Annotated in this window: 286 protein-coding genes, 16 tRNA genes, 3 rRNA genes, 1 other RNA gene and 16 pseudogenes (2 of these 322 running past the window's edge); 200 read left to right on the top strand and 122 right to left on the bottom strand. The window is 46.2% G+C overall.

Annotated elements, in window-relative coordinates; translation table 11 throughout:
- From GJV44_RS02715 to dapA, 3 genes are all read left to right on the top strand, one after another.
- Nucleotides 1-394 carry the 3' portion of a site-2 protease family protein gene (locus GJV44_RS02715; RefSeq protein WP_226806240.1) on the top strand. 278 nt of this gene lie to the left of the window's left edge, so 394 of the gene's 672 nt are visible here — the last part of the coding sequence; its start codon lies beyond the left edge, outside the window; it ends in the stop codon at nt 392-394.
- A 52-nt stretch (nt 395-446) separates the two neighbouring features.
- Entirely contained in the window at nt 447-1,649 is a 1,203-nt protein-coding gene (locus tag GJV44_RS02710) for a tryptophan--tRNA ligase (protein ID WP_226806238.1), read from the top strand.
- Between the two features lie 299 nt (nt 1,650-1,948).
- Nucleotides 1,949-2,851: a 4-hydroxy-tetrahydrodipicolinate synthase gene (dapA, locus tag GJV44_RS02705; protein ID WP_226806236.1), complete on the top strand. Its 903-nt coding sequence runs from the start codon at nt 1,949-1,951 to the stop codon at nt 2,849-2,851.
- 541 nt (nt 2,852-3,392) lie between these two features.
- Here the strand turns inward: dapA and GJV44_RS02700 are convergent.
- Nucleotides 3,393-3,572, bottom strand: coding sequence for a hypothetical protein (locus GJV44_RS02700; protein ID WP_226806234.1), 180 nt, complete (start codon nt 3,570-3,572; stop codon nt 3,393-3,395).
- A 1,485-nt stretch (nt 3,573-5,057) separates the two neighbouring features.
- Here GJV44_RS02700 and GJV44_RS02695 point away from each other — a divergent pair.
- Nucleotides 5,058-5,576 carry an FKBP-type peptidyl-prolyl cis-trans isomerase gene (locus tag GJV44_RS02695; RefSeq protein WP_226806232.1) on the top strand — a complete coding sequence of 173 codons (519 nt, stop codon included), beginning with the start codon at nt 5,058-5,060 and terminating at the stop codon, nt 5,574-5,576.
- 794 nt (nt 5,577-6,370) lie between these two features.
- Here GJV44_RS02695 and GJV44_RS02690 read toward each other — a convergent pair.
- Nucleotides 6,371-7,171 (bottom strand): inositol monophosphatase family protein, encoded by an 801-nt coding sequence (locus GJV44_RS02690; protein ID WP_226806230.1) that lies wholly within the window; start codon nt 7,169-7,171, stop codon nt 6,371-6,373.
- 272 nt (nt 7,172-7,443) lie between these two features.
- Between GJV44_RS02690 and GJV44_RS02685 the strand changes: the two genes are divergently transcribed.
- A complete protein-coding gene (locus GJV44_RS02685) occupies nt 7,444-8,277 on the top strand; it encodes an RNA methyltransferase (protein WP_226806228.1) in 834 nt (277 codons plus the stop codon).
- Nucleotides 8,278-8,903: 626 nt separating this feature from the next.
- Here the strand turns inward: GJV44_RS02685 and GJV44_RS02680 are convergent.
- A complete protein-coding gene (locus tag GJV44_RS02680) occupies nt 8,904-9,674 on the bottom strand; it encodes a UDP-2,3-diacylglucosamine diphosphatase (protein ID WP_226806226.1) in 771 nt (256 codons plus the stop codon).
- A 712-nt stretch (nt 9,675-10,386) separates the two neighbouring features.
- Nucleotides 10,387-10,926, bottom strand: coding sequence for a tetratricopeptide repeat protein (locus tag GJV44_RS02675; RefSeq protein WP_420885740.1), 540 nt, complete (start codon nt 10,924-10,926; stop codon nt 10,387-10,389).
- Between the two features lie 221 nt (nt 10,927-11,147).
- Here GJV44_RS02675 and cysS point away from each other — a divergent pair, with 221 nt between their 5' ends.
- The 6 genes from cysS (at nt 11,148) to GJV44_RS02645 (ending at nt 17,740) form a co-directional block, all read left to right on the top strand.
- Nucleotides 11,148-12,548, top strand: coding sequence for a cysteine--tRNA ligase (gene cysS / locus GJV44_RS02670; RefSeq protein ID WP_226806224.1), 1,401 nt, complete (start codon nt 11,148-11,150; stop codon nt 12,546-12,548).
- A 20-nt stretch (nt 12,549-12,568) separates the two neighbouring features.
- Entirely contained in the window at nt 12,569-13,483 is a 915-nt protein-coding gene (locus GJV44_RS02665) for a DNA-3-methyladenine glycosylase family protein (protein WP_226806222.1), read from the top strand.
- 163 nt (nt 13,484-13,646) lie between these two features.
- Nucleotides 13,647-14,621 carry an acetyl-CoA carboxylase carboxyltransferase subunit alpha gene (locus tag GJV44_RS02660; RefSeq protein ID WP_226806220.1) on the top strand — a complete coding sequence of 325 codons (975 nt, stop codon included), beginning with the start codon at nt 13,647-13,649 and terminating at the stop codon, nt 14,619-14,621.
- An 11-nt stretch (nt 14,622-14,632) separates the two neighbouring features.
- A complete protein-coding gene (gene tilS / locus GJV44_RS02655; protein ID WP_226806218.1) occupies nt 14,633-16,078 on the top strand; it encodes a tRNA lysidine(34) synthetase TilS in 1,446 nt (481 codons plus the stop codon).
- 223 nt (nt 16,079-16,301) lie between these two features.
- On the top strand, nt 16,302-17,555 hold the full coding sequence (locus tag GJV44_RS02650) for an aspartate kinase (RefSeq protein ID WP_226806216.1): 1,254 nt from the start codon (nt 16,302-16,304) through the stop codon (nt 17,553-17,555).
- Nucleotides 17,556-17,647: 92 nt separating this feature from the next.
- Nucleotides 17,648-17,740 (top strand) — tRNA-Ser (locus tag GJV44_RS02645).
- A 982-nt stretch (nt 17,741-18,722) separates the two neighbouring features.
- Here GJV44_RS02645 and GJV44_RS02640 read toward each other — a convergent pair.
- The 6 genes from GJV44_RS02640 to GJV44_RS02615 all read right to left on the bottom strand — a co-directional run bounded on the left by GJV44_RS02640 (nt 18,723) and on the right by GJV44_RS02615 (nt 24,943).
- Nucleotides 18,723-18,986 carry a (2Fe-2S)-binding protein gene (locus GJV44_RS02640; RefSeq protein ID WP_226806214.1) on the bottom strand — a complete coding sequence of 88 codons (264 nt, stop codon included), beginning with the start codon at nt 18,984-18,986 and terminating at the stop codon, nt 18,723-18,725.
- Between the two features lie 110 nt (nt 18,987-19,096).
- Nucleotides 19,097-19,939, bottom strand: coding sequence for a glutamate racemase (gene murI, locus GJV44_RS02635; protein ID WP_226806212.1), 843 nt, complete (start codon nt 19,937-19,939; stop codon nt 19,097-19,099).
- A 46-nt stretch (nt 19,940-19,985) separates the two neighbouring features.
- Nucleotides 19,986-20,459, bottom strand: coding sequence for a bacterioferritin (gene bfr, locus GJV44_RS02630; RefSeq protein WP_226806211.1), 474 nt, complete (start codon nt 20,457-20,459; stop codon nt 19,986-19,988).
- 115 nt (nt 20,460-20,574) lie between these two features.
- Nucleotides 20,575-22,098, bottom strand: coding sequence for a fumarate hydratase (locus tag GJV44_RS02625; RefSeq protein WP_226806209.1), 1,524 nt, complete (start codon nt 22,096-22,098; stop codon nt 20,575-20,577).
- Nucleotides 22,099-22,148: 50 nt separating this feature from the next.
- The gene (locus GJV44_RS02620; RefSeq protein ID WP_226806887.1) at nt 22,149-22,721 is read right to left on the bottom strand and encodes a TIGR00645 family protein; all 573 of its coding nucleotides are present in this window, start codon (nt 22,719-22,721) and stop codon (nt 22,149-22,151) included.
- A 719-nt stretch (nt 22,722-23,440) separates the two neighbouring features.
- A complete protein-coding gene (locus GJV44_RS02615; protein WP_239025376.1) occupies nt 23,441-24,943 on the bottom strand; it encodes a cryptochrome/photolyase family protein in 1,503 nt (500 codons plus the stop codon).
- Between the two features lie 2,030 nt (nt 24,944-26,973).
- On the opposite strand from GJV44_RS02615, the gene GJV44_RS02610 reads away from it, so the two are divergent.
- Together GJV44_RS02610 and tadA are read left to right on the top strand one after the other, a co-directional pair.
- Nucleotides 26,974-28,077 carry a phytoene/squalene synthase family protein gene (locus GJV44_RS02610; RefSeq protein ID WP_226806205.1) on the top strand — a complete coding sequence of 368 codons (1,104 nt, stop codon included), beginning with the start codon at nt 26,974-26,976 and terminating at the stop codon, nt 28,075-28,077.
- 256 nt (nt 28,078-28,333) lie between these two features.
- Entirely contained in the window at nt 28,334-28,855 is a 522-nt protein-coding gene (gene tadA, locus GJV44_RS02605) for a tRNA adenosine(34) deaminase TadA (RefSeq protein WP_226806203.1), read from the top strand.
- 1,347 nt (nt 28,856-30,202) lie between these two features.
- Here tadA and GJV44_RS02600 read toward each other — a convergent pair.
- Both GJV44_RS02600 and GJV44_RS02595 read right to left on the bottom strand, forming a co-directional pair.
- Nucleotides 30,203-31,246 (bottom strand): quinone-dependent dihydroorotate dehydrogenase, encoded by a 1,044-nt coding sequence (locus tag GJV44_RS02600; protein ID WP_226806201.1) that lies wholly within the window; start codon nt 31,244-31,246, stop codon nt 30,203-30,205.
- Between the two features lie 816 nt (nt 31,247-32,062).
- Nucleotides 32,063-32,599, bottom strand: a complete 537-nt coding sequence (locus GJV44_RS02595) for an NUDIX hydrolase (RefSeq protein WP_226806199.1) — start codon at nt 32,597-32,599, stop codon at nt 32,063-32,065.
- Nucleotides 32,600-33,638: 1,039 nt separating this feature from the next.
- Here GJV44_RS02595 and dusA point away from each other — a divergent pair.
- Entirely contained in the window at nt 33,639-34,616 is a 978-nt protein-coding gene (dusA, locus tag GJV44_RS02590) for a tRNA dihydrouridine(20/20a) synthase DusA (protein WP_226806886.1), read from the top strand.
- A 177-nt stretch (nt 34,617-34,793) separates the two neighbouring features.
- Nucleotides 34,794-34,869: transfer RNA gene (locus tag GJV44_RS02585), tRNA-His, on the top strand.
- Between the two features lie 1,375 nt (nt 34,870-36,244).
- Here the strand turns inward: GJV44_RS02585 and GJV44_RS02580 are convergent.
- From GJV44_RS02580 to mfd, 4 genes are all read right to left on the bottom strand, one after another.
- On the bottom strand, nt 36,245-37,324 hold the full coding sequence (locus GJV44_RS02580) for a tetratricopeptide repeat protein (RefSeq protein ID WP_226806197.1): 1,080 nt from the start codon (nt 37,322-37,324) through the stop codon (nt 36,245-36,247).
- 69 nt (nt 37,325-37,393) lie between these two features.
- A complete protein-coding gene (locus GJV44_RS02575; RefSeq protein WP_226806195.1) occupies nt 37,394-38,089 on the bottom strand; it encodes a PspA/IM30 family protein in 696 nt (231 codons plus the stop codon).
- A 1,746-nt stretch (nt 38,090-39,835) separates the two neighbouring features.
- Nucleotides 39,836-40,219, bottom strand: a complete 384-nt coding sequence (locus GJV44_RS02570) for a zinc-binding metallopeptidase family protein (protein ID WP_226806193.1) — start codon at nt 40,217-40,219, stop codon at nt 39,836-39,838.
- A gap of 324 nt (nt 40,220-40,543) precedes the next feature.
- Nucleotides 40,544-44,032: a transcription-repair coupling factor gene (gene mfd, locus GJV44_RS02565; RefSeq protein WP_226806191.1), complete on the bottom strand. Its 3,489-nt coding sequence runs from the start codon at nt 44,030-44,032 to the stop codon at nt 40,544-40,546.
- 92 nt (nt 44,033-44,124) lie between these two features.
- Between mfd and ispD the strand changes: the two are divergent.
- Both ispD and ispF read left to right on the top strand, forming a co-directional pair.
- A pseudogene (gene ispD / locus GJV44_RS02560) lies at nt 44,125-44,853 on the top strand (2-C-methyl-D-erythritol 4-phosphate cytidylyltransferase); the annotation flags it as partial.
- Nucleotides 44,854-44,919: 66 nt separating this feature from the next.
- Complete coding sequence (gene ispF / locus GJV44_RS02555) at nt 44,920-45,399, top strand: 2-C-methyl-D-erythritol 2,4-cyclodiphosphate synthase (RefSeq protein WP_226806885.1); 480 nt, start codon at nt 44,920-44,922, stop codon at nt 45,397-45,399.
- Between the two features lie 451 nt (nt 45,400-45,850).
- Here ispF and GJV44_RS02550 read toward each other — a convergent pair whose 3' ends face one another.
- On the bottom strand, nt 45,851-46,672 hold the full coding sequence (locus tag GJV44_RS02550; RefSeq protein WP_226806884.1) for a squalene/phytoene synthase family protein: 822 nt from the start codon (nt 46,670-46,672) through the stop codon (nt 45,851-45,853).
- A 194-nt stretch (nt 46,673-46,866) separates the two neighbouring features.
- Between GJV44_RS02550 and GJV44_RS02545 the strand changes: the two genes are divergently transcribed.
- From GJV44_RS02545 to GJV44_RS02515, 7 genes are all read left to right on the top strand, one after another.
- A tRNA-Leu gene (locus tag GJV44_RS02545) sits at nt 46,867-46,953 on the top strand.
- Between the two features lie 887 nt (nt 46,954-47,840).
- Nucleotides 47,841-49,181: a trigger factor gene (gene tig / locus GJV44_RS02540; protein WP_226806189.1), complete on the top strand. Its 1,341-nt coding sequence runs from the start codon at nt 47,841-47,843 to the stop codon at nt 49,179-49,181.
- Nucleotides 49,182-49,332: 151 nt separating this feature from the next.
- A complete protein-coding gene (gene clpP, locus GJV44_RS02535) occupies nt 49,333-49,983 on the top strand; it encodes an ATP-dependent Clp endopeptidase proteolytic subunit ClpP (protein ID WP_226806187.1) in 651 nt (216 codons plus the stop codon).
- A gap of 154 nt (nt 49,984-50,137) precedes the next feature.
- On the top strand, nt 50,138-51,415 hold the full coding sequence (gene clpX / locus GJV44_RS02530; RefSeq protein ID WP_226806883.1) for an ATP-dependent Clp protease ATP-binding subunit ClpX: 1,278 nt from the start codon (nt 50,138-50,140) through the stop codon (nt 51,413-51,415).
- A gap of 196 nt (nt 51,416-51,611) precedes the next feature.
- A complete protein-coding gene (gene lon, locus GJV44_RS02525) occupies nt 51,612-54,029 on the top strand; it encodes an endopeptidase La (protein WP_226806185.1) in 2,418 nt (805 codons plus the stop codon).
- 297 nt (nt 54,030-54,326) lie between these two features.
- Nucleotides 54,327-54,402: transfer RNA gene (locus tag GJV44_RS02520), tRNA-Val, on the top strand.
- A gap of 263 nt (nt 54,403-54,665) precedes the next feature.
- Nucleotides 54,666-55,973 (top strand): MFS transporter, encoded by a 1,308-nt coding sequence (locus GJV44_RS02515; protein ID WP_226806882.1) that lies wholly within the window; start codon nt 54,666-54,668, stop codon nt 55,971-55,973.
- A 431-nt stretch (nt 55,974-56,404) separates the two neighbouring features.
- On the opposite strand, the gene pgi is transcribed toward GJV44_RS02515, so the two are convergent.
- Nucleotides 56,405-58,039: a glucose-6-phosphate isomerase gene (gene pgi / locus GJV44_RS02510; RefSeq protein WP_226806183.1), complete on the bottom strand. Its 1,635-nt coding sequence runs from the start codon at nt 58,037-58,039 to the stop codon at nt 56,405-56,407.
- A gap of 1,007 nt (nt 58,040-59,046) precedes the next feature.
- Between pgi and purL the strand changes: the two genes are divergently transcribed.
- Nucleotides 59,047-63,108 (top strand): phosphoribosylformylglycinamidine synthase, encoded by a 4,062-nt coding sequence (gene purL / locus GJV44_RS02505; protein ID WP_420885739.1) that lies wholly within the window; start codon nt 59,047-59,049, stop codon nt 63,106-63,108.
- Nucleotides 63,109-63,411: 303 nt separating this feature from the next.
- On the opposite strand, the gene GJV44_RS02500 is transcribed toward purL, so the two are convergent.
- The 5 genes from GJV44_RS02500 to lptM all read right to left on the bottom strand — a co-directional run bounded on the left by GJV44_RS02500 (nt 63,412) and on the right by lptM (nt 67,166).
- Entirely contained in the window at nt 63,412-63,492 is an 81-nt protein-coding gene (locus GJV44_RS02500) for a peptidylprolyl isomerase (RefSeq protein ID WP_226806880.1), read from the bottom strand.
- A gap of 438 nt (nt 63,493-63,930) precedes the next feature.
- A complete protein-coding gene (locus GJV44_RS02495) occupies nt 63,931-64,239 on the bottom strand; it encodes a BolA family protein (RefSeq protein ID WP_226806181.1) in 309 nt (102 codons plus the stop codon).
- A gap of 4 nt (nt 64,240-64,243) precedes the next feature.
- Complete coding sequence (locus GJV44_RS02490) at nt 64,244-64,774, bottom strand: septation protein A (RefSeq protein WP_226806179.1); 531 nt, start codon at nt 64,772-64,774, stop codon at nt 64,244-64,246.
- Between the two features lie 817 nt (nt 64,775-65,591).
- On the bottom strand, nt 65,592-66,854 hold the full coding sequence (gene lysA / locus GJV44_RS02485; RefSeq protein WP_226806177.1) for a diaminopimelate decarboxylase: 1,263 nt from the start codon (nt 66,852-66,854) through the stop codon (nt 65,592-65,594).
- A gap of 3 nt (nt 66,855-66,857) precedes the next feature.
- Nucleotides 66,858-67,166: an LPS translocon maturation chaperone LptM gene (gene lptM / locus GJV44_RS02480; RefSeq protein ID WP_226806175.1), complete on the bottom strand. Its 309-nt coding sequence runs from the start codon at nt 67,164-67,166 to the stop codon at nt 66,858-66,860.
- 35 nt (nt 67,167-67,201) lie between these two features.
- Between lptM and cyaY the strand changes: the two genes are divergently transcribed.
- Complete coding sequence (gene cyaY, locus GJV44_RS02475) at nt 67,202-67,537, top strand: iron donor protein CyaY (protein ID WP_226806173.1); 336 nt, start codon at nt 67,202-67,204, stop codon at nt 67,535-67,537.
- A gap of 53 nt (nt 67,538-67,590) precedes the next feature.
- Here the strand turns inward: cyaY and GJV44_RS02470 are convergent, their stop codons facing one another.
- On the bottom strand, nt 67,591-69,972 hold the full coding sequence (locus GJV44_RS02470) for a penicillin-binding protein 1A (RefSeq protein ID WP_226806171.1): 2,382 nt from the start codon (nt 69,970-69,972) through the stop codon (nt 67,591-67,593).
- A 2,044-nt stretch (nt 69,973-72,016) separates the two neighbouring features.
- Between GJV44_RS02470 and GJV44_RS02465 the strand changes: the two genes are divergently transcribed.
- Entirely contained in the window at nt 72,017-72,589 is a 573-nt protein-coding gene (locus GJV44_RS02465; RefSeq protein ID WP_226806169.1) for a shikimate kinase, read from the top strand.
- Between the two features lie 23 nt (nt 72,590-72,612).
- On the top strand, nt 72,613-73,689 hold the full coding sequence (gene aroB, locus GJV44_RS02460; protein WP_226806167.1) for a 3-dehydroquinate synthase: 1,077 nt from the start codon (nt 72,613-72,615) through the stop codon (nt 73,687-73,689).
- A gap of 1,331 nt (nt 73,690-75,020) precedes the next feature.
- Here the strand turns inward: aroB and GJV44_RS02455 are convergent.
- A complete protein-coding gene (locus GJV44_RS02455) occupies nt 75,021-75,755 on the bottom strand; it encodes an OmpW/AlkL family protein (protein WP_226806165.1) in 735 nt (244 codons plus the stop codon).
- A gap of 2,825 nt (nt 75,756-78,580) precedes the next feature.
- On the opposite strand from GJV44_RS02455, the gene GJV44_RS02450 reads away from it, so the two are divergent.
- The 14 genes and pseudogenes from GJV44_RS02450 to GJV44_RS02385 all read left to right on the top strand — a co-directional run bounded on the left by GJV44_RS02450 (nt 78,581) and on the right by GJV44_RS02385 (nt 93,347).
- On the top strand, nt 78,581-79,723 hold the full coding sequence (locus GJV44_RS02450) for an FAD-dependent oxidoreductase (protein WP_226806164.1): 1,143 nt from the start codon (nt 78,581-78,583) through the stop codon (nt 79,721-79,723).
- A 2-nt stretch (nt 79,724-79,725) separates the two neighbouring features.
- The gene (gene thiS / locus GJV44_RS02445; protein ID WP_226806162.1) at nt 79,726-79,926 is read left to right on the top strand and encodes a sulfur carrier protein ThiS; all 201 of its coding nucleotides are present in this window, start codon (nt 79,726-79,728) and stop codon (nt 79,924-79,926) included.
- 67 nt (nt 79,927-79,993) lie between these two features.
- Entirely contained in the window at nt 79,994-80,836 is an 843-nt protein-coding gene (locus tag GJV44_RS02440; protein ID WP_226806160.1) for a thiazole synthase, read from the top strand.
- On the top strand, nt 80,833-81,960 hold the full coding sequence (locus tag GJV44_RS02435; RefSeq protein WP_226806158.1) for a thiamine phosphate synthase: 1,128 nt from the start codon (nt 80,833-80,835) through the stop codon (nt 81,958-81,960). The genes GJV44_RS02440 and GJV44_RS02435 overlap by 4 nt, the downstream gene beginning before the upstream one ends.
- Nucleotides 81,961-84,636: 2,676 nt before the next feature.
- Nucleotides 84,637-85,881 (top strand): annotated as a pseudogene (gene murA / locus GJV44_RS02430) (UDP-N-acetylglucosamine 1-carboxyvinyltransferase); the annotation flags it as partial.
- A 134-nt stretch (nt 85,882-86,015) separates the two neighbouring features.
- Entirely contained in the window at nt 86,016-86,804 is a 789-nt protein-coding gene (hisG, locus tag GJV44_RS02425) for an ATP phosphoribosyltransferase (protein WP_226806156.1), read from the top strand.
- Nucleotides 86,801-88,123, top strand: coding sequence for a histidinol dehydrogenase (gene hisD, locus GJV44_RS02420; protein ID WP_226806879.1), 1,323 nt, complete (start codon nt 86,801-86,803; stop codon nt 88,121-88,123). The genes hisG and hisD overlap by 4 nt, the downstream gene beginning before the upstream one ends.
- A gap of 40 nt (nt 88,124-88,163) precedes the next feature.
- A complete protein-coding gene (hisC, locus tag GJV44_RS02415; protein WP_226806154.1) occupies nt 88,164-89,240 on the top strand; it encodes a histidinol-phosphate transaminase in 1,077 nt (358 codons plus the stop codon).
- A gap of 71 nt (nt 89,241-89,311) precedes the next feature.
- Nucleotides 89,312-89,899: an imidazoleglycerol-phosphate dehydratase HisB gene (gene hisB / locus GJV44_RS02410; RefSeq protein ID WP_226806152.1), complete on the top strand. Its 588-nt coding sequence runs from the start codon at nt 89,312-89,314 to the stop codon at nt 89,897-89,899.
- A gap of 301 nt (nt 89,900-90,200) precedes the next feature.
- A complete protein-coding gene (gene hisH, locus GJV44_RS02405) occupies nt 90,201-90,842 on the top strand; it encodes an imidazole glycerol phosphate synthase subunit HisH (protein ID WP_226806150.1) in 642 nt (213 codons plus the stop codon).
- Between the two features lie 85 nt (nt 90,843-90,927).
- Nucleotides 90,928-91,677 carry a 1-(5-phosphoribosyl)-5-[(5-phosphoribosylamino)methylideneamino]imidazole-4-carboxamide isomerase gene (hisA, locus tag GJV44_RS02400; protein WP_226806148.1) on the top strand — a complete coding sequence of 250 codons (750 nt, stop codon included), beginning with the start codon at nt 90,928-90,930 and terminating at the stop codon, nt 91,675-91,677.
- Nucleotides 91,678-91,762: 85 nt separating this feature from the next.
- Nucleotides 91,763-92,536: an imidazole glycerol phosphate synthase subunit HisF gene (gene hisF / locus GJV44_RS02395; RefSeq protein ID WP_226806146.1), complete on the top strand. Its 774-nt coding sequence runs from the start codon at nt 91,763-91,765 to the stop codon at nt 92,534-92,536.
- Nucleotides 92,536-92,937: a phosphoribosyl-AMP cyclohydrolase gene (gene hisI, locus GJV44_RS02390; RefSeq protein WP_226806144.1), complete on the top strand. Its 402-nt coding sequence runs from the start codon at nt 92,536-92,538 to the stop codon at nt 92,935-92,937. Before hisF ends, hisI begins: the two co-directional genes overlap by 1 nt.
- 62 nt (nt 92,938-92,999) lie before the next feature.
- Nucleotides 93,000-93,347, top strand: a complete 348-nt coding sequence (locus tag GJV44_RS02385; RefSeq protein ID WP_226806142.1) for a phosphoribosyl-ATP diphosphatase — start codon at nt 93,000-93,002, stop codon at nt 93,345-93,347.
- 69 nt (nt 93,348-93,416) lie between these two features.
- Here GJV44_RS02385 and GJV44_RS02380 read toward each other — a convergent pair whose 3' ends face one another.
- A complete protein-coding gene (locus GJV44_RS02380; RefSeq protein WP_226806140.1) occupies nt 93,417-94,604 on the bottom strand; it encodes a trypsin-like peptidase domain-containing protein in 1,188 nt (395 codons plus the stop codon).
- A gap of 2,153 nt (nt 94,605-96,757) precedes the next feature.
- Between GJV44_RS02380 and GJV44_RS02375 the strand changes: the two are divergent.
- The 4 genes and pseudogenes from GJV44_RS02375 to GJV44_RS02360 all read left to right on the top strand — a co-directional run.
- Nucleotides 96,758-97,090 (top strand): annotated as a pseudogene (locus GJV44_RS02375) (glutathione S-transferase N-terminal domain-containing protein); the annotation flags it as partial.
- A 195-nt stretch (nt 97,091-97,285) separates the two neighbouring features.
- Nucleotides 97,286-97,531 (top strand): annotated as a pseudogene (locus GJV44_RS02370) (glutathione S-transferase C-terminal domain-containing protein); the annotation flags it as partial.
- Between the two features lie 73 nt (nt 97,532-97,604).
- The gene (locus tag GJV44_RS02365; protein ID WP_226806133.1) at nt 97,605-98,186 is read left to right on the top strand and encodes a ClpXP protease specificity-enhancing factor; all 582 of its coding nucleotides are present in this window, start codon (nt 97,605-97,607) and stop codon (nt 98,184-98,186) included.
- Between the two features lie 42 nt (nt 98,187-98,228).
- Nucleotides 98,229-98,304, top strand: a tRNA-Thr gene (locus tag GJV44_RS02360).
- A gap of 2,460 nt (nt 98,305-100,764) precedes the next feature.
- Here the strand turns inward: GJV44_RS02360 and GJV44_RS02355 are convergent.
- Nucleotides 100,765-100,965 (bottom strand): cold-shock protein, encoded by a 201-nt coding sequence (locus tag GJV44_RS02355; RefSeq protein WP_226806131.1) that lies wholly within the window; start codon nt 100,963-100,965, stop codon nt 100,765-100,767.
- Between the two features lie 549 nt (nt 100,966-101,514).
- Here GJV44_RS02355 and GJV44_RS02350 point away from each other — a divergent pair.
- Nucleotides 101,515-103,113 (top strand): APC family permease, encoded by a 1,599-nt coding sequence (locus GJV44_RS02350; protein WP_226806130.1) that lies wholly within the window; start codon nt 101,515-101,517, stop codon nt 103,111-103,113.
- 1,488 nt (nt 103,114-104,601) lie between these two features.
- On the opposite strand, the gene grxD is transcribed toward GJV44_RS02350, so the two are convergent.
- The 4 genes from grxD to GJV44_RS02330 form a co-directional block, all read right to left on the bottom strand.
- Nucleotides 104,602-104,913, bottom strand: coding sequence for a Grx4 family monothiol glutaredoxin (grxD, locus tag GJV44_RS02345; RefSeq protein ID WP_226806128.1), 312 nt, complete (start codon nt 104,911-104,913; stop codon nt 104,602-104,604).
- A 72-nt stretch (nt 104,914-104,985) separates the two neighbouring features.
- Complete coding sequence (gene prmC, locus GJV44_RS02340; protein WP_226806126.1) at nt 104,986-105,876, bottom strand: peptide chain release factor N(5)-glutamine methyltransferase; 891 nt, start codon at nt 105,874-105,876, stop codon at nt 104,986-104,988.
- A gap of 7 nt (nt 105,877-105,883) precedes the next feature.
- The gene (gene prfA / locus GJV44_RS02335; RefSeq protein WP_226806124.1) at nt 105,884-106,966 is read right to left on the bottom strand and encodes a peptide chain release factor 1; all 1,083 of its coding nucleotides are present in this window, start codon (nt 106,964-106,966) and stop codon (nt 105,884-105,886) included.
- 354 nt (nt 106,967-107,320) lie between these two features.
- Nucleotides 107,321-107,842 carry a hypothetical protein gene (locus GJV44_RS02330; RefSeq protein WP_226806122.1) on the bottom strand — a complete coding sequence of 174 codons (522 nt, stop codon included), beginning with the start codon at nt 107,840-107,842 and terminating at the stop codon, nt 107,321-107,323.
- Between the two features lie 948 nt (nt 107,843-108,790).
- Between GJV44_RS02330 and GJV44_RS02325 the strand changes: the two genes are divergently transcribed.
- Entirely contained in the window at nt 108,791-110,611 is a 1,821-nt protein-coding gene (locus tag GJV44_RS02325; RefSeq protein ID WP_226806120.1) for an aminopeptidase P family protein, read from the top strand.
- Nucleotides 110,612-111,132: 521 nt separating this feature from the next.
- Here GJV44_RS02325 and ychF read toward each other — a convergent pair.
- The 6 genes from ychF to rpe all read right to left on the bottom strand — a co-directional run bounded on the left by ychF (nt 111,133) and on the right by rpe (nt 120,279).
- Entirely contained in the window at nt 111,133-112,227 is a 1,095-nt protein-coding gene (ychF, locus tag GJV44_RS02320; RefSeq protein ID WP_226806118.1) for a redox-regulated ATPase YchF, read from the bottom strand.
- 1,607 nt (nt 112,228-113,834) lie between these two features.
- Nucleotides 113,835-113,975, bottom strand: a complete 141-nt coding sequence (locus GJV44_RS02315; RefSeq protein ID WP_226806116.1) for a hypothetical protein — start codon at nt 113,973-113,975, stop codon at nt 113,835-113,837.
- Nucleotides 113,976-114,415: 440 nt separating this feature from the next.
- Nucleotides 114,416-115,171, bottom strand: a complete 756-nt coding sequence (locus GJV44_RS02310) for a uracil-DNA glycosylase (protein ID WP_420885752.1) — start codon at nt 115,169-115,171, stop codon at nt 114,416-114,418.
- A gap of 404 nt (nt 115,172-115,575) precedes the next feature.
- Nucleotides 115,576-116,385, bottom strand: a complete 810-nt coding sequence (gene trpC / locus GJV44_RS02305; protein ID WP_226806877.1) for an indole-3-glycerol phosphate synthase TrpC — start codon at nt 116,383-116,385, stop codon at nt 115,576-115,578.
- A gap of 2 nt (nt 116,386-116,387) precedes the next feature.
- Nucleotides 116,388-117,437, bottom strand: a complete 1,050-nt coding sequence (gene trpD / locus GJV44_RS02300) for an anthranilate phosphoribosyltransferase (RefSeq protein ID WP_226806114.1) — start codon at nt 117,435-117,437, stop codon at nt 116,388-116,390.
- Nucleotides 117,438-119,595: 2,158 nt separating this feature from the next.
- Nucleotides 119,596-120,279 carry a ribulose-phosphate 3-epimerase gene (rpe, locus tag GJV44_RS02290; RefSeq protein ID WP_226806105.1) on the bottom strand — a complete coding sequence of 228 codons (684 nt, stop codon included), beginning with the start codon at nt 120,277-120,279 and terminating at the stop codon, nt 119,596-119,598.
- Between the two features lie 2,211 nt (nt 120,280-122,490).
- Between rpe and GJV44_RS02285 the strand changes: the two genes are divergently transcribed.
- From GJV44_RS02285 to lpxC, 21 genes and pseudogenes are all read left to right on the top strand, one after another.
- Nucleotides 122,491-124,020 (top strand): 16S ribosomal RNA (locus tag GJV44_RS02285).
- A 68-nt stretch (nt 124,021-124,088) separates the two neighbouring features.
- A tRNA-Ile gene (locus tag GJV44_RS02280) sits at nt 124,089-124,165 on the top strand.
- 52 nt (nt 124,166-124,217) lie between these two features.
- Nucleotides 124,218-124,293: transfer RNA gene (locus tag GJV44_RS02275), tRNA-Ala, on the top strand.
- A 251-nt stretch (nt 124,294-124,544) separates the two neighbouring features.
- Nucleotides 124,545-127,431: ribosomal RNA gene (locus GJV44_RS02270) — 23S ribosomal RNA — on the top strand.
- A gap of 152 nt (nt 127,432-127,583) precedes the next feature.
- A 5S ribosomal RNA gene (gene rrf, locus GJV44_RS02265) occupies nt 127,584-127,697 on the top strand.
- Together the 16S, 23S and 5S rRNA genes with 2 tRNA genes alongside form the textbook arrangement of a ribosomal RNA operon.
- A gap of 832 nt (nt 127,698-128,529) precedes the next feature.
- Nucleotides 128,530-128,694: a ferritin family protein gene (locus tag GJV44_RS02260; protein WP_226806103.1), complete on the top strand. Its 165-nt coding sequence runs from the start codon at nt 128,530-128,532 to the stop codon at nt 128,692-128,694.
- A gap of 766 nt (nt 128,695-129,460) precedes the next feature.
- Entirely contained in the window at nt 129,461-130,414 is a 954-nt protein-coding gene (gene rsmH / locus GJV44_RS02255) for a 16S rRNA (cytosine(1402)-N(4))-methyltransferase RsmH (protein ID WP_226806101.1), read from the top strand.
- Nucleotides 130,411-130,728, top strand: a complete 318-nt coding sequence (gene ftsL / locus GJV44_RS02250) for a cell division protein FtsL (RefSeq protein ID WP_226806099.1) — start codon at nt 130,411-130,413, stop codon at nt 130,726-130,728. The genes rsmH and ftsL overlap by 4 nt, the downstream gene beginning before the upstream one ends.
- Entirely contained in the window at nt 130,725-132,482 is a 1,758-nt protein-coding gene (locus tag GJV44_RS02245) for a peptidoglycan D,D-transpeptidase FtsI family protein (protein WP_226806097.1), read from the top strand. The genes ftsL and GJV44_RS02245 overlap by 4 nt, the downstream gene beginning before the upstream one ends.
- A gap of 4 nt (nt 132,483-132,486) precedes the next feature.
- Nucleotides 132,487-134,004 (top strand): UDP-N-acetylmuramoyl-L-alanyl-D-glutamate--2,6-diaminopimelate ligase, encoded by a 1,518-nt coding sequence (locus tag GJV44_RS02240; protein ID WP_226806095.1) that lies wholly within the window; start codon nt 132,487-132,489, stop codon nt 134,002-134,004.
- 17 nt (nt 134,005-134,021) lie between these two features.
- The gene (locus GJV44_RS02235) at nt 134,022-135,428 is read left to right on the top strand and encodes a UDP-N-acetylmuramoyl-tripeptide--D-alanyl-D-alanine ligase (RefSeq protein ID WP_226806093.1); all 1,407 of its coding nucleotides are present in this window, start codon (nt 134,022-134,024) and stop codon (nt 135,426-135,428) included.
- Between the two features lie 27 nt (nt 135,429-135,455).
- Entirely contained in the window at nt 135,456-136,625 is a 1,170-nt protein-coding gene (gene mraY / locus GJV44_RS02230) for a phospho-N-acetylmuramoyl-pentapeptide-transferase (protein WP_226806876.1), read from the top strand.
- Nucleotides 136,626-136,650: 25 nt separating this feature from the next.
- Nucleotides 136,651-138,168 (top strand): UDP-N-acetylmuramoyl-L-alanine--D-glutamate ligase, encoded by a 1,518-nt coding sequence (murD, locus tag GJV44_RS02225; protein ID WP_226806092.1) that lies wholly within the window; start codon nt 136,651-136,653, stop codon nt 138,166-138,168.
- Nucleotides 138,169-138,293: 125 nt separating this feature from the next.
- A pseudogene (ftsW, locus tag GJV44_RS02220) lies at nt 138,294-139,454 on the top strand (putative lipid II flippase FtsW); the annotation flags it as partial.
- Nucleotides 139,451-140,581 (top strand): undecaprenyldiphospho-muramoylpentapeptide beta-N-acetylglucosaminyltransferase, encoded by a 1,131-nt coding sequence (gene murG / locus GJV44_RS02215; RefSeq protein WP_226806087.1) that lies wholly within the window; start codon nt 139,451-139,453, stop codon nt 140,579-140,581. The pseudogene ftsW and the gene murG, both read left to right, overlap by 4 nt.
- Nucleotides 140,578-141,969: a UDP-N-acetylmuramate--L-alanine ligase gene (gene murC, locus GJV44_RS02210; RefSeq protein WP_226806085.1), complete on the top strand. Its 1,392-nt coding sequence runs from the start codon at nt 140,578-140,580 to the stop codon at nt 141,967-141,969. Before murG ends, murC begins: the two co-directional genes overlap by 4 nt.
- A 2-nt stretch (nt 141,970-141,971) precedes the next feature.
- On the top strand, nt 141,972-142,928 hold the full coding sequence (locus GJV44_RS02205; RefSeq protein ID WP_226806083.1) for a D-alanine--D-alanine ligase: 957 nt from the start codon (nt 141,972-141,974) through the stop codon (nt 142,926-142,928).
- Between the two features lies 1 nt (nt 142,929).
- Nucleotides 142,930-143,694, top strand: coding sequence for a cell division protein FtsQ/DivIB (locus tag GJV44_RS02200; protein ID WP_226806081.1), 765 nt, complete (start codon nt 142,930-142,932; stop codon nt 143,692-143,694).
- Nucleotides 143,695-143,730: 36 nt separating this feature from the next.
- Entirely contained in the window at nt 143,731-144,963 is a 1,233-nt protein-coding gene (gene ftsA, locus GJV44_RS02195) for a cell division protein FtsA (RefSeq protein WP_226806079.1), read from the top strand.
- Nucleotides 144,964-145,071: 108 nt separating this feature from the next.
- A complete protein-coding gene (gene ftsZ, locus GJV44_RS02190; RefSeq protein WP_226806077.1) occupies nt 145,072-146,262 on the top strand; it encodes a cell division protein FtsZ in 1,191 nt (396 codons plus the stop codon).
- Nucleotides 146,263-146,601: 339 nt separating this feature from the next.
- Nucleotides 146,602-147,519: a UDP-3-O-acyl-N-acetylglucosamine deacetylase gene (gene lpxC / locus GJV44_RS02185; RefSeq protein ID WP_226806075.1), complete on the top strand. Its 918-nt coding sequence runs from the start codon at nt 146,602-146,604 to the stop codon at nt 147,517-147,519.
- 49 nt (nt 147,520-147,568) lie between these two features.
- Here lpxC and GJV44_RS02180 read toward each other — a convergent pair whose 3' ends face one another.
- A complete protein-coding gene (locus GJV44_RS02180) occupies nt 147,569-148,048 on the bottom strand; it encodes a DciA family protein (RefSeq protein ID WP_226806073.1) in 480 nt (159 codons plus the stop codon).
- Between the two features lie 267 nt (nt 148,049-148,315).
- On the opposite strand from GJV44_RS02180, the gene secA reads away from it, so the two are divergent.
- Together secA and GJV44_RS02170 are read left to right on the top strand one after the other, a co-directional pair.
- The gene (secA, locus tag GJV44_RS02175; RefSeq protein WP_226806875.1) at nt 148,316-151,138 is read left to right on the top strand and encodes a preprotein translocase subunit SecA; all 2,823 of its coding nucleotides are present in this window, start codon (nt 148,316-148,318) and stop codon (nt 151,136-151,138) included.
- A gap of 569 nt (nt 151,139-151,707) precedes the next feature.
- A complete protein-coding gene (locus GJV44_RS02170) occupies nt 151,708-152,577 on the top strand; it encodes an ATP-binding protein (RefSeq protein ID WP_226806071.1) in 870 nt (289 codons plus the stop codon).
- Between the two features lie 775 nt (nt 152,578-153,352).
- On the opposite strand, the gene coaE is transcribed toward GJV44_RS02170, so the two are convergent.
- From coaE to GJV44_RS02150, 3 genes are all read right to left on the bottom strand, one after another.
- Nucleotides 153,353-153,961 carry a dephospho-CoA kinase gene (gene coaE, locus GJV44_RS02160; protein ID WP_226806069.1) on the bottom strand — a complete coding sequence of 203 codons (609 nt, stop codon included), beginning with the start codon at nt 153,959-153,961 and terminating at the stop codon, nt 153,353-153,355.
- A gap of 2 nt (nt 153,962-153,963) precedes the next feature.
- On the bottom strand, nt 153,964-154,953 hold the full coding sequence (locus tag GJV44_RS02155; protein ID WP_226806067.1) for a prepilin peptidase: 990 nt from the start codon (nt 154,951-154,953) through the stop codon (nt 153,964-153,966).
- A gap of 1,683 nt (nt 154,954-156,636) precedes the next feature.
- Nucleotides 156,637-157,950: an HlyC/CorC family transporter gene (locus tag GJV44_RS02150; protein WP_226806065.1), complete on the bottom strand. Its 1,314-nt coding sequence runs from the start codon at nt 157,948-157,950 to the stop codon at nt 156,637-156,639.
- Here GJV44_RS02150 and GJV44_RS02145 point away from each other — a divergent pair.
- A complete protein-coding gene (locus tag GJV44_RS02145) occupies nt 157,926-158,120 on the top strand; it encodes a hypothetical protein (protein ID WP_226806058.1) in 195 nt (64 codons plus the stop codon). The genes GJV44_RS02150 and GJV44_RS02145 overlap by 25 nt on opposite strands.
- A gap of 482 nt (nt 158,121-158,602) precedes the next feature.
- Here the strand turns inward: GJV44_RS02145 and GJV44_RS02140 are convergent.
- Both GJV44_RS02140 and GJV44_RS02135 read right to left on the bottom strand, forming a co-directional pair.
- A tRNA-Pro gene (locus GJV44_RS02140) sits at nt 158,603-158,679 on the bottom strand.
- Between the two features lie 33 nt (nt 158,680-158,712).
- A pseudogene (locus GJV44_RS02135) lies at nt 158,713-159,642 on the bottom strand (polyprenyl synthetase family protein).
- A gap of 327 nt (nt 159,643-159,969) precedes the next feature.
- Between GJV44_RS02135 and rplU the strand changes: the two are divergent.
- From rplU to proB, 4 genes and pseudogenes are all read left to right on the top strand, one after another.
- Nucleotides 159,970-160,281, top strand: coding sequence for a 50S ribosomal protein L21 (gene rplU / locus GJV44_RS02130; RefSeq protein WP_226806056.1), 312 nt, complete (start codon nt 159,970-159,972; stop codon nt 160,279-160,281).
- A gap of 16 nt (nt 160,282-160,297) precedes the next feature.
- Entirely contained in the window at nt 160,298-160,558 is a 261-nt protein-coding gene (rpmA, locus tag GJV44_RS02125; protein WP_226806054.1) for a 50S ribosomal protein L27, read from the top strand.
- Between the two features lie 251 nt (nt 160,559-160,809).
- Nucleotides 160,810-161,838, top strand: a pseudogene (gene cgtA / locus GJV44_RS02120) (Obg family GTPase CgtA); the annotation flags it as partial.
- 158 nt (nt 161,839-161,996) lie between these two features.
- Nucleotides 161,997-162,967, top strand: a pseudogene (gene proB, locus GJV44_RS02115) (glutamate 5-kinase); the annotation flags it as partial.
- A gap of 637 nt (nt 162,968-163,604) precedes the next feature.
- Here the strand turns inward: proB and GJV44_RS02110 are convergent.
- Nucleotides 163,605-164,207, bottom strand: a complete 603-nt coding sequence (locus GJV44_RS02110; protein ID WP_226806835.1) for an RNA pyrophosphohydrolase — start codon at nt 164,205-164,207, stop codon at nt 163,605-163,607.
- 113 nt (nt 164,208-164,320) lie between these two features.
- Here GJV44_RS02110 and GJV44_RS02105 point away from each other — a divergent pair, with 113 nt between their 5' ends.
- Together GJV44_RS02105 and GJV44_RS02100 are read left to right on the top strand one after the other, a co-directional pair.
- Nucleotides 164,321-166,057: a proline--tRNA ligase gene (locus GJV44_RS02105; RefSeq protein ID WP_226806834.1), complete on the top strand. Its 1,737-nt coding sequence runs from the start codon at nt 164,321-164,323 to the stop codon at nt 166,055-166,057.
- A 12-nt stretch (nt 166,058-166,069) separates the two neighbouring features.
- Nucleotides 166,070-166,666: a MarC family protein gene (locus GJV44_RS02100; RefSeq protein WP_226806833.1), complete on the top strand. Its 597-nt coding sequence runs from the start codon at nt 166,070-166,072 to the stop codon at nt 166,664-166,666.
- A 657-nt stretch (nt 166,667-167,323) separates the two neighbouring features.
- On the opposite strand, the gene ffh is transcribed toward GJV44_RS02100, so the two are convergent.
- The gene (gene ffh / locus GJV44_RS02095) at nt 167,324-168,691 is read right to left on the bottom strand and encodes a signal recognition particle protein (protein ID WP_226806832.1); all 1,368 of its coding nucleotides are present in this window, start codon (nt 168,689-168,691) and stop codon (nt 167,324-167,326) included.
- Between the two features lie 1,881 nt (nt 168,692-170,572).
- Here ffh and GJV44_RS02090 point away from each other — a divergent pair.
- Together GJV44_RS02090 and GJV44_RS02085 are read left to right on the top strand one after the other, a co-directional pair.
- Entirely contained in the window at nt 170,573-173,551 is a 2,979-nt protein-coding gene (locus GJV44_RS02090; protein WP_226806831.1) for a ribonucleoside-diphosphate reductase subunit alpha, read from the top strand.
- Nucleotides 173,552-173,739: 188 nt separating this feature from the next.
- Nucleotides 173,740-174,975 carry a ribonucleotide-diphosphate reductase subunit beta gene (locus GJV44_RS02085; RefSeq protein WP_226806830.1) on the top strand — a complete coding sequence of 412 codons (1,236 nt, stop codon included), beginning with the start codon at nt 173,740-173,742 and terminating at the stop codon, nt 174,973-174,975.
- 981 nt (nt 174,976-175,956) lie between these two features.
- On the opposite strand, the gene GJV44_RS02080 is transcribed toward GJV44_RS02085, so the two are convergent.
- The 5 genes from GJV44_RS02080 to aroQ form a co-directional block, all read right to left on the bottom strand.
- Complete coding sequence (locus GJV44_RS02080; RefSeq protein ID WP_226806829.1) at nt 175,957-176,895, bottom strand: carbohydrate kinase family protein; 939 nt, start codon at nt 176,893-176,895, stop codon at nt 175,957-175,959.
- A 1,154-nt stretch (nt 176,896-178,049) separates the two neighbouring features.
- On the bottom strand, nt 178,050-178,940 hold the full coding sequence (gene prmA / locus GJV44_RS02075) for a 50S ribosomal protein L11 methyltransferase (RefSeq protein WP_226806874.1): 891 nt from the start codon (nt 178,938-178,940) through the stop codon (nt 178,050-178,052).
- Nucleotide 178,941: 1 nt separating this feature from the next.
- On the bottom strand, nt 178,942-180,312 hold the full coding sequence (accC, locus tag GJV44_RS02070; protein ID WP_226806828.1) for an acetyl-CoA carboxylase biotin carboxylase subunit: 1,371 nt from the start codon (nt 180,310-180,312) through the stop codon (nt 178,942-178,944).
- A 15-nt stretch (nt 180,313-180,327) separates the two neighbouring features.
- Nucleotides 180,328-180,786 (bottom strand): acetyl-CoA carboxylase biotin carboxyl carrier protein, encoded by a 459-nt coding sequence (gene accB / locus GJV44_RS02065; protein WP_226806827.1) that lies wholly within the window; start codon nt 180,784-180,786, stop codon nt 180,328-180,330.
- A gap of 77 nt (nt 180,787-180,863) precedes the next feature.
- On the bottom strand, nt 180,864-181,313 hold the full coding sequence (gene aroQ, locus GJV44_RS02060) for a type II 3-dehydroquinate dehydratase (protein ID WP_226806826.1): 450 nt from the start codon (nt 181,311-181,313) through the stop codon (nt 180,864-180,866).
- Nucleotides 181,314-183,924: 2,611 nt separating this feature from the next.
- Between aroQ and GJV44_RS02055 the strand changes: the two are divergent.
- The 3 genes and pseudogenes from GJV44_RS02055 to pyrF form a co-directional block, all read left to right on the top strand.
- A pseudogene (locus tag GJV44_RS02055) lies at nt 183,925-185,835 on the top strand (ribonuclease catalytic domain-containing protein); the annotation flags it as partial.
- Between the two features lie 41 nt (nt 185,836-185,876).
- Nucleotides 185,877-186,755 (top strand): shikimate dehydrogenase, encoded by an 879-nt coding sequence (gene aroE, locus GJV44_RS02050; RefSeq protein WP_226806873.1) that lies wholly within the window; start codon nt 185,877-185,879, stop codon nt 186,753-186,755.
- An 818-nt stretch (nt 186,756-187,573) separates the two neighbouring features.
- A complete protein-coding gene (pyrF, locus tag GJV44_RS02045; RefSeq protein WP_226806824.1) occupies nt 187,574-188,389 on the top strand; it encodes an orotidine-5'-phosphate decarboxylase in 816 nt (271 codons plus the stop codon).
- Between the two features lie 298 nt (nt 188,390-188,687).
- Here pyrF and GJV44_RS02040 read toward each other — a convergent pair whose 3' ends face one another.
- Nucleotides 188,688-189,206 carry a phosphatidylglycerophosphatase A family protein gene (locus tag GJV44_RS02040; protein WP_226806872.1) on the bottom strand — a complete coding sequence of 173 codons (519 nt, stop codon included), beginning with the start codon at nt 189,204-189,206 and terminating at the stop codon, nt 188,688-188,690.
- Nucleotides 189,207-189,246: 40 nt separating this feature from the next.
- Nucleotides 189,247-190,281 (bottom strand): thiamine-phosphate kinase, encoded by a 1,035-nt coding sequence (gene thiL / locus GJV44_RS02035; RefSeq protein ID WP_226806823.1) that lies wholly within the window; start codon nt 190,279-190,281, stop codon nt 189,247-189,249.
- A gap of 167 nt (nt 190,282-190,448) precedes the next feature.
- Here thiL and GJV44_RS02030 point away from each other — a divergent pair, with 167 nt between their 5' ends.
- From GJV44_RS02030 to gap, 4 genes and pseudogenes are all read left to right on the top strand, one after another.
- Complete coding sequence (locus tag GJV44_RS02030) at nt 190,449-192,776, top strand: NADP-dependent malic enzyme (RefSeq protein WP_226806871.1); 2,328 nt, start codon at nt 190,449-190,451, stop codon at nt 192,774-192,776.
- Between the two features lie 807 nt (nt 192,777-193,583).
- Nucleotides 193,584-194,050, top strand: a pseudogene (locus GJV44_RS02025) (barstar family protein).
- A gap of 577 nt (nt 194,051-194,627) precedes the next feature.
- Nucleotides 194,628-196,661, top strand: coding sequence for a transketolase (tkt, locus tag GJV44_RS02020; protein WP_226806822.1), 2,034 nt, complete (start codon nt 194,628-194,630; stop codon nt 196,659-196,661).
- Between the two features lie 83 nt (nt 196,662-196,744).
- Nucleotides 196,745-197,755 (top strand): type I glyceraldehyde-3-phosphate dehydrogenase, encoded by a 1,011-nt coding sequence (gap, locus tag GJV44_RS02015; protein ID WP_226806821.1) that lies wholly within the window; start codon nt 196,745-196,747, stop codon nt 197,753-197,755.
- A 1,110-nt stretch (nt 197,756-198,865) separates the two neighbouring features.
- Here gap and fur read toward each other — a convergent pair.
- A complete protein-coding gene (gene fur / locus GJV44_RS02010; protein WP_226806870.1) occupies nt 198,866-199,294 on the bottom strand; it encodes a ferric iron uptake transcriptional regulator in 429 nt (142 codons plus the stop codon).
- A 153-nt stretch (nt 199,295-199,447) separates the two neighbouring features.
- Between fur and GJV44_RS02005 the strand changes: the two genes are divergently transcribed.
- The 8 genes from GJV44_RS02005 to eda all read left to right on the top strand — a co-directional run bounded on the left by GJV44_RS02005 (nt 199,448) and on the right by eda (nt 211,054).
- The gene (locus GJV44_RS02005; protein ID WP_226806820.1) at nt 199,448-200,005 is read left to right on the top strand and encodes an outer membrane protein assembly factor BamE; all 558 of its coding nucleotides are present in this window, start codon (nt 199,448-199,450) and stop codon (nt 200,003-200,005) included.
- A gap of 268 nt (nt 200,006-200,273) precedes the next feature.
- Nucleotides 200,274-201,071 carry a 4-hydroxy-tetrahydrodipicolinate reductase gene (gene dapB, locus GJV44_RS02000; RefSeq protein ID WP_226806869.1) on the top strand — a complete coding sequence of 266 codons (798 nt, stop codon included), beginning with the start codon at nt 200,274-200,276 and terminating at the stop codon, nt 201,069-201,071.
- A 615-nt stretch (nt 201,072-201,686) separates the two neighbouring features.
- Nucleotides 201,687-204,281, top strand: a complete 2,595-nt coding sequence (leuS, locus tag GJV44_RS01995) for a leucine--tRNA ligase (protein WP_226806868.1) — start codon at nt 201,687-201,689, stop codon at nt 204,279-204,281.
- Nucleotides 204,282-204,307: 26 nt separating this feature from the next.
- Nucleotides 204,308-204,874 (top strand): LPS-assembly lipoprotein LptE, encoded by a 567-nt coding sequence (locus GJV44_RS01990; protein ID WP_226806819.1) that lies wholly within the window; start codon nt 204,308-204,310, stop codon nt 204,872-204,874.
- The gene (holA, locus tag GJV44_RS01985; RefSeq protein ID WP_226806818.1) at nt 204,859-205,935 is read left to right on the top strand and encodes a DNA polymerase III subunit delta; all 1,077 of its coding nucleotides are present in this window, start codon (nt 204,859-204,861) and stop codon (nt 205,933-205,935) included. The genes GJV44_RS01990 and holA overlap by 16 nt, the downstream gene beginning before the upstream one ends.
- A gap of 112 nt (nt 205,936-206,047) precedes the next feature.
- Nucleotides 206,048-207,325: a glutamate-5-semialdehyde dehydrogenase gene (locus GJV44_RS01980; protein WP_226806817.1), complete on the top strand. Its 1,278-nt coding sequence runs from the start codon at nt 206,048-206,050 to the stop codon at nt 207,323-207,325.
- Nucleotides 207,326-208,544: 1,219 nt separating this feature from the next.
- Nucleotides 208,545-210,392, top strand: a complete 1,848-nt coding sequence (gene edd, locus GJV44_RS01975) for a phosphogluconate dehydratase (protein WP_226806816.1) — start codon at nt 208,545-208,547, stop codon at nt 210,390-210,392.
- A 17-nt stretch (nt 210,393-210,409) separates the two neighbouring features.
- Nucleotides 210,410-211,054 (top strand): bifunctional 4-hydroxy-2-oxoglutarate aldolase/2-dehydro-3-deoxy-phosphogluconate aldolase, encoded by a 645-nt coding sequence (gene eda / locus GJV44_RS01970; RefSeq protein WP_226806815.1) that lies wholly within the window; start codon nt 210,410-210,412, stop codon nt 211,052-211,054.
- A 182-nt stretch (nt 211,055-211,236) separates the two neighbouring features.
- Here the strand turns inward: eda and purB are convergent, their stop codons facing one another.
- From purB to GJV44_RS01955, 3 genes are all read right to left on the bottom strand, one after another.
- Nucleotides 211,237-212,625, bottom strand: a complete 1,389-nt coding sequence (purB, locus tag GJV44_RS01965) for an adenylosuccinate lyase (protein ID WP_226806867.1) — start codon at nt 212,623-212,625, stop codon at nt 211,237-211,239.
- Between the two features lie 339 nt (nt 212,626-212,964).
- On the bottom strand, nt 212,965-214,080 hold the full coding sequence (gene mnmA / locus GJV44_RS01960) for a tRNA 2-thiouridine(34) synthase MnmA (RefSeq protein WP_226806814.1): 1,116 nt from the start codon (nt 214,078-214,080) through the stop codon (nt 212,965-212,967).
- A gap of 393 nt (nt 214,081-214,473) precedes the next feature.
- Nucleotides 214,474-215,766 carry a THUMP domain-containing class I SAM-dependent RNA methyltransferase gene (locus GJV44_RS01955; protein ID WP_226806813.1) on the bottom strand — a complete coding sequence of 431 codons (1,293 nt, stop codon included), beginning with the start codon at nt 215,764-215,766 and terminating at the stop codon, nt 214,474-214,476.
- Nucleotides 215,767-215,980: 214 nt separating this feature from the next.
- Here GJV44_RS01955 and yajC point away from each other — a divergent pair, with 214 nt between their 5' ends.
- The 3 genes from yajC to secF all read left to right on the top strand — a co-directional run bounded on the left by yajC (nt 215,981) and on the right by secF (nt 219,422).
- Nucleotides 215,981-216,310 carry a preprotein translocase subunit YajC gene (yajC, locus tag GJV44_RS01950; protein WP_226806812.1) on the top strand — a complete coding sequence of 110 codons (330 nt, stop codon included), beginning with the start codon at nt 215,981-215,983 and terminating at the stop codon, nt 216,308-216,310.
- A gap of 112 nt (nt 216,311-216,422) precedes the next feature.
- Nucleotides 216,423-218,453 (top strand): protein translocase subunit SecD, encoded by a 2,031-nt coding sequence (gene secD, locus GJV44_RS01945; protein WP_226806811.1) that lies wholly within the window; start codon nt 216,423-216,425, stop codon nt 218,451-218,453.
- Nucleotides 218,454-218,471: 18 nt separating this feature from the next.
- A complete protein-coding gene (gene secF / locus GJV44_RS01940) occupies nt 218,472-219,422 on the top strand; it encodes a protein translocase subunit SecF (RefSeq protein WP_226806810.1) in 951 nt (316 codons plus the stop codon).
- A gap of 396 nt (nt 219,423-219,818) precedes the next feature.
- Here the strand turns inward: secF and tgt are convergent, their stop codons facing one another.
- Both tgt and queA read right to left on the bottom strand, forming a co-directional pair.
- A complete protein-coding gene (tgt, locus tag GJV44_RS01935; protein WP_226806809.1) occupies nt 219,819-220,949 on the bottom strand; it encodes a tRNA guanosine(34) transglycosylase Tgt in 1,131 nt (376 codons plus the stop codon).
- Nucleotides 220,950-220,983: 34 nt separating this feature from the next.
- The gene (queA, locus tag GJV44_RS01930; protein WP_226806808.1) at nt 220,984-222,066 is read right to left on the bottom strand and encodes a tRNA preQ1(34) S-adenosylmethionine ribosyltransferase-isomerase QueA; all 1,083 of its coding nucleotides are present in this window, start codon (nt 222,064-222,066) and stop codon (nt 220,984-220,986) included.
- A 1,210-nt stretch (nt 222,067-223,276) separates the two neighbouring features.
- On the opposite strand from queA, the gene GJV44_RS01925 reads away from it, so the two are divergent.
- Together GJV44_RS01925 and GJV44_RS04535 are read left to right on the top strand one after the other, a co-directional pair.
- The gene (locus GJV44_RS01925) at nt 223,277-223,441 is read left to right on the top strand and encodes a hypothetical protein (protein ID WP_226806807.1); all 165 of its coding nucleotides are present in this window, start codon (nt 223,277-223,279) and stop codon (nt 223,439-223,441) included.
- 308 nt (nt 223,442-223,749) lie between these two features.
- Nucleotides 223,750-224,159, top strand: a pseudogene (locus GJV44_RS04535) (UbiA family prenyltransferase); the annotation flags it as partial.
- 71 nt (nt 224,160-224,230) lie between these two features.
- On the opposite strand, the gene proC reads toward GJV44_RS04535, so the two are convergent.
- The 6 genes from proC to GJV44_RS01895 all read right to left on the bottom strand — a co-directional run bounded on the left by proC (nt 224,231) and on the right by GJV44_RS01895 (nt 237,695).
- A complete protein-coding gene (proC, locus tag GJV44_RS01920) occupies nt 224,231-225,043 on the bottom strand; it encodes a pyrroline-5-carboxylate reductase (RefSeq protein ID WP_226806806.1) in 813 nt (270 codons plus the stop codon).
- 11 nt (nt 225,044-225,054) lie between these two features.
- Complete coding sequence (locus GJV44_RS01915; protein WP_226806805.1) at nt 225,055-225,759, bottom strand: YggS family pyridoxal phosphate-dependent enzyme; 705 nt, start codon at nt 225,757-225,759, stop codon at nt 225,055-225,057.
- 1,717 nt (nt 225,760-227,476) lie between these two features.
- Nucleotides 227,477-228,553, bottom strand: a complete 1,077-nt coding sequence (gene aroG / locus GJV44_RS01910; protein WP_226806804.1) for a 3-deoxy-7-phosphoheptulonate synthase AroG — start codon at nt 228,551-228,553, stop codon at nt 227,477-227,479.
- 346 nt (nt 228,554-228,899) lie between these two features.
- On the bottom strand, nt 228,900-230,366 hold the full coding sequence (gene tldD, locus GJV44_RS01905) for a metalloprotease TldD (protein ID WP_226806803.1): 1,467 nt from the start codon (nt 230,364-230,366) through the stop codon (nt 228,900-228,902).
- Nucleotides 230,367-231,069: 703 nt separating this feature from the next.
- A complete protein-coding gene (locus GJV44_RS01900) occupies nt 231,070-235,299 on the bottom strand; it encodes a YhdP family protein (protein ID WP_226806802.1) in 4,230 nt (1,409 codons plus the stop codon).
- 1,430 nt (nt 235,300-236,729) lie between these two features.
- A complete protein-coding gene (locus GJV44_RS01895) occupies nt 236,730-237,695 on the bottom strand; it encodes an NAD kinase (protein WP_226806801.1) in 966 nt (321 codons plus the stop codon).
- A 1,042-nt stretch (nt 237,696-238,737) separates the two neighbouring features.
- On the opposite strand from GJV44_RS01895, the gene grpE reads away from it, so the two are divergent.
- From grpE to dnaJ, 3 genes are all read left to right on the top strand, one after another.
- On the top strand, nt 238,738-239,364 hold the full coding sequence (gene grpE, locus GJV44_RS01890; RefSeq protein WP_420885748.1) for a nucleotide exchange factor GrpE: 627 nt from the start codon (nt 238,738-238,740) through the stop codon (nt 239,362-239,364).
- A gap of 95 nt (nt 239,365-239,459) precedes the next feature.
- On the top strand, nt 239,460-241,421 hold the full coding sequence (gene dnaK / locus GJV44_RS01885) for a molecular chaperone DnaK (protein ID WP_226806800.1): 1,962 nt from the start codon (nt 239,460-239,462) through the stop codon (nt 241,419-241,421).
- A 163-nt stretch (nt 241,422-241,584) separates the two neighbouring features.
- A complete protein-coding gene (gene dnaJ, locus GJV44_RS01880) occupies nt 241,585-242,712 on the top strand; it encodes a molecular chaperone DnaJ (protein WP_226806799.1) in 1,128 nt (375 codons plus the stop codon).
- Nucleotides 242,713-243,040: 328 nt separating this feature from the next.
- On the opposite strand, the gene panB is transcribed toward dnaJ, so the two are convergent.
- The 4 genes from panB to hda form a co-directional block, all read right to left on the bottom strand.
- Complete coding sequence (gene panB / locus GJV44_RS01875; RefSeq protein ID WP_226806865.1) at nt 243,041-243,859, bottom strand: 3-methyl-2-oxobutanoate hydroxymethyltransferase; 819 nt, start codon at nt 243,857-243,859, stop codon at nt 243,041-243,043.
- Between the two features lie 771 nt (nt 243,860-244,630).
- The gene (gene pcnB, locus GJV44_RS01870) at nt 244,631-246,319 is read right to left on the bottom strand and encodes a polynucleotide adenylyltransferase PcnB (protein WP_226806798.1); all 1,689 of its coding nucleotides are present in this window, start codon (nt 246,317-246,319) and stop codon (nt 244,631-244,633) included.
- Entirely contained in the window at nt 246,316-247,011 is a 696-nt protein-coding gene (locus GJV44_RS01865) for a histidinol-phosphatase (RefSeq protein ID WP_226806797.1), read from the bottom strand. Before GJV44_RS01865 ends, pcnB begins: the two co-directional genes overlap by 4 nt.
- Nucleotides 247,012-247,022: 11 nt before the next feature.
- Nucleotides 247,023-247,733, bottom strand: a complete 711-nt coding sequence (gene hda, locus GJV44_RS01860; RefSeq protein WP_226806796.1) for a DnaA regulatory inactivator Hda — start codon at nt 247,731-247,733, stop codon at nt 247,023-247,025.
- 100 nt (nt 247,734-247,833) lie between these two features.
- On the opposite strand from hda, the gene purM reads away from it, so the two are divergent.
- Entirely contained in the window at nt 247,834-248,895 is a 1,062-nt protein-coding gene (gene purM, locus GJV44_RS01855; protein WP_226806795.1) for a phosphoribosylformylglycinamidine cyclo-ligase, read from the top strand.
- Nucleotides 248,896-248,997: 102 nt separating this feature from the next.
- On the opposite strand, the gene miaA is transcribed toward purM, so the two are convergent.
- The 3 genes from miaA to tsaE form a co-directional block, all read right to left on the bottom strand.
- A complete protein-coding gene (gene miaA, locus GJV44_RS01850; RefSeq protein WP_226806794.1) occupies nt 248,998-249,963 on the bottom strand; it encodes a tRNA (adenosine(37)-N6)-dimethylallyltransferase MiaA in 966 nt (321 codons plus the stop codon).
- 296 nt (nt 249,964-250,259) lie between these two features.
- Nucleotides 250,260-250,388 carry a hypothetical protein gene (locus GJV44_RS04475; protein ID WP_276310871.1) on the bottom strand — a complete coding sequence of 43 codons (129 nt, stop codon included), beginning with the start codon at nt 250,386-250,388 and terminating at the stop codon, nt 250,260-250,262.
- Nucleotides 250,389-252,053: 1,665 nt separating this feature from the next.
- A complete protein-coding gene (tsaE, locus tag GJV44_RS01845; RefSeq protein ID WP_226806793.1) occupies nt 252,054-252,599 on the bottom strand; it encodes a tRNA (adenosine(37)-N6)-threonylcarbamoyltransferase complex ATPase subunit type 1 TsaE in 546 nt (181 codons plus the stop codon).
- A gap of 1,387 nt (nt 252,600-253,986) precedes the next feature.
- Between tsaE and plsY the strand changes: the two genes are divergently transcribed.
- Both plsY and murB read left to right on the top strand, forming a co-directional pair.
- Nucleotides 253,987-254,601 carry a glycerol-3-phosphate 1-O-acyltransferase PlsY gene (plsY, locus tag GJV44_RS01840; protein WP_226806864.1) on the top strand — a complete coding sequence of 205 codons (615 nt, stop codon included), beginning with the start codon at nt 253,987-253,989 and terminating at the stop codon, nt 254,599-254,601.
- A 584-nt stretch (nt 254,602-255,185) separates the two neighbouring features.
- A complete protein-coding gene (murB, locus tag GJV44_RS01835; protein ID WP_226806792.1) occupies nt 255,186-256,235 on the top strand; it encodes a UDP-N-acetylmuramate dehydrogenase in 1,050 nt (349 codons plus the stop codon).
- A 33-nt stretch (nt 256,236-256,268) separates the two neighbouring features.
- Here the strand turns inward: murB and argF are convergent, their stop codons facing one another.
- Nucleotides 256,269-257,198, bottom strand: coding sequence for an ornithine carbamoyltransferase (gene argF, locus GJV44_RS01830; protein WP_226806791.1), 930 nt, complete (start codon nt 257,196-257,198; stop codon nt 256,269-256,271).
- Between the two features lie 260 nt (nt 257,199-257,458).
- The gene (locus GJV44_RS01825; protein ID WP_226806790.1) at nt 257,459-257,683 is read right to left on the bottom strand and encodes a hypothetical protein; all 225 of its coding nucleotides are present in this window, start codon (nt 257,681-257,683) and stop codon (nt 257,459-257,461) included.
- Here GJV44_RS01825 and GJV44_RS01820 point away from each other — a divergent pair, their 5' ends adjacent.
- Nucleotides 257,684-257,974, top strand: a complete 291-nt coding sequence (locus tag GJV44_RS01820; RefSeq protein ID WP_226806789.1) for a DUF3579 domain-containing protein — start codon at nt 257,684-257,686, stop codon at nt 257,972-257,974. It begins immediately after the preceding gene.
- Nucleotides 257,975-258,136: 162 nt separating this feature from the next.
- On the opposite strand, the gene rpsT is transcribed toward GJV44_RS01820, so the two are convergent.
- Nucleotides 258,137-258,412, bottom strand: a complete 276-nt coding sequence (gene rpsT / locus GJV44_RS01815) for a 30S ribosomal protein S20 (protein ID WP_226806788.1) — start codon at nt 258,410-258,412, stop codon at nt 258,137-258,139.
- Between the two features lie 330 nt (nt 258,413-258,742).
- On the opposite strand from rpsT, the gene murJ reads away from it, so the two are divergent.
- On the top strand, nt 258,743-260,293 hold the full coding sequence (murJ, locus tag GJV44_RS01810) for a murein biosynthesis integral membrane protein MurJ (protein ID WP_226806787.1): 1,551 nt from the start codon (nt 258,743-258,745) through the stop codon (nt 260,291-260,293).
- A 701-nt stretch (nt 260,294-260,994) separates the two neighbouring features.
- Here the strand turns inward: murJ and adk are convergent.
- The 4 genes from adk to lpxK all read right to left on the bottom strand — a co-directional run bounded on the left by adk (nt 260,995) and on the right by lpxK (nt 263,787).
- A complete protein-coding gene (gene adk, locus GJV44_RS01805; RefSeq protein WP_226806786.1) occupies nt 260,995-261,657 on the bottom strand; it encodes an adenylate kinase in 663 nt (220 codons plus the stop codon).
- 108 nt (nt 261,658-261,765) lie between these two features.
- A complete protein-coding gene (gene kdsB, locus GJV44_RS01800; protein WP_226806863.1) occupies nt 261,766-262,590 on the bottom strand; it encodes a 3-deoxy-manno-octulosonate cytidylyltransferase in 825 nt (274 codons plus the stop codon).
- A gap of 11 nt (nt 262,591-262,601) precedes the next feature.
- Nucleotides 262,602-262,781, bottom strand: coding sequence for a Trm112 family protein (locus GJV44_RS01795; protein ID WP_226806785.1), 180 nt, complete (start codon nt 262,779-262,781; stop codon nt 262,602-262,604).
- Nucleotides 262,762-263,787 carry a tetraacyldisaccharide 4'-kinase gene (lpxK, locus tag GJV44_RS01790; RefSeq protein WP_226806784.1) on the bottom strand — a complete coding sequence of 342 codons (1,026 nt, stop codon included), beginning with the start codon at nt 263,785-263,787 and terminating at the stop codon, nt 262,762-262,764. Before lpxK ends, GJV44_RS01795 begins: the two co-directional genes overlap by 20 nt.
- Nucleotides 263,788-264,217: 430 nt before the next feature.
- Between lpxK and xseA the strand changes: the two genes are divergently transcribed.
- The 3 genes from xseA (at nt 264,218) to icd (ending at nt 268,305) form a co-directional block, all read left to right on the top strand.
- Nucleotides 264,218-265,594 (top strand): exodeoxyribonuclease VII large subunit, encoded by a 1,377-nt coding sequence (gene xseA / locus GJV44_RS01785; protein WP_226806783.1) that lies wholly within the window; start codon nt 264,218-264,220, stop codon nt 265,592-265,594.
- 260 nt (nt 265,595-265,854) lie between these two features.
- Entirely contained in the window at nt 265,855-266,439 is a 585-nt protein-coding gene (locus GJV44_RS01780) for a superoxide dismutase (protein ID WP_226806782.1), read from the top strand.
- 612 nt (nt 266,440-267,051) lie between these two features.
- On the top strand, nt 267,052-268,305 hold the full coding sequence (gene icd / locus GJV44_RS01775; RefSeq protein ID WP_226806781.1) for an NADP-dependent isocitrate dehydrogenase: 1,254 nt from the start codon (nt 267,052-267,054) through the stop codon (nt 268,303-268,305).
- 746 nt (nt 268,306-269,051) lie between these two features.
- On the opposite strand, the gene coaBC is transcribed toward icd, so the two are convergent.
- The 4 genes from coaBC to GJV44_RS01755 all read right to left on the bottom strand — a co-directional run bounded on the left by coaBC (nt 269,052) and on the right by GJV44_RS01755 (nt 274,854).
- Nucleotides 269,052-270,260, bottom strand: a complete 1,209-nt coding sequence (gene coaBC / locus GJV44_RS01770) for a bifunctional phosphopantothenoylcysteine decarboxylase/phosphopantothenate--cysteine ligase CoaBC (protein ID WP_226806780.1) — start codon at nt 270,258-270,260, stop codon at nt 269,052-269,054.
- Between the two features lie 61 nt (nt 270,261-270,321).
- The gene (gene lspA, locus GJV44_RS01765; protein ID WP_226806779.1) at nt 270,322-270,828 is read right to left on the bottom strand and encodes a signal peptidase II; all 507 of its coding nucleotides are present in this window, start codon (nt 270,826-270,828) and stop codon (nt 270,322-270,324) included.
- A complete protein-coding gene (ileS, locus tag GJV44_RS01760; RefSeq protein ID WP_226806778.1) occupies nt 270,829-273,666 on the bottom strand; it encodes an isoleucine--tRNA ligase in 2,838 nt (945 codons plus the stop codon).
- Nucleotides 273,667-273,882: 216 nt separating this feature from the next.
- A complete protein-coding gene (locus GJV44_RS01755) occupies nt 273,883-274,854 on the bottom strand; it encodes a bifunctional riboflavin kinase/FAD synthetase (protein WP_226806777.1) in 972 nt (323 codons plus the stop codon).
- A 161-nt stretch (nt 274,855-275,015) separates the two neighbouring features.
- On the opposite strand from GJV44_RS01755, the gene purN reads away from it, so the two are divergent.
- From purN to nadC, 6 genes are all read left to right on the top strand, one after another.
- Entirely contained in the window at nt 275,016-275,657 is a 642-nt protein-coding gene (purN, locus tag GJV44_RS01750; protein WP_226806776.1) for a phosphoribosylglycinamide formyltransferase, read from the top strand.
- Nucleotides 275,654-276,940, top strand: coding sequence for an RsmB/NOP family class I SAM-dependent RNA methyltransferase (locus GJV44_RS01745; RefSeq protein WP_226806775.1), 1,287 nt, complete (start codon nt 275,654-275,656; stop codon nt 276,938-276,940). The genes purN and GJV44_RS01745 overlap by 4 nt, the downstream gene beginning before the upstream one ends.
- Before the next feature lies 1 nt (nt 276,941).
- Entirely contained in the window at nt 276,942-278,279 is a 1,338-nt protein-coding gene (locus GJV44_RS01740) for a mechanosensitive ion channel family protein (RefSeq protein ID WP_226806774.1), read from the top strand.
- Nucleotides 278,280-278,478: 199 nt separating this feature from the next.
- Complete coding sequence (locus GJV44_RS01735) at nt 278,479-279,675, top strand: DesA family fatty acid desaturase (protein ID WP_226806773.1); 1,197 nt, start codon at nt 278,479-278,481, stop codon at nt 279,673-279,675.
- Between the two features lie 173 nt (nt 279,676-279,848).
- The gene (gene nadA, locus GJV44_RS01730; RefSeq protein ID WP_226806772.1) at nt 279,849-280,988 is read left to right on the top strand and encodes a quinolinate synthase NadA; all 1,140 of its coding nucleotides are present in this window, start codon (nt 279,849-279,851) and stop codon (nt 280,986-280,988) included.
- A gap of 98 nt (nt 280,989-281,086) precedes the next feature.
- The gene (gene nadC / locus GJV44_RS01725; protein WP_226806862.1) at nt 281,087-281,914 is read left to right on the top strand and encodes a carboxylating nicotinate-nucleotide diphosphorylase; all 828 of its coding nucleotides are present in this window, start codon (nt 281,087-281,089) and stop codon (nt 281,912-281,914) included.
- Between the two features lie 40 nt (nt 281,915-281,954).
- Here nadC and nadB read toward each other — a convergent pair whose 3' ends face one another.
- From nadB to rpmB, 3 genes are all read right to left on the bottom strand, one after another.
- Nucleotides 281,955-283,532 carry an L-aspartate oxidase gene (gene nadB / locus GJV44_RS01720; protein WP_226806771.1) on the bottom strand — a complete coding sequence of 526 codons (1,578 nt, stop codon included), beginning with the start codon at nt 283,530-283,532 and terminating at the stop codon, nt 281,955-281,957.
- A 185-nt stretch (nt 283,533-283,717) separates the two neighbouring features.
- Nucleotides 283,718-283,885 carry a 50S ribosomal protein L33 gene (gene rpmG, locus GJV44_RS01715; RefSeq protein ID WP_226806770.1) on the bottom strand — a complete coding sequence of 56 codons (168 nt, stop codon included), beginning with the start codon at nt 283,883-283,885 and terminating at the stop codon, nt 283,718-283,720.
- On the bottom strand, nt 283,878-284,126 hold the full coding sequence (gene rpmB, locus GJV44_RS01710) for a 50S ribosomal protein L28 (RefSeq protein WP_226806769.1): 249 nt from the start codon (nt 284,124-284,126) through the stop codon (nt 283,878-283,880). The genes rpmG and rpmB overlap by 8 nt, the downstream gene beginning before the upstream one ends.
- A gap of 1,064 nt (nt 284,127-285,190) precedes the next feature.
- Here rpmB and ispH point away from each other — a divergent pair.
- Complete coding sequence (ispH, locus tag GJV44_RS01705) at nt 285,191-286,183, top strand: 4-hydroxy-3-methylbut-2-enyl diphosphate reductase (RefSeq protein ID WP_226806768.1); 993 nt, start codon at nt 285,191-285,193, stop codon at nt 286,181-286,183.
- Nucleotides 286,184-287,324: 1,141 nt separating this feature from the next.
- Here the strand turns inward: ispH and GJV44_RS01700 are convergent.
- Both GJV44_RS01700 and GJV44_RS01695 read right to left on the bottom strand, forming a co-directional pair.
- Entirely contained in the window at nt 287,325-287,588 is a 264-nt protein-coding gene (locus GJV44_RS01700; protein WP_226806767.1) for a hypothetical protein, read from the bottom strand.
- A 904-nt stretch (nt 287,589-288,492) separates the two neighbouring features.
- On the bottom strand, nt 288,493-289,497 hold the full coding sequence (locus GJV44_RS01695; protein WP_226806766.1) for a CDP-6-deoxy-delta-3,4-glucoseen reductase: 1,005 nt from the start codon (nt 289,495-289,497) through the stop codon (nt 288,493-288,495).
- 1,683 nt (nt 289,498-291,180) lie between these two features.
- Between GJV44_RS01695 and GJV44_RS01690 the strand changes: the two genes are divergently transcribed.
- Nucleotides 291,181-292,491 (top strand): hemolysin family protein, encoded by a 1,311-nt coding sequence (locus tag GJV44_RS01690; RefSeq protein ID WP_226806765.1) that lies wholly within the window; start codon nt 291,181-291,183, stop codon nt 292,489-292,491.
- 1,910 nt (nt 292,492-294,401) lie between these two features.
- Here GJV44_RS01690 and lptG read toward each other — a convergent pair.
- Both lptG and lptF read right to left on the bottom strand, forming a co-directional pair.
- Complete coding sequence (lptG, locus tag GJV44_RS01685; protein ID WP_226806764.1) at nt 294,402-295,550, bottom strand: LPS export ABC transporter permease LptG; 1,149 nt, start codon at nt 295,548-295,550, stop codon at nt 294,402-294,404.
- A 3-nt stretch (nt 295,551-295,553) separates the two neighbouring features.
- Nucleotides 295,554-296,654 carry an LPS export ABC transporter permease LptF gene (lptF, locus tag GJV44_RS01680; RefSeq protein ID WP_226806861.1) on the bottom strand — a complete coding sequence of 367 codons (1,101 nt, stop codon included), beginning with the start codon at nt 296,652-296,654 and terminating at the stop codon, nt 295,554-295,556.
- Between the two features lie 183 nt (nt 296,655-296,837).
- Between lptF and GJV44_RS01675 the strand changes: the two genes are divergently transcribed.
- Together GJV44_RS01675 and GJV44_RS01670 are read left to right on the top strand one after the other, a co-directional pair.
- Nucleotides 296,838-298,355: a leucyl aminopeptidase gene (locus tag GJV44_RS01675; protein WP_226806763.1), complete on the top strand. Its 1,518-nt coding sequence runs from the start codon at nt 296,838-296,840 to the stop codon at nt 298,353-298,355.
- A gap of 54 nt (nt 298,356-298,409) precedes the next feature.
- A complete protein-coding gene (locus tag GJV44_RS01670) occupies nt 298,410-298,823 on the top strand; it encodes a DNA polymerase III subunit chi (protein ID WP_226806762.1) in 414 nt (137 codons plus the stop codon).
- A gap of 646 nt (nt 298,824-299,469) precedes the next feature.
- On the opposite strand, the gene ilvD is transcribed toward GJV44_RS01670, so the two are convergent.
- Nucleotides 299,470-301,164: a dihydroxy-acid dehydratase gene (gene ilvD / locus GJV44_RS01665; RefSeq protein WP_226806761.1), complete on the bottom strand. Its 1,695-nt coding sequence runs from the start codon at nt 301,162-301,164 to the stop codon at nt 299,470-299,472.
- Nucleotides 301,165-301,818: 654 nt separating this feature from the next.
- On the opposite strand from ilvD, the gene lgt reads away from it, so the two are divergent.
- Nucleotides 301,819-302,721, top strand: a complete 903-nt coding sequence (gene lgt / locus GJV44_RS01660) for a prolipoprotein diacylglyceryl transferase (protein ID WP_226806760.1) — start codon at nt 301,819-301,821, stop codon at nt 302,719-302,721.
- Between the two features lie 536 nt (nt 302,722-303,257).
- Here lgt and GJV44_RS01655 read toward each other — a convergent pair.
- The 4 genes and pseudogenes from GJV44_RS01655 to metG form a co-directional block, all read right to left on the bottom strand.
- A complete protein-coding gene (locus GJV44_RS01655) occupies nt 303,258-303,572 on the bottom strand; it encodes a cell division protein ZapA (RefSeq protein ID WP_226806759.1) in 315 nt (104 codons plus the stop codon).
- Nucleotides 303,569-303,898 carry an ATPase gene (locus GJV44_RS01650; RefSeq protein ID WP_226806758.1) on the bottom strand — a complete coding sequence of 110 codons (330 nt, stop codon included), beginning with the start codon at nt 303,896-303,898 and terminating at the stop codon, nt 303,569-303,571. Before GJV44_RS01650 ends, GJV44_RS01655 begins: the two co-directional genes overlap by 4 nt.
- Before the next feature lie 1,886 nt (nt 303,899-305,784).
- Nucleotides 305,785-306,618 (bottom strand): pantoate--beta-alanine ligase, encoded by an 834-nt coding sequence (panC, locus tag GJV44_RS01645; protein ID WP_226806757.1) that lies wholly within the window; start codon nt 306,616-306,618, stop codon nt 305,785-305,787.
- A gap of 1,721 nt (nt 306,619-308,339) precedes the next feature.
- Nucleotides 308,340-310,016: pseudogene (metG, locus tag GJV44_RS01640) on the bottom strand (methionine--tRNA ligase); the annotation flags it as partial.
- A gap of 1,018 nt (nt 310,017-311,034) precedes the next feature.
- Here metG and apbC point away from each other — a divergent pair.
- The 3 genes from apbC (at nt 311,035) to GJV44_RS01625 (ending at nt 315,723) form a co-directional block, all read left to right on the top strand.
- Nucleotides 311,035-312,123 carry an iron-sulfur cluster carrier protein ApbC gene (apbC, locus tag GJV44_RS01635; RefSeq protein WP_226806755.1) on the top strand — a complete coding sequence of 363 codons (1,089 nt, stop codon included), beginning with the start codon at nt 311,035-311,037 and terminating at the stop codon, nt 312,121-312,123.
- Nucleotides 312,124-312,760: 637 nt separating this feature from the next.
- Nucleotides 312,761-313,330, top strand: a complete 570-nt coding sequence (dcd, locus tag GJV44_RS01630; protein WP_226806754.1) for a dCTP deaminase — start codon at nt 312,761-312,763, stop codon at nt 313,328-313,330.
- A gap of 107 nt (nt 313,331-313,437) precedes the next feature.
- A complete protein-coding gene (locus GJV44_RS01625) occupies nt 313,438-315,723 on the top strand; it encodes an arginine/lysine/ornithine decarboxylase (protein WP_226806753.1) in 2,286 nt (761 codons plus the stop codon).
- A gap of 14 nt (nt 315,724-315,737) precedes the next feature.
- Here the strand turns inward: GJV44_RS01625 and argH are convergent, their stop codons facing one another.
- A complete protein-coding gene (gene argH / locus GJV44_RS01620) occupies nt 315,738-317,150 on the bottom strand; it encodes an argininosuccinate lyase (RefSeq protein ID WP_226806752.1) in 1,413 nt (470 codons plus the stop codon).
- Between the two features lie 1,213 nt (nt 317,151-318,363).
- Here argH and ppa point away from each other — a divergent pair.
- From ppa to GJV44_RS01605, 3 genes and pseudogenes are all read left to right on the top strand, one after another.
- Nucleotides 318,364-318,894 carry an inorganic diphosphatase gene (gene ppa, locus GJV44_RS01615; protein ID WP_226806751.1) on the top strand — a complete coding sequence of 177 codons (531 nt, stop codon included), beginning with the start codon at nt 318,364-318,366 and terminating at the stop codon, nt 318,892-318,894.
- 1,558 nt (nt 318,895-320,452) lie between these two features.
- Complete coding sequence (locus tag GJV44_RS01610) at nt 320,453-322,135, top strand: NAD+ synthase (protein ID WP_226806750.1); 1,683 nt, start codon at nt 320,453-320,455, stop codon at nt 322,133-322,135.
- 184 nt (nt 322,136-322,319) lie between these two features.
- Nucleotides 322,320-322,763 (top strand): annotated as a pseudogene (locus tag GJV44_RS01605) (DNA translocase FtsK); the annotation flags it as partial.
- Between the two features lie 153 nt (nt 322,764-322,916).
- Here the strand turns inward: GJV44_RS01605 and trxB are convergent.
- Nucleotides 322,917-323,870 carry a thioredoxin-disulfide reductase gene (gene trxB / locus GJV44_RS01600; protein WP_226806749.1) on the bottom strand — a complete coding sequence of 318 codons (954 nt, stop codon included), beginning with the start codon at nt 323,868-323,870 and terminating at the stop codon, nt 322,917-322,919.
- Between the two features lie 307 nt (nt 323,871-324,177).
- Between trxB and GJV44_RS01595 the strand changes: the two are divergent.
- From GJV44_RS01595 to minE, 8 genes and pseudogenes are all read left to right on the top strand, one after another.
- Nucleotides 324,178-326,380, top strand: a pseudogene (locus GJV44_RS01595) (DNA translocase FtsK); the annotation flags it as partial.
- A 178-nt stretch (nt 326,381-326,558) separates the two neighbouring features.
- Nucleotides 326,559-327,236 carry an outer membrane lipoprotein chaperone LolA gene (gene lolA / locus GJV44_RS01590; protein WP_226806748.1) on the top strand — a complete coding sequence of 226 codons (678 nt, stop codon included), beginning with the start codon at nt 326,559-326,561 and terminating at the stop codon, nt 327,234-327,236.
- A 212-nt stretch (nt 327,237-327,448) separates the two neighbouring features.
- Nucleotides 327,449-328,758 (top strand): annotated as a pseudogene (locus tag GJV44_RS01585) (replication-associated recombination protein A).
- 148 nt (nt 328,759-328,906) lie between these two features.
- Nucleotides 328,907-330,265, top strand: coding sequence for a serine--tRNA ligase (gene serS, locus GJV44_RS01580; protein ID WP_226806747.1), 1,359 nt, complete (start codon nt 328,907-328,909; stop codon nt 330,263-330,265).
- Between the two features lie 49 nt (nt 330,266-330,314).
- Nucleotides 330,315-330,405: transfer RNA gene (locus tag GJV44_RS01575), tRNA-Ser, on the top strand.
- Nucleotides 330,406-331,565: 1,160 nt separating this feature from the next.
- Nucleotides 331,566-332,333, top strand: coding sequence for a septum site-determining protein MinC (gene minC / locus GJV44_RS01570; RefSeq protein ID WP_226806746.1), 768 nt, complete (start codon nt 331,566-331,568; stop codon nt 332,331-332,333).
- Nucleotides 332,334-332,368: 35 nt separating this feature from the next.
- Nucleotides 332,369-333,184: a septum site-determining protein MinD gene (minD, locus tag GJV44_RS01565; RefSeq protein ID WP_226806745.1), complete on the top strand. Its 816-nt coding sequence runs from the start codon at nt 332,369-332,371 to the stop codon at nt 333,182-333,184.
- 10 nt (nt 333,185-333,194) lie between these two features.
- Complete coding sequence (gene minE, locus GJV44_RS01560) at nt 333,195-333,449, top strand: cell division topological specificity factor MinE (protein WP_226806744.1); 255 nt, start codon at nt 333,195-333,197, stop codon at nt 333,447-333,449.
- Nucleotides 333,450-335,034: 1,585 nt separating this feature from the next.
- On the opposite strand, the gene GJV44_RS01555 is transcribed toward minE, so the two are convergent.
- The 4 genes from GJV44_RS01555 to rph all read right to left on the bottom strand — a co-directional run bounded on the left by GJV44_RS01555 (nt 335,035) and on the right by rph (nt 337,896).
- A tRNA-Ser gene (locus GJV44_RS01555) sits at nt 335,035-335,123 on the bottom strand.
- Nucleotides 335,124-335,264: 141 nt separating this feature from the next.
- Entirely contained in the window at nt 335,265-336,527 is a 1,263-nt protein-coding gene (gene hemW, locus GJV44_RS01550; RefSeq protein WP_420885751.1) for a radical SAM family heme chaperone HemW, read from the bottom strand.
- A 20-nt stretch (nt 336,528-336,547) separates the two neighbouring features.
- The gene (gene rdgB / locus GJV44_RS01545) at nt 336,548-337,168 is read right to left on the bottom strand and encodes an RdgB/HAM1 family non-canonical purine NTP pyrophosphatase (protein WP_226806742.1); all 621 of its coding nucleotides are present in this window, start codon (nt 337,166-337,168) and stop codon (nt 336,548-336,550) included.
- Nucleotides 337,165-337,896: a ribonuclease PH gene (rph, locus tag GJV44_RS01540; protein WP_226806741.1), complete on the bottom strand. Its 732-nt coding sequence runs from the start codon at nt 337,894-337,896 to the stop codon at nt 337,165-337,167. Before rph ends, rdgB begins: the two co-directional genes overlap by 4 nt.
- 188 nt (nt 337,897-338,084) lie before the next feature.
- Here rph and GJV44_RS01535 point away from each other — a divergent pair, with 188 nt between their 5' ends.
- The 4 genes from GJV44_RS01535 to GJV44_RS01520 all read left to right on the top strand — a co-directional run bounded on the left by GJV44_RS01535 (nt 338,085) and on the right by GJV44_RS01520 (nt 342,403).
- Entirely contained in the window at nt 338,085-339,029 is a 945-nt protein-coding gene (locus GJV44_RS01535) for a YicC/YloC family endoribonuclease (RefSeq protein WP_226806860.1), read from the top strand.
- Between the two features lie 9 nt (nt 339,030-339,038).
- Nucleotides 339,039-339,689: a guanylate kinase gene (gene gmk, locus GJV44_RS01530; RefSeq protein WP_226806740.1), complete on the top strand. Its 651-nt coding sequence runs from the start codon at nt 339,039-339,041 to the stop codon at nt 339,687-339,689.
- Between the two features lie 58 nt (nt 339,690-339,747).
- The gene (gene rpoZ / locus GJV44_RS01525) at nt 339,748-339,951 is read left to right on the top strand and encodes a DNA-directed RNA polymerase subunit omega (RefSeq protein WP_226806739.1); all 204 of its coding nucleotides are present in this window, start codon (nt 339,748-339,750) and stop codon (nt 339,949-339,951) included.
- Between the two features lie 136 nt (nt 339,952-340,087).
- The gene (locus tag GJV44_RS01520) at nt 340,088-342,403 is read left to right on the top strand and encodes a RelA/SpoT family protein (RefSeq protein ID WP_226806859.1); all 2,316 of its coding nucleotides are present in this window, start codon (nt 340,088-340,090) and stop codon (nt 342,401-342,403) included.
- A gap of 161 nt (nt 342,404-342,564) precedes the next feature.
- Here GJV44_RS01520 and GJV44_RS01515 read toward each other — a convergent pair.
- Nucleotides 342,565-342,641: transfer RNA gene (locus GJV44_RS01515), tRNA-Arg, on the bottom strand.
- Between the two features lie 1,941 nt (nt 342,642-344,582).
- Between GJV44_RS01515 and pepN the strand changes: the two genes are divergently transcribed.
- From pepN to GJV44_RS01500, 3 genes are all read left to right on the top strand, one after another.
- The gene (gene pepN, locus GJV44_RS01510; RefSeq protein ID WP_226806738.1) at nt 344,583-347,291 is read left to right on the top strand and encodes an aminopeptidase N; all 2,709 of its coding nucleotides are present in this window, start codon (nt 344,583-344,585) and stop codon (nt 347,289-347,291) included.
- A 1,171-nt stretch (nt 347,292-348,462) separates the two neighbouring features.
- Nucleotides 348,463-349,488 (top strand): class 1 fructose-bisphosphatase, encoded by a 1,026-nt coding sequence (locus tag GJV44_RS01505; protein ID WP_226806737.1) that lies wholly within the window; start codon nt 348,463-348,465, stop codon nt 349,486-349,488.
- Between the two features lie 158 nt (nt 349,489-349,646).
- Nucleotides 349,647-349,722, top strand: a tRNA-Thr gene (locus tag GJV44_RS01500).
- A gap of 1,864 nt (nt 349,723-351,586) precedes the next feature.
- On the opposite strand, the gene ssrA is transcribed toward GJV44_RS01500, so the two are convergent.
- Nucleotides 351,587-351,945: a transfer-messenger RNA gene (gene ssrA, locus GJV44_RS01495) on the bottom strand.
- Nucleotides 351,946-353,996: 2,051 nt separating this feature from the next.
- Between ssrA and gyrA the strand changes: the two genes are divergently transcribed.
- From gyrA to rfaD, 11 genes are all read left to right on the top strand, one after another.
- Nucleotides 353,997-356,582 carry a DNA gyrase subunit A gene (gene gyrA / locus GJV44_RS01490; protein WP_226806736.1) on the top strand — a complete coding sequence of 862 codons (2,586 nt, stop codon included), beginning with the start codon at nt 353,997-353,999 and terminating at the stop codon, nt 356,580-356,582.
- Between the two features lie 53 nt (nt 356,583-356,635).
- The gene (locus GJV44_RS01485; RefSeq protein WP_226806735.1) at nt 356,636-357,238 is read left to right on the top strand and encodes a DUF2059 domain-containing protein; all 603 of its coding nucleotides are present in this window, start codon (nt 356,636-356,638) and stop codon (nt 357,236-357,238) included.
- A 1,055-nt stretch (nt 357,239-358,293) separates the two neighbouring features.
- Nucleotides 358,294-359,391, top strand: coding sequence for a prephenate dehydratase (pheA, locus tag GJV44_RS01480; protein ID WP_226806734.1), 1,098 nt, complete (start codon nt 358,294-358,296; stop codon nt 359,389-359,391).
- A gap of 792 nt (nt 359,392-360,183) precedes the next feature.
- Nucleotides 360,184-361,500 carry a 3-phosphoshikimate 1-carboxyvinyltransferase gene (gene aroA, locus GJV44_RS01475; RefSeq protein ID WP_226806733.1) on the top strand — a complete coding sequence of 439 codons (1,317 nt, stop codon included), beginning with the start codon at nt 360,184-360,186 and terminating at the stop codon, nt 361,498-361,500.
- Nucleotides 361,501-361,578: 78 nt separating this feature from the next.
- Complete coding sequence (gene cmk, locus GJV44_RS01470) at nt 361,579-362,292, top strand: (d)CMP kinase (RefSeq protein WP_226806858.1); 714 nt, start codon at nt 361,579-361,581, stop codon at nt 362,290-362,292.
- Nucleotides 362,293-362,426: 134 nt separating this feature from the next.
- Nucleotides 362,427-364,196, top strand: a complete 1,770-nt coding sequence (rpsA, locus tag GJV44_RS01465; RefSeq protein ID WP_320412827.1) for a 30S ribosomal protein S1 — start codon at nt 362,427-362,429, stop codon at nt 364,194-364,196.
- Nucleotides 364,197-364,202: 6 nt separating this feature from the next.
- The gene (locus GJV44_RS01460; RefSeq protein ID WP_226806731.1) at nt 364,203-364,499 is read left to right on the top strand and encodes an integration host factor subunit beta; all 297 of its coding nucleotides are present in this window, start codon (nt 364,203-364,205) and stop codon (nt 364,497-364,499) included.
- A 532-nt stretch (nt 364,500-365,031) separates the two neighbouring features.
- The gene (gene lapB / locus GJV44_RS01455; RefSeq protein ID WP_226806730.1) at nt 365,032-366,207 is read left to right on the top strand and encodes a lipopolysaccharide assembly protein LapB; all 1,176 of its coding nucleotides are present in this window, start codon (nt 365,032-365,034) and stop codon (nt 366,205-366,207) included.
- A 75-nt stretch (nt 366,208-366,282) separates the two neighbouring features.
- Nucleotides 366,283-367,671 carry a UDP-glucose dehydrogenase family protein gene (locus GJV44_RS01450; protein WP_226806729.1) on the top strand — a complete coding sequence of 463 codons (1,389 nt, stop codon included), beginning with the start codon at nt 366,283-366,285 and terminating at the stop codon, nt 367,669-367,671.
- Between the two features lie 71 nt (nt 367,672-367,742).
- Complete coding sequence (gene rfaE1 / locus GJV44_RS01445) at nt 367,743-368,708, top strand: D-glycero-beta-D-manno-heptose-7-phosphate kinase (RefSeq protein ID WP_226806857.1); 966 nt, start codon at nt 367,743-367,745, stop codon at nt 368,706-368,708.
- A 50-nt stretch (nt 368,709-368,758) separates the two neighbouring features.
- On the top strand, nt 368,759-369,745 hold the full coding sequence (rfaD, locus tag GJV44_RS01440; RefSeq protein ID WP_226806728.1) for an ADP-glyceromanno-heptose 6-epimerase: 987 nt from the start codon (nt 368,759-368,761) through the stop codon (nt 369,743-369,745).
- A gap of 520 nt (nt 369,746-370,265) precedes the next feature.
- Here the strand turns inward: rfaD and mltB are convergent.
- Nucleotides 370,266-371,426 (bottom strand): lytic murein transglycosylase B, encoded by a 1,161-nt coding sequence (mltB, locus tag GJV44_RS01435; RefSeq protein ID WP_226806727.1) that lies wholly within the window; start codon nt 371,424-371,426, stop codon nt 370,266-370,268.
- Nucleotides 371,427-372,445: 1,019 nt separating this feature from the next.
- Here mltB and GJV44_RS01430 point away from each other — a divergent pair.
- From GJV44_RS01430 to rplS, 6 genes are all read left to right on the top strand, one after another.
- A complete protein-coding gene (locus tag GJV44_RS01430) occupies nt 372,446-373,195 on the top strand; it encodes an electron transfer flavoprotein subunit beta/FixA family protein (protein WP_226806726.1) in 750 nt (249 codons plus the stop codon).
- A 22-nt stretch (nt 373,196-373,217) separates the two neighbouring features.
- Nucleotides 373,218-374,150, top strand: coding sequence for an electron transfer flavoprotein subunit alpha/FixB family protein (locus tag GJV44_RS01425; RefSeq protein ID WP_226806725.1), 933 nt, complete (start codon nt 373,218-373,220; stop codon nt 374,148-374,150).
- Nucleotides 374,151-375,910: 1,760 nt separating this feature from the next.
- Complete coding sequence (gene rpsP, locus GJV44_RS01420) at nt 375,911-376,165, top strand: 30S ribosomal protein S16 (protein ID WP_226806724.1); 255 nt, start codon at nt 375,911-375,913, stop codon at nt 376,163-376,165.
- A gap of 108 nt (nt 376,166-376,273) precedes the next feature.
- Nucleotides 376,274-376,933 carry a ribosome maturation factor RimM gene (gene rimM, locus GJV44_RS01415; RefSeq protein WP_226806723.1) on the top strand — a complete coding sequence of 220 codons (660 nt, stop codon included), beginning with the start codon at nt 376,274-376,276 and terminating at the stop codon, nt 376,931-376,933.
- An 11-nt stretch (nt 376,934-376,944) separates the two neighbouring features.
- Complete coding sequence (trmD, locus tag GJV44_RS01410) at nt 376,945-377,718, top strand: tRNA (guanosine(37)-N1)-methyltransferase TrmD (RefSeq protein WP_226806722.1); 774 nt, start codon at nt 376,945-376,947, stop codon at nt 377,716-377,718.
- Between the two features lie 118 nt (nt 377,719-377,836).
- Entirely contained in the window at nt 377,837-378,220 is a 384-nt protein-coding gene (gene rplS / locus GJV44_RS01405) for a 50S ribosomal protein L19 (RefSeq protein WP_226806721.1), read from the top strand.
- 1,931 nt (nt 378,221-380,151) lie between these two features.
- Here the strand turns inward: rplS and rsgA are convergent.
- Nucleotides 380,152-381,123, bottom strand: coding sequence for a ribosome small subunit-dependent GTPase A (gene rsgA, locus GJV44_RS01400; RefSeq protein ID WP_420885750.1), 972 nt, complete (start codon nt 381,121-381,123; stop codon nt 380,152-380,154).
- An 804-nt stretch (nt 381,124-381,927) separates the two neighbouring features.
- Here rsgA and orn point away from each other — a divergent pair.
- On the top strand, nt 381,928-382,542 hold the full coding sequence (gene orn / locus GJV44_RS01395; RefSeq protein WP_226806719.1) for an oligoribonuclease: 615 nt from the start codon (nt 381,928-381,930) through the stop codon (nt 382,540-382,542).
- Nucleotides 382,543-383,414: 872 nt separating this feature from the next.
- A complete protein-coding gene (pmbA, locus tag GJV44_RS01390; protein ID WP_420885747.1) occupies nt 383,415-384,800 on the top strand; it encodes a metalloprotease PmbA in 1,386 nt (461 codons plus the stop codon).
- A 16-nt stretch (nt 384,801-384,816) separates the two neighbouring features.
- Here pmbA and GJV44_RS01385 read toward each other — a convergent pair whose 3' ends face one another.
- From GJV44_RS01385 to fdxA, 4 genes are all read right to left on the bottom strand, one after another.
- Nucleotides 384,817-385,317 carry a dihydrofolate reductase gene (locus GJV44_RS01385; protein WP_226806718.1) on the bottom strand — a complete coding sequence of 167 codons (501 nt, stop codon included), beginning with the start codon at nt 385,315-385,317 and terminating at the stop codon, nt 384,817-384,819.
- Nucleotides 385,318-385,481: 164 nt separating this feature from the next.
- Nucleotides 385,482-386,318 (bottom strand): thymidylate synthase, encoded by an 837-nt coding sequence (locus tag GJV44_RS01380; RefSeq protein WP_226806717.1) that lies wholly within the window; start codon nt 386,316-386,318, stop codon nt 385,482-385,484.
- A 205-nt stretch (nt 386,319-386,523) separates the two neighbouring features.
- Nucleotides 386,524-386,596: transfer RNA gene (locus GJV44_RS01375), tRNA-Asn, on the bottom strand.
- A gap of 111 nt (nt 386,597-386,707) precedes the next feature.
- A complete protein-coding gene (fdxA, locus tag GJV44_RS01370) occupies nt 386,708-387,031 on the bottom strand; it encodes a ferredoxin FdxA (protein WP_226806716.1) in 324 nt (107 codons plus the stop codon).
- 1,011 nt (nt 387,032-388,042) lie between these two features.
- Between fdxA and GJV44_RS01365 the strand changes: the two genes are divergently transcribed.
- Nucleotides 388,043-389,545: a DNA recombination protein RmuC gene (locus GJV44_RS01365; RefSeq protein WP_226806715.1), complete on the top strand. Its 1,503-nt coding sequence runs from the start codon at nt 388,043-388,045 to the stop codon at nt 389,543-389,545.
- Between the two features lie 228 nt (nt 389,546-389,773).
- Here the strand turns inward: GJV44_RS01365 and GJV44_RS01360 are convergent, their stop codons facing one another.
- Together GJV44_RS01360 and GJV44_RS01355 are read right to left on the bottom strand one after the other, a co-directional pair.
- Nucleotides 389,774-390,070 carry a hypothetical protein gene (locus GJV44_RS01360; RefSeq protein WP_226806714.1) on the bottom strand — a complete coding sequence of 99 codons (297 nt, stop codon included), beginning with the start codon at nt 390,068-390,070 and terminating at the stop codon, nt 389,774-389,776.
- A 970-nt stretch (nt 390,071-391,040) separates the two neighbouring features.
- Nucleotides 391,041-394,031 (bottom strand): Rne/Rng family ribonuclease, encoded by a 2,991-nt coding sequence (locus GJV44_RS01355; RefSeq protein ID WP_226806713.1) that lies wholly within the window; start codon nt 394,029-394,031, stop codon nt 391,041-391,043.
- Nucleotides 394,032-394,276: 245 nt separating this feature from the next.
- On the opposite strand from GJV44_RS01355, the gene GJV44_RS01350 reads away from it, so the two are divergent.
- The 3 genes from GJV44_RS01350 (at nt 394,277) to GJV44_RS01340 (ending at nt 396,435) form a co-directional block, all read left to right on the top strand.
- Nucleotides 394,277-394,522 carry a hypothetical protein gene (locus tag GJV44_RS01350; RefSeq protein WP_226806712.1) on the top strand — a complete coding sequence of 82 codons (246 nt, stop codon included), beginning with the start codon at nt 394,277-394,279 and terminating at the stop codon, nt 394,520-394,522.
- Between the two features lie 259 nt (nt 394,523-394,781).
- Entirely contained in the window at nt 394,782-395,786 is a 1,005-nt protein-coding gene (locus tag GJV44_RS01345; RefSeq protein WP_226806711.1) for an RluA family pseudouridine synthase, read from the top strand.
- Nucleotides 395,776-396,435 (top strand): HAD-IA family hydrolase, encoded by a 660-nt coding sequence (locus tag GJV44_RS01340; protein ID WP_226806710.1) that lies wholly within the window; start codon nt 395,776-395,778, stop codon nt 396,433-396,435. Before GJV44_RS01345 ends, GJV44_RS01340 begins: the two co-directional genes overlap by 11 nt.
- A 98-nt stretch (nt 396,436-396,533) precedes the next feature.
- On the opposite strand, the gene GJV44_RS01335 is transcribed toward GJV44_RS01340, so the two are convergent.
- Nucleotides 396,534-397,178: a Maf family nucleotide pyrophosphatase gene (locus GJV44_RS01335; protein WP_226806709.1), complete on the bottom strand. Its 645-nt coding sequence runs from the start codon at nt 397,176-397,178 to the stop codon at nt 396,534-396,536.
- 913 nt (nt 397,179-398,091) lie between these two features.
- Here GJV44_RS01335 and rpmF point away from each other — a divergent pair.
- From rpmF to rnc, 12 genes and pseudogenes are all read left to right on the top strand, one after another.
- Nucleotides 398,092-398,271, top strand: a complete 180-nt coding sequence (rpmF, locus tag GJV44_RS01330; RefSeq protein WP_226806708.1) for a 50S ribosomal protein L32 — start codon at nt 398,092-398,094, stop codon at nt 398,269-398,271.
- Between the two features lie 113 nt (nt 398,272-398,384).
- A complete protein-coding gene (gene plsX, locus GJV44_RS01325) occupies nt 398,385-399,530 on the top strand; it encodes a phosphate acyltransferase PlsX (RefSeq protein ID WP_420885746.1) in 1,146 nt (381 codons plus the stop codon).
- Nucleotides 399,523-400,506 (top strand): beta-ketoacyl-ACP synthase III, encoded by a 984-nt coding sequence (locus GJV44_RS01320; protein WP_226806707.1) that lies wholly within the window; start codon nt 399,523-399,525, stop codon nt 400,504-400,506. Before plsX ends, GJV44_RS01320 begins: the two co-directional genes overlap by 8 nt.
- A gap of 79 nt (nt 400,507-400,585) precedes the next feature.
- Nucleotides 400,586-401,518: an ACP S-malonyltransferase gene (gene fabD / locus GJV44_RS01315; RefSeq protein WP_226806706.1), complete on the top strand. Its 933-nt coding sequence runs from the start codon at nt 400,586-400,588 to the stop codon at nt 401,516-401,518.
- 51 nt (nt 401,519-401,569) lie between these two features.
- Nucleotides 401,570-402,319, top strand: coding sequence for a 3-oxoacyl-ACP reductase FabG (fabG, locus tag GJV44_RS01310; RefSeq protein ID WP_226806705.1), 750 nt, complete (start codon nt 401,570-401,572; stop codon nt 402,317-402,319).
- Nucleotides 402,320-402,451: 132 nt separating this feature from the next.
- Nucleotides 402,452-402,691, top strand: coding sequence for an acyl carrier protein (gene acpP, locus GJV44_RS01305; protein WP_226806704.1), 240 nt, complete (start codon nt 402,452-402,454; stop codon nt 402,689-402,691).
- A gap of 102 nt (nt 402,692-402,793) precedes the next feature.
- Nucleotides 402,794-404,032 carry a beta-ketoacyl-ACP synthase II gene (gene fabF, locus GJV44_RS01300; RefSeq protein ID WP_226806703.1) on the top strand — a complete coding sequence of 413 codons (1,239 nt, stop codon included), beginning with the start codon at nt 402,794-402,796 and terminating at the stop codon, nt 404,030-404,032.
- Between the two features lie 509 nt (nt 404,033-404,541).
- Entirely contained in the window at nt 404,542-405,141 is a 600-nt protein-coding gene (gene rpoE, locus GJV44_RS01295; RefSeq protein ID WP_226806702.1) for an RNA polymerase sigma factor RpoE, read from the top strand.
- A gap of 1,244 nt (nt 405,142-406,385) precedes the next feature.
- On the top strand, nt 406,386-407,897 hold the full coding sequence (locus GJV44_RS01290; RefSeq protein WP_226806701.1) for a DegQ family serine endoprotease: 1,512 nt from the start codon (nt 406,386-406,388) through the stop codon (nt 407,895-407,897).
- A gap of 423 nt (nt 407,898-408,320) precedes the next feature.
- The gene (gene lepA / locus GJV44_RS01285; protein WP_226806700.1) at nt 408,321-410,111 is read left to right on the top strand and encodes a translation elongation factor 4; all 1,791 of its coding nucleotides are present in this window, start codon (nt 408,321-408,323) and stop codon (nt 410,109-410,111) included.
- Between the two features lie 20 nt (nt 410,112-410,131).
- On the top strand, nt 410,132-411,043 hold the full coding sequence (gene lepB, locus GJV44_RS01280) for a signal peptidase I (protein ID WP_226806699.1): 912 nt from the start codon (nt 410,132-410,134) through the stop codon (nt 411,041-411,043).
- A 50-nt stretch (nt 411,044-411,093) separates the two neighbouring features.
- Nucleotides 411,094-411,879, top strand: a pseudogene (gene rnc / locus GJV44_RS01275) (ribonuclease III); the annotation flags it as partial.
- A gap of 97 nt (nt 411,880-411,976) precedes the next feature.
- On the opposite strand, the gene GJV44_RS01270 reads toward rnc, so the two are convergent.
- Nucleotides 411,977-412,207 (bottom strand): hypothetical protein, encoded by a 231-nt coding sequence (locus GJV44_RS01270; protein ID WP_226806698.1) that lies wholly within the window; start codon nt 412,205-412,207, stop codon nt 411,977-411,979.
- 105 nt (nt 412,208-412,312) lie between these two features.
- Here GJV44_RS01270 and era point away from each other — a divergent pair, with 105 nt between their 5' ends.
- Nucleotides 412,313-413,203 (top strand): GTPase Era, encoded by an 891-nt coding sequence (era, locus tag GJV44_RS01265; RefSeq protein ID WP_226806697.1) that lies wholly within the window; start codon nt 412,313-412,315, stop codon nt 413,201-413,203.
- Nucleotides 413,190-414,047: a DNA repair protein RecO gene (recO, locus tag GJV44_RS01260; RefSeq protein WP_320412823.1), complete on the top strand. Its 858-nt coding sequence runs from the start codon at nt 413,190-413,192 to the stop codon at nt 414,045-414,047. Before era ends, recO begins: the two co-directional genes overlap by 14 nt.
- Before the next feature lie 1,418 nt (nt 414,048-415,465).
- Here recO and efp read toward each other — a convergent pair.
- Nucleotides 415,466-416,023 carry an elongation factor P gene (gene efp, locus GJV44_RS01255; RefSeq protein WP_226806696.1) on the bottom strand — a complete coding sequence of 186 codons (558 nt, stop codon included), beginning with the start codon at nt 416,021-416,023 and terminating at the stop codon, nt 415,466-415,468.
- A 97-nt stretch (nt 416,024-416,120) separates the two neighbouring features.
- Nucleotides 416,121-417,317, bottom strand: a complete 1,197-nt coding sequence (gene earP / locus GJV44_RS01250; protein ID WP_420885749.1) for an elongation factor P maturation arginine rhamnosyltransferase EarP — start codon at nt 417,315-417,317, stop codon at nt 416,121-416,123.
- Between the two features lie 1,557 nt (nt 417,318-418,874).
- On the opposite strand from earP, the gene pgsA reads away from it, so the two are divergent.
- From pgsA to GJV44_RS01205, 9 genes are all read left to right on the top strand, one after another.
- Entirely contained in the window at nt 418,875-419,480 is a 606-nt protein-coding gene (gene pgsA / locus GJV44_RS01245) for a CDP-diacylglycerol--glycerol-3-phosphate 3-phosphatidyltransferase (RefSeq protein WP_226806855.1), read from the top strand.
- A gap of 73 nt (nt 419,481-419,553) precedes the next feature.
- Nucleotides 419,554-419,629 (top strand) — tRNA-Gly (locus GJV44_RS01240).
- Between the two features lie 8 nt (nt 419,630-419,637).
- A tRNA-Cys gene (locus GJV44_RS01235) sits at nt 419,638-419,711 on the top strand.
- Nucleotides 419,712-421,857: 2,146 nt separating this feature from the next.
- Nucleotides 421,858-422,922, top strand: a complete 1,065-nt coding sequence (locus tag GJV44_RS01230) for a glycosyltransferase family 4 protein (protein ID WP_226806694.1) — start codon at nt 421,858-421,860, stop codon at nt 422,920-422,922.
- A 4,296-nt stretch (nt 422,923-427,218) separates the two neighbouring features.
- Nucleotides 427,219-428,010 carry an ABC transporter permease gene (locus tag GJV44_RS01225; RefSeq protein ID WP_226806693.1) on the top strand — a complete coding sequence of 264 codons (792 nt, stop codon included), beginning with the start codon at nt 427,219-427,221 and terminating at the stop codon, nt 428,008-428,010.
- A 12-nt stretch (nt 428,011-428,022) separates the two neighbouring features.
- Nucleotides 428,023-428,751, top strand: coding sequence for an ABC transporter ATP-binding protein (locus GJV44_RS01220; protein WP_226806692.1), 729 nt, complete (start codon nt 428,023-428,025; stop codon nt 428,749-428,751).
- Nucleotides 428,752-428,816: 65 nt separating this feature from the next.
- Nucleotides 428,817-430,673, top strand: a complete 1,857-nt coding sequence (locus GJV44_RS01215) for a DUF4422 domain-containing protein (RefSeq protein WP_226806691.1) — start codon at nt 428,817-428,819, stop codon at nt 430,671-430,673.
- 161 nt (nt 430,674-430,834) lie between these two features.
- Complete coding sequence (gene glf, locus GJV44_RS01210) at nt 430,835-431,986, top strand: UDP-galactopyranose mutase (RefSeq protein WP_226806690.1); 1,152 nt, start codon at nt 430,835-430,837, stop codon at nt 431,984-431,986.
- Entirely contained in the window at nt 431,983-432,840 is an 858-nt protein-coding gene (locus GJV44_RS01205) for a glycosyltransferase (RefSeq protein ID WP_226806689.1), read from the top strand. The genes glf and GJV44_RS01205 overlap by 4 nt, the downstream gene beginning before the upstream one ends.
- 292 nt (nt 432,841-433,132) lie before the next feature.
- Here the strand turns inward: GJV44_RS01205 and GJV44_RS01200 are convergent.
- From GJV44_RS01200 to GJV44_RS01185, 4 genes are all read right to left on the bottom strand, one after another.
- Nucleotides 433,133-433,207, bottom strand: a tRNA-Val gene (locus GJV44_RS01200).
- 122 nt (nt 433,208-433,329) lie between these two features.
- Nucleotides 433,330-434,073, bottom strand: coding sequence for a DNA polymerase III subunit epsilon (gene dnaQ / locus GJV44_RS01195; protein WP_226806688.1), 744 nt, complete (start codon nt 434,071-434,073; stop codon nt 433,330-433,332).
- 54 nt (nt 434,074-434,127) lie between these two features.
- A complete protein-coding gene (gene rnhA / locus GJV44_RS01190) occupies nt 434,128-434,571 on the bottom strand; it encodes a ribonuclease HI (protein WP_226806687.1) in 444 nt (147 codons plus the stop codon).
- 55 nt (nt 434,572-434,626) lie between these two features.
- A complete protein-coding gene (locus GJV44_RS01185) occupies nt 434,627-435,439 on the bottom strand; it encodes a class I SAM-dependent methyltransferase (RefSeq protein WP_226806854.1) in 813 nt (270 codons plus the stop codon).
- Nucleotides 435,440-436,174: 735 nt separating this feature from the next.
- Here GJV44_RS01185 and GJV44_RS01180 point away from each other — a divergent pair.
- The 8 genes from GJV44_RS01180 to glmM all read left to right on the top strand — a co-directional run bounded on the left by GJV44_RS01180 (nt 436,175) and on the right by glmM (nt 449,678).
- Nucleotides 436,175-438,085, top strand: coding sequence for a transglycosylase SLT domain-containing protein (locus tag GJV44_RS01180; protein ID WP_226806686.1), 1,911 nt, complete (start codon nt 436,175-436,177; stop codon nt 438,083-438,085).
- A 517-nt stretch (nt 438,086-438,602) separates the two neighbouring features.
- Nucleotides 438,603-439,763 carry a glutamine-hydrolyzing carbamoyl-phosphate synthase small subunit gene (gene carA / locus GJV44_RS01175; RefSeq protein ID WP_226806685.1) on the top strand — a complete coding sequence of 387 codons (1,161 nt, stop codon included), beginning with the start codon at nt 438,603-438,605 and terminating at the stop codon, nt 439,761-439,763.
- Nucleotides 439,764-439,910: 147 nt separating this feature from the next.
- Nucleotides 439,911-443,165, top strand: coding sequence for a carbamoyl-phosphate synthase large subunit (gene carB, locus GJV44_RS01170; protein ID WP_226806684.1), 3,255 nt, complete (start codon nt 439,911-439,913; stop codon nt 443,163-443,165).
- Between the two features lie 142 nt (nt 443,166-443,307).
- Nucleotides 443,308-443,784 (top strand): transcription elongation factor GreA, encoded by a 477-nt coding sequence (greA, locus tag GJV44_RS01165; RefSeq protein ID WP_226806683.1) that lies wholly within the window; start codon nt 443,308-443,310, stop codon nt 443,782-443,784.
- 976 nt (nt 443,785-444,760) lie between these two features.
- Nucleotides 444,761-445,417, top strand: a complete 657-nt coding sequence (locus GJV44_RS01160; RefSeq protein WP_226806682.1) for an RlmE family RNA methyltransferase — start codon at nt 444,761-444,763, stop codon at nt 445,415-445,417.
- 195 nt (nt 445,418-445,612) lie between these two features.
- Complete coding sequence (ftsH, locus tag GJV44_RS01155) at nt 445,613-447,523, top strand: ATP-dependent zinc metalloprotease FtsH (RefSeq protein ID WP_226806681.1); 1,911 nt, start codon at nt 445,613-445,615, stop codon at nt 447,521-447,523.
- 288 nt (nt 447,524-447,811) lie between these two features.
- Nucleotides 447,812-448,198: a dihydropteroate synthase gene (locus GJV44_RS01150; RefSeq protein WP_226806680.1), complete on the top strand. Its 387-nt coding sequence runs from the start codon at nt 447,812-447,814 to the stop codon at nt 448,196-448,198.
- 124 nt (nt 448,199-448,322) lie between these two features.
- Complete coding sequence (gene glmM, locus GJV44_RS01145) at nt 448,323-449,678, top strand: phosphoglucosamine mutase (protein ID WP_226806679.1); 1,356 nt, start codon at nt 448,323-448,325, stop codon at nt 449,676-449,678.
- A 336-nt stretch (nt 449,679-450,014) separates the two neighbouring features.
- Here the strand turns inward: glmM and pdxH are convergent, their stop codons facing one another.
- The gene (pdxH, locus tag GJV44_RS01140) at nt 450,015-450,653 is read right to left on the bottom strand and encodes a pyridoxamine 5'-phosphate oxidase (protein ID WP_226806678.1); all 639 of its coding nucleotides are present in this window, start codon (nt 450,651-450,653) and stop codon (nt 450,015-450,017) included.
- A 169-nt stretch (nt 450,654-450,822) separates the two neighbouring features.
- Here pdxH and tcdA point away from each other — a divergent pair, with 169 nt between their 5' ends.
- A complete protein-coding gene (gene tcdA / locus GJV44_RS01135) occupies nt 450,823-451,650 on the top strand; it encodes a tRNA cyclic N6-threonylcarbamoyladenosine(37) synthase TcdA (RefSeq protein WP_226806677.1) in 828 nt (275 codons plus the stop codon).
- 612 nt (nt 451,651-452,262) lie between these two features.
- Here the strand turns inward: tcdA and GJV44_RS01130 are convergent.
- Nucleotides 452,263-454,047: a glutamine--tRNA ligase/YqeY domain fusion protein gene (locus GJV44_RS01130; RefSeq protein WP_420885745.1), complete on the bottom strand. Its 1,785-nt coding sequence runs from the start codon at nt 454,045-454,047 to the stop codon at nt 452,263-452,265.
- Between the two features lie 1,426 nt (nt 454,048-455,473).
- Between GJV44_RS01130 and alaS the strand changes: the two genes are divergently transcribed.
- Together alaS and GJV44_RS01120 are read left to right on the top strand one after the other, a co-directional pair.
- A complete protein-coding gene (gene alaS / locus GJV44_RS01125) occupies nt 455,474-458,134 on the top strand; it encodes an alanine--tRNA ligase (protein ID WP_226806676.1) in 2,661 nt (886 codons plus the stop codon).
- Between the two features lie 1,160 nt (nt 458,135-459,294).
- Nucleotides 459,295-459,525, top strand: a complete 231-nt coding sequence (locus tag GJV44_RS01120; RefSeq protein ID WP_226806675.1) for a sulfurtransferase TusA family protein — start codon at nt 459,295-459,297, stop codon at nt 459,523-459,525.
- 24 nt (nt 459,526-459,549) lie between these two features.
- Here the strand turns inward: GJV44_RS01120 and galU are convergent, their stop codons facing one another.
- Both galU and GJV44_RS01110 read right to left on the bottom strand, forming a co-directional pair.
- Nucleotides 459,550-460,431, bottom strand: a complete 882-nt coding sequence (gene galU / locus GJV44_RS01115; protein ID WP_226806674.1) for a UTP--glucose-1-phosphate uridylyltransferase GalU — start codon at nt 460,429-460,431, stop codon at nt 459,550-459,552.
- A gap of 105 nt (nt 460,432-460,536) precedes the next feature.
- Nucleotides 460,537-461,373: the end of a valine--tRNA ligase gene (locus GJV44_RS01110; RefSeq protein ID WP_226806673.1), read on the bottom strand. Its footprint extends 2,025 nt past the window's final position; 837 of the gene's 2,862 nt are visible here — the last part of the coding sequence; its start codon lies beyond the right edge, outside the window; it ends in the stop codon at nt 460,537-460,539.

The raw sequence follows: 461,373 nt of genomic DNA, 5'->3' as shown, positions 1-461,373 counted from the left end.
GGACAGTCTTTGGATCTCGCTCGCGGGTCCTGTGTGCAACTTACTGCAAGCGCTAGTATGGTCTTGTATGGCGATCGGGCTGCGTGTCTTCAGCATTGAAGAAACGTTTGTTGTGCGCATGTCTTCATCCGGTGTAGCGGTAAACCTAGTGCTATGTGCACTAAACTTATTTCCAATACTGCCTCTTGATGGAGGGCGCGTAATCGCCTCTCTATTGCCAGTCCGTATCGCCTACTACTTCGCAAAGATTGAGCCTTATAGTTTTTTTATTGTAATAGCATTAATGATGACACGCGCGCTCGATACATGGTGGCTTAGTCCGTTAGTGAACATTGGCTACAAGGTCGTGTTTGGCATATTACGTCCAGTTGCTTCTTGGGTTGGCTATGCTTGATCGAACATTGGCCCGACTCTAATCATTTTTTTATATTTGACCTCTCGATATTATGTTTCCCGACCTTATTTTCTCTGGCATGCGCCCGACTGGCTTACTACATCTTGGGCATTACCATGGTGTTCTAAAAAACTGGATCAAGCTGCAATCCGAGTATCCATGCTTTTTCTGCGTAGTCGACCTGCATGCTCTGACTACACACTATGCAACGCCAGATGTTATTGAGAATAATGTATGGGAAGTTCTAATCGACTGGCTTGCGTCTGGCATTGACCCAGCGCAAGCAAACCTATTCATTCAGAGCCGCGTGCACGAGCACGTGGAGTTGTCATTACTGCTCGGTATGAGTACGCCGCTGGGTTGGCTGGAGCGGGTGCCTACATATAAAGAGCAGATCGAGAAACTTCGTGACAAAGATCTAAGCACGTACGGTTTTCTAGGTTATCCGGTACTAATGTCTGCAGATATCCTGCTGTACCGAGCGTCGATAGTGCCAGTTGGTGAGGATCAAGTCCCGCACGTAGAAATGACACGTGAAATCGCACGCCGATTTAACTATTTGTATGGGCGTGAGCCGGGCTTTCAGGATAAAGCTAACGAGGCAGCGCGAAAACTCGGTGGAAAACGCTCCAAAATGTACTACGAGTTGCGTAGTGCTTATCAGCAAGAAGGTAATGGAGAGGCGTTACAGCAAGCGCGCGCTCTTTTACAGGAGTCGCAAAGCCTCTCAATGAGCGACCGTGAGCGGCTTTTTGGGTATCTCGAGGGATCCAGTAAGATAATTTTGGTTGAGCCACAAGTATTGATGACTAAAGCATCTCAGATACCGGGGTTTAATGGAAAAAAAATGTCTAAATCGTACGGCAATACGATTGGGTTGCGAGAAGATAAGGTGTCGATCGAGAAAAAAATTCGAACTATGCCGACCGATCCAGCTCGCGTGTATCGAAGCGATCCGGGCAATCCCGATAAATGTCTAGTATGGCAGTTTCACAAGATTTATACGGATCAATCGACGCACGAATGGGTACAACGAGGTTGCAGAAATGCTGGAATTGGCTGCTTGGAGTGCAAGCAGCCGGTGATCGATAGAATTTTGCTCGAGCAGCAGATAATGCTCGAGCGGGCGCAGAAGTATATGGACGATCCGTCGATGCTGCGCGCGATTGTCGCGGACGGCTGCGACAAAGCGAGAAAACTAGCTTATGAGACAATGCGCGACGTGCGCGAGGCAATGGGCTTATCTTACAGCTGATAGCAATTCTAGTTACGTATGCAGTCGGTTGTTAGTTAATTGTTGATAGTTTTCTCTAGTTAGTATGTACTTTGTTTCTTCTAGGTCGGCTATAGCGTTAGTACTATCCGTTATTAGATGTCTAATGCTTTGTCGACAAGCTATGAAACTCGGTTTTGTATAGTAGTTGTCATCGTTCGATAAAACAGCAGTGATGTGTTCCACCATGAAACGAGTTCATATAGCAATGTAACGAGATACGATTTTCTTAGCCAATCCGCTACAATCCTAGTTTAACGATTGATTTTTCAGATAGTTTCATGAGTCAAGCAATGCAAGCCACACTAATTAGCGGAAGCACCCCGGCGATTGTTACGCCGATGCTAGAGGATGGGGCGCTGGATCTTCCGGCGCTGCGCGCGCTAATCGACTGGCATATTGAAGAGGGAAGTAATGCACTAGTCGTGGTTGGCACGAGTGGTGAGTCGGCAACGGTATCGATTGAGGAGCATGTGTTACTGGTTAAAACGGCGGTCGAGCATGCGGCACACCGTATTCCGATTATAGCCGGGGCAGGCGGAAATTCGACCGGCGAAGCAATCGAGTTGACCCGGGAAGCCAAAGCAGTCGGCGCCGATGCGTCTTTACAGGTAGTTCCGTATTATAATAAGCCAACTCAGGAAGGAATGTACCAGCACTTTCGATCTATCGCTGAGTCGGTCGACATGCCGGTATTTCTATATAATGTACCAGGTCGCACTGTCGCCGATATGAGCAACGAAACCATTCTGCGGCTTGCTCAAGTGCCAGGTATAGCAGGCGTCAAGGATGCCACTGGAAATATTGATCGCGCTGCTCATCTGATCAAGGAAGCGCCGGCGAATTTCTCGATTTTCAGTGGCGACGATTCAACCGCGATCGCATTGATGTTACTAGGCGGACATGGAAATATCTCCGTCACAGCCAATGTAGCACCGCGCGCGATGAGCGAGCTATGCCGTGCCGCTATTTCTGGTAATGTCAAGAAAGCGCGGGCAATCCATCTAAAGCTATTATCATTACATAAGAACCTATTTGTCGAGTCGAACCCGATCCCAGTCAAGTGGGCATTACAGCAGATGGGAAAAATTCGAGGTGGCATCCGTTTACCGCTTACACCGCTTTCTGCCCAATATCATGACAAGGTACGTACTGCTCTATATGATATAGAGCAGAAAAAATAGTTAACTGTGTGTCCCTAACTAAGACGGTTATATAGCTAAAAAAGCGGTGATTCCGGATATCTAGTTAATGTAAACTAAAACAATATGCACTCTTGGTTAGTATAACAGGGGTGCATACTAGATAAATTACAGCTGCAGCTCGAGGTGTTTTAGAAAAACATGTCTTGATTTTTAGGACGAAACCGTCTTAATAGGAATGATTAAGAATACATTTTTTAGATGCTACATGCCTTACAAGCTCGACCAAAAGCCAAGTTAGCACCATAGCGCTAACGACGACAAGCATGCTGAGCTATGTCCGGTTGCTTCAATGCTACTTTTATATGCAGCATGACTGCGCGTTCACCGCCATATTTATATATGGCATAAAACAGAAACGAATTAGTATAGCTAATTACTGAATAATTCAGTCAGTTTAGGTACTGGAATGTATTTACACTAACTCTAATAAAAGCGTAGCAGGAGTGATTTATCAAGTGCGATTTATTGGGGAATTAATAAAGAACCGCCTTGCAGGCCGGTTCTTTATTCTCTGAATATCCTAGTGACTCGTGCCTACAGCCGTGGCAGCAGCTGAAGCTGGGTCACTCCCAGCAGCAACCGGAGTCGATGTAGCAGCAGCATCGCTTGCAGTAGCTGGATCTGTGCTTTCATCTTTCTTGCTGCAAGCTGCAAGCGTTATTGCTGCCAACAAAGATACTACGAGGAGGGATTTCTTCATGATCACGTCCTTTTGTGGTTACGGGTAAGAAGCAGCGGGAATAATACCGGTTTATATTCTTTCAAACCTATCTATTACCGCCAGTGTACTACCGACATTCTTATCAGCCATTTTTTATCTACGGCTTAGGCAAGAATTATATGCATTTTTATACAGACCGTCGATAAATCTTAGGTGGATTCATTACTTGTTCTAGACAGAATCTTATTTTACGGAAAACAGAAGGTCTGTCTTTTCCTACAGATTAGTAATCTGTATCTAAACTGGACCATGCTATTTATACAATAGATATGTCATAAACGAATTCTGGATGTGTTACCTTCCCTTAGGAAGGACTCGTTGAATAGCTAGCGCAGTAATAGCTTTATGCTAGTCCTGTACTAGCTTTGCTCAGTCTCTATTTAACTAATGACGCATGTTGTCGTATAGAAAAAGCGTTTTCAAATTCATTAACACTGCTTTCGACAATGCGCCGAACAACAAACGCATGCCACGACAGCGATGCACACGAGTAGCTCAAAATACTCACGTTTCGTACTACTCCAGTAATTTCCGAAAAGTTCCGTAATATCTGCACACGACTCAGGAATCTACTCAGCCTAATCTACAACCACAACCTCCTACACTGTTTCTGGATGTAGAACAGCTGAATTTTTGCTTACATGCATTTAATTTGAATGCATGTAGTTCGGAGACTCGCATCTAAACCAGCGCTGCATGCTCGGCAGAATAGTACAGGAATTTTTGGGAGAGGTCTGATATTTAAAGACGCGCGAACAACTACTTCAACAGTTTACGTGTCTGCTTAGCACAATCTTATTGTGTCCGATTTTCGGAGTTAGGTAAAGCATGTCGCCCGACGTGATCGCTCGTTTCTTGATTGGCTAAAATCCTGAATTACTTTTGGTGGTCATCCTGAGCACAGTAAAAGTTTTGTTGCTGCTACACCGTCTGAATCACATTAAAATCTATCATAACGCCTAACTAATATTATAAGCAACAGTTGGAATAACTGCATAGCCCACAAGCCCTACTCGCTCATGTAGACAGTAGATTCACTTCTCTAAACGGGTAATATCAATTGATGCTAACGCGCAGATAGCTAGCAAGTGTTTAGATATTCAATGTTCGCACTGTCCCAACTAACATCGCCACGCAACATACACTGCTAGATCATGCGTGATTCAACATCGTCACGCTATATCAGATCAACTAACACTATCTAGATAACCTGAGATAAATATTAAGAAGAGCCTATTAAACTAACAATAATGTTTCTCATTAGCGCCGCCGCATCAACTATCTTCCTTCGCTATCAAGATGGAAAGTAGTTATATCAAGATATTGGAGTAGAGTGCAGCCGATAAACGCGGACGCGAGTAGCCGATATGTGTGTTAAAAACAACTCGCGATAACACACACGGCTCCAGTGGGTAGGTCCACACAAGCGTGCGTATAATACGGGTTTATATTCTAGAGAGTCGAATGAAAATTACGAAGAATACCATCGTTTCTGTTGTCTATAAGCTATCGGATGCCCAGGGTAACTGGATCGAGGAAGAAGAAAAGCAGATCATCTATCTGCATGGCGGGTATCATCAAACATTTCCGAAAATCGAGGAAGTGTTAGAGGGCCATGAGACAGGGTTCTCAACGCAGATCCAGCTTGAGCCAGCTGATGCATTCGGAGACTATGATTCTAAATTGCTTAACATCGAACGTCGAGAGCGATTTTCTGAGCCGCTCGAAGTTGGGATGCAGTTCGAGGGAACGCCTGCAGGCGTGCATGACGCAGTCGATACGATAATTTATACAGTAACTGATCTCGTCGAAGACAAGGTTGTTCTAGATGGCAATCCTCCTTTAGCTGGAATGGCTTTACGATTTTCGTTGACAGTTAGGGACGTTCGCAAGGCGACTCTCGATGAGGTCCACGCGCATGGCGGCGATAGACTCGAAGTTATCAGCTCGGACGATAATTGCCCATTGACGATGCCGCATTGACTATCGCTTGCCTTAGGTGGTGCAAGATAGCCATCAACCGACTAGTTGATAGGGTCTAAATGCTAGCGCTGGATTTTGGTTAGATAGTAGCGCGCCGATTGATCCGCATCCATACGGCTAGTAACAGAGCTAGCCGCATTTCGGGGAAAATTGCCTAGTATGTCTTCGATTGCACGTAGTAGAAGCGTGCTATAAATCAAGAGTGATGCGAGTACATCTAACTTGGCTAGAGCACACGCCACACGATGCTAATTATTAATGCGCAATACTAAAGCTATAAGAGCCTATTTCTAACGTGCCTTCTCGCGCGAGCGCTCGTTTCTACGCCGAAAGTGCTTTGTTTTCAAACATCTGGAGCCCTGGTGTGATATAGCATTCTGCGCTCTTTAATGTTTGATGCTACTAGTAGTTATCTGGCACTATATTGATGGGTGTTAGATTAATCCCTCACGAGGCGATTCAGGTGATACATATACGTTGACAAATAAACCTATTTCCTAATAGGCATGTTTCCTATTAGCCAAATAATGAGCCTAATAGATTCGAATAATATATTATTCGATAGTTCTCTGGCTGTGTCGACGTAACTTTGGGGGTGCTGGATTATCTGGTATTACGGTAGTAATGAATGAAAAACCTCTAATCTATGCGAGTGAGGTGCGCTTTTATCAGGCGTGTGCAAGGATCACCGGATGCTCTCTCGTTGACATACTCAGCATCGATACACGCTAGCGATTATGATCTTAATAGATCATATCTTGATCCAGTGCATTCAAATTTGGTCTTTTTACCATTTAGACTCTTCTTTCTGCCTCGCTATACGGCTTTAAGATTTGCACCATCTGTGCATACTGCTTCGGGTTGCCTGCAACGATTTCGTGCTGATGCAAGAAGGCGGAGTCACCTGTATAATTGCCGACCAGCCCTCCCGCTTCAGTGACGAGCAGGCTACCAGCAGCGACGTCCCATGGGTGAATGCCTTGCTCAAAGAATCCGTCATAACGGCCGGCAGCGACATATGCAAGGTCTAGCGCAGCCGCACCGGGCCGGCGTAAGCCGGCGCAGGCGCGTGTCATTTCATTAAATAGCTTTAGGTACTCGCTTAATTTTCTCTCATCGCGGAACGGAAAGCCAGTACCAATGAGCCCATCAGCCAGACGGTCACGTCGCGATACGCGGATACGTCGGTCGTTAAGAAACGCACCACGGCCACGTGATGCAGTGAATAAGTCATTGCGTGTGGGATCATATACCACAGCTTGTGTGATGCAGCTACAATAGGAAAGCGCAATCGATACGCAGTATTGTGGGAATCCGTGGATAAAGTTTGTTGTACCATCTAGTGGGTCAATAATCCACAAATATTCTGATTCTCTATCATTAGCGCCAGACTCTTCAGCGAGAAATCCATGGTCTGGATATGCGATGTGTAGTATTTCGATGATTGCCGCTTCAGCTGCTTTATCGACATCGGTGACAAAATCATTATGCTGTTTTTTAGTCACCTGCAGTATATCAATATCTAGTGATGCGCGGTTGATGATCTGTCCGGCGCGGCGTGCAGCCTTAACAGCAGTATTGAGCATTGGATGCATAGGCGTTTCCTTAGGTGTAATGTCATTGACCGCAGTACGATCTTGCGTGGCAAGGTATATCAAATTTATGCAAAGCGCTGTATGTCAGCACCTTAGTGTCGTATCCTAGCTGAATCAGCTATCATTTTATCAGTAAGCGGCGCTTCGGGTTGGTAGACCCTCAATGCTACCCGCAACTTCAATGCCACTGAGGGTTTTATAAAACCCTTGTATATTAATCCCTAAACCGTGAATTATATCCTCACTCTATTAGACTCAATCTCGATAAGCCTATGCTTGGCTGGTGGTCTAGCGTACCTGCTCATTGGCACAGCAATCTTTCGGTTTTTTCGTTTTTGAAGGGCAGTTTTACGTCGGTGCGCTTCGTTCTTGTTGAGCCCAGCCATCCCGGCAATGTCGGCGCAGTGGCCCGTGCTTTGAAGACAATGGGTTTCTCCCAGCTTGTAATAGTCGCTCCACGGATTGAAACGGTATGCACTGATTCCGACGCGCAGGCTATGGCCTGCAGTGCGGACGATGTATTGACGGCCGCACATATCGTTCCAACGCTCGCCGATGCATTGGCTGATGTTCACTGGTCTATGGCGCTAACTGCGCGTGAGCGTGAGTGGGAACCAACAACGCGGTCGCTGCGCGTACTTGCGTTGCAGGCTTGTAAACTAGCGGCAGTCGGCAATATCGCGCTAGTTTTTGGTAATGAGCGTACGGGGCTATCCAATGTCGATGTCGAGCGTTGCAACGCACTAGTGCATATTCCTACCAATCCTGCCTACAGCTCGCTAAACCTCGCACAGGCGGTTCAAGTGCTCGCTTACGAGTTTCGGATGGCTATACTAGATACTACTAAACAGCATCCACATGCTAGCCCTGCTAGCATGGCTATGTCGCTAGCGACCCACGACGAAATCGATCGCATGTTTGTACATCTAGAGAATGCGCTTATTGCACTAGACTTTCTTCATCCCTCTAGCCCGAAGAAACTTATGCTACGGCTACACCGGTTTTTTGCTCGAGCTAGCCTTAAACGTGAAGAGGTCAATATCGTGCGAGGTATCGCGAAGCATATTCTATTGAAGTCGGAAGATTTTCGTAGCCACGATCGATAGTTTCCTATATTACACTTGGCATTCTGTCAATGCGAGCTCTTAATACAATGGCCTGCTTATAATCTGTAGGCCACTATCTTTAGTGGCACTCGTGAAGATGTAGCTATCATTTAATAAGAGCACTCTGCCGCATATATCTCTTGGAAGACGTCTACTAACATGATTTTCATGTCCCGCTGGTCCTACTTAGAAATGTACAACTATTGCTCGAAATATAGAGCTGAGCTGGTGCTTCGTATTTTGCTTACAACAGCATGTAGCCGGTATTAAAAGGTATCTGTCAGCATATATTTGTCGGATGGAGGTTGGGAAATTCGACAAATATAATACGTCTAGATTTAGATCGACAGGCGCTATTCCCGTCAATTGAGTGGATAGTAAAACAAAGAAATGCTATTAAAAAATTATCTTCTGTATATGGTATAACGTTGCATACTGTATATTCGATATTATTTGTCGCTGGTAATTCAAGGACTGATCAAGTATGTAGTGCAGCAGTTATGGCAGATTAATGAGTCGGTAGAAGCGCTTGAACGCCTCTATAATGTGTTTATACAATTTCACGAGTGCTGGACAAAAATTTAGACTTAATATAAGCTTGGAAAGCTTATTTAGAAGAAAGTCACTTAAGTCATTCCAACGCAAGTATCGAGTGGTAGCATGTGGATTCCATCTATATCTATCCTTAGATAGCCGCCACGCTGCAAACCATGGTCCAGCTCCCAGTCTGGGAGTACCCAGCGTGCAGTGCCATGCTGATGATGGCAAGCAGGCAAATGCGTGTGGCCATGCACCATTATACGAGTATTAGTCGAAGAGAATAGACGCATCAGTGCGTCGGGTATCGCGTCGTACTGTGTCGATGATTGCACTGGTCTGGCGAGACTCTTGCGTCGCATGCTCTCACTAATCCGTTTACGCCAGCGCAGAGGGAGCGTAAGAAACAGGTTTTGCGCTAACGTATTGCGCGAGATGCGACGAAATCGTTGATAGTTCACATCAGCTGTGCATAATATATCGCCGTGCGTAAGTACAATGCGTTCACCAAAGACGGTAATGACGAATGGGTCGGGCAATAGTATTGCACCCGTAGACGCTATGAAGCGTCGGCCGAGCAAGAAATCTCTATTGCCATGCATAATATATAGGGAAATTCGATGTTCCGATAGCGTATCCATTAGTTTCATGATATGTCGCGCAAACGGTAACGCGAGCATATCATCTCCGATCCAATACTCAAACAGGTCGCCGAGAATGAATATTGAATCGGCGTTGCGCGCGGTGACACGGATGAAATACTCGAACGCATTTACAGTGCGTGGCAGCGCTTCACTGAGATGTAGATCGGATATTAGCAGTAGTACGCGCGATGCGGCACTACTATCAGCCGAAGTCAACTCGTGTATCCCGGTCTCAGACGAATCGATTTAATTTTGTCAGGAACATTCATATCTTTGGCCGCCTTACTGCATACCATCTAGCCTCCTCAGCCCAAGGTATTAGTGTGGTGTAATCCGGGAAGTTGGTTATCGTTGATAAATCACTAGTTTTTCTCTTCGCCTAATATAGATTCCTGATTCTTGTTATTGCGCAGCAGAGGATCGGCGCCCGCATATTCTTTGTCTCTACCCATTATTTGATACTACTGACGTGAGCTATAAATCGCCGAATAATGCGACGATCATTATCTCATTGATTCGCTATCACATTGGAGGCGAAGTGATCGATCGTGCGTAGAGGATGCTCTGTATTTGTATTACAGTACAGCATGAGCCTCACTCATTAACGTCGTAAGCGGTACGCTCGAAACTAAATACACATGTACACCGGCACTAATGCCATTAGTATTGCACTAAGCCAAGACAAATAAAGGCGGTTTTTATGTTTCGTTTTTAGCCTTAGAATCTTTGTTTGAAGAAACACATATCATATGCTTCCTACGGCACAACACGACATCGCCAGCATAAGCTAGCTCTAACTATAGAGCAAGAGTGTTTCGTCTGCTTTACTATATAGGGTGCGAAAACGTTGTATTAGCGCGTATGATGATGATCGGAGAAGGTATTCTTTGGTGCTACATTTTGTAGAGGCGTAGCTAGGCTAGCACAGCTATTGTGTGCCCACCGTATCGACGCCTGCCGATGCGCTCCTAAACAGTTGCATGATTTGCCGACTTCGTTTTGCCGAATACGCATCATGTGGTTCAAGTGCTCTAGCTTGCTCAAACGACTCTGCCGCCAGTCGTAGGTAGAGATCACCTAAGTTAGCCTGCGCGAGCGCATAGCCTGGACTGGCGTGTACTGCTGTTTCAAGCATGACTCGAGCTTCATCTAGCTTACCACGCTTTGCATATATTGACGCTAGGTTATTATACGGCTCGGGAAGTTCTGGATAAGTTTGCGTGAGCGCTTTATACGCAGTCATCGCATCGTCATCTCGATCTAACTGCATGAGCAAATTAGCACGCTTGAAGCGTGCCTGTGCATCGCGCGGGTTCCAGCGAATGTACTCGTCAAGCTGAGAGAGTGCATAATCGATTTTTGATGCGCTATCACTTTTTGTAGACAAAGCTTGCGTGTGTGCTTTAGTCGTAGCGACCGAGAAGAGGCTCAGTGCTGTAAGTACGATGCAATTGCGGATCGTATTCATAGGCTGTTGGACGGTGTTATACTCTGATGTATTCTAACAAAATCTCCGACTGTTTCCGAGCATAAAAGCGGTTAACAGTTTCTACGTCGCTAGCATCTGACCCGGTCGATTCCCAAAATAAATAATTTAGGCGGTTGACCAGTTCCCGCCGAGATACAGGTAGCGTGCCGCGTGAACATTGTAACTGGCTACGTTTAGCAGCGCTTGGCACACGAATTTTTATGGATCATCTCCACCTATATAACACGCTTAGTCGCCGCAAAGAAAGCTTTGTTCCCTTGTACGACGGCGAAGTACGTATGTACGTATGTGGCATAACTGTCTATGACTATTGCCATGTTGGTCATGGTCGACTCATGGTCGTGTTTGATATGATTCGGCGATGGCTTAAAACATTCGGTTATAGAGTTACGTACGTACGAAATATTACTGATATCGACGACAAGATCATTCGTCGTGCGATAGAAAATGGGGAGCCGATCCTCGCTCTGACCGATCGTTTCATTGAGGCAATGCACGAGGATGAGGCGGCTCTGCATATCCAACGTCCTGACCATGAGCCGCGTGCTACACAATTTGTTCCGCAGATGCTAGGTATGATCGATGCACTCGAGCGAAACGGATATGCATACCAAAACCATGATGGTGATGTCAATTATTCTGTGCGCAAGTTTTCTGCATACGGCCAGTTATCAGGAAAATCGCTGGAAGATTTACGCACTGGAGTGCGTATTTCACAAAATAATGCAAAAAAAGATCCGCTTGATTTCGTGCTGTGGAAGCGCTCTAAAGAAAATGAATCCCATGAAACTAGATGGGATTCCAAATGGGGCTGGGGGAGGCCGGGTTGGCATATTGAGTGCTCAGCAATGAGTTGCGCGTTACTTGGCCCACGCTTTGATATTCATGGCGGCGGGCAGGACCTGCAGTTTCCTCATCATGAAAATGAGATCGCACAGAGCGAGGGCGCGACCGGTCATCATTTCGTCAATTACTGGCTGCATAACGGGTTTGTCAACGTCGATAATGAGAAGATGTCAAAATCACTTGATAACTTTTTTACATTGCGTAGTGTTTTGCGTCGGTATGATGGCGAAGTCATTAGGATGTTGATCTTGCTTGTTCATTATCGCTCACCACTGAATTATAGTAACTGCCATCTAGACGATGCACGAGCGGCGCTCACACGACTTTATACAGCGCTCAAGAGAGTCTCGCCAGACGATCACGCGCTGGACTGGAATGAGCGCCATGCGTTAGCATTCCGTGCTGCAATGAACAATGATTTCAATACACCTGCTGCATTCGCAATTTTATTCAACTTGGCTGCGGACCTAAACCGCACTGGCGATCGCGCATTAGCACGGCAGCTGAAGGGGTTGGCTAGCATATTAGGTCTACTTAGATACGATCCGCACGAATATTTACAGAAGCGATCTCCCACTGCGGAAGAGATTATGCAACCCGATGTTCTTCAGATTACTGAACAAATCGAAGCGCGTAAGCGAGCTAAGCATGCGAAAAACTATACCGAAGCGGACCGAATACGAGCAGCATTACTTAATTCTGGTATTGTTCTTGAAGACAAGCTGAGTGGAACGACTGAATGGCGACGCGTGTAGTAAGGCGAAGTAGCGTCAATATGAGTCCGCAGTTAGAGGACAAGATGTTAGCGGCTAACCAAGCAGTGCGCGGTACTGAGGAAAAGACACTGCCGGATGCAGTAAAGTCCGACGTTACTCATGCGCGTACATCGCGCTGCGCAACTGTGCTGAATGATATCGCATCACGTCAAGTTACTCGTGTGATCCCAAACGAAGAGTCAAGTTGCAACAATATGCGTTCGCTAGTGTTAGCCGCCGACTTAGCTCGTCAATCAACCGCTATGACAACCAGCGCGTTGATTTCAGCTGAATCGCAAGAAAGGAAGAACGCCACATCTCGACCTGACTATTGGGATCAGGCGTGTTCAGACCTAGTACATCGCGATCGCATACTAAGAAAGTTGATCCCGCAGTTCGGCCCTGTTCATTTGATATCGCATGGTGATCCGTTTATAACACTTGCCCGCGCTATTATTGGGCAGCAAATATCGGTTATCGCTGCCCAGACGATATGGGCACGACTGAAGGCCGCTTGTCCATTGATTTCACCATCCTGCATTATGCAGCTTGGATGGACCCGATTGATTGAGTGCGGACTGTCTAAAAGAAAGTCGGGGTACATTCTCGAGCTCGCGCAGCATTTTACGTCTGATGCACTGTATATTTCATCATGGGCATTAATGGATGACGAAGCAGTTGTTGACGAGCTTACGCAGATACGTGGGATTGGCTTCTGGACTGCTGAGATGTTCTTAATTTTTAATCTGATGCGCCCAAACGTACTGCCGCTGGATGATATCGGGCTCATCCGTTCGATTAGTCTCAACTATTTTAGCGGCGAACCGGTTACGCGCAGCGAAGCTAGAGAGGTTGCCGCGAATTGGGAGCCGTGGCGTACTGTTGCAACGTGGTATATGTGGCGCAGTTTAGAGTCGCTAAGCAAACAAGCTTAATCCACATAATATTAGACGTGCGTTGATATGGTACGGCAATCTTTGCTCTCGATGTTGAGTCAAAAACTCATTATGTTTTATATTAATTGATAGTGCAAAGCTGGTTCCAATAGAGTGAACACAATGAAAATCTGCGCTGTTGGTGGTTCAAGGATTCAAACACATGAAGATCACTTTTTTGGATTTTGAGCGGCCAATTGCAGAGCTCGAAATAAAGATCGAAGAATTACGCTTCATGCAGGACGATTCAGCTGTCGATGTTTCGGAAGAGATTGAGCAGCTGTCTAAAAAAATGCAGCAACTAACAAAGAATCTCTATGCGCACTTATCACCTTGGCAGGTGTCGCAGGTTGCACGGCATCCGCAGCGCCCTTATACCCTCGACTATGTGAACGAGCTATTTACAGATTTCCATGAATTACACGGTGATCGATCTTTTGCTGATGACTTCGCGATTATTGGTGGCTTAGCACGCTTTAATCGTAGTCCATGTATGGTAATAGGCCAACAAAAAGGACGTGACACTAAAGAGCGTGCGTTGCGCAACTTTGGTATGTCTCGCCCCGAAGGATATCGTAAGGCTGAGCGACTAATGCGAATCGCTGATAAATTTAACCTGCCGATCTTTACATTTATCGATACGCCGGGTGCATATCCGGGCGTAGGTGCCGAAGAACGTGGCCAGTCTGAAGCAATCGGACGAAATCTGTATATGATGGCTGAATTAAAAGTGCCGACCATTGCGACAATTATTGGCGAAGGCGGTTCCGGTGGCGCTTTGGCTATTGCCGTTGCGGACACTGTGTTAATGCTGCAGTTCTCGACCTATTCAGTGATTTCCCCCGAGGGATGCGCATCGATTCTATGGAAGAATTCGGGAAAAGCACCAGAGGCAGCAGAAGCGCTAGGCTTGACTGCACATCGACTTAAAGCGCTTGGCCTGATTGATGAAATTGTGAACGAGCCACTAGGAGGTGCACACCGAGATCCAAAAAGAATGGCAGAAATACTACATCATGCACTATCCAACTCGCTTCGATATTTACAAGGCATGAGTTCAAACGATTTATGTGCCCGCCACTTCGAACGTCTAATGAGTTACGGAAAATATAAGACCACTCCACTAGACAATCCCTGATGCAGCGCGACATGCGTCATGGTGATATCCATACGAGTAGGAGTACTATTAGTATAAATAAATCATCAGTCAAACATTTAGTTATAGAAGCGGTAGCAGCTCAGGCCAGAGCACTAAGCTGCAGTGAGACTGTTGCGATCGCCTTCAGCGGTGGTATCGATTCCACAGTGCTACTGCATGCGGCAATCCGTGTGCTAGGCACGCGACGGTGTGTTGCATTCCACGTTAATCATGGAATGAGTCCGCATGCTCATGCCTGGCGAAGCCATTGCGCCAATATCGCAAATCAGCTTAATATCACTTTCGATTCTCGGACTGTTTCGATTGCGCATGTGCCGCAGAAAAGTGTAGAAGCTCTTGCGCGTGACGAGCGCTATGCAGCACTTGAGAAAATGTGTTCAGTGCACCACGTCCGCGTGCTGTGGTTTGGCCATCACGCAGATGACCAAGCTGAGACTGTGTTGTTGCAATTACTGCGTGGCGCGGGTCTGCCCGGACTATCCGCAATGCCACTGCATCGTTTGTTGCCGAACGGCCTTCTCCGGGTGCGCCCTTTATTATCAGTGCATCAAGCCTCTCTCGATGCATATGCGCGTCAATGTATGCTGCACTGGATCGATGACGAATCAAACGGAGATATGCGATATGCGCGAAATGTAGTACGGCGGCATGTGATGCCAATATTAGCCGTACATTTTCCTGGGTATCGTGAGACACTGGCGCGAACGACGCGACATGCCGCTACCGGACAGCGTTTACTAGAGGACTTAGTAACGATCGATTTTCGTGCATGCATATTTTCTAGCCAGTCAGCCGACGTTGTGACACTAGTATCTACCGGTCCCACTTTGTCGCGGCGTGCGCTGATGGAGCTGAGCTATGAGCGTGCGATAAATCTTCTCCGCTTCTGGATACGCAAGTCAGAATTAGCGATGACTTCTACAGCACGCATTAACGAAATACTGCGTCAATTGCGCGAATCTGGGAATGATGCAGTGCTTCGGATCAAGCACGATACACATTATCTTCGTTTATATCGTAATAAGATCTGGTGGGAACGCGAGAGTTCCGGATCGGCTAGTTATAACGTGATACGGCCGAGCGCCGAGTTACGATGGTCGGGCCAGCCGTCCTGGCGGCTGACGGCGTGGCAGGGATCGATTTTTTTTGTGCCGTGTAGTTCTGAAGATAAACAGGGGGTACAGCGCAGCGTTCTAGAATTAGCTCCCCTTACAGTGCGTAAGCGCCACGGTGCTGAACGCATGCGATTACGCACCGGAGGTCCGCGCCGCACATTAAAAAATCTCTTCCAAGAGGCGGCGATACCAGCCTGGCACCGCGATGTTCCGCTGTTGTTTATTGGGAATACATTGCTGTGGGTGCCTAGGTTAGGGGTGGATCCCAATGTAGCGGGTTGCGGTCATGTGAAAATAGAATGGCACCAAGATAATAATTAGCGCGATTTTCCAGTCGAAAATGCACTGCACGAACGATGCGTATTTTCTCTTGTGAAGAGTATTAGAATACGATAAAATCTTTATTTCTAGCGTCTTATCTTCCGTTTTTTGCACGATTAAGTAAGCGCGCAAACGCTGACAGAACCGTCTTCCGTTTGTTCTTCTTCTGTCGAACTACTCCACCTAAACACCAGAGTGCTTTCTCCTCTGGTTGATAACAACAATGGCACTTATCGTACATAAATACGGCGGCACCTCCATGGGCTCAGTTGAGCGTATCAGGAATGTCGCGACGCGCGTCGCGAAGTGGCACAAGGCGGGTCACCAATTAGTCGTCGTGCCATCCGCAATGTCCGGTCAAACTAATCGCTTACTTGCACTTGCGAGAGAAATTTCGGAACAACCTAACCCGCGAGAACTTGATATGATTACTTCGACGGGTGAGCAAGTGAGCGTAGGTTTGTTGTCTCTTGCACTTCAAGAGGAGGGAGTCGATGCGGTTAGTTATGCGGGCTGGCAGGTTGCGGTTAAGACAGATAGCGCGTTTACGAAAGCTAGGATCAGCGAAATCGACGATAAACGTGTGCTAGCTGACCTAGAGACTGGCAAGGTTGTCGTCATCGCAGGTTTTCAGGGCGTAGACCCCGAGGGTCACATTACCACGTTAGGTCGAGGGGGTTCCGACACGTCGGCAGTTGCGATTGCAGCTGTAATGCGCGCTGACGAATGCTTAATCTATACTGACGTCGACGGCGTATATACGACAGACCCGCGTGTTGTCGAAGAAGCGCGTAGACTGGATCGGGTTACGTTTGAGGAAATGCTAGAAATGGCTAGTCTCGGTTCTAAGGTTCTGCAAATTCGTTCGGTTGAATTTTCCGGAAAGTATCGGGTCAGGACTCGCGTACTGTCGAGCCTGATTGATCCGTTAATGCCATTAGACGATGAAATGCGTTCTGGTACCCTACTAATTACTTTTGAAGAAAATGAAAAAATGGAACAAGCTGTTATCTCCGGAATTGCTTTTCAGCGTGATGAGGCACGTATCGCGGTTATAGGTGTACCAGATAAGCCAGGTATTGCTTACCAGATCCTAGGGCCGGTTGCCGATGCTAATATCGATGTCGATATGATTATTCAGAATACTAGTATAGAAGGAAAAACTGACTTCACGTTTACTGTCGGCCGTAGTGACTATCAGAGCGCAATGGGCATCCTGACTCATCACGCCGATGAGAATATAAATGCGGAAGTAGTGCTAGGCGATCCAAAGGTATCTAAGGTATCGGTTGTCGGCGTTGGCATACGTTCTCACGTAGGCATCGCTAGTAAGATGTTTCGAACATTGTCAGAGGAGAACATTAACATCCAGATGATCTCGACGTCTGAGATTAAGATATCAGTATTGATCGATGAAAAGTACATGGAGCTTGCTGTGCGTGCGCTTCATAAAGCGTTTGAGCTCGACCAGGCGTGATGGAGAATTGATGTAAGTGTATGTAGGATCGCAGCATTTTCTCTACGACGCGCGGGCATTTTTACAGGGAAAGTCCTACAGAGGAAAAGTTTGGAGACGTGGCCGAGAGGTCAAAGGCACTCCCCTGCTAAGGGAGCATTTAGGCTAAACCTAGATCGAGGGTTCGAATCCCTCCGTCTCCGCCAGTATATTAGTAACATCTATGGATAGTATAGCCGCTAACCAAGAAAAATTCTTGGAGAGTACCTAGCATATCGATTGTTTTGGCAATTCTGTTTCTGATCTGTTTAGCTAAATTTTCATGTATTTATGCCTTATACGTAAAAACTGCATCAATTAATATATTTTTTATTTGTATGTTATTTATTTATTACTACCGAAAAATATATCGTATAAAATACTAATAGTTATAAAAGTTAATTATATTTACACTTTAACTATTCTATATTAGTTCATAAAATTTTGTTATTTAAAACATTTCTGAGAAAACAGATTTAATAATAACTTATCTGTATATTTTAATTTCCGAGCGATATCTAGACGAAAGCATAGTATAACCTTATACGGCATTACTTATTTTTATATTTTGTACATATATAGCTGAATTTTGTTTGATTAGATTCTCATGTATACATAGTTAGCGCATACTAGTTAGTATAGCGTCATTGTTCGACAATAACATCTGTTTATCTCAGATGTATCTGGTTCCACTATTTTTAGATTATCTAGATAGCGCTCGGCAATTAAAATAGTTTGTCGGAGCCTGAAGATATAGCAGGAGTAAAAAACTTATGTTTTCCATAGAATGTTGCTAATTAGCTGCAGTGAAACTTTTATAACAAAAAATTTTAGTTTCGGAAAAAGTGATATAGATTATATTTCAGCGAAAAATGACGGAGTATATTCGTTATGTTCATCAGAACACCAATAAATTGACTGCCCCGATTCCAGGATAATCGGGGCAGTGTTACTGCATCGTGCTAGATTAGATAGTGTATAATGTCGGGTTTTGCTTCGAAACAAAGCAGAGTGTGCCGAACATAATTTCTGAAAACTTTTCCCAAGTAGTGGTTCTATACATTCTTCTCTTCACTCGTTCAACCTAATAAATACATTTGCTAGCTTTAACGAGCAAAGAGAAGAGCCACAAATCAGCTAGCGTAATACTTACTCTTCGGCTTTATATGAGTTAGCCTTAGGCCGCTGCTTTGCATTCGTATAACATAACCGAGAGACGCCGGCGGATATATGACGCGCTACGTTAGTTCTGCTGTCGCAGGCAGAAAGCAGGTCATACACAGTTTCCTTGCATTTTCCACAGCACGTTGCCACGCCAAACTCGAATTGTAGCTCATCAAACGTTAATGCACTAGACTCTAGTGCTGCACGAATAGCATGATGGGAAACAGACTTACATATGCAGACGATCATGGAGCAAATAATAGTAATATGAATGCAAATTATTATTATTCTTTATTTCGATATAAGCAAGCTTGTTCGCTATTTCCCTATATAGGGCTCAGCCATTGGCTATATCAAGATTAGCCCGAATCTGATGCTATTTCTACGTGTTCAGCTGCCACATTAACACCGAGTAATTGCCAAGTCATACGGGTTAATTGCAGAGCGTCACCTGTCGTGACAAATCGTAATGGTGTTGGTAAAAATATAGACTCAACCTGTGTAACAGGTGGATCAGGCTTAATTAATAAGTGCTGGTCTGTTAGCCTGAGCATTAGTTGACGTGCGATCGCTTCGCCGGTATCAATAACCTTAAGTTGCTGATCTGTAAGTACGTGTACTGCCTTTAATAGAAAGGGATAGTGGGTACAGCCTAGTACTAGTGTATCGGCGCTGGCGTATAAGATCGGCTGCAGGCGAGCCAATAAATGGCGCATTACAACTGGTGAATCAGTGTCACCTGACTCGATGTCATCAACAAGGTCATGACCTGCCTGACATATGAATCGGCAATCACTACCGTACTGGGTGAGTAGTGTATTAAAGCGCACGCTTTTAAGCGTGCTAGCAGTTGCTAGAACACCAGCTACACGGGTGCGTGACCGCAGCGCTGCGGGTTTGATACCCGGCTCGACGCCAATAATTGGCATCTGAAAACGCTTGCGCAGTATTGACACCGTGTGCACGGTTGCGGTATTGCAGGCCACTACGATTGCTTTCACATGTTGTGCCTCGAGCCACTGCACAATACCTAACATGCGTGCCGTAATGAACGCGTTATCGCGCTTACCGTATGGCGCATAGCGAGAATCAGCAAAATATAGCAGCGCTTCATCAGGTAATGCCGCTCGAATGGCCCGCAGCACCGATAGCCCACCTACCCCTGAGTCGAATATACCAATTGGCGATTCGTTACGTACCATTATTCACCACGCCGGAATCTCGCTGGTATCTTACTGCTGCTTACGATTAGGTAGCAGATATCATGGATTGCTGGTAATGTTGGATACCAACTTTATTAATTAATTCGAGCTGTGTTCCGAGCCAATCGATATGCGCTTCCGTGTCGTCTAAGATATGGCATAAGATCTCGCGTGACATATAGTCTTGTGCAGACTCACAATACGCAATTGCTTTCTTACAGGTTGCTTGGGATGTTACTTCTAGCTTCAGGTCACATTCAAGGGCTTCTTGTGCAGTCTCTCCGATCAATAGCTTGTGCAAATCTTGTAGATTTGGCAGGCCATGAAGCACAAATACACGCTTGATCAGCGAGTCAGCGTGTCTCATTTCACTAATTGACTCATCATATTCATGCTTGCTCAGCTTGCCTAGCCCCCAGTGACGATACATCCGCGCATGTAGAAAGTACTGGTTTATCGCCGTTAGTTCATTTTTCAATTGAGAGTTTAGATATTCGATGACTTGCTTATTGCCTTGCATGATTAATTCCTTGTGGAAGGTACGTACAAAATGGGCCGGCCATGAATTAAAGCAAGCAGTCTGTTACTCGATGAATATGAAACCGTGCAGCGGAGCCGCATAGCTTGATGATCTGTTACACGGTTGCAATCGATAGTCTGCCAATCTTATTTTTCCATTTCCTAGGGCCAGTCTGATGGACTGATGTCCCATTAGAATCTATTGCAACGCTAACCGGCATATCTTTAACCGAGAACTCGTAGATAGCCTCCATCCCAAGATCTTCGAATGCGACTATATGCGCGCTATGTATTGCCTTAGATACTAAATACGCGGCACCGCCAACTGCTATTAGGTAGGCAACCTTATGCTTTTTAATTGCATTAATCGCAACCAGGCCACGCTCGGCCTTACCAATCATCAAAATAAGGCCAGTCTGTGCAAGCATTATTTCGGTGAATTTATCCATGCGCGACGAAGTCGTCGGGCCGGCCGGCCCGACGACTTCGTCGCGCACTGGGTCAACTGGTCCGACATAATAAATTGCGCGGTTTGTGAAGTCGACGGGTAGCGGTTGATCATTGGCTAACATGTCGGCAATACGCTGATGCGCGGCATCACGTCCGGTCAGTATTTTACCCGAGAGCAACAGCGGCTGACCGGACTTCCAGCTAGCGACTTGCTCTCGCGTTAGTGTATCGAGGTCCACGCGCTGGCTAGTTTTAGTGTTCGGCTGCCAATGTATATTGGGCCAGGCTTCAATTGGCGGTGGATCTAGCCGAACGACGCCCGAACCATCAAGTATGAAGTGCGTATGACGAGTTGCCGCACAGTTTGGGATAATCGCAAGTGGTTTGCTGGCTGCGTGCGTAGGTGCTGCCATGATCTTTACATCCAACACGGTTGAGAGGCCCCCCAGCCCCTGGGCGCCGATGCCGAGCGCGTTGACTTTCTCGTAAAGTTCAACACGCAGCGCTTCGATCCAATTTCGCGGCCCACAGGAAATTACATCTTGGATGTTAATTACATCCATCAGTGATTCTTTAGCCATTAATACCGCTTTCTCAGCAGTACCACCTATGCCAATCCCAAGTATGCCAGGCGGGCACCATCCAGCCCCCATTCCTGCTACCATGTTAAGCACCCAGTCGATGATAGAATCAGACGGATTCAGCATTGCGAACCTCGATTTATTTTCCGAGCCACCGCCTTTTGCTGCCACCTGTACGCTAAGCTTGTCGCCAGAAACAATTTCATAGTGAATTACTGCTGGCGTGTTATCTCGGGTATTCTTACGAGCACCTTCTGGGGGATTAACGATCGAAGCGCGTAGCACATTATCTGTGTAAGTGTAGCCTTGCCGAACGCCTTCGTTTATCATGTCTGTCACGTTCATTGTTGCGCCATCCCAGCGCACTTCCATACCAACCTTAATAAAGATTGTAACAATACCGGTATCTTGGCAAATCGGTCGACGCCCTTCTGCGCACATCCGGCTATTAGTCAAAATCTGCGCGATTGCGTCTTTTGCTCCCACACTTTTTTCGTGCTGATAAGCACGGGCCAGCGCCTTAATATAGTCTAGCGGATGGTAATAGCTGATATATTGCAGAGCATTGGCAATGCTCTGGATCAGATCTTCCTGCTTGATGACTGTCATCGTATTTTCTCATAAAAGGCCCCATATTAGCGGGTAGTAAAATAAACGACTTAATCATGGATTGGAGTGGCAACCGAAATTGGAACATGCGTCATGTGCGATGTAAGTCGATCTACCCAAGCCATCACGAACGCCGATAGCAAGAATGAAACGTGGATTAGAACCTGCCATATTACTGCCTGCGAAGAATGCTGGTCTGGATCGATAAAGGTTTTGAGCAAATGAATAGAAGAAATGCTGATTAGCGCCATTGAGAGCTTGACTTTCAACACACCGGCATTGACATGATCAAGCCACTCCGGTTCGTCCGGATGACCTTCTAGACCTAATCGGGAGACGAACGTTTCATAGCCCCCAATAATTACCATAATCAGTAAATTCGAGATCATGACAACATCAATCAATCCAAGAACTACCAGCATCACACTGGTTTCAGTTAGCAGGGCTGCGTGTGATAGAAGGTGCCAAAGCTCCTTTAGGAATAAGAAGACGTAGATAGCTTGTGCCAGAATTAAACCTAGGTATAGGGGTAATTGTAACCAGCGACTACAAAAGATTAGTGATGGAAGTGCACGCATGCGGCGCGGCTCAGATGAGGAAAAGAGAGAATGACTAGAAGACATTGCGCAGATGAGCAAACGGTATCGACTTTCCTGGAACGCACGCGGGCAGAAGCGAACGCCAGGGTGGAGTAAAACAAGCAATTATACCGCGCCTCAGAAATATTCCTGCAGTGTATTGCATAAATTATGGCACGACAGCTGGACGACTGGATGGTCACACATCGGTAACGACACAGTATGGTAGCGGTTACTTCTCTGGCCCATAGTCAGGCAGACACTATTTTTTAAGCGCTATGATGCTTTCTCCCTATATGAAAACTACTTTCGCGCTGTTGCTGCTATCTCCAGGCGCTAGTGCCGAAATCGAGAGCAACAACCAGTGGTTGAGTTAGAACCTGCGAAGGCGTGCTATCGGCTATTTTAGTAAAAAATGTTTATGAATATACCGAATCAATCGTGCATTGTATGAATACATATAATAGTTTGAGGAACTGTTAGCTTACAGCGTTATACAATTCTGATAATGGCGTGAGTCAAGCTGACTTTATACAACAATACGCACTAGCGTATAGTGTTGGTTTATCGGCCCGAAGCGATAAACGTTATGTTGGCTTGTACCAAAGTATTCTCGCCGTGTCACCCGAAGAGAATTATTGAGAATTAACTGCTGTCTAGCATACCGCTGAACTCGATGGGCTATATTAATACGTAGATCTCGACGGGGTCACATCACGCATGATGCATCCTAATCAACGGAAAACGGAATCGTGCATACTTGGTTACGATAACGAATTTGAATTCTCGATTTTGCATCTACGAATGTACTCTATTGCCTTCAGCGCTCGTTCTCGCGCATACGGATGAGATACTAGCGGAAGCGGATATTCCTGATTTTCCAGAATCAATGTAGTATTCGCTAGCTGTTTCGGTTGTGCGAGCCATGGCGTATGAATACATTCGCTCGGTAAGGGCATAAGTTCGGGCACCCAGCGCCGTACATAAGAACCCTGCGGATCAAATTTTTTACCTTGTAAAATTGGGTTAAAGATACGAAAGTAAGGTACCGCATCGGCACCACTACCGGCTACCCATTGCCAATTCGCAGGATTACTAGCTTCGTCGGCATCAACGAGTGTATCCCAGAACCAAGCCTCTCCTTCTCGCCAGTCGATAAGCAGATGCTTAACGAGAAACGATGCCGTTACCATCCGCACGCGATTGTGCATCCAACCGGTATGCCACAGTTCACGCATACCGGCGTCAATGATTGGATAGCCGGTACAGCCTTGCTGCCATGCGCACAGATCCCCAGAATCCGCACGCCATGGCATAGCGTCGAATTGCCGTTTCAAATTGACTTGATGTAGCGGTGCATAATGATAAAGTAGATAGTATGCAAACTCTCGCCAACCAAGCTCGTTAAGAAACTTATCTACGCTTCCACTCGCAGTAGGCGAGATTTGCTCATTTCCATAACAGAGGCGTGCGTCATGCATCCTAGATAATATAGCATGCCATACTTGACGTACCGATAGATTACCGAAACGAAGATATGGAGACAGCCGACTGGTCGATTGCATGGCGGGAATATCGCGTCTACGCCCGTAGTAGGTTAATGTATTTGCTAGAAAATCATCTAACTGAATCCATCCAGCTTGCTCGCCACATTGCCACGTTTCATTCAGTCCGCCGGCCCACTTAGGCCTGAAAGGCTGGAGTACTGATTGCGATAAATTTTTCGATCGCGCAATCACAGCGATGTTTTCTGACACAGGAAAAAAATCGATGCGTTGCGGTTTAGGCCGTGGCGTTGGAGGGGAATACTTATGGCGTGCAGCTCGCCAGTACGCGCTGAAGATACGAAATGGAGGACCATCTTGTGTAGTTACGTCCCATGGTTCTCGTAATAAGTGTCCGTTGAAAGTGAAGGTCGCAATGTTGTGTGCACTGAGAATCATCTCAATCTCGGCGTCAGTTGCGCGTTGCGACACTGAATACCTCCGATTCCAGCATACCTTAATCGCACCAATTTCCGTAGCGAATGCTGCGATGGTCTGCAACTCGGAGCCGTGAAGGACGGTTAATTCACCGCCTAACGCTGCAAGTGCAACATGAAGAGCGTTGAGAGATTGATGAAGCCACCAGCGTACAGCTAAGCCAGACGGGCGTATATTTTGTGGTTCTAAATCATGAATATAGATGCATACGATAGGATGACCTGTAGTAATAGCATATTCAAGCGCGGGATTATCGGTTAGGCGTTGATCATCGCGAAACCACATAATGACGGGAGGCAAAAAATCAAGAGGTGTAGATGATATCATTCAGGAATTAAAAAATAAGAATCATGCAATTTATGCAAGATTAGTTTTTATGTAGACAGCTATTGAGCTTTATCAAAAGTTTTTATAGTCTCTTACAAAATTGAGAAAAAGTATTAATAAGCAATATGCAACATTAAAAATCTGAGAGTGTATAGAGTTGAAGTTTCCACATCTTAGTGCTAATATTTTTAATAGACCATTTTATAGCTCACGTATATCGATTAAATTAGAATATAGTCGTTTTATTTTCTAGTTTCTAGAGTTATGTAAAAAAACTCTTGTGCAGAATATTCTGTTATTCGGGTCTTGTTACGTCGAAATCAACGTACCTCTGACGACTGTCAGAACATGTTTGTATTCGGTTGTTTTATACTGTTACTCAGCTTTATAGCAGAAGATTATAATACACAGGATTTCAACTCGTCAGTAGAATCAGTATCATTACGATAACCCTGAAGCAGGGTGTGGGGGATATAGGGTCCCGCGATTAGTTCGAAAACTTCGGGATAGCCTTGATGAAAATTTAATTTTAGTTTAAATAAAGTTATGAGACAGAGGAATCAAACTACGATTCACAAATCTAGGAAAGCACAAGGCACGAGATATATGCTTAAATTTATTGGCATAAATACACACGCTGTAGCTTTAATAAGCCTAAGTCTCAGTCATGTAGCAAGGTAGTAACTATTTCTTTATATATGCTATTCTAGAAATAGCTAGTAGACGCGCAAGCGCGCTAAGCACCTATTATATATAGGTATCATTGTTATTTCATGCAACTAGCAGATTTTTTCGTAAACTCGTGAGTAGTATCGTAAAATCTGCAAGTAAAAATCAAGAAAAGACAATACAAAATGGTAATTTGCATCTAAAAACCTGAATGTGACACACGCATGGATCCGTGTTAGCTCATATTTCTATGGCTACTAGCCCAATAATTATTGGGAAAATTATTTATCTATTTATCTTTAATTCTATTTTTAATAGAGCGAATCTGTTAGCTGGCTATGCTAAATTGCATTGTTCTTATCAGAATATAACTATTATAGTTAATTAAAACGATATTTATTACTATAGTGTAGGTATCTACAATCTGTATCTTAAAATATTGAATAATATTTTTATGGAATGTAATTTTAATAAAATAGTCCGGTTCCATGCACTTGAAAGATAGTTATCTTCTAGATAACGGTTGTCTTACTAAAAAATATTTATCGGACTAGAATATACATTTATATATTACTACTTATAAGTAAAATACTAGAGTGAAAATATATTACTCTTCTTAATTTCATTTTTATAAAATAAAATTTTTTGATGATAATAATGTTTTAATTTTATATCAATTTTTAATATTTTCTATCAAGAAATATTATTGAATTTTTATTTTTTATATAGATATTTATATAAAAAATGATAAAGTCACTTCCTATGTTTTTAATAAAACAGCTTTAAGTAATAAAAAATTCATAGTTTAGACAAAATATTTCTAGTATAAGAAGTTATTTTTTATGAAAAAATGTTCAAATGTTAGAACATATTATATATATTAACTCAGCATTAAATATTACTTCTTAGTTAAGACGCTGTTTTTTTATAATTAATACTATAAAAAAGTAACGAAGTATAGCGATAAGATATCAATATGTTGTAGTGGACACTAGAAAATGAGTTATACCTTTTACGATACATGAAGAAATTTCTAGAATATCAAACTTGGGTACTCAGGATACTACGAGGTGTTTATATCAAAGCTAGATGGTTCTCGGGTAGGTTTCTCTATTGGAAAAGAACGCTAGATTTGCGCGGCAATAAAAAGACTGTAAAAAAAGTGGCATGCTAACCCGAATCGTACAGCTTACTCAAGAATTTGTAAGGGGAGCCTCTAGATGTGTCGAGTGTTTATGATTACTAAATCTAACGGTGCAGTGATGCCGATCTGTAAACCAGTATAATACTAATTGCAATTGTTAATTTATAGCCGCGCGATGTCCGATTTATTATTCGACTCTCAGCTCAATGTAGCTACAGAACGCATTTTTCTGCTAGGCCCGCTACTTAAGAGTGTATCCCGCTCGTTCTACTTAACACTGTGTGTGCTACCCACTAAAATGCGAGAACCGGTAGCCCTAGCATATTTGCTAGCGCGCGCTGCTGACACAATTGCGGACACACCACTCATTGATCACCCGCTTCGACCCAAGATGCTATCAATATTGCGAGCGTACATGAATGGCGATAAGCAGAATCACGGGCTGTTGTTTCACGAGATTACTAAACAGTTAGCCGTGCAAGAACAACACTCTGATGAGCTGATTCTTCTAGCATCGCTTGAGCCGGCATTAATAATCTTGCAGAACTTGGACGCACGCGATCGTGAGGCAGTCTGCACTATTGTGTCAATGCTTGTGCGCGGAATGGAATTCGATTTAAATACGTTTCCACACGAGAACTCTGGTCAGATCGTGGCTTTGAGTACGTGGAACGAACTTGATGAATACACCTATATGGTGGGTGGCTGCGTCGGTGAATTCTGGACAGAGATGATTTATAGGCATCTGCCGAGAGCGCTGATCGGCGATTCTGTATCAATATTAGAGCTAGGTGTGCGATTTGGCCGAGCACTACAGCTAACTAATGTGCTACGCGATTGCGCAAAGGATCTGCGAATTGGACGCTGCTACTTACCATCCACGATGCTTAAGCGTTACGGTTTAACGCCGCAGGATATGTTATCTGCTCAAGTAGCTGGTCGGGCACGTCCGGTTATGCAAGAATTAGTGCGCCATGCGCTAGATCAGTTCTACGACGCAATCGACTATACTCTAGCAATCCGTCGTTCGTCTCTACGTCTGAGATTAGCATGCCTTTGGCCGATCGCTATCGGTTTAAAAACACTGCTGTTATTAGTGAATAGCGTAGACTGGTTGACGCCTAATTCGGCTGATAAGATTCGGCGACGGCATATATACAGTATTATTGCCATATCGATTACGCTTGTTGGGTCTAATACATTGCTTCGTGCATGGATGCAGCAATTGATTACTCCGATAGAATTTTGGCTGCACTGTACTGCGCGAGATGGCGATTAAAGAAACTTAGGGTTTAATATCCGTCGCGTGTATTTCGAATACTTCAAGCCAAGCTGTATAGCTTGGCTTGCCAGATTGTATAAGGCACTATTATCTTTAGACGCAGTATATCAACGCGCACTTGAATTTCTATATATCTAGTAGTTGGTGTCATACGACTATTCTATTATATTGCTGAATACTGAGTCGTCTGCGGCAGTTTCCGTTGCTCTAGCGGCGATGCATTGAGTGCTACCCTTCGACGCGGAGAGATTTCATGCGCAACATTTCGAAAAAAAGCCTAGAGGCCCGAGAGACCCGGGATCTCTATTTTATGGCATTGGCGCGTGCAGCTGCCAGGCAAGCTCATTCTATTGGTGAAGTTCCTGTAGGTGCTGTGATCGTACGGGGCGATAAGATAATTGCGCAAGGCTTTAACCAACCGATCAGCACTCATGATCCATCTGCGCATGCAGAGATAGTGGCGCTTCGAGCGTCTGGACAAGTGTTATCCAACTATCGCATGCCAGACTGCGAATTATATGTCACTCTTGAACCATGTCTTATGTGCGCCGGCGCTATTATGCATGCACGTATCGCTCGCGTGGTATTCGGTGCGTATGATCAGAAGACTGGCGTATGCGGTAGCATACTCGATGTATTCGCGCAACCGCGTTTGAATCATCACTCAAGCATCGCTGGCGGTATACTGGCCGATGAATGTTCGCATGACTTAAGCCAGTTCTTCGGCCAGCGTCGCCAGCTGCTACATGCGTTATGTTTGCCAGAAGTCTTATGAAGCTCCGGATAATCAAACTCATGACTCTTCTTTCGGCGACGAGCTATTGTGCTAGCCTTGAGACTTGATTGGTTGGCAAATCCTGTGCCGAGTGCTGCTAACTATTATGCTAGCTTCGCCTAGCAGCTATGGCTGCAATCTGGTTGCTATGCATAGGCTAGATTATACCGGATTATACTGCCGTATAATCCGGTACTGTCTCTGTATCTGAACAAAGATACACTATGAGTCGCACCTTTGTCACGATTAGATTAAGCAAATTCACAGTTAAAAACTTCTGGCCTGAGATTAGTAATTTGGAATTACGATTATTAATCTGTCGACTTAATCCGATATAGTCAATCGACGAGACATGCTATAAGGTAGCTTTTTTTCTATATATAAACTCTTACTATATAATTGCCGCGATGGTTAGTACGGCATACGTGCCGGATATTGATACGAGCAGCTTATTTTGTAGAAGATACAAAGTAAGAATCTATATTCCATATTGGGCAGTTCATATATCAATATTATTCAGTGCCATACTGCAGTAATAGATGCTAGTGCTTGAAGAGGGGGTAAACTTAACCGGGACCGCAGCTATTATTAGGCTATAAAACCGATCGATCGCATTTATTTTAGATGTATTACATTCTATTCCGGCACCACGAATCTAGAAGATACTATCAAGTAGGGTATTTCACTGTCTTTGCTATAGTACTTATGCCATACATTTTAAATCACTTTTAGCTCCTCGAGTCGGATAGACAGTATGTTGAAAGTTCCGTTCACAAATTGGTATATCCACCATGGCATATCCATACAATTTCTATGAGCGAGATTTACCTGAATATTACGAAGGTACTACCACGGAAAGTTAGCCGATCCGAAAGGTGTTTGCTTTCGGAAACTATGCAACCATTTTAGAAAATACTTGTTCAGTATTAGAAATACGCCGATTCCACTGGGGAATCAACGCTTGTAGATAGGTATGGTATATGGTATTTAGTACTGCATAAGCAGCGCGAGATAGCGCTACAGTTAGCCCTGTAGTCCCTCACAAGCAGGTGATATAAATCTAGTACCACACTCTTGCTACGCTGGCATAAAGCGGTAGCGACTGGTGGGGGGTAGTCAATGGCAATGACTTCTGCGCACTACGTAGTAGTTAAGTCGCCGTGATTACCGATACTATAGTGCTTGCGGCCCAATAAAAAGCTGCGTTGAGCGTAATGCCGACTAGCATAACAAATATTTATTTTCTGAGCGGCGAAAGTTGCATCATTTTCTCTTTTAGTAGACGGTGATGAGTAGCGACCCGCACAGTACGGCTTTATTCATACTGAAGTTTGTTGGTAATATTTCTTATGAAGTAGGCATTAAATAGCTGGCAGTAGCATGTACGCATTCAGCCACGAGCGTCGGCCCGCGGTAGATCAGACCAGTATAAATTTGTGCCAATGATGCACCAGCCGTAAGCTTTGCTTTTGCATCCTCGCCCGTGAAAATTCCACCTACGCCAATGATTGGCACTGCATCGCCCAATCGGGCGTATAATTGGCGGATTATTCGGTTTGACAAGTGGAACACTGGCCGACCAGACAAGCCACCAGCTTCGTCGCCATGGCGCAGGCTTTTCACTACGGTACGCGATAAGGTGGTATTGGTTGCGATCACACCATCGATATGGTGATTCAGTAGCATGTCCGAAATCGATTTAATCTGCTCATCATCAAGGTCCGGTGCAATTTTCAATGCCAGTGGCACTTGCTTTCTATACCGATCAGCCAGCCGCTGCTGTTTATCCTTGAGCGTACCCAGTAGCGCATCTAATGCATCGGCAGATTGTAACTGACGTAAGTTCTTTGTATTCGGTGATGAAATATTGATTGCTATATAGCTGGCGAATGGATAGATGCGTTCCAAACAGAATAGATAGTCTTCGGCCGCTCGATCGAGCGGTGTATCGGTATTCTTGCCAATGTTTAGTCCTAATATACCATGATAACTTGCAGCTCGAATGTTAGCAACGAGGATATCTATTCCGCAGTTGTTAAAGCCCATTCGATTAATCAATGCATCGGCCTGCGGCAAACGAAATAAGCGAGGTCTCGGATTACCCACTTGAGGTCGAGGCGTCACTGTACCGATCTCGATAAAGCCAAATCCAAGAGCCGCCAACCCATCGATGCAAGCACCATCCTTATCCAAGCCAGCAGCAAGTCCTACCGGGTTAGGAAATGTTAAACCCATCACGGTACGTGGCGCATCAGGCACCTTTTGGAAAAGGTAATGTGCGAAGCCGGCGCGTGCTGCTATGTCTAGCAGGCACAGTGTTAAGTGATGAGCGGTCTCCGCATTCATACGGAACAAGTGCGCCCGTGCGAGGGGATAAAGAGAACTAATCACGGAGAATAAGTAGAGCGCATGCTCTGAAATTAAAAGCTGGTTATTTTATCTACGTACAAGCCGTTTAACTGAGATATATGATCTCATCCAGGATCTCAGTTGTGCCCATAATCCTAGACGCATTTACTCAAGTAGATTGCAATTTACCTAGTACACTATCTCGCTGTTTTTGAAAATTAGCATCTTAAACACACGTACAGTAACTTTAATCGTCTAATATAAGTTCGTAGAATATACAGACTATAGAAAGTTGAATGCGAGATATGAATAATATTCATTATGCGTATTTTCTTTTTCAGCTCGCTGAGCTATCGGACTGATGCGCAAAATCTTAGCACTTCATAGTGCCCCGAAGATAATACTGAGGACTGCTTGCAGATTTATTTTGATACGGTATGCAGCTCGGCTATAGGCAATGTTTATTACCATACTATCTTAGTAAGATTGCAATATAGCGCATTGTAGTACATGCTAGTTTAAGTTTAAATAAATGTAAACAAGCATTTATTATGTCTTTTATCAGAGCTCCTGCTAAATGCGTTTAAGGCCTTAAATAGAATAGACATATGAATTGACTAAGCACTATAAAGCGATGCACGGGTAGCATAAGTCAAGCAGGCTGTATGCGACGCTGGTCTCATTCCGCGCATAGTAAAGCCGGGAAAAATAATCTAGGATAAACCAAGGAATCTAGTAAGTTCGGTATGCCGGACATAGATATTGCGTCTAGACAACTGCTTAGTATATTCTACGAGAAGTATTTTCCTAATACGGCAAAATCGCAAGCCAACCGCGTAATGTCTTTTACTCGCAATACTATTGCGAGTAAAAGACATTACCGGAGTGCAAGCCATAGCCGCCCGAGATACGATTAGCAAAGAAAAGGTGCAGAGTTCGCCCAACGGTTGGAAACGCGATCTTATCCCACGGAATATCGGCTTCATCGAATAGCTTCACATCTAAACTTTCTGCGCCAGCTTGCACGTCGATGTCGAGCAGTCTCGCGAGGTAAAATAGATGAACTTGATGTACATATGGCGCATTGAGTACAGTGAATAGCATCTGAAGCTCGACGCGCGCCCCCGCCTCTTCTAGAGTCTCTCGTATAGCAGCTTCCGCCGTTGTCTCGCCTATTTCCATGAAGCCAGCCGGTAATGTCCAGCATCCATAGCGCGGTTTTATGGCTCGACGACATAGTAACAGCTTATTATCCCAGATTGGGACTGTTCCAACTACATTACGTGGATTCACGTAGTGAATTGTATTGCAGTTATCGCACACAAAACGCTTGCGATTATCGCCGGGAGGCACGCATAGACTTACTGTGTAGCTACAGACAGAACAAAATTTCATTAATCGAATATTATGGGACAATGGTGAATAGTTTCACATTAGACGCATGGCTAATATGCTGCGTTTTTATATCGCCGACAGCTTAGCGTGGTTAGAGTTGGGTACGCCTGCCATAGTCGATAAGTTATCTTATCTTAATAAGGTTACGGCCCAGGAAATCAAAATTGTATTGATTAGAATATCAATCATATAATAAAAAATATCTACAAGTAATTTTCTTTACAGAAAAAACGTTATGAATAATATTCATCCATTACATTACGATTTAGATAAATTTTATTACGCTCAAGCGCGTAAACATCATCGTTACTGTCGCCGATTTTAATTACTCAAAAGTCAGCTCGTATGACAGGGCATATTTACATACATCTACGCCAGTGGCGAGCGCGGCCTTATTGTGTATTGCGAATCGATACATTACAAGAAAAAATTTAATTATATTAAAAATATTTTTCCGATATTTATATGAAAATTAGAGGGTTAATATTCCTATAGACGGATATCTTATAGCGGTAATTAGTAATTAATCGAACAACACCATTTTGGAACTCTTGGTCGATAATGATCAACATGCTTTATTTGAATATCGCTATAAAGCCTCTACTAAATATACCAGATAATCTATGATTGAAGTACGCCGTTACAGAGAAGATCATGATTAACCTAATTGATAGTTGACCAGTAGTAATTTGTGCCTACTCAATTTGTATAACGGCGCTTGCGGATCCTAATTTTTTTTCGTCTGATTAAGCGCTAGTCAGTTTACTGCGGAAAACAGTTCGTGGTCCTTGTAGAGACTAAGGGTGTCAGCATATGGACAGCACTTCGGGTGCTGTCGCGTATAGTAAAACAGTCTATTTAGATAAGTCTAAGTTTTGAGAGAGCGCATTCTTGAATTCTTGAATTGGGGATTTTCTTATCTTAGTGCAGCCTAGAATAGGGACGGAAAGAAGGGGTTCGTGCGAGCATAAGACTGCCAAAGAAATGCTAAAATATTAATGGGATTCTTCGTACCTGTGCGTGCTCGACTACTGCTTTGATGATTAACTTCAACGTCTATCGTGCCCGATACATTTGTGTCGCGCCAATGATGAACTGGACTGACCGCCATTGTCGCTATTTCCACCGGCAATTATCCCGATATGTCTATCTATATACAGAAATGGTAACGACTAATGCGCTTTTATATGGCGATACTACCAGGCATCTATCGTTCATGCCACAGGAAGCTCCGATTGCATTACAGATTGGCGGTAGCGAGCCGGATCATCTCGCGCGATGCGCGAAACTTGCAGAGAGGTGGGGCTATGATGAAATTAATCTGAACTGTGGCTGTCCGTCTAAGCGGGTGCAGCGTGGCTCCTTCGGCGCTTGCTTAATGAAGGAGGCACAGCTAGTTGCTGATTGCGTAAAAGCAATGCGCGACGCGGTTGCCATACCAGTTACGATTAAGCACCGAATTGGTATAGATACAATTAATGACTATGAGTTTGTGCGCGATTTTATAGGCACTGTATCACAAGGCGGAAGCCGGGTATTTATAGTGCATGCACGAAATGCGATCCTAAAAGGACTTTCGCCAAAAAAAAACCGAGAAATTCCACCGTTGAAGTACAGCTATGTATATCAGCTCAAGCGTGACTTTTCTGAATTGGAGATTATTATCAATGGAAACGTCAAGACACTAGATGAAGCGCATGAGCACTTGCGTTACGTTGATGGCGTAATGATTGGACGAGGAGCTTATCAAAACCCCTTTCTGCTCGCAGATGTTGATAAGCGATTTTACGATCCATCAGCGCTAGTGCGCACACGAGATGAGGTTGAACAGGCAATGATCGAGTACATTTTAGCTCAACAAGCTTGTGGCACGTATATCGGCGCTATCACGCGACATATGCTGGGACTTTATCGCAACCAGCCTGGCGCACGAGATTGGCGTCGCATATTATCAGATCAACAAAAGCTAGCTACTGGCGATCCGCGTATAATCGAAGAGGCTCAACGCTATTGTTGAATAGCTCATTGGCCGATTAGGATCGTACAATGCGGGTAATAGCAAATTAAGCTAGTATTGCAATCAGAATTTACATCTAACTGCTAGCCAAATAGGAAATCCCTGCGTACAATCCGTAGATGAGATTAGAGTAAGTGTTACTGTGTATAGTGCATATATAATTAGTTACTAGTAATGGTGGCCGTAGCTCAGTTGGTAGAGTCCAGGATTGTGATTCCTGTTGTCGTGGGTTCGATCCCCATCGGCCACCCCAAAAAATTACCAGCATTTAGACGAGCATTGTGTTCCTCGTTAGTAATGTTATACTTAGATTCTCCCGTCGCAGGACGGGGTACTCCTATGACATAGGATACGGCAAAACTGCACAGACTCGCTAAAAAAATTAAATAGCTAATCGGTTAATCTCATCAATATACGGAACCTGTGTAAGGAAGGTGAAAATAATCTGTTTGATGCTTATGCATCACTAAATTCCAACGTGCATCTATGCATATTAATTTATTAGAAGGAATAGATTGGAAGCACCTTGCTATATATCTGCTCCGAATGTAAATATTCACGTCAAAGCATACCCAATGTTGGGTATATATGGTTACGAATAGTGCAATTGAACTATGCAGAATTTTTTCTGCAGCTCATTTAGTCCTGCATGCTAATTATAAAGTGATGGTGTGTTCGAGACATGACTTGATGACACCGGAATGTCGGATGTAGTACGACGTGGCACTAATTCGCGTGCTACCGCGGATACACCACAATCTATCTATCAGGAAAATAATCAATAGCCTTGTATTCTCCAAACAAGGCTACGGTCGCGTAGCGGTTATGATATTACACGAAAATAGAAAAATGTAGATTAACTTATATCGCGGTTTAGAAAAAAGCCGTGATATAGGCGGTTAAAACAGCTCATCTTATAATCTGCCGAAGTCCTGTTTTTTCGAATTTGCATACGATTTGGTATTTTATTTATACTGGTCACGAATTCACGAGTAATCTTATGACCTTCCAGATCTGGCTAACTCTTTCTAATAAGCATATGAATAGTGCAGACATCTTAGGGAATGGGAGTCTCCGCCTAAAGATAATCGACTACGTATCCATTAATTGGGTATAAGATCTGTGTTGTATTCTATGCGTAAAACTATTGCGACTATTCAACCCATTTAAGAAAGGCGGATGCCACTCTAGTAGGAAATTAGGCTCATATCTCTACAATCTGTTTTAGTTACTAAAGTGCTCTTCTTTAGAAATCGGCATTAGCTAGATCAGCGTCATTAGATCTCTACCGTAGATTCAGTGAACTGGAAATATCCAGAAACATAAAAATATACAATTTTTTATAGAGCGTGTAATGCTCTATTGCAATCTTAATATTGCAATAGGCTTCATAGCTAAAGAAAATCTCATCATAGTTTTTTATTGCACTAAGACATGAGTCTAATATTTATCGAAAGGCATATTTTATTCAGCTGACTTGATATGACAAGCTCATTTACCATAAAAGTGAGCCACGTTGTTGGATTGGGCTTGAGCGGTTTATCGGGCGTTTATGCGTTAGCGAATTTATGTCACAGTAGTAGTTATAGTAGGCGCCTTATCAACTGCGCGTAATATATTAGCTATTTTTAAGTCCAGCTTGAGTCTTCGTTGACAAGACTAATATCGCATTCAGGGTCGATTTGTGTATTTATATCGACATACTGACGTCCTTCGTCGAAGATTGCATTACTCTCCTCCTCAATCATCCGCTCGCGGCTGCCTGAGGAGAGCGTTTGATCGAGCAAAACACCAGTCAAAAGTCCACCTATAGCAAGCCCGGCACAGCCTGGTTGCAATGTCGCCGAATATGATGGCGCTACACCACCTCGTATTCGGCCGAACCATTCGGTTTCTTGTGTATATACGGATGTATTTTGTTTTACATTGCTAGCATCAGAGTTACCTGTGATTTGGTTCGGGGGATTTCGTCTTTCAGCGTGGGCTTGGAGACTATCTAGACGACGCTCAAGCTCCTGGAGCGTGTAGTCTGGTATTGGACTATCGTTATTCGCAAGCTGATCGGTTAACTTGCACAATTGCGTTTCGATCGTGTCGATTTCATCAAGTCTTGATTCATGTCCGGGTACCGCCGACAGGCGAATATCAAGTTTGAGAGAGCGTGTCGCATTTAGCAAATCGGTCGCCCGCTTAAGTTGAGCGCGACGTTGCTCCTGTGTGTGACTATCATCTCTAAAACGCGTGTATAGCACTGCACGTCGCACTAGTAGTGCAATCAGTGCGAGCATTATAACAACACAGCTAATCCACACACCAATCGATAGATTGTAATGCGGTTCGACTATAGATTGTGATACTTCACTTCGTGCTATCATAGCTTTAATCTGTTTTCGCACGCGTGCTTTGATGATGTTGAATTGCACTACACTAGAGGCAAATCGCAGTTCAGGATCAAGGTTCTGCGCTTTCTGAAGCTCAGACAGCGCGTCTTGAGGTCGACCCTCTTTCGCAAGTACTTGGCCGTACAGATAGTGTGCATGAGTACTGTTTGGATGTGCGCGCAATACTTCGACAAGCTGATTATGTGCTTTCTGCCAGTTTTCTTGAGTAATTACGTTATTGATCTCGCGCATGCTGGGCACGGAAAATACTGCAGTTGATACTGCAATAGTAGTGCTGGCTAGAATGATTGCCCATAGTTTTTTCATTGTTTAGTCGAGCTATGTATCGGCTCATATTCATGCGCAATGCGCGCCAGAAATCTGGCGATATACAATTTACGATTGTGTTGACGGTTTGGGAGTTATGTTTAGTTGATTTTTAAGCATTTCTAGACGATCCTCCACAGAGGGTGCCTGATCGAGGGCTGCTAGTTTATCATCTAGTGCTTTTCCACTGAGCTCATCAGCCGAGTTTAGTCGAGAGTCAGAGCGTGCGTTCTGCAGTGCGACTTTATCCTCGAGTTTTTGAAATATTGTCGAAAGGTTTTGGTCGCCGATGCCGCCCATCACAGTAGCTACTGTATCTTTTGCTTGCGCAATCTGCTGCTCAGCTTGTAAGATATTCGACCGCGCATTAAAATCGTTGCGCCGCTTGCGCATATCGTTGATCTTCTGCTTAATCAGTTCTACTGAGGGCTCTAGTGCTGCTAGTTCTTTCGTAATGGCGTCGCGTTCAGACTGCGCATTTACTTGGGCACTGAGTGCTTCGCGAGCTAGTACTTCGTCGTCAGCTTGAAGCGCGCGTTTTGCTCCACTCCCGTACTTTTTTATCTTATCATCAGCAATATCGCGTTTGCTACGATGCACTGCGACCTGCGCTTCAACTTCAAGCAATGAGTTTTCTGCTTGCGTGATTCTGTCGTCAAGTTCACGCACAATCTGCCGCGCGTCACGGGCGGGGTCCTGAACTGACTCAGTCGCGTCGTTTAACAAACCCTTGAGTGTACGAGACATAGTGTTCAGTATCGACATGAGTTTCTCCATTGATGAGATTACATCCCAGTATTGATTATCGCAAACATCAGGAACTGAGAAAATGGTTTTCAACCATTGATGTACTTTACTCCGTAAGCTTAGCTTAACGAAGATGATACCTATACTTTAGTATGGATGATCACGCATTTGTTGTACCACAATATTTTTTAATGTGAAAATGATATGCAACGTATCAATTTTTAGGTCTGATAATATCATGTGCATTGATAGAACTGAACAGTTATCCTTGCTGTCATGGCACAATCTCACATATGCTTGCTATAATTGTTCTTGCTAAGAAAAAACAATTATCACAGCTCAAAAAAATATAAAATCGCTTGATTTGTGATCGTTCTATAGAGCGAAAAAGCTTGTAAGCTGCGGAGCAGCAAGTCGCTAGACCGCGAATAAAGAATATCTTCCTCAACAGCAGCGTGAGAGAATACTATCAAATATTTATATTTAGTTAAGCTATCTGTTAGCACCTAGAGAATGTATATGTTCGTCAAAATCTACCTTGTTTTGGTACTATAACGCGCAGCCGTAACACGGCTATGCATTTCTTCTAGATGTCGGTAGCAATGAATGAAAGTCATGAAAAAAATTCAAAGACTTGGGTATGCGCTCACACCTATTCCTGGGTATCAGTCGGTCAGCTAAAATAATAGCCGAATTATATAATACTTCGTTTCGAGTTGACCGGTTAGTTTGCAGCTCAATCAGCGTAGCTGGTCTAGGCAAGCAGTACAGAAAGAACTGCCACACATGTATTCTGATAACTATGCCTCACTTTCTTAGAGCAAGTGAGGCATAGTTATACGTAGCTAGTTGCAGATGGCACCATCATGTGATGGTTATTCTGTGAATATAGGAGCCTGGAGTAGGCTCAAGTGTAAAGCACTGGCATCAAGTTAGTTGCACTATGCATCAGGCCTATCTTTATTATCACTGTTACGAAATTTACGTCTCATTGCATCGACTGCTTATTGAAACCAGATAAATAAGGCAGCTGTGCTTGTTCGTTGTGACGCATAAGACTTTGTTAAATGCCTGCCGGGGAGGGCGCGTTGTATATTATTTATCGCTAGCAAATGAAAGCTAGCGGTGCAGACGCTGGATCAGATCTAGAGAAATCTGATGGATTTTGTGCGCTCTGACCATCGGTAGATATGTAGATTGTTAATAAGTGCCTCACGGACACGTGCCTAATACCTAGAGGAAAGTAGCGCCATAACCAGTTTCGGTATGTACAGCAACTTCGAGACTAGAATGAGTTGTCGAATAAATAACTCGCTTGCGCCAAGTGGCTCGAGCGAAACAAATGTGTTTGGTTTGTAAGCTGGCTCAATATTACCTAGATCACATTACTACAGACGATGGTTGGGATTTCGGCGTGCTGGAATAATCTAGTTTCGGTGCTAGAGGCACCCTTGCGCTTGTGCTAATTGGCGGTCAATACCCCCCCCTCACTAGTTTCGTAATCGATGCCCTGATCCCTGGCGTTTAGCCCAGGGACAGTAGCAATTACCGAGATCTCTATTGTATAGACCTGGGTGCTCACGCTGCATTTTGCGGAAGTTAAGATATCACACGTATACGTTTTAATCTGCGCTAAGATAGTTTACGGATCTATCGTTGGCAGATTACGAAATTCGAACTGAAATTCGCAGTGTGTTAAGGCTGTATTCATCGCGCTTCCACCAATTATCGTGCTAATTCTGTGGTGCAGTTGCAAACAGCACGTCATACAGTATGTCCAACGACCCTTGGCGAAGAGTGACATTGCGCGACGTTCTGTATATACTCAATCAGCCACGCCGCATACTCGATTGCATTAAGTCTCTTTGGCGGCAGCCGATGAATGAGCTGCGTGCCTGTGCACGCAGAAGCGGTATATATCGATCCCTTGTGGGTGATGATTGGGCGCATACTAGTTAGCTCACTGACAATGCAGCCTTCGATCAGAAGGCTGCATTGTCGAAAATCTGCAGAACTTCCTCGCGAATGAAAGCACGACATGAATCGGCTTAGAAAAAGCCTGAGCTTGACTGCATTTGCGGAAGCAAATGCAAGCCGCGGTGCTGCTAATAAACCCCCTACCCCTATATCACTAGCTTCTTCGTCCATAGAGCCTGCCATCTTCAATATAAGCAATAACAAGATTACGTCCTAGTGCTGTTTATCGATTGGTACTACGTTAGTGTGGCCAGATAGTATGATCCTACCCTGCGTGGTGCCGTCATATGCTGGTACGATGACGCAGTGCTGCCGATATCGCAGATGCAAACATAATGTGGCTCTAGTTCAACATAATTTGCTCAGACAAGCATCTATTACAACTTCTATAGAAAGTGACTTTTCCTAAAACCGTGCATGTAGAATTTAACCTACGTGCTGAGCGCAATATACATGAGCATCATAGCGCGTCGCTCTCATGCACTAACCTAATGTTTATTGCATGTCTGTTGCACCCAGCACCTGCAGTGTTTTTTTGATTGTTGCCACTCTACTCGGCAGGTTAGGGCTATGCAACTCGATGCGTAATTTGTCTTGTCCTGCCAGTTGGATATGACGATATTTCTTCACTATTTCGATGATATGCATAGCGTCGATTGGCGGATTCGGCGAGAATTGTAGCCAAATTTCACTTTCCGATGCATCTATCTTAAGGATGCCCATTGGCTTAGCCATTAACCGGAGTCGATGCGTTTCAATCAACGCTTGCGCTTGTACTGGTAGCTTGCCAAAGCGGTCAATTAATTCTTCATGAATGCTGTCGACAGCTTCGCTTTTTTCACAATTAGCTAAGCGCTTATATAGCGATAAGCGCTCCGGAACATTTGCACAATACTCAGATGGCAGGATTGCTGCTATGTGTAGATTAATCTCGGCGGTGGCAGTTAGCGGTGCGTTGAAGTCCGGCTCCTGTCCATCTCTTAAGGAGCGTACAGCGTTGTTAAGCATATCGGTATACAGCTGGAAGCCAATTTCTTGCATGTCGCCTGACTGTTTCTCGCCAAGCACCTCCCCGGTTCCGCGGATCTCTAAATCATGCATTGCGAGATAAAACCCAGCCCCCAGTTCCTCCATTTTCTGGATTGCCTCGAGACGGCGTTGTGCCTGTGTGGTTAGTGACTCCGGATCGTTGACTAACAAGTAGGCGTACGCTTGGTGATGAGAACGGCCGACGCGCCCCCGTAACTGGTGTAGTTGCGCTAGGCCAAATTTATCGGAGCGATGGATTAAAATCGTGTTTGCACTCGGAACGTCTATCCCGGTTTCGATAATTGTTGTACATAGTAGAACGTTAGCCCGTTGCGCCAAAAAGTCTCGCATCACGCGCTCAAGCTCGCGTTCGTGCATTTGGCCGTGTGCTACCGCAATTCGGGCTTCTGGCACTAGTATCTCAAGTGCTGTGCGGCGACTGTTAATTGACTCAACTTCATTGTGTAGAAAGTAGACTTGGCCACCGCGTTTTAGCTCGCGCAACATTGCCTCTCGGATTATGCCATCTTCCTCTCGCTGTACAAAGGTCTTAATTGCTAGCCGTTTTTGCGGCGCGGTAGCAATTACTGAGAAGTCTCGCAGCCCTTCTAGGGCTATGCCTAGCGTGCGAGGAATTGGTGTAGCAGTCAGTGTTAGTACATCGACTTCCTCGCGCAGAGCCTTTAGGGCCTCTTTTTGCTGCACACCGAATCGGTGCTCTTCGTCGATAATCACGAGCCCTAGGCCCTTAAAATGCACATCTGCAGATAGCAGTTTGTGGGTGCCAATGACAATATCGACATTACCAGTGTTGATTTCTTGGATCGTAGTATTGACCTCCTTAGCTGACTTGAACCGTGATAACTCGGCAATACGCACTGGCCAGTCGGCAAAACGGTCGGTGAATGTCTGCATGTGCTGCTCGGCCAGTAGCGTTGTCGGAGACAATAAAGCAACTTGCTTGCCGCCGAACACTGCAATAAAGGCTGCTCGCAGCGCGACTTCGGTTTTACCGAATCCAACGTCGCCACAAACCAATCGATCCATTGGCTTTCCACTAGTCATATCACCAAGCACCGCGGCGATAGCAGCGGTCTGGTCCGGCGTCTCTTCGAAACCAAAGCCTTCTACAAAACGCACGTAGTCGCGCGAATTCAGCGCGAACACGTGTCCTTGGCGAGCCGCTCGACGTGCATACAGGTTCAGCAGCTCCGCCGCGGTATCGCGGATCTGCTGGGCAGCACGCCGTTTAGCTTTTTCCCATTGAACTGAGCCTAACGCATGAAGTGGTATGTTATCTGAAGTAGTAGCACCGTGGAGAGAGATCACATGCAACTGTGATACCGGAACGTATAACTTGCTATCACCCTGATATGCTAAGTGTAGGAACTCGGTGTCGTCTTCGCCTAGATTCATCATTACTAGGCCCATATATCGTCCGATTCCGTGCTGGCAGTGAACGACTGGGTCACCGACCTTCAGTTCAGATAGATCACGCACCATTGAATCAATATTGCTAACTTGTGCTTGGCGACAACGGCTGGAACGGCGTGCGAGCGGCCCGTATAGCTCATTTTCAGTGACTAGCGCAATATGCTCGTCTGGTAGCGCGAAGCCAGATGCAATAGGTGCAACAGCTAACCCAAACTGTGCGTCGCTTTGTATAAATGCGTCAAACGAATCGAATAGTAAGACCTGAAGATGGTGCTCAGCAAGTAATTGGGCAATGGTTTCTCGGCGCCCAGCTGACTCTGCGATGAGCAGAACTCGCTGACCTGCTGTTCCGAGATAGCGTCGTAGCACTTTAAGTGAATCGTGCGCGTGTCGGTCCATCGCTAGCGATGGAAGCGGCATCGACCAGCGCTGGACGTCATCTTGTGGCTTCGCGCCGATCAAGAGGCGCGCAAACGGCTTAGCTAATGCAAAGAAGTCGTGCTCGGATATAAATAGTCGCTCAGGTTTCAGAATAGAACGGTCACAATCATGCGATAGAAATTGGTATCGCTGCGTCGTCTCAGCGATAAACTGCCGGATTGACGCTTCAATATCGTTGCCGACTAGCACTAAGTGTGTATGCTCCGGCAGGTAATGAAACAGCGTTTCCGTGCTCTCGAAGAACAGTGGAAGGTAGTATTCGATACCTGCCGATGCCACTCCATTTCCGATATCCTGGTAGATTGACGCGCGCAACGGTTTTCCTGCAAATTCAGACCGCCATCGAGCGCGAAATGCAGTGCGTGCAGTCTCGTCGAACGGAAACTCACGACTAGGCAGTAGGCGTACATCGTGTACCGGGTGAAGACTCTGCTGCGTATCGGGATTAAATGCGTGTACCGATTCTACCCGGTCGTTGAATAGGTTGATTCGGTACGGTAACAATGATCCCATTGGGAATAAATTGATTAACAAGCCGCGGATGCAATATTCACCCTGGTGCACGACCTTTCTCACATCCCGATAACCAGCTAGCATGAGGCGAGACTTTAGTTGAGCTACGTCTAGCTGATGGCCTGGTTTAAACCCGAAAGTATACGAAGCCATGAACGTGGCTGGTGGCATCCGATACAACGTGGTTGTAGCAGAAACAATGAGTATGTCGCAGCATCCTGCGCCTAGATCGTGCAGCGTGGCAAGGCGTTCAGAAACCAGGTCTTGGTGTGGCGAAAAAGTATCGTATGGCAGAGTTTCCCAGTCTGGTAGAAGACGAATACACGCACTAGGGGCGAAGTAGCTGATTTCTTGCTGCAAACGTTGTGCATTAACTGCGCATGCGCAGATTATCGTAAGCATCGGTATGCGATGGCGATACGCTAAATGATAGCGTGCAATAGCCAGAGCATCAGCAGACCCCGATGCGCCATCGAACCTATAGACTCGACCTTCCTTAATAAATGGAACTGGACAGATGGAAGATATGGATAGTGAATCAGGCGGGGTAAGAGGATAATTTAGCATGAATAGATAATAAGGGGCTATGGGCGGAAAATTGAGGCGCCTATTATAAAATCTGTCTTTCATTGTGACTTTATAGAGATCGTGAGACTCTTGTGACTTCCCGCCTGTTTTCTCTAATTGTCTGCGCCGGCACCGGTTCGCGCGCAGGCTCGCTAATACCGAAGCAGTACCAGATAATTGCCGGATGCGATCTTTTGTATTACTCGATAGCAGCATTCGATGCATGTCCGGAGTTTACTCAAACACTAGTGGTCATCGCACCTGATGACGACTATTTCGATCCGCGACGCTTCAGCGCGTTGCGTTATATGGTTAGGCGATGCGGTGGAGAAACTCGGCACGAATCGGTACACAATGGACTGCTTGCGCTGACTGAATATGGCGCGAGCAGTGATGACTGGGTCTTGGTCCACGACGCGGCCAGACCCGGCATTACGCCGAGGTTAATCCGAACTTTAATAGCTGCGGTACAAGATGATCCTGTTGGCGGTATTGTAGCTATGCCGGTGGCTGACACGCTCAAGCGGGTCAATTCGCCGCAGTTTACTGTAGACAACGATAAACCGACGACATTGCGTATTGATGCGACTGAGCCGCGCGACCATTTGTGGCAGGCGCAGACACCACAAATGTTCCGAATCGGCACGCTGCGCGAGGCGCTTTTTCAAGCGCAGATGCGTGGCTATTCGGTAACTGACGAAGCTTCTGCACTCGAATCGCTTGGCCATACCCCGCGGGTTGTGCGGGGCAACTTACGTAATTTTAAGGTGACGTATCCGGAAGATTTTATGTTAGCTGAAGCATTCCTCAAGCATGATGCCGCACGCTTGACCGGCGCTAGGGTCGACGAGCCGATCATATTACTCAACCGAGTAGGAGAGTCACGCATGAATTTTCGAATCGGTCAGGGGTATGACGTGCATGCGCTCGTGCCAGGCCGCCCACTAGTACTCGGCGGTATCATAGTTTCTTACCAGTTCGGGCTGCTCGGCCATTCGGATGCCGATGCGCTACTGCACGCGATCACCGATGCGCTGCTCGGTGCTGCGGCACTAGGTGATATTGGATATCATTTTCCTGATACCGATCCGCACTTTGCTGGCGCCGATAGCCGAATGCTATTGCGTGAGGCGGCTTGTCGGGTGGTAAAAGCAGGCTATGATATCGTTAACGTAGATAGCACAATAATCGCGCAGATGCCTAAGCTTGTTAAATATATTTTAGCGATGCGCGAAAATATTGCGGCTGATCTTAGTCTGGACTGTAATGCAGTTAATGTTAAGGCGAAAAGCAACGAAAGACTAGGCTATCTCGGTCGTGGCGAGGCTATTGAGGCGCAGGCTATAGTGCTTCTCGCTAGCCATTAAGGAGTGCTGCTGCGATAGGTGGAGTAGTCAGATTCGGCCCTTTACAGCTGATAAACGCCTTCAAGTACTGATAATTCGCCGGTAGTCGGCATATGGGTAGCTTAAGTGTTAACGTAAACCCTACAGGATAGGGTGTGGTCGGAGCTAACGATGCAATTTATATCTCGTTCTTTTTGTACGTGTATGCTTCGTTGTTGGCGAAAAAGCAACAGCAGTTCATACTATCTTGACTAAGAAGTATTAGGTCGCAGTACTCGTAAAGCTACATCTTATTCAGGAATACACGTTTTCCGGTCGTGTTATAAAAAATCTTATCGCCTAGATAGAAACGTAATAAGTACTACAAAACAAAGATTGTTCAAGGGCGCGAACGCTTCTTAATTTGTTACGCTAAACTAGCGCTTAAATATGACGATCACCCCTAAAAAAATTGATAATGGGAATAAGTTTGTTAGCATATGCGCCAGGCAATCCACAACTTACGTAGCGGCGTTAAAGCGATACGCTGACATAAAACGCGATAGTCTTCTATTTCAAGTTCGTGCAGTAACGCGAGTGACATAGCAGCTTGCGCACGGAGCACGCGCTGCAGCTTTCGCTCGGTGGCTGGCATTGCGCCGAGTCCCTCATTAAGCATGCGGCGTGCTCGGGAAACCTGAAAAGACATCAATTGTATATAGCCTTTGCTATAGCGGCAATGCTGAATATCAGTAGCCGTAACGCCGAATCGCTGCATTTCTTCGGTTGGGATGTAGATGCGGCCACATCGTGCATTTTCTCCGGTACGCTCAACGATATCAGCGAGTAGTAATGCCCGCCCGAGAACCGGGGCCCATGATTTTAAGTTAGTTGGCTCGTGTGCAGTAATTCCAGCTACGATATTCGCCAACGCAGCACCCACCTGCTCCACGTAACGGTGCAATCCTACAAAATCAAGATAGCGTGTCTGATCCAGGTCCATCTGATAACCAGATAACCACGTCATAAACGTTCCGATTGGCGCTGTGTTGCCGTAATGACGGGCGATTACCTGGGTTACTGGGTGAGTTGGTGCCTCTCGCGCTAAGGCGACAAATTCATTTTGCCACCATGCGAGCTTAATGCGTCCGACTGTGGGATCACTCACTTCACTTACACTTTCCGAAAGCTCCCGATGCAATGCATATAGCGCGGTTAATAAAGGTTGCGCGGTTAAGGGCGCTCGCCACAGAGCATAATATGTGCTAGACCCGGCAGGCGCCGCTTTTTTCTGGCAATAATCGTCAATATTCACGCGAAGAACAATACAAAAGAGAGGAACACGGCATATTCTGCGCAGAAAATCTAGAACTTTAACATTCACCATATATGAGGTGAAGACAATATATAAAAAATAGATTAGAATTTTAAAATTGCGGCCTTTAGTCAAACTCACTAAGTTGTAAAAATAGCCAATCATGCGGCGTGCAATGCGCTGCTTTTCTAGACGCGAGGATGGCGAAATTGGTAGACGCACCAGGTTTAGGTCCTGACGCCTGAAAAGGCGTAGGGGTTCGAATCCCCTTCCTCGCACCATAGATCTACCGCACTGCGCAGGCAGCAGTGCTATTTCTGTTTTTCTTTATTGTCTTAATCCGTTGCCTTATTTTTCTGAAAAATAAGGCAACCAAAGCAGGCTTCGTGTCAATTTTTGATTTGTGCGATTCAGGGTTAGAATTAACTGGTGCATGGGTTTGAATTACTGCAATTTCTTTGTTTGGCGCCGGAAGTTGTACTATGAGTCGGTTCTAGAGCATATAATTGCGGCTATCTCAAAATCATTATTCTTGCCGTCACCTGCTTTCTTAATGTCGGTATTAAGGTGGGAATCGCATATAACATGTCAACGCGCTAGCGCATTACATATCTAACTTAGTCGCTTTTTATATCGTAAATACTCCCCCCAGTTGACTGCTGAATTTTATCGAGCATTTATCCTGGTTAGATGCATTTGCCGATCATCCCCCAAACACAAGCAAGCATGCCTCTTCTTCTTGATAGCGCGACTAACAGAATTTTGTGAGAAATGCAGGCCTAATCATATAGCTATAATACATCTATTAGTATTTTATCTCACTAAATAGTGAGATGATTATACTAGGTCAGTGCGATCACTAATAGCGAGTCCAAAGGTAACAGTGGCACAGATCATGCGATTCTTGGCCTGGGTATGCTGATTTTGTTTCAATCAAGCATCGCTTGTACCACACTTGAACGGCTTTTTAGATACGCGTACTCAGTCGGTCAAGAGTTTAGTTCAACCAGATGAATCGGCAAAAGTTATATTGCTTCTGCTAAGCGGCCTAAATGTAGAGGGGCTAATGGAACGCGCGGCTAACCATCTTTCGATATTGGAAGTCGTCGTTTAGCGCACTGAGAGCCAGATACTCAAATTACTCAATATTTTAGGAGGAATTGCATTCATGGCTAACATTATAGAAAATCTCGGAAAACTTAAACGGCGGATGACGATTTCATTGCCGAATGAGATTATTCAAAAGGAAATAGAAACACGTATCCGCAAGATAGCAAGTAATGTCCGCATGCCTGGTTTCCGTCCCGGAAAAGTACCACTGAAAATCATCATGAAGCAATATGCCAGACAAGTTACGGAAGAAGCACTTACCGATAAAATCGGCAAAGAATTTTTTACCATCATCCGCGCTGAGAGCTTGTGCATAGTAGGACAACCAACCTTTACAGCAAAACAGGAAGTGGATCGTAGCGAGGTATATACATTCGATGCGACGTTCGAGGTCTATCCAGAAGTAAAACTTGGTGATATCTCAAGCGCAGAAATCGGGCGCCAGAGAGCACAGATTAGCGACGCGGAGATTGACTATGCTATCGAAATTTTGCGCAAGCAGGCAGTGCATTTCCGCTCCCACGACAAGGCAGGCACGGTCGATAGCGCTATCGGTGCGCAAAACGGCAATCGCGTAACAATTGATTTCGTAGGTAAGATAAATGGGGAAGGATTTTTCGGCGGAAGTGCAGAGAATTTTACATTTGTACTTGGCGAAGGCAAGCTGCTGCCAGAATTTGAGCAGACAGTTCTAGGCTTAAGTGTAGGTGAGTCGCGAGAATGCGACGTAAAATTCCCCAGTAATTATTATAGCAAAGAAATTGCTGGAAAAATCGCGCGCTTTACAATTACCGCCAATAAGATCGAATGGCCGAATTTGCCGACAATCGATGCGGAATTAGCGAAGTTCCAAGATATCGAAGATGCCAGCCCAGCAGAAATTCGCACGAAAATCAAGGAGAGTCTGGAACGAGAAGCAGAGCGACTTACGAAATTTATTCTCAAAAATCAGGTAATGGATGCGCTGTTGCAGCTTACTACGTTAGATGTACCGCATGTGCTGATTGAGCAGGAACTACAGCGTCTGGTTCAAATAGCACGCCAAGATCTAGCGAAACATAGTATTTCCGTTGCAGCGAGAGGTCCGCTGCCAGATGAGATACTTAGGGAGTGGGCTGAGCGTCGCGTTAAGCTCGGCTTAATTCTAGTTGAGTTGGTCAAGAAGTATCAGCTAGAAGCGAAACCCGAGCAAATCCTAGCCCAAGTGAATAAATTTTCAAAAAGCTATGAGCATCCAAAGGAAGTTGTGCGCTGGTATTATTCGGACAAAAATCGCCTTGGCGACGTGGAAGCGCATGTAGTCGAGAGCAACGTCGTTGACTTTGTGCTGGGCAAGGCGAAGGTAACCGATGAGGAAGTTAGTTTTGAAAAGTTAGTGAATGCCCGGTCAGCGGTTTAGGCATAGTGCCACATAATAGCGCAGTCCTCGAAAAACCGCCTACTTAATAGTTTCAAACACTACCTATTATTTATGTGCGGTTTTTGCATTCCAGTTATCGCGTGCATCAACGACAGCATCTAACAATTCCAGACAGAAGGATGGACGCATAATGTTTTGTGCAGATTTTCCCAATCAACTAACCGCACAGGCACCTCGGGATTTCGAGGCTAAAGCCCTAGGCCTTGTTCCGATGGTTGTTGAGACTAGTGGCCGTGGTGAGCGCGCCTACGATATCTACTCGCGCCTGCTCAAGGAGCGATTAGTTTTTCTGGTAGGCGAAGTGAATGACCAGACTGCGAATTTAATCGTTGCACAATTACTGTTTCTTGAGAGCGAAAATCCTGACAAAGACATCAGCTTATACATTAACAGCCCCGGCGGTTCAATCTCAGCCGGGCTAGCGATCTACGATACGATGCAGTTCATAAAGCCTGACGTAACTACACTTTGTATTGGACTATCAGCTAGCATGGGTGCATTCTTGCTTGCCGCGGGTGCGGCAGGTAAGCGGATTGCGCTACCTAACGCGCGCGTGATGATTCACCAGCCCCTTGGAGGCGCGCGTGGACAGGCATCTGATATCGAAATCCAGGCACGAGAAATTTTATTTCTAAAAGAGCGTCTGAACAACTTGCTCGCGCAGCATACTGGAAAACCAGTCGAGCAGATTCAGCGGGATACTGATCGTGACAATTTCATGTCAGCCGAGGACGCGCAAGCCTATGGGTTGATCGACCAGGTTTTAGATAAGCGTCCATAATACGATATTTTCTAGGATAGGCTGTTGTTATGCCATTGGGGATTTTGCTGAGGGATATGGGAAACCGCTAACAATAGATGTATAACTGGTTCCGCACCCCTAAGGTTAATCAGCGTATAATATGCAATCAGTGTCCGGCGGAGGTTTGATATTTATGACGGACAATAAAGATTCAAATAGTGAGAAGATGTTGTATTGCTCGTTTTGTGGAAAGAGTCAAAACGAAGTCCAAAAACTGATCGCAGGACCATCTGTCTTCATTTGTGTCGAATGTATTGACTTGTGTAACGAAATTATATTTGACGAGGCGGCTGGTACATCTAGCAATATAGAGATTGCTCCATTAGATTTGCCGAGCCCGCTGGAAATACGAAAGATTCTAGATCAATATGTAATCAAGCAAGAACAGGCTAAAAAAATTCTTGCAGTGGCCGTGTACAACCACTACAAGCGTTTAAAGCATCTTGATAAAAAAGACGACGTTGAGTTATCAAAGAGTAATATTCTACTGATTGGTTCAACGGGGTCGGGCAAGACACTTCTTGCGCAAACGCTCGCAAGACTGCTAAAAGTGCCGTTCGTAATTGTGGATGCGACCACACTTACAGAGGCGGGCTATGTTGGCGAAGACGTCGAGAATATAATTCAGAAGTTGCTACAAAATTGCAATTACGAAGTTGACAAAGCGCAACGCGGCATAATTTATATCGATGAGATTGACAAGATTAGCCGCAAATCGGATAACCCATCAATCACCCGCGATGTATCGGGTGAAGGTGTGCAGCAAGCCCTACTTAAGCTAATCGAAGGCACGATAGCGTCTGTACCACTCAAAGGTGGTCGTAAGCATCCGAACCAGGAATTTATTCAAGTTGATACAACTCATATCTTATTTATTTGCGGAGGTGCGTTCGATGGTCTCGAAAAAGTAATCACAGATCGTACTCAAAAGACTAGCATTGGTTTTAGGGCGAGCGTAAAGAGTAAGCAAGATGATAACGCAGGCGAGGTACTGCAGGATGTCGAGCCGGAAGATCTGATTAAATTTGGCTTAATTCCAGAGCTCATTGGACGACTACCGGTTGTTGCGACGCTAGGCAAGCTTGATGAAGCTGCGCTGATACAGATTTTAGTTGAGCCGAAGAATGCGTTAGTGAAGCAGTATCATAAGCTGTTTAATATGGAGCAGGTAGAGCTTGAGATTCAGCCAGCAGCACTGCAAGCGGTCGCAAAAAAAGCAATGCGTCGTAAAACAGGTGCTCGTGGCTTACGTTCAATCTTAGAGCAGGCATTGCTAGATGTCATGTACGACCTTCCTACCCTTAAAGGGATTAGTAAAATTATCGTTGATGAGACCGTCATTCAAGGTCAGGGTAAGCCGTTATTAGTCTATGATAATAAAGATGCGCAAAAAGTTGCTGGGAGGAATTGATCGTCGATATGTTTTTCGTGGAAATGAGTTATTTATAGCAACGTAGACGGCTTTTCTTTTAAGGTAGAGTCAATTTCAAAATTTTGCACATTATACAACCCGAATAGCAGTTTTTATATTGGTCTGCATTACACGGCTGCAATGTGTAGTTATTATCTCAACTCTTGAAAGAACCGATTCCACAATAGGGATAAAAATGTCAGGAAGTCAACTTCTCCCGACTGAATGTACCACTTTGCCACTGCTCCCACTACGGGATGTGGTCGTATTCCCGCATATGGTAATACCGTTATTTGTAGGTCGTCCAAAGTCGATTAAGGCCCTTGATTCGGCAATGGAGGGCGGAAAGCAAATTATGCTAGTTGCCCAAAAGACTGCTGCAAAAGATGAGCCGACTGAAAAAGATCTCTATCAGGTTGGATGTATCGCCAATATCTTGCAAATGCTGAGATTACCAGACGGTACTGTAAAGGTGCTGGTTGAGGGGCTGCAGCGCGCAAAGACATTATCGTTCTCAGAACAGGAAACGATATTCTTATGCGAGTTAATGCCTCTAGAGATAAAACATACCGACAATGCAGAGACCGAGGCGCTTCGACGCGCAATTGTGTCGCAATTCGACCAGTATGTGAAACTAAATAAGAAAATTCCTCCAGAGATTCTAACGTCACTATCTGGAATTGACGAAGCAAGTCGCTTAGCTGATACAATCGCTGCGCACTTGCCATTAAAGTTAGATCAGAAGCAGAACATACTAGAGATGTTTCCTGTTGCTGATCGTTTAGAGCATTTACTTGTACAACTTGAATCAGAAATCGACATTCTTCAGGTCGAGAAGCGCATCCGTGGACGCGTAAAACGCCAGATGGAAAAAAGCCAGCGCGAATATTACCTAAATGAGCAAGTCAAGGCGATTCAGAAAGAGCTGGGTGAGGGTGAGGATGGTGCTGATATTGAAGAGCTCGAAAAGCGTATTGTATCTTCCCGCATGCCGAAAGAAGCGAATAAAAAAGTCGATTCTGAGCTCAAGAAGCTGAAGTTAATGTCGCCAATGTCTGCCGAAGCCACAGTAGTACGCAACTATATCGAAACTATGATTGGCCTTCCGTGGCGCAAGAAAAGAAAGGTTAATAGCGATTTATCAAATGCAGAATTTGTTTTAGATAAAGACCATTTCGGTCTCGACAAGGTGAAAGAGCGCATCCTTGAATATCTGGCGGTCCAGCAGCGCGTAGATAAGGTAAAAGCACCGATTCTGTGCCTAGTTGGGCCTCCTGGTGTTGGAAAAACATCGCTTGGGCAATCGATTGCTCGCGCCACAAATCGCAAGTTTGTTCGCATGGCGCTCGGCGGCGTGCATGACGAGAGTGAAATCCGCGGTCACCGTCGCACTTATATCGGATCAATGCCAGGAAAAATTCTGCAGAGCCTCATGAAAGCAGGCGTGAGAAATCCTCTATTCCTGCTTGATGAAGTAGATAAAATGGGGCGAGACTACCGAGGCGACCCATCTTCTGCGTTGCTCGAAGTACTAGACCCGGAACAAAATCATACGTTCTCAGATCACTATATCGAAGTTGATTTCGATCTTTCGGACGTGATGTTTGTGGCGACGTCAAATTCTTTAAATATTCCACCACCATTACTGGATCGGATGGAGGTGATCCGGCTGTCCGGCTACACCGAGGATGAAAAGTTCAATATTGCACAGCGCTATCTTCTTCCTAAGCAAAAGCGCAATAATGGACTGAAAGACCATGAAATTTACCTAATCGAAGGAGCAATTCGCGATATTATTCGTTACTATACGCGCGAAGCAGGTGTGCGCTCGCTCGAGCGCGAAATATCGAAGATCTGCCGCAAAGTCGTGAAGAAGCTTCTACTGAAGAAAGCAGACAGCACAGTCACTATTAATGGCGACAACCTGAATATATTCCTCGGCGTACGAAAATTTGACGTTGGACTAGCGGCAAAGGAAAACCAGATTGGCCAGGTTACCGGACTAGCGTGGACAGAAGTCGGCGGCGATTTACTGACTATTGAAGCCGTACTAATGCCTGGAAAAGGCAACGTGATTCGTACTGGATCGCTCGGCGATGTGATGAAGGAATCTGTCGAGGCTGCTCGATCAGTCGTACGCTCGCGCTCTCGTCGGCTAGGCATCACCGACGAAGGGTTTCAAAAGCAAGATATTCACATCCACGTGCCGGAAGGTGCAACGCCGAAAGACGGTCCTTCAGCAGGGGTTGCGATGACGACTGCACTAGTATCAGTGCTCACCGGCATCCCAGTACGCGCTGACGTTGCTATGACCGGTGAAATTACACTTCGCGGTGAAGTACTGCCAATTGGTGGACTAAAAGAGAAATTACTAGCTGCGCACCGCGGAAGTATTAAGCTTGTTCTAATTCCAGAAGAGAATGTAAAAGATCTTGCTGAGATTCCGGATACTGTGAAAAACAGGATCGAGATCGTTCCGGTTCGCTGGATTGATCAAGTGCTAGAATTAGCGCTTGAGCGGATACCAGATGCACTGTCGGAAGACAATGCTAAACCTGCATCAGTTGCAGATAGCCAGATGAAGGAAGGGGGCGGTGAGATCGTAAAGCATTAGAATGTGTCCGAAAACTTATCTAATCAATACTAGATTTAGAGTCTAAACAAGATAGCCCTCACTCATTAACTACGTATATTGTATTCGGATCAAGAAAAATGAAGAGTGATAGCGTTATACTTAATAGTATTCTGTACCTTGCAGTAGGCAAATAAACTATCCTACATCAAATACAATTTCCGACTACTGCAGTTATCGATATTAAGATAATTGCAGTAGAAAAATTTTCACTGAGAGAGGCACGTCAATATACGCTAAAATAGCCGTCTCTGTTAAACGAGACGGCGAGAGAAATAGGGGTGCTTAGCTCAGTTGGTAGAGCAGCGCTTTTACAAGGCGCAGGTCGGGGGTTCAAACCCCTCAGCACCCACCATTCTTTTCGTAATCCATCACATATAGTTATACTATGGTTGTACTGGAAACTCGCTTCTCCCATTAGCGCTCATTATAGCGCTAATGGGAGAAGCATTTTATTGAGATAACAAGCATCGTCAAGAACAAAGTCTAGCCACTAATTACCGCCAGCAGTGCGTAGTTACACGCCTGAAAACCAGCAGGTCATCCTCCCCGAATAAACAAGTCAGCGAAGCTGCAATTATCGGGCTGGATTTTATGCCAGAAGTCAATGTTGGGACTATGATTAACACGTCGTCATCGATTCTTTACACGCAGGCAAAAAGTAATATTGCTAGACTTACAATTGCGCAGGCACTCGCTGGTGCGAATTCGACTATTATATATGCGACTGGTGCCATCGTCGGAAACACGCTCGCACCTAGTTCTGCTCTAGCAACTCTGCCAATCTCAATCTTTGTCGTCGGGATGGCTGCATCATCACTTCCAGCCGGAGCGATTGTACAACGCTGGGGCCGTCGTGAAGCCTTCATGCTCGGTGCCGGATTCGGCGTACTTGCCGGTCTGCTTGCAGCCTGGGCTGTTATGTTAGGTGTATTCTGGCTATTTTGCCTCGCGACTTTTTTCGCCGGCGCTTATGCGGCCGTGGTTCTTTCTTTCCGCTTTGCCGCTGCAGATTGCGTGCCGCCCGATCAGCGCGCGCGAGCACTATCATTTGTTATGGCGGGTGGAGTTCTCTCGGGTGTTATTGGTCCCCAGCTTGTCACTTTAACTATGGACCTGTGGACACCGCACCCTTTCGCGGTGACTTTTCTTGCGCAAGCGGTTATGGGTATATTATCCGCTTGTTCTCTAAAAGGAGTTTATCTGCCAAAACCAACAAAAACAGAGGATAATAGCGCACGCCCGATCATTCTCATCCTTCGTCAGCCTCGATTTGTCACCGCAGTAATCTGCGCGGTTGTCTCTTATTTTTTAATGAACTTTCTAATGACATCTGCTCCATTTGCGATGCAAATGTGCGGATTATCGCAAGCGTCATCTAATCTTGGAATTCAATGGCACGTTATCGCGATGTACGCGCCTAGCTTCTTTACGGGAAAACTAATCACACGCTTTTCTGCACAACGGGTTGTCACGGCTGGGCTGGTACTTATTGCACTTTCAGCCACGATAGGCCTACTCGGCGTTGATATCACGCATTTTTGGATTATGCTTATTTTGCTCGGCGCTGGGTGGAATTTCGGTTTTGTCGGGGCCTCGGCTCTTGTACTTGAATGCCATCAACCGGAAGAGAAAGTGCGAGTACAGTCGCTTAATGACTTTATCGTCTTTGGAACAATGGTTTTTGGTTCCTTCCTGTCCGGTAGCTTACTAGCGAAATATGGGTGGAATACAGTACTGTGGTTGTCGTTTGTTCCACTTGCACTAGCATCGCTTGCACTGGTTAGTTCTGCGGTGGTAAATAAACGCATGAGTGCCAAGCTGAATCATGCCGCGGTTTTTCCTGAAGCCAACCAGAGACGTATCTATTTATATCGAGGTAGCCGGACGAAGAAGTGTCCGCTATGCCAGAAAAAATCCTCCTAGTGAGTGATAGAAAACCCTGGGTTACATCTGCAGAAGCATTATCGATTATTAAGGGTCACTATGGGAAAGAAAATTATGATGCAATAATCGAGCTGTTGATTATCGATGTTATTAATCCGCGATCGCTAATAGCGCAGCATGGAGATTGTCTTAGTGTTCAGCTTTGTTCAGCTATTCTAGAAAGCCAGATTTATATCGAATCGTTTGCAGTCAATGCTTTACCTCAGTATGTTAGTCGAGTAGCGCATATATCCTATGTTTAAGTGTATTAAATAGAGCTACAAGGCAATTATGTGATAATTATGTATCAAGTATAGATTAAGATATAAACTTTATACAGAGCCGTAAAAAATACTGACCCCCTATTTTTATGGTCAGCTTATCTACTCTTAGTGTACTAGTACACCTTAAAAGCAGTGTGAAACGCGAGTTTATTTTTTTGACCTAGTGAATTGAAGCTTCGATCTCGCAATCAACGCGCTAGTAGACGAATCATGCTTACTCGGGTTGACTGTTTCTGCTGCAATTAAGTCTTTCTCGATAACTTGTCCAAGCATCTTGCCAAGTTCGACGCCCCATTGATCAAACGGGTTAATATTCCACACAGCAGCCTGCACAAGTGTCTTGTGCTCATATAACGCGATTAGAGCCCCGAGCGATTGTGGATTTAACTCATCAAGCAGGATTGTATTGGTTGGTCGATTGCCCGGGAAAATAATATGCGGTACGAGTTCTGCCTGCCCAAGTCCGACGATGCATTCCGCCTGCGCCTGTGTGCGTCCCACCATAAGCGCTTCACCTTGTGCAAAACAATTGGCTAGCAGCTTTTCATGATGACCGCGCAGGCGGTGTTCGGGCGTGAGCGATACGATGAAATCGACGGGCACAATTGTTGGGCCTTGGTGCAGCATTTGGAAAAATGCATGCTGCCCGTTCGTGCCGGATTCGCCCCAGGTTACTGCCGAAGTTGGGTAGTCTACGAAGTTTCCATCTAGCGTAACAGACTTGCCATTGCTCTCCATTTCCAGTTGCTGCAGATATGCCGGCAGAAAGTGTAGTGCCTCCGAATATGGCACGACAACATAGCTTTGTAAGCCAAAAAAATTTCGATACCAAATACCAAGTAACCCGAGCAGTACTGGTAGATTATGTGCTAATGGCGTGCGTCGAAAATGCTCATCCATTAAATGAGCGCCTGCGAGTAATCGATCAAAGTGTTTAGAACCAATTGCTATCATTGCCGATAGCCCGACCCCTGACCACAGGGAATAGCGTCCACCAACCCAATCCCACATCTCGAACATATTATTAGGTGCAATACCAAAACGTACTACTTCCTGTGGGTTTGCTGACACAGCCACAAAATGCCGAGCCAACTGGTCTGAAGTACAACCGCTGCGCATAAACCAGTCATGTAGCGAATGCGCATTAGTCATCGTTTCTAGCGTCGTAAACGTTTTTGATACGATAATTACCAACGTCTGTTCAGGATCGATCTGTTCAAGTACTCGCTGCAGATCAACACCGTCTATATTAGACACGTAATGTATTCGAATCTTCGGTGTAGCTAGATGATGTAATGCGTGTGTAACCATCTTTGGACCCAGATCTGATCCTCCAATGCCAATGTTGACAACATACTGAATTGGCTTTCCCGTGTAGCCTATCCATTGTCCATTGCGCACTCGCTCAGCAAAAGCCGCCATTTTTTTTCGCTCTGCTTTAACCTGCACGGCGTATGGTGCATTCGCGTCTGAGGCCCGCAAGGCTGTATGCAGTGCAGCCCGGCCCTCAGTCGGATTTACAATCTCGCCGGAAAACATTGCGTCTCGTCGCCTTTGTACACTGGTTTCGCGAGCGAGCTGAACGAGCAATGCGATTGTCTTGTCAGTTACGCGATTTTTCGAAAAATCAAGTGTTAACCCACTTCCGCTAACAGTAAAACGTTCTGCCCGCGTAGGCGCTGTATCGTTCTCTGGGGCAAACCAGTCGCGCATATGCGCATGGCGAATCAACTCATAGTGGATTGAAAGGGCGGACCAGGCGGGAAGCGAGTTGAGTCTCATAGACTTTTTTCTTGTTTCCGTGAAAAAGAGAAGCCGCGACCGGTACGCTTATCGGCACAGCACTTACAGTTATATTGCATAACGTATTAGTATCAAGTATACAATATGCATAACATATTGCAGTCATTAGTTTGACTAGATTTAATAGCACATAGAAGAAGTATTACCGGCTTTGTAATAAAATAAGAACTTGCTGGTGATACGCTTGTCGGGTCTATTACTATCCACTATAGTAATCTTGCTACCTCTCTATATAGTATGCTTTATATAGAGACATATATTGCATGGAAAAGCGCTGAATATCTTGAATAACACACTACTAATTTGCCTAGTTACTAGTGTAGGAATTACTGGTCAAGTTAATCTCTAGCGATCGACGATGGCTTAGAGTTTACGCGTCAGCAACTAGGCTATCTTTTAGATATACCTACTGCATGTGGATCGATTAGCAAACGCAGAGTTAGTTACTTTATATGTTCTCGTATTCACATCTAGTATCTAACTAGGCGATGCAGATTTGATATATCAGCGTTCGAAATAACTAATAAACCCGATGATATTAGGCAGGTAAATAACTTGTGCCACTCTTTCAAATAGTTTCAGGTAACGCCTAAACGTTAGTTCTAGATAATAAGCATCTTTAAATCGCTGCTGGATATATCAGAATCGTGAATGATGATTCCATTTTCAGCAACACTCAGCCACTAACTAGGCTGCTAGTAGCAGCGGCAAACCCCGTATCCGATGCTCATCGGAGTACCTTCTCTGATGTAGCTCAAAGCAGAGCAGCGTAATGCGGGAGACCTAAATACTTTGAGGGGTCGGTGTAAATTACCGGTGGCTAGCGGAATAAACGCTAACTGCTTCTTTTAAGCCTGAAATACCATATCTTTACCACTAAACCGAAAAACCTGATAAGCGTAACACGGTATAATAACAGTTTCCTGTGACCGCATAATACCAGGCTGTCGGGTCTGCTTGTGTCGACAAGACGATCAAAATTTTTAATGCAACGCCCTATGGCCCACTTCTCATTCTTTCCTGGCGCTTCGGCGCTATCCGAGTTCCGTAAGAACCGCCTCTTACAAACTCTGAAGGCTATTGAGCCGACTATGATCGGCGTACATGCACGCTACGTCTATTTTATTTGTTCACATACTAAGCTTAACAGTGCTGACATGATGCAGCTGACCGCATTACTCGGGCATGACAAGCTCGCGCTAGCCAATGATGGAGGCGAAATTTTTCTAGTGATTCCGCGATTCGGCACGATTTCATCATGGGCGTCCAAGGCTACTGATATCGCCCGGCACTGCGGTTTCGAGAATGTGCATCGAATCGAGCGCGGTATTGAGTATGTAGTGACATTGCATATCCGCTCACCAGAGTCGATCAACATGAAGAAGAGATTAAGTAGACCGATACGAAATCAGGTTGCCGCGGTTCTGCACGATCGGATGACTGAAAGCGTAGTAACTACGAGAGACGCGGCGCGTCAGTTATTCTATAAGCTTCCTAGAAAGCCGATTCAGCTAGTAGATATAGCCAGATGGGGACGGAGTGCGCTAGTAGAAGCTAATTCCGCGCTAGGACTTGCGCTCGCTGACAATGAGATCGACTATTTAGTCGAAGCATTTACGCAGCTGGCCCGCAACCCAACGGATGTAGAGCTGATGATGTTTGCGCAGGCTAATAGTGAGCATTGCCGACACAAGATTTTCAACGCACAGTGGACGATTGATGGCCAACACCAGAATATGTCACTGTTTCAGATGATCAAGAACACGCACCGACTCAGCGGACAACGGACGATTATTGCATATTCAGATAACGCTGCGGTGATGGAGGGTGGCCTCACACAAACCTGGTTCGCTAGTGGCGACACACGGCACTATGCATCCGTAGAGGTGATGAGACATACATTAATGAAGGTCGAGACACATAATCACCCAACAGCGATTTCGCCGTTTCAGGGAGCAGCGACAGGCGCCGGCGGCGAGATCCGCGATGAGGGTTCAACCGGACGTGGTGCTTGGCCCAAAGCGGGGTTAATCGGCTTTTCGGTGTCTAATCTAGAGTTGCCCGACGCAATCGAGGTCTGGGAAAGCGCACGTGACGCCGCTCAGCCACTTGCTGATCGCTGTCCCGATGACAATGTCATCTGTTATGGCCGGCCAGAACGTATTGCGTCACCTCTACAAATTATGATCGATGGGCCGCTCGGTGCCGCCGCATTTAATAATGAATTCGGCCGCCCTAATTTAGGCGGCTATTTCCGCGTCTATCAGCAGAACATCGGCGGCCTCGTATGCGGCTATCACAAACCGATTATGATTGCTGGAGGTATCGGAAATATTTCGCACGAACATACGCATAAGAATACATTGCCGGCTGGCGCGCTACTTGTGCAGATCGGTGGCCCGGGAATGCGTATCGGTATAGGTGGTGGTGCAGCAAGCTCAATGGTTTTTGGGGTTAATACAGCTGCTCTCGATTTCAATTCGGTACAGCGTAGTAACCCGGAGATACAACGGCGCGCACAGGAAGTTATCAACGCATGCTGGCAACGCGGGGATGACAATCCGATCCTGTCGATTCACGACGTCGGTGCAGGCGGTTTGTCGAATGCATTTCCGGAGATTGTCAACAGCGCTGGAAAAGGAGCCTATCTTCAATTGCAATGCGTTCCACTCGAAGAAAGTGGGTTGTCGCCGAGAGAGATTTGGTCGAATGAAGCGCAAGAGCGGTACGTGCTCGTGATTTCGGCCAATGATCTTCCTGCATTCCAAGAAACCTGCCGGCGTGAACGCTGCCCAATGGCAGTAGTCGGTATAACGACTAATGAACGCCGGTTAAAATTAATCGACAATGCTGTTAACGCCGATAATACGGCATACATGCTAATCGATATGCCAATAGCAGTGTTGCTTAGCAAGGCACCGCGGATACATCGCGATGTGACGCGCGTACATCGTACGTTTGTGCCAATAGATATCAACGGATTGAGTCTATTAGACGTGGCAACACAAGTGCTGAGGCATCCGACTGTTGCCAGCAAGTCTTTCCTTATTACGATCGGAGACCGTACAGTTGGTGGATTGTCCGTTCGCGATCAGATGGTCGGTCCGTGGCAGGTACCAGTAGCTGACTGTGCAATTACCACAATGGACTATGCCGGTTTTCGTGGTGAAGCGATGACAATGGCCGAGCGATCACCCCTTGCGGTAATCGATGCGCCATCCTCAGGGCGTATGGCTGTCGGCGAAGCGATAACAAATATTACTGCTGCACCAATCTCATCGCTGAATCAGCTGAAGCTATCAGCTAACTGGATGGCTGCTTGCGGAAGTGCCGGGGAAGATGCCGCATTATTCGATACTGTTAAGACGATTGGCATGGAGTTATGTCCGGCTTTAGGAATCGATATTCCGGTTGGCAAAGACTCGTTATCGATGCATACACAGTGGCGTGAAAACGGTATCGACAAAGAAGTTATCTCACCGGTATCGTTGATCGTTTCTGCATTTGCGCCTGTGGAAGACGTGCGTAACCATTTAACGCCGCAGTTACACAGCATAACCGAAGTTGGAGATTCCATCCTAATTTTAATCGATTTGGGACGTGGGCGTAACCGTCTTGGCGGTAGCATCCTCGCACAGGTTACGCAACAGGTCGGAGATAGTGTGCCAGATATAGATGATGTACAGGATATAAAGCGCTTCTTCGATGCGATTCAGTCGCTCAACCGCGATGGTCAACTACTCGCGTATCATGACCGCTCTGATGGTGGCTTATTTGCAACAGTAGCGGAAATGGCTTTTGCTGGCCATATTGGCGTATCACTAAACCTAGATACGCTTCTCGAGCATAGGCACGAGTTCGACTATAGTGACGAAAAAGACTGGGCGCGACAGATCACTAGACGGCGAGATGATCTAACAGTGCGCATGCTATTCGCTGAAGAGCTAGGCGCAGTGCTGCAAGTACGCGCCGTTGATCGCGATAGAGTGCTCACGACTCTGCATAAATTTGGTTTATCGAATGCGAGCCACGTGATTGGTCAGCTTAACGAGCGCGATGTGATTGAGATTTATTGCGGCGTAACAAAAATTTATGAAGCTCCCCGTACTAAATTATACCAGATCTGGAGCGAAGTCAGTTGGCGTATTGCTCGGCTGCGTGATAATCCAGCATGCGCAGACTCCGAGTATGAAGCGTTAAGTGATGTGTCAGATCCAGGAATCGTGCCGCACTTGACATTTGATCTACAAGAAGATATAGCGGCACCATTCATCTCGAGCGGTAATCGACCACGCGTAACTATTCTGCGTGAACAAGGTGTAAACTCGCATTTAGAAACTGCTTACGCATTCCATCGCGCCGGGTTTGATGCGTACGATGTACATATGAGCGATCTAATTGAAGGTCGAGCCGACCTTACACAATTTTCCGGTGTTATAGCCTGCGGCGGATTTTCATACGGTGACGTGCTTGGAGCCGGAGAAGGCTGGGCGAAGACGATTCGCTTTAATGCACGATTGTCGGATATGTTTTCCGAATTTTTCGGACGTCCTGATACGTTTTCGCTCGGCATCTGTAATGGTTGCCAGATGATGACTAGTCTCGCATCGATGATTCCAGGAGCGCAAGCATGGCCACGTTTTGTGCGTAATTACTCCGAGAAATTCGAATCACGCTTTTCATTTGTGCAAATAGAAAAATCCCCGTCTATTTTTTTCTCCGGGCTTGAGGGCTCCCGTCTACCTGTTGCTGTAGCGCATGGCGAAGGTTATGCGGACTTTTCGCAACAGGGCGATTTGTCAAGCGTGCAGGTCGCGATGCGCTATATTGACCATCACGGCGAAGTAACCGAGCGCTACCCGTTTAATCCAAATGGATCTCCTCAGGGTATTACGTCGATCACCACGCCGGACGGGCGTTTCACTGTGCTCATGCCGCATACTGAGCGGGTACACCGCACTGTGCAAATGAGCTGGCACCCAAAAGAGTGGGGTGAAGAAAGTCCCTGGCTTCGGCTGTACCGCAACGCACGGTGCTGGATAGGTTGATTTGCTTAGCATTAAGCCGATTTTTTTATCGGATTTTGATGTGTAACCCTTACATATATGTTACCGAATCTTCGCGTTTTTTCGTAACTTACAGACTAGTTTCTGCAGCTTTTCTTGAGCTAATGGTTGAGCTAATTGCGACTCGATTTTCCTTATTAGAAGGAGTTGAATTACTCGTAAGTTGTTGAGTCGGCATGATATGCCAACCAAACTGTGTATGAAAAGGCGTGGGCATCACTTCACTTTTTAGATTATTTTGCTAATCCGCAAATTCTAGAACAAAGTTTTGAGGGTTTGCCCAATCTAGTCTCCGCCGTTTTTAGCTGAGATTGGATCTTTCGAATATTTTTGTGCGAGTACTTCGAAACTCTCGCTTTCCTTAATCTTAGAAATTAAACGCTTTGCTTATTGTTCATTATGAACGAGAATGTGATATAAGTGTAACTCCTTAACACTTGTCCGTTCAACTAACTGCTTATGGCGTTCTTTGATTGCGGTGGCACTTAGCTATTAGCGCATGAATCATAATACTTTGGTTAGCTAGTACGATTTGTTCTTTTACTTCGGGCTGGGCCGGTCTACAATGCCGCGCCGGAGTGCCTTCTCCTTAGCAACTCACGATTAATTAGATCCTCCCGAACGAGCATCTGCAGTTGCCTCGAGTCTCGTTTTCTTTGTCGTGTAAGTGCTTTCAAAAGAACGTCAGCGCGCGTTTTCGGTATTGGAGTACCATTAATTACGGCAATATTTTAGGCAAATGCGGGTATCGCTACTACGCAAGTACTCCGTGATCTACCAGAAGATTTTTCTCATCAAAATATCTTAACGGGAAGATGAATTACATTCTTTTGGTGTGTATGAATTGATTGATAGCGCATGAATATCATGTTTCATCATATCGGAAAGTGCATCATATACCAGCCGGTGTCGAGCTATCCGAGTCAAACCCTCAAATGCTGACGAAATAACAGTCACCGTATAGTGGCCGCCAGCGGCTACGCCGTCATGGTTAACATGTTGTGCGCTGTTATCATAAATTTCTAGTGTAATCGGGGAGAGAGCGACACTCAAGCGCGCACGGATTAATGTGATGCGCTGCTTGAGTGGGGTACTTAAAAGCATATGGCTCATTGTCTTATCCTTCTTTTGCATATTGGGCAAGCCATAGACTTTGTACAATGATGAATAAAAGCATCGCACCAGTCGTACCAAACAGCTTAAAGTTGACCCAAGTATCGCTAGAGAATCGATACGCGATAAATAAATTAGCAATGCCCAATACTACGAAGAATAGCATCCATGCAATGTTAAGTTGATTCCAAACCTCTGGGGGCAGCTTTATTTTAGTGCTCACTATCTTATGAATTAGATTTTTACGTAGTCCAAATTGGGAAAACATGATTGCCAAAGAGAATGCCCAGTACAGAACAGTTGGCTTCCACTTAATAAATGTGTCGTTATGTAGCACCAGAGTCGAGCCGCCAAATATAACAACGATTGCTAGATTTACCCACAATATTGGGTGGACTCGACAATGGTGTAATCCTGACCACGCGACCTGCATTAGTACAGTAGCAATTGTTACACCGGTTGCGATATAAATGTTCCAAACTTTAAATGCAACAAAAAAAAGCACGATTGGCAACAAGTCAAGTAGAAACTTCATAGTAGCTAGATATGGCAGATTAGCATTAGTGTAATTAGAATTAAATTCTAACTCAGCTCAGTTGATTCGATAGTGCAACCCAGGTTAGTAAGAATACACATCCGCAGTGTATCTCCCGAAAATTATGGTATAGCTGAAAGAGAACAATGTCATGTCATTAGTCTATTTTTTAGATATGAATTTTGCCATAAATTAAGATTAAAGTATCGCTGGGTTAGTTGCGGATCACATTGAATTTTGGTCGATTTAAAGAGCGGCATACTCCAGAACATGTAGTCCTAGATTATTCGCTCCCCTTAACTCTAGTTTTTGCGTCGCTAGTCCGACGTAAAACTTTTGTACGCTGAGGCATATATTCAGGTTATCGCCATCAATATATGCCAGATAAAACGGATGCTTTGCTGAGTCGACTCGCTTTCGTAACTTATAGTATTTCGACCCAAAAGATTGCGAATGTCAGAAATACTAGACTTTTTCTAGTCTAATCAGTGAAATAAGACATACGCGCTGGCTATAACCAGAGCTGGTCGAACTGTTTGTTTATATAGAACAAATAGGACTATAAGCCAGTCTAGCTACTTTTCTTACTCTGCATTTCCTGACGCTATATGTGATTCTTAGCCTCGCCCAGCAGCAACAGGTATCTATCTCCCATTAGCTGACCCAGCTATTAGATGTCTAGAGAAATAATTCAAGAATCTAAAGTCAGCTAAGTCAACCAAGATAGGAGTTGCATAGCATCAGATAGTAGCGCAGCGCCTTAGGCGCGTGAAGGACTGAATACTGTGGTGTGTCATACGTAGTTGCGTTACCTGGCTCAGTCAGGTAGTACCGATTCGCCATTCATCAACTGCAAGAGTGTTTCTCGTCGTCGAGCCATGTGCACTCGTGCGCCATCTACGAGCAACTCGGCAGCTCTTGGTCGACTATTATAGTTTGAGCTTATTACGAACCCATACGCGCCCGCCGACCGTATCGCGAGCAGGTCTCCGGACTTTAGGGCAAGTGATCGATCGCGAGCTAACCAGTCACCACTCTCGCATACTGGGCCAACGATGTCGTAAGTTGCAGGTAGCTGGCCATCACGCGGTGTAACCGCGTCAACTTTGTGATACGCATTGTAGATGGCGGGGCGCGCGAGATCGTTCATTGCCGCATCAACGATTGCAAAATTTTTGATTGTCCCCGTCTTTAAATATTCGACGCGAGTCAGCAAAATGCCCGCATTGCCAACTAGTGAGCGCCCAGGCTCAAACCATATTTCACGATGACCATGTCCACGCCGATCGAAGTGGTTTAGTATTGTTCTCACAAATGTGCCGATATCTGGCGGTGTTTCATTATTGTAGCGAATACCTAAGCCACCACCGATGTCAATATGGTTAATTGACGAGCCGTCTGCTTCCACTTGATCAACTAACTCGAGTATCTTATCAATGGCATGCAGATAGGGAGGGATCTCAGTAATCTGAGACCCAATATGACAGTCGATTCCCTCAATGCGCAGATGTTTCATGCCTAGCGCTGCACGATAGGCTGCACGCGCATCGTCTAAAGCGACGCCGAACTTGTTCGCCCTGAGGCCCGTCGAAATATATGGATGGGTTTTTGCATCGACATCGGGGTTCACGCGCAGCGATATCGGTGCAATCTGGCTCGATTCGCTAGCAATCTGGTTTAGTCGCTCTAACTCGTCTAGCGACTCGACATTGAAGCAACGTCCGCCTGCCTCTAAAACAATTTGTATCTCAGTAGTACGTTTTCCGACACCGGAAAACACCACATCGTGTGGTTTACCACTAGCAGCCAGCACGCGAGCGAATTCACCGCTGGACACGATATCGAATCCAGCGCCCAGGCGTGCGAACACGTTCAAAACAGCAAGATTACTGTTCGCTTTTACTGCATAATAAATTTTCGAGCGATAGCCCGTGAACGCGTTTACATAAGACTGATATGCTTCAGTTAGTGCAGCACGAGAATAGACGTAGAGCGGTGTTCCGTACTCTTCAGCAAGCTGGTGGGCGGATAATCGTTCGGCGTGCAGTTGACCGTCGATGTAGGCGAAAGCATTAGCCATGAATTAATTGTGGGTGGATCGTGGAACAGACAGACTGGATGCGGTCCGAAGATTGTGCTGCAATGGGCTTATGAATGGAGTCGGAGATGCGTCCACGACGCCGTGAGCCGATGATATGTCGATAGCGCGCTCCGCTTGTGTAATGAAGGCCGGTTGTTTGGGCAACGGTGGCACATTAGGCAGATACAACGGGCCTCGTTGTCCACAACCTGCAAGAACGGCGATGCCTGAGGCTATGATACTACATGACACTACGACGATGCATACGCGTGGACCAGCTATAATTTTTGATAATCCTGAAGTAACCTGCATGAGACACCTCATTAACCTAAGTTCTGGAGTTTAGCATGACCAACGCAGAATATCTGGAGCTAGCCGAACAAACGCTTGATGCCGTGCAAACTGCAGTCGAAGATGTGGCTGATGAGGTGGGTATCGACGTCGAATGCGAGCGAATCGGAAACGTACTAAAGCTCGAATTCGACGTCGATTCAAAGATCATCGTAAACCTGCAGCTTTCGATGCGTGAAATCTGGATTGCAGCGAAGTCTGGTGGGTATCACTTTAAGTATGTTGATGGTGTTTGGCTCGATACCCGAACCTCCACCGAGTTTTTTGAAACGTTGTCTGCCGTAGTGTCACTGCATACAGGTCAATCAGTTATGCTTACTCGCGCGTTGTGATCCGACAAGCCTCTGTAGAGTGATCAATATTCTCAGAATAGTCTCATAATGCCCTATCGTTTTGATGCGTCTACTACTGAGTTGACATCCGAGGCTGATGTCGTGCCTAGTGATTCACTAGTTAGTGCTGGGGCGGGCATGTCAACCGTCGCTATAAAGCCTGAGCCAGGCAGCAGGTTTGCATAGTACAGCTCGCCATCGATTTCCTCTATGCCAGGCGGTCGAGGCATAATATATGAAGGCTTATCCTTCAATGCTCTACCCATGTAATCAATCCAAATAGGTAGTGCAAGACTACTGCCGGTTTCTCGATCGCCTAAACCATGAGAGCTATCAAACCCGATCCATGCGATCGCTACTAGCGTGTGCTGGTAGCCGGCGAACCAGGCATCACGCGAGTCGTTGGTTGTGCCTGTCTTACCGCAGATATCAATGCGTTTAAGAACGTTCGACTTAGCGCCTGTTCCACGTTGTGCAGCGTCTATGAGCAGATCGTTCATTATATACGCATTACGCGCATCGACTGCGCGAGGCGCATTCTGCTCAGCCACCACCGGCTGCACGTTCGCGACAAGCGCACCCCTCGAATCAGTAACCTCAGAAATCAGATAAGGATTAATCCGGTAGCCACCGTTAGCGAATACAGCATAGCCGATGGCCATTTGTAATGGAGTGACGAGTCCTACACCGAGCGCCATCGGCAAGTAGGTAGGGTGCTTTCCCGCGTCGAAACCGAAATTTGTGATGTACTGTTGTGCGTAATGCGTGCCGATATAGTCTAGAATCCTTATTGATACGAGATTTCTCGACTTCTGCAGCGCGGTGCGCATTGTTATCGGACCATCGTAGCCGTAGCCGTAGTTTTTCGGTTCCCATGCTTGGCCATCAAGCGTAGTTGATGGAAAGTACAATGGCGTATCATTGATGATCGTTGCCGGACCTAATCCCTTTTCTAGTGCAGCTGAATAGATGAATGGCTTGAAGCTTGAGCCGGGCTGCCGCCACGCTTGCGTCACGTGATTAAATTTACTCTTGTTAAAGTCAAATCCACCAATCAGTGCGCGGATCGCACCATCTTGCGGCGAGAGCGCGATAAGAGCGCTCTCGACCCGCGGTAACTGCACGATACTGCATGTACTATCCGCGGCTTTTATTATTCGGATAATTGATCCTGGTCGGATGCGCTGGTTTTTCTGGGATTGATGACGAGACAAGGTATCAGCAGCGAAGCGTAGACCGCCACCTCGAATGATGACGGTGTGACCGTCGATTAGCGAAGCCTTGACCTTGTGTAGGTCAACTTGCGTAACAACGGCAGCAACTAAGTCTCCGTTATCTGGATGGTCGAGCAATGCATTCTCGATCGCCTGCTCACGCTCAGCAGCATTTTTTGGTAATTCAACAAATCCTTCCGGTCCGCGATAGCTATGGCGGTGGTCATAATCCATTACACCTTTGCGCACAGCCCAATATGCGGCTTCTTGATTTGCTGAATCAATCGTTGTCACGACCTCAAAGCCCCGCGTATAGGTCTCGTCTTGATACTGCGCGTACATTAATTGTCGTACTATCTCAGCTACGTATTCAGCGTGTACTGTATAAGGTTCGCCCACCGTTTTAAGCGCGAGCGGTTCACGTATTGCTACATTATATTGATCTACGCTGACATAGTGCAACCTGAGCATACGTTGCAAGATGTACTTCTGTCGTATCTTCGCACGCTGGGGATTTACTACGGGGTTATATACAGATGGTGCCTTAGGCAGGCCGGCGAGCATAGCGGCCTGAGCGAGCGTCACGTCTTTCAAATTCTTGCCAAAGTATACGCGAGCAGCACTAGAGAAACCGTATGCACGTTGTCCAAGGTAGATCTGATTCATATAGACCTCAAGAATCTGATCCTTTGTCAATGCTGACTCGATTTTATGCGCGAGCAGCATCTCATACAGCTTACGGGTATAGGTTTTCTCGCTGGATAAAAAAAAGTTGCGAGCTACCTGCATTGTGATTGTACTTGCTCCTTGCAGATTGCCACCTCGGGTGAAATTAGCTATGCCGGCGCGTAGAATGCTGGTTAGGTCAACTCCACCATGATCGTAAAAACGATAGTCTTCGATTGCAAGAACCGCGTTTTTCATTACCTTTGGGATTTCGTTGAATCGAACAAGATGCCTGCGTTCTTGACCAAATTCTCCGATCAGCACATGGTCCGTTGTATAGATGCGCAGCGGAACCTTGGGTCGGTAGTCCGTCAATGAGTCTAACGGTGGTAAATTACGCTCAGCAATGATAACTGCGTAGAATAAAACTAGCGCTAGTGCCAGCATCGTTCCGACTAGTAGCATGCCTAGCATAAGTAGAACCTGCCACAATAGGGTAGGCTTGTGCGTTAGGCCAGTCGAAGGAGAAGAGGCGTCAGGCGTTGTTGGTTGCATGTGGGTATCAGAGAAACGAACTCACAATTATAGCGGGGGCTTACTGATAGAGCCGCTCCCATCGCCTGAAAGAATATCTATTATGGCTGCGATGTGACGTAAGTAAGCTGCTGCTAGTCGATCGGCTGAAATATTCGGCAGCGACATAATAGAAAAAGTATGCAAAATTCTTTTTTTATCTATTAGATACTAGTTCACGGAAGAAAGATAACGTTGCGCGGTCGTCAACCTAGATCGAGATGACTAGGAAATAGTCTAGCCCAGAAAGTAGTCTGGCCAACGGTATCGACATACGCAGAAGCATTCAGCGGCGTACCCCTCTGCTCATTAACATGCTTAACAATGTCAAATTTTGAGTCTACATGCACATGTTGTACACGAAAATATTACCTGACGATATCTGATATGATGGTCCCTCGTGCACCTAAACTAGTTCAATAGTGGTGAAACCAGCCGGTGACCTGTAAAAACGTTATCTATTTTAGGTAGACCCACAATTGATTCGTTCGTAGTGGATTAGAAGAACGATTACTATTACTTATAGTGCGGTAGGATTAAGATGTTGCCGTTTGACAGCAGAGTATATATAAAGATTACACAATCTAATCTGTACATAAGCTAGAGTATTGCTCGCACTTAGCCTGTACGGGGAATCAATGCGGATTTTACCTACATATGCAATGATGGATACGTTGATAACCCGTGTTGGTCCGCTACTGTACGGCTTTTTAAGCCCTGTTTCTGAAGTAGTAGTTAGAAAACCCCTGCTTGCCTGAGACGTATCTAAATCTAGTGATTGTATTGAAGCGTAGTCTTTTCTCGGTTTTCTGAGTCGCGCTGCTCTTGATCTCGAGATCGATAAATCAAATCTAACTAAATGATTAGAAACTTTTTTTGCGCACTATAGATACTACGGTAAATATAATATTCGATGTTGCGACTGGAAATCTCGCTCGCCTTCATCGAACAAGATTTCGCCGTGTCTTTTCGAGGCTACGCTAGACGCACATAGCAACTTACGTGCTCGCATCAATATACGTATAGTTCGTAAGAATGTTGTCAGGAAACATGTCACTGCATCTAGCCAACGCGTAATAGTTCTATGCAGTTCTATTCATCAGCGGCGTTACTGCAAGCGAACAGCCTCTCAAGAAGGAGGCAAAGCAATCTTATATGGATCATATCGGAATCTGCAATTGTAGCACCAGAGTTTGCAAAGTCATGGTCGTCTTTAGCTGTTGTCTATCGGCCTGTTCGCACTGCCTTATCAGAAAACACGAAGATATTTAGACAATAATTTAGGCATTAGACCGTAGCGTTATAAACGCTAATCCGAGCATTCTCTACCAACGCGGAAAATGTTGGTCAAGATGCTCATCGTTAAGACGCGTGATAGATTCTTTTTCGAACTTGGTACAGTGGGGTTGTGCATCATGCTTCACTTATGTGTGATACTAGCCAGATTTTATTAAAGATGGTATTGAAGATCAAAGATCTTATATAAAAATCAAAGCAAGATATGCATAGAAGCTGATAATAGGGGCATAGTCTCGGTTAGTACATCTATTAACAGGATAATCCGAGCGATAAAGTCTTCGCGTCCATTCTGAGGATCTCCAACTGATCAGTGCTTCCTTCAAGGAAAAGGCTTGCGTTGACCACTGCAGTAGATTAGTAAATTTGTTACTTTAACTACTATTAGATAGGCTCAACTCAGACTAAGTATTGTGGAGAGTAGGTCTTGGTAGACTCGTCTATTAATCTACGACATCTAGCAGAGGGTGTTGTTATGACTAGTTAGTAGCGTATGCATTACAGTCTTGTCGAGGTAGTTTCATCGCAGATTTTTTAACAGTCACATACCAAAACTAAGGAACATATTAGGATAATGTAAAAAATTGTCCATGTAGCCTATTGTAATACGTATTCTAACTCATAAAGTAACGATAGCACTGCACGCTGATCTCGACAAACAATAATGTTTGCAATTAAGCTACTAGAATAGAGTAGTAGATGTATATTCCAAATACAGTTGCGTAACGTGATGGAAAATGCCAGAATTTTTTTCATCGGATTGATGGGGGCAGGAAAAACGACGGTTGGCCGTACTATCGCCCGCCGTCTCGGCCGCCCCTTCGTCGACTCCGACCATGAAATCGAGTCTCGCACAGGTGTTCAAATCCCTATGATATTCGCGCACGAGGGAGAAGATGGCTTCCGCCACCGGGAATCAGCGATCATCGACGAATTAACGTGTCTTCCAGACCTAGTCCTTGCAACAGGCGGCGGCGCAGTGATGTGGCCTGAAAATCGTGAGTGGCTGCATACGCGCGGTATTGTCATTTATTTGCATGCTACACCGTACGATCTATGGTTGCGCACCCGTCATGACAAGAACCGTCCACTACTACAGGTCGATAATGCACTCGATAAGCTAGAATCGTTGTTCAAGCTGCGGGATCCGCTATATCGTGCATGCGCCCATTTTGTGATTGAAACCGGACAATCTACCGTTAGTGGTCTTATTAATATAGTATTGGCACAACTAGAGCCAATCAACATCCGACTACAGCTTGATAGCGATCCATCACAAGACACCCTTTCCCCCTCCCCGTGACTATGTTTGTTGAATCGCCCCATATGATCTATATTAAAGTTGCATTGGGCGAACGCGCCTATCCGATCCATATCGGTGAGGATTTGATTCACCAGGAGGCATTATTCGCGCCTTATATTGACGGAACATCTGCAGCTATTGTTACTAATAGTACGATCGAACCACTCTACGGCGCACAGTTGCGAGCAACGCTTAAGCGCGCTGGTAAGCGTGTGCAGACGATCGTGCTGCCAGATGGTGAAGTCCATAAAAACTGGAAAACGCTGAATCAGATATTTGATGAATTGCTGGGTGAGCATGCGGACCGCAAAGTAACATTAGTCGCGCTAGGCGGGGGTGTTATCGGCGATATGACCGGCTTTGCTGCCGCATGTTACATGCGAGGCGTGCCGTTCATACAGGTGCCGACTACACTACTCTCCCAGGTTGATTCCTCTATTGGAGGTAAGACCGGCATTAATCATCCGCTCGGCAAGAATATGATTGGGGTGTTCTATCAGCCGCAAGCAGTAATCGCTGATATCAGAACATTAGATATGCTGCCGAAGCGCGAGTGTGCCTCCGGCCTAGCTGAAATTATTAAAACAGCAGCCATTGCTGATCCTAAATTTTTTTCCTGGATCGAATCGAATATCAACGCACTAAATCAACGTAATGCATTAGCGCTAGCATATGCAGTTAAGTCCTCCTGTGAATTAAAGGCACAGATAGTCGCTGCTGACGAGCGTGAAACTGGTTTGCGAGCGATACTCAACTTTGGCCATACATTTGGTCATGCAATCGAGGCCGGACTCGGGTATGGCCAGTGGCTACATGGTGAGGCAGTCGGTTGTGGAATGGTTATGGCCTCGGATCTGTCGGTACGCCTTGGTTTACTTGAAGAAGCTACGCGGGAACGATTAATGCGATTGATCAGCGCAGCACACTTACCTACCTGCGCGCCGTCACTTGGGATAGATCGGTATCTTAAACTAATGCAGGTCGATAAGAAAGCAAACAGCGGCACGATACAGTTTATCTTATTGCGAAAAATTGGTGATGCGCTCATTACGGGAGCGCCCGATGCCGATGTGCGTGCGACACTAATGGCGAGCGTCTGATCATCCCGAGATATTTAGGCTACTCTATTAAAGTTGCAATACGCGTTTCTTCAAAACTTGTGTCTTCAGGGGTATTAGTCCATGAAGAATGTGTGCGAGCGATAATGTTTGTATCTAGAACCGATATTAATTGTCCTATCTTGAGGATTATCTAGTGTTGTTCGCGATACCATATTCATTATTCGACAAACGTAGTAATTAAGGATTCGTCTATATTATAATTGGGACTAGCATAGTCTATTTTAGAAAAGACTTTTTACTCAATTAAAATCGTAAATATTGATTTCAATCAAAGAAAATTTTTTTTAAAAACATATAAGTACTTTAGACTAATATAGTAATATTTTTCGCAAGAGAAAACCTTGCAGAAGAAATCGCATACAATATTTATAACAAATCAGTTGATCGCGAAACTGCTAATCTTAATGCAGGGAAATGTTATTATTGCATTAACTTGGGTTATTCTATCTAATGTTTAATCAGTGTCGAATAATACACAAAACTCTCGAAAATTATAAATAGACGAATCAATATTCGCAGAAAAATATAGATGCTTTTTTATCAAAAACATATTTAATCACTTACATATTAAAAAAGAAAAGTTACTACTCTGAGTTGAGAATTCACATATCTCAGAAATATGTCGTAGCACGTCAGGCATTGTATGCCGATAAAAAAATTGGGGGTACGCTACTCATTTGATAGAAATTTCGGCGCGCTAATATAGCACGCACCACAGCACGATGCTAAGTTGTTAGCGTGGCCACTGAGTAACGCATTGGGATATAAGCCACTCGAAGGTTTGCGAGTACTATTATAGTATACACACGAATAGTCTATTGTCCGTGTGTATGGCTTCAAGCGCGCTAAATAATAAACTCACAGCAGAAATTCTGCTCTGGTAACTCATCGGCGTCTGCTATATCCATCTAGGTATTTCTCTTAAATCGCTTGACTTATCCGGTTTTCCTGCGCGTCTCTTGACATCCTTCCTGGAAGTTCATCATCCCAAGCCTGTAACTTCAATTTAATTTCAAAATTTCTGATGGCGCAGAATTTTGATGCTAGTTTGAGTATTGTCAGTTAGCATATTTCCTAATTCGAACTTGGATCGCAGTTTACATACTGTATCGCCTAGCTAGTATGTTCTATGTTTACTAACATACCCCCCCTACATGTGAGACTACCTTGAAGGTTAGTGACATTGCCTAGGTAAAGGGGTATAGAAGTGGGATGATATGCATGGTCGGTCAGGTGGCACAACCCTACATATCTCTATTTTTTCCTGAGAAGAATGTAGTGCAGCCACCTCCTCCCCGGTGTATTGAGTATTAAAAGCGATAGCCAACGTTTAGGAATGTTATGAGCGGATTCGGCTTTATGTACGATTGACTCGTGACTTTGCGTGTACCAACCGGTGTTTGTACGATAGTATGCAGCGTAGCATTAGTTGATAATAAAAGAAACGATACGGAAAAGCTAGCGAAAATATGCCTGCTAAAGTTGTATCCCAAACCAGCGTTGAATACTGGTGCCCATGTGTTATGTATGGTCACAGAGGTTTGGCTATGCAACTGCTTCGATAGAAAGGTTGGGTTAGTGATCCGCATATTCGTAAACCAGATGTAGCTGACGCCGATTCCGACGAACGGACAAAATATAGTGTTTACATTACGGAAGTAGTAGTTAAAAACTAGAGAGGGATTCCATTGTCGCATATCTCCGATTTTGCCATACGAAGCGAGAGTGCCACCGCCACGCAGGTCAAATTTAGACGGAATACCTGCATTAGCCTGGACAGCCAAGTTGTCGGAGATGAAGTACCCCGTAGAAAATCCTAAAGTATCGGAAGAACTAATGCTAGCGCTTAACCCAGAGACTACGATATTCACGGGAGAGTTTCCAACGTTCGTAATTTTTACGGTGTATCTGCTGTTTTGCGGCGTACAATGCAAATATCCGGTTGCTATATAAACACCGCTAGCTGCTTGGGCAGCTGGCTGATTCAAAGAACAGGCTATAGCCAAGAACAACAAGATAGTTTTAATAATGCGTATTATTAGCACAGTGCTTCCCTATGTCCTAAAATTCCCATGATGTAGATAATATTTCACATAAAACATAGTTCTACGTTAGAGTATTTTCCATAAATGCTAGAACTGGAGGTTTTTCACTCCGTTTTATGTACGATTGCTGCGGAATAATTGACTCTTGTCAGAGTGCACCAAGTATCATCTAAACAGAAATAATTGTAACAGCCAGGTTAGCTTGTCTTTCTCTCTTCTACCAGACGCAGCGCGTCATACCTACGGCATCGATCACTAATCTGCTGTCGTTAGTGACGAGGATTGTATGATTGTATAGAGTGTCTAAAAACGGTATTTGAGATTTCAAACTACAAGTCTATGCGTAAGCGTTAATGAGATTGGCAGTTAGGTTGCTAAGCAACATCACTTTGGAAGTCCGGTCTTTCCGAAATGATATTGGCCGATGTGTACGCTGTATCGTTCCACTTCCGCTATAGATAACAAGGTATGCTGTGTGATAAACGACATCCAGCGCATGAGATAGTCAAAGTAGTTTGATACTGTGCAGCTAACTGATAAAGCTCAGCTGTGCAGCTAACTGATAAAGCTCAGTCTAGCGCATACGATGGTTTTGCCATCTCTATTGAGGCGCATTTTCACGAGTATTGATGGTTGGCTGTCTATACTACAATAGACCTCATACGTTATCCGTTGATTACCGACCATCCGCTGCATTGATCGCCAACTATACGCCGGTCCAACGTTAGCATACATATAAGATTTGTGAGCAGATGTTGGATAAAACGCAATCAATAAATTTCAGTCATCTGCGCTCAAAATTGCACTAAGCTACACTAAAAAGTGTAGGTACTAAGAGAAAAAGTTTGTACAACTGAGTGCTGTAGGCCAGGTAATATACTGTTGCTGGGAAGAGACTCCCGGGCAAGGAAGGGCTTTAGCTAATTACTTCTATTAGCACAGAGAAGAACATGCTGCTCTAAGGAAATAAGTGGCCTTAGTATTACTATGTTTCTGAATAGATATTCATAGCAAGACTAGCTCAGAGCGGTTCGGAAACGGATCTATCTTTCACGTAGACATCTCTGAGTAATCGGCAAAAGTCAGATCAAGATATACTTTTGGTGCATTTTTTAAATACTAAAAATTAGTACTAATATTTTAGAAAATATGTTAATTTATTTTCTAGACATCTTATTACTTTGTCTTGTCTATTCTCATTAAGACTAATTTTTTTATTATACTTTTGTATCTACGTATCGCGGTTTCTCCTGATTTAGATGAAATTTGCCGACAATCTGTATACTACTAGCGACATAGTGTCCACGTGCCAGTTTTTTGGCCAATCATAATAAGTGTCATTTCAATATCACTAAGTCGCCACACACCAAAGCGCTGTTGGCGCATAGAATATTTGCTATGTAATCAATATAAATTAGCTTAGAATCACTATCTCAGTATGAGATACTACTAAAGTATGTAAAGTACCAGAAAGTATTCACACTGTACTAATTGATGAAGACACAAAAATCTATGAAGAGTGTCATTAAACAAAAAATTTGCCAGAGTTTGCCAGAAAAATCTGTCTTCCACCGGGCGTGTCTGCATATACTTTGAATATTACAGCGATGCTCTAAGCATACATTAATTAATAGAGCATACGATGATTAATAAGATATAAAGAAAAGAATAAATTTTCGCATCGAGTGCCTAAGCCGAAGATAAGTCAGAAGATTGCGGTAGTCGGATTAAGATATGCTAAGCCATCGACGGCGTAACAGCTCACACTAGCTGGTCATAAAATAATATAGTTCGAACAAAACGACCGGGATTGGTGGTTTACTATGCTACGGAAACCCCTGACGAGAAACTGAAAAGTAGTAGATCGAGCGCCACATACCCTAGATAAGAGCGAAAAGTGTGGCGTTCCGTACCGGCGTGTTCATCAAACAGGATTTATGTCCCCGATCGATTAATAATGCGGCAAAAGATACCTTATTACTGGATGAATGGCGCGAATTATTATCATGGTAATATGGTGGACGCAGGCGGGCAATGAAGCAATAGCGCTAGTGTCGTACGCCCTATTTCATAAGGCTACTGAAACTTGCTGGTTAAGACTATCGGTCATTTTATCGCGTTCAATCTAGTATCATGCTCGACTTTATAGTTGCTCGTATGTATATTATACAGATAGATACTCAGTCCAGCTTCAAAAATCTTCCGCAAGCACATTATAGGCCGTACACGATTACTGCCATCGCGATCGCGGTAAATAGTAGTCACGAGTATGAATACCAGATTCGTATGAAAAACTATACATTGGTTTAATTAGGTTAAATATAGCAATTAATTTTCCGTTAACCGATGCTGATTAAGTCACGGGGTTCTTTACATCGACCCATCCAACAATGAATCGCACTGGACAGCACGAGTCGTTCTAGTTAAAAATGTTTTAGCTTTTCGCTTCATTCTTTTTCAAGTACGACACGGTGCGCTTTAACAACGGCTATTGCATGGCCAATATGGCGGACTAACGAATTGCGGCGTGTAGAAGTTTGTGATTTAATATGTGTGGTTAAAGTAGGAATCCGTTCCACGTTAATATATGTTTAATACACAGCTTTCTGTATAAAGCTGGCCAAGCGTGTTCCTTCGTACTAAACTGGGCATACTGACGTAAAAAGTTTTGATTCTTTCCTGCCGCGAGGAGGTAGATATATCTACCAACATGCTACTGTAGTCAGGTATCCACACTTAAATCTAGCTAAATTTGTCCTTGTACCTGATCCCCCGGTATATAGGATAAAATTTCCGTGCACCGATCCGACCCCCCTTCAGAAACTGTGCTCCATACTGCGTCAATACCCGATGTTGCAGTCCTTGGGGGCGGTTTATTCGGTCGTCTTATTGCGTGGAGGCTTGCACGCGCAGGCCGTCGTATCGCGCTGTATGAGAAAGGTGAGCCAAGCGGGCGCAGTGCGGCAGCGTGGGTTGCGGCAGCCATGCTCGCGCCGCTGTCCGAAGCTGCTAGTGCTGAGCCGTTATTGGTAAGACTAGGCGCTGCTTCGCTCGAGAGCTGGGCTAAATGGTTACCGCAGCTGCCAGAACCGGTCTTTTTTCAGCGTAATGGCACGTTAATTGTTTGGCATCCAGCTGATCGTGCGGAGTGGCCATTGTTTGAACAGCGCATACGCGTAAACGCGTCTAGTACGATGTTGTGCGACGGCATCGTCACGCTGCACGGCTCTCAGGTGACACAAGCCGAACCAGCGCTTGGTACGCGATTCCATAATGCGCGGTTACTAGCTGGGGAGGGGCAATTAGACAATCGACAGTTGCTGGCGGCGCTAGGGCGCGCTCTCGACGAACTACATGTCGACACGCACTGGCGTACCTATGTGCGCGACGATGCTTTTCCTGCTGCTGGCCTAGTGATTGATTGCCGTGGACTTGGAGCGAAGCAGGTATGGTCCGGTCTTCGGGGTCTGCGGGGTGAAGTCGCACGGGTTCATGCGCCAGGTATTGGTCTGAGTCGGCCAGTGCGTCTGTTGCATCCGCGCTATCCGCTGTATATTGCGCCTAAGCAGAATGATCACTATGTAATCGGGGCTACCGAGATCGAGGGCGAGGATATGTCACCGGTCAGTGTGCGCTCGGCTCTAGAATTATTATCGGCTGCATACTCGTTGCATCCCGCTTTTGGTGAGAGCCGGATTCTTGAATTGAACACGCATTGCCGGCCCACGCTACCAGATCATCTACCGGCACTATCCTGGGATGGTGCAACAGTGCTGCGCGTTAATGGCTTATATCGTCATGGTTATATGATTGCACCTGAGATGACGCGAGAAACTGCCTGGCTCACAGGTGCGTTTCTTGATGCGCAGATTCGAGATACAGATGATTTCAGCGTATGGTGTGCTGCTTCACGCTGGCCCATGCTTTACCGGACGGCCACATTGCAGCCGTCCCTGACTGACACATAAATATGGATATACAAATCAACAATCAGTCGTTTTCGTTACCCAAAAATGCCCGCCTTATCGATGCGTTGGCATCGTATAGTGAGGTGCCTTTACCGTACGCAGTTGCGATTAACGGTGAATTTGTGCCGCGATCACAGTATTCTGTGCGCGCGCTCATGCCAGATGATCAAGTTGACATTCTCAGGCCAGTAGTAGGCGGATAATACATTATCGGCATACCAGGTAGACCGGAAATTATTTTTTAGATCGCCATAACTGATTGAGTGAATGATGAATGCGCATTCTACTACCGACATGCTGATTTTATATGGAGAGGCTTTTACAAGCCGACTATTGCTTGGCACTTCACGCTATCCGTCATTGTATGCACTCGAGGCTTCGCTCAACGCATCGCAGCCTGCAATGGTTACCGTCGCACTGCGGCGTCAATTGGCTGTGCAGACCACCGACATCGACGTCGGTTTTTTTGACGAGCTAAAGCGTCAGGGAGCTAGGCTGTTGCCTAATACTGCTGGTTGCCATGCCGTTAAGGAAGTGGTGACAACAGCAAAAATGGCCCGTGAAGTATTCGAAACTAACTGGATCAAACTCGAGTTAATTGGGGACGACTACACGTTGCAGCCAGATCCAGTCAATTTGATTGAAGCTGCGGGCATACTCGTTCGGGACGGCTTCAAGGTATTACCGTATTGTACGGAAGATCTTGTTGTTGCGCGTCGGCTGCTTGACGTTGGATGCGAGGCGCTAATGCCATGGGGCGCACCGATTGGCTCTGGAAGAGGTGTAGTTAACCCGTATGGGCTCAAGCTGCTACGCGAGCGCCTAGCAGGCGTGCCGCTAATCGTTGATGCAGGCTTAGGTGTGCCATCGCATGCATGCCAGGTGATGGAGTGGGGATTCGAAGCTGTGCTGCTTAATACAGCCGTGTCACAGGCGGAAAAGCCAGAGGCGATGGCGCGGGCATTCTCAACTGCAGTTAATGCTGGGCGAGAAGCATACTTAGCTGGGCCGATACCAGAGCGAGATAGTGCGCATGCAAGTACGCCGGTCATCGGCATGCCATTCTGGCACCAGGACGTCCATCCTACGCTGGATTCGGGTCAGAAATTATGACCCGTTTCTTACTGCAAGATCCTGAAGTGTTTAGTCCGCCGGTAGATCAACTGCTTGAGATGGCAGAGCGAATTCGCGTACGCTTAGGTGGCAATTGCCGGCGTGCCAGCCGGCCTGTGCGTATCTGTTTCGTTCCACCCACGTCGCTGAGGATTGGTGATGTGATTGTAGCAATTAATGTGCGGCTGTATCCGGCTGACGCCGCGCGCTGGATGGCCGCTGGTGCAGCTGCTGTTCTGGATGCGTCGTCACGCACTGTGCGATTATATCAGGGCGATATGATCTACACACTGCAGGGTACACCTTGCCATGATTGGATTTCAGCATTTGCTGCATTCATCGATTATGGCTATGCACTGCACGATGCATTATGCCTCGCTCTGGCGTGGCGGCAAAGTGACGAGTATGCGAAGGATCCATGGCCAAGCGACTTATCGCGTTTTCCGCGCGTGTTAGGGTTGCCGGATGCGCCGGTTACGCCATTTGCTAAGTGCCCGGCAGCGCTTGGTCTGTATCCAATAGTGCCGACGGCCAATTGGATTGAGAGACTACTGTCAATCGGTGTGCGTACCATGCAACTTCGCCGCAAAGTAAATGGGGTACGTGACACAGCAGATCCTTGTAAATTAGCCATACTGCGAGCTGATGTGCGCCGAGCTGTTATAGCGGGCCACCGCTATAAAGGTGCACGCGTGTTCATCAATGACCACTGGCTATTGGCGTTAGATGAACACGCATACGGCGTACATCTTGGTCAAGAAGATTTGCAGTACGCGGACATCGGTGCGCTTACACGCGCTGGACTTCGGCTAGGTTTATCCGCGCATGGATACTACGAGATACTAGTTGCCCTGCATTATAAGCCGAGCTATATTGCGCTGGGTGCGGTATTTTCGACTCCCACTAAGACAATGATAAGCATGCCTCAAGGGCCTACGCGCATTGCGCGATACATTCATCTTCTAGATGGGGTGATACCCTGCGTGGCAATCGGCGGCATCGACTTGCAGTCACTAAGCAACGTACTAGCCACTGGTGTGCGCAGTGCTGCGGTTGTGCGCGCGGTAACACAAGCTCACGACGTCGAAAAAGCAATTTTTGCATTGCAAAGCAAATTTGTTTGATAATGAAGAGCTAGTATTTAATTTTTCTATACCAAAAATAGTATATAAATACTCTGTAAACACTTTATGCCAAGTTGTTTATAACAACAGGAAATATGTATTTCCTGTTGACTAAACGGGGCACTCGTCAAAGAAATGCGCGCACAGGTGCTGGCGTCGCAGGATCTGCGGTCCGGTAATTTACCGGTAGCATGCTTCTATGGTTTTTTATTTTACCAGTGATCAAACCACCACTAGATGCAGATGTTAGTCTTGGTACAGCGTTCTAGGCTATTGAAACCGCGACGTTATCAGCAGTTTTACGCATAGGTTGCAACAGCTAGTACTGTTGCAGACACTTACGCACCATTACTTTGACTGGGGAAACTAATCTATCGTTATTAAATGTTTTGAGGTGGTTCGTCAACTTTGTTTTGGGCTGGCGAGATTATAATAGGTTGAACTAGTATGGCTAATGCATATTTATATGTTAAAATAAAAACGCAGATAAACTTGGGTAAATTTACTACTTACTGTAGTAAGTTCTAATACAGCATCTTCAGGCTCAGACTTCAAGTCATGCCACAATATATAAAAAATCTATTGAAAAGATTGAATTAGAATGTCTAGCTAGGATAGGCCCCCCGCAGTGATATAGGCGTAGGCGACCGTGCACGTCTATGACTGAGCATTTCTATACTTCATCTGAAATCCAGTGTCGGGTTTTTCCCAAATATCGGTAATATATATCAGTCCCGCTCTTGGGAGCGGGAAACGTGATATCAGATATTGCTTAGCTAGTTCTCGTGCTGCCGATTTTCTAGCCAAGCACTGTGTTGCGATACAATTGACTTTAAAAAGGTGCTACCGTCAAACTAACAGAGAAATCAGTAGATTCAGTAATACCGCAATACGGAAGGCTAGTTTAATGAACCCCTGATAGTAGAGAATACATTAGCTACGCGGGGAGGGTGCGTTGTCATGACCTTAGAAGCAGACTATGTGTTGCTAAGCGCGTAGATGATGACTGCCTACAGACATTCGATTTCTTCCCGACAATCGACTGTTTCAAGCTACAGATAGGCCGGGTATGCTGACCGCCCGCAGCACGCGTATAAGAAAATCCGAAAACTTTTCTAGCGCCGTTTCGCTACACATTCATTTTACTCAAGAAGAATTAAGCAGTGAATCGTTTGCTACTCCGCATGCAAGGTTGTTTTAATAAATCGGAACTGGCATATAGGAAAATAATACTAATCAACATATTTAGCGGGCCTCTTATGCGAGGCCGAAAGATCGAGTACAGAGCATAGCCAAAATATCGTAGCATGCTTTAAGCACGAACTTATTGCGGTGGATAACTCGTTTTTACCGTACCAGAATGTCTTTTCACCCGAATGCAGCTATTTCGCGTTTTAAATTCATGAGGTGGCGAGCAATCCGAATCTGACACCACAAGAAGACGTCAGCATAAATGTATTGTTCTAGTGGAATAGAACGCTACGCGTTGGTCGCGGAGTAGTAATTTGTTGTAAGCGTGACGACCGTAGCCGTAGAGGTCAGTGTAGCGCAGGAAGCCATGCCCCCCATCCCATGCATCAAAATCGATTGTGGTAGATCTAAGAGACATGTTGTGGTAGATCTAGGGGAGTGTGTTAATTCAGATGATAAGTGCATGCAGGTTTTGCATGAGGGGCTGCAAACCACTGTCCAACAAGAAATAGTCAAGACTCTAGGGGGTCTAACCTTTTAGACAGTGCTGGATTTAAATCACACGTGCTGTACCTAACCATCCTATCCTAGGTTTTGTAGGGCTATATCTAGGTTGATTCTACTGGCTAGTATACTAGTTAGCCTGAGGCTGCTCATAACATAGTGTTGCAAGATACATATCACATGTAGAACAACTCGTCGTTCTTTGTCTAGTCCAAGATCTCAATACTCCCTATTGTTGCTACTTATTGCACTAGAGGAGGTGTGCTACAGCCAAGTGTTGTTCTTACTTTTCACAACTTTGCTGGTTCGACTTGGGAGATGTGTCATGACTATTTCTTTCTTCCTGGTGCTACTCTTCGGGCTGCCATATATATTGGGAGTTGTGCTCTGTATTGGACGAATTAATCTTAGACGGGCTATAACTGATTGCTAGGATCTAGGTACGAGGCTAGCAGCATTTTATAACCTGCATCATCATGCAGTTGATATTACCGTGTTTATGCATTCATACGTCGTTAGATGTGCTGTATCGACGCGTATTACGCTCTGAACCCTTTACTCTATATGATCAACAGATTTTGCGTCGGCCTCTTCGACGAACCAGAACGTAGTACTGCTTGCCAGGTTAGATTGGGGTAGAGCAGGAACTTTTCATCGCCATTATCTCGCATGTATGTTTCAGCCCGAAGTTGCAAGAATACCGAGAAGCACTTGAGGTGCTGCTAATCTTGGAAGGACAGAAAGAAATAATTGAAGCCGGTTTGCGATGCCAGAGCATCTCTTTAGAACTGAGCAAACGCATTTTTCGAGAGACTCACGCATTGAGTAACAACCTAAATACTAATTGTATTATAAAACTAATGTAGCTGTATTTGAGTACGAAGTAACGAGGATAAACCTAGGCGTAATGAACGAAGCTCCCAGCGGCCGAGGGCGGTTTACGCGTCGGCTCTATCAGCCGCATAATGTGGAAGTAAATTAATGGATAAATTGCTGATCGACGGCGGGGCCCGCCTCAATGGCGAGATTACGGTATCCGGTGCTAAGAACGCGACGCTGCCAATCCTCTGTGCAAGTTTATTGAGCGCAGAGCCGATTTACCTGGAAAACGTACCAAACTTGCAGGACGTACGTACTACCTTGAAGTTGCTTGACCAGATGGGGGTACGTTCACAGGTGAACGGAAATGCAGTGACACTAGACGCGTCACAGGTCGACCAGCCAGTGGCACCGTACGAGTTAGTCAAAACGATGCGCGCGTCGATTCTTGTGCTCGGCCCACTGGTGGCGCGATTCGGTTATGCGCAGGTGTCACTACCTGGCGGATGTGCGATTGGCGCACGTCCAGTTGATCAGCACATTAAAGGATTAACCGCAATGGGCGCGGAGATCTCGATTGAGCGCGGTTTTATCGATGCACAGGCGCGATGTTTAAGAGGCGCACATCTGATCACGGACATGATTACTGTGACCGGAACAGAAAACCTACTAATGGCAGCAGTACTTGCAGATGGGGAAACCGTACTGGAGAATGCAGCTCGCGAACCAGAGGTTGTAGACCTAGCAAACCTACTAGTGAAAATGGGCGCAAAAATTAACGGGATCGGCACAGATCGGCTCGTAGTGCATGGTGTTCCGCAATTACATGGCGCAAGCCATGTAATAATCCCAGATCGAATCGAGGCTGGAACCTTTATGTGCGCAGCCACTGCCACAGGTGGTGATGTTACGCTACGTGGCATTACCCCGCTGACTCTAGAGTCTATTATAGAAAAGTTGCGCAAGGCGGGTGCGCGAGTGTCATCCGGCGATGATTGGATCCGCATTCAGATGCAAGGCCGTGCGCGTGCGGTATCGTTTCGCACTTCCGAGTATCCTGCGTTCCCGACTGACATGCAGGCACAATTTATGGCACTGAATGCCATTGCAAAAGGGACGTCCCAAGTGGTGGAAACAATTTTTGAAAATCGCTTCATGCATGTGCAGGAACTAATCCGACTTGGTGCGAGCATCACGATCGACGGTAATACAGCGTTGGTAACCGGCGTGGATAAACTGTCCGGTGCAGAAGTAATGGCTACAGATCTGCGCGCGTCAGCCAGTCTTGTTATTATCGGACTAGTAGCCAGCGGGCAGACGCTAATCGATCGGATCTACCATCTTGATCGTGGCTACGACCGAATGGAAATCAAGCTGGGTGTGCTAGGTGCAAGTGTTAGCCGTATTCGCACAAATATATCCAATAATAATAACAATACGCGTAATAATGCTACGCAAGACGCCGCTGTCATAGCTACGCACGATATCGTCAAGCAGTCGAATTCTGCTGGGTTAGATCATTTAACCCACGGAGCAGAAGAATGATCCCGTCGGCTACGGATAATCATGTACCCGGCGCGTCGACACCGGCGGTGGATCCACGTATTCCGTTGACATTAGCACTATCTAAGGGCCGTATTTTTGAAGAGACATTACCGCTTCTAGCGGCAGCCGGGATCACAGTAGCTGAGGATCCGGAGTCGTCGCGTAAGCTAATTTTGCTTACCACAGATCCAGGTCTACGTGTGATTATTGTTCGGGCATCAGATGTGCCAATCTACGTCGAGTATGGCGCAGCAGACTTTGGCGTTGCAGGTAAAGATGTTCTACTCGAGCATGGTGGCGATGGACTGTATCAGCCGATCGACCTAAATATTGCCTGCTGCAGATTATCTGTCGCGGTACAGCGAGGCTTTGATTATGCGAATGCGGTGCGGCAAGGTGCGCGGTTACAGGTAGCCACAAAGTATGTAAACAGTGCACGTGAGCATTTTGCAGCTAAGGGGGTATATGTAGATCTGATTAAGTTGTATGGCTCGATGGAACTAGCACCACTAGTTGGCCTGGCAGATGCAATTGTCGATCTAGTTAGCTCTGGTGGTACGCTGCGCGCGAATAACTTGGTTGAGGTTGAGCGGATTATGGAGATCTCGTCGCGCCTGGTAGTCAACCAGGCTGCGCTTAAACTTAAACTTGCAAAACTCAAGCCTATTCTTGAGGCATTTGAGCGTGCTAGCAAGGGTGAAGTGCAAGCTGTAGCCGGGTGCTGTACGGACATTGGGATGTCCGACGCTGATGCCTACATTGTGGAAAACAAGGAACTTGTATAATGATCAAAATCCGAAAACTCGACTCCTCCAGTTCTGGTTTTCAATTAGCGTTAGCGGATGTGCTCGCACTTCAAGAGAACGAAGACGAAGCAATCAAACACTCAGTCTCTCAAATCCTAGCTGATGTCAAATGGCGTGGCGATGCTGCTGTGTTGGAATATACAAAGCGTTTCGACCGACTAGACGTTAGCAGCGTTACTTCCCTAGAGGTGTCATCTACCCGGCTGCAGGTGGCACTGGATTCACTAGAGCCAAAGCGCCGGGCAGCTTTGGAGGCGGCAGCGTCACGCGTGCGCGGCTATCATGAAAAGCAGAAAATAGAATGTGGCAGCTGCAGTTGGCAGTATACCGAGGCCGATGGCACTGTGCTCGGTCAAAAAGTTACACCACTAGACCGTGTTGGTATATACGTGCCTGGTGGCAAGGCTGCCTACCCGTCTTCGGTACTAATGAATGCAATTCCGGCACGCGTAGCTGGCGTTCGCGAAATCGTGATGGTAGTTCCGACACCAGATGGCGTGGTCAATCACCTTGTGTTAGCTGCTGCACTGCTTAGTGGTGTAGATCGGGTATTAACTATCGGCGGCGCCCAAGCCATAGGTGCTCTCGCATATGGTACAGATACAATCCCAGCTGTGGACAAGATCTGTGGACCGGGCAATGCTTACGTCGCTGCCGCCAAGCGGCAAGTATTTGGTGTAGTTGGCATCGATATGATTGCGGGTCCATCAGAGATATTGGTGTTATGCGATGGCACTACTGATCCGTGTTGGGTTGCAATAGATATGCTTTCGCAGGCTGAGCACGATGAACTCGCGCAGTCGATCCTATTGTGTCCAGATGCTATATTTATCCAGCGCGTTGAGGCAGCTATTAACCAATTAATCATAACGATGACCCGGCGCGATGTGATCCAGCGTTCGCTTCAGGATCGCGGCGCGTTAATTAAGGTTCGAGACATGAATGAGGCATGTGTGATTGCCAACGATATCGCGCCAGAGCACCTGGAGGTGTCTGCGGTTGAACCGTATAAATGGGCACAGCATATTCGCCATGCTGGCGCGATCTTCCTCGGTCGTTATACGAGCGAGAGTCTCGGTGATTATTGTGCGGGACCAAGCCACGTGCTTCCTACTTCTCGTACCGCTCGGTTTTCGTCATCGTTAGGTGTGTATGACTTTCTCAAGCGCTCTAGCGTGATTGAAGTAAGTGCTAAAGGCGCGCAAACTTTAGGTAAAATTGCCACAGAACTTGCGTATGGCGAGGGCCTGCAGGCGCACGCGCGAAGCGCTGAGTATCGGATGAATGCAAGCGGTTAACTATGCCGGCTAGCAGGAAAGACAGCTTAGACAGCATACCATGACTATACCCCAGGATATCATTCGCTCGGATGTGCTTGCGATGACAAGCTATCCAGTGCCAAATGCCACCGGCTTGATTAAGCTGGACGCGATGGAAAATCCCTACACGCTGCCAAAACCACTTGCAGAGCAGCTTGGCGCGCGGCTCGCTCAGCTTGCATTAAACCGCTATCCTCTGCCACGACCGAGCGCTCTTATAGACAGGCTTAAGTGCGCAATGCAGGTGCCAGATAATTGCGATGTCTTGCTGGGTAATGGCTCAGATGAATTAATCAGCCTGATTGCAACTGCATGTGCAAAGCCGGGCACCGGCGCTAAGATATTAGCGCCGGTGCCCGGCTTTGTGATGTACTCGATGTCAGCCAAGCTTGCCCATTTAGAATTTATTGGCGTGCCGCTGAACATCGATTTCACTCTGGATGTTAGTGCAATGCTAGAGGCTGTTGCTGCGCACCAGCCAGCAATTATTTATTTAGCTTACCCAAACAATCCAACCGGTACACTATTCGACGATACAGATCTCGAGCGGATTGTGCGTGCAGCCAACCGGTCGCTAGTGGTCATTGATGAAGCGTACCAATTGTTTGCACAGCGAAGTTGGATCTCGCGAGTTAGTGAGTTCGACAATGTAGTGGTTATGCGCACCGTTTCGAAGTTGGGCCTGGCCGGTATCCGGCTCGGCTATCTAATTGGTTTACCAGCCTGGATCAGCGAATTCAACAAAGTGCGCCCCCCCTATAACACTAATGTGTTGACGCAAGCAACGGTAGATTTTATGCTTGATCACCTAGAAGTATTCGATGCCCAGGCTGCTAAGTTGCGCGCCGAGCGGGCACGCCTTACCGATGCGATTAGCAAGTTGCCGGGGGCGCATGTGTTTCCTAGTTCTGGAAATTTCTTACTAGTGCGCGTACTAAATGCTGCTACGGTATTCGATGAACTGCTCGGCGCATGGATTCTGATCAAAAACGTGAGTAGAATGCATCCGTTGCTGGCTGAGTGCATTCGGATTACGGTTAGTACGCCGTATGAAAATGCACAATTGCTGGCTGCACTAAAAAATGTGCTGGTTTGATTACGCGTCTTTAATTACGCGGGGATCCCCAGTTTAATTGTAAATTGTATCCGCTATTTTCGGGAATATCCATGCGTATTGCGGAAATTGTGCGCAACACGAGCGAGACACAGATCCGTGTTAAAGTTAATCTAGATGGTACCGGCTATAAAAAAATAAACACCGGTGTGCCATTTCTCGATCATATGCTCGAGCAAATTGCTTGCCACGGCTTGATCGATCTCGAGGTCGATGCTCTGGGAGATTGGCACATTGATGACCACCATTCGGTTGAAGATACTGGTATCACGTTGGGTAAAGCCGTCTCTCAGGCAACGGGTGACCGTAAAGGCATCCGCCGATACGGTCACGCATATGTGCCACTAGATGAAGCATTATCCCGCGTTGTCATTGATTTCTCCGGACGCCCCGGGCTGAGTTTCTATATCCCGTTTACTCGCGCTCGTATTGGCAACTTTGATGTTGACCTAACAATCGAATTTTTTCGTGGCTTTGTCAATCATGCTGGTGTTACCCTCCATATCGACAACTTGCGAGGAATGAATGCGCATCATCAAATAGAGACCGTGTTTAAGGCGTTCGGCCGCGCGCTTCGCATGGCTGCTGAGATTGATGATCGAGTTTCCGGAAAGATCTTGTCTACTAAAGGTAACCTGTAAAAGGCATTGATGCTATTGCTCAATAGCGCATAGCTGGAATAGTGGTATATTCAGCGTCTTTTCGTAATTTTAACTGTGGCTTAGAGTTCAGAAAAAGTTATACGATATCTATCGTATGAATAGTTAGTGATAGTCTGCATGGTTTTTAGCGTAACTTATTCGTATACAAGTTATGCGTCTAGTGCGAATCTTAGACTAATTGAAAATACTACTACCACTACTTAGGTAGTGGGCAAATAGTTCTCCTAGAGGCCAGTAATCTCACGGGGGGCTTAGAAGGATATGATTAAAGCAAGACTGCATGAAAAATTCGATAGCGATTATTGACTACGGAATGGGCAACCTGCGCTCGGTTTGGCAGGCGATTTTGCGTGTTGCACCAGAAGCTAATGTACAAGTAGTTAGTGATGCGCATACGGTGCGTGCGGCACATCGTGTAGTATTGCCCGGCCAAGGAGCTATGCGCGATTGCATGGCATCGCTCGCCACTTCTAGGCTTGTGGATGCAGTACTGGATGCAACACGCACTAAGCCTGTTTTGGGTGTGTGTGTAGGCGAACAAATGCTATTTCACTGGAGTGAAGAAGCTAATACAAAAAGCCTGGGCGTATTAGGCGGTAAGTGCGTACGATTTCAACTAGATGATAAGCTGCAAGATGACGGGTCTCGTTTTAAGGTGCCGCAGATAGGCTGGAATCAGGTGCGACAGACGCAGCCCCACCCACTATGGAATGGTATCGCTGACCAGGACTTCTTTTATTTTGTGCACAGCTACTATGCAGTACCCGATAAAATATCCAACTCCGTAGGAGAAACTGTATATGGTTTACCGTTTACGTCTGCTGTAGCACAGGATAATATTTTTGCAACCCAGTTCCATCCCGAAAAAAGCGCGGCAGCAGGCTTGCAGCTGTATCGCAATTTTGTCGAGTGGAATCCATGAAAATTAGATAGCATAAACCTGCTGTTACATCAAAATGTGTCGGCAGCCAAAGAAATCTTCTACTCTAGATTAATACGAAATAGTTATGCTGCTCATTCCGGCTATCGACCTCAAAGACGGTCAGTGTGTTCGCCTAAAACAAGGCAATATAGACCAGGTGACTGTCTTTTCGGAGGATCCGGCAGCCATGGCTCGTCATTGGGTAAACAGTGGCGCACGCCGACTTCATGTGGTCGATCTAAATGGCGCTTTTTCCGGAAAGCCAAGAAACAAACAAGCAATTCACTCAATTCTCACCGAGGTGAGCGATGAAATTCCAGTTCAGCTCGGTGGCGGAATTCGCGACCTCAATACGATTGAACGGTACCTAGATGATGGTGTGTCATATGTAATTATTGGTACGGCTGCAGTAAAGAATCCGGGATTACTTCAGGATGCATGCAGTGCATTCAGCGGCCATATTGTCGTCGGGCTGGACGCGAAGGACGGGAAAGTAGCTATTGATGGTTGGAGCAAGCTAACCGGGCACCAGGCAATCGACTTAGCGCGCAAGTTCGAGCACTATGGCGTTACAGAAATTATCTATACCGATATTGGTCGTGATGGTATGTTGCAAGGAATCAATATGGAAGCAACCGTTTCTCTCGCAGAGGCGGTTAAAATTCCAGTGATAGCAAGTGGCGGACTATCTAATTTGACGGACATCAACACGCTATGCGCTGCCGAGAATAATGGGATCATGGGTGTAATTTGTGGACGCGCAATCTATTCTGGCGCGCTCGATTTTACGGCTGCGCAAAACCTTGCTGATTCGCTACGCGAGTTTAGTGCTTGAAATTGCGCTATGCGATTCAGGTTGGCTGCCCGTACATCATCATCGTGCATCACTATATGCACTTTACATTTTAGCACTTACTCTTATGGCTTTACCGAAACGCATTATTCCGTGTCTTGATGTTTCTCGCGGACGCGTCGTCAAAGGTGTAAATTTCGTTAAACTGCGCGATGCCGGAGATCCAGTCGAAATCGCACGCCGCTACGACGAGCAAGGAGCTGATGAGATTACGTTTCTAGACATTACAGCAACGTCTGATGAGCGGGACTTGATTTTGCCAATTATTGAGTCAGTTGCTGCGCAAGTGTTTATCCCACTAACCGTTGGTGGTGGCGTGCGAACCGTCGAAGATGTGCGACGGTTGCTCAACGCAGGCGCAGACAAGGTTAGTATAAATTCTGCTGCGGTGGCTAATCCGCAGTTCGTCCGCGACGTAAGCGAGCGCTATGGTGCTCAATGTATCGTCGTCGCAATTGACGCAAAACGAGTCGGTAATTTTCGTGAGTCACCATGTTGGGAGGTGTTCACGCACAGTGGTCGCAAGGCAACTGGACTTGACGCCATACAATGGGCGTGTCAAATAGCAGAGTACGGAGCCGGTGAGATCTTACTAACTAGTATGGACCGAGATGGTACAAACAGTGGATTCGATCTAGTGTTGACACGCATGGTATCAGATGTAGTACCAGTGCCAGTCATTGCCTCAGGTGGTGTGGGCTTACTGCAGCATCTAGCTGACGGAATTACTAAGGGTCGCGCAGATGCGGTACTAGCCGCCAGTATTTTCCACTATGGGAAATATACGATCGGCGACGCCAAACAATTCATGGCAGAACGTGGTATTGCAGTGAGGAAGTAATGACTAGTAATGATTGGTTGGATGAGATTCAATGGAACATGAGCGGCCTAGTGCCGGTGATCGCACAAGAAGCTTCAAGCAACGATATATTGATGTTTGCATGGATGAACCGAGAGGCACTAATCAAAACCATCGTTTTAGGGTATGCTGTTTACTTTTCTCGCTCGCGCAATGCACTGTGGTTCAAGGGCGAGGTGTCCGGCCACGTACAACACGTACGCGAAGTACGGCTGGACTGCGACAAAGATGTCATTCTATTAAAAATAGAACAAGTATCCGGCATCGCTTGTCATACTGGCCGGCATTCGTGTTTCTTTCAAAAATTTGAAGGAGTCGTGAATAACGGTCATTGGGTATCGGTCGATCCAATCCTGAAAGATCCGGACAGCATCTATCTATGACCCATAATACCGAACCCATACTTCGTAGGTCAGGTAACGCTAGTAGTAGAAATCCTCAAGATATGGACAATACCCCCCAAGATGTGTTACTGCGGCTAGCAATGATAATTGACGGCCATAAGAAAGATAATCCTGAAGTCTCTTATGTCGCGCGACTATTTCATAAAGGCGACGACGCGATTCTAAAAAAGATTGGCGAGGAAGCTACCGAAGTTGTGATGGCGGCAAAAGATGCCCGACTCGATGGCTCAAGCATGGCTTTAGTGAGCGAGGTAGCTGACCTATGGTTCCATTGTCTTGTGATGTTACGACACTATAATGTCGGACCTAATGACGTACTAGTCGAGCTACAACGCCGAGAGGGCTTATCGGGTATTTCAGAAAAAGCATCGCGCCACTCAACGCGATAATGATATATGAAAAAATAACGAGCACACATTGCATATGTGCTAGTCACCGAAGCGCAGCGCTACTTATCGCTAATTTTCGTAGCTATTGTCTAGAATCTGTTTAGTAGATAGTAGGCGCTTCCCGACCGTTATATTAGTATCTATTTCGTGTGACTTATGCCATAGATGCACTTTTACGACCGTGCCAGGCCTGATAAACGCAATCGTACTAAGCAGGCTCGCGGTATCAACAATAACTTTATCATTGACCTTTACGAGAATATCTCCCGGCTTGATACCGGCTTTTTCCGCCGGACTACCTTGCAGCACTCTAACTACGATTGCGCCTGATTTCTGGTGTAAAACAAACGATTCTGTTATATCTGGTGGTATATCTTGAGGCTCAACCCCGATCCAGCCGCGTGTGACTGTCCCGGTTGTAATAATGTCCTCAAGCACGTTACGTGCCGTCGACACTGGAATAGCAAATCCAATACCTAGAGAGCCACCGCTTCGCGAATAGATTGCAGTATTGATGCCGAGTAAGTTTCCATTTATGTCGACCAGCGCGCCACCAGAATTGCCTGGATTCATGGAGGCATCAGTCTGAATAAAGTTTTCAAACGTGTTAATTCCTAGGTGATTGCGGCCGAGAGCGCTAATAATCCCCATTGTCACCGTCTGGCCAATTCCAAAGGGATTACCAATAGCTAGGACAACGTCACCTACGCGGATATTCTCTATCTGTCCAAGCCTAATCATCGGCAGATTAGGCAGAGTAATCCTGAGCACCGCTAAATCTGTTTCTGGGTCTACTCCGATCATTTGTGCATTAGCTGTTCGCCCATCGGTCAGCGCGACCTTAATCTCGTCCGCACCGTCTATCACGTGGTGGTTTGTTAGAATATAGCCATCCGAGCTAACAATAACCCCGGAGCCAAGGTTAGCTGACGGCTCCTGATGTGTATGCTCATTGAAAAAATAGCGGAACAGCGGGTCGTTAGTGCGTGAATTCTGTATCTGATCTGCGTTTGTGCTGGTAAATATATTTACTACTGCTGGTATAGCACGTTGCGCGGCATGTGCATATGATGCGACCAAGTCATGATCTGCAGTGCTCGGGGTAACCTTCTGAAGGGTAACGCTTGGGGGCAATAGTTGTTGACTAAAGTTGCCTGGGAGCTGGATCCAGTGCGGTTTCAGTGTTGAGATAATAAATACTAACGCAAGCAGCACCGTCACCGCTTGAGCAAAGAACAGCCAAAAGCGTCTAAGCATTTGAACCTATAGGACTTGCGTCAAGAAAAGTAAGAGAGCTGTTACCGGATCGAGATAATTATCTCTGGCATAACCGCTCGCGTGGCGTTTCCAAAGGGTCGATTATGAGGACATACTTCTTCATCAGTAGTATTTTCCAGAAAAACGAGACCTGTGAAAATTAGGAGACAAAAGTACTAAGTCAGAAGAACAACAACTTGTTAGCCTATTACTGTCCGCCAAATACTGCGCATATAAGTAAATAAAAACGTGCCACTCTATGTGAGGATTCACTGGTTGGGCGGTATGATAATCTCAGTTTCATCGCCATGCTATCGAATTTAACTATATAAGCTAATAATACCCCTGAGTGAGCGTTGCATATAATTATCTGATGACTATAACTACCCATCTTAGCTGCAGGGCACAGCATGGCATATGTATCAGCAGCATATGTGAGCTGACTAAGAAATAGTACAACAAGATCAGTACAGCTGGGATACATAGCCCAGCAAGCTTATACGTCTCATGAATTCTAATGAGAAGATGCCATCCAAGGCTATCAATACTGATTAAATTCTACTTACCGGTGACTGGGTGTTGCCCGGCCGGTGCATTGACCGTTTCTATGCTACGACTCGATACTCGATATTGCATGGGCTAGTCCGCATATTTTAAAACCCCACTGCGATGTAGCACTGTTCATGTTTAAGATGGCCAGAAACTCGCATGCGGATAAGTCTAAAGGAGCGAGTTGTTCTATTAGTTTTTCTATCTTCTTGTTTCTGATTCCAGAAATATTCTCCGAATATCTATTGCTGTACAGATAATCTTGTTCTGCAGTGCATCAGTTATCGGAAATTATTTTTCCGATCAATGCGCTATCCGCTAAACTATGATGGCATCGAGATTAAGACATAGAAAAACGAAATAGAATTCTACTTATGCTGGTATCGTGTTTTATCCATACTACTTAACATAAGGCTTCTTTAGCATCTGAATTTTTGTCTTCGTATTGTGCAAAATCATCTTATTCACACCCTAGAAGGGGTGGCTCTTTCTTTGAGAAGAGTTTCTCTTTACTGCCCGACCTACTGAAGACAGTGCTCGATATTACACCGACCTTGTATTTCATTATATTGCACGCGATACTATATGAAACCAGGGCAAACTATTAAGTTTGTATTGTAATGATTTTGTCAAGTTGCTTAATCTGATTTAAGTGCGTAACAAGACAGGACTAACTTTGCTTGGCATTGATCTCTGTTGTTGGCTAAGACTGTAATTATGTAAGCTTATACACGCCCAGTACATTTCATATTCTTTTCCAACATTGCACTCTGGATCCATCGATTCGGATTTAAGAAACATATAAAATACACGCCTCTTTCAAGAGCTGTATTGGGCTCTTGAATCCCACGCGAACGGAGAATACCGATGAAGAAATGATTTATGCACAGCTACTAGCTATATTAAGCATGGTACCAAAAGAAATATTTGTTCTCAGCGGTGCTGTAGCTCATACTAACTACCTAGTTTTGCTACAACATAGCGCTTAATTTTTTTAAAAAGTGCCTTTTGAGTTGCTGTATTGCAACATACTTTCGCTATTGCGGACTGCAGTCGATCTGTATTTATCGGAGGGTTATTAAGGGCAACCCGCTATTAGGTAAAGGTAAGATTGATATCAGAATAATTGTTCTGATGTTCCCAACCGATATTAATCGTACAGGGTAATTTAATACGTTCTACTGGCACTCGATGCAGTCAATTTAGCGGAACCATCTGGCGTTTCAGAATATCTGAATTATTCTATACAGAGTAGCAACTATAAAAGAGTGTGTGACGTTAAATTGATTAAACATAAAGGTAAAAACAATGAAGTCATACATGCAGTTTTACCTAGGTAACTAATAGAATACTTGCGCCGATAGACTATGATGCGTTTCGCGCTGACTTTATTTTTCATGCTGTATGAGTGTCAGTGTTGCTATATAAGACGCGCGAGCGCGGCTGTTTCTCGGTTTGTTAGTGTCTCGGTTTGTTCATCCTGTTACGCCGTGCAAGATATCAAGTAAACACGCCTCTATGCAGTACAGGGATAGCGGTGAAGAAAGCCGGAATAGAGCGGTTTTCTTGATGCTTGCCCTGCAGTTTTTTTGAGGAAAGTAAGAATGATGGTTTTGTATTCTGGTACTACTTGTCCATTCTCCCAGCGTTGCCGGTTAGTGCTGTTTGAAAAAGGTATGGATTTCGAGATCCGAGATGTGGACCTGTTTAATAAACCAGAAGATATTTCTGTAATGAATCCCTATGGACAGGTTCCGATCCTCGTGGAACGAGATTTAATTCTTTACGAATCGAACATTATTAACGAGTATATTGATGAGCGATTTCCCCATCCTCAATTAATGCCTGCCGATCCAGTCCAGCGGGCTCGTGCGCGGCTGTTTCTTCTCAATTTTGAGAAAGAGCTGTTTATACATGTTGGTATGCTCGAGAATGAGAGGGGAAAGACAGCTGAGAGGGGAAAGACAGCTGAGAGGGGAAAGACAGCTGAGAGGGGAAAGACAGCTGAGAGGGGAAAGACAGCTGAGAGGGGAAAGACAGCTGAGAGGGGAAAGACAGCTGAGAGGGGAAAGACAGCTGAGAGGGGAAAGACAGCTGAGAGGGGAAAGACAGCTGAGAGGGCGAATGTACTAGCTCGCGCAGCAATCCGAGACCGGCTAACACAATTGGCGCCGCTTTTTGTTAAAAATAAGTACATGCTTGGTGAAGAGTTCTCGATGCTTGACGTCGCGATCGCGCCACTGTTGTGGCGTCTTGATTATTATGGCATAGAGCTATCCAAGAATACGGCATCACTGATGAAGTATGCAGAGCGAATTTTTAGCCGGTCCGCCTATATTGAGGCGTTGACGCCATCCGAGAAAGTGATGCACCGTTAAGCGCCAGTAGCATCGCGTATCTAATCACAACCGTCTTCTAGAAATAGTGCCTACAGTTGTTTTAAGAAAAATCATGCAAGAGATTCCCACTAAACCCTATTTATTGCGGGCAATCTATTCGTGGTGCATAGATAATAGATTTACACCGCATATCGCAGTTAAAGTCGACAATTACACACGCGTACCCCAGAAGTTTGTGCGTAATAGCGAAATTGTTCTCAACATTAGCTGTGATTCGATCAGCCAGTTACAAATGGGTAATGACGTAATAAAATTCCTCGCACGTTTTTCTGGAACACCGAATACCATCGAGGTTCCGGTAGCTAATATTCTCGCAATTTATGCTAGCGAAAACGGGCAGGGAATGGCGTTCTCAGTCCAAAAAATTCCGAATGAGTCAATGCAAAATAGGCTGAAATTCGAGGCGCCCGCGCCAGATAAGATACACGGTAATATACCGTCGCAGGTAAAACAACATATGCTGCGTGAGCAAACGCTGCAGCAGGCGAGAATCGATAAGCCAACTGTTAGGCCGCTAGTTATGCTCTATAACAAAGAAGTACAAAGAAAGAACGTGCCGCACCTAGATAACAAAACTGCTGCAGATAACTGTCAAAAAAACGGGAGGAGAAAGCACTTAAAAGTAATCAAGTGACCTTTTCTTAGGTAACGAGACTGTAGTATAGTCATACATTATGCCGGCTTAGCTCATCTGGTAGAGCAGTTGATTTGTAATCAACAGGTAGCTGGTTCGAGTCCTGCAGCCGGCACCACTGTATTAACGCAGGTACTCCTAAACAAATAAATAAAATACTCGCGTCACATTATTTATTTTTAATAGAAAATCTATATTAACTTTATATTAAACATGACTATATATTGCTTGGTACTCTAAAAATAGAGTAATGTAGTATAGATAAATCATGTTTAAATATTTTCTATTATTTATATAATAAAGTATATATAAAACATAACATAGAGGTTTATGTAAAACATAAAACCATGTATTATTATATTAATAATAATTATTATTAATATAATTTAAGTCGAAAGGAAATACTAAATTATTCGAACGTATGGATCTGGAATCTATCTCTATGCACTAGACCTGTTATTTGGGTTCACAGCGTCTGTTATCTTATTTTGGTAATGTAGTGTACTCTATAATGTACCGTATAATACATGATTAATTTAAATACATGGCTAGTCTATCGATCAAGTACAGAGAGTATGATTACATCTAGGGAGCTCTTTTGTCATTATTTTTTTCAAGTCTAATCAACATAACTATTCCCCCGAATAGTATAAAGCAAGTGTTGTTTATTAAATAGAGCACCTCTATGATGCGTATATTTTTTTACTTAGGCTTGTTGTATAACGGGTTAATTAATAATTAAAGAAAAGCTTAGTATTTCTAGTCTAGCTATTAGATCTTTTCACTAAAAAGATAGGATGAAACTCATCGCGTGATTACGTAGGACAGCTCACACAACTCACGTGGTAGACTAAAACAAATACAGTATGCTCTTCGACAATACTATACTAGTATACTCTTGCTATCCAATGCAAGATAATCGCACCACTTTCATAAGAGCCTAACAGCAAAAATCAACTGCCTAAGCAAAAGCGAGATTGGCTGTGTGGTATTTTTCTCCGCTAGCTATAAAAAGAAGATAAGTGTGTGAGTGGCGACATGCTAGCGGGACTCGCTAGCAAAAAAAGGCTTGTTGCACTGCAAAAGCGAGCCTAGGTAGGCTTATATAATGACCATACTCTGAAACTCTACCTACTAGTCATGATTCTGCGCAAAGTGGGTTCTATGTTGGTAAGCAACAGTAACAAGATATGGGAGTCACAAGACACGGGAAACTATTATATCTGTGCGGCCTGCGACGCCCCTGCTTGAGGCATGCATTTAGTTCAGTTCTGACATGCCAACTGTGTACAGCTAAGCATAATCATGATGGATTGGAAGGGGATGATCGTGATAATAATGTTTAATCCGGTTGTTGGAAAGTATTTTGTACTGGGCTCCGAGGTAGTCAGCACGGAAATATTCATCATATGTAAAGATGCGGCTTTAAAAAAAGGACGTGGACCACGATGTTGTTTTAAGATATTGTGATTCTGTGAGATTGACATGTGCATAAACCGATTGTATATGCACGACTCAATTTACAACATATTTTTATGCAATCTTAATAATGTAGTTAGCTAGCTGAATGTGGGCACGTAGATTCAATGCGGGGAGGTTTCTCGCTGAAACCTTTTATTAACAAAGATAGTGTGAGCAATTTTTAATCAAAGATTACTGATGTGCCCTTCAATAGCATATGAATGCTTTCTAGCGGAAAGTAGTATGTCTAATGCAGAACTTGCCTCGATCCGATAAGATAATTGGGGAGTAGCGGCTTAAAAGTAATAATATTGCATGCGAGAAAACGTTAGAGTTAAAACTAGTCCAACCGTTGTTGCAGTTCGGTGCCGATTTTTAAGTAATGTGTCGGCCTATGGAGTCAGAGTAAGAAGTCTCTGTAAATGAGCAGGGTTTTATTCCGCCTAGTCAAGCGAACTGATGAGAAGAGTAGAATACCCAGTCAACGCTGGTTGATTACCGTTTACTTTCAGATAGACATCCAGCTTAAGTCAGCTGGCAAGCTCTGAGATAACCTGTAGTGCAGCTCATTTTATTTAAAGCTAGCTGGATTCATGAAATTAATTACTTGCGTATATTAGAGCAGTTTCAGTAACTAACTCAATGACTCAGTCGAGCTCGCGTCGACTGAGTCAGCTAAAATAGCCCTCTGGGAACGGGCGTCCGATTTCAGTCCAGTCATCATCTGGTCGAATAGCAACTCGGCTTGCCAACTAATTATTGTGTTTGATATGCTGAGCAGTGCTGTAATTTATACGTCGCAATTTATTTGCAGTGCTATGCTCGAACTGCTTATTTTGTCTTAGTGATGTAATATCCAGTTGAGCATGCTGCTATTGGTATAACTGCAGTAGCGATACAATACTCAAAGCTGAGTTAGGATGAAAGCCGCTGAAATTACTACTGAACTTGTGATCTACACGCGGTTTTTTCTTAATTAACGCGTACACTAGATAAAAATTGCGGTCGACTAAAAAACGCCTCAAAACACGCTCTTTATAACGTAGAGTTTATCAACAGTACGCGCGCATAGAATTCGGGGAGAAGCCATGATATATCGCGTTAGACAGACATGGGGCTATGCCCCTCGAATATTTGCTGCTTGCTTACCTTTTGGGTTCGTCTGGACCTTGTATATGACTTTTTGGTTTTCTTGAAGAGTCTGAAAGCTATCCATGCGAATTTCGGAAAAATGCGACATGTCTTCACCACCGCTGTTCGGCGTAATGAAACCAAAACCTTTAGCGTCGTTGAACCACTTGACGGTTCCGGTTTCCACAAAACAAATCCTTAAAAATTAATGAGGGCTGAGAGGGCCCGATAGCATACAAAAATCAAGGAAGGGGGTGAGAGAAACAGCCGAAGTACCGTCACGGAAGATTATATAAAGATGAACAACCATCAACACTCGCCGCTTGAAATTCTACATATATCATTGTATTGCGAAAATCAGGCCCGGCCAATGCTTTTTTCGTACACTCGGTGGTTGTCCGGATGCGATCTAATTAGATCCGGCTTGGATCGAGTCTTGCCACCTTGTTCCCCTGTAATAGCCTGCATCACCATTAAATTGGCTTAAACCTTGTTTTTACCACTATCTGGTGGTTTGTGTTAATTAATGTTTGGCTGATTAGGGCAGCTCACATGGCTTGATTTTATGCTTATTAAGTTGCCCCCGTGTTCTTCTGATTCGCAGCTAATCAGCCAGTTTAAGGTGCTACCGTTAAACTTCGCGCTGGTTACAACTAACGTGTGAGGCGTATTCACCGAGACGTGCCAGCCGAAAATGGTACATCGGCAAAGCGCGCTCATGTTTCTAGGAGATGTTGTGAATAGTTCGATGAAGCGAAACATCAGCCCATTCGCGCTGATGTTGACCGGCTTAGGCTCGATCATCGGGTCAGGCTGGCTTTTCGGAGCCTGGAAGGCGGCAAAAATTGCAGGGCCTGCGGCAATTATTGCGTGGGTGATTGGAGCAGTGGTAATTCTCGCGATCGCTCTGACCTATGCGGAACTGGGTGCAATGTTTCCCGAGTCAGGCGGCATGGTTCGCTATGCCCGCTACTCCCATGGTTCGTTGGTCGGCTTTATTAGTGCGTGGGCAAACTGGATTGCCATCGTTTCTGTCATACCAATCGAGGCAGAGGCATCGATTCAATATATGAGCTCGTGGCCTTATGATTGGACTCATACGCTATTTGTACAGGGCGAGCTTACCTTACCGGGGCTCTTGCTGTCCGCTGTGCTCGTAGTTGTATACTTTCTCTTAAACTATTGGGGCGTAGAGCTATTCGCGCATGCTAATTCTGCAATTACGATCTTCAAGTTTTTGATCCCAGGTGTTACTATCTTGGGCCTTGTCTTGACTGGTTTTCATAAGGATAATTTCGCGATTAGTTCAACCGGTCAGCTCGCACCCTATGGCTGGTCAGCGGTGCTAACTGCGGTAGCTACTAGTGGCATTGTTTTCGCATTCAATGGATTCCAGAGCCCGGTAAACCTAGCTGGCGAAGCACGAAATCCGGACCGGAGTATACCGTTCGCTGTAGTCGGTTCGATCCTAATCGCACTGGTTATTTATGTGCTTCTACAGATCGCATATATTGGCGCTATTAATCCTGTAGACGTCGTCAAGGGTTGGAACAAACTGAACTTCGGTTCACCGTTTGCTGAGCTTGCGTTTGCACTGAATCTAAATTGGCTTGCAATGCTGCTGTATGTCGATGCGTTTGTAAGCCCTAGTGGTACAGGTACTACCTACATGGCGACAACAACTCGGATGATCTACGCGATGGAGCGTAACAATACTTTGCCTAAGATTTTCAGTAATGTGCATCCACTCTATCGAGTGCCGCGGCCTGCAATGTGGTTCAACCTTATTGTGTCCTTCATCTTTTTGTTCTTTTTCCGTGGCTGGAGTTCGCTAGCTGCGGTAATCTCGGTTGCCACGGTAATCTCATATCTAACAGGACCAATCAGTTTGATGGCTCTGCGCCGTACCAGTGGGGACATAGCACGACCGCTGCGCATTCCGGGCATGGGATTGATTGCACCGTTTGCGTTCGTCTGCGCATCGCTGATCTTGTATTGGGCAAAATGGCCATTGACCGGCGAAATCATCTTACTGATGGTAGTTGCATTACCGGTTTTCTTTTACTACCAAGCTAAAGCAGGCTGGGAGGGATTCTCTAGGGATTGGCGCTCAGCCTGGTGGATGGTTACTTATTTACCTCTCATGGGCGTGCTATCGTACATCGGTAGCAAACCGTTCGGTGGGCTCGGATATATCCCCTATGGTTGGGACATGACGGCTATTACAGTGATTTCGCTGGGATTCTATCAGTGGGGGGTTTCTAGCGGCTGGCGTACTGCGTATCTAGACGAACGAGAACGACGTGAAGAAATTCTCGACGGAGTCGGTATTTAGGAGGGAGAAGGCATCAGCATAGATTAGTGCTGGACTCGCGTGTCGACTCTCTACGCCGCTTGCGTTATGCTGTCAGCGAGGGTAAGCATGAGTAGTTAGATTAAAACAGCACAGCGACACTGTATCTCCTCCCCTTAATAAGTCGTATTGCACAGCTGTAGCTGTGCAATATTATGAAAAGCGCACACTAATGGCTAGTAGTAGCCTGCTATACAATGTCAAAGACAGCAGAGAGCTACGCGCTGGTTAGAGATTAACCCGTACAGAATATTTTTACGGTCTGCATTTATATCTGCTTAAGTGGCAACAGAAATGAGCACAATACTGGGATAGTTGCTGAGACTTAGAAAGTGTCGATAGCTTAGTTTAAGCCTATAATAAGATAGGCAGATCTATCTGCTGCTTCAGGATAATAGAGCGGCCACATCTATTACATATTGTCGGAGACGTAATGATCTACATGAGCTATCTAGAAAAGATAATGCTCTACGCGCCATAGAGTCGTCTCTCGCATCTCGCGAGATTGCTGTCTTTTTTATATATGTGGCGGCGTTATAATACGTAACAAATAATGTGATATGTGGGCATATGGCTAAGCTCTTAGCTTATATGCTTCTGCTTCTAATGGTTAGTCAAACACCGTGGGGCTGTAATTTTAACTAGAGCAACTGCGTGTGAAATTCCGGCTTGCCAGCTGCAACTTAATGACATGATGTGTGAGTATCCTAATTCACTTGAGTGCGTTAGGTATTGATCTGTATAGTGTGCAGGAAAAGCTATAACATTAGTTAAAGATCTCCGGCGCTGCAGCGATAACTGCAGAAAATTCATATGCAGCATCGCGTGTAGAGTATATGTTTGACAAAACAGTTATACTAAGAATATAAGCATGCGCCGCTGTCTTGCCCTATAACATACAATACAGAAGCGCATGCGATGATACTCATCATGAATTCTACGCGGATGTAATTTCCTGATTATGCGAGCGAGCGAGCTGCTGCACATCCGATATATCTAATACGTGTGCAACAGTACCAGTGGAAATACAATGCCACCCATTTTAGTGACTACCATCATGTTACATCGATGCACAGGGTTTAGCAGTATTTAGCGAACCATGGGCACGAGCTAGCGTCATTCCTTCAGCGTAACATCGTCGGCAGCCTGCGTAATTAAATTATCGGATAGGCCATACGCAATACTAGCTAGCTTTTACATCGAACACGGTGCTCGATCATACCGTCTATATAGAACGAGCCACTAGAGAGAGTCGCGCCAATATTGCGTCGTGGTGTGCTCAATATTCTAGGGTTAAACACTCAACACTTCATTCATGACGAATATTGAGCTAACTAGCACTAGAGATAACCAAATACTATTTCAATGTTTTTCAACGCGCGCAGAGCACGTAGCACACCGGCGACGTAGGCAGTACCGGTAGCGCCGGTGATTGCAACAATTCGTCATTGTATCGACGACTGCAATTCTTCAGGCATGCAAAAATAATTGCTGTAGCTCTCCGGACTGATACATCTCCATCATGATATCTAAGCCACCAATAAATTCGCCGTTCACGTATAGCTGTGGGATTGTAGGCCAGTTTGAAAATGTCTTGATACCTTGTCGTACTGCCTGGTCTTCGAGAACATTTATTGTATGCACCGAATCAACACCGCACGCTTTTAGGAGTTGGATAGCTTGGCCTGAAAAACCACACATCGGGAACTGTACGGTACCTTTCATAAACAGGATGACCGGATATTTTCGGACAATTTGCTTGATTTTTTCTTGCGTATCCACAACTATCCCCACTTTACATATAATCTAAACTAGATAATAGCGGGTTTTTCTTAAGTAGTTTGTTTCGGCTCACTACCGGCTTCCGCATGTAACTCGCTCGATGCCTGCTAAGTCGCGCATGCAGCATATGGAATTAAAGCCGTGCTTTTCGAACAGCGAACGCACAGATTCAGCCTGATTAAACCCATGTTCTAGACACAGTGTACCACCAGGCGCTAGCCATGCAACGGAACCAACGATAATCGAGCGAATCGCACTTAGCCCATCTGCATGATCAGTCAGTGCGTCTAGTGGCTCAAAGCGGAGGTCGCCCTCACGCAGATGCGGGTCTGACGCAGCGATATATGGTGGATTACTAACGATAGCGTCAAAATGCATCAGGGGGGCATGATGTAATGCGCTCAGTGCATCGAACCAGTTACCGTGACATATCATGAAATAAGCCTGCGCTAGCGAATTAACCATCATAAGATGATGATGCGAAACCAATGAAAGCGCCGCTTCGCCGAGTAGTCGCCGCACATTTCGACATGCGACGGCCAGCGCGATAGCGCAACGATCTGTAGCGATAATCCGAGTATCTGGGCGAGAATGTGCAATCGCAATTGCTATTGCACCACTGCCAGTTCCAAGGTCGAGGATATGAGGTAGGGGGATTGCTTGTACTGCGTTTAATGTCCACTCAACTAGTAGCTCCGTCTCCGGCCGCGGAATTAGTACGTAGGGCGTTATATCAAAGTTGAGTCCGAAGAATTCTCGCGAACCAACTAATTGTGCAATCGGCTCGCCTTCTATGCGCCGTGACTGCAACGCTAGAAAGCGTGCTAATAAGGCATCCGGCAGTGGGTTGTCAGCACGCGTTATTAGCATAGTGCGCGGCCAATTTAGCACGTGGGCAAGCAGAATCTGCGCTTCTAGCGCATTAAGCGGTGACGATCTTAGTATTTTCGTGATATTGGTCATAATTTGCTTACTTTGTCTCGCCCATTGCGGAGAGCAGCTCGGCCTGGTGTTCCGAGATAAGCGCGTCTATCAACGTGTCTAAGTCGCCATCCATAATTTGTTCCAGCTTATATAGCGTCAAGTTAATGCGATGGTCGGTTAGCCGGCCCTGAGGAAGATTATATGTGCGAATACGCCCAGATCGATCACCCGATCCTACAAGACTTTTGCGAGTAGCTGCTTTTTTTGCATGTTGTTCCTGATACTGCTTGTCTTTGATGCGGGTAGCTAGCACTCTCATCGCGCGGTCTTTGTTTTTATGCTGTGAACGATCGTCCTGACATTCCACCACAATTCCGGTTGGAATATGCATGATGCGCACCGCCGAGTCGGTTTTGTTGATGTGCTGACCACCCGCGCCGGACGCACGGAATGTATCAATACGCAGATCAGCTGAATTTAGAAAGACCTCGGCGACTTCGTCCGCTTCCGGCATTACGGCTACTGTGCAAGCTGACGTGTGGATACGCCCCTGTGTCTCAGTAGCTGGAACTCGCTGCACGCGGTGCCCACCTGACTCGAATTTGAGCCGCGAATAGGCGCCCTTACCGATGATGCGAATAATCACTTCCTTATACCCGCCTAGATCCGATATGCTCTCTGACATTATTTCGACCTGCCAACGATGGCGCTCCGCATAGCGCAGATACATGCGTACTAGGTCGCCAGAAAATAGTGCGCTCTCGTTTCCACCGGTGCCAGCGCGGATTTCTACGAAGATATTACGCTCGTCGTTTGGGTCCCTGGGAAGCAGCATTTTCTGTAAGTCGTGCTCCAACTTCTCCATCTGGCTGCGCGCTGCACTTAGCTCAGCTTCTGCAAAATCCCGCATCGATGGATCGGCTAGCAATTCTCGAGCAGTTACCTCATCATTAAATGCAGTTTTCCATCGTGTATATTGCTCGATAACCGGGGCAAGTTCTGCATGCTCGCGGGTTATTTTGCGATACTGGTCGAGATCAGATGCAATATCTTCACGCGAAAGTAGTTCGTTCCATTCCGGAAGTCTTTTAGTCAGCTGTTCTAGCTTAGCCTGCATACTCGGTTTCATCAGTGCATCCAGAAAAGGGTTCGAATAGAATCGCGTTCAATAGAAAGCCGAGGCATACTCGGCGATATTCGTATGCCGATGTGTATTGAATATCACTAACGATTCGATGAGTCGATAGAAACTAGATGTCCAGTCGATGAGCTTAACAATTACCGTCTTCCTTTTGGGTCAGCGAATGCGTTGGTCCATCAATAAACTGGTTAGTCGTAAACTACTCAATAATGACTTAAGCACAACAGCAAAATTATCGCTGTGTTCCAGAATTTCCTATACGAGTACTTCTCCTATCTTACGCAGCTTAGCCGGTTTTCTTACATATAATATGACGGGTCACCCGAACTAATCTGTATTGCTTCAGCTAATTCCAATAGCATGAAGATTGGTAATATTTATCTTAAGAACCAGTGCCGCCCGTACAATTACAGACTGCTGAGTAGCATATTTTTGAGTAATAAAGGGAAAGTTTAGTGCCGTATAGAGAAATATATCATCTAACTCATCTACTTCAGATTCGACATTGCGCGGTACTGCTAAGCCTACTATGAGGATTAGTTTGTGCTTGCGTACCTTCATCGAATGCCCTACCTCGCCTAGACCGAGAATCGTCAAGGTGGATGCAGTGCAGGAGATAATAATGTTGAGCTCGTGAATCGTGACGATATATTGGAAGGTGTGGCCGACCTTACCACCAAAGCATACCGTCATCCCGCTGTCGCATTGCACGCTACGTTTAGCGACGATAGGCTCCTGAGAATTCTGCTGGGAAAAACGCGGCAAGTATTGATTAACGATATTTTCGAAGATTCGTTGTAATAGCAGCATTGCTGAATCAGTTATCAATATAGAATATGCACCAATCTCTGCTTGCTTACACACTTACTTAGCTGCTACGAATATTACACTGAAACAACAAATTCCAGCAGGTACCGAGTATATCGGCTGCAAACACGGTACGTGCAACGCTCTTTATCTAGCACAGAACCTAGGTTTCTTCAAGAACTATCCATGCTAGATTTAATATTACTAGTGCCATATGACGGACTGCTGAAGATGGAAGCATCGCGTACATATATCCAAATACTTTAAGCGATACTTAGTGAGGCTTAATATACGGGTTAAAATTTGATATTTCAGTACCCTTATGCTGAGCAGCATGATAAGGTTGCGAGTGCTTTTACTCGGAGAAGTCTTCGGCTAGTGGCTGCATATAAAAAACCGTTTTTTGCGAGAGCTTTACATTCAATAACGGTCATTTGCACTACGCAAAAAACCTTCCTTCAGTTGCTCAATGACACGCGCTGAGCGACTTCTCGCTTCGGCTGTTTACTTTCTCGATGAAAGTGACTGCTAAGATTATTCAATGAGTAGCGTATGACGCTGCCGAATAGTAGTCAGTCGATTTATATTAGGCATGCATATACTGGATTTTTAGCGAATATTAGGCTATAGATAGAATATCAGAGCTGTCAGCGGCCTATGGTGCTGGCATTGCTTTTGACACTTGACTGTTTTCATTGTGGCCAGTGTTAGTGCATCACCGATTTAATTGCTGCTTTAAGCTACTAGTGACCCAGAGTCGAACGGGAATGCCTGAATTATCAAGATACTTCACACAATTAACTGATTAGTTAGATCGTCTCTGTGACTGCTAGATGTTTCGATGGGCATTGGCTTTAGATGGTAGCCAACACCAAGATGCAACTAACTAGCAATACGAGTACCCTGTTCGAGGGTGATGGGGCGCTTTGAGTAGAACTATACGTAGTTTAGTGCCATAAAGGTTATGGCCGCCTCACTTAGCTTATATTTTTTCTGGTGAACTGCATGAAAGCCCAACAACTTGCCGCTGATCAGACGATCTCCTCCCATAGGAGGCTGGCGAATCTGCGCAATGCGATGCAACGTACCGATCTAGCTGCATATATCTCGATATCTGCCGATCCGCACTTATCCGAGTATCTGCCGAAACGCTGGCAAGGTTGCAAGTGGCTATCCGGCTTCACCGGCTCGGCGGGCCTACTGCTCGTAACAGCACACTTTGCAGGGCTATGGACTGACAGTCGATACTGGGTACAGGCTGCTATAGAACTGGCCGACACTGGTATTGAGCTGATGAGGATTAGGGCTGGGCAAACACAGCCCCATGTTGACTGGCTTGTCGATCACTTAGGACCCGGGTTACAAGTTGGTATAGATGGTAGTACACTGGATCTGGCCGCTTCGCGTGTGCTAAAAAACGCTCTACAGGAAGCTGGCATACAACTTCGTGCTGATATAGACCTACTACAGCTGATTTGGGAGGGTCGACCGACTTTGCCCAGCATGCCAATATACGAGCACGATCCTTTCTATACACCTGTAACTCGTTCAGAAAAGCTCGATCAGATACGCAGCGAGATGCGAGAAAAAAGAGCAGACTGGCATTTCATTTCCACGCTGGATGATATTGCCTGGATTTTTAATCTTCGCGGTACCGATGTGAGCTATAATCCAGTATTTATCGCGCACGCGCTGATTGGGCTGCAATACGCAACGCTGTATATTGCTGATGATAAAATCGATACGATATTACGCGCTCGGCTAGCACAGCACGGTGTGCGCGTTGCGCCATATAGAAATGCACCGTCAGCGTTAGCAGCAATTGAGCCAGGCAGTACGCTGTTGATTGATCCGAAACGCGTTACATATGGGTTAATGCAAGCCGTGCAGTCTGGCGTAAAATGCATCGAGTCAGTAAATCCGTCGACTTTTGCAAAGTCGCGCAAGACGGAGGCAGAGGCTGTACATGTGCGTGCAACGATGGAGCAAGACGGCGCGGCGCTAGCGGAATGCTTCGCGTGGCTCGAACAGACCCTCGGGAATGAGCATCTCACCGAGCTGATGATTGACGAAAAGCTTACAGCTGCGCGGGTCGGTCGACCGGGTTTTATATCTCGCAGTTTTCCGACTATTGCCGCATTTAACGCTAATAGCGCGATGCCACACTATCGTTCGACGCCACAGTCGCACGCTGTGATCGAAGGAGACGGTCTGCTATTAATCGACTCCGGCGGTCAGTATTTAGGTGGAACGACCGATATCACGCGCGTACTACCAATAGGTCGGACTAGTGTGGCCCAGCGGCGTGATTTTACACTGGTGCTTAAAGGTATGATTGCACTGTCGCGCATAACGTTTCCGCGAGGTGTGCGCCCTCCTATGCTAGACGCAATAGCACGAGCACCTATTTGGGGGGAATGTATAGACTTTGGACATGCCACTGGTCATGGGGTGGGCTATTTCCTAAATGTACATGAAGGACCACAGGTAATTTCGTATCATGCACCAGCTGAGTTTTGCCTGACGATGGAGAAAGGCATGATTACCTCGAATGAACCTGGAATCTATCGTCCCGGTCAGTGGGGAATCCGCATTGAGAATTTACTACTGAGCCAGCCGGCATGCACAAACGAGTTCGGCGAATTTCTCTATTTTGAAACACTGACATTATGTCCAATTGATACCCGCTGTATCGAGCGGTCGTTACTATGTGAAGATGAAGTGAACTGGCTTAATGTTTATCACGAGCAAGTGCATAAACGAGTCAGCCAGCATCTGAGAGGCGATGCAAAAGCATGGCTCAAAACACGTACCGCGCCAATATAATGCATGATAGCGGTTCAGTTGATTGGTGCAGCAAACAGCTGCTGCCGTCAGCCGGTGTTTTAATGTGTGATTAGATAATCTAAGACAGTCAGTAGGGAATGAGATGCATCATAAATACCGAAGCTGTATATCAACTCCTGAGGAAAAACGAGAGGCTGCCCTCCCATAACTACAATCCGCCCTTGGCGCCTAGCGGCATCAATACATGATCGATGAATAGACATCACAGTCGCTTTGAAATAGTGTTTGATCGCCAGTATGTAGCAGGGAGCCCGTGCCGTTTCTATGCTGCTGCATTGTTGACTGTTTGAAACCTACTATATATAAAGCCCAGAGAGCAAGTCTTTCAGAAATCAAGGTGTACAGCAAAGCTGCTATCTAGATCCAGATCGATCAACTAATAATCGGGTGCACGACGCTGGTCGTTTCACGCTATTTCAGCCCGCTCCACACATTAAACCAAAAATTTATGATTAATAAATTTCGAATTGAATAGATTTGATATCTGGCGTTATAGTACCTTATATATTGAATAAAAAGTTCAACACATCTCCATCCTGGACAACATACTCCTTGCCTTCGGCGCGCATCTTGCCCGCCTCCCTCGCACCTTGTTCGCCTTTATAGGCGATGTAATCATCATACGAAATCGTCTGAGCGCGGATAAAACCGCGCTCGAAATTCGTATGGATGACAGCAGCCGCTTCCGGCGCTGTGTCGCCAGTGTGAATAGTCCACGCACGTACCTCTTTAATGCCGGCAGTGAAGTAAGTCTGCAACCCTAGTAGTTGGAAACCTGTCCGAATTAAACGATTGAGTCCAGGCTCGTTCATGCCCATATCGGATAAGAAAATTCCTTTTTCATTATCCGGCAACTCAGCGATTTCTGCTTCGATAGCAGCGCATATGGCAACGACTGGCGAACCTTCTTTGGAGGCATGGTCACGCACTGCGTCGAGGTGCGGATTGTTCTCGAAACCGTTTTCCCGAACATTAGCCACGTACATTGTTGGCTTCGCAGTAATTAGGCAGAATGGCTTAATCAACGTATGCTCGTTATTGGATAAATTCATCGCTCGCACTGGGCGTACTTGGTCTAGTTGTACACGTACCTTATCTAACAGGTTGGCTAGCTTGACTGCTTCTTTATCATTACCTGATTTTGTTGTTTTCGAATACCGCGTGAGTGCCTTTTCAACAATCGCTAGATCGGCTAGTGCCAATTCAGTATTGAGCACTTCGATGTCCGCTAGTGGGTCTATCTTGCCAGCGACATGTATTACATTAATATCGTCAAAACAGCGAACCATATGTATAATCGCATTTGTTTTGCGAATGTTATCGAGAAACTGATTTCCCAGACCTCCGCCTTTGCTCGCACCCGCAATAAGACCGGCGATATCGACAAACTCGACAACTGCCGGCAGGACGCGGGCGGGCTTGACGATCTGTGCCAAGGCATCCAGTCGAGGATCTGGTACTTCAACTACACCAACATTCGGCTCGATCGTGCAAAATAGATAATTCTCGGCGGCGATGCCCGCCCTAGTCAGCGCGTTGAAAAGAGTAGACTTGCCGACGTTAGGCAGGCCGACAATGCCGCATTTTAGACTCATTTGAAACCTTCATTAAATCAATGATGACGCGCCAGCGTTTGTGCCTTGACCGCGATTTTCTCAACGCCAGATAACCGGCAGTAGAAGAGTCAAAGACAAGAGCAACCTACGCAATATAGGCACACGATGTAGGAGCGCGATTCTATGCGCCCTACTTTATCGAAAAAAAATATTATAACGCTTTCAAATATAATATCTTTTTCGAATGGTTTTTTTAGGTAGAAGCATAGGTCATAGATATGCGTAAGGTAATAGGCGCGCTTTCACGCGACTACACAAAATGAGGAAATGATACGCTCCATACCGGACATTTCACTCTATCTGAGATATCGCATGACACTAATTGAGTAATTTTTTTAAAAAATCTTGCTTTTATCCGATAATATTTTATATAACAGCTATTTATCACACATAAAATATAACGAAATCATAAAATAAAATTAGTAAAAATATCTTATGAAAGTCTGTGATTTTTTATTAATTTTTCGTAAAGATTTTTATCTTTTATACAGCGAATGTATTTAATATTTTCTAGAATTCGATGAATATTAGTATGACCTACTTGTAGTAGTCATCAGAAATCTTGTGTACGTAAAATCGATTTGTTGAAAATTTCTGTGGATCTTAATCCTTTTTTCATTAGTTGTTTTCCCGATGAAACCCTCCTTTAGGTAGCGCTTATCTGCTAATAGACTATTTGAAATAGATGCGCGATCTTTCACTTTTTATAGCAGCATTTCGCTGCTCGAGACTATATGTCCTCTTGAAAATTGATCTTATTTTTTCCTATGAGATGAGTATCTATATACCTCTGTATCTTTTAAATTTTTTATTTATTAAAGTGAGTATAAATAATTACTATTTTAATATAATAAGTTGCCAAATATATTTATATTTTTTCGACAAATTTTTTAATAAAAAATTATTTATAAGATCTAGAATTTATGTTTTTAGCGCATTGCGTTTTCGATATTTATGTTCTGAATAAGGCATGTTGTTTTGTTTTATTTTCTGATGAAATGCTTACTTATCTCTGACCTGAAATATGGCTCTTGCGTTCGGTATATCATCCTGCATCTAGTTAGAGCTAGATGTTCTAATATGCGGATGAATTTTGCACAACCGAACTATCACGAATCGTGATCGGCAGAGGATGAGTCGGAAAGATCGTCCGCGCGTGCTGACACAGCTGGAACTGCGTGTCGAGTCAATTTTGCTTAAGCGAGTGCTCGATTTCGTACTGCAGTTCCAGCTGTTACTGATCTTGGCGTGAATCTCGAGCATAAGTTCTATAACACAACCCGGCAGCTATCAGTGTGAGGTTTGCCGATTTACGAATATTGTCTTCTGTTCTGATCTGATCTAGTCGTCAGTGCAGATCGTATGCATTCCTGATTCGTGAGTAGATTGGCACGAAAGTAAAACCGCAGTGATTATCGACAATCTAGTATCGTAGCAACTTTTCGGTGCAGTAGACCGCATCATGAAATTGCATTGTATGGTTTATCGACAGTGAGATTCTTACATTATTTCCATTACCGAATTCACATATATCGCTAGTTTAGTCCGATCGTACCGAGTATGCAGCTGTATTATTACAACTAGATCTAGCTGCGCTGTCTGAACACATTTAAGTGGCTACCGGGTAGCGCTAATTCACATCGGGTTGGAACGCTTTGGGGGGGGCATAACACCTTCGCACGGATTCCCGCTTGCAGTACAAGCGGTAGATAAATTGATTTTGCCATATACGCGTGATGCTCATTGGCGATGCAGTACATCTGACTTACCTACTTGCAGGACAGGAAGTTAACCGTAGATTGCGTGACGTTACTGCGTTAACTAACATGGTGAACCAAAAGAACAGTTTCGTGATTTTGGAGATCTAACACTACTTAGGCGTTATGCGTATTCACGCCGCGAAGACATTTAGAATCTAACTATTGCAACTGATGGTCTTCATCGGTTATTTGCGCTGCTTGGCAGACTGGCTCGTAGTATCCGAAACTCGGGATGGCAATAATTAGTGCGCAGCTATTAATTAAGCGTTGGCTAGTGTCGGCTGCGCTTGGCTAACGGATATCTGCCTAGTAAAGGAAGGCACAAGGTGATATTTCGAATGCGCGTGAGCACGCTATCCTTATTGGATAGCGTGCTGCTGGTTTCCGGCTATTCCGTATTCACTAAGTCAGGGCAAATGCCAATCAATCGGCGCATAACCAATCTGGTTCAGGTACTCATTAGCAAGTACAAAGTGGCGGCAACCGAGGAAACCTCGGTGTGCCGACAGCGGTGACGGATGCGATGATTCGAGAATCCGATTGTTACAATTATACAGTAACTGTCGTTTAGCTTTTGCATGCGAGCCCCACAGCATGAATACGAGACTTTTGTGTTGCATGGCAAGATGCTCAACCAGCTTATTAGTACATTGCTCCCAGCCACGTTTCGCGTGGCTTGCCGCTCGGTTACGCTCGACAGTCAATACTGTATTAAGTAGCAGTACCCCTTGCTGGGCCCAGTATTCAAGGGAACCATGGCGTGGTATTACGTGGCCAAAATTTGCAGCAGCTTCCTTGAAAATATTGCGTAATGACGGAGGGAGGCGAACCCCATGGGATACAGAAAACGCCAGTCCATTCGCCTGCGGTATACCATTATCTTCTCCGTGATATGGATCCTGGCCTAAGATAACTACTCTCACATCGTCAGGCGCTGTCAGATGCAATGCTCGGAATATATCTATTGGATAAATCGTCTTGCCACTGCTGCGTTCGTAGTTGACGAATTCGCACAAACGAGTATATACCGGACTGCTAATGAACGACGTTAGGTATGCGCGCCACCCTAGTGGCAGGCTATCGAATTGTTCTTCAAGGGTGAGCCCCGCACAAATTGGGGAAGTCGACTGTGACAACGGTTGTGCCGTTGCGCACTCACGCAGTGGTAGCAGTAAATGGTTGAATAATAAGGGTTGCCGATTCTGAGTTTTCTGTTCGCTGGAACTGCCTAATGCAGCGGCAATAGAGTGCCTAATATCAGAATCTAAAGTCACAGTAAAGTCAAATAAACAAAGGGGGCGGCGTAACACCCGAAACTAACGAATTCTTTTGCTAGGTCACTATACAACTGATACCCGGTTTGACTTTTCTGTTTCCATAGGCGTGCGCATTTATAGATGAAGCAGCTATAGTATTGACTTGGATGCAGTATAGAATAAAAACACGAGCTCCGCTAAATTCGGCGAGTAGAGTGTCGATTTCATCACCTCAGCAGGCTATCGATATTTTTCATTCACGATGATTATGTATTCCTTATGCTGTGAGGGTGCCGAACTAACCATCATCGTCATGATAGATTTTTCGATACGAAGAATATGTTTGAAAGGGCGACACCAGGGTTTTCTGCTCGCATAAACGCCTCACCGACTAAGAAGGTATGAATACCGGCTGCACGCATCTGTTCCGCATCGTTGCGTGTTAGAATCCCTGATTCTGTTACAACGATACGATCGCTTGGAATACTGGCGAGAAGCTCCAATGTGGTATTTAGCGTGACGGCAAATGTGCGCAGATTGCGGTTGTTAACTCCGATCAACGGCGTCTGCATCGTTAGCGCAACGTCTAGTTCATCTGCGTTGTGCACTTCTACTAAAACAGCTAGTCCAAGCGAATATGCATATGCTTCTAGTTCTCGCATTTGCGTTGGCTCTAGCGCAGAGGCGATAAGTAGAATGCAATCCGCGCCTATCGCCCGCGCCTCCAGCACTTGGTACGGGTCAATAATAAAATCTTTTCTAAGAACGGGTAGCGTGCATGCATCACGAGCTTGCTGAAGGTGCCGCTCGTCGCCCTGAAAAAACTGCGTATCTGTGAGTACGGACAAGCATGCAGCACCATTCTGCGCGTACGATCGGGCAATATCGGCTGGCACGAAGGTTTCGCGTAATACACCCTTAGAAGGACTAGCCTTTTTTATCTCGGCGATAATTGCCGGATCCCCGAGCGTGTGCTTAGCACGCAACGCTGCAACGAAATCACGTAGATCAGCGCGGCGTGCATATGCGATTATCTGTAATTCCGCCAAAGGCATATTTTCCTGCGCAATACGGATTTCATCGAGTTTGACTGTAATAATGCGATTGAGGATATTAGCTATAGTCATGCTCTATTAAACTTAATCATACTCAACTGCTGTGTAAAACGAACAAGCTCATCGACTTTCAAACGGGCGGTCCCGTCAGCGATTACCTTACGTGATTGTTCGATCCCGTCGCTGATTGAGGTAGCGATATTAGCTGCATACAGCGCAGCACCGGCATTGAGTGTAACAATCTCGCGGGCAATGCCTGGTGTATTATCCAGTGCACTAAGCAACATATTTTTTGATTCGTCTGCATTCGCAACCTTTAGGGAGCGATTAGACGCCATTTTCATACCGAAGTCTTCAGGATGAATCTCGTATTCGTATATCTGGCCGTCTCGTAATTCACCAACCCGTGTCGTGGCGCCAAGCGATATCTCATCCATTCCATCGCGTCCGTATACGACTAGCACATGGTTTGCGCCAAGCCGTTGCATGACGCGAACCTGGATGCCGACCAAATCTTCATGGAATACGCCCTGTAGTTGGTTCGGCGTTCCAGCTGGATTGGTCAACGGTCCTAGTATATTAAAGATTGTTCGTACCCCTATTTCGCGGCGGATCGCTGCAACATTTTTTATCGCTGGGTGGTGATTTGATGCGAACATGAACCCCATGCCAGTCGCCTCAATAGACTGCACCACTTGCTCCTGGCTAAGATTGATATTGACGCCAAGCGCTTCGAGCACGTCGGCGCTACCGGACTTGGACGACACGCCGCGATTGCCATGTTTAGCAACTTTTGCTCCGGCCGCAGCAGTCACAAACATTGTTGCAGTGGAAATATTAAATGTATTCGAGCCGTCACCGCCAGTGCCAACAATGTCGATAAAGTGCCGATCATCCGTTACTTGAACGCGGCTAGAGAACTCGCGCATAACGGTTGCTGCAGCGGTGATCTCTCCAATTGTTTCTTTTTTTGCGCGCAGCCCAGTAATAATTGCGGAAGCCATTACCGGCGACATTTCTCCGTGCATGATCATGCGCATCAAGTGCAGCATTTCATCGTGGAAAATCTCGCGGTGCTCGATAGTACGCTGTAGCGCTTCCTGTGGAGTGATGGGCATCCAGTTTTCCGTGAGAAATCGGCTAGTGAGCGGGAGGTAACAGGGTGGGTATCGCCTAGGTAGGCCGCGTGCTCATTAGGCAAATGCTGGTAGTACGGCGTTGAGTAGTGAAATTCGCATGCGGTGCATAGATATGCATAAGTGAGTTTAACTCTAGGTAAAACTTCCAACTTTGAATTGGTAGCATCTTATAGAACACACCTATCATTTCGTTGTCGGTTCTATACCAATATCTAATTAAATAGGCACTGTATTGTGCCCGTGTCACACAAATAGCACTCTGTACCCCTAGAAGTAATAAAGAAAATCAGTACAGAGCTTCCTCTGATCGACCTGGATTTCAATGACTATACGATGCATGATTGTCTTACCTTGCATTATGCAATCCTTACATCGTTAGATCGCTAACAGCAGAATGTCGATGTATTATCGATCGTTGGCACTAGAAGCTAGATCAATACGTTTCAGATTTCAGTGCGAAAATCTCATTATCGCAGTAGATTGGTACTTGCTCGTCCAATTCGCTAAAGTATGAAACGGGGTTATGAGCTAATAAGTTATAGTGGATTGTCGGTAGCAGTATAAATGAATAGGTCTATAGAGGGTGGTTTTAGTATAATAGTAACGACCGGCTAAGCAATGGGATCGGCTATCTTCTTGATCCTAAAGTCGTCGTACTAGGAAGTATTAGGATTAAGCTGCCTATCTATAGATACAGCAAAAAAGTGTCGGCGAGCCAACTAAACAGTGTTTCGCCCCTGAAAAGAAGAGGCACTATGTAAACTATGTGAGTTAACCTGGCTGGAAATATTGCGCTTTACTATAATAGTAAACCAAAATGCTGTGCGTCGAGTTAATCGAATTCATCGTAGCATTTCGTAGGCGATTTTATGATTCACCATAACACAACCTAGCTGTTAGTAACACGCCAAATATGGTATTAGGTAGGCTTACTTTCTTAGTTAGTAGTGCTTTTTCAAAACCCCCGCCCCGCTCACCCTGCATATATTATTTAGCGGTGTTAAATGAGATACCGCCTTTGGTTTTTAGTTTCCTGTTATTGCGCTTTAGGCAGAAAATCCAAAAGGATACTATCAGCTTCGTAAGTATACAGATAGCCGCTGTGGATCACAGCGGCGCGAATCGTCATTAGTATGAATACATTTTCATAGCGACAGAGGGATTATTTTTTAATATTTTCGAAATCTCGTGGCCTAAACTACTCTTATATCAGCTCCTCTGATAGCTGTGTGTCGTAGACTATCGCACTGTTGATAGATTTACGATAGATATTACTGCATTGGACCAACGTATATGATTAGATAAAGATTGCTGATTAAGCTATCGCTTGCCACCATGTCTCCGGTTAATAAAAACTTCATTCTCGGTCGGTCTTCATTGTCTTTTGACAATATAAGATTTTTCTCAATAAAGCCTGCCTCGTCGTAGCTAGGATAGCCCACTGCAAAAATGAGTTGTAGTGGGTAAGCGGTGCAAGTTTAAAACTGTAATTGTATCTATTTAATAGATATAAATAGATTTGTCTTTGTGCATTCTGATCGGTAGTATCGGTGCTATTAGCTTGCCGCACACAAAATAAAGTGTGGAAGACAGATTTCTGAATGGATAGTGACTGAATAGCGACGTCAGCACACCCATATCAGCTAGCGCATGAGTCATCAGCGTAATATGAGTGTGCCTATATTAGCAGAAGATCTTAGATACCATATTACAGTGGCAGTATACCATACTGCCACTGTAACAAAAACATACGTAGCACGTAGCGCAGATATATATGCAATTCTTGGTTCAATAGCGAAAATCAAAACTAAATACACTCCGTTATTGTTAGAAATGGGCTTGACTTTTTCCGAAAAAGGCTTGTTACTCACCGCATAGCACTTCGAAATATAGCCTTAGTCAATTCCGCTCAAGCACCTCGGTGCGAATCGAAGTGATTAAAGGAAAAGGAGGAGTGTACTGACAAAGCGCCTCTCTACAGAGTATTGTTGTTTTTTCTCGATGCCAGTGATAACTGAAGCTAAGTCGACGAGCTGTAAGTTAAATACTCCGAACACCGCTATGAGTTTGCGCTAGCGGGTACGTACTATCTAAATCGATAATCGTTTTTTAGCGACTAGTATTTTATCTGCATAGGCTATTGTGCGCTCACCGAGCTTAGTGCACGCCGCATCTGGTTGATTACATGCCGGTAGTCGGGCTGCCCGAAAATCGCTGAACCTGCAACAAACGTATCAGCACCAGCTGACGCAATGCGGGCAATATTATTGACTTTCACGCCGCCATCAACCTCTAGATAGATCGTGCGGCCTGTCTGATTCGTATACACGTCGATTCGCCGTCGCGCTTCCCGCAGTTTATTGAGCACCTCAGGAATAAATAACTGCCCGCCGAAACCAGGATTTACCAGCATAATAAGCACTAAGTCGACGCGGTCCATAATATGGTCCAGGTAGCTTAATGACGTAGCTGGATTGAAACCTAATCCAGCTTTGCAACCCTGATCCCGAATCAGCGATAGAGTACGATCGATGTGATCAGACGCTTCTGGATGGAAGCTGATTAAGTTCGCGCCAGCTTTCGCGAAGTCTGGCACGAGGCGATCCACGGGATGTACCATTAAATGCACGTCGATTGGTAAATGCACGTGTGGGCGGATAGCTTCGCAGACCATCGGACCGATTGTCAGGTTAGGCACATAATGATTATCCATGACGTCGAAGTGAATCCAGTCGGCACCGGCGTCGACTACAGTGCGAACTTCTTCACCGAGGCAGGCACAGTCAGCTGAAAGAATGCTTGGGGCAATACGAAAAGTCATCTCGGAACTCGCTAGCGAGCGCTAAACACAGAAATAGCCATTTTAGCGCATTGCTCCTGACCCAGCAGCAACGTGTTATATCTACTTTAACGTATCTACTTATCACATTATATTTTACGAAAAGTAGCGCTAGCATGCTTAATAACTGACGAGCTTCCACTAATATCAGCTGACTTTTAGCGGCGAAACCCAGAATAAGTTAGTACAAGTTGAGCATCTTAGCGCAGATAAACGCGCTATTGCGTGCTATTAGATCATCATTGAAAGTGTACGATGTCACATGAATCGTAGGGTTGTCGAACATTAGCTATTACTATATCCGGACTAACAATGTAGCAAGGGTAGTCATTATTGTAGCTAGTCCGTATAACGCGTAGCAAATACTTTCCCTTAAGTAGGGAAATCTACCATCATATAGAGGATCTTTGTAAAATCGTGCCCGCAGACACCTATGTATTGCAGAGTATACATTCTACTAGATGTACAGTACATCGCTTGTTCCGGTCAATAGCGGACAGCACACTTGTAGTTTTTTCACCGGATACCGCGGACATATTATTCGATATATAGCAGCATGATCTGTATATCTGCTCGCTATCTTCTGGCTAAAAGTAACCCCAGCTTAAACGCAGAGTCATCATCGCCTGCGTAGCTAATATATATTCAGATACTTGTCAGCAATGCGTCTATCTATTGAAGACTCTACACTGCAGTATAGAGTGAGATAAGTGCTCATGAATTTATTTATCTGCGCTCGGTCCAACATCGTTTTTGCCCAGAGTTAGCAGTTTCCAGACCGATTTTCTCGAAGCTAACTCATTAGGTTAGTTAATATATAGCTATCGCACAGCATATTTGTGACCTGAGGTATGTTGCCAACAAAAATGGGGTATTGCACTACTATTTTAATATTATAGAATAACTCGATGTAATATTATTTGCGAGTGCCCTCTCAGCTAACGCATGCACCAAAACTTGTGCAGTCGAGGAAGTAGTCGTTATGCGTGCTATCTCGTGCAGTCGATTAGGTCATGTACCTAGTCGTATGGCAGGTTGTTACAAAACGTGCCATTATTCGAACTTCATTACTCAGAGTACAGCGGAATCGGGTCAAAGCCAGCTGTGTGCAGCGCGTCGTGTAATGCTTACGCATGATTAATAGAAAAGAGTCACGCAAGTATATAACTGAATAATTACCGCATTCTCTAATAGAGAGATGCGACGAATAGTCTCGGATAACTTTTTCGTGTAAGCAAAGTAAAACAGCTAAGTACTAAACTAAATATCGGGCCGCACGCTCGCTCATGCGAGCATTCTCTATTATCAGGCTGCGCTCTTGCCTTAAAAATTTTCCTGAGCAGCTTATGCAAAGATATTCGGCATTTTTACTGAAATCTCAGCTGAACTGCATGGTTCTATCTGTCAGATATCAGGCCAGAAAGTGTACGTAGTAGTCAGTGGCATTGCTGCAGTACGCGGCCTAAAGGTTGAAGGTCTAATCGATGGGAATCTACTCTTGACCGAGTATCTAGATGGATATACACACATCGTCGCGTAGCGCAGTCAGTATCTCACGCAGTCATCATAGTTAGTAAGTCTTCTAAATAAAGCGCTTAGCGCGTCGACTAAAATTTCTGAAAATTATCCAATTCATGGATAACGATCAATGCATTGATGAATTCGTTATAAAAAGCTTTCTTGGTATGGTAAGGTTTTGAGCACTGTCTGTCTTATACTCTATAAACTAAACAAAATTTCAGTTTTTAGAGTAATATAGAACCGTCTCGTAGTTGTGGTATTGCTGGCACACAACTTATGTTTAGGGGAGCAAGTACTTATAGTATTAATCTATTCTTCATAATCTGCTGTTGCCGAAAAAATTCTTTTAAATACTCTGCCACAAGAAACTGCTTGACGCTTTGAAAGATTATGTTCACAATCGTTGTTCTGTACTACTTACGTAGTAACGCGACCAGAATGCCAAGCTTAAGTAGGTAAAGCGTGGCTAACGCAATGTTCTTTAACAAAAAAAGCCGATAAGTGTGGGCACTTGATGGATAGATAAACTGCACCTGCTTTTAAATTCAGGCGCAGAAAAGCAAAGAAAATCATCAGGTTTTATTCAAATAAAGACAATTTTTAAGAAATTAAAAATTGTAAGAATTTTGAGTTAACCAACTAGCTCGAAAGAGCTAGATAAGTAACAAATTTAAACTAAAGAGTTTGATCCTGGCTCAGATTAAACGCTGGCGGCATGCCTTACACATGCAAGTCGAACGGCAGCGCAGGCTTCGGCCGGGCGGCAAGTGGCGAACGGGTGAGTAATACATCGGAACGTGTCTTAGAGTGGGGGATAGCCCGACGAAAGCCGGATTAATACCGCATATTCTCTAAGGAGGAAAGCGGGGGACCTTTGGCCTCGCGCTCAAAGGGCGGCCGATGGCAGATTAGCTAGTTGGTAGAGTAAAAGCCTACCAAGGCGACGATCTGTAGCTGGTCTGAGAGGACGACCAGCCACACTGGGACTGAGACACGGCCCAGACTCCTACGGGAGGCAGCAGTGGGGAATTTTGGACAATGGGGGAAACCCTGATCCAGCAATGCCGCGTGTGTGAAGAAGGCCTTCGGGTTGTAAAGCACTTTTATCCGAGAAGAAAAAAACCTGGCAAATACCTAGGTTCAATGACGATACCGGAAGAATAAGCACCGGCTAACTACGTGCCAGCAGCCGCGGTAATACGTAGGGTGCAAGCGTTAATCGGAATTACTGGGCGTAAAGCGTGCGCAGGCGGTTTGCTAAGACCGATGTGAAATCCCCGGGCTCAACCTGGGAACTGCATTGGTGACTGCCAAACTAGAGTATGGCAGAGGGAGGTAGAATTCCACGTGTAGCAGTGAAATGCGTAGAGATGTGGAGGAATACCGATGGCGAAGGCAGCCTCCTGGGTCAATACTGACGCTCATGCACGAAAGCGTGGGGAGCAAACAGGATTAGATACCCTGGTAGTCCACGCCCTAAACGATGTCAACTAGTTGTTGGGGATTCATTTCCTTGGTAACGTAGCTAACGCGTGAAGTTGACCGCCTGGGGAGTACGGTCGCAAGATTAAAACTCAAAGGAATTGACGGGGACCCGCACAAGCGGTGGATGATGTGGATTAATTCGATGCAACGCGAAAAACCTTACCTACCCTTGACATGGTTAGAACTCCACTGAGAAGTAGAGGTGCTCGAAAGAGAACTAACACACAGGTGCTGCATGGCTGTCGTCAGCTCGTGTCGTGAGATGTTGGGTTAAGTCCCGCAACGAGCGCAACCCTTATCCTTAGTTGCTACGCAAGAGCACTCTAAGGAGACTGCCGGTGACAAGCCGGAGGAAGGTGGGGATGACGTCAAGTCCTCATGGCCCTTATGGGTAGGGCTTCACACGTCATACAATGGTCGGAACAGAGGGCTGCCAACCCGCGAGGGGGAGCTAATCCCAAAAAACCGATCGTAGTCCGGATTGTAGTCTGCAACTCGACTGCATAAAGTTGGAATCGCTAGTAATCGCGGATCAGCATGTCGCGGTGAATACGTTCCCGGGTCTTGTACACACCGCCCGTCACACCATGGGAGTGGGTTTTACCAGAAGTGGCTAGTCTAACCGAAAGGAGGACGGTTACCACGGTAGGATTCATAACTGGGGTGAAGTCGTAACAAGGTAGCCGTATCGGAAGGTGCGGCTGGATCACCTCCTTTCTAGAGCAAAATATCTAAACTTCAAGTGTTCACACTTATCGGCTGTAAAAATCACAGAGGCAGACAAAGGGTCTGTAGCTCAGTCGGTTAGAGCACCGTCTTGATAAGGCGGGGGTCGTTGGTTCAAATCCAACCAGACCCACCATACAAATCTAATAAACGACAAGCACTGTGTAAATCAAAAAAAGCTAAAAAAAGGGGGTATAGCTCAGTCGGGAGAGCACCTGCTTTGCAAGCAGGAGGTCGTCGGTTCGATCCCGTCTGCCTCCACCACTGATCAATCGAGAGCGCTTAAAATCTGAGCGTTGACGATTGATTTTAAAGTAAAATCAGTAAAATATAGTTGTAACGTTCTTTAACAATTTGGAATAGAAGCAAAATATTCATTACATCTAGAGATGAATGTAATGAATAGACGGGTAGTAGTTCAAAATACTTTTTAAGTAGTTGAATTAGTTTAAACAACTCAATACATACAGCGCAAAAACTAAACGTTATCGCGCTGTAAGACGGACTTGTTATAGGATCAAGCAAACAAGTGCATGTGGTGGATGCCTTGGCGATCACAGGCGAAGAAGGACGTGGTAGCCTGCGAAAAGCTGCGGGGAGCTGGCAAATAAGCTTTGATCCGCAGATGTCCGAATGGGGAAACCCGACCCATATGGGTCATCCATGACTGAATACATAGGTCATGTGAAGCGAACGCGGCGAACTGAAACATCTAAGTAGCCGCAGGAAAAGAAATCAACCGAGATTCCCAAAGTAGTGGCGAGCGAAATGGGATCAGCCTGTATCATTTATCACTATAGTTAGCTGAACGTTCTGGAAAAAACGGCCATAGCAGGTGATAGCCCTGTAAGCAAAAACTAAAGTGTAGAACTAAGGGTACGACAAGTAAAACGGGGCACGTGAAATCCTGTTTGAAGATGGGGGGGACCATCCTCCAAGGCTAAATACTCGTGATCGACCGATAGTGAACCAGTACCGTAAGGGAAAGGCGAAAAGAACCCCGGGAGGGGAGTGAAATAGATCCTGAAACCGCATGCATACAAACAGTCGGAGCCTTGTAAGAGGTGACGGCGTACCTTTTGTATAATGGGTCAGCGACTTACGTTCAGTAGCAAGCTTAACCAAATAGGGAAGGCGTAGCGAAAGCGAGTCCGAATAGGGCGATTAGTTGCTGGGCGTAGACCCGAAACCAAGTGATCTATCCATGGCCAGGTTGAAGGTGCGGTAACACGCACTGGAGGACCGAACCCACTAACGTTGAAAAGTTAGGGGATGAGCTGTGGATAGGGGTGAAAGGCTAAACAAACTTGGAAATAGCTGGTTCTCTCCGAAAACTATTTAGGTAGTGCCTCGTTTATCACCTTCAGGGGTAGAGCACTGTCATGGTTGAGGGGTCCATTGCGGATTACTTCACCATAGCAAACTCCGAATACCGAAGAGTGTAATGACGGGAGACAGACGCCGGGTGCTAACGTCCGACGTCGAAAGGGAAACAACCCAGACCACCAGCTAAGGTCCCTAAAATTGGCTAAGTGGAAAACGAAGTGGGAAGGCAAAAACAGTCAGGAGGTTGGCTTAGAAGCAGCCATCCTTTAAAGAAAGCGTAATAGCTCACTGATCGAGTCGTCCTGCGCGGAAGATGTAACGGGGCTAAGCCAATTACCGAAGCTGTGGATGCGCACGTTAAATGCGCATGGTAGGAGAGCGTTCCGTAAGCCTGCGAAGGTGTACTGAAAAGTATGCTGGAGGTATCGGAAGTGCGAATGCTGACATGAGTAGCGATAAAGGGGGTGAAAAGCCCCCTCGCCGTAAGCCCAAGGTTTCCTACGCAACGTTCATCGGCGTAGGGTAAGTCGGCCCCTAAGGTGAGGCAGAAATGCGTAACTGATGGAAAACAGGTTAATATTCCTGTACCGTTGTTAGATGCGATGAGGGGACGGATCGCGGAAGGTTGTCCGGGTGTCGGAAATCCCGGTCCCTGCATTAAAGAAGGCGCTTTGGCAAATCCGGGCGCGCAATTCAAGGATGCGGGGCGAGCAGCTTTTTAAGCTGCGAAGCAATTAGAAGTGGTCCCAAGAAAAGCCTCTAAGCTTCAGTCTAACAAGACCGTACCGCAAACCGACACAGGTGGGCGAGATGAGTATTCTAAGGCGCTTGAGAGAACTCGGGAGAAGGAACTCGGCAAATTGGTACCGTAACTTCGGGATAAGGTACGCCCTATTAGCCTGACTGGCCTGCGCCAAAAGGGTGAAAGGGTTGCAATAAACTGGTGGCTGCGACTGTTTAATAAAAACACAGCACTCTGCAAACACGAAAGTGGACGTATAGGGTGTGACGCCTGCCCGGTGCCGGAAGATTAAATGATGGGGTGAAAGCTCTTGACTGAAGTCCCGGTAAACGGCGGCCGTAACTATAACGGTCCTAAGGTAGCGAAATTCCTTGTCGGGTAAGTTCCGACCTGCACGAATGGCGTAACGATGGCCACACTGTCTCCTCCCGAGACTCAGCGAAGTTGAAATGTTTGTGATGATGCAAACTACCCGCGGCTAGACGGAAAGACCCCATGAACCTTTACTGTAGCTTTGCATTGGACTTTGAACCGATCTGTGTAGGATAGGTGGGAGGCCTTGAAGCGTGAACGCTAGCTCACGTGGAGCCGTCCTTGAAATACCACCCTGGTTTGTTTGAAGTTCTAACCTAGGGTCCTGAATCGGGCTCGGGGACCGTGCATGGTAGGCAGTTTGACTGGGGCGGTCTCCTCCTAAAGCGTAACGGAGGAGTACAAAGGTACGCTAGGTACGGTCGGAAATCGTACTGATAGTGCAATGGCATAAGCGTGCTTAACTGCGAGACCGACAAGTCGAGCAGATGCGAAAGCAGGTCATAGTGATCCGGTGGTTCTGTATGGAAGGGCCATCGCTCAACGGATAAAAGGTACTCTGGGGATAACAGGCTAATACCGCCCAAGAGTTCATATCGACGGCGGTGTTTGGCACCTCGATGTCGGCTCATCTCATCCTGGGGCTGTAGCCGGTCCCAAGGGTATGGCTGTTCGCCATTTAAAGAGGTACGTGAGCTGGGTTTAAAACGTCGTGAGACAGTTTGGTCCCTATCTGCCGTGGGCGTTGGAAGTTTGAGGGGGGCTGCTCCTAGTACGAGAGGACCGGAGTGGACGAACCTCTGGTGTACCGGTTGTCACGCCAGTGGCATCGCCGGGTAGCTATGTTCGGAAAAGATAACCGCTGAAAGCATCTAAGCGGGAAACTTGCCTCAAGATAAGACTTCCCCGGGGACTTAATCCCCTTAAAGGGTCGTTCAAGACTAGGACGTTGATAGGTCGGGTGTGTACGCACAGTAATGTGTTAAGCTAACCGATACTAATTGCCCGTAAGGCTTGATCCTATAACTAGTCCGTTTTACCATTATGCAGTTAATTTACACTACCCTCTTATTTACTGTTTCTAATCCAAATTGGCTGTCGGTACCCCATTAGCATACGATCTGCAAAGCACATGTAGATACTACGGTGGAAGAATCGACTGCATCTCTTTTTGCCTGATGACCATAGTGAGTTGGTCCCACCCCTTCCCATCCCGAACAGGACTGTGAAACGACTCCACGCCGATGATAGTGCGGATTTCCCGTGTGAAAGTAGGTAATTGTCAGGCTTCTCCTTCTCTCCGTCACGCCCGATTTCTGCCCAAATCGGGCGTGACGCTTTTTGGGAATCGCTCTGTATTAAAAATAATTCACACCATATAAAATCCGATACTTTTCACTTCTTAGACGTATAAGTTCAATATTTATTTCATAATACATACTTAAGTAATTTTTATTCTGATAAAAATAGCTTTTTCGTCGAAAGAAAAGTAAAGTAATTTTAAGTACTTACTATACCGAAGATCGCAGGCAGATCCTAATTTCTATAGATTAGTTCACCTTCAAAATAGCATATACATAGCGTATATTTTCTAAATTTTTTAAAATCCGAAGATAAACGAATATCGCGGAACGAATATCGAGAATATAAAATATAAGATTTTAGTAAAAATATTCTGGATGTTAGAAAATATATATTACAACTTATTTCAAAGTTGAACAAAGATTCATGCAATGGATAGAGTTTTACGCTTCAGATAACCTTCTATAAAAGGAACTAGCACCCTGATGCATTAAAATCCCCGTATCAGGGCGTTAGAGAGTGATGAGAATAAAACAGCCTATACCATACCCGAACAAGGTAGCTGAGTAAAAAGCCAGCTTGGCGAGTCGGTGAAGCCAGAGGTATGTGCGCAGGCACTTTATCGGGCGCAGAAACTAGACACTCGCTTCAAGTATCTCAAGCAAGTATCCGATCGCGCCGTGTACAAAGAGCTAGGCTATCTAGCCCAGCTCTTTGCCGGGGGAGCCTACTTAATCTATTGTCGCATGCTAGCTCGTTCGCTATCGGCTTTATCGCCAGCGGGTTTGGTGATCGTGCATGAGCCTTAAATTTATGGCTTGAAACGGAGAGCTCAGATTGAGCGGCGCTTAGATAACCGCCTAGACCGACTGCCAGCGCTTAATGATGCCCCGTCGCATTCGATCATCGTTCAGATGCGCGCAGATAAGATTCACGTAGGCATGCCTCGTCGGGTGCAGGAAGCTCCACGCTTCCTGTTATAGTAAGCATACTCATGCGCATGGCCTCGCATATAATAATATGTAGTGCATATTATATTTAGCGCACATTGTCTGTCTTCCTAGATCTAGTAGTCGAGAATACTAGGCAGATTTGGGCAGCCGCATACGGTTAACTGCTAGTTACTGGGCAGTAAGTTAATTCGCACAATTAAGAGCGGGATAGTACCGTTATCGTTTCGCAGAAATGCTATTTCTGCTAGCATATGAACTACACAACGAGCAGACAAGCGAAAAAAGTACTGCATTTAAAACTACTGCAATAGATTACATGAACTTTTCATTCTATGATCTAGCTAGAAAATAGCTTTTCATAAGCATAGCAGTTTAATCCTTGACCCCTGCGAGACCTTCCCCTGAAGTACAGTTTCAGTGTAAAACCACATTTTTATGTTAGCCGAACAACTAGTACAATCATGAATTAGGGTGTATGTGCAATACCTGTCATCGACAGGGAGATAGAACATGTTCTAAAGGATAGCCGAGCTAACGCTCGATACGAAAAACAGATATCGGTATCGTCATATTCTCAAGAAACGTTAATAAGATAAAGCAGCGGGTCAGATAACAATTATTAAGCACTTAACCAGCTTCCCGTTTCTATTTGCATGATCTGCATAAGAGGTTTTCCAAGAAAAAATTTTCGTTTCTGGTAGATTCACCAATATATTCCCCGAAAAAGCAAGTTGCGATAGCAAAAAAATATGTTGAGCGCACTTAAGAAGTTTACTTTCTGATTGCGGAGCATGACATGGCATCCGTGATAGAAAAACTGGGACAACATCGCACAGTTCTACTAGATGAAGCAGTTCATGCATTGGTTACGCGTATCGATGGAGTCTATGTCGATGGTACATTCGGCAGAGGACGCCACAGCCGCGCGGTACTTGAGCGGCTTGCGCCTTCTGCGCAGCTGATTGCGTTTGATAAAGACCCAGAGGCAATCGAAGTAGCACGTCAGATCACTGATCCACGGCTTGATATTGTGCACCGTAGTTTCGCGAAACTGCGTGACGTCCTAGTAGCACGTGGTAATGTGCGTTTGTCAGGCGTATTATTGGATCTAGGTGTATCGTCTCCTCAAATCGGAAATCCGGAGCGAGGATTCAGCTTTCGCCATGATGGTCCACTAGATATGCGCATGGATCCGACACGAGGAGAATCTGCCGCGCAATGGCTCGCGTATGTAGATAAGCGAGAATTAATTCGGGTAATACGGGACTATGGTGAGGAGCGGTTTGCTATTCAGATTGCAAAAGCGATTATTGCTCGCCGGATGAAATCTGGGCGTCTCGGTCCTCTTATTCGTACAGGGGAACTTGCCAAGATCGTATCGAGTGTTGTCAAGACTCGTGAGAAAGGCCAAGATCCGGCTACTCGCACATTTCAGGCTATACGGATTCATATTAACCAAGAGCTTACGGAGCTATCAGTAGTTCTTAAAGATGCATTAGAGCTGTTGGAGAAAGGAGGACGGTTAGTAGTCATCGCCTTTCATTCGCTCGAAGACCGCATTGTTAAACGATTTCTTCAATCACGCGCGCGAATGCCCGTCATTGATCGTTACCTGCCAATTCGCGCGGCGGACTTTCCTAGTCCGCCGCTTCGCATTCTTGGGCGTGTATTTCCTAGCAAAGCAGAGGTGGCGGCTAACCCGCGTGCTCGCTCTGCTGTAATGCGTATTGCTGAACGAATATTAGAATGACCCGGTTTAGCATTTTTCTGCTTATTATTATATTGGGTTGCGCGCTATCGGTTGTCAACGCGACAAACCAGCAGCGTGAGATATTTATCAAACTTCAGCACGCCCAATCGCAAGAGTATCAGCTACAGTTGGATTATGCAGAATTGCAATACCAGCAAAGCGTATTATTGAAAACCTCGCGTATTGCACATATAGCTATTGCCGATCTGAAAATGCAGTCGGTAGTGCCAGGCCGCACTCAGTATCTGAATGCCGATTTGATGATCGTGCCAGTCAATACGTCACCGAGGATCATCGCAGGAGCGATCCGATGAAACACGCGGCTTACTGTCATCGTCATCCATCGTTTTTATCGAGTCCAGCTCTGTCGGTAAACTTACCCATGTGGCGTTCTAGGTTTATCGTGTTTTTGCTATTAGTTGCATTTATCGTATTAGCGGCACGTGCATTCTGGATTCAGGGGCCTGGCAATGAGTTTTATCAAAAACAAGGTGAAATCCGCTACCAGCGCACCATACAGCTTCCCGCTACACGTGGAAATATCCTGGATCGCAATGGGCTAGTGTTAGCTACTAGCTTGCCGGTTCGTGCGATCTGGGCTATTCCTGAATTAGTACCTACCGATCTAAGCGCCAATAAATTGGCGGAGCTCTCAAATCTGCTGTCTATCAAACAGAAACAATTACGCGCAAAGTTCTCACAAAATAAGACATTTGTCTATGTGAAGCGGCAAGTGCCATTAGCAGTCGCACAAAAGATATCTTTATTATCTATCCCCGGCATCTATGTACGTCCCGAATACAAGAGATTTTATCCGGAAGGTGAGATTACTGCACATATTATCGGCTTCACCAACGTTGAAGACGAGGGGCAGGAAGGGATCGAGCTGGCAGATCAAAATACGTTAGCTGGTGTTCCAGGCAGACGGCGCGTGATTAAAGACCGGATCGGTCGCATCATCAAAGATGTCGATGAATTAGTCCGGCCGCGTAATGGGCTTGACATTGAGCTATCTCTGGATAGCAAGATTCAGTACATTGCGTATGCTAATCTCAAAAAAGCAGTTGATCGGTTTAAAGCAAAAGCTGGTGCGGTGATCGTCATTGATGTGAAAACAGGTGAGGTGCTCGCGCTGGCCAACTATCCAACATATAACCCGAATGACCGTTCGCATATGAGCGGTGAACAGTTGCGTAACCGTGTTCTGACTGATACATCTGAGCCCGGCTCGATTATGAAGCCGTTTACTGTGTCGCTCGCGCTAGATTTACATCGTGTATCGCCGACAACGTTAGTTGATACCGGTGAGGGACGCTTTACCTTAGATGGCGCAACAATTACAGATGATACTAGATTTGGTATGTTGACTGTCAGTGGCGTTATTCAGAGGTCCAGCAATATCGGCGCAACAAAGATCGCGATGCGGTTGCGTCCCGAGGAAATGTGGAATATGTATATGAGAATCGGACTAGGACAAGCGCCGAAGGTTGGTTTTCCGGGTGCAGCAGCTGGTCGGCTACATCCCTGGAAAAGCTGGCGTCGCATCGAGCAAGCGACGATGTCATATGGGTATGGTTTATCTGCGTCGCTCTTTCAGCTCGGCCGGGCCTATACGGCGATTGCGCATGATGGCCGCATTGTTCCGCTGACACTGACTCGACAAAAAAACGGTAACGAGGCCCAAGGAATACGGGTATTTTCGGATACTACCGCGCGGCAGGTGCGTGCAATGTTAGAGATGGTTACGCAACCCGGTGGTACATCACCTAACGCGGCAGTACCGGGCTACCGGGTGGGCGGCAAGAGCGGAACCGCATATAAGCACGTAGGACATGGCTACGATCGTAGAAAGTATCGTGCGTCTTTTGTTGGTATGGCGCCGATGCCCAAGCCACGAATCGTAGTAGCGGTGTCAGTCGATGAACCAACGGTAGGCAGTCACTTTGGTGGGCAAGTATCCGGCCCTATCTTCTCGGCGATTGCCGGCGACACGCTACGTTCGCTAAATGTGCCTCCTGATGTACCAGTGAAGCAGCTTGTTGTCAGCGAAGATTCTAATCTAGATTAATCCGATGAATTGCTCGTTACTCACGCTCGAACAAATCGCGCACGCACGAGTTCATGTCGTTGCGTGGTTACGCGCTCAGCTTTCGCCGCATGCGCAACTACAGTCGGACAGTCGCGTAGTGCGTGTCGGAGACGCGTTTGTCTCATACACGGTAAGCGGCATAGATAGTTGTTCGCATGTATATATCACTGATGCAATCCAGCGCGGCGCGGCAGCAGTTCTAGTTCAGCCTGGTGGAGAGTTTCCAAAAAGCCGGCCGGTTCTTCAGGTTCCTAACCTAAAGCAGCTTGCTGGTTATATTGCTAGTACTTGGTATGGTGAGCCGAGTCGCGATATGCTGATGATCGGTATTACCGGTACTAATGGAAAAACCACAATTAGTCACTGGGTTGCAAGTGCATTGAGCGGCAGCGGAACCTATTGCGCGATCGTCGGCACGTTAGGAGCTGGACTGCCGGGGCGACTATTGAAGACCGGGTTTACGACCCCTGATGCGCTCCAAGTACCACGCAGTCTTGTAGGGCTGCGAGCGAATGGCGCACGGGCGGTATCAATGGAGGTGTCCTCACATGCATTAGACCAGGGGCGTGTCAATGGCGTCATGTTTGATATTGCAGTATTCACTAACCTGACGCAGGACCACCTCGATTACCATAAAAACCTTGAGTCGTATGAGGCTGCTAAGGTACAGCTATTTAACTGGCCTAGCTTACGCGCAGCGGTCATTAATCGTGATGATGAGGTTGGGTGCCGGCTAATTAGACATTTAGCCGATCGAGTACCTACGATATCGTACGGTATTGCTTCCACTAAACCGTATGGTGATGCTTCATTGCATGCAATAGCGATTCGCGCTACTGCTACCTCTACTGTCTTTAAGGTGATATCTGACTGGGGACATGCTGAACTTGAGGTGAGAACTTTTGGTACCTTCAATGTCGCCAATTTGCTTGCTGTTATTGGTGTATTACTAGCTGCCGATGTGCCATTCGATGCAACGCTGTCACAGATCGCAAGGCTAGAGCCGGTCAACGGACGAATGCAACAGCTCGGCGGGCGGCCGAAAATAAATGAGCCGCTTGTGGTGATTGATTACGCACATACGCCGGATGCATTAGAAAAAACACTTGATACACTTCGGTCGATTGCTACGCGGCGAGGTGGCCAGCTTATCTGCGTATTCGGCTGTGGAGGTAACCGTGAGGCGGCTAAGAGACCACTGATGGGAATCATTGCTGAGAGACTTTCTGATAGTGTCATTGTGACGAGTGACAACCCACGTAGCGAGCCTCCGCTAGCAATTATCAGCGAGATCATTAGTGCAATGCATGAGCCAGAAAAAGCGATCACTATTGAGGATCGTGGCAGCGCAATACTACAGGCAGTGCGTGGCGCATACCCTGCTGATATCGTGTTAATCGCCGGAAAAGGGCACGAAGAAACACAGGAAGTCATGGGTAACAAGCGGCCATTTTTGGATCAGGATTATGTGTGTCGTGCGCTTGCTTTACGTAGCACTTAACCCTGCGGAGAAGCTGTATGACAATGTTGACGCTGCGCGAGGCGGCGGAACTAATCAGCGACGCCATCGTATTGGGTGACGATACGATCGCTTTTGATCAAGTGTTAATCGATAGTCGAATTTGCGGGCCGTCCAGCCTATTTGTTGCGCTTAAAGGTGAGCGTTTCAACGCGCACGATTTTTTGCCAGAGATCATACGACGCGGTGTAGCCGCTGTATTGGTATCATGCAATTCTAGTGACTGGCGTGTGCCAGCGATTCGTGTATCTGACACGAGAGTCGCGCTCGGAAAGCTTGCTGCAGGATGGCGTCATAGATTTGCGTTGCCGCTGGTCGCGGTGACTGGCAGCAATGGCAAAACCACGGTTAAGGAGATGATCGCATCGATTTTTTCCGCCGCGGCTGATAGTGCGCAGGTGCTTTCAACACAAGGCAATTTGAATAACAATATTGGTCTTCCGCTCACGTTGTTGAGGCTCTCACAGCAGCATCGTCTGGCAGTTGTCGAGCTTGGCATGAGTCATCCAGGCGAAATGCAACAGTTAGCGCGGATTGCTGCACCCACAATTGCGCTCGTGAATAATGCCCAGCGCGAACATCAGGAATTTATGGTAACAGTCAAAGCTGTAGCATTAGAACATGCAAGCGTGCTCTGTGCCTTGCCGCCAGACGGTACAGCAGTGTTTCCAGCTAATGATCCATATGCCGGTATCTGGCATATAGCGGCTGGTGGTCACACCATCATAGACTTCGCTCTGCATCGGCCTGGTACTAATAGCAATGCGGCAGTTCAGGGTATGATTACGGATACTGGCGCATTGCGTATTGAGACCTATACTGGCGCACTTGAGGTATCGTTGAAGATGCCCAACGAGCACAATGCGCTTGCTGCTACTGCAGCAGCGCTTGCCGCTGGCGTTGGACTGGATGCGATACAGCGCGGGCTCGAGGCCTTCGAACCGGTTGATGGGCGACTGCAGACTAAGATCGCCCATGTCACACCATGGACCGGAGCAACGGTAATTGACGATACTTATAATGCTAATCCGGATTCGATGCGTGCAGCAATCGACGTTCTAGCAATGCGTCAGGCCCCACGTGTGCTAGTGATAGGAGATATGGGGGAGGTTGGCTATCATGGCCCTGCTTTTCATCGAGAAATCGGCGCATATGCGCATGAACGCGGTCTCGATGCGCTGTACGCACTCGGTGATGCGAGTCGCGATGCATGCACTGCATTTGGCCCACGCTCCTATCATTTTAATTCGGTTCAAGCGCTTGTTTCTGCACTGCTCTGTAAGGATATCGTTTCTTTAGAGAGTGCCGCTGGTGCGACGATTTTGGTCAAGGGTTCACGTTTCATGCGTATGGAGCGCGTAGTTCAGGCCTTAACTCTTCATATTGCAACCGATGCGCCAGGCTAGAGCCGGTGCCCATTGAGAGGAACTCCAATGCTATTGGCGCTAGCACAATGGCTAAAAAGCGATGCAAGCTACTTGCGTGTAGTCAACTACCTGACGTTTCGGGCGGTCATGGCAACTATCACCGCTCTGTTGATTGGATTCGTTTGCGGCCCTGCAGTTATTCATAAGCTATCTATTCTGAAGATAGGCCAGTCCGTACGCAAGAACGGACCGCAGACGCATTTAATTAAATCTGGTACGCCGACGATGGGTGGCGTGTTGATTCTAATTGCTATTGCTATTTCGACACTGCTGTGGAGTGATCTCACTAATCGCTTTATCTGGATTGTGCTGCTAGTTACCTGTGCTTTTGGTGTAATCGGCTGGATTGACGATTATCGCAAGGTTGTCTACAGAGATCCGAGAGGTATGTCTTCGCGAGAGAAGTACTTCTGGCAATCAATCATCGCACTGTTCGCTGCTATATACCTTGCATTTTCGTTCGCTGGGTCAGATAACGCATGCGTATTCGATCTATTTATAGTGTGGCTGCGCAGCCGAATCTTAGTCGGCTTGCCAGCGCACGCTGATCTTGCTTTGCCGTTTTTAAAAGCGATTAGTTATCCACTCGGTATCTGGGGATTCATTATATTGACTTATTTGGTCATCGTTGGATCAAGTAATGCAGTGAACTTAACCGACGGTTTAGACGGATTGGTAATCATGCCAATCATATTGGTTGGAGCAGTACTAGGCGTATTCGCATATGTGATGGGCAGCGCTGTCTATTCAAAATACCTTTTATTTCCGCATATCCCGGGAGCAGGCGAATTACTAATTTTCTGCTCAGCAATGGGTGGCGCAGGATTGGCATTTCTTTGGTATAACGCATACCCTGCGCAGGTATTTATGGGGGATGTCGGTGCGCTTGCGCTCGGTAGTGCCCTAGGTACGATCGCGGTGATCGTACGGCAAGAAATCGTGTTGTTCATCATAGGTGGTGTATTCGTTGCCGAAACTGTTTCAGTAATATTGCAGGTCACATGGTTTCGCTATACGAAGTGCCGCTATGGTGCGGGCAGGCGCATATTTAAGATGGCACCATTACATCATCATTTTGAGTTATCCGGATGGCATGAAACCCAGGTGGTCGTTCGATTCTGGATCATTACGTTCATGCTGTGCTTGTTTGGTCTGTCCACGCTGAAATTACGTTAAGCGTGAACTGAGGAAAAGAGAAACGATGTTCGGTGAGAGATTCCGAGAGCACCAACGCCTAAGAATCCTCGTATTAGGGATCGGCGAATCGGGGTTAGCGATGGCCCGCTGGTGTGCGCGCCACGGTTGCCGATTGCTTGTGGCTGATACTCGAGTCGCGCCACCGAATCTGTCGAAATTAGCAGTTCTAGGCATCGATGTTCCATTCATCAGTGGCGAGTTCGGTCCCGAGTTGCTAGATGATGGTATTGAGTTAGTGGCTATTAGCCCTGGTTTATCGCCGCATAGCGCTAATCTAGCTGCCTTAATGAGTGTAGCGCACGAGCGTGGTATTGAGGTATGGGGTGAATTAGAGTTTTTTGCGCAAGCATTGCGCGTATTAGCCAACGACGGCTACCGGCCTAAGGTGCTAGCGATATCCGGGACAAACGGAAAGACGACGACCACGGTATTAACCGGCCTGCTGTGCGAGCAGGCTGGCAAGAGCGTCGCGGTAGCTGGCAATATTAGTCCATCTATGCTAAATAAGCTGTCAGATGTTATTGACTTAGAGAAATTGCCGGACGTCTGGGTACTAGAGCTCTCCAGCTTTCAACTCGAGATGTCTTATACGTTTGAACCCGATGCAGCAGTCATTTTAAACATCACACAGGATCATCTTGACTGGCATGGCGGACTAGATTCCTACGCTACTGCAAAGGCCCGAATTTTCGGGCCTCACTCGTTACGTATATTGAATCGCGGAGATGCTCGCGTGATGGCATTCTTGCCGCCTGACGGTGCTAATGTAGCATATCAGCTCTTTGGACTCGACTTTCCACAGAATAATGGTGACTACGGTATTCAACGCGACAGAGGCATTACCTGGATTGTCCAGGCGTATAATTGTAAGGGTACATCAGAACAACGCGCGATACATTGCTGCCACAAGAGCAGCAGACTGCCATTTGATATTACGGTTAAGAGACTCTTTCCTGTTAATGCCATGCGAATTCGCGGCTTGCATAATGCAGCAAATGCAATGGCCGCACTTGCCTTAGCCCAGTCGATCAGTCTGCCGCTCGAGGAGTTACTACACGGTTTACGTGAGTACCGTGGCGAGCGGCATCGTGTTGAGTGGATTGGATCGATTGATGGGGTAGATTACATCAATGATAGCAAAAGCACTAATGTCGATGCAACTGTAGCGGCGCTCGATGGCCTTGCACAACGGATCGTATTAATTGCAGGCGGTGACGGTAAATCTCAAAATTTTGCACCGCTTATAGCACCAGTATCTCGCTGGTGCCGAGCCGTAATGCTCATTGGCCGCGATGCGCCTGTGCTTCGCACAGCGCTATCTGATGTTAGTGTCAAGCTAACCTTACATCCAAGCCTGCAGGCTGCAACGCGTGCCGCAGCAGCTATCGCCCAGCCTGGGGATGCGGTGCTGCTGTCTCCAGCGTGCGCGAGCTTAGATATGTTTTCCGGATATATACAGCGTGCGCAGGTATTCCTCAGCGAAGTCAAGAATATTGCGGCCGACAAAGGAGCGTTGCTATGAGCTGGGTAAAGTGGATTGCATCAAGGTTTACTCCGCGCCACTACGAAGCGCCTATTGATCCAGCTAGCTGCACCACCAGTGCAGCTATTCCAGTACACAGCACGAGGTTGGATAGCATGGTGAGCAGCGGCACCCGCCCGTTGCGCTCGCATATACATGACTATGATCACTCGCTGCTCTGGGCAACAATTGCGCTGTTGTCGCTCGGACTAGTCATGGTGTATTCGGCATCTATCGCTCTGCCTGACTCGCCTAAGTACTCAACCTATATGCCATACCATTTTCTTGTGCGGCATATTGCGTCGCTCGTGACTAGTCTATTTGGCGCGCTAATAGCGTTCCGTATTCCACTCAAGACCTGGGATAAATACGCACCACGGATTTTCCTAGTCGCGTTGTTATTGCTAGTCGTTGTTTTGATACCTTATCTAGGTAAAGGCGTGAACGGCGCGCGGCGCTGGATTTCTTTTGGTATTACGAATATACAACCGTCAGAAATTATGAAATTGGCGGTAACAATTTACGCAGCTAACTATACGGTTCGTAAGCAGGAGTACATGCATAAGTTTGCCAAAGGTTTTTTACCGATGGCGCTCGCAGTTGGCGTAGTTGGTGCGCTGCTTTTATTAGAGCCAGACATGGGGGCGTTCATGGTGATTACGGCTATCTCGATGGGCGTATTATTCCTAGGTGGTGTCAGCGCACGACTTTTCATCGGCTTGGCATTGACCGCTATTGGTACGTTCGGCATGCTAGTCTGGCTCTCGCCGTGGCGACGAGAGCGCATTTTTGCGTATCTCAATCCGTGGGACGACCGCTATGCACAAGGAAAGGCCTACCAACTGACTCATTCACTAATCGCATTCGGACGCGGCGAGTGGTTTGGGGTTGGCCTAGGCGGTAGCGTTGAGAAGCTGAGCTATCTACCTGAAGCGCATACCGACTTTATTCTCGCTGTCCTCGGCGAGGAACTTGGATTTTTGGGTGTAGTCGTCGTAATCTTGCTATTTTATGTAATCATACGGCGTGCGTTTCAGATCGGCCGCCAGGCGTTTGCACTAGATCGCATATTCTCTGGATTATCTGCGCAAGGCATCGGTCTATGGATCGGCACACAGACTTTTATTAACATGGGGGTAAACCTCGGCCTGCTGCCGACTAAGGGGTTAACGCTACCGCTCGTTAGCTATGGCGGCTCTGGAATCTTACTCAACTGCATGGCGTTGGTGCTGCTCATGCGCGTTGATTTCGAGAACCGAGTACTAATGCGCGGAGGTAAGGTATGAGCGTACACACGCTGCTTGTCATGGCGGGTGGCACGGGCGGCCATGTATTTCCTGGATTGGCAGTTGCACGTCAAATGCAAGCACAAGGATGGCGGGTTATATGGCTTGGTAATCCAGCAGGAATGGAGGCGGTTTTAGTGCCCAAGTACGGCATTAAGATTGAATTCGTGGATTTTAGTGGTGTACGCAGCAAGGGCATTGCCAAAAAGATATGCTTGCCGCTTAACCTGCTGCGCGCGTGTCTACAAAGTCACGCAGTGCTTTGCCGAACGCGTCCCGACGTTGTGCTTGGTATGGGGGGCTATATTACCTTTCCGGCCGGAATGATGTCTGTGCTCGCGCGCATTCCACTTGTGCTGCACGAGCAAAATTCAATTGCGGGTCTAGCTAATAGTTTATTATCTAAATTCGCGCACCGAGTGCTGGTCGCTTTTCCTGATGTACTACCCGGTGCGAAATGGACCGGTAACCCGATCCAAGCAGAGCTAGCTTCAGTACCTCTTCCCGAAGAACGGTATGCTGCGCGTACTGGACCATTACGGGTTCTAGTAGTCGGTGGCAGCCTCGGTGCCACAGTGCTCAATAAAATAGTTCCTCGCTCATTGGCATTGCTTGATCCGGCACAGCGTCCACATGTAGTACACCAGGCCGGCGCTAAGCATATTGCGGCATTGCGCACGTATTATGCAAACGCGGGACTGATGCAATCCAATTGCATCGAGCTGCTCTCATTTATTGATAATATGGTGCACGCCTATGCCGAGGCTGATCTGGTCATTTGTCGGTCCGGCGCAATGACAGTATCAGAAATTGCTGCTGTAGGCGTAGCGGCACTCTTTATACCGTTCCCGCTTGCTGTCGATGACCATCAGACAACCAACGCAGCATTTCTTGTCGCGCATCGCGCAGCGAACGTTATGCAACAAAATGAATTATCCGCAGAAAAACTTGCAGACTGGATCGGTAAACAGACGCGCGCGTCACTTCAACAGGTCGCGGTTTGCGCGCGTAAACTAGCTCAATTCGATGCTGCTGAGCGCGTTGCACAGGTATGTGCTTCGCTTGTTGCGCGTGATGTAGAATCTGAATCGCGCAATACTCGATATGGCCTGCAAAACAAAAAATGAAGCATATTGTCAAGTATATTCACTTTATTGGAATTGGTGGAGCCGGGATGAGCGGGATTGCCGAAGTTCTTATGAACTTGGGCTACCAAGTCAGCGGCTCAGATTTAAGTCGCTCAATTATTACTGATCGGTTGAGCTGGCTTGGCGCCCACGTCAAGTTCGGTCATGATGCAAGGCATATTGATGGTGCGGATGCAGTTGTAATTTCCGCGGCAGTTCGCGATGACAACCCTGAGGTTCTTGAAGCGCGCCATAGGCATATTCCGATTGTGCCCCGTGCTGTTATGCTTGCGGAGCTCATGCGACTTAAGCAAGGCATTGCGATTGCCGGCACACATGGAAAAACTACGACGACTAGCCTTGTAGCTAGCGTGCTCGCGGCTGGCGGACTAGATCCAACTTTTGTGATAGGAGGGCGACTGATCAGCGCGGATGCGAACGCACGACTCGGCACAGGCGATTTTATTGTTGCCGAGGCTGATGAGTCAGATGCATCATTCCTTAACCTACTTCCTGTGATTGAAGTTATTACAAACATCGATGCTGATCATATGGATACGTATAGTCATGACTTCGCGCAGCTCAAACAGGCGTTCATAAAATTTACGTATCGCCTTCCATTCTATGGCATTGCAGTGCTATGCGTAGATGACTTAAACGTGCGTGAAATTTTACCGTTCGTATCTAAGCCGATCATTCGTTATGGCTTCATGCAGGAAGCAGATGTGCGTGCGACCGAGGTACACGCTAGGGATGGACGAATGTATTTTACTGTTTATCGCACCGATGCAGCGCCATTGGATATTGTGCTGAATTTACCCGGTTTGCACAATGTGCAAAATGCATTAGCAGCTATCGCGATCGCTACTGAGCTGGAGGTGACTGATACCGATATTCAATCAGCGCTCTCCGAATTTAACGGCGTAAGTCGACGTTTTCAGCGTTACGGCGAAGTGCCGCTCACGCGCGGCGGCACATACTTGCTTATCGACGATTATGGCCATCATCCGGTTGAGATCACTGCCACAATCGCCGCAGCGCGCGGTGCATTTCCGAACCGTCGGTTAGTGCTTGTTTTTCAGCCACACCGCTATACGCGAACTCGAGATTGTTTTGAGGATTTTGTCAAGGTACTCTCGACAGTAGACGCGTTGGTGCTAACTGAGATCTATGCAGCTGGCGAAGTAACGATTATGGCCGCGGATGGTCGCGCGCTAGCGCGGGCTATCCGCCTGGCCGGTAGAGTTAAACCGGTATTTGTTGACACTCTCGACAAGATTTCAGATGCTCTAGCTGTGGTGGTCGCCGACGGCGATATTGTAATGACGATGGGGGCAGGTTCGATTGGTAATGTGCCGGCGCGACTTATACAGGAAGCAAAAGCGTGATAATGCAGGTGATTAATCCAAAAGAATTCGGAAAAGTAGCGGTACTCTATGGCGGAGAGTCATCCGAGAGAAACGTATCGCTGGTGTCCGGCCCGCTGGTCTGTCAGGGGCTTCGCGACGCCGGTATAGCGGCCTATTTATTTGATCCGAAGGAGCGATCCTTATCGGCGCTTAAGGACGAAGGGTTTAAGCGTGCATTTATTGCGTTGCACGGTGGATATGGTGAAAATGGTCAGATCCAGAGTGTACTCGATTTTTACAGGATTCGCTATACTGGTTCAGGCGTGCTCGGCTCGGCATTAGGCATGGATAAGTTCCGTATGAAATTGATTTGGCAGCAACTCGGGATCCCGACACCGCCGTTTGATACAGTATTGCGTGGAGAAGACTACGACACTCGAGCGCGGCAAATTATTACAAGGCTTGGGTTGCCCTTGTTTGTCAAACCAGCTACCGGAGGGTCGAGTATCGCAGTGATCAAAGTTAAGGAAGCCGACAACCTACCGAATATACTAGCTCAAGCCGTGCAGCATGACTCACTCATACTGGTAGAGAAAAGCATCGACGGTGGAGAAGAATATACTGCGTGTATAGCCGGTTCATTACCGCTGCCTCTGATTAGGATCGTGCCGACCGGTGAGTTCTACAATTATCACGCAAAATATATCGCTCATGATACCCAGTATCTAATCCCGTGCGGATTGAGTAATCTCGAGGAGAAACGGCTAATAACGCTTGCCTGGCGCGCATTCGATGTCCTTGCCTGCAACGGCTGGGGGCGTGCCGATTTTATGCTTGATAGTGATGGTAATCCGTATTTTCTAGAAGTGAATACTGCGCCAGGCATGACCGATCACTCTTTGCTGCCAAGGGCAGCTCGCGCAGTGGGCATTTCGTATAGTGAATTAGTGGCAAGCGTTCTTGCGCTCACGATGCAGGATTGTCGCCAAAGCTACTAACATGTGGAATAATCCGCGACAGCTCAACATAATTGCTAGTGCGATGTATGCCGGGCTAATAGCGATTATGCTTGCTGGTACAGGTTTGTGGTTACAGCAATGGCCAGCCTTCGCGTTACGTACACTGTATCTTACTGGCGATATTAAGCATATTAATCGGCAAATAGTACGCCAGAATGTACTAGGTAGATTACACGGTAATTTTTTTACGGTAGATTTAGACAAAATGCGTGCTGCATTCGAGCAGATTCCATGGGTGCGTCAAGTTAGTGTGCGCCGCGTGTGGCCGAATGCATTGGTAGCTAAGCTTGAGGAGTATCAACCCCTGGGTATATGGGGTAACAACCAGTTGGTTAGTGTCAATGGCGAAGTATTCACGGCAAACCAGGATGATGTCGATGCCAAAAAACTGCCTATATTTTCTGGGCCAATGGGTTCAGAGTATAAGGTGGTTGCCCGATACCATGATTTCCAAAAATGGTTTAAGGCAATAGGTGCAAAGCCCAAAGAAGTCATATTATCGCCGCGCTATGCCTGGACCGTTAGATTGACCAATGGTATGCAAGTAGAGCTGGGACGTGAACGCAACAAAGATACCCTGGCTAGCCGTGCGCGGCGACTCGTAGTTGCGTGGCCAATGGTCATGCAACGCTGGGGGAACGACATCGAATATGTAGATTTGCGGTATCCAAATGGGTTCGCCCTTCGCGCCAAAAAAATGCGCTTTATTCTCGATGACTCAAAGGTAAAGAAGCTGCGCCCATGACGCAATGAACGAACAAAATTCGCAATTGAGTATGATATGAGAAAAGACTACAAAGACCTGCTGGTTGCTCTCGATATTGGGACATCAAAGGTAGTGGTCGTTGTCGCTGAATTAAAAGACAAGGGCTACCCTGAAGTGATTGGGCTCGGGCAAAGCGACTCGAAAGGTTTAAAAAAAGGAGTAGTCGTTAATATCGAGGCGACCGTTCAGTCAATCCAACGTGCTCTTGAGGAAGCTGAACTAATGGCTGACCGCAAGATTACCAATGTATTCACCGGTATTGCTGGAAGCCATATACATAGCTTTAATTCAAGTGGTATGGTGGCGATTAAAGACACGGAGGTTACGCACGCGGACGTAGCTCGCGTAATCGAGACGGCGAAGGCTGTTAATATTTCGACTGACCAGCAGGTGCTGCACATTCTGACTCAAGAATTTATCATCGATGGTCAGGAAGATGTGCGCGAGCCAATTGGTATGAGTGGCATCCGGCTAGAAGTAAAGGTACACATCGTGACAGGTGCCGTTTCAGCCGCACAGAATATCGTTAAATGTGTACGCCGCTGCGGGCTAGAGGTTAACGATCTAATATTACAGCCGTTAGCGTCGAGCCTCGCCGTGTTGACTGAGGATGAGAAGGAGCTTGGTGTTGTGCTAGTCGACATCGGCGGAGGGACTACCGATATCGCGATTTTTAGCGAGGGTGCAATCCGCCATACTGCAGTAATCCCAATCGCGGGCGATCAGATTACTAGCGATATCGCGATGGCACTGCGCAAGCCGACGCCGGATGCAGAAGATATTAAAATAACCTACGGGATCGCCAAGCATTCCTTAGTTGACCCCGACGAGATGATCGAGTTACCTGGATTGGGTGAACGCGGTCCGCAGATGCTATCTCGTCAGGCGTTATCGACAGTAATTGAGCCGCGCGTGGAAGAGCTCTTCTCGCTAGTTCAGCAAGTGGTCATCGAGTCTGGCTATAAGGAGTTGCTGAGGTCCGGTGTGGTATTAACTGGTGGTGCGGCAATGATGGCCGGCATGGTTGAGTTAGGCGAGGATATATTCCTTAAACCGGTGCGTATTGGTGTACCAGTATATACCGGCGGACTAGCGGATGTGGTACGCAATTTGCAATATTCAACTGCAATGGGGTTACTAGTAGAGGGGTGTTCACAACGTATGCGCGGGCGTAAGGCGGCCACGCAGTCTGGTTCTGCAACGCGGGCATGGTCCCGAATAAAAGACTGGTTTTTAGGCAATTTTTGACGTCGTTTCGCCACGTGCTATCAGTGGTTAATGTGCGGCGATTAGATGGCCTAATTTTGCCACCGCGTAACGCCGAGCGAGGTCGCTCAATACTTGACGGAGGCACGAATGGAATTTGAAATACTAGAAACTGAAACTAACGGCACGATCATTAAGGTCGTCGGGGTCGGTGGCGCTGGCGGCAATGCCGTGCAGCATATGATCAACCGCAGCGTGCAGGGCGTCGATTTTATCGTGATGAATACTGATGCTCAAGCACTAAACCGTTCTAAAGCGCCGACCGTGATCCAACTCGGTAAAACCGGTCTCGGTGCTGGAGCGAAACCCGATATGGGACAAGCTGCTGCAGAAGAGGCGCGAGAGCGTATTGCCGACGTGCTACGCGGTGCGCATATGGTATTTATCACGGCAGGCATGGGCGGAGGAACCGGTACTGGTGCCGCGCCTGTAGTCGCGCAAATTGCAAAGGAGATAGGCATCTTAACGGTGGGTGTCGTGAGTAAGCCATTCGAGTTCGAAGGCGGAAAGCGCATGCGCATTGCTGAAGCGGGCTCTCAGGAGCTTGAGTTATATGTCGACTCGCTGATCGTCGTACTAAACGATAAGCTATTCGACGTGATGGGCGATGATGCTGAAATGGATAAATGTTTTCAGTGCGCAGATGATGTGTTGCACAACGCAGTAGCCGGTATTGCCGAGATTATCAATGTCGACGGCCTCGTGAATGTAGACTTTGAAGATGTTAAGACCGTAATGGGTGAGCAAGGAAAAGCAATGATGGGAACCGCAACGGTAGCTGGAGTCGACCGCGCCCGGCTAGCAGCCGAGCAAGCTGTTGCTAGTCCGTTGCTTGAGGGCATAGACTTGTCTGGCGCACGTGGCGTGCTAGTCAATATTACGTCAAGCCGCTTACTTCGTCTATCGGAAACTCGCGAGGTTATGAACACGATCAAGAGCTATGCGGCCGACGATGCGACAGTAATTTTTGGTGCGGTATATGACGATGCAATGGGCGATGCATTACGAGTCACTGTCGTGGCAACCGGTCTTGGTCGTGTTACGAAGAAGCAGCAGGTGGCGTCGATGACGCTGCTACGTCCTGGTAGGGATAATCATCCTATGGCGGTACAGCCAGCCAGCTATACTGTCGCGCCAAGCGGGACTAGCTATGGTGTACTAGATACACCAACAGTATGGAATGGTTCTCGGGAAACTGCTGCATCGCATGTTCAGACATTGCAAGAAAAAGGCGTAGATACGTACGATATTCCGGCGTTCTTGCGCAAGCAAGCTTACTAACTAGTCAGTAAGTCCGCCCCAAACATTTAAGCGATGTAGATTTCGCGGACTAGATACCACCCCCGAAATCCCGAATATAGCAAATGCAATGTTGTACTCCGACGGAATAACGAGTAGGTAGTCGAAGTGCTAGTTGCGCATGGAGATTCTTGGCTAACGAAGAGGACAGACGTAGCAGTAATGACAGGCTTCTTAGCTAACCTATGTTTCAGATCTCATTCTAGGAAAATAAGAAACAGTTTTATTCGGGTTTCTAAAAGCTGAAATTTTGAAAATCGAGTATAATAAGGGCTATTGGCTTAAAAAATTTATTAAAGTAACCAATTAAGAGTCAAGACGATGTTGAAGCAGCGGACCATAAAATCGATCGTGAAGACGATTGGCATCGGCCTGCACTCCGGGCGCAAAGTCGAGGTGACGCTTCGTCCAGCTGCTTGCAATACCGGAATTGTGTTCTGTCGCACCGACTTAGCTATGCCTATTGATATTCCGGCTAGCGCGATGTCGATCGGCGACACGCGTCTTGCTTCAGTCTTAGAAAAAAGCGGCGCGAGAGTATCAACCGTTGAGCACTTGATGTCCGCCTGTGCGGGGCTGGGGATCGATAATCTGTATGTCGATGTAACAGCTGAGGAAATACCAATTATGGACGGTAGTGCGTCGTCGTTTGTATTCCTCATTCAATCAGCGGGGATCGATGAACAAGCTGCGGCTAAGCGATTCATCAAGGTAGTTCGCCCAGTCGAGGTGCATGATGGGGACAAGTTCGCCCGACTGGAACCGTACTTTGGCTTTAAGCTGAAGTTTAAGATTGACTTCCATCACCCGGCAGTAGATAAAACCGGTCAAGAACTAGAAATCGATTTCGCTGATACATCCTATGTACGGGAAATCTCGCGAGCTCGTACATTTGGCTTTGCTCATGATGTTGAAATGATGCGAGAGTTAGGCCTAGCGCGAGGCGGTAGCATGGAAAACGCGATCGTGCTAGACGAATACCGTGTGCTAAACAATGATGGCCTGCGTTATGAGAACGAATTTGTGAAACATAAAATGTTAGACGCGATCGGAGACCTATATATAGTTGGCCATCCTTTGTTGTCAACATACACTGCGTATAAGTCCGGTCATAGCCTAAATAATGCGTTATTACGTAAATTGCTTAAGTACGAAGATGCGTATGAGATCGTCATGTTTTCAGATCAGAAAACAGCACCGCGTGGCTTTGCCTATGATCCGAAGACAGTGTACGCATGAAGGACACAGCTCAGGTGTCTAGTTTTTAGGCGATAGCCTAATGCATGTTTCAACAATTAGAATATTGCATGTGCTGCTGCGCCATACGGGCTACAGCTTTCTGTAGCGGGGAAGAATGTAATTCGTCAGCCAACTTTCGAAGAGAATCAGCGCCAGCTGCTGAAACCCGAGCTTGCTTAATCTGTGCCGCAGTAGTAGTCCGCCCCTGTGGGTAAACGCGGATCTTGATCGCCCGTAGAACAAAATTTTGCTGCTGTAGTTCGGTTAGCATCGTGGGCTCCCAATGATGTAACCGGACGGCCAGCGCATTATGCGCTGCAAAAATTGTTAGTACCTGGCGTTGGATTGGGCAGACATTTACATGTCTGCCCAGGTAGCTAGGCAGAATTGTTTGTAACACTGTTTTCAGCACCGCTACTTGCCGTATGCTGTCTTTCAGTGCAGTTAACTCGATGCTAGACGATATGAATTCGGCGAGCGGCTGTAACTTGAACGGTTTGTATGACGGGTAGGATGAATAACGGCTCATGGCATTCCTTCAAAAGGATTGGTAGCGTGCGATCGTCTAAGAATCAACATATTTATACTATACAGTCACTGGTAGCTAGCTTCGGCGATATTACAACCGCTGGTTTTAGGGGGGGCAGGTCGATAACAGCGTACTGAGGAAAGCCAGCACACGGTTAGCGATGATAAAATGCGCCTTTGAGTCTAACAGACATAGCCGTCGAACCGCCATATGCCGAAAGATCATGGTGGGATATAGCGATGCGTGTCAATTCAAGATCATGATTGGATGACCACTGGTTTTCTAAAAAAAATTTTTGGCAGTCGCAATCAGCGACTGATTAAACAGTATCAAAAAACTGTTGCGATAATTAATACGCTGGGAACGCAGATTGAACAGCTAACGAACGCGCAATTATGCGAGAAGACTGACGAATTTAAGCGCCGTATAGCAGACGGCGGGTCGCTTGATAAACTACTGCCAGAGGCATTCGCAGTGTGTCGAGAAGCAAGTCACCGCGTTCTAAAAATGCGACATTTCGATGTACAGCTGATCGGTGGAATGGTGCTGCACTATGGCAAGATCGCTGAAATGCGCACCGGTGAGGGTAAGACGCTAGTTGCTACACTGGCAGCATATCTAAATTCACTGTCGGGGCAGGGCGTGCATATAGTGACAGTTAACGACTATCTTGCGCGGCGCGATGCAGAATGGATGGGCCGACTCTATCACGCCCTGGGTCTATCTGTCGGTATCAATTTATCACAGATGGGGCATAACCAAAAGCAGCAAGCTTACGCCGCAGATATTACGTATGGCACGAACAATGAATTCGGATTCGACTATCTGCGCGATAACATGGTCTATACAATGGATGATCGCGTACAGCGAGGGATGAATTTCGCGATCATCGATGAAGTCGACTCAATTTTGATTGATGAAGCACGCACACCGCTTATTATCTCGGGTCGGGGAAGCGAGGAACATACTGAGTTATATCTTCGGATGAATGCGTTACCGCCACTGCTAGAACGACAGATTGGCGAGGAAAAAGCCGATGGTAGTGGTATTGAGAAACCCGGTGATTACATGCTAGATGAAAAAGCGCGCTCAGTATTTCTAACTGAATCCGGTTATGAGAAAGCTGAGCGGCTACTAACTGAGTGGGACCTCATTAGCAATGGTGAGAGTCTCTATTCAGCACAAAACATTACGCTGATCTATCATGCATATGCAGCACTTCGAGCGCATACACTATTCTTCCGCGATCAGCACTATGTTGTACAAAACGAAGTCATCATCGTCGATGAGTTTACTGGGCGCTTAATGCCAGGCCGGCGTTGGTCAGATGGCTTACACCAGGCCGTCGAAGCGAAAGAGCATGTGAAGATCCAAGCAGAGAATCAGACGCTGGCATCGATTACGTTTCAGAATTACTTCCGGATGTACGCTAAGCTAGCTGGTATGACCGGAACAGCGGATACCGAAGCGTACGAGTTCAACGAGATTTATGGACTCGAGACCGTTGTGGTTCCAACCAATCGGTTGTCTAAGCGTACAGATCATCTGGATCAGATCTATAAGACTGCACAAGAGCGATATACTGCGGTAATTCGCGATATCCGAAACTGTTTCGAGCATGGACAGCCGGTACTAGTCGGCACTACGTCAATCGAGAGTTCCGAGCTGCTGTCACAGCTGCTGAAACAATCCGGGCTTCCGCATGAAGTACTAAATGCGAAGCAGCATGCGCGTGAAGCGGCAATTGTTGCTGAGGCTGGCCGCCCCAATCGCATCACGATCGCGACTAATATGGCGGGCCGTGGCACTGATATCGTGCTCGGCGGAAATCCGGACATGCAGGCATCCCTAATCGATGAATCGGCTTTAATTAGTAACGATGAGAAACGACGACGGATTCAGCAAATACATGATGAATGGCAGACGCTGCATGAACAGGTTAAGATGGCCGGTGGATTGCACATTATCGGCACCGAGCGACACGAGTCTCGCAGAATAGACGACCAGTTGCGCGGGCGGGCTGGCCGCCAGGGTGATCCTGGTTCATCTCGCTTTTATTTATCGCTTGAAGACTCGTTGCTCCGCATTTTCGCTGGCGACCGCGTACGTGCAATCATGGACCGACTGAAGATGCCGGAGGGCGAGGCGATCGAGGCGCGTGTAGTAACGCGATCGATTGAATCAGCTCAACGGAAAGTTGAAGCCCGTAACTTCGATATTCGTAAGCAATTGCTTGAATATGACGATGTTGCGAATGACCAACGCCAAGTAATTTATCGGAAGCGTAATGAGTTACTAGAAGTACAGAATATCCACGAGATGATCCGCTTGATACGGCACAGCGTGCTGGCTGATGTGGTGCACACTTATGTGCCAGCTAACAGCATCGAGGAACAGTGGGATGTGCAAGCACTTGAGGAGGCGTTGAGCAACGAGTGGCAGTTCGATCTCGCGTTGCAGGAAATGGTAAACGCAGCAGATACAATTTCAGTTGACGAGATACTAGGCGCAGTGATTGCGGCGAGTGACGAAACACATGAGGCCAAAGTGGTACAAGTTGGTCAAGAGGTATTCAGTAGCTTTGAGCGCTCAGTAATGTTGCAGACGCTGGACGCGCGTTGGCGCGAGCACTTAGCTGCGGTTGAGCATCTTCGCCAGGGAATCCACCTGCGCGGCTATGCACAAAAAAATCCAAAGCAGGAATACAAACGTGAGGCATTTGAACTATTTGCCGCGATGCTCGACGCTATTAAGCGCGAGGTTACACATATTATTATAAACGTGCAGATCCAGACTCCGCAGCAACTCGGAGTAGCGGCTAAACAATATGAAGAACAGGTAGATCATGTGGAAAATATTGAATACCAAAATCTTCGATATACTAACTGTACACGGGTCGTCAATACGCCGTCGCGTGTATTAGCAGCCGCGATCACGACCCATACAAACTCCGAATTACCACCCAACTGTGCTGTTGCCCAATCCTCGGTAGCTGTTCGCGACAATCTCTACCAAAAAGTAGGCCGCAATAATCTGTGCCCGTGCGGTAGTGGTAAGAAATACAAGCGGTGCCATGGAAAGCTTTCTTAATAGGTCAACTTTAGTTTCTATCCGATATATAGTCATCACTAACTTAGCTAAGGCGTTCCAAAATGATTCAGTCAATATTAGGATGTATCATCATCGATACATTTATCACGTGGTCTACACTAGATTTACTCATCAAGGACGGATGTGTCTGGTTTGACTAATCGATTCATATATGAGCGCTAATATCGATAACATCGATAAATGATTTATTAATTATAGTATCATTTACCCAATTGACTACTTTCGGCAACTATATCCACTTTCTCGTCTATAATCCTTAGTTATACGTTGGATATAAACGCGGGCCTGCATCCTAAAGGCGATTAACTATGCTGGTATCAATACCATGTATATTAGTCAGATTAATCTGCCTGAAATTATATACCAATAGACAAGTTTAGCAGACGTCAGTCCGTCTATGATAAAGAAGACGGATAAAATATAACACAGAAAAGCGGAATCACGATTCATGTGCGCTTAGCCTGCTGCATATATAAGCGACGATATTGATTGCCGCTTCCTGATCTATGCAGCTAGTAGATCATTAGATCTACTCAATATTAACTATAATGTACAAGTCTGAACAATTTCTAACGCGCACTGAGGCGCTGATTAAGCGCCTAGAGGATATCTTGCTGTCGGCTGTGCCTACTACGGACTGGGATACGACTATTGCATGCCGATGGCGATCGCAGCGAGGGCGTAGTTTTTTTCAGCCTATCGTTCATCTACCAACAATTCAGTTTTCCGATTTGAGGCATATTGATCGACAAAAAACGCTAATTGAGCAAAACACTCATCAGTTTATTCGAGGATTACCAGCAAATAATGTGCTATTAACAGGTTCACGTGGTACTGGAAAGTCCTCGTTAATCCACGCCTGCTTAAACCGGTTTAGCCTCCAAGGCCTACGTTTAATCGAAGTTGATAAGAACGACCTCCAGGATCTGGGTGATATCGTCGAGCAGATTACATCGCGTCCTGAGCGATTTATTATATTTTGCGATGATTTATCATTCGAGAAAAGTGAGTCTAGCTACAAGGCCCTAAAAGTGGTGCTAGACGGTTCGATGGCGACACAGTCTGATAATGTTCTTATCTATGCGACGTCAAACCTTCGCAACTTACTGCCAGGGTGCATACGCGATAATGAAACCTACCGGTTCGCGTCGGATGGCGAGATTCATCCAGGCGAAGTAGTTGAAGAGAAGATGTCTCTATCCGAGCGATTCGGGTTATGGGTGAGTTTTCATCCATTCAAGCAGGATGACTATTTAGCAATTGTTGCGCATTGGCTGATGCATTTTTCGTGCAGTGATACCGATATTAATATCGCACGCAGCGACGCACTAGTCTGGGCGCTAGAACGGGGTTCGCGCTCTGGTCGGGTAGCATGGCAATTTGCTCGAGACTGGGCGGGCCGGCATCAGAAAACCTGATAATTACGTGTTGTCCAACAGTCATACCCGATATAGTCAGGTAGAGTTAAGTGTCTCAGACATATGCCTATATTAATACTGCTGATGAGCAGCCGAAGCGTGTTTTCTGCTTGCCAAAGTAGCTATCCACCAAATCATGTATAGATAGCTACAGGAGTTTTTAGATAGGCACGCTAGAAGTATTAAGAACGTATAGCTCGAGCGTTACATGAAAAGATGGATGTGACTATTGCGCACTAGTTTTTCTGGTGAGCCTTGTAAATATTACTACTCGCAGGTTTGTTCGGTTCTTCTTTTAGAAGATACCCCAGTGGGGAGGTGAACCGGGGACCGAAGAGGGGAGGATAGAGTCTGCCTAGCAAAAGCTACCCGTCCTAAATAGGATTAAGCTTGAGTTAAGCCAACTTATCTTTTATGAGGCATTATCAGCTGGGCAGTTATTGCTATCGATTGCGTATTTTCCGGTTGCCTATTCACCGAGATCAATTTGCTTGCAGCGAGATGAGCAAAAAAAGTCGGAACCAACTTACAGGCTTCCATTCGACTTTTTGCCGCAAGTCGGGCAGTAAACAACAGTCATCATATCATTAGGAGCTATATGCACTTTATAGTAGCAAGACGTAACACGGTTTGTATACCTGTACTGCTATGCATAACTAATACAAAGACTAAAACAGCAGATTTTACTTGGAATGATAGCGCTGGTATGCAAATGTTAGCTAGGTATTTATTATTAATCTGATGCCGCTATGTTTTTCTTTGAATTTGCGTAAGATCACGCGCTAGTGCGTGCTAAGTATAAATAGAGCTTATGTAGTAGAGAAATTTTTGGCAGGAGCAACTCGATAGTATCGGTCTCATTGAGGAGGATGTCATCTGCGGCCGCAAGACGCGTCTGCCGGGTAGCCTGACATGCAATAATAGCCTGTACCTGCTGAGGCGTAAAGCCATTGCGACGCATAACACGCTTAACCTGTGTCTGAACCGTACAATCTACTACAAGTAAGCGATCGATACGTTTGAGCCAATCGCTTACTTCAACCAGTAACGGCACAACACAGACTACATATGGACCACTTGCCGTTTGAATTGCACGATCCGTTTCAATTCGAATTAGCGGTTGCATGCTCGCCTCAAGCTGTTGTTTCGCTTGCATATTATTAAACACTAATTCACGCATCCGATTGCGGTTCAGTGCACCTTCTGCGGTGATGAAAGTTGCCCCAAACTGCGTCCGGATACTAGGTATTGCCGCACCGCCTGACGCAGTGACGCGATGCGCAATAAGATCAGTATCTATAATAGGGATGCCATGGGCGGAAAAAGCATTGGTAATTACCGTCTTACCACTACCAATGCCACCTGTAAGCCCAACTTTGAACATTATTAACCCCCTAGCAGCCGATAAAGCGGCGTACCGCAAAATAGTGTAAGCACTGCTGCTACTCCTAAAAACGGACCAAACGGTAACGGCTCAGTTAGGCGCATTCGCTTAGCGAGCGTAGCACTAAGGCCGACAATTAAACCACATACTGAAGCAATAAGTATTACTTGTAATAGCGAGTTCCAGCCAAGCCATGCGCCAATTGCAGAAAATAACTTGAAGTCACCGTAGCCAATACCCTCCACGCCGCCGCATACAAGCTTGAACAGCCAGCAGACGGTCCAGAGTGAGATATATCCAGTCACCGCACCGATCACAGCTGCATCCAGTGGCACGAATACCGAATGTAGATTAATCAGCAGTCCCGCCCAAAGTAGCGGCAACGTTAGCGCATCGGGTAGCAGTTTAGTTTCCAGATCGATAGCGCTCATTCCAAGTATCGCCGCGCAAAACGCAAAAGCAATAAGTGCTGTTAGCGTATAGCCGAATGCTTTAAGCGAGAGTGCCGCAAGTACTGGACAGGTTAGTATCATGAACAGATGACACCAATCAATAGATCTGCCGCATGTTAAGCATCGGCCTTGCCATGTACAAAAGTTCAATAACGGAATGCTTTTATATAAGCGCAGTTTATGTTCGCATACAGTACAGGGTGAATTCAACATCCATAGGTTGCAGCAAGATAGCGAATCTATCTGTTCTAATGAACCAGGCTTTTGCTTATCAGCTGGATTTGATGAAGCATCGTATTTATCATCCTCTATGCGTCGCAATGCAGACTGCTTCGTGTATTCGGCCAACTCTTGTTGCCATGTGTGTTTTAGCATCAGCGGAATGCGATATATGATGACAGTCAAGACATTACTCATGATCAATCCAATCATGCAGGCACAAGCATACTGCAAAGCAATCGGCAACACCGAAAAGACGTCGGCACAGCTAGTGATCCAGCGGCTGAGGCTATGTAGGGCAATGATCAAAAATGAATGCATGTCGGTAGCTAACGAGCGGACGATACGCGATGCCACCTAATTGTAATTACAATACGCTGCTCATTTCGATAACAGGCAGAGATATAGAAGCTATAAACATGATAATCAGTGCACCTAACTGATAATAATAATCAGTGCGGATAGTGGTTCGAGCAAACCCATTCGTTTCGCTATAAGCCAATCATCCTAGGTACCAATATCAGCTAGTGTGATTCCGGCCGTGCTAGCTTATTTTGTGAGCGCGATTATTATAGGCCATGATATTCAATAGACAGCCGCTGTGTGCGTGACACTCGGCTGAGTGGTGTTATGTATGCTAGATACTATGACACATAGTATCTATTGTAGTATTACTATTGATGCCATTTAGGCATTCTTAAGACATTCAACATATTGGTCAAGGAATGCTAACATTGCTCTGTTTCCTATGCTTCCAGGATTATTGCCGAAATATGCATTGGTATATGCCCGGACAGCGGACTACGTTCCGCGTAGGTCTGAGAATTTACGAACGATATTAGTAAAAATGTTTCGTAGCCGGATACCGGGTACGGTATATAGTCACTCAGTCCTAGGTGGTATCCGCAAGTTGAGCGAAGCCTTCGTCAAGCTATCGCAGCACGTTTCTCGACGGCGTTTACCGTCAGTTGCCTATCGGCTGCCCCAATCGTCGTAAGGCACATAGGTGGCCGAGAAAGCGAAAAAGCTTTAATAGGGGACGGCATCCAGCTTTTATTGCATGCGTATTGATTTTTTCTGCAATAACCTCTGGAGCGATATTCTTTCATGGCAGTCACGTACCCAGTATGTTTATACTAGTATTCCCATACTGGGTACGTGACTGCCTAGAGGGGGGGTGTAACGACAGGTCGAAACGCGAAGTATAATGCTACTATCTACTATTTTGGTATGAAAGGATTAAGTACTGCTGCCCACTATATAGTACACAGATGCCATAATTACACCTAAGTTTTACTACAGCAACGTGCGTAGTATCAAAGCTAAACTTATATCTATCTGCTCGTTTCTCTATACCTAGTTTATTCTAGGTAATCTCGATCTTAGATAAATCCTCAGCCGCTATATATAAAGTGTTAGCGTCTTGCTATAGTGCCTATATGTTGGTTTCACCAGGTATGCTGTACCGAGGATAGCGTACAGACCCAATAGCTCAGTAACATTAAGATCTAACCTTATCAGATTCAGCTTATGGGGCAGAAGCATCAACGCAGAAGCATCAACGCGCGGAATTCACCGGACTTAGAACTAGGTAAAGCGACGCTAATTGGTTATCCCTGTCGATTGCTCAGTCCAGTGGATATCTAACGATGTATGTACTTTAATCTGTGATTAATGTCGGAGCTTAGCTCAATATAAATATTCGAGGCACGGCATATACTAACTTTTATCAATTATTTATAAGTAGAATGAGGCCGTACTGGAGAGCAATAGATTAGCATACTGACAACTAGTATGTGCTGCGGAGTGAGTCAGCTCCATGAAATGAAAATATCTGATTGTCAAGTGGGTGTACCACTATCAGGGGCAACATGTGCTGAACTATTTGAGTGATTCGCTCGCAACAAAAGTGATGGATACGTGAATCTTGCTCGGTCGTAGCATTTTCGCATTATTTAGGCAGAGAATAAATGACAAATCGTCTAATTATAAGAATCAGCAAGCCTAGGTATTCGACTGTTCTGCTACAGTGGGCTGTGCAGTATCCAACTGCGTAGTCCGGAATAGTTTCACAGTACGGATAGCTTGATTATTAATCTGCATGACCTGCATACGTGTGTTGCTGATCATCAGACCTACATCGCCTTCTGGGATTGCTTCTAAGCGTTCTAGTATGAGTCCATTCAATGTCTTTGGGCCATCGAGTGGCAACCTTAGATTAAGCCGACGATTTAGCTCCCGCAACGGAATGCTGCCAGAAACGATACATTCTCCTTGTGCATTCCATCCGTTTGATACACTATTTGCTGTAGATGGCAGTCTCGTTGTCAACTCACCAATTAGCTCCTCGATAATATCCTCCGGTGTTACAAGTCCCTGGACTTCTCCATATTCGTTGACGACTAGCGCCATGCGGTGCTGGTTTTTCTGGAAGAACTGTAACTGCTGGAACACCGGAGTTCCACTAGGAACAAAATATGGATCCGCGAGTAACTCGCGGAGCTTCTCGCGCTCAAAGGCTTGGTTGTGTAGTGCAGCTAGGGTTTTTCGTACATGGAGCATGCCAAGCACACGGTCAATATCTCCCTGATAGAGAAGCAACTTATTATGATGACAGGTTTCTAACTGCCGGACTAAGTAGTCGAACGGCATATCGAAGTCTAAAGCTTCGATTTGGCGTCGTGGGATCATAACATCATCAACTGAGATGCTATCTAGGCCGAACAGATTCAGCAGAATTCTGCGGCGCTTACTTGAAATACAACTACTCGATTCTAGTACAAGTCTACGCCACTCGTCGTTAGACAAGTGCAGATCACTTCCGCTTTTCGTGTTAATACGCAGTATGTATAAGATGCTGTTAGTTAGAGTGTTGATGAGCCAGATCAGAGGCCGGGAACCAGTAACCAGTGGTTTAATAATGAGGCTAGCTAGCAACGCGATTTTTTCAGAATAGGCTGTTCCAATGATTTTCGGCGTGATTTCAGCGAATACAAAAATTAGCAGTGTAACACTCCCAATAGTAATCAATAGCACTAGGCTATGATTGCCAAGCGCATTCAGCACGATTGACGTCGCAATCACCGGTATAGTGACATTTAGAAGATAATTGACGATCAGAACGACGGATAGCAACTGGTCGGTATGCAACAGTAAGCGCTGCATCGTTTTTGAGCTTAGTACACCCTTATCTGCTAGATCATGTAGCCGATAGTTATTTAATCCCATCACAGCAGTTCCTAGCATCGAAAAGAAGCCTGACGTGAGTAGTAGAATAACTACGGCGCTAATTTGTGCTAAAAGAGGGAGAGTTTCCACGTGAAGAAGCCGAACGCCGGCTACGGGATAATGAGATCAACTATATCAGGGTGTCGCGTGAACGTTTATATAAGAACTGGGTAGGGCAATATGGTGCCACGATCCAGGGGCACAAGTCCAAAATTTTATTTCATTCCCCCGAATGGTGGAGGGGGGTAGGTAGAGACTGATCAAGCATAGCGTCATGGTGTAATTTGTATTACCAGCTGAGGTTGTATCTATAGACCAACCATTATTATACTCTTTTCAGGAGTAGAAGCGCCGTTAGTGCTTGCAGCTGCGGAGTAGTCCTGTGCTTTTTTAGGGGTGGGGTGGCTGCGTACTTCTAAGCAGTCGGGTTTGAAAGTCTCCAGGCTCTCTAGGCGAGAACCCTTCTCGTGCGCATCTCAGTACGCTTTCACTGATGAGGTAGAGGAAAAATTAAGTGAGGTATTTTGTATTTTGCGCGCAAGTAATTGTATTTATCAGTCGTTTGATGCTCTAGCGTCATTGCAAAGATGCAGAATATTAGTTTTGATCTTAGGTTGCTGAAATAAAGCTTCCCGCTGCGCAAGCTTCAGCGAAGAAGGTATATCTTTCTACTAGAAATTAGTAGAAGCTACGTTGGTGCAACTAGATGTAAATTTTTATTAATAAAACACTGATTATATTATGGTCGGAGTGGAAGGATTTGAACCTCCGGTTTCTACGTCCCGAACGTAGCGCTCTACCAAACTAAGCTACACCCCGAATTTTGGATAGATTGGATGGGCATTTTTTATTTCAAGACCGCTGCGCAGCCGTGTAAGAGCAAAATCTTAGCAGTGATTCCTAAATCTGAAATCTAGAAATGAAAAAATAGCGTGTGCCGCAGCCTGTATCTTTTCTTAAGCACAGCGCAGTGTATAGGCGAATACACCAGATTCATAATAGCATTACAAGCGTGTCGAAGTGGTCAGCTTAGCCATGCTGAATAGCATCTCTGGCTAGTTGTGCCTGCTCAGTGGTACCCGGGCTGCATCAAATAAATAAGCGGTAGAGTCGGCTTTTCTTCGCGTAAGTCGTCACCGGCATTCTTACCCATTGATTCGGGTGTACCTATGCCAGATCGCCTACGATCTAGAAAGCGGTGCCAATTGTACGGCCAAACTCGCTGGCAGAAGATTCTATTAGAAGTGGTGCGCCAGTGATAACGGCACCTAACCAGGCTACTGCCTCGAACAACTTAGCTGTTTTGTAACAGATTACTCGAATATAGCATGCATGATCTAAATCTAGTTCATGCATATGAAATCACTGCAATACTTCGCTTTCTGCGATTACGTTAGTAGCGTCCGCTAGAATCTGCATTCTACATCAGTTATCGAACGCGACCATCATCTGAATTTGTATCTGGAACGCACGTGAATATAGAAAATCGCCGCCGCTAGCACCGCTAGCGGCGTTGCTAAACAGCGTTTGACAGTTTTTTGCTTTGCCGAAACCGTGATTATCTACCACATCATCATGGAGCAGTGTCGCTGTATGGATGAGCTCAATTACTGCCCGCTAGCGAGCGTATGCCGGTAGCCTCTGCAGGCTCTCTAGTACATTTGCTACTAGCAATAGCAGGGAAGGACGCAGTTGCTTTCTGCCTGCACCGATGATGTATTCGGCAATCTTATTAATTGAGATGATGTCCGACACGATCTATATGCGGATGACATGATTCACTTTCTACATGTCGTCAGCAATAGACGCTAGTGTAGCGGTTGCGAACGGTGTTAACAATATGGACCTCAAAAAATAAGGTAAAAACAGTCTTATATAAGAGACTGAGACTATCAAGGGTATCTTAAGTACAGCGCGTTTAGATAAGCAGATGGCGTCTCCACTATTGTGCGCCTCCCCCGATCTACATCAGGTTTTGACCTGTCCTAAAAATCCCTATATAGTCAGTCGTATCTGTGCGATTTCGCATAGATACACAAAGTGCAAAATGCGCATTTAAAATGAATAAAGTGGTTCGAATCCGAGCTACTTGTCAAGTGAGGCTCAACAATGTACGCGGTTATAAAAACCGGTGGAAAACAGTACAAGGTCGCTGCCGGTGAAAAACTGAAAGTAGAACAGATACCGGCAGACATTGGCGCTGTAATCACGCTCAACCAAATACTTGCCGTAGGCGAGGGTGAATCGATTCAGTTCGGTACGCCGCTAGTGAGTGGAGCGTCTGTTAAGGCTACTATAGTAGCGCATAGCCGAAATACGAAGGTGAAGATTTTCAAGATGCGTCGCCGTAAGCATTATCAGAAGCATAGCGGACACCGCCAGAGTTATACTGAATTGCGCGTCGATGCAATAAACGCATAACATCCAAGGAGCGACGATGGCACATAAAAAAGCGGGTGGTTCTTCTAGGAACGGCCGCGATTCCGAAAGCAAGCGTCTCGGCGTCAAGGTATTCGGTGGCCAGACAATCAATGCCGGTAGTATTATCGTGCGTCAGCGTGGAACGCGAATGCACGCCGGAAACAATGTTGGGATCGGAAAAGATCATACGCTGTTCGCTTTAACCAATGGCTATGTTTGCTTTGCAGTAAAGGGTGCGGAAAAAAAGCACATGGTTAGTGTAGTCCCGGCCACTTGATGACTTAATAGCCGCTACGCAAACCAGCTGCATATATATCTGGCATCTTTCCAAATGCGCCAGGTAACATCGCCTAAAGCAAGGCTATCAGTATGGTATATAAGAGCGCTAAGCAAAAGGCCTCGCAATCCGCGAGGCCTTTTGCTTAGCGCTGATAAGAAAAGTTTTGTGCCAAAAAATCACCGAGGCGGTACAGTCCGCCAACCGTGCGCCAGTGTAGTGAACAGTGCAAGCAAAACGGGGTCATTTAAATGAAGTTCATCGACGAAGCGAATATTAATGTTATCGCTGGTGACGGAGGAGATGGCAGTGCATCTATGCGCCGCGAAAAATTTATTCCATTTGGTGGGCCAGATGGAGGTGATGGCGGCCACGGCGGAAACGTTTATGCTGTCGCAGATCGCAATATTAATACGCTAATTGATTACCACTATACAAAAAAGTATCAAGCACGTAACGGAAAAGATGGGCGAGGTTCAGACTGCTACGGCAAAAAAGGCGACAATATCACATTACGGATGCCGGTTGGGACAGTAATTACAGACATAGATACTAATGAGGTAATTGCCGACCTAACTAAGCATAATCAACGCATGCTGCTTGCTAAAGGTGCTGTCGGTGGACTTGGAAACCTACACTTTAAGTCTAGCACGAACCGGGCGCCTCGGAAAAAAACCGAAGGTAAACTAGGCGAGCGCCGCATACTCAAGCTCGAATTGAAGGTGCTGGCAGATGTCGGTTTGCTAGGAATGCCTAATGCAGGAAAATCAACTTTTATTACGGCAGTATCAAACGCAAAACCGAAAATTGCCAACTATCCATTTACCACTCTTGCACCAAATCTTGGTGTAGTACGGATTGGACCCGAGAAAAGCTTTGTAGTAGCTGATCTTCCGGGCTTGATTGGAGGTGCTGCCGAAGGTGCTGGATTAGGGCACCAGTTCCTCCGGCATCTGCAGCGTAGTGGAATACTATTACATATAGTAGATCTTATTCCATTCGATGACGGTGTTGATCCAGTTATGGAAGCGAGCGCGATTGTTAACGAACTACGAAAGTATGATGAGGCACTTTATCGCAAGCCTAGGTGGCTTGTATTAAATAAGATTGACATGAGTCCAAAAAACGAGCGCGAGGCGCGCGTGACTGATTTCGTGGAGCGATTCGGTTGGCATGGACCGATGTTTCAGGTCTCAGCACTTACTGGCCTAGGCTGCAAAAATCTGTGTTATGCGGTCTACGCTTACTTACTTAAGACTGGGCTGGCGGAGCGTGGCGCAGCATGATGCGTTGATAATGCAGACTTAGCAGTCGACGTACAGTCCCAGGATAACGCAGCAGTATGTTGTAGTAGCGAGATACTACTCAAGATCGACGCGCGTCGACTACCGTCAGCGCGAAAAACGGTATTATATGGAAATATAAGGACAGCAGAATTATGCGTTCGATCGTTACTAGTGCACAACGGTTGGTTGTGAAAGTAGGCTCGAGTTTGGTAACCAATAACGGGCGTGGACTAGATCATGATGCGATCGGACGATGGGCTGCACAAATCGCTGCATTGCGGCAGCAGAAAAAAGAAGTAGTGCTGGTTAGCTCTGGTGCAATTGCGGAGGGTATGCAGAGACTAGGCTGGAGCCAGCGTCCGCGCGAGATTGCCGAGCTGCAGGCTGCGGCCGCAGTCGGCCAAATGGGATTAGTACAGGTTTATGAAAGCCAATTTTCGGAGTATTCAATTCGAACAGCGCAGATCCTGCTTACACACGCTGACCTTATTGATCGAGAGCGTTACCTGAATGCAAGCTCAACGCTGCTTACGCTACTCAGGCTTGGTGTAGTACCGATTGTCAATGAGAATGACACTGTCGCTACAGATGAGATTAAGTTTAGTGACAACGATACATTAGGCGCATTGGTAGCAAATCTAATCGAAGGGGATGTTCTAGTAATCCTAACTGACCAGTGTGGTTTATATACAGCCGATCCGCGCAGGGATCCTGCTGCGATGCTAGTGCAAGAGGCCGATGCCGGCAATCCAGCGTTGGAGAGAATGGCTGGTGGCGCCGGCACAAGCCTCGGCCGAGGAGGAATGCTGACTAAGGTCCTAGCTGCTAAACGTGCTGCACATATCGGCATAGATACAGTTATCGCCAACGGGCGGGAGCCAGATGTATTAATCCGGCTTGCTGGAGGAGAACTAATCGGCACACAACTTATTGCGCTGCGCGCACACAACAGCGCGGGCACGCAGCGGATGTAGGATACCACCTACAAAGTGGCTATGTCCTGATGAGTCCGAACACGGTTGAGAAGCTGACTTGCGACAGCAAGAGTCTATTATCAATAAGTGTCGTCGATGTTCAAGATATTTTTCGAGGTGGAGATGAGTGCATGTTTCGACGAGGAAGGCTGTGAAGAGATACGTAGATGAATAATCTATATCAGCGTTGCTGCGCTGATATCTAGGTTCAGAGATTAAGTAGATTCTTAATTATATGCTTGAGCCAGCACTAATCTACCGGGACAACGTAATGATACTGAGCATTAGAAAAGTGCCTGTAGGCATCCTACAGAACTGCAATATATAAACTCGGGTTAGGCTATTTTAAGAGAAGCCTGCATTACTACTCAGTTTATCTATTTATAGCAGATGTAATAAATACTCTAGACAATCGAAAGATCTTGATCTTCGAATAGTTGAAGTTGATCTTGGTATGACGTGGCCCGGCAAGCATGTAGTGAGCATACACTCGAGGTATGCTCTGTTTGCTGTGCCGTGGTTTCATAAATTTCTACTCTGTCAGCATCTCAGTATAGCTGTATAGCTGTACGACATCGTCTGTGTCTTCCGAAGAGAGACGGTTGTATATATAGCTCGACGTAGGTGTAATGGATAATCAAGTGTGACTGCTATAGCATGTTTCAGGAAAGATTCTCAGAAAAAAATGCTACACTAACCTGTGAAGATAAAACGTGGATCTCCAGACTACATCATTCAACAGTTTCTGAAAATAGTGATCTGCGGGCAAGAAAGCTAATGCACTAATCATATTAGTGGCTTGGCGCTAGCCTCGGTGTCTAAATATACCGTATCAATTGATACGGTTGCCACGTTTATATGTGGTATTGGCTGCTGGCCGCTCTGTTGCGATGCAGAACGTTCATAGCGTCCAGGTTTCCTTCGCATGAAGTGATAAAGCTCAGTTAGGGCCATTTGATATACATCTCTTTTGAACTCGATAACGGCGTCTAGCGGAACCCAGTAACTGTTCCAGCGCCACGCGTCAAATTCCGGATAATCGGTTGCGCGTAAGCAGATGTCACAGTCCCGTCCGATCATACGCAATAAAAACCAGAGCTGTTTCTGTCCACGATAGTGACTGCGGACCTCGCGCTTTATATACTTGTTGGGAACCTCGTAACGCAACCAGTTACGTGTGCGACCGATGACTTTGATATGCTCGGGTCTTAAACCAGTTTCTTCGTGTAATTCTCGAAACATCGCTTGTAGAGGTGTCTCGCCATATTTGATGCCGCCTTGCGGAAACTGCCAGGACTGCTCACGCAGTCGCTTACCCCAAAAAACCTCGTTTCGCGCGTTTAAGAGGAGAATGCCGATGTTCGGGCGAAAGCCTTCACGATCCAGCATACAATCACCTTCGAATCCTTTAAAATTATTTTTATTATAAACAGTTAATGGGCGCCGTGCGGACCCGGCTAGAGTGAGGTATGCCGGTGCCCTCGTTTTGGAACCACTTGAGAATGAAAGCTTCACGTTTTTTCATCGGCACGTTAAAGGAAGTGCCAGCCGATGCTGAAATCGTTAGTCACCAGCTAATGATTAGAGCGGGAATGATTCGCCGAGTCGCCGGCGGTATCTACAACTATATGCCAATTGGGTTGCGCTCGATCCGCAAAATAGAGGCGATCGTACGCGAAGAGATGAACCGAGCCGGAGCGATTGAGCTATTAATGCCAGCGGTGCAACCAGCTCAGTTATGGAAGGAATCCGGTCGCTGGAATCAATATGGCCCAGAACTGCTACGCTTGCAAGACCGCCACAACCGTGACTTTGTTGTCGGACCAACTCATGAAGAAGTAGTTACCGATATCGCGCGAAAGGAAATTAAGAGCTACCGCCAGATGCCTGTGAATTTTTACCAGGTACAGACTAAGTTCCGCGACGAAATCCGCCCTAGGTTCGGGGTGATACGGGGGCGCGAGTTCATTATGAAGGATGCGTATTCGTTCGATCGCGATTATGCCGGATTGCAGTTGTCGTACCAGAAAATGTACGATGCGTACGTTAAGATTTTCACTCGCTTGAAGCTGAAGTTTCGTGCGGTGTCAGCTGATAACGGATCGATTGGTGGCACAGAGTCACACGAATTTCATGTGACCGCCGCAACTGGCGAAGATGCGATCGCGTATTGTCCTAGTTCAAACTATGCGGCCAATATTGAGGCAGCTGAAGCCTTATCATTAATCGCATCTCGCGCGTCACCGAGTGAGCCGCTGATAAAGAAGATCACACCAGGTAAAGTGAAATGCGAGCAAGTAGCTGATTATCTAGGTATTGGGTTAGAGCGTACGATTAAGTCGATTGTGTTAGCAGTAGATAACGAAAGCGCTGACCCGACGATTTGGCTTCTGCTATTACGTGGTGACCATGAATTGAACGAAATTAAGGCTAGCAAAGTGTTGGGGCAGGCTCGCTATCGGTTTGCTACTGAGCAGGAAATCATAGATTGGCTCGGCGCGCCGACTGGCTATTTAGGGCCGTTGAACATGCGCAAGCCGGTAAGAGTAGTTGCAGACTACACTGTAGCGAATATGAGCGATTTCGTCGTAGGTTCGAATGAGGTGGACCACCATACCACGGGTGTTAACTGGGGCCGAGACTTGCCTTCGCCAGAAGTAGCAGACTTGCGCAACGTGAGAAAAGGTGATCCATCACCGGATGGCTGCGGCAAGCTAGAACTGTGCCGTGGCATTGAGGTTGGGCATGTGTTTCAGCTAAGTACGAAGTACTCAAAATCCATGGGCGCGATGTTTCTAGACGAGCATGGCAAATCAGCACCGATAACGATGGGGTGCTATGGAATTGGCATCACACGAATTCTAGGTGCAGCAATCGAACAGAATTCCGATGAACGTGGAATTATCTGGCCAGAGGTTATTGCGCCATTTCATTTGGTGCTCTGCCCCATGGACTATCAGCGCAGCAACGCAGTGCGCAAGCAGGCGGATAAGCTCTATCATGAGCTACTTAACGCGGGTGTTGACGTAATCTTGGATGACCGTGGTGAGCGGCCTGGTGTCATGTTTTCGGATTGGGAGTTAATTGGCGTACCACACCGTCTCGTGATCAGTGATCGTGGTCTCAAGGAGGGTAAAATCGAGTATCAAAGCCGCCGTGATGTGACGCAACCACTGTTGCCGCTTGAACAGGCGACAACATGGGTTGTCGATAGAGTGTGTGCAGCACTGGCGCACTGAAGGACCACAGCCGTGCAATACACATTCCTGTCCGCAACAGTCCTACTGATCCTAATTACGGATCCGCTGGGTAATATCCCATTATTTATTAATGTATTACGAAATGTCGCTGAGGAGAGGCGACCAAGAGTGATTCTGCGTGAGGTAGCCATCGCGTTTATTATACTGCTGGTATTCATGCTAGCCGGACATGCGTTCTTGCACATGATGCATTTGACAGATTTATCGTTGCGACTAGCGGGGGGGATCGTACTATTTTTAATTGCGCTTCGGATGATTTTTCCACACGCGGAAGGTCCATTGGGTGGCGAGTCGCTCGGTGAACCGCTAATCGTTCCACTTGCTATTCCTGCGCTGGCAGGACCATCAGCCATTACAACCGTTATGCTGTTGACATCTCAGGCGCCAGGCAAGATGCTGAAATGGATTGGTGCGTTAACGGTGACGATGATCGTGTGTGCGCTCGTTCTTCTGCTAGCCGATAAGATTCAGCGATGGGTCGGCACACGTGCTGTTGCCGCCTTTGAGAGGTTAATGGGGCTCGTATTCGTCGGAATTGCAGTAGAGATGATTCTCGAGGGTATCCGGATTTTTATGCGACAGTGTTGAGATTTGCAATCTCAAAGTAAAAAAGCAAAGCCGAACAGTAGCCTACACTGGGTATTCAGGCGTTGCCTTTCAGGCAAGAAGGCGTAATCAGGTTACGCCAATACCCTTTAGTCTTTATTACACAGCCAAATATATACTAATTTAAAATTAGGACACCACGGGAATCTAAGTGTATTTTTTTATCTTCACAATAATTCTATCTTCTCGCGCAGCGATCCATACTAAAGCCACTAGATCTTTTTTCAGCGAGCCGTTTCGGGATGACTGCTAGCTGTTTTCCTTGAGCTGCAATCTCGTTGAGCACTAGTGCGTACGGTTTTGACTCATTCTTGCTAGAGCCGCGGGCTGCTGCACATTATGTGCCACACATTGTGTTGTGATATCGCCAAAACTACAGCTATTGCCCATAACAGAAATAACAGAAATCCTAGACGAGAACTTATCATGTATTACCCCCCGAATTGTCGATTGCTATCAATAAAATTTAGTCCGCCACGTCGGCGGACAACACGATCTTCTCTGTGATGTAGACAATGTCTAGAAACTTCCTCGCGGTTTTTTGTATTTTAGTAGGAATATACTAGCATGCTTACAACGCAGAAGATGCCACGAGTGCCGGAGAGAAAATTCGAGATAGCCGCCGCCGGGCGGCTCAATTCAACGGGGGCCGGGTAGCACACTTTTTATGCTGTGTATTATATTCTGTAGACTGCTGCCTTTTATTTTCTTCATTATGCTGCGCATATGTTCAAACTGGTTTAGCATCCGGTTTACCTCCTGTACCTGTACGCCGGCTCCAGTCGCGATACGTCGCTTGCGCTTTGCTTTAATCAGATCCGGCTTAGCGCGCTCAGATGGTGTCATCGAATTTATGATCCCTTCCATGCGATAGATTTGTTTTTCGGCTTGAGGTATATTAGCACCACTAGAAGCCTGATGAAATTGTGCCGGAAGCTTGTCTATGAGTGCTGATAAGCCGCCTATTTTCTTCATTTGTGATAGTTGGGCGCGCAGGTCATTTAGATCAAAAGCGCCGCCTTTTTTAACCTTCTCGGCAAGCTTCTCCGCGGTTAGTATATCCATACTACGCTGCGCCTCTTCAACTAGCGCAAGGATATCCCCCATACCTAGGATCCGGTTGGCCATTCGTTCCGGGTAGAAGATCTCTAAACCGTCTAGCTTTTCGCCAATGCCAACGAACTTAATAGGCCGACCTGTTACATAGTGAACGGATAGCGACGCACCGCCGCGCGAATCGCCATCAAGCTTAGTGAGCACGATTCCAGTGAGCGGTAGTGCATCACTGAAAGTCTTTGCGATATTAACTGCATCTTGTCCAAGCATGGCATCAACGACGAACAGTGTCTCGGCCGGTCTGAGCTGCGCGTGCAACCCAGCAATTTCCTTCATCATTTTATCATCAATACTAAACCGTCCAGCTGTATCCACGATCAATACATCGTGATAGTGGCGCTTAGCCCAATCTAATGCAGCCCGAGAAATATCCAGCGGATTTTGGTTCGGTTGGGATGAAAAGAAATCTGCACCAGTCTGCTCGGTGACGCTTTTAAGTTGTGCGATTGCCGCGGGTCGATACACATCACAGGATACGGTCAGAACTTTCTTTTTCTGTTTCTCGCGCAGGAGTTTGGCTAACTTGCCGACCGTAGTGGTTTTGCCAGCGCCCTGTAGACCTACCATTAAAATTACGGCCGGTGGTGTAACTGCTAAGTTCAACTCGGCCGCCCTGCTATTGCGGCCGCCACCGATCACTAAGGTTAATTCTTTTTGAACGATATCGACTAGAGCCTGCCCGGGCGTCAAGCTACTGATTACTTTCGCGCCAAGTGCTTTTTCCTGGACCTTAGCGATAAATTCGCGAACTACGGGAAGCGCGACGTCTGCCTCGAGCAGTGCCAAACGCACTTCACGCAGTATTTCTTGCGTGTTGGCCTCGGTGAGCCGTGCTTCACCGCGTAGCGTCTTCATGACGCGTGTCATACGTTGTGTAAGATTATCGAGCATGAAAGTTTTGTGCGGTTCGCTGTACGCGGACACGAGTATGATCGAATGGTGCCCGCTCGATCTTAAAACACATATGAAATCTGCGAAATCTAGAACAGCTGACAGCGGATACTACTATAAAATGATGACTATCTGCATAGTACAGCATTTTTTATTGTACTTTTATATGGTGCTTTTAGCATAGCTACTTAGCAAGTATATCAGCATGTGTATAATCTGCAAAGCATTCTGTTACCAGTGTCACTGGTAACTGCATTGTCTCAGACAAACGTGTGATGTTATTTACCAATCTAGTGCTGCATATGACAGTTTCGTAGCTAACACAATGATGTGTTGGTCTTTATCTTCGAATGATCATTAATGATGTGGTCCGGGTGCGGGTGTTTTCTGGGCTAAGCGTTTTCCTGATGGGATGCGATTTCTCTTGGTGCCGATTGCCTGTGTGGTTCTACATACGATGAACAAATTATACATAGAGCGCAATGCAAGTAGTGCTGCAAGTCTCGCACATGTGGCAGACCACTATGCGCTGCAACAGCACTTCTAAAATAGACCACGCTCATGATGTTCCACTAGTAATAGTGCTGTATATGATCTATGACATAAACTTGAGCGCGTTTTTGTAACCTAGCTTAACGGTCTAGACAATGAGTTGCTCGATAAAACATATGTTGCTCATCAGTGGCAGTATTGGTATGAAGAAGCTTGAAATGTTCGAGCGAAATAGAATTTTTTCAGCGCTAATAGTGCTTAGCGGAACATCGAACTAACTCGATAATTGGTTACGCACAGGTGGTTCTAGCCCATGCTATTCGGCAACACCGCAAGCGCATGCAAGGCGGCGATTACTAACAACCTATATGCAACACTAATCAACACGAAGTAGACCCTGAACAATGAGTTCACCACATACGTTAGCAGTATGTGCATTCTGTGCGCGCAGTACCAATAAGAATCGGGGCAGTGGTTGGTAGGGGGGGCTATCTTTTGTTTCACCGACCACGCTCCTTACTACGAATCAGGGCTAGCTGAAAACAATGACGCAGCGCCGACGCGCTTAAATTGTGTATAGCTCACCCCTGCCAGTCTGGCGCAGACTAGATTGGTGATGACGGTGATACGGCGCCAGAGCCACTGTATCAATATGCTGGATAGTCTCCGTCTGCCTAGCATATTTGCTGTGCGAATCTTAGTGTGAGTGCCACAGTGGTCAAGCAAATACTGGTGATATCCTAAAAATCAGTTTCTGACGGGAAGGTTTGATAGTACCGCGATGTCGGGATGGTTTATCAACCAACTGGATTACAAGTTGCACTCTTGTATGTATAACTGCGTGAGATGTAGCATCTCGTGTTTTAATCTGCATCGTATAACAGGACTTAGATAAGTATACCTGTGAGCCTTAGTACAAGACGCTAAGGCAATTGTGCGCCGCACTGTTTAGGTGCTGTCCAATTACTGTTATGGCCGACCATGAAGACATCGCCCTAGGTTGAAAGACTGATCCAGGGCCGCATTTGAACGGGAATCGGCTATGAATGCAGCTAGCGCTGCTAGCGACAGTTTTTTCTTATTTACACTGAACGTGCTGTACGCGGATTTATGCTGTACCGCTTGGAGACGTTTAGTATCTCTGCATATTCTTCATAGCGGGCAGCTAGCTGCTGATAGCACATGCTAAGAAGTCAAGTCTCTAGATGAAAATTTATTCGTAGGATCTTAAATAAATCTACCCTGAATTGGGTGTATATATGCAAAGTAAAAATACTAGATATTGTTGCTCTGTGCATAGTATTTTGCCAATACGTCGTTATCAGGCCCTGCTTATTTTAAGAACGAAAATTCACCGCAGCATGAAATAAAAGATCAGGAGTTTTGCCCATGCAAACCACCGAGAATGTTACGTCTCAATATCCCAGTGCTGCAGCCTGTGTGCCACATGTCGGTGGCGTTGCTCATAGCACATGCGTATTGATACCGCAGGCGATGCTTACCGACTACAAGATCATTCGTCGAAACGGGAGTGTAGTGTCGTTTGAGCCGTCAAAGATCGCCATTGCACTGACTAAGGCTTTTCTCGCCATTAATGGCGGTCAGGGTGCCGCATCAGCGCGCATGCGCGAATTAGTGGATCGGCTAACGCAGGCGATCGTGTACGCGCTCGTGCGTAGTCGACCGAATAGCGGTACTTTTCATATTGAAGATATTCAAGACCAGGTCGAACTCGCTTTAATGCGGGCTGGTGAGCATAATACTGCGCGCGCTTACGTGCTGTATCGCGAGAAACGCGCTGTAGAACGCGGGAATGCATCAGTACAAAAACCAGCGAAAAGCGAGTTAAATGTCAACGAAGATGGTATCGTAAGGCCACTGAATCTTGCTGCATTGTGCAGGGTGATTGCATCCGCCTGTGATGAGTGCGGTGAGTCGGTGAGCGCGGAACCGATCATCGCCGAAACACTCAAGAATCTCTACGATGGCGTGCCACTGTCGCAGGTCTACAACTCAGCAATCCTCGCTGCGCGCATAATGATTGAGAAAGAGCCGGCCTATAACCGGGTTACCGCTCGCCTTCTACTGCATACGATGCGTCATGAGATCTTTGGCGAAGAGGTACTGCAGTCCGAAATGGAAAACCGGTATGCAGAGTATTTCCCTCAGTTCTTAGAGCGAGGTGTCGAAGCCGGGTTGCTCGATGAAAAGTTACTTCAATTCGACTTAAAGAAACTAGGAAACGCACTGGATGCCTCGCGTGATCTGAAATTCGGCTATCTCGGTCTACAGACACTGTATGACCGTTATTTCCTGCATATAGACGAGCGGCGCATTGAAATGCCTCAGGCGTTCTTTATGCGGGTGGCGATGGGGCTTGCACTAAACGAAATTGACCGTGAAGCGTGGGCAATCGAGTTCTACAATATATTATCGACGTTCGACTTTATGAGCTCAACACCAACGCTGTTTAACTCCGGCACGCGCCGAACGCAACTGTCGTCCTGCTACTTAACGACAGTAGCAGACGATCTGGACGGCATCTATGAGGCACTAAAGGAAAACGCACTATTGTCGAAGTTCGCTGGCGGCCTTGGCAACGACTGGACCCGCGTGCGTGCGCTTGGCTCGCATATTAAAGGCACTAACGGCAAGTCGCAAGGCGTAGTTCCCTTTCTGAAGGTTGTTAACGATACAGCGGTTGCGGTCAATCAAGGTGGAAAACGCAAGGGCGCCGTGTGTGCATATCTTGAGGCTTGGCATCTGGACATCGAGGAGTTTCTCGAACTGCGCAAGAATACCGGTGATGATCGTCGTCGGACGCACGACATGAATACAGCAAACTGGATACCAGATTTATTTATGAAGCGGGTGATTGAAGGAGGCGACTGGACCCTCTTCTCGCCGTCAACTTGCCCGGACTTGCATGATAAGTTCGGCGATGAATTTGAGCGGGCATATGTCGCATACGAAGCGAAGGCTACACGTGGAGAACTCAAGCCATTTAAGAGGATTCCAGCTGCGCAACTGTGGCGCAAGATGCTCGGGATGCTGTTCGAGACCGGTCACCCATGGATTACATTCAAAGATCCGTGTAACATACGCTCACAGCAGCAGCACGTGGGTGTCGTACATTCGTCGAATTTGTGCACCGAAATCACGTTAAATACGAGTGATAACGAGATTGCAGTCTGCAACTTAGGCTCAGTCAATCTTGTCGCGCATATGAAGCAAGGCAGAGACGGCCGTCATATGCTGGATCATGATAAGCTCAAACGCACTATCGGCATCGCAATGCGTATGCTCGATAATGTGATCGATATCAACTATTATGCGATTGCTAAAGCGCGCAACTCGAATCTAAAGCATCGGCCGGTCGGCATAGGTATCATGGGGTTTCAGGATTGCCTTCACCTTCGGCGTACGCCATATGCATCACAACAGGCAGTAGAGTTCGCAGACCGCTCGATGGAAGCCGTTTGCTACTACGCGTACTGGGCGTCTATTGATCTAGCGAGCGAGCGTGGTCAGTACCCATCGTACCGCGGCTCACTATGGGATCAAGGAATATTGCCGCAGGACACGCTGACTCTGCTTGCCGGCTCGCGTGGCGGGTATGTTGAGGTTGATTCGTCTGAGTCAATGGATTGGAACGCGCTGCGTGAGCGCATCGCTACATACGGCATGCGTAACTCCAACTGTGTTGCGATCGCACCGACCGCAACAATCTCTAACATTATTGGCGTATCTGCGTGCATTGAGCCAACTTTTCAGAATCTGTATGTAAAATCGAATCTGTCAGGAGAATTTACAGTCGTTAATGAATACCTAGTACATGATCTGAAAGCGCTCGGTCTCTGGGATGAGGTCATGGTAGCTGATTTAAAGTATTTTGATGGATCACTGGCGCGTATTGATCGTATTCCAGCTGATCTTCGCGAAATATATGCAACTGCGTTTGAAGTAGATCCGCAGTGGCTTGTAGAGGCAGCATCGCGGCGGCAGAAGTGGATTGACCAAGCACAGTCGCTAAATATCTACATGGCCGGTGCATCTGGCAAGAAACTGGATGCAATCTACAAGCTCGCCTGGTTACGCGGGTTAAAAACGACGTACTATTTGCGTACGATCGCTGCAACGCACGTCGAGAAGTCTACGGTTGCGCATGGCGCGCTTAATGCGGTGCCATCCAGCAGCTGTGGAGTAGGTGTGACACACGGTAGAAGTGATATATCGGTTAACTCGATGGCGCATAACGCTGGTGTATATAACCCTCCCCATGCGAAACCACAAAATGAGATCGCGGGGTCAGTATGCGCGCTGCGTCTTAACGATTCGGGATTCGATGAGTGCGAAGCATGCCAATAATGTTTTGATAGAGGCGCACTTGTTATGTAGATCGATGTTCGGTAATGCGAAAGCCTCAACAATGACATCGATTAAAATGTTATAAAAGATATCGATGTGCGATCTAAAAAAGCTTTCGGATGAAAAAACGCTTTTTTGATCTCTGGCATAAAGATAGTATAAACTGATGTAGATTGACGGCGATATTTATGCTCAACTGGGATGACAAGATCACTGCTGTAACCCACCCAAACGTTCGGCAACCGATAGTACAAGAAAAAACGGCGACTAGAGATCCGGCAGAATCTGTCGAGTATGCGGCACAAACTCCTCATACACCTGATCCGATAGAACAAGATATCTTCATGAGTGATGTGGATTTCGCGCCGAGACAGCAACCAAGCGTATTGCTAGATCTTTCGCCGGTAATGCGTGTAAACGCAGCAGACAAGCGGATTATTAATGGAAAGACCGACGTAAATCAGCTCGTGCCATTTAAGTACAAATGGGCGTGGGAGAAATATCTTGCTGGCTGTTCGAATCACTGGATGCCACAGGAAATCGACATGTCGCGCGACATCGCGCTCTGGAAGAATCCAAATGGGTTAACCAATGATGAGCGCCGCATTGTCAAGCGTAATTTAGGTTTCTTCGTTACGGCCGATTCGTTAGCAGCAAATAATATTGTTCTTGGAACATATCGCCACATCACCGCACCAGAATGCCGTCAGTTCCTACTTCGCCAAGCCTTCGAGGAAGCAATTCATACGCATGCTTATCAATATATTGTTGAGTCTCTCGGCTTGGATGAGGGCGAGATCTTTAATGCGTATCACGAAGTATCATCAATTCGCGCAAAAGACGAATTTTTGATCCCGTTCATTCATACGCTGACTGATCCATCATTTAAGACAGGAGCGCTCGATGTAGACCAGCGGCTATTAAAGTCGCTAATCATTTTCGCGTGCGTTATGGAGGGACTTTTCTTCTACGTAGGATTTGCACAAATATTAGCACTAGGGCGGCAGAATAAGATGACTGGTGCCGCTGAGCAGTACCAATATATCCTGCGTGATGAGTCGTTACACTGCAACTTTGGTATCGACCTGATCAACCAGATCAAGCTTGAGAATCCACATTTATGGACTATCGAATTCCGCGAGGAGATTCTCGACTTATTTAAGCATGCAGTCGAATTAGAGTATCGATATGCAGAAGACACGATGCCGCGCGGTGTTTTAGGCTTAAACGCTAACATGTTTAGAGGTTATCTGAGATTCATTTGTAATCGTCGCTGTCAGCAAATTGGATTAGAGTGGTTATTTCCAAATGAAGAGAATCCATTTCCATGGATGAGTGAGATGATCGACCTAAAAAAAGAGCGCAACTTTTTCGAAACACGAGTAATTGAATATCAAGCAGGCGGTGCCTTGAATTGGGAATAACATACACCAAATGTATAATCCCGGATTTCGGTAATTGCACATATCGAATAAGTTTTAAAGAAACACCACTCAAACAACGTATGCCTATCTATTTAGATAGGCAGCTAACGACGAGCATATTGTGCAAACTCTGTAGTTAAATAGGTGCGTCGTCACCCTACCAAAAAATCTTCCGGCCGTGCGTCATTTTTGGATGTATGCAGTTGCTAGATCACCTCTATATAGATTCACTAGCGCAATAAACAAAATATTAGCAAATATGCCGAAAATCATCTTCCGCACAGCAGCTTTGTTGAAAAATGTGTTGCTAGAGTGTGTTCTGACGGAAGGCTACTTACTAGCCTAATCTAAATCTTAAGGAGAATAAATAGTGACTGCGAAGAAGAAACCAGCAGCAAAGAAAGTTATATCCAATAAATTATCGCCTGCTAAGAAAGTGCCCGCTATCCCTACCACTGCGCAGACTAATACAGCAAAGACTGCATTAAATCCCGATTCGGCCTGGCCGTTTCCGACTAACAGTCGTTCTTAATTCACATCATCAAGATAGCTGATTAGCTGATGCATTGTAGATATGCCTGCTACACGATGCACTGTATACAGCAATATAGTATCTCAAATCAGGTCAGGTGAAGGTCTGGTACGGGATACTTTCCGATCTACTATCGAATAATATCTTCCTCGAATAGAAGCAAAACGCTAAACCACCAGCATGCAATATTCGGCCGGCAATTTCTTTTGATTAGTAAAAGAGTAGGCGCATTAATATTGAGCAGAAACTATTTTGGACGGAGTTGCAACCTCCCCTGATCTAACTGTTTATATGTATTAATTATACGCTTATCATAGTTTTTATTACTATAGTCTGTTATATGCAAAGTATAAATATAAACTAATCTCAAAAACGTATGGTACGTTATCCCCGAAGAGGTCGATAGAGAACATCCTCAGGATACATAACCCATCGTTGTTTTCTTTGGATCAAAACAAGCGATAACCGAATGCAGTTTCGAAGCGAGCGCCGATTTCGGTTCGATGTAATGGGTAGGTTTGTGGTCCTTGATATGCAATCTTTATTGAGCCCATTAAGCTTGCAAGGCGTCCGGTAGTAGCCCAATCTAACCCATTCTCAATTCCGTAGAGTAGACCACTGCGGAAAGCATCGCCACAACCGGTAGGTTCGGCAATGCGCTCTGCCGGCACAACCGGAATAACTTCGATGCTGTTGCGGTGATGAATTGTGGCGCCTTGAGCACCGAGCGTAATAATCAATGCATTAACGCGACTCGCGATATTCATTACTGACCATCCGGTCTTGTCACTCAATAGCTTTGCCTCGTATTCGTTAACTGCCACGTAGGTTGCAAGGTCAATCATTTGACACAGCTTAGCGCCATCTAGAATGGGCAGCCCTTGGCCTGGATCGAAGATAAACGGGATATTTGCTTGTGCAAATTGTTCCGCATGTTCGCACATACCTTGTTTACCATCTGGAGCTACAATACCGAGTGTGATACCCCGTGCATCGCTGACGCGGTTCAGGTGGCTAAATAGCATGGCGCCGGGATGGAACGCGGTGATTTGGTTGTTTTCCTTATCGGTCGTGATCATTGCCTGTGCTGTGTGAGTGTCCGGTAGCACACGTACATAATCACGGCGTATACCTAGTAAGTCTAATCGCTCTAGATAGCGCTGAGCGTCAATTTCGCCAAGCGTTGCCATAATCAGCGGTTCTCCGCCTAGTAATTTTAGGCTGTATGCAATATTTCCGGCACAGCCGCCAAATTCACGACGCATAGACGGAACGAGAAAGCTGATATTCAGGATATGCACTTGGTCGGGTAAGATGTGCTCTCGAAAGTGCCCTTCGAACGTCATAATATTGTCGTACGCGAGCGAACCGCAGATCAGCGTAGCCACAGGCGTGATTCCTTATGATGGGTTTAGTACCTAATCGCTCCCCCCGCTCCTATCATCTGCGTACACGTTGCGGGTTGAACCAGCCACTAGGTGCAGCAATACACGCGTGCTTGCACGGTCGGTATCGATCGGTTTTCCGTGCTAAATAATAGTAAGGAGTTCGTTGCAATACGGAAAGAGCTGCACCGTCATTCGGTTAATTTGGATGTCTGACACTCGTTCTACATTCGGCATATTGTGCCTCTATCAAGCACAGAAATAGTGCAAGTGGTGAAGCAAACAAGAGGTCTAGTCTTAATGTGATCAGTACACTTGTACTGTGGGGCATCGATGCCATGATCATATTCTCGATGCCTTGTGTCATGTAAAAACGCATCACTTTTGCGCAGGCGGGTATATCCTAGGCTTGGCAAATATTTAAGGTATGCAACTGCCAGCGAAATTATTAGTCTGATGTTCGAGAGGCTTTTCTCACACGTACGAATAGTTCAGCCTTTTATTAGGCAGCCAGCATTGTACTAGTGTAGCGATAACAATCGCGTTACCCTAGAGAGTAACTCGATTCACAATTTTCTTCTGCAAGAATAGCAGCAGATAATCTCTAGCCAAGTATTTGTAATCTGTTAAGTGAGAACAGCATATACTGCGCATTATGGATCACTAATTACTGACATAAGGATAGCTTGCTGCAGTAAGGTTTATTCGTCATTAGTCTGTCAATGCCGATTAACAGTGACATGTTACTGCTCAACTTTGCACTTTAGTGCATATAAACTGCAGTCATTTAAAGTGATGCGGTCATCTTGTCGTCGTTTTCCACTCAGCAATCTGCACAGTGAGCAACACAGTTAGTGTAAGCAAGGTAGGGTGACCTACCGGACATAGTATATAGCGCAAGTTACTGCTCCCGTTTCCATAATATAGAACTTGTTGTTGAGTGGTTTAGTACCGTTAGTTGGTAACTAAGGTTTGACGTGTCGGATTACACCGCAGGAGATCCCTGAATTATAAAAGTAATTGATTGGTGACGAGCGGTATAAATTGTCCGCAGTGTAATAGTAAGTGAACAGTTACTCTAAACTAGGTGCCGGCTATGTGTGCCGGCTTGTCGATTAGGATGGCGGTATTTTAATTAGTTGTTTGATGAAGTGCTCTTAGAGCTGCCCGACTAAGCACGCCCACCCGTCGTGTTCACACCAAACAGAAAGTTTTGTGTGGTACGAATAAGCCGATGCGACTTCATCTAATTGGTGTACTAATATCCCAGACAGCACAAGCCTTCCGCGTGGCCTTACTTTAGAGATTAACATCGCAGTCATTAGCTTTAGTGGATTGGATAAGATATTAGCAATCACAATGTCGAACTTGTTTTCGGGGCACTCGTGAGGTAGTCCATACGAGATATCAACATGATTGAGCTCGCTGTTATACTGAGCTAACTCGATCGCTTTCGGGTCGATATCTATGCCCACGACCGTCGAAGCCCCACATTTACGAGAGAGTATCGCTAGAATTCCAGAGCCACATCCATAATCGAGCAACGAGTCACCGGCACACACATACCTCTCAATCCACTCCATACACAGACGTGTTGTTGGATGACTACCGGTACCAAAAGCGAGTCCCGGGTCAATTTTCACTACTATAGCGCTCTGCTTCGGTGCCTCATGCCATGAGGGCACAACCCAGATCCGCTGGCCGATATGAATCGGCTTGAACTGAGATTGCGTAAGTTTCACCCAGTCTTGTTCCTGAACATCGTGCACGGTGAAGATCAGCGTCGTAGATAGGTTTGCCTCCTTTGCAGCAGCCTCTAACAATACAGCTGGATCTTGCTCAGCGGAAAGCATTGCAATTACACGCGATCGTATCCACGCGGCACGGTCTGGCTCGAAGGAGGGCTCACCAAACAGTGCTTTTTCATTCGGCATGTTTGCATCAGCATCTTCAACGTAGACTGAAAGTGCGCCAAGCTGGAGTAACGCGTCCGATAAAGGCTCGGCGAGCTCGAGCTCAAGTTCTATGACGACTTCTCGATAGCTCAGCTTATTGCCCTTTCTTGGGAGTAACCTGCTGCTGAGCAGCTAACTTATCTTCGAGGTAATGGATACTAGTACCGCCTTGGACGAACTTAGCGTCTAGCATCAATTCCTGGTGCAATGGAATATTTGTCTGGATACCCTCAATCACTATTTCGGATAGTGCAATATTCATCCGGTTTATCGCCTGTTCGCGGGTTGCACCATATGCGATCAGCTTGCCGATCATCGAATCGTAGTTTGGGGGTACTAAGTAACCGTTATACGCATGTGAGTCGACGCGAATGCCTGGTCCACCAGGCGCGTGCCATGATGTAATCCGTCCCGGCGATGGCGTAAATTTAAATGGATCTTCTGCGTTGACTCGGCATTCTATCGCGTGACCGTGGAATATAATATCTCGTTGCCGAACTGATAGCTTCTCACCTGCCGCAATGCGGATCTGCTCCTGAACAATATCTATGCCGGTGATTAGTTCGGTTATGGGGTGCTCAACCTGGAGCCGGGTGTTCATTTCGATGAAGTAAAATTCGCTATTTTCGTATAAAAACTCGAATGTTCCAGCACCAAGATAGCCCATTTTTTTACACGCCTCGGCGCAGCGATCCCCGATTCTATCGATTAGCCTGCGCGCGATATGAGGCGCGGGAGCTTCTTCGATTACTTTTTGATGGCGTCGCTGTATCGAGCAGTCGCGCTCGCCAAGCCAAACTGCACTCTTAAACGAGTCAGCCATTATCTGGATCTCGATGTGTCGCGGATTTTCCAGGAATTTTTCCATATAAACCTGTGAATCGCCAAAAGCGCGGGCGGCTTCTTCGCGTGTCATCTTTGTTGCATTGACTAGTGCAGCCTCTGTATGCACGACTCGCATACCACGCCCCCCACCACCGCTTGCTGCCTTGATGATTACAGGATAGCCGATTGAGCGTGCAATCTTAAAGATTTCCTTCGTATCGTCCGGTAATGCACCTTCTGAGCCCGGAACACACGGAACACCTGTCTTGATCATAGTTTGCTTAGCGCCAACCTTATCGCCCATCAACCGGATGGTCTCCGGGCGCGGGCCGATGAATGTAAAGCCAGATTGCTCGACTCGATCAGCAAAATCGGCGTTCTCGGATAAAAATCCATAGCCTGGATGGATTGCCTCTGCGTCAGTGACTTCCGCCGCGCTGATGAGTGCCGGCATGTTCAAGTAGCTCAGATTTGATGGTGCAGGTCCGATGCAAACCGCTTCGTCGGCAAGCCGCACGTACTTTGCCTCTTTATCGGCTTCCGAATAGATGATAACGGTCTTAATGCCGAGCTCGCGGCACGCACGCTGGATGCGCAGTGCGATCTCTCCGCGGTTAGCAATGAGTATTTTTTTAAACATAGGCAAAGCAACCCGTTAGCCGATTATGAACAGCGGTTGACCATATTCGACGGCCTGGCCATTTTCGACAAGGATTTCCTTGACCATGCCCGTCTTGTCGGTCTCAATCTCGTTGAGTAACTTCATGGCTTCGATAATGCAGATCGTCTGGCCATCCTTCACTGAGTCACCTACTTGCACAAATGGATTACCTCCGGGCGACGGTGAGCGGTAGAATGTGCCAACCATGGGTGAGGTGACTATATGGCCTTGTGCCATAGCGAGAGGAGTCGATACGGATGCATCAGACTCAGCTGGTACGACGGACGTACTGATGACTTGCGGAGACGGAGTATATTGTTCTCGGGACGTCAAGTAGACGGGCGCCGCATTTTTGACGATCCGGACCTTGCCTTCACCTTCGGTGACTTCAAGCTCCGAAATACCGGACTCAGATACCAGATCAATCAGGGTTTTGAGTTTGCGTAGATCCATCAGAGGTCCCAAAATTTATGTGGCATAAAGACGGCCACTGCCCAGAATAGCGAAGATGTAGTGTAGTTAAAAAGACATTAATTCGACCGTCTCAGCCGTTCTAGCGCAAAGTCTAGCGCGTAAAGATAGCCTCGCCAGCCAAGCCCACAAATCACACCTTCCGCTAAGTCGGAGAAATATGATGTATGGCGAAAGGCTTCGCGTCGATGCACATTCGATAAATGAATCTCAACAAACGGGGCTCGAATTTCTGAAATTGCATCTCGGATCGCAATGCTAGTATGTGTAAAAGCGGCAGGGTTAATCAGCACAAAGCTAATCTGCTCATCGCGCGCCTGGTGCAGTCGGGCGATAATTTCGCCTTCGTAATTACTCTGGAAGCAAGTAAGCGTTACTTTTGCCGCGGCGGCTTTCTGTGCTAGCGCTTGTTCGATCTGAGCAAGTGTCTTGCTGCCGTAGGTCTGTGGCTCGCGCGTGCCAAGCAGATTTAAGTTGGGACCGTTAATAACTAGGATGCGAAGACTCATCATAGGATTCATTTTTTTTAAGGTTTCGCGCACTGTACCGCTGATTTCAAAAAAAGTGTCTAGTTTTTGGTGCGCTCACTACTTCAAAGAATAGGTGTTCACCAAAATATAGTAGCTGTAGCCTCCGTCCAACACGCGACAGAAGGTAGGTAACCGCAGAAAATCTATTATGTATCAATAAATTTTCTATCTACTTGCGATCAGTGACTAGCATATAAGCAGCCGTACCAGCAATGCTAGTCACTGCCTGTTTTAGCTGTGCCAAAGAATAGCGAGTGTTATACACAATTGCGCTGCTTTAGTTTTATCCGTGCGGATAATAATTAATGTGTGCCATTGTGTTCAATATAAAAGTACACAGCAATCCGCTGCTGTAGCTAGCTACATAGGCTATATAGATAGCCCCCTATCTTGGGTTAGAATTTCGATAAATCTCGTCAGGCACGCTGTTCTGTGCCGAATCGAAACAAATGCCGATGCAGGTATATCTCTTTATGCGTAAGCGGCATTACAACCTAGGCGGCAACGGTATTTTCATCAAAAAGCGAGCATCATGACACTGGTTAGTGCTGCTGTGTAGATATGCCGGACTTTCTATATCTAGCAGATTATCGTGCGCCACGCGCGTAGAACTTGAGGTGCATGTTGATGTGCGAGAAGCGGCTGAAGGAGGCTAGGATACGATATCACGTTGTCACATATTCGTAAAAACGAACCTCCATCTTCTGTATAGTGTGCTTTGGTTGTAGTATAGGAAGCACCGAGGGGCTCTCCTCTCTACTTAATTCGCATTGACAAGTAAACCACGCTATGCAAATCATTTGTGTCGTACATTGCAATACGAATACCGACGGTATTGCTGTCAGCGATGTGGGCAATAATGCTCAATATCTCAATGGCTCCTTGGTTGGCAAAATAGCGTTTCAGGTACCCCATACTGTAAATGGATGCTGAAATAAATGCCAGCTACACCATTAAGTAATCCGCTCGTTCAGTAGGATTTTAATTGCATAGGTTTAGCTGTCCCGGCTCGGAGCAGCTTTCTACGGCTCTGCTACAGAAAGAGCGATAAAAATTTTATCTTAGAATAACGCTAAATATTTCAGTATTTCTTCTTCGATCTAGTTTTTATCCAGGAAATATTTCTGAGAAGCATATATCTCATCAGCAGATAAGCCCAACCGCTTTATGATTAAAGCATGTATAGGTGTGTCTGCCTTCAGTAATCCAGCGCGGGCTGCCTACTATCGCCATTTTATCGCAAATACGGTCCAGCTTCGACATGGTTTTGAAGCGCTAGCAGTAATATAATCTAGTTTATACTCGGATACCGTATTGCCATCTCAGAGAGTACCTCTATTTCAATGTCTCAATATTCTATTTGAATCTATACCGGTTCCAAGCGCAGTTTGATGATAAAGCGACTCAATTTACTTGTGGAAGGATCTAAAATGCCATTTATGATCATATGCTCAGTATCTGAGGTATTTATATCAGAAGCATGGCTATGTCGGCGCGTGCTTCGGTATAAATTTAAGGATTGCGATCTGTAGCACATACATACTGATGAGTACTCAGTGATAAAGTTAGGACATCGAGTTGAACCTGTTTGTCGTCGGTAATATAGTAATGCTCGCTGTAATAATTCTGCCGATTCGGGCAACTTTATATCATAACTTCGTGCGGCATTCATGTGCCGACTGACAAGGCGGCAATGTCGTTTAGTAGTTTTCGTGACGTGAGGTACCGTATAGGGAGTGCATGATTGAATTAATGAGGTGATTGCATATAGTCACTATGCGTCGCATACCATCTAACAGTAATAAGTTGAACTATCCACTAGCTGGTTCGGCTACATCAGCCGATGTACAAAGGCTCAGATTCTAGCTGTTATAAAGCCTCGCCTGAAAACAATGAAACTCGGCCCGGTACGATGAAAGTACATTTTTCTGCCAGGTCAGTCGTTAAGGTTACGCGTGTTATGCGTGATGAATATTGTGATGAGAAATAGCGGTTTCGGTAGTATTCAATAACAGCTACCTTTGGGGTTTCAAAAAGACCGGGGAGCGATATAAGTTCTATACCGTCACGGATTTCGCGTCTGGCCTCGCTTAGCTGCGCTAAAACTTACTTATAGCACCAGAGATTGCTGGTTGAACGAATTAGCATTTTGCTAAGTGGGTTTTTTTATTATTTATCTGAGCGAAGATCATGATTAACTAGCAATACTACAAAGTAGTAGTGACGTATCGTCACTTGTCAGTCTATCCAGGTAGGCGAATTTTATAGCATGGTAATGGCTCCTCAAGTTCCATTAAAATACATCATCTTGATGTGTTTGCCATGCGGGATTTCCGCAATCGCGCGGCGAGTTGGTTACTTTCCACAATCAGTGACGCAGTCTTTAACTGCCAGGCATACCTGCACACCACACTGCTATACGCAGTACACCGATCGATAGTAGTAACTATGCGACTAAAGATTTTCCAATGTGCTTGGATAAGGGGAGGTGTTCTTGTTTTTTTCGACATCGATACCAACCTGCAAACTCAGCCTGGTATAGGACTGCTCCTCGTCGGCAAACGATGCCTTTTTGTTGCGAGAGTACTAAGTGAATGTTTTTTTTGAGGAATCCGGTAGCTTTAAGGTTGGCATAGTATTGAACCAGCAAAATGACGCGCTCCAGGTCGAGTTGCCGGGTGGGCGTCGCGCTAAGGTGCGTAGCAAGGACGTTCTGATCGAATTTGATAGTCCGAGTGCCGCCGACCTGATGGAACAAGCTGATTTAGCGGCAAAGGAAATTGACTTGCATTTTCTTTGGGAAATCTCTCCACCAGACAAGTTTCGTTTCATTGACCTAGCGAATGACTATTTCGGTGGTACACCGAATGCTGTGCAAAAAAGCGCGCTAGTGCTTTGCATGCATAGTTCGCCAGTCTACTTCCGACGTAAGGGGCGGGGACAGTATCAGCGGGCCCCTGAAGAGCAGCTGAAGACGGCGCTCGCGGCGCTGGAGCGCCGGCGCCAACAGGCAATCGTGCGGCAAGAGTATGAGAAAGAGCTTAAAGCCGGTAGGCTACCTAACGCGTTCGATGGCAAGGTGTTAGGCTTGCTTACGCATTCAGACAAGAATTCGATTGAATACAAAGCGCTGGAGGCAGCTGCGCTTGCATTAGGTAAGTCAGCAGCACAATTAATGCTGGACATCGGTGGTATCCCATCAGCACGCGCGTTACACGAAGCACGGTTCCTATCTGAGTACTTTCCGCATGGAACCGGCTTCCCCGCGTTGAGCGTGGGTCCGTTGCCGGAGGATTTGAGTGAGGCAATTGGCGTGCAAGCGTTTTCTATCGACGACGCAACCACCACTGAGATCGACGACGCTTTTTCGGTTCAGTCCATATCGGATGGACGCATTAGGATTGGTATTCATATTGCTGCACCTGCACTAGGAATCGAGCGCGGAGACACTGTAGACGCCATTGCGCGTGAACGCCTGTCGACCGTCTACATGCCAGGCGATAAGATAACAATGTTACCAGACGATTTTGTTAGCAGATTTACCTTGAAAGAAGGTGGATTACGGCCCGTAGTGTCGCTGTATTTAATCATTGACACCGCTACACAGGATATCGTAATGACTGAGACAGTAGTTGAGCATGTATATGTGGTGAGCAATCTGCGACACAATGTGTTAGACGAGATTATTAGCGAGCAGAAACTCGAGGCTGGTACCGGGAACTACCCACACAAACACGAGATAGCAGTGCTATGGCTATTTGCCAAAGCTTTATACGAGCGACGCCAGCAGGCGAGAATCGGCTATGGTCTAAGGCGTGAACTTCCACGCAATATCGACTACAACTTTTACGTCGACGGCGAGCATATTAGTATCACGCCACGCCGTCGTGGTTCGCCATTAGACTTGATCGTCGCGGAACTAGCGATTCTAGCAAATAGCCGCTGGGGTGCATTTTTGCATGAATACGGTGTCCCGGGCATCTATCGCGTGCAACGCTCGCTCGGTCCAAATCGTACACGGATGCAGATCACGCCAGCGCCGCACGAAGGGCTGGGTGTAGCACAGTATGCGTGGAGTACCTCGCCGCTGCGCCGGTATGTCGACTTAGTGAATCAGTGGCAGTTGCTGGCGTGTGTCCGACATGGTGTCACTGCGAAACTAGCTGCACTGTTCAAGCCGCAGGACTCGGACTTATACGCTATTGTGCAGAATTTTGACGAAACCTATACAGCATATGCTGATTATCAGCGGCGTATGGAACATTTCTGGTGTCTGCGCTGGCTGCAGCAAGAAAAAATGGACCGGGTAGTAGCTACGATCATTAAAGATGATGTCGTGCGGCTGCAAGCAGTTCCACTTCTATTGCATGTGCCTGGCTTGGGTGTGCACGTACGTGGTACGTATGTTCTGCTCGAAATGATAGAAATCAACGATCTACGGATAGAAGCGTCGTGCCGGCTTATCGAAGTACTGGGCGTAGCATCCTTGATAGGCAACGATATGACATATATACGCAATGATCCTAAGGTAGCGCTATGAATATGCTGCTGGCTCGTAAATCCCGTGGACAAGGCCTTAATCGCTATGCAGTCATTGGCAACCCAGTAGCGCATAGCAAGTCGCCGGATATTCATGCAAACTTTGCCAAGCAGACGGGCGAGATAGTCGAATACGGGAGGATTTTTGCACCAGTGGATGGCTTTGTGCAGGCTATCGATGCTTTCATATTGGCCGGTGGGCATGGGTTAAATATTACGATACCGTTTAAACTGCAGGCCTATATGTTGGCAACGCGGCGTTCTAAGCGAGCAGAAGCGGCTGGAGCAGTGAATACATTACGTTTTGACTGCATTGACGGTCGCATTGATATCCTAGGCGACAACACTGATGGAATTGGGCTAGTCACCGACGTTGAGATGCATTCGTGCGTCACATGCAAGGGCGCCCATGTTCTGCTACTCGGCGCGGGGGGTGCAGCGCGAGGTGTGATCCTACCCTTGCTAGAGCGACGACCCCGACGGCTAACGATTATCAACCGGACTGCGGCGCGCACGTTCGAACTTATTGAACGCTTTACGGCGTTTGCCCAGGCAGTAGATTGCATATTAGAGGGTGGCGCGCCGGGCGTAGAGCACGGCGTTTACGATATCATAATTAACGCGACATCTAGCAGCCTCAATGGGACTGTGCCGGTATTTGCACCAGCATCTATTTACTCAAATACACTCGCGTACGATATGATGTATGCGGCCAAGCCCACGGTATTTATGCAGCATGCTGCACGTTTAGGAGGACGTACTAGCGATGGTCTCGGGATGCTTGTGCGGCAAGCTGCAGAATCATTCTTTTTCTGGCGTGGCGTACGCCCTAATCCAACTCCGGTACTAACAGAGCTGCGAGCAACCTTAGCGAATTGCTAGAGTTGCGCTAGAAACGCTGTACTCTATGATGTGTTCGCATGTAAACTACGCTACCTAAATGGTAGTATAGCCCTACATTAATTTAACAATGTATAATTATTTTGTGGATATATCCTTCGGGTATATCCTGCGGAATAGATTATGATAAAAGCGTGGTATCCTTGTGCTCGAGTATCCAAATTTTTTGGACTTGTAAAAAAAGGCCGAGTTAAGAAATTCATATTATTGCATAAACTCAGCAATTTCTCGGCAGTTACTCCAATTTTATTGCTGCTTCTTCAGAAGCAATATATCTGCAAAGCCTAAGTATTAATCATACTTGAATGCTGGGAAGCGCTACTTAAAAAGTAAGAAATTTTCGGTTGCTGCCGGGGTTGTCGTGTTGCGAATCTTTTAGATTTTTGCGATAATGTTGCAGAAGATAATTTTTAGTCAGGTTTCCAAAATACAGCCTACGTTTCAGCGTAGATAAATTTTTGCGGCACGCTTTAGAAAGCTTTCCGCCTATATTCTATAATATAAAAAATATGAGTATATTAGAAATAGCGATCTAGTAATAGCACAGCAACCTAATTTAATCTGAAGATTAACATAATACGCCTAACGGAAGCTCCGCCCGTTACTCTGTACTAGCATTATGCAATCAATCAGAGACAGCGCTTAGATAACCAGCCAGTATCATATTATTTTCCCTGCGCGAAAACAATAGCACAACAATTCATCTGTCTAAGCGTGAGCGAAGTATCTCTTGTATACGAAGGTAGGATACAGATTTGTTTGCCGCGCGCTGTTCGTGGTGTTTCTACAGATCCCGACATATGTCCTTTATTATTTCCCTGGAGCGCGTCTGGAAAAGCACACGATCACTATTATGCGTTGGACTCGACCCGGATCCACTTCGCTTTCCTCTGCATCTGGCCGGGCGCGTGGATGCTATCTTTACATTCTGTCGAGAAATCGTCGATGCTACCGCGCCTTATGCCAGCATATTCAAGCCACAGATCGCTTATTTTGCTGCATACCGCGCGGAAGAGCAACTTGAGGCATTAATTACACATATACATACGCGGCACCCTGGGCTGTTAGTGGTACTAGATGCCAAGCGTGGTGACATCGGCAGTACTGCAGAACAATACGCACGCGAAGCATTCGAGCGATATCACGCAGACGCGGTGACGGTCAATCCCTATCTTGGTTTAGACTCGATTAAGCCATATCTTGCGTATAAAGAAAAAGGTATAATAGTGCTCTGCCGAACGTCTAATCCAGGTAGTTCAGACCTGCAATGCTTGGACACCGGCGGGAAACCTCTATATCAGCATATAGCAAAGCTTGCTGCAGAGCAATGGAACATCAGCGGACAGCTTGGGCTGGTAGTAGGTGCGACGTTCCCAAAGGAAATTTATGCGGTTCGCCAGCTCGTCGGTACGATGCCACTGCTGATCCCAGGAATCGGTGCGCAGGGCGGTGATATTCAAGCAACAGTTAATGCTGGTCGTACAGCTGATGGAACTGGCATGATAATCAACTCGTCGCGTGCAATTCTATACGCCTGTAGCGATGAAGATTTTGCATCATCTGCAGCTGATGCTGCTCGTTCTACACGCGACGCGATCAACTTCTATCGTAACTAGATGATAAAGAAATAATCGGCTTTTCTTTGGATGCAAAGGGCTAACGTGAGTACCTGCACAATGCTTAAGTTTTACTTATGATGCGTTAGTTTTTTCATTTAAATATAACCGAGGCTATCTTCTTAAAGTTGCTTTAACTTATCGAACGCCGATCATCCTGATTTTAGCTATGCTCAAATCATTACGAAACTTCCGCCTGAAGCAGCTAGTTCTACCTGGAAATTTTGTGACTACCGTTATGAGTTGCTCGTCGCGTAAGTGCTGGGTAGCGTGAAGCGCAAGTTAGTAGGCTACTATATCAGCTGCTATTAAATATAAATAGCTTTTTAAATAGCGCAATAACAAGCAATGTAAAAAATGCCGCGATGATATCGTCGCACATAATGCTAAATCCGCCAGAAAACCGCTTCTCGAAAAAACGGATCGGTGGCGGCTTAACAATATCAAAGAAGCGGAATATTAGAAATGAGCTCAATTGGCTGGAAAAACTGGTCGGCATGATGAACAGCAGCACTAGCCAGATCGCGACGACCTCATCCCAAACCGCCGCGCTCGGATCTTTTACACCCATGCATCGTGCAGTGAAGCCAGTAAAGCCGCATCCAGCAACAAAACTAACAGTGATCAGTACCCACCATTGAACGCCGCTCAAGTACCGATTCAATATGATGAACGATACCCAGCCCAGTAAAGTCCCGGCCGTACCAGGCATCACTGGCAACAGTCCGATACCAAAGCTGAACGACAACACGTGCAGTGGATGAGACAACATGAATCGCATAGTGGCGTGCGAGCGCAACGCGCTAGCCAGAGTCATTGGCACAACATGCGGTCAGCACCTATCAGAGTTAGAAAAATCATGCTTTATAGAAATGGTCAAAACTACGCCAAGTTTTGCTGATAGAGGCACCAGACGCATCATACCAACGCACTGTGTGTGGGTCGATCGCGGCAGCATTATCCGTGTCCGTCGACAAATGTCCTAGAGTATATATTATACCTATCCGCGTAAGCGGCACGCCGATATGTACGGCGAGCTCAAGCAGCGTATTACGGCGGCTTGGCGGCGCTGTAAAGCATAGCTCATAGTCGTCACCACCCTCAATTATGCAGCGATGTTGAATCGATAAAGGTTGCGCGCGTAGGGTAGCCGAGCGTGGTAGCGCGTCGATGTCTACGCATGCAGTTACGTTAGAACGTTTAAGAATATGCGCTAAATCTCCAGCTAATCCATCGGACAAGTCTAGCGCAGCGTGTGCTACGCCCCTCAGCGCAATGCCGAGCGCAATACGAGGCTCTGGCATCTGCAGAGCATGACATAATGCAGGTAATTCGTCCGCGGCGAGCGGCCATTCGTTGCGTAGTGCACCTAGCGCTAGTCGCGCATCCCCTAGCGTACCGGATACCCAGATATCGTCGCCAGGCTTAGCAGCGTCACGGCGCAGTGCTTGTCCGCAAGGTACATCGCCGAACACAGTAATACAGATATTGAGTGGTCCTGAGGTAGTATCGCCACCGACTAACTCACAGCCATGGCGTTCAGCGAGCGCAAACAGTCCATGCGCGAATGCATCGAGCCAGTTCTGACGAGCCGAGTGCACATCCGGCAGCGCCAGCGCCAGCGTGAACGCACGCGGTTCAGCCCCCATTGCGGCCAAGTCTGACAGGTTAACGGCTAACGCCTTATGTCCCAGCGTCGTCGGTGGGACGTTGGCAAAGAAGTGGCATCCCTCGATTAACATGTCGGTCGACACTGCTAATTCGTGCTCAGGTCGCCCAGTAAGTAGCGCACAATCGTCGCCAATTCCTAATACAGTGCCACAATGCAGTTTCCCATCACGGCAGGAAGAATAACGATCAATAAAGCTAAATTCAGATAAGGATGTCGGCATGATATAAAACAAAGCTTGCAACACAAGGGTGCGCACTATATCGTCCACGGCACGACCTGTGCAGTGCTCTCACTGAGAGGCTGGTAGGCAGAGTACCCATTCAAGGTCTGCCAATGACGCTACAATGCAGCTCAAACATGCATTCTAATCCGCTCTGCCAGACCATTATGTCGACACCATCCAACAGCAAACTGCGCGAAGATGCGCTTGAGTATCACGAATTCCCAACTCCGGGGAAGATTGCTATCGCACCTACTAAGCAAATGATGAATCAGCGCGATCTTGCGCTGGCCTATTCACCAGGTGTAGCGGCGGCATGCGAGGAAATTGTAGCCAATCCTCTCAATGCAGCACGCTTTACTGCGCGCAGTAATTTAGTGGGCGTGGTTTCGAATGGCACAGCCGTACTAGGCCTAGGTGATATCGGACCGCTTGCGGCTAAACCGGTCATGGAAGGTAAGGCCGTTCTATTTAAGAAGTTTGCTGGAATCGATGTATTCGATATTGAACTAAACGAGAAAGACCCGCAAAAGCTTATTCAGGTGATTGCCGCGCTGGAGCCCACTTTCGGTGCTATTAACCTGGAAGATATCAAGGCACCAGACTGTTTTATGATCGAGCGCGAGTGCCGAAAGCGAATGAAGATTCCGATATTCCACGACGATCAACACGGCACTGCAATTGTAGTTGCCGCAGCGGTGAGTAATGGACTGAAAGTCGTCGGAAAGTCGCTCAACGAGGTAAGGGTAGTTACCTCTGGCGCGGGGGCCGCGGCATTAGCATGTCTGAATCTGCTTCTTGACATGGGATTGAAGCGCGAGAACGTATTTGTCACGGACTTAGCTGGCGTAGTCTACGAGGGTCGCAGGGAACTGATGGATCCAGATAAGGCTCTATTCACGCAGGCCACGGATGCACGTACGCTATTTGATGTGATTAGTGGTGTAGATATTTTTCTCGGTTTGTCCGCCGGCGGTGTGCTAAAGCCGGATATGGTCAAACACATGGCGAACCAGCCGCTTATTTTAGCACTGGCTAACCCGACACCTGAAATCCTGCCGGAGGTTGCGCTCCAGGTACGTCCGGATGCTATCCTAGCGACTGGCCGAACTGATTACCCAAACCAGGTTAATAACGTCTTATGTTTTCCATTTATTTTTCGCGGAGCGCTTGATGTCGGTGCGACGACAATCACGAAAGAGATGGAAATTGCTGCGGTCAACGCAATTGCCGAACTAGCTCGCCAGGAGCAAAGCGACATCGTAGCCACAGCATACGGGATTCAGGACCTGACATTTGGTCCTAAGTACTTGATTCCAAAGCCATTTGATCCACGTCTAATCGTGAAGGTTGCATCAGCAGTTGCTCAAGCTGCAATGGATTGTGGCGTTGCGATGCGACCAATTGAGGATATGGGCGCTTACAGGCAGCATCTGCAGCAATTCGTATATCACAGCGGCACCACGATGAAGCCGGTCTTCCAAATCGCCCGCAGCATTAATGCAGATAAGAAACGCATCGTATTTGCCGAAGGCGAGGAGGAACGTATCCTGAGAGCGGTACAAATCGTGGTCGACGAGCAGTTAGCTAAGCCTATCCTGATCGGACGACCGGCTGTAATCGAGCAGCGAATTGCGCGTTACGGGTTACGACTCGTGGTGGGGCAAGATTTTACGATGGTTAATACTGATCATGATGAGCGGTATCGCGATTTCTGGCAGACTTATTTTAAGATGATGGCGCGCAAAGGCATCACGCAGCAGCTGGCGAAAGTTGAGATGCGTCGACGAACTACGCTCATCGGTTCAATGCTAGTACTTAAAGGCGAAGCTGACGGGATGATCTGTGGGACCATTTCGACAACACATCGGCATTTACACTTCATTGATCAAATTATTGGAAAACGTGCCGGCTGTTCGGTTTACGCCGCGATGAACTGCCTAATCTTGCCAAACCGGCAAATGTTCCTAGTTGACACGCACGTAAATGTCGACCCAACACCCGAGGAACTCACTGAGATTACATTAATGGCTGCGGACGAGGTACGTCGCTTTGGTATCAAACCGAAGATTGCCCTATTATCCCACTCTAATTTCGGTTCTAGCAACGCGCCAAGCGCTAAGAAAATGCGCGACACGCTTGCGTTACTGCGGAAATACGCGCCGCAACTTCAGATAGATGGTGAAATGCACGGCGATGTAGCACTTGACGCGAATCGGCGTAATTTCGAGCTGCCGGGGGAAACGTTGGAGGGTAACGCCAACCTTTTGATTCTGCCAAATATTGACGCAGCTAATATTTCGTACAACCTACTTAAGACCGCGGCGGGTAATAACATCGCAATCGGACCGATTTTGCTAGGTGCCGCAAAGCCCGTGCATGTGCTAACTGAGTCAGCAACCGTACGACGCATCGTGAATATGACTGCGCTGCTGGTAGCCGATGCAGCGGCAAGCTCCAAGGAATCGGGGGGCGATATCCGGAATAGAAAGTAATAGCTTGGCTATCACTGCACGACGTGTGGCACATAAGATACATACACCGTACGCGGATACAAAAAAGTGCATCTTATAAATAAGAGACTTCGTCGTCGATATTTTTTAGGGGGGGTGTCACTAACACCTCCCATACTCTCATTCGACCTGCCGCGGCCTGACATTAGTGGTCGAAACACGCTGTTGCGCATTTTTTTAAACGTTCGACTCCCGCATACGGATCCTGTAAAGGAAATGTTCCGGACGCAAGCAAACTTCCGATGACCACAGAAATCCTCGAAATATAGATTACTCAATAACTATTTAAGTAACGTTAGAATCTAAAACATCATTGATTATTAAGGTGATGCGGGATAACCTTGCACTTTTAAGAGGCGCATGCGTGTCTCTTGCTCGACGCTAAGTACATAATTAGCGGGTGTCTTTGTTATGACATGCCTACGGTAAATGTTACTGTCCCTAGCATGACTTGCTTGGTTTCCATCTTGTTAGATGCCATACTCGCTGCTATCAGATGTACTTATTAGCATCAAGCTTGATAAAGTATTCGTTGCCGATCTACCCGGTAAAAATTAATTCACGTTCAAATCGATACGTAGATGCATGCGCGTTATCGCAAAGTACTAAGAATCCTCTGCAGACGAGAGCGCTGCACGATACCGGTAGTGCTACTATCACACTAGAAACTATGCGCGTTTTCAAATAAATTGTGGAATGAACATGATTATAAGCGACAACACTTATCTACAAGGAATCAGGATTGCGAGCAAGTTCGCTCTGAACGACGGCAGGCTGTTTTAGCGTGTACTGCGGCTTAGCAGCGCGCCAAACGTGAGCAGCGCCGTATCGGCGCGCTGCTGTCCAATGAGGAAAACATGAGCTTTTTCAAGACGGTTCGCTCGAACATCGTGCAATCGATCCGTGCGTTCCGCGTGCCGGAGTTGGCTGACGAAGCGGCCCGGCTGGGTCACCATTTCCTATATGCAAATTGCACGGTCGCGCAGACAAAGACGGAAGTCCTCGAGACAATCTCGACGTCGTTTCTTTTCCCGAAGCACTTCGGTAAGAACTACGATGCTTTATATAATTGCCTAACAGACGTCATATATAAGGTAGGGGAACAACCTGGTTTTGTGATCGTGCTCGAGGGTTTACCAGCGACACAAAAGTTTGACAAGGAGTCTCGCGAAACCCTGCTGGATGTGTTTCGCGAGGCAGCTGAATTCTGGTCCGAGAAGAAAGTGAACTTCCGCGTGTTCTACTCGTTTTCTTGACACAGGTTGAGTCCATTCGTGCATAGCGGGACATGATGTGATCTACCCCGACTCTTATTCCTCACTGCTTACAGACATGAGTGCGCTTGCAGCGGTGCTGCACAAGCGCACTCATGTCTGTAAGCTTTTTCACGTGCAGTATGCGAGGACGGAGGCCAAATTACCTACAGTGCAATCGCCAGCAGTATTATGCTAGCTATGCTAATAAGCGTCTTGAGTTTCAAGATCGGCGAGCTAGAAAGGAAACGGCATTATATGTATATAATGCACATAGCAATGTAACGCTAGCATCTGCATTCAGACAATCGATGTTGTGTAGGATGATACTAATTGCAATATCAATCAACCGGATTTCTTGGATAGAGAAGAATAGTGCCGCTTTCCGCGGTTTGTATTAGTAGACTTCAGATCCCTATGCGAGTTCGCGACATAGCACAATACGTCAAACAGCAGCGGGACCTATCTGTTAGAATAGTTTGTTTTCTCGCGAGTGCGCCCGCATGCAATCATTCATTCGCTGGCAGGACCGCGGCGAGTCGCGAGTCGCGGTCCTGCTATTCCTGAGTCTAGATCTAACATGACAACCCCGCCCAATACCCAGACTACTATGATGGCTAACGCAATCCGTGCGTTGACTATGGACGCCGTTCAGCAAGCTAATTCTGGTCATCCCGGAATGCCAATGGGAATGGCAGAAATTGCTGTGGCGCTGTGGACGCGCCATTTGCGGCACAATCCAGCTAATCCGAATTGGGCTGATAGGGATCGCTTTGTTCTGTCTAATGGACATGGGTCGATTCTGCTGTATGCGTTGCTTCATCTGAGCGGCTATGATCTGCCAATAGACGAGTTGAAGCGTTTCCGTCAACTGAATTCGAGAACACCTGGCCATCCAGAAGCTGGCATCACATCAGGTGTCGAGACGACTACCGGACCGTTAGGTCAGGGATTGGCAAACGCAGTAGGTATGGCGCTGGCCGAAGCGCTGCTAGCAGCTGAATTTAATCAGCCAGATGCAAAGATTGTTGACCACTATACATATGTGTTTGTTGGCGACGGCTGTCTGATGGAGGGGGTATCGCATGAGGCATGTTCGCTAGCTGGCACACTGGGATTATCGAAGCTAATCGTATTATATGATGATAACGGTATTTCGATTGACGGAGATGTAAAGCATTGGTGTGTTGACGATACCCCGAAGCGTTTCGAGGCTTATGGATGGAATGTGATCCGCGCGGTTGATGGCCATAATGTAGATGCAGTCGATGCAGCAATCCGAGCCGCGAAGAAATTAAATAAGCCGACGTTAATTTGCTGCCATACTATCATCGGAAGAGGAGCGCCAAATAAAGCTGGCAGTCATAATGTGCACGGCTCGCCACTAGGCGAGTCGGAGGTTGCGGTGACACGCGCGGCTATCGGCTGGAACGCCGAGCCTTTTATGATCCCACAGAATATTTATACACTATGGGATGCGAAGAAAACCGGCATACGGGCTGAACACGAGTGGAGTGAGGATTTTACTGTATATCGCGAAAAGTATCCTCGGCAAGCAGCTGAGTTTAAGCGTCGTATCGCTGGCCAGCTGCCAGCGCATTGGGTTGATTCTGCGCATCGCCTAATTTCTGCCGCCAATAATCGTGCTGAAACAGTTGCTTCTCGCCAGGCATCGCAACAGACAATTGAAGAACTGGCTGCAGCATTGCCGGAGCTGCTGGGTGGTTCAGCCGACCTTACAAGTTCAAATTTGACCAACTGGAAGGCCAGTAATCCGGTACGCGCTGGACGTGAAATCGGCTCCCAGGCCTTACAATGGGGAAATTATATTAATTACGGGGTGCGAGAATTCGGTATGAGCGCCGCGCTCAACGGAATTGCGCTGCACGGCGGCTACTTACCGTTTGGCGGCACATTCCTAACCTTCTCGGACTACAGCCGCAATGCATTGCGGATGGCTGCACTGATGAAGACTCGCTCAATCTTCGTATTTACGCACGATTCCATCGGGCTTGGCGAGGATGGTCCAACGCATCAGTCAATCGAACAAGTATCGAGCCTGCGCTTGATTCCTGATATGGATGTGTGGCGTCCAGCCGACTCGGTCGAGACTGCAGTAGCCTGGACGCAGGCAATTGAGCGTTATGGGCCATCATCGTTGATTTTCAGTCGACAAAAGCTAGCGTTCTCATCCCGGACCGACGCGCAGATTGCAGATATCGCTCGTGGCGGGTATGTGCTGTGCGACTGGAATAATGATATCCCGGCCCGTAAGGTGATCCTTATTGCGACGGGCTCCGAAGTTGAGCTTGCACTAAATGCCATCAAGCCGCTTTCGCACATAGGGGTCAACGCCCGCGTCATATCGATGCCGTCGACCACAGTATTTGATCGACAGAATGCTGAATGGTATGAGTTTGTCTTGCCACGCGGCGTGCCGCGTGTGGCAATTGAGGCCGGCGTTACAGCATTCTGGTATAAATATGTAGGAATCGAAGGCGGTATTATCGGGATTGATACGTTTGGAGAATCGGCGCCAGCGAGTGTTTTGTTTAAATACTTTGGCCTTACAGTAGATAACGTTATCAAAACTGTTAAGTTGGTACTGGATTAAGCTGAGAGTGTGTGTTATGCCGGCCGAACTGCGCATTACACATATAGACAGGAGTGTAGCGATTCACTAATTAGGAGGTAAATATGACGATTCGCGTCGCAATCAACGGTTATGGCCGTATTGGTCGCAATACACTGCGCGCTCATTATGAAGACGGAAAAAAGCATGACATCAAGATCGTTGCAATCAACGATCTTAGTAATGCTAAGACCAATGCGCATCTTACCCAGTATGATACTGTACATGGCAAGTTCCCAGGCACTGTCTCGGTTGACGATCACTACATGACCGTCAATGGCGATAAGATTTATGTTCTCGGGAACCGTAACCCAGCTGAGCTTCCCTGGAGTGATCTCGATGTAGATATCGTACTTGAGTGTAGCGGTTCCTTCACATCAAAGGAACGGGCAAGCGCGCACCTATCAGGGGGCGCAAAAAAAGTTGTGATCTCGGCACCGAGTGGAAAAGACGTGGACGCGACAATTGTCTATGGTGTGAATCACCAAGTGCTAAAAGCAACTGATACAGTCATCTCAAACGCCTCATGTACAACAAACTGCCTTGTGCCGCTAGTTAAGCCGCTGCACGAAAAAATTGGTGTCGAAAGCGGCCTAATGACGACGATTCATGCATATACGAATGATCAAGTGCTAACCGATGTATATCATGAAGATCTACGACGCGCACGCTCAGCTACGCACAGCATGATCCCGACTAAAACGGGCGCAGCAGCGGCTGTCGGAACAGTACTACCAGAGCTGGATGGTAAGCTAGATGGCTACGCAGTGCGCGTGCCAATGATCAACGTGTCAATCGTTGATCTATCGTTTATCGCGTCGCGCGATACAAGCGTAGATGAAGTGAACAAGATTCTAAAAAAGGCATCGGAAAGCGCGCTCCAGGGCATCCTTGCTTATAGCGACACACCACTTGTATCGATTGACTTCAATCACAACCCAGCGTCTTCGATATTCGATGCAACCCTGACAAAGGTGTTAGGCCGTCTCGTGAAAGTATCAAGCTGGTACGATAATGAATGGGGCTTCTCAAATCGGATGCTCGATACGACAGTAGCACTAGCTAACGCGAAGTAACGCGCCTAAGAATGTCTTAGGCGCTGTAGAAAAGTCATTCATATGAGTTATACAAGTATATTATTCTTATTGAATTTAGAGGTTCCCTAAAGGAAAGAAAAGAGCCAATTCGTAAGGTCGGTTCTCTGCTTGATGTAGAGAAAGCATCTTCAGATATAAGCTGCGGGTTTTCATCAAGTTCCGTACTCTACTTTGCTCTTCTGAAGAGCTACTGACTAAAGCGTTACCGCTCTTAATTTACTTGAAAACATTGTCTCATCCAATTGACGGGGGGGCTACACTTCTCTCCCGAGTACTCTGATAAGAGTACTCGTATTATAATAACTAGGATGTAGCCCATTTTAATGGGTGAGGGATTATTTAATCTAGTCTATGAAAAATAGACAGTACTTAATTCCTGAAAGCACGATCTCCGTGGTTGATAGATATTTCGTATCCCGCATCCTAAATTATTACAAGATATAAGCAATACGTTGACAACATAGATCTTAATCTTTCCTAAGAAACACTGTATTAGTTAGATGAAATAAATATAGAAGATAAATCTTATTTACGACGTTTCATGTGATCTAAATAGATGTTGCGTGTTTCATTAAGCTAATATATCCAAAATCTGTTAGGGCTTAGGTCAATATCCTAATAAAATTAAGCATACGTATCGTTTGTTCGTATCTAAATTTTCTACTGCTATCGGAAAAATATTCTATATAACTAAGAGAAAAATTTCTGGATTAGTATAGTTTTCTTGTTATCTTCATGTCTATACATTACATTAGTTTTTCGTTTTTCTCTATAGAAATAACTAGAAGTTATTATCGAAATTTTTTTAAAATTATATACTCTTCATCAACATGAGAATTCTATTGCACATTTACTTGTCAGCTTATCTGGAATAGCCTATCGCTAGTAGAATGCAGCTTCTATTGTTTAGCGAACAAGAATTAATCTCAGCGAGCCGGTAGCTCATATTGCAAGTAATATACTTGCTGCAGTGTATAGTACAGTTCGTTTGGCGTAGTGTTTCTATATGAGACTAGAGCACGATTACTATCGTAGTGAGCTAGTACAAAAAAGCAATTAGGCTTTCGCTCTATTATATCGCTGCGCTTTTTATAGCTTGCGATATGGACAGTATTCTTTTATGCAAGAGCCGTACATTGCGAGAGCATGTTCCTGCAGCTTGAATCCCCTTTCTTTAACGATTAATTGCTGGCGGTACTCGATCTCGAGGTCGTAGAATTCTTCAACCCGGCCGCAGTCTAGGCAGACTAGATGGTCGTGGTGCGTACCTTCGTTGAGTTCGAATACCGCTTTGTTAGATTCGAAGTTGCTTCGTGTAAGCAAGCCAGCCTGTTCGAACTGTGTTAACACTCGATAAACAGTTGCTAGACCAATATCTAATTCTTCATTGAGTAATTTACGGTATACATCTTCTGCCGTCAAATGTCGAACAGCATTGCGTTGAAAAATTTCTAGAATTTTTAGGCGAGGCAAGGTTACTTTGAGCCCAATATTCTTAAGATTAGCGGGATTAGTCATCACTAGGTATCCCTAGAGTAGAATGCGAAATTCTCATAATAATAGGTTTTGAGGCTTCCGGTCGGCGTAAGCGTATTCCTGAGCTAAAATCAATCAAAACCTCAGATGCGTTTTATTGGTAAAATGGGCTAAATGTTGTTTTAAAAATCGCGTATGCGTAGAACATTTTTTTTAGTAATAACCCGCTTCGTTATTCTTGCCGCTGTAGCTTCGCTCAGCGCATGTACGACATATGACGGTTGGATGAAACGCGTCGTGCGTTCGATTACTCCATATCAGATTGTGGCTATGCAAGGTAACTTTGTATCGGCTGAGGCTGCATCAAGGTTACGAATCGGAATGTCCCGAGACGAAGTGCGTAGCGTGCTAGGCACACCACTCCTCGCTGGCATATTCCATGCCGACCGCTGGGATTATATGTTCTATTTTAAGCGTGGATTGACTGCTATTGTTCAGCCTCAAGATCTAGTGGTACATTTCGCTGGCCAGCACGTAGTGAGCTGGACAGGAGCAGAATGCCTTCCATCCGAGCAGCAGTTAATCGCTGCAATTGATGGTGGCCACTGCGTATATTTGAAGAAGGCGCCGTCTAAAGCTGATTTCGCTGATGCGTTGTCGTCAAAAGCAACGTCGAATATGCTGATAGCACAGGAGCTAAAACACAGTATAGTTGTAACGAGTAACATCAGTAACACTAATCCAAGCTACTAATACGGAAGCTGCAACCGTGGTAACCATGTGACTGATCGGGTATCGAATTTACAGCCCCTAAGTACAGGGTGCTCCCCTGTACATCTAAAGTTGTAGTATCGGCGTACTGCACAGTTAAACCCCCCCTCTTAGGGGGCATTTGCTTCGGACGACAGATATTCCACCGTTGCCGGATCTGTCAATCTAGACTAGTCTAGTTAATACTGCAGACCTGCAGAAATAGCGCAGTGCTAGGAGCACCGGGTGGTGCATAAGGAGTATGTAAATGATGAAAATTGCTATTACAGGGGCATCGGGCCGCATGGGTCAGATGCTGATTAAAACAGTACTGAATACGTCAGAAGTTATTCTGACTGGCGTGTTGGAGCGTACAGATGCTGCGGTGCTGGGGCAAGATGCTGGCGTATTCGCTGGGCGGAAGACTGGTATCGTTATCACTGATGACGTAGAGCGCGTCCTCACGCATGCAGACGTGCTGATTGATTTCACGAGGCCCGATGGTACGCTTGAGTATCTTGGGATTGCGCGTCGGCATGGAACTCGTATGGTCATTGGCACAACGGGTTTTTCTAAATCACAGAAGGCTCAGTTAACTTCCGCCGCGCAGACGCTCGGGATAGTGTTTGCACCGAACATGAGCATGGGCGTGAACGTGACATTAAAGCTACTTCAAATAGCTTCTACCTATTTCGCTACCGGCTATGATATTGAGATCATCGAGGCGCACCACCGGCATAAAGTTGATGCTCCGTCCGGAACAGCGCTAAAAATGGGGGAGGTGATCGCGAAGGCATTAGGTCGTGATTTAGCATCTTGTGCTTTGTACGGACGGCATGGTGTAACCGGTGAGCGTGACTCGTCGACGATTGGATTTTCAACTATTCGCGGCGGAGATATCGATGGTGACCACACAGTGATGTTTGCCGGAACCGGCGAGCGGATCGAAATCACGCATAAGTCAGCAAGCCGGCTTGCGTATGCTCAGGGTGCGGTACAGGCTGCCCGTTTCTTAGCTAGCCAGTCCGCGGGGTTGTACGATATGTGGGATGTTTTGAATTTGCACTAGCTAGTTCCGGACATTAGCATTGCAGCCTTGAATTTAGTCATGTACTGACATCGTATGCATTAGATTAGTACATGTGCTATTCATTAGTACATGCGCTATTTGTCGGGCTGTTCAGCACTGTCCGCTGGATCTAGTTGAATAATCTTGCTTGGTTATTCATCCTAGTGGTTGGCAATTCTTGCTTTTATTACACTCAAAATGCTGAGTTATTCTATGCGAATAGATCAAGAATATCTATAACGATTCGTGAATGATCGACGTGCCTATATGAGAGTACAAACTAACGCCAGCTTCTTACACATTTTCAATACTAATAGATTTATACGGTACAGCTATCAACTGCGTTGATAGAGCTTGCCCGCTTATATTTTAGTTTTTCTACTATCTATCATACGACCCATTATAATCCGTTTTCCACAGCGCGATAAGTGATCGCAAGCTAGGCTGATACATATGAGCTTGTGATGCTATTGTGTTTGATATATGACAGCCCGCCCTGTCAGCAGCTTTATAGGCGCTATAATACACGTTTCTTGTAAATTTTACGCAACACAAGCAAGACTGTAACACGCCTTTATATAATATGCCGAAGACTGATTGTTCTCAATGACCATTATGCAAGATAAATATGCTGCCGCCAATGTCGAATCCGCCGCGCAGCAAGAATGGCGGGACAACGATGTCTATCGGCATGACGATCACACAGATAAGAAGAAGTTCTATTGTGTATCAATGTTGCCATACCCTTCTGGTAAGCTGCATATGGGGCACGTTCGCAACTACACAATCAATGACGTTCTGTATCGTCATCGACGTATGAATGGGTATAACGTGTTAATGCCGATGGGCTGGGATGCGTTTGGGATGCCAGCGGAAAACGCGGCAATTGCCGACGGTGTACCACCGGCTACATGGACATATAAAAATATTGCCTACATGAAGAGGCAGATGCAGGCAATAGGGTTAGCAATCGATTGGTCATGCGAAATAGCGACATGTAAGCCGAACTACTACAGGTGGAACCAGTGGTTGTTCCTAAAAATGCTCGACAAGGGAATTGCGTATAAGAAGACGGGAATCGTAAACTGGGATTCGGTTGATCAGACTGTTCTAGCTAACGAGCAAGTTATCAACGGGCGCGGATGGCGTTCTGGCGCCCCAATTCAGAAGCGTGAAGTCCCGATGTACTACTTGCGGATCACAGACTACGCAGAGCAGTTACTGCAGGACTTAGATACGCTAGAGTGGCCCGAGCGCGTGAAAGTAATGCAGCGCAAGTGGATTGGTAAGAGCGATGGTGTACGGTTTAGTTTCCCTTATGAAATTGATGGACAACAGCAGTTTCTGAGCGTGTTTACGACTCGCGTAGACACAATCATGGGCGTCACGTTTACCGCTATCGCCGCCGAGCACCCGCTCGCTGCCAGGCTAGCGAGGAACCAACCTACGTTGCAGGCGTTTATCAGTGAGTGTAGGTGTGGCGGGGTAGCAGAAGCGGATATGGCGACGATGGAGAAGAGGGGGGTGCCTACCCGCTTCTTTGTGCAGCATCCGCTGACCGGTGATGACATTGAGGTATGGATCAGTAACTACGTATTGATGAGCTATGGCGAAGGCGCGGTTATGGGTGTTCCAGCCCATGATGAGTCTGATTTTATCTTTGCGAGGAAATACAACCTGCCGATCAAGCAGGTAGTCTCAGCGCAAGAAGGGGTGTATTCAACCGAAGTGTGGCAAGACTGGTACGGTAACAAAGATACCGGCGTTTGCGTGAATAGTGGAAAGTATAATGGCTTGCACTACAGGCAAGCAGTTGAGGTGATCGCGGCAGAACTTTCTGCGAAAGGACTCGGTGGCAAGCAGGTTACATATAGGCTGCACGACTGGGGAATTTCTCGCCAGCGCTATTGGGGCACACCGATTCCGATTATCCATTGTCCGAACTGTGGCGATGTGCCGGTGCCGGAACAGGACTTGCCAGTGCTGCTACCCGAGGATTTGGTACCGAATGGCAGCGGAAATCCGCTAGCCAAGTCCGAGGCGTTTATGCGCTGTATCTGCCCACGCTGCAGTGCCGATGCGAAGCGCGAAACTGACACAATGGACACATTTGTCGATTCTGCTTGGTATTTTTCGCGGTATCCTTGTCCAGATGCACCAACGATGGTGGACGCCCGTACTAACTATTGGATGCCAGTAGATCAGTATATCGGCGGCATTGAGCATGCGATTTTACACCTACTGTATTCACGCTTCTGGGCTAAGGTAATGCGTGATCTTGGACTCACTAACTTTTCTGAGCCAGCGATTAATCTGGTCACACAGGGTATGGTGCTCGACCAGATGTACTATCGTGAGAACGCAGCTGGTAAGAGGATATGGTTTAATTCCTCTGACGTGATATTGTCATGTCCCGATAAAGGACGTCCTGTTAGAGCTGTGTTGCAAGCCGATGGCCAGTTAGTTACAATTGGTGGCATCGGAAAAATGTCAAAATCAAGGAATAATGGCGTTGATCCACAAGATCTAATCGATTCGTATGGCGCTGATACCGCGAGACTATTCACAATATTTGCAGCCCCACCGGAACAATCACTAGAATGGTCTAGTGCTGGCGTCGAAGGTGCCCGTCGCTTCTTGCGACGGTTGTGGATATTCGGCTATACGCATCGAAAAACGCTTGCAATGCAGCCAGCACTGGATATCACGACACTACAAGATGCGAGCAAAGCGCTACGCCGAGAGATTTACTTGGCGCTCAAGCAGGCTGACTTTGACTATCAGCGGCTTCAGTACAACACGGTCGTATCGGCGGCCATGAAAATGCTTAACGCATTAGAATCGGCCCAAGATGTTAGTACTGCTGTTCTGTGCGAGGGATATAGTATATTGCTGCGTGTGCTATACCCGGTGGTACCGCATATCACCTTTATATTGTGGCAAGAACTTGGTTACGCAATGCAATTTGGTACGCTGCTAGACGCGTCATGGCCAACAGTGAACGAACAGGCCCTAGAGCAAAGTGAAGTCGAACTTCTGTTACAGATTAATGGTAAGGTACGCGGCATACTAAAAGTGACTAATGATACTCCACAAAAAACTATCGAGCTGGCAGCGCTCACCCATGAAGTATTGGGCAAGTTCGGAGAAGGAAAAGCACCAAAGAAAGTAGTGATCGTGCCAGGACGACTTGTAAATGTGGTCATTTAATGGCCTACATCAGCAAATTAAAACTGATGAGCCAGTTTTATATCGAGCTTACCGCAGCGGTATTATTACTCTCCGGATGTGGATTCCAGCTACGCAGTGACTATGAAATTCCCCTCAAGCGGCTCGCGTTAGTTGTTCAGAGTTCAGAGCTCAATGCACAGATTCAGCGAATGATCAAGGGCGGTAGCCAGACGAAAATTGTCACTATCGCAGATAGTCCAGACGCAATCTTCTCTATCTCAGAGAGCCGAAGCACCAAAGTGCTTATTCTTAATGCGATTAAACGGATCAACGAATACGAACTCAACTACACGATCTCATATAAATTAGTTAGCGTAGATGGAACGGTTCTGTTGCCGCCTAACGCGATCCAAATCAACCGATCAGTAATCTATTCCGATCAGTACACCGCGCTAGCCAAGTCTCAAGAGTTTGATATGCTATATCGCAATATGCGCAATCTCGCGCTCGACCAGCTATTGCGACGCATTAGCGCAGTATGCGAACTACACTTGACCGATAGTAAGGATTCGTGCGATACTGCTTTGCGAACCCCTGCTACAAGGTGCACCACACGATGCAGCTACGCATAGACGCACTGGATTCTCATCTTGCTAAGACCTTAAGTCGCTTGTACGTCGTGTATGGTGATGAGCCACTGCTCATACAGGAGGTTGTAGCAAAAATCCGTTCCGCAGCGCGTTCTGCTGGTTTCACGGAACGCAAAATATTTTCTGTCGAGCGCAGTTTTGATTGGAGCTTACTGTTCGGTGCTGCACAATCTATGTCTTTGTTCGGCGAGCGCAAGCTAATTGAATTACGCATATCAACCAGTAAAATCAGTAAAGATAGCAATAAAGCGTTGCAAGCTCTGACAGAATCAGATAATTCCGACGTGCTCATATTGATCGAATTACCGCGTCTGGACACGGTGACACAAAAAACGGCATGGTTTACTGCATTGCTCCAAGCTGGTGTAGTGATACGTATCGATGCAGTTGAGTGTGCACAGCTGCCAAACTGGATCGCTCAACGGCTCGCCGCGCAACAGCAATATACTGTCACCGGAGACGAAGGACGGTGTGCGCTGCAGTTTATTGCTGAGCGAGTCGAAGGTAATTTGCTCGCTGCAAATCAGGAAATCCAAAAGCTCGGCCTGTTGTATCCCGCTGGTGAATTGACGCTTAAGCAAATACGAGACGCAGTAATGAACGTCGCTCGCTATAATGTATTCAAACTTAATGAAGCTATGCTCGCCGGCGATATTGCGCGTTTAGCGCGGATGCTTGATGGGTTGCGCGGCGAAGGCACAGCGCCGGTGTTGGTGTTATGGGCTATCGTAGAAGAAATTCGTACGCTAGTACGAATTAAGCGTGGATTCGCTTCTGGTAAATCATTAGCAATCTTAATACGAGAAAATCGTGTATGGGGGGCTCGTAAGCAGCTAATAGGTCCCGCGCTTAAGCGTCTAGATGAACATCTCATCGAACAAGCATTAGCGCTAGCAGCACTGTTAGATCGCCAAGTTAAAGGACTCTTCGGAAAAGCTCCTGATTCCGTATGGCTACTGCCAGCCGATCCGTGGAGTGGCTTGTTCGATTTGGCTATGATAGTTGCTCGGCCCGATATTATTTCTAGTGTCAGCCGGCGGTGATACACTCTTAGCCCTGCAGGGCACTGTGCTACCAAGTTATTTGCTTGCCTCCGATCGATGGTTTTAATCTACTCGAACTTAGCGTCCTCAGGCCAACTATATTTGCTAATACATGAAGGTAAATCTTGACTGCTACATGACTGATTTGGGTCGCCGTGCGTATGCGGCGTCAAAAGTGATTGCTAGAGCGTCGGTGGCTGCAAAAAACGCAACGCTTGAACAAATTGCACTAGCGATACAGGGACGAGCTAGCGAAATCCAGTGCGCGAACGCGCGCGATATTGAGCGAGCAAGATCACATGGACGCGATGCCGCCTTCATCGACCGACTGACGCTATCGGACAAGGTGCTGAAAAAGATGGTCGAAGGTCTGCGGCAGATTGCAGAGCTACCTGACCCGATTGGTGAAATAGTCAGTATGAAGATGCGCCCGACAGGAATCAAGGTGGGGCAGATGCGAGTTCCACTTGGTGTAATTGGCATCATCTATGAATCTCGGCCGAATGTCACGATCGACGCAGCTGCGCTATGTCTAAAATCGAGCAATGCAACAATCCTACGCGGCGGTTCAGAGGCAATTGAATCCAATGTCGCGCTTGCCGAACTGATCGACGAGACGCTGCGCGGGAGTGGTTTGCCCAAGGATGCAGTACAAATTGTCCGTATACCGGATCGAGAGACAGTCAGCAAGCTTGTTACAATGCGAGACTATGTCAACGTAATCGTGCCGCGGGGCGGAAAGCGTTTGATTCAACGGTTGATCGATGAAGCACAGGTACCGATGATTAAGCATCTGGATGGCGTGTGCCATATCTACGTAGATGATAGCGCTGATATCAATAAAGCGCTTCGGGTATGCGATAACGCGAAGACGCATCAGTATAGCATGTGCAACACAATGGAGACGCTTCTCGTCGCAAGAGGGATCGCGACAATCATTTTGCCATTACTTGGGAAGCTATACCAAGAAAAAAAAGTCGAACTGCGAGTGGACCAGGCTGCATATACGATTCTTGCTGATGCCGGTGTCAAGCCGCTCGTGAGTGCAACTGAAGCCGATTGGCATACCGAATATCTGGCACCAGTTCTTGCGATTAGGGTAGTAGATGGTATTGACTCGGCAGTCGAGCACATTAATACCTATGGTTCCGCGCATACTGATGCGATCATAACTGAAGACTATGATCGCGCAATGCGATTCTTACGTGAAGTTGATTCGGCTAGCGTGATGGTTAATGCGTCGACACGTCTTGCAGATGGTTTTGAATACGGGCTAGGTGCCGAAATCGGCATTTCAAACGATAAGTTACATGTACGTGGTCCGGTCGGACTTGAGGGGCTGACGTCACTAAAATACGTCGTGCTTGGCCACGGTGAAGTCCGGCAATAAAAGAACTCGTGTCTGCTGTAAATTCAGACTTAGTATATCGTTTTAATTATCTTGTATTTTTTGGGGGGTTATCTCATCGGCATCAAATGTTAGTCAATTTAGTGCGAAGAGCAAGCTTATTGTAGATATAGACGCTAGTTGGTGATAGAGAGTAAGCCATAGCCGCTTTATTGGTTAACCCACCGTGCCTGCGCCTCCATACGGTCTTAAGGCGTATACCTCATCCCCGTAGTCGACCTTGGACCTAGGTAAGTGTGCTGCTGATTTTCTATTGCGAAGTATGTAGCAGGTTATACGTCATTATCGCGCGGAGCGAAAAGCCATCACTCCGGCCTATTTTTTTTAAACAAATTGCCGGTGCTTAATTAGATTCGGCTATGCATTAGTCCTCTTGAAGTTATTTCAGGAACCAGAATCAATCGCATATAGCTACGTGGTATTGTAGCAAAGATTTTCTGGATATTGCCTAGTATGTTGGTGGATCACCGGAGGCATGCAAGAGATTATCGTGAGAATACATTAGTTTTCTAACAGCAGAGTTGCGGCTAGCTGCGCTAGCAATATATTACCGTATGTGGTCACAAAAACTTTCCGCATCATGCATACCTGCTGATATCTCGTGCAGGTAGAGGTAGTATCGATATAGCCCGAATCGGTAGCAGCTTGATCTGATACTTCAACAAAATATCCTGTACTAGCTTGTATATCTGCAAATTCTGATTTTAAATCTTCGAAGCTGGAGTTATATCTGCGCAAGTATATCAGTTCGGTTGGCCGTCATCTTGGTTGCTGATGGTCGAGCACCTTACATGTCGTAGATGTGGTAGGCTAATATTTTATCGTATAGTGATGTGCATATGGCCTCGATTGTAGTGAGTATCAGGTAAAAGTTCCGGCGCTCTAGAAAATTCGATGGGTGGAAGCAATAGCGTAAAGTATATATAGAAATATCTATATATCGCAGCTGCATCGGCATTTGAAGATGAAACTGTGCTTCACTCGGGTGCGCGCATATGTTCGAGTAAACTCATGTGATTATTACCTAGCGCTTAGGTAAGCTGGTATAGGCAAGCTTGCCTAACAAGGAAGATCAATCCTGATTGAGTTTGTGCAGAATTTCCATTAAACTGCGCAACGTTCATTAGACTTACAATTCTTTGCCGATTCAAGTTTTCCGGCGCACTTGCGCGTGCTGCCCCTTTTTTTGGGAGCGATTTCCATGGCTTCGTTACACCCCCAGCTAGTGGCAGTGACCGCTCGTATTATTAAGCGAAGTAAGACAACGCGGCGCGTCTATCTTACTCGGATCGAGCATGCACAAGGAAAGTTTCCTACACGTGTCGGGCTGTCTTGCTCTAATCTAGCTCACGGTTTTTCTGCTCTTACAGGGCAGGATAAGATTGCAATCCGCTCGATGCAACAACCAAATATTGGCATTGTGTCGTCCTATAACGAAATGTTATCGGCACATGCGCCGTATCGTGACTTTCCTGACATCATCAAACAAGCTGCGCGTACAGCAGGTGGTGTAGCACAATTTGCTGGTGGCGTACCCGCGATGTGCGACGGAATAACGCAAGGTAATTCCGGCATGGAGCTATCGCTGTTTTCTCGCGAGATAATCGCGATGTCGACCGCGATTGCGTTGTCGCACAACATGTTCGACGCGGTGATATGTTTGGGTATTTGCGATAAGATCGTGCCAGGTCTATTGATTGGCGCGTTGCAATTTGGTCACTTGCCAACGATCTTCGTGCCTGCTGGGCCGATGACTAGTGGTCTATCGAATGATGAGAAAGCTAAAGTCCGCCAGCAGTTTGCTACCGGCGCTGTTGGGCGAGATGTGTTGCTTGATAGCGAGTCACGAGCGTACCACGGCCATGGTACCTGCACATTTTATGGCACAGCGAACTCGAATCAGCTGCTGATGGAAATCATGGGCTTGCACTTGCCTGGCGCCGCGTTTGTTCATCCGTATACACCCTTAAGAGATGCTCTTACTGCCGAGGCAGCATGCCGCGTGTTACAACTAACCACACAAGGCATACACTATACGCCGATTGGGCACGTGATTAATGAGAAGGCAATTATTAATGGCATTATAGCACTGCTCGCCACCGGCGGCTCTACTAACCATACGCTGCACCTAGTGGCAATAGCTCGCGCGGCTGGGATTATGATTGATTGGAATGACTTTGATGACCTATCGCATGTAGTGCCGCTGCTAGCGAAGATTTATCCAAATGGTAAGGCAGACATTAACCACTATCACGCGGCAGGCGGCATGGCATTTCTTACGCGTACGCTACTTGAGGCGGGCTTACTGCATGACGACGTGACAACTGTTTCTGGAACTGGCTTATCGGACCACTACACGCTCGAGCCACGATTAGTAAACAAAAAGCTAGTTTGGGTTGACGGTGCTCACGAGAGCTATGACAAAACTGTACTACGTAGCGTCGCAGAACCGTTCCAACCAGATGGTGGTCTGCGACTGGTGCAGGGCAGTTTAGGTCGAGGTGTGATTAAAATTTCTGCTGTTGCACCGGAGCATCGCAGTCTCACTGCCCCGGCGATTGTCTTCGATTCACAGGAAGATGTACAAGCTGCCTTTGATCGAGGTGAGATGGAACGCGATTGCGTTACTGTTGTGCGATTCCAGGGGGCAAGAGCTAATGGTATGCCAGAGCTGCACCGACTTACGTCGCTCCTAGGTGTTTTGCAAGATAAGGGATTCCGCGTAGCACTAGTAACCGATGGTCGAATGTCGGGTGCTTCAGGTAAGGTGCCGGCGGTCATTCATCTATCGCCCGAGGCGATGCTAGGCGGCCCTCTCGGTAAGGTGCGAAGTGGCGATATCATTACACTTGATGCGGAAGCTGGTCGATTAGATGTGGACGAGTCTGAATGGGTGAACCGCGCGAACGAAAGGCCTGTAGATCGTTGCGAGCATAAATTAGGCTTTGGAAGCGAGCTATTCAGCGTTTTACGTTCCGCCGCACTACCGGCCGAGCAAGGAGCATCAGCATTTGGTACGATGCTAAACGAGAGAGCTATTCCACTCTAAATTACAAAAAGCGATAGATGAAATCTGTGAACGAAATTGTAAGCATCGGACCGGTTATACCGGTTCTAACATTTGAGTCAGTTGAGCAAGGCATGCACGTCGCACATGCGCTGTACGAGGGCGGGATAAAGGTGCTCGAGATTACATTGCGCACCGCAGCTGGACTACGGGCTATTGAACAGACATTGCAGCTCGCCTCGGATATTGTCGTCGGCGCTGGAACACTGACCACTTCTACTCAAGTTGAGAAAGCTAAACGCGCTGGAGCAAAATTCGGCGTATCGCCGGGGCTGACGAGCGAGATTCATGAGGCATCGCAAGACGTCGGCTTGCCGTTGCTGCCGGGTGTCATGACGCCGTCTGATATTCTGTTTGCGATCTCGCTTGGCTACGAAATTGTGAAGTTTTTCCCGGCCCAGCAAGCTGGCGGTTTAGATATGCTGCAGGCATTTAGGGGTCCGTTTCCGGCGCTACGATTCTGTCCGACTGGCGGCATCACGCGGGAGTTGGCGACAAGTTTTCTCGCGTTACCTAACGTGGTCTGTGTTGGTGGCTCGTGGCTCACACCTAAAACTGCGATAGCTGAACAAAACTGGACCGAGATGACATGCTTAGCGCGAGCAGCGAGTCAAATAGCACGGCCTAACACTAATACCCTGTAATCCGGATTACTGCATTCATTTTATTAATCTCGATAATCACCCTTACTCTACGTCGATCTTTCTAGATACGAATTTCGGAATGTATCTGTTTGTTTCTGGAAAACTGTTACTATAATTCTATAATATGCTATACCAGGAACCCTGGGTATAGCGATGGCGACTATTTTTGTTATATGTACTTTTCAGCTGATACGCTGCGCAAGCTCGACCGCCTTTCCGACATAGGATGCTGGTGTCATCGCTAGTAGTCGCGCTTTTGCTTCGTCAGAAATTGCTAGCGTACTAATGAAAGTGTGCAGTCTATCGCGGGTAATTTGCTTACCACGTGTGAGTTCCTTTAATTGCTCATATGAATTAGCTATTTTATATCGGCGCATGACTGTCTGTATTGGTTCGGCTAGAACTTCCCAGCAGTTGTCTAGATCTCTATGAATCTGTTTCGGATTCACTTCAAGTTTATCTAGTCCGCGCACTATCGCAGTATATGCAAGCAGCGAATAGCCGAATGCAACTCCGATGTTGCGTAGAACTGTTGAGTCGGTTAAATCACGCTGCCAGCGTGACACTGGTAGCTTGTCTGCTAAATGGCGTAGCATAGTATTTGCTAAGCCTAGATTTCCTTCGGAGTTCTCGAAATCAATCGGATTAACCTTATGCGGCATTGTCGACGAGCCTATTTCCCCTATCTGTGTCTTTTGCTTAAAATAGCCGAGCGATATATAGCCCCATACATCGCGGCTTAGGTCTAACAAAATTGTATTTGCCCGCGCAAGCGCGTCAAATAGTTCTGCCATATAGTCATGTGGCTCAATCTGGATTGTATAAGGATTAAACGTTAACCCAAGCTCTGTCTGCACGAAATTTTGTGCGAAAGTTTCCCAGTCAAAATCCGGGTAGGCGGATAGATGAGCATTAAAATTGCCGACCGCACCGTTCATCTTACTCAGCAGCTTTACGCTATCGATCCGGTTGATCGCGTGCGATAGGCGCGCGGCTATATTAGCCATTTCTTTACCAAGTGTCGTCGGACTAGCCGGCTGTCCGTGCGTACGTGAAAGCATTGGTTGCGCAGCATACACGTGCGCGAGAGTAATCAGCCGCTGGTGTACGCTGTGAAGCGCTGGCTGTATTACCTGATTGCGCGCACCCTTAAGCATCAAGCCGTATGATGTATTATTAATGTCCTCGGACGTACAGGCGAAATGAATAAACTCGCTTACGCTCTCGAGTTCTATATGACCCTTAACCGACTCCTTCAACCAATACTCGACCGCCTTTACATCGTGATTTGTCACATGCTCGATGTCCTTAATACGGGCGGCATCGTGCAGAGAAAAGCACTCAATGAGTTGCAGAAGGAATTGTTTAGATGGCGCGGAGAATGCTGGGATTTCCGGTAACTCAGCTTGCGAGAGCGCAATGAGCCAATGAATTTCGATGGTGACACGATGACGTATGAACGCAGCTTCGGACAGCCAGTCACGCAGGGCTACCGTTTGGTCTGCATAGCGGCCATCGAGCGATGATAATGCAGTCAGTGAAAAAAAAGTATCGGGGCGCATGTCAGATATAGTGTGGGATACTCTATTAGTAATATATTAATTTTTTCCAACTATATGATCTATATATGATAGTTATACAGCAGAGGACCGATGTCGCCGCGCATGTGGTAGATCAAGTAACGTTTAGTGAGGTGGGGGTACGATACTACCCATATAAAATCATCTAATAGAGATGAACTGAATTAGTATACTTGACGGATCTGTTCATGGATCAAATATAAAGCCTAATACCGGATATCGAACAGACCTAGTCTAGGGCATGCGGCTTCGGTGTCTGGAAGTGTCGACAAGATAGCTAATAGCGCTTCTCAGCTAACCTTGAAATAAAAATCACGAACCAACCCCACTTTATGAAGTAGTTCCAGTAGTAAGCGTAAGCGGCATCGACGTTGAACCGATAATACCGCCACCTAAACACACATCTCCACTATAAAGTACAGCAGATTGCCCCGGCGTCACCGCCCATTGCGGCTCTGCGAAGTACAGCGTGAAGTGCCGATCTGGCGAATACTGGAAAGTACAGGTTGCGTCCTGCTGACGATAGCGTATCTTGGCTGTAAATAGGTGCTTTTCCTGCGGTGCTGTGCCCGAAATCCAACGTGAATTCTCTGCCTGCACCATTGAGCTAAACAACCATGGGTGATGATTCCCTTGTACAACGTATAGGATATTGCCCGAGATATCCTTTCTAGCAACAAACCATGGTTTGTTGCTGCTAGCGTGGATGCCGCCAAGACCGATTCCTTTTCGTTGACCAAGTGTATAAAAAGCAAGTCCGATATGTTCGCCGATGACCTTATCATCCGGAGTTTTTATTGGTCCAGGCTGGGTTGGTAGATAGCGGTTCAGGAACGTACGAAACGGCTGTTCGCCGATGAAGCAGATGCCAGTAGAATCTTTCTTCATCGCATTAGGCAACCCAATTTTTGAGGCTAGCTCGCGAACCCGTATCTTATGGATCCCGCCAAGCGGGAACAGTGTTCTGCGTAATTGTGATTGATTAAGGTGGTGTAGAAAGTAAGATTGGTCCTTCAGGGGGTCTAGCGCTTTAAGCAGCTCAAACCGCTCGCCAACCTGACGCAAACGGGCATAGTGGCCAGTCGCGATGGTTTCCGCACCTAGTTCTACTGCGTGGTCTAGGAATGCTTTGAATTTAATTTCTGTGTTACATAGCACATCCGGATTTGGTGTACGACCCGTCGAATATTCGTGCAGGAAATTGTCAAAGACCTTGCGCTTGTACTGAACAGAGAAGTTTACCATTTTGATATCGATATCGACGAGATCAGCGACCGATACAGCATCGATCCAGTCCTGCCGGCTTGAGCAATATTTGCTATCATCGTCCTCCCAGTTCTTCATGAAGAGCCCCACTACCTCGTAGCCCTGCTGCTTTAGAAGCCATGCGGCAACCGAGGAATCTACGCCACCGGACATGCCGACGACCACACGTTTCTTTGTCATGATACGTTAATATTACTGATTCGGACGCCGCAAACCTAGAGCTCTAGATTGCTTAAAGCTAATCTTGGCACACTATGAACTGGATCATACTAGCGATGCCGTATTACATAAAGCTGACAGGTGGTCAGTACACCCTGCGTGCGGCTCAAACTGCGCAATGTTACCACTTGGGCCTCTTGTATCTGTAGGAACCACTGCTAACGCTTTCTGGTAGCGGTCATGGTCACGTACTGCACTGGAATATATATTCATAGGGTCAAATTATTCTACCCATGTCTATTGTAAGTTCGAGGTTTTTATCGCGTAGCCTTCTGTGCAATCATGCTGCCGGAGAGGCGAGTAGAAACATATAAACACGTTCAAAACACTTGGATAGGCACTAAATGTTATCCGCTAATTTAATGGGCCAATCTGCGAGCTGGATTCTAAGCCTGAGCATATCGCTCCGGCGACTAGGTTAAAGCAAAATAGACGGCATTCGAGCGCGCCGTTATATAAAAGAGTCTTTGTCGATTCTCGTAGCCGCATCTGGCCTGGCAGCGTCCGATCGGCGCTAAGTATAAACGCGCGCCAACCAGGAAACCGCTGCTTCAGCACGTAGCCGAATGAGTAAAAGAATGCGCTGTCTACGTTATGCGGTCGGGCACGTTGAAATCTCGTAGCTTTAATATTCCGCGTGCTGGCGTTACGGCCGCGCACATTGATGCGCTCTCCGTAAGGCGGATTAACCACTATCACGCCTGGTGCATTGCACGGTGCCACTATGTCGCGTGCATCACATTGCTTGAGCGGCACCATTGGCACACCTGCACGCTGTAGGTTTGCGCTAGCTTTAGCGAGCATGTCGTTAGACACATCACTGCCGTAGATTAATAGGTCGCCACGTTCGATGTTATATGCTGCTGCCTCTTGCCTAGTATTTAGGGCTTGTGCCTTCAAGTGTTGCCACGTTCTGATATCAAATTGTTGTAGCTTTTCGAATCCAAAACACCGACCTACGCCAGGTGCAATTCCTAGCGCGATTTGTGCGGCCTCGGCGATATACGTACCGCTGCCGCACATCGGATCGAATAGCGGCATGCCTGGCGTCCATCCGGACAGCCGAAGGATCCCAGCAGCCAAATTCTCGCGTAATGGCGCAGTACCTTTATTTAATCGCCACCCTCGCTTGAATAGTGGCTCACCGGAAGTATCTATATACAGCGTACATCTTGTAGCATCGATGAATGCTTGTATTCGTACATCTGGTTGATTAGTATCAATGTTGGGTCGCGCACCAGTTCGCTCGCGCAGCCGATCACAGATCGCGTCTTTAATACGCAACATCGTAAAGTCCAGACTACGAAGTGGCGACCTTATGGCAGTTACATTTACACGTAACGTGTAGCTGGCAATAAACCATTGTTCCCACGGCTGTTCACGTGCTAGCGCGTAAATGTCGTTCTCATCGCGATAAAGACGAGCAGCGATTTTTAACAAGACTCGGTTAGCGATCCGCGAATATAGATTCGCTGTGATGGCAGCAGCACATGTGCCGATAAACGGAACACCGCCAGCCATTGGCGGTTGCACAACAAACATCGGATCAGCGGCGACCGTGGATAACTCACAAAGTTCCGCGGAAAGCGCCCCCTCTAAACCACGGGGGCAAGGGGCAAAAAATTCGAGGCATGTGTTGTAGGACATACTAAACGCGCTGTACGAAAAACAGACTAGTAAATATTTTACGCGGCTCGGTGACGGATAGGGCCAGCCAAAAACTCATTGGTTCTAGCTGAGGTCACCGCTTATATCGACTGCATTAGACTGCATTAGCCCGTGCCGCAGCGGTGGTACTTTGCTATTTCAAGTAGATGGTAGAATATCCGTTATATTGGCTTTCTACTACGGAGAAATCAACGTGTTTATTTCTAATGCATACGCCCAGGCTTCATCTACTGCAGGGGGTATAGCTAGCTTCATCCAAACGTATGGTTTCTTTATCTTAATGATCTCGGTTCTATATTTTTTTATGATCCGCCCTCAGATGAAACGGCAAAAAGAGCAGCGAAAGATGCTAGCCTCGATGACGAAAGGCGACGAAGTGCTTACATCTAGCGGAATTCTGGGAAAAGTCATGAAAGTGGGTGAGGACTATATTGGCGTTGAGTTATTCAACGGCGTTGAAGTTACCATGCAAAAAAGTGCGATATCAGCAATCTTGCCCAAAGGCACGATCAAGTCGCTTTGATCGCCAGCGCATATCTAATCCGTTCGACGCTGCGTCTTATGTGCCGACAGCGTATCCGAGTAGACTCGACCTGGCGAGCGTCGCTCTGGAGATCCTCTTATCCAGTCGTTCTATGAATCGCTATCCTCCTTGGAAATACATCGTAATGATGGTGGCGCTGACCATCGGTTTGGTGTATGCACTTCCCAACTTCTTCGGTGAAGCACCAGCGGTACAGGTATCAAGCGGCAAAGCGACAGTCAAACTAGACGCGTTAGTGCTCAATATTGTTAAGTCGATTCTCACCGAGAACAGTGTGCAAGCAGATGATGTGACTTTCGACAACATAAGTCAGAATGCAACTATCCGTGTTCGGCTTAAGGATATCGATACACAATTGCGCGTAAAGGATCTGCTGAGAAAGGGGCTGAATGCCGATCCGACAGATCCGACTTATATTGTCGCGCTAAGTCTGCAATCAGCTGCTCCAGGCTGGCTAGCCTCACTACACGCGCTGCCGATGTACCTTGGCCTGGACTTGCGCGGCGGCATTCACTTCCTATTACAAGCGGACTTAGCTGGTTCGCTTAATAAAAAGCTTGATTCAGATGCAGCCGATGCACGTACGCTAATGCAAGAAAAGTTAATCCACGATCGAGGTGTGAACCGAGTCGGCCAAACGGTAGTGGTCAACTTCGTCAATAAGGACGTTGCAAATCTTGCGCAACGGCTGCTATCGTACAACGTTACCGAATTAGCATGGCAGGTTCGGAAAGCCACGAGCGGTTACCAGGTCGTAGGAGTTTTGATGCCAGCCACGCAAAAAACGACGATGGATCAGATAATAAAGCAGAATATCATAACGCTACAACGCCGAATAAATGAACTCGGCGTTGTAGAACCAATTGTACAGCAACAGGGCACAGACCGGATCGTTGTCGAACTACCTGGCGTTCAGGATATCGCGAAGGCCAAGGATATCATTGGACGAACTGCAACACTCGAAGCGCGCATGAGTGATGACCAAAATCCGGTGCGCAATATCAAGTATCCGGTACCAGATGGTGATGACTTGTTCATACGAGGTAATGGTGCGCCGGTATACCTGAAGCAACAAGCGATCTTCACCGGCGACCGAATCACCGATGCGTCGGCCGGTTTCGATGAGTACCAGCGGCCAGCAGTGCGGATCCGACTTGATGCACGCGCCGGTCGTGCTTTACGCGACGTTTCGCGCGACAATATCGGCAAACCAATGGCGATTGTATTGTTCGAGAAAAATAAGGGTGAGGTTTTAACAGTAGCGACGATCCAGTCCGAGCTCGGCACAAACTTCCAGATTACTGGCCAGCCGACACCCCGGGCAGCGATCGATCTCGCTTTGTTATTGCGCGCTGGTGCGCTTGCTGCTCCGATGGAGATCATCGAGGAACGTACAATCGGACCGAGCCTAGGAGCGGATAACATTAGCAGAGGTTTTCATTCAGTGCAGTACGGGTTTGCCGCAATCGCGGTGTTCACGATTGCATACTACATGCTATTCGGATTAATCTCGGTAATTGCATTATTAGTAAACCTGCTGCTGCTCATTGCGGTACTATCTTTGATTCAAGCAACGCTTACTTTGCCTGGTATTGCGGCGATTGCACTGGCACTGGGTATGTCAATCGACGCGAACGTGCTAATTAATGAGCGAATTCGTGAAGAGCTGCGTGTCGGTATGCCTGCGCAACGCGCGATCCAGAATGGCTTCGCCCATGCATGGGCGACGATACTAGATTCGAATGTTACGACGCTGATTGCTGGGCTTACTTTGCTTGCGTTCGGCTTCGGCCCAGTGCGTGGCTTTGCAGTCGTCCACTGCATTGGTATCTTAACATCGATGTTCTCCGCAGTGTTCTTCGCACGTGGACTGGTAAATCTATGGTATGGCGGCAAGAAAAAGCTCCAGACTCTTGATATTGGCCAGGTATGGCGCCCAAAAAACGCGCCGGTTGCGTTACCGAATCTGCCGAGTAAGAAGCAACCTGTACAGCGCAGGATTAGCCACCCATCCCAGGCACTAGGTACCTGGGATCCAGAGGAGCAGAACCGTAAAATGCCCTCGTTAGAACCTATACCGCCGCAACATACTACACCGACCAAGTCAGGTAAGCTCTCCTGACAACGCCCGGAGATTCTCATGGAATTTTTTCGGATTCGCCAAGATATTTCATTTATGAAGCGGGCGTTGATCTTTAATGTAATCTCACTTGTTACATTTCTTCTAGCAGTGTTCTTTCTGCTAAACCGCGGTCTACATTTATCTGCCGAATTTACTGGTGGCACTATACTAGAAATTCATACTCTGCAATCTACGCAGGTCGACTCGATTCGCGTCGTGCTGGACAAGATAGGCTATAGCGATGCGCAGGTACAGACCTTTGGCACGTCGCGTGATGTTCTCATTAGGCTTCCATTGAGGGAGGGTCTGTCATCGGAACAGCAAAACGCTCAGGTAATGGTTGCACTGAATAAGCTCAATACTCAGATCGAGTTACAACGTGTAGAGTTTGTCGGACCTCAAGTGGGAAAACAGTTCATAGTAGATGGATTGCTTGCCCTTGCGTGCATGGTCCTAGGAATCATAATCTACCTCTCATTTCGCTTTGAATGGAAATACGCGATTGCAGGGATCATCGCAAATTTGCACGACGTTGTAATTATTCTGGGTTTCTTTGCATTTTTTCAGTGGGAGTTTTCGCTGTCAGTACTAGCCGCAGTACTTGCAGTGCTTGGCTATTCAGTCAATGAGTCTGTAGTTATTTTTGATCGGATTCGTGAAACATTTCTACGAGAGCGTAAGATGACGGTCGCTGAGGTAATAAATCATGCCATCACTAGCACAATTTCTCGCACGATTATCACACATGGATCAACACAGATGATTGTATTGTCGATGCTCTTGTTCGGCGGTCTCACGCTGCACTATTTTGCATCGGCATTAACCATCGGTATTTTATTTGGCATTTATTCATCGGTGTTTGTTTCGGCGGCGCTAGCAATGTGGCTTGGAGTCAAGCGAGAAGATCTGATCAAGAAAAAAAAATTTAGGCGCGACCGAAACAGTCCAAACACTGGTGCGCAGTTATAACTCTATCTTGGTTATACAATTGATCCCATGTTTAGTAAACTCCGCAGAAACACATACAAATAGAGAATAATGCATCAATACTGGTTTTTGCCGAACAGATCATATAACCACGTAATATCTTAGTGTGAGCTCATCTAAAATATAGAGACGAGAAAGATACAAAAAAACATCCAAGATAGCCGCAGTTATGTGGTAGCAATAGTGAACTAGTGGAATAGTAAGGTGAGTGATTATGCAACGCAATCAGGATACTAGCGCGAAAATCTCGAGCGGTGGCGTTGCTCTAGTTGCGTGGTTTTTTATCCCTATGTTTTCGTGCTTAGTTGAGAGCTAGCATAGAAGCCTTATAGACTCTATATCCGGATTTCTACGCTGCGTTGCAATACCTGAGAGTTGCTATTCAACGCCGCGCGCACGGTCTGCATGAAAGTGTGTGACAAACGCATGGAAGGTTTCCGTTGCAATGGAATGGCGAATTTCCTGCATTAAATTCAGATAGTAATGTAGATTGTGGATCGTGTTCAGCTGCGCGCCAAGGATTTCGCCGAGGCGATGTAAATGATGAAGGTACGCTCGAGAAAAATGGCGGCATGTATAGCACGTACAACTTTCATCCAGAGGAAGCGTGTCATTACGATATATTGCGTTACGGATCTTCAAATTACCAAACCGTGTAAATAGCCAGCCATTACGCGCGTTGCGTGTTGGCATCACACAGTCGAACATATCGATGCCAGCAGCCACACCGCCTACCAAGTCTTCCGGCGTTCCAGCCCCCATGAGGTAATGGGGCTTGTCGACTGGAAGTCTGGGGCAGATATGATGCAGTATGCACTGCATATCTTCTTTTGGTTCGCCGACTGATAGGCCGCCGATCGCGTAGCCGTCAAAACCAATATCCGACAGCCCTGCAAGCGATTCGTCGCGTAGTGCTTCGTACATACCGCCCTGCACAATGCCGAACAGCGCATTTGGATTAGCGAGGTACTTAAATTCTTGGAGCGAACGTTTAGCCCAACGCAGCGACATCTGCATTGAGCGTGCCGTAGCCTCATGCGAGGTAGGCACTCCGTTAGTCGAATATGGGGTGCACTCGTCAAATTGCATCACAATGTCTGAGTTTAGCACTTTTTGTACCTGCATCGACACCTCTGGAGACAAGAATAACCGATCGCCATTAATCGGTGATACAAACGTTACGCCATCTTCGGTAATTTTGCGCAGTTCGCTAAGCGAGAATACTTGGAATCCGCCGGAGTCTGTTAAGATCGGCCGATTCCAGCCCATAAATCGGTGTAAGCCGCCATGCGTAGTTATGATATCGAGTCCTGGGTGTAGCCATAGATGGAACGTGTTGCCTAAGATAATCTGTGCGCGAATGTCCTCAAGCTCGCGTGGTCCTACGGCTTTGACCGTACCATATGTACCGACCGGCATAAAAATCGGTGTATCGATCGTACCGTGATTCAAAGTCAGTCGGCCAAGTCGTGCAAAGCCATCAGTGTGCAAAAGGTCGAATTTCAGCATAATGAGTTTAGGAGGCGGGCTTGTGGGCAGTACGTCATGACGGCAAGTGCGCAGCAATGCCGGTGGATGGTTGTTCCACAGATTCGGCCCGCGTAAGTAGCATCGCATCGCCGTAACTAAAGAAACGATAGCGTTGTGCGATGGCGTGGTGATACGCGCGCCGAATTGACTCAACGCCAGCAAACGCGGATACCAATATCAGTAATGTCGACTTCGGCAGATGAAAATTTGTTACAAGCCGGTCGATAATGTGGAACTGGTAACCAGGCATAATAAAGATATCTGTTTCGGAACAGACTGCACGAAGCTCGCGGTTATTGCGAGCAGCATCCCGTGATGCTGCTTCTAGTGCGCGTATTGATGTCGTGCCCACTGCAATGACCGAACGTGCTGCAGCTCGTGTAGCTTCGATTGATTCGACGAGTGCTGGTGGAATGTGGTACCACTCGCTGTGCATCTTATGCTGAGTAATATCATCTGTACGTACTGGCTGGAACGTCCCGGCACCTACATGAAGCGTCAACGTAGCACGCCGTACCCCGCGTGCATCTAAGGCAGCTAATGTTGGCGCATCGAAGTGTAGGCCGGCGGTAGGCGCTGCGACTGCGCCTGGCGTTGCCGCAAACAATGTTTGATAACGTGATGTGTCATATGTGTTTAGATGACGCTTAATGTATGGTGGTAGCGGCAACCGCCCATACTGGTCAATTAATTTGATGCAATCATGCGGGAAATGCAGTATGTACAATAGTTCACTGCGTTTACCGACACTTACCTCAAATGCGTCCGCGAGCCGAATAGTCGAACCCAGCATAGGCCGCTTGCTTGCACGGATGTGCGCTAGTACGGTGCGTGGACCGGTCACACGTTCGATGAGTACCTCGATTCGTCCGCCACTTGACTTCACTCCGTCAAAGCGAGCTTTGAGCACTTTAGTATCGTTGAATACCAGCAAATCACCGGGCTCGATGCAAGATGGTAGTTCACTGAAACGGCGATCTAGTAGGTTTCCGTTCGGCGCGACCTCAAGCAAACGGCTCGCGCTGCGTTCAGGTAACGCATGTTGTGCAATTAACTCCGGGAGTAAATTAAAATCGAAATCAGGTAGCATGTACATGAAAAAGTAAGTGGCTCAATGGCATACTCACGAAATTGTGCTACCCTGATGTACAATACAAGGTTTGCACCAATATATTACATATTATACTTGCGATAACCCGATACTTACCTGATACTTTTTTTCCATTATCTGCAGCTTGTGTTACCGTGATTAGGCGAACCTGTGTTATGCCGCTTGATTATGTCGCCGCTGGGTTTATCGATACGAAGCTATCCTAGCGGCTATAATCGGTAGCGCAGGGTTGCGTTCAATCGGTTCCCGACGAAGCTAGCCCAAGCTACAGGCAATTCTGGAATTCATCAGAGTGTTTTTAATAATTCAGCCCAGCTTATTTGGCAAAGCTGGGAGAGGAAGCTACTATCCAGATTTTCGCTGAATCTATTATCGACGCCTCATCCAAGCTTACTAGCAAGTCGCGCAAAGTAATAAGTCCAGCGATAAACTAGCCTGATTAGGATTGGTATGCGATATTAATCTGGTGCTGCATTGTCCGATGCAATATGAAACTGAAACAATATTGACACTAATCAGCAAACTATTGCCAGGCATTACGACATAAGTCCAGGGCGAAGTAATAGATAGCGCAATAGCACACCGACTACGCCCGATGAATATGGGGATATGATGATATGCGGTTTCTGAAATTTTCAGTTGCTTAGGCACGACAACTTACGTCTGACACGCTTTTGCGTGTATAGGAGTAGTATACGAGGAAGCTTTGAGAAAAGAAGATAGTACATCCCAGTATACCGCGTGGTTAAAGGCAATAACCATTGCCTAACGTATTGACACCGATCTACCCAAGTACGGCCGGCGTATCATAGGCATATTTACGCCGTGCAATCGATAGCGCGCTGCAACGCACATTATTTCCAGAGCTGCTTCCTGAGATAGATTGTTGTGCGTTTTAACCCCGATCGGGGTACCCATGCTAGCCGCTGTAGTGCGCACATTACATCATCTGCGTCGAATACGAATCAAGCCGCACTAATAACCTGCACTCATCCGGCATGGTTGCGGATCAAATGCGCAAATTTGCTTACGCGGCATTATCGCTTAAACGTGCGCATGACGAGCGACGCTGATACACTGCACTAGCGATATCACGTCGTTCTGCGATTGCATACTGTGCTTCTATTTTAGCCGACTAGCGCGCTGCGGTCGGGGCAGAGAACAAAGTGCGATTGATTTTGCTACTGCGAGTCCGATGCATCGGTTATTGCATGGGGATGTAGGTAGTAAAAAGATAGTAGTTTCCGCGCTAGCAGAAGCGCAGGTTACGGAGCTATTAGATGAACAACATTCGGGACACTGCAAGACTGGACACTGCAAGACTGGATTGAACCGCTGGGTGTTCGTACTGCGTGGTTAGCTGGCAACTTGGATAGGCGAGATAAGCGTTCTGAACTAGCAGGAATATCCAGCAGGGACGCGCAGCGAGTAGTTGGTATACATGCGATGATCTAAGGATCGGTAAAAGTTGCCTGACTTATAGTTTAGCGATTATATATGAGCGGCACTGATTTGGTGTAGAGCAGCGGCTTGCATTACGCACAAAGGCACATTCGCAGCTTCGCTCTCTAGATGTCTATTACATCAATTGATGATATCCGTGACTCTTCAATCCGTGTGCGCTCGCGATGACGTACTACGCAGACCTAGATATAGCAGGCACATGTAGGCACATATCCTTTTATACAGCGCTTTTTCTCTATTCCATAAGCTTGCTCAGGCATTGCATTCGGTTTCGGGATCCTAAGGGGGGGGTTCGCCGCAATCCGTAGCTATGTGCCGCTGCTCGCATAGTTGATGTTACTAGCAAATATCTTCTGGTCGCTTGCCTATGATACCGTCTATTTAATAGTAGACTGGGATGATGACATCACAATCGGTATTCACACGTCCGTATTACTCTGTGTCCGTTTTGACGTACCGGCCATAATATTAGCTACTCAGCAATATTAGGAATTTATATGTGGATTAGTTATGTACAGCGCTGGTCTGTCGGCTATTGGACGATAGACCACTACAGATTAATTCGAAACCGTAATCCGATAAACTGTTTTGCAGCGTTCATGCACAACAATTAGCTCGCCAGTATTTTGTTTGTTGGTATTGCTGCTCACTATATAAGCACTAGACGCGAGCGCGTGCCACTTGCTCATTGCTTGCCAAATATGTCGCCCATCTGGATTGCTCGGGCGTAAGCTGCCAACGCACCACGTACAATCGCTGCACTGATGCCGTCACCCTCAAAAGACTCGATCGCAGCAGCTGTTGTACCACCTTTTGAGGTTACGCGCTTGCGTAGCACGGTAGCAGATTCACCTGACTGTACAGCTAGTTGAGCAGCTCCGGTGAATGTAAAAAGCGCTAAGGTGTTTGTCTGCTTGTCGTCGAGTCCCAACTCACGCGCCGCACACTGCAGCGCTTCGATAAAGTAGAATACGTAGGCTGGACCACTGCCAAAAATAGCTGTGACTGCATTGATCTTCGATTCATCCTTGCACCATATAATCTCGCCTACCGCGCGCAGGATCCACTCAGCGAGTGCTCGTCCCGCATTATCGACACTATCTAGTGCTAAGAGACCGGTCACGCCCATACCAATTAAAGCTGGAGTGTTTGGCATTGTTCGTATCACGCGTGAGTAGCCGTTAAGCCAATGCGAGATATCCGCCGCGCGTATCCCGGCAGCAATGCTAATGATCAGTTGCGAATGCAACCAGGGTACTATTGATTTGACCGCATCCTTCATCATTTGTGGTTTAACTGCAATAATGATTGCATCACAGTCAATGAGCAAAGCGTCGGTAGACTTGCTGGTATATACTGGGTATTGCCGCACTAAGTGTGCGCGTGCTTTGTCTGACGGGTCGATAGCGTACAGGTTAGAGCTCGGGGTGCCCCGTTTAATCAACCCACCAATCAGAGCAGTAGCCATATTGCCTGCGCCGATAAATGCGATTTTCATATAGATTTTGTTCAGTAAATAGGACGAGTGCGTTCGCCGAAAATTGCAGTGCCGACTCGCACGAGTGTTGCACCTTCTAGAATAGCTGCCTCTAGATCATCAGACATCCCCATTGATAATGTATCAAGGCCAAGGCCTTGAGCATTCATAGCATCAAACAATTCGCGTAATCGTCGGTGGTATGCGCGCTGGGTGATTATGTCGGGTGCGGGCTTAGGGATTGACATCAGTCCGCGAAGAAGAAGTCGAGGCAATACTACAACGTTGCGTGCTAGCGCAACAGCATCATTAGGCGCAATGCCTCTTTTAGAAGGCTCGCCGCTGACGTTGACCTGCACGCAGACATTGAGCGGTGGTAAATGGGCGGGACGCTGCTCGGATAGCCGGTGAGCGATCTTCAGTCGGTCAATTGAGTGAACCCAGTCGAATTGCTCGGCAACCAGTCGAGTCTTATTCGACTGCAGAGGTCCGATGAAATGCCATTTGAGTGATGTTCGCAACGGCTTCAGGTAGAAGATCTTACCTAGTGCCTCTTGTATATAACTTTCTCCGAACGCCTGCTGGCCCGCGGCATAGGCAGCGCTTATAGCATCGGCTGAAAAAGTTTTGGATACGGCCAGCAGTTTTAGACTAGCTGTATCGCGACCGGCAGCCGTAGCTATCGCGGCAATACGCCGATAGATTACATCTAAATGATTCGCAATAATAGAAGGCATAAAACAAGATAAAAAATCTTAATCGGAAGGTAGGCAATCGATAAATTTGATGTAATGCAAAATCGGTGTTGACGTATTACTTTGCAGGTGTGTCATGTGGATTACGTTTACTAAGACATCATCTTGCGAGGATGCTGACGTTTGAGCGGTTTGTTGTGCATCGTATAAGACGGCGCAGCGCTGCAATATCGAGTATTGCCAGCCAATACACAGTAAGTAGAAGTATGTTGTAGATAGTACACGTACTCTCAGTTTAAGTTTTTGGGAAAAATATGTGATACGCCCAATAATTTTCTACCTATATCGGTAGTATCAATGGTGGGTAGTAAGTTTAATAATCTGTGGTGTAGCCAAATAAAACTGTAACGGTTTAATGACCGGATACAGCCGACGCGATTCCGAGCTTGAATAGAACGCATTTAGCTAGACGTTTTCTAGGAGGCGCCGTACGATGTACGAGCTCTAAAAAGAGCAATACCTTCTGCTCGATAGGCCAGCGCCCCGTATTACTAACCGATCAGACGGAAAGTCGTTTCGTCATGTTGTCGCCATGTTAGATGGCGACTTTAGATTCAACTCTGTGCCGCATTTCATCGATTTATCTTGAGGCTCTTTCTCAGACGTTTTTTAATGTAACAGACAAGGCTTATGAACACCTAGCGTGTTAAAGAGGATGAGATATGTAGGACCCCAAGCTCTACACAGAAGTCGTAGTATATAGTGCGCTTTGCATGCAGATTCGATTTTTCACAGTATAACTAGCTAACTAGCCTCGTTTTCGTCAGATATATTCAAATGCAGTACGCATAAATTGATCTACAGCATCATGTATCTCGCAACCTAACAGCATAGCTTGCGCAGAGGCTTTAGGGCTGACCGGACCGTCTCTTCTATAGCAATTAAAAAATAGCGCACCGCCGATTAGTGACGCTAGAAAATCCAGCTGCACGCAACCTGGAACTAGTAAGCGAACTTGATGAGAGCCGCCACTACATACTGTGGCCCCTGCATTGCCTACGGCCTACGGCGCGCGCAGTTAGTTTAAGGCGTATTTCAAGCAATATACACCGCTACAATTCTCTATTAAGCGTTTTATGCGATGATTTGATGATCCATGATGATATGTCGATCAACAATACGCGGTTAATCTTTAGTAGATTAACCGGCGTTATTTTCTAAAAATATGGCATATAGCATGTAGGCCTGGGCGAACTAATTTGCTATTTAAACCAAGCGCTACTGAGAGCTGGTAGCTAAAGACGATACACACTACATACATCGCAGCGATAAGTGATCGAGTGAGATGAATGCCTTGTGCCTTGTGTTGCAGACCAAAATATTACTAGTTCCACGGAGCAGAAATACTTGTCGAGATGTGGTGCGGGTTTGTTTGTATCATATACAAATAGTTAGCTTGGGGTCATTCAACATGCAATTTTTACTGCTGCGCGAGTTCATTTTTCCTAATAGTTTCAGTCGGCTACTGTGTTATTGCACATCTGTAGGACTAAGCACGCGAATATCACACTTAGCCCCCCCTAGGAAAGCCCTTAGTTCTAATACTTGCGGCAATAGTGCGCAAACCGACGCTTATCGAAGCCTTAAAGGGGAGCGTGACTAGGCGCTAAACTCTTCTCCCTCTGGGAACATGAGTTGTCGAAGAGGCTATTCATGTTTCATGCTCTCAGAGCTGGAAGACGTAAGGGTTCATTGCGCTTTAATTTCCGCTTCTACGCACGATGCGCCGTTGCCGGACTGCTTCGGCTAGTCTTTCGAGTACCGTTACGCTATCGTTCCAGCCGATACAAGCGTCGGTGATACTCTGACCGTAAGTTAGTTCGCATCTGTTTTCTAAATCTTGTCGTCCTGCGACTAGATAAGATTCCACCATCACGCCGATAATACGCTCGTCGCCAGCGGCTACTTGACAGGCAATGTCAGCGCAAACTGGAATTTGGTTTTCGTACTTCTTCTCGCTGTTTGCATGACTTGCATCGATCATTAATCGTGCTGCTAGTCCAAATTTACTAATTTTGGAGCACGCGGCATCGACACTGGATGCATCATAGTTTGGTGTTTTACCACCGCGCAAGATAAGGTGACAGTCTTCGTTTCCGGTAGTGGAGACAATTGCTGAATGTCCGCCTTTTGTTACTGATAAAAAATGGTGTGGCTGCGAAGCAGCCTTAATCGCGTCTACTGCGATTTTGACGTTGCCATCGGTGCCGTTCTTGAAGCCGACCGGACATGATAATCCGGAGGCTAGTTCCCGATGCACCTGCGATTCAGTGGTACGTGCGCCGATTGCGCCCCACGCTATTAAATCAGCGATATATTGAGGGCTGATCATATCGAGATATTCTGTGCCGGCTGGCAATCCTAGCGAATTGATTTGTACTAGCAGCTTTCGCGCAGTACGTAATCCGTCGTTAATTTTAAAACTGTTATCCATATGAGGATCATTAATCAACCCTTTCCAGCCTAAAGTTGTTCGTGGCTTCTCGAAGTACACGCGCATCACGATTTCTAATTCGTCAGAAAAGCGCTTACGCTGCTCAACTAAACACTGCGCGTACTCTAGTGCTGCATAAGTATCATGGATCGAGCACGGACCAATTACCACGATAAGCCGATCGTCCATGCCGTGCAAGATCCGATGCAGCAATTGGCAGGTATTGAATATTAGGTTGGCGACAGGCTCATCACAGGGAAATTCCCGCAATAGGTGTGCGGGCGGTGTTACTTCTTTGAGCTCGCGAATTCGGACATCATCGGTATTATAAAAAGTTATCATTGTTCTCTAGTTTAACGGTATGCGTTTCGTGCCCAGTATTCTGGGGCTTAGCGGGCCTGGCGAAAAAAAACCGCCAGGTGTTTTAGCGGTTTATGCGGGATGGGAGTGATTCACTTGTCTGTTACCTGTTTTTTCGGTTCGCCATCGGTTTGAGATGCTAAAAAATAAAATAAAACTTGGCGAGCATTATGACATGCAAAAAAAGTGAAAGGTCTTATCGGTTTCTGGTATGCCAACTTTATACCTTGGACTAACCCTTGTTAGCAATAGTGAATATAAAAATTGACGTATTATTTCGTATTTTATTAAAAATACGAAATAATATTTTTTATTCATGTAAAGATTTTTACACTATACCACCCACGATCATTCGGTCTATGCGAAGCGTTGGTTGGCCCACTCCAACTGGCACACTCTGACCTTCCTTGCCACATACACCTACTCCTGCATCTAACGACATGTCGTTGCCAATCATCGATATGTACTTAAGCGACTCTGGTCCGTTACCTACTAGCGTTGCGCCCTTAACTGGGTAAGTAATCCTACCGTTCTCAATCATGTAGGCTTCGGAAGCTGAGAATACAAACTTACCGTTTGTAATATCGACCTGTCCACCACTAAAATTTACCGCGTATAGCCCATGGTCAACAGACTCGATGATTTCGGCAGGATCTTTATCTCCGCCTAACATGTAAGTGTTTGTCATACGCGGCATCGGCAGTGTGGCATAAGATTCGCGTCGTGCATTACCAGTCACTTTCATTTTCATTAGCCGTGCGTTCAGTATATCTTGCATGTAGTTTGTTAAGATTCCATCTTCAATGAGAGTTGTGCATTGCGTAGGGTTTCCCTCGTCATCAATGCTCAGCGAGCCGCGCCGGTTCGTCAACGTGCCATTGTCAACCACAGTGACGCCACTAGCTGCGACCCGTTCGCCGATTTTCCCGGAAAATGCTGATGAACCCTTGCGATTAAAATCGCCTTCTAATCCGTGACCAATTGCCTCGTGCAGTAAAACGCCCGGCCAGCCAGGTCCGAGAACAACAGTCATTGATCCAGCGGGCGCGGGGCGTGCATCTAGATTTACTAGTGCGGCATGCACTGCATCGTCAACGTATTGTGCTAGCAGCTCATCGGTGAAGTAGCCATAGTCATAGCGGCCTCCGCCACCGCCGATGCCGATCTCGCGGCGCTCATTTTGCTCGGCGATCACAGTAATCGATATGCGTACGAGCGGACGTAAGTCAGCGGCTAGCGAACCATCGCTTCGTGCTACTAGAACGACATCGTACTCGCCCGCTAGGCCAGCCATAACTTGTCTGACCCGTGGATCTTTCGCGCGTGCCATTTTTTCGATTCTCTCTAGCAGTGCTACTTTTGCATTTGCGTCAAGGGAGTGTAGTGGATCAACCGGCTGGTACAGGTCAAGACCCGTAACGCCGTGGAATACATCATCTACCCGACTGTTTACTATCCCCCCCCCCAGCCGAGCGATGGCACAGGTAGCCTGGGCTGCTTTTTCCAGCGCTTGTTGTGATAAGTCATCGTAGTACGCAAATGCTGTTCGATCGCCAGCTACTGCACGCACACCTACGCCCTGGTCAATGCTGAAGCTGCCAGATTTGACGATACCTTCTTCTAGGTTCCATGTTTCGCTGCGGGTTGTCTGAAAGTATAGATCCGCATAATCAACGCGGCGGGAGGAAATCTCGCCCAGAGTGCGTATGAGGATTGCCTCATCAAGGCCATATCGCGCGAGTAACAGATCTTTGGCTGTAGCAAGATGGCAAAAATTGGGTTCTATAATATTCATGCAGGCTGGCTTCGTTTAACTTATAAGTGGGTGGAAATTAGTATTGCGACTTTGAGATTCAAGCCGCAGTCGATCTCCTTGCTAAAACAATATAAACCACACTACCCAGTGTGTGAGCGCTTATACTGTAGTGCAATCTTGCTAGAACCAAATACCGATACATTGGCACTACCACGACATTAACTGATAATTCCCACTAGCGTGCTATAGCTTTATACGGATCGCCTTTGCTGGCACTACTTGAAGGTGCGATTAGAATTGCAACATGGACTCTTAACTGCATGCACTCCGCAGAAGAATCCTCTAATATACGTGCTCGGTTGTGTAAATAAATAGTTGATAGCATAACGATTAGTTCGCAGTTGTTGGGACCGCAATATAACACCAGAGGCAAGGGTTATAGCATACCGCAAAATCCTACGCGAAAAATGTCGTATTAAACCGATGATGTCGGCAATGCCGGGGTGAATTATGCGTGTCTTATTGAACAATTCCTCCCGCTTTTTGAATTCAACAGAAAGGTATTCTGGCAAGCGCCCTAGCCTAGCTTTTCTAGTTACATACCAATGTAAGGTGCATACATTATTTAGAATATTAGTACTACGTACGACGGCGTGCTCTAATGAGCGACACGCAATGTGTTGCAGCTGTTTATATAGAAAACGGAATGAGTGAGCGATCATAACATGTGAGGTTTAAGTCACTAGATCTTGCTGCGATCGGCCGGCAATTGTTTAATTTGCGGATGCAGCCATGAGCCAGTTACCATATAGTGGCGCGCGAACGACTGCGAAATAGGCTCGGACCAAACCAAACCAGCGACGAAGACACCTAAGCCAAGTATCGGATTTATTACAGCTGTCGCTAGTGCTATGGTATCTACATTTAGCGATGGTGTAACTGTGACAAGCAGATTCTGCTGCTTCCGCCAAAAATCCGCGCTGCCCTGCAGCATAACCTTCGCGGATGCACTATTTAGTGTGAAATCGTTGGTTTTTGCGATGCCGTTCCTAATCGTAGTGGTAGAAGACAGATTATAAAACGGCAATCCTTGTCCAAACAATATGCCCCAATCTAATATTGCTACGCGAGAGAGCGATTGAAAGCTAAGCAGGCCAAGCAGCCTGGCAGCCCCAGGATTAATCTTCAAAATCTGACCATGTGATAGTTTAAGCGAGAGATTTCCGCTCAGTGTCGGATAATCGATGCACATTGGTCTATCTCGCCAGCTAATGTTTCCGGACAGCTGTCCACTACCTCCTTTGAGAGTGTCGGCCAGGCCCAGTCGGTCAAGCAGGGCACCGCTATTAGCGATATCGAGCTTAAAATTTAGTACAGTACGCTGCAGGTTATCATCTCTTCCATGGCTATGGCGTGTCGTTTTCCAGTTCGCAGTAGCCGATAGCTTCGCTGCTGGGTTTACTACATTGAATTTATCTAATTTCCAAGCTGGTTCACCTTTTTCTTCTATAGTGCGCGAATTCACTTCCAATTTACCGAAGTTATGTCCGAAAACGGTAAAATCATTTACGATTATATCGATCGCTGGGGCATGTCGAACTAGATCTTCTGGAGCGCAGCTCACTAATGTTTTTTTGTAGCTATCTGGAATTACTAATTTAATCAGCCGCGCGCCAAGCTGTCCGTATGGGTTGCGCGGAGTCTGCGCGTGCCACACAACATGACCAGATACTTTATCGGATTCAATATTTGCCTGCCATGTTCGCGGTGTTTGTGTCGCATCGATTACTACATTTTCCCAGCGGCGCTTTAATAACGTTAACGTATCGAGGTGCAATTCGACGTAAGTGGGTATAAACGCCTCGATATTACGGGGCAGGTCGAACGGGCCGGCTATGTTCGGCGAACAAACGAATGGGGTCGTGCAAGCAGCTGGGGATAAAGATGATGCAGTAGCCATCGGCTTAGTCAGTATAGTACCTGCTTGAATCGATGTGGCATCTAACAGCTCGCGCCATGCATCTGCGTCGAAATGCGGCATATTTATCGACGCACTTACACCTTTATTGGGTAGCACCGATTTCTTGTTCATGCCGATTGTACCGCGCACAATTTCCAGCTTATTATTATTGCTGTGCTGTACTAGATAAATAGCATTCACTGGACCGAGTTGCACGTCTAGCCGATGCATTCCTGCTATAGGTTGTTCGCCCTCCGAAGATGGTTTCAGATACAATGAGAATAGCATTGACGCGCCGGCCTGTTTCGTAAATGGCGCTGGAAATTGTAGCGCAAGCCCGCTTAGATCTGAAGTTACTGAGATGTTAGGTAGTTTGTTTTTACGCGTGCGAATAGATACTGAGTATGGTGCACTACCTGATATTCGATTGAGCAATATCGCCAGCGGCCCAGGCTGCGCAGCCTGGGCCGCGTTAGCAAGTAGATGGCCTGATACTTTGAAGCTGCTCGATCCATCCTGCTTGACCCACCCATCGGCGCAGATGTCACCTCCGAGAAACTGACCAGTAGTTCTCTCAAGCGTCATCGAATGCTCAGTAAAAGCAACCTTGCCATGTATCTGCATAACCGGCGGCATCGCCAAAAGCCGATTGCTAGATATAAAAGATATCGTATTGTTCGCTAGTACAACGGAACCTTGCATGCTGATATACGGCTTATCTGCATGAAGAGGAATCGCTATCTGTAACGCTAGCGTCGCGTCACCTTTCGTCTGAATAGACTCGATAAGGTGGTTCGACGGTAATGCAAGTGAGTTACACTTAACATAGTTAAGCATATCAGCTAAACGGCCCTTAGCCATGCCGTCAATCACTAGATTTGAGTGCAGCGCGCTTAAATCGTCAATGCGGCCAGTCAAATGGGTGAAGGCAATATGCCGGTAGCACGCGCGCTGAATACTAAAACGCAACATGTTTTGATCTATCCGGAATAAACCGTTAATACCGTCGAATGCAGGCCATATCTCTGGCTTACCGTTGCTCATCCTTTTCATCGGGTATGGCGTTGGATCGAATCCACCATCTCGAAACGGCAAATTGATCTTGAAAATGCCGGCTTGTGGATCGTGCGTGTACGGGAACTCAGCTACTTTGCCATGGATAGCGATCGTCGCATTGCGAGAAGTTCCAGCCGTTAGCGCATGACTCAAGTAAGTACGGATATGTTTTCCAACGCTGGTCGGCAGATAACGCGCAAGGCGATTCATCGACAGTCGATCAAATATTACCTCTATGTCGAGCTTACCGCGCCCATGGCCGGGATTTGAATAGTTGCCGGCAGCGCTAGCGTGCATATCCTCGTTGTCAACGATAAATCGCGAGATTTTGACAACAACGGCTGGGTAGGCTGCATCCGAAGCCGGCGGATGCGCAGTCCATGTTGCTTCTGCCGCCAACCGATTGAAAGACAGTCTCGGATTATCGAACACCCCCGGGATTGTAACCACGGCGTTAGTGGTATCGATCGCCGCGTGACCACCATTCTGGTTGGCATTGATTACGCCGCAGATGTTTTCTGCGCTGGGCAGTAGCTTTTGCGTACTTATGCCGACACCATTCAGTTCAGCTTTGAAATGATAGCGCATGATTAGCCATCTATGTTCGATATCCGCTACGTCAGTGGCCAATGCATTCGGAGGGAAATTTTCAACTTGTATTGCGTAGTTTGCCAGAGTACCGCGCGGGTCAAACCGGTTCAGTGCATGCAATACATGATGCGGTAATGGCAACGAGCGTATAAACTGCGCAAACAGTTTAAGATCGAGCATGTCGCCGTTGATATGGATCAATTGACCACGGTCTAGCATTGCACGCCGGAACCGGCCTTTAAGTTTACCGATTCTTAGAAATTGAGTAATCGGTGTGCCATCAGCTCGTGGAGATTGCCCACCGAATTCAGCGCGCAGATTTTTCAAATCTAGCGTGTAATCAAAATTATGCATATCATTATGCTGTAGAGACCAGGTTAGCTCAATTCTGGGTATGTCTAGCTGAGGAAGTGTCGGATCTATTTGTAGCCGTACCCCGGACCCAGATAATGCGCCGCGTGCACCGCTCCATTGGCCATCCGAGAAGCTGAACCATGCAGTCGCGTCTAGAGTACCGCCTTTCGAACCCAGGTGTACATCCGTATACCGGGCAAGCTCCGGCAGTGCTATATTACTGCTCGATACAAAAATCGTGCCGGTCCATCCCACCGGATTAGTAGGTGGTTTTAGTAGGGAATGGTGGAATTGTGCGCGCAAAAAAACCGGCCCATGCAGTAAGCGTCCATCGGGCTGCACTTGCAAGCTAAGCTGGTGACTTGAGTTGTGATTATCAATAGCTACGCGGATGCCACGTAACGTTAGGGGCGGCACGCCAGGTTGTGAGTTAGCCCAATGCAAAACGCCGTTGCGTAATAAGATGATACGCTGCATTATCAACCAGCGCAGGAACGTGCCATTGCTGTGCTGGCGTGGATCCACCCGTATTCCAGCGAATGTATAAGTGCCATCGGGGTGTCGTTTAGCGAAGATCTCGGGTTGTTCAACGATTAGACGAGAGAGAACCGGCGTCAGATGGACTAATGATCGCCATGATAACGTTGCACTTGCAGCAGGCACCGCGAGAATACGCTGACTGTCTAGATTAATGATTGTTAATTGATCGATGTCTAGCGTTGGTTGTAGTCCATCCCAGCGCGCCGTCAGCCGGCCGATATGTACGTGTGCGTGCAGTGCGCTCGAGATCCGTTGCTCAATATTAGGCCTCATCGAATTCAACTGAGGAAAAATAACATAGCGCAAACTAATGTATGTGGCTGCAATACCAAAGTACAGCGTAATAGTGATGGTTGCGCAAAATGCAAGGACGCGTCGCAGCACCTGCTTGCTTAGCCAGCATAGACGGCCACCCCCAGTTTTTGCATTTCGTACATCATTCGGGTCGAGTATTTCCTGGCGGTCGGGCATGCTGGAAGCGCAAAACGTATAATGGGGGAAAACAAAAGCAGCGGAAAAACCGAATGTAACATATGGTTATGTTAGGTAAACCTGTCGCTGCCACGGGGGGCTTCTATTTGCTTCCGCCGCTGAATCGCTGTTGAGTGATTTTTATTCACAATAACTACGCAGTAGTACGTAGTGCCGTTGCAACTCTCTTCAGAGATACATGAAGAGTATGCACTAAGCATTCCTCTGAAATTTGCAGTAGACAGTCTCAGATGTTGAGTATATCCCTGTATATTTCCGATAAAGCGCTAGGCAAGCTGGTGTAGTTCGAGCAAATTCAAGCGGATTCTATTTATCTAGCTTTCTGATCTAGATGACATAATCTATAGTCACGTATATTAACGCCTGGTTGTCAGAACAGGCAGCCCCTCTCTGGGGATATAATATTTCAGACTATATAATCACAGCTAACTCACCGGATTACGAAGTGCTGCATACGGAAATTGATACACTATTCGCGCGGCGGCTGCTAATATAGCTCAGGATAGCCACCGACATCTCGCTACTATTCGGTGATAAAAATGCGTGCGGGAGAATATCCTTCACTCTATATAGGCATATAAGGCATCGCGTGTGCTCATTACGAAGATGAGCCATGATGCGGAAGAAGATGAATAAAGATCTTCATACTCTCAGAGTATTATTGGATTATCGTCTATCATTAAAATCTGCTATCTACTGGCAGTAAATCTAGCACTGTATAAAAATACGATTAAGGATGCACTGTTATATACAATAGCCTACGTTGAAGTTAATGCTCATTTCAGAAGTGCAACAGATAAAAACTGACGAAAAATCCTCCATCTTAAGCTTCGACATACGTTACAGCTTAATAGAATTAATAATATGGCATATATTTGATTGTGTATGACGCATAGTAAAGCAACTATAGAGGGAAGGCTAAGATGTATGAAGATGCCGCAAGCAAAACAAATCTTCTACGCGTACTTTTCGTGTAGTCGGTAGATGGCTACCTCCAAGTCTTCGAGTATTCGCGGAAAGACTGTTTGCAATGCAGCTGGATCGATCTATCGCAATTACTTCCTGATGTACGCGACGCAGGTCGTAGCAATGGATTGATCTATGTTAATATGGTATTTTCCGCAGACAGTAACCATACGTACTGGGCTTGACGGAGCTAATGCGGCAAGATGCTTAACAACCTCGTAAACAATGCCTTGATACTGCTACCGATACCTTCAGAAAAGTGCAGGCTTAGTTTGTGCCAACGCTTCCAGCAGGAAAGCACCTTAACACAAGCTATAGACCAGCTCACCGTAAGAATCAAACAGAATTATGCAGCACAGATACATACAAGCAGTCGTTGTGAAGATTAATGAGGGGGTAGGTTTAAGAATAATCAACCCACCTAGCCAGGTGCCTAGCACTGGCTAGGTGGGTTCGTCCTCGCTCAACGAAGAATGCTCATTCCAATGCAGCTTCTTGCGTAAAGTCCTATAATAACTGTATCCAACCGGATGCAAAAATGGCACCGTATGCCTGGAGCGCTGCACCTCAATCGTATCTGCAAGTTGCAGAGCAGTGAATGACTGCATGTCGAAATTTGCATTGAAGTCTCGACCGCCTATGATCTGAACGGCAAGTTGGCATGTGTCAGGTAGCACGATCGGACGATTTGATAATGCATGTGGTGCGATCGGCACCAGAACAATCCCTTGTAATTGCGGATGTAGTAACGGTCCGTTAGACGAGAGTGCATACGCGGTAGAGCCGGTTGGTGTAGCCACGATGAGCCCATCCGATCGCTGGTCTGACATAAAGTTTCCATCGACTGATACACGTAACTCTGCCATCCCAGAAAATCCACTGCGATTCACGACAACGTCGTTGAGCGCATGAGCATGGTAGATGGGCTCCCCGTTACGCATGATGCGAGCCTCTAGCAACGAACGCTCCTCGGGCCGATAGCTTCCCAATAGCATTCTCGGTACCAACTGATTCATGTCCGCGATTGCAATATCGGTAATGAAGCCAAGACGGCCGTGGTTAACACCGATGAGCGGGGTATGATAGGGTGCGAGTTGCCTACCGATGCCTAACATCGTACCATCTCCACCAAGTACAACGGCGACATCAGCGTATTCACCGATCTCGGCCGGCGTAAGCGCTGGATAGGTTTGCAGCCCGTTTTCTCGCGCTGTATCAGCTTCAAATACGATCTGAAATCCGCATTGCGTAAGACAGCTGGCAAGCGCGGACAGCGGATCGCCGATGCCAGGCGTGTTGTTGCGACCGATCAGTGCCACAGTTTTAAATGGGCTTATTTTCATGCCGACATTACACCATAGGTGCCCGATGAACTGTATTTCTTCGTAGTTTGGGTAGCGCATACGCATCTAAGATCAGCGTAAGTTTTAGTTGTATGTAAGATTTGCTCGAGAATCTTCCTTACCTTCACGGTTCTGCTGTGACTAGACTCTGCTTAAGGCGCTGATCGAACTGCATATGACCAAAAGTCAGCTAGATCTAGTCGCACAGATTTCAAACCAAGTTTGGTGATGATCAGAAGCATGATTTTCTTGATACCAAAGGGTGCAAGGTTTTGCGCTAGCGCCTACTCGGTATCCGGGTAAACTTCACTACAAAGGTAGTGCGTAAAACCGAATCGAGTTGCTAGCATTCTCGGGTGCCCACAATATTGGTAGTGATGACATGGTTTTGCTAATTTTTCTGCCAGTAATTAGCTTAAGCTCTCATAGCATCTCTAATCTTATATTGCATTTTGGGTGATAATCGCGCTAAGCAATGTCGGAAAAGCACAATATTGCCAGTCTATATAGTTCCATTTGGGTAGAGCAGAATGTTAGGCTTATGCTCTAGTTATAGTGTCAGGCGCGAGTAATAACTTCGTGTAACGCTGGATCCATAGGCTGGACGAGATCATTGTTACCTATCTACAAAGGGGTTTTGGGATAGCCGATGACTGGACATCAAAACAGAGTACTATAGAACTTTCTGCGATCTGTCACGATACTTTATTATTAGTCGAGAAGACTCACTTTCAGATAATGATTACAAATTCTCGCGCTTGAATTAGGTAGCAACTCAAATATTCCGCAGATGCTAATAAATTCGGCTATTAATTGAATTGGAGCATAACAGAAAATGGTAGCGGTTCTTCTTGCATAATGTTGCAACGACTAACTGTTAATAACAAAAGTTAGTGTTCATAGTGTAGGCGAAAACAGGCATTTGCCTATCCAGCACTATGCAATATGCGTTGGGTATTTTTATCCTCCCGAGCATTGAAAAGTCTTACGTCGACCCCCAATTCAATGCTGTAAATGCAGTCTCTTGCATCCTAGCGCTCAGTGTCAGGGCCAAATAGATGCAGAAATAGCTGAATTGAATTATTGACTGAAATTAACTACATCCATTATGGAAGAGAAGCAAGTAAGCCAGAATTATCCTGTATCCGATACTAAACTCGACGGCAATTGCACTCAAGCAGCAGAGCATGCACAGACGCAGCCGGGCGAGATGCAGCTAGAATCCGCTGCAGTGTCAGAGCTAGAAACTGATAGTGGGCAATTCAGCCAGGCCGATGCTGCTGCCGAGACTAAGGCACTTGAACCAGCGCCTGCTAAGTTCGCTGAACTACACGAGAGTTTCCTGCGTGCGTGCGCAGAAACAGAAAACGTGCGACGGCGCGCACAAGATGATATTGCTAAAGCGCATAAGTTCGCGATCGCGAACTTTGCTGAGCACCTGCTGCCTGTCGTTGACAGCCTTGAGGCTGCACTGGCAGACATCACCGGCGACTTAGAAAAAGTTCGTGAGGGCGTCAAGCTGACATTACGCCAGCTATCAAGTGCTTTAGAAAAGGGATATGTTGTGCAGGTTAATCCAGTCGGTGAAACATTTGATCCACATCGGCATCAAGCAATTTCGCTAGTGCTAGCTGAACAAGAACCTAACACAGTCGTTAGCGTACTGCAAAAAGGCTACGTCATCGCTGACCGCGTGTTGCGCCCGGCGCTAGTCACGGTGGCCGCACCTAAATGAGTATAGCCCGGGGTATCGTTAAGGTAAAACCCGCGTGTGGGCTAGGGTATTGAAATTAGCGCTGATGGACCCAAGTTGGGGGCAGACGTGAATACATGACCGCGCGCTGCGCTGGTCTGCTAGATCAAAGCCAGGAGATTAGTAAAATGGGCAAGATTATTGGTATTGACCTCGGTACGACGAATTCGTGCGTAGCGCTGATGGAAGGCAATCAGGTACGAGTGATCGAAAACTCGGAAGGCACCCGTACAACGCCTTCGATTATCGCGTATATGGATAATGGTGAGATTCTAGTCGGTGCGCCCGCCAAGCGCCAGTCTGTGACGAACCCTAGAAATACTCTATTTGCCGTTAAACGTCTGATTGGCCGTCGCTTTGAAGAAAAAGAAGTGCAAAAAGACGTTGGCCTGATGCCTTATCCGATCATTAAAGCGGATAATGGCGACGCGTGGGTGCGGGTGCGCGATAAAAAGCTTGCGCCACCTCAGATTTCTGCTGAAGTGCTTCGTAAGATGAAGAAGACGGCCGAAGATTACCTCGGCGAACCAGTCACCGAAGCAGTCATCACTGTGCCGGCGTACTTTAACGACAGTCAGCGGCAAGCTACGAAAGATGCGGGGCGTATCGCTGGTCTAGATGTAAAGCGGATTATCAATGAGCCAACCGCTGCGGCACTCGCATTTGGACTAGACAAAACAGAGAAAGGAGATCGCAAGATCGCGGTTTATGATCTAGGTGGAGGCACGTTTGATGTCTCAATCATTGAGATTGCAGATGTAGACGGCGAAATGCAGTTCGAAGTCTTATCGACCAACGGAGATACGTTTCTCGGTGGCGAAGACTTCGACCAGCGGATCATTGATCATATTATCGGTGAGTTCAAGAAGGAGCAGGGCGTTGACCTATCCAAGGACGTGCTCGCGCTCCAACGGCTTAAAGAAGCGGCAGAAAAGGCTAAAATTGAGTTATCAAGTTCAGCACAAACTGAGATTAATTTACCGTACATCACGGCAGATGCGTCCGGTCCGAAGCACTTAAACCTAAAGATTACCCGAGCGAAACTAGAGGCATTAGTTGAAGAGCTAATCAAGCGTACGATTGAGCCATGCCGTACCGCGATCAAGGATGCAGCTGTAAAGCTCGATGATATTGATGACGTAATTTTGGTAGGCGGAATGACGCGGATGCCAAAAGTGCAAGATAAGGTTAAAGAGTTCTTTGGGAAAGAACCACGTCGCGACGTAAACCCAGATGAAGCAGTTGCCGTGGGTGCAGCGATCCAGGGTCAGGTTCTTTCCGGTGATCGCAAAGATGTACTGCTGCTAGACGTGACGCCGCTATCGCTAGGCATCGAGACGCTCGGCGGTGTGATGACCAAGATGATCAATAAAAACACAACAATCCCGACTAAACATACCCAGGTTTACTCAACAGCCGATGATAATCAGTCGGCAGTGACCATCAAAGTATTCCAAGGTGAGCGTGAGATGGCAACCGGCAATAAGCTGCTGGGAGAATTTAATCTAGAAGGTATTCCGCCCGCAGCACGTGGCGTACCACAGATCGAGGTGACATTCGACATTGACGCAAACGGTATCCTGCACGTACATGCGCGAGACAAAGGCACTGGAAAAGAAAATAAGATCACGATTAAGGCAAACTCGGGCTTATCTGAGGTCGAAATTGAGAACATGGTAAAAGATGCTGAAGTAAACGCCGAAGAAGATCATCGCCTACGCGAGCTGGCTGATACGCATAATCAAGGTGATGCGTTGGTGCACAGCACAAAGAAAGCGCTCTCTGAATACGGCGATAAGATTGATTCAAGCGAAAAAACTGAGATCGAGGCTGCGCTCAAAGAGTTAGAAGAAGTGCTAAAAAACTCGTCCGATAAAGCGCAAGTCCAGACTCGAGTTGAGGCTTTATCAAAAGTGTCTCAAAAGCTTGGTGAGAAGATGTACGCTGACATGCAAACCAAGGCAAGCGGCGAGACCGGGGAATCAGCCGGAGACAACGTTGTTGATGCAGATTTTAAGGAAGTAAAGAAAAAAAGCTAAGCAAAGGTGACAGTAAAAGCCGATAGACAGCGCGTACTGCGCTGTCTATCGGGATAGACTTTTGTATACCACTGCGCGCTTCACTGTACGGTGGTATAAACAGAGCGCTGGGCGAGCTTATCGGGCTCTCCAGGCCAATTTTGTTTTGTGGCATTAACTCAATATGGCCAAACGGGACTACTACGACGTACTAGGTATCGCTAAAAATGCATCCGATAGCGACATCAAAAAATCATATCGGAAGCTAGCAATGAAGTATCATCCAGACCGCAATCCTGGTAATAAAGATGCGGAAGAGCATTTTAAGGAATCGAAAGAAGCCTATGAAATTCTATCCGATTCGCAGAAGCGAGCTGCTTATGATCAGTATGGTCATGCAGGTGTTGATCCGAACATAAGCGCTGCTAGCGCACAAAACTTCGGTGGATTTTCTGATGCGTTCGGCGATATTTTTGGCGATATTTTTGGGCAGGCCGCCGGTGGTAACCGGCGCTCTGGCCATCAAGTATACCACGGATCAGATTTGCGCTACAGTATGGAGATCACGCTCGAGCGAGCTGCACATGGCCATGAGACGCAAATCCGTATACCAAGCTGGATATTATGCCAAGTATGTCATGGCTCCGGCGCAAAGCCGGACACTAAGCCAGAAACGTGTCCAACTTGCCACGGACAAGGTCAAGTGCGCATGTCGCAGGGTTTCTTTAGTATTCAGCAGACATGTCCAAAGTGCCACGGGATCGGCACATATATTCCAGCTCCATGCGCCCATTGTCATGGCTCCGGCAAAGTCAAAGAAACAAAAACACTAGAGGTAAAAATTCCCGCTGGAATCGATGAGGGTATGCGAATTCGCTCTGCCGGAAACGGAGAGCCAGGCATTAATGGCGGTCCAAACGGCGATTTATATGTAGAAATACATATCAAGCCGCATAGTGTTTTTGAGCGTGACGGAGACGATCTGCATTGCCAAATGCCAATTGCATTTACTACAGCAGTGCTGGGCGGCGAGATCGAGGTACCTACACTAGCCGGAAAAGCATCCTTTACTGTGCCAGAAGGCACACAATCTGGCAAAACATTTCGTCTGCGCGGCAAGGGCATCAAAGGTTTACGATCGAGCCTGCCAGGCGACCTCTATGTCCACGTACAGGTTGAGACGCCAGTCAAGTTAACTGATACGCAGCGTGATCTGTTGCGTCGGTTCGAAAATTCTCTGGTTGAAGGGGGTGCTCGGCATAGCCCGCAGAGCAAAGGATGGTTTGACCGCGTGAAGAGTTTCTTTGAGTAAGAATGGTAGGCCTACTAGTGAGTATAAATACAGAATCTAGGATGCTAGTCACGTTTTCTATGCGGCGCGTTTTACGTCCACCTACCTGCGTAAGCTGGGTGGCTGGACGTAGTGTTTGCTGAGGAGTTGACGCACCCCGGAATAAATCTGCATTCCATAGCCACTTGCAAGCTATGGATAAGCCAGTATGACTGCAACGTCAGTTTAAATGAGAAACGGTAGATATACCACCCTGCTGTACATTCTTCTATTCTGCACGGTCTACGACCAGCTGCTTGTAGACAGAGAAAGATACCGATATGCTTGAAGCAGTATTGGTAATGTTCATTTAAAATACATGCTCTGCGGAAGGGAACATCCGTTCCTTAACAGCGTGTACGTAGGCACGGACAGCTGCCTCGATCGAGGGTTGACCGACCATAAAGTTTTTGACAAACCGTGGTGGATTAGCAGGAAATATACCGAGCATATCATGTAACACCAGTACCTGGCCTGAGCAGTCGATTCCAGCGCCTATGCCAATGGTCGGAATGGTTAGCATTCTAGTAACTTGCGCTCCAAGCGCAGCAGGGATTGCTTCAAGCACCAAGAGCCGCGCGCCGGCTTTCTCGATCAACTGAGCATCTTTTTTTAACTGTTCGGCCGCTAGATCATTTTTTCCCTGGACCTTAAAACCACCAAACGCGTGCACTGACTGCGGCGTGAGTCCTAGATGCCCGCAGACTGGCACTGATCGTTCGACTAAGAAGTGGATCGTTTCAGCCAGCCACGCGCCGCCCTCGAGCTTAACCATTTGAGCACCTGCCTGCATTAGCTGAACAGCATTTGAATATGCATCTAGTGGTGTACCGTAGCTACCGAATGGTAAATCTGAGATAACTAGCGCGGTGTTATTAATTCCTCGCGCTACGCTAATAGTATGATATACGATATCGGCTACCCTGACAGGCAATGTCGTTGACTGGCCCTGTAGCACGTTGCCGAGCGAGTCGCCGATAAGGAGCACATCTATACCTGCGCGCTCGAGCAATGCCGCAAAAATTGCGTCATAACACGTCAGCATCGCAATCGGCTCGCCGGCCTTATACATCTTTTGAAGGCGTGGAATAGTAATAGCGCGACGGATACAGTCCTGCAGATGGCTCATGACAAAATAATCTTTGAAGGGGTGTAATAGCGCGATATACCTTGCATCTGTACGGTAGCATACCATCGTAATGGTAAAAAAAACTTGCTGCATGCAATGTGCAATACACGTAATTATGAATCGGTGATATGCATTTTTATAGAATTTTACACTTTTAGTCCAAGACATAGCGTTTCTAGACTAATCTGAAGGTGAACAAAGTCCACTCATTGGCTAGGCGAGCCGTACGCGTTTCAGTCAGCGTTATACTGGGCAACGACTTCTCTTGTTATAGCAGAACATCCAAGATTAATACTATGCTGTGCTGCTATATATAAATTTTATCACGTCTATCGACCAGCGTTTTGTCGGTGAGGCCCTAACTTACTACCTATCATTGCAGTAGTGCTAGCGATAGAACACACATTAGAAGAGGCTAACCCTCCCGCTAGCTTGGTTAACCTGGCGGGAGCGGCACCGTTAGATTGTGCTCATCGAACTGCAGGATACCGTATAGTAGAATATCAATATCTAGGAGCTCGAAGTGTATTTTGTACGAGCTCTCGTGGCCAAGTGATGCTCAATATTACGATATAGCGTAATAAGCTGCCGCGCAGCAAGTGTAGTTGCCATTTTTACTGCGCAATTATAAAAGTCCTCGCTACCGATGTCGGTAGGACCGTTACAATATAGCAAAGGCTAGATATTTTAAGCGGGGTGGACAGTAGCTTCCTGCGTGAGGCAGACTACTGCATCCCGAAAGTCTGGAGAACGTTACCCAGCTAGGGTATATCATGATGTAGGCTCCTGCAGCATGTTGAGTCCGGAGCTATCACAGCTGCTATTGCTACGTAGTTGGCTATCGGTAGATGATAATAATGGCTGACAGGAAATTGTTTCGGGATGGTTGCTATTGCATGAATCGACACGGCGACGGCGTTTCCGTGGTGATCGTTCATTGTCGCTTTGTGTTAGTAAGGCATGACGCACACTCGCATCACCAGCAATGAAATCCGTCCACCATTGACCAACTGACCTGTCTAACTCGCCAGAATCGCAACGCAGTAAAAGAAAATCATAGCCCGCTCTAAACCGCTGACTCTCCAACAGCTTGAACGCGCTGCGGCCAGAGCGTTTTTCTAGCCTAGGCTGGAGCCCCCAGATTTCTCGAATTTCAGCGGTATATCGTCTCTGAATGGCAAGCCTTTCAGTCCGCTGGTCCAGTACGTCATCTATAGCCCGATGCAAAGCTGGGATCAAACGTTCGCCATCATCTTTATATTGCTGCCAGCGTAGTTGCATATCTCGCCATAGCAGAGAGGCAAATAAGAATCCAGGTGAGACCGGTTTTCCCGAACGCACGCGCTCATCAGCTTTAGCTAGTACAGGTGTAATAAAGTGCTCTTCGCCTGGCTGCTCTAGCGTTACGTCCGGCAGTGGCAATAGCCTATTGTGGAGGCCAAAAACGCGCAATTGTTTTAGGCAGCCGAGTGCGTTTCCTGATAGCAGGAGCTTCAGCATTTCGTCAAACAGCCGAGCTGCTGGCACGTTGTTAATCAGTTCGGCAAGCTCAGTGAGCGGCGCCTGTGTCGATGCTTCAATTGTAAAGTTGAGTTTAGTCGAGAAACGTACAACACGCAGCATTCGAACCGGATCTTCGCGAAAGCGGAGAGCGGGTTCGCCGATCATTCGAAGAATATGTGCACGAATGTCATCCATCCCGCCATGATAGTCAAGCACAGTTTGCATGGTTGGGTCATAGTACATCGCATTAACGGTGAAGTCGCGCCTCGCTGCGTCTTCATGTTGTTTGCCCCAGACATTATCGCGTAGTACGCGCCCGCTAGCATCTACCGCATGCACGCACCGGTCTAAGCTGCTGCGTTGGGGTTTGTGGTGCGGTAGTACAACTACGGGTTCGATGTCTAGGGACCTTGTGCCTGTCGGCGCTGTATCTACCAGCGCACGAAATGTTGATACTTCGATAGTCTCGTGTCGGAACTGAACATGGACGATCTGAAAACGTCGGCCGATCAACCGCGCGTGGCGGAATAGTTTAACGATCTCATCCGGCGTAGCGTCTGTGGCAACATCAAAATCTTTCGGCGCGATATTAAGAAGCAGGTCGCGCACTGCGCCACCAACGATAAACGCGCGAAAACCGGATTTTTGCAGCTTCTCGGTGACGTAGATTGCATTGCGCGAAATCAGCACCGGATCAATACAATGAATATTGGCCGGCACGATGATCGGTATTTTAGGATGACTACTAGCGGCTAAAGTATTGTGGTATAATTTTTGACGTAGTCTCTTGCTCAGCGGTGTTCTAGTCTCCTGCGTAGTCCACGCGTCAGATAGTGGGATATCCGCGTTGGAATTTTTGATTCCCCGATTTGCGTCGGCGCTATGCGCTATATCAGATGACGAAATAGCATCGCTGCCACGCGAGCCGAACAACTTATGGATGATTGTTTTAATCACGTTGATTGGAACAGTTCAAGTATGCGCCAACCACGGCTCAGCGCATACTTGCGTAGCTTCTCATCCGGATTGGTTGCCACCGGATCGGTAACCCTTTCAAGCAGCGGGATATCATTGTGCGAATCGCTATAGAAATAGCTGTGTGTAAAGCCTGACCAGGCTAATCCACACGAATCTAGCCATGCCTGCACCCGCAAGATTTTTCCCTCGCGGTAGCTTGGCACTCCTATTAAGTTGCCCGTATACGAGCTGTCGGGGTGCCCGTCTATCGTCTCAGCTTCACAGGCAATCAGTGTCTCGATGCCAAATACTTGCGCGATCGGTGAAGTAATAAATGCATTAGTCGCTGTTACAATACAGCATAAATCATTTGCTTTCTGGTGCTCCCGAACCAGCGCGAGAGCACTAGGTAGAATTTTTGGGTTGATAACCTCATTCATGAATAGCTGGTGCCATTCATTTAGTTGGTGCCTCGAGTATTTAGATAGAGGGGTGAGCATTGCTCGTAGGTACGCATAAATGTCTAGACTACCTGTTTGGTAGTCGGCATAAAAACCGTCGTTCTCACGCGAGAAGCTATCGGCATCAACAATGCCGAGCTTAATCATAAAGCGTCCCCACTCGTAGTCGCTATCAGTAGGAATTAACGTATGGTCGAGGTCGAACAGAGCAAGATTGCGCGGAGTTTGCATTATGGAGTATTTTACTTGAAGTTGTCTGCTAGCATTGTACGCAGAAGCGGTAGCGTGACTGTTCGCTTGTGCTCGAGAGCAAAGCGATCGAGCTTGTCTAGTACGCTCATGAGGCTTGGCATGTCTCGGCGGTAGTGCGTGAGAAGCCATGTTGTCACATCGTCGACAAAAGTCAGGCCACGTTCACGTGCCGCATTCTGGAGCACAAAAGCCTTGTCCTTATCGGACAACGCGCTGAGATGGAACACTAGTCCCCAGCCTAAGCGTGTACGTACATCCTCGCGCACTGCTAGATTGAGCGGCGCGGCGTTGCCGGTAACTACTAGCCCGCTGCCCCGACTGGAACGCACTTCGTTGAACAGATTAAACAGTGCGATCTGTTGTGCATCGGCCAGTTGGTTAACATCGTCAACTGCATAGATCACGACATTTGGATCATAGCTGAACGCCGAAAGTGGGCTAGGCGGTATAATAAAGCGTACTCGGCTGCTAGATGTACCACCCACCAGCGCCTCCAACAAGTGGCTTCGGCCACTTCCAGTACCTCCCCACACGTAAAATGTGCAGTCTGTGGTCTGCCCAGCCGAGAGGGCGGCATCCAGGCCGGCAAGACGGGTAACTAATTCGCCATGGGCACCAGCGAAGAAATTTTTAAATGTCTTCGCTGGCGGCGTGCCTAGATCAAGTATAAGTTGACGATGGGAAACAGACGAAGTTAGCACGGATGGAAGGCATTCCAGAATATGGTTTAATAAGTATATGCAGACAATACACTTGCATCGGGTAAAATTGCGATTTTACCGATCTTCCCGCGTTTTTGCTATGAATCAACCAAAATCCATCCATCGCACGCAAGCGCGTAGCCTTTCCTATTGTGATGCGGGCGTCAAAATCGATGAGGCCGACGTGCTCATTGAACGCATCAAACCATTTGCGAAAAAGACGATGCGTGATGGTGTACTAGCAGGTATTGGTGGTTTCGGCGCACTGTTCGAGGTGCCGAATAAATATCACGAACCAGTGTTGGTCTCTAGTACCGATGGTGTAGGCACGAAGCTCAAACTTGCGTTTCATTTCAATCGACATGATACGGTCGGGCAGGATTTAGTAGCCATGAGTGTTAATGACATTCTTGTGCAAGGGGCTGAGCCACTATTTTTTCTTGACTATTTCGCCTGTGGCAAGCTCAACGTCGAGATAGCAGCGCGCGTAGTCAATGGTATTGCTGCCGGATGTAAGTTAGCGGGTTGTGCGCTGATTGGAGGCGAGACGGCTGAGATGCCAGGGATGTATCCGGATGGTGAATACGATCTTGCTGGATTTGCGGTCGGGGCAATTGAGAAAAGTAAGATTATCGATGGCAGCAAGATCAGCGCTGGCGATATCTTACTTGGCCTGGCTTCCAGCGGTATCCACTCGAACGGTTACGCATTAGTACGAAAGATCATCGAGCAAGAGAAACCAGATATGCAAGCTAATTTTGCTGGTAGCTCCTTAGCTAATGCACTAATGGCACCTTCACGTATTTACGTGAAGTCCATACTGCAGTTAATGCAACAACTCCCGATTAAGGGTATCGCCCATATCACTGGAGGGGGGCTTATTGGGAACGTACCGCGGGTGCTGCCCGAGCGACTATGCGCAGAATTAGACCACCGTGCATGGCCATTTCCGCCACTATTTGCTTGGTTGCAGAAGCTCGGTGGCATAACCGATGCGGAAATGTATCGCGTTTTTAATTGTGGCATCGGGATGGTAGTTATTGTCTCAGCTAAGCATGAGAAAATCGCTATCGACGTGTTATCAACGGCCGGCGAAGAAGTATGGACTCTTGGCAGAGTACACCAGCGCAACATCGGCTCAGCACAGGCGATTATAGTATAACGCTTGCTATTAGAGGTATAGTGCCGCCGTCGAGGTATTCATAGAAGGCATCGACTCACGAATCAACGGTGCCTACAACTACCGCACTAATTACGGCGCATGCTATATTTTCGCCCATATTTTACGCACAGCATCGATAACGTATGAGCCGGCTTGAGCACTGATGCAGTCGACGACAATCCGCTCTGGAATTGCACGTAACCACGTTAGTTGCCGCTTGCAAAGTTGGCGAGTCGCGAAAATACTTTGCTCGCGCATTGTTGTATAAGCATACTCACCGTCTAGGTAGGCCCACGCTTGTCGGTATCCGATACAGCGCATCGACGGTAAGCCAGGATGTAGGTCTCCGCGTGCGCGTAATTTCTGCACTTCGTCGATTAAGTTAGCATCCAACATGGCGTCAAAGCGCTGTGCAATACGTGCATGTAGTACCAACCGATCGGAGGGTTCTAGCGAAACGACAGCACAGCGGGGTGAAATCGCCTTCTGCTGGCTAGCGACTATGCGATCTGCTGTCCGTCGTTGTAGAAGAACGGACAGCGGCTGACCAGTTAGCTTCCACACTTCGAGCGCCCGCTGGATTCTCCGAGAATCGTTAGGCGCGATCCGCGCCGCTGATATCGGATCGATTTTCCCTAATTTTGCGTGTAGTGCGGGCCATCCCTTAAGCGCCGCATCTTGATCTAGCGCACTTCGGATCGATACATCGGCACCAGGTAACTCGTGTATATATTCAACTAACATTTTATAATACAACATAGTTCCGCCTACCAATAATGGTAGTTTTCCTCGCCCCATAATTTGGGCGCAAAGGCGAAGTGTGTCAGTACGAAATTGGTCAGCAGAATAAATCTGGATCGGGTCAAGAATATCGATGAGATGGTGAGGTACTGCGGCACGATCCGCTGCGGTGGGTTTGGCAGTCCCAATATCCATTTGCCGGTAAATAAGAGCCGAATCAATGCTAACAATCTCGATTGGGGTATCGCGCGCTAGTTCAAGAGCGGCAGCGCTCTTACCGGACGCAGTCGGCCCGAATAAACATGCAATAATCGGGACCGACGCCATGATTTGACTGCTGACCCTAAATAAATAAGTGCATCTGACGCCAAGTCAGGCGACTCCGAGTATATTGATTACCACGTTTAATAACTTCTATTTTCCACAGCAGCTTAGCATTCATCTTTCTAACCTTCAATCACGATTTTTGCGGACGGAATAATAGTATGTTAGCGGCCTAACTAGCTTATTCTGGTGCTGAGTTAGTGCTTGCGAGCCATTGCACATATGTAAGTCAATAGGAACAGCTTGTAAAGCTATACTAGAAAGACTGGGTCGGTATCTTGAGGTAGTTAGTAACCCGATTAAATAGTTAGCGTGGTCGGAAAACGTGAAGCAATATCACAACTCAATGCATTGAGTGTCTCGCGTTTCCCATAAGAAATAACAATTCCGACTACATCAGCTTGATTCTGATTGAGATCAGAAATCATTATATCGAAATGCACTGCTTAGCGAGTGCATGCTTCAATTATTTATATGAGAGCCATATAGACGACGTGCATATGGTGACACTAGTCCTAATATATTGTGTGCTAGTACATAGATTTTATAAAACTGCCTGCTCATGAAAGGTGCCAGAAAAAAGTGGCTACGTGAGAGTCGCTATCATCTGTTATCAAGAAATGTGGAGTAGACTTCCGATAGTCGGGGAAGGGATGAGTTGTATATTTTCGATTTTCATTATCGATGAAAATTAGTTTTCTGTCAGCATCTAGCGCTGAAAAAATGCTAAAAATTTGTCTTCGTATATACGAAAAAAGAAGACAGAGCTCCATCGTACCGACTAAATAACAAATACTGTGCAGACAGCTAAAGATTTAATAATCGCCAGTATATCTTAGCGCATCCTATATATAATACCTAGCTTTAAGATCTACGAATTATGGAAAGATTGCCACGAGGAAAGTTGGCGAATACCTTGCTAGTCTGTTGTAACATTATGCTTGAACAACGCCGACGACGCAGCACCAATTTTTTTGGTAAGTTTAGACCGCTCTCTGTTCTGCTTCACAGGCTACTAAATATTATTTATTAGAATAAATTTTAAGCATACAGCAATAAACGTCAGTACTATACTGAACATAGTATCGCAGCATACTGCTTAAAGCTCAGGTAGTGCCCAAGGTTGGCTCCTCTTAGAAATATACGGCAAGCGGGGTGCTGAAATACAGATCGCATACTCTGATTATCGTACTTATACGGCTACTGTTCGGTGATATTGAACTGGCCTGCGCAGTCGATATGATCGTCATCTACGATATTTTTAAGTTTTAAGGATATTTTTTAGATTCCTTCGTGCAATTTCTTAATGATAGGCGATGATTCTAGCAGAATACTATATAGTATCTGTTATGCTGTTACCGATGATATTTTATAAGTCAGATTTTGTCAGAGAATCTTTTCTAATAGGCGAATTTCCTGCTTTTAATCCGTGGTGCATTTAACACGTTCCGATCAATAAAGCTACTTTTGCTAAATACTTACTATTGCGTGTTATTGCTAGTAATAGAAATCGGAAGAAGTATTGTACATTATTTGATTGCCAGCCATCGCTAGACGAAAATCTTTGATGCGCACTAGGAAAGCTCGATACAGGATTTTTAGATTCGACTGCATTAACGTAAGATGCATTAATTCTACCAACCTCACGACGTGAGGATGAACGTACTTATGCGCTTCTCGCTAGAGTAGTGCAATATACTATTCGTCGAGTACGATGTACCGTTCATCGCTGGTGTATTCCATATTAATGGAGAACGCGCTAGGGTTGATTTCTGTCGGGCATGTTGCTAAGTGTCTGCAGCTTGCATATAACCACTGATTAGAATATCTGTGTCTATCTAGATGGATGCGCCCCTGGTTCAAGCTGGAATATAAGTTGAGCTTTTATCACTTACACCGCAGATCACCCTGAGGGTGACGCATTACCTTAAATCACGTGTTCTTGGAACTAGCTAATACGTACCGCATAGATTCTCGGATCGTTAGGCAAATTTTTGTGACCAAATCTTTTGGTATTTAGTCTAGGCTATCAATATTCAAGCGTCTACCCGAAAGTTCCTGTCAGAATTCTTTACTATAGACAGTTCGTGAATTTAACTAAGTTCAGCGGTTTGATGAGCGTCGAGTAGGCACTTTTTTCCAGTTGCACTATAAGCGCCCGCAGTTAGATTACGCCCTTCTCCTTGGACTACGAGGTTAAGTTTCAGGTCGGGCATATTCAGCAGGCTACCAGCACGCTGCGGCCACTCGATCAGGCATAGCGCTCCGATATCAAAGTACTCTCGAAAACCAGCATCATCCCATTCCCTCGGATCTGCAAAGCGGTATAGATCGAAATGGTAGATTGATAGTGGTTTTCCATCGACGTTTTCTATTGTATAAGGCTCGATAAGCGTATAAGTTGGGCTGCGCACGCGCTGTTTATAGCCGAGAGCGCGCAGGAGCGCCCGTACTAACGTCGTCTTGCCCGCGCCAAGGTTGCCGACTAAATGCACTTGCATGCTGTGCCTAAGCGAGGCACGCATTGCTTTCGGGATTGACTTAGCCAACGTTGCACCGAATTTATAGGCTGCGCGCTCATTTTGCAGCTCGAATGTGCGTTCTATCAACAGATGAGGTAAGCATTTAGAAAGTAGCATTGCGTAAAGTAGAGATGATAAAAACTATCAATATGAGATTTATCGCGATATGTATTACCAATTTCGATCTAGGGTTACTAACCTGATCTAAGATCACTAGCGTAGAATTATTGTGAATAAGTACTTGAATTAAGTTTTAGCATAATTAGCACTTATACTACTAATTTTTTTATTCTGAAAAGCTATTTGCTGCAAAGTTCTATAACTACGTCAATTATATAACTAAGCATGGTATGAGTCATAGGCAGCCAGCAGAGTCTGTATTACAATATAATGGGTTATACTTCCCGACGATGCGCGCCCAGCGCTTTTAGGTTGGTTTAAAGTGCCGCTGAACTATTTTTGCGCGGCGAAGTGGCACATTAAAAAAATTTTTCAAAAAATCTCACTTCTAAGAAGTGTAATAAATGAAAAATAAATTGATATATTATATAATATATACTCGGCAAAAAAATTAGATAAATCGAGTAAAAAAAAGATTATAAAACTGATTTATTAAAACAATATTATTGTTTGGTATAAATAAAAATGTTTTTAAATAACAAATAACATAGAATTAATGCTTTGTATAGAATTAATTCTATATGAGAATTTGTACTCTAAATACAATTTAGATTGTTATATTATAAATGCTCAGTAAATAATTTTTTACGATAGGAAATAATACATCATATTTATATTATTTTTATCTAAATATTTTATATTGTTTATAGTAATAAACTATACCTTTTTAATATTACAGATATAACGAAAAAATTTATGATGAAGTAACAAAATTTTATTTTTTGTGATAAAAATTATCACATGATATAAAATATACGACTTCTAAATAAATTTAGCAATATCATTGTATCGAGTTTAGTATTTTGCCGATTTCAGTAAATATTTTTATAAATACTTAATCGAATAGTAATATCTCATCTACACGGTAACTTATTTACTTGAGTAATATATCATATTACTTTATGATAAAAAGACTTTATTAGTTTAAAATACTATATAAATATTTTTAAAAAATAAAATTAAACGCTTTTTCTCAGCTTTATATTGCGAACTATCATTTGGACTATCTGGTTTTTAGTAGCATCGCTATTTAGGACGCGTAAATTGCCGGTGATCGCTGTATTTTTGTATATTCTGTCGCGAATAAGAGTGACTAAACAGCAAGAATCAAAATTATCGCGCGAGTTTTACTGTGTAGATATCGCGATATAGCTAGCGACTACACTAGTACTATGCAAACGGGGGCAAGTGACTAGAATCACAGCGAGAGCATGCTATCCCGCATAATGCCTATATTGTACGTTAGCGTACAATTTTATGTGTACCTAGCACGGTTAAGGTTAGGTAAAATAGCGTGTTTTGCATGAGTAGTTCGTTTTTCTCCATGGCTAATCTGCTTGTTACCCTGGTTGCGTACCTAATTGGCTCTATATCGTTTGCGGTGGTAGTCAGCAGCATAGTCGGGCTATCTGACCCGCGTACCTATGGATCTAAAACCCCTGGCGCGACCAATGTACTGCGCAGCGGTAATAAGATAGCGGCAGTTTTGACCTTGCTTGGAGATGTTTCTAAGGGATGGCTTGTCGTGTGGCTAGTTAAGCATGTTGTAGCCACATATAAACTTGATGTACTATTAGTGGCTTTAGCATCGATTTCCGTATTTCTTGGCCACTTATATCCCGTATTCTTCGATTTTAAAGGCGGAAAGGGGGTAGCTACTGCCGCTGGCATTCTGCTTGCAATCGATCTAAGACTTGGTATCGCGACTGCTTCCACGTGGCTGATCATTGCTTTTCTTTTTCGCTACTCATCTTTAGCAGCACTTATTGCAGCCCTGCTCGCACCGTTGTTTGACATATTCATGTTCAGCTGCAACCAGATCGCTTTAGTTATTATTACTATAAGTATATTACTAGTGTGGCGGCACCGTACAAATATCAGCAAGCTTCTAATCGGAGAAGAGAGCCGGATTGGTGATAAGAAAAGCAGAGTACAGTGATAGCGAGATAGCTGTAGCAGTAAGGTCATATGCTGTTTAGACACACAGATGGTAGAACTGAAGAGGAGTGTCATTCGTTTTTTGCCGCCATTCACACGCATCGTGTCAGTCCTGCATCCTAATTTTAAACTGTAATTTTTCTATCGTTGAGTAGCTTGCGATCTTTTTAAGGAAAATTATGCTTACTACACTTTTTTCTCGATTCTTTCATGGTTAAAAAGCGTACATTAATCTAATTTTTAGCCATTTTAGAAACGCGTACCTAGCTTGACTCAGCTTGAAATAGTTCACCTTCTCTCCATTGGGCGTACACCGAAGTATACTAAGATTTCTTGGCGTGACTACTTGACAAAGTTTTTATCTAGAATCTAATTTCTACTGCTATATCAAATACGGAGTTGTGTTTTCTATCGAAAAAAACTACTAGGACCGCTACTGCGATACCGTATGTACATTGCTGAGATCTTATGAAAAGTCGCTATAATGCGAAATATTTTATTGTTTTACGGAAACCTGCGTTTTTCTACATCTCGCGTTACACTAATTGTATGTACAGTAGTAGCGCTGACTAATTATGGCTTGTAATGTGCCAATTAACTAATGCTGAACCGGCGTTTAATGCGCTTCAGGCTAACTATTCCCTCCGAGATCACAATACATTTGGCTTTGACGTGCGAGCGCGTCTAGGCGGTACAATCTGCTCGGAAGTTGCTCTTATCGCGCTGTGTGCAGATCAGCGGATAGCTAACTTGCCGCGTTTAGTGCTCGGCGCAGGTAGCAACGTCGTACTCACGCGCGACTTCGATGGCTTAGTACTCGTAATTAAATTGCGTGGAAAACGCATTCTTGCACAGACGGATGATTCTTACATCGTCGAGGTCGCTGCTGGCGAGCGTTGGCACGACTTCGTTGACTGGACATTGCAACAAGGTATGGCCGGATTGGAAAATCTCGCGCTGATCCCCGGTACAGTTGGTGCTGCTCCGGTGCAAAATATTGGTGCATATGGCCTCGAGCTTGTCGAGAGGCTCGAACGGTTGCGTTCACTGGATATAGTCGAGGGACGTATTATAGACCTCGATGCACAAGCATGTGCATTTGGTTATCGTGACAGCATATTTAAGCATGCAGCACGCGATCGGCTAATTATTTTATCAGTTGTATTTCGCTTGCCGAAACGATGGCAGGCCTGTGTTACATACGCTGATCTTGCAAGCTGGCTCTCTTCGAGAGGAATTCACAAGCCAACAGCACGACAGATCTTCGGCGCGATTACTGAGATACGGCGTGAAAAACTGCCGAACCCAATGATGCTTGGTAATGCTGGTAGTTTTTTTAAGAATCCGCTTGTTGATATCAAGAAGTTTTCAGAATTGCGTGCGAAAGAGCCAAATATCGTGTTTTACACACAGCACAATGGTCGAATCAAGCTCGCTGCTGGTTGGATGATTGATCGCTGCGGATGGAAAGGGCGCTCAATCGGTCCGTCCGCCGTGCATGAACGTCAGGCTCTAGTTCTTGTCAATCGCGGTGGCGCAACCGGAAAACAGATATTAGCGCTGGCGCTTGCGATACGGGCTGATGTTAGGCAGCGATTCGGCGTGGAACTCGACATAGAGCCGCGTATCATCTAAAGTTAGCACTTTTCCATACCTTGGGCGATAGCATTAATGGTTTAGACGGCCAAGCATCAAAAACTCCATCAGCGCTTTTTGTACATGAAGCCGGTTCTCGGCTTCATCCCACACAACACTTTGCCGACCGTCGATAACGTCGGCGCTTACTTCTTCGCCCCGATGTGTAGGTAGACAATGCATGAATAGCGCGTCAGGCTGCGCTAGGGCCATTAATTCCGAGTCAACACACCAATCTGCAAACGCGGCCTTGCGTGCTTCATTTTCTTGTTCGAAGCCCATGCTAGTCCATACATCAGTCGTAACTAAGTGGGCACCTTCGCAGGCGGCACGCGGATCATCGGTTTCCTCAACTAATTCTAGGTGCTTTAGGATCGATGCGTGCTTGATCTTATATCCAGGTGGTGTTGACACGCGAAGCTTGAAACCGAGGATTTGCGCGGCTTCGATCCAGGTATAGGCCATATTATTTGCATCACCTACCCACGCGACAGTTTTTCCACGGATTGGTCCTCGGTGCTCATGGAATGTAAAGACGTCAGCTAGAACTTGGCACGGGTGATACTCATTCGTTAATCCATTAATTACCGGAACACGTGAATTTATGGCAAAGCGCTGCAGGATGTCCTGACCGAACGTACGAATCATAATAATATCAACCATACGTGATATAACCTGTGCCGCATCTTCGATTGGCTCACCGCGACCTAGCTGCGTATCGCGTGTACTCATGAAGACCGCATGGCCGCCTAGCTGAAAGATACCAGCTTCAAACGAGAGCCTCGTTCGCGTCGAGTTTTTCTCGAAAATCATAGCTAGCGTGCGATCATGCAAAGGATGATAGGTTTCGTAGTTTTTGAACTTCTGTTTTAGAATTCGGGTGCGCTCCAGCACATAATTATAATCGTCGGCAGAAAAATCTTGAAATTTTAGGTAGTGGCGAATCGTTTGGGTGGAGGTCATAACAACAAATATGGCGGATTAAACTTATTCGTAGGCCGAAGCACCATCGTTCTATGTATATTATACCGCCCTAATATAAAGAATGTCAGCGTCTTTGATGCGCCGGCCTAATATCCCGGTCGCCCTTAGATATTTCTTTATATCCGGTGTATTAGCCAAGATTTGTTATCGAACAACAAGCGTTTAACGTGCTAACTTTCAAGTTTCGAGATTCTTGTTATGGTGCACAAGAAGAATCAAGCGCAAGGATAGAGATCTTTTTATGCAACGCGTACCCGGTATTCGATCTGAAGCAGTACGCTGCGACGAAAGAACGCGTGAGCTATAATTGGCACTCTCGCGGCGAGCTTGCTGTGGTAGTGTCGCTTGGGCGGGTTCAAAGCATGGGAGAGCATATCCACAGCGCTGCGGAGCTTTGCTTGTCTTGTGCGTACGTACTGTGTCGAGGTTGATGCTGGCACTGGGCTGTCTTTCGGGTGTTCCACATGGGCGATTCATCCTCAACTAAATACTTCATTCAAGGCATCACTAAGAGTGGAAAGAAATTTCGGCCGAGTGACTGGTCAGAACGGTTATGCGGCGTGATGTCGTCGTTTGGTCCAGGAGCGACTGGGCTAAATGCGAAGTTAAAGTATTCACTTTACGTGCGGCCTGTGATCCTTGGTAACATTAAAACAGTGATTGTCGACTCACGGCTGCGTGATACTGAACCGATAGCTTTTGATTTCGTGATGAAATTTGCTCGGGATAATCATCTGGTCGTGACTGAAGCCTAAGAGCTGCGCTAGCAGAATATTTGTGCATTGCACCACGCTCAGGCGTGCGGTTAACTGGCCAGTGTGATTATTTTGAGCAATACTTTTTCTTCTAGATTTTTGCTAAACTTAATTATCGACAGGGCTGCATCGTAGTGCAGTTAAGCAAGCGCGGATCAGGATTTAAGCTACGGACTGCGCCAATTCTTTAATGACGGAGGCTAAGCGGCTTTTGTGACGAGCGGCCTTGTTTTTGTGGATTATTTTCTTATCAGCAATAATGTCTAGTGTCTTTGTTGATTGTTTTAGCACCTCCGTAGCTTTTATTTGATCACCGAATTCGATTGCTTTTCGCACAGCCTTGATCGCAGTACGCACTTTAGAACGTAGTGCGGAATTATGTGAGTTGGCTTTTGCGGCTTGCCGGGCACGCTTGCGAGCTTGTGCAGAGTTAGCCATGATGGTTTCTTATCTTGTTTCTAGAAAAACTTGAGTGCATTAGGTATAGATCGTAAGGAATGATTATCCGATCAACTATTAAGAGTAGAGTGTAACAATAAAACAATAAAATACGCAATCGGCGACCCTCTTTAGAATCAATCTAAGTAGAAACGTCCAGCCCAGCTATATTGTCAATGGGTGTGAGGCGGTCTAAGAGTCAGCTCATTTATGAGTGACTACACTATCATAGAACCGCAAGCCATAGAAACTTCTCGGATTCAGTGGGTTAGTGTCATGTATCGTCGTAGTTGTATCTGTCGCATAGTGAGATCCGTATAATGCTGCTGCATGAATCTACTCCGCCCCCTCATCACTGTCAGTGGTTTTACCTTGCTTTCTCGCATCACTGGATTAGTGCGTGAAACGCTAATTGCCCATGCTTTTGGCGCTAGCTCATACACCGATGCGTTTAATATTGCGTTTCGCATCCCGAATCTGCTGAGGCGACTATCTGCAGAGGGTGCGTTTTCTCAAGCGTTCGTGCCAATCTTAGCCGAGTTTAAAAGCGAGCGTGGACACAGGGCGACGTCTACGCTCGTAGACTCGACCGCTACTGTACTAACCTGGGTGCTAGTTGGGTTATCGTTGCTGGGTATTGCTGGGGCTGGGTTCGTCGTGTGGGTAATGGCATCAGGTTTGCTTCACGAAGGCCGGTCATTTGGCCTCGCGGTAATGATGACGCGGATTATGTTTCCGTACATCGCACTGAGCTCACTGACTTCGCTGGCGTCTGGCGTCTTGCATACTTATCGGAATTTTTCACTGCCTGCATTCGCACCCGTTCTGCTTAATGTTAGTTTTATTGTAGCAGCATTAGTCGTTGCGCCTCGCCTAGACACCCCAATCTACGCGCTCGCTTTCGCGGTATTAGCTGGCGGCGTACTGCAGCTGCTCGTACAACTGCCGGGACTCAAACAGATACAGATGATTCCTCGGATTAGACTTAATCTAGCTCTTGCGCTAGCCCACCCTGGGGTCAAGCTGATATTGCGGAAAATGATGCCTGCCAGCTTTGCTGTATCAGTTGCCCAGCTATCGCTGATTGTTAATACTAATATTGCTTCGCACTTGCCGCCTGGCAGTGTATCGTGGTTATCATATGCAGATCGGCTCATGGAGTTTCCAACCGCCTTGCTGGGTGTTGCGCTTAGTACGATTCTGTTACCTAGTTTATCTAAGGCGCATGCAGATTCTGATTCGGCCGAATACTCGGCGTTACTTGACTGGGGATTACGGCTTACTTTTTTACTGGCTGCCCCCAGTTCTGTTGCATTATGTGTCTATGCTGAACCCCTAACAGCGACTCTGTTTAATTATGGGCGGTTTTCAGGACACGATAACCTAATGGTGTCACGTGCTCTGGCTGCCTATGGGGTGGGGTTGCTTGGGCTAATACTGATCAAGATCCTTGCATCCGGTTTTTATGCCAAACAAGATATCAAGACGCCGGTCAAAATTGCGTTAGCGGTACTAGTGATCACGCAATTATGTAATGTTATATTTGTGCCTTATCTTGCACATGCGGGCTTGTCATTGAGTATTGGAATCAGTGCATGCGTGAATGCACTGATGCTGTTCGTTAGTTTGCGTCGGCGTTTGATATATATACCATTAGCAGGATGGGGGCTATTCTTTGTGCAGTTAGTTGGTGCATGCCTTGTTCTTGCTGGTGTGATGCGCTGGTTTAACCAATCGTTTAATTGGATAGCACTCGGATATCACCCGGGTATTCGAATTGCCGCATTAATAGCAACGCTAATTATTTTTGCCGCGGTATATTTTTCCATATTATTTTTAATGAATTTTAAATATGCATATTTCCGCCGATGTGTTAAATAGTAAGTTTCTTATAAATTCTATAACACTCGATTTTCACCGCGCTGGCCCCATAAAACTCAGGGCCAGCGCCACTAAAAGAATATATCTTAGCGGCATCTCAAGATGCCTATCTGATCTAGAGGTGCAAAGTATTTTCAGACATCGGGGACCTCTAGCGGTATGACTCAGTTGATGCCTTTTGTGGGAGGGCACTACATTACTTTTTCTTCTGAAAGCTTGGTAGCAACTATACTGTTTCTCTTGGGTACTTGAGAGTAGATACAAAGCTATGCTTGCCACAAACCTTCATTGTTAGCATAGACAGTTATGCAATTCACTATTGTCTATTCTAACAATTTACTACGCAACATCTTAAATGGCATCACACTCTCGATAACAGCGTGCTCGCCGTCCACGGTAATAAGTGCTATTCGACAAATCGTTTATCATAATTGATTTGTCAAACACCTTACCCTCTCTTTCTTTCAGTCGGCATACCTAACTTGCTGCCGTACTCGGCTAGTATACAAGCAGTCGCTACATGTAAATCTGAATTAGCATTCGGCTAATAAAAATATTGTTCGCGGATTTGCATAGCACTTTCTTTCCGATATCAATGCAGCATTCAACTGATCTGAAAACCCTGTCGGGTATGCAATACTATGCATCATGGTTATTCTAGATACTTGTGTTTTGACTAGAGATACTCCATTCTTTGCTAGTTACCTCAGTACCTTGAATACGCGTTGGCTAATTTCATGAACAGTACCGAGCCCAGAGATTTTCCGGTACGCAGGGGGGCTCAGTCCGTTTTCGTTACCGCGCCGTGCCCATTGTATGTAGTAGTCGATCAACGGACGTGTTTGTGCGATGTAGACCGCTAGGCGCTTGTGAACGGTTTCTTCTTTATCGTCATTACGTTGAACTAGTGGTTCGCCAGTTACATCATCGATCATATCGACCTTGGGTGGATTAAACTTCATGTGATATGTGCGCCCTGATGATGGATGTGTGCAGCGCCCGCTTATGCGCTCGATAATCTCGTAGAACGGCACATCGATTTTCAGCACATAGTCGATTATCACACCAGCCTGTTTCATCGCATCGGCCTGTGGGATCGTGCGCGGAAAGCCATCAAATAGATAGCCGTTCTTACAGTCAGCCTGCTGGAGCCGTTCTTTAACTAGTTGGATGATTAATGTATCCGGAACTAGCTCACCCGCATCCATGTAGCGCTTGGCCTCTACGCTACTCGGCGTAGAGGCCCTGACTGCCGCGCGCAGCATGTCGCCAGTCGAGATTTTTGGGATTGTAAACTTATCCTTGATAAAGTTTGCCTGGGTGCCCTTGCCTGCGCCAGGGGCGCCTAACAGGATCAAACGCATAATAATTTTCCGAGATTGCTTATAAGTAGAGCGCGCATACTATCAGGTTCATATACTAATCCGGCATAAGTCGCATGCGCGCTCTATTGTGCCACGCATCATGTAATCCTACCCTTGTTTGCTGAGCATTTCGCGAACTCGCTTTAGGTCAGCTGGCGTGTCAACACCGACTGGTAGCGCATGCGGTATAAGCAAGACCGCAATCCGCTCCCCATGCCACATTGCTCGCAATTGCTCAAGTGCTTCAACGATTTCGACTGGCGATTTCGAAAGCTTAGGGTAGCGCCGCAGGAAGCTAGCCCGGTATGCATATAAGCCAACGTGGCGATATATCACATCACTTGATGCTAGAAGCTGTGTGACATTGAGAATAGATGCCGCACCATTTTCCGGACTCCATTGCGACTGGTACGCATCTCGTAACCACGGAATCGGCGCTCGAGAAAAATATAGCGCGATACCCCGGGCATCAAGAACTACCTTTACAATGTTTGGATTAAAGATCTCTGCTAACTTAAAGAGCGGATGAGCGGCTGTAGCAATCGCACAATCGGAGTTAGCAGCTAGGTGCGCAGCGACACTGGCGATTATTCCTGGCTCAATCAGCGGTTCATCGCCTTGTACGTTGACTACTAGCGCGTCGTCTGGCAATTGGCAAACCTGGACCACTTCGGCCAGTCGGTCGGTTCCGGTTGAGTGGTCTTCGCGAGTCAGCAGCGCTTCGATGCCATATTCTCGACACGTATTGAGTACAATTTCAGCGTCAGTTGCAATTAAAACGCGGCTAGCACCTGATGCACTAGCTTGTTCAGCTACACGTACCACCATCGGTTTTCCAGCTAGGTCTGCCAGCGGTTTTCGCGGCAACCGGGTAGATGCAAGGCGAGCTGGAACAATAACGATAAATGGAACTGCGCTATGCGTCGGATTAATGTCTAGTTGGTTCAACCCGGTATGCCTTCGACTATCTGGTGTGCCTCATCGACTAGCATTACTGGAATGCCGTCACAAATTGGATACGCAAGCTTATCGGCGTGGCAAATTAGCTCCGGCGTATTGAGATTATAGTGCAGAGGCCCCTTACACAGCGGGCAAACAAGAATTTCAAGCAGACGAGAGTCCACGAATTTTCTCCAAAACGAGCGAAATTAGGCGGGAATCGAGCGTAGCGTCGACAGGTACTGCCCATAGACGTACGTCATGCCAAGTCGTGCATTTTACTGCATCTTTTTCAGTGATCAGAATTGCATCCGCTCTATCGGTTACAAATGGGTTCTCATCGAACGGATAATGGTCAGGCAGTGCACGTGTAGCAGGCGCGAGTCCGCTCGAACGCAGTGTCGCGAAGAAGCGTTCCGGTTCGCCGATGCCAGCAGCCGCTAGAACGCGCTGGCCAGCAAACTGTGCTAGCGGTCGGCGCAGGTGTGGATTATCTAGGTGCCATGCGTCGGCTGGCTGCAGCGCTAGCCTGAAGGTCGATGGCCACGGCGGAAAACTGTGTTCATCAGGATTGTTGATCAACGTTGCGTCGCGGGAGCGACTTAATTGTTCGCGTAATGGACCGGCAGGCAAGAGAAACCCGTTTCCCCCTAGTCGGTGATCAAAGACTACGAGCTCTATATCGCGCGCGAGCCGATAGTGCTGCAAGCCGTCGTCGCTAATAATTACATCTACTTCGCGATGAGCTTGTATCAGTGCACGGGCAGCTGCCGCTCGGTCTGGGCAAACCCACATGGGTACTTTGGTCCGACGGACTATCAGCAGTGGCTCATCGCCTGCCAGCGAAGGTGGCGACGTAGGGCTGACCGCAGTGGGTCGCACGATGCGCGAGCCATAGCCACGTGATACCACACCGGATCTAAAGCCTGCATCGCGTAATGCCTCGATCAGTGCGATAACGGTTGGCGTTTTTCCGGTGCCACCGACCGTCACATTGCCTACTACTACGACCGGCACACTAATGTGCCACGTCTTACACCAGCCGCGTGTATACGCGAGTCGGCGCAGTGCGGAGACAGCAGAAAATAACTGGGATAGAGGCCATAGAGTGTAGGCAAGCACGCCACGACGCTGCCATTCTCTCGAGAAGATATGTCCGATATAAGCAATTATCGCTCGTGAAAGTAACATGGGTATAGTAGTCGATAGATATACAGCGTTGTACAACGGCATAACAGGCCTTGGACTCCAGCAATCTCCAGCAACTCTCACGTAGCATAGGCACATACTCAATAAGTTGCCTAGAGGCTGAGATAAATTGCGCCTGCTATCCGCACATAGACGTTAATCATATTTTTCTACAATAGATGCATATACTGATATGCTATATATGATTACTGTAGATAACTTCGTGGAGCGTCTTAAGGTTACCACTATCAGTAACTTTTAATGACTTGGATATCGCATAAAATCTTGCATAAAAAATAGAGCAAGTAATGCACTCGTGCGCGGATATCACTAGCTCGACGCTATACAAAAACTGGTAAATGACTGTATAGATAGTTCCAGACCTTCCTCCGCTAGAGCTATAGAAGATTCTCCCCTAAGTACGTACTGCCCAATGAAATTAGAACTCTCCCCATCGACCTCTTTGGTCGATGGGGGCATAGTGATTCCAGTGTCCGCTCTCAATCGTACGATTAGCGCTTTGCTCGGACAAGCTCTTCCGCTTGCCTGGATTGCCGGCGAAGTTTCAAACTTTATACGGGCAGCTAGCGGTCATTGGTATTTTTCTATCAAAGACGATTGTGCCCAGATTCGTTGTGTAATGTTTCGTGGCCGCGCCCAATATGCGCAGTTTTCGCCTCGGGCAGGCGACTGGATCGAGGTTCGTGCTACAGTAGCAATGTATGAACCTCGCGGCGAGTTGCAATTAAACGTAGAAACAGTTCGACGCACCGGGCAAGGTCGCCTATATGAAGCGTTTTTGAAACTTAAAGGGCAGCTTGAGAGCGAAGGTCTGTTTGCTGCCGAGCGTAAGCGTACGCTTCCATTGCACCCACGGTCTATCGGCATCATTACATCGCTACAAGCAGCAGCACTGCGCGATGTGTTGATCACACTTGCGCGACGTGCGCCGCATGTGTCGGTTATTATCTACCCTGCGCCGGTGCAGGGTGCTGAGGCGGCCGCGCGTCTTTCGACTATGATCGGCATAGCTAACCACCGCGCTGAAGTTAATGTGTTGATTGTGTGCCGCGGCGGAGGTTCGATTGAAGACTTATGGGTATTTAATGATGAGTCTCTAGCGCGCACAATTGCCTCTAGTGCTTTGCCGATTGTATCTGGTATTGGTCACGAAACAGATTGTACGATTGCTGACTTTGCAGCCGATGTTCGTATGCCAACGCCTACAGCAGCTGCGGAACTAGTTAGTCCTCAGCATGCAGCGTTATTAAACGATTTAAGTTATCGCTATACGGCGCTAGCACGCTCTATTGTTCGGATGATGGAGCGACGAGCACAGCAGTTAGATTGGCTGGCTCGCCGGCTGATTAGCCCGGCTGAGCGGATTATGAGACAGCGTCAGCACTTGCAGCAATTATCGCTTCGGTTATGCTCGGGCGTCGCTCGCCTAGTGCAAAGTACGCGCGCACAGCTGACGATACTTCAGTTGCGTTGGCAACGCAGCCGGCTTGATATAGAGCGATTAGCCGAATGTTCGCAGTACCTCTGGTATCGCCTTCGAGATGTACTGCGCAGAAAGCAAGAGCATCAATGTGCGCGGGTATCTGCACTAGCTGCTCGCGTTGAGTTGTTGAGTCCGCGACGTACACTAGAGCGAGGCTATGCAGCGATGATCGAACCGCACAGCGGCGCACCGGTGCGTGCATTAGATGTACTTAACCCGGGTCAATGTGTAATAGTACACCTCGCGCACGGCAGTGCAGATCTTGGTATTGCGCACGTCCAGCCTCGCCTAGATCAGGAATTCTAGAGGGGGCACGTAGACCCGAGAATTGCCCCCGATCAACTAGCAAGTAACTAACTGTATGCTGGATATTTGTGATATCGGTACCAATTTTCGCGCAGAATAGCATTCTGCCAAGTAGTACTAGCCCTACGTAAGCAGTACATAGGGCACACTACTCATTAAAGAGCGAAAATGTTCGAGGTTATTCGAGCCGACCTAAGATTAAGTACTCGGCAGTATGATGCTCCCCGGCCCTTCAATTCCTTATAAAGGAATATTATATAATGACACAACATATTCTCTCTCCTCTGCCATTCGCGAAGAATGCACTGGCTCCGTATATCTCAGAAGAGACGTTAGAATTCCACTATGAAAAACATCATAAAACTTATGTGACTAATCTGAACCATCTAATCCAGGGTACAGAGTTCGAAAACTTGTCGCTGGAAGCAATTATCAAACAATCGTCGGGGGGTATTTTTAATAACGCAGCGCAAGTATGGAACCACACATTCTTCTGGAAAAGCTTATCACCCCAGGGTGGGGGGGCACCGACTGGCAAGCTCGGTGATGCAATTCACGCACAGTGGGGTTCTTACGACGGATTGAAAGAAGCTTTTACAAAAGCAGCGGTCAGCACGTTCGGCTCTGGTTGGACTTGGCTCGTGAAAAAGATCGATAGCTCACTGGATATTATTTCAACCAGCAACGCGGCTACGCCGTTGTCGGCCAATATTATGCCCTTACTGACACTAGACATTTGGGAGCATGCATACTATATCGACTATCGAAATGCTCGCCCGAGGTTTGTCGAAGCGTTTTGGAATATCGTGAACTGGAATTTCGCCGCTAAGAATTTTAGCGTATGAAGCTCTGGTGCGCGATATCGCCTTACGGTGTGTCCCTCCCCCGGGGTGCCACGTGCTTTCTCGTGGTAGGCAACGCGCTAAATATCCGAATATTTTACTAAAAGTACTTTAGCATATACAACATTACTTTTCCGTTCTTCTCCCCGCCAGATATTCTCTATAGCATAGAGAATATCTGGCGGGGAGAAGAACGCGTCTTTTGTTGTACGACGTGCGCGTCAGATGATATCCATAATCTGCTGGAACCACATCCGCAGTCTAGATGCTAGACAGGGTGTAAATCATCCCCGCGCCCCGCGGACCGATTCGACTCAAGCCAAGTTCAACCTTCGCAAGCTCGCCCCCGTAGTTTACTGCAGTTTTTGTGTATAGCTATCGTCAAAGTCTAACTCGATTGAGTAGGCCAGTAGAATAGCTTAGTAATGCGTGGCCGCTAGGACTCATCTCCGATAGAAAAGATGAAAATGCTGACGCATAATATATATATGCGTTTTTTATATGAAATAAAAATCATTTTCGAAATGCTATAATATTTTTCTGGCCTGCTATCAGGGATATGTCTGCGTGTAGCTGTGCAGCAAAATTTTAACCATTCCATCATTGGAGGCAAATATGCCGCATCAGCACATCAAGGTTTCTGGCGGTGAGCAGATTACCGTCAACCCGGACTTTTCCCTCAACGTCCCAGATCAGCCAGTCATTCCTTATATTGAGGGCGATGGTATTGGCTTCGATATTACGCCGGTGATGATCAAGGTAGTCGATGCAGCTCTTAAGAAAGTCTATGGTAATAGAAAAAAGATTAGATGGATGGAGATTTTCGCCGGCGAAAAGGCGACTAAGATTTATGGGCAAGATATATGGCTGCCGGAAGAAACGCTGCAGGCTCTAAAAGAATATGTAGTTTCGATCAAAGGGCCATTAACTACACCGGTTGGCGTCGGTATTCGCTCGCTGAATGTCGCGCTGCGACAGGAGTTAGATCTGTACGTGTGCCTGCGTCCAGTGCGCTATTTTAAGGGCGTTCCTTCGCCGGTGCGTGAACCGGAGAAAACTAACATGGTAATCTTCCGCGAGAATTCAGAGGATATCTATGCGGGTATCGAATGGGCTGCAGAATCTAAGCAAGCTAAACAGCTAATCCGCTTCTTGCGTGAAGAAATGGGTGTTAATAAAATCCGCTTTCCAGCAACATCGGGGATCGGCATCAAGCCAGTTTCGCGAGAAGGCACAGAGAGGCTAGTGCGAAAAGCTATCCAGTATGCACTCGACAATCACCGTAAGTCGGTCACGCTAGTGCACAAAGGTAACATCATGAAGTTTACCGAAGGTGCATTCCGCGACTACGGATATGCTCTCGCCGAGAAAGAGTTTGGAGCGGAGCGGATAGAAGGTACTTCGTGGACTAAAATTAAACATCCAAAGAGCGGTAATGAGGTTGTGATTAAGGACGTAATCGCCGATGCGTTTTTGCAGCAGATTCTGCTACGTCCGGCCGAATATGATGTAATCGCAACGTTAAATTTGAATGGAGATTATATTTCAGACGCATTGGCAGCGCAGGTTGGTGGTATTGGCATAGCGCCAGGTGCTAATCTATCGAATTCGGTTGCAATGTTCGAAGCAACGCATGGAACTGCACCAAAATACGCTGGCAAGAACTACGTGAATCCTGGTTCGGAAATCCTGTCGGCCGAAATGATGCTGCGCCACCTAGGCTGGATTGAGGCGGCAGATGTCATTATTTCTACAATGGAAAAGTCGATCCTGTCAAAGCGTGTGACGTATGATTTTGCACGTCAGATGGAGGATGCGACACAGGTTTCATGCTCTGGCTTTGGTCAGGTTTTAATCGAAAACATGTAGCCATGTAACAGAACCGTTCATAGATATTAAGTTAAAAAGCGCAAATGCTATAGACTGACTAACGTATATCTTATTAACGTATATCTTATATCGGCATGCAATTGTTGTCTGCACTAGATAGCGTTAGATGTTTGCCGTATAGGCGAGCTTGTATCAATAAATTTGCGTGTACAAACTACATCTGAAGAGTAGGCCACTCTGGTAGCGTGTAATGCTGGCTACTTCGGTGTTTAGAAGTTGAGAAAGTAGCCTCTTCAAGGCTACTAGTTATGGCCAAGGATTCAGACTCACCGGTATTTCCTAATTGCGGTTGAGGAGCCTGTTGAGTAATTTCGAATCGATAGCTACCCAGCCTTCCCAGAGGATATACACACTGCCATCTCACTGGAGATGGCGATATAAGATTCTGCTGACTAAATAGTCATAATTGGTACTTTATAGGTCGGCTAGAATTGACCGGCACGCTGCTCTCGAGCATACGCGTCTCTAATCCTCCTATACTCTGGAGATACATTTTAGTAGAATTCCTAGTTGGAGATGAGTGGAGCCGAAAAAATAGAATGCCGCCTGAGTTCAGACGTGAACGCAGGCTATATCAGCTCAATAACTCATGACGTATACAAGATACCCCCATGAACCGTCGATCTCCTATATGTAAAAGAGCATTAAAGTTGAGTTATATTCAAACTGAATAATATGCTGTTATGCGCGTAGCAATCCACAATACATCATCACACGTATATCAATTATGCACAAATATTGCCCGGCATACGCTGTGCAATCTCGTCAACCAAGGTGCGCGCGAGTGAGTGTTTGTCCGCACGCGGCAATGGTGTCGAGCCGGTTGTATCAAATAGAACAACTTTATTGCCATCTTTGCCGAATGTTTTCGGCCCTAGATTTCCAATGAGTAGTGGTACGTTCTTACGCCGCCGCTTTGCTTCACTATTCATGCTAAGCTCACTGCTTTCTGCCGCAAATCCGACACAGTAAGGAGGTGATGGCAACGCAGCAACACTGGCGAGTATATCGGGATTTTCGATCAAGTCTAGCGGCGGAGGTGGCTTACCGACAGTTTTCTTTAGTTTGTGATTAGATACATGAGCAGCACGCCAGTCAGCTACCGCGGCAACGGCAATAAAAATATTGGTGTCGGTGTCGGTAATAGCCTTCATGACTGCATTATACATTTTTTGCGCGGTCTGTACGTTCTTCCGGCTTACGCCCCATGGCGTGGCAAGTGCGACTGGGCCGGAAATTAGATGTACGCGCGCACCAGCTTGCGCCGCGGCACGCGCAAGTGCGAATCCCATCTTGCCACTTGAGCGATTTGTAATGCCGCGAACCGGATCTATCGGCTCAAAAGTGGGGCCCGCTGTAATTAGTACCCGTTGTCCTTCTAGCGTCTTTGGCTGAAAAAAAGCGATGATCGCCTCGTATATTGCCGTGGGTTCGAGCATGCGACCATCGCCAATCTCACCACATGCTTGCGGTCCAGCATCTGGACCAAGCACTATAATACCGTCATTGCACAACTGAGCGATGTTGCGTTGTGTCGCTGGATTTTGCCACATCTGTCGGTTCATCGCCGGTACGACCAGCAATGAGCAGGAACGTGCCATAGCTAGTGTTGATAATAGATCGTTACATAGCCCATTAGCTAACTTAGCGATAAAATCAGCCGATGCGGGAGCGATTACGATTGCGTCTGCGCGGCGCGACAGCTCGATATGTGGCATATTATTATCAATACGTGCAGCCCATTGACTGGTGTAGACTGGCTGTCCAGACAATGCTCTCATCGTGATCGGTGTAATAAATTGTGTAGCTGATTTTGTCATCACTACTTGAATAGTGGCACCGGCTTGCGTCAGAATACGCGTAAGCTCAGCCGACTTATAGCATGCGATGCCGCCAGTTAGCCCAAGAACCAAGTGTTTGCCCGAAAGATTCATATCACTCCTTCTGCTACTGCGCATGCTAAGTAGTTCTGGGATTATTTCTCAATCTAGACTTTCAGTGCGTTACACGTACGCGCCTAAGTTCGTCGAGCGCTAACAGTAACGCACCATTCGTGATGCTGCTATCGGCAATATTGAATGTTGGCCAATGCCAGTTTCCAACGTAGAAATCAAGGAAGTCAATCACATAGCCATGCATAAAACGATCAATGACGTTGCTCAATCCGCCGCCGAGAATTAATGCTAGGGCAGTACAGAATAGTTTCTGTCCGCTGTGGCCTTTGAGTAGATAAATGATTAGGAGCGCGCTACTAATACCCAATGAGATAAACACCCAGCGTTGCCAGCCACTAGCGGTCGACAGAAAATTAAACGCGCCACCGAGGTTGTAAACTAATAGCAGATTAAAGAATGACGTAACTGGATACGGATCGCCGTATACGAACAGGCGTGTCACCATAATTTTAGACAATTGGTCAAGCAGAATTACTATTAATGACATGCCTAGATACAGCATAAGCATTTCCGAACGGCTGGATTTATAAAATGAAGTCTTTGCCATTTATGCCATACTCCGGTATTCACCGTTCCCAAATAAGTTTGCTATACAGCGCTCACATAGTCTCGGATGTTCAGTGTTTATACCGACTTCCTCGCGATAATGCCAGCAGCGCTCACACTTCGAGTATTGGGACGGGATCACTGCAATTGCTTCATCAATCTTATTGTTAACCTTAATCAGCCGTGCTGCAGAGGTGATTAATACGAATCTCAATTCGCTACCAAAGCCCTCGAGAGCGTCGTAGCATTCGCCATAGGCATAGATTTCGACTTCAGCTTGTAATGAAGAGCCAATTTGGCCTGCTTGACGCGCATTTTCGAGTGCTTTGCTAACCATACCGCGTAATTTACGCACAAGTGCCCATTTATTTAGTAGCGCTTCATTATCGGGCAATAGTGGATAGACATAGTACGTTTCCGTAAAGATTGTCGTGTTTCCCGGCCGGAAGATCTTCCATGCCTCTTCCGCGGTGAATGACAGAAATGGCGCTATTAACCGAAGAAAGCCATGCGTAATATGGTACAATGATGATTGTGCACTTCGCCGAGCGAGTGAGTCGACTGAGGACGTGTACAACCGATCTTTCAGTATATCAAGATAGAAGCCACCAAGGTCCTCTGAACAAAAAATCTGTAACCTAGATACAACTGGATGGAATTCGTATACATCATAATAATTGAGCGCTTCTCTTTGTAGTTCTGCAGTGCGCGCGAGTGCGTATCGGTCGATTTCGAGCCACTGCTCGGACAGTACCATATTAAAGTTTGGGTCGAAATCTGACAGATTCGCCAATAGAAAGCGCAGTGTATTACGGATCCGGCGGTAGCTTTCGCTCACGCGTTTCAAAATCTCATCGGAGATTGATAGTTCGCCAGAGTAGTCAGTTGAAGCTACCCACAAGCGAATAATTTCGGCGCCGAGATGATTTGAGATTGCCTGCGGCGCCATCACGTTGCCAACCGATTTCGACATTTTACGACTTTGTCCATCAACCGCAAAGCCATGCGTCAACAGTGCCTTGTAGGGCGGCCGACCATCGAGCATTGAGCCAGTAAGTAGCGATGACTGGAACCATCCCCGGTGCTGATCTAAGCCTTCAAGGTATAGGTCGGCGGGCCACTGCAGCTGTTGTGTGTGCGAGCCTCGCAGAACATGCCAATGCGTGGTGCCAGAGTCGAACCAGACATCTAGCGTGTCAGAATTCTTTTCATATAGGTCGGCGTCGTTACCGAGCAACTCATGCAGATCGAGCGATTGCCACGCCTCGATACCATGTTGTTCAATGCGTTGTGCAATCTCTTCAAGTAACTCAAGCGTATTAGGATGTAACTGACCTGTCCCCTTACGTACGAAGAAGGCCATTGGCACACCCCACTGGCGTTGACGAGACAATGTCCAGTCGGGTCGATGGGCGATCATGTTTTGCAGTTGCTGCTTGCTACGTGCTGGATAGAATATAGTATTCTCGATGCCGTCGAGTGCGGTTTCGCGCAGCGTCTTTCCCCCATCAAGGGGCGTCAAATCCATACCAGCGAACCACTGCGATGTCGCTCGGTAAATAATCGGCGTCTTATGCCGCCAGCAATACATATAGCTGTGTGTATAATTGTTCGTATGTAGCAATGAACCAGAGCGCCGTAATGCATCGATAATCTTCTGGTTTGCATCCCAAATTAATAGGCCACCGAACAGCGGTAAGGATGCAATATAGTGACCGTTACCCATAACTGGGTTCAGTATATTGCTATCGTCAATGCCATGTGCCTTGCATGACTGGAAGTCCTCTACACCATAGGCTGGTGAAGAATGTACAACGCCAGTACCGGAGTTCATAGTCACGTATTCACTACAATAAACCGGTGTGGTGCGCCTATAGCCCAGGTGTAGGTTAGCGAGCGGATGCTGGAAATGAATGCCGCCCAACATGATACCTGGCGCCGACGCAATTACTGTACCGTGTAAGCCATACGTGGCCAAGCACGGCTCGACGCGTTCGGAGGCAAGAATTAGCAATCCGTACGGCGTATCTACAAGGCTATACGATAGCTGTGGATTTACACTTAGCGCCTGGTTTGCGGGAATAGTCCACGGCGTGGTAGTCCAGACCACAATCGCGCCATTAGTACTGGGCAATGACGGAACCCTAAACGCTTCGGCAATCCGCCCTAACTCGGCAAAGGGAAATGCAACATCCACAGCAGGATCTACGTGCTCCTTATATTCGATTTCCGCTTCAGCAAGTGCCGAGCCACATTCAAAGCACCAGTTTACTGGCTTCAGGCCGCGGAAGATATAACCTTTTTTAAGAATGCGTGCGAGTGCGCGGATTTCATTCGCCTCGTTCGAGAAGTACATCGTGTGATACGGATTATCCCAATTTCCAATCAACCCGAGTCGGAGAAAATCTGCTTTCTGTCGCTCAATTTGTTCGGCAGCATACGCACGTGCATTACGCTGCACTTGCTCGGTCGGCATAGACTTACCGAAGAGCTTCTCAATTTGGATTTCAATCGGCATGCCGTGACAATCCCATCCAGGTACATAATCCGCGTCAAAGCCCGCCATATTTCGTGCCTTGACAACTATATCTTTAAGGATTTTGTTGACTGCGTGTCCGATATGAATATCCCCGTTTGCATAAGGGGGGCCGTCATGTAGCACGAACTTCGGCCTTCCTTGGCAAGCTTTACGAATTGCTTCGTAGACCTTATTCTGTTGCCATTCTTGTACCCATTCCGGTTCGCGCTTTGGCAGGTCACCCCGCATTGGGAATGGTGTATCAAGCAGATTGATAGGGTATTTAGAGGACTGCTTAAAATCGGCTTTTTTGTCGATCATAATTAAAATGATGGAAAATTTCGGTGGCCACTAGCCGTGCTTTGCTAGCCGCATCGGAAAAGCATAGAATATTGCGTAGACGATAGGTATGTATTGCCGGCTTTTATTCGTGTTGTCGTACACTTTTCTGATATGCAATGGCTAATTGCTATCTAATGCATTCAGTCTGTTAGCGGACGGTGAACATTGCTGACCGAGCTGAGATGGCTACCCCGATCAGGTCGCATAGTGGGGACTGGACACTGTCGTCTGATCGGGTTTTTTAGTGAAATATTCACGCGCCTTAACTATATCGCGCGAGATTGCTTGTGCGAGTTCCTCTAGATCTAAAAACTTCTGTTCATCGCGTAGTTTCTCAAGAAATTCGACCCGAACCAGCTTTCCGTAAGCATCGCCACTCCAATCTAGTACATGCATTTCCAGTAGCATGCGGCCGGAATTATCTACAGTTGGACGCCAACCTAGGCTCGCTATACCAGGCAATGGACCAATCTCAATACCATGAACATGTGCAGTAAAAATTCCAGTAAGTGCAGGACGCTTATGTGAGATTGACAAATTTAGCGTCGGACAGCCAAGGTTACGCCCTAGCTTCATGCCATGCACAACATGGCCGCTAATCACAATTGCTTTACCGAGTGCATTGCGAGCGGCCGCGAGGTCGCCCGAAATAAGCAAAGCGCGTACAGCTGAGCTAGAGATGCGCCCGCCGGACGGGCCCTCTATAGTAGGCATTTGCTCGACTTCAAAGCCATACTGCACGCCAGCCGCCTTCAGCGATAGAAAGTCACCAGCGCGCGCTGCTCCGTACCGAAAGTCGTCGCCGATCATAACCCAGCGCGCACGTAATCCGTTCACAATAATGTGCTCGACGAATTCGGCCGGAGACTGGCTGGCGAACGTGTGATTGAAATGCTCGACTACAACTCGGTCTACACCGTTGAGCCGCAACGCTTCGAGTTTATCGCGTAGCATCGCGATGCGCGGTGGTGCGCTGGCCGGATCGAGGAACTCTCGGGGGTGCAATTCGAACGTTATCACACAGACCGGGAGCGCACGCGCATTAGCGGCCTCGCGAACTCGCGCCAGCAGTGCTTGGTGTCCGCGATGTACTCCGTCGAAGTTGCCGATTGTCAACGCGCAGGGCGAGCAGCTCTCGGCATTTGGAAGACCCATGAAGACTCTCACGATAATTAAGCTGATGGTCTTGCGGCGCTCGATAGCTACGCCGACCCGATGGTATTAATACGTTGCCGAAAAGCTTACGATTATAAGCTTCTCTCACTCAATTTCGATAGAAACGGGTAGATCAGTACCAGCAGCTAAAGTGTCGATGATAAAATATATAAATGAAAAAACTTGTCATTTTAATTTCTGGGCGCGGTTCCAACATGGAAGCAATTGTTCGAGCGTGCGCCGCACAACGTTGGTCAGCGCGCGTTGCTGCAGTCATATCCAATCGCCCTGACGCTGCAGGTTTGGCGTGGGCTGCTGCGCATGGGGTCGCTACGGCTGTTGTTGATCACACGTGGTTCCAAGGACGTGATGAATTCGATACAGCGCTGGTACAGACGCTAGATGTATATGAACCAAATCTTGTTATTCTGGCTGGCTTCATGCGCGTACTGACATCGGCATTTATTCAGCGCTATGCGGCCCGCATCATAAACATACATCCATCGTTGCTACCAAGTTTTACGGGTCTGCATACGCATCAGCGCGCGTTAGATGCGGGTGTTGCAGTACATGGTGCTACGGTCCATTTCGTGACTGCCGAACTAGACTATGGTCCGATCATTGCGCAAGGCGTAGTTTCCGTGCTTGCTAGTGACGCTGTTGTTGAACTTTCTGCACGAGTATTGCGCCTAGAGCACAATCTCTACCCGCGCGTAGTACGCTGGTTTATAGAGGACCGCTTACGCTTACGTAACGGCCGCGTGGAGCTAACAGCCGTTAAGACGCGGCTGCTATTGGATGAAAACTTAGTATGAGGCTACATAGATTCTTAATCGGCCAGATCGAAGTGTTGTTAGGCGATGTACTAAAGTTTTCTAGTGCAGCTGACGTAGCTACAAGTCGATTCTTTCACGCCCATCCGAAGCTTGGCCAGACTGAGCGTAGTATAGCTACTGAGGCTGTATTTTCGGTTCTACGCCGTAAGATAGAATATGAGTATTTAGCTGAAAGTGGCAGTGGCACATTAACACGTCGGCTAGCACTGCTTGGCCTCATGCAGACTGCTGGTCTGAAAGAGTTGCGCCCATATGTGTTTCAAGAGGAATATGCATGGCTTGACCTTGTTTCCAAGGTCGATCCAGAAAGCCTTCCGGCACACGTTCGCACGAATTTTCCGTCATGGATTGAAGCTGCACTAGGTGTTCGTTTAACAACTATAGATGCTGGGCCGGATGCAGTAGCGCAGGAGCTGGCGTGGCTGGCAGCAGCGCTAAATCATCCAGCGCCGCTAGATCTGCGTGTTAATCCAATCCGCGCTCATCGCGATGCGGTGCTTGCTGTACTAGCACAGGTCGGCGTGCAGGCCGAGCCGACGCCATATGCCCCACTGGGTATACGTATCGCTGGCAAGCCGGCGATACGTACGATGACCGCTTTTAAACAAGGATGGTTCGAGATACAAGACGAGGGTAGCCAGCTATTGTGCCAGCTGACTGGGCCGTGCCGCGGTGAAATGGTTGTTGATTTCTGTGCTGGAGCTGGAGGTAAGACGCTTGCGTTAGGTGCGATGATGCATTCAACTGGGCGGTTATACGCATTTGATGTATCTGACAAACGACTAGGCAAGCTCAAGATTAGGCTTTCTCGTAGCGGACTATCGAATGTGCATCCGGTTCTTATTGATAGTGAATTCGATATAAAGATCAAGCGTTTATTCGGCAAGATCGATCGTGTACTAGTCGATGTGCCATGTACTGGTCTAGGTACGCTGCGCCGAAATCCAGATCTTAAGTGGCGTCAAACACCGCAGTCAGTAGATAAGTTAGCGGTAAAGCAAGCATCAATACTTTCCGCCGCAGCGCGGCTCCTTAAGCCCGGTGGGCGGCTTGTTTACGCAACGTGCAGCTTACTGAGCAACGAAAATGAAGAAATTATCGAGCAGTTTATCGCCACTCACCCAATGTTCGAGTGTGTGTCAGCGCACCGGGTGTTAGCTGATAAAAAGATTGCACTTGATACTGGAAAATACCTAATCCTGTGGCCACACCGACATGGCACTGATGGCTTCTTTGCGGTAGCGATGCAACGGGTGGCGTGATATGCGGGATCAAATACTGCCCAAGCTGTTCGGAAACTTAGTTCGTGACCTTGGCCAGCCAGCGATGCTTGGGCAGGTTATTATACTGATTGGTGCGCTAGCGCTAGCATGGGGACTTGCTGCTTACGCGCGTAAGCAGCTGGACATATATTGTCGCTCGCGTAACGCAGCAGTGCACTTCGGGGTAGATGGACTAGATAAAGCATTATTTCCATTTCTCAGCTGGCTGATAGTTAGTGGTGCAGCGCTTATTCTAAAACAGGCGGCGCAGACGCTGTTACTAGATTTTGTGCGGGTTCCGCTGTTTGGTATTGCGCTAATCTATGTAGCGTTATATTTAATGCGCCAGGTGTTTTCCCGTGATGGGCATTTGCACGGGCTTGCGTACCTAGCTGAAAAAATCGTCACCGTTCTGGTATGGGCTGGAATGGCGCTAATCATAATGGACATTCAGGACGATGTACTGCACTGGATGTCTAGTGTGGAGTTTCGCATAGCTACTGTGCATCTAAATCTATTATCGTTGTGTAATGGCTTAATGTGGGTCACAATCACATTATTTGGGGCGCTATGGGTGGGTCGTGCATTAGACGAGCGTCTGCTACAGACTAGCGCACTCGATGCGAATCTGCGGGTCGTGTTGTCGCGTATTGGTCGCGCGTCATTAATCTTAGCTGCAGTGCTGGTAAGTCTGTCAATCGTCGGTATCGATATTACCGTTCTTGGTGTATTCAGCGGTGCGCTCGGCGTTGGACTAGGCTTTGGGTTGCAAAAGATTGCTAGCAATTATGTATCAGGGTTTATCATCTTATTAGATCGCTCTCTGCGTCTTGGTGATACGATTTGCCTCGGCAATCTACAAGGTCAAGTTACGCAAATTCGAACTCGATATACAGTAATGCGTGGATTAGATGGTGTCGAAACGCTAGTTCCAAACGAGAAGCTGATTACTGATATCGTGCAGAACCAATCTTCGTTTCTCACGCGCGGCTGGACTAAAGTGTCAGTCCAAGTGGCATATGATACAGATGTGAACCTCGCAATGCGCATACTGGTCCAGGCTGCGCAAGGCGTGGATCGTGTATTAAAGGATCCAGCGCCTCGCCCTTATTTTTCTGGATTCAGCGCCGACGGGATAAACCTGGAGCTAGGATTTTGGATTGCTGAAGCGGCACTTGGTATCACGTCGGTTCGTTCAGCCGTCAACTACAATATCTGGGTCAGTTTCAGTGCGCATGGTATTCGCGCTCCATTTATACAGTGCGAAGTACGGATTTTGAATTCTTCTGCTATTGAACCGATGGAAGTTGTCTCGGTCCAAGCAAGAAGAGAGGCTTGATTTCCTTAATAGAAAGATATTGTTTATCCGGAGAGTGTGATAGTGTCCAGAAAAATGCATTATTCAGAATACTAGAGGTGTTTATGATTAATAAAGTCAAATTTTAGCTATCCTAGTCTTTTCCCTAACCTCTGCATCGGGTCGAGTCAAATACTTTGATCTGGCAGGTTTTCCGATTTTATTTTCTGAGTAGAATACCTTGGTGAATTCTGTGCTGCATTTCGTTGCTTATGGCCTGCTAAGCTGGCCATGGTGGAAAATTGTGCTTTATACACTGCTGATGACGCATATCACAATTGTTGGTGTGACTGTTTATCTTCATCGGCACCAAGCTCACCGCGCGTTAGATCTACATCCAATTGTCAGCCACTTTTTCCGCTTCTGGTTATGGCTAACCACGGGTATGGTCACTGGTCAATGGGCGGCTATCCACCGCAAGCATCATGCAAAATGTGAAACCGATGATGATCCACACAGTCCGAAGACACGTGGCATATGGAAAGTTTTGTTTGAAGGCGCCGAACTATACCGTGCAGAAGTAAAAAATAAACAAACACTGAAGAAGTATGGGCACGGTACGCCAGATGATTGGCTAGAGCGCCATATCTACGCTAAGCATGCGCTTCTTGGAGTAACCATCATGGCGTTGATCGATCTTACGCTATTCGGGGTCATCGGGATTTCAGTGTGGGCCATTCAGATGATTTGGATCCCATTCTGGGCTGCTGGGGTGGTTAATGGTCTTGGTCATTTCTGGGGGTACCGTAATTTTAACTGCGCGGATGCGAGCACAAACCTATTGCCGTGGGGAATCTTGATCGGTGGCGAAGAATTGCACAATAATCACCACACGTATGCAACTTCAGCGAAGTTATCAAACAAGTGGTACGAGTTCGACATGGGTTGGATGTATATTCGGATTATGTCAGCATGTCGGCTGGCGAAGGTGAAGAAGATTGCCCCGATGCCGAAGTTAGCAGCACGTAAGGCAGTACCAGATATAGATACATTGCATGCGGTTCTAGCTAATCGCTACGAAGTAATGGCGTTCTATGCGAAAACGGTTAACCGAGCGTACCGGAAAGAGTTAGTACAGTTAAAAGAATTAGGCGCGAGAGAAAGGTATGCATTGATTAAAAGCGCTCGCGCATGGCTTCACAACGACACAGCTACCTTAGATGAGCCGCAGAAGCAAGAATTAGTACAGATCTTCGCTAGCAACCAGCGCTTACGCACGTACTATCAATTGCGAATCGAACTCACGCAGATATGGGATCGCTCAAACGCATCGCGCGATCAGTTACTATCGCTCTTGCAGAGCTGGTGCTATCGCGCAGAGCAAAGCGGAATTCAAGCATTGCGGGAATTTTCAGTACGATTACGTCGCTACGCGTAAACGCTGGAGCAGATACATTTTATTAGATTTACAGTCTGCCTCGTACTCTCCTCTCCCCGCATAAGCGGGGTTTTTCTTTTCGGGGTGCGATAAAGTAAGTTAGGCTAACTGATAGGGATAGGGCCACTATAGAATGATACGGGTCATAATTGTTGATCGTCGAGGGGATAAGGATGAGCCAGCGTTTAAGCAAGATGGTCGAGTTTGATAAACCAGTGATGCCTAGTGGGAAGCGTAGCATCGAGCAAGCATGGGCGCGCGTGCCGCAAAGCCTGTCGATGGCCGAGCGCGCCGAGTTACGTGCGCATATCTGCGAGCGGATTACTCGGCAGGATGCTGTGCTAGTTGCTCATTATTACGTTGACCCAGAGTTGCAGTCGCTGGCTGAGGAAACTGGAGGTTGTGTTGCTGATTCGCTGGAAATGGCCCGTTTCGGTCGTGATTCCGATGCCCGTACACTAGTTGTGATCGGAGTGCGCTTCATGGGCGAGACAGCAAAGATATTGAGTCCTGAGAAGCATGTGTTAATGCCGGATCTGGATGCAACGTGCTCACTCGATCTTGGTTGTCCTGCCGATCAGTTTTCTTTTTTTTGTAGCACTCATGCCGACCGAACTGTCGTCGTGTACGCGAATACAAGCGCGGCTGTTAAGGCGCATGCGGACTGGATGGTAACTTCGTCAATCGGACTCGATATTATTGCCGAACTGCATGCACGAGGCGAAAAAATCTTATGGGGACCAGACCGCCATCTAGGTAGCTATATCCAACGTAAGACCGGTGCTGATATGTTAATATGGCAAGGCTCGTGTCTGGTACATGATGAGTTTAAAGGGGGCGAACTTGACTTGTTACGTGCTAAGCATCCAGATGCTAAGGTGCTAGTACATCCTGAGTCGCCAGCATCCGTCGTTGCACAGGCCGACGTAGTCGGCTCGACTACACAACTGATCCATGCAGCAAAAACGCTTGATGCGACACGACTCATTGTGGCTACCGACTTGGGGATTCTCTATAAAATGCGGGCAGTGGCGCCGGATAAGACATTCATCGCCGCGCCGACCGCGGGTAATAGTGCAACGTGCAAAAGCTGTGCGCATTGTCCCTGGATGGCAATGAATAGCCTGTCTAGTCTTGCTGCCGTGCTGCAGTCTTATGCAAATGAGATATTTATCGATCCAGCTATTATCAAACGCGCGCGAATACCAATCGACCGTATGTTAGACTTTGCTGCGCAAAAAAGCTGTAATGTTCGAGCTAGTGGTAACTTAGAATACGATGATGCATTATTCCGATATATGGGAGCTGCATGATAGGTGTATCCGCTAAAGCAAATGGCACTATTCGCACTGTGGTCAACCCGCAGTGGAGTGGTTATGAGCAAATTCTTCAAGACTACGGTGAAGCGTTGATGACTGCGCTGCACCAGAACGTGCGGGCTGCACTAGCAGAGGATGTAGGTCCACATGACTGGGCCAGCTTACTTGTGCCAACAGACGACATGTTTAATGCCCGGATTATCGTACGTGAGCCAGCAGTACTATGCGGTGTACTCTGGTTTGTAGAAGTAATGCGAAGCGTCGACGTGCGCATCAAAGTATTATGGCATTATCGCGAAGGCGAATGGATGCACAGTGATACGCCAGTGTGCTCGTTGTGGGGCCCTATACGGGGCCTCTTAACGGCCGAGCGCAATGGTTTAAATTTTTTACAATTGCTATCTGGTGTCGCAACTGCTACGCACAAATATGTTAAGGCGATTACTGGCACTGGGGCGCGGATTCTCGATACACGAAAGACGCTGCCTGGCCTCAGGGTGGCACAAAAATATGCTGTTCGAGTCGGCGGTGGTGATAACCAGCGATTAGCGTTATATGACGGAATCTTAATTAAGGAAAATCATATTACAGCCACAGGCGGTATCGCTGCCGCTCTGCGGACTGCGTATGCTTTACAGTCGGGGTTGCCAGTACAAGTCGAAGTCGAAACGCTAGAACAGCTACAGATAGCACTCTCTTATCATGCTCCATTAGTACTCCTAGATAATTTTACGCTTGATATGATGCGTAATGCAGTTTCTATGAATAATCATCAGGCTCTACTTGAGGTTTCTGGAGGTGTAAACTTAGATACGGTACACGATATCGCAGTTACTGGTGTAGATCGAATATCGATTGGCGCATTAACTAAAGACGTACAAGCAACTGACTATTCAATGCTAGTTCTTAATCGCGTGTAATTCTCGAGCATCTATTAGCGTAGTTACCTGATATATAGAATCATTTTGGACTTAGAACCGTCGACCTTGCTGTAGGTAATGACTGTTCCCAGTCTCGACTGAAATGTAAGCCACGGCTTTCTAGTCGAGAGCGAGCGCTATTAACAATCAGCAACGCAACGTCGACGAGATTACGCAATTCGAGTAGGTCACAGCTAATGCGAAAATTCGCATAATATTCGTGGATCTCATCGCTTAGCAGCACTAGTCGGCGCTTCGCCTGCGCTAACCGCTTGTCGCTTCGCACAATACCAACATGGTTCCACATCAGCCGTCTCACCTCATCCCAATTGTGAGCCACGATCACTTCTTCGTCAGCATCAGATACACGGCTTTCGTCCCACTCTGGTAATTTGAGATTATGCATAGTATCGAGCCCTGCATTTTCTATAGCTCTTGCCGAGGCCCTGCCGATCACTAGGCATTCCAGCAGCGAATTACTCGCAAGTCGGTTAGCGCCATGTAAGCCTGTATAAGAGGTCTCGCCGACTGCGTAGAGTCCGCTGATATCAGTTCGGCCTGCTAGGTCGGTCACGACACCGCCGCACGTATAATGAGCAGCTGGGACGATGGGAATTGGTGAACGCGTGATGTCAATTCCGAACTGCTGGCATCGTGCGAGAATTGTCGGAAAGTGCTTATGCAGGAATACAGCTGGTTGGTGACTAATATCAAGATAAACGCAATCGATACCGTGCTTTTTGATTTCGAAATCAATTGCGCGGACGACGATGTCACGTGGCGCTAATTCCGCCCGCTCGTCGTATTGTGGCATAAAGCGGGTTCCGTCCGGCAGCTTTAGCAATCCACCTTCGCCGCGTACTGCCTCAGAAATGAGGAATGAGCCGGCATATGGATGGTATAAACAGGTAGGATGGAATTGCATAAATTCCATGTTTGCTACCCGGGCTCCAGCCCGCCAGGCCATTGCAATGCCATCACCAGTTGCGGTATCTGGATTTGTTGTATACAAGTAAACCTTGCCTGCACCACCAGTGGCTAGCACGGTATGTGGTGCCTGAATTGTCAGTATCTTTCTGCTTTTAATGTTTAGCACATACAGGCCGAAGCAACGCTGGTACGGAAATCCGAGTCGGCCGGACATGACTAAGTCGATTGCACAATGATACTCGAGTAGAGTAATATTAGGATGTTGACGAGCGTGTACGATGAGCGTCGATAATACTGCATGACCAGTAGCATCTGCTGCATGAATGATTCGTCGATGACTATGCCCCCCTTCACGTGTCAGATGAAATCCTGATTCAGTATTATGATCTGCGGTAAACGGCACGCCTTTGCTGATCAACCATTCGACTGCCGTGCGTCCATTTTCAACAATAAAGCGCGTCGCAAATTCATCGCATAGACCTGCACCGGCAATTATCGTATCGCGCACGTGGCTTTCAATACTGTCTGCTGAGTCTAATACAGCTGCAATACCTCCTTGCGCTAAATTACTAGCACTATGAGATAAAGAGCGCTTTGCGATGATAGCAATACGGAAAGCAGGGTCTAAGTTTAATGCTACGCTTAACCCGGCGAGCCCACTACCGACGATGACAACATCAAAATTCATCGGGATGGTCTCCTTATCTTCTATATGATTTATAGTCTACGCCTATAAATCAAAACTAAAGAGGATGCCCCCCCTGTTTCAGCTGCGAAACAGCATCTAAAGTCTTTAGATGCCCGAGTTGTTAAATTTTATTTGTGGTTTTGAAAAGATCGTATAGTTTTAAATTGGTCGATCTAGAAGTTGCATTATTTGATCTTTGCTTCTTTATATTCTACGTGCTTGCGCGCAACTGGATCAAACTTCATAATCGTTATTTTCTCAGGCATTATACGTTTGTTTTTAGTCGTGGTGTAAAAATGACCGGTTCCCGCTGTTGATTCTAGCTTTATTTTATCGCGAGCGCTTTTAGCCATGTTGTAGTTCCTTAAGCTTTACTAAGCGTAGGCATTCGAGTACATCATCAATACCTTTTTTGTCGATCAGGCGTAAGCCTGCGTTCGACACACGAAGACGCAACCAACGACTTTCGCTTTCTACCCAAAACCGGCGGTATTGAAGGTTTGGGAGAAAGCGACGCTTGGTCTTGTTGTTCGCATGAGAAACATTATTGCCGACAATAGGCGATTTCCCAGTAATCTGGCATTTTCGTGCCATCAGAACACTCCTAATACGCTTAAATTTAGATGATATAAAACAGCTGACAAGAAAGAATATAACTGTAGCAGAAAAATCAAAGAAAAATCAATCTACTCTATATTGGTCATATTAGCCCCTAGTCTACGACTAGACGACTTTGTACAGATAGACCCTAGCATTAGCAATGGGTCTCGAGACTACCCTTCTAAATAAATTATGCGTGTCCGGAGGATCGAGAAAAAGAAAACAAATATATTATAATACAGCCGTCTTAGTCGGCTTTTCATGAGAAACGCTGAATAACCTCTCTATGTGGTCAGTTGATATTTTTTAGAAAATCGGTAACCCAATCGAACTGCATCGTACGCGTGGCTACTGCCGATTGGTCTAATAGAAATTAGCACTTTATTGATCAGGGTGTTCCACTAGACATGAATATTATTTCAATAACCACAGTTACTTACATTTGGAAGGTTTGCTGATCTAAATGAGAATATGTCAGCGCACTATTGAATCATCGGTTTATCGAGGATGACATGGATATACTAATATCCATGTCATCCTGGTAGTTTTAAATAAACATTGGTGTGCTTGTGCGAGGTAGTGCATATAGTATTCTCAATTTACGTATGAGTATTATTAATGCTTCTAATCAGCTCTCGCTAGAAAGGGGTTCGGATATCGTTAATGCGCTCAATAACAAACCCGTAATATTGTTTCTGAGCAGGCAAGACAGCTTGCGCGACCTCTAGAGGATTTTCTGCTTGGCACGAAGATTTTGGAGAATCCCTCAACTATTCGTTTGGTACTGGGGCAGGCATTAGGCTCGCGCAATCCAGGAACTGGTGTGTAGAGCTTTTCTAGCAACGCTATATGAAAATATGATGATCGACGAAGCTTGCTTCCCCTATAGATCTAGTTACATGGAATACACTTAGCAGTGCGTGCTCTATCGGCTAATCTTCTCAACATAAGCATACCAAAAGTTAGAAAGACATACGTGCTGTTCTATGCTACCTACCTGTTAGTTAACCATCATCTAGGCTGATGGTTAAGATCATTATAATTCTGTAGGAAGTAGTGTGATCGAAAAAAATAAATATCCAAGCGAAATATTTCTCGCACAGCCGCGCGGATTCTGCGCGGGAGTCGACCGAGCAATCGAGATTGTCGAACGCGCATTGACTCTGTTCTGTTCGCCGATCTATGTGCGTCACGAGATTGTACATAATGCACATGTTGTGGAAGACTTGCGTAGCAAGGGTGCGGTATTTGTTGAATCTCTTGACGATGTTCCAGACGGCACAACGCTGATATTTAGCGCGCACGGAGTACCAAAAGCAGTACGAGCTCAAGCACTAAAAAAAAGATTACGGGTTTTTGATGCTACTTGTCCGCTAGTTACCAAGGTACACATGGAGGTGGCTAAGCTCCATGTTGAGGGTTTCGAGATTGTGATGGTCGGCCATCGAGGCCATCCGGAGGTTATCGGTACAATGGGGCAAGCCAATGCAGGCATGCACTTAGTCGAGACTGCGGACGATGTCGCTGCACTCGAGGTTATCGATTCCAACAGACTTGCATACGTGACGCAGACTACGCTATCGATTGATGATGTAATAGAGGTAATCGGCGCACTGAAGCTACGCTTTCCCGCTATTTGTGCGCCGAAGAAGCAAGACATTTGCTACGCGACGCAGAACCGGCAGGATGCGGTAAAATTCATGGCGCCACAGTGTGATATCGTGATTGTCGTTGGCAGCCCGAATAGCTCTAACTCAAATCGCCTGCGAGAAGTAGCAGAAAAACGTGGTGTGCTAGCCTATATGGTAGATGCACCAGAGCAAATCGATCCCGCCTGGTTAAGGGGCAAGCAAAGTGTTGGTGTAACGGCGGGTGCTTCAGCACCAGAGGCGCTGGCACAGGCAGTCGTCGAGCGACTTCGCCAATTAGGCGCTTGCCATGTTCAAACACTAGATGGTGTACAGGAACATGTTTCCTTCCCACTACCAAAAGGGCTGGCATCGCAAGCCTCATCGTACCTTTGGGATAAAACAGCGTCGCGCTGCAGATAGTGTTTTTCGCGTGTAGTCTCTTAGTTTAGGTACTGCAGCACGCTTATGTAGTTTTGTGTTCGATATTCTATTAAACTGGTGACTAGTAGTCAGAAGATATCTGATCGCTAGTGGGTAGTGGGTTAGTAGTTTTTACAAGAATAAGTTTTTTCCACTTTCGGGTAGATATACCAAATATCTATTCTTTTCTTATTTTATCTAAGTGAGAGCTGCAAGTAGCTAAGCGTCGTTATTTATATCGCCTATAATTTATTAAAAATAAATATTTTTAATTTTATTTTTTACATAAATATTTCTATTTTTTAAAAATTTTCTAGAAAAGAATAAGGGGGAAAATACGTGTATTTTACGACTCGTTTTTTGGTAATCTCCTCGAATAATAAGGTTAGAAATATATTTCTAATTCATAAATTATAACTTTTAATATATCCCTGGATTTTTTAGCAGAAACTGATCATATCTAGGCGAGATTAAATAAAGATTATTGAATTTTTCGAGATCGTAACGTTTGAAAGTCGGTCCAACACTTAAAAAAGATAAATAGTAAGTTCTACTAAAGCAGAAAATCAAGAAATAAAAATGAAGATTTCCTGTAGTAGGTTATTTGTATAATAGTTTTAGGGATTAAGAATTGTTAGAATACATTACGCAGTGTATTCGAACTCAATAGATCTTGTATTCTCTATGGCTGAGCAGATTGTATACGACCACCTAACGAGTCTGATTAGTATGATTATTGTCCCCGAAGTATAGAAATACACTATTTTATATAGTGCTTCCTTTCTGATGAACGGGCACTCATAGCAGCATCCTAGCCCGACTAGCTAGTTAGTAATTGCAGCGGTATAACAGCACAAGCGTATACTGTGCTGAAGATGATTAATCGACTGCGTAATAACTATTCTAAGAATTACTGATAGTAGTAATCTACGGTAATTATTAAGACGTGTCATCTGAGGGGAACTGTATTTTTCCTTGGAAAAGAAGCTGGCCTTGACAAACATAATTTACTACCTCCTTTAAGGGAGGGTGCATCTCTTTCTTTTGTAAACTACGCGATAAATAATTACATTATATATATTTAGCACATTTTCGAGCATCGCAAATATTTGATCGACCTCTATGTGCGTCACGTGCAATGTTAGCATAAATGTAAATTAGGGTGTGCGGCATTTAGCAGTAGGTCTTCCGGCGATAACTCACGTGCTTTTAGAACGATTGAGGCCCAATATCTTAGCTGACTAGAAAAACGCACGAAGTAGACCTTCGCCGCGCTCTCTACTAAGCTTGTATGATTCGGAGAGCAAGCGTAGTCGATCTGGTAGCCAGCGCTTCTACATACATGTCCGAAGTCTGGTGTGACTGGTGGCAATATTGTAGCTTCGCCGACAGCAGTCATCAACAAGCTTCCGTTATACGCTCCGTCCTGATCGACCGCTTCAAAACATATGCATGTCACGAGCCAGCAGCGCAGCTAGTGGCACGCTGCTGCTAATACCCTCTCTTTACTAGGATCATCATATCCGGCTAAATACCGCTGAGCTGATAAGCGAAAAGTACTGTAACAGTTTTTGAGCCATCTGACTTTTAACAAAGTCAAGATATTGAATTCAGCTTTTAGAGAGCCGGAAGCCTAAGTTGCATATAGCGCTTCCACGGCTGGAAGCTGTTTCGCAATGTGTAATGGCGCACGTGCCGCCTCTGAACTGATATTCCCATTTCTGTGCGAGCTTGATTGTACCCTGATTAGCTTCAGCGCCGCTATTAGCGAAAATACCCTATGAAAGCAGTTGTTGTTTGTCAATAACTTCGCTATCCGTGCCATTGGCTCATTATAGAATGCTGGAATGGGCTTAATAAGCCGTTGCATCTACTAGTTTAATGCGTTGATTATTGCGTTGTTGCAGTGCACCAAGCGCATTGACTTGCCTAGCCCCAACTGAAATCTAGATAGTGCTTACTGCTTTGTCTTTTAGCCACAATCCCTTACTGTGCGAAAAACGATGTCGGGACAATCGCGGCTGTATACAGTAAGGGATTGGCTTGGGTAGTCCCGGGAATTCATCGCCTGCCCCCACCTCCCACGGACATGAAATCGCATGTAACAATCAACGGGACCAGGAATCTGAAAATTTTCTAGCTAATCTATTGAAGATTGGCTTAATCTCAGTGTAGTATCTGGATGGCATGTACGGCGCAAGAATCGATGATAAATCAGGAACTATATCGTTGTTGTTTAACAACGCGCATGTCATATAGACATGCTACCGTACATCTCCTGTTAGATGTACGCTTTTAGATATACTATACTAGTAAAATAAGTCCGCATAAAACTCTTGAGCTGGCAGACCATGATACGTACTAAAATCGTGCTGCGCGGCCTCGACCATTGCAGAAGCACCGCATGCATATACTTGATACTTGGATAAGTCTGGTAAATCCTCGATCACAGCACGATGAACTAAGCCGATTCGGCCACACCAGTTATCGTCTGAATTGGGTGCGGAGAGGACTGGTATGAATTTAAATCTTGGTACTTCTCGCTCCCATTGCTCGCCCATATTTAGTAAGTATAGATCACTGCGCCGGTTGCCACCCCAATATAGCGTCATTGGGCGTGTAGCACCTGTAAAGCGTGCATGCTCGATAATTGCTTTGATAGGCGCAAATCCTGTTCCTGATGCAAGCAGTACAATTGGTTTATCGGAGTGTTCGCGTAGGAAAAACATGCCGAACGGACCCTCAAATCGAAGGATATCGCGTTTTTGTATTGCGTTAAACACGTGATCGGTAAAACTGCCGCCAGGAATATGCCTGATATGCAATTCGAGTGGGCCTTGATGATGCGGCGCATTTGCCATGGAATAGCTGCGGCGAGCACCGTTTTTTAGGATAAACTGGATATACTGGCCCGCTAGATATTGCAGCCGCTCATTCGCTGGAAGTTGTAGCTTAAGTACAATTACATTATGCGTCACGCGCTCTAGCGCATTGACGCGGCACGGTAGCTTCTTCACTGGCATGTCCCCTATACCAGTGATCTCATGAATATCGATTTCTAGATCTGATTGTGCCGTGGTACAGCAAAATAATGCCATTCCTTGGGCTTCTTCATTCTTCGATAGCGCTGATAATGAATGCGCACGTTGTTTGGTGCTTCCGCCTATGAGCCGGCCTTTACATAAGCCGCATGTGCCATTCTTGCAGCCGTACGGCAATCTGATACTCTGACGTAGAGCCGCTATAAGAACTGGTTCGTCAGCTTCAACTTGGAACTTCTTGCCGCTCTGTCGGAGCGTTACGCTAAATGCCATAATTCAATCAAATAATAAAAAATTTCTATTGACAGATCTAGCTAGATTAGTCTCAATAACTTTTTCCATCTAATTTCTCTCATTGTGCTGCACAGTGCCGCTGTGCTCTTCATGGCCAAGGCAAATAACTCAAAAATTGCTGTAGGGAGATTGCTAAATACCTTCTATTTTTGCTATGACGCACTCAATAGCCCGTTGTATATCGCTGCCGAAGTAGTCTAGAGGGAGGCCCATACGCACGGTAGCACAAGAAATGCTTACTAGACTCTGCTGCAAACATATGATTCAACATATCATCGCTTCACGTCATTCACGAATAGGCTGTGATGCCACTGTGCGATACCGTCATAGGTACTAGATACGCTATACTAGCCTCAGTAATTATGTATTATATATAGCCCTCCCTAAGAGTCTAAAGTGCATGTAATAGTGCGCTAGCCAGCTAGCACGTGTGGTGCGCTTCGCATTTTCATGACAATCTTATATCACGTCGGCCTATAAAGCGTCATAAAGTGATCAGAATGTTGATTCTCAGAGCTCTCGGGATTTTATGCTATTGAACGTCTGCTCAGAGAATATTGTTCATGCAAGCGCTGCACCGCATGGGAAAATCAATTAGTATTTCGACTATGGTGTTACGCGCATACAGCTTGTAATCGACACAGCGCATCATCTTGCAATGGACTGCGGCTAGACCAGGGGGTATTATTACCTGTTTATGCGAGAATCGCGCTATTATAGCCTAGCTAAACAGCCGATGCTAAATTGCACTGCCTAAGCGTAAGTACTTCTTTCGAGATCGTCGCTATCGTCAGTATAGTCTGATGATAGCGAAATACAGCGCTGCGCTAAAGATCCAACTGATCAGGTTGGCAGGTATTTTCGCTTGAGATAAGCTATAGTCAGCATACCCAGATTACTATTGAGTATAATGTGATAAACGAAATTATGATATTGGTAATTTCCAGGGGCATCGCCGGTGATGCCTGCTTCGAATAACCCTATTCTTAGGGCATCACAGTGTTTTTACTAATGAGGTGTACCTACAAGGACAACAAATAAGACGCTACCTGGCGCATGTTTTAGAGGAGACAGTCGACTTCTATGCAGCAGCAGTCATTTTCTTAATCAGCTGGTATTTTCCTTCAGTACGCATCTATTCTTAATCTGAAAACTATTGCGGCGCCGTACTAAGAGTTCCATACCTACCAGTGATATTGTGTAAAGTTTGTGTCTCTTGGTGCTGGATATTTTGCACTGAAGGCCCGTGATAACGACGTATAGTATATCTTTAATGTCTTACGCTTGGCCCCTGACCAGTTTATGAATAGCCTCATTATCGGCAAGACGAGATAATCCCTAGTATATTCGACATCTAACATATAGTTAGAGATTAATATATTGCACGCTGTATACAATAAGTTGAGTGAGAACAGATATAGAAACTCAGATAGTACTTCAGCATCTCCGAGTACTTGCGCTAAGGTAGTTTATGTAATATCAGATAGCCCTTTTCCTGATACGCTTAGCTTCTGCTAACAAGCAATCTGTGCGTGCACGCCCGCGCGTGGTATATAAGCAATTGCAAGCACTTGTTGAGCTAAGTTGATCTAATATCGGTATTATACTGCCATACAATGGCTCTTTTTCCCGCGAGGCGATGAGCTAGGTTCGAGTTTTCTGATGCAGACATTTCTCGCATTTTTTGCTGCTTTAGTGCTGGTCTTTCTTAATGGTTTTTTCGTAGCTGCGGAATTCTCCCTGGTTAAGCTGCGTGGCACACGAGTTGCAGCTATTTCTCGGCAATACGGCTGGCGGGGGCGCGTATTATCGCGCGTTCACGCCCATCTGGATGCCTATTTGTCAGCCTGCCAACTTGGCATTACACTAGCATCGCTAGGCCTAGGTTGGTTAGGAGAGCCAGCGTTTGCTAATTTGCTCGCTCCACTATTTAATATATTACAGATTGTGCCGCCGTTTGCCGATGCAATTTCACTGACTCTAGCGTTCTTAATTATTTCGTTTCTTCATATTGTAGCAGGTGAGCTTGCGCCGAAATCGCTAGCTATCCGGATGCCAGAGCGCGCTGGTCTGCTGACGGCTGTGCCGCTATATCTATTCTACTGGACCATGTATCCAGCTATTGCACTACTTAATATCAGCTCGAATCAGATGCTCGCGTGGTTTGGCTTATTAGACGCTGGACAGACGGAGGCGCCGTATGGTCGCGACGAGCTGAAGCTAATTGTGCGTGCAAGCCGATCTCATCGGCAGTTTTCAAGCGATGAGCTTAGTACTTTATCGCACTCTTTAGAGTTTGCTGAACTTACAGCATCGGACCTAATGCGCCCGCTTCGTGACGCAGTAAGTCTTAACGTGGGTCTGTTATTCGACGAGAATCTAGCGTTAGCGGAAAAAAGCCGCTACAGCCGGTATCCGCTATTTGATGAAAGTGGCGATAAAGTGCTTGGCATGGTCGATGTAAAAGACTTGCTGTTTTGTCATTTAAGAGGAGATACATCACGTGACTTATATACACTCGTACGCCCTGTTCTCGAGATATTGCCTGAAATGCCGGCACCCGAACTGCTGCGGCGATTTCGCTCGGGTGCGCCTCATTTTGCAGTAATCGGTCGTCCTGGACTGAAACCAGTTGGCTTTTGTACATTACCTGACTTACTTTCAGCGCTAGTGGGCCAAATCCAGGACGATACGCGCATGACAGATGTTGAATGGAAGCGTCAATCAGACGGCAGTATAATCGGTCGCGGCAGCTTGTCGATTGTTTCGCTCGAGCACTTGCTAGGCGTAAATTTTGGTGAGCAGTCGGCCGAGTCAGTTGGTGGTATGATTCTAGACAAACTAGGTGAATTACCGCAACAGGGGCAGATCATTGACTGTGACTCATGCCTAATCACTGTTAATGAACGAATCGGCCCACGAATTGTAACGGTTAAAGTCAGTCCGAAAACGCAACAGAGCGTAATAGCTTAGTAGCACAGATGTCATGGTTTTGCATTAGGTTGACCCAGTGTTTTCCTGTTAGATTCGAAAAATAGTATAGCGGCATCGGGCGTGGGGTAGTTTACCGAGCTGTGTTTGATGTATATGCTCTATATCCAATGATTGGAGTGCTCTATTACATAACACTTGATCTTGAATTGTTATAGTTTATTTTAGGCTATCTGAATCCAAGATAAAAAATTAGCCAGCAATATTATATTCTAAATCTTGAATTCTTTATAACTTCGGCAAGTTCAAACATTCATTTAAACTCTCTGAGACATCAGATCTTTACAGTTTTTTCGAATATCTCGATTCCAAAAATATTGATTGGTGCCCGGGGCCGGAGTTGAACCGGCATGCCTTTCGGCGGGGGATTTTCTTACCACTTCGGCTTTCGCCGCCGTTCTCTCGCAAGAGAACGTTTGTAGTCTGGAGCACGCCTTCACCTTGACTTTTAGGCTTTAGGTGCCCGCCGTCTGCTCTCTACACCTTCCAAAGAACTTATTGGCTCTAAGGCTTGGCTCGGCATGAACTCGGACTTGTCCAGGGTCTTTACCGAGTTTGACGGACTTCACCTTTAGGGTTTCCCTCAAAGGGCTCAAAATTTATTTGAGTCCCCTGTGTCTACCAATTTCACCACCCGGGCAAAAATAACTAAGCAGTTTTTAATACTGCTTTACTGATTATTACTTTATAAGAATTCTAATTTTTTTAAAACCGAATGTATTATGCAACTTAGAATTCTAGCTTCTATTATGGCGTAATTCAATATGCTCGGCAAGTATGTCATTCAATATGATCTATGCAGGCATGCTACTGATCTGCGGATGCAGTTGCCGTGCTGAGCCATGCTATAGTTGTTAGTATGTAGTACTTCTTATATCGTCAGGAAGATAGTTCTTCCTTGGGGTGGGCAATAGCATATGGCACAACACCGTTGTTGTGTACGTTTCATGATATCTTTATCTTGCAAATTTCAGATTATTATCAAGGGCTGCGGCGCAATAAACCGACGCAGCACATCGTTAACGCATGATGAATATAAACGACTAAGCTATATTACATGTTAGTTTACGATTCAATGGTCGTCGATAAATGTGCCCAAGAATACGTTTATTAGTTTTCTGTTATTTGTCCAAAAAGCTAATCATAAAAGATTAGTGACTAATACAATTTCGATTTATGCAATCTTGGAAATGGTTATACACAGAGCAGTACATTTATCTTGATTAGATAACAGTTCTACAAAAACTTACTCAGTGACCAGTTGCGCATGCTAGTCAAGAAATTACTAGATGATACCACACTGTGTAGACGATAACAGAAGACATTATATTAAGCGCATTTCCACCACGATAGATAATTCCTACGCATCGGGGAGGGATTATTATTAGTAATTAGTGCTGCATGATATAATCAAACCCTCATTGGGTCGCTATAGCAAAAACCTCCGAGATAGACTCGGACAATGCAGGATGCGATGAATACGTTAATTGAAGTCAGTGACGTTTTTAGAAACGGATTTACCACGACATAACGATTAGTAGTACGCTCTGTAACGAGAGATAGTCTAAGTCAAGAAGTAAATTTCTTATTCCGGCGCTGGTTTAAATAATAAGATTATAGGAGCGGAATAGGCGAAGTTGTGGAGCATTACTTAGTGCTCAATAATATTGATTGAGCACTTGTATATATTTCTAACTCAGCAGAAGATTAAACTGTGACTAAACCGAACCGTCTAGCAAAATATCTGTTGCGAACTAGGGTAAGGTAGTTTACCGCAATAGACTTTAAAATCTCTATGCTATTTGCAAAAGCAAATAGCACGCGCATGGCTAGGCTATACGATGTAAGTTGTACTGTGTCATGTTGACGATGCTACTCTTTTTATCACACCGTCAGTGGTGGTTAATCCAGTGAAGCGCGAGCAATCCTAATGCAAGATAAATTAGGACTGGTATTGCTGCCGTGAAGAGTGCGGGCCAAGTGTTGAGCATTCCGATATGCGCGAATATCGTATTAAGCAGCTGGAAGCTTATGCCAAGCATGATGCCGGCAAACACCTTGATGCCGACGACTCTTGCGCTTGTGTGTAGATAGGCAAATGGCAGCGACAGCACCAACATGACCAATACTGCGAATGGATAAAAAACCTTGCTCCACAGGGCTATGATATAGCGTTGCGTATTCTGGTGATTATCGCGTAAATGTTTCACGTATAACAATAGATTCGTTATCGACATTCGATCCGGCGTGATCAGCAATACTGATAAGATTTTCGGTGTTAGTGAAGAGTGCATCTGATACTTTGGCATTGAGACTTTCTCGGACCTATATACGGGATTGAGTACATCCTTATCTGTCGAAGAAGCTGGTGATATATTGTGCAGCCGGGTTTCTGTAACATTATAGAGCAGCCACTGACCTGGCCGAACGTAGCATCCACTGTTAGCAGTGCGCACGCTTGCAAGACGGAACCGTGAATCAAATTCATAGATTAGAATATTTGCAATAGTCGCATCAGGCTTTATCTCTCTCACACTTATAAAGCGTGTAATGTAGGCAGTTTTACCATTGCCTGATAGTGTATCTTTAACCCATACACTTGATCGGACCTGGCTTGATGCTGATGGGCTCAACATCTTCGAACATACGCGTTCTGATAACTGATGAGTGTAGGGGGTAACCACTTCTCCAATCACGAATGTCAGCACCACGATAGGCACACCGATTCTTAGAATCGAGCCGAGTGCACGATGCGTAGATAGCCCCGAGACGCGAAAAATCGTGAACTCAGAACTAGCTGCTATTTGCGCGAACACATGGATAGCACTAATTAGCGTGACAACCGGGATGATCTCATAGAACCGAGACGGCATTTGCAGCATCACACGCAGTATCGCATAGCTAAACTTATAGTTGCCGTGCCGCAAGGAATTCAGTTCGCTAATCAGATCGAAGAAGAAAAATAATCCTGAGCATGCAAATAAGACGAAAGCAAAGGTCAAGTAGATTTGCTTAGCAAAGTATCTTTCGTAGAGGCGCATCAGTTAGCATCTGGATCCTGTGCGCAGAGCTGATCTCTTCAGAAATAGATAGTTGCGAACGCGCAACCAAAACATGAAGGCGACGATCGCTGAGACGATCAGATGCAGTCCTAGTAGCCCAGTTAAGAATCCAATTGTGCCTTGTTCAATCAAGGCTTGAACTAAGTTCATCAGATTTGAATACATGAGATAGATAAGCACCCCAAGCAATAAATTAATCATACGGCTGCGCCGTGGGTTTTGGTATGCAAGCGGAATCGCTAGCAGCATCAGGTTTAGCGCGGTCAACGGAAGGCCGGTCCGCCACGCGAACTCTGCCAGATTGGTATTATTCGGTTCACTTAGAAGCGCGACTGTTGACATACTGCTCGCCGTCGGCCGCCGGTTCACTAGTTGTTGGGTCTGGATTTTTACCCCGTAGTGTGCGAATTCCATGATTCGGAAATCAGGCTTGCCTAGTTCCCCACTGTAGCGATGTCCGTTCTCCAACACAACAAAACGGTCACCATTCGAGTGAATTTCCGTATGAGCGGCTTGCGATACAACAACATTAACTTGGCCGTTTTCTGTGCTGGTCATGAATATGTTTTCGACGCGTTTTTGATCGAGGCTTATCTTCTCAATGAAGAACACCCGATGGTTTGTGGTGGATGTGAGAAACTGGCCGGGTACGAGCAGTGACACTTCATCGCGCTGCTGGAAGCGATCGCGGATTAGCTTGCTTTGCTTGTTTGCTAATGGCCATCCAACGAATGCAAAAAAAGTAATCAGCCCAATAACTGGCGCGGCAAATACTATGATCGGCTTAATTAATTGAGTCAAACTCATGCCAGACGAAAGCCAGATTACCATCTCGGAGTCGCGATACCAACGCGTTAGTACGAAGAGGATAGATATGAATAGCGTCGCAATCAGCATTACTGCCAGATAGCTAATCATAGTCAAACCAACTAGCACGACGACGTCGCAGGGATCGATTTCACCCAAGGCAGCAAAGCCGACGATACGGCTTATCATCGTAGTTAATACGAGGGCAAGCAGCACAAAAAAAGTTGCACCGACTGTATAGGTAAGTTCGCGCCGCAAGGCACGTTCAAGAATCATTTGGTCAACATCATGTTTGTATCTCGACTGCCGCATTGAACAATGACAGTGTTCGCGTTGCGCGTGTAGAGTAATCTACTACAGTAGGATATCCGGCGATAGCAACGCTGTAGTCAAAGAAATAGCGGATAATCGTAATTTACATCGATTAATAGACTGAAATTCTAGCCGAGGATAAGCACGATGGACTTTAGCACAGAAGCCTGTGATTGGAATAAAGCCGCGGACAGCACCTTGCTCGACGCAAAGTCGGATTGCATTGTAGTGGGCGTGTTCGACGCACAAACCCTGTTCGGTGCTGCAAAAAGACTTGATTCTATAACTAATGGTCTGGTCAGACGTTTAGTCAAAAGCGGTGATCTGGGTAGAAAAACCGGTGCAACGCTAATGTTGCATGAGGTAGATGGTGTTGGAGCATCGCGAGTATTGCTAGTAGGTCTCGGCAAGCCGGATGCGCTAGATCCGAAGACATTCACAAACGTGGCGCGCGCAGCATGGCATGCGGTATTAGCTACGCGTACAACTAGCGTGATGTGGATGCTGACTCAGGTAACTGTCAACGACCGAAATAGTGGCTGGAGTGCACGCATGAGCGTGTTAACGCTACGAGAGCTGGTTTACCAATATACGCGGACTAAGTCTAGTCCAGCGGCTGATGAGCCTCATGGTAGTGCAATAAAGCGGGTCATTGTAGTGGTGAACCCCGGAGACAAGAAGGTGGCACGCATTGCGCTAAAAGAGGGTATAGCAATTTCTAATGGTATAGATTTAACCCGCGAGCTAGGCAACTTACCGAGTAATATTTGCACTCCCACTTATTTAGCTGATGTTGCGAAACAACTAGCGAAGGACTGGAATTTAATGGTTGAGGTGCTCAATCGGCAACAGATTGAGGCATTGAGAATGGGTGCGTTTCTATCGGTCGCCAAGGGCTCGCCACAGCTGCCGCAATTCATTATTCTACAGTACCAGCCTTTTGGGGAAAAACAAGCACCGGTAGTGCTGATTGGTAAGGGTATTACGTTCGACTCGGGTGGCATCTCAATTAAGCCGGGCGAAAACATGGATGAGATGAAGTACGACATGTGCGGTGCTGGCTCAGTGCTCGGCACGTTTCGCACGATTGCTGAGATGGGCTTAAAACTAAACATTATTGGTCTAATTCCAACTTGCGAAAACATGCCGAGCGGTTATGCGAATAAACCTGGCGACATTGTGACTAGTCTGTCCGGCCAAACGATCGAGATCCTGAATACTGATGCTGAGGGGCGACTTATACTATGCGATGCACTAACATACGCCGAGCGCTTTAAACCAGCCGCTGTAATTGACATTGCGACGCTGACTGGCGCCTGCGTGATTGCGCTGGGCAGCCACAATAGTGGCTTATTTTCGAAAGACGACGCATTAGCCGATAGACTACTAGCAGCTGGCCGTTATGCGTTAGATCCCGCGTGGCGGTTGCCAATAGATGACGAATACTGTGGGCAGTTAAAGTCAAATTTCGCAGATATGGCTAATATTGGTGGGCGTCCGGCCAGTAGCGTGACTGCTGCATGTTTTCTCTCACATTTTACGAAGACCTACCCATGGGCGCATCTGGACATCGCAGGCACAGCGTGGAAGAGTGGCAGTAAAAAGGGCGCAACCGGACGCCCTGTTTCGCTGCTAACACAATTCCTTATCGATTGGGCTAAGTGATGTCGCTAGAGTACATCTAGCCGTATTAGTAAACCAGCGAAACTTAGACTATCAATGACTCGTGTAGACTTTCATACCAATGTTTCAGATCCACTAATCTATGCCTGCCGGCTAGCCCGCAAAGCCTACCAGGCCGCGCAGCCACTCGTTGTGCTGGGCCAGCTTGATCTGCTACGCACTTTTGATAAGTGGCTATGGACATTTTTTCCGCTGGACTTTATCCCGCATTGTATGGCTAGCTCACCACTAGCCGATGAAACGCCAGTAGTGCTGACCATTGACGTAAATCAGGCGCCACACTACGCCGTCTTACTGAACTTAGGCAGCGCAGTGTCGCCTCAATTTTCGCGTTTCAATCGGTTGCTTGAGGTTATTAGCAAAGAAGAGAGCGAGCTTATGGCCGGCCGTAAGCGGTACCGTGTCTATCGGGACCGCGGTTACATACTAAATATGTATCAGCAGGGCTGATAGTAAACGTTAGTTCGATACCAAATGCTGTATTAACTACAGATGAGCGATATCTGACCTGAGCGCAAAATCTATTCAGATCGCTAGACGTTCTGGTCAGTGGCTCGCTTGAGAGACCTCGAAGCAACGATGCTACCCGAAAACCTCCTCATCTACTGAAAATCAGTGCCATTTATATTTATACGCGTAAGGCGTCAGATGGTTGACGACTGACTATTGACCGTGTCATCGAAAAACTGCCTGTTCCTGAGACCGGCATCAGGATATAATGCGCAGTGCTCGCAGGCTATTCATCTGGCTTGCGGTTGACTAATAGGTCGATCTATATTCGCCATGTTCCGATGTTTGATATAAAATTAGAGTAGCAAATAGGAAACGCAATGATGCTGCATGTAGAGATGGGCTAGCACCGATTGATTTTGCGAGTGCGATCGCTTACTTGACTTCTGTAATCTAAGCGTTAGCTGACATCACTTATTACTCTATATTCTGACGAACCTTTATCAATCATCTTACACTGCAGGTATTGACGATTCGTCAGGGTGGTTGACATAGTCTTTGTCAGATCTCACCTAATTACGCCGACAGAATTTTTATCAAAGTCGGCAGTATGATGCAACTGTACCGGCTCTAGGGAAAAGCCTGCTCAAGTTTTCGCTTGGTGAATCCGTCCTGTGACGGCACCCTTGTCAGCTGGGCCAGCGAGCTCAGCATACTTAGCAAGTACACCGTGAATATAACGCGGCTCGGGTTGAGTCCATGCGGCGCGTCGTCGCGCCAGTTCAGCCAGGTCAACGTTTAATTGCAGTAGAAGTTTATGAGCGTCTATCGTAATCGAGTCGCCTTCCTGCACTAATGCAATTGTACCACCTGCAAACGCTTCTGGGGCCACATGGCCAACAACCATGCCCCAAGTGCCGCCGGAGAACCGTCCATCAGTAATCAGCCCGACTGATTTACCCAGTCCTTTGCCAATAATTGCGGAGGTTGGTGCAAGCATTTCTGGCATGCCAGGCCCACCTTTCGGGCCGAGATAGCGCAGTACTATTATGTCGCCAGCTTTAATACGGTCCGACAGAATTGCCTCAAGCGCACTTTGTTCATCATCGAACACGCGGGCCGGCCCCGTGATAATTGGGGTGTCCAGACCTGTGATTTTTGCGACTGCGCCTGATTCAGCTAGATTGCCTTTTAGAATCGCCAAGTGTCCTTCGCTGTATAGGGCTTTTTCGATTGGGAAAATTACTTGTTGATCAAGACAAGGTTGGCTTGGTACGTTTCTCAGTTCCTCAGAAATTGTGTTACCAGTAATTGTCATGCAGTCGCCGCACAGTAAGTCGGCTTCCAGTAAGAGCTTTAAAACTTGAGGAATGCCGCCGACTCGATGTAAGTTAGTAGCCACGTATTGACCGGATGGCTTCAGATTGCAGACTACTGGCACGCGCTTGCGGATGCGTTCAAAATCATCAATCGTCCACTCAACTTCGGCGGCGTTTGCAATAGCTAGATAGTGCAGTACTGCGTTAGTTGATCCGCCGGTTGCCATGATTAGCGATACGGCGTTTTCAATCGATTGGCGTGTGATAATGTCGCGCGGCTTCAGATTATTTTTGACCGCTTCAACCAGTACGTGTGCTGAAGCGGCAGCGGATTCTACCTTCTCGTCATCTGGATTGGCCATCGTAGACGAGTATAGAAGTGACATACCAAGCGCTTCGAACGACGAGCTCATCGTGTTCGCGGTATACATGCCGCCACACGAACCAGTGCTCGGACACGCGTTGCGCTCAACCCCCTCAAAGTCTTCCTGCGTCATACGGCCTGCAGAAAACTCACCGACTGCCTCAAACGACGATACGATCGTCAAATCCTTGCCTTTCCAGTGACCTGGACGAATCGTACCGCCGTAGATATAGATACCTGGCACATTCATTCGGGCTAATGCCATCATTCCACCGGGCATATTTTTATCGCAGCCGCCGATGACTACTATGCCATCCATCCATTGCCCCTGGACGCAGGTTTCGATGCAATCTGCTATTACTTCGCGCGAAACCAGCGAGTACTTCATCCCTTCTGTGCCCATTGACATGCCGTCCGATATAGTTGGCGTACCAAACGTCTGCGCATTGGCGCCAGCGATTTTAACTGAGGTAGCTGCTGCGTCAGCAAGCCGTTGTAACCCAGCATTACAGGGTGTAATCGTTGAGTGACCGTTAGCGATGCCAATCATCGGCTTATCGAAATCTTCTTCTTTATAGCCAAGGGCGTAATACATCGAGCGGTTCGGGGCACGCGCGATGCCTTGAGTGATGTTTTTCGAACGACGGTTGTACAACATAGTGTAGACCTCTTATGGCTTTGTATGACAGCATGCAGCGACGCAAATCACATATCTGAATATTATTCTAGGATAATAAGGTCGTAAAATATATGAGTTTTCATATAAACTCGTATATATCCTGCGACTTGAGTAAATAGGGTTGGTGCTTTATTGCGATGTCCTGAAAATAGCATTTCAGCTGAGTTAGCACTCGGCGTGCATACTTGGACACACTAGACAGATGCTCAGTTGAGTGGACACTACTCATGCGCTGCACCTGCTAGCATTGGCTATTATTCTGTTTGCCCTATTGCGGTAATTCGGCAAATATTGTCCACGCATTACCCTCTAGCTGTTCGGGACGACTCATATCAAGATTAACGTAACGCACTGGTGGTAGCGTGATTTTGCTCATTGTTTCTCGTTATGTGATACACCGTCATATCTACTTCTCTCGCTCAGTTAATATAATAGTCAACACTATATCGCTTGTATTATCCCAGACATTAAACACAATGTATTGCCAAGCGGAAGACAAATTGTGCGAGTTGCGCCGAAATCGCCTTACAATTTGTAGCGCATGAGAATCGCCATCCTAGTGCTGGCGGGTTTTATCGATGTTCGTGCTTACCCTATTAATTATTTAGCATTAACTAATCTTAAGTTCTTATCGTGCTGATTCATCCGCATTTCGATCCTATTGCGGTCCACCTCGGACCGCTCGCAATTCGCTGGTACGGATTGATGTACCTAGTTGCATTTACTACGGCGATTTTTGTCGGTCGGCTACGGCTACGTCTGCCGCATGTCTCGGTGCAAGGTTGGACATGGCGCGATATCGACAATATGCTATTTTTTAGCATATTAGGTGCGATTCTCGGCGGCCGCCTAGGCTACGTACTATTTTACAAGGCTAACTTCTACCTTAGACATCCAGTTGATATTTTTAAAGTCTGGGAAGGTGGGATGTCGTTCCACGGTGGATTTTTAGGCGTAACGCTCGCGCTCTTTATGTTTGCGTATCAATACAACTATACGTGGCTGCATGTTACTGATTTTATCGCGCCGATTGTACCACCAGGATTAGCAGCCGGACGGCTCGGTAATTTCATCAATGGCGAGCTGTGGGGGCGCGTCATTGCACCAGATGCTTGGTGGGCTATGGGATTTCCTGGTGCAGTCAATGAAGATTTAAAGTGGTTCACATCGCATCCGATGAAAGTCGCGCAATGGAATTTACTAGAAGTATTTCAACGCCACCTAATGCTTCCGCGCCATCCGTCACAGCTTTATGAAATCGCACTGGAAGGCGGAGCGCTCTTTATCGTTCTCTGGTGCTTCGCATGCAAGCCGCGTCCACCTGGCGCCGTCTCAGCAATTTTCTTACTTGGCTATGGCATAGCACGTTTTAGTGTTGAATTCACTCGTGAGCCGGACGACTTTTTGGGGTTGCTCACCTTCAATTTATCGATGGGGCAGTTGCTTTCTTTGCCGATGATTATTAGTGGAACACTAATGTTTGCCTGGTCTTACAGGAGGAATACTAATTCACTTAGCTCTGGCTCACCCTACTAGCATACACTGCGACTTCGCATTGTTCTGTGCCAGGCTATTAGCTACCATGCCATAGAACAGCCGCGAGCCTTTATCGGCTTCCTGGTTATATGCTATTATGCAATAATGTTACGTAGTCTTTATATGACTAACTCTTAGTTTTATAATACTGCTCTAGAGCTTGGATCAGCTTAGTGCCCATGTTGTAAACCAGAGTCATGATATCTAAAACCGGATGATCTAAGCTAGACAGTCATCCTACTAGCGCTACGTTGAGCAATAGTTCATGAGATAAAGATACTCTTAGTATAACCTATTTTCCTAGGTTTCTAACTAGGTTTTTGGTTTCAAATATAAGGACCAAAAACCTTAGGAAGCTACGGAAAAAGCACATTATCCGTTAAGCGAAGTGCTACAGACGCTTGTGCTGAAATGTCATAACCATATTACCGCCCTAGTTTTTAAACTAGGGCCCTGGTAAGTCAGGAAGAAAAAACTATAAGTTATTTTATGAGAATCTTGAGTCATACCAGCAAATCAACATTGCATAATTTATATTATTCTATATTACCTTGGCGGATAGCTTCAGTGAGTTGAGTATTCATACTGCGTATTGTGCGCTCAATTTCCCCTGTAGGAAATGCTTCGCTGCGCCAAATACTCTTTTGTAATTGCAAAAACTCAGAGGCAATCGATAGAGCGGCTATCACAGCGATTCGATCATGGCCTCGTACGCTGTACGTAGCGCGCACTTTATTTACTTCTTGATTTACACACTCGGCTGCTTCACGCAGCGCGGGTTCGTTTGCAGGAGAAGTGGCGAATCGATACGATTGGCCAAGGATTGACACATCGATCTCTTTCGTTGTCATGCGGTTTCCCCTTGGGGATCATTGCTAAACGCAGTCAAAAGTGCATCACCGGCCTGGGATGGTTTTACCTCCAGTAGACTGTCTGCAAGTCTCGTATTCGGGAGTTTTTCTAGGATTGCGTTCAAGCGAACTTGTGCATCGTCGATTTTTGCGCATAACGTATCGCGTTCACGTTGCGCCTGTTCTAGTTGAGCCCAAAGCGTGTCGCGTTGTGCGCGCGCTACCTTAAGTTGCTGCTCAACAGCTAGCCGCGCTTGTTGATTCCGGTCGTTAATTTCAACTAGTCGATTAATATTTTTGGACAAATTTTCAAGTTCAATCAGCATTATTTCGTCCTCTGCAGAAACGCTATTTTAGCGCGGTTCTAGTAGCATTCGGCAGTCTCCACAAACTTGTATTGGAAAGCAATAGGCGGCTGGTTCAAGTCATTGCTGCTCCTCCATATAGCGTACCCATACTTGCGGTACTTTTCATGCTTATGCGTACGCTATCGCTTCATAGCTCTATAGAAGACGGACGGCAAAGTTTATGCGTATTGGTCAATCCGCGCTATCCGTCACTACGGTAAGCTACTCGCTTTTCTTAAAATTAAGCTTTTCCACCACTACTTATATAATGGGGAAAGGCCGGTCTGATGTCCGTCAATCTTGGATAGTTACTGAGAGCACAAAGCGTGTGGCATGTTAGTACATTACTGCACTGCATCTGATAATCATAGTGATATATAGCTAGGGGCGGGAAGGTAGAGTGCAGTCCAAGCATAAAAAAGCGCGAAGATATGTACTGCATCAGCAATGTTGCAAACTTTTGCTAGTTTTTTTATACATGGTATATAAGCCATATTATAGATTTTTTTAGACTATTCATGAGATCTCCCGCCGACCAGATTCGGGCGTTGGCAACAAGCTCGGATATGCGTATGGTGGTATCTTAATCTATCCATAATACTAGCGTTTCGGCAGGTACTAATGCCACCCCCCCCTAGGAAACTGATTCTAGACTTATGAAAATGGCGAACGCTGTGCGTCGCGCAGATCACTCGCAACAGCGGTGCAATTTATGCGTAGCTTAGTAATTGCATAAATAGTGGTCATGTCGAATAGTGACATGTGTCGACCATACGATGATTATGGGGGGTCGCGATGAAAATCGCTCAGATTCTACTGAATTAGGTCAAGTGCGTCGAGGTTGTCAATAGCAACGTATCGGCGCTGTAGCCGATTAAGCAGGAAAAGTGGAATCGTGGGGTTGTTTATATAACAGCGGTAGTTATTCGACACGCTTTATACTAGGAGTAGGGTGACGTATTTTCAAGATTGATGGTGGTGATAGGTATTATATCCAACCTTACGCGCTAGATAAGATGCGCCGATGCGTTGCTGCTGCTACTGGCTGAGCATCATCATCCTAGCTGCACTGCATTATTATATTTTTCTTACCAAGTAACTTGCCTAGCATCAGCTTGCTCTAGTACGTTCTGGCCTGCCGTGCTCGCTGATGAGGCAGCCATTTAATACGAGCTAGCTAACAGCGATTAGTTTATGTGGGTATTATCTATTATGTAAGTCGCTGCTCTGGAGAGCACTATCTATCGTAATAAATGCTAACTCCAGGAAATATAGTAAAGGGATACTGTTGCCTAATTTCGTGGGCTATTCACCCGGCTACCAAATAGATTCGAGTATAAGGTAGTCGTCAGACTACCTGTTTGTCTTGCGCACGCTTCAATCTAGCGCCATCTCTTATCGAGCGTTTATGCTCGCACGTGGCCGTATACTCTTCATCATATTTTATTCGTCCAAGCATACTTGGTGCAGCTTAAAGCTATAATGTAAGCAGGTATTGTCGATTTATTGTTAATCAACAGAAGCGTAGCGCTTGATAAGCGGATTGCTCGCTTACATGCAACCTACAGCGGAATTTATTTAGTAAGAGTAGGATTACTATCCTATATGATATAGATCATATAAGTAGTTAAGTATCTACTGATAATATTCAATACGTCAACGTCAATCTGCTGATTTTCTGTCGCCTGAGTTTAAAAAAATTTTGTCGATTTTTCCGGAAATTTTATAGTTTATTTACATGAATGTATATATGATAGATTATCGATTTTAGCATCATACATTGCATGAATTAGCACCTCGTACAAATTTCAAAGAAATAAGGCCAGAAACTACAAAAAAAGAGCTAACTAACCGCACGCGGGCAATCAAATTTCTAGATTGTCGAGGAGCCGGGTTGCTCCAAGTCGTGCAGCGGCTAGGACTACGAGCGGTTTATGCCATTCCTGTGGCTGAATTGCGTGCAGGTTAGCGCGTTTACGAAGCGTAATATAATCGGGCTTCCAGCCGCGCTTAGTTAAGGTATCAAGCGCCTCCAGCTTAATTTTGGAGAAATTTCGGTTACCTGAGAGTATACTGTCTCGTATACGCTGCAGTGTATAATATAAATTTGGCGCTTCGACACGTTCTGATGGTATCAAATACATATTACGTGACGATAGTGCGAGTCCATCTATATCGCGCTCTGTCTCGGCGGCGATTATTTCGACAGGAAGCGCGAATTGCTCGCACATTTGCCGCACAATAATTAATTGCTGATAGTCTTTCTTACCAAACACTACGATGCGGGGCTGAACGCACGATATCAGCTTCATTACGACCGTGCAAACACTCCGAAAAAAACCAAGTCGGAATTCGCCCTCTAGAATATCTCCCAGATGGTGTGGCGGGTGTATATAATATTCCTGAGGATGTGGATATATATCTTGCTCAGTCGGCGCGAATAATATGTAGACATTTTCTTGTTGTAACTTATCGATGTCACTATCGAGTGAACGCGGATACTTGTCAAAATCCTCGTTCGGCCCGAATTGTAGTCGATTGACGAAGATGCTAGTGACTACTGGGTGACCGTGTTGGCGTGCCAAGCGTATCAGCGATAAGTGTCCTTTGTGCAAATTGCCCATTGTGGGCACGAATGCGACGCGGTTCTGCCCGCGTAGCTGGTCGCGTAATTCGATGATCGAGCTAATAACTTTCATATAGCGAAAAAGGCCGTTGAACGGCAATTTAGGTTTCCGAGTACGGCAGCCGACTGTAAATCGATGCGAATGACTCAGCCTTCAAATCTTGCACAACGCTTTACGAGACATAGAGCGGTTCAGAAATAACGATGCATAGCTGGCACACTTTTGCATGTGACCTAATAACGTCGCTCAGGTCGTTCTCGTATAGGTAATCAAGGTATCCCACCAGCCAGCAAGTCTTCCATATCTTCATCGGCATTAACTTAGAACTGCTAGTCTGGAATTTACATCTATAACTTGAGATTGATTATTTTTTCTGCTATTAGAAAGCACTTAGTCTCTTACTCTAAGTACAGCATATTGCTATCATCGGTATAGCCTAAGCACTAAGCGATGATTTTTATCCTAGAAATACTGAGCATACCAAAATTTTGCTTGCGGATTAGATGATGTAGTAAATTAAGTACTTTCTCATGTTCTTCCAAAAGAACTAATAGTGTCACCAAATATGCGAAAACTGCATGCTATAACCGTGTCTAGCTCCGCATCGTCAGCCAGCACGCAGCGTACGATTTAGATCTACCACCAGGGTTGTTTGGCTCTTGAGAATTACTTACGCTGGAAATTCGTGGTACACGTAAAGCACTTTGGAATACATATTTTCCTTCGGCAAGTGCGTTTGCCCATAATGACAGATTATTTCATTTCTGTTCCTTGAATGCAGCATAACAACAGAGTGTTATAGTATTTTAGATCGTTTTTATACGGTTTTTCGATGTTATGGTATATAAAAGAATAACGCTATAATAATGGTATAGCCAATTTTTTATATACTGGAGCTACACCAAACTATATAAAAATTGACATATAGTCCGCTTAAACTACTAGACACGTTGAGATGTATTGTGCTTCGCTAAGCGGCATAATTTTTAATGAGAAATTTAAGATTCTTATCACAGTAGTTTGACACGAAATACGCGCCCTATTTCTACCGAAAAGTATTTCGATCTGGTAGCCCTGTACCGGCATTACGTAGTTGTTTACTAGGTTGATTCCGCTAAGGTTGCATACTATACAGAGTATGCTTTGATTGACAAGTAGACAGATGTTCATACAGACGACGCACAAGATATTACAATTATCTCGTTAAGACACTTGTAGTTGTCCGCTACCTAGGTGCTCGTATGTACGGATCGCCCCATCTCTATTGAGATTTCCATCATGCGGCATTATTTTTAATCTATGATTAGGGGCAGAAAACGCTGCACTATACTGACGTTAGCTTCCTCAGTTTAAAAATGTCGTTGGTGTACTCATGGAGTACGTATCTATGGTGGCGTAGTTGTTGATTTTATATAATATGTGTGATCTAGTATTCGCGCGCGCAGTCAAACTGCTTAGCTTGGACCGTTTATGGCGTAAAACTTTGCTAGTCCAGCCGCCGCTTCGGAGATTTTAAAAAATAACAAAGATTAGTACACGCTAGTTCGTTATTTGGATTATAGAGATACCGCTTGATTTTCTTTTCTCATCTACTGACAGCGTAGCAATATCGCGCCCGCGGATACATTACACTTTATCGTGTAGTACAGTACTAGGTTAACAATTATTACCTGAGATTACCGATCAGTTCCTCTGTATGGAACAACTTATCTGCATTCCTAAAAAAATATTATTCCTTCTTGTTTCGCCTATGGTAGGGGGCAGCCTACATTCACATTCGGCTGCCATGACTAGCGATTAACGGCGAGCAGCGCGTCAATCTGTTTTTGGTCTACACGCTGTATTAGATGCTGGTATGGCTTGATCGACCGCGCTGAGGAGAGAGGTGTCGTGACATCTGCCCATTTCAGCGGGTCAATTGAGAGAAATGTTTCAACGGATTTAGCAAGCTTTGGCAGCACGGGCTTGAGCGCTAGCGTGAGTAACCGGAATGCTTCAAGGCTGACGCTGCACGTTTCATGTAGAGCCACCGCATTAGCGGGATTTTTAGCCTTTTCCCAAGGCTTCGCAGCATCCACGTACACGTTGACAGCGTCTGCTAGCTCCATTATCTGGCGTAGTGCGCGACTGTATTCGCGGCTTTCGTAGTACGTTGGGATCATTGGGATTGCAGCTCGCAGCTGGACTAGAAGTCGATGGTTCATCGCGCTGTCGTGTACGCGTGCATCGAACCACTTGATCAAAAAACCCGCTGTGCGGCTTGCGATATTTACATACTTACCAACCAAATCACTGTTCACGCGTGCCCGGAAGTCCTCAAGGTTTAGGTCGATGTCTTCCATCGTACTGTTAAGCTTTGCAGCAATGTAGTAGCGCAGCCATTGCGGATCTAAGCCGCTCGTAATGTAGCTATTTGCATTGATAAAAGTTCCGCGGGATTTAGACATTTTCGTGCCGTCCACGGTTAGAAAACCATGCGCGAATACGTTAGTCGGTGCACGGTATCCAGAGAACTGGAGAGTAGCAGGCCAGAATAGCGTGTGGAAATACAGAATATCTTTTCCAATGAAGTGGTATTGCTCAGTGGTCGTTCCTGGACGAACCCATTCCTCAAAATCTAAACTGAGCCGATCACATAATTTTTTGAAGCTTGCATAGTAGCCAATAGGTGCATCGAGCCAAACGTAGAAGTACTTACCTGGCACGCCTGGGATTTCGAAGCCGAAGTAAGGTGCATCGCGCGAAATATCCCAGTCAGTGAGCTTTGTATTTCCATCTTCACCAATCCACTCTCTCATTTTTTTAGTAGCTTCTTCCTGTGCAAGTTGACCGACCCAGTCTCGTAGGAAAGTCTCGCAGCGTGGATCGGATAGTCTAAAAAAATAGTGCGTTGATGTTTTTTTCACCGGCGTCGCGCCAGATAATACTGAATACGGTTTTCCTAGCTCAGTTGGCCGGTACGTTGACCCACATACCTCACAACTATCACCATATTGATCTTTCTCGCCGCATTTCGGGCATTCGCCTTTGATAAAACGGTCTGGCAGAAACATCTCCTTAGCTGGGTCATACGCCTGCTCAATATCTCGCTCCGCAATCAACCCAGCCTCATGGAGTGCGGTAAAAATCCGTTCAGACAAAATTCGGTTTTCGTCTGAGTCTGTTGAGCAATAATTATCGAACGAAATCAAAAAATGATCAAAATCGCGCTTGTGCTCCCGCCAGACACGCTCGATTAACTGCAGTGGCGTAATGCCCTCAGACTGTGCGCGAAGCATGATTGCTGTGCCATGAGTATCGTCCGCACCGACGTAATATGCCTCGTGACCATGCATTCGCATCGCGCGCACCCAGATATCAGCCTGGATATACTCAACGAGATGGCCAATATGAATCGGGCCGTTCGCGTACGGCAGTGCAGATGTAACAAGCATACGGCGCAGCGCGCCGGTAGAGACGGGGTCTGACATGATAGATAGGATGTTTGATTTGATGAAAACAAGATAGAGAGTCGATCTTAGCAGGCGCGATTGTGATAGCGCGGTCACGAAAGAGAAATGCGTGAGGTAATATTTTTGTACTGCACCATAGACTTAACGGGTGCTGGTGGGTTATCGCGTCGGGCTAAAAGCTGAGGCTTGAGGTTTCGAGCCACGGCGCAATAAAACCAAGAGTGCTGCTAGGTACTTTTATGAGCTAGGCATAGAATCATCGAGAGCGTTCGACAAAATCTCTATTAACAACGGCCGATATATCCCGGCAACACAAAGATACATCGCGGTAGCATGAAATAAAAGTTATGCTATCCGCGGCTGACCTACATATTATTTCCGGGATCGGCCGTCTTGTGCACGGCTTTCTGGGCTAGCTGTTCTTCGGCGTTTTAATGCCACGAAATACACATGTACTGCAGCTCGCTCGTGTTTTTATGTTGTCGGTTAATCTTAGAGTGTTAAGTTTTCAGGGTTTACGTCACTCGATTGAGGATGAACATGAGCAAATATATAACCATGTAGCTATTCGCGTTAAACTATTCTAAGTTTGGAATATTTTTTAGTGAGCTGTTCGGTTGTGTATATTCTAAGATAGGGTTATCAGTATCGATAGCTGCACACTTTTTGTCTACTCGCTTTCTTTGATCATACCGTCTCGTCTGAGGTGCTATTTTAGGTGTCTAGTATAGTGTTCAAACAAATCATAATAGCGAAAGTTAAATGATACACTTGTGCGGTGTTTCATACGTTAATTTTATTAAAATTAATGTGCATGGCCTACCCCCTAAAAAGAGGTAGACTGATCGGCGGTATTAGGGCGTGATTACTAGATAGGCATGACCAAAGCATTAGAGCTTTTCGCCCTAATGCGATACACGACAAGCTCCTTGAACACTCTTTTGTAATGTTTGATCTACGATTTAGCATAAAGTTTTATTTACGGGGCGAGGGGCATGAGCAGGTTAGATAAAATACCTCAAATAGCGGAACAACTATGACAATCGATAAAGCCCAAATCGATGCTATTTTGCACAGCGTGATTGATCCGAATACAACGGAGCCGGTAACTGCAGGAAAAGGGGTGCGTAATATCGCGATTGATGGTGACGCAATATCACTCGAGGTCGTTTTAGGTTATCCAGACAAAAGTCAGGATTCGCTGATTCAAGCGCGTGTTGAAAAAGCGCTGCGTGCTGTACAGGGAGTAGTACATCTGCATGTGGTAGTATCCCACCAAATCATGACGCACTCAGTACAGTGTGGCGTGCAGTTGCTACCGAACGTGCGCAATATTATTGCGGTCGCTTCTGGAAAGGGCGGGGTCGGGAAGAGTACAACATCCGCGAACATCGCGCTTATGTTAACCGCCGAAGGCGCGTCAGTCGGCGTGTTAGATGCCGACATCTACAGCCCGTCGCAACCGACAATGCTCGGCATCGAAGGCCATCCAGCATCCGAGGACGGAAAGACGATGATGCCGCTTGAGGGCTATGGCGTACAGGTAAACTCGATCGGGTTCCTTGTTGAACAGAGCGATCCTATGATATGGCGCGGGCCAATGGCCGCATCCGCGCTCGAGCAGTTGTTACGGCAAACGAATTGGCACAATTTAGACTATTTAATCGTCGATATGCCTCCCGGCACCGGCGATATTCAACTCACATTTTTGCAGCGCGTGCCAGTAACTGGCGTTGTCATTGTTACAACACCGCAAGAAATTGCATTGCTGGGCGCGCGAAAAGGTTTAAAGATGTTCAAGAAGTTTGGCGTACCGATCTTAGGTGTCGTCGAAAATATGAGCATTTATACTTGCTCCCACTGCGGCCACGGCGAGCCGATTTTTGGCGACGCCGGCGGCAAGCGCCTCTGTGCGCAGTATGGCACACCGTTTCTAGGTAGCCTACCTCTGGATCTTAGCATCCGAGAGCATGCTGATTTAGGGCGTCCAATAGTGGGTACTAACCCGAACGGGCGGATCGCTGGCTTGTATCGCGACATTGCTCGCCAACTCTCGGTCCAGATTGCGAAGCTGTCGCTCGATACGAGCTGGAGGTTTCCGAGTATTATCGCGCAGAATATATAACTAGGTTCTATAACGTTCTTCGTTGCAAGAAGCCTCGCTAGATATACTGAAAACAGATGATGAAAAATTACTTAGTAGCCTGAAGCCTAATGAAATTGGAATAAAAGTACAATCTTTTCAACGCGATGCAACGCGATGAGCACATTGCTCGAGGCAAGCATAGTGCTACCTAGGTCGTGGCTCTATTTTTAGCAATTTTTAGCAATTACAAAAGCGTGCCAGTATCCGGTTCGTATCAGAACGACCGTGCAGCATAGCACAATCATGTTAATAGATCATCCGAACAAGCGCTACTACTCGGCGGGTTTCTGGGTCCCGGAAAACAAGTACGTGAAGTCGTGGAAACAGCCGGCTGCCATAGTTTACTAAACTATGGCAGCCGCGAACAGCGGAGTGTGCAGGATGCATTGTATTGCGCACGTATCTGCCGATAGCATGTACTCGGCGTTCAGCTGTGTTTTAATCGTGCATCGTGACGCGTCAGAGTATTGTGTATTTGCGCCCCGCAACGTAGATATAGTGTTGGGGGAGCTGAGACATTATTCAAAAATTAATCCTTATGCTGTCATGAGGATTGGTGGCGCTAAGTTCTTTTATTCTTTTTCAGCTCGCGGCACTGCCGCTTTTAATAGCACGTATGATGATTAAATCTGATAAATGGATCCGGCGTATGGCCGAGCAATACAGCATAATCGAGCCATTCGCGCCGAATCAGGTACGCGTCGCGCCAGATGGAAATAAGCTTATCAGTTACGGAACATCGAGCTATGGATACGATATTCGTTGCGCAGATGAATTCAAGATTTTTACTAATATTAACTCAACGATCGTTGATCCAAAGAACTTCGACGAGAAGTCATTTATCGATTTCAAGGGCGATGTGTGCATTATTCCGCCCAACTCGTTTGCACTAGCACGAACCGTCGAGTTCTTCCGTGTCCCTCGGAATGTACTGACTATATGCCTAGGTAAGTCCACGTATGCGCGATGCGGAATTATTATCAACGTTACACCGCTAGAACCCGAATGGGAAGGGCATGTAACAATGGAGTTTTCCAACACGACACCACTACCGGCGAAAATTTATGCGCATGAGGGAGTCGCGCAAGTATTATTCTTCGAGAGCGACGAAGTCTGCGAGATATCCTATGCGGATCGTGGTGGAAAATATCAAGGGCAGCATGGTGTTACATTGCCCAAGACCTGAGTTTTATGTACTGCCGTACTGTAGCGGCACAACATATTCCCGGTACTTCCACTGCCACTACCATACTTGAACGGTAGAGTTTTCGGCGGTTTTTTGGAGAATCACCGATGAAGTTTCGCTACCCTGTCGTTATCATCGATGAAGATTTTCGCTCAGAGAACATATCCGGTTCGGGTATCCGTGCGCTTGCCGAGGCGATCGAGCGTGAGGGGGTGGAAGCACTCGGCCTGACAAGCTACGGGGATCTAACTTCATTCGCACAACAATCTAGTCGTGCTTCTTGCTTTATCCTGTCGATTGATGATGATGAGATCGCTCTGGTTGATGAAGTTGCCGCATCCCATGATCAAGTACCCGATCTCGCTCACGCGATTTTAGTACTGCGCTCGTTCGTTGCCGAGGTACGGCGTCGCAATGCCGATATTCCAATCTTTCTATACGGAGAGACGCGAACATCTCGCCATATTCCAAACGATATTTTGCGCGAATTGCACGGATTTATTCATATGTTTGAGGATACGCCTGAGTTCGTTGCACGGCATATTATCCGTGAGGCTAAAGTATACTTAGATTCGTTAGCACCCCCGTTCTTCAAAGAACTGGTCAAGTATGCCGACGAAGGCTCATATTCGTGGCATTGTCCAGGTCACTCCGGAGGTGTCGCATTTCTTAAAAGTCCGCTCGGTCAGATGTTTCATCAGTTTTTTGGCGAGAACATGCTACGCGCGGATGTGTGTAACGCCGTAGAGGAGCTTGGACAGCTATTAGATCATACGGGGCCGGTAGCTGCGTCTGAGCGCAATGCTGCCCGAATTTTTAGTGCCGACCATCTGTTTTTCGTAACTAACGGCACGTCTACATCCAATAAAATTGTCTGGCATGCTACGGTTGCACCGGGTGACATCGTTGTTGTAGACCGAAACTGTCACAAATCGATCTTACACGCGATCACAATGACCGGCGCAATCCCCGTTTTTTTGACTCCTACTCGCAACCATTTTGGCATTATTGGGCCAATCCCGCGCGATGAGTTTAAACCGGAGAATATCCGCCGTAAGATTGATGCGAATCCGTTCGCGCGCGAAGCGCTCGCGAAAGACCAGAAACTTAAGCCGCGGCTTTTAACAATTACACAAAGTACCTATGACGGTGTTCTTTACAATGTCGAAATGATCAAAGACTTATTGGGCAATACGATCGATACGTTACATTTTGATGAAGCTTGGCTGCCACACGCCGAGTTCCATCCGTTCTACCAAGATATGCATGCGATCGGGCGGAATGCCCGCTGGACCGATGCTCTAGTATTCGCGACTCATTCGACACACAAGCTGCTAGCCGGCATATCGCAAGCCTCGCAGATCTTAGTACAGGATTCTCAGCTACCGCGCTTTGACCGACATCGATTCAACGAGGCATACTTAATGCACACATCGACCAGCCCGCAGTATGCGATCATTGCATCGTGCGATGTAGCTGCAGCGATGATGGAGCCGCCAGGTGGAACTGCGCTAGTCGAGGAATCGATTGCTGAAGCTCTTGATTTCCGTCGGGCAATGCGTAAGGTCGATACCGAATATGGCAACGATTGGTTCTTCAAGGTATGGGGACCAGATCAGCTGGTTACTGAGGGAATTGGTTCTCGAGAGGATTGGATATTACCACCAAACGCCCGCTGGCATGGCTTCGGTAGCCTAGCCAAAGACTTTAATATGTTGGACCCAATCAAAGCAACGATCATTACTCCTGGCCTTGACATGGACGGCGAGTTTGGTGAAGCAGGTATTCCAGCAGCAATCGTTACTCGTTATCTAGCTGAACATGGCATTATTGTCGAAAAGACCGGACTATACTCGTTCTTCATTATGTTTACAATCGGCATTACTAAGGGGCGCTGGAACTCAATGGTCACCGAATTGCAGCAATTTAAGGACGACTATGATCGAAATAAGCCACTATGGCATGTGCTGCCGGAATTCGTCGCACAACATTCAATGTACGAGCGCACCGGGCTTCGAGACCTGTGTGAGCAGATTCATAGCGTGTACCGCAATAATGACATTGCTCGACTGACAACCGAGATGTACCTATCTAATATGGAGCCAGCAATGCGCCCAACGGATGCATTCGCAAAAATTGCGCACCGCGAAATTGACCGGGTGCCGATTGACGATCTTGAAGGTCGTGTTACCAGCATCTTGCTCACACCATACCCCCCAGGTATTCCTTTGTTGATCCCAGGTGAGCGGTTCAATAAAACTATTGTACGTTACCTAAAGTTTGCACGAAATCTCAATGCACATTTCCCAGGCTTTCACACTGATATCCACGGATTAGTCACTGAATCAGTCAGAGGAAACATCGAATACTTCGTAGATTGTGTACGCTCCTAAGCAGAGCAACATCGCTATTGGCTAGATAATATAGCGCGTGCGGCCGCGATGGCGTTTCGCACTTGCTGCGGCGCTGTACCACCCACATGATTTCGGCTAGAAATTGAGCCTTCCAGCGTTAGATAGTCGAACACGTCGTCACCTAGCAACGACGCGACTTCAGGCAGTTCAGAACGCAGTTGAGTGAGTGTCAGATTCGCTAGATTACAACCTTTGTCCACGCAGACCCGTACTGCATGTGCTACCGCCTCGTGTGCGTCTCGGAATGGTAAGCCGTGCTTGACGAGGTAATCAGCTAAATCAGTCGCAGTCGAAAATCCCTGTAGTGCTGCGGCTCGCATCGCATGCGGCTTAACTATAATTCCGGTAACCATTTCAGTGAAAATACGCAGTGTATCGGATACCGTATCAACCGTATCGATCAGCGGCTCTTTATCTTCCTGATTGTCCTTATTGTATGCAAGTGGCTGGCCTTTCATGATCGTAAGTAATGCAATCAAGTGTCCATTCACGCGGCCGGTTTTGCCGCGTGCAAGCTCAGGAACGTCGGGGTTTTTTTTCTGGGGCATGATCGAGGAGCCGGTGCAAAAACGATCTGCTAGGTCGATGAAGCCAATCTGCTGGTTCATCCACAGTACTAGCTCTTCAGACAGCCGCGACACATGCGTCATAATTAACGCCGCGGACGCGGTGAATTCGACTGCGAAGTCTCGGTCCGAAACCGCATCGAGTGAATTTGCGCAGATGTTATCGAAACCAAGAGTTTGGGCAACTTGCTCGCGGTCGATCGGATAACTGGTACCCGCAAGCGCTGCAGCACCTAACGGCAGCCAGTTTACTCGTTTTCGGCAGTCGAGCATCCGCTGGGTATCTCGCGTAAACATTTCTATATATGCCAGCAGATGGTGACCGAAGGTAACTGGTTGAGCGACTTGCAGGTGCGTGAGGCCTGGTAAGATTGTATCAGCATGCTGTTCTGCAAGATCAAGTAGCGCGCTTCGGAAACTCTTAAGAAGCGAACCAATCTGGTCAATCTCGCCGCGCAGCCAGAGCCGAATATCAGTAGCGACCTGGTCGTTGCGCGAGCGCCCAGTGTGCAACCGCTTACCCGCGTCTCCGATTAGTGCGGTTAGCCGGGCCTCGATATTTAGATGAACGTCTTCAAGATCTAGACGCCATTTGAATTCGCCACGCCTGATTTCACCCTGTATCTGCTCCATGCCTTTTCGGATCGCCTTGATATCGTCGTCGCTGATAATTCGTTGTACATTGAGCATTTCTGCATGCGCAAGCGAAGCTTCGATATCGACAAGTGCGAGCCGTTTATCGAAAAATATGGATGAGGTATAGCGCTTAACAAGCTCGGACATCGGCTCAGAAAAACGCGCTGACCAAGCTTCTTTCTTTTTGTGTAATTGGAAAGTCATAACGAAAGAGTGGAGGGTGCTTTTTGCTACATCACTATTCAGCAAAGATAAGCATTCTAGCATCGCCGCAGGATGGAACGCTGGTGTTGTGCGCAGTTGCTATGGCGATGGCTAGATCTGCTTGGTGTAGTGTTTGTGTTGTACAACCATTGCTATCGCCTCACATTATTTTGGATAGATTGACACGAAAGTGATCTAGCAGCAAATAATAGGCTTGAACGATAGATAATTCAATCTATTGTGAGCTAGCAGTTTTCTCGTTCAAACACGTTTTACTATGTTTATAGGCCTACCGCAGTACAGTATTATATTCAAGTAGTAAAACGATCTCTATAATTCTAGAGATTATCGATATCAAGGTGGAAAGGCTTTTACTCTATATACGTATGGTTTGAGTATACCTTATCTACAGGCTTACACTATATTACCGATATATTAAAATTAGGCTCTTTTATACAACCCTACACCACAGTTATACTCTGTGATACTTACATTCTTCTAGCGTAGCGGTTCAACCTAAAAGTGATTTCGCAGATTGAGGTACTGGCATCAGATTGCCAACTAGTCGCGATCAATGACTTGATTAGAGGGTGCTGATATCGTGTATTCACAGATTGCCAGTTGAAGTATAAGACTGAATTTACTAGTGATTTGAGTGTATCTCAAGAGATTGATAGTGCCTCTAATATAGATACATTTGCGCCTCAACCCATGGCCATGGCACTTACTCAAAGCGGAGTAGCAAAACCACCTAGCCGGCTAGCATATAGTTGATTGCTTTAGCGAGGCCACGGTTATGCTCAGATGCACGGTTATGATTAGCGTAAAACTATAGCATTCGCCCAGAGTACCCGTAGTGCCGTGATAACCGCCGTGACTATAATCACGGCGGTTATCTCACACAGCCACTGGCCGGGATCTGTCCTATCACTAAGCGACCCACGGCATTAGTGCACTGGCATCTGGCTTGCTTGACCGCCTTATCATCAAAGAAAAGTAGATCACGATTTCGTCGAAAGAATTTACATGTGCAGTTGTCTATTCTATTCGCTCGATACACGATGACTACTATTATACTAAATCTATAGTAATCAAAATTCAGGAAATACGGTTGGGTTATTGGCCTCCTTACTCGATGGCAGCGAGTTGCTATTATAATTAATTCCGGGCTTTTACTTGTACTATTTATTCTATTGTTAAGAGGAAATCTGTCATGAGTTTTAATCACGTTCTACCTGGCAAAAATCTTCCACACGATTTCAATGCTATTATTGAAATTCCAGCACAAAGCGACCCAGTCAAGTACGAGGCCGACAAGGAGTTAGGTATGCTCATTGTCGATCGTTTTATCGGAACGGGTATGCGCTACCCAGTCAACTACGGATTCATCCCACAAACGCTTTCCGGAGATGGAGATCCGGTCGATGTATTGGTAATCACGACATTTCCGCTGCTGGCGGGTTCAGTTGTCCGTTGTCGCGCATTAGGCGCGTTGAATATGACGGATGAATCTGGACAGGATGTAAAATTGATCGCAGTACCAGCCGACACGATCTCTCCAATGACTTCATATTTAAAGTCGGTCAATGACGTGCCAGCTTATCTAAAAGATCAGATCAGGCATTTTTTCCAAGAGTATAAGGCCCTTGAGACAAACAAGTGGGTAAAAGTCGAAGGCTGGGCAGATATTACTGCCGCACATAAAGAAATTATGGATGGCATTGCAAACTTCAACAATCTATAAACAAAACGTCGACACTCTCACTAAGTTGTTTTGTGCTCACATCACCGATACTAAACAGTCAAAGTTGGATTTAGGTACTTCCAGAATGAGATGAGCGAAAATCATTGCATCGACTTTATGCAAGTTGGCTTACGTCACGCTCGACAGAATACATAAAATCACTACGCGAACTAGAGGGCTTGCTAATTAATGCACACGTGAGCCGTCCTGTTTTTCTCCTAGAAGTCGTCAACGACGATGAGCATCCTAAGAGATTTCCTTATTAAATTAATGCACCATTTAATAATATATTTTATCTAAATTAATCCAGACCATAGGTAGTTTGTTTTCCACTGCTATCTCGGCATATTATCTATCTAGTGCTGGCACTATGGTATCTTTGCTCATGAATTCAAATAAATACGATTAGTAGTCTTTCTCTGGAAAGAGGCAGAAATATTGCAACTGTAGCATTCTAGACCGGATATACACGTTTTTTAAAAATAGTGCAAGTCATTATTCTTTTATTTTTTTTCTGATGTCGTGCTGTGACAAATGCAGAGAGATATAGAAAATGGTGATTCACTATATTAGTTTCTCATCATTATCGTGAGATGTAAGTTTCATTATTGAAACATAAGGTTCTAAAGCCCATATTTAAGCTCTTTTCTCCTCAGAATCGTCGATAAAAAATGCTTTTTACCCGTTCCTACAACAGAGATACGCTGCATAAATAGAGGAGTAGTGAGCTTAAGCTCTCTGCGCCGGTTTGCTAGACAATCATGAGCGATAGGTTGCTGGCTTAGTTACACTAACTATTCGGATGCAATCTAAGTACAGGCGGACTATCTAGTCATGATCACAATATTCCTGAACAATAGAGCCGCGAGAAAAATATCCATTCTTTTGTCTAGTTATTATTTGGACCTAGTAGGGCAGTGCAGTATAACAAAAGCAAAGGCATTACGAATTTTGAGTTGTTCAGCGCTTAATGTTCTTGTCTTTCTCTTTCCTTCTAAGGGCGCAGAATACGAGTTATTAAGGTGGCGATACTTGTCATTTAGTCTATATAAAAGATATGCCACAATGATGTGTGGCATATCTGAACCGCCGCGATAGCATATCGGCCTAGTAATAATACTAGGCGTTGCAATCGAGCTATTCGGTGCATTAGCTTACGCTAAAAAGATGTTACTACGTATAGTAGCTGGTGGTAGCACAACCCATGACGCTAATCCGTACCAGGTTATGCCCCGGCCCAATCAATACTTCTGTAGATATATAGCTGATGTATAGTAGCGCCGCTACTTCTGCCGCAAGTACTTTTTCGTGCATCTAGTTATATTTGGTCGTAAATATGTGACCACAGGCTGATGAACTGCACGGATCAATTAGTTTTCATAATCGCTCAATACGCTGCTCGCAACGTATTGAGAATTTTTTTATAAAAGATCACATGGATTGCACTGGCTGCAGTAGCATGTTCTATTGTGATGTATCCACATTTGGCCAATTCGCTTAGAATCGTCGTACGATAATTGTTTATACGCTGTGCAGCTAATTTATTCATTGTTTATCTATGAAAATCGCTCTTGCCCAGATCAATGTGACCGTCGGTGATTTTTCCGGAAATATTGCGAAAATCGTCGAAGCCGCGCAAGTTGCTCATAATGCTGGCGCATTGTTAATGATCGCACCAGAACTAGCTCTATCCGGCTACCCACCCGAAGACTTGCTACTACGCCCGGCGTTTTTTACAGCAAGCTATGCAGCACTTCGCGAGTTAGTCGCTCAGCTAGCATGTTTTGCTGGACTGCGCGTATTGGTCGGTCATCCACTTTGCAACGCACCGATAAGCGATGTTCATCAAACTAGACCGGTCAAGCTTAGCGCATCACCACTGGACACATTCAACGCGGCATCACTATTAGTTGACGGAAAAATTGTAGGGACATATCTAAAACAAGAATTGCCTAATACCGCAGTGTTCGATGAAAAACGGTATTTTGCTTCGCATTCAAAGCCTTTAGTATTTGAGCTTGGTGGCGTGACGTTTAGCAGCATTATCTGCGAGGACGCGTGGCATCCATCAGCCGCTTTATTAGCAAAGGCTGTAGGCGCTCAAGTACTACTGATACTAAATGGCTCTCCGTATCATATAAACAAGGAAGATGTGCGAATCGATATCTTGCGCAAGCGCATTCGAGAAACTGGTATGTCGGTTGTCTATGTAAATCTAGTAGGTGCGCAAGATGAGCTAATATTCGACGGGGGCTCGTTTGTGCTCAATACGCAGGGCGAACTAGTAGCACGCCTGCCACAATTTGTTGAACAGATAGCAATTGTCGAGTTAAGCAGTATACAACGGGCGCAACATAGAGCAATCGCGCCGCGTGAATGCATTGAGGCGCAAGTCTATGCCGCACTGGTTCTTGGTGTTCAAGATTATGTAAATAAGAACGGATTTCCTGGGGCAATTATTGGATTGTCCGGTGGTGTCGATTCTGCACTAGTACTAGCTGTCGCGTGCGACGCATTTGGTGCCGAGCGTGTGCGCGCGATTATGATGCCATCCCGCTATACTGCAGGAATATCCATGCTCGATGCCGCGGAAATGACTCGACGCGTGGGTGTGCGCTACGACGAAATTGCTATTAATCCAATGTTCGATGCGTTTCGCGGATCACTAGCCGTAGAGTTTGACGGCTCATCTGAAGATACTACTGAAGAAAACATTCAGGCCCGCATTCGAGGTACATTACTTATGGCGCTGTCCAATAAATCCGGCTGGATTGTGCTGACCACCAGCAATAAGAGTGAAATGGCTGTGGGTTACTGCACGTTATACGGAGACATGGCCGGAGGATTTGCGGTAATCAAGGATATTTCGAAGACATTAGTGTATCATCTGTGCTGTTATCGGAATTCTGCAACCACATTTTCTACGCACGACATTATCCCACAAAGAATCCTGACTCGACCGCCATCCGCTGAGCTGCGTGTAAACCAGACCGATCAAGATAGCTTGCCCGCATATGAAGTGCTAGATGCGATTATCCAGATGTATATGGAAGAAGATCAGTCGCTAACTGACATTATCTCAGCTGGCTATTCTCACGACGATGTCCATCAGGTTGCGCGGCTAATTAAGATCAACGAATATAAACGACGCCAGGCACCAATTGGAATCCGTGTTACACACCGCGCATTTGGTCGAGATTGGCGGTATCCAATCACTTCACATTTTAGTGAAAAATCTTGAATATACCTAGTCAAAAGGTGCGTTAGTGACTGCTTCGCCTGCTTAGTATAGTGAAGAGTGATCAGATTCATTTTGTACTTACCTCGAGCATTGTCACCGAGAAAAGTCTTGATAGAGTCTTGAAACCAAGGCACACTTAGGCTGAATAAAGCGTAGTTCTTAGTCCAACTAAGATACGTAGTCAATTGAAAAAAAGCTAAAGGACTTCGGCGTTGAAGTCACTGTTGTGGCAGCTTATCCCGGACCGGTGATTACTCGCTACGAAATAGAGCCGGCGGTCGGAGTTAAAGGCAGCCAGGTCGTCAACCTTGCGAAGGATCTCTCTCGCGCCCTATCACTTTCGTCGATTCGCGTGGTTGAAACGATTCCCAGTAAGAACTTCATGGGCTTAGAGGTGCCAAATCGGCATCGTCAGCCTGTGCGTCTGACGGAAATCCTAGGCTCCGCAGTTTATGTGCATTCATCTTCGCTAATTACAATAGGATTAGGAAAAGATACTAGTGGTAGCCCGATATGTGCGGACCTAGCTAAAATGCCGCATCTGCTTGTAGCCGGTACAACTGGCTCTGGTAAATCCGTCGGCATCAACGCGATGATTTTATCGCTTCTATACAAAGCTAGCGCAGAGGGTGAGGATAGAGAAAGCGGCGGTTTATTGGTGTGCGCTCAAACGCACGCATCCGAATAGTCTCTATATTATACGGACTTATTAAAGTTGAGCGTGCCGTATTACACACTCGACTATCGTTATGCGGCTTAACATTTATAGAGAAAAACTATCTTATGAATGCTTATCTAGATAACGTTGTACATCTAGCGCAGCCATGCATCCTGTGCCCGCGCTGGTGATCGCCTGCCGATAGATGTGATCCTGAACATCGCCCGCGGCAAATACGCCAGCAATTGATGTAGCCGTCGCATTGCCATTTAGACCAGAATTGGTTACAATGTAACCATTGTGCATCTCCAATTGGTCGCTGAAGATGTCGGTATTTGGCTTATGGCCAATAGCCACAAATAAACCGCGAACTGGTAAGTGAACAGTCTTACCAGTTTTTGTATGCTTAATGCGGAGGCCAGTTACGCCAGAATTATCGCCGAGAGCTTCGTCGAGTACGTAATTCCACTTGATCTGAATAATACCTTCTTTATTCTTCGTAAGTAGTCGATCGACCAGAATCGGTTCAGCGCGAAACTTATCGCGCCGATGGATGACCGTAACCTTCTTCGCAATCCCTGACAGGTATAAAGCTTCCTCGACGGCAGTGTTACCACCGCCGATTACCGCAACGCTCTCATTCCGGTAAAAAAAACCATCACAAGTTGCGCATGTGGAGACACCCATGCCCATAAACTTTTGCTCTGACGCAAGACCAAGGTATTTCGCCGATGCACCAGTTGCAATGATTAGAGAATCGCATGTATATTCACCGGAATCTCCGATTAGCCGCATCGGCTTCTCGCTGAGCTTCGCAGTATGAATTTGATCGAATACAATATCAGTATTAAAACGCTGTGCATGCTCAAGCAGCCGCTTCATTAGTTCCGGACCCTGTACCCTGTGTGGGTCGCCGGGCCAGTTCTCGATATCGGTTGTCATCATAAGCTGACCTCCCTGCGCAAGGCCAGTGATTAAAATAGGTGATAGATTGGCTCGTGCCGTGTAGATAGCAGCACTGTAGCCGGCTGGACCGGAGCCGAGAATGAGAACTTTCGCATGTTTGCTTTCGAGCATAGTAATTAATTTTTAGGAACGGTTGTTTGCATAGCCAAATCACTCGGAAATACATAAGTTATACCGGCAAGTAGCCATTATAAGGGAGCTGACTGGAATCAGTCTAATTGCACTTAGGAATGGGTAATCACTAGTTCACTTTCTCATCATGCGCGATGGTTCCGATAGCTTAGGCATCCTCCACTCATCGTGCTAATGCACGCGTAATGCTAAGTTTAATAACTTACTAGATAACAGAACGGTCTGAGCGTTTACAATAACGGCACTTTAAATTGCATTATTTACATGCCGATCTCTTATTAATTCAATGGCGAAGTCTACTTATTCCACCGAGGGAAAAGCTTTACCACATCGTCTATCTCGCTTACTAAGTGAGATGCGCTGGATACTACAGGTCGCACTCGGCTTGTTTTTGCTGATGGCATTAGTCAGCTATAGCCGATATGACCCAGGCTGGACGTATGCTGTACGGGTAGATCAGATTAAAAACTGGGGTGGTCGTATTGGTGCATGGGTAGCCGATGTCCTATTACTACTATTTGGCTTATCTACTTACTGGTGGATTGTACTGTTAGGGAGAAGCATCGCGGATAATTACTGGCGCTTCACGCAGCGCGGTGCGCAGGATACACCGACTATACTGCGCGAAGGCGGCTGGTTAACTGATATACTGTCGTTCGCGCTTGTGCTCCTAGCTAGCAACGGCTTAGAAGCGTTATGGATACCCTCTCTTAAGGCTCAGTTACTTCGGGTTCCGGGCGGCATTATTGGAGATGTAATAGCTTATGGTGTGAAAAACGCGCTTGGGTTTATCGGCGGTACGTTAACGTTACTGCTCGCGCTAGCGATAGGTCTGTCGTTATTTTTCCGCTTTTCGTGGCTTGCGACAGTTAAATGGATTAGCGATACGATAATCAGTGCAGTGATGACCTCGTGGTTGCAGCACAACAAGAAGCATAATCATAAGGCTAGCCAAGAAGTAGAAGTCAAGCACGAAGGTAAAATCGCATACAGCCGAGGACGGCCAAAGAAGCATGAGCCAGCAGTAGTCATAATACCAACTGGGTCCGAGTGCATAGAACAGGAAAAACAGGTGGGGCTATTCCAAGAGTTGCCTCGAAATAGCATGCTTCCACCAATTATTCTGCTGGATCCGCCGCCAGCTATGCTGGAAAGCGTGTCGGTTGACGCGCTAGACTTTACTTCGCGACTTATTGAAAAAAAGCTAAAGGACTTCGGCGTTGAAGTCACTGTTGTGGCAGCTTATCCCGGACCGGTGATTACTCGCTACGAAATAGAGCCGGCGGTCGGAGTTAAAGGCAGCCAGGTCGTCAACCTTGCGAAGGATCTCTCTCGCGCCCTATCACTTTCGTCGATTCGCGTGGTTGAAACGATTCCCAGTAAGAACTTCATGGGCTTAGAGGTGCCAAATCGGCATCGTCAGCCTGTGCGTCTGACGGAAATCCTAGGCTCCGCAGTTTATGTGCATTCATCTTCGCTAATTACAATAGGATTAGGAAAAGATACTAGTGGTAGCCCGATATGTGCGGACCTAGCTAAAATGCCGCATCTGCTTGTAGCCGGTACAACTGGCTCTGGTAAATCCGTCGGCATCAACGCGATGATTTTATCGCTTCTATACAAAGCTAGCGCAGAGCAAGTTCGCCTTATTATGATTGACCCAAAAATGCTAGAGCTGTCAGTCTATCAGGGTATTCCACATCTGCTGTGTCCGGTGATCACCGATATGCAACAAGCCGCTCAAACGCTAAACTGGGCCGTCGCTGAGATGGAGCGGCGGTATAAATTGATGAGCCAGCTGGGTGTGCGTAACTTAGCGAGCTACAATAATAAGATTGACGACGCGGTGCAGCGTAACGAAAAAATTTATAATCCGTGCAGCATAATGTCTGATGCACCAGAGCCGCTCGAGAAGCTACCACACATCGTAGTAATTATCGATGAGTTAGCTGACTTAATGATGGTTGTCGGAAAAAAAGTAGAAGAGCTAATCGCGCGTATTGCACAGAAAGCGCGTGCAGCTGGCATCCATCTTATACTTGCGACGCAACGGCCATCGGTTGATATAATTACCGGTCTAATTAAAGCGAACATACCTGCGCGCATTGCATTTCAAGTATCATCTAAAATTGATTCTCGCACGATCCTAGACCAGATAGGTGCTGAGTCGCTGCTTGGCCAAGGTGATATGTTGTACCTGACGCCGGGTACTGGCTTACCGGTCCGTATCCATGGTGCATTCGTATCCGATGACGAAGTTCACCGCGTCGTTAAAAAAGTAAAAGAGCAGGGTGGGTCAAACTATATCGATGGCATTCTAGAAGAGGGGGGCTAGTAAGCGCATGCGACGAAGTAGATGGCATAAGGGGTCTGGCAAATTTGACCCAATGTACGACTAAGTTGTTGAGTTATATCAGAGATGAGTATCAACTTTGCTGATACAGCGTCATTTGCATATCAGCTACAATCACGCTGTTCGGTTACTCGACTAGATATTACCGATGCTATATAACAGAAATCGCGAAATACTTAGTGCTAGTAAGTAGTAGCAAGAACCAAGTATCTTGGGTGGTGTGATAAGTCAAACATTTTCAGTGCTCTCGACTCCGTAAAGTTGCAAAGCGCGCTAAGTTTGCCGCTGGCATGAAATAAACATAAAACATTTTCATGATAAAGTTTCTTGTTCGTGCTGTATTAAGTTTGGTAACAAGCATATTAATTGCTTTGTCTTCCATGTCGTTCGCGAATGCTAGCGGTGTAATACAGTTAAAAGCATTTTTGGAAAAAGTTCATTCGGCCGATGGAAAATTTGTGCAGCACTATATTAAGGCTGACAGCCTTCGTGCATTTCAAGCGAAGGATCACGCAGGCCAAACGCCGATAGTCACGGCAAGTGGATCGTTCCAGTTTTCAAGGCCTGGTGGAAGGTTCGTATGGGTGTATCAAAAACCGTATAAACAGTTGTTGCAGTGTGATGGAGATAAGCTCTACACCTGGGACGAAGACCTGAATCAAGTAACGGTGCGAGCACTAGGCGGTGAGTTAGGCGCCAGCCCGGCTTCCATCTTATTTGGCAGTAACAATCTAAGAAAGAATTTCTCGCTGCGTGAAGCGGGCGTCAAGCAAAGTTTTGACTGGCTCGAATTAATCCCGAAGCTGAAAGATACGCATTTCGACCGTATCCGCATCGGTCTAAAGGATGGCAACCTCAAAGAAATGGAGCTGTATGATGTGTTTGGCAATCTGACGCTACTCGCGTTTTTAGACATCCGTAAGAATCCTATTCTGCCTGACGATATATTCAAGTTTGCAGTGCCGAAGGGTGCCAACGTAATTAATGGCTAACCAGTGTCTGGTAGATTTGCGACGGTACGTGACACGATACCGCTGTATGTAAGCGGGTTAAACGTCGTTCTCCAACATATGCATGTATCAATTGCTATTCGCGCTGTTGCTATCCGCGCGGCGGGGCCGCTTGCAGTAGAGCTGGTACATAGACCGCGCATCAGTATTAATCATCATGTGTGCATAATATTGTGCAGCACTCCAGTGACTTGATGCACGAAGATACGTGCACGGAGATTCCACTCGCGGCACGACTCCGCCCGAAGATGCTGACTGAAATTACGGTCAGCGCCACTTACTTGGCAAAAACAAACCATTGTCAGTGGCGTTTGAATCCGGCCAGCCTCATTCGATGATTCTATGGGGGCCGCCTGGAGTAGGTAAGACGCCTTTAGCACGCCTAATGGCCGATATATTTAATGCCGAATTCATTAAGATTCCGGCAGTGCTTTCCGGTGTCAAAGATATCCGAAAAGCGATTGATATAGCTCAGAGTCATCGCGCTCGCTCTCGACAGACATTGTTGTTTGTCGACGGAAGTTCACTTCTTCAACAAGAGCCAACAAGATGCCTTCCTGCCGCATGTAGAGTCTGGTTTGTTCATATTTGTCGGTGCCCAGAAAATCCATCCTTCGAGATTAATAGCGCCTTACTGTCCCGCGTAGCGATTTATGCTCTGAATAGTTTAAGTGATTGTGAGCAGAGTGAATTGCTTGGTCGCGTGTTTGCCAAATTAGGTGGCAAGCTAACTATTACAGACAGCGCACGAGATGTGCTAATTCACTCTGCCGATGGTGATGGGCGTAAGTTATTAAATAATATCGAAATTGTTATACAGACCGCGCACTACGTGAAAACTATGTCGATCGACAATACGCTACTCAACTTAGCGTTGACAAAAAATATGGGCTGCCTGAACAAAGCAAGTGATGCGTTCTACGATCAAGTTAGTGCATTGCACAAATCGGTGCGAGGCAGTAGCACTGACGGTGCGCTGTACTGGCTATGTCGAATCCTTGAGGGAAGAAGTGATCTACGTTATCTCGCGCGCCGTATTATTCGCATAGCCTGGGAGGATATCGGACTAGCTGATCCCCGCGCTGCACGCATTGCACTAGATGCATCGGAAACGTATGAGCGACTGGGTAGTCCTGAAGACAAGCTTGCTCTTGCCCAGGCAGTGCTGTATTTAGCCGTCGCACCGAAGTCGAATGCTGACTATAACGCATATAATACAGCACAGAGCTTTGTTTCGCGGGATAAGTGTCGGGAAGTGCCAGTACATCTACGTAACGTGCTGACTAATCTAATAAAGTCGCGTTCTTATAATCATGCATACCGCTATGCGCATAATGAGCCCGATGCTTATGCGGCTAGTGGAAAATATTTGCCAGATGGAATACAAGAACCTGGCTGGTATACACCCGTACCACGCGGGTTAGAGCAAAGAATCAGCGAAAAGCTAGAGCACCTGCGCAGTCTCGACCAAGCATGGCGGAACACACATAAGCATGGAGAATAGTCAAAATATGCATACTCGCCAGAGCTAAATATAACTTTGCGGAAAAAGAACACGAGGTAAACTGCTAATTAGTCTCTGGGTTGCGACAATCCGTACCATCTGTCGATACGGTAAATCTGAATTTATCCAACGTATTGCGAAGCTTCTTATGCTTGACATCACGCTGCTCCGTAAGGACATTGACGCGGTTGCCCACCGGTTAACCGATCGCGGCCATGCATTGGCCGTCTCCGCATTTCGGGAACTTGAATCCGAACGTCGTCGACTCCAAACACATACAGAAGATCTGCAGTCAGATCGTAATACCCTCTCTAAGAGAATCGGTACGATGAAGAAGCGGGGCGCAGATACTTCCGAGATAATGGGGAAAGTTGTAGGTATAGGTGATGAGATAAAGGCGCTGACGATTTGTCTAGATGAAGTTCATAGAAAATTATCTGAGCTTTTACTAGATATCCCAAACCTACCGCACGAGTCTGTGCCAATCGGTTTGGACGAGACAGGAAATGTTGAAGTGCGTCGCTGGGGAACGCCGCGTACATTTAATTTTTCAGTTAAGGATCATGTAGATCTTGGTGTGCCACTGGGAATTGATTTTGAAGCGGGTGCAAAGTTAGCCGGTTCGCGTTTCACGTTACTGCGAGGCCAGGCGGCGCGTTTGCATCGTGCGCTCGCGCAATTTATGCTCGATACACACACGCAGAAACATGGCTATACCGAGTGCTATACTCCGTATATTGTAAACTCTGGGAGTTTATATGGCACTGGTCAGTTACCTAAGTTCGCTGACGACATGTTTCGCGTTGAGAAGGGTGGCGGTAACAATAAAGTGACACAATATTTAATCCCGACGTCAGAAATCCCGCTGACCAACACAGTTCGCGACAGCATTATCAACGCGGATCAATTACCTATCCGATTAACCGGACATTCGCCATGCTTTCGCTCTGAGGCCGGCGCGTACGGGCGCGATACCCGCGGTATAATGCGTCAACATCAGTTTGACAAGGTTGAGTTAGTGCAAATTACATCGCCAGATAGCTCATACCAGAGACTAGAGGAAATGGTAGGACATGCTGAAGCGATCTTGCAGCAGCTAGAGTTACCATATCGCGTAATCGCACTATGTACTGGAGACATGGGGTTCTCAGCGGCAAAGACATATGATCTCGAGGTATGGTTGCCGGCCCAAAACACCTATCGAGAGGTCTCGTCGTGCTCAAACACCGAGGCGTTCCAAGCGCGTCGCATGCGAGCGCGGTTCCGAACTGCACAAGGTAAACCTGAATTAGTTCATACATTGAATGGTTCTGGGTTAGCAGTCGGCCGCACGCTGGTAGCGATTTTGGAGAATGGCCAGAATGCAGATGGATCCGTCACGATTCCATCTGCATTGCGTCCATACATGGGGCAGCATCGCGAGGAGGTAGCATTGGATAAAGATATAAATTCAAACAGTCTCTTGATTAAAAATCCTCTTGGGGGCAGCTCGATAGATAACTTATAATATCCAACTCCGCTGAGTACCAACCTGATTAATAACAATCAGAATCCTAGGAAAAGTGGCAGAGTGGTCGAATGCGCCGGACTCGAAATCCGGTATACGGTTTTCCCGTATCGAGGGTTCGAATCCCTCCTTTTCCGCCAAAGCAGTGAGTTGTTTGAGGCTTTTCCAGCCTAGATTCCACTTTTGAAATAATGTTCTCTAAAGGGTTTTACGTTAACAGGTTAAGTATTCTTTTTGGAATGCTCCTTTGGCCTTGCCCCCTTAACTATCTTGCGTCTTGTCAGCCACTTGCTGTAAATTACGCTTGAGTTGGTGGCCTGTTTTGCTAATAACCTTTCTCGCAATCTCATCAGTTTTTTCTGTTGTGTCTAGCTACGCCTTGCGCTTAGTCTCTATTTATATTATTTCTCTTGTCTAACAAAAAGACGAAGAGCTGGTCTTGGTATTAAGCACGTATCGCTTATGTACGCGAATTGCGCTTTCTTCTATAGCTTATTTTGGCGTGCAAGCGGATTTTAACAAGTCGTTTGAGGTGTGGCCGATGTCTGATATGCACTGTGCCACTGGTCGTTGCTGCTCTAGTCAGCGCGGCGAAATTGTCTATCGGCCAGCGCTGTGCTTTAGTCAGCGAAATAACACTCCGATCTGCGAGTTCGCATCTGTTATGCAGGGTAAACAGCAGCAGCTCGTTGCAGACCTAGCCGTTAAATCCGATACAAACTTTTGTGGACGTCAGTGCTGGATTTTGAAATATAACCCACGATATATTTTCCTAAATATTTTAGGCGAGCATCTTAAGCTAGATAGCTTGTCCGCTAATATTTATCGTATTATCTTCGGCTTTCTTATTGTATATATCTGTCCCGCAGGAATCTGCTGTTGCGGTTTATACAGAAGTTGCTGTTTATACAGGATTTCCGTGACTATAAATGCTAACCAGCTGGCAGCTGGTTGTTGCGTCTATGTGGGTTGCCTCTCAATGGCACAACCCCGGGCGGCTACGCTTCCCCTTTGCATTCAGCACGTTCGATATACCACGTCTAAGTGCTTACTGTTTCCATCTTCAGTTTTTTTCAAAAACTTTCCCGCTGATGAGCGCTGTTGCTACCGCTTTTATGGATTCTTTAGTTCTCACATGCATGAGATCACTCCCATAGAATGATGCTTGTCTTTGTGTAGCAACCTCTATTCATAGCAAGCGAGAAGCCACCAGATGTTACGCCATTATTTAGATTAATACGGAGAATCTTGCATAGCGTAGTTCAGTGGGCCTCTAAAACACAAAATTTTTATAATCTATATGTCGGCCAAGAAATCGCTTTTTTTCGAACTGCGTAGCGGTACGATAGATATGCTTCTGTTTGTCGTGAAGACAACTAATCTGGCTGAAATACGCGCCGAACTAAGTCGACGCTTCGATGCAACACCGGGGTTTTTCTCTAACGATGTAGTGGCAATCGACGTGCGACAGCTCTCCTCGAACCAACACGTTCTAATCGCAGAGATGGCCGAGATACTGAGGGAATTTAAGATGTATCCGGCTGGTATTGTTGCAAATGAGGAACAACGGTCATGGGCACAATTTAATGCACTGCCGTTTATTAAGTTGCATGAACGACTTGTGCTACGCAGCGATGAGCCCGAGGCGGTAGCACCGCCGTGGACTCAATCGTTCGACATAATAGCGCAGCCACAGAATGCCTCCGCAGACAGAACTGAGCAGAGTAGTAATACTACAACACTAGTAATTGACAAGCCACTGCGTTCTGGGCAGCAGATCTACGCAAAAGGCGACCTCGTGATATTAGGCCTGGTCAGCCATGGAGCGGAAGTTATTGCCGAGGGCAACATCCATATCTATGCACCGCTACGTGGACGCGCACTGGCAGGCGTGTATGGCAATTACAGCGCACGGATCTTTTGCACGTGCTTAGAGCCGGAACTGATCTCGATTGCCGGTATCTACCGGACCACCGAGATGCCCCTTAGTCCCGATTTACTTGGCATGTCGGTACAGATCCGACTAGCGGACGAGAAGTTGATTATCGAGCCGCTTCGGTTGACATAGCGGCATCTATATATTGATAAATACAGGTTAACGGTATGGAAAAAATTATTGTGGTGACTTCGGGTAAAGGCGGAGTTGGTAAGACAACGACAAGTGCAAGCTTTTCGTCTGGACTCGCACTGCGCGGGCACAAGACGGCCGTTATAGATTTCGATGTTGGCCTCCGTAATCTTGATCTTATTATGGGCTGTGAGCGTCGTGTCGTATATGACCTGATTAATGTAATTCAAGGTGAAGCAAACATTCACCAAGCGCTAATCAAAGATAAGAAGTGCGAACAGTTATATATCCTGCCCGCATCGCAAACGCGCGACAAGGATGCATTGACGCTAAAGTGTGTAGAGAAGGTTATTCATGACTTAACTGAGATGGACTTTGAGTACATCGTTTGCGATTCACCAGCCGGTATTGAGTCCGGTGCGTTGATGGCGATGCACTTTGCAGATGAAGCATTAATTGTTACGAACCCTGAAGTATCATCAGTCCGGGATTCAGACCGGATCCTAGGGATCCTAGCGTCTAAGACGCGCCGCGCGATCGAGGGTACAGAACCCATTAAGGAGCACCTCCTAATTACGCGCTATAATCCTAAGCGTGTCAGTGAGGGCGAGATGCTATCGCTAGATGATATCCAGGAGGTTCTTCGGATCCCATTAATTGGTGTAATTCCAGAATCTGAGTCGGTGTTACATGCATCAAACCAGGGTGTGCCGGCAGTATATTTAGACGGGACCGATGTGGCCGAATCTTACAGAGACGTAATCGCACGCTTCCTTGGAGAGCAGAAGCCACTGCGATATATTGACTATCAAGAGCCGAGCTTATTACAACGTCTGTTCGGTAGCAAGTAAGGGGGGGGGAATGTCGACTCTTTCTTTTTTGCTTGGCGAAAAACGTAAATCCGCATCAGTTGCAAAGGAGCGATTGCAGCTGATTATCACCCATGAGCGTGTAGCTGGACGAGCACAAGCCGACTATTTTCCAGCACTGCAGCGTGAGCTTGTTGCGGTGATCTCAAAATATATCAAGATCTCGCATGATGATATTAGGGTGCATCTTGAGCAGCAGGACGACCTTGAGGTGCTCGAAGTCAAGATTGAGATTCCGCAACCATAATCGCGTATTGTAATTAACGTAGTCGCTACCAATAAGATCATAAGTGCATTTATGATTCTCGCAATAGCGATTATCACAGTGAGATGACATCGGTGCTAAGTATCGCAGAGTGCGCACAAATACTAATGCATTGACGATGTCGACATAAATATACCGTCTGGTATTCTGAGTAGATATAAACTGATATCGTCGATGCTATCCTAGCAGTAGGTAAAGTACGTACAGCTTATCTCTGCCGAACGCATGACTTCCCGATGCGGAACCACAACGCTGCGATAGTCGAGCCTGCCTCGATGTGCCGAGAAACAACAAACTAGCTTGCAGCTAGAATCTACGATGAGTTCTGCGATCGAAACTCTACTTTGGTCAGTAGTATATTGAACGCAGCAGATAAGGGGCTTACCTACTGCGCCCGACGAGATCAAATAGTTCAATACTCATCCTACTGTAGGATGCACTTTGGATGGACGCGGTACAAGCTCAGATTAGTTATCTACCTCTTTAGCAGGTAGATTACAGAACTGGGGCTGTAGGATCGAGTTATCGCTACGTGGGATAGCTAGATGAGTTATGCGCCGAACTAGCCACATGGCAGTGCTTCCTTAAATAGCCGATACTCTCCAAGGGTAACAGTCTATATTGTTATTACAGTTAATACGATGTGCCAGTGCATTTCCTTCTAACTTACTACGTTAGAGCACCTCGGTTTATAAAGAACACCGCGATTTATGGGTGTGGCATCTCTTGAAGATGAGTTTTCTCATGGGGTTGTCCTTGGCTAATCGATGCGTGATGCATCTTTTTTTCATGCCAAGGCCTTGTTAAGAATAAATCCGAAAACATTCGTTGACCAGCCACAATGTATAGCCTTGTGTGATAGTGAGGGAACTGGAGGGGTCGGATTCACCTCTTTCGAGGTTATATCGGTATTTCTCTCAATTATTATTATTGAAACGATGAAAAACGCATAATACTAGAGCGTTACGACAACGGAATAAAAATAGCTTCTATATGCCCTCTCTTTGAGGAAGTGGCTGTTAGATAGTGACTAAGTATTTTTTGTAGCAAGCGCTTGTACTATATCGAACACGCGATGCCAGTTTATCTTTTCGTGAATTGTTGAACGTATTGTGATCATGGTATCACTCAAAACTTATGTCAGGTGCCTGCCGAGCGTGGTTAAGTAGTTGTTTTGCGCGCTGCGCTCAAGCGATCAGCGGTCTTTATCCGATTTCTGCTAGGCTTAATTATTCTTGTCAGAAACCGTATTATGGCTACCGGCCACATGCCTTTAGCTGTGCCACGTGTTTTATGACTTATAAGAATGCTCTGAAATATATTTGATTTGTATAAATAGAGAATTGCCGTCGAATTATTAATTTAGTGAAGAGTATTGCAATGTTAATAAACAGTCTGACTATTATTCCAGATCTAAAAAATAGTATTTTCTACCTTAGCACTTCATACCATATTCAAAAGTGTTTATGATAACTTAAGTTAAATCTATTCATTGTTTTGACCCAGGGTAATTTATAAGTGCGTTACTAATTTTTAATTTTTTAAACGAAGAAATAAATAAAGACTTTGGCGGAAGCGGTGAGATTCGAACTCACGGACGGTTGCGCCGTCGCTGGTTCTCAAGACCAGTGCCTTAAACCACTCGGCCACGCTCCCCAGAGCGAAGTATTGTAGCTGATTTGTGTCGAATACTACACAATCATCCAAGTAACTTTCTGCTTGCGTATACTCTATCAGCTCCTCACAAGATAATGCTCATACTATTTTATGCAGCAAAGACCGGGTAGATTAGCTATTTTAGATGCTGCCTTTCAAAAACAATATCTGTAGGTCGCTCAGGAAACGCTGACCGAGCGGTGTCGGTACTACACTTACTTGATCGCGACGGATCAGACCACGGTGTTCAGCTTCTACAAGGGCGGGCTCGATTGATGTCATCGTCAGCCCGGTTCGCTCAACAAAATGATGTACTAGAAAACCTTCGGTGAGCCTCAGAGCATTCAGCATGAATTCGAACGGTAGGTCACGTACACTAACTGCTGTATACCATGTCTGGATCGGTTCGCCCGAAGCAGCCTGTGCTAGATAGCTATCCGGATTTTTATGACGCATCTGTCGCACGATCCGGTCCGGAAAAGATAGTTTTGAGTGCGCGCCTGCCCCGATTCCTAAATAGTCACCAAATTGCCAGTAATTTAGGTTGTGTTGGCTGTGCCAATGTTCTCTAGCGTATGCCGATACTTCATAGTTGTGGTAACCAGCTTCACGCGTTCGTGCATGTATCCATTCCTGCATATCGGCCGATGTGTCATCGTCGGGCAGTGCGGGTGGATACTTGCGGAAATAAGTGTTTGGCTCTAGTGTTAGCTGGTATAGCGATAAGTGAGGCGGCGCGAAAGACAACGCGGTTTCTACGTCTACCTGACATTGCAATAGCGTTTGTTCTGGCAGAGCAAACATTAAATCCAGATTAAAGTTGTCAAAGATTGTGCGCGCGACTTCTATTGCACGACTAGCCTGTACCGCATCATGAATACGGCCCAGTGCCCGTAAGTGAGTATTGTTAAAGCTCTGAATGCCGATTGAGAGTCGGTTAATACCGCTGCTGCGAAAGCTCGCGAACTTAGCGGCTTCGAGCGTGCCAGGATTCGCCTCAAGTGTGATTTCTGCGCCTACATCTAGTGGCAGCATCGCGTGTATATCTGCAAACAGGCGGTCAATTGCTTGTGCTGATAGCAAGCTAGGCGTCCCACCGCCAATGAACACATTATGAATCGGTCGCCCACAGATTAGGGGCAGTGCTGCTTCTATGTCAGAACGTAGTGCATTCAGATACTCGGTTTCAGGAAACTGAGCTTCATTGAGGAGGTCGCGTGTGCATGCGTAAGCATTAAAGTCACAATACGGGCACTTGCGCAAGCACCATGGAAAATGCACATATAGAGACAGCGGTGGTAATGTAGTAAGCTGAATGCCTTCTGGCGCTATAATCTTGCATATCGCTTCACCTAATTCTGGCGCGTTCGTGTGCGTGATCGGTAGCAGGGAGTGTTCGGGCATCCATTCTGCGACGGGATGATTCATGGCATGTCTTTTAGTTGACTTATTAAGTCTGCTAGTGCTCGCGCGCGATGACTATAGACATTTTTCACCTCTGGCTTCAATTGGGAAACGCTGCGTTTCAGCATGGGAAGATAGAATAGCGGGTCGTAGCCAAAATTATTTCTACCACGGACTTTGGTGAGGATTTCGCCGTACCAGCGACCATTAGAGGTTAGCGGATTGGAATCATTAGCGTGACGCATTAGTACCAGTGCACAATAATAATAAGCGCGCCGATCAGTATGCGCACTCAACATATCAAGCAAGTGTGCGTTGTTAGCTGCATCGGATTTCTCACCACCACTTAATTGCGCATACCGAGCAGAATAAACGCCTGGGGCACCGCCCAGGACATGCACGCATAGTCCCGAATCATCAGCAAGCGCGGGCAATCCAGTAATGCGTGCCGCGTGCCGTGCTTTTTCCAGTGCGTTTTCGATGAACGTCGAATGGGGTTCGAGCGCTTCGCCTACGTGCAATTCTTTCTGCGGTACAAGATCGATACCAAGCGAATGTAGCGCAGAAAATTCGCGAAACTTGCTAGGGTTGTTCGATGCTAGCACGATGCGCGCTAGCGCAGACCTAAGATGGCTGCTCATAACTGCAGTGCTTTTCGTTGAAGCTCAATGAGTTTCGTAATACCACATCCAGCGAGATCTAGTAGTGCGTTCATCTCGCCGCGGTTGAATGGTTTCCCTTCAGCGGTGCCCTGTACCTCAACAAATCTGCCAGACCCAGTTAACACTACAGTCATATCGGTATCGCAACGCGAGTCTTCGGCATAGTCTAGATCAAGCACTGGCGTTGCGCCGTGTATGCCGACGGATACTGCCGCGACGTGGTCTAGAATCGGCGTTGCAGCAAGCCTGCCGTGTGCTAGCATCGTATGCACCGCATCGTGTGCAGCGATGAATGCGCCGGTGATGCTTGCGCAACGTGTACCGCCGTCAGCCTGAATCACGTCACAGTCAATATGTAGCGTACGTGGACCGAGTTTCTCCAAATCAAACACTGCGCGCAGTGCACGACCTATGAGTCGCTGTATTTCTTGCGTGCGTCCGGTTTGCTTGCCACGTGCCGCCTCCCGATCGTTGCGCGTATGCGTTGCTCGGGGAAGCATGCCATACTCTGCAGTGAGCCAACCGTGCCCGTGATCACGTAAAAATTCGGGAACTTTCTCCAGCACGCTAGCGGCACAGATCACTTTTGTGTCACCACATTCGATCAACACGGAACCTTCGGCATGTTTCGTATAGTGACGTGTGATACACACGTCTCTTAATGCATTAGCGGCACGATTACTAGGCCGTGGAGTCTGGACTTTCATATTTGCAATACTTAAACAGTAGATGTATGGGGGACAGCTGAACTAAGCTAAACTTATATCTTAGCGCTAAATCTAGTTACTTTAATTTAGTCAGGTGCGTTTTATCTATACGCAATACTGCTGTCTGAGATAAGTAGGAACTCAGTACGATAATCGCAGTCTTCATAAAACTTTTCGTGAGACGCATAATGATCTTCAGCATGACAGGCTATGCAAACGTGACGCGAGAACTAGTCATTGACAGCGCATCTGAGATCGATGGCAGCACTCATATGACTAGCATATCAATTGAGCTACGCACCGTGAATTCAAGGTTTCTCGATCTTAATTTTCGCATGCCCGAAGAGGTCCGTACATGCGAGCCAATGTTGCGCAGAATGCTGGTGAGTCGTCTCTCACGAGGCAAAGTTGACATCCGTATTAATGTACAACGCAGTAGTGAGCAGGTAACTCTAGCGGGGTCGCTCAACCGCGATGCACTGCTAAATCTAGCGACATTAGAGCGCTTCGTGCGTAATGCATTTCCCAGTGCAGGTAGCCTGCATGTGGGTGAAATTCTGCGTTGGCCCGGTGTGATCGTCGACAGCGGTCTGTCGGCCGCATTGCTGCATAAACCAGTATTGGCCTGCAGTAAGCAGGCTTTAGATGAGCTGGTCAACGCGCGTAGCCGAGAGGGGTCGCAATTAGTGACTATACTGCTCGCTAACGTAGCTGAGATGGAGGAAATTATTAGCCACATTACTCCACTAATGCCTGAGCTAGTCGCGTGTTATCAGCACAAGATTGCTGAGCGATTGAAGGCGGCACTCAATATAGCAGTGTTAGATGGTTCGCCACAACTCATTTCGTATCAGGAGATCGCCGAACGGATCCGACAAGAGGTAATAATGTACGGCATCCGTATCGATATTGCAGAAGAGCTGTCTCGGCTGGGCGCGCATTTAGCCGAAATTCGCCATTTGATTGGCAAGGGGGGGCGGGTTGGAAAGCAGCTTGATTTTATCATGCAGGAGCTAAACCGGGAAGCAAACACACTGGGATCTAAAGCCGCATCGAAAGAATTAGCTGACGCATCTATAAGATTAAAGCTGTTGATTGAGCAAATGCGCGAGCAGGTTCAAAACTTAGAATAGTTTTTCACTATGACGCACAAGCGTATTCCATGCATACAAGAATATCCCGGTAACCTATTTATAGTAGTCGCACCGTCAGGAGCGGGTAAGTCAACACTAGTCAATGCGTTATTGACATGCGACCCGTTGATCCGATTATCGGTGTCCTATACTACTCGGCCGCCGCGAGCGAATGAGACGAACGGTGTTCAGTATCATTTTATCTCAGTATCCAACTTCCTTGATCGCCGTGCTCAGGGTGAATTCCTCGAAAGTGCTGAGGTACACGCCAACTACTATGGTACATCGCGCGCATGGGTCGTTGAGCAGATGAAAAGTGGTGTAGATGTACTGCTTGAGATCGATTGGCAAGGCGTGCAACAGGTGCAAAAACAGTTTCGGAATACTGTGGGTATTTTTATTTTGCCACCATCACTAGATGTTCTTGAGAAGCGTCTACATAAGCGCGGGCAAGACGAACCAAACGTGATTGCGCGTCGGCTGTTGGCCGCCGGCAAGGAGATTTTACATGCTCCTGAATTTGAATACGTATTGATTAACGAGAATTTTGATTGTGCATTAACGGAAATGCGGACCGTGGTTTCTGCGACACGGCTGCGTTTTACATCACAGAGTGTGCGCTACAAAAAGCTGTTCGTCGAGCTAGGTGTTCTCCCATGAGAAGCAAATGAACTGTTCAGTAAGTTAAAATAGATCCAATGAAATAAGGAATTTCAGTATGGCTCGCATTACAGTCGAAGATTGTCTTGGATATATCCCAAATCGCTTTGAGCTTGCACTGGCAGCAACGTACCGGGCGCGTCAATTAGCGCAGGGACACATACCAAGGATCGAGAGCAAAGATAAGCCAACAGTACTTGCGCTGCACGAGATTGCCGAAGGAAAAATCGGCATTGAGATGTTAAAGAACGTGCCAGTCTGATCAGCATACTTCCTATCGGATATATCCCATGCTGTCTACTGCAGTGTATGCAGCTAATGAAGCTGTAGAGAAGTGCCCGCCTACGTTGCCGGTTAGTACGGACACTACAGGAGATGACGCTGGTGTAGAGGTAACTATGTCATCTGCACGTGCGTACATCGATGCAGTACTCGAACAATCGTATCGGCACTTGTTCGGTCCAACCGTCACACCCAAGCAGCCGTGCAAACATGAAGCTATATCCATCGAGAAGCTGACCGAAGAACTAAGCTCATACATGACGCTGGACGAGATTCATGAGATTAAAACCGCGTTTCACTTCAGCAACGAAGCTCATTTAGGTCAGTATCGTCAGAGCGGCGAGCCGTACATTACTCACCCAGTGGCAGTAGCCGAGATCTGTGCTGACTGGAAGCTAGACTCGCAGTCGATTATGGCTGCGCTGTTACACGACGTTATGGAAGATCAGGGTGTCACAAAGACCGAATTAGCCGCGCGTTTCGGGCCAAAGGTAGCTGAACTAGTCGACGGACTATCTAAGTTAGATAAGATAGAGTTCCGTAATCGTGAGGAGGCACAAGCAGAGAACTTCCGAAAAATGTTGCTTGCGATGGCACGAGACGTTCGCGTTATTCTTATCAAGCTCGCTGACCGGCGGCACAATATGCGCACGCTTTATGCTGTTCCGTCTGAAAAACGTCGTCGGGTAGCACGTGAGACGATCCATATTTATGCCCCGATTGCACATCGTCTCGGCCTCAATAACACATATCGCGAGCTACAGGAGCTGAGTTTCTCGAACTTCCATCCGCGTCGGTATGCAACCCTCGAAAAAGCCGTTAAAGCGACCCGCGGTAACCGGCGGGAGGTTATTGGTAAGATTCTCGAGGCAGTGCAGCATTCGCTATATGAAGCAAGGATTGATGCCGATGTGACTGGACGAGAAAAAACGATTTACAGTATTTATCGAAAAATGCGCGACAAAAAATTGTCGTTCTCACAGGTGCTCGATGTGTACGGTTTTCGCGTGGTCGTCGACACATCGATGGAATGCTATATGACTGTTAGTGTATTGCATGCATTGTATAAGCCGGTGCTTGGCAAGTTCAAAGACTATATCGCAATTCCAAAAGTCAACGGATATCAGTCACTGCATACTACACTAGTCGATCCATTCGGAACACCCATCGAGTTCCAAATTCGAACACTGAAGATGCATGAGATCGCCGAGGCAGGCGTTGCGGCACATTGGATGTATAAAAATGGTGGCACTGATCTAAACGACGTACAAAAGCGGGCGCATCAGTGGCTCAAGTCGCTGCTTGACATCCAGAGCGAAGCAGGTGATTCCAGCGAATTCCTTGAGCATGTAAAAATCGATCTGTTTCCGGCCGCGGTCTATGTGTTTACACCAAAATCGAAGATCATGGCGCTCCCGCGTGGTGCAACTGCACTAGATTTTGCGTATTCAGTACATAGCGATCTCGGTAACAAATGTATTGCTGTCAAGATTAATCACGAGTTATTGCCGCTGCGTACTACACTTAAAAGTGGTGACATCGTCGAGATTATCACAGCACCGTACTCAAAGCCGAACCCCACTTGGCTCAGATTTGTTCGGACAGGTAAAGCACGTTCAGCAATTCGTCACTATCTGAAGACCATGCACCTAAATGAGTCAGTGCAACTTGGTGAGCGGCTTGTAGAAGAAATACTCAAAGCATATGGACTATCACTTACCGAGGTTACGCCAGAAATCTGGGATAAGATCGCTCACTCAACTGGCAATAAGTCTCAGCAAGAAGTATTCGCCGATATCGGATTGGGGCGTTGCATTGCAGCAGTACTTGCCAAGAGGATCGAGTTATTGCTTAGCGGGCGTGACGGAGTCTCCGATGAGAATTTTCGCCATGATGTACTGGTGCACACGAGCGATGGGCCGTCTGCATTAATCACCGGGACAGAGGGAGTAGCAGTACAACTATCACCGTGCTGTCGACCAATTCCTGGGGATGAGATTATGGGCTACATTGGAATAGGTCTTAGAATGTCAATTCATGTGACTTATTGTCGTGTCGCGCAGCGGATTTATCGGCGAGACTCCAGCCGCTGGATCGACGTCTCATGGGCGCCACATCCGGGACGTTTGTTTGATGTAGCAGTCAAGGTACTAGTGAAGAATACACGCGGTGTTTTTGCACGCGTAGCCGCTGATATCACAGCTAGTGATGCAAATATCGTTCATGTAGCGATGGATGAAGATTTAGCCAAAGAATCGATAGCGCTGCGCTTCTTAATTCAGGTTAGTAACCGAGCTCATTTAGCAAATGTAATCCGATGTACTCGAACAAATCTAGATATCATCTGGATTTATCGTGATCGAGTTTCTCGTGCAAACGACTATCGGAATAACGATGAAAAATTCGACCAACATGAGCATAGTGATTATTAACGCGTAAGAGTATCCTCAACATTGGCTGTTCATTTTCGGGAGACTTTGCAGGACAATTTTTCTAATGCCGTGCATAGTTGCCGAACAACAACCCATTGAGGTGGGGGTATCTTATCCGCATTAAACAAAAAATTTTTTAAGTAGAAATTTTTTTTAGGCAATGGCGCGGCTGGCAGGATTTGAACCCACGACCTCTTGGTTCGTAGCCAAGTGCTCTATCCAACTGAGCTACAGCCGCCTATAACTTATTACTATAGTATAGTATATTTTTTAAAGAGGTAAATATCCTAGCAAGATTTTTTATATATTTGTGATGGTAGGTGCCGTATGTCCGCTATGAAGCATTTGTCTAATTGTATAACAGCAGAATATATAACAGCAGAATTCGCGTAATAAACAAGGTATTTATGAAGGAAAGACAATAATTTAGAACAAAGAACGACTTGCTACAGCCGAGAATAACAATAGAAAGCCACAATTCTCTAGAAGACACCTTTTGATGGGTGCATAGAATGCTAGGCAGTTATTCTGTACTCTTTGGGATGGTAGTGAAGTCCATTGGTTATAGTTGCTGCTTATCGTATGATAACGGTTTATCCGAGGCCCCGCAGGATGGGTGTGGCACACGATCATATCGTTGTTTGGAGACCTGTAAGCGGCTATCACGTTTGATGAACTAATACACTATTGCTTGTTTATGAGGTAGCTGACTTCGCTCAAGAGAGCTATAATAGGTATTAAAAACTTTTAAGTAACGCTAAACGAGTTAGCGGGTTGTTGTTTTGAACAAAATCATAAATTGCACGTTGGTCAGTACTAAAAGCCTAGCTGTTCAGCGACACTATTATAGTGGTGCCGATATGACCCTGCTAAATTAGTTTAATAAAGGAGTAAAAAAGGCTAGCGATTGAATAAGCAGTTCTCTAGAACTGTATTACTAATATCGAGAACCATTCTCTAGAATAACAATCACCTTCAAGCCAGCACTGAAGGCCTTCAAGCGCTATATCAACTACAACCACTCTTGTGATCTGCGACTACAATCGCCTTAGTGGTTATTCATGTATATGCAACTGACGTCGATCAAGACTACAGTATTACACTTCTTTATATGTGGGTAGCCATCAAACCGGCTATGTGGGTAGCCATCAAACCGGCTATGTGGGTAGCCATCAAACCGGCTTCGCTTGAAGAATTTCGTCCATCTCAGCATCTAGAGCCTTGCCTTGCTATGGTGGCGAGTGTAGATTACGGGTTAAACGCGCACCTATTCTTGAGATATTCTTCTTAAACTTCGATCATGCTCGTACCCGAGCAGAGGGGCGTAACCAGTACAATGCATAAACCACTACAGGTATTAACTTGTGAACGCTAGATACTGCATAGTAGCCATCTACCGAATTTGCAAGCACTGCACGAGTATTGTGTGGAAGTAGGAAATCTTATTCCGTACTACTATTTATTTTAGTAAAGCGCATAGATTCTCTTAAGTTAGATAGATTGCGATAGTTGCACTATCTAGCAGTTCTATGATTTACCTGATGGTAGTTGGCAGTCATCAATGTATTATTTTGAGCCTATGAGTAATTGTCTTGGGTGAGCATTTTACTACCGAGGAGTATAGAGTAAAAGTAGTCTTATTCATCGTACTTGACCCTGTTCTGTATCGCTCTCCCGCTAACTCCCCCCCATTACTTAGTTGAACTACATGCACTTAGTACATGGCGTCTGGCATCTTAAAAGCCGAGTGTTCATCGCATATCAACTCGTGCATCAACAATACAGTCCGGGATAGCATGCCTATTTGGCGACAGGTAGGTAGAACCCGCCGAACCGCACTATTCTATGCGAGAAGTCCGGATAGCACGCCGAATATTAAATATTCGCACAGTCAGCGGTACGACTGATACGCAATCGGCAGCATTACAGTGATCTGGTATGGGTCGCCGTATCAGCTTAGCTACCAGCCTAGTAGAACGAGTGACGCGATAAGTGGGCTAGCGAACTATGTCCTATAAGCCATACTGTTCAATACACTTCTGCCGCCGAACTGTGCACGTGAATACGACATTACGAATACGTCTCAATGAGACTATTCTATGTATGCATGCAATGATACCCTCAGCTTCACCCGCTATCTGAATTGATTTCCATTGCATTGCTTTTCGACAGATATGCTATGTCCAAGCTCACTAAAGCTACCGTCATCCGCCGTGAAGATTACACATTACCTACGTTTCTAATCCACACTGTAGAGCTTGAATTCGATCTCGTACCGGAACGCACGCTAGTGCGCAGCACACTACACGTGCAACGTAATCCTCAGTCCAGTGACGTTGTTGCTGACCTTAAATTAGCTGGCGAAGCATTGAAATTACTGTCACTAACTGTCAATGCCTGTACGCATCATGCACTTACAGTGCATGATGACGGCCTCATTCTATCAAACTTGCCCAAGGAGTTCGAATTAGTAATCGAGAACGTGTGCTATCCCGCTGACAATACAATGTTGTCTGGTCTTTATATCTCCAACGGCCATTTTTTCACCCAGTGCGAAGCCGAGGGCTTTCGACGCATCACGTACTTTCTCGACCGGCCAGACGTAATGGCAACTTACCGCGTAACATTACGTGCCGACCAATCTGCTTATCCGGTATTGTTGTCTAACGGAAATTTGCTGGATAGCGGCACGCTACCGCATGGCTGGCATTATGCGAAGTGGGAGGATCCGTTCCCTAAGCCAAGTTACTTATTTGCACTGGTCGCAGGCACGTTCGTTGCTCGCGAGCAGAGGATTACAACGTGCTATGGAAAAGAAAAACTACTGCAAATATGGGTTGAGCTACATGATCTAGATAAAACTAGTTACGCACTCGATTCGTTAGTGCGCGCAATTTACTGGGACGAGTATCGCTTCGGACGAGTTCTTGATCTAGAGCGATTTATGATTGTTGCCGTTAGAGACTTGAATATGGGCGCAATGGAGAATAAAGGACTCAACATCTTTAATGCACAGTATGTGCTCGCGAATGCGCAAACTGCAACCGATATCGACTTCGCGAACATCGAATCAGTCATCGGGCATGAGTATTTCCATAACTGGACTGGCAATCGCGTGACTGGCCGTGACTGGTTTCAGCTTAGTCTTAAGGAAGGGCTTACGGTCTTCCGTGATCAGGAGTTCTCCGCTGACATGGCGGGTGGCTCCAATAATCCGGAAGCCAGTGCTGTAAAACGGATTAATGACGTACATGTACTGCGGCAGATGCAATTTTCTGAGGATGCCGGCCCGATGGCGCATCCGGTGCGGCCGGAAAGCTATGTTGAAATTAATAACTTCTACACGTCCACGATCTACGAGAAAGGGGCGGAAATCGTGCGGATGTACCAGACGTTGTGCGGACGTGACGGTATGCGTCGAGGCATGGACTTATATTTCGAACGGCATGATGGAAAGGCAGTGACCTGTGATGATTTTCGTGCTGCAATGGCTGACGCGAACCACCGAGATTTAGCTCAGTTCGAACGCTGGTACAGCCAAGGCGGTACGCCCCGCGTAGCGGTGCGTACCGCCTATAATATGGTGTCCCGCACCTTTACTTTGACACTGACACAGCATTATAGTGGATTGCCTCCACATCTCGTGCAAACGCAAAATAAGCCACTCCCGATCCCTTTCTCGCTAGGCCTGATTGATGCACAGGGACATGATATATTACTACGCCTACAAGGCGAGCCAGATAAAGCTCATTCGGCAACTACTCGTTTACTCGAGCTCATCCAAATAGAACAGTCTTTTACGTTTATCGACGTTGCTGAAAAACCACTGCCGTCGCTATTGCGTAATTTCTCCGCACCGGTAATCATAGAATATGACTATACCTCCGATGAATTAGCATTTCTACTCGCGCATGACAGTGATTTATTCAACCGCTGGGAGGCTGGACAGCGCCTATCTACTCGCGTATTTTTGTTGCTAGCTATACGGGCGCAGAAAAACCTACCACTCGAGCTACCGGCAGCGTTCATGGCCTCTTTGAGTGCTGTACTATGCGACGAATCGCTGTCGCCAGCATTCCGCGCAAAAGTGCTGACCCTACCATCCGAGACTTATTTAGCTGAACAAATGGACGAGGTCGATCCAGCCGCTGCCTACCAGGCACGGCAATTTATGCGGCGCAAGCTAGCAGACACGTTACATAGGGATTGGCTTGCTGCATATAGCGTATGCGGTACGCCAGGTACATACGATCTAAACTCAATTGATGTTGGAAAGCGCGCACTAAAGAATTTGGCGCTACAGTATCTTACTGAGCTAAATAATCCGACAGAAGTATTGACGCTTGCTCAGGCACAGTTCGATAAAGCAAACAATATGACCGATCGTGTTGCTGCGCTTGCCGCGCTACTTGCGTTATGTTCAAGAATCCCTACCCAAGCGCAAGATTTAGCTAAGGCCGCGCTCGATACATTCTATCATTACTACGAGGGTAACGCGCTAGTGATCGACAAGTGGTTCGCGCTGCTCGCCAAGCAACACAGCAGCACAGGTCAACGCACGCTCGATGTAGTGCGTAAGCTGATACAGCATCCGGCTTTTAATCTTAAGAATCCGAACCGAGTTCGGTCGTTAATTTTTGGCTTTTGTCTGGCCAATCCGAATCAATTTCATCTGCCGGACGGTTCTGGATACGCATTCTGGGTTGAACAGGTTATTATGCTCGACTCTATCAATCCGCAAATTGCTGCCCGCCTGACCCGATTGTTGGAACACTGGCGTAAGTTTGTACCAGCACTACGCACGCTAATGCGTGCGGCACTCGAAGAGGTCGCTAACAATGCAAACTCGAAGGACGTGCGCGAAATCCTAGACAAGGCCTTAGCGTAGCTATTGCTGTTATGTAGATGTGCGGTGGCGTGATAGTCGAGCAACTGTGGGTAGAGGTCGCTATACATACACCCGATTCCGGGTGCGATTGCGTTTAGAAACAGCAAAACTATCAATGTAGTGAGCTAGGCTCTCATTATGTAATCTGGGTGCAACTGAATCGTACGAGTATTTCCTAGATCGACATAGGTCGGAGTACTGTTTACTAAGCCGCTAGTATGAACGTACTACCTAGTTTAAATAAGCGTTAGTCTTAGTAGAATTTTGGAGCATCACCAGAATTTATCGAAAACCCGCTCGTCGATTGAGATAATTTTAATTCTCATAGTCATAAGAACATATGAACCTACACACAATATAGCTATTGTGTGCTTCCGATCTTTACGCGGGCATGCGCTGATATAATATTTTCAGCAGGAAAACTATCATGTAATTAATGGAATTTTCTCTTATATACTATATATAGTGCCGACTTAACAGTCACGTCTCGGTCGTTGCTATAGATTAATGCGCACTTGCTGTAACAGCAGTCATCCACTTGTATGCAGATTCTATTGGCAATAGTTATTCCACCGATATTTCCAGCGCGTGTTAGTATACTATCGTCTAATTTATTTAGGTAAGATTGCATTAATCCGTGCCCATATATAATATTATATATGGGCACGGATAATAAAAAGACTAAATCTAGCACTCTGCATGGATTTCTGCGCTATCTAATAGCACGCACTATAAAGTGTAACTACTCCACACTAGCTTTGAGCCGAAGTGCAGCATTTATAGTACTGCGATTCCGCCTCTTATTGCCAAAACTTCATAGTAATGTATATCGGAAAATCGTAGGTCATATAGCACTGTGACAGCGCTATATTATTAGCCCCGAAAGAGCTGATGTTTGGCAACTCTATGCGCGATACTAACGCCCCGGCGATCAGTCCGCTCTGCCGACCCTTCCCACGGCTATATTTATCGGTTTTATGCCGACAATACGCGAGACTAATCTGTGGAACTCATCTAACATTCAGTTATTATGGCGTAGGCATAATAACGTACTAATGAGTTACACCATCCATGTAGAATTAAAGTGCTATAGATTGCAGCGCAGTACTGGCGCAGGTGTCAGAAGACCCCTGTGATCGCACTTCTTGAATGGCGTTCTTCGACACTTATCATGACAGCGAATCGACCAACCGCACACCGCACGACCCTCACCCAGCACCTAATCGAGCAACAGCGTGAACACAACAATATTCCCTCTGATCTTCGGCTTCTGATTGAGACCGTGTCTCACGCCTGTAAACTGATTAGTTATCACGTTAGCAGAGGTGCACTAGGTGAAGTACTTGGAAGTGCTGGAAACGAGAATATTCAGGGCGAAGTACAGCAAAAGCTTGATATTCTGTCAAATAACATCTTACTTGAGGCTAACGAGTGGGGCGGTCATCTTGCTGCGATGGCATCAGAGGAAATGGCAAGTATTCATCAGATTCCTGCTCTCTTCCCAAGAGGGAAGTATTTACTACTCTTCGATCCGCTCGATGGTTCCTCCAATATCGATGTGAACATGTCAATCGGCACGATTTTCTCGATTTTGCGCTGCCTAGATGACAAAAACCCGACGGAAAAATCATTTCTGCAAAAAGGTTCACGTCAGGTGGTCGCCGGTTATGCGGTATACGGCCCACAAACAATGTTGGTTCTTACTACAGGCTATGGTGTCAACTGCTTTACTCTTGATCGAGATCTCGGCTCATGGGTGTTGACGCATCGTGCCCTGCGTATTTTAGTTGACAGCTGCGAATATGCAATCAATGCCGCGAACCAGCGTTACTGGTACGAACCAGTGCAGCGCTATGTTAACGAACTAATAGAAGGTGTAGATGGCCCGAGAAAGATGAACTTTAATATGCGCTGGGTTGCAGCCATGGTGTCAGACGTGAACCGTATCTTGCATCGTGGTGGTGGAATCTTCATGTATCCAGCTGACAAACGCACACCGAGCAAGCCCGGAAAGCTGCGACTTATGTACGAAGCGAATCCGATGGCATTTATCATCGAGCAAGCAGGCGGTCATGCGACTAACGGCAAAGAGCGAATTCTAGATATCCAGCCAAAGAGTCTGCACGAGCGTGTCGCTGTGTTCCTTGGCTCTAAAAATGAAGTTGACCGTGTCACACAATACCATCTCAAGAGCTGAAGGCACTATCAGATATAAACATTTCTAATGCTGTACAGCTTCTTAGAAGCAGCATCTGAAATGCCAAACTAGTTAGCAGTCATATTAAGTATGATCCCTACTAACATATAAGGGGGGGTTGCTAACTTACATTATACGCTCTTACAATACTTCTTTTTGCCGGTGTAGCTCAGTTGGTAGAGCAGCGCATTCGTAATGCGAAGGTCGGAAGTTCAAGTCTTCTCTCCGGCACCATGGATTTAGCTCTATTCTCCTATGTTAGGCGTTTTTCGCGTAGTCGTATATCCGATATACTCGGTGGACTCGATTCTTCGTTAGCCGATGCATCTCAAAGTCAAGTGCCAAAATTCTTTGTCTATATGCTACATATATGCCTATATAGGCTGCGCTGTAATATCACATTAGGTAAGAAACCTCTAATTGACCCACTGCTCGCTAACCCGCTGAGCAAAAATCTAGACGATGTCGTATAGCAACCGATCTCATGATACCTGAAATAAGTGGGCTATATCGCGCGGAATCTGTACAAGTTCCGCCATGCTAAGAACCGAATATGCACATATTATTACCGACTGGAGTTGCTACCTATATTGGCATTTTATCTCCAAATAGAGCAACGTATACAGGCCTACACTGACTGACAATGCATTAACTATGCGGTTAGTGCTGCTTTCCAAAATCAATCGGCTTCATATCACCTCAACGACGGAGCATAAGTGAGGGTAATTGCAACGTACTGGGCGTGGTGGCAAGCACTTTAAATATCATCGCATCGAAGATTATTATTGCTATATTGTTTGCAATACTAGTTAACTACAGTAAATATAGTGATATTCATTGCAGCAGATAGAGTAGTGTTCTTTAGTAGAAAATGTTAAAGTAGATAACTGAGATCATGCCTACTTTTTTGGGGTAGGTTTATCCTAAAGTACCCGCTTGTTATTTCTAGAACTATCAACGCTAGATGTTACTAGAAAGTTTAGATGGCAATATATGATAGGGATACAAGCTCAACGATACGCATCATCATACCTGCCCGATAGTAAGGAACGAGAAAAGGCAACCTAAACGTACTCAGATTAGACTGCCACTCATATTATTAGTGGCGCACCCAGAGTATGGGTGCGCACCTTTAGATATTGCTAGCTGAGCACAATATGCAATTAGTACTCAGCATGTACCTAACCGGATACTGGCAGATCTTTTATGATCTCGCACGAGAGGGGGGCGTGCACCTCCCCTCTCGTGCTGTGCAATAGCAAGGCGTTAAACGCTCCTCTTACCCACGCTTTCCCGGCAATTGCTTTATTAACTCAATTTTTTAGCTAGCGTGAGATTGTCGGCCGACGACTTACGCAGATACATCTATTCTGATTAGAAACTTAGATAAAGGTAGCTAGATCATGAATGCAGATCGTGATCTGAGCACTTTTTATTGCTTGAGCTGGCGTTTCTCGTCGCAACTCCGCCGCACTTATAGGGTCACACTTAGCGTAAATGTGGCACGCAGTTACGTGACCAATAGCGCATTATATCCAATCATCTCCCGATCGGGAGATGATTGGATATAATGCTTCGTATTTATTCAGATACCTTGAGATTCTTCCGGGGCGTTAAGCTGTTTCTGCTATCAGCTGCAATAAGAAAGTAAATAGCATAAATCTAACAAAGATCAACACTGTATTTAAATAACATATTACACCGAGTACTAGCAGAAAACATTATTAGACTTAATCGAAAGTACACAGCTTGTGGTTTTAGATCTTACCCTACTATATGCTATCGCAGCATAATTAGATTAGTATTGGGTATTTTCGGATTGTTTAGGATAGCATGGTCTTGCTTTTTGATGTGAAGGTACCAGTCTTTACGACTGGCAAATAGGGTTTTCTATACTCTTCGGTATAGAAAAAATCATTTTTAATACGTCGGGTTACTTAAATTGCTAATCGACTATATTTGCAGATAACCCAAAATTCGGTAGATAAATCTGCAAATTAATTTATTAATTAACATCTAACCTTCTTTATAATAAATAAAAATAAGACATGCTCTCTCTAGTTATCCAGAGAGGTGTCATTTGACTAAAGATAAATATTGGTGGAGCCGGCGGGAATCGAACCCGCGTCCGCAAGCGCTTTACAACTAGTTCTACATACTTAGTCCAGTCTTTTAATTTAACCACATTGACGCGGACGAACACGCTTCGCTATGGCGATTCACTAGATTTTTAGCCCCGACGTCGTGACTTTACCGGGGATTAGCTGGCGTTAATGACCTCGTGTAGTCTTGCGACTCTAGCCCGTCAGCGTGCTAGTGCGAGGCTAGCTGGTGTTAAGCAGCTAGTGCGTACGTTGTATCGTTCGCAGTTACTTAAGCCCCATTGATTTACGAGGTGATGGGTCCTCGGTATGCCCTACATTGCTCAGATACCCACGTCGAAACCAAGTCGGCCCCAAAAAACTATTATATCAGTATCTCACAGATTACGGATGTTGGTCGATCATCTTGATATTTTGCATGCTAAGTTTGTATTATGCTGCTTTAATCTCAATTTATCATCGCACTGCTGTTGTTGTTCCGATCAGATGATCCGAATCTTAATCGGATGGGGTGCGTCGCTGTCATAGCTATAACTTACTATATTTTGACTCTAATGATCGTTGTCAACTTAAACTACCCTAGCTGGTGCGGTGCTACGTTGACATACAACTGCAAAAGTAGTCGAAAATAGGGCTTCTGATATAATGTGGTATTGACTCGCCGATAACACTTGCGGTACTAAGCCTAACGGTTTCTCCATATTCTATATAGTACTTGAAAATAAATGTTATACACGAACACTCTGTCAAGTAGGAGTGGCTACCATCTGAACAGCGGTGGTGTCGATATCAAAATATTCCTGATAATAGGTAAAGAGGTTCTTCCTTACATCATGCTGAAATCAAGGTTGTATAGCGCGATCTAGTATGTAATACCAAAACAGACAACAGGCGTACGTGGTACGCAGCACGCTGAAGTAAACGAACACGCTCTAGGAGGACATCTCCAGCAAGTCGCCCACGTAGCAATTTTGTTAACTAACGCTGCTAGATACGGCGCAATATTAGCGATCTTATTATCCAAGTCGCATAAGACTGCGCTGGCACTTACAAATACGGCAACGTGGTCTTGAGGCGGCCGGCAAGAAAATATCTTGCATATGGTTAAAATTCAGGAGTAATGTCGACATGACAGCATGTAGTTGATTCGAATATTGTCAGTTAACACGAAGCGCCGAGTAATCAGGTGATAGACTAGGCTATTCCTTTGAACTCGTATAGAAGCAATCCAGCATCACACTAGCTAGCCTATATCTGATGGTAGCTCAACGTATTGCGGATTATAATGTTTATAGGGTAGCTTGCTGCCGGATATCCGATTTATCCCTGATATTTCTTTTAATTTCAGCCCATTACGAAGCGGATTGAGCTTGCCTTAGCCACCATATCAATGGTGATGCTCGGGGTACTATGACTGGATATGCCCTGACTTGTTTCTGCGACGCAGAAACAAGTGGTCTTTATACTTTTACGAGCTGATGATACCGGTATAGCCTGTGTACGGCGCAGAGTATTTTAAAGCCCTAAGCTTTAATCTTTTGCGAAATCTTATTAAGATTCTTTTGCCTAGCCAGGCGGCATTGCCTATTCGAAGTCAAACAGTAGATTTTATCTGTTAGCGATTTTGGGACTTGTGGCGACCGAAGTCGGTATAATCAAATAGTTAGAAAAGCTGTGTGAATCGGCGGTTGAAGTGGTGGGCCAACAGCAAACTTTGCATTTCACATGTCCGCTTATGCCATCCATCCACACGTATTCGTCGGTGCTACTTACTTAGTAAGTGTTATCGGCTTGTTTTAAAGCTCGCAGCAAATTGTTCTAATGTAGATATGACAACAACATATACATAAGCTTTAGAAGCTGATTAGTATTTTCGTAATTGAGATTGCCGACGTTTGACTGTGAATTTATTGATAAAGACAGAGCAGATACTAAGTAGATTACACTTTTAAAGCAGTGTAAAAACCGATATATGTGCCTTAGATCAGTAACTAATGCGTGCGACGGCATATTCTTATGTCAGTACTATCTGGCAATAAATATCTGGCAATAAATTTCTCCCCTTCGCTGGGTTTTAATTCGGTAATTGCAGTTTTTTAATAGTCGCTGAAGAATACTATCTAGCTTGGTCATAGGCACTGTGGGTAGAAGTGCGTAATGCTTTTCAGAAAAGTAGTGGAATACCTCGGGCCAGCGTTTCTCGATATTTTCGAGCGAGGGCGTTGTGGCTAATTCTTCTAGCAAGTACTACTCATCGGGGATGCTCTAGCTCGCATGCTAATATCGCTGGCTGCGCGTTGTTCGACGCCGCCCATGTACAGTGATGCACTTTTCGCTTACTTGAGTTGATGCTTGAGTTGAGGCCTAGAACACCAGCACGCCAAAGCTAGTCAAAGATACTAATAAATGGATCAATTTGCCAAAGAGACCTTGCCTATTTCTCTTGAAGAGGAAATGCGTCGTTCCTATCTAGACTACGCGATGAGCGTAATCGTAGGCCGAGCATTGCCTGATGCGCGTGACGGACTTAAGCCAGTGCATCGACGCGTGCTCTATGCAATGCATGAGCTGAAAAACGATTGGAATCGCGCGTATAAAAAATCTGCGCGCATCGTTGGCGATGTGATTGGTAAATATCACCCGCATGGCGACAGTGCGGTCTATGAAACGATCGTGCGTATGGCGCAAGATTTCTCGTTGCGCTACATGCTGGTAGACGGGCAGGGCAACTTCGGCTCAATCGACGGAGACAACGCCGCGGCGATGCGCTACACCGAGATCCGACTCGCGAAGATTGGCCACGGTCTCCTTATCGATATCGATAAGGAGACCGTGAACTTTGAGCTGAATTATGATGGTAGTGAAACGCAGCCACAAGTACTGCCATCTCGGATTCCAAACCTATTAATCAACGGCTCGTCTGGTATCGCAGTTGGCATGGCAACAAATATCCCGCCTCATAACTTAAGCGAAATTACGAATGCGTGTCAGCATCTGCTGCACTACCCACAGGCATCGATCGACGAACTAATCGAACTCGTCCCAGCGCCTGATTTCCCGACGGCTGGGATCATCTACGGCGTGCAAGGCGTGCACGATGGCTATCGTACCGGCCGTGGGCGTATTGTAATGCGCGCTAAAACTCATTTTGAGGAGATCGACCGCAGCCAGCGTATGGCGATTATTGTTGATGAGTTGCCGTATCAGGTTAATAAGCGCGCTCTACTCGAGCGAATCGCTGAGCTAGTTAATGAGAAGAAGATCGAAGGCATTTCCGATATCCGTGACGAGTCTGACAAAAGCGGAATGCGTGTGGTGCTTGATCTTAAACGCAATGAAGTACCGGAAGTTGTTCTTAACAAGCTATATAAAAATACGCAGCTGCAAGATACGTTTGGTATGAATATGGTTGCGTTGGTTGACGGTCAGCCGAAGCTACTAAACCTGCGTGATCTACTAGAGTGCTTCTTATCGCATCGGCGTGAAGTAGTTACGCGACGCACCCTCCATGAGTTACGCCGCGCACGCGAACGTGGTCACGTTCTTGAGGGGCTAGCAGTGGCACTGCCGAACATTGACCAGTTTATTGCGATTATCAAGTCGGCCTCAACGCCACCGATCGCAAAGCAAGAGCTGATGATGCGCTCGTGGAACTCGGCTCTAGTATGCGATATGCTGTCAAACGCGCAAAAAGAAACTCCAGACGGGCGAGATGCTTTTCGTCCTGATGGGCTAGCGGATATTTTTGGTACGCAGTCTGATAGCCTGTATAGGCTATCAGACACACAGACTCAGGAAATCTTACAGACGCGTCTACAGCGATTAACTAGCCTAGAGCAAGATAAGATTACAGCCGAATATCGCGAGGTAATAGCACGGATCGTAGATCTACTGGATATCTTAGCAAAACCAGAGCGGATTTGCACGATCGTTACCGACGAGCTGGTCGCGATTAAAGCGGAATTTGCTGACCACAGACGCTCGCAGATTGAATTAAACGCTATCGAGCTGGGTACCGAAGATCTAATTACACCGCAGGATATGGTTGTCACGATGTCACACGCCGGTTACATTAAATCGCAGCCGCTATCCGAGTACTATGCACAAAAACGTGGTGGACGTGGCAAGCAAGCAATCGTTACAAAAAACGATGATTGGATTGAGACACTATTCATTGCGAACACGCATGATCACATCCTGTGTTTCTCGAATCGAGGGCGCGTGTATTGGCTCAAGGTCTATGAAGTGCCGCAAGGCTCGCGCAACTCACGCGGCCGGCCAATCGTGAATATGTTCCCGCTGCAGGAAGGCGAAAAAATTAATGTGGTACTACCAGTCAAAGAGTTTTCAGCAAAAAAGTTCGTATTCCTTGCCACATCGCTGGGCACCGTAAAGAAGACACCACTTGAAGCATTCTCGCGGCCGCTAAGGAAGGGTATAATCGCAGTGGCGCTCGATGACGGAGATTTTCTAATCGGTACGCAGATTACCGACGGGCAGCATGATGTAATGCTGTTCTCCGATGCCGGAAAGGCAGTTCGGTTTGCTGAAAACGACGTGCGCCCGATGGGGCGGGAGGCCCGCGGCGTCCGCGGCATGCGGCTTGAGGGTAGTCAGCAGGTCATTGCATTGCTGGTAGCTGACGGTGAATTACAATCAGTACTGACTGCGACTGAGAATGGCTACGGTAAGCGAACGCCCATTGCAGAATACACACGGCATGGACGCGGAACAAAGGGTATAATCGCGACTCAAACCTCGGAGCGAAATGGCAAGATGGTGGCTGCTACGCTAGTCGAACCAGATAGTGAGATTATGCTAATCACGACCGCTGGTGTGCTAATTCGTACGCGTGTTGCTGAAATTCGCGAGATGGGCCGAGTTACCCAAGGTGTTACACTAATCAACCTTGACAAAGGTACTAAGCTATCGGGCTTGCAGCAGATTGCTGAAACTGATCGACTAGCGGTAGCTCTAACGAATAATAGTTAAGTGAATTTGCTCCGAGTTGATAGAGAAAGAGAAACTTTTCATGGGAGGTCGCGATGCGAAAACAATTCAAACAGTGGATATTATTAGCTTTTTTTACACCAACGCTCGCTATAGCACAGTCATCACCTGACCACGCTATCACAACTTCGACTTTTAGTTCTGCTTCGCCGATCGAAGCAGCTAAGCAGACTGCTATTAAAGATCTGCTCGATGCTATTGACGCGCTTAAGCTGGTTAACGCTATTTCTAGTAGCGCCCAAATGCAAGCCAAGCAATTAGTGCCAGCAATCTTATCCGATGTACTGACCGAGAATAAGGTGCTGAAGGATAAGCAGAAGCAAGCTATTGTGTCGTCACTACAAAAAAATACTGTGCCAAAGCTCGTAGAGTCCGCTGGAACAATATTTAATAGCGAACAATTCCGCCAAGATGCAATGCGGGCGCAGTATGAAGCATATGCTAAATACTATTCAGTGTTTGAAATTAAAGATCTGACCGCCTTCTATAAGAGCCCGACTGGCCGGAGGTTCATCGACGTGCAAGATCACGTAGGGCATGATGTGATTAGTAGCTTGATGCAGAAATATATGCCAGAATCGATCAAAGCAACTCGAAATCAGGCCGACAAGGAAATGACTTTACTGAAAGTAAAGTAATATACGTCGAGCATTACTAGCTAGTATTTATTTATCGATACTGCCCAAGTGGTGTTATAACAGCTTGTTTTTAGCACCTTAAGCAGCTATTGTAAAAATACAAAATTCGGTTTTATTTTCTTTAGAACAAGCCGCCTAAATCTTCGGTGAGATCCCGCGCTTCTTTCTAAAGAAGAGATATCGAAATAAGATGCTGACCAAATTCACAAATCAATGTGGTTCAGTCCAGCACCAGCAGGTATGCTCGACTTACTAAGGATATTAGTGGCGCTGATTAGCTACTACATCATGTTTCTGAACAGTGCACAACCGGGCGCGAACAACGTTTATTCGGAATAAACCTTCTTAAGTTCTGATCTAGCACTAGACTGACCAACAGCTAATAAAAATGTTATCATGAAACGTATTGTAGCGTACATGCCGCCGCATAGAGTATGACCGATGCAAGGATTTACTTGAGTATCAGTAGTATCACAGTAAACGCTCTGCGATCATTTTATGTATATGCATTCTTGAATAAAACGATTGATACATCGAAATATTCGATTTCTTCAAACTAGTTAAAGTTCTACTAGTAGCTAGTATATTCACAATATTTTATTGATTCCAATAAACATATCCTAGTACAGTGCATTATTTTCTGGCGTATAAAAGTAGTACTGCTAGCTTAACCGGCATGATGGTATGTAAGCCACGTGCTTTTGCTAAGAGCCGGAATGTCCGATTTTCTTGTTAGCATTCTTCTAAAAGACAATTTTTGCACACTTATATTTAACATCTCTTCTATATCAATCTAGTACTCTAATGGATAGAGCAGGTCAGAGGAGGGAGGGGGTCTTTCTAAAATCGAGGCACCACATATTGAAAAAGCCGAGCTGGAGCAAAAAATTGTTTGACGTGTGTCGAGAGCGAGGATAAGTACTGTCATCAGAACTAAAAACCGTACGTTTATTAGCAGCATGAGGGCATTGATTAATAGCATAGTGACGTGAATGGCATCAAAACACCCGTCGAATACATAAAGGTAATATCGCGCTTTTCAGGCTCATATTCTAATGAATGAAGAACTAAATCTTCAACTCAAGCCGTTGCGCACGCGCATCGATGAGATCGACCAGCAATTAATTATGCTGTTGAATCAACGCGCGCAGGTTGCTATCGAGGTTGGCAAGATCAAGAAGATGTATCACGCGCCCGTATTCCGGCCGGAGCGCGAGAGGCAAGTGATCGCGCGTCTGCAGGCCTTATCGGCCGCCGGCCTACTTAGTAATAGGCATATCGCGTTAATCTGGCGGGAGATTATGGCTGCTAGCCGTCAACTTGAGAAAGCGCAGAAAGCTGCGTACTTAGGCCCAGAGGGTACCTATAGCGAGCAGGCAATGCTCAGTTATTTCGGCCAATCCATGATTGGTTTGCCGTGCGTATCGATCGACGAGGTATTCCGCTCAGTCGAAGCAGGAGCGGCTGATTTTGGTGTTGTGCCTGTTGAGAATTCGACCGAAGGCGTGGTATCGCGTACGCTAGACTTATTCCGAGAGACACCACTACAGATTAGTGGTGAACTATCGCTTCTGATCCAGCATTATCTGCTTACACACAGTGGCACTCTGAAAGAAGTTACTCGTGTGTTTGCACATGCGCAGGCACTTGCACAGTGCCAGAACTGGCTTTCAACTAACGCACCGCTTCTTGAGCGCCAGGAAGTGTCAAGCAATGCCGAAGCTGCCCGAATAGCGGCGGCAGATCACGCCGTAGCAGCAATCGCCAGCGAACGCGCCAGCACTCAATACGGCTTGCAGATAGCCTGCGCGTTGATTCAGGACGATCCGCATAATCGGACACGTTTTTTGATTATTGGCGGCGAGCCACCCGCTGCAACGGGCCATGATAAAACATCTGTTATCCTTGTAGTGAGAAATAAGCCGGGTGCAGTATTTCAAATGCTTGAGCCACTAGCAAGGTATGGGATATCAGTGAGTTGTTTCGAGTCACGCCCGGCACGTAGCAGTGCGTGGGAATATTTTTTCTATATTGATTTCGCAGGCCATCAGCACGACGCCGCAGTTACGTCGGTGCTCGCAGAGCTAGAGCGTGTCGCAACCTATGTCAAGATACTCGGTTCCTATCCGCGAATAATGCCAGGCGGCGATTAGTAATATGTAATTAACTACGCACGTTAAATCTATCTCATAATTAATTATTTTGAGCTTGGTATCAAGTCATATATACAACATATGATATATGTGCGCCTTCTTATAAACACAGCATGCCTTTCAAGATCGAATAAAGGCAGACAGTAGACTAATACTAGCTAATAACTTACTCGCGTTAGCTACGGTAAAACCTGTGCAGATCTGTTCTGGACAATGCTGTTGTCCCGTACTTTAAGCAATTATTTATAGCAGTTACTAATTGCCGACCGCAATTTTGGTGAAATTACGTCGTGGCGTACTCCGACTTAATATATGGAGTGTAAGGTGGTATTGTCTCCGCTGTAGCAGAACTCATGTGTCTTAAAAAAACGACTAGACCGCACGTGAAAGGCAAGAACACTTACTATATGAGCTGCATTATGCAGAATTATAGTCCTGTTTTCGCGGCTATAAGCTAACTGGTCGAATAAGCTGTCATTTATGCTGGTTAAGATAATTCTACCTCCCTCGACTCGGACGAAGAATTAGCGTCTTTATTCACTAGAGAAAGGGGAGATTGTATAATCGCTACATAGATCGCACGACGTAGAACACAGCGTAGAATCTAGAAAAATATGGCACGAATCTGCGCACTCGCCTTTAATGTGCTATGGGATGCAATAAATGCGTACTCGAGTGTGCACACCGAAATCATTTAGGCAATGGCGTAATGCTGGAAGAGCTATTCGCGCGGTACGTGGTTTCATGTGGCTATTACCGGGCTAAGCAGTGCTGAAAGGAGCTTCTACTACTATGAAATATCTCGACCTCGGACCCTACACGCAGGCGACTGGCACAGTACGTTTGCCGGGTTCTAAGAGTATTTCGAACCGCGTTCTATTACTCGCGGCATTAGCTGAAGGCATTACCACGATCGACAATCTGCTTGATTCAGATGACACCAACATAATGTTATCCGCACTCGAACAACTGGGCGTTGCGCTGCGGCATAACGCTGCACAGTCGCGTTGCACCATAACCGGCTCTAGAGGCGTATTTCCAATTCAGAAAGCCGAATTGTTTCTCGGCAACGCTGGAACTGCTGTACGGCCTCTAACTGCGGCATTAGCAGTCATGGGCGGTGAGTACCGCCTATATGGCGTGTCTCGCATGCACGAGCGCCCGATTGGTGATCTAGTCGATAGTCTGAGGCAGCTCGCAGCACGAATTGACTATGAGGGCAATCCTGGTTTCCTACCATTGCTTGTTCATCCGGCGTCGATATGCGCGGACGCACCGATTCGTGTGCGGGGCCGTGTATCAAGCCAGTTTCTAACCGCACTATTGATCACGCTACCGATGATAGAGACGGTGTGCGGCGAGGTAGTGGTCGAAGTAGAGGGTGAGCTTATCTCCAAGCCATATATTGAAATCACGATCCGCTTGATGGAGCGCTTCGGCGTGCAGGTCGAGCGTGATGGCTGGCAGCGCTTCATCGTTCCGGCCGCCGGCCGTGGATGTTATCATTCACCAGGCCATATTACCGTTGAAGGCGACGCGTCGTCAGCATCTTATTTTCTAGCAGCTGGTGCATTTGCTCATGGGCCGGTGCGCGTTGAAGGTGTTGGACGGGCTAGCATCCAAGGTGATGTGCGATTTACCGATGCATTAGTCCGCATGGGAGCGAATGTAGTCATCGATGATCACTGGATCGAGGTGCGCGGTATTAAATCAGATAATGGCAAGCTGAGGCCCCTGGATATAGATTGTAATCTTATTCCGGATGCCGCCATGACAATTGCAATTGCGGCGTTATTTGCCAACGGCATGACAAAGCTGCGTAACATTGGCAGCTGGCGGGTCAAGGAAACAGACCGGATTTTTGCAATGGCTACCGAACTCCGAAAATTAGGGGCACAGGTTAAGGAGGGTACAGACTACCTTTGTGTGGTTCCACCTACCGTGTTGACGCCTAATGCCGTAATCAATACATACGATGATCATCGTATGGCAATGTGCTTCTCATTAGTTAGTTTGGGCAATATTCCAGTGAGGATTCGCGATCCTGGTTGCGTTGGCAAGACGTTTCCAGATTATTTTAATAGATTTGCCACAATTGCGCATCCTTAATGCAGTGCGCTAGAGGTTGATCACTTTGCGTGTTCATCATCGGTTCTTAGAAATATATTGCCATCTTCAGATAGAGTGATAAAGCCTAATCATCTGCTTCATAAATCTGTTCCAGTCATCGCGATCGATGGGCCGACAGCATCTGGTAAAGGCACGATTGCGCAACTTGTAGCAGAGCATCTAAGTTTTCATGTTCTAGACAGCGGTGCTTTATACCGACTAGTAGCTTTAGCAGCACAGCGCTACAGAGTGCACAAGGACGATATTGCTACGCTTGTAATGCTGATTGGTGGTTCCCATATTAGTTTTTGCGAAGGCTATGCACAATTGGATGGCGTAGATGTCTCTTCAGAAATTCGGCATGAGCCTGTTGGCAAGCTGGCATCAGCGATTGCGATGCATGCGCCGGTGCGCAGTGCGCTTGTAGCCTGTCAAAGCGCATTTCGCAAACCACCTGGCCTAGTTGCAGATGGCCGCGATATGGGTACAGTGATTTTTACCGATGCCGTATTAAAGATATTTGTGACAGCAAGCGCAGAAGACCGTGCGCAGAGACGTTATAAGCAATTGATACAGAAAGGGTTTTCTGTTAAAATTGATGCTGTTTTGCGGGAGCTACGTGAGCGTGACACGCGAGACTTAAAGCGCGCAACTGCACCATTAAAACCGGCGCCTAATGTACGCACGCTTAACACATCGACGCTGTCAATCAGTGAATCGGTTAACCAAGTTATAGCCTGGTACTGGAAAATCAAGCCGACTTATAGCGCTAAAAATGTAGGCTGCGGCTAAAAAATCCGTAAGTATGAGGGTGTTTCGGGTGTGTCGTGATATATCTAGCACTAAGTCACAAGCTGCATAGTGCCTAATAGTGATACCGTAAGTATCCCACGGTAACGTGGGATGTATTTTAACCTTAATCCTGCATGCAGTCGCCGGCTATCACAAAGCCGAGTCCCGCTGTACGCTATTCTATTTTTATGTCCGACCTGCAAACCTCTAACCAGAATATCGAATCTTTTGCGGCTCTGTTCGAAGAGTCGCTGACCCACCAGGATATGCGTGCAGGTGAAGTAATATCCGCTGAGGTCGTGCGCGTTGACCATAATTTCGTGGTTGTCAACGCGAGTCTGAAGTCTGAAGCTTACATTCCGATCGAAGAATTCCTAAGTGATCAGGGTGAAGTTGAGGTGCAAGCAGGCGACTTTATATCGGTCGCCATTGACGCCCTCGAGAACGGCTACGGCGATACAATTCTGTCACGCGATAAGGCTAAGCGTCTTGCTTCATGGCTTTCACTTGAAAAAGCGCTGGATAACAACGAGCTTGTGACTGGCACGATTACTGGCAAAGTTAAGGGTGGTATGACCGTAATGGTTAATGGCATCCGTGCATTCCTTCCCGGCTCACTAGTTGATACTCGTCCAGTAAAAGACACGACACCATACGAAGGCAAAACGCTTGAGTTTCGTGTGATTAAATTAGATCGCAAACGCAACAACGTTGTTCTATCCCGCCGCGCGGTAATCGAGGCCACGCAAGGTGAAGAGCGCGCCAAGCTGCTCGAAACGCTGAGGGAAGATGCAATCGTCAATGGCATTGTGAAGAATATTACTGACTATGGTGCATTTGTTGACCTCGGCGGTATCGATGGCTTGTTACACATCACCGACATCGCGTGGCGTCGCGTGCGTCACCCAAGCGAAGTGCTGTCTGTAGGCCAAGAAGTTATTGCCAAAATTCTGAAGTTTGATCAAGAGAAGAACCGTGTATCGCTTGGCATCAAGCAGCTCGGCGATGATCCTTGGGAGGGTATTTCACGTCGCTACCCATCAGGAATGCGGCTGTTTGGCAAGGTTACAAACATCACTGACTACGGTGCATTTGTCGAAGTAGAGTCAGGCATCGAGGGCCTTGTACATGTGTCCGAAATGGATTGGACTAATAAAAACGTCGCGCCGGGTAAGATGGTGCAACTCAGTGATGAAGTAGAAGTTATGGTGCTTGAGATTGATGAAGACCGGCGCCGTATCAGCCTAGGAATGAAGCAGTGCCAGCCGAACCCGTGGGATGACTTCAGTCGTAACTTTAAGAAAGGGGATAAGATTACCGGCGCAATCAAGTCGATTACTGACTTTGGAGTATTCATCGGCCTCCCGGGTGGGATTGATGGTCTTGTCCACTTATCAGACCTATCGTGGAACGACTCTGGCGAAGAAGCAGTTCGCAAATATAAGAAAAGTGACGAGATTGAGACCATAGTGCTTGGCATCGATGTTGAAAAAGAGCGTATTTCACTGGGTATCAAGCAATTAGAGGGTGACCCATTTAATAACTTCGTAGCAATGAACGACAAAGGCTCAATTGTCAATGGTACAGTTAAAACTGTCGATTCGAAGGGGGCCGTAATTCAGTTAAATGCTGAGACCGAAGGTTATCTTCGGGCATCAGAAATTTCTCAAGATCGTGTTGAAGATGCACGAAACGCTCTAAAGGAGGGCGATAAAGTTAATGCAATGGTTATTAATATTGACCGAAAATCACGCGGAATCCAGCTATCTATCAAAGTGAAAGATTCCACAGAGCAGCAGCAAACGATGCGTGGCCTGCAAGCTGATAGCAGCGCAGCCGCTAGTGGCACAACTAACCTCGGTGCGTTGCTTAAAGCAAAGCTGGATGGTCAACAGAACCAATAGGGTAGCATGACCAAATCCGAGTTGGTCGCTCAACTAGCGCTGAGATTTCCGAAACTTACCCTCAAAGATGTAGATTTTTCGGTTAAGGCGATGCTCGATGCGATGTCTAATGCGCTTTCTACTGGTAATCGCATTGAGATACGTGGTTTTGGCAGCTTTGCGCTGAATCGTCGTCCGGCTCGAGTGGGGCGTAATCCTAAGTCTGGTAAACGAGTCCAAGTGCCCGAGAAATGGGTTCCGCACTTCAAGCCAGGTAAGGGATTGCGCGAACGGGTCAACGGCAAGACTCACCAACCAATATAAGCCAGTCGATAGCATCAATATATAAGAATCGCTAAAAAATGCTATTGCATAGACTATAAAAAGCGTCATTTGGCGCTTTTTTTACTGGTATCACACGCTGCGATAGATTTCTGTCGCAGCGTGTGATACGCATATCGTGGACATGCTAATCATTCGCTATGAGTGCTTCCATCAATATAAGGGCACCTTCTTAAGGTGCACCTTCTCTGTTCCTAGCTACCAAAATTGGTAGGTGAAAGTTGTTTTTTAATTTTTTGTTAATTCGTTGTTTCGTTGCCATGATTAAGATTAGCCGTGGTTGAGCTATGTCATTGTCTTTAGGTGTCATTAGTTGCACTTACTAATGCATAAAGCACGACACTTAACTTCCTAGTTAGCTATGCATGGAATGCGCTATTGATCGTGATTAGACTTGTATTTTACATGGTCGGTCTACTTGCTCGACTAGTGTCGGCGCTTCTACAGTCTTTAGGCTGCAACTAGAAAATAGCAGGCTGAAACATCTAGCGTGCATATTCAACGAATCACATTCATGGCTTTTGATCTTTGGTGGTTACTCATTACCCTGATAGTTTTTGGACTCGGCTGGTGCATGGGTCACCATGATCCAAAAAACCCGTTACCCGAGAGCAAAAATTTACCGCGATCTTACTTTCAGGGCTTGAATTTCTTGCTCAATGAGCAACCAGATCAAGCAATCGACGCGTTTATAGAAGTAGCAAAGTTAGATCCAGAAACAACTGAACTTCATTTCGCTCTGGGTACTTTATTTCGCCGGCGCGGTGAGACGGATCGTGCGATCCGAGTTCATCAAAATCTGCTATCGCGCGAGGATTTGCCATCTAATGAGCTAGACCATGCATTATATGAGCTTGGTCAGGATTTCTTAAAGGCTGGGCTACTCGATCGAGCGGAAGAGACTTTTCAGCGTTTACATAGTGGAGACTATACGCTTGGCGCATTACAGGCGCTGCTAGCTATCTTTGAGATTGAGAGGGACTGGTACAAGGCTATTGAAGTAGCGCAACGGATTGAGGTAATGGGCGTTCTATCGCTTGTCAAACAAATTTCGCAATTTCACTGCGAGCTTGCACAGGAAGCATTGCAGCATAATCAAATAGACGATGCGCGTAAGTCATTGCAACAAGCGCTGAAGTATAACCCACAAAATGTGCGCGCGACACTTCTCAGTGGCGATATTGAAATGGCTTGTAACAAGCCAACACAGGCACTTAAGCGGTGGCAACAGGTCGAAAAACAGAATCCGGCCTACTTGCCGCTAGTTGCTCATAAGTTAATGCAGGCATATGCGCAGACCGGCCAAGCGCTGCAAGGCGCTGCATTATTGATGCGCTATATTCAAGCATATCCCTCGAACGATCTGCTCGACGACGCCTACAAGCACATTGCCGAGTTGCGTGGAGTAGACGCTGCTCATGCACTAGCGCGTACGCAAATGGATAGGTCGCCTAACTTAGCGGGCATGACACGGCTACTTGATGCGCAGATTGCGGTAGCAGAAGAGCCTCATAAGGGTGAACTAGAGCTGACGAGCGCGTGGATACAGCAGCGCACGAAAAATCTGTTGCGATATGCGTGTCAGAACTGCGGCTTCCGGGCACGCTTATTTTACTGGCAGTGCCCCGGTTGTAGTGGTTGGGAAACCTATGCACCATGGCGGGTTGAGCCGATCACATCAGCAAACTAACAGTGAGAGAACGCTAATTGTGAACAGCAAGCTCCCCTAAAAAAATAGTCGTATACCTCATACATTTAAACAAGCATGAAAATTACAATCATCGGTACAGGCTATGTTGGCCTAGTCACTGGCGCGTGTTTTGCAGAGCTAGGTAATAACGTATTCTGCCTAGACGTAGATTCGCGTAAAATTGAAATGTTAAATAGTGGGAAATTACCGATCCACGAACCGGGACTTCAAGAGTTAATTGATCGAACCCGCACATCGGGACGGTTGCAGTTCTCCACACAAATAGAAGCAAGCGTAGCGCACGGAGATGTACAGTTTATCGCAGTAGGTACACCGCCAAATAAGGATGGCTCGGCAGATCTACGGTATGTACTAGCGGCAGCACGCAATATTGGCCGATACATGCGGGGCTTCAAGGTGATCGTAGATAAATCGACAGTGCCAGTAGGTACCGCTGAACGGGTAGGTGCAACAGTGGCCGAAGAGTTAGCTCGACGCAAGATGAGCTACGGTTTCTCGGTGGTATCGAACCCAGAATTTTTGAAAGAAGGCGCAGCGGTGGAGGATTTTATGCGTCCCGATCGTATTGTAATTGGCAGCGATAATAAAGCTGGCAAGTACGCTCGCGAGCAGATGAGGAGGCTATATAAGCCATTTAACCGCAGCCATGAGCGCACAATGTACATGGACGTTCGATCGGCAGAGTTTACTAAGTATGCGGCCAATGCCATGCTAGCTACACGGATCTCATTTATGAACGAGATGGCAAATCTAGCAGACCAGGTAGGGGCAGATATCGAGTCCGTTCGCAGAGGAATCGGCTCAGACCCACGTATCGGTTATAGCTTTCTATATGCGGGAGCTGGCTACGGCGGATCCTGCTTTCCAAAGGACGTGCAAGCGTTAATGCATACCGCAGATGAGTATGGGCAAACGCTAAAAATTCTGGAAGCGGTCGAATCGGTAAACGAAGCACAAAAAAGCCTTCTAGTGAGCAAGATTACAGCGCGGCTGGGTCAATACTTAACCGGAAGAACCCTAGCAGTATGGGGTTTATCGTTTAAACCGAATACAAATGATATGCGCGAGGCGCCGAGTCGAACATTAATCGTCGCCCTGCTCAGGCGTGGAGCAACGGTTCGTGCATATGACCCAGTGGCAATGCAGAGAGCGCAGCGGGTATTAATGTTAGATTTGTGCGATGAACCTCAAGCACAGGCACGACTATCATTTGTTTCCACACAAGCTGAAGCATTATATGGCGCGGATGCACTAGTAATCATGACAGAGTGGAAAACGTTTAAGAGCCCAGATCTCGATGTCCTGAAACGCTCGCTGAAGGTGCCGCTAGTATTCGACGGACGCAATCTATATGAGCCTGACACAATGGCTGAGTTTGGAATTGAATACTATGCCATTGGCCGCGGCGCAGTGCCGGCTTATTCGGTACCTAGTGAGGTATAGACGTGTCTGACACACTAATTTCACGTTTAGCTCTAGATGCCGTAAGCAAAACAGACACTGTTAACGAGGCTTTGCCATCGAAACAAGTGCAGACGGTACGTCGGCTACAGCTCGCTGCTTCGCGTGTACTAGTTGTCGGCGACGTGATGTTAGATCGCTATTGGTTTGGAGATGTCGCAAGAATTTCGCCAGAGGCGCCGGTGCCTATTGTGCACGTACAGAATATCGAGGATCGTCTTGGCGGTGCTGCTAATGCTGCGTGCAACGTATCGGCTCTTGGCGCTCAGGCTGGACTGCTCTGTGTAGTGGGATATGATGAGCCAGGTGAGCGTATCGTTGAGCTGCTTAGCAAAAGCTGCGTGAACGCGTACCTAGAGCGTGATCCAGCGTTGCCGACAACGATCAAGCTACGCATTTTGTCGCGCCAGCAACAATTGCTGCGAATTGATTTCGAAAAAACGCCTGCACACGAAGCATTGCTAGCTGGTCTAGCGCAGTTCGAAACGCTGTTACCTCATCATGATGTTTTGTTGTTATCTGACTACGCAAAAGGTAGTCTGATGTACGTGCGGCGGATGATCGAAAGCGCGCAAGCCGCTGGTAAGCCGGTATTAATCGACCCAAAGGGGGATGACTGGGAGCGCTACCGCGGTGCGACGCTTATCACGCCGAACCGGGCGGAGTTGATCAGGGTTGTCGGCCCCTGGAAATCTGAGACAGACCTGCGCGCTCGCGTAGAGGAATTGTGCGCCTCACTGCAGTTCTACGCATTATTGCTAACCTGTTCAGAGGAAGGTATGACACTGTTTACGGATTCTGGCGTGTTTCACGAATCGGCACTTGCACGGGAAGTATATGATGTGTCTGGCGCGGGCGATACTGTCATTGCGACGCTAGCAGCCATGCTCGGCGCTGGCGTGCCGCTTGCCGAAGCGGTTCGTTATGCGAAGTGCGCTGCTGGCATTGTGGTTAGTAAGCTGGGTACTGCAACCGTAAGCTACGACGAACTATTTCCTGAATTGTTGACATTATCCTAATTTTAGTAGTCCAAGTATATGCTTGGACTCATTGAACAGATACGTAATTTATGACTATTATCGTTACCGGAGCGGCTGGCTTTATTGGTAGTAACATTGTTAAAGGATTAAACGCGCGCGGCGAACGCCGAATTATCGCTGTTGATAACCTAACATGCGCAGATAAGTTTCGCAATCTCGTCGATTGTGAAATCGACGATTATATTGATAAGCGAGAGTTTGTCGAGCGCTTGCGCCGTCATGACTTCGGTAAGGTGCGTGCAGTATTTCATGAGGGTGCTTCTTCTAATACAATGGAAGAAGATGGACGCTACATAATGGAAAATAATTTTACGTATAGCCGAACAGTGCTAGAAGCTTGTATCAAGCACCGCGCACAGCTTTTATATGCGTCATCCTCGGCAATCTACGGCAGCTCAACAAGCTTTATTGAAGAGCGCGGTTCAGAAAGTCCATTAAATGTCTATGGCTACTCGAAGTTTTTGTTTGATCAGGTGTTGCGGCGCACACTACCCAACGCAGTAAGCCAAATCGTAGGATTCCGCTATTTTAATGTATATGGTCCTCGCGAGACCCATAAGGGGTATATGGCATCAATAGTATTACATCACTTCAACGAGTTCCGTGCAAAAAGACACGTGAAGCTATTTGGTGCATATAATGACTATGCTGCTGGCGAACAGGCGCGGGATTTTGTCTCTGTCGAAGATGTTGTCAAGGTAAACCTGTTTTTCTTCGATAATCCAAGTAAATCTGGAATTTTCAACCTTGGTACTGGTCGTGCACAATCATTCAATAATATTGCCATGACCGTTGTAAATACATTGCGTGCACTCGATGGGAAGCCGGCGCTTCCGCTTTCAAAACTGGTTCAAGAGGGGATGATTCAATATATTGCATTTCCGGATACCCTGCGAGGCAAGTACCAGTGCTTTACACAAGCTGACCTGACTAAGCTGCGTGCCGCAGGCTACAAAGTTCCTTTCTTGAGCGTAGAGGAGGGCGTAACACGCTACGTACATTGGTTAAATAGCTAACTTTAGTGCTAGCCACCATGCGATCCTAGTAGATCGACATCTTATATCTGAAACATCTAATGAACAGAGTGATCTTTCCAAGGAAAGTCGACGTTTATGCTTCTTAGGGATAGCTGGAACGGTTCCTGGATCTGAGATAATAAAATGGCTGCCGAGAGCAGCATAAAATGCTAAAGACGGTCTGTCTCATTAGCGAAGATAGAAGGATGTAATCTAGTGTTCAGGTGCGAAGTTAGTGATGTATTGGTAGCTATAATAAGGCTTTATTTTTTAATTTCGATCTACTGGAATGTAACTATAAAATTGCGGAAAAAATTGAGTTGAATATACAAAAAAACTATCTCACATCATCTCTGATGAATAGGACTTCAGAAACATCATTCTTTTTTAGAATGACGTCGGATTTAAAATTACGTCGAGTGGACTCTACGATGTTGTGCTGTGCCACTAACCAGTGGCCGACTAATTATCTATCGATGAAGCGTTATGCTTCATTTGCATAGCTGTTACGGCAGTACGCTCATCGCACCGGATATATAGCTGGCTGGGCTGTCATCTCTGACAGAGCTCGCATTTCTGTCTTAATCCGTTCGCTTAGTTCATATACTGCTGCTGCATAAAAGAAGCTATGGTTGTAACGGGTGAGCACATGGAAATTTTTTAATCCGAGTATATACTGTGCGGGCTGTCCTGAGGTAAGTAGTTCAACTACGGATACGGGTGTTTCAGCTTCGCTTGCTATATCGACGGTACGTTCATCGAGTAGCATACCGGCATGTAATAATTGTTGAAGTGCCCAACGAGATTCGGCTTTCTTATCTAAAGCGGCTTTTGCAATTCCAATGCTACCAGTGTCCATATGAACACGCCATACAATCGGCCGGTCGCTTTCCCAACCGTGCTGCTTAAGATAATTAGCAACGCTGCCGATTGCATCAGCAAAGCTGTTTCTCAGATCAATATGGTCATCACCTTCGTAATCGATAGCGTATTCGACGATACTACTTGGCAGGAACTGTGGGATACCAATTGCGCCTGTATACGAGCCCAGTACTGTAGTTGGCTTAATGCCAGCACTTCGGGTCCAGACTAAAAAGTCCTCTAACTCCTTGCGGAACCGCGACATGCGTTGTGTGCGATTTGATGTGTCCGGATAATCAAAAGTGAGGGTGGTCAGCGCGTCGAGCACGCGGAAGTGACCCATATACTGACCATATAATGTTTCGACGCCAATAATGCTAACAATCACCTCCGGCGGAACGCCGAATTGTTTGCTAGCTTTTTGTAGCACTGCTTTATTCTGTTGCCAGAACCTTACACCTGTGTTGATACGCACTGCATCAATGAGGCGTGCCTGGTATGCTTGCCAACTCTTGAGTATTGGCGTTTTAGCGCCCAATACTAACTTAGCCGCAGTTTTTGAATATACAGCTTGGTTAAACAGCGCATGCAGCGCTCTCGAATCAAAATTGTGACGGGAGACCATGTCATTAATAAATGCATCGACATGTGAATTATCCGCATAGCACTGCGGCACGATTTCCTCCTCGAACATCTGGCTTTGCAGTACCGATGACTCGGATTGTGCTTGAACGACGACGATCTTCGGGGAAGAGCCGCTCGCTACCGCAATATGTGTAGTAGCGAACGTGCATAGTAACGCTTTGAGCCAGCGAGTCATTACTCGATTCAGTCTTGATTTGTAGGAAAGGCAATAGTGGCACGACAGTGAGCGAAACAAAACAGTCATGGCAGGGCATAGCAGGTAAAGCAGAAAATAAATGCGGCAGTGCGTTAATTTTTCCACAGAAAATGCGCGGATAAAAGACAGCACACTAAAACTAGCTTAATATTTTACTATATCTAAAAATAAAATAAACATTCAACCGAAGAGTTGCCATATGCTGTAACGTGGAACGGCAATAGGGGGTTGCTTTCTATAGACGATATAGACGAGTTAGTTGTAATCCGCTACCTGTATCATGCTGACTTGATACAGAAGTGTCGGCCACATAAGATAAAGGCAGTAGTATCTGAAGTAGCCCGGCATACTGATCTGTAAGGTGAGGCTTCAGCTAAGATTGTCAACGGAATGAATTCACTGAGTAAACAAAAGTGATATTTCGCTGTTAGCGAATAAACTGCGCTTGCATAACTCTGTACTGTATTATGCTTAAGCAAACACTGCAGATAGTTAAAAATCCCTGTGATAGCCAACCTTCTGTGTGCTAAAAGCAGCTAAACAGGCATCAAGTATTGCAGACTGTTACAGCAATGTTTTATGGAATATAGGTAGATGCTCGGGTATTATACTAAACTCGGATCTGGTGATAAATTTTTATGTTTTTTCAATAGTTTATGATCAGTAGAATAGTTGGTAGATATTATACGGAGATATGCACGAGCTCACATGCGTGGCGCACATAGACTTTATGCTGTCTATTATGACAGCAATAGCCGAGTCTCATGCACTGACAACTATAATTTTAGTTATGATTAAGCCTAAAACTGCGATTTCCTCAGATACAATTATCATTGTATATCAATTTGATATTATGTACACAATCCAGTATCTGCGCAGGAGTCCTAAGTTAGTCTAGTAGTTTTTTATCGGTCTTTTTTATTCAAAAAACAACGGTGTGCTATTTATAATATAGCACACCGGTAGGGTGTGTTATATACGAAACCGTAGAGCACAAAATGAAAGTTGTAGTGCCAATCAAGAGGGTAGTCAACTACAATGCGAAAATCCGAGTGAAGTCGGATGGAACGGGAGTAGATTTGACGAATGTAAAGATGTCAATGAACCCGTTCGACGAGATCGCGATGGAAGAGGCGGTACGATTGAAAGAAGCGGGTGTGGCTACAGAGGTAATCGCCGTATCGGCAGGGGTACCTGAGTGCCAAGAAATTCTGCGTACAGGGCTGGCAATCGGCGCAGACCGAGCGATTCTGATCGAAACCCAAGAAAAATTGCAGCCGCTGGAGGTTGCTAAGTTACTCAACGCGCTAGTCAATCTGGAACAGCCGAAACTCGTGATCTTGGGTAAACAAGCGATCGATGATGAATCAAACCAGACCGGGCAGATGCTAGCTGCACTAGCTGGCTGGTCGCAAGCTACATTTGCCTCTAAGGTAACGATTGAGGGTGAATATGCTAGCGTGGTACGCGAAATAGACGAAGGAACCGAAATACTCTCATTGATGCTACCAGCAGTAGTAACTACTGACCTACGGCTGAACGAGCCACGTTATATAACGTTGCCTAACATTATAAAATCGAAAAAAAAATCTTTAGAAATTTTGACGCCGAAAATTCTGGGCGTAAACGTAGTACCGCGGCTCAAAACTTTAAGGGTAGCCGAACCGGCGAGTCGTAGAGCAGGTGTGAGAGTTCCAGATGTTGCTACATTGATTAACAAGCTTAAAAGCGAAGCAAAGGTGCTGTAATGCATGACGAAAAAAGGCAGATATGACAATACTGGTCATTGCAGAGCATGACAATGTAACGCTCAAGGCAGTAACTCTGAATACGCTATCCGCTGCGCAGAAACTAGACGGCGAAATCCATGTGCTAGTAGCAGGATATAACGCACGCAGTGTTGCCGACACGGCAGCTAACGTGGCCGGGATCGCAAAAGTGCTACTGGCTGATGCACCTCAGCTCGGCAAAGGATTAGCGGAGAACGTTGAGGCAACCGTATTATTGGTCGCAAAAAAATATACACATATTATGTTGCCGGCAACTGCATATGGCAGGAATATAGCTCCTCGTATTGCAGCTAAGCTAGATGTTGCTCAACTAAGCGAAATTATAGCTGTGGTTAGCATAGATACCTTTGATCGACTAATATACGGTGGTCATGTTATTGCAACAGTGCAATCAGCAGATCTCATCAAGGTTATCACAGTACGAGCCGCAGCATTCGATCCCGTCGCTGCCGATGGCGGCAACGCACCAGTGCAAACGATCAACGCAGCACCGGCATTGTCTAGCGTGAGCTTCATAAAACGCGAGTTGACTAAGCTAGAGCGTCCGGAACTGACCAGCGCGAAAATCATCGTATCAGGTGGACGAGGGCTAGGTAGTAGAGAACACTATGAGAAGATACTTGGACCATTAGCCGACAAGCTCGGCGCTGCACTAGGCGCTTCGCGCGCAGCAGTCGATGCGGGGTATGTATCTAATGATTACCAGGTAGGGCAAACTGGCAAGATTGTTGCGCCGCAGCTATATATCGCAATAGGAATTTCCGGTGCAATCCAGCACTTAGCTGGAATTAAAGATAGCAAGATCATAGTGGCAATTAACCACGATCCAGAAGCGCCAATTTACAACATCGCCGATTATAGCCTGGTAGGAGATCTGTTTATACTAATTCCGGAATTGATTAACGCTCTATGACAATCTAGAATCTTCCGTTGTTTGTGCAATAGCGCTTAGTAGAGAAGCGCTGCGTGTGTCTTTTATCATCCTTACGTGTCTCCCAATAGTACAAGCACCGTATAGCGATGTATTAAAACTCATGACTAGGACTATGCTACTGCAACTAAATCTAGTTATTTAACTGAATAATAAAAATTTTGTATGTCTTATTTCGTATAGCTATTCGACGCACTAGTGGTGTTGCCGACTTCTGCAGTAAGTGAATTATTTGAGCAGATTTACCGAAATCTTAAAAGAATCCCTACCCTGTCTAGTGCCATCGCACAGATGATAACACGCAATCACTGACAGCATATTGTTAGCTAGTGATACAAAGCGTGCTACCAATAGATATTTGTTATGCGACTTGATCTCTAGTGAGAGTAACGATTAGGCGAAGGTGCACATCGGAAAAATGTTCAATTTATTAAAAATAATCAGGTAATATTTAACTCTAATTTCTATATAGGTGTAGTCCAAAAGCTTGATTTTGATAAAGAAAATAGAGACGACATGGCGGTTATGCCATGAGCATTATTCTATAATGGAAACTTTAGGTTTTATTGCTTAGCCTAGATTTCAGGGAGCTTTATCCTATCTTTACGCAATTCAAGATACCCAAGTTGTTCTACGCTAAACTAGCTACGCTATGTTATATGCTCAGGCTGATTATGCTACGCGTTATCGCCAATACTTGCATTTATTAGCCACTCATAGTGAATAATAGTTAAATGTTAAGATAGTCACTACCTTAGAGTCACTACACACAACGTGTGATGCCGATCTAAGTCGGTTGCGCATAATCTAGGTGGCTGACTAACGAATATTTTGATGGAGAATAGTATTATATTACTTATTCTGTACTCGTCACTTCACTAAAGTTAGGGAGAGTACTCGATGGTTACACGCGAATATAGTACAAATATGCATTATACATTAAAGTCAATTAAAAAAATTGTGACGCTCTTTAGGTAATAGCCTGGATACGCTTTTTCCTAGCTAATCCACCTCTATCATGAGTCATATCTGTATGATAAAAGCGATAGCATAACTATACATGTCTTTATCAATAAGCGAATAAAGAGTGAAGGAGTGTAGGGTAGGGAGTTGAAGCAGTCTTTAATTTGGCATGACGCAAATCAGCGGTATTAGTTTTGATAAAAGCAATAGAATTACAGTATAACAACACCTAAACTAGAATTAATTTGGCTATAAGCGATAGATGTTCTTAGCGGGGATGTAATACAAGGAACAACAACACCAGGCATTGTTAGTCGTTAGGAAACGACTAACAATGCCTGAGTTGAGATGAGCTGTTTCGGCATCTACGCCTGTTGAACCTTATTGCTGCAAGGCTGTAAGTGTGCTGGAGAGATACCGCGCGTGGCCAGTCTTGTTAGCCCAGACTTAACGCATGATCTTCTATCATGAAGATAAATAAAGATTACACGATAATATCGTGTTAAAAAATCAATCATAGGGGCATATACTATGATATACCCCTTATCTTATACTACCCCTATGTTTAAAGTTATAAATATCGGCTCGGAATACCTCCAGAGACACGGTCTATGATACTGACGCAATGATTATCTCCCGTATCGCAGGTAACGAAAACCAACATCCACACTATAGATATTTGTAGAGTTGCTATTTTTATAAGTTATAATCTAACTTTTTTATATTAAAATTCCCAGTATTTAGACTTAATATTCTAAATATCTAAATGAGAAAATATAATGGTTATTATCCGATTGGCCCGCGGGGGCTCGAAAAAACGCCCATTTTATAATATTGTTGTAACCGATTCGCGAAATAGAAGAGATGGCCGTTTCATCGAGCGTGTTGGTTTCTACAACCCAGTCGTTACAAAGGGCGAATCGTTGCGTATCATGCAAGGCCGCCTAACCTACTGGAAAGGTGTTGGTGCACAGCTTTCGCCAACCGTGACCCGTTTAGTTAAAAAAGATCAAGCGGCACATCCAACTGTATAGCTTGCTTAATGTAGGTTATTTATAATGTGTCGAGTGAGATAGAGTGAGATATCGCGAAATTTGTCAGCATACGGATTTTCGATCAGAGAAGCATTTGAGTGTGAGCAGATGTCAATCTGTACGTCATTGAAGCGTCCTCTATCGTTTGACCGACTTACAGTCGTCTATCCAGTAAAGCATAAGCAGCATCCGGCTTCGTCCAAGCCTAGCATTCAAAGTGCAACATCGTTACCAGAAGATGCGATTGAAGTCGGTGTGGTTGTCAATGCGTACGGTCTTACGGGTCAGCTAAAGATTGTTCCGCATTCCAGCGTCAGTTTAAGTAGCAGCGCGATGCTATGTACAAGATCCTGGTGGCTAGTCAAAAGTGGAATATGTTATGCAGAACAAGCTACTTTAAGAAAAGTACATAGTGCTACCGTGGTTGTGCGTCTTTCTGGGTGCATAAATCGCGATCAGGCTCTCGCGCTCTGTGGTGCTACGGTCTATCTGCGACGCGTAGATTTTCCAACACTGTTGCGCAATGAGTACTACTGGGTTGATCTGATTGGCTTGGTAGTTATTAACGAGTCCGGTGACGTGCTAGGCCAGGTAGTAGGGCTGATAGATAACAGTGCGCACTCAATTATGAGAGTGGAATATAACGTAACTAGATTAGATCAACTGACTACAAAAGCGGAGCGGCTAATTCCGTTTGTCGGCACTTATGTGAAAAAAGTTGATTTAGCAGATCGACGTATTATAGTTGACTGGGGGGTAGACTATTGATAGAACGCGCGATGCAATTCGATGTTATCACGCTATTTCCGGAAATGTTTCGCGCCCTAACAGACTGGGGGGTTACCAGCAAGGCCGCTAAACAACAACGTTATACGTTGCGCATGTGGAACCCTCGAGACTTTACGACTAACAAATACCGGATGATCGACGATCGTCCGTACGGCGGTGGTCCGGGTATGGTGATGCTAGCTCAGCCACTTAACGACGCGAGCGACGCTGCCCGGGAGCTGCAGTGTGATGGCAAAACCAAATCATTAGTGCAACGTACTCGTATTGTGCTGATGTCACCACAAGGTCGGCTTCTAGATCATACTAAAATAATCGAATATGCGGCGCTTCCTGGATTAATTATATTGTGTGGCCGATATGAAGCGATTGACCAGCGGCTTATTGACCGTGAGGTGGATGATGAGGTGAGTCTCGGTGATTTTGTGTTGTCTGGTGGTGAGTTGCCTGCAATGGCCTTGATGGATGCAGTAATTCGGCAGTTGCCAGGTGTATTGAATAACGGGCAGTCAGCTGCGCAGGACAGCTTCTTTGAAGGTCTTCTCGATTGTCCGCACTACACACGCCCAGAAGAATATAAAGGCGTACGGGTGCCAGATGTGCTGCTCGGTGGGCATCATGCGCAGATCACGCAGTGGAGACGCCGTGAGGCACTGCGTAATACGCTGGTCAAACGACCAGACCTGATCGAGAGAGCCCGGCGTAATAAAATATTAAGTCGTACCGATGAAGCGTGGCTTGCTACTCTCGTGACATCGGAACACTAACCCAGTGCATAAAAAGTGGTAGTCAAAGCCGGCTGCCGAAAAATGAATACATCTTCTACTAGAACCTTGATTCTGATCTAGGTGAAAAACGCTAGCAAGATAGTTATAGGAGTCAATCATGAATCTGATTGAAAAGCTTGAACAAGAAGAAATCCGTCGAGTACGCGAAGAAAAGATGATCCCCGATTTTTCGCCGGGCGATACGATCATAGTCAATGTGAAGGTAGTTGAAGGCAACCGCAAGCGTATACAAGCGTATGAGGGCGTAGTGATCGCGAAGCGAAATCGTGGTTTGAACTCGTCGTTTATTGTCCGTAAGATTTCTTCGGGCGAGGGTGTTGAACGGACGTTTCAAACGTACTCGCCATTAATCGCTAGCATGATTGTGAAGCGCTGTGGCGCTGTGCGCCGCGCAAAGCTATATTATCTTCGTGAGCGCTCAGGAAAATCTGCTCGAATTAGGGAAAAACTATCGTATAAAAGACGTCTAGAGTCTCACTAAAGCAGTACTACCAAAAGAAGTAAACCCGTTAGGGTATTTCCTCTACAAGTCATCTTATTGCATCGCAAGGGGGGGCGCCGGCCCTGTGTGGTCTCACTGTTTTATCGGCTATAATTCACGACACTACTGGGGTCTTATTAGCGTGCCTCGAGCAGAAATATATCTACTACCTATCTTTAGTTAGGTCAGTTTGTAGTCTGTAGAGAGCGCGAGTTAGGTGGCGTAGATGTGTCACGTGGCTTACGATAGGGACCCTAGCATGCCGAATGCGCGTCGATATTTTTTGGGGGGGCATTACCCATTACCTGGGTAACTTACTTAGATAAAATTTCCTCGCTACGATAGTTTATTGCAGGGTTTACTTGATCTTCTTAATTTCGACTGAGATTTTTAGGATCTCATGCATATCTATCTTAATACATGTGTTTTGCTATTCAATAAGTATTTTCTGTTCAGAAAATACGAAGTACCGTTTCTTTGCGATTTTGTATTTACTGCCACTAGATAAATTCTGGTAACCACTAAATCTGGATCATTAGCGGTGAGTAAGTATGTCATGTAACTCATATCAGTGCTTAGTTATGCGGCAGTTAGCGTTCATCCTCGCCTAACCTCATGATACCGAGGGTCTCCTAACTACGTATTTACGTAATAAGCGTCCTATAAATAGGGTAATCCGAGGAACTGTTCTATACATGGTTTTCTTCCGTATTGCTAACTCCGATCATGCAGCAACTTCAGGAGCTGTTATGGCCTAATTCCGTATTAATGCTGCTTTACTATTACGCGATTGGCGCAAGGAGAAATCATCTGCTGCTATCAGCAGATGATTTCTTGCATAAATTTCTGTTGCTATTTCGTAGATTGTGATAATTACGCTGATCACGACTTTTAGTACCAATTAATTTTAATTAGTATTCTTGTAGAGCGTAGCGATATTTATACTTGTCTTTAGGTTATTCTAATTATTTATTATCGAATATTTGTTTCGTATCATAAATAATGAGAATATAATGCATTATATAAAATACTCATGCATAATCTACCTTAGATACAGGAAAATATTGAGCATCGAGAGTGTGCTTATATACTGATTTATACGGTGGGTGACATCACACCAGCATGTTTTTTTAGCATCTTCTTCTGGATTCATGGTACTCATTAGACCTGTCTGTGTTATCCCGATCAAGCAGCTGGGAATACGTCGAGAACTTAGAGCACTAGCATTACACTGCATACTAGCCGCTTTTATCTTTGCTCATCAGGTATCTTATGTCGTTGAATAGATGCTGACCTTAACTAACTAAGATAGGCGTGGTCATCCTTAGAAAATTCCTTACCTATTTATACTTATTGAAATACCGTACAGTAGCGCTTAAATCTTAGAGAGGATGGATCAGGAGTTTCTATGCCTCTGTTTAGAGGGTGGCATATTACTCTATAGATGTTTGTTCTTCTAATGTCATACTATAGTGATATGGGTTGACTAATTATATAGTGCCTCTAAGCTTCTTATACATCATCTATCCGCGCACGATAGATGATGTATGTTATCGAATATAATGTAGATTATTGCGCTTCGCGCCTCTCTCCAGAGAGTAAGCAGTGGTAACCTTCCAGTTACTGACACCAAGATAGCTTGTTCTTGTAGAATTAACCAATTATGCTTATTAATATACCGCATAAGCAAAAGCGACAACCGCCGAGCAGCGGCCGGAATTCAGGGAAAGCGCGTTCAAGTTGCCCCTCACTCTCGCTCAGTCTAACCTTTTTAAATATCGATTATTTATTTTAAAACGAGTATCTGATTTAGTTATATGCTGATCTAGCGGATCAGCGACTGCGCGAGTCATATTTTACATCTCTGAATAATTTAGAGTAATGCTATGTAGGCATGCTGCGCATCAATACATTCGATATGCGGCATGCTGCTAGAGCACTGAGCTTACTTCGCGCAGTAGCTGAACATATAATACGTGCCTCGCCGGCGCAATAGGGCCTTGCATCACCGCATCTAGTATCGCGCAGCCCGGTTCGCTCAAATGATGGCAATTACAAAAGCGACAACCGCCGAGCAGCGGCCGGAATTCAGGGAAAGCGCGTTCAAGTTGCCCCTCACTCAAATGAGATAACCCGAACTCTCGAAAACCAGGTGTGTCGATCAACGCACCCCCATTGGGTAACACATACCAGCGAGTAAACGTGGTGGTATGACGGCCGGTTTTCAGCGCGGATGAGATTTCACGTGTTGCAGCATTCGCGTGTGGTACCAGTAAATTCACCAGCGCTGACTTTCCCACGCCAGACTGGCCGAGCAGCAAAGTGGCACGCTGCGCGAGCAGCGGCAAAAGTATATTGTGCGTAGCATCAGCGGCACCAGTTGCAGACGTTTCGATGATCCAGTAGCCAAGTTTCACATAAGATGCGATACGTGCGCGAGCGAGCGGCAGTGCAGCTAGTAAATCGGATTTATTTAGTAATACTACGGGCTTGAGCTGATTAGCTTCGGCGGCCACCAGTGCGCGGCCGAGAAAATCTTCACTAAAATGTGGCTCAGTAGCGAGTACGATTAGTAGCTGATCGAAGTTAGCAGCAAGGCGCTTAGACTTACACTGATCAGATCGACAGAGTAGGTTACGTCGTGTCTCAGTCGAAATGATGACCCCTTGGTCCGCAGATATCACCTTGAAAGTGACAAGGTCGCCAACAGCAATCTCACTTTTTTTTCCGCGCGGAAAACACTGAAGCAGAGAATCACCCTTATCTGATTGAACTATATAATTCCGGCCATGCGCAATGATGACCCGGCCTCTGCCATCACTCTCTATTTGCTCGTGATCCTTGCGGTGTTGTCTTGCCAGCTCTATATGATACGGCGTGCTGCGCACTGTTCGATTTCTCATATGCATACGTGCGTGCTAGAGCTATTTGATACGTTGTATTTCGGATAGATGAGTATAATCAAACAAGTAGCAAAGTGAAGTCGGAGATTAGTTTCACGCAGCGACATGTGAGTTTGCTTCTCGAACTTATTAAGCAGTTTTATATCCCCGTTAGGGCATAAGCGTAATACGCTAGCTATAGGAATGATATAGCCAGGATAAACTAAACTCACATCTACTACATTGCACCATCTTGCTTCATCAGCTATAGCATAGACAGAAAGAGCAGCCGGCCATACATTATACGAAGCAATGGTTTCTTGTATTAGATTAATCAAAGAACAACATCCTGTTAAATAAAAACCGAGTTTCACTGATAAAATGCTGAACATAATTGCATAACATATGAAACTAGTTCTACGATGACGTAGAGCGCAGATATTAGTGTCATCTGATTCTCATATCCACGGACCCGCCCCTTAACTCAAGCGCGGAGTATTTAACAAATATAGGCTGCCTACAAAACCTCAACTCGACTAACTCTCAGCATAGTAAAGTCGAGTTAGCGATTTTACTATGCTGAGAGTTAGTCGAGTTACAGTGAGATTTCGGAATAGGCACCAGTCGTGGACATATTCAGGAAATCAGCGACGCACTTATCTAGCAGTTTGTAAGCCATAAAAGCGTAGCAATTCTCACGATAATAAACAGAATCGTAAATACATATATTCATAGGAAAACTGTAATTCTGCCTATTCTTAGGCGTTCGCTGCCTGCGACTCTTCGGAAAAATAAGAGAAAATTCCATGTGCAAGAGGGGTGTTCATGAGTTCTAATCTACAACCACCTAGTAACCAGCGTATGCTGGCTAAGAGTGAATTAAACTTAATTTGGTTAGATATGGAGATGACCGGTTTATTGCCAAGCATGGACCGAATTCTTGAGGTTGCGGTGGTGGTTACAGATTCGAGTTTAGCGGTAATTATTGAGGGGCCAGTACTAGCGATCTATCAATCGGATTCGAGGTTAAATTCGATGGACCAATGGAATAAGATCACGCATAGCCAATCAGGTTTGATTGAACGCGTTCGTGCATCGTCGGTTACTGAAGCTGATGCGGCTGAGAAATTACTTGCGTTCTTATCGCAATACGTGCTAGCCAGAAAGTCGCCGATGTGTGGCAACTCAATTTGTCAGGATCGTCAATTTATTACTCATTGGATGCCAAAACTAGGTCAATTCTTTCACTATCGAAATCTAGACGTGAGCACGCTGAAAGAGTTATGCTGCCGCTGGCAGCCAGCGATCTATAGGGGACTTCAAAAGCATTCACCACATAGCGCACTAGCTGATATTTATGAGTCAATCTACGAATTAAGGTACTATCGCCAGCATTTCCTGAGAGCGCCTACTGCCGACACAATTCCGCGGGCCGGTTGATACGTCGAACGTCCCCCCGAATAAGAGGTAGGGGGACAACTGGCACTTAGGTTTCGGTCGGTATTTTGTGAGATCACGCTTTTAATGGGGAAGATAACTGTATACGCTGAGTCGTTTTTGCTATGTATGCCGTAGAATCAACCCTACGGCATGATATCAAGGGTAAGAGAAGATACTCATATTTTTCTATATGTCGTATAGTTTCTCGAGTATTTTATGAATTAACTATAGTTAGCCCAGAAAGTTTACAATCAGCGTTGCGAAATCGGTAATTACATAAATTACTCTATCGTTCTGGTACCCATTACCAGAATTTCTTCCGGCATTCAGCTGTACCAGAGACTTAGATATAAGAGCGTGATTGTAGCGGGCTTTTCTATGAGTTCCATGAGAGTGGATGTGGCATGGTAGTTGCATTGTCGACGTTTAGGCTGTATTTGCCCGTCTGCCGCAGGACTGGTAAGTCCGCCTCTACCCCTCATGCCCATGCTTGAGGGTGTGCTATAAGTCATAGACTCCAGTACTAGCGAAATTGATCATCAAAACTAGACTAGTTACTAGTTTTTTAAGGAAACAGTTATACTATGTAATCGTAGTCCTACTCGATGACTGAAGATGTAAGGGAACTCAGCATGTTCGGCGGCAAATCTAGATCAATATATAGTTTTTCTAGATATTTATGCTTATATTAGTGTCAGAAACTCATAAATGCCTTCTTTCTAGCAAGAAACTGTGCGTTAGAGATTCTGCACGCTTTCACGTATCACGTCTGCCAGATCTTGGCATAATAGAATGCGCTGGAACACACCCCCTATTCGCTTAACAAGCTGAGTGACTAGTCTCGCCGTTAAGCAAACAGCTTATTATAACGCATGTTGAAAACTAAGGATCGAACTGACATGGCAGCACACCAGCGTGTGTTTCCGCACACACAAGCACAACTAAAAGATATTACAGCAGATATCTTACGACATGCAAAAATACTTGGTGCAACTGATGCTGTAACTGAAATATCAGAGGGAGATGGTTTATTAGTATCAGTGCGGCAAGGCGCTGTTGAGACAATAGAGCATAACTACGACAAGACAATGGGAGTAAGCGTATTTATCGGAAAAAAGCGAGGAAGTGCAAGCACGTCTGATTTATCGCCGGAGGCGCTTCGCGATACGGTATCAGCTGCGTACAACATTGCACGGTTCACCGCGGAAGATAACTGCGCTGGTCTTGCCGAAAAAGAGTTACTAGAGATAAATCCGCCGAATTTAGATTTGTTTCACCCATGGGAGCTGCATGCCGATAGCGCTGTCGAAATCGCTCAGCGTGCTGAACAGGCGGCATTTGACACAGACTCGCAGATCCGAAATAGTGAAGGCGCGAGCGTATCCGCACAGCATTCTCAGTTTGTGTTAGCCACCTCATGTGGATTTTTTGGTGGTTATCCGTGCTCACGGCACTATATCGCTTGTGCGCCAATTGCCGGAAGCGGCCAGCAGATGCAGCGTGCAGACTGGTACACAGCGCATCGTTGTGAGGCAGAACTAGCTACACCCGAATCTGTAGGCCGCTACGCTGCCGAACGTGCGCTAGCACGTATCGGCGCACGCCGCCTCGATACCAGAAAATGCCCGGTATTATTCGAGGCCCAGCTTGCTGTTAGCCTGCTTAGTGCCTTTGTTCAGGCCACTAGTGGCGGGTCATTATATCGCAAGACAAGCTTTCTAACTAATTCACTTGACAAGCTCGTATTCGCGCCGCACGTACAAATACATGAAGATCCTCATGTGCTCCGCGCTCTAGGCAGCGCCCCATTTGATCAAGAAGGTGTGCGTACCACGCGACGCAATATTGTGCACGACGGCATTATACGTGGATATTTCCTATCAACGTATTCTGCTAGAAAACTAGGCATGAAGACTACTGGTAATGCCGGCGGCGCGCATAACCTGTCATTAACAAGCACGCTCACCCACGAAAATGATGATTTCCGTGCAATGTTACGCAAGCTTAGTACAGGGCTACTATTAACGGAGCTAATGGGGCAAGGCGTAAACTATGTTACGGGCGACTACTCACGCGGGGCATCAGGATTCTGGGTCGAGAATGGCGAGATTCAGTATCCGGTCGAAGAAATCACAGTTGCTAGTACGCTACAACAGATGTTTGGGCAAATTCTCGCGATCGGTGCTGACAAGATCTCGCGTGGGACGCAAGAAACCGGCTCGGTACTTATTGAGCAGATGACGATTGCTGGTCAGTAAATTCGCATCGAGTAGGTTAGTAAGAGATTCTTTCATATTCGACGAATGCATAGATTAGATTGCTCGGTGATGCTGTTTGATGGATTTTGCGCGACACTTCTCGCCAGCGCTCTACCGACGGCGTAGAAAATGTCGCGTCGCCTTCAAACACACGATCGATCTCGGTGACAATCAGTCGCTCAGCATGTCTGATCCCCTCACGATATAATTGAGCGCCTCCGATAAGATATGCAAGCGGCGCATGCAGCATTTCGCACAATGCGCGCGCTGCGTCTAGGCTGGTGACAGTGTCGCAACCATGAAATTGTTTTGCTGCATCGCGCGTCACTACGATATTCCGGCGACCGGGCAGCGCGTGCCCAATCGACTCGTGGGTTTTACGCCCCATAATCAGCGGCGAACCCATTGTAGTATTCTTAAAGTGCAAAAGATCCTCTGGAAGCTGCCAGGGCAGTGTGTTATTGTGTCCGATTACACCATTGCGTGCGCGCGCAACTATCAAGCAAAGCGTTGTCATCAATTTACCGTGAATTTAGGCGGGCAGAGAAAGCATAAAATCTAACGTAGTGTCCAGCTATAGCTGGACACATTTCAGAATTCTGTAAGAAGCAGATGGCAACTATTTTTTCTGCTGCTAGTGAGCCCCAATTTAATGCAGCTTATGCTATGTGTGCTACATAGCTATACGGCAATAGGTGCAGCAATATGAGGATATGGATTATATCCAACGATCTCGAAGTCTTCGAAGTGGTAGTCGAACAGGGTATCCGGCTGTCGCTTGATCATCAACTGTGGTTGCTGCCGTGGCGTGCGAGTGAGCTGCATCCGTGCCTGATTCATGTGATTTAAGTATAGGTGAGCGTCGCCGATTGAATGAACGATTTCTCCGGGCCACAAGCCAAGTTGTTGTGCGATCATATGAGTAAGAAAGGCTGCTGATGCGCAGTTATACGGAATGCCGAGGAACCAATCGCCAGAACGTTGGGTGAGCATGCAACTTAATTTACGATCTGCAATATAAAACTGATAAAGAATGTGGCACGGTGGCAATGACATTCGACCATTTAGCGCATTTTGTATGGGGGATTTTAACTGGTCTGGCAAAAACGATACGTTCCATGCATTAATAATGTGTCGCCTACTGTCTGGATTGGTGCGTAGAGAGTCAAGAAGTGTCTGAATTTGATCGGTTAAGGTTCCGTCTGGATTGCGCCAAGACCGCCACTGCGCGCCATACACTGGGCCGAGTTCACCACTAGATGTAGCCCATTCGTCCCAGATGGTTACTCCGTTCTCTTGTAGATAGCGAATGTTTGTATCTCCACGCAGAAACCAGAGCAACTCGTACAGGATTGATCGCACATGTAGTTTTTTGGTCGTCAACAGCGGGAATCCCGTAGCCAAATCATGCCGATACGATACTCCGAATAGCGAGTATGTACCTGTACCTGTACGGTCACTCTTCAGTGTGCCGTGCCTAAGCAGATCTTGTAGAATAGATAAGTATGGTGTATCCATAGTCTGGATCGCAGCATTAGTAAGCTAGTACGCTTCGGGAAAATCGAAGGTCACTGACTGATGCATAATGCTTAACTTGGCAGGAAATAACAGGGGTTACTTATCCACTTCAGTAAACGACTGCAGTCATCCGGTTATCCGATAGTAATCATGCATCAAGCATGATATGTTTTTTTTAGACTATATTGAATGCAAAAAGATTTTGCTCCCCGACCTGGGCTCGAACCAGGGACCTGCGGATTAACAGTCCGTCGCTCTACCGACTGAGCTATCGGGGAAGGGTGAAGAATTGATATTCAATCGGTTTTTGACCGGCTTGTCAATAGGTAAGGTATTAAAGCGTAACGTCATTAAGCATCAATATACTTAGCACACAGCATACACCGCGCTTATCGCTCAAGCAGCTTCAGCTTGTCTTTTATATCCTTCCATGCTTCCGCGTCCGGTAGAGCTGGCTTTGTCCTAGTGATGCTAGGCCATTTTTTCGATAGTTCCGCGTTTAATTGAATGAATTGTTGCTGGTTTCTAGGGACATCCTCTTCAGCATAGATTGCATTGACTGGGCATTCTGCTACGCAAACTGCGCAATCAATACATTCATCTGGGTCGATCGCGAGGAAGTTCGAACCTTCCCGAAAGCAGTCCACTGGACATACGTCGACACAGTCGGTATAGCGACACTTAACGCAGCTTTCCGTCACAATATGAGTCATTGAAGCTCCTGCACTTTGTAAGATAGCGATTCGGGCGACAATAAGTCGCAGCCACTCACCATCAGTTTACTCAGTGGATATTGTAGCGTACTGTCTTAGCGAGTCAGCATCTTGATTAGCCTGATGATATAGGTTGCTAGTAATATGCCGAACTAGGTTTACAGCGTAGATATTATATTATTTTTACGATAATATTGTTCAACGCGCTATGTCCAAGTTTCCAGCCTGTTACAGGTTATAATCAGTACCACGTTGCTACGCCACTTAATACATGAGTTACTATATTATTCTTTATAGTCAGCATCGCGTACCAGTTTTATTGCTATAAAGTAGCATCGATCAGCATGATATCTTGGCAAGATCCGGAAATAAATTAGATCTCTGTCGCTCATTACACTGTATCAAAAGAAAGTTTTGGCGATTTTTTACGCTATTCCAGACTAATAAGTCTATTGTGCACTAGTTTAGTGGCTACATACTAATCTTACTGAGCTGCTAGTAATGGCAGCCGTGAGGACAATCTATTCCATAATACGCGATACAATATTTATGACGCCATGACAGAGTAGGTTAGAGTGCCGGCTTAAGTCATGTGAAGCGATCGATGATGTGTAGTATCGTAAATACTTTCAGTAATTTCTACCAGCGCAGAATGGATGGGAGCTATACATGATAGTTGCATCGCACTTCGTAGCAAAGATTATTACTAGCCTACAAAGGGTGATCACACCCTAAGATTTCGCTCTATGTGATAATTCACTAGTATACTAATACTAGTATCTATAGTGATGATATAACTTTTCGGTTATTGAGCACTAGATATAAACTTCAGCTAAAATTGTAATAAAATCAGTAATTTTTAAGTATATATATTTCTAAGTATACTACAAAACTTAAACAGTATTTATATCTCGATATAAATCGAGAAAATTGTCTGCCCATATTGGGCGTTTGGCTATCAAGCCTGCAAATTAATATCAAGCTTAACTGGCTGGAGGGAGCAATACGTATATGCTGATGATTATCATGGGAGTGATAGTCGTTGTAATAGCCGCTGCACTGCTTATTTTTTTAGCTGTGATGCGGAACCATGAGACTGGCGATTCAATCAAAGCATCGCTGAAAAATCTTGCAGTTCGGATCTGCGAACTGGGCGAAATATACACGCATGCCCAGGATAAATTAGAGCGAGATTTACGTGTAGAACTGATTGAAAGTGCTCGTGTATCACGAGCTGACGCCGGCGCTGGTGTCACGCAACTACAACAAGCGCTTGCAGCACAACTCGCGAGTATTGCTACGGTACAAAACAATCAAATTGACGGTTTCGCGTATCAACTAGCTAAACTTACACAGAGTAATGCGCAGCAGCTTGATACATTCCGTTTGTCGGGCCAGCAGCAGGCACAACATGCGCGAGAAGAGCAGGCTGCGACATTGAAGCAATTCGGCGATACCCTAAACCAGCAGTTAGCTATGATCTCGGAGAGCAATGATCGGCGTCTTACCGAAGTGCGGGCCACACTCGAGCAAAAGCTTAAAGATATCGAGGCGAACAATGCAGCTAAGCTCGATGAGATACGGCTTATTGTCGATGAAAAGCTTCACGCTACGCTCGAGCAGCGTTTAGGTGAGTCGTTTAAATTAGTATCGGCTCGACTTGAGCAGGTTCATCGTGGTTTAGGCGAAATGCAGACCCTTGCTGCAGGCGTTGGCGACTTAAAAAAAGTGTTAAGTAATGTCAAGACGCGCGGTACCTGGGGCGAGGTTCAGCTCCAGGCGCTACTTGAGCAGATGCTTACATCTGATCAATATGCAAAAAATGTGGCGACGGTTCCGCTTAGCAGCGAGCGCGTTGAATTTGCAGTTCGACTACCGGGCTGGGGCGAAACTAAGCAAGGCAATGCGCAGCCGGTATGGCTACCTATCGATGCGAAATTTCCTCGTGAGGACTATGAGCGGTTAATAGAAGCACAGGATCGAGTAGACTCTGTTGGCCTCGAAGAGGCGACTCGCGCTCTTGAAACACGAGTTAAACTTGAGGCTAAAGCAATTGCAGATAAATATGTCTCGCCACCCCATACGACAGACTTTGCTATTATGTTTTTACCAACTGAAGGGCTTTACGCAGAAATTTTGCGCCGGCCTGGGCTAACTGACACATTGCAGCGCGAATACCGCATTACGATTGCTGGACCTACCACGCTGACCGCACTGCTAAATAGCCTACAGATGGGCTTCCGTACACTAGCGATCGAAAGAAGATCGAGCGAAGTGTGGCAGGTGCTAGGCGCAGTGAAAACGGAGTTCGGCAAGTTCGGCAACGTTTTGGCAAAAACGAAGAACCAACTCGCAACCGTTACTCGTTCTATTGAGCTGGCCGAGACCCGAACAAGGCAAATGCACCGAAAGCTAATCGAGGTCGAGGCACTACCTGGAGAGCAAGCCGATGATCTGTTGGGTCATGATAGGCAAGTTCTAGCAATGTCAGACGACAGCAGTAGCGATGAATAGGCCACACCAGGCAGCGCGTGTAAAACGATCTAATCAGATTAGATTGATAAATCGTTCATCGGTTTCTTGCGGATCTTCGAAACAGCTTAGGATCTTTTTTCTCGTTATATGCACGACGCGCTGCCCGTAGGCCGGTTATGCTAACCAACGCTTTTTGCGTTGCGGTCTGCCCCCCTTTCCTGAACCGTATTGGTTCAATATATTATTTTTAGATATAAGCCGCGTTATCTAGGAAGAGATAACGAGGTTATGGCTCCCCTGCGATGCATCTGAAAGCTCGATCTCGATACCGCCGAAGCGCGGTGCCACCCAGTTGTATGTGTAACATGCGATCCATAGCATGACAAAACCAAGCACAGTATTGAGTATTAATGCACTGAATACCGACAACAGCTCGACAGTTCCACATCGCACGAATACTACTATCATACCGAGTAAAACAATTGGCATACTAAAAGTCAGATATACAAATATTAGTACCTTAGCAGTCTGCCACGGAAAAATATGCGAGATCTGTTTTTTCATATCGAAGTTTCGATGATCATTCAAAAAATGATCGAATTATATGCCTGCTAAGGTCATAAAAAAACTGTGAGATGGGTAAAATAGTGTATCTAGGGAAATAATATTAACTATATTAGTTATATCTACTTACTCTTAGTAAGAGTACAAAATCATAAAAAATGAGCAATTTTTTATCTATGGGTGAATAACCCGCGGACGGATTCCAGAAACTGGAATCCAGAAAGAGAGAAGTGGAGTGCATGTGACTTTCGACATACAAACTTTAGTCGACTAACTTCGCTGGAGTGTGACGCTACTCTTCCGGCCCTAGCTAATCCATCAATGTACGTGCATATTTCTCATCATGAACTAAGACATTAAAATTAATACACTCTACGTTTGCACAGTACAGAATTCCATATAGCGGATTGCTACTTAAACTGACTACAGTCGTGTGATTTCATTAATGATTTGTTTATCAGCGACAATGTTGCATATCAGTGCAAGGAAGATCACGTGCCTGTTGGCGAATAAAGATAAATACGCTTTCTTCTCTGCAACGAGTAACTATATGCCGATATCGCTAGCATACACTCATGATAGCAAAGATTACGTTGATTTTCTAAGTGCCGTCTGCGTATTGCTAATATTATAGAGTTTAGCCCAGATAATGTGTGTTTATTGAGTTCAGATAATAGCAGGCTGCAGAATTTTTAGTATATCTTATTCATTGGAGAATACTACTTTATATATTCAATAAAACGCAATATATATTGATAATATCGAGCTATTAGCATAATTCCGCTATTTGTAAGTCCATACCTTAATAACCATGTTGGTCTTGCATGACTTAAGGCTTATCGTATACACGGCTTCGAAGCCTATCCAGCTACCTGACCGAAATACGGTTGCATAATTGAGATATTATAAAAAAAGCCCTCGTCCCTGACGAGGGCCTATCAACTGTTACACTCTTATTGGCCTAGTTTTCTTAGTAGCGGGTCTTGACCTGCTGCATGAGTTCCGTAGATGTTGGCGGCAATGGATTACGTTCGCGGCCGAGACGCACCGACTTTTGGATAGTGTTCGCGTCTTGCTGTGCGGAGCGCAGCTTATCGGCATCAGTGCTAATCCATATAAGTCCGGCGGACCTTATAATCGGCGCTAGTGTATCTTTTGAAAACTCGCTAGTTAACGAAGCCATTAGGGCTGGCGGCTCGGTCAATGGAGTCGAATTATTAGCGTTTCGCGATTGAGATCGCATCTCGTGATCGATAGTCAATATATTGACGATAGTAGTTTGCTCATAGCCCACTCCAGAATGAGTGATTGTCGTGTGCTCTGAGGGATAAGCCGCTTCATCCGGCGCGTAGGCATGCTCTGACATCTCTGATGTCAGCTCTTCACGCTCTACTAGTTTTGATTCGAGTAAATCCACTGCTTCCGCAGTGGTGGTTACTGGCATTGATACTATCGACGGTTCAGGGGGAGGCGATTTTTGGTGAATAATCGCGCTAGTGATGCTGGGAAGCACACCCGAATTATTAGCTACCTGCACAACTTTTTTCTGTACTACAAGTGCAGCTGGTTTCACAGGCGTAGCGATAGACATCTGTGCTGTTTCGCGATATCCGACAGCCTCATGAGTTTCCTTTAATATCGTAGATCGAGCCGTGACGCTCAGTACAGTAGCACCTGTCGCACCTTCTCCTTCTGCTATGTCTGCGGCATGGGTCAGATTAATAACTTCCTCGTTGCGTTCGCGTCGACCGCCGCGGCGACCGCGCCGTCGCCGCCGGCGCTCCTCGCCATCACGCCCGAGACTAGTTTCTAGCTTCGAGCCGGTACTTAGCGAGCCCGCTTTTCGGCTTTGTTCGACTGTTTGCTCGTCACGCAGTAACTCGACTGGCGATGGCTCAAACTGCTTTCGCTCGCTATGGTTGCGACGAGCGCTACGCTCCGTACGTTCGAGATGCGTCGGCCGTTCAGTGCTCGCCGATTGATCTACCTCCACATGGGGACTAGCTTTCTGGGTTTGGCAAAGGAATTGCGGATCGCGATTATCGCGATGAGAGCCGCAGCCTACTGGAGTATGAATATCATTATGTAATATGTTACGGTCACCAGGCCGCTGGCCGCGCCGATAAGAGTAGGTGCGCTCTATGTTCTGACGAGCATTATTCCCGGTACGTTCTCTAGTTGGCTGTGCCAATTCAGCCGTACTCCTAGCTCGGGCTAGTGGGGCGGAAGACTCGCTACTGAAGATACGCTTTAGCCATCCGATAAATCTGTCACTTGCTACAGGCAATGGTGAGCCCGGCTGGGCTTGCAATACTTGGTGTAGCACAGCGCTAGGCGCCGGAATTTCTGGCGTCATTCCCTTAACAGCAGCCTCTTGCTTCGGTTTCGATTCTGTATCGCGCTTCTTGCTATAGCTAGTTTCTGATTCTAGCTCACGCGCCGCTTCTGCTGCCATGCGCCACGATGAACGTGGCTCGTCGAGTCGCGCGTCGTCATGACGCAGGCGATCTAGCTTATAGTGCGGTGTTTCAAGATGCTTATTCGGAATTAGAGCGATATTTACCTTGAAACGTAATTCAATTTTATTGACTTCTTGGCGTTTTTCATTTAATAGGAAGGCAGTTACCTCAACTGGAACTTGGCAATGAATTGCCGCAGTGTTTTCCTTCATCGCTTCTTCTTGAATAATTCGCAGCACTTGGAGTGCAGATGATTCTGTATCGCGGATATGACCGCTCCCGTTACAACGCGGACAGGTTACATGACTGCCCTCTGATAGCGATGGCCGTAGTCTCTGACGCGACAGTTCCATTAGTCCGAAGCGAGAGATTTTACCCATCTGAACCCGGGCTCGATCATGCTTAAGTGCGTCCTTAAGCCGTTGTTCAACTTCGCGTTGGCTTTTGATTGACTCCATATCGATGAAATCGATCACAATCAGCCCGCCCAAGTCCCGTAATCGCAACTGGCGCGCTACTTCATCAGCCGCCTCTAGATTCGTGCGCAACGCTGTTTCCTCGATGTCGGCGCCTTTAGTCGAACGGGCTGAGTTTACGTCGATGGCCACCAAAGCTTCTGTATGATCGATCACGACACCGCCGCCGGATGGCAGCGGTACAGTACGTGAATATGCGGTCTCGATCTGGTGCTCGATTTGAAATCGAGAAAACAATGGCACATCATCATGGTAGCGTTTAACCTTATGGAGATTGTCTGGCATCACTACTTCCATGAATGCGCGAGCTTGATCTTGGATATCGTGTGTATCGATCAGAATTTCGCTAATATCAGGCTGGAAGTAATCGCGGATCGCACGGATCACTAGGCTTGATTCAAGATAAATTAGCAGTGGCCCGCGTGTACTATTAGCCGTCGCCTCGATCGCATGCCACAATTGCAATAGGTAGTTTAAATCCCATTGCAGTTCTTCAGTAGAGCGACCGATGCCTGCAGTTCGAGCGATCATACTCATGCCGTCCGGCAATTCGAGCTGTGCCATTGTCTCGCGCAACTCTTGCCGATCGTCACCCTCGATGCGTCGCGACACTCCACCGCCGCGCGGATTATTAGGCATGAGAACTAGGTAGCGTCCAGCTAGTGAAATGAACGTGGTCAGTGCGGCACCCTTACTTCCGCGTTCCTCTTTTTCGACCTGAACGATTAATTCCTGATCTTCATGGAGTGCATCCTGGATACGCACCGAACGCATGTCGCCGATACCTTCCTTGAAATACTGTCGGGCGACCTCCTTGAATGGCAAAAAACCATGACGATCTTCGCCGTAGTTGATGAAGCACGCCTCGAGCGATGGCTCGATACGCGTAATAACTCCTTTATAAATATTACCTTTTCGCTGTTCGCGGCCGGTGGTTTCAATATCGATATCAATTAGCTTTTGCCCATCGACGATTGCTACGCGCAACTCTTCTTGCTGCGTTGCATTAAATAACATACGTTTCATTAAACGGCTCCAGTTTGGCTGCGCATATCCCATCACAGTTCAAGGTGAAACCGGAATGGGCAGCGCTGCGCCGCCTCTTTTGATCAAAAAAGCACGCTGTAGCGGAAAACCTTGCCCAGAGAAAATTGCGTTGACCAGAACGCGCGCTCACTAAGGCGCGGCGCGTACGGGGGGGCATCTGCGAATAAATTAAAACCACAGCAAAACACGGTAGCACAGCTACGCATCGCGCTATTCAATGGTTGATGCATAGCATCAACCATAACCATGGACTGCTGTCAGCAGGCCGCCTAGGCACACTACACAATACACGCGTTACACCACGACAATTAGGTCCTACGTTCCTGCGTGGGTGTGCGCAGACTATTTACGGCGCGGATCGGATGTCTAGCTCGTTTTCGAACGCTATTGCGATCCGACGTCTGCACACATGGTTACTCGCAACCCGTCCAACCCGTTCGTGCTACATCGGCAGATATAGCGTGCCGTGAGCTGGACGCAAAAATTCTTTATGGTCAAAATTTCCGTTACCGGCTTGCCGTCGCCGATGCCGAATCCGCCTGTGGGCGATACCCCTGCTCCGTGCAACGACATGCGTGCAACTTGCTGCTTTCGTTTTCTAGGCAAGCAGTCGGCCTGTAGCACAAGCTAAAATAGCCCACCAGGGGCGCTTGCACTCAAAAAAACAGCCTGTCGCTTGCCGAGTGGGTTGCCACCAGCACACGGGCTGTCTAACAAATTATATTCAGAATGAATGGGTTAGGCAAAATATCACGTAATCATGTGGCTGCTGACCACGTTTCGTGGATAAACGTGGACGACGCATTAGCTGGCCAGCGAATCGATAATTTCCTTCTTCGCTTATGCAAAGGAGTACCAAAAAGTCATATTTATCGGATTTTTCGAAGCGGTGAAGTACGAGTTAATAAAGGCCGAGTTAAGGCTTCGTACCGGCTTAAGCATGGTGATATCGTGCGTGTTCCACCTATACGGGTGGCACAGCTTGATAGTTCCCGGATAAGAGCACCGGCCACGAAGTTTACGGTACTGTATGAGGACGACTGCTTGATTGTGCTGGACAAACCAGCTGGTATTGCGGTACACGGAGGCAGCGGGGTAAGTTTTGGCATCATTGAGCAAATGCGTGCTATGCGTCCTGATGCTGCTATGTTGGAACTAGTCCACCGGCTTGACCGGGAAACATCTGGTGTATTGTTGCTAGCGAAGAAGCGCGCAGCGCTTATTAATCTGCACCAGCAGATCCGTGAGGGTCGCTTAGATAAGCGTTACTTAGTGTGTGCGCATGGAGAGTGGCTCGCAGACTGGGGCGCGCGCCACGTAGTAAAGGAACCGCTATATAAGTATCGTACCACTAACGGTGAGCGGCGAGTTCGCGTGCAGTTCGATGGACAGGCTTCGCATACAGTTTTTAATCTACGACGTCACCTTGGTAACTATCTATTGCTAGAGGCAGAACTAAAAACAGGTAGAACTCATCAGATCCGCGTTCATCTAGCGCATCTAGGATTGCCAATCGTCGGTGACGATAAGTATGGCAATTTTCTGTTAAACAAAGACTGTGCCCGTCCCGATGCTCGGCCTAGCTTGCGCCGGATGTTCTTGCATGCGTGGCGGTTGCGTATTCAACACCCGGTTAGCGGTATTCCGATAACATTTTCGGCGCCGTTGCCCGTCGCATGCAGTAATTTTTTACAACAATTATTAACGAACATGTTCGACTTGGATGACACATAAAAAGTTTGACTTAATCGTATTCGACTGGGACGGCACACTGATGGATTCAACTACGCATATTGTGCGTAGTATCCATCAGGTGTGTCAAGACTTTGGTTTGCCAGCGCCTGATGCCATATCGGCAAACTATGTTATTGGGTTGGGGTTGCACGATGCACTACAGATTGCTGTGCCCACGCTTGATCCAAGCGACTATCCGCGCTTTGTAGAGCGCTACCGGTTCCATTATCTAAGTCGTGATTCTCACATTCAGTTGTTTGCCGGCGTACGTGAAATGCTAGATGAATTGCGTAGTGTTGGCTATCTGCTTGCAGTGGCAACTGGCAAATCCCGGGTCGGGCTCAACCGAGATCTGGAGGCAGTTCAGTTGATAACAATGTTTGATGCAACTCGATGTGCAGATGAAACTTTTTCAAAACCCCATCCAGCAATGCTGAATGAACTAACCTGGGAATTAAGGAAAGATGCCAAGCGCACCCTGATGATCGGCGATACAATCCATGATCTGAAAATGGCAGCTAATGCCGGAGCCGCTGCTGTAGCAGTATCCTATGGTGCCCATTCAGTTGGGCAACTAGTCAAGCTAAGGCCGCGATTTTGCGCTAATACCGTCACGTCGCTAGCCGATTGGTTGCGCGTGTACGGATAATCTATACTCGCTCGCTCTTGTGCTCATTATCGCGTCTTCAACTATTTTCTATGTTAACCATAACAGCATAGCTATCTGCTAGGTATAATGGACTAATATCATACTTGATTTAGTGTCTCAGCAGCAGTAACAACAGTGCTGAATAGCTTCACGCCCGCCTGACGCAACATGTCGGTCAGCCTAATTAGCGGTAAGCCGATTAGAGCTGTAGGATCATCGCTATCCACAGCTTCCAGCAAAGCAATTCCAAGCCCTTCCGACTTAGTGCTTCCCACGATGTTGTAAGGCCGCTCTATCCGCAAGTAAGCGTCTAGTTCCGTATCGGGTAAGTCGCGAAAGCGTACTCGCGTAACGACGTCTGCGCAGCGTGCCGTGCCGCTAATCGGGTCATAGAGGCACAGCGCCGTGTGAAACTCGACATCTCGACCTCGCATCGCGCGCAGCTGCTCGAGTGCGTGAGTATGGTTGCTTGGCTTGCCTATCTGCCGGCCCGAGAGCGTAGCAACCTGATCAGAGCCGATTACTAGCGCATCGCCGCTGCGAGCCGCTACGGTACGAGCCTTGTCAGTAGCTAGTCGCAGGGCAGTGCCGCTTGGCGTTTCATGCGGCAATGGCGTTTCATCGATAGCCGGCACATCAATGTCGAAGGTTATATGCAACCGCTTGAGGAGGGCACTCCGGTATGAGGAGCTAGAAGCGAGAATAAGTCGACGAGCAGCGATTGGAGAAAGTATAGGCGACATAAGCAGAATCAGTGCAAAATGCGCAGTTTGACCATAGTTACTACTTGGCGCATAGCATTAGGTAGCATCTTAAATATTTGACGCATAAAGATAAAAAACATATTAAACTAATTTTTGTCAGTGCATCCATCGTTTCTATTAACATTGGGGAATAGTAGTAGCGTTACCATCTTTCTTTTTTTGGGTGAGGTGAATAGCAGGATTAATAGACACAAAAGCGCGTCGACAGGCTGTGGAAGTAGCATTTAATCTTTATAAGTTTCCTCTGTTTAAGTTTTCACGAACGGGTTAGCGAACTGAGGTAGTTTGATGTTGATAGGTTAGCCCAGCTTGGCAACCAAGGCTCCCCAAGACGCATTGACGCTAGGTGATTAAACTTACGTTATGCTGGCACGAGCGGTGTGGCTTGGTTTACGAGCTACATTCCTTATACTGTACCCGAATGTGCTATGCCTGCTGGATAGTTGTGCATGGCGCACTCCGGTTGCTATGCTAACGTTGCATAGAACTTTTTTGCGTTCCACGAAATAATATTAATCCTGAATACCGAATCATCAAGAGCTCTAACAAGGCGGTTAGACACACTTTTGAAGATACGCTGTTTGATGGAATCATATATTCCCGTCAATTTGATTACGTCGACTTGATCTGAAGAAGGATTATGTTTGTTATTGGCGCTGACGCCAAATCATAAGGTCTGCATCCGAATACACGATGCGTCCGGTGGCTGCTGCAGTGAGCGAACATGTGCGCGCGATTTAAAACGCGATAGTGGCATTCACGCGTGATGTGCGAGGAATTTAAATATAGTGCACTAAAACCCAGCCTGGATAGCCTGATAGCTTGAATAAGCGGACGCAGTTCAAGGAGGGAGGGATGTGTTAAAATTGAGCAAATATTTTTTGGAGTTACTATGGCTGTTCAACAAAACAAAAAGTCGCCGTCGAAGCGCGGTATGCACCGCTCACACGACTTATTGAGCGCTTCGCCGTTGGCTGTCGAGCCGAGTACTGGCGAAGTCTATCTGCGCCACCACATCAGCCCCAACGGCTACTACCGTGGCAAAAAAGTTATCCAGACTAAAAACGTCTAAGTGACCTAGGCAATAATTGCTTGCATCACTTTTTATTCGTGATTAAATTATGTCGGTCCGCCAAAAAGCGGCGGATTAATGCCGCTTTTTTTGTCTAAAACTCGCCGTATCCCATGACTATAAAGATTGCAATCGACTGCATGGGGGGTGACCATGGTCCGGCTGTAACGGTTCCTGCTGCGGTCAGTTTTGCGTGTACGTATCTGAATACTCAACTCATTTTAGTGGGTTTGAGCGATGCGATTCGCGTACAGCTAAGGCGATGCGGGGCACTTAATATGCCGACGCTAACGATCGCCGAAGCGAGCGAAGTTGTTTTGATGGATGACTCTGTTGAAGTTGCTCTGCGCAAGAAAAGAGACTCATCGATGCGCGTCGCATTGAGCCTAGTGAAGCAAGGTCATGCACAAGCGTGCATATCAGCTGGTAACACCGGCGCGTTGATGGCAGTATCGCGTTATGTACTTAAGACACTGACCGGTATCGAGCGTCCAGCGATCGCGTTCGCTCTGCCGAATCAGTATGGCTACACGACAATGCTTGACTTGGGAGCGAATGTCGATTGCGAACCACAGCACTTATTGCAATTCGCTGAGATGGGGCACGCGTTAGTGTCTGCGATCGATGGCAAAGATTATCCATCGATCGGGTTACTAAACATTGGTGAAGAGGTAATTAAAGGCAATGATATTATCAAGCGTGCCGGCGAACTTCTACGCGCGAGCACGCTTAATTTCCGAGGGAATGTTCAGGGTAACGATATTTATAAAGGTACAGTCGACGTAATTGTTTGTGATGGCTTTGTTGGTAACGTTGCGTTAAAAACTTCTGAAGGACTCGCTCGGATGCTTGATAACATAATTCGCGAAGAGTTTAGTTATTCGTGGACTACAAAACTAATGGCTCTGCTCGCGCTGCCGGTACTGTCGCGTTTTAAAAGGCGGGTGGATGCACGTCAGTACAACGGCGCAGCGTTGCTCGGGCTGCGCAGTCTAGTCATTAAGAGTCACGGCTCAGCAGATAAATACGCGTTTGAATGGGCCATAAAACGTGGGTTTGATGCTGTCAAAAATGGTGTGCTTGAGCGTCTGATTCAGGCATTAGAAAAAAATGCGAACTCGACAGATAGTCTGTCTCATATAAATTCTGGTAAATCTGATAGATTCCAAGAGCAATTGCTATCTAAGCCAGTCACCAGTGACACTGTACGATCTTCGTCCAAGCTATCAGGGCGCTACCCTCGAACGCACGATGACTAATTGTTACTCGCGCGTGCTCGGCACTGGTAGCTACCTTCCGCCACTTCACTTCACTAACCAGGTGTTAGCCGAACGACTTTCTCGGGAAGGGATTGAAACAAGCGATGAATGGATTGTAGCGCGCACAGGCATTCATGCGCGTTATTTTGCTGCGCCTGAGCAAAAAACTAGTGACCTTGCATTAATAGCTGCGCAGCGCGCGATCGCAGCAGCTGACGTTGATTTTCAGACGATCGAGTTGATTATTGTTGCCACGTCGACCCCGGATTTTGTGTTTCCAAGCACAGCCTGTCTGCTGCAAGACAAGCTTGGCATCCGTAACAGCGGTGCCGCATTTGACATGCAAGCAGTGTGTGCTGGGTTTTCTTACGCGTTGACGGTAGCTGACGGGTTAATTCGCAGCGGCACATATCATAATGCGCTAGTAATTGGTGCTGAAACCTTTTCTCGACTGCTCGATTTCAAAGATCGAACCACCTGCGTACTATTTGGAGATGGCGCGGGCGCCGTCGTGCTTAGCGCATCAGACCAACCAGGGCTATTGGCCAGCGCGCTGCATGCTGACGGAAGCTACGCGCACATTCTATGCACGCCAGGCAATGTAAATGGCGGTGTTATTCAGGGTAGTGCGTTTTTACATATGGATGGCCCTGCAGTTTTTAAACTTGCGGTGAGTGTACTAGAGAAGGTGGCGCTCGAAGTGCTAGCTAAGGCCGACATGTCCGTAGACCAGATCGACTGGCTGATTCCACATCAAGCCAACATCCGGATCATGCAAGGCACGTGCCGCAAGCTCGGTTTTCCATTAGAGCGTATGATTGTGACGGTTGATCAACATGGTAATACATCAGCCGCATCGATTCCGCTCGCACTGGATATAGCAGTACGAGATAAGCGCATCCGGCCGGGAGACCAAATACTGATTGAGGGGGTTGGCGGCGGATTTACTTGGGGTGCAGCAATCATTCGCATGTAAACGCGTATACAACATACGAGGGCACTTGTTATGTTGTTTAAGTATATGTAATTTCGCTGCTTTGCAATTCAGGGTCGATATGAGATTTGCGTTTGTTTTTCCGGGACAAGGTTCGCAATCAGTCGGTATGCTTAATGCATTCGGCGATCACCCCGTCGCGAAGGCGACTCTCGAAGAAGCGTCCGATGTGCTGAGTCAAGATATTGGTCGTTTGATTGCGCATGGGTCGGTCGACGAACTGAACTTAACTATACATGCGCAGCCAGTGATGCTCACTGCTGCATATTTGATTTACCGCGTTTGGAAACAAGCCGGCGGCGCAACACCCGTAGTCGTTGCCGGCCACAGCCTCGGTGAATACACAGCACTTGTGGCTGCGGACTCAATCACATTTCACGACGCGTTATTACTAGTTCGCTTTCGCGCGCAGGCGATGCAGCAGGCAGTGCAGGTTGGGGTTGGAGGCATGGCAGCAATCCTCGGCTTGGATGATGCTGCGGTACGCGACGTGTGCTCGGAAGCAGCATCGGCTGGCATTGTCGAAGCTGTCAATTTTAATGCACCAGCGCAGGTCGTAATTGCTGGCCAAAAAGAAGCCGTAGATAAGGCATGCGAGATCGCTAAAACTAAGCATGCGAAGCGCACAGTGTTGCTTCCAGTATCAGTTCCATTTCATTCGTCGCTACTTAAACCGGTTTCTGAGCCCCTACGCGCATATCTGACTGATGTTGACATGCGCACACCGCAGATCCCAATGATTAATAACGTCGATGCAGCAATCTTTTCGGATCCATCTAAAATCAAAGATGCACTAGTGCGCCAGGCCGCTGGGCCAGTACGGTGGGTCGAATGTGTACGTATGATCGCAGCGCAGCAAGTTACGCATCTAATCGAATGCGGCCCCGGTAAAGTGTTAGCCAGGCTGACACAGCGTATTGATAGCCATCTATCGAGCGGCGCACTCACCGACCTAGTATCGGTCAACAACACACTAAAACTCTTGCAAGGCTGAAATCTTAGTCTGTCTTCGGGATTTAACATTCAAATGCGGAGCTAGAACGAGATGAAAAAATCTCTCGATAAGCAGGTTGTCCTCATTACTGGCGTATCGCGCGGCATCGGTCGTGCAATTGCGCTCGTGCTGGGGCATGCCGGCGCGATAATAATCGGCACTGCTACATCAGCTAATGGGGCGTCACTAATCAGTGACGCGTTGCGTGCTGAGGGCATTGTTGGGCGCGGCGTCGTACTAAATGTTAATAATAGCCTTGCGGCTCATTCTCTGATTGATGAGATACTCAAGGAGTATAAAGCATTAAATATTCTTGTAAATAACGCTGGGATCACGCAGGATCAGCTTGCGATACGGATGAGGAATGACGAGTGGGATGCAGTAATTAATACAAACCTTAAGGCTGTGTTCCACCTATCGCGCGCTGTGCTGCGGCCAATGATAAAGGCCCGTAGCGGTCGTATAATCAACATTACGTCCATTGTTGGCTCAACTGGTAATTCTGGACAGGTCAACTATGCAGCAGCTAAGGCGGGCGTAGCTGGCATGACCCGAGCACTAGCACGCGAGATTGGTAGCCGTAATATTACTGTAAACTGCGTTGCGCCTGGCTTTATCGATACAGATATGACCCGTCTCTTGTCTATGGAACAGCGCTCAGCACTCGATGCCCAAATTCCATTGGGTCGACTAGGTATACCGGAAGATGTTGCCCATGCGGTTGCATTTCTTGCTTCGGCGCAGGCGGGATATATTACGGGCACAACATTGCATGTCAATGGCGGTATGTATATGTGCTAATCATTGCTGGCTGTGCTTTCCGCTGTACTCGAAAGGGCTTCGGTGTAACTAATCATGCCTCATTGCTTGCGGGATAAACCTGTTAAAATGCAATAACTTGCATTTTAAAACTAATTTTCCCTGGAGGGATGTATGGATAATATCGAACAGCGCGTCAAGAAAATTGTCGCGGAACAGCTCGGCGTAGCTGAATTAGAAATCAAGCACGAAGCTTCGTTCGTTAACGATTTAGGGGCTGATTCGCTAGATACTGTCGAGCTTGTAATGGCGCTAGAAGATGAGTTTAGTATGGAGATTCCGGATGAAGAAGCCGAGAAGATCACGACGGTCCAGCAAGCTATCGACTACGCGCGAGCTCACGTTAAAGGCTGAGCAGCTAGGTTTTCTATTGCATATTGCAGCCACAGAGGCTGACGGGGTTCCGTTTGGTTTCTGTGGCCTTTTATTTTCTATTATTTATAAAAAAGGAATATCGTGAGCCGTCGTCGTGTAGTGGTTACCGGACTTGGGCTGATTTCGCCTGTTGGTAATAACGTTGCCGACGGTTGGTCGAACCTAGTCGCTGGTAAATCGGGGATTGCGAATATCACAAAGTTTAATGCGTCGAATTTATCGACGCGTTTTGCTGGTGAAGTTAAGGGTTTTAATGTTGAAGATTATATGGGAGCCAAAGAAGCCCGCCATATAGATACGTTTATCCACTACGGTTTTGCAGCCGGTGTACAGGCGATGACAGACTCAGGTATCGATACAGAGAGCGAGGATCTCGAGCGTATCGGTGTAGTAGTCGGCTCGGGTATTGGCGGCTTACCGATGATTGAGGCAACACAAACCGAGATGCTCCAGCGCGGACCACGGCGGATTTCTCCTTTTTTTGTCCCAGCCTCAATTATTAATATGATATCCGGTCATCTGTCAATGCATTATGGTCTCAAGGGGGCAAACCTAGCTATTGTAACTGCATGCACAACTGGTCTACATTGTATCGGCGAGGCAACGCGGTTAATTGAATATGGAGATGCTGACGTAATGCTAGCTGGCGGTGCAGAGGCGACTGTATCGCCGCTTGGCGTGGGCGGATTTGCTGCCGCGCGCGCTTTGTCGCAGCGTAACGACGATCCAGCAACTGCTAGCCGTCCATGGGACAAGGATCGTGATGGCTTTGCACTCGGTGAAGGTGCGGGCGTCATGGTACTCGAGGAGTACAAGCATGCTAAAGCACGTTGCGCAAAGATCTATGCCGAAGTTGCCGGCTACGGCATGAGTGCTGACGCGTACCACATCACTGCACCACTTGCAGATGGCGATGGTGCGCGCCGTTGTATGCTGGCGGCGTTGAAAAACGCGCGCGTGAACTTGGACAAAGTCAATTATCTAAATGCACACGGCACGTCAACTCCGTTAGGTGACCTAGCAGAAACTATAGGTATTAAGCGTGTGTTTGGCCATCACGTGAAGCATATGGTCGTGAACTCGACAAAGTCTATGACTGGCCACTTACTTGGCGGTGCGGGCGGGCTGGAATCGATATTTACTGTGTTGGCGCTCTATCACCAAGTATCGCCGCCCACAATCAACATTTTTAATCAGGATCCGGAGTGCGACTTGGATTACTGCGCGAATGCCGCACGAGAAATGAAAATCGATGTCGCACTGAAGAATTCGTTTGGTTTCGGAGGTACAAACGGTACGCTGATATTTCAGCGTATCTGATCACGAATCGCGAGCCGTCGTTTTTCTCTCCCCCACTTCATTCCGAATTTCCGCCCGCTGGCGTTGCGTAGATGTCGATAGAATTTTGTGGTGCTCAGTATGGGTTTCTACTTTGCAATGCCGGTTTCGCTTGTATAGTCTATTGTTTCACAGCGCTAAAGCGTATGAGGCCTGTATAACTAAAAATTATCTTTAGCGGTAATATTCTACCACCCCTAGATATGCACGCCTTACTGCCAAGTCTGTTGTACTGTTCGTATATGTAACGACAAATAAGCAATGCGGCATCCCATAATTTAACACTAGGTTCGGTGATAATCATTGCACATACAACTAAGACAACCTATGTTTGGAGGATTGGCAAGCGCGTTGGCATGTCAGAATTAAGGGTTTTAGATAAGCTATTTCGAATCCTCCTTTCATACTGTTGAAGTACTTATCCTTCCTAGAGGGGCAGTACAATCGGCATCCTTTCGGGTTGCAATCTATATAAAAAATGGATTTTTCAGGTGAGCGAAAAAGAAATCGACCAGGCATTGGTCGAGCGCGTGCAAAAAGGCGATAAAGCCGCCTTCGAACTCTTAGTTACTAAATACCACCGCAAGATTATCAGGTTGATTTCGCGCCTGGTGCGCGACTCTGCGGAAGTTGAGGACGTCGCGCAAGATGCTTTTATCAAAGCATATCGCGCGCTGCGGCAATTCCGAAGTGAGTCGACGTTTTATACATGGTTGTATCGGATTGCCATCAACACCGCAAAGAATTATCTTGCAACACAAGGGCGACATACATCAACTTCTAGACATGCAGATATAGAAACAGTTAAAACTTGCCTTGATGTTAAACATTTAAAAGATGTTAACACACCCGAATTAGTATTGATGAGCAAGCAAATTGCGCACACAGTAAATACTGCGATGGCACTGTTGCCGGATGAATTGCGCATAGCAATCACGCTGCGCGAAATCGAAGGACTAAGCTACGAAGAAATCGCCGATACAATGAGTTGCCCGATTGGTACAGTTAGATCGAGAATTTTTCGCGCTAGAGAAGTTATTGCCACAAAGTTGCGCCCCTTGCTAGACACTCCTGCAGGAAAACGATGGTGACGGCAGAGGTTGAATAAGCACTATGACGGATCGCCGATCAGACAGGAAGGGGGTATAGAGCCCGTTTCGTTCTAAATAAACTAGTCAGTGAGGCGCATGTTGGTTACTCAGTAATATTTCTACCGCTACGGACGATAAATCCTAAAAAGCTCGGTATGTGGGACCACTAAGTTCCTGTCCACTCTGTGGATTCTAATTGCCAATGAGCAATATTTCTAGGCCTGGATATTAAGAAGTCAGCATTTTGCTGCATGTTCGGCAAATACCGCATAATCGCAGTGTTCGCTATTTAGTTTTTCGAATGACTAATCAATGAGTTACCTGTGTTTTAGTTGTCGATACTTAGATTATTAACTAACATGTAGCGATATTAGAATATTACAGACGTACATATGTGGGTGTCCGCCGCGACTGATGCTGCCTCGATGCCGCGTTGATCAACTGCACTCGAAACTATTCGATCTAGCCAGTGCGCAGCAGTTCGCATAGTATGCAATTCCCCAATTTCCAGTCTCTTCCATTTATGCCTACTCGGTTTTCAAGGGCAAAGAAATTAAAGTAGCTTCAGTAGTCAGACATCATCGACGCAACGCAGGGGAGGTTACGCGAGATGGTGCTTGTCGAAAACTCTGTTTTTTCGACTATCTCCGCTATCTTATAGGGACCAGACGTTCGGTAACGACCCACTGGACTCAACTCAAATTGCGTCTAAAGAACCCCTCTCTGCGCTGGCTGGAATAGCCAAACTAATGTTGCATAAGAAGAGACTTATGGTCATCGGGCCAGTGCTTAAGTGGGTTGTCTTTTTATGTATCTAGCACGGTATAACCGTGTACTAAAATACAATTTCTCTAGCTAAGTGCAATTATATCTAATTACATCACCTCCCTAGTTAGGCTGGAAATTTCTAGATTGATTCCTCACTTCTTTAAAGTGCTAAGACTACGTCAGCCAATAGCCGTTGCATAATCGGAAATTATCGCTCGTTTCTATGAATGGAGCGGTATTTTCTAATGAATATGTGTAGTCTTAATTTTGATCTGACTATCTGCGTAATTCGCACAATGAGAACTCGAATGCCGACGTAGAGCCACGTATATCGTGGTCAAGAATCATAACAGTTATTACATTACTACCTTAGGTAGTAAGTACTCATGGGAGCTCTGTAACACTTTACTTCTACTCTACTATAGAATAGAGAGCTTCTAAACAGTGCGAGCGATCTCTTTCTTTTTATTGATAATATGAGTATTCATCCGGTGCGCATATTCTTGATTGCAGCCGTAATGGCTGTTTGTATTCCGTTGGTGTTTCCTTGCGAAACAGTGGCGCCAGCCGCCTCCAACCTGCCGGATTTCACGAACCTGGTCGATAAAGTCGGCCCGGCAGTCGTTAATATTCGCACTGCGACGCATGCGCAGCAACAAAGCCCCATCGGTCTCCCACCAGGGTTAGATGAGGATGATATGTCCGAGTTCTTCCGGCGTTTTTTCGGTCTTCCGCTACCACAGCAACCGAGTAAGCCGAATTTACCGCACGGAGGAGGGGGTGAAAGTAAAGATGCGGATCCGCCTGACGCAGAGCAAAGTAGTGGGGTAGGTTCTGGCTTTATTCTATCCGCTGACGGCTATGTAATGACCAATGCGCATGTAGTTGATGATGCAGACACGATCTATGTGACGCTAACTGATAAACGCGAATTCAAGGCAAAGTTAATCGGTGTAGATGAGCGTACCGACGTGGCGCTTGTCAAGATTAATGCGGCAAGCTTACCAGTAGTGACAATTAGCAATTCAAAAAAAGTCCGAGTCGGAGAATGGGTTGTAGCCATAGGCTCTCCATTCGGGCTAGACAACACCGTCACAGCCGGCATTGTCAGTGCAAAAGGTCGTGATACAGGTGATTATTTGCCGTTTATTCAAACTGATGTCGCAGTTAATCCTGGAAATTCGGGTGGCCCGTTAATCAATATGCAGGGGCAAGTAATTGGCATCAACTCGCAAATCTATAGTCGTACAGGCGGTTTCATGGGAATTTCGTTTGCTATTCCGATTGATGAGGCAATGCGCGTAGCAGACCAACTTAAGATTAACGGACGAGTCGTACGAGGTCGAATCGCAGTGGCAATTAGCAAAGTAACCAAAGACGTGTCTGACTCACTAGGTCTGGCCAAAGCACAAGGCGCCCTGGTATCAAGCGTTGAGGTCAACGGGCCGGCCGACCAGGCCGGTGTGCAGCCAGGGGATATTATCTTAAAGTTTAATGGGTGTAATGTAGATACAGCGACAGATCTACCGAGGATGGTGGGCGAAACCAGGCCCGGTACCCGAGTAATCCTGACAATCTGGCGCAAGGGTAAAACGAAAGATTTTGCAGTCGTCGTACTTGAGATAAAGCCTGATATGACGGCGAAGACCCAAACTAGCTTCCCTGCGCAACCGGGCAAGCTCGTATTAAATGAGCTTTCACTGACCATTAGTGACTTGCCGCCAGAGCAACTCAAAGCCATACATGTAAAGGGCGGCGTACAAATTAATGTTGTGCATGGCGGCCCAGCTGCCCGTGCAGGTTTACAGCCGGGAGATATCATTCTTCGAATCGGCAATACTGACGTCCTGAATACGAAACAATTCGAGATGCTGACACAGCACCAGCACCTCGATCCACAAAAAAATATAGCATTGCTAGTACGCCGCGGTGACAATACGCAGTTTGTCTTGGTTAAACCACGAGCTGCTCTGACGAAAAAGCAATAAGAACTGCAGCCCAGTTAAGGATAGTGCAGCGCTCTTTTTTATGCCATTTTTCTAGCTTGACACTATACAATTTCAAGCACCGATTCTTGTTCGATAAAACGCGTCTAGCAGCTCGATAGGTTATGGCTACGCAAAAGTTGCATCGCTTGTTGGCCGTAGTCGATATCAACTCGGACATACTGCCGCAGACTTATATGATACGGCGGTATTCATTTTTCTATTGCGTGGCAACTAATTAGTCTAGTATTTGCAAATTTATATGCGTCAGCCACGCTGGCGCTGGCAAAGCCTGATGCAAAGCGATGGGGTGCGTGCCCAGTCTGATCCGATACGTTTTTCCGCTAAACTCATAGATTCTTGATTCCATCGTAAGTCGCCCTAGGCTTTTCTGCGAACGCGGTTTTTTTACCTGATTAGCATTGAATGAATCATACTCGTAATTTTTCGATCATCGCACATATCGACCATGGAAAATCGACGCTTGCTGACCGCATCATCCAGCTATGTGGCGGTCTATCGGCCCGCGAAATGGAAGCGCAAGTGCTTGACTCTATGGATCTAGAGCGTGAACGCGGTATCACGATTAAAGCACAGACCGCCGCTCTGACGTATCGGGCACGAAATAGTCGTGTTTATAACTTGAATCTGATTGATACCCCGGGCCACGTCGACTTTTCTTATGAAGTAAACCGTTCGCTATCCGCCTGTGAGGGTGCACTGCTAGTTGTTGATGCAAGCCAAGGAGTTGAGGCGCAGACTGTTGCAAATTGCTATACCGCTATTGAGTTGGGTATTAAGGTTATTCCCGTGCTCAATAAAATTGATCTGCCGATGGCGAATCCGGGTAGTGTGATTGCCGAAATTGAAGATGTAATCGGCATTGACACCGCAGACATAGTTCGATGTAGCGCGAAGACTGGCCTAGGTGTGCAGGATGTGCTGGAGGTACTGATTTCTAAGGTGCCACCGCCCTACGGAAGTGCGCAGGCAGCTCTGCAAGCGCTTATTATTGACTCGTGGTTCGATAATTATGTCGGCGTCGTCATGCTAGTGCGTATTGTCAATGGTGTATTGCAGCCAAAGGATAAAATAAAAATGATGGCAACCAATGCGCACTATCCGGTTGAGCATGTTGGTGTATTTACACCCAAGCCTCAAAAACGCCTCGCCTTATTTGCAGGTGAGGTTGGGTTTGTAATTGCTGGTATTAAAGAGTTGGCGACTGCAAGAGTCGGTGACACGATCACCCATTTGGTACAATCGGCTGCCGAACCATTGCCGGGCTTCAAAGAAGTTAAGCCGCAGGTATTTGCCGGATTATATCCGGTCGAAACTAATCAGTATGATGTGTTACGCGAGTCGCTAGAGAAGCTCAAGCTCAACGATGCAGCGCTACAATATGAACCTGAGGTTTCTCAGGCGCTAGGCTGTGGCTTCCGCTGTGGTTTCTTAGGCTGCCTGCATATGGAAATCGTGCAGGAGCGACTCGAGCGCGAATTTAACGTAGATTTAATTGCGACATCGTCAACTGTTGTGTATCAGGTACTAATGCAGAACAGCTCGATAGTGATAGTTGAAAACCCGGCAAAGATGCCGGAGCCGTCAAAAATTGCGGAAATCCGTGAACCAATCGTTATAGTGAGTCTGTATGTCCCACAGGACCATATTGGTGCTGTAATAACACTATGTACAAGCAGGCGCGGAAAGCCGGTGAATATGCTTTACCACGGTCGCCAGGTACATCTTATATACGAGATACCAATGTCTGAGATTGTATCAGATTTTTTTGATCGGCTTAAGTCTGTATCGCGTGGCTACGCGTCGATGGACTATAAATTTCAGGAATACCGAGCATCAGATGTGGTCAAGGTTGATGTGCTAATCAACGGAGACAAAATTGATGCACTATCAATAATAGTACATCAATCGCAGTCAAAGTGTCGCGGTCGAGCACTGACAGCGAATATGCGAGACATTATTCCGCGGCAGATGTACGATATAGCAATACAGGCAGCCGTTGGTGGACATATCATTTCTCGTGAAAACATTAAAGCACTGCGCAAGAACGTGCTAGCTAAATGCTATGGTGGTGATATTACGCGCAAAAAGAAACTACTTGAAAAACAAAAAGAAGGCAAGAAGCGAATGAAGCGGGTCGGCAGCATCGAGATTCCTCAAGAGGCGTTTCTCGCTATCCTTAGAGTCAAAAAATAAATAACCAAAAAATCAAGGCCATGAATTTTTCGCTGATTCTCTTCATCCTAGTTGTGTTAACTGGCATTGCATGGATAGTAGACAAACTAGTTTTTCTGCCTCAGCGTCGGCGGATCGCAGATAATGCCACATACAACTACGATCAGCAACAACAGTGTATAAATAAGCGCTCTCACAACGAAAATACCGTTCGCACTCGTGTAAGGCTTCTCATAGAATATCTGTGCCGACCGTGGTGGCTCGAGTATTCAGCAAGCTTCTTTCCTGTGATACTTCTAGTATTCATGCTGCGTTCATTTATCGTTGAACCATTCAAGATTCCATCTAGTTCGATGGCTCCAACATTGCTTGTTGGCGATTTCATCTTGGTTAACAAGTACGATTACGGTATTCGTTTGCCAATTATTAACAAGAAGATTGTCTCTAGCCGAAATCCGCAGCGCGGCGATGTCGTTGTGTTTCGTTATCCGAAGAATGAGTCGATTAACTATATCAAGCGTGTCGTTGGTGTGCCAGGTGATGTAGTCGCGTATCAAGATAAGCACCTGACAGTCAATGGAGTGGCAGTACTAAAAACGCCGATGGCAGATTATCCGGATAATCGTAAGCTGCCTATATGGCGGCTAAAAAAATATGTCAAACAATACAGCGAGACACTCGGAAGTAAGCGCTATGCATTGCTCAATGAGCCAGATATGCCGCCGTTTGTAATTGGTTCAGATAATTATTCTTATCGCGATAACTGTAACTACAATGATCGTGGCCTTATTTGTAAGGTGCCTCCGGGCTCTTATTTTGTGATGGGCGACAACCGCGACAATAGTTCTGATAGTCGTTACTGGGGCTTTGTACCTGATCAAAATCTGATCGGTCGTGCGTTTTTCATCTGGCTAAACTTCTCGAACCCAAAGCGCATTGGCTCGTTCGAATGACAGATAAGAGTTTCTCGTCTTAAGTTACAGAACACGTTATACTTATATTTATGTCTTTTTCAACGCTGGAAAGCCGGCTGCACTACAAATTTCGCAACATAGAATTGTTGCAGCAAGCGGTGACTCACCGAAGCCATAGCGCTATGCATAATGAGCGACTTGAATTCCTTGGTGATTCAGTCCTCAACTGCGTAGTAGCAGCTCTTTTGTTCCAGCGCTTTAGTAAGCTCGATGAAGGTAAACTTTCTCGAATGCGGGCAAATCTTGTTAAAAAACAATCGCTGTACGAAATTTCTCAGGCACTGAATATCGCGGAAGCCCTTCAGCTTGGTGAAGGAGAGTTGCGCAGTGGCGGCTTCCGGCGCCCGTCGATTCTAGCTGATACGCTTGAGGCGGTGCTTGGTGCGATCTTTCTAGATGGAGGATTCGATGCAGCTCAAACAATGATCAAGCGACTATATATACCTATATTAGAGCACATCAATCCACGCACGCTTGGCAAAGATGCCAAGACTCTGTTGCAGGAATATCTACAAGGCTACAAGATTGCATTACCGAGTTATACAGTGATTGCGACCACAGGTGCTGCCCATAATCAGCAGTTTGAAGTTGAGTGCATAGTGCCAAATCTTGATATTAAGGTGTGCGGCATAGGCTCTAGTCGACGCGCGGCCGAGCAGTCTGCCGCAAAAAAAGCACTTGAAGAAGTGATGACGGTGGCAATGACGCCGCTTGGTAAGCTAAAACAAGCGAAAGCTACAGCGCGTGATGCTAAGCGAGAATTTGAAGATATACCGCCATGTTTCACTAAAATGCGGGATATAGTAGATATTCGCCCTACGTTAAATCACAAAGGTAGGGAATCAGCCATGATAAATGCATCGCAGATTCCCTAGACCAAACGATGCTGACTATAAGTCAGGAAAAAAGTAGTCACCATAAATACGAGAAGAACGCATCATCGTCATCTAGCATGCCAAGCGTTGTGGCAACGATACGTGTGTTGTGCATACCGACTAATTCTATTGACTGGGCGCGCTGCGCAGTCCCATCTTCCCCACGGTAGTGATAGAGATTGATAGAGCCACCGCAGTAGATAGTTACCCATATTAGTGCCGCGTAAGGCGGGTTAGATGACAGCCGCGCGATCCCCGGTTGCGCCAAACCAGATCGTATATAGCTGCTCTATACTGCACTCTACCCTGACCACCGAGGTAGGCGTGCAGTATCTACCTCGGTGGTATTTCCTCTTCCGTAGGCTTACTTACCATGAATTCGGCTTTTGAACAAATCGATTTCCGTTGCGGTACGATCGCAATCGTTGGACGCACGAATGTTGGAAAGTCAACGCTAATCAACGCCCTTATTGGGCAAAAAATCAGCATTACATCACGAAAAGCGCAAACTACGCGGCATCAAATCGCGGGTATTCGGACAATAGATGATGCACAATTCGTTTTTCTCGATACACCGGGCTTCCAGAGCCGGAATGACTCATTACTAAATCGTGTTGTTACATCGACACTGAAATCGGTAGATGTTGTGCTATTCGTGATCGAGGCAGGTCGTTATAGGCCCGAAGATCAAGCAGTATTCGAATTAATTCCTACATCGGTGCCGTCGGTATTGATCGTAAACAAAGTCGACAAGCTTTTGGATAAAAGTGCGCTGCTGCCATTCGTAAAAAACATCGCGACGCTACGCGTATTCCATCATGTAGTTCCGATCAGCGCAAAGCGGCTAGATGACATCCGACGGATACTGAAGATTCTGCGGCCGTCGTTACCGATTGGTAAGGCAATTTATGGTAAAGATGAGTTGACTAACTGCAGTGAGCGATTCTTAGCAACTGAAATTTTGCGGGAAAAATTATTCCGTTGGACTGGAGACGAATTGCCATACACGAGTACGATACTAATCGATAAGTTTGAGCAAAACGGAAACCTACGTCGGGTTTTCGCAACAATTATCGTGTATCGTGATAACCATAAAGCGATGATAATTGGGCAAAAAGGCACAAAGCTAAAAAAGATCAGTACTGAAGCGCGCATCGACATGATAAAGCTCTTCAATGGTCCGGTTTATCTAGAGACGTTCGTGAAAATCAAAAGTAGCTGGTCAGCTAACGAGGCGGCATTGCGCGCCTATGAGTATGAATAACGCCTCGATGAATAATACAGATCAATCTAAGCCGCCTAACGCCAGGCTAAGTAATATTTCTCAGTCCGTGACAGGCTATACCCTATCGGCTCGTTGCCGCTCAGGCTTACTGCACGGAGATTATCCTGAAACCGAACGGCTAGGCTTTGTCTTGCACACCTACCCCTATCGAGAGACAAGCCTAATCATCGACGTATTCACGCGCTCGCACGGTCGTGTCGCTCTCGTCGCGAAAGGGGCAAAGCGACCGCATTCGACGTTTCGCAGTGTGCTTCAAACATTCCAGCCAATCTCGCTATCGTGGACCGGCAAGTCCGAAATTCGAACTTTAACTAAAGCTGAATGGGTCGGTGGAATGCGCCCGCTTGCTGGCGATGCGCTGCTATGTGGATTTTATGTCAGCGAGTTGCTCGTTAGGTTCTGTGCACGAGAAGATCCGCATGCCGCATTATTCGACCACTATCTATTAACGTTGACGCGGCTCGCTCATGCTGAACCAGCAGTCCAAGTATTGCGGTCATTCGAGCGCATTTTGCTGCGTGAAACGGGTTATGCTGTGTCGTTCGATCGAACTGTGACAAGTCAGAGTATAGTAACTGGGCGCTCATATGTTTTCGACCCTACAAGGGGCGTATGCGATATCGAGATGCTTGAACCTCAAGAGGATGCCTTACGTGGACCAGTCATTTCCGGCCAGACTTTGCTTGATATAGAGCGCGATGATTATTCTTGTGCAAAGACTGTCGCACAAAGCAAAAATCTGATGCGTTTTTTATTAAATACTTATCTTGGCGGTGCGCCGCTTGCGACTCGCGATATTTTGAGTGACCTGCAAAACTTATGAATGTTTTCGCGTCGCTGGAGTGTGTCATAGAGTTGGGCCTTAACATCGATGATGTGGCTATGCTATGTAACATGCCCGCCCCGCTTATCCAGACTATATTGCGTGCTCGCTACAAGCTGTAGGCTGGCTTGTACGATACGATCATGCTACATCGTCGTGAGAACAGGCGCACATTTTTGATTCCGATTTACGCGCGATGTAGTCATTAATCACACTTGAATGAGCGTACTTAGATGTGCATAGGCATAAGAAATGCTTGATACATAGCCCGTGATGTGCGGCTACACAATGTTTATCTGGCGTCGGAAAACGCGCTGAGCTAACTATGCAAGATGGATTAGATGTAGTTACGCACTTCGACGCAGTTAATGTAGTAGGCCGAAAACCCTCGTATGCAGATATTATAGAAGATACAGTCAATTAGTCGCGCCCATGCCTCGTCATGGGCGCATAAACATTCGTTCTAGTGTTCTACTGTATAGCTCAATCTGTAAGGTCAAGCATTTGAATATCGTTCAGGTTAGCGCTTTATCTACTTTGATAAAGCATTGCAAAATTAGCTAATCTATCAAGCACTTAACGAGTATGGACGACATATACGATGCAAAATCGCGAGGAGAACAGTAGTAAGTAAAGGATTTTTAACGGATAACTTAGCTTAATAGATAGCCAATTACGGATACTCGTGGCACATGTATTTGTAAGCAACGACACATGTGATTATTTCTATATTGTGCGTTATCGCTTCAGTAAAAGCTGCAACCTATATCGGCGGTATAGGAGTGACAAGTCAGTCTATAGACAAACCCCCAGGAATCCTAACGTATATATCTTTGTTGCATAAATTGCAAGCGCAGAAATAGTCTATTGATGCTTAATATAGCGGGTATTTTATTGAGTTCCGATAATGTCAGTCGGATCGTTGATCTACTGATCCGTGGTATGACTGTATTTTTCCGGAATTAATAAGCCGCTCACAATTATTTGTGACTAATCTTCTCATGCACGATGCATATGATCGCGTAATTATACAGTGGTCTAGAAAGGAGGAGCAGCTAGTGTATATAACATTTCCGGGGTTCTGAGTTTTATATCGCAGGCGCCCCATCTTCGAGACATATTATTAAAACAACTATGCGCTTCGTGACAATGCACGGGGTTCGAGTGAACAGGCAGCTCTCCAGATCCGTTATCTAAAGAGTATCGCGTATGTGACTAGCTTGGGCTAGGATGCAGCCTACCTGACCGTAATAAGGTGCCATAAGTGTGGCTTCTTTAATACAGAGAATTTTCTCGTGTAGCAAGTATATTCTTCACAGGCAAGGAGGTCTGTGGCGCACAATACTTTATCTTTTTCTAATAAAATAGCATTTTCTGCTTGGGTGCCTGTATTGAAGTATTTTGGATAAACTAAGATGTTATGCGCGGCTGCGGTACTCATGCGTGCGCGTGTCAATCTCGATTTTGTCACCAATATTGCAAAATAGCGGAACTTGTAACTCAAGGCCGCTAGCTATCTTAGCACTCTTAAGCACCTTACCAGACGAGGTATCGCCCTTAATTGCAGGTTCTGTGTAGACGATTTCGCGCACTAACGTAGTTGGCAATTCGACTGAAATTGCCTTGTCGTTATACAACACTATTTGACATGCCATACCTCCTTCAAGATAGTGCAATGCATCACCCATCATCTCGCTTTCAACTTCACACTGATTGAAGTCTGCATCTATGAAGATATATATCGGATCAGCAAAGTATGAATAGGTAACTTCTTTACGGTCAAGCATAACCATGTTGAACTTATCATCAGCTTTGTACACCGACTCATTGCCAGTACCGGTCAGGAGGTTTTTCAGTTTAAGTTTAACAACCGCAGCATTGCGGCCCGACTTGTTGTATTCGGTCTTCTGCACAACCATAGGATTATTGCCAATCATGATGACATTGCTAATACGTAGTTCGTGAGCGGTCTTCATAAGACTAGTTTGTCTGGTAAATGAGTATGGCGAACGCCTGATAGCAGGCTCCCGAATTAAGCAAGTCTACCAAGCAATCACAAACTTTTATGCACTCCTATTTTAGTATATTTTGAACAAATGCGGCCAGATGTTGGGCTAAATCGCCGATAGAGGCCAGCTTATTGGCCCATGAATTGGCGTTTTCCTCGAACGCCTCTCGATGCCGGATAAAATCTAGCCAATCAGGCGGGCTATGCGCTGGATAGCTGTTCCATGCGTTCGAAAAGCGAGTTAAGGCGTCGCGTGCCGGTGGTTTTAAAGCCGAACTGATATTTGCAAGTGCGGCGTCTAGTTTAGGTAGATGTGCATTATCTGCTTGTGCATAGATGTGCCAGACGAAAGGCTTGCGTGCCCACTGCGCTCGCACAAACGAATCCTCGCCACGTACAAAATTAATATGTGAACTCCACAGCAGTTTATCATAGCCAATCTGGTCAGTAAACGGTAACGAATACGCACTCAGCGAGCATACGCTTGCGCTCATACCTGCCGAGAATGCACGGAGCCCCATAGAACGACCGAAGAATCGTGCTATAGACCCAGAAATTTTTCCCTGTGGAACTAGTAGTACTAACGGATTTGTTGCATCACGCCATTGCTCTAGCAGCACGTTAATAGCGCTATTCTCGTAGGAAAATAGCGACACAACTGTCGCAGCTGGATCAGGCTGAGGCAGCCCAAGAGAAGTCCACCAGCATGCCTGTTCAGTTGTTGATTCAATGAATGCACGGCGCTGTGCGTTTAGGTTTTTTTCGCACAGAACTCCACCAGTTTGAGCATAAAGACCCGGGAAAAAGAATGTTTTAGTCAACGCATAGCGTGGATGAGGCGACTGGCGCAAGTGAAAGTCCGACACCCAGTCTTCGGACGATAGGTATTCAAGGTTAATCCAAGCAACCGGAGACAATCGTTGCGCCATTGCAGCAATGTATGGCGCCGGAAGATCGCAGGCAAATGCCTCAATGATAACATCAGCGATATTCAATACCTTCGCACTAGGTTCGATGAATGCAGAGTGGTCCCAGTACTCAATCGAGACATTGGATAGTACTTGCTGTTTGCGTCCAGCATCTAACCCGGGCGCCAGTTGAGCAAGTATAGTTAACTCGTCGATAAACAAACGAATCTGCCAATTATATTCATTAGCTAACTGCTGAGCCAGCCTCCAGCAAACACTAGCGTCGCCGAAATTGTTGATTACTCTGCAGAAAATATCGCATGTGAAACGATGTGTAGATTGGGGAAGAAAGATATAAGATGAGTACAATACAGAGGCGACTTAACAAACAACTAAACTTTTTATTACAGAGTATAAATCTTGCATAGCACGGAGGGACTGCTTTGTCATTATATTTATGACTAAACCATTCTGCCTCAGCTCGTTTTTGAGCATTATTTAGGTTGCGGTTTTCAGTATATTTACACGTTTTTGCACTTATCGGGTGCGTATCGCCACCATAGTACACAAAACGCTATGCTATGCGTGTGAGTACAGGGAAATTAACTTAAAAAAGCATATATCTAGATTTTTAGATTTTACAAAAATATAAATGCAACGCATATCACGTTTATATCGATAGTCTCGCGAATTGCATGTATTAAGGTGATGATTGTCTGCTCCGAAATAGGAGGCGTGACCATTAGAAAATTATCAAATTAAAGCGTTAACGTCGCATTATAACATCTAATTTCGCGACGTATTCATCCGAGCTAAAATTTGTACGAGTGAGCAAGCAAGATATGCAATCAAATCGGTTGACTCTCGAAGATGCTGTATTAACGGGCAATTGAGTTTAGCGCTAGATATACTAGCCACGATGCCGATATTTTAGCGCTAGTCGAGTAAGAGTCGCTAGTAATTAACGCCAACCATACACTGGCTGCGCATAAGCTGATTAATGCACTATTGTAATAGTATAAGCAATAAGGTTGTATGGATCCATTAGTCGTACATCCAGAGGTGTACCTAGTGATATAATAGTCGAGATGTGAGAACAGAATTCTCAGTAACTCCGAACTCAACCTTGCTCAGGTTCCTTCGATTGACTTGGGGATTGTTGTTGTGTATCACATATTTGAATATGTCTTATTCATGGGTGCCACTACCTAAGTCTCATGTTTCGTCTATCGCTTATTGCACGGTGTGGTCTATTGCATGCTAACGCCATAGTAGCATGATGCTTGATAAGCATCATGCTACTATGTGATAGGTTCTTTTACGGTGCTACGCGAAAAGCATGGCGTGGTTATCTAGTGCATTATTATTTACGCTAGATTAATATTACAAACAGCTATCAACGCAACGCTTGATAGCTGCACTAAGCCTACAGCACAGGAAGTGCGGTCGTTGGTGGTGCCACCGGGCTAGGCTAGCATACATTCGATAATTGTCAGCGGTAACAAGAAAATGGAAATCGCCTAACAGATTTTTATAGAGCCGTTAGGCACTAACATGCTGGAAAAGGCAGGCGAACGGTAAAGATCGTAACATTGGTTTTAAAGCCCTGTCTTCGCAAGGAGGGGGCGAGCATCGCTCCAGTTGTAGAGGAAGTATGCTGCTCTGATAATAGCTATAAAAAGTCCGCGATGCGGTGCGTTGATATTCCATCGATGGCATAAAGGCTAAATGCACCAAATCGCGTAACAGATCAGCGTCTACAGACATGCGAGAGCATCAGAGCACAAGCGATGGCAATAATTACTCGTATAGTTTTCGTAGGCGCCACAGTGCGGATGGCTGCCTAGCGGCATCGTAAATTATTACTATTGTGGCGCGTTGTGCTTAACCTTTCATTGCTAGTTCGCTTTGATATTTTTTAATATACCTATTTTCTTAACATGGTTGCGGATCGTTTTAATCCCGTTGATTGTTGGCGTGTATTATCTGCCGGTTACAATACTAGGTCCGCAAGAGAAAAATGAAGCAGCTGCAGCTATTTTTATCCTTGCCGCGTTAACTGACTGGTTCGATGGATTCCTTGCTCGCAAGCTAAACCAGACCTCGGCATTCGGCGCTTTTCTCGATCCGGTCGCAGATAAGTTAATGATGACCGCAGCATTACTAGTGCTAGTACACTTAATGCGGCTTGATTTAGCTATTGCGCTGCTGATTGTAGGCCGTGAGATCGCAATTTCCGCACTACGCGAATGGATGGCGCAAATCGGGGCATCTAAGAGCGTTGCCGTAAACTCACTGGGCAAGCTAAAGACCGCATGCCAAATGATTGCAATTCCGATGTTGCTATATTACGCACCGATTGTATTAGGACGGTTCGCGGTCAAAACACACATTATGGGAAAGTGGTTAATCTACCTAGCGACTGTGCTAACTATCTGGTCAATGCTGTATTATATGAAACTAGCCTGGTCAAAGGTTCGCGATCATAGGCATATTTTTATTAGACTTGGTCCTTGACTGTATATAACAATACAATTATATTGTACTTTCATAATAAAGAATGGTAAAGTGCAAATAAAAATAAAATTATGCGGGAGTAGCTCAGTTGGTAGAGCGTAACCTTGCCAAGGTTAAGGTCGCGAGTTCGAGACTCGTCTCCCGCTCCAAGTACCACGGCGCGATAGCAAAGTGGTTATGCAGCGGCCTGCAAAGCCGTTTAGGCCGGTTCGACTCCGGCTCGCGCCTCCATAAAATCGAGATAAAACACTAGTTTCAGATTTCTGCTAAATTGTTTCAACACCATCTAAATTCTAAACTAAATCTCGTAGATCGATAAAATCGATGGTTAATTTTCACAGCCCATTATCTCTCACTGAGATCATGAAATCAGTTATGAGCCAGAAAAATCAAATAGAGGAGACTCTAGCGAGTAAAGCATCATAGAAGTATGATTGAGCGATACGTTAAAATGCATAATCCGCGTTAATAGTTTATTTTCCTATTTCATTTTTTCTTTCAGTTTTCCGAATGACCGCTAGTGGGCTTCGTTATAAACACAATTACCTTACTGTGTAAGGTAGAGATCGACTATCGCGCGATATCAAAGATGAGCGGTAATAGCTCATCTATAGCAGCGATACGCTAGTACACTCGTCTCTAGAATTGATTGAGCTAATACAAACATCAAAAGCATATCCATGGATATTATAATAATCTCTCGATTCTGGCGGAACTAAAAGCAGCACTACTATGAATTAATTTCATTAAGGCGATATATCTAATATCTATTATTTCTTCGACTATGTTTATTTTTTGAGCAAGCAGGTTGTCACGAAATCGTCCATCACCAGTCACCTTCTGGTGACGCTGAGTTAGCTAATGATATAATTTAGACGTACGATAATCATTTTATTTATATGATGATATAATCGAGAAATATTTCGCATCATAAATATAATAGCACTGCATAGTGCCATTATGCGTAATACATAGAATGTGTATCTTGTCTTTCAACGAGATTCTATATTCTATAGCTTATAAAAGTGCTGTAATAAAGCCAGTATAGTAGAAACTAATAAATTTAGCTTTCTACGCTAGGCTAACTTACTGATTAGTAATTTTCAATTATTAACTCACTAATTTAGTTCGACATATAATTAAAAATTATTGGGTATCGTACTGTATTATTCAGGTTCAGACGAATAAAAACTATTGCGTTGAAGTATATTTAAGGTTTCAATGGTATTGCTACATATGATAGCGACTATGAGAGTATAGTATGCCGCGTAAGACTGTGAAGTCTAGATGGCTCACCAAAATCATGTTGCTAAAACTTTCCTGCTAGTATATTCGTAACCACTTGTCTAATTAGCTTACACAACATACGTATACTAAGCACTCTCGTCGCTGATTTATTTAATGAACATGGTAATGCGGTCGACTAACTATCTCAAAAATCCCTAAGGCTCAAGTAGATGACAACAGCCATCGCTAAATATATGGATCAAAATTCTTAAGCAAAGACTTTTAATGTAAGCGTAGTCAATTACTGAGACTGCGCTTACTAGTACAACAGTAGCTGCAACCGCATACTACCGTATTTTATAAAACAGAAATACCGAAAAAGCACTAGACGCAACCTTTTCAACTACGTATTACAATAATTGTATGCAACTATAGCCTGAGGGGTCTGCTTAGTTAGATAATTAAGTGCGGCGGTATTGAATAGTCGTGACCTCTATCAAGCGAGTAGCTAGAGATGAGATTATAAACGCGTCCTAGAACAGTTAAGTCGAGCGATGCGCCAATTGGTATCTAGGACATGTATAACTAGAGATTTGACAGCAGACCACTGAGTCTTCTAATAAGCTACATTTCGTGTCTGTATATGAAAGTATTTTCAGATACAATGACAAGTTAGCCTTCTGTAAGTTACAGCGCGTTGGGTGCATTGTAATAAGCTATAAAACACAGCCCTCTATTTGCGTTGCAACCTTAGAAATAATACATAATAGTCTTTTAGAAAAAAGCTTATAAAAATGTATTAAGCACATAACAGAGTAAAAAATCTTGAAAAGCAAGCCTAAATTTGTTCATTCAGCATTCATAATTGAATCTAGGTCCGGGCCTTCAGGCAGTTTTGCTAATAGCTATTAAGGGCTGATTTTCGAATGTTGATGTCTTGTATTCTAACAGAAGGAAATAGTATTAGGCGCGGCAGATTAATCAATCGGAGAGACTATATAACGCTGTACTGTGTCATTGCAGAAAGACTGCTACACGTTCGCGCTGTGATGGCATAGGTGGCACAGGAGGCGGGCAGCAAACCCGGGGCTCCTAAGCTGCATTAAACCGAAGCAGTTACTTCGTCTGACTTTTTTAGGAGTTTACCGATATGCGAATCGCTCAGATCGCGCCGCTGCATGAGGCTGTTCCACCAAAGCTGTATGGTGGGACCGAGCGTGTCGTATCTTATCTCACCGAAGCGCTGGTTGAACTCGGACACGATGTAACGCTGTTTGCTAGTGGGGATTCAGAGACGTCGGCTAAGCTCGATGCGGTATGGCCGCAGGCGCTGCGACTAGATCCGTCGATTCGCGATACGATGGCGCCACATATTTTATTGCTTGAGAAAGTTCGCCGGCGGTTAGAGGAGTTTGATGTATTACATTTTCATATCGACTATTACCCCTTCCCACTATTTTCGCGTCAGCCTGTTCCTCATTTAACAACATTACATGGCCGACTTGATTTGGCCGAGCTACAGCCAATTTTCAACATGTTTAACAACGTGCCAGTTGTATCGATCTCTGCTAACCAGCGCAACCCGTTGCCGCAGGCTAATTGGCTTTCAACCGTACATCATGGTCTTCCTAGTGATTTACTAACGCCGATTACTGATATCAAACCGAGCTATCTAGCCTTTCTAGGTCGTATTTCGCCAGAAAAGCGCTTAGATGCTGCGATTCGAATCGCACAGCAGTGCGACATGAAAATTAAGATTGTTGCTAAGCTCGATAGGGCTGATCGCGTATATTACGAAGAGCAGATTAAGCCACTAATGTCGCTGCCACACGTCGAGTATATCGGCGAGATATCAGAGACCCAAAAAGCCCAGTTTTTATCAGGCGCACATGCATTACTATTTCCAATAGACTGGCCAGAGCCGTTTGGTCTAGTAATGATTGAAGCAATGGCCTGTGGTACGCCCGTAATCGCATTTAAGAGAGGATCAGTTCCAGAAATCATCGAAAATAGCGTTTCAGGCTTTGTAGTCGAAGATGAATTAAGTGCAGTGGCTGCGGTAAACCAGCTACATACGCTATCACGTTCGGGCGTTCGAGCAGCGTTCGAGGCCCGTTTTACATCGAAAGTAATGGCACAACGCTACGTTGATTCATACAAAGAACTTTTACGTAGAAGCCGTCTCACATCGCTTCGCGAAATCGCTTCTAGCTAAGCTAGCAGCGGGCTAGCTTGACGAGCCCGCTGCTAGCTTGACTGATTACAAGGACTATCTGTATTTTTTCTGTGTAGTAGTTGCTCTAACTGACCAAAAAGTATTTATTATACGATACTATTATCGTTGAGTAGTAAAACAAATAGGGAGATCGTCCAATAAATAAGATTGACAATTTATATTTTGTTGTACGCTTGTTATGCTAATTTTCATGTTTATATTTAATAATATTATATATAAAGTATGAATCTTAAATTTTTGTTAAAAAAATAAAATTGTCATATTTTATATATTTAATATTACAATAATAAAATATTAATTTTAATAGGTTTTTAACCTAAGTTTTATAAAAGTATTATACAAACCTATATAAGTATATTTAAAAAATAGAAATGCAGTAACTGCAATTAATATTTAATATATATTAAATAACGTTCTTAAATAAAAAATAATTTATTAAGAATTTGTAAAATATATTAAGTGTTAAAGAATAGTAATTTTATTTCTAATGCAGTAAAATATTTTTACTCTATAAACTAAAAATATAAAAATATTTAAATATTTTTTGTAAAAAGTTAACATATTTATAAATCTAGTTTTATTATAAATAAGGTATGTTTATTTAATATATCTTAGAACTTAATATAATTTTTTATAAAGTATTTTTAGATTATAAAAATATTGCTGTTTTTTTGTTATTATTTATTGCGATCTAATAAAAATTAATAACATATTTATTAAAAAATAAAATATATATTTAATGAAAATAAGTACTTTAAGTAAAGTTTTAATAATTTAAAAAATTCTGGCATGTATTTACATACAATACTATATGTATTTTATTTTTATAAATATATTGTAATTTTTACTATAAAAACTTATTCTAATTATGATTTTATAAAATCACTGTTAAATATAACAGTTTATTATTTCATAAAGAATAATTTTTATCTAATAAAGTAAAGTAGTATTAATTCCATATTTTATTATATAAATATTTATATAAATTTAGTTTATCGAAATTTAATTAAAATAATTTTATTATAGTATATTTTTATAATAAATTAACAAAATTTATTATACGAATTTCTCTTTTTTATATAAAATATAACAAATAGAATTATATAAATAAAGCAACAGTTCTATAATTTATTCCGTAATGTGGTATTCATTATAAACTGTATAAGCACTTTTTCGGTAACTTACTCTATAGGGATTATTAATGTCAGAAATTTTTAAAAAATGAATAGTAATAATTCCATATATTATCCCATCCTACGACTTGTAGTTAGTATTTTATGATTTCTTTAAAAAAAGAATTATATAGCCTTAGACACATAATCTTGTTCTCGTTTTTTAATTACATAATATTTACACTAGTTAATAAAATTATAATAGATATTATAACTATATTAAAAATTTCAAAAATATATATTTTTTGTAAAAAATTTATATTATGTTATAATAATAAAAATAAATTAATTAATAAAATTTAGGATATAATTTAATATATGTTAAGTATATTTAATATTCAATATCTGCTATTATTTATATATATACATGGAAATAATAATACTTATTATATAATATTGGCTTGCGGATTAAGGGAAATATTTCATTCATCTAATAATAGTTTCCTTATAAGTTAATGGAAGACGGTTGATTTATATTGATGAAAACTCGTATTCTATAATATTTATCTACACTATTTATTTTGTTTACAGCTCAAATAGTAGCTGTTGTCACCGGATCCCGTGGGGTGACTTTTAATAATGATATAAGGATAATATAATGCCGAGTTTTAAGCATAAAGCTTATTCTGCTTCTACTCAAAAATTATGGCAACGTATATAAAATTTTTGACTTTACACTAGATATGTTTTTTCTTTAAACGATCCAAGAAACGAATTCTCTAAATATAAATAAATTTATTGCTTTACAAAAATACTTGTCTATAGCTAATCATTCAAATATATTTTATATACAAATATAATTTGTAATTAATATGAAAGCACTTTCCTATTTAGGCGAGATATTGTATATTTTTTAGAAACACACGCTTCGACAACTTAGTCAGCAAGATACAATGGCGGAAAAAATACTCGATTTCTAGTAGATAAGTGATTTTTTCAGACAAACATTTTTCACGCCTTAATCAGATTTCTAATCTTATTATCAACTACCTAAGTAAAGAAAAGAGTACTATAGTAAATTATTTTAATTTAAACAAAAAAATATTAAGTATATGTATTATTATTTTAATGCATAAAAAGTAAAATATATAACTAAAAAATTTACTTTTTATACAATATACTCTCAGGTTGATGATAAATGTATCTGAATTTATTATTACATATTCGATATTTCAAGAAAATAAGTTAACTAAAATATAATGAAGGTTTACATCTTCTCGGAACAACATTTCAATATATAGTATATTATATTTAGTTAATATATTATATATCTATATACTCTAATTATTTTCTAATATATCGCTAACGCGCATATGCTTTAAGCAGCTAATACCCATAATACTGATATGGGTTTTTGATGTATATAAACGGTAGTTCCCTACGAAAATCTGCTGCCTGTAGAAGAAGAATGTTTAGACAATATTCTTCAGTAAATATAGGTTTATCTTCTTAAAAAATGCAATAGAGAAGTGTAACTATGTGATAGTTAGATATGTATCTTTTTTGCGCGGGTAAAGTGCATAAGCTGAGTAGCAAAAATTTCTGCGCTGACTATGCTAGCGTCATACGCGAGATGAAATATGATGCTCAGTATATTAACCTATAAAAGTTCTAACCTCAATGTGTAGTACGTTGCAGATCCCGGCCACATTCTTAGAGCAAAAAGAGACGCAGGAAGCCCAGTAGGCGTAAAATAAAAGACTGACATAAGATACTAATTCACGACTTTAAGATAGCTAGGTTTCGAGTGCTAAATCTGAAAGAGTAGATGTCACTATAACACTCGAAGCGTATGTGGACAGAGGTTTAAGAATTATTAAGCATCAATATTGAATTTCAGATCGACATCAGTTTTTTATATAAAAAGACAGGTCAACGTTTAGTATTTCTACGCCAGGCTAGGTAGGACGAATTTCATTACATAACAGACACTAATTATTGGTAGAAATGTCATGTTATGCAATGTAATTGGGTACTGGATATCATCCGATAGTTGTTAGCTGAGCAAGTGAGTCGAACAAGCAGCTCTTTGTAATGCAGCCATTGATCAGAATATATTATATATAGAGCATATATCTATATGTACCCTTTTGCATATGAAAAATTTTCGCTATAATCTTGAATATGTTGCTTATAGATAAAATTCATACGCTGATGTATGCACGTAGTGCCATGCAGAAGTTCTACAAGCTTCTTAAGATAAAAGCCGTTATTATTTCAAAGCAGATGAGTCTAAAAATAGAAAAACAGTCTACCGTCTATTTGCTGGTGGAGAATAAGTTTTTCCAACAAACAGGCTTGGACCGAGAAATATTGCGCCTATCTACCCCCAGTATTAGCTCAATCTATTTACTTATCCGACAAAAATGCTAGGCTCTTGCTTCGATTATTACTTATTACTCAGATGTTCTAACAAACCAAAAGGTCCGCAATGGATACGCGGCGCTAGTTGAGTTGACAGGAAGAAAACATCCGATTGATCGTTTATTACAAAAATGTGGGTTATAGGCAGACATAATAAATCATTTAAAGTATGTGGGTCAATTTTCAAAATTGACTATAGTTTCGGTCATATAGTTTCGGTCATCGCAACATGAGTTATCGTCGGAAATACAACGTCGTGCGCATAGCAGATGATAGTTAATGTGATGATGGGGCTCTTGGGGGGTAAACGTACGGTTCAACCGCGTGCCTGTTAAACTAGTAGAATGCGTCAGGAGACTGTACAAGTCTGGCAGGTAGTGGTAAATCTACGCTTTATGCTATCAGAAAAGTTTCCTGAAAATAGATAATTTATTTCCTCAAAATTTTTTGAGGATTGCGACCTTAGGTTGCACACGCGGAGGAAAAGTTAGGGCAGTCTCGTGTATTGTCTCGCTGTGTGTAGTGTTTTTTAAGCAGGAAGTGCGGTATGCATAAAAAAAGAGCCGATTTTTTCCTCCCTATAAAAAGCTCTTGCTCAACCAGTTTATTTGACTGGAGAAAAGACGCTAATTTTTTGCGGCCGCTTGCTAAATCGTGTAGCGTTAATACTAGCTGCCAGCACTAATTCTGCTAGCTATCGCTGCTAAGCGAATATATAAAACTAACGATATCTCAATTTATGAGACAAATAGATTTCCGCAAAAACGAACTCTGGGATACGGCGAAGGCACCCTATCTTTGGGGCTTGCTCGCGTGGTATGACATCAAGCAGCGCTACCGACGCTCGGTGATTGGGCCGTTGTGGATGACGCTCAGCACTGGTATTTTAATCGCTATGCTTGGTGCTGTTTGGTCTCTGATCTTCAAGATGAAGATTGGCGAATACCTGCCTTTTTACGCGGTGGGGCAGGTTATCTGGTCGTTTTACTCAACGCAGCTTAACGAATCCTGCGTAGGATTCACACAATTCGAAGGGGTAATAAAACAGACACGCTTACCAGTACCGTCGTACATCTTACGACTCATTGTGCGAAATCTCATTATTTTCGCGCATAACTTTCTCGTACTTATAGTTGTGATTTCGTTTATTGGGCCTGGGTGGTCATGGACTACGCTAGTAGCAATCCCGGGCTTGCTATTTTGTACTATAGCGATTTATTTTGCCTCATTATGTATTGCCATTCCATGTACTCGTTTCCGTGATCTTCAGCCTGTTGTCCAGAGTGTTATGACGATCGGTTTTTATGTTACGCCTATCTTATGGCAGCCCCAAACTCTTGGAGACCGTTTCTTGTGGCTCATAAACTTGAACCCAGCGACACATCTTATTAACGTTGTGCGTGACCCGCTACTCGGTACGTTACCACCTCCTCAGTCCTGGGCCTGGGTACTGGGAGTGGTTATCTTTTTTGCTTTAACAGCCTCATTGTTGCTATCGCGTTATCGGCATCGCATTGCATACTGGCTTTAACAGGATTGTTGGATGAATTCCGTACATATCCGCGCCGAATGTATCACGGTTGATTTTCCTATTTTCAATGCATCGCATCACTCTTTTAAGAAGGCTGTGCTGCGTGTGGCTACTGGCGGGCGTGTTGCACGCGATGCTGGTGGGCAAGTAGTTGTCCGCGCTGTGAGCAATGCAAGTTTCGAATTTAAAGCCGGCGATCGAGTTGCTCTGGTTGGTCACAACGGTGCGGGAAAAACCACGTTGTTGCGGGTCTTATCAGGTGTGTACAAGCCAGTTTCTGGCGCACTAGATGTCAGGGGTAGGATTGGTACGCTACTTGATATGTCGCTGGGCATAGATCCAGAAGCAACCGGCTACGAAAACATTTTTTTGCGTGGCATTATGCTGGGTCTACGCCCAAAAGAGATTGAAGAGAAAATCGACGAGATTGCGGAATTTAGTGAACTTGGAAACTATCTCGACATGCCCACTAGAACATATTCTAGTGGGATGGTTTTACGCCTCGCCTTTACAGTTTCGACCGCAGTACGTCCCGATATTCTGCTTATAGACGAATGGTTTTCTGTAGGCGACGAATCGTTTAATAAGAAAGCGTCCGATCGCCTCAATTTACTTGTTAAGCAGTCATCTATTCTTGTCATGGCTTCGCATTCGCCTCAACTCGTGCAAAAAATCTGTAATCGCAAGATTGTTCTCGAAAAAGGTACGTTGACTGAGGTACCAGTCAATCAGTGTGATTAGTACATCTTGAGCTTTCTAGAACACAATTCTTAATCTTCTTAGTGTCGCTCAACAGACCTTTCGTCATGTCTACGACGCACAGCCCAGTGCATATCTATGTTTGCTATCATAAGCCTGCATCGGAAACGGTATCAGATAGATGTTTTGTGCCGATCCAGGTGGGCGCGAGCCGTTCGTCTATTGACTTAGGATTTACTCGAGATGACACTGGCCACAATATCTCACACAAGAATAGCGCATTCTGCGAATTAACGGCGCTGTATTGGGCCTGGAAGAATGATCGTGCTGCACAGTGGATCGGACTCATGCACTATCGGCGTTTCTTAGACTTTAGTGGCGAAACACATAGAATCGATGCGCATGGGTGCGCAAACTACAACTGTCTCGATCAGAAAAAGATAGAAACCCTGGGTCTTACAGCATCTTGTGTTGAGTCATTTCTCCTGTCAAGGCCAGGATTGCTTGCCGTGTTACCACAGAGATGGTCTGTTCGTAACGCAGGGAACTATACATTGCGTACACACTACGCAAAAGCAGCCCATCATTATGGGACTGATCTCGCTATACTGCGCAGCGTGATCAGTGATTTATATCCGACTGACATAAAGCATTTCGATGCGGTTATGGATGCGCACGAAGGATACTTCACAAACATTTTTGTTTTCCGTCGCGAACTGTTCGATGAATATTGCCAATGGGTATTCTTGATTCTATTCGAGGTTGAGCGCCGCTTTGATCTAACAAACTATTCGATGGCTGCTCAACGCGTCTTTGGCTACATGTCCGAGCGTCTTTTTAATGTCTTCGTAAGTAAACGACTCGCTAATCCGAAAACCTATATTGAACTCGAGCGCGTTTTTATACAAGGTCAGCGCGTCGCATATTGCGCTCCCGCACGACCGACTGACAATTCAGTGAGCGTAGTGACGGCGTCAGATAGCAACTTTGTTCCCCACCTAGCGACTTTCATGACATCGGTACAGGCTAACCTTGCGCCACATCGAAAGCTAGACCTGATCATACTAGATGGTGGTATTTCCGACTATCAACGAGCGCTGCTTGAGCGGCAATTTCAGCTGAATGGACGTGGGCTACTCACGTTCTTATCTTGCTCAGACATGTTCGCCGATATTCCACTGCATGCACATTTCTCCGTTGCAACCTTTTATCGCTTAAGCCTTGGCGAACTTCTTGCCAAACATGACCGCGTTGTTTATGTTGACGCAGATACAGTCGTTCTTGGTGACTTATCCACGATCTATGATATAGATCTAGCCGGACGTGCTGTCGGAGCTGTTCCTGACGTCATCATGCGCAGTTTTGCGGCAACGGGTGTACCGGCTTTTATAGAAGCGGGTGGTGCGCGCGCTAGCGATTATCTGCGAGACTGGCTTAGCATGGGTAATCGCGGCAACGAATATTTCCAAGCCGGCCTCATTGTCATGGACCTTAAAGTACTGCGCGCGATAAATCTACGCGAACATGCCTACAGAGATCTGACAAGTAAACGCTACTGGTTTCTAGATCAAGATGTACTTAATCAGCATTTGCTTGGTCGTGTCAAGTTTTTAGACCTGAGTTGGAACGTCGTCAACGCGTCGATGGACGTAATATCTGGATTAGGCACCAATCTAGCGGAAAAAGTACGTGAGGCATTTTCAGCACCTCAGATGGTTCACTATGCTGGTTTTGAGGCGAAGCCCTGGAATAACCCAGCTGCGCCGCTTGCACATTTCTATTGGTATTATTTGCGCCGCACATTCTGGTATGAGGCTGTGATTGAACGTCGTGAAATATCTGCACCCACGCTAGACGCCGCTATAAATCGAAGCCACTTTTACCGATTCGCGCGCAAAATATGGCGCCGCATACCGAATGCATTGCAGCGGCGTTTATTTTGGGTACGGGACCGCATGATGTAAGTAGGACAGGTTCTGGAGTCGTGGTGTGCTGCTTGGCGCTCCTCCAAAGCACGTAGGCGGCGTATATACCAAAAAATTCAGCAAGATGCTAATCTTGAATAGAATTATGCAGCTTTCGGTACTACAGTACCGCATATTTTGAGTCCTTGCAGGGTTAGGAAGTGAAGAAAATCGGAATTGTAGGGGCGGGTTTTACCGGAGCAGTTCTCGCATACAGGCTTGCACTTGAGGGATATAGCGTCGACGTATTCGATAGCCGGCCTCATCTTGCTGGTAATTGTTATTCGAAACGCGACAAGGAGACGGGTGTGATGGTCCATGTCTACGGTCCACACATTTTTCATACCAATGACAAGCACGTTTGGAAGTTTGTCAACCATTTTGACGAATTTATGCCGTTCGTTAACCGAGTCAAAGCAATCGTTAAAGGTCGCGTCTACACGCTCCCAATCAATCTGCTTACTATTAATCAATTCTTTGATAAAGCACTAGCGCCATCGGAAGCTAAGACTTTTCTTGCATCCATGAGCGATAAATCTATTGATATACCCCAGAATTTCGAAGAGCAGGCACTAAAGTTTATCGGTCGCGATCTCTATGAAGCATTTTTTCTCGGATATACGGCTAAGCAATGGGGTATACACGCCACAAAGCTTCGGGCAAGTATTCTAAAGCGTTTACCCGTGCGCTTTAATTACGACGATAATTATTACAGCAGCCTTTATCAAGGTATGCCTAGGAACGGCTACACATATATCGTGGAAAAGCTATTAGATCATCCTTCGATTAAAATTAATCTGAACGAATGCTTCGAGTACGGACATGCAGAAGGATATTCGCATGTGTTCTATAGTGGTCCTATCGATAAGTGGTTTGAATATAAAGACGGCCGTCTTGGCTACCGCACGCTCGATTTCGAAGCGTCGCGCTATCATGGCGATTATCAGGGTAATGCAGTAATTAACTATTGCGATGTTGCAGTACCCTGGACTCGCATTTCGGAGCACAAGCATTTTGTTCCGTGGGAATCGCACGAGCGCACGCTTATCTTCAAAGAATATAGCCGATTCTGCGGTGAAAACGATATTCCGTACTATCCAATCGGCCTTGCAAAAGAAAAGACACTGCTAAAGCATTATGTAGATCTGGCGAGGCAGGAGCGCAACGTAAGCTTCGTAGGCCGTTTAGGTACTTATCGCTATCTGGACATGCATATAACGATACGGGAAGCACTTGATGCGGCAAATATATTTCTTATGGCACAAGATAAAGGACATGATATTCCGGTTTTCTTCGTGGATCCTCTGCAGTGAATATTACAGCGATTGTTGTCACACATAATCGGGCTCAGCTGCTTGAGGATGTACTGCGAGCTCTATTGTCACAAACTAGTGCCCTACAGTCTATAGTCGTAGTTGATAACGCCAGCTCACCCGAAACAGCGCAAGTATTACAACGCTTTAAAAGCGTCTATGTCTTACGGCTCGAGAAAAACATAGGCGGTGCAGGCGGTTTCGCAGCCGGTATCGAGCGAGCCATAATGCATGGTGCTGATTGGATGCTACTGTTGGATGATGATGCCATCGCGCAACCTAATCTCGTAGAGTGCTTTAGAGACGTATTACCTGCCGCCTTGGAACAGCGTGTAGGAGCGCTGTGTTCAAGCGTCGTTGAATTAGGCCATGTCGCACTGATGCATCGACGCATGTTCAATCCGAAGACTCTCCGAGAGTCTGTTATCCCACGAAAATTATATTATAAAGTCCGGATGCAGGTAGATATAGCATCTTTTGTTGGATTCTTATTAAGTGCACAGGCGGCTCGTGATGTTGGTTTACCCAATGCATCGTTTTTTCTCGCCTACGATGATACAGAATATTCGCTACGTTTAGGTCGCTCTGGATGGTTTATCTGGCTCGTGCCTTCGGCAGTTGTTGATCATCTACGCAGTTCGAATAGACGCTTGCGTAATAGTCTTTATACAACAAAGCACTATTTTCATCTTCGCAATCAACTTGCAGTTTTGCGCCATTACGGTACAGCGCCAGGCTGGCGTCTATGGCTACCGATTATGCTACACGGCTTTATTGCAGCTAAGGATTTTCGCCTCAGCTCGTTATGTACCTGGCTCAAAGCGCTGCGCGATAGTCGCGGAATGCGCCTCTAAACGCGCCGCTAATGGGCGCAAGCACCTTTTACGATGCGCTATAAGAAGCATATTTTATTGTATTCTCTTTTCTCTAGCCTGCGATATAGTTTATGTCCTGCGTGCATTAATAGATGCACGCTATAAATCTCTTGCTATATAGCAGATAAATGCTAGTGCTTAGTTATGCTTGTTTCAGCGATTTTTGCCGTTTCTGATCGAGCCATTGACTTTCCGCTAGACTGCTACAGCAGTACGCTTTCATATACATTTTATATTTCGAAAAATACGGAGCTAGTTTTTTTTGAATAGTTGGTGGGTAGTACTGGGATCGAACCAGTGACGTCTGCCGTGTGAAGACAGTGCTCTACCACTGAGCTAACCACCCATACTAGTTTAGTAGTATGACCGTATTTTCCAGGCCCGTAAAGAGCTCTTTACGGGCCTGAGATATGTTCTCAACATCCAAGCTTTGATGCGAAGAATCAACTACGTGGTACCACTGAAGTATCATACAGTCGCTATGGGTAGAGGTTTATTCGCTAGACATAGTGTCTCCCTCCATACGCAAAGCTTTTTGAGTGTTTTATCGAGTTGATCAAGCATGTCAGCGTGCGCGGCCAGCTCATCATCGTTTGCACTGAGAATGGGTAGTTGAAATTGGGCAAGCGACACTCGCTCTGTAGCTACCGATGCCAGACCTGGCGTGTCAGCTAGTATATCAATAGCTAAACATTCTTGGCCTCGCGTCATTTTTAAGTAGATATCGGCTAGTAATTTTGCATCAAGAAGTGCACCATGCAGCGTACGATGCGTATTGCTAATGCCGAAGCGATCGCATAGTGCATTCAGTGAGTTGCGCTTGCCAGGGAACATTGCCCTAGCTTGCAGCAGCGTATCGATTACTTCACCGCAATGATCACGAAACGGTGGTAATCCTAGCATCGAAAATTCTGCGTCGAGAAAGCTAATATCGAACGGTGCGTTATGAATAATGATGCTGGAATCCTTGATGAAATCGCGTAGCAAAGCGGATATTTTTGAGAACTTCGGTTTGTCGCGCAGAAATTCTGTAGTCAATCCATGCACAGCTAATGCGCCAGGATCGCTATCTCGCTCCGGATTAATGTATAAATGCAGATTATTACCAGTCAATTGCCGGTTGATGATTTCGACACAGCCGATTTCAATAATCCTATCTCCACCCTTAGCGTTTAAACCAGTGGTTTCAGTATCGAGAACAAGAAGACGCATAATAAGATTGCCTATTCGAAATTAGGATGAGATAGGTCAGTATATGACCTATACCTACTCTAATGATGCTACACCTCGATTAGCTAGCGCGTCCGCCCATTCATTTTCTAGATGGCCGGCGTGGCCGCGGATCCAGCGCCATTCGATCTCGTGTAGCGCGCTCAACGCATCAAGCCGTTTCCACAGATCAGCGTTCTTAACTGGACTTTTTGCTGTAGTCATCCAGTTTTTTTTCTTCCAGCCGTGAATCCACTCACTGATTCCTTGTTGTACGTATTTTGAGTCGGTATGGACAACGGTCTTACATGGTCGTTTGAGTGCCTCGAAGGCGGCGATGACAGCCATCAACTCCATCCTATTGTTAGTTGTTGAACGCTCGCCACCAAATAGTTCTTTTTTCTGAGCGCCAAAGCGCAGCAAAGCGCCCCAGCCACCCGGACCCGGGTTGCCTTTACATGCACCATCCGTGTAAATTTCAATAATGGTGTTAACTTCCATAAGTTCGTTAATAAGAGGGAGGCGATACACCATGCTAGTCGCCTGGCTGCTATCGTCATCGGACGTTAGTCGCCGAAATCGGGTGCAGCGCTGCTGCAAGCGCCTGTTTTCTAGCTTTGGTCGGGCCGATTAGCCGCATGCCATATACTCGCTTGATTGCAGTGATCACATACGTTGCGCCTAAAATAGGCCACCAGCGATTACCAGCTGCTTCCATAAATGCATACCGAGCAAACCATTTCTCGGTGTCCACTGGCGGGCGGTAGCAGCCGAAGCGGCCATAGTCAGGTTCGAGGCCGAGCAACTTGATCCAGTCTTTTATCCTTGTAAAGGCGATGAGATCGTGTGCTATTGGAAGAAACGCATGGCTTTTGCCTCGGCTAATCGACTGTCGCATACCCCATAGGCTGAGTGAATTAAACCCGACGATTACGAGGCGTCCATCTGGTACGAGAACGCGCTCGGCTTCACGTAGCAGCCGATGTGGGTCATGCGTAACCTCGAGGGTATGCGGCAGAATCAGTAGGTCTACACTTTGCGATTCGAACGGCAAGTCTAAGAAATTAGACCAAAGTGTTTCGCGTTGCGGTGGAGCGTGGTACCAGCTAGTGCCGGCGGCGTCATGGCTGTTCTGGCATGGCCACTGATAGGGCGCACTGCCGCCGCTAGCTACATCTAAAACTAGGCCGCGCCATGGCATACGGTTCTCGCGTAACGCATCGAGTTGCGGCAAGCCTAACTGTACCGCGTAATAACCGAACATATCAGATACTAGGCGATCGACTTGGTTTTGCTCCCACGCAAGTATGTATTGGCCCGGTGGCGATTTAGTCCAGGTTGGCCAGTCTATAATTGGTTGGTTTAACATTTGTTTATCGATTGTACGTAACAAACGTACCCTGAGAAGCTAGATCAGCGCATAATGCTGGTTCGGATTAAAATACACACTCATCCTGGAAATTCTGCGCTAATTACCGACCTCCTAAAGCCATAACACTTTTAGTGAAGTGCTATACTGCTCGTCTAACAGATGCTAATTATATTGTTGGGATGACAGTTAATTTTTGTTTGCTGTGTAGCACAGGTTATTTTTAGCGGTTATTCGTATCTGTTCGAGAATAGTCAGTAGCAGATACTATCATTTTTGCCTAATGCTACAACAGTGCATAATGCGCATAAACACATGCGCCGCTTAACATCACATGCGCATTTATCCTGGAATAAGGGGTTACGCACTTAGAAGTAGCGACTGTTTTAACCACGATTGGTTATAGGATAGATCGTAAAAAACGCGCCTATTCATTCCTGCAAGCTGATTCGTCCTTGATCCGCTAGCAACTAGCCGACACGTAGGATACGCATAAAAAAACCTCTTCCGAAGACGTTAAATATATTGCGGAATTCAAGCAATATATCGTCTTATAGCAACGGCGCGTGCTACAACCAGCACATAAGTAGTAGAGTTCGAACAAGACCTAAAAAAACAAGGATCAAAGCTAAGATTTTGCAGGATTTTTGGCAGTTTCGTATTGACGAGATACACGCGTTCTGCGTACCATTAAAATCCAATTTTCCGGCAGCCCTTTGGAATTTGAGACGTTCAATGCGATTAATACTTAGCGTGCTGTTAACACTGTTGCTTGCCGCCTGCGCGAGCAACAGCAAGAATTCGGCTCCACTTTCTAAACCAGTTTTCCCTACACTTTCTACCTCGCGGAACCCACGGCTTGTTGAAAGTAATCCAGTTCAGAAGCACGCCACTCTCTCTTCCTCTAAACGTACTATCAATGTTGATCATAGCAGCGTACAAGCCCTGCAAGGCTCCGATGACTTATGGAGCCGGATTCGTTCGGGATTCCAGATTCCGGATCTAAAAAGTGATCTAGTCAACATCGAAACAAATTGGTATGCACGGCGCCCCAACTACGTCGAGCGTATGACTGACCGCTCAAAAAAATACTTATATCATATTGTTGAAGAGCTTGAGCAGCGACATATGCCAACAGAGTTAGCGCTGTTGCCGTTCGTAGAATCAGCGTTTAATCCGCATGCGCTATCAGTTGCCAAGGCAGCTGGCATGTGGCAGTTTGTGCCTGGAACAGGGCGAACCTTCAAATTAAAACAAAATATGTTCCAAGACGAACGGCGCGACGTTGTTGCCTCGACTAGTGCGGCACTCGATTATCTAACGAAGTTGCATGATATGTTCGGCGACTGGTATCTAGCTCTGGCTGCCTATAATTGGGGCGAGGGTAGTGTCAAACGTGCCATTGCGCGAAATCTAGCGCGCGAGTTGCCGACCGATTATCGTAGTCTATCAATGCCGTCCGAAACTCGCAATTATGTTCCAAAGCTGCAGGCGGTGAAAAACATTGTGATGAACTCGCAGAAATATGGACTAACATTGCCGGATATTCCGAATCACCCGTATTTCGTTACCGTAACGACTTCTCGCGATCTCGATATCAAAGTAGCATCTAAGCTCGCAGTTCTTTCGATTGATGAATTTCGTGCGCTGAATCCTGGCTTTAAGCAATTAGTTATTCTTGGTGCATCACAACCTCAGATCTTACTACCATTTGAGAATGCCAACGTATTTGAGAGAAATTTAAGGGAGTACAATGGCAATCTATCGACATGGACGATATATAAAGTAACCGAGCGCGCGACGCCGGCAGTACTAGCCAAGAAAATCGGCATCGATTCGCATATGTTAATGGCAGTCAACAAAATTCCAGCTGGCATGCGACTTAAGTCCGGCTCTACGCTTCTAGTGCCTAAAGACCATAATAATAATAAAGATATTAGCGCCGACGTTGCAGAAAATGCAGTGCTAGCAATGGAGCCATACGTGCTAGACATGCGTAAGATGTTGATCCGCCTCCAGCACAGGCAGTCGATTACAACCGTCGCGCATCGCTATGGGGTGACAGTTGCACAGATTAAGAGATGGAACCATATGCGACGCAATATGCTGATGGCAGGTCAGCGGTTAATGTTGCACGTCCCGATCAAGAGGGTGACTACTAAAGCGTTGCCGGCGCCGCGCGCGCGGCGCTCAGCAAAGATCTTGGCACATACACGGAACAAGTGGGCTATTACGTGCTGCAACGCACGTAAAGGGGTGCGTACGCCCCGCGTCGTGCGTATTTCCGGACTGGGGCGCATTAACATTAAGAAAGCCCGGTCGAAGGCAGGAAAAAGTATCACGAAGTCAACTAGTGCTGCTATGCTCACTAGAAAAACTAAAGTCACCGCCCTTAGCCGCGCAAAGATTTATAGGCATTCGCATGGTCATGTGCTCCACCATGTGCGAAAACACCATGCGCTCCACCATGTGCTCCACCATGTGCGAAAACACCATGTGCTCCACCATGTGCGAAAACACCATGTGCTCCACCATGTGCGAAAACACCATGCGCTCCACCATGTGCGAAAACACCATGCGCTCCACCATGTGCTCCACCATGTGCGAAAACACCATGCGCTCCACCATGTGCGAAAACACCGATAGGGGCCTTATATTAAGGAACGTTATATACGGAACATAGATTAAGCGTAGATGTATTAGGCAGTAGTGTTGCTTCCGGAGAAATCTTTCCTTATTTCCCTCCAGCAGCACCAGGGCAGCACTTCCCCGCGACATATTAGTCGGCACTGGCATTCTCATCCACATAAGATTTGCTGAGTACTTGCTGGTACATTAGCTGTATATTATTAATTTTTCTGCTGAAATCCAGACTAAGAAGTAGTCATCCATTGGAGGGAGCTATTAATCTAGTAGATTTGAGGTTAGCTTAATTTTAAGCTATAGTAAGAAAAATTAAATTAATTAACCTGCACTCTATTGCCTGCCTTTCCAAAGCTGCTTATCTGTTGCGTGCCCGATTCTGTTGAAGCCTGTCACTCGCGGCAGGGACCATTTTAAGCACATTATCCGTGTGTAAAAATAGCCTAAAAAACGGATAATGCGTTCCCATAAAATATGGATGACAGGTCGGCAGTAGGATGCCCCCCGGAAGGAGCCCCCCGTGTTGCCATCTTTTTCTCCTGCTCTGCTTGCACTTGCCGATGGCACCATTTGTCGAGGTTATTCAATCGGCGCCACCGGCCATATGATTGGCGAGGTAGTGTTCAATACTGCAATCACCGGATACCAAGAAATCCTTACCGACCCTAGCTACGCTCGCCAGATTGTTACGCTAACGTATCCGCACATCGGAAATGTTGGTATCAATAGAGAAGATGTTGAATCAGATCGCATCCATGCAGCTGGCCTGGTGATTCGCGATCTTCCGGTGCTGGCGTCCAGTTTTCGCTCTCAATGTACGCTTTCTGACTATTTAGTGGGCGAGGGTGTAGTTGCAATTGCCGGCCTAGACACGCGCTGGTTAACTCGAATTCTGCGCGATCGGGGTGCGCAGAAAGGTTGTATTATCGTTGGGACCGACGAGCGGGAGGCAATCAATCTAGCAAAGTCATTTACAGGTCTAGACGGCTTAGATCTAGCAAAAGCGGTGTCAACACATGCGCACTACAAGTGGACCGAAGCCGAATGGCGTCTAGGTGCTGGCTACCAGATACAAAAAACATCGAAGTACCGAGTAGTCGTATTTGATTACGGCATTAAGCGCAATATTCTGCGCATGCTGACTGAGCGAAGGTGTCATGTCACTGTCTTACCTGCCCAATCCAGCGCTGCTGACGCGCTCGCATTTCATCCTGACGGTGTATTTCTATCTAATGGACCTGGTGATCCACAGGCGTGCGATTACGCGATTGGTGCAAGCCGCGAATTAATCGAGAGCGGTGTGCCGACGTTTGGTATTTGTCTGGGCCACCAGATCATGGCGCTGGCTCTCGGCGCAAAGACGTTGAAAATGAAGACTGGCCACCATGGTGCTAATCACCCGGTCAAAGATCTTGATAATGGAAAAGTGGTCATCACCTCACAAAACCATGGCTTCGCAGTTGACGCGTCAACGCTGCCAGACAAAGCAAAGATTACGCACGTTTCGCTATTCGATGGCACCCTGCAAGGGTTTGCTTTACAAGATAAGCCCGCGTTTTCCTTCCAAGGACACCCAGAAGCATCGCCAGGGCCCCACGACATCGGCTATTTATTTGATCGATTCATAAATCTAATCGAGGCGAGAAAGGCTAGTCGCGGATGCGATATGATTACTACCTAGTACTGTATGCTTGCGCGGAGCTTTACTACCTACGAAGCTGCTATAGGTAGTCAAGATGCAGTATAAGTACAGGTGTAGCATGCGCTGCATTACACTATCTAAACACGAATATCAGCGCGATACACGCGCACATCAGCGAGTAGTGTTATGCCAAAACGGACAGACATTCACAGTATTCTTATCATTGGCGCGGGGCCGATCATCATAGGCCAGGCATGCGAGTTTGATTATTCCGGCGCGCAGGCGTGTAAAGCGCTGCGCGAGGAAGGCTATAAAGTACTGTTAGTTAACAGTAATCCGGCGACAATCATGACGGATCCGGACACAGCTGATGTCACGTATATTGAACCAATTACCTGGGAAGTCATCGAGGCAATCATTGCAAAAGAGCGTCCTCATGCAATCTTGCCAACGATGGGAGGTCAAACCGCGCTGAACTGCGCGCTAGATCTACATCAGAATGGCGTGTTAAATAAATATGGTGTTGAGTTGATTGGCGCGTCGCCTGCGGTCATTGATAAGGCCGAAGATCGGCAGAAGTTCAAAGAGGCAATGAGCCGGATCGAGTTGGGATCAGCTCAATCGGGGATTGCGAGTTCATGGGAAGAGGCGCTAAAGGTTCAGGCTGATATTGCTCAAGCAATCGGTGGCACCGACTATCCAGTTGTGATTCGGCCGTCATTCACGCTCGGCGGCTCAGGAGGGGGAATTGCATATAATCGTGTCGAGTTTGAGGATATCTGCAAGCGTGGCTTAGATCTCTCGCCTACGCGAGAGTTGCTAATTGAGGAATCGTTACTCGGTTGGAAGGAATTCGAAATGGAGGTTGTACGTGACCAGCGTGACAACTGTATTATCGTCTGTTCAATCGAAAACCTAGATCCAATGGGCATCCACACTGGCGATTCAATCACTGTTGCGCCTGCCCAAACGCTGACTGACAAAGAATATCAGTTGATGCGAAACGCGTCGTTCTCGGTGCTCCGCGAGATCGGCGTTGATACTGGCGGATCAAATGTGCAATTTGCAATCAATCCGCGTGATGGTCGCATGATCGTGATCGAGATGAATCCTCGCGTATCTCGGTCATCTGCGCTTGCATCAAAGGCAACAGGTTTTCCGATCGCAAAAGTCGCAGCTAAGCTTGCTATTGGCTATACGTTAGATGAGTTGAAGAACGAGATCACCGGTGGACAGACGCCAGCTTCGTTTGAGCCAACGATTGACTACGTAGTCACGAAGGTACCTCGCTTTGCGTTTGAGAAATTCCGTGAAGCCGATCCGCACTTGACCACTCAAATGAAGTCCGTTGGCGAGGTGATGGCAATCGGACGCACGTTCCAGGAATCTTTTCAGAAAGCGCTTCGTGGACTAGAAGTCGGCGTGGATGGGCTAGACGAAAAGTCGACAGACCGTGATGAGATTGTCAAGCAAATTAGTACGCCAGGCCCAGATAGAATTTGGTATGTCGGCGATGCATTCCGCATAGGCTTATCACGCGACGAGATCTTTGACGAAACCGGGATTGATCCATGGTTTCTTGCTCAGATCGAGCAGATCATCCGGAAGGAAAAAGCACTTTTAAGCCGTTCACTAGCTAGTCTATCGCGGGACGAGCTTTTTTACCTGAAGCAAAGCGGCTTCTCAGACCGGCGGCTAACTAAGCTTATGGATACAAGCCCTGCCGCAGTACGCGCGCGTCGAATCGAGTTAAATGTGCGACCAGTATACAAGCGTGTAGATACTTGTGCAGCAGAGTTCTCAACGAAAACTGCATACATGTACTCAACGTATGAACAAGAGTGCGAAGTACAGCCAACGACAAATAAAAAGATTATAGTATTAGGCGGCGGACCGAATCGGATTGGCCAGGGTATTGAGTTCGACTATTGCTGTGTCCATGCCGCATTGGCAATGCGAGAAGATGGCTATGAGACGATTATGGTCAACTGTAATCCAGAAACTGTATCGACAGATTATGATACATCAGATCGACTATATTTCGAGCCGCTAACGCTCGAAGATGTACTCGAGATTGTCGACAAGGAGCAACCACTCGGTGTAATCGTCCAATACGGGGGGCAGACGCCATTAAAGCTAGCGCTAGATCTAGAAGCTAATGGTGTGCCGATTATAGGTACTTCACCAGATATGATTGATGCGGCAGAGAACCGCGGACGATTCCAGAAATTATTGCAATCTCTAGGGCTGCGTCAACCTCCAAACCGTACCGCCTATACTGAGGACGAAGCCCTGCAACTGGCCGGCGAGATTGGCTATCCACTGGTTGTTCGCCCTTCCTATGTTCTGGGCGGCCGTGCGATGGAGATCGTGCATGAGCCGCGCGACCTAGAACGCTATATGCGTGAAGCGGTTAAAGTATCAAATAATTCCCCCGTGCTATTAGACCGATTTCTGAATGATGCAATCGAATGTGATGTTGATTGCATTTGTGACGGTAATGCTGTTTTTATTGGTGGGGTTATGGAGCATATTGAGCAAGCCGGTGTTCACTCTGGTGATTCCGCTTGCTCGTTGCCACCTTATTCGCTATCAGATTCGACCGTCGCCGAACTCAGGCGGCAGACGGCGGCAATGGCGCGAGCGCTAAACGTAATTGGATTAATGAACGTGCAGTTTGCAATTCAGCAGGTTCCGCAGCTAAATGGTACATTTAGCGATGTAATCTATGTATTAGAGGTGAATCCACGTGCCTCACGCACAGTGCCGTACGTATCAAAAGCAACTGGGTTGCAACTTGCTAAAGTCGCCGCGCGTGTTATGGTTGGACAGACTTTGGCTATGCAGAAAGTAACACGAGAGATTAAGCCGCCTTACTTCAGCGTAAAAGAGGCTGTACTCCCATTCATTAAATTCCCAACTGTTGATCCAGTGCTGGGACCGGAGATGCGCTCGACCGGTGAAGTGATGGGCATTGGACGCACGTTCGGTGAGGCGCTGTTCAAATCGCAACTAGCTGCGGGCTCACGGCTACCTGCCTCAGGCACCGTTCTTCTTACTGTGATGGATTCAGATAAGTTAAAGGCCGTCGAGGTGGCACGCATGCTTCACAAGCTTGGCTACCCTTTAGTTGCAACTAAAGGCACGGCTGCAGCTATTTCGGCCTCGGGTGTTCCAATCAGAGTTGTTAACAAAGTCAAAGACGGTCGGCCGCATATAGTTGACATGATCAAGAATGGCGAGATCGCACTCGTGTTCACGACTGTCGATGAAACTCGAACAGCGATCGCTGATTCGCGCTCGATTCGCATGAGTGCGCAGGCTCATAAGGTTACATACTATACGACGATGTCCAGTGCGCGTGCAGCAGTGGAAGGTCTGCGCTATTTGAAAAACCTAGAAGTCTATGATTTACAGGGGCTTCACGCTCGCCTACACTGATCAACACTGATTGTTGGTCTAGTAACGTACTTATGTAGATGAGGTAAAATGCGTTTTTATCCGCAGTATAAGCCGCGGTTGATCGCACCCTATTCCAGGGATGTCCGCTCAACCGCGGTAATTTTTTAATCTTGAACTGTTTATGAGCACTATTCCACTGACGAAGCGCGGTGCCAACCAACTGCGTAACGAATTGCAACGACTGAAATCGGTCGAGCGTGCCTCGGTGATCGACGCGATCGCCGAGGCACGCGCACAAGGTGATTTATCAGAAAATGCTGAGTACGATGCCGCGAAAGAAAAGCAGGCGTTTATCGAAGGCCGAATCGCTGAACTAGAATCGAAGTTATCAGCCGCGCAGATCATTGATCCGAAAACGGTCGATGCAGACGGGCGTGTCGTATTCGGTGCCACTGTTGATCTCGAGGATCTCGATTCTGCTGGTAAGGTTACCTACCAAATCGTTGGAGATGACGAAGCAGATCTTGAGCATAGCCTAATATCAGTTAGTTCTCCAATTGCTCGTGCGTTAATTGGTAAGTTTGAGGGCGATGTAGCAGCGGTACAAGCCCCAAGCGGTGTGCGCGAGTACCAGATCATCGCAGTACGTTACGAGTAACTTAGTATGTTTTTGTCAATCGTGTCATTCGAGGATAATTTCACAGTGTTTGCTCTACTTGTTCATAATACTTCGAGTCGGCTGTCTTGTTAGCATTGCTCCCCCCGGGGGGGAGCAATGACTATGTTCATATTTATCGACCATAACCGTATGGTCGATACCCCTTCTACTCTAAATACGAGGGAGTGATTAGCACGTGGTATAGATAGTGTTGTGCTACCCTTCCTCGCGCTTACAATTTTCGTGGTTGCTGCATAACTATTTCCTACTACAAACATTTATAAACGGATTGCGTATTTCGGTGCAGAAAACTGAAATTCAAGATAAAATTAATGTAGATTATTATATCTACTCAGCACACTTTAGGGAGTTTCACCCTGTATGTAGTGTTATCTAGTGCATACAAAGTATGCTCGATAGCATGTTAGTATAGTGCTCTCTCATTGCTACGAAGTTTATATTTCAGCGATCACACATTGTCGCTATATTAACGAATACATCCTGCCGGATTGTGCATGATTGCATCCTGCTAGGACTCGCTAGTGTTTTTAGCTCTTTATCACGCCAAATAGCTTGTGAACCTAATGATATGTTGCGCGCTACGGATTAGGGTGCCCGCTGCTTTGATCAATATTTCTATATCACCAGTAGCGTGCCAATATACTAAATAAATGCTGTGAACCAATGATTACTAATCGTTTTTCCTAAGACAATTCGCATTCCTTACCGAACATATAAGTAATAATTACACTCATATGTTTTCAGGGTTTACATTACTTTAGTTAAGTACTACACCAGTCAAAGCTATTTTCGCTAATGTGTGCGACTGGCCTGCAGCAAATAAACTTGCGAGCGAAGAGATGAAATATGAATAATTCGGTAAGGCAGTTCTCGGACAGTGCAGCTTAAACAGGCGCTTATTATTTGCTAAAAGAGTCGCGTGACTATGTTTTTCAGGCTAAATTTAAACTCTTTTATGGCAAAAAACCGTTTTAATCAATCGTGGTTGTATCGCCACATTAATGATCCGTACGTCAAGCTTGCTCAGCATGAAGGATATCGGGCACGTGCGGCGTATAAACTTAAGGAAATAGATGAACAGGACAAATTAATCTACCCTAAACAAGTAATTGTCGATCTAGGTGCTGCGCCAGGCAGTTGGAGTCAATATACACGCAACAAGCTTTCGCTTAAATCTCACCGCGCCAATAGCGGCATTGATGGTACGATCATTGCGCTAGATATTATAGCGATGGCACCAATAGCCAACGTGACATTTATCCAGGGCGATTTTCGAGACAATGCTGTGCTGATGCAGCTAAAAGAGGCTGTTAATGGCCGAGCCGTAGACCTTATCATTTCTGATATGGTCCCCAACCTATCCGGCATTTCGGTAGCAGATGCGGCACGGATCACGCACGTATGCGACTTGGCACTTGAATTTGCAAAGAATCACCTGTCGCCACAAGGAGCACTGTTAGTCAAGTGCTTTCACGGTAGCGGATATAGTCAGCTCGTCGAGCGATTTAAACAGCACTTTAAAATCGTGGGGGCGCGCAAGCCGAAAGCTTCGCGCGATAAATCATCAGAAACATTCATTCTTGGTCGCATGCAGAAGCATCTACATGCGTAAGTACGGAAATACTAGTCCGCTACTAAACCATTTCTGTGTTATGTGCAATAAGTTGTTTTGTCGAGTTTTGTTGATCTCTAACCGAGATCTAATCTTTATGACCAGGGGTGGGTGAACTGGATTAGAATTCCTAGGGGTGGTTGGCTTTCTGGATAAAGGTCGGATACCGCCCTATATAAGTCAAGGAGTGGTGCATTGAGCAACAACATGTTTTCCAAGGTGGTAGTGTGGTTTGTTATCGCACTGGTACTGTTTACGGTGTTCAAGCAGTTTGACAAGCCCCGCATCCAGGAAGACGTCACATATTCGCAGTTTATGGGCGACGCGAAGAATGGCAAGATTAAAAACGTTATAGTCCAGGGACGCGACCTCACTATTACCCCTAAGAGCGGACAGAAATACCAAATTATATCGCCCGGCGACATTTGGATGGTCGGTGATTTGATGAAGTATGGTGTTCAGGTTAGTGGCAAAGCGGATGACGAACCGAATGCGCTGGTATCTGCACTCTACTACCTCGGTCCGACGATCCTGATCATTGGATTTTGGTTCTACGTAATGCGACAGATGCAGGGTGGCGGAAAAGGCGGGGCGTTTTCGTTCGGCAAGTCGCGAGCGCGGCTCATCGATGAAAATAACCACTCGGTCAATTTTACTGACGTTGCAGGTTGTGATGAGGCAAAAGAAGAAGTATCTGAGCTAGTCGATTTCCTGCGTGATCCGCAAAAGTTTCAGAAGCTTGGTGGCAGAATTCCACGAGGAGTTTTGCTTGTTGGACCACCAGGAACTGGCAAGACTCTGCTTGCACGTGCGATCGCCGGTGAAGCGAAGGTGCCATTTTTTAGTATTTCTGGTTCAGACTTCGTTGAAATGTTTGTTGGTGTAGGCGCAGCACGTGTGCGCGACATGTTTGAACAGGCGAAGAAACACGCGCCCTGCATCGTGTTCGTCGACGAAATTGATGCAGTTGGGCGCCATCGCGGCGCTGGTATGGGTGGTAGCAATGACGAGCGCGAACAGACACTAAACCAGATGCTGGTCGAGATGGACGGTTTCGAAGCTAATTCAGGTGTAATCGTTATTGCTGCTACTAATCGCTCCGATGTTCTAGATAAAGCCTTGCTCCGTCCTGGGCGTTTCGACCGCCAGGTCTACGTTGGCTTACCGGACATCCGTGGACGCGAGCAAATTCTGAAAGTCCATTTGCGTAAAGTGCCAATTTCGAATGATGTTGATGCATCAGTGGTGGCGCGCGGTACGCCAGGCTTTTCCGGCGCGGACCTTGCTAATTTAGTTAATGAAGCTGCACTATTTGCCGCACGGCGCAGTAAACGCATTGTTGAAATGCAGGATTTCGAGGATGCCAAAGACAAGATTTTTATGGGTCCGGAGCGGAAATCAGCCGTGATGCGCGAAGAAGAGCGTCGCAATACGGCGTATCACGAGTCAGGGCATGTGGTTGTCGCGAAGCTTCTACCATACGCTGATCCAGTGCATAAGGTAACTATTATGCCCCGCGGATGGTCGCTTGGCGTTACATGGCAATTACCCGAGCATGATCGCGTTAACCTATACCGCGATAAAATGCTCGAGGAGATCGCGATCTTGTTCGGCGGCAGAGCTGCAGAAGAGGTTTTCTTAAACTCAATGTCGACTGGTGCGTTTAATGATTTCGAACGAGCAACTAAGATGGCTCGCGATATGGTAACTCGCTATGGAATGTCTGACGTACTTGGGACGATGGTCTATATTGATACCGAGCAAGACGGTGTGTTCGGCCGTATGTCGTCGCGCTCGGTATCCGAGGCAACGCAACAAAAAGTCGACTCGGAAATTCGTCGTATCCTCGACGAGCAATATGCGCTCGCGCGCACGTTGCTTCAAGATAACCCTGAAAAGGTTAAGGCAATGGCTAAGGCATTGCTAGAATGGGAAACAGTCGATGCAGATCAGATTAACGATATTATGTCCGGCACTGATCCGCGTTCGCCAAAAAACCCGATTCCGCCATCTAGCGATGCATCGAGCGGAGGAACTGGTGATGGAACAAGTGGAGGTACTGAAACAAAACCTACGCCTGGAGAGGCTACCACCGCGTGGGTGTAAACTTTTTCTTGCAAAGGGCTGAGTCCAATACCAGCTCTTTACTATTTTTTCTTCTTGTATTGCTGTTTAATGTTCACCACCTCAATACATTCAGCTCCGATGCTGGCTCAGTGTTGTAATGCGGGCCGCTCTTCGGGCTTACGCGCGACGCGCGGCCTCTAGTGATGAGCATTTTATAGTGGATGATGCTGCATTAGCTATGATGCAGCTCGTGAAATGATCGATGAGGGAGCAGATTAATTAATGATATTTGGGGCCTATATTAGATAAGCGAACTCGCTGCAGTATGTGACACGCATTGCGGGCTCCCGGTGCGATGCAACGCAAGCCGCAGTACCAAAATTGTTATGGATGTCCACGATTTTCTCAACGATCGGGGGGGTCTTATCACTAAAGTGTGCCAGAATTGCCGGAGACCGATTCTATGTTAATCCGGAATTTGGTTTTGGGAAGACAAATGAACATCACTTAATGCTGCTGCGCGAGTTCTCTCAGGCCGTACTCGCTAGAGTACCGAGTGTTGTAAGTCCATCCCGTAAGGAGATGATAGGCGTAATTACAGATCGCAGCATGCTGATAGGGCTAGCAGTCTTTCCGGTATGCCTAGCAGCGGTCGATCGCAGCGCAGCGATTGTGCGCGTGTACGCGATGTTGCGCCGATGGTCGATGCTTTGAGAAGGTTTGGCAGACGATACGGGCAAGACTATGGCGCGATGCGCAATCTTTGCATAGCTAGCTAAAACAATAAATAGCGCATGTTGCCGGTCTGCATGTCGTACAGCATGAAAAGAGGAGTGCAATGAGGCGTCGTTATTTTGGCACAGACGGTATTCGTGGAAAAGTGGGTAGAGCGCCGATTACCCCCGACTTTATGCTACGCCTTGGTTATGCAGCAGGTAAAGTACTTGCTGGCACGGACATTATTGGTAGCAGGCGGTCAACTATATTGATTGGTAAGGATACGCGAGTTTCAGGCTATATGTTCGAAGCGGCGTTAGAAGCAGGATTCTCTTCTGCTGGCATCGATGTGATGCTAGCCGGCCCCATGCCTACGCCAGGTATCGCGTATCTAACACGTGCACTACGCCTAACTGCCGGCGTAGTGATTAGTGCGTCGCATAATCCTTATTATGATAATGGTATCAAGTTTTTTTCGAGGCATGGCAATAAGCTACCTGACGCGATAGAGGATGCTATCGAAGATCAGATTGATCAACCAATGATTTGTGCATCGTCCGAGCAGCTCGGTAAAGCCAGGCGCCTGGATGATGCGGCAGGACGCTACGTCGAATTCTGTAAAAGCACATTTCCAGCTGCATTTGATTTGTGTGGACTGAAGCTTGTTATCGATTGTGCAAACGGCGCAGCATATCAGGTTGCGCCACATGTATTCCATGAGCTAGGAGCTAATGTTATATCGATTGGTATTACTCCAAACGGTTTCAATATTAATAACGGGGTAGGAGCGACCGCGCCCAATACATTAGTGGAAGCTGTACATGCTCATCATGCCGATTTGGGGATCGTGCTAGATGGAGATGCAGATCGGCTACAAATTGTCGATGCGTTTGGCCGTCTATATAATGGTGATGAGCTACTGTATATCCTTGTAAAGGATCGCATCACTACACACGGATCAGTGCCTGGTGCAGTCGGCACGTTAATGACGAACTTAGCAGTAGAGGTTGCGATACAGCAGCTCGGTGTCGAATTTGTGCGCGCCGAGGTAGGCGATCGCTATATTTTGGCACAACTTCGCAAGCGGGGTTGGCAACTTGGTGCCGAAGGTTCAGGTCATATCTTATCGCTAGACCATCATACGACCGGCGACGGAATTATATCGGCGCTGCTTGTGCTGGCTGCAATCAAGCGTAGCGGTCAGCCGCTATCTCAATTGCTCGGCGATCTGACATTATTTCCACAAGCGCTAGTCAATGTGCAGATGATCCCATGTGCTGACTGGAGAGGTAATACTGCAATTCATGAGGCTGTTGCACAGGCTGACCGGTCATTAGGTCACTCTGGTCGAGTGCTAATCCGTGCATCTGGCACCGAACCAGTGCTACGCGTGATGGTTGAAGCGCAGCAGGCGGACGAAGCTAGTGGTTATGCACAAGCCCTGGCCGAGGTTGTGCGTATGGCAACCTCGGGGTAACTAAAGCTGGCTATCCCTAACTACAGGAGAGCGCGGTAAACACCTGAGACTATATTGAGCTTTCGTTGACCTAAAGCAACTTATTAATGCTGAAATTATATTATAAGTATGATAGGGAAAAATTTAAGGCGGCTGATCTGTTAAAGGCTAATCAGCTTTTTCTTGTACTTAAGAAGTCTGTTTCGTACTTTTTTCTCGAAAAAATAAATACCCCCTTTTTAAATAGGCAAGCAGGCATAACTATTACCCTCTTATAGGAGGGTAAGGGTTTTCTGGGGTTGTAATCCAGCCTTATATAAAGCTTAGACCTAAGTAAAGACTAGAATTTGGGGAGGATTACGGCGATAGACGAACGATCTTCCACGTATTGTCTGGATTTCTTAGATACTGAATTCGATCATGCATTCGAGATGGCCGTCCCTGCCAAAATTCCATTATGTTTGGAGTCAGCCGATAGCCGCCCCAGTGTGGCGGACGTGGCGGGTTGTTCCCGAACTGAGCTGTAAAATGTACCTCACGTGCCTCTAGTTCTGCGCGATTATATAGCATTGAGCTTTGTTTTGACGCCCACGCACCAATGCGTGAACCAACCGAACGAGATGCAAAATAGGTGTCGCTTTCCGCGTTGGTAGTTTTGCTCACCCTTCCTTGAATGCGAACTTGACGCTCCAGCTCAATCCAATAAAAGAGTAAAGTAGCATACGGGTTATGCGCTAGCTCCAGACCTTTACAACTCTGGTAGTTAGTAAAGAACGTGAATCCCTGTATATCGACTCCTTTGATTAAGATAATACGGGCATTCGGACGGCCACACTCGTCGACAGTGGCCAGCGTCATCGTATTTGGTTCGGGAAGTTTGGCATCGACTGCTTGCTTGAACCAGCGATCGAACTGTTGGATCGGATCGAGGTCGACATCAGATTTTGCTAATGTGCTAAACTCGTAGTTTTTTCGCAAATTAGAAAATGAGCCCATTTTATTACATGATTACTAATGACAGCCAAGTATATCAGAAAATAATGATAGCATTCGATATACAGCAACGCGTTCGCCCTAACTAGAATAGGGGTTGTTAGATTCCACATTGCGTATTCGCGTATTTGAATGCGTTATACCGTTTTAGTATCAAAAATATCCGTTTCACATGCTATTTACAGCGCGTTATTCTAGATTTGAGAGGGCTAACTATCTGCGCCGTTTCGGCGGTGTAGCACGATTGTACGGCGAAGAAACGGTGCACGCATTCAAGCGCTGTCATGTTGCAGTCATAGGTATCGGCGGTGTTGGCTCATGGGTGGCCGAAGCACTAGCACGCAGTGCAGTTGGATATCTAACGCTAATTGATCTAGATAACATTTCGGAAAGCAACACAAATCGCCAGATCCATGCATTGAATGGAAACTATGGAAAACCAAAAGTCGCTGCAATGGCCGAACGGATCGCAGAAATCCATCCGCAGTGCGTGGTTACGCAAGTTGAGGATTTTGTTGGATTCGATAACCTAGATACGAGACTTGGCGATAGGTACAACTATATCGTCGATGCTATTGATAGCGTGCGCACTAAAGCGGCGCTAATAGCATGGTGTGTACAGAAACGGATACCACTGGTAACAGTGGGCGGCGCAGGTGGACAACTTGATCCGACTCGAATTCGCATCAATGATCTAGCCCATACTATTCAGGATCCACTATTATCAAAAGTGCGAGTACAGTTGCGAAAACACTACGGATTTCCGCGCGCTACGAAAGCTAAGTTTAACGTTCCAGCAGTCTACTCAGATGAGCAATTAATCTACCCAAAAGCGAATGCAGGTGGCTGGCATCGAACAGCAGCATTTGGCCGCCTTAACTGCGCTGGTTTTGGCTCTAGTGTGTGTGTAACCGGCGGCTTTGGCTTCGTCGCTGCAGCCCATGTACTTCACGCGCTGGCCTCATGTAAGCCAGTTTGCGCGCCAGGCTTCTCAGAATAGCGCATCGGCTTAAGCTTCTTAGCTTTCGTCGCCACCAAAACAGATGTAATAGTAGTGATAAAATACAAAATCTGTAATAGCTTTTAAAAGTTTTAAGTGTTTTTGTATCTATTACATCATCTATCTAAAAAACAATGTTTTATCCGACTAGCAGATATAGTCTGCTTATATCATATAATAACCACAACAGCGGACAGCTATTCAATCTTGCCTGTCAACCCCTCTCTCTTGAAACTAAGTCTTGTCTTTTCACACAATCTTTTTGTGTGAGCTCTGGCAGTATATGCATACTGAAAATTTATTAAAAATAGTAGAACCAGAGTTTCTAGCATCTGCGTCAACTTCCGCTATCTGCGTCAACTTCCGCTCGTGTGGGGTATTTACATACCACTAGCTACATCTTACTATCCCTAATCATCTGACTATCTCTAATGGCATATGCCCGCCGAGGTAGAACTGTTTCTGAAGTGATAGGTACGCTTTGCTGAGTTCAGCATGTCCTGAGCCTGAGACTGTTTAGTATTTTTCATAATCTCTTCTAAAATTAGAAGGAAGGGTTTTTCCGTTAGTGCAATGCCGATTACAGGGAATTTCTAGTGAACGTCATGTAACTTATGACTTAGGCTTCATCCAACTGCTTCGAAGGCTAACAATTCGGTTGAACACCGGTTGGCCAGGTACTGAGTTGACACGATCTGCGACGAAGTAGCCATGCCGCTCAAACTGAGCGCGATCTTCAGGCAAGAATTTTTGTGCACCCGGCTCTAGGTAAGCGGTTACCACGCGCTTAGCATTTGGGTTCAGCGCTTCAAGGAAGTTACGGCCGCCGGCATCCGGCTGCGGTTCCTTGAAGAGTCGGTCGTACAGGCGCACTTCGGCTCGGTACGCATGGGGAACACTGACCCAGTGGATATTGCCTTTTATCTTGTAATGATTCGAGCCCTGGGTTCCAGACTTGCTATCCGGGAAATAGTTGCAATGTACTGCAAGGATGTGATTATGATCATCCTTCTCTATACTTGTACACTCGACAACAAAACCATAGCGTAGCCGTACGCGATTTCCCTGAAATAACCGGAAATAGCCTTTTGGTGGATTTTCATTGAAGTCTTCACGCTCAATCCATAGCTCCCGCGAAAATGGGAAAGTCCTTATACCTCGGTCCGGATGACGAGGGTGTACTGGCGCGCTGCATATTTCTTCACAATCCTTCGGATAATTATCTATAATAAGTTTGAGTGGATCGAGTACAGCGATTACGCGCGGGGGCTTTTCATCTAAATCCTCTCGCAGAGCTGCCTCAAGTAGTTCAAAATCGATCCACGAGTTAATCTTAGTCAGCCCAGTACGCTCGCACATTAACCGGATGCTCTCCGGCGTAAAACCACGACGGCGTAACCCGACGATTGTCGGCATGCGCGGATCATCCCAGCCGTCTACATGCTTTTCCTCTACCAGTTGCAGCAGCTTACGTTTACTCGTGATTACATAGGTTAGGTTGAGCCGCGAGAACTCAATTTGCTGCGGCAGCGGATGCGTCAATACACCGGCATCAGCCAGTTCCGCAAGAAACCATTGGTACAGTGGCCGGTGATTCTCGAACTCAAGTGTGCATAACGAATGCGTGATATTCTCCAGCGCATCGGAGATGCAGTGAGCATAGTCGTACATTGGGTATACGCACCATGTATTACCGGTGCGGTAGTGATTGGTAAAGCGAATTCGATAAATCACTGGGTCGCGCATATTAATATTCGGCGACCCCATGTCGATCTTTGCGCGCAATACATGTTCACCCTCGGAAAATTCGCCCGCTCTCATCCGATGGAATAATGCCAGGTTTTTTTCCGGAGAGCGACTTCGATACGGCGAAGGCGTACCTGGTTCGGTCAGTGTGCCGCGCGTAGTACGTATTTGTTCTGTATTCTGGCTGTCTACATAAGCTTTTCCTCGACGAATGAGTAGTTCGGCAAATGCGTATAGCTTGTCATAGTAATCACTAGCAAAGTACAGGTGTTCGCGCCCGTCCTTGTGCCAATCAAAACCGAGCCATCGAACCGCGTCGATGATCGAGTTCACATACTCGACATCCTCTTTTTCGGGATTCGTGTCGTCAAAGCGCAAGTGGCACACTCCACCGTAGTTGCGTGCGATGCCAAAATTTACATAGATGCTTTTAGCATGACCAATATGCAGATAACCGTTCGGCTCCGGCGGGAAGCGCGTCTCGACTCGTTGGCCCCACTTACCGGACTGGTTGTCGTGGTCAATAATATGGCGAATGAAGTTTGATGCGGTGGTTGGTTCATTCGATGCTGATGTTATCACGCCGGTAGAGGTATGAGAATGTTGGCCAGGCTTAGTGTCTGATCTTGTGTTGTTGAGTTCGATATTCATGAGCGGGCAGAGTGGAGCGGCCTGAATAAAGGCCGGTCGATATTTACAACGTCTTATTTTACCCGACGTAACAGAGTAGTGTTGCTCCCAGCAGGATGGCACTGTATAGCTATTATGATGATAGCTATACAGTGCCATCAATTTTCACCCTGCATCTCCGCTTCTTAGAATCCCTTCTATTTTAGTGTGCATGCAAAAAATTCGGTCATAGAAAAAAGATAGCCAGCAAGAGTAGCGCCGACAAAGACGATACTTCCAGTATCGCTCGTTTCGAAATTCTCCCTGTCATTAGTAATTTTCGCATCCAGAGAAATATAAAAAATGGGGGCAATAGTTTAGAGATGTGCCACTGCATGTTGGCCTGTCAACAGCTACGCCAATAGTTAACGTGATTGCTAGCAATCTAGTTGGTGTCTGGCCATTAGATGTCTGGTTTGGGTAGGGGGGATATTATTCTCCCTGCTTACGCAGGGTATCAAGCAACTTGGTCATGATCAACGTGCATGCAAGATTCGCTTATTTTTACGTCTCCCTTCAAGTTATTGCCAACCTGTATACCTTTAAGATTCGAGTGCACTAGGCTACTGGCACGATCCTTTTGCGTTTTCATTATCTATTTCCGCTGCTTGGCATTATTAGCAGATGATGCGTTAGACATCGCCCGGCGACAGTTGCTAACTGTTCGTATCATGTGGCGAGTATGCCTGTGCCGTAGGTAGGATATTCTAGCTAGTTCTATATCGGTATGCGGATTCAGAGTCCGCAGCGCGCTTGTTTTTACTTAGTCGACTTTTTAGTATGAGATATTATTGCTCGGGTTCGTCAAGCCGACATGCCATGCTTATACGATCAAGTAACATTTCAGATTGAACTTGACTTACTGTAATTCTGCGTAGTTCATCCCCTAATTTTCTAATCAATCTACCTTTTGGCTTGCGAGCGCCGAATCTACGCGGGCGGCTAGCTCGCAACACAAATATTGTCTCTATTAAGTTGCGATATCTATGCTCACGGATCGATTTTTACTTTTCATGACCAGAGAAGATACCTAGATTTTTCCATATATTATCGCTGACTGAGTCGTACCGAGATAGTAGATTCTCTTGCACTACCATCATCGTCACTTGATTCAGCGGATCTATCTGAGTTGCATCTAAGGCGAAGTTCACTAGCGTTTATTGTAATAGGAATTTTTGAGTATAAGCCTCTGAGTTCAGTACTCTCATACAGTCATGGCTCTTACAAACTCAACATATCTTCTTACAAATACAATAATTGTACTTAGTGTATAAGGGTAGACTAATTCGCATAAACTATGCTGTTTTGTATATCCAGTATAATAGGCTGTCTAAATAAACGTTTCCATATCCGGGAATTCACTCGATATACACTGGCGCACTAGTGTCAGATTTACTCGAAGTACACCATGAGAGCCGCTGAAATCCGTGAGAAGTTCCTGCAGTTCTTTGCATCGAAGGGCCATACAATTGTTCGCTCCTCGAGCTTAGTGCCTACAAATGATCCAACATTGCTATTCACTAACTCTGGCATGGTGCAGTTTAAGGACGTTTTTTTGGGTACTGAGACGCGGCCATACTCGCGGGCTACAACCGTGCAGCGCAGCGTTCGGGCCGGCGGTAAGCATAATGACCTGGAGAACGTCGGCTATACCGCTAGACACCATACGTTCTTTGAAATGCTAGGCAATTTCTCATTCGGTGATTATTTCAAAAGCGACGCGATTCACTATGCGTGGGAGCTTCTCACATGCGTCTACCGATTACCGCCAGAGAAGCTGACCGTGACCGTCTACCACGAAGATGAAGAGACCTACAACGTATGGGCAAAAGAGATCGGCGTGCCGCTTAATCAGATTATTCGCATAGATGATAACAAGGGCGCGCGCTATGCCTCGGATAATTTTTGGCAAATGGCCGATACTGGTCCATGTGGACCATGCTCGGAAATCTTTTATGATCACGGCCCGAGAGTATTGGGCGGGCCACCAAAATCAGTCGACGAGGATGGTGAGCGCTTCATTGAGATATGGAACCTCGTGTTTATGCAATTTAACCGCGATTCTCGAGGCCACCTGACGCTTTTGCCAAAGCCGTGCGTTGATACTGGAATGGGTCTAGAGCGGCTTGCTGCGGTATTGCAACACGCGCACAGTAACTATGAGATAGATCTATTCAAACAACTAATTTCTGCGGCAGCTCGCGAAACTGGTGTATCGGATCTCGCGCACAACTCATTGAAGGTAATTGCTGACCATATTCGCGCATGTAGCTTTATAATCGTCGATGGGGTGATGCCGAGCAATGAAGGTCGGGGCTACGTGCTGCGCCGTATTGTGCGGCGCGCCATCCGCCACGGCTATAAGCTTGGCCATAAGCACTCGTTCTTTCATCGGCTAGTCAAAGATTTAGCCGACGAGATGGGTAGGGTATATCCGGAACTACAGGCAGCACAACAGCACATCATCGATGTGCTGCGCCACGAAGAGGAACGGTTCTCTGAAACGATTGAGCATGGGATGTCGATTATAGACGCCGCGTTGTCGAAACTCCTTTCGCATAATGCAAAAGTGCTTAACGGTGAACTTGCATTCAAGCTTCACGATACGTATGGTTTTCCTCTAGATTTGACAGAGGACGTGTGCCGTGAGCGAGGCATCAGCGTTAACAAGCTAGAATTTGACGAAGCAATGAAGCGACAGCGTGCGCAAGCGCGGTTAGTTAGCCAGTTCCGAACAGCTAAAACGCTTGACTATAGGGGTAATAAAACAACATTTCACGGATACGAAAAACACGTATTAGAGCATGCTAAAGTTATTGCGGTTTATGCTGATACTAAAGCAGTGTCATCGCTAGGGGTTGGCCAGCAAGGTATAGTTGTTCTAAATCAGACGTCTTTCTATGCAGAGTCGGGTGGCCAAGTCGGTGACCAGGGAACAATCAGAAATTCCACAATGCGCTTTTCAGTGTCCGATACGTTGAAAATCCGGACTAATGTAGTTGGCCACCGTGGTGCTGTTGAGCATGGCGAGCTAAGAGTCGGCGATGTCGTTAGCGCTCATATTAATGCTGATCGGCGCGCACGTACCTCGCGTAATCACTCTGCGACACACTTAATGCACCAGGCATTACGTGAGCTGTTAGGTCCGCATGTACAACAAAAAGGCTCGCTAGTTGATCCAGAAAAAACCCGTTTCGATTTCTCGCATCATGCTCCACTTAGTCACGATGAAATCCATAAAATCGAGGTGTTAGTCAATGCCGAGATTTTTACCAATTCGGCAGGTATCTCGCGGGTGATGCCGTTCAACGATGCAGTTCAGTTGGGCGCAATATCGCTATTCGACGAAAAGTATGACGACGAGGTCCGTGTGTTCGACCTGGGCTTTTCGCGAGAGTTGTGCGGTGGAACACATGTACAGCGTACTGGTGATATAGGTTTTTTTAAGATTATATTTGAGGGGGGAGTTGCAGCAGGAATTCGTCGCATCGAAGCAATGACCGGAGACAACGCGGTGCGTTATGTGCAGAGTTTAGAGATAACGCTCGCGGAGGCTTCCGAGGTACTGCATATCCAGCCAGCACTGCTTGCTCCACGCATCGCACAGGTTTGGGATCAGCTTAAAGCCCTGAAAAGAGAGCTGGCGCAAATCAAATCAAAGGTTGCATTGGGCCAGGCCGACGAGTTAGCCAGCCAGGCAGTCGACGTAGCGGGCGTGTATGTGTTAACAGCCCAGCTTGAAGTCGCTGATGCGAAAACGCTGCGTCATATGCTTGATAAGCTGAAGGACAGGCTGAAGCATGCAGCAGTCGTGCTGGCGAGTGTCGACTCCTTGAAGGTCAGCCTGATTGCTGGCGTGACAACCGATGTAAGCAAAAAGATTCACGCTGACGAGTTAGTTAACTTTGTTGCTAAGCAGGTTGGTGGAAAAGGTGGTGGCTGTTCAAATATAGCGCGAGCTGGCGGTACCGATCCATCGAAGCTACCAGCGGCACTATCCAGTGTTAGAGCATGGATCCAAACCCACCTGGTAAGTACGTCGCACAATAACCGATCTGTGTCGAGTTAGCAGTACAATAGCCTGCTTCCAGCTCGGAATACTGAGAAAAACAGTCATGGAAGCGCTAAGTAGTTCTCGTAAATGTAATCAATGTGGTATATCGACTAACATCACAATAGTTTCTATAATAAAGTCAGCTCAAGCATGTATCGCACACCCTTTTAACGACAGATGACACATACCTATGTATACCTATGAAAGTAGCATCAGCGCTCAGCATATGCGCGATAATAGAGCTTGTGACCTATACACTACAGTATGGTGATCAGAGCACCCTGCGACTGGGAAGATCAGTACATTGTCGCAAGTAACAATTCACATAAGTTTCTCAAGTAGTTACTTTGGCATAATCGAGTGCCGTATGTGAGTTTGAGCATATGTTATTGTATGCTCTCTCATATTATGGCAGAGCACTAAGCAGTATAGCCAGCACTAATTCTTCTGCTTTAGCTATATACAGAAGACTACTATGGTCAGGAAGAAACTATCACAGCGCTAATTTTATGATGACAGTGGAGAAGACTCTTCTACTAATCCCGCACAATACATAGATAGAATGCTTGACTCTAAGACCGGATTTCCATTCTGGTAAAGAGTCTGTTAGTGCTGCCGGTAGATACAGCAAGAATCTGTGTACGTATCGATGCGAATGTAAACAACGCGCTGAAATCATTTCCCCTGTTGCGTAGTCTGTCTAATGTCCGCTAGAATATTGTCCGTCCTAATTAATCGGAGTACCCTCCCATCAAACTACAATAGCATGTAGAGCGGTAGGTGATCTCTATATCAAATAAGATATTGCATTGTAAATGCATGTTCGGCACACTCCATTGCCAATGCAGATAAAGCTTAGTAGTATTCCGGTTACTTTATAGACTACTTTTTCGAGTATATATATCCGTGAAGCTGTGAAGGCAAATATATTCCCTATTGTATGGGGCTTGTGTGGAACAGTAAACATGGGTTATTGCCTGAGTGTAGGTCATACAGCTTTACATATTTTAATAATTGCTAGGTTTTCAGTTTTCACTGAAAACTATAAAGCGAAATAGTATGATTAAGCTATAACCTAGCTAGAACATCGACGATGCAGAACAGCGTCGTTCCCGATATCATCCGAAAGCAGTGCAGACCTGTGCATTGCGTTTAGTTTTAATGGTAAAAATTCGATGGAAGTCCACCAGGAAGTCGACGCGAGGGGGTTGCACTGCCCATTACCAATTTTACGCGCAAAAAAAGCGCTAGCCGAGATGCAAAGCGGCCAGATCCTGAAGGTGTTAGCAACAGATCCCGGCGCGCAGTCGGATTTCGCGGCGTTTGCGAAGCAGACTAAAAACGCACTGATCGAAGCCAGCACTGATGACGGTAAGACATGTATATTTTTGATCCGTCGGCGTTGAGTAAAGGCGCCAAAAGATGCGACGTTAGCCTTCGAGTACTGGTGAACGGATACGCAGGTATTCCGCGAATTCGCTACAAACCTCCGGGTGCTGCAGCGCGAACTCAACAGTTGCCTTTAAGTAGCCCAGTTTACTGCCGCAGTCAAATCGCGTGCCGTGGTATTTATACGCGAGTACCTGCTCGTCACCGAGTAGCGACTGGATTGCATCGGTTAATTGCAATTCGCCACCCGCACCTGGCTTTAGCGCACGTAAGTGACTAAAGATGCGCGGTCTAAGCACATAGCGGCCGACCACACCAAAATTAGATGGTGCAACCGCCGGCTCCGGCTTCTCTACAATTCCCGACATCTTGACAATACTATCCTCCCATTCTTTTCCATCAACAATGCCATAAGACTTTGTTTCTTGGTGTGGCACTTCTTCGATGCCGATTACCGAACTATGATAATGCTCGAATACCTCGATCATCTGCTGCATCACAGGCGGTCGACCATATAGCAGATCGTCGGCAAGAATGACCGTGAACGGATTGTCACCGACAAGCTTTTCTGCGCATAGTACCGCATGCCCGAGCCCAAGTGCTGCAGGCTGGCGAACATAAAAGCAGTCCACATGGCTGGGCTTAATACCGCGCACTAACTCGAGTAGCTTATCCTTGCCGCGAGCCTCAAGTTCTGATTCTATTTCATACGACTTATCGAAATGATCTTCGATAGCGCGTTTGCTTCGTCCCGTTACGAAAATCATTTCAGTGATTCCTGCGGAAATAGCCTCTTCAACCGCATACTGAATCAGCGGCTTGTCAACCACTGGAAGCATTTCTTTCGGGCTGGCTTTTGTGGCTGGGAGGAACCGCGTGCCAAGACCTGCTACAGGAAATACTGCCTTAGTAACTTTGAGCATCTTCAATTACCCTGTTCGCTTCCGGTTGTACTACGTTGGCCCGATATTGGGAAAATAGATAGTGCGATAAAAATAATTGCCCTCCTATTACTGATAACCCTGCGCCTATATCTGAAGCCGCTCGAGTTGAATGGTTAATTTTTTTAATATAAACTTAGAATCTTCTAATCTCTTGCGCTCCTGGTCAATGATGGCAGCTGGCGCGTGGTCTAAGAATGGCTTATTATTTAATTTGGCATGACATTTGGCCAGTTCACCGTTGATACGGTGGATTTCTCGAGTTAATCGATCATGTTCAGCTGCAACGTCAACCTCTACTTTCAATACCAACTTGTTCGAGCCGACAATAGCAACAGGTGCGCCATACGCCTGTTGATCGAGCGCAGCTTCGTCTTCTAGCACTCTGACTTCTGATAATCGCGCAAGAGCTTGCATATAAGGTGCAAATTCACGCAAGCGAACAGCGTCCCCGCCTACCAGTAGTGGTACTCGGATAGTGGGCGATAGGTTCATTTCGCCACGTAAATTACGACATGCATCAATTACTTCCTTTAGTTCGGTCATCCACTGTTCTGCCTGCACATCGATTTTCGCCAGGATGCTTCGCGGATAGGGTTGTACCATCACAGAGGCATCGCCGGTTTCGGTTCCGGCTGGATACCGACCAGCCAGCGGTGCGACTTTTTGCCATAGTGCCTCGGTAATAAACGGCATCAACGGGTGCGAGAGTCGCAGGATTGTCTCAAGCACTCTGAGCAAAGTGCGCCGCGTGCACCGCTGCTGCGCTAGCGTTCCATTCTTCAACTGAACTTTTGCCAATTCGACGTACCAGTCGCAATACTCATCCCAGACAAATTTGTAAACTGTGTTTACGATATTATCGAAACGGTAGTCAGAAAAGCCTTTTTCGAGGTCCGCCTTAACCCGTTGCAACAGCGATAT

It is taken from the genome of Candidatus Vallotiella adelgis (assembly GCF_020541305.1).
In the GTDB taxonomy this organism is placed as follows: Bacteria; Pseudomonadota; Gammaproteobacteria; order Burkholderiales; family Burkholderiaceae; genus Mycetohabitans; species Mycetohabitans adelgis.
This window is presented reverse-complemented; position numbering and strand designations above follow the sequence as displayed.

What these genes read in the sequence shown, in the direction of transcription:
- GJV44_RS01345 (WP_226806711.1), top strand. Translation starts at nt 394,782, where the DNA reads ATGAATGGGTTAGGCAAAATATCACGTAATCATGTGGCTGCTGACCAC.
- GJV44_RS01900 (WP_226806802.1), bottom strand. Translation starts at nt 235,299, where the DNA reads ATGCCCGACCGCCAGGAAATACTCGACCCGAATGATGTACGAAATGCA.
- trpD (WP_226806114.1), bottom strand. Translation starts at nt 117,437, where the DNA reads ATGCCCATCACTCCACAGGAAGCGCTACAGCGTACTATCGAGCACCGC.
- GJV44_RS01990 (WP_226806819.1), top strand. Translation starts at nt 204,308, where the DNA reads ATGAGCCAGTTTTATATCGAGCTTACCGCAGCGGTATTATTACTCTCC.
- apbC (WP_226806755.1), top strand. Translation starts at nt 311,035, where the DNA reads ATGACAATCGATAAAGCCCAAATCGATGCTATTTTGCACAGCGTGATT.
- GJV44_RS02205 (WP_226806083.1), top strand. Translation starts at nt 141,972, where the DNA reads ATGCAGGTGATTAATCCAAAAGAATTCGGAAAAGTAGCGGTACTCTAT.
- GJV44_RS02610 (WP_226806205.1), top strand. Translation starts at nt 26,974, where the DNA reads ATGTCCGATTTATTATTCGACTCTCAGCTCAATGTAGCTACAGAACGC.
- fabG (WP_226806705.1), top strand. Translation starts at nt 401,570, where the DNA reads ATGAAAAAATCTCTCGATAAGCAGGTTGTCCTCATTACTGGCGTATCG.
- GJV44_RS01160 (WP_226806682.1), top strand. Translation starts at nt 444,761, where the DNA reads ATGGCAAAAAACCGTTTTAATCAATCGTGGTTGTATCGCCACATTAAT.
- ispF (WP_226806885.1), top strand. Translation starts at nt 44,920, where the DNA reads ATGAATTTTCGAATCGGTCAGGGGTATGACGTGCATGCGCTCGTGCCA.
- secF (WP_226806810.1), top strand. Translation starts at nt 218,472, where the DNA reads ATGGAATTTTTTCGGATTCGCCAAGATATTTCATTTATGAAGCGGGCG.
- GJV44_RS02690 (WP_226806230.1), bottom strand. Translation starts at nt 7,171, where the DNA reads ATGCATCCAATGCTCAATACTGCTGTTAAGGCTGCACGCCGCGCCGGA.
- mfd (WP_226806191.1), bottom strand. Translation starts at nt 44,032, where the DNA reads ATGCTAAATTATCCTCTTACCCCGCCTGATTCACTATCCATATCTTCC.
- tgt (WP_226806809.1), bottom strand. Translation starts at nt 220,949, where the DNA reads ATGCTGAAATTCGACCTTTTGCACACTGATGGCTTTGCACGACTTGGC.
- lysA (WP_226806177.1), bottom strand. Translation starts at nt 66,854, where the DNA reads ATGGCTAATGCTTTCGCCTACATCGACGGTCAACTGCACGCCGAACGA.
- bfr (WP_226806211.1), bottom strand. Translation starts at nt 20,459, where the DNA reads ATGCAAGGCAATAAGCAAGTCATCGAATATCTAAACTCTCAATTGAAA.
- GJV44_RS02085 (WP_226806830.1), top strand. Translation starts at nt 173,740, where the DNA reads ATGCTCAACTGGGATGACAAGATCACTGCTGTAACCCACCCAAACGTT.
- lapB (WP_226806730.1), top strand. Translation starts at nt 365,032, where the DNA reads ATGGCTTTTGATCTTTGGTGGTTACTCATTACCCTGATAGTTTTTGGA.
- hisH (WP_226806150.1), top strand. Translation starts at nt 90,201, where the DNA reads ATGAAAAATTCGATAGCGATTATTGACTACGGAATGGGCAACCTGCGC.
- rpmG (WP_226806770.1), bottom strand. Translation starts at nt 283,885, where the DNA reads ATGGCTAAAAGCGCTCGCGATAAAATAAAGCTAGAATCAACAGCGGGA.
- fdxA (WP_226806716.1), bottom strand. Translation starts at nt 387,031, where the DNA reads ATGACTCATATTGTGACGGAAAGCTGCGTTAAGTGTCGCTATACCGAC.
- GJV44_RS02595 (WP_226806199.1), bottom strand. Translation starts at nt 32,599, where the DNA reads ATGAAATTTTGTTCTGTCTGTAGCTACACAGTAAGTCTATGCGTGCCT.
- GJV44_RS02005 (WP_226806820.1), top strand. Translation starts at nt 199,448, where the DNA reads ATGCGTAGAACATTTTTTTTAGTAATAACCCGCTTCGTTATTCTTGCC.
- dnaJ (WP_226806799.1), top strand. Translation starts at nt 241,585, where the DNA reads ATGGCCAAACGGGACTACTACGACGTACTAGGTATCGCTAAAAATGCA.
- hisB (WP_226806152.1), top strand. Translation starts at nt 89,312, where the DNA reads ATGCGTATTGCGGAAATTGTGCGCAACACGAGCGAGACACAGATCCGT.
- GJV44_RS02700 (WP_226806234.1), bottom strand. Translation starts at nt 3,572, where the DNA reads ATGAAGAAATCCCTCCTCGTAGTATCTTTGTTGGCAGCAATAACGCTT.
- coaE (WP_226806069.1), bottom strand. Translation starts at nt 153,961, where the DNA reads ATGTTCAAAGTTGGGCTTACAGGTGGCATTGGTAGTGGTAAGACGGTA.
- GJV44_RS01355 (WP_226806713.1), bottom strand. Translation starts at nt 394,031, where the DNA reads ATGAAACGTATGTTATTTAATGCAACGCAGCAAGAAGAGTTGCGCGTA.
- tadA (WP_226806203.1), top strand. Translation starts at nt 28,334, where the DNA reads ATGCGCAACATTTCGAAAAAAAGCCTAGAGGCCCGAGAGACCCGGGAT.
- GJV44_RS02580 (WP_226806197.1), bottom strand. Translation starts at nt 37,324, where the DNA reads ATGAAAAAACTATGGGCAATCATTCTAGCCAGCACTACTATTGCAGTA.
- rpsA (WP_320412827.1), top strand. Translation starts at nt 362,427, where the DNA reads ATGCAGTCGCCGGCTATCACAAAGCCGAGTCCCGCTGTACGCTATTCT.
- GJV44_RS02495 (WP_226806181.1), bottom strand. Translation starts at nt 64,239, where the DNA reads ATGAGCCATATGCTTTTAAGTACCCCACTCAAGCAGCGCATCACATTA.
- pdxH (WP_226806678.1), bottom strand. Translation starts at nt 450,653, where the DNA reads ATGGGCTCATTTTCTAATTTGCGAAAAAACTACGAGTTTAGCACATTA.
- galU (WP_226806674.1), bottom strand. Translation starts at nt 460,431, where the DNA reads ATGCTCAAAGTTACTAAGGCAGTATTTCCTGTAGCAGGTCTTGGCACG.
- GJV44_RS01925 (WP_226806807.1), top strand. Translation starts at nt 223,277, where the DNA reads ATGCATCGGTTATTGCATGGGGATGTAGGTAGTAAAAAGATAGTAGTT.
- GJV44_RS02090 (WP_226806831.1), top strand. Translation starts at nt 170,573, where the DNA reads ATGCAAACCACCGAGAATGTTACGTCTCAATATCCCAGTGCTGCAGCC.
- GJV44_RS01350 (WP_226806712.1), top strand. Translation starts at nt 394,277, where the DNA reads ATGCATAGCATCAACCATAACCATGGACTGCTGTCAGCAGGCCGCCTA.
- plsY (WP_226806864.1), top strand. Translation starts at nt 253,987, where the DNA reads ATGGCTAATCTGCTTGTTACCCTGGTTGCGTACCTAATTGGCTCTATA.
- GJV44_RS01695 (WP_226806766.1), bottom strand. Translation starts at nt 289,497, where the DNA reads ATGGCATTTAGCGTAACGCTCCGACAGAGCGGCAAGAAGTTCCAAGTT.
- tcdA (WP_226806677.1), top strand. Translation starts at nt 450,823, where the DNA reads ATGCTATTTACAGCGCGTTATTCTAGATTTGAGAGGGCTAACTATCTG.
- adk (WP_226806786.1), bottom strand. Translation starts at nt 261,657, where the DNA reads ATGCGTTTGATCCTGTTAGGCGCCCCTGGCGCAGGCAAGGGCACCCAG.
- cysS (WP_226806224.1), top strand. Translation starts at nt 11,148, where the DNA reads ATGGATCATCTCCACCTATATAACACGCTTAGTCGCCGCAAAGAAAGC.
- GJV44_RS01230 (WP_226806694.1), top strand. Translation starts at nt 421,858, where the DNA reads ATGCGAATCGCTCAGATCGCGCCGCTGCATGAGGCTGTTCCACCAAAG.
- pheA (WP_226806734.1), top strand. Translation starts at nt 358,294, where the DNA reads ATGAATGAAGAACTAAATCTTCAACTCAAGCCGTTGCGCACGCGCATC.
- GJV44_RS01120 (WP_226806675.1), top strand. Translation starts at nt 459,295, where the DNA reads ATGGAAGTCCACCAGGAAGTCGACGCGAGGGGGTTGCACTGCCCATTA.
- prmC (WP_226806126.1), bottom strand. Translation starts at nt 105,876, where the DNA reads ATGACCAATATCACGAAAATACTAAGATCGTCACCGCTTAATGCGCTA.
- GJV44_RS01655 (WP_226806759.1), bottom strand. Translation starts at nt 303,572, where the DNA reads ATGACAACGAAAGAGATCGATGTGTCAATCCTTGGCCAATCGTATCGA.
- rimM (WP_226806723.1), top strand. Translation starts at nt 376,274, where the DNA reads ATGTCAATCTGTACGTCATTGAAGCGTCCTCTATCGTTTGACCGACTT.
- rsmH (WP_226806101.1), top strand. Translation starts at nt 129,461, where the DNA reads ATGGCATCCGTGATAGAAAAACTGGGACAACATCGCACAGTTCTACTA.
- GJV44_RS02325 (WP_226806120.1), top strand. Translation starts at nt 108,791, where the DNA reads ATGAAAGCCCAACAACTTGCCGCTGATCAGACGATCTCCTCCCATAGG.
- argH (WP_226806752.1), bottom strand. Translation starts at nt 317,150, where the DNA reads ATGACTTTCCAATTACACAAAAAGAAAGAAGCTTGGTCAGCGCGTTTT.
- GJV44_RS02515 (WP_226806882.1), top strand. Translation starts at nt 54,666, where the DNA reads ATGATTAACACGTCGTCATCGATTCTTTACACGCAGGCAAAAAGTAAT.
- lptF (WP_226806861.1), bottom strand. Translation starts at nt 296,654, where the DNA reads ATGATTCTTGAACGTGCCTTGCGGCGCGAACTTACCTATACAGTCGGT.
- GJV44_RS01865 (WP_226806797.1), bottom strand. Translation starts at nt 247,011, where the DNA reads ATGCAAACTCCGCGCAATCTTGCTCTGTTCGACCTCGACCATACGTTA.
- GJV44_RS02685 (WP_226806228.1), top strand. Translation starts at nt 7,444, where the DNA reads ATGCTTGGCTGGTGGTCTAGCGTACCTGCTCATTGGCACAGCAATCTT.
- GJV44_RS02105 (WP_226806834.1), top strand. Translation starts at nt 164,321, where the DNA reads ATGAAAGCTTCACGTTTTTTCATCGGCACGTTAAAGGAAGTGCCAGCC.
- GJV44_RS02470 (WP_226806171.1), bottom strand. Translation starts at nt 69,972, where the DNA reads ATGCAACCAACAACGCCTGACGCCTCTTCTCCTTCGACTGGCCTAACG.
- minD (WP_226806745.1), top strand. Translation starts at nt 332,369, where the DNA reads ATGGAAAAAATTATTGTGGTGACTTCGGGTAAAGGCGGAGTTGGTAAG.
- tkt (WP_226806822.1), top strand. Translation starts at nt 194,628, where the DNA reads ATGACAACCCCGCCCAATACCCAGACTACTATGATGGCTAACGCAATC.
- miaA (WP_226806794.1), bottom strand. Translation starts at nt 249,963, where the DNA reads ATGGCGTCGGTCCCGATTATTGCATGTTTATTCGGGCCGACTGCGTCC.
- trxB (WP_226806749.1), bottom strand. Translation starts at nt 323,870, where the DNA reads ATGCTCGAAAGCAAACATGCGAAAGTTCTCATTCTCGGCTCCGGTCCA.
- GJV44_RS01365 (WP_226806715.1), top strand. Translation starts at nt 388,043, where the DNA reads ATGCTGATGATTATCATGGGAGTGATAGTCGTTGTAATAGCCGCTGCA.
- hisI (WP_226806144.1), top strand. Translation starts at nt 92,536, where the DNA reads ATGACTAGTAATGATTGGTTGGATGAGATTCAATGGAACATGAGCGGC.
- GJV44_RS01335 (WP_226806709.1), bottom strand. Translation starts at nt 397,178, where the DNA reads ATGTCGCCTATACTTTCTCCAATCGCTGCTCGTCGACTTATTCTCGCT.
- GJV44_RS01820 (WP_226806789.1), top strand. Translation starts at nt 257,684, where the DNA reads ATGGGCGATTCATCCTCAACTAAATACTTCATTCAAGGCATCACTAAG.
- pyrF (WP_226806824.1), top strand. Translation starts at nt 187,574, where the DNA reads ATGTCCTTTATTATTTCCCTGGAGCGCGTCTGGAAAAGCACACGATCA.
- GJV44_RS01670 (WP_226806762.1), top strand. Translation starts at nt 298,410, where the DNA reads ATGACTCGTGTAGACTTTCATACCAATGTTTCAGATCCACTAATCTAT.
- rpmA (WP_226806054.1), top strand. Translation starts at nt 160,298, where the DNA reads ATGGCACATAAAAAAGCGGGTGGTTCTTCTAGGAACGGCCGCGATTCC.
- murJ (WP_226806787.1), top strand. Translation starts at nt 258,743, where the DNA reads ATGAATCTACTCCGCCCCCTCATCACTGTCAGTGGTTTTACCTTGCTT.
- murD (WP_226806092.1), top strand. Translation starts at nt 136,651, where the DNA reads ATGTTCGGTGAGAGATTCCGAGAGCACCAACGCCTAAGAATCCTCGTA.
- GJV44_RS02435 (WP_226806158.1), top strand. Translation starts at nt 80,833, where the DNA reads ATGACCCGTTTCTTACTGCAAGATCCTGAAGTGTTTAGTCCGCCGGTA.
- lolA (WP_226806748.1), top strand. Translation starts at nt 326,559, where the DNA reads ATGATAAAGTTTCTTGTTCGTGCTGTATTAAGTTTGGTAACAAGCATA.
- clpP (WP_226806187.1), top strand. Translation starts at nt 49,333, where the DNA reads ATGTTTTGTGCAGATTTTCCCAATCAACTAACCGCACAGGCACCTCGG.
- ppa (WP_226806751.1), top strand. Translation starts at nt 318,364, where the DNA reads ATGAGTTTTAATCACGTTCTACCTGGCAAAAATCTTCCACACGATTTC.
- GJV44_RS02615 (WP_239025376.1), bottom strand. Translation starts at nt 24,943, where the DNA reads ATGTGGTTTCGCGATGATCAACGCCTAACCGATAATCCCGCGCTTGAA.
- GJV44_RS02110 (WP_226806835.1), bottom strand. Translation starts at nt 164,207, where the DNA reads ATGCTGGATCGTGAAGGCTTTCGCCCGAACATCGGCATTCTCCTCTTA.
- murC (WP_226806085.1), top strand. Translation starts at nt 140,578, where the DNA reads ATGAAGCATATTGTCAAGTATATTCACTTTATTGGAATTGGTGGAGCC.
- dnaK (WP_226806800.1), top strand. Translation starts at nt 239,460, where the DNA reads ATGACCGCGCGCTGCGCTGGTCTGCTAGATCAAAGCCAGGAGATTAGT.
- glmM (WP_226806679.1), top strand. Translation starts at nt 448,323, where the DNA reads ATGAGGCGTCGTTATTTTGGCACAGACGGTATTCGTGGAAAAGTGGGT.
- dapA (WP_226806236.1), top strand. Translation starts at nt 1,949, where the DNA reads ATGAGTCAAGCAATGCAAGCCACACTAATTAGCGGAAGCACCCCGGCG.
- murG (WP_226806087.1), top strand. Translation starts at nt 139,451, where the DNA reads ATGAGCGTACACACGCTGCTTGTCATGGCGGGTGGCACGGGCGGCCAT.
- tig (WP_226806189.1), top strand. Translation starts at nt 47,841, where the DNA reads ATGGCTAACATTATAGAAAATCTCGGAAAACTTAAACGGCGGATGACG.
- secD (WP_226806811.1), top strand. Translation starts at nt 216,423, where the DNA reads ATGAATCGCTATCCTCCTTGGAAATACATCGTAATGATGGTGGCGCTG.
- GJV44_RS02235 (WP_226806093.1), top strand. Translation starts at nt 134,022, where the DNA reads ATGACAATGTTGACGCTGCGCGAGGCGGCGGAACTAATCAGCGACGCC.
- mnmA (WP_226806814.1), bottom strand. Translation starts at nt 214,080, where the DNA reads ATGACAAAGAAACGTGTGGTCGTCGGCATGTCCGGTGGCGTAGATTCC.
- rpe (WP_226806105.1), bottom strand. Translation starts at nt 120,279, where the DNA reads ATGACTTTTCGTATTGCCCCAAGCATTCTTTCAGCTGACTGTGCCTGC.
- rnhA (WP_226806687.1), bottom strand. Translation starts at nt 434,571, where the DNA reads ATGGAAGTTAACACCATTATTGAAATTTACACGGATGGTGCATGTAAA.
- GJV44_RS01690 (WP_226806765.1), top strand. Translation starts at nt 291,181, where the DNA reads ATGCAGACATTTCTCGCATTTTTTGCTGCTTTAGTGCTGGTCTTTCTT.
- GJV44_RS02625 (WP_226806209.1), bottom strand. Translation starts at nt 22,098, where the DNA reads ATGACAGTCATCAAGCAGGAAGATCTGATCCAGAGCATTGCCAATGCT.
- carB (WP_226806684.1), top strand. Translation starts at nt 439,911, where the DNA reads ATGCCAAAACGGACAGACATTCACAGTATTCTTATCATTGGCGCGGGG.
- nadC (WP_226806862.1), top strand. Translation starts at nt 281,087, where the DNA reads ATGACTGCGCTGCACCAGAACGTGCGGGCTGCACTAGCAGAGGATGTA.
- GJV44_RS01745 (WP_226806775.1), top strand. Translation starts at nt 275,654, where the DNA reads ATGAGGCTACATAGATTCTTAATCGGCCAGATCGAAGTGTTGTTAGGC.
- alaS (WP_226806676.1), top strand. Translation starts at nt 455,474, where the DNA reads ATGAGAGCCGCTGAAATCCGTGAGAAGTTCCTGCAGTTCTTTGCATCG.
- GJV44_RS01520 (WP_226806859.1), top strand. Translation starts at nt 340,088, where the DNA reads ATGTCATCTGCACGTGCGTACATCGATGCAGTACTCGAACAATCGTAT.
- rpsT (WP_226806788.1), bottom strand. Translation starts at nt 258,412, where the DNA reads ATGGCTAACTCTGCACAAGCTCGCAAGCGTGCCCGGCAAGCCGCAAAA.
- GJV44_RS01185 (WP_226806854.1), bottom strand. Translation starts at nt 435,439, where the DNA reads ATGTTAAACCAACCAATTATAGACTGGCCAACCTGGACTAAATCGCCA.
- GJV44_RS02570 (WP_226806193.1), bottom strand. Translation starts at nt 40,219, where the DNA reads ATGGACGAAGAAGCTAGTGATATAGGGGTAGGGGGTTTATTAGCAGCA.
- dcd (WP_226806754.1), top strand. Translation starts at nt 312,761, where the DNA reads ATGATGATTAAATCTGATAAATGGATCCGGCGTATGGCCGAGCAATAC.
- gyrA (WP_226806736.1), top strand. Translation starts at nt 353,997, where the DNA reads ATGGATCAATTTGCCAAAGAGACCTTGCCTATTTCTCTTGAAGAGGAA.
- leuS (WP_226806868.1), top strand. Translation starts at nt 201,687, where the DNA reads ATGCAAGATAAATATGCTGCCGCCAATGTCGAATCCGCCGCGCAGCAA.
- GJV44_RS02660 (WP_226806220.1), top strand. Translation starts at nt 13,647, where the DNA reads ATGAAGATCACTTTTTTGGATTTTGAGCGGCCAATTGCAGAGCTCGAA.
- orn (WP_226806719.1), top strand. Translation starts at nt 381,928, where the DNA reads ATGAGTTCTAATCTACAACCACCTAGTAACCAGCGTATGCTGGCTAAG.
- panB (WP_226806865.1), bottom strand. Translation starts at nt 243,859, where the DNA reads ATGAGCCATCTGCAGGACTGTATCCGTCGCGCTATTACTATTCCACGC.
- xseA (WP_226806783.1), top strand. Translation starts at nt 264,218, where the DNA reads ATGAAATTAGAACTCTCCCCATCGACCTCTTTGGTCGATGGGGGCATA.
- GJV44_RS01130 (WP_420885745.1), bottom strand. Translation starts at nt 454,047, where the DNA reads ATGAATATCGAACTCAACAACACAAGATCAGACACTAAGCCTGGCCAA.
- GJV44_RS01360 (WP_226806714.1), bottom strand. Translation starts at nt 390,070, where the DNA reads ATGAAAAAACAGATCTCGCATATTTTTCCGTGGCAGACTGCTAAGGTA.
- rph (WP_226806741.1), bottom strand. Translation starts at nt 337,896, where the DNA reads ATGAAAGTCCAGACTCCACGGCCTAGTAATCGTGCCGCTAATGCATTA.
- rplU (WP_226806056.1), top strand. Translation starts at nt 159,970, where the DNA reads ATGTACGCGGTTATAAAAACCGGTGGAAAACAGTACAAGGTCGCTGCC.
- ftsZ (WP_226806077.1), top strand. Translation starts at nt 145,072, where the DNA reads ATGGAATTTGAAATACTAGAAACTGAAACTAACGGCACGATCATTAAG.
- coaBC (WP_226806780.1), bottom strand. Translation starts at nt 270,260, where the DNA reads ATGAATCTTTCGGGCAAACACTTGGTTCTTGGGCTAACTGGCGGCATC.
- queA (WP_226806808.1), bottom strand. Translation starts at nt 222,066, where the DNA reads ATGTACATGCTACCTGATTTCGATTTTAATTTACTCCCGGAGTTAATT.
- GJV44_RS02650 (WP_226806216.1), top strand. Translation starts at nt 16,302, where the DNA reads ATGGCACTTATCGTACATAAATACGGCGGCACCTCCATGGGCTCAGTT.
- GJV44_RS02245 (WP_226806097.1), top strand. Translation starts at nt 130,725, where the DNA reads ATGAAACACGCGGCTTACTGTCATCGTCATCCATCGTTTTTATCGAGT.
- GJV44_RS01220 (WP_226806692.1), top strand. Translation starts at nt 428,023, where the DNA reads ATGAATTCCGTACATATCCGCGCCGAATGTATCACGGTTGATTTTCCT.
- GJV44_RS01385 (WP_226806718.1), bottom strand. Translation starts at nt 385,317, where the DNA reads ATGACAACGCTTTGCTTGATAGTTGCGCGCGCACGCAATGGTGTAATC.
- tldD (WP_226806803.1), bottom strand. Translation starts at nt 230,366, where the DNA reads ATGAATATTATAGAACCCAATTTTTGCCATCTTGCTACAGCCAAAGAT.
- eda (WP_226806815.1), top strand. Translation starts at nt 210,410, where the DNA reads ATGAAATCTGTGAACGAAATTGTAAGCATCGGACCGGTTATACCGGTT.
- murB (WP_226806792.1), top strand. Translation starts at nt 255,186, where the DNA reads ATGTGCCAATTAACTAATGCTGAACCGGCGTTTAATGCGCTTCAGGCT.
- aroQ (WP_226806826.1), bottom strand. Translation starts at nt 181,313, where the DNA reads ATGAGTCTTCGCATCCTAGTTATTAACGGTCCCAACTTAAATCTGCTT.
- argF (WP_226806791.1), bottom strand. Translation starts at nt 257,198, where the DNA reads ATGACCTCCACCCAAACGATTCGCCACTACCTAAAATTTCAAGATTTT.
- ileS (WP_226806778.1), bottom strand. Translation starts at nt 273,666, where the DNA reads ATGATCGACAAAAAAGCCGATTTTAAGCAGTCCTCTAAATACCCTATC.
- mltB (WP_226806727.1), bottom strand. Translation starts at nt 371,426, where the DNA reads ATGACTCGCTGGCTCAAAGCGTTACTATGCACGTTCGCTACTACACAT.
- lspA (WP_226806779.1), bottom strand. Translation starts at nt 270,828, where the DNA reads ATGGCAAAGACTTCATTTTATAAATCCAGCCGTTCGGAAATGCTTATG.
- purM (WP_226806795.1), top strand. Translation starts at nt 247,834, where the DNA reads ATGAATCAACCAAAATCCATCCATCGCACGCAAGCGCGTAGCCTTTCC.
- secA (WP_226806875.1), top strand. Translation starts at nt 148,316, where the DNA reads ATGACCACTGGTTTTCTAAAAAAAATTTTTGGCAGTCGCAATCAGCGA.
- GJV44_RS02440 (WP_226806160.1), top strand. Translation starts at nt 79,994, where the DNA reads ATGAATGCGCATTCTACTACCGACATGCTGATTTTATATGGAGAGGCT.
- recO (WP_320412823.1), top strand. Translation starts at nt 413,190, where the DNA reads ATGAGTATGAATAACGCCTCGATGAATAATACAGATCAATCTAAGCCG.
- GJV44_RS02640 (WP_226806214.1), bottom strand. Translation starts at nt 18,986, where the DNA reads ATGATCGTCTGCATATGTAAGTCTGTTTCCCATCATGCTATTCGTGCA.
- acpP (WP_226806704.1), top strand. Translation starts at nt 402,452, where the DNA reads ATGGATAATATCGAACAGCGCGTCAAGAAAATTGTCGCGGAACAGCTC.
- icd (WP_226806781.1), top strand. Translation starts at nt 267,052, where the DNA reads ATGCCGCATCAGCACATCAAGGTTTCTGGCGGTGAGCAGATTACCGTC.
- GJV44_RS02365 (WP_226806133.1), top strand. Translation starts at nt 97,605, where the DNA reads ATGCAAGAGATTCCCACTAAACCCTATTTATTGCGGGCAATCTATTCG.
- accB (WP_226806827.1), bottom strand. Translation starts at nt 180,786, where the DNA reads ATGGATCTACGCAAACTCAAAACCCTGATTGATCTGGTATCTGAGTCC.
- GJV44_RS01215 (WP_226806691.1), top strand. Translation starts at nt 428,817, where the DNA reads ATGTCTACGACGCACAGCCCAGTGCATATCTATGTTTGCTATCATAAG.
- GJV44_RS01625 (WP_226806753.1), top strand. Translation starts at nt 313,438, where the DNA reads ATGAAGTTTCGCTACCCTGTCGTTATCATCGATGAAGATTTTCGCTCA.
- ychF (WP_226806118.1), bottom strand. Translation starts at nt 112,227, where the DNA reads ATGAGTCTAAAATGCGGCATTGTCGGCCTGCCTAACGTCGGCAAGTCT.
- lptG (WP_226806764.1), bottom strand. Translation starts at nt 295,550, where the DNA reads ATGCGCCTCTACGAAAGATACTTTGCTAAGCAAATCTACTTGACCTTT.
- rfaD (WP_226806728.1), top strand. Translation starts at nt 368,759, where the DNA reads ATGACTATTATCGTTACCGGAGCGGCTGGCTTTATTGGTAGTAACATT.
- GJV44_RS01740 (WP_226806774.1), top strand. Translation starts at nt 276,942, where the DNA reads ATGCGGGATCAAATACTGCCCAAGCTGTTCGGAAACTTAGTTCGTGAC.
- GJV44_RS02380 (WP_226806140.1), bottom strand. Translation starts at nt 94,604, where the DNA reads ATGCTTAGACGCTTTTGGCTGTTCTTTGCTCAAGCGGTGACGGTGCTG.
- GJV44_RS02030 (WP_226806871.1), top strand. Translation starts at nt 190,449, where the DNA reads ATGTCGACACCATCCAACAGCAAACTGCGCGAAGATGCGCTTGAGTAT.
- rpmB (WP_226806769.1), bottom strand. Translation starts at nt 284,126, where the DNA reads ATGGCACGAAAATGCCAGATTACTGGGAAATCGCCTATTGTCGGCAAT.
- thiS (WP_226806162.1), top strand. Translation starts at nt 79,726, where the DNA reads ATGGATATACAAATCAACAATCAGTCGTTTTCGTTACCCAAAAATGCC.
- purL (WP_420885739.1), top strand. Translation starts at nt 59,047, where the DNA reads ATGCAACGCCCTATGGCCCACTTCTCATTCTTTCCTGGCGCTTCGGCG.
- ilvD (WP_226806761.1), bottom strand. Translation starts at nt 301,164, where the DNA reads ATGTTGTACAACCGTCGTTCGAAAAACATCACTCAAGGCATCGCGCGT.
- rsgA (WP_420885750.1), bottom strand. Translation starts at nt 381,123, where the DNA reads ATGAGAAATCGAACAGTGCGCAGCACGCCGTATCATATAGAGCTGGCA.
- grpE (WP_420885748.1), top strand. Translation starts at nt 238,738, where the DNA reads ATGGAAGAGAAGCAAGTAAGCCAGAATTATCCTGTATCCGATACTAAA.
- GJV44_RS02040 (WP_226806872.1), bottom strand. Translation starts at nt 189,206, where the DNA reads ATGACTCTGGCTAGCGCGTTGCGCTCGCACGCCACTATGCGATTCATG.
- GJV44_RS01955 (WP_226806813.1), bottom strand. Translation starts at nt 215,766, where the DNA reads ATGTCCTACAACACATGCCTCGAATTTTTTGCCCCTTGCCCCCGTGGT.
- GJV44_RS02695 (WP_226806232.1), top strand. Translation starts at nt 5,058, where the DNA reads ATGAAAATTACGAAGAATACCATCGTTTCTGTTGTCTATAAGCTATCG.
- GJV44_RS02180 (WP_226806073.1), bottom strand. Translation starts at nt 148,048, where the DNA reads ATGAGCCGTTATTCATCCTACCCGTCATACAAACCGTTCAAGTTACAG.
- cyaY (WP_226806173.1), top strand. Translation starts at nt 67,202, where the DNA reads ATGACCAACGCAGAATATCTGGAGCTAGCCGAACAAACGCTTGATGCC.
- GJV44_RS01915 (WP_226806805.1), bottom strand. Translation starts at nt 225,759, where the DNA reads ATGCCTTCTATTATTGCGAATCATTTAGATGTAATCTATCGGCGTATT.
- gap (WP_226806821.1), top strand. Translation starts at nt 196,745, where the DNA reads ATGACGATTCGCGTCGCAATCAACGGTTATGGCCGTATTGGTCGCAAT.
- murI (WP_226806212.1), bottom strand. Translation starts at nt 19,939, where the DNA reads ATGGTACGTAACGAATCGCCAATTGGTATATTCGACTCAGGGGTAGGT.
- ftsL (WP_226806099.1), top strand. Translation starts at nt 130,411, where the DNA reads ATGACCCGGTTTAGCATTTTTCTGCTTATTATTATATTGGGTTGCGCG.
- lepA (WP_226806700.1), top strand. Translation starts at nt 408,321, where the DNA reads ATGAATCATACTCGTAATTTTTCGATCATCGCACATATCGACCATGGA.
- gmk (WP_226806740.1), top strand. Translation starts at nt 339,039, where the DNA reads ATGACGCACAAGCGTATTCCATGCATACAAGAATATCCCGGTAACCTA.
- lepB (WP_226806699.1), top strand. Translation starts at nt 410,132, where the DNA reads ATGAATTTTTCGCTGATTCTCTTCATCCTAGTTGTGTTAACTGGCATT.
- GJV44_RS04475 (WP_276310871.1), bottom strand. Translation starts at nt 250,388, where the DNA reads ATGATTTCTGATCTCAATCAGAATCAAGCTGATGTAGTCGGAATTGTT.
- dnaQ (WP_226806688.1), bottom strand. Translation starts at nt 434,073, where the DNA reads ATGCGTCTTCTTGTTCTCGATACTGAAACCACTGGTTTAAACGCTAAG.
- fabD (WP_226806706.1), top strand. Translation starts at nt 400,586, where the DNA reads ATGAGATTTGCGTTTGTTTTTCCGGGACAAGGTTCGCAATCAGTCGGT.
- dapB (WP_226806869.1), top strand. Translation starts at nt 200,274, where the DNA reads ATGAAAATTGCTATTACAGGGGCATCGGGCCGCATGGGTCAGATGCTG.
- GJV44_RS02200 (WP_226806081.1), top strand. Translation starts at nt 142,930, where the DNA reads ATGTGGAATAATCCGCGACAGCTCAACATAATTGCTAGTGCGATGTAT.
- GJV44_RS01650 (WP_226806758.1), bottom strand. Translation starts at nt 303,898, where the DNA reads ATGCTGATTGAACTTGAAAATTTGTCCAAAAATATTAATCGACTAGTT.
- lpxK (WP_226806784.1), bottom strand. Translation starts at nt 263,787, where the DNA reads ATGTTACTTTCACGAGCGATAATTGCTTATATCGGACATATCTTCTCG.
- rplS (WP_226806721.1), top strand. Translation starts at nt 377,837, where the DNA reads ATGAATCTGATTGAAAAGCTTGAACAAGAAGAAATCCGTCGAGTACGC.
- pgi (WP_226806183.1), bottom strand. Translation starts at nt 58,039, where the DNA reads ATGAGACTCAACTCGCTTCCCGCCTGGTCCGCCCTTTCAATCCACTAT.
- rpsP (WP_226806724.1), top strand. Translation starts at nt 375,911, where the DNA reads ATGGTTATTATCCGATTGGCCCGCGGGGGCTCGAAAAAACGCCCATTT.
- rpmF (WP_226806708.1), top strand. Translation starts at nt 398,092, where the DNA reads ATGGCTGTTCAACAAAACAAAAAGTCGCCGTCGAAGCGCGGTATGCAC.
- GJV44_RS01485 (WP_226806735.1), top strand. Translation starts at nt 356,636, where the DNA reads ATGCGAAAACAATTCAAACAGTGGATATTATTAGCTTTTTTTACACCA.
- mraY (WP_226806876.1), top strand. Translation starts at nt 135,456, where the DNA reads ATGCTATTGGCGCTAGCACAATGGCTAAAAAGCGATGCAAGCTACTTG.
- ftsA (WP_226806079.1), top strand. Translation starts at nt 143,731, where the DNA reads ATGAGAAAAGACTACAAAGACCTGCTGGTTGCTCTCGATATTGGGACA.
- GJV44_RS01460 (WP_226806731.1), top strand. Translation starts at nt 364,203, where the DNA reads ATGACCAAATCCGAGTTGGTCGCTCAACTAGCGCTGAGATTTCCGAAA.
- GJV44_RS01450 (WP_226806729.1), top strand. Translation starts at nt 366,283, where the DNA reads ATGAAAATTACAATCATCGGTACAGGCTATGTTGGCCTAGTCACTGGC.
- GJV44_RS02665 (WP_226806222.1), top strand. Translation starts at nt 12,569, where the DNA reads ATGAGTCCGCAGTTAGAGGACAAGATGTTAGCGGCTAACCAAGCAGTG.
- prfA (WP_226806124.1), bottom strand. Translation starts at nt 106,966, where the DNA reads ATGAAACCGAGTATGCAGGCTAAGCTAGAACAGCTGACTAAAAGACTT.
- GJV44_RS02575 (WP_226806195.1), bottom strand. Translation starts at nt 38,089, where the DNA reads ATGTCGATACTGAACACTATGTCTCGTACACTCAAGGGTTTGTTAAAC.
- GJV44_RS01780 (WP_226806782.1), top strand. Translation starts at nt 265,855, where the DNA reads ATGACACAACATATTCTCTCTCCTCTGCCATTCGCGAAGAATGCACTG.
- plsX (WP_420885746.1), top strand. Translation starts at nt 398,385, where the DNA reads ATGACTATAAAGATTGCAATCGACTGCATGGGGGGTGACCATGGTCCG.
- pepN (WP_226806738.1), top strand. Translation starts at nt 344,583, where the DNA reads ATGTCCAAGCTCACTAAAGCTACCGTCATCCGCCGTGAAGATTACACA.
- minE (WP_226806744.1), top strand. Translation starts at nt 333,195, where the DNA reads ATGTCGACTCTTTCTTTTTTGCTTGGCGAAAAACGTAAATCCGCATCA.
- aroG (WP_226806804.1), bottom strand. Translation starts at nt 228,553, where the DNA reads ATGATAACTTTTTATAATACCGATGATGTCCGAATTCGCGAGCTCAAA.
- holA (WP_226806818.1), top strand. Translation starts at nt 204,859, where the DNA reads ATGCAGCTACGCATAGACGCACTGGATTCTCATCTTGCTAAGACCTTA.
- serS (WP_226806747.1), top strand. Translation starts at nt 328,907, where the DNA reads ATGCTTGACATCACGCTGCTCCGTAAGGACATTGACGCGGTTGCCCAC.
- nadB (WP_226806771.1), bottom strand. Translation starts at nt 283,532, where the DNA reads ATGAATTTTGATGTTGTCATCGTCGGTAGTGGGCTCGCCGGGTTAAGC.
- dusA (WP_226806886.1), top strand. Translation starts at nt 33,639, where the DNA reads ATGATTAACTTCAACGTCTATCGTGCCCGATACATTTGTGTCGCGCCA.
- GJV44_RS01895 (WP_226806801.1), bottom strand. Translation starts at nt 237,695, where the DNA reads ATGCGTATGCGCTACCCAAACTACGAAGAAATACAGTTCATCGGGCAC.
- hisF (WP_226806146.1), top strand. Translation starts at nt 91,763, where the DNA reads ATGGCTTTACCGAAACGCATTATTCCGTGTCTTGATGTTTCTCGCGGA.
- GJV44_RS01430 (WP_226806726.1), top strand. Translation starts at nt 372,446, where the DNA reads ATGAAAGTTGTAGTGCCAATCAAGAGGGTAGTCAACTACAATGCGAAA.
- GJV44_RS02170 (WP_226806071.1), top strand. Translation starts at nt 151,708, where the DNA reads ATGTACAAGTCTGAACAATTTCTAACGCGCACTGAGGCGCTGATTAAG.
- GJV44_RS01535 (WP_226806860.1), top strand. Translation starts at nt 338,085, where the DNA reads ATGATCTTCAGCATGACAGGCTATGCAAACGTGACGCGAGAACTAGTC.
- purN (WP_226806776.1), top strand. Translation starts at nt 275,016, where the DNA reads ATGAAAAAACTTGTCATTTTAATTTCTGGGCGCGGTTCCAACATGGAA.
- GJV44_RS01505 (WP_226806737.1), top strand. Translation starts at nt 348,463, where the DNA reads ATGACAGCGAATCGACCAACCGCACACCGCACGACCCTCACCCAGCAC.
- trmD (WP_226806722.1), top strand. Translation starts at nt 376,945, where the DNA reads ATGCAATTCGATGTTATCACGCTATTTCCGGAAATGTTTCGCGCCCTA.
- tsaE (WP_226806793.1), bottom strand. Translation starts at nt 252,599, where the DNA reads ATGCTACTTTCTAAATGCTTACCTCATCTGTTGATAGAACGCACATTC.
- era (WP_226806697.1), top strand. Translation starts at nt 412,313, where the DNA reads ATGAATTCGGCTTTTGAACAAATCGATTTCCGTTGCGGTACGATCGCA.
- clpX (WP_226806883.1), top strand. Translation starts at nt 50,138, where the DNA reads ATGACGGACAATAAAGATTCAAATAGTGAGAAGATGTTGTATTGCTCG.
- lon (WP_226806185.1), top strand. Translation starts at nt 51,612, where the DNA reads ATGTCAGGAAGTCAACTTCTCCCGACTGAATGTACCACTTTGCCACTG.
- aroB (WP_226806167.1), top strand. Translation starts at nt 72,613, where the DNA reads ATGATCTATATTAAAGTTGCATTGGGCGAACGCGCCTATCCGATCCAT.
- hisG (WP_226806156.1), top strand. Translation starts at nt 86,016, where the DNA reads ATGATCCCGTCGGCTACGGATAATCATGTACCCGGCGCGTCGACACCG.
- tilS (WP_226806218.1), top strand. Translation starts at nt 14,633, where the DNA reads ATGCGTCATGGTGATATCCATACGAGTAGGAGTACTATTAGTATAAAT.
- edd (WP_226806816.1), top strand. Translation starts at nt 208,545, where the DNA reads ATGGCTTCGTTACACCCCCAGCTAGTGGCAGTGACCGCTCGTATTATT.
- GJV44_RS02155 (WP_226806067.1), bottom strand. Translation starts at nt 154,953, where the DNA reads ATGCATTCATTTTTGATCATTGCCCTACATAGCCTCAGCCGCTGGATC.
- GJV44_RS01675 (WP_226806763.1), top strand. Translation starts at nt 296,838, where the DNA reads ATGGACTTTAGCACAGAAGCCTGTGATTGGAATAAAGCCGCGGACAGC.
- hisA (WP_226806148.1), top strand. Translation starts at nt 90,928, where the DNA reads ATGCTGCTCATTCCGGCTATCGACCTCAAAGACGGTCAGTGTGTTCGC.
- minC (WP_226806746.1), top strand. Translation starts at nt 331,566, where the DNA reads ATGTCGGCCAAGAAATCGCTTTTTTTCGAACTGCGTAGCGGTACGATA.
- GJV44_RS01610 (WP_226806750.1), top strand. Translation starts at nt 320,453, where the DNA reads ATGAAAATCGCTCTTGCCCAGATCAATGTGACCGTCGGTGATTTTTCC.
- GJV44_RS01980 (WP_226806817.1), top strand. Translation starts at nt 206,048, where the DNA reads ATGAAGGTAAATCTTGACTGCTACATGACTGATTTGGGTCGCCGTGCG.
- GJV44_RS02710 (WP_226806238.1), top strand. Translation starts at nt 447, where the DNA reads ATGTTTCCCGACCTTATTTTCTCTGGCATGCGCCCGACTGGCTTACTA.
- rpoZ (WP_226806739.1), top strand. Translation starts at nt 339,748, where the DNA reads ATGGCTCGCATTACAGTCGAAGATTGTCTTGGATATATCCCAAATCGC.
- GJV44_RS01340 (WP_226806710.1), top strand. Translation starts at nt 395,776, where the DNA reads ATGACACATAAAAAGTTTGACTTAATCGTATTCGACTGGGACGGCACA.
- GJV44_RS01180 (WP_226806686.1), top strand. Translation starts at nt 436,175, where the DNA reads ATGCGATTAATACTTAGCGTGCTGTTAACACTGTTGCTTGCCGCCTGC.
- GJV44_RS01225 (WP_226806693.1), top strand. Translation starts at nt 427,219, where the DNA reads ATGAGACAAATAGATTTCCGCAAAAACGAACTCTGGGATACGGCGAAG.
- fur (WP_226806870.1), bottom strand. Translation starts at nt 199,294, where the DNA reads ATGACTAATCCCGCTAATCTTAAGAATATTGGGCTCAAAGTAACCTTG.
- pmbA (WP_420885747.1), top strand. Translation starts at nt 383,415, where the DNA reads ATGTTGAAAACTAAGGATCGAACTGACATGGCAGCACACCAGCGTGTG.
- efp (WP_226806696.1), bottom strand. Translation starts at nt 416,023, where the DNA reads ATGAAGACCGCTCACGAACTACGTATTAGCAATGTCATCATGATTGGC.
- lpxC (WP_226806075.1), top strand. Translation starts at nt 146,602, where the DNA reads ATGTTGAAGCAGCGGACCATAAAATCGATCGTGAAGACGATTGGCATC.
- GJV44_RS02620 (WP_226806887.1), bottom strand. Translation starts at nt 22,721, where the DNA reads ATGTCTTCTAGTCATTCTCTCTTTTCCTCATCTGAGCCGCGCCGCATG.
- GJV44_RS02490 (WP_226806179.1), bottom strand. Translation starts at nt 64,774, where the DNA reads ATGAAGTTTCTACTTGACTTGTTGCCAATCGTGCTTTTTTTTGTTGCA.
- GJV44_RS01380 (WP_226806717.1), bottom strand. Translation starts at nt 386,318, where the DNA reads ATGGATACACCATACTTATCTATTCTACAAGATCTGCTTAGGCACGGC.
- aroA (WP_226806733.1), top strand. Translation starts at nt 360,184, where the DNA reads ATGAAATATCTCGACCTCGGACCCTACACGCAGGCGACTGGCACAGTA.
- GJV44_RS01290 (WP_226806701.1), top strand. Translation starts at nt 406,386, where the DNA reads ATGAGTATTCATCCGGTGCGCATATTCTTGATTGCAGCCGTAATGGCT.
- greA (WP_226806683.1), top strand. Translation starts at nt 443,308, where the DNA reads ATGAGCACTATTCCACTGACGAAGCGCGGTGCCAACCAACTGCGTAAC.
- GJV44_RS02315 (WP_226806116.1), bottom strand. Translation starts at nt 113,975, where the DNA reads ATGGCAAAATCAATTTATCTACCGCTTGTACTGCAAGCGGGAATCCGT.
- proC (WP_226806806.1), bottom strand. Translation starts at nt 225,043, where the DNA reads ATGAAAATCGCATTTATCGGCGCAGGCAATATGGCTACTGCTCTGATT.
- accC (WP_226806828.1), bottom strand. Translation starts at nt 180,312, where the DNA reads ATGTTTAAAAAAATACTCATTGCTAACCGCGGAGAGATCGCACTGCGC.
- ffh (WP_226806832.1), bottom strand. Translation starts at nt 168,691, where the DNA reads ATGCTCGATAATCTTACACAACGTATGACACGCGTCATGAAGACGCTA.
- GJV44_RS02240 (WP_226806095.1), top strand. Translation starts at nt 132,487, where the DNA reads ATGAATTGCTCGTTACTCACGCTCGAACAAATCGCGCACGCACGAGTT.
- GJV44_RS02385 (WP_226806142.1), top strand. Translation starts at nt 93,000, where the DNA reads ATGGACAATACCCCCCAAGATGTGTTACTGCGGCTAGCAATGATAATT.
- GJV44_RS01320 (WP_226806707.1), top strand. Translation starts at nt 399,523, where the DNA reads ATGACTAATTGTTACTCGCGCGTGCTCGGCACTGGTAGCTACCTTCCG.
- aroE (WP_226806873.1), top strand. Translation starts at nt 185,877, where the DNA reads ATGCTGCTGGCTCGTAAATCCCGTGGACAAGGCCTTAATCGCTATGCA.
- hemW (WP_420885751.1), bottom strand. Translation starts at nt 336,527, where the DNA reads ATGCCCGAACACTCCCTGCTACCGATCACGCACACGAACGCGCCAGAA.
- GJV44_RS02675 (WP_420885740.1), bottom strand. Translation starts at nt 10,926, where the DNA reads ATGAATACGATCCGCAATTGCATCGTACTTACAGCACTGAGCCTCTTC.
- rdgB (WP_226806742.1), bottom strand. Translation starts at nt 337,168, where the DNA reads ATGAGCAGCCATCTTAGGTCTGCGCTAGCGCGCATCGTGCTAGCATCG.
- GJV44_RS01425 (WP_226806725.1), top strand. Translation starts at nt 373,218, where the DNA reads ATGACAATACTGGTCATTGCAGAGCATGACAATGTAACGCTCAAGGCA.
- panC (WP_226806757.1), bottom strand. Translation starts at nt 306,618, where the DNA reads ATGAAAGTTATTAGCTCGATCATCGAATTACGCGACCAGCTACGCGGG.
- hisC (WP_226806154.1), top strand. Translation starts at nt 88,164, where the DNA reads ATGACTATACCCCAGGATATCATTCGCTCGGATGTGCTTGCGATGACA.
- lptM (WP_226806175.1), bottom strand. Translation starts at nt 67,166, where the DNA reads ATGCAGGTTACTTCAGGATTATCAAAAATTATAGCTGGTCCACGCGTA.
- nadA (WP_226806772.1), top strand. Translation starts at nt 279,849, where the DNA reads ATGAGCCAGCGTTTAAGCAAGATGGTCGAGTTTGATAAACCAGTGATG.
- GJV44_RS02465 (WP_226806169.1), top strand. Translation starts at nt 72,017, where the DNA reads ATGGAAAATGCCAGAATTTTTTTCATCGGATTGATGGGGGCAGGAAAA.
- thiL (WP_226806823.1), bottom strand. Translation starts at nt 190,281, where the DNA reads ATGCCGACATCCTTATCTGAATTTAGCTTTATTGATCGTTATTCTTCC.